Source organism: Blautia sp. HA8986, from assembly GCF_056504635.1.
The window spans coordinates 117,844-579,216 of the sequence record NZ_JBWLUQ010000001.1 but is presented as its reverse complement, the minus strand read 5'-3'; the positions used below and the strand labels follow the sequence as shown (position 1 = coordinate 579,216).

The 461,373-nt window shown below is 44.3% G+C and carries 386 protein-coding genes, 8 tRNA genes, 6 rRNA genes, 2 other RNA genes, 10 pseudogenes, 1 riboswitch and 3 other annotated features (2 of these 416 cut by a window edge); of the genes and pseudogenes, 51 read left to right on the top strand and 361 right to left on the bottom strand.

Going from position 1 to position 461,373, the window contains the following annotated elements; translation table 11 throughout:
* From AC04Q4_RS02545 to leuS, 4 genes and pseudogenes are all read right to left on the bottom strand, one after another.
* Positions 1-870: the 5' portion of a chloride channel protein gene (locus AC04Q4_RS02545; RefSeq protein WP_173737026.1), read on the bottom strand. The gene continues 417 nt to the left of window position 1, outside the view; the window shows 870 of its 1,287 coding nt (coding positions 1-870); it begins with the start codon at positions 868-870; its stop codon lies beyond the left edge, outside the window.
* Between the two features lie 78 nt (positions 871-948).
* The gene (locus AC04Q4_RS02540) at positions 949-1,605 is read right to left on the bottom strand and encodes a TVP38/TMEM64 family protein (RefSeq protein ID WP_195455201.1); all 657 of its coding nucleotides are present in this window, start codon (positions 1,603-1,605) and stop codon (positions 949-951) included.
* 91 nt (positions 1,606-1,696) lie between these two features.
* Positions 1,697-3,059 (bottom strand): annotated as a pseudogene (locus tag AC04Q4_RS02535) (radical SAM/SPASM domain-containing protein).
* Between the two features lie 341 nt (positions 3,060-3,400).
* Positions 3,401-5,821, bottom strand: a complete 2,421-nt coding sequence (gene leuS, locus AC04Q4_RS02530) for a leucine--tRNA ligase (protein WP_476388430.1) — start codon at positions 5,819-5,821, stop codon at positions 3,401-3,403.
* Positions 5,822-6,072: 251 nt separating this feature from the next.
* Between leuS and AC04Q4_RS02525 the strand changes: the two genes are divergently transcribed.
* Complete coding sequence (locus AC04Q4_RS02525) at positions 6,073-7,302, top strand: dicarboxylate/amino acid:cation symporter (RefSeq protein ID WP_178773995.1); 1,230 nt, start codon at positions 6,073-6,075, stop codon at positions 7,300-7,302.
* A 159-nt stretch (positions 7,303-7,461) separates the two neighbouring features.
* On the opposite strand, the gene AC04Q4_RS02520 is transcribed toward AC04Q4_RS02525, so the two are convergent.
* The 6 genes from AC04Q4_RS02520 to AC04Q4_RS02495 form a co-directional block, all read right to left on the bottom strand.
* Entirely contained in the window at positions 7,462-9,453 is a 1,992-nt protein-coding gene (locus AC04Q4_RS02520) for a TIM-barrel domain-containing protein (RefSeq protein ID WP_476388429.1), read from the bottom strand.
* Positions 9,450-11,138 (bottom strand): alpha,alpha-phosphotrehalase, encoded by a 1,689-nt coding sequence (locus AC04Q4_RS02515; protein WP_476388428.1) that lies wholly within the window; start codon positions 11,136-11,138, stop codon positions 9,450-9,452. The genes AC04Q4_RS02520 and AC04Q4_RS02515 overlap by 4 nt, the downstream gene beginning before the upstream one ends.
* A gap of 219 nt (positions 11,139-11,357) precedes the next feature.
* A complete protein-coding gene (locus tag AC04Q4_RS02510) occupies positions 11,358-12,365 on the bottom strand; it encodes a substrate-binding domain-containing protein (RefSeq protein ID WP_476388427.1) in 1,008 nt (335 codons plus the stop codon).
* The gene (locus AC04Q4_RS02505; RefSeq protein WP_119239745.1) at positions 12,362-12,532 is read right to left on the bottom strand and encodes a chorismate--pyruvate lyase; all 171 of its coding nucleotides are present in this window, start codon (positions 12,530-12,532) and stop codon (positions 12,362-12,364) included. Before AC04Q4_RS02505 ends, AC04Q4_RS02510 begins: the two co-directional genes overlap by 4 nt.
* 112 nt (positions 12,533-12,644) lie before the next feature.
* Positions 12,645-14,735: an elongation factor G gene (locus tag AC04Q4_RS02500; protein ID WP_476388426.1), complete on the bottom strand. Its 2,091-nt coding sequence runs from the start codon at positions 14,733-14,735 to the stop codon at positions 12,645-12,647.
* Between the two features lie 154 nt (positions 14,736-14,889).
* The gene (locus tag AC04Q4_RS02495) at positions 14,890-15,612 is read right to left on the bottom strand and encodes a phosphatase (protein WP_173737033.1); all 723 of its coding nucleotides are present in this window, start codon (positions 15,610-15,612) and stop codon (positions 14,890-14,892) included.
* A gap of 218 nt (positions 15,613-15,830) precedes the next feature.
* On the opposite strand from AC04Q4_RS02495, the gene AC04Q4_RS02490 reads away from it, so the two are divergent.
* The 3 genes from AC04Q4_RS02490 (at position 15,831) to AC04Q4_RS02480 (ending at position 19,386) form a co-directional block, all read left to right on the top strand.
* Positions 15,831-16,922: a prephenate dehydrogenase/arogenate dehydrogenase family protein gene (locus AC04Q4_RS02490; protein WP_476388425.1), complete on the top strand. Its 1,092-nt coding sequence runs from the start codon at positions 15,831-15,833 to the stop codon at positions 16,920-16,922.
* Between the two features lie 93 nt (positions 16,923-17,015).
* On the top strand, positions 17,016-18,290 hold the full coding sequence (aroA, locus tag AC04Q4_RS02485; RefSeq protein ID WP_476388424.1) for a 3-phosphoshikimate 1-carboxyvinyltransferase: 1,275 nt from the start codon (positions 17,016-17,018) through the stop codon (positions 18,288-18,290).
* A gap of 109 nt (positions 18,291-18,399) precedes the next feature.
* Positions 18,400-19,386: an NAD(P)-dependent oxidoreductase gene (locus AC04Q4_RS02480; protein WP_476388423.1), complete on the top strand. Its 987-nt coding sequence runs from the start codon at positions 18,400-18,402 to the stop codon at positions 19,384-19,386.
* A 107-nt stretch (positions 19,387-19,493) separates the two neighbouring features.
* Here the strand turns inward: AC04Q4_RS02480 and AC04Q4_RS02475 are convergent, their stop codons facing one another.
* Together AC04Q4_RS02475 and AC04Q4_RS02470 are read right to left on the bottom strand one after the other, a co-directional pair.
* The gene (locus AC04Q4_RS02475) at positions 19,494-20,024 is read right to left on the bottom strand and encodes a hypothetical protein (RefSeq protein ID WP_476388422.1); all 531 of its coding nucleotides are present in this window, start codon (positions 20,022-20,024) and stop codon (positions 19,494-19,496) included.
* 24 nt (positions 20,025-20,048) lie between these two features.
* Positions 20,049-20,873 carry a deoxyribonuclease IV gene (locus tag AC04Q4_RS02470; protein WP_476388421.1) on the bottom strand — a complete coding sequence of 275 codons (825 nt, stop codon included), beginning with the start codon at positions 20,871-20,873 and terminating at the stop codon, positions 20,049-20,051.
* Positions 20,874-21,278: 405 nt separating this feature from the next.
* Here AC04Q4_RS02470 and AC04Q4_RS02465 point away from each other — a divergent pair.
* Positions 21,279-22,347: pseudogene (locus AC04Q4_RS02465) on the top strand (CapA family protein); the annotation flags it as partial.
* Between the two features lie 378 nt (positions 22,348-22,725).
* Here the strand turns inward: AC04Q4_RS02465 and queA are convergent.
* The 8 genes from queA to AC04Q4_RS02425 all read right to left on the bottom strand — a co-directional run bounded on the left by queA (position 22,726) and on the right by AC04Q4_RS02425 (position 28,561).
* Positions 22,726-23,751 carry a tRNA preQ1(34) S-adenosylmethionine ribosyltransferase-isomerase QueA gene (gene queA, locus AC04Q4_RS02460; protein WP_173737039.1) on the bottom strand — a complete coding sequence of 342 codons (1,026 nt, stop codon included), beginning with the start codon at positions 23,749-23,751 and terminating at the stop codon, positions 22,726-22,728.
* A 2-nt stretch (positions 23,752-23,753) separates the two neighbouring features.
* Positions 23,754-24,506, bottom strand: a complete 753-nt coding sequence (gene trmD / locus AC04Q4_RS02455; protein ID WP_476388420.1) for a tRNA (guanosine(37)-N1)-methyltransferase TrmD — start codon at positions 24,504-24,506, stop codon at positions 23,754-23,756.
* Complete coding sequence (rimM, locus tag AC04Q4_RS02450) at positions 24,507-25,013, bottom strand: ribosome maturation factor RimM (protein ID WP_173737041.1); 507 nt, start codon at positions 25,011-25,013, stop codon at positions 24,507-24,509. It abuts the gene before it with no gap.
* Positions 25,014-25,074: 61 nt separating this feature from the next.
* Positions 25,075-25,305: a KH domain-containing protein gene (locus AC04Q4_RS02445; RefSeq protein ID WP_015525219.1), complete on the bottom strand. Its 231-nt coding sequence runs from the start codon at positions 25,303-25,305 to the stop codon at positions 25,075-25,077.
* Positions 25,306-25,359: 54 nt separating this feature from the next.
* Complete coding sequence (gene rpsP / locus AC04Q4_RS02440) at positions 25,360-25,605, bottom strand: 30S ribosomal protein S16 (RefSeq protein WP_015525220.1); 246 nt, start codon at positions 25,603-25,605, stop codon at positions 25,360-25,362.
* Between the two features lie 45 nt (positions 25,606-25,650).
* On the bottom strand, positions 25,651-27,003 hold the full coding sequence (gene ffh / locus AC04Q4_RS02435; protein WP_476388419.1) for a signal recognition particle protein: 1,353 nt from the start codon (positions 27,001-27,003) through the stop codon (positions 25,651-25,653).
* 3 nt (positions 27,004-27,006) lie between these two features.
* Positions 27,007-27,330 carry a YlxM family DNA-binding protein gene (gene ylxM, locus AC04Q4_RS02430; RefSeq protein ID WP_173737043.1) on the bottom strand — a complete coding sequence of 108 codons (324 nt, stop codon included), beginning with the start codon at positions 27,328-27,330 and terminating at the stop codon, positions 27,007-27,009.
* Between the two features lie 235 nt (positions 27,331-27,565).
* A complete protein-coding gene (locus AC04Q4_RS02425) occupies positions 27,566-28,561 on the bottom strand; it encodes a uroporphyrinogen decarboxylase family protein (RefSeq protein WP_173737044.1) in 996 nt (331 codons plus the stop codon).
* A 202-nt stretch (positions 28,562-28,763) separates the two neighbouring features.
* Here AC04Q4_RS02425 and AC04Q4_RS02420 point away from each other — a divergent pair, with 202 nt between their 5' ends.
* Entirely contained in the window at positions 28,764-30,299 is a 1,536-nt protein-coding gene (locus tag AC04Q4_RS02420) for a PucR family transcriptional regulator (protein ID WP_195455191.1), read from the top strand.
* A gap of 31 nt (positions 30,300-30,330) precedes the next feature.
* Here AC04Q4_RS02420 and AC04Q4_RS02415 read toward each other — a convergent pair whose 3' ends face one another.
* The 5 genes from AC04Q4_RS02415 to AC04Q4_RS02395 all read right to left on the bottom strand — a co-directional run bounded on the left by AC04Q4_RS02415 (position 30,331) and on the right by AC04Q4_RS02395 (position 35,388).
* Positions 30,331-31,161, bottom strand: coding sequence for a TrmH family RNA methyltransferase (locus tag AC04Q4_RS02415; RefSeq protein ID WP_476388418.1), 831 nt, complete (start codon positions 31,159-31,161; stop codon positions 30,331-30,333).
* Between the two features lie 73 nt (positions 31,162-31,234).
* Positions 31,235-33,043: a Na/Pi symporter gene (locus AC04Q4_RS02410; protein WP_476388417.1), complete on the bottom strand. Its 1,809-nt coding sequence runs from the start codon at positions 33,041-33,043 to the stop codon at positions 31,235-31,237.
* Between the two features lie 276 nt (positions 33,044-33,319).
* Entirely contained in the window at positions 33,320-33,478 is a 159-nt protein-coding gene (locus AC04Q4_RS02405; protein WP_177295953.1) for a hypothetical protein, read from the bottom strand.
* Between the two features lie 11 nt (positions 33,479-33,489).
* Entirely contained in the window at positions 33,490-34,707 is a 1,218-nt protein-coding gene (locus AC04Q4_RS02400) for an AAA family ATPase (RefSeq protein ID WP_476388416.1), read from the bottom strand.
* 321 nt (positions 34,708-35,028) lie between these two features.
* On the bottom strand, positions 35,029-35,388 hold the full coding sequence (locus tag AC04Q4_RS02395; protein ID WP_173737048.1) for an HNH endonuclease: 360 nt from the start codon (positions 35,386-35,388) through the stop codon (positions 35,029-35,031).
* Between the two features lie 120 nt (positions 35,389-35,508).
* Between AC04Q4_RS02395 and AC04Q4_RS02390 the strand changes: the two genes are divergently transcribed.
* The 4 genes and pseudogenes from AC04Q4_RS02390 (at position 35,509) to AC04Q4_RS02375 (ending at position 36,991) form a co-directional block, all read left to right on the top strand.
* On the top strand, positions 35,509-35,796 hold the full coding sequence (locus AC04Q4_RS02390) for a helix-turn-helix domain-containing protein (protein ID WP_173737049.1): 288 nt from the start codon (positions 35,509-35,511) through the stop codon (positions 35,794-35,796).
* 164 nt (positions 35,797-35,960) lie between these two features.
* Entirely contained in the window at positions 35,961-36,161 is a 201-nt protein-coding gene (locus tag AC04Q4_RS02385; protein ID WP_243873805.1) for a hypothetical protein, read from the top strand.
* 11 nt (positions 36,162-36,172) lie between these two features.
* Positions 36,173-36,625 (top strand): YolD-like family protein, encoded by a 453-nt coding sequence (locus tag AC04Q4_RS02380; RefSeq protein ID WP_173737050.1) that lies wholly within the window; start codon positions 36,173-36,175, stop codon positions 36,623-36,625.
* A 174-nt stretch (positions 36,626-36,799) separates the two neighbouring features.
* Positions 36,800-36,991, top strand: a pseudogene (locus AC04Q4_RS02375) (DUF6219 family protein).
* Between the two features lie 53 nt (positions 36,992-37,044).
* On the opposite strand, the gene AC04Q4_RS02370 reads toward AC04Q4_RS02375, so the two are convergent.
* From AC04Q4_RS02370 to pta, 41 genes are all read right to left on the bottom strand, one after another.
* Positions 37,045-37,362 (bottom strand): hypothetical protein, encoded by a 318-nt coding sequence (locus AC04Q4_RS02370; protein WP_476388415.1) that lies wholly within the window; start codon positions 37,360-37,362, stop codon positions 37,045-37,047.
* Between the two features lie 111 nt (positions 37,363-37,473).
* Positions 37,474-38,247 carry a hypothetical protein gene (locus AC04Q4_RS02365; RefSeq protein WP_476388414.1) on the bottom strand — a complete coding sequence of 258 codons (774 nt, stop codon included), beginning with the start codon at positions 38,245-38,247 and terminating at the stop codon, positions 37,474-37,476.
* Between the two features lies 1 nt (position 38,248).
* Entirely contained in the window at positions 38,249-38,632 is a 384-nt protein-coding gene (gloA2, locus tag AC04Q4_RS02360; RefSeq protein ID WP_476388413.1) for an SMU1112c/YaeR family gloxylase I-like metalloprotein, read from the bottom strand.
* Positions 38,633-38,755: 123 nt separating this feature from the next.
* Positions 38,756-39,088, bottom strand: coding sequence for a hypothetical protein (locus AC04Q4_RS02355; protein ID WP_476388412.1), 333 nt, complete (start codon positions 39,086-39,088; stop codon positions 38,756-38,758).
* Between the two features lie 64 nt (positions 39,089-39,152).
* A complete protein-coding gene (locus AC04Q4_RS02350) occupies positions 39,153-39,497 on the bottom strand; it encodes a hypothetical protein (RefSeq protein WP_476388411.1) in 345 nt (114 codons plus the stop codon).
* A gap of 152 nt (positions 39,498-39,649) precedes the next feature.
* On the bottom strand, positions 39,650-40,552 hold the full coding sequence (locus tag AC04Q4_RS02345) for a sugar phosphate nucleotidyltransferase (protein WP_476388410.1): 903 nt from the start codon (positions 40,550-40,552) through the stop codon (positions 39,650-39,652).
* Positions 40,553-40,564: 12 nt separating this feature from the next.
* Positions 40,565-40,762 carry a 4Fe-4S dicluster domain-containing protein gene (locus AC04Q4_RS02340; RefSeq protein ID WP_476388409.1) on the bottom strand — a complete coding sequence of 66 codons (198 nt, stop codon included), beginning with the start codon at positions 40,760-40,762 and terminating at the stop codon, positions 40,565-40,567.
* A gap of 60 nt (positions 40,763-40,822) precedes the next feature.
* Entirely contained in the window at positions 40,823-41,833 is a 1,011-nt protein-coding gene (locus AC04Q4_RS02335; RefSeq protein WP_476388408.1) for a Coenzyme F420 hydrogenase/dehydrogenase, beta subunit C-terminal domain, read from the bottom strand.
* Positions 41,834-41,862: 29 nt separating this feature from the next.
* Positions 41,863-42,633 (bottom strand): acyltransferase family protein, encoded by a 771-nt coding sequence (locus tag AC04Q4_RS02330; RefSeq protein WP_476389076.1) that lies wholly within the window; start codon positions 42,631-42,633, stop codon positions 41,863-41,865.
* 138 nt (positions 42,634-42,771) lie between these two features.
* Positions 42,772-44,292, bottom strand: a complete 1,521-nt coding sequence (locus AC04Q4_RS02325) for an oligosaccharide flippase family protein (protein ID WP_476388407.1) — start codon at positions 44,290-44,292, stop codon at positions 42,772-42,774.
* Between the two features lie 13 nt (positions 44,293-44,305).
* Positions 44,306-45,430, bottom strand: coding sequence for a polysaccharide pyruvyl transferase family protein (locus tag AC04Q4_RS02320; RefSeq protein ID WP_476388406.1), 1,125 nt, complete (start codon positions 45,428-45,430; stop codon positions 44,306-44,308).
* A 3-nt stretch (positions 45,431-45,433) separates the two neighbouring features.
* Complete coding sequence (locus AC04Q4_RS02315) at positions 45,434-46,582, bottom strand: EpsG family protein (protein WP_476388405.1); 1,149 nt, start codon at positions 46,580-46,582, stop codon at positions 45,434-45,436.
* A gap of 14 nt (positions 46,583-46,596) precedes the next feature.
* Positions 46,597-47,640 (bottom strand): glycosyltransferase, encoded by a 1,044-nt coding sequence (locus tag AC04Q4_RS02310; protein WP_476388404.1) that lies wholly within the window; start codon positions 47,638-47,640, stop codon positions 46,597-46,599.
* A gap of 76 nt (positions 47,641-47,716) precedes the next feature.
* On the bottom strand, positions 47,717-48,847 hold the full coding sequence (locus AC04Q4_RS02305) for a Coenzyme F420 hydrogenase/dehydrogenase, beta subunit C-terminal domain (protein WP_476388403.1): 1,131 nt from the start codon (positions 48,845-48,847) through the stop codon (positions 47,717-47,719).
* Between the two features lie 12 nt (positions 48,848-48,859).
* Complete coding sequence (locus AC04Q4_RS02300; RefSeq protein ID WP_476388402.1) at positions 48,860-49,963, bottom strand: polysaccharide pyruvyl transferase family protein; 1,104 nt, start codon at positions 49,961-49,963, stop codon at positions 48,860-48,862.
* A 93-nt stretch (positions 49,964-50,056) separates the two neighbouring features.
* Positions 50,057-50,311: a hypothetical protein gene (locus tag AC04Q4_RS02295; protein WP_476388401.1), complete on the bottom strand. Its 255-nt coding sequence runs from the start codon at positions 50,309-50,311 to the stop codon at positions 50,057-50,059.
* A 51-nt stretch (positions 50,312-50,362) separates the two neighbouring features.
* The gene (locus tag AC04Q4_RS02290; RefSeq protein WP_476388400.1) at positions 50,363-51,052 is read right to left on the bottom strand and encodes an acyltransferase family protein; all 690 of its coding nucleotides are present in this window, start codon (positions 51,050-51,052) and stop codon (positions 50,363-50,365) included.
* On the bottom strand, positions 51,052-52,233 hold the full coding sequence (locus AC04Q4_RS02285; RefSeq protein ID WP_055145751.1) for a radical SAM protein: 1,182 nt from the start codon (positions 52,231-52,233) through the stop codon (positions 51,052-51,054). Before AC04Q4_RS02285 ends, AC04Q4_RS02290 begins: the two co-directional genes overlap by 1 nt.
* Positions 52,226-52,414 (bottom strand): hypothetical protein, encoded by a 189-nt coding sequence (locus AC04Q4_RS02280; RefSeq protein ID WP_476388399.1) that lies wholly within the window; start codon positions 52,412-52,414, stop codon positions 52,226-52,228. Before AC04Q4_RS02280 ends, AC04Q4_RS02285 begins: the two co-directional genes overlap by 8 nt.
* Positions 52,392-53,243, bottom strand: coding sequence for an acyltransferase family protein (locus AC04Q4_RS02275; protein WP_476388398.1), 852 nt, complete (start codon positions 53,241-53,243; stop codon positions 52,392-52,394). The genes AC04Q4_RS02280 and AC04Q4_RS02275 overlap by 23 nt, the downstream gene beginning before the upstream one ends.
* Before the next feature lie 24 nt (positions 53,244-53,267).
* Positions 53,268-54,467: a glycosyltransferase gene (locus tag AC04Q4_RS02270; protein WP_476388397.1), complete on the bottom strand. Its 1,200-nt coding sequence runs from the start codon at positions 54,465-54,467 to the stop codon at positions 53,268-53,270.
* A gap of 296 nt (positions 54,468-54,763) precedes the next feature.
* Positions 54,764-55,891: a glycosyltransferase gene (locus tag AC04Q4_RS02265; RefSeq protein WP_476388396.1), complete on the bottom strand. Its 1,128-nt coding sequence runs from the start codon at positions 55,889-55,891 to the stop codon at positions 54,764-54,766.
* A gap of 558 nt (positions 55,892-56,449) precedes the next feature.
* On the bottom strand, positions 56,450-57,655 hold the full coding sequence (locus tag AC04Q4_RS02260; RefSeq protein ID WP_476388395.1) for a zinc ribbon domain-containing protein: 1,206 nt from the start codon (positions 57,653-57,655) through the stop codon (positions 56,450-56,452).
* A gap of 548 nt (positions 57,656-58,203) precedes the next feature.
* Complete coding sequence (gene glmS / locus AC04Q4_RS02255) at positions 58,204-60,042, bottom strand: glutamine--fructose-6-phosphate transaminase (isomerizing) (RefSeq protein ID WP_173737071.1); 1,839 nt, start codon at positions 60,040-60,042, stop codon at positions 58,204-58,206.
* Positions 60,043-60,212: 170 nt separating this feature from the next.
* Positions 60,213-61,178, bottom strand: a complete 966-nt coding sequence (locus AC04Q4_RS02250; RefSeq protein WP_476388394.1) for a hypothetical protein — start codon at positions 61,176-61,178, stop codon at positions 60,213-60,215.
* Positions 61,179-61,240: 62 nt separating this feature from the next.
* Positions 61,241-61,450 carry a hypothetical protein gene (locus AC04Q4_RS02245; protein ID WP_173737073.1) on the bottom strand — a complete coding sequence of 70 codons (210 nt, stop codon included), beginning with the start codon at positions 61,448-61,450 and terminating at the stop codon, positions 61,241-61,243.
* Between the two features lie 313 nt (positions 61,451-61,763).
* Positions 61,764-62,297: a hypothetical protein gene (locus AC04Q4_RS02240; protein ID WP_476388393.1), complete on the bottom strand. Its 534-nt coding sequence runs from the start codon at positions 62,295-62,297 to the stop codon at positions 61,764-61,766.
* A 15-nt stretch (positions 62,298-62,312) separates the two neighbouring features.
* Entirely contained in the window at positions 62,313-62,636 is a 324-nt protein-coding gene (locus AC04Q4_RS02235) for a hypothetical protein (RefSeq protein ID WP_148447139.1), read from the bottom strand.
* 13 nt (positions 62,637-62,649) lie between these two features.
* The gene (locus tag AC04Q4_RS02230) at positions 62,650-63,990 is read right to left on the bottom strand and encodes a hypothetical protein (protein WP_173755275.1); all 1,341 of its coding nucleotides are present in this window, start codon (positions 63,988-63,990) and stop codon (positions 62,650-62,652) included.
* Between the two features lie 115 nt (positions 63,991-64,105).
* Positions 64,106-65,317, bottom strand: a complete 1,212-nt coding sequence (gene ilvA / locus AC04Q4_RS02225) for a threonine ammonia-lyase (protein WP_476388392.1) — start codon at positions 65,315-65,317, stop codon at positions 64,106-64,108.
* Between the two features lie 8 nt (positions 65,318-65,325).
* Positions 65,326-66,264, bottom strand: coding sequence for a signal recognition particle-docking protein FtsY (gene ftsY, locus AC04Q4_RS02220; RefSeq protein WP_173755277.1), 939 nt, complete (start codon positions 66,262-66,264; stop codon positions 65,326-65,328).
* 18 nt (positions 66,265-66,282) lie between these two features.
* Complete coding sequence (gene smc / locus AC04Q4_RS02215) at positions 66,283-69,843, bottom strand: chromosome segregation protein SMC (RefSeq protein WP_476388391.1); 3,561 nt, start codon at positions 69,841-69,843, stop codon at positions 66,283-66,285.
* A gap of 13 nt (positions 69,844-69,856) precedes the next feature.
* The gene (gene rnc, locus AC04Q4_RS02210; protein ID WP_195455110.1) at positions 69,857-70,537 is read right to left on the bottom strand and encodes a ribonuclease III; all 681 of its coding nucleotides are present in this window, start codon (positions 70,535-70,537) and stop codon (positions 69,857-69,859) included.
* On the bottom strand, positions 70,527-70,775 hold the full coding sequence (locus AC04Q4_RS02205) for an acyl carrier protein (RefSeq protein WP_330594698.1): 249 nt from the start codon (positions 70,773-70,775) through the stop codon (positions 70,527-70,529). The genes rnc and AC04Q4_RS02205 overlap by 11 nt, the downstream gene beginning before the upstream one ends.
* Before the next feature lie 41 nt (positions 70,776-70,816).
* Positions 70,817-71,857, bottom strand: a complete 1,041-nt coding sequence (plsX, locus tag AC04Q4_RS02200) for a phosphate acyltransferase PlsX (protein WP_173737080.1) — start codon at positions 71,855-71,857, stop codon at positions 70,817-70,819.
* Positions 71,858-72,181: 324 nt separating this feature from the next.
* On the bottom strand, positions 72,182-74,011 hold the full coding sequence (locus AC04Q4_RS02195; protein WP_476388390.1) for an ATP-binding cassette domain-containing protein: 1,830 nt from the start codon (positions 74,009-74,011) through the stop codon (positions 72,182-72,184).
* A gap of 128 nt (positions 74,012-74,139) precedes the next feature.
* On the bottom strand, positions 74,140-75,510 hold the full coding sequence (locus AC04Q4_RS02190) for an MATE family efflux transporter (RefSeq protein WP_173737082.1): 1,371 nt from the start codon (positions 75,508-75,510) through the stop codon (positions 74,140-74,142).
* Between the two features lie 126 nt (positions 75,511-75,636).
* A complete protein-coding gene (rpmF, locus tag AC04Q4_RS02185) occupies positions 75,637-75,819 on the bottom strand; it encodes a 50S ribosomal protein L32 (protein WP_015525241.1) in 183 nt (60 codons plus the stop codon).
* A gap of 3 nt (positions 75,820-75,822) precedes the next feature.
* Positions 75,823-76,350 carry a YceD family protein gene (locus AC04Q4_RS02180; RefSeq protein ID WP_173737083.1) on the bottom strand — a complete coding sequence of 176 codons (528 nt, stop codon included), beginning with the start codon at positions 76,348-76,350 and terminating at the stop codon, positions 75,823-75,825.
* Between the two features lie 208 nt (positions 76,351-76,558).
* Positions 76,559-77,749 carry an acetate/propionate family kinase gene (locus AC04Q4_RS02175; protein WP_173737084.1) on the bottom strand — a complete coding sequence of 397 codons (1,191 nt, stop codon included), beginning with the start codon at positions 77,747-77,749 and terminating at the stop codon, positions 76,559-76,561.
* Between the two features lie 26 nt (positions 77,750-77,775).
* Positions 77,776-78,783 (bottom strand): phosphate acetyltransferase, encoded by a 1,008-nt coding sequence (gene pta, locus AC04Q4_RS02170; RefSeq protein WP_476388389.1) that lies wholly within the window; start codon positions 78,781-78,783, stop codon positions 77,776-77,778.
* 424 nt (positions 78,784-79,207) lie between these two features.
* Here pta and AC04Q4_RS02165 point away from each other — a divergent pair, with 424 nt between their 5' ends.
* Positions 79,208-80,482, top strand: a complete 1,275-nt coding sequence (locus AC04Q4_RS02165) for a nucleotidyltransferase family protein (RefSeq protein ID WP_476388388.1) — start codon at positions 79,208-79,210, stop codon at positions 80,480-80,482.
* Positions 80,483-80,525: 43 nt separating this feature from the next.
* Here AC04Q4_RS02165 and AC04Q4_RS02160 read toward each other — a convergent pair whose 3' ends face one another.
* The 10 genes from AC04Q4_RS02160 to AC04Q4_RS02115 all read right to left on the bottom strand — a co-directional run bounded on the left by AC04Q4_RS02160 (position 80,526) and on the right by AC04Q4_RS02115 (position 91,458).
* The gene (locus AC04Q4_RS02160) at positions 80,526-81,683 is read right to left on the bottom strand and encodes an aminotransferase class I/II-fold pyridoxal phosphate-dependent enzyme (RefSeq protein ID WP_476388387.1); all 1,158 of its coding nucleotides are present in this window, start codon (positions 81,681-81,683) and stop codon (positions 80,526-80,528) included.
* Positions 81,684-81,908: 225 nt separating this feature from the next.
* Positions 81,909-82,697, bottom strand: coding sequence for an ABC transporter ATP-binding protein (locus tag AC04Q4_RS02155; RefSeq protein WP_173737089.1), 789 nt, complete (start codon positions 82,695-82,697; stop codon positions 81,909-81,911).
* A 3-nt stretch (positions 82,698-82,700) separates the two neighbouring features.
* A complete protein-coding gene (locus tag AC04Q4_RS02150) occupies positions 82,701-83,612 on the bottom strand; it encodes an ABC transporter permease (protein WP_195455219.1) in 912 nt (303 codons plus the stop codon).
* 72 nt (positions 83,613-83,684) lie between these two features.
* Positions 83,685-84,713 carry an ABC transporter substrate-binding protein gene (locus AC04Q4_RS02145; RefSeq protein ID WP_195455104.1) on the bottom strand — a complete coding sequence of 343 codons (1,029 nt, stop codon included), beginning with the start codon at positions 84,711-84,713 and terminating at the stop codon, positions 83,685-83,687.
* Between the two features lie 168 nt (positions 84,714-84,881).
* Positions 84,882-85,132, bottom strand: a binding site (T-box leader).
* Positions 85,133-85,351: 219 nt separating this feature from the next.
* Complete coding sequence (locus tag AC04Q4_RS02140; RefSeq protein ID WP_173737091.1) at positions 85,352-86,716, bottom strand: PFL family protein; 1,365 nt, start codon at positions 86,714-86,716, stop codon at positions 85,352-85,354.
* Positions 86,717-86,798: 82 nt separating this feature from the next.
* Positions 86,799-87,071 carry an ACT domain-containing protein gene (locus AC04Q4_RS02135; RefSeq protein ID WP_119239857.1) on the bottom strand — a complete coding sequence of 91 codons (273 nt, stop codon included), beginning with the start codon at positions 87,069-87,071 and terminating at the stop codon, positions 86,799-86,801.
* Positions 87,072-87,084: 13 nt separating this feature from the next.
* Positions 87,085-87,882, bottom strand: a complete 798-nt coding sequence (locus AC04Q4_RS02130; RefSeq protein WP_173737092.1) for an MBL fold metallo-hydrolase — start codon at positions 87,880-87,882, stop codon at positions 87,085-87,087.
* The gene (gene coaE, locus AC04Q4_RS02125) at positions 87,869-88,468 is read right to left on the bottom strand and encodes a dephospho-CoA kinase (RefSeq protein WP_476388386.1); all 600 of its coding nucleotides are present in this window, start codon (positions 88,466-88,468) and stop codon (positions 87,869-87,871) included. Before coaE ends, AC04Q4_RS02130 begins: the two co-directional genes overlap by 14 nt.
* Entirely contained in the window at positions 88,469-91,108 is a 2,640-nt protein-coding gene (gene polA, locus AC04Q4_RS02120; protein ID WP_476388385.1) for a DNA polymerase I, read from the bottom strand. It abuts the gene before it with no gap.
* Positions 91,105-91,458, bottom strand: coding sequence for an anti-sigma factor family protein (locus AC04Q4_RS02115; protein ID WP_173737095.1), 354 nt, complete (start codon positions 91,456-91,458; stop codon positions 91,105-91,107). The genes polA and AC04Q4_RS02115 overlap by 4 nt, the downstream gene beginning before the upstream one ends.
* Before the next feature lie 200 nt (positions 91,459-91,658).
* Here AC04Q4_RS02115 and AC04Q4_RS02110 point away from each other — a divergent pair, with 200 nt between their 5' ends.
* Positions 91,659-92,528, top strand: coding sequence for a DegV family protein (locus tag AC04Q4_RS02110; protein ID WP_476388384.1), 870 nt, complete (start codon positions 91,659-91,661; stop codon positions 92,526-92,528).
* Between the two features lie 121 nt (positions 92,529-92,649).
* Here AC04Q4_RS02110 and ftsH read toward each other — a convergent pair whose 3' ends face one another.
* A complete protein-coding gene (gene ftsH, locus AC04Q4_RS02105; protein WP_195455102.1) occupies positions 92,650-94,524 on the bottom strand; it encodes an ATP-dependent zinc metalloprotease FtsH in 1,875 nt (624 codons plus the stop codon).
* Positions 94,525-94,745: 221 nt separating this feature from the next.
* Here ftsH and AC04Q4_RS02100 point away from each other — a divergent pair.
* Positions 94,746-94,827 (top strand) — tRNA-Leu (locus AC04Q4_RS02100).
* Positions 94,828-94,913: 86 nt separating this feature from the next.
* Positions 94,914-96,290 carry an MATE family efflux transporter gene (locus AC04Q4_RS02095; protein ID WP_173737098.1) on the top strand — a complete coding sequence of 459 codons (1,377 nt, stop codon included), beginning with the start codon at positions 94,914-94,916 and terminating at the stop codon, positions 96,288-96,290.
* Positions 96,291-96,384: 94 nt separating this feature from the next.
* On the opposite strand, the gene AC04Q4_RS02090 is transcribed toward AC04Q4_RS02095, so the two are convergent.
* The 4 genes from AC04Q4_RS02090 to AC04Q4_RS02075 are packed head-to-tail and all read right to left on the bottom strand — an operon-like array spanning position 96,385 to position 101,058.
* The gene (locus AC04Q4_RS02090; protein ID WP_476388383.1) at positions 96,385-97,674 is read right to left on the bottom strand and encodes a diaminopimelate decarboxylase; all 1,290 of its coding nucleotides are present in this window, start codon (positions 97,672-97,674) and stop codon (positions 96,385-96,387) included.
* 56 nt (positions 97,675-97,730) lie between these two features.
* Positions 97,731-99,167 (bottom strand): pyruvate kinase, encoded by a 1,437-nt coding sequence (gene pyk / locus AC04Q4_RS02085; RefSeq protein ID WP_476388382.1) that lies wholly within the window; start codon positions 99,165-99,167, stop codon positions 97,731-97,733.
* A gap of 27 nt (positions 99,168-99,194) precedes the next feature.
* Positions 99,195-100,085: a hypothetical protein gene (locus AC04Q4_RS02080; RefSeq protein WP_173737100.1), complete on the bottom strand. Its 891-nt coding sequence runs from the start codon at positions 100,083-100,085 to the stop codon at positions 99,195-99,197.
* 31 nt (positions 100,086-100,116) lie between these two features.
* Entirely contained in the window at positions 100,117-101,058 is a 942-nt protein-coding gene (locus tag AC04Q4_RS02075; RefSeq protein ID WP_173737101.1) for a CorA family divalent cation transporter, read from the bottom strand.
* 216 nt (positions 101,059-101,274) lie between these two features.
* Here AC04Q4_RS02075 and aroC point away from each other — a divergent pair, with 216 nt between their 5' ends.
* Entirely contained in the window at positions 101,275-102,369 is a 1,095-nt protein-coding gene (gene aroC / locus AC04Q4_RS02070) for a chorismate synthase (protein WP_173755292.1), read from the top strand.
* A gap of 80 nt (positions 102,370-102,449) precedes the next feature.
* Here aroC and AC04Q4_RS02065 read toward each other — a convergent pair whose 3' ends face one another.
* The 7 genes from AC04Q4_RS02065 to hemA all read right to left on the bottom strand — a co-directional run bounded on the left by AC04Q4_RS02065 (position 102,450) and on the right by hemA (position 110,041).
* Positions 102,450-103,556, bottom strand: coding sequence for a lactonase family protein (locus AC04Q4_RS02065; protein ID WP_173737103.1), 1,107 nt, complete (start codon positions 103,554-103,556; stop codon positions 102,450-102,452).
* Positions 103,557-103,682: 126 nt separating this feature from the next.
* On the bottom strand, positions 103,683-104,963 hold the full coding sequence (hemL, locus tag AC04Q4_RS02060) for a glutamate-1-semialdehyde 2,1-aminomutase (RefSeq protein WP_476388381.1): 1,281 nt from the start codon (positions 104,961-104,963) through the stop codon (positions 103,683-103,685).
* Entirely contained in the window at positions 104,963-105,946 is a 984-nt protein-coding gene (gene hemB / locus AC04Q4_RS02055) for a porphobilinogen synthase (protein WP_119239870.1), read from the bottom strand. The genes hemL and hemB overlap by 1 nt, the downstream gene beginning before the upstream one ends.
* Before the next feature lie 2 nt (positions 105,947-105,948).
* A complete protein-coding gene (cobA, locus tag AC04Q4_RS02050; RefSeq protein ID WP_476388380.1) occupies positions 105,949-107,454 on the bottom strand; it encodes a uroporphyrinogen-III C-methyltransferase in 1,506 nt (501 codons plus the stop codon).
* On the bottom strand, positions 107,451-108,347 hold the full coding sequence (gene hemC, locus AC04Q4_RS02045) for a hydroxymethylbilane synthase (RefSeq protein ID WP_173737107.1): 897 nt from the start codon (positions 108,345-108,347) through the stop codon (positions 107,451-107,453). The genes cobA and hemC overlap by 4 nt, the downstream gene beginning before the upstream one ends.
* A complete protein-coding gene (locus AC04Q4_RS02040) occupies positions 108,334-108,822 on the bottom strand; it encodes an NAD(P)-dependent oxidoreductase (RefSeq protein ID WP_476388379.1) in 489 nt (162 codons plus the stop codon). Before AC04Q4_RS02040 ends, hemC begins: the two co-directional genes overlap by 14 nt.
* Complete coding sequence (hemA, locus tag AC04Q4_RS02035; protein WP_173737109.1) at positions 108,812-110,041, bottom strand: glutamyl-tRNA reductase; 1,230 nt, start codon at positions 110,039-110,041, stop codon at positions 108,812-108,814. The genes AC04Q4_RS02040 and hemA overlap by 11 nt, the downstream gene beginning before the upstream one ends.
* A 275-nt stretch (positions 110,042-110,316) precedes the next feature.
* Here hemA and AC04Q4_RS02030 point away from each other — a divergent pair, with 275 nt between their 5' ends.
* Entirely contained in the window at positions 110,317-111,114 is a 798-nt protein-coding gene (locus AC04Q4_RS02030; protein ID WP_173737110.1) for a sirohydrochlorin cobaltochelatase, read from the top strand.
* A gap of 259 nt (positions 111,115-111,373) precedes the next feature.
* Here AC04Q4_RS02030 and AC04Q4_RS02025 read toward each other — a convergent pair whose 3' ends face one another.
* The gene (locus AC04Q4_RS02025) at positions 111,374-112,585 is read right to left on the bottom strand and encodes an NADP-dependent isocitrate dehydrogenase (protein ID WP_173737111.1); all 1,212 of its coding nucleotides are present in this window, start codon (positions 112,583-112,585) and stop codon (positions 111,374-111,376) included.
* A gap of 120 nt (positions 112,586-112,705) precedes the next feature.
* Complete coding sequence (locus AC04Q4_RS02020; protein ID WP_173737112.1) at positions 112,706-113,542, bottom strand: S8 family peptidase; 837 nt, start codon at positions 113,540-113,542, stop codon at positions 112,706-112,708.
* Positions 113,543-113,756: 214 nt separating this feature from the next.
* On the opposite strand from AC04Q4_RS02020, the gene AC04Q4_RS02015 reads away from it, so the two are divergent.
* Complete coding sequence (locus AC04Q4_RS02015; protein ID WP_173737113.1) at positions 113,757-113,918, top strand: hypothetical protein; 162 nt, start codon at positions 113,757-113,759, stop codon at positions 113,916-113,918.
* Between the two features lie 96 nt (positions 113,919-114,014).
* Here AC04Q4_RS02015 and spoIVA read toward each other — a convergent pair whose 3' ends face one another.
* The 4 genes from spoIVA to AC04Q4_RS01995 all read right to left on the bottom strand — a co-directional run bounded on the left by spoIVA (position 114,015) and on the right by AC04Q4_RS01995 (position 119,721).
* Positions 114,015-115,484: a stage IV sporulation protein A gene (gene spoIVA / locus AC04Q4_RS02010; RefSeq protein WP_173737114.1), complete on the bottom strand. Its 1,470-nt coding sequence runs from the start codon at positions 115,482-115,484 to the stop codon at positions 114,015-114,017.
* A gap of 176 nt (positions 115,485-115,660) precedes the next feature.
* Complete coding sequence (locus AC04Q4_RS02005; protein ID WP_173737115.1) at positions 115,661-117,358, bottom strand: [FeFe] hydrogenase, group A; 1,698 nt, start codon at positions 117,356-117,358, stop codon at positions 115,661-115,663.
* A gap of 15 nt (positions 117,359-117,373) precedes the next feature.
* Positions 117,374-119,245, bottom strand: coding sequence for an NADH-quinone oxidoreductase subunit NuoF (locus AC04Q4_RS02000; protein WP_119240671.1), 1,872 nt, complete (start codon positions 119,243-119,245; stop codon positions 117,374-117,376).
* Positions 119,242-119,721 (bottom strand): complex I 24 kDa subunit family protein, encoded by a 480-nt coding sequence (locus AC04Q4_RS01995; RefSeq protein ID WP_296051278.1) that lies wholly within the window; start codon positions 119,719-119,721, stop codon positions 119,242-119,244. Before AC04Q4_RS01995 ends, AC04Q4_RS02000 begins: the two co-directional genes overlap by 4 nt.
* A 398-nt stretch (positions 119,722-120,119) precedes the next feature.
* Between AC04Q4_RS01995 and AC04Q4_RS01990 the strand changes: the two genes are divergently transcribed.
* On the top strand, positions 120,120-121,628 hold the full coding sequence (locus tag AC04Q4_RS01990) for a 4Fe-4S dicluster domain-containing protein (protein WP_173737117.1): 1,509 nt from the start codon (positions 120,120-120,122) through the stop codon (positions 121,626-121,628).
* A gap of 54 nt (positions 121,629-121,682) precedes the next feature.
* Here AC04Q4_RS01990 and AC04Q4_RS01985 read toward each other — a convergent pair whose 3' ends face one another.
* From AC04Q4_RS01985 to AC04Q4_RS01900, 18 genes are all read right to left on the bottom strand, one after another.
* Entirely contained in the window at positions 121,683-123,464 is a 1,782-nt protein-coding gene (locus AC04Q4_RS01985) for a leucine-rich repeat protein (RefSeq protein ID WP_476388378.1), read from the bottom strand.
* 137 nt (positions 123,465-123,601) lie between these two features.
* Complete coding sequence (locus AC04Q4_RS01980) at positions 123,602-124,363, bottom strand: glucosaminidase domain-containing protein (RefSeq protein WP_330604191.1); 762 nt, start codon at positions 124,361-124,363, stop codon at positions 123,602-123,604.
* A gap of 21 nt (positions 124,364-124,384) precedes the next feature.
* Positions 124,385-125,236: a bifunctional 5,10-methylenetetrahydrofolate dehydrogenase/5,10-methenyltetrahydrofolate cyclohydrolase gene (locus tag AC04Q4_RS01975; protein WP_015525289.1), complete on the bottom strand. Its 852-nt coding sequence runs from the start codon at positions 125,234-125,236 to the stop codon at positions 124,385-124,387.
* A 14-nt stretch (positions 125,237-125,250) separates the two neighbouring features.
* Positions 125,251-125,880 (bottom strand): cyclodeaminase/cyclohydrolase family protein, encoded by a 630-nt coding sequence (locus tag AC04Q4_RS01970; protein WP_476388377.1) that lies wholly within the window; start codon positions 125,878-125,880, stop codon positions 125,251-125,253.
* 99 nt (positions 125,881-125,979) lie between these two features.
* Positions 125,980-127,665: a formate--tetrahydrofolate ligase gene (locus tag AC04Q4_RS01965; RefSeq protein WP_119240563.1), complete on the bottom strand. Its 1,686-nt coding sequence runs from the start codon at positions 127,663-127,665 to the stop codon at positions 125,980-125,982.
* A 96-nt stretch (positions 127,666-127,761) separates the two neighbouring features.
* Positions 127,762-128,424, bottom strand: a complete 663-nt coding sequence (locus AC04Q4_RS01960) for a DUF3786 domain-containing protein (protein ID WP_119240562.1) — start codon at positions 128,422-128,424, stop codon at positions 127,762-127,764.
* A gap of 27 nt (positions 128,425-128,451) precedes the next feature.
* Positions 128,452-130,392, bottom strand: a complete 1,941-nt coding sequence (gene acsV, locus AC04Q4_RS01955; RefSeq protein ID WP_173737119.1) for a corrinoid activation/regeneration protein AcsV — start codon at positions 130,390-130,392, stop codon at positions 128,452-128,454.
* A gap of 148 nt (positions 130,393-130,540) precedes the next feature.
* On the bottom strand, positions 130,541-131,326 hold the full coding sequence (gene acsE, locus AC04Q4_RS01950) for a carbon monoxide dehydrogenase/acetyl-CoA synthase methytransferase subunit (protein WP_173737120.1): 786 nt from the start codon (positions 131,324-131,326) through the stop codon (positions 130,541-130,543).
* A gap of 110 nt (positions 131,327-131,436) precedes the next feature.
* Entirely contained in the window at positions 131,437-132,429 is a 993-nt protein-coding gene (acsC, locus tag AC04Q4_RS01945) for an acetyl-CoA decarbonylase/synthase complex subunit gamma (protein ID WP_476389075.1), read from the bottom strand.
* Entirely contained in the window at positions 132,374-132,784 is a 411-nt protein-coding gene (locus AC04Q4_RS01940) for a (Fe-S)-binding protein (protein WP_476388376.1), read from the bottom strand. The genes acsC and AC04Q4_RS01940 overlap by 56 nt, the downstream gene beginning before the upstream one ends.
* A gap of 21 nt (positions 132,785-132,805) precedes the next feature.
* Positions 132,806-133,747, bottom strand: coding sequence for an acetyl-CoA decarbonylase/synthase complex subunit delta (acsD, locus tag AC04Q4_RS01935; RefSeq protein WP_015525297.1), 942 nt, complete (start codon positions 133,745-133,747; stop codon positions 132,806-132,808).
* A gap of 172 nt (positions 133,748-133,919) precedes the next feature.
* Complete coding sequence (gene acsB / locus AC04Q4_RS01930; RefSeq protein ID WP_119240558.1) at positions 133,920-136,049, bottom strand: acetyl-CoA decarbonylase/synthase complex subunit alpha/beta; 2,130 nt, start codon at positions 136,047-136,049, stop codon at positions 133,920-133,922.
* Between the two features lie 17 nt (positions 136,050-136,066).
* Complete coding sequence (locus AC04Q4_RS01925; protein WP_173737121.1) at positions 136,067-136,840, bottom strand: ATP-binding protein; 774 nt, start codon at positions 136,838-136,840, stop codon at positions 136,067-136,069.
* 44 nt (positions 136,841-136,884) lie between these two features.
* Entirely contained in the window at positions 136,885-138,777 is a 1,893-nt protein-coding gene (gene cooS / locus AC04Q4_RS01920) for an anaerobic carbon-monoxide dehydrogenase catalytic subunit (protein WP_119240556.1), read from the bottom strand.
* Between the two features lie 118 nt (positions 138,778-138,895).
* A complete protein-coding gene (locus AC04Q4_RS01915; protein WP_021975845.1) occupies positions 138,896-139,666 on the bottom strand; it encodes an ATP-binding protein in 771 nt (256 codons plus the stop codon).
* Positions 139,667-139,778: 112 nt separating this feature from the next.
* Positions 139,779-140,711: a methylenetetrahydrofolate reductase gene (locus tag AC04Q4_RS01910; RefSeq protein WP_476388375.1), complete on the bottom strand. Its 933-nt coding sequence runs from the start codon at positions 140,709-140,711 to the stop codon at positions 139,779-139,781.
* Positions 140,712-140,798: 87 nt separating this feature from the next.
* The gene (locus AC04Q4_RS01905; protein WP_119240554.1) at positions 140,799-140,981 is read right to left on the bottom strand and encodes a CooT family nickel-binding protein; all 183 of its coding nucleotides are present in this window, start codon (positions 140,979-140,981) and stop codon (positions 140,799-140,801) included.
* 63 nt (positions 140,982-141,044) lie between these two features.
* On the bottom strand, positions 141,045-141,437 hold the full coding sequence (locus AC04Q4_RS01900) for a DUF8180 domain-containing protein (RefSeq protein WP_119240553.1): 393 nt from the start codon (positions 141,435-141,437) through the stop codon (positions 141,045-141,047).
* Between the two features lie 348 nt (positions 141,438-141,785).
* Between AC04Q4_RS01900 and AC04Q4_RS01895 the strand changes: the two genes are divergently transcribed.
* Positions 141,786-142,613 (top strand): aldo/keto reductase, encoded by an 828-nt coding sequence (locus AC04Q4_RS01895; RefSeq protein ID WP_202020360.1) that lies wholly within the window; start codon positions 141,786-141,788, stop codon positions 142,611-142,613.
* 187 nt (positions 142,614-142,800) lie between these two features.
* Here the strand turns inward: AC04Q4_RS01895 and AC04Q4_RS01890 are convergent.
* The 4 genes and pseudogenes from AC04Q4_RS01890 to AC04Q4_RS01875 form a co-directional block, all read right to left on the bottom strand.
* A pseudogene (locus tag AC04Q4_RS01890) lies at positions 142,801-143,810 on the bottom strand (NAD(P)H-dependent glycerol-3-phosphate dehydrogenase).
* A 5-nt stretch (positions 143,811-143,815) separates the two neighbouring features.
* On the bottom strand, positions 143,816-144,469 hold the full coding sequence (gene plsY, locus AC04Q4_RS01885; RefSeq protein WP_476388374.1) for a glycerol-3-phosphate 1-O-acyltransferase PlsY: 654 nt from the start codon (positions 144,467-144,469) through the stop codon (positions 143,816-143,818).
* A gap of 3 nt (positions 144,470-144,472) precedes the next feature.
* Complete coding sequence (gene der / locus AC04Q4_RS01880) at positions 144,473-145,798, bottom strand: ribosome biogenesis GTPase Der (protein WP_173737126.1); 1,326 nt, start codon at positions 145,796-145,798, stop codon at positions 144,473-144,475.
* Positions 145,761-147,146 carry a DUF512 domain-containing protein gene (locus tag AC04Q4_RS01875; RefSeq protein WP_476388373.1) on the bottom strand — a complete coding sequence of 462 codons (1,386 nt, stop codon included), beginning with the start codon at positions 147,144-147,146 and terminating at the stop codon, positions 145,761-145,763. Before AC04Q4_RS01875 ends, der begins: the two co-directional genes overlap by 38 nt.
* Positions 147,147-147,355: 209 nt before the next feature.
* On the opposite strand from AC04Q4_RS01875, the gene AC04Q4_RS01870 reads away from it, so the two are divergent.
* Positions 147,356-148,528 carry a ribose-phosphate pyrophosphokinase gene (locus AC04Q4_RS01870; protein WP_119240550.1) on the top strand — a complete coding sequence of 391 codons (1,173 nt, stop codon included), beginning with the start codon at positions 147,356-147,358 and terminating at the stop codon, positions 148,526-148,528.
* On the opposite strand, the gene pgeF is transcribed toward AC04Q4_RS01870, so the two are convergent.
* From pgeF to AC04Q4_RS01745, 25 genes are all read right to left on the bottom strand, one after another.
* Positions 148,515-149,360, bottom strand: a complete 846-nt coding sequence (gene pgeF / locus AC04Q4_RS01865) for a peptidoglycan editing factor PgeF (protein WP_173737127.1) — start codon at positions 149,358-149,360, stop codon at positions 148,515-148,517. The genes AC04Q4_RS01870 and pgeF overlap by 14 nt on opposite strands.
* A 67-nt stretch (positions 149,361-149,427) precedes the next feature.
* On the bottom strand, positions 149,428-149,790 hold the full coding sequence (locus AC04Q4_RS01860; protein WP_476389074.1) for a YraN family protein: 363 nt from the start codon (positions 149,788-149,790) through the stop codon (positions 149,428-149,430).
* Between the two features lie 50 nt (positions 149,791-149,840).
* Positions 149,841-150,596, bottom strand: a complete 756-nt coding sequence (locus AC04Q4_RS01855) for a ribonuclease HII (protein ID WP_476388372.1) — start codon at positions 150,594-150,596, stop codon at positions 149,841-149,843.
* The gene (gene ylqF / locus AC04Q4_RS01850; protein ID WP_173737129.1) at positions 150,596-151,453 is read right to left on the bottom strand and encodes a ribosome biogenesis GTPase YlqF; all 858 of its coding nucleotides are present in this window, start codon (positions 151,451-151,453) and stop codon (positions 150,596-150,598) included. The genes AC04Q4_RS01855 and ylqF overlap by 1 nt, the downstream gene beginning before the upstream one ends.
* Positions 151,454-151,465: 12 nt before the next feature.
* Positions 151,466-152,074, bottom strand: coding sequence for a signal peptidase I (gene lepB, locus AC04Q4_RS01845; RefSeq protein WP_173755300.1), 609 nt, complete (start codon positions 152,072-152,074; stop codon positions 151,466-151,468).
* 108 nt (positions 152,075-152,182) lie between these two features.
* Complete coding sequence (gene rplS, locus AC04Q4_RS01840) at positions 152,183-152,530, bottom strand: 50S ribosomal protein L19 (RefSeq protein ID WP_119240546.1); 348 nt, start codon at positions 152,528-152,530, stop codon at positions 152,183-152,185.
* A 138-nt stretch (positions 152,531-152,668) separates the two neighbouring features.
* The gene (locus AC04Q4_RS01835; protein ID WP_173737131.1) at positions 152,669-153,544 is read right to left on the bottom strand and encodes a methionyl aminopeptidase; all 876 of its coding nucleotides are present in this window, start codon (positions 153,542-153,544) and stop codon (positions 152,669-152,671) included.
* Positions 153,545-154,116: 572 nt separating this feature from the next.
* Complete coding sequence (locus AC04Q4_RS01830; protein ID WP_476388371.1) at positions 154,117-154,812, bottom strand: energy-coupled thiamine transporter ThiT; 696 nt, start codon at positions 154,810-154,812, stop codon at positions 154,117-154,119.
* A riboswitch (TPP riboswitch) is annotated at positions 154,809-154,910 on the bottom strand. (Overlaps the previous gene by 4 nt.)
* Before the next feature lie 201 nt (positions 154,911-155,111).
* Positions 155,112-157,998: ribosomal RNA gene (locus AC04Q4_RS01825) — 23S ribosomal RNA — on the bottom strand.
* A 331-nt stretch (positions 157,999-158,329) separates the two neighbouring features.
* Positions 158,330-158,447 (bottom strand): 5S ribosomal RNA (gene rrf, locus AC04Q4_RS01820).
* Positions 158,448-158,507: 60 nt separating this feature from the next.
* Positions 158,508-160,037, bottom strand: a 16S ribosomal RNA gene (locus AC04Q4_RS01815).
* The 16S, 23S and 5S rRNA genes sit together here, the layout of an rRNA operon.
* 1,111 nt (positions 160,038-161,148) lie before the next feature.
* Positions 161,149-162,288 (bottom strand): OmpA family protein, encoded by a 1,140-nt coding sequence (locus tag AC04Q4_RS01810; RefSeq protein WP_476388370.1) that lies wholly within the window; start codon positions 162,286-162,288, stop codon positions 161,149-161,151.
* A 15-nt stretch (positions 162,289-162,303) separates the two neighbouring features.
* Positions 162,304-163,965 (bottom strand): MotA/TolQ/ExbB proton channel family protein, encoded by a 1,662-nt coding sequence (locus AC04Q4_RS01805; protein WP_476388369.1) that lies wholly within the window; start codon positions 163,963-163,965, stop codon positions 162,304-162,306.
* Between the two features lie 228 nt (positions 163,966-164,193).
* The gene (locus AC04Q4_RS01800) at positions 164,194-164,379 is read right to left on the bottom strand and encodes a ferrous iron transport protein A (protein ID WP_476388368.1); all 186 of its coding nucleotides are present in this window, start codon (positions 164,377-164,379) and stop codon (positions 164,194-164,196) included.
* A gap of 410 nt (positions 164,380-164,789) precedes the next feature.
* Positions 164,790-165,398, bottom strand: a complete 609-nt coding sequence (locus AC04Q4_RS01795) for a histidine phosphatase family protein (protein WP_187307664.1) — start codon at positions 165,396-165,398, stop codon at positions 164,790-164,792.
* The gene (gene pheT / locus AC04Q4_RS01790; protein ID WP_173739137.1) at positions 165,398-167,815 is read right to left on the bottom strand and encodes a phenylalanine--tRNA ligase subunit beta; all 2,418 of its coding nucleotides are present in this window, start codon (positions 167,813-167,815) and stop codon (positions 165,398-165,400) included. Before pheT ends, AC04Q4_RS01795 begins: the two co-directional genes overlap by 1 nt.
* 51 nt (positions 167,816-167,866) lie before the next feature.
* On the bottom strand, positions 167,867-168,886 hold the full coding sequence (gene pheS / locus AC04Q4_RS01785; RefSeq protein ID WP_173739141.1) for a phenylalanine--tRNA ligase subunit alpha: 1,020 nt from the start codon (positions 168,884-168,886) through the stop codon (positions 167,867-167,869).
* Between the two features lie 99 nt (positions 168,887-168,985).
* Positions 168,986-169,206, bottom strand: a binding site (T-box leader).
* A gap of 47 nt (positions 169,207-169,253) precedes the next feature.
* Entirely contained in the window at positions 169,254-170,168 is a 915-nt protein-coding gene (locus tag AC04Q4_RS01780) for a YihY/virulence factor BrkB family protein (RefSeq protein ID WP_173739136.1), read from the bottom strand.
* 24 nt (positions 170,169-170,192) lie between these two features.
* Complete coding sequence (locus tag AC04Q4_RS01775; protein WP_173739135.1) at positions 170,193-170,780, bottom strand: GNAT family N-acetyltransferase; 588 nt, start codon at positions 170,778-170,780, stop codon at positions 170,193-170,195.
* A 51-nt stretch (positions 170,781-170,831) separates the two neighbouring features.
* A complete protein-coding gene (locus AC04Q4_RS01770) occupies positions 170,832-171,890 on the bottom strand; it encodes an aldose epimerase family protein (RefSeq protein ID WP_195456731.1) in 1,059 nt (352 codons plus the stop codon).
* 59 nt (positions 171,891-171,949) lie between these two features.
* Positions 171,950-172,127: non-coding RNA, 6S RNA (ssrS, locus tag AC04Q4_RS01765), on the bottom strand.
* 91 nt (positions 172,128-172,218) lie between these two features.
* The gene (gene thrC, locus AC04Q4_RS01760; RefSeq protein WP_173739133.1) at positions 172,219-173,712 is read right to left on the bottom strand and encodes a threonine synthase; all 1,494 of its coding nucleotides are present in this window, start codon (positions 173,710-173,712) and stop codon (positions 172,219-172,221) included.
* A gap of 193 nt (positions 173,713-173,905) precedes the next feature.
* On the bottom strand, positions 173,906-174,748 hold the full coding sequence (locus AC04Q4_RS01755) for a cell wall hydrolase (RefSeq protein ID WP_173739132.1): 843 nt from the start codon (positions 174,746-174,748) through the stop codon (positions 173,906-173,908).
* Positions 174,749-175,280: 532 nt separating this feature from the next.
* On the bottom strand, positions 175,281-176,936 hold the full coding sequence (locus AC04Q4_RS01750; protein ID WP_173739131.1) for a 2-isopropylmalate synthase: 1,656 nt from the start codon (positions 176,934-176,936) through the stop codon (positions 175,281-175,283).
* Between the two features lie 87 nt (positions 176,937-177,023).
* Positions 177,024-177,290 (bottom strand) — a binding site (T-box leader).
* A gap of 29 nt (positions 177,291-177,319) precedes the next feature.
* On the bottom strand, positions 177,320-177,955 hold the full coding sequence (locus AC04Q4_RS01745; protein ID WP_476388367.1) for a VanZ family protein: 636 nt from the start codon (positions 177,953-177,955) through the stop codon (positions 177,320-177,322).
* Between the two features lie 282 nt (positions 177,956-178,237).
* Here AC04Q4_RS01745 and AC04Q4_RS01740 point away from each other — a divergent pair, with 282 nt between their 5' ends.
* Positions 178,238-180,508, top strand: a complete 2,271-nt coding sequence (locus AC04Q4_RS01740) for a glycoside hydrolase family 3 C-terminal domain-containing protein (RefSeq protein WP_173739129.1) — start codon at positions 178,238-178,240, stop codon at positions 180,506-180,508.
* 350 nt (positions 180,509-180,858) lie between these two features.
* On the opposite strand, the gene AC04Q4_RS01735 is transcribed toward AC04Q4_RS01740, so the two are convergent.
* From AC04Q4_RS01735 to AC04Q4_RS01635, 21 genes are all read right to left on the bottom strand, one after another.
* The gene (locus AC04Q4_RS01735) at positions 180,859-181,041 is read right to left on the bottom strand and encodes a hypothetical protein (RefSeq protein ID WP_476388366.1); all 183 of its coding nucleotides are present in this window, start codon (positions 181,039-181,041) and stop codon (positions 180,859-180,861) included.
* A gap of 2 nt (positions 181,042-181,043) precedes the next feature.
* On the bottom strand, positions 181,044-181,361 hold the full coding sequence (locus tag AC04Q4_RS01730) for a helix-turn-helix domain-containing protein (protein ID WP_476388365.1): 318 nt from the start codon (positions 181,359-181,361) through the stop codon (positions 181,044-181,046).
* Positions 181,362-181,409: 48 nt separating this feature from the next.
* Positions 181,410-181,928: a cupin domain-containing protein gene (locus AC04Q4_RS01725; protein WP_476388364.1), complete on the bottom strand. Its 519-nt coding sequence runs from the start codon at positions 181,926-181,928 to the stop codon at positions 181,410-181,412.
* A 19-nt stretch (positions 181,929-181,947) separates the two neighbouring features.
* Positions 181,948-182,127: a helix-turn-helix domain-containing protein gene (locus tag AC04Q4_RS01720; protein WP_423783164.1), complete on the bottom strand. Its 180-nt coding sequence runs from the start codon at positions 182,125-182,127 to the stop codon at positions 181,948-181,950.
* A gap of 65 nt (positions 182,128-182,192) precedes the next feature.
* Positions 182,193-183,095: a sugar phosphate nucleotidyltransferase gene (locus tag AC04Q4_RS01715; RefSeq protein ID WP_476388363.1), complete on the bottom strand. Its 903-nt coding sequence runs from the start codon at positions 183,093-183,095 to the stop codon at positions 182,193-182,195.
* A gap of 164 nt (positions 183,096-183,259) precedes the next feature.
* Positions 183,260-183,877, bottom strand: a complete 618-nt coding sequence (locus tag AC04Q4_RS01710; protein WP_476388362.1) for a VanZ family protein — start codon at positions 183,875-183,877, stop codon at positions 183,260-183,262.
* A gap of 10 nt (positions 183,878-183,887) precedes the next feature.
* The gene (locus AC04Q4_RS01705; RefSeq protein WP_173738724.1) at positions 183,888-185,339 is read right to left on the bottom strand and encodes a flippase; all 1,452 of its coding nucleotides are present in this window, start codon (positions 185,337-185,339) and stop codon (positions 183,888-183,890) included.
* A gap of 10 nt (positions 185,340-185,349) precedes the next feature.
* A complete protein-coding gene (locus AC04Q4_RS01700) occupies positions 185,350-186,168 on the bottom strand; it encodes a hypothetical protein (protein WP_173754682.1) in 819 nt (272 codons plus the stop codon).
* Positions 186,169-186,183: 15 nt separating this feature from the next.
* Positions 186,184-187,182, bottom strand: coding sequence for an acyltransferase family protein (locus tag AC04Q4_RS01695; protein ID WP_173738726.1), 999 nt, complete (start codon positions 187,180-187,182; stop codon positions 186,184-186,186).
* A complete protein-coding gene (locus AC04Q4_RS01690; protein ID WP_173738727.1) occupies positions 187,179-188,462 on the bottom strand; it encodes a glycosyltransferase family 4 protein in 1,284 nt (427 codons plus the stop codon). The genes AC04Q4_RS01695 and AC04Q4_RS01690 overlap by 4 nt, the downstream gene beginning before the upstream one ends.
* Positions 188,463-188,475: 13 nt before the next feature.
* Positions 188,476-189,930 (bottom strand): hypothetical protein, encoded by a 1,455-nt coding sequence (locus AC04Q4_RS01685; protein WP_173738728.1) that lies wholly within the window; start codon positions 189,928-189,930, stop codon positions 188,476-188,478.
* 19 nt (positions 189,931-189,949) lie between these two features.
* Positions 189,950-190,918: an alpha-1,2-fucosyltransferase gene (locus AC04Q4_RS01680; RefSeq protein WP_173738729.1), complete on the bottom strand. Its 969-nt coding sequence runs from the start codon at positions 190,916-190,918 to the stop codon at positions 189,950-189,952.
* Positions 190,918-191,805 carry a polysaccharide pyruvyl transferase family protein gene (locus AC04Q4_RS01675; protein ID WP_173738730.1) on the bottom strand — a complete coding sequence of 296 codons (888 nt, stop codon included), beginning with the start codon at positions 191,803-191,805 and terminating at the stop codon, positions 190,918-190,920. Before AC04Q4_RS01675 ends, AC04Q4_RS01680 begins: the two co-directional genes overlap by 1 nt.
* Positions 191,806-191,816: 11 nt before the next feature.
* On the bottom strand, positions 191,817-193,121 hold the full coding sequence (locus AC04Q4_RS01670; protein ID WP_173738731.1) for a glycosyltransferase family protein: 1,305 nt from the start codon (positions 193,119-193,121) through the stop codon (positions 191,817-191,819).
* 86 nt (positions 193,122-193,207) lie between these two features.
* Entirely contained in the window at positions 193,208-194,338 is a 1,131-nt protein-coding gene (locus AC04Q4_RS01665; protein ID WP_476388361.1) for a glycosyltransferase, read from the bottom strand.
* 50 nt (positions 194,339-194,388) lie between these two features.
* Complete coding sequence (locus AC04Q4_RS01660) at positions 194,389-194,559, bottom strand: sugar transferase (protein ID WP_476388360.1); 171 nt, start codon at positions 194,557-194,559, stop codon at positions 194,389-194,391.
* 200 nt (positions 194,560-194,759) lie between these two features.
* Positions 194,760-194,927, bottom strand: coding sequence for a hypothetical protein (locus tag AC04Q4_RS01655; RefSeq protein ID WP_476388359.1), 168 nt, complete (start codon positions 194,925-194,927; stop codon positions 194,760-194,762).
* 302 nt (positions 194,928-195,229) lie between these two features.
* Positions 195,230-195,538 (bottom strand): hypothetical protein, encoded by a 309-nt coding sequence (locus AC04Q4_RS01650; protein WP_476388358.1) that lies wholly within the window; start codon positions 195,536-195,538, stop codon positions 195,230-195,232.
* Positions 195,539-195,588: 50 nt separating this feature from the next.
* Positions 195,589-198,306 (bottom strand): fucose pyrophosphorylase domain-containing protein, encoded by a 2,718-nt coding sequence (locus tag AC04Q4_RS01645; RefSeq protein ID WP_476388357.1) that lies wholly within the window; start codon positions 198,304-198,306, stop codon positions 195,589-195,591.
* A gap of 208 nt (positions 198,307-198,514) precedes the next feature.
* A complete protein-coding gene (locus AC04Q4_RS01640) occupies positions 198,515-199,720 on the bottom strand; it encodes a zinc ribbon domain-containing protein (protein ID WP_173738734.1) in 1,206 nt (401 codons plus the stop codon).
* A 535-nt stretch (positions 199,721-200,255) separates the two neighbouring features.
* A tRNA-Pro gene (locus AC04Q4_RS01635) sits at positions 200,256-200,329 on the bottom strand.
* A 214-nt stretch (positions 200,330-200,543) separates the two neighbouring features.
* Here AC04Q4_RS01635 and AC04Q4_RS01630 point away from each other — a divergent pair.
* The 3 genes from AC04Q4_RS01630 (at position 200,544) to AC04Q4_RS01620 (ending at position 203,382) form a co-directional block, all read left to right on the top strand.
* On the top strand, positions 200,544-201,203 hold the full coding sequence (locus AC04Q4_RS01630; RefSeq protein WP_476389073.1) for an IS607 family transposase: 660 nt from the start codon (positions 200,544-200,546) through the stop codon (positions 201,201-201,203).
* Positions 201,151-202,314 (top strand): RNA-guided endonuclease TnpB family protein, encoded by a 1,164-nt coding sequence (locus tag AC04Q4_RS01625; protein ID WP_476388356.1) that lies wholly within the window; start codon positions 201,151-201,153, stop codon positions 202,312-202,314. Before AC04Q4_RS01630 ends, AC04Q4_RS01625 begins: the two co-directional genes overlap by 53 nt.
* A gap of 174 nt (positions 202,315-202,488) precedes the next feature.
* Positions 202,489-203,382 carry a LysR substrate-binding domain-containing protein gene (locus AC04Q4_RS01620; RefSeq protein ID WP_476388355.1) on the top strand — a complete coding sequence of 298 codons (894 nt, stop codon included), beginning with the start codon at positions 202,489-202,491 and terminating at the stop codon, positions 203,380-203,382.
* 280 nt (positions 203,383-203,662) lie between these two features.
* On the opposite strand, the gene ilvC is transcribed toward AC04Q4_RS01620, so the two are convergent.
* The 3 genes from ilvC to AC04Q4_RS01605 form a co-directional block, all read right to left on the bottom strand.
* Positions 203,663-204,682: a ketol-acid reductoisomerase gene (gene ilvC / locus AC04Q4_RS01615; RefSeq protein ID WP_173738736.1), complete on the bottom strand. Its 1,020-nt coding sequence runs from the start codon at positions 204,680-204,682 to the stop codon at positions 203,663-203,665.
* A 92-nt stretch (positions 204,683-204,774) separates the two neighbouring features.
* A complete protein-coding gene (gene ilvN, locus AC04Q4_RS01610) occupies positions 204,775-205,272 on the bottom strand; it encodes an acetolactate synthase small subunit (RefSeq protein WP_195456862.1) in 498 nt (165 codons plus the stop codon).
* A 158-nt stretch (positions 205,273-205,430) separates the two neighbouring features.
* The gene (locus AC04Q4_RS01605) at positions 205,431-206,471 is read right to left on the bottom strand and encodes a tyrosine-protein phosphatase (RefSeq protein ID WP_173738738.1); all 1,041 of its coding nucleotides are present in this window, start codon (positions 206,469-206,471) and stop codon (positions 205,431-205,433) included.
* A gap of 148 nt (positions 206,472-206,619) precedes the next feature.
* On the opposite strand from AC04Q4_RS01605, the gene AC04Q4_RS01600 reads away from it, so the two are divergent.
* Positions 206,620-207,564, top strand: coding sequence for an AEC family transporter (locus tag AC04Q4_RS01600; protein ID WP_476388354.1), 945 nt, complete (start codon positions 206,620-206,622; stop codon positions 207,562-207,564).
* Between the two features lie 167 nt (positions 207,565-207,731).
* Here the strand turns inward: AC04Q4_RS01600 and AC04Q4_RS01595 are convergent, their stop codons facing one another.
* The 17 genes and pseudogenes from AC04Q4_RS01595 to eno form a co-directional block, all read right to left on the bottom strand.
* A complete protein-coding gene (locus AC04Q4_RS01595; RefSeq protein ID WP_119239890.1) occupies positions 207,732-208,541 on the bottom strand; it encodes a Cof-type HAD-IIB family hydrolase in 810 nt (269 codons plus the stop codon).
* A gap of 17 nt (positions 208,542-208,558) precedes the next feature.
* The gene (locus AC04Q4_RS01590; RefSeq protein ID WP_476388353.1) at positions 208,559-209,827 is read right to left on the bottom strand and encodes a M18 family aminopeptidase; all 1,269 of its coding nucleotides are present in this window, start codon (positions 209,825-209,827) and stop codon (positions 208,559-208,561) included.
* A gap of 119 nt (positions 209,828-209,946) precedes the next feature.
* Positions 209,947-210,882, bottom strand: coding sequence for an AEC family transporter (locus AC04Q4_RS01585; protein ID WP_476388352.1), 936 nt, complete (start codon positions 210,880-210,882; stop codon positions 209,947-209,949).
* An 88-nt stretch (positions 210,883-210,970) separates the two neighbouring features.
* Positions 210,971-212,029 (bottom strand): FUSC family protein, encoded by a 1,059-nt coding sequence (locus AC04Q4_RS01580; protein WP_476388351.1) that lies wholly within the window; start codon positions 212,027-212,029, stop codon positions 210,971-210,973.
* 219 nt (positions 212,030-212,248) lie between these two features.
* Positions 212,249-213,523, bottom strand: coding sequence for a peptidoglycan-binding protein (locus tag AC04Q4_RS01575; RefSeq protein WP_195456859.1), 1,275 nt, complete (start codon positions 213,521-213,523; stop codon positions 212,249-212,251).
* Between the two features lie 288 nt (positions 213,524-213,811).
* Positions 213,812-215,089, bottom strand: a complete 1,278-nt coding sequence (gene rseP / locus AC04Q4_RS01570) for an RIP metalloprotease RseP (protein ID WP_330604326.1) — start codon at positions 215,087-215,089, stop codon at positions 213,812-213,814.
* Positions 215,090-215,099: 10 nt separating this feature from the next.
* The gene (gene dxr, locus AC04Q4_RS01565; protein ID WP_476388350.1) at positions 215,100-216,242 is read right to left on the bottom strand and encodes a 1-deoxy-D-xylulose-5-phosphate reductoisomerase; all 1,143 of its coding nucleotides are present in this window, start codon (positions 216,240-216,242) and stop codon (positions 215,100-215,102) included.
* Positions 216,243-216,253: 11 nt separating this feature from the next.
* A complete protein-coding gene (locus tag AC04Q4_RS01560; RefSeq protein WP_476388349.1) occupies positions 216,254-217,048 on the bottom strand; it encodes a phosphatidate cytidylyltransferase in 795 nt (264 codons plus the stop codon).
* 3 nt (positions 217,049-217,051) lie between these two features.
* The gene (locus tag AC04Q4_RS01555) at positions 217,052-217,759 is read right to left on the bottom strand and encodes an isoprenyl transferase (protein ID WP_476388348.1); all 708 of its coding nucleotides are present in this window, start codon (positions 217,757-217,759) and stop codon (positions 217,052-217,054) included.
* Positions 217,760-217,825: 66 nt separating this feature from the next.
* A complete protein-coding gene (gene frr, locus AC04Q4_RS01550) occupies positions 217,826-218,377 on the bottom strand; it encodes a ribosome recycling factor (RefSeq protein WP_173756401.1) in 552 nt (183 codons plus the stop codon).
* A gap of 38 nt (positions 218,378-218,415) precedes the next feature.
* Positions 218,416-219,111 carry a UMP kinase gene (gene pyrH / locus AC04Q4_RS01545; protein WP_173756402.1) on the bottom strand — a complete coding sequence of 232 codons (696 nt, stop codon included), beginning with the start codon at positions 219,109-219,111 and terminating at the stop codon, positions 218,416-218,418.
* 14 nt (positions 219,112-219,125) lie between these two features.
* A complete protein-coding gene (locus tag AC04Q4_RS01540) occupies positions 219,126-220,169 on the bottom strand; it encodes a Rossmann-fold NAD(P)-binding domain-containing protein (protein WP_180214659.1) in 1,044 nt (347 codons plus the stop codon).
* A gap of 151 nt (positions 220,170-220,320) precedes the next feature.
* Positions 220,321-220,812, bottom strand: coding sequence for a hotdog domain-containing protein (locus AC04Q4_RS01535; protein ID WP_476388347.1), 492 nt, complete (start codon positions 220,810-220,812; stop codon positions 220,321-220,323).
* Positions 220,813-220,831: 19 nt separating this feature from the next.
* The gene (gene smpB, locus AC04Q4_RS01530; RefSeq protein WP_119240624.1) at positions 220,832-221,302 is read right to left on the bottom strand and encodes an SsrA-binding protein SmpB; all 471 of its coding nucleotides are present in this window, start codon (positions 221,300-221,302) and stop codon (positions 220,832-220,834) included.
* 11 nt (positions 221,303-221,313) lie between these two features.
* Complete coding sequence (gene rnr / locus AC04Q4_RS01525) at positions 221,314-223,575, bottom strand: ribonuclease R (protein ID WP_476388346.1); 2,262 nt, start codon at positions 223,573-223,575, stop codon at positions 221,314-221,316.
* Positions 223,576-223,753: 178 nt separating this feature from the next.
* The gene (secG, locus tag AC04Q4_RS01520; RefSeq protein WP_119240622.1) at positions 223,754-223,987 is read right to left on the bottom strand and encodes a preprotein translocase subunit SecG; all 234 of its coding nucleotides are present in this window, start codon (positions 223,985-223,987) and stop codon (positions 223,754-223,756) included.
* A gap of 70 nt (positions 223,988-224,057) precedes the next feature.
* Positions 224,058-225,406 (bottom strand): annotated as a pseudogene (gene eno / locus AC04Q4_RS01515) (phosphopyruvate hydratase).
* 693 nt (positions 225,407-226,099) lie between these two features.
* Here eno and AC04Q4_RS01510 point away from each other — a divergent pair.
* Positions 226,100-226,951 (top strand): polysaccharide deacetylase family protein, encoded by an 852-nt coding sequence (locus AC04Q4_RS01510; RefSeq protein WP_173757409.1) that lies wholly within the window; start codon positions 226,100-226,102, stop codon positions 226,949-226,951.
* Positions 226,952-227,083: 132 nt separating this feature from the next.
* On the opposite strand, the gene AC04Q4_RS01505 is transcribed toward AC04Q4_RS01510, so the two are convergent.
* Together AC04Q4_RS01505 and mnmA are read right to left on the bottom strand one after the other, a co-directional pair.
* Complete coding sequence (locus tag AC04Q4_RS01505) at positions 227,084-228,391, bottom strand: aminotransferase class I/II-fold pyridoxal phosphate-dependent enzyme (protein ID WP_476388345.1); 1,308 nt, start codon at positions 228,389-228,391, stop codon at positions 227,084-227,086.
* 267 nt (positions 228,392-228,658) lie between these two features.
* Positions 228,659-229,741, bottom strand: coding sequence for a tRNA 2-thiouridine(34) synthase MnmA (mnmA, locus tag AC04Q4_RS01500; protein ID WP_119240619.1), 1,083 nt, complete (start codon positions 229,739-229,741; stop codon positions 228,659-228,661).
* Between the two features lie 185 nt (positions 229,742-229,926).
* On the opposite strand from mnmA, the gene AC04Q4_RS01495 reads away from it, so the two are divergent.
* Positions 229,927-232,086, top strand: coding sequence for a SulP family inorganic anion transporter (locus AC04Q4_RS01495; RefSeq protein WP_476388344.1), 2,160 nt, complete (start codon positions 229,927-229,929; stop codon positions 232,084-232,086).
* Here AC04Q4_RS01495 and AC04Q4_RS01490 read toward each other — a convergent pair.
* Entirely contained in the window at positions 232,071-232,949 is an 879-nt protein-coding gene (locus tag AC04Q4_RS01490; protein WP_119240618.1) for a LysR family transcriptional regulator, read from the bottom strand. The two genes, AC04Q4_RS01495 and AC04Q4_RS01490, sit on opposite strands and share 16 nt — an antisense overlap.
* Positions 232,950-233,264: 315 nt before the next feature.
* On the opposite strand from AC04Q4_RS01490, the gene AC04Q4_RS01485 reads away from it, so the two are divergent.
* Both AC04Q4_RS01485 and AC04Q4_RS01480 read left to right on the top strand, forming a co-directional pair.
* Positions 233,265-235,031 (top strand): ABC transporter ATP-binding protein, encoded by a 1,767-nt coding sequence (locus tag AC04Q4_RS01485; protein WP_119240617.1) that lies wholly within the window; start codon positions 233,265-233,267, stop codon positions 235,029-235,031.
* Positions 235,028-236,785, top strand: coding sequence for an ABC transporter ATP-binding protein (locus AC04Q4_RS01480; RefSeq protein WP_119240616.1), 1,758 nt, complete (start codon positions 235,028-235,030; stop codon positions 236,783-236,785). The genes AC04Q4_RS01485 and AC04Q4_RS01480 overlap by 4 nt, the downstream gene beginning before the upstream one ends.
* Positions 236,786-236,938: 153 nt before the next feature.
* Here AC04Q4_RS01480 and AC04Q4_RS01475 read toward each other — a convergent pair whose 3' ends face one another.
* Complete coding sequence (locus AC04Q4_RS01475; protein ID WP_119240632.1) at positions 236,939-237,631, bottom strand: hypothetical protein; 693 nt, start codon at positions 237,629-237,631, stop codon at positions 236,939-236,941.
* 47 nt (positions 237,632-237,678) lie between these two features.
* On the bottom strand, positions 237,679-238,911 hold the full coding sequence (gene hydF, locus AC04Q4_RS01470; RefSeq protein WP_119240615.1) for a [FeFe] hydrogenase H-cluster maturation GTPase HydF: 1,233 nt from the start codon (positions 238,909-238,911) through the stop codon (positions 237,679-237,681).
* A 318-nt stretch (positions 238,912-239,229) separates the two neighbouring features.
* Here hydF and AC04Q4_RS01465 point away from each other — a divergent pair, with 318 nt between their 5' ends.
* A complete protein-coding gene (locus AC04Q4_RS01465) occupies positions 239,230-240,051 on the top strand; it encodes a Cof-type HAD-IIB family hydrolase (protein ID WP_173738759.1) in 822 nt (273 codons plus the stop codon).
* A 92-nt stretch (positions 240,052-240,143) separates the two neighbouring features.
* On the opposite strand, the gene AC04Q4_RS01460 is transcribed toward AC04Q4_RS01465, so the two are convergent.
* From AC04Q4_RS01460 to AC04Q4_RS01315, 30 genes and pseudogenes are all read right to left on the bottom strand, one after another.
* Positions 240,144-240,704: a flavin reductase family protein gene (locus AC04Q4_RS01460; RefSeq protein WP_119240613.1), complete on the bottom strand. Its 561-nt coding sequence runs from the start codon at positions 240,702-240,704 to the stop codon at positions 240,144-240,146.
* Between the two features lie 6 nt (positions 240,705-240,710).
* Positions 240,711-241,280, bottom strand: coding sequence for an NUDIX hydrolase (locus AC04Q4_RS01455; RefSeq protein ID WP_119240612.1), 570 nt, complete (start codon positions 241,278-241,280; stop codon positions 240,711-240,713).
* A 128-nt stretch (positions 241,281-241,408) separates the two neighbouring features.
* A tRNA-Asn gene (locus AC04Q4_RS01450) sits at positions 241,409-241,481 on the bottom strand.
* Between the two features lie 292 nt (positions 241,482-241,773).
* A 23S ribosomal RNA gene (locus tag AC04Q4_RS01445) occupies positions 241,774-244,662 on the bottom strand.
* A gap of 325 nt (positions 244,663-244,987) precedes the next feature.
* A 5S ribosomal RNA gene (gene rrf, locus AC04Q4_RS01440) occupies positions 244,988-245,105 on the bottom strand.
* Positions 245,106-245,162: 57 nt separating this feature from the next.
* Positions 245,163-246,692: ribosomal RNA gene (locus AC04Q4_RS01435) — 16S ribosomal RNA — on the bottom strand.
* 1,107 nt (positions 246,693-247,799) lie between these two features.
* Complete coding sequence (locus tag AC04Q4_RS01430; RefSeq protein WP_187307702.1) at positions 247,800-248,033, bottom strand: hypothetical protein; 234 nt, start codon at positions 248,031-248,033, stop codon at positions 247,800-247,802.
* A gap of 107 nt (positions 248,034-248,140) precedes the next feature.
* Positions 248,141-250,498 (bottom strand): polysaccharide pyruvyl transferase family protein, encoded by a 2,358-nt coding sequence (locus tag AC04Q4_RS01425; RefSeq protein ID WP_476388343.1) that lies wholly within the window; start codon positions 250,496-250,498, stop codon positions 248,141-248,143.
* The gene (locus AC04Q4_RS01420; protein ID WP_476388342.1) at positions 250,495-252,315 is read right to left on the bottom strand and encodes a glycosyltransferase family 2 protein; all 1,821 of its coding nucleotides are present in this window, start codon (positions 252,313-252,315) and stop codon (positions 250,495-250,497) included. Before AC04Q4_RS01420 ends, AC04Q4_RS01425 begins: the two co-directional genes overlap by 4 nt.
* On the bottom strand, positions 252,308-253,957 hold the full coding sequence (locus AC04Q4_RS01415) for a glycosyltransferase (protein WP_173739004.1): 1,650 nt from the start codon (positions 253,955-253,957) through the stop codon (positions 252,308-252,310). The genes AC04Q4_RS01420 and AC04Q4_RS01415 overlap by 8 nt, the downstream gene beginning before the upstream one ends.
* Positions 253,947-254,957 (bottom strand): glycosyltransferase, encoded by a 1,011-nt coding sequence (locus AC04Q4_RS01410; RefSeq protein ID WP_476388341.1) that lies wholly within the window; start codon positions 254,955-254,957, stop codon positions 253,947-253,949. Before AC04Q4_RS01410 ends, AC04Q4_RS01415 begins: the two co-directional genes overlap by 11 nt.
* 13 nt (positions 254,958-254,970) lie before the next feature.
* Positions 254,971-256,342, bottom strand: a pseudogene (gene radA / locus AC04Q4_RS01405) (DNA repair protein RadA).
* Positions 256,336-256,749 carry an endosialidase gene (locus tag AC04Q4_RS01400; RefSeq protein WP_173739001.1) on the bottom strand — a complete coding sequence of 138 codons (414 nt, stop codon included), beginning with the start codon at positions 256,747-256,749 and terminating at the stop codon, positions 256,336-256,338. The pseudogene radA and the gene AC04Q4_RS01400 overlap by 7 nt, the downstream one beginning before the upstream one ends.
* Before the next feature lie 120 nt (positions 256,750-256,869).
* Positions 256,870-259,332: an ATP-dependent Clp protease ATP-binding subunit gene (locus AC04Q4_RS01395; RefSeq protein WP_173739000.1), complete on the bottom strand. Its 2,463-nt coding sequence runs from the start codon at positions 259,330-259,332 to the stop codon at positions 256,870-256,872.
* 11 nt (positions 259,333-259,343) lie between these two features.
* Positions 259,344-259,721: a GntR family transcriptional regulator gene (locus AC04Q4_RS01390; RefSeq protein ID WP_173738999.1), complete on the bottom strand. Its 378-nt coding sequence runs from the start codon at positions 259,719-259,721 to the stop codon at positions 259,344-259,346.
* 74 nt (positions 259,722-259,795) lie between these two features.
* The gene (locus tag AC04Q4_RS01385) at positions 259,796-260,569 is read right to left on the bottom strand and encodes an SseB family protein (RefSeq protein ID WP_173738998.1); all 774 of its coding nucleotides are present in this window, start codon (positions 260,567-260,569) and stop codon (positions 259,796-259,798) included.
* Positions 260,570-260,799: 230 nt separating this feature from the next.
* A complete protein-coding gene (gene purD / locus AC04Q4_RS01380) occupies positions 260,800-262,074 on the bottom strand; it encodes a phosphoribosylamine--glycine ligase (protein WP_173738997.1) in 1,275 nt (424 codons plus the stop codon).
* Between the two features lie 32 nt (positions 262,075-262,106).
* On the bottom strand, positions 262,107-262,730 hold the full coding sequence (gene purN, locus AC04Q4_RS01375) for a phosphoribosylglycinamide formyltransferase (RefSeq protein ID WP_173738996.1): 624 nt from the start codon (positions 262,728-262,730) through the stop codon (positions 262,107-262,109).
* Positions 262,724-263,749, bottom strand: a complete 1,026-nt coding sequence (gene purM, locus AC04Q4_RS01370) for a phosphoribosylformylglycinamidine cyclo-ligase (RefSeq protein ID WP_119240346.1) — start codon at positions 263,747-263,749, stop codon at positions 262,724-262,726. The genes purN and purM overlap by 7 nt, the downstream gene beginning before the upstream one ends.
* Before the next feature lie 33 nt (positions 263,750-263,782).
* Positions 263,783-264,289 (bottom strand): 5-(carboxyamino)imidazole ribonucleotide mutase, encoded by a 507-nt coding sequence (gene purE / locus AC04Q4_RS01365; RefSeq protein ID WP_173738994.1) that lies wholly within the window; start codon positions 264,287-264,289, stop codon positions 263,783-263,785.
* 135 nt (positions 264,290-264,424) lie between these two features.
* The gene (locus AC04Q4_RS01360) at positions 264,425-266,512 is read right to left on the bottom strand and encodes an aminopeptidase (RefSeq protein WP_476388340.1); all 2,088 of its coding nucleotides are present in this window, start codon (positions 266,510-266,512) and stop codon (positions 264,425-264,427) included.
* A complete protein-coding gene (locus tag AC04Q4_RS01355) occupies positions 266,499-267,101 on the bottom strand; it encodes an HD domain-containing protein (RefSeq protein WP_476388339.1) in 603 nt (200 codons plus the stop codon). Before AC04Q4_RS01355 ends, AC04Q4_RS01360 begins: the two co-directional genes overlap by 14 nt.
* 4 nt (positions 267,102-267,105) lie before the next feature.
* Entirely contained in the window at positions 267,106-267,420 is a 315-nt protein-coding gene (locus tag AC04Q4_RS01350; RefSeq protein WP_476388338.1) for a hypothetical protein, read from the bottom strand.
* Positions 267,404-267,877, bottom strand: coding sequence for a VanZ family protein (locus tag AC04Q4_RS01345; protein WP_173738992.1), 474 nt, complete (start codon positions 267,875-267,877; stop codon positions 267,404-267,406). Before AC04Q4_RS01345 ends, AC04Q4_RS01350 begins: the two co-directional genes overlap by 17 nt.
* Positions 267,878-267,943: 66 nt before the next feature.
* Positions 267,944-268,096: a hypothetical protein gene (locus AC04Q4_RS01340; RefSeq protein ID WP_173738991.1), complete on the bottom strand. Its 153-nt coding sequence runs from the start codon at positions 268,094-268,096 to the stop codon at positions 267,944-267,946.
* A 77-nt stretch (positions 268,097-268,173) separates the two neighbouring features.
* Complete coding sequence (gene pyrE / locus AC04Q4_RS01335) at positions 268,174-268,848, bottom strand: orotate phosphoribosyltransferase (protein WP_119240341.1); 675 nt, start codon at positions 268,846-268,848, stop codon at positions 268,174-268,176.
* Between the two features lie 144 nt (positions 268,849-268,992).
* Positions 268,993-269,898, bottom strand: coding sequence for a dihydroorotate dehydrogenase (locus AC04Q4_RS01330; RefSeq protein ID WP_330594922.1), 906 nt, complete (start codon positions 269,896-269,898; stop codon positions 268,993-268,995).
* On the bottom strand, positions 269,895-270,689 hold the full coding sequence (locus AC04Q4_RS01325; RefSeq protein WP_173738989.1) for a dihydroorotate dehydrogenase electron transfer subunit: 795 nt from the start codon (positions 270,687-270,689) through the stop codon (positions 269,895-269,897). Before AC04Q4_RS01325 ends, AC04Q4_RS01330 begins: the two co-directional genes overlap by 4 nt.
* A 15-nt stretch (positions 270,690-270,704) precedes the next feature.
* Positions 270,705-271,631 carry an orotidine-5'-phosphate decarboxylase gene (pyrF, locus tag AC04Q4_RS01320; RefSeq protein ID WP_476388337.1) on the bottom strand — a complete coding sequence of 309 codons (927 nt, stop codon included), beginning with the start codon at positions 271,629-271,631 and terminating at the stop codon, positions 270,705-270,707.
* Between the two features lie 2 nt (positions 271,632-271,633).
* Positions 271,634-272,926 carry a dihydroorotase gene (locus AC04Q4_RS01315; protein WP_173738987.1) on the bottom strand — a complete coding sequence of 431 codons (1,293 nt, stop codon included), beginning with the start codon at positions 272,924-272,926 and terminating at the stop codon, positions 271,634-271,636.
* A gap of 313 nt (positions 272,927-273,239) precedes the next feature.
* On the opposite strand from AC04Q4_RS01315, the gene AC04Q4_RS01310 reads away from it, so the two are divergent.
* Positions 273,240-273,440 (top strand): cold-shock protein, encoded by a 201-nt coding sequence (locus AC04Q4_RS01310; protein WP_015525894.1) that lies wholly within the window; start codon positions 273,240-273,242, stop codon positions 273,438-273,440.
* A 277-nt stretch (positions 273,441-273,717) separates the two neighbouring features.
* On the opposite strand, the gene AC04Q4_RS01305 is transcribed toward AC04Q4_RS01310, so the two are convergent.
* Positions 273,718-273,972, bottom strand: a complete 255-nt coding sequence (locus AC04Q4_RS01305; RefSeq protein ID WP_173738986.1) for a hypothetical protein — start codon at positions 273,970-273,972, stop codon at positions 273,718-273,720.
* An 81-nt stretch (positions 273,973-274,053) separates the two neighbouring features.
* Positions 274,054-274,893 carry a DegV family protein gene (locus AC04Q4_RS01300; protein WP_173738985.1) on the bottom strand — a complete coding sequence of 280 codons (840 nt, stop codon included), beginning with the start codon at positions 274,891-274,893 and terminating at the stop codon, positions 274,054-274,056.
* A 159-nt stretch (positions 274,894-275,052) separates the two neighbouring features.
* On the opposite strand from AC04Q4_RS01300, the gene AC04Q4_RS01295 reads away from it, so the two are divergent.
* Entirely contained in the window at positions 275,053-275,556 is a 504-nt protein-coding gene (locus AC04Q4_RS01295; RefSeq protein WP_173738984.1) for a DUF5721 family protein, read from the top strand.
* On the opposite strand, the gene AC04Q4_RS01290 is transcribed toward AC04Q4_RS01295, so the two are convergent.
* From AC04Q4_RS01290 to AC04Q4_RS01255, 8 genes are all read right to left on the bottom strand, one after another.
* The gene (locus tag AC04Q4_RS01290; protein WP_173738983.1) at positions 275,557-275,895 is read right to left on the bottom strand and encodes a sporulation initiation factor Spo0A C-terminal domain-containing protein; all 339 of its coding nucleotides are present in this window, start codon (positions 275,893-275,895) and stop codon (positions 275,557-275,559) included.
* A 298-nt stretch (positions 275,896-276,193) separates the two neighbouring features.
* A complete protein-coding gene (gene htpG / locus AC04Q4_RS01285) occupies positions 276,194-278,245 on the bottom strand; it encodes a molecular chaperone HtpG (RefSeq protein ID WP_173738982.1) in 2,052 nt (683 codons plus the stop codon).
* Between the two features lie 225 nt (positions 278,246-278,470).
* The gene (locus AC04Q4_RS01280; protein WP_476388336.1) at positions 278,471-281,239 is read right to left on the bottom strand and encodes a choice-of-anchor D domain-containing protein; all 2,769 of its coding nucleotides are present in this window, start codon (positions 281,237-281,239) and stop codon (positions 278,471-278,473) included.
* Between the two features lie 129 nt (positions 281,240-281,368).
* Positions 281,369-281,626 (bottom strand): glyoxalase, encoded by a 258-nt coding sequence (locus AC04Q4_RS01275; protein WP_173756738.1) that lies wholly within the window; start codon positions 281,624-281,626, stop codon positions 281,369-281,371.
* Between the two features lies 1 nt (position 281,627).
* Positions 281,628-282,431: an HAD family hydrolase gene (locus AC04Q4_RS01270; protein ID WP_195454704.1), complete on the bottom strand. Its 804-nt coding sequence runs from the start codon at positions 282,429-282,431 to the stop codon at positions 281,628-281,630.
* Positions 282,424-283,089 carry an HAD-IA family hydrolase gene (locus AC04Q4_RS01265; RefSeq protein ID WP_476388335.1) on the bottom strand — a complete coding sequence of 222 codons (666 nt, stop codon included), beginning with the start codon at positions 283,087-283,089 and terminating at the stop codon, positions 282,424-282,426. Before AC04Q4_RS01265 ends, AC04Q4_RS01270 begins: the two co-directional genes overlap by 8 nt.
* Positions 283,090-283,093: 4 nt before the next feature.
* Positions 283,094-283,699: a Maf family protein gene (locus AC04Q4_RS01260; RefSeq protein WP_173738977.1), complete on the bottom strand. Its 606-nt coding sequence runs from the start codon at positions 283,697-283,699 to the stop codon at positions 283,094-283,096.
* Positions 283,700-283,820: 121 nt separating this feature from the next.
* Complete coding sequence (locus tag AC04Q4_RS01255) at positions 283,821-285,488, bottom strand: glutamine--tRNA ligase/YqeY domain fusion protein (RefSeq protein WP_173738976.1); 1,668 nt, start codon at positions 285,486-285,488, stop codon at positions 283,821-283,823.
* 211 nt (positions 285,489-285,699) lie between these two features.
* On the opposite strand from AC04Q4_RS01255, the gene AC04Q4_RS01250 reads away from it, so the two are divergent.
* Together AC04Q4_RS01250 and AC04Q4_RS01245 are read left to right on the top strand one after the other, a co-directional pair.
* Entirely contained in the window at positions 285,700-286,413 is a 714-nt protein-coding gene (locus tag AC04Q4_RS01250) for a hypothetical protein (protein WP_476388334.1), read from the top strand.
* A gap of 195 nt (positions 286,414-286,608) precedes the next feature.
* Positions 286,609-286,681: transfer RNA gene (locus tag AC04Q4_RS01245), tRNA-Thr, on the top strand.
* A gap of 83 nt (positions 286,682-286,764) precedes the next feature.
* Here the strand turns inward: AC04Q4_RS01245 and AC04Q4_RS01240 are convergent.
* The 16 genes and pseudogenes from AC04Q4_RS01240 to AC04Q4_RS01165 all read right to left on the bottom strand — a co-directional run bounded on the left by AC04Q4_RS01240 (position 286,765) and on the right by AC04Q4_RS01165 (position 297,912).
* Complete coding sequence (locus AC04Q4_RS01240; RefSeq protein ID WP_476388333.1) at positions 286,765-287,130, bottom strand: hypothetical protein; 366 nt, start codon at positions 287,128-287,130, stop codon at positions 286,765-286,767.
* 88 nt (positions 287,131-287,218) lie between these two features.
* Entirely contained in the window at positions 287,219-287,803 is a 585-nt protein-coding gene (gene sigH / locus AC04Q4_RS01235; protein ID WP_173738973.1) for an RNA polymerase sporulation sigma factor SigH, read from the bottom strand.
* A 32-nt stretch (positions 287,804-287,835) separates the two neighbouring features.
* Positions 287,836-288,561, bottom strand: a complete 726-nt coding sequence (rlmB, locus tag AC04Q4_RS01230; protein ID WP_476389072.1) for a 23S rRNA (guanosine(2251)-2'-O)-methyltransferase RlmB — start codon at positions 288,559-288,561, stop codon at positions 287,836-287,838.
* A 1-nt stretch (position 288,562) separates the two neighbouring features.
* The gene (locus AC04Q4_RS01225; protein WP_173738972.1) at positions 288,563-288,997 is read right to left on the bottom strand and encodes a Mini-ribonuclease 3; all 435 of its coding nucleotides are present in this window, start codon (positions 288,995-288,997) and stop codon (positions 288,563-288,565) included.
* Positions 288,982-290,391, bottom strand: a complete 1,410-nt coding sequence (gene cysS / locus AC04Q4_RS01220; protein ID WP_173738971.1) for a cysteine--tRNA ligase — start codon at positions 290,389-290,391, stop codon at positions 288,982-288,984. The genes AC04Q4_RS01225 and cysS overlap by 16 nt, the downstream gene beginning before the upstream one ends.
* Position 290,392: 1 nt before the next feature.
* Positions 290,393-290,884, bottom strand: coding sequence for a 2-C-methyl-D-erythritol 2,4-cyclodiphosphate synthase (gene ispF, locus AC04Q4_RS01215; protein WP_476389071.1), 492 nt, complete (start codon positions 290,882-290,884; stop codon positions 290,393-290,395).
* A gap of 56 nt (positions 290,885-290,940) precedes the next feature.
* Complete coding sequence (locus AC04Q4_RS01210; RefSeq protein ID WP_476388332.1) at positions 290,941-292,206, bottom strand: iron-containing alcohol dehydrogenase; 1,266 nt, start codon at positions 292,204-292,206, stop codon at positions 290,941-290,943.
* A gap of 291 nt (positions 292,207-292,497) precedes the next feature.
* Positions 292,498-292,665, bottom strand: coding sequence for a tyrosine-type recombinase/integrase (locus tag AC04Q4_RS01205; RefSeq protein WP_119240358.1), 168 nt, complete (start codon positions 292,663-292,665; stop codon positions 292,498-292,500).
* A 126-nt stretch (positions 292,666-292,791) separates the two neighbouring features.
* Positions 292,792-293,241 (bottom strand): hypothetical protein, encoded by a 450-nt coding sequence (locus tag AC04Q4_RS01200; RefSeq protein ID WP_243097318.1) that lies wholly within the window; start codon positions 293,239-293,241, stop codon positions 292,792-292,794.
* A 24-nt stretch (positions 293,242-293,265) separates the two neighbouring features.
* Entirely contained in the window at positions 293,266-293,895 is a 630-nt protein-coding gene (locus AC04Q4_RS01195; protein WP_243251265.1) for a recombinase family protein, read from the bottom strand.
* Positions 293,896-294,115: 220 nt separating this feature from the next.
* Entirely contained in the window at positions 294,116-294,829 is a 714-nt protein-coding gene (locus AC04Q4_RS01190; protein ID WP_476388331.1) for a TraX family protein, read from the bottom strand.
* 36 nt (positions 294,830-294,865) lie between these two features.
* A pseudogene (rbr, locus tag AC04Q4_RS01185) lies at positions 294,866-295,408 on the bottom strand (rubrerythrin).
* 63 nt (positions 295,409-295,471) lie between these two features.
* Positions 295,472-295,762, bottom strand: a pseudogene (locus AC04Q4_RS01180) (Fur family transcriptional regulator); the annotation flags it as partial.
* Between the two features lie 164 nt (positions 295,763-295,926).
* A complete protein-coding gene (locus AC04Q4_RS01175) occupies positions 295,927-296,259 on the bottom strand; it encodes a helix-turn-helix domain-containing protein (protein WP_173738650.1) in 333 nt (110 codons plus the stop codon).
* Positions 296,260-296,536: 277 nt separating this feature from the next.
* Positions 296,537-296,725: a hypothetical protein gene (locus AC04Q4_RS01170; protein ID WP_476388330.1), complete on the bottom strand. Its 189-nt coding sequence runs from the start codon at positions 296,723-296,725 to the stop codon at positions 296,537-296,539.
* Positions 296,726-296,751: 26 nt separating this feature from the next.
* Positions 296,752-297,912 carry a VapE domain-containing protein gene (locus AC04Q4_RS01165; RefSeq protein ID WP_476388329.1) on the bottom strand — a complete coding sequence of 387 codons (1,161 nt, stop codon included), beginning with the start codon at positions 297,910-297,912 and terminating at the stop codon, positions 296,752-296,754.
* 198 nt (positions 297,913-298,110) lie between these two features.
* Between AC04Q4_RS01165 and AC04Q4_RS01160 the strand changes: the two genes are divergently transcribed.
* Entirely contained in the window at positions 298,111-298,617 is a 507-nt protein-coding gene (locus AC04Q4_RS01160) for an amidohydrolase family protein (RefSeq protein WP_173756724.1), read from the top strand.
* Positions 298,618-299,285: 668 nt separating this feature from the next.
* Here AC04Q4_RS01160 and AC04Q4_RS01155 read toward each other — a convergent pair.
* The 11 genes from AC04Q4_RS01155 to AC04Q4_RS01105 all read right to left on the bottom strand — a co-directional run bounded on the left by AC04Q4_RS01155 (position 299,286) and on the right by AC04Q4_RS01105 (position 315,183).
* The gene (locus AC04Q4_RS01155) at positions 299,286-302,126 is read right to left on the bottom strand and encodes a cobalamin-dependent protein (protein WP_476388328.1); all 2,841 of its coding nucleotides are present in this window, start codon (positions 302,124-302,126) and stop codon (positions 299,286-299,288) included.
* A 316-nt stretch (positions 302,127-302,442) separates the two neighbouring features.
* Entirely contained in the window at positions 302,443-302,814 is a 372-nt protein-coding gene (locus AC04Q4_RS01150) for a RidA family protein (protein WP_179976540.1), read from the bottom strand.
* Positions 302,815-302,941: 127 nt separating this feature from the next.
* A complete protein-coding gene (locus AC04Q4_RS01145; RefSeq protein WP_476388327.1) occupies positions 302,942-304,408 on the bottom strand; it encodes a serine hydrolase in 1,467 nt (488 codons plus the stop codon).
* An 81-nt stretch (positions 304,409-304,489) separates the two neighbouring features.
* Complete coding sequence (locus AC04Q4_RS01140) at positions 304,490-306,898, bottom strand: helicase C-terminal domain-containing protein (protein ID WP_476388326.1); 2,409 nt, start codon at positions 306,896-306,898, stop codon at positions 304,490-304,492.
* A gap of 144 nt (positions 306,899-307,042) precedes the next feature.
* Positions 307,043-307,264, bottom strand: a complete 222-nt coding sequence (locus tag AC04Q4_RS01135) for an HPr family phosphocarrier protein (protein WP_119240480.1) — start codon at positions 307,262-307,264, stop codon at positions 307,043-307,045.
* Positions 307,265-307,418: 154 nt separating this feature from the next.
* Entirely contained in the window at positions 307,419-308,705 is a 1,287-nt protein-coding gene (locus tag AC04Q4_RS01130) for a tyrosine-type recombinase/integrase (RefSeq protein ID WP_173756722.1), read from the bottom strand.
* 191 nt (positions 308,706-308,896) lie between these two features.
* A complete protein-coding gene (locus tag AC04Q4_RS01125; protein ID WP_476388325.1) occupies positions 308,897-309,781 on the bottom strand; it encodes a structural protein in 885 nt (294 codons plus the stop codon).
* 99 nt (positions 309,782-309,880) lie between these two features.
* Positions 309,881-310,366: a hypothetical protein gene (locus AC04Q4_RS01120; protein WP_476388324.1), complete on the bottom strand. Its 486-nt coding sequence runs from the start codon at positions 310,364-310,366 to the stop codon at positions 309,881-309,883.
* A 147-nt stretch (positions 310,367-310,513) separates the two neighbouring features.
* Entirely contained in the window at positions 310,514-310,957 is a 444-nt protein-coding gene (locus AC04Q4_RS01115; RefSeq protein WP_476388323.1) for a hypothetical protein, read from the bottom strand.
* Between the two features lie 49 nt (positions 310,958-311,006).
* Positions 311,007-311,315 (bottom strand): hypothetical protein, encoded by a 309-nt coding sequence (locus tag AC04Q4_RS01110; protein ID WP_476388322.1) that lies wholly within the window; start codon positions 311,313-311,315, stop codon positions 311,007-311,009.
* Between the two features lie 1,495 nt (positions 311,316-312,810).
* Positions 312,811-315,183: a DUF927 domain-containing protein gene (locus AC04Q4_RS01105; RefSeq protein ID WP_476388321.1), complete on the bottom strand. Its 2,373-nt coding sequence runs from the start codon at positions 315,181-315,183 to the stop codon at positions 312,811-312,813.
* Between the two features lie 263 nt (positions 315,184-315,446).
* Here AC04Q4_RS01105 and AC04Q4_RS01100 point away from each other — a divergent pair, with 263 nt between their 5' ends.
* The 4 genes from AC04Q4_RS01100 (at position 315,447) to AC04Q4_RS01085 (ending at position 318,618) form a co-directional block, all read left to right on the top strand.
* Entirely contained in the window at positions 315,447-316,187 is a 741-nt protein-coding gene (locus AC04Q4_RS01100) for a hypothetical protein (protein ID WP_476388320.1), read from the top strand.
* 932 nt (positions 316,188-317,119) lie between these two features.
* Complete coding sequence (locus AC04Q4_RS01095) at positions 317,120-318,067, top strand: ArdC-like ssDNA-binding domain-containing protein (RefSeq protein ID WP_476388319.1); 948 nt, start codon at positions 317,120-317,122, stop codon at positions 318,065-318,067.
* Positions 318,068-318,292 (top strand): hypothetical protein, encoded by a 225-nt coding sequence (locus AC04Q4_RS01090; RefSeq protein WP_476388318.1) that lies wholly within the window; start codon positions 318,068-318,070, stop codon positions 318,290-318,292.
* A gap of 71 nt (positions 318,293-318,363) precedes the next feature.
* A complete protein-coding gene (locus AC04Q4_RS01085; RefSeq protein ID WP_476388317.1) occupies positions 318,364-318,618 on the top strand; it encodes a hypothetical protein in 255 nt (84 codons plus the stop codon).
* Between the two features lie 106 nt (positions 318,619-318,724).
* Here the strand turns inward: AC04Q4_RS01085 and AC04Q4_RS01080 are convergent, their stop codons facing one another.
* From AC04Q4_RS01080 to AC04Q4_RS01060, 5 genes are all read right to left on the bottom strand, one after another.
* Positions 318,725-320,209 carry a CAP domain-containing protein gene (locus AC04Q4_RS01080; RefSeq protein WP_476388316.1) on the bottom strand — a complete coding sequence of 495 codons (1,485 nt, stop codon included), beginning with the start codon at positions 320,207-320,209 and terminating at the stop codon, positions 318,725-318,727.
* Positions 320,210-320,324: 115 nt separating this feature from the next.
* A complete protein-coding gene (locus AC04Q4_RS01075) occupies positions 320,325-320,447 on the bottom strand; it encodes a hypothetical protein (RefSeq protein WP_274602662.1) in 123 nt (40 codons plus the stop codon).
* Positions 320,448-320,457: 10 nt separating this feature from the next.
* Positions 320,458-321,429 (bottom strand): DUF5688 family protein, encoded by a 972-nt coding sequence (locus AC04Q4_RS01070; RefSeq protein ID WP_476388315.1) that lies wholly within the window; start codon positions 321,427-321,429, stop codon positions 320,458-320,460.
* Entirely contained in the window at positions 321,390-323,123 is a 1,734-nt protein-coding gene (locus AC04Q4_RS01065) for a type IV secretory system conjugative DNA transfer family protein (RefSeq protein ID WP_476388314.1), read from the bottom strand. Before AC04Q4_RS01065 ends, AC04Q4_RS01070 begins: the two co-directional genes overlap by 40 nt.
* A gap of 176 nt (positions 323,124-323,299) precedes the next feature.
* A complete protein-coding gene (locus AC04Q4_RS01060; protein WP_476388313.1) occupies positions 323,300-323,686 on the bottom strand; it encodes a hypothetical protein in 387 nt (128 codons plus the stop codon).
* 160 nt (positions 323,687-323,846) lie between these two features.
* On the opposite strand from AC04Q4_RS01060, the gene mobQ reads away from it, so the two are divergent.
* Positions 323,847-325,622 (top strand): MobQ family relaxase, encoded by a 1,776-nt coding sequence (gene mobQ, locus AC04Q4_RS01055; protein WP_476388312.1) that lies wholly within the window; start codon positions 323,847-323,849, stop codon positions 325,620-325,622.
* A gap of 84 nt (positions 325,623-325,706) precedes the next feature.
* Here the strand turns inward: mobQ and AC04Q4_RS01050 are convergent, their stop codons facing one another.
* Positions 325,707-326,069, bottom strand: a complete 363-nt coding sequence (locus tag AC04Q4_RS01050) for a hypothetical protein (protein WP_173738667.1) — start codon at positions 326,067-326,069, stop codon at positions 325,707-325,709.
* A 32-nt stretch (positions 326,070-326,101) separates the two neighbouring features.
* The gene (locus AC04Q4_RS01045; protein ID WP_476388311.1) at positions 326,102-326,320 is read right to left on the bottom strand and encodes a hypothetical protein; all 219 of its coding nucleotides are present in this window, start codon (positions 326,318-326,320) and stop codon (positions 326,102-326,104) included.
* A gap of 348 nt (positions 326,321-326,668) precedes the next feature.
* Here AC04Q4_RS01045 and AC04Q4_RS01040 point away from each other — a divergent pair, with 348 nt between their 5' ends.
* Positions 326,669-327,376: a hypothetical protein gene (locus AC04Q4_RS01040; protein WP_476388310.1), complete on the top strand. Its 708-nt coding sequence runs from the start codon at positions 326,669-326,671 to the stop codon at positions 327,374-327,376.
* Between the two features lie 566 nt (positions 327,377-327,942).
* On the opposite strand, the gene AC04Q4_RS01035 is transcribed toward AC04Q4_RS01040, so the two are convergent.
* The 17 genes and pseudogenes from AC04Q4_RS01035 to rsmH form a co-directional block, all read right to left on the bottom strand.
* The gene (locus AC04Q4_RS01035) at positions 327,943-329,262 is read right to left on the bottom strand and encodes an aspartate kinase (protein WP_119240481.1); all 1,320 of its coding nucleotides are present in this window, start codon (positions 329,260-329,262) and stop codon (positions 327,943-327,945) included.
* A gap of 220 nt (positions 329,263-329,482) precedes the next feature.
* Positions 329,483-329,764, bottom strand: a complete 282-nt coding sequence (locus AC04Q4_RS01030) for a DUF2325 domain-containing protein (RefSeq protein ID WP_015525835.1) — start codon at positions 329,762-329,764, stop codon at positions 329,483-329,485.
* A gap of 133 nt (positions 329,765-329,897) precedes the next feature.
* Positions 329,898-330,626 (bottom strand): tRNA (N6-threonylcarbamoyladenosine(37)-N6)-methyltransferase TrmO, encoded by a 729-nt coding sequence (gene tsaA / locus AC04Q4_RS01025; protein ID WP_476388309.1) that lies wholly within the window; start codon positions 330,624-330,626, stop codon positions 329,898-329,900.
* A gap of 32 nt (positions 330,627-330,658) precedes the next feature.
* Positions 330,659-331,402: a DeoR family transcriptional regulator gene (locus AC04Q4_RS01020; RefSeq protein ID WP_476388308.1), complete on the bottom strand. Its 744-nt coding sequence runs from the start codon at positions 331,400-331,402 to the stop codon at positions 330,659-330,661.
* A 69-nt stretch (positions 331,403-331,471) separates the two neighbouring features.
* Positions 331,472-331,729 (bottom strand): HPr family phosphocarrier protein, encoded by a 258-nt coding sequence (locus AC04Q4_RS01015; protein ID WP_015525831.1) that lies wholly within the window; start codon positions 331,727-331,729, stop codon positions 331,472-331,474.
* Positions 331,730-331,758: 29 nt separating this feature from the next.
* On the bottom strand, positions 331,759-333,672 hold the full coding sequence (locus AC04Q4_RS01010; protein ID WP_195454772.1) for a fructose-specific PTS transporter subunit EIIC: 1,914 nt from the start codon (positions 333,670-333,672) through the stop codon (positions 331,759-331,761).
* 20 nt (positions 333,673-333,692) lie between these two features.
* Positions 333,693-334,604: a 1-phosphofructokinase gene (gene pfkB / locus AC04Q4_RS01005; RefSeq protein ID WP_173738673.1), complete on the bottom strand. Its 912-nt coding sequence runs from the start codon at positions 334,602-334,604 to the stop codon at positions 333,693-333,695.
* A gap of 301 nt (positions 334,605-334,905) precedes the next feature.
* Positions 334,906-335,682, bottom strand: coding sequence for an aminotransferase class IV (locus AC04Q4_RS01000; protein ID WP_476388307.1), 777 nt, complete (start codon positions 335,680-335,682; stop codon positions 334,906-334,908).
* 70 nt (positions 335,683-335,752) lie between these two features.
* A complete protein-coding gene (gene pabB / locus AC04Q4_RS00995) occupies positions 335,753-337,156 on the bottom strand; it encodes an aminodeoxychorismate synthase component I (protein ID WP_476388306.1) in 1,404 nt (467 codons plus the stop codon).
* A 10-nt stretch (positions 337,157-337,166) separates the two neighbouring features.
* A pseudogene (locus tag AC04Q4_RS00990) lies at positions 337,167-337,768 on the bottom strand (anthranilate synthase component II).
* A gap of 122 nt (positions 337,769-337,890) precedes the next feature.
* Positions 337,891-338,100 (bottom strand): DUF1858 domain-containing protein, encoded by a 210-nt coding sequence (locus tag AC04Q4_RS00985; protein ID WP_173738677.1) that lies wholly within the window; start codon positions 338,098-338,100, stop codon positions 337,891-337,893.
* Positions 338,101-338,223: 123 nt separating this feature from the next.
* On the bottom strand, positions 338,224-339,588 hold the full coding sequence (locus AC04Q4_RS00980) for an MATE family efflux transporter (protein WP_173738678.1): 1,365 nt from the start codon (positions 339,586-339,588) through the stop codon (positions 338,224-338,226).
* 125 nt (positions 339,589-339,713) lie between these two features.
* Complete coding sequence (pepV, locus tag AC04Q4_RS00975) at positions 339,714-341,105, bottom strand: dipeptidase PepV (protein ID WP_476388305.1); 1,392 nt, start codon at positions 341,103-341,105, stop codon at positions 339,714-339,716.
* On the bottom strand, positions 341,106-342,371 hold the full coding sequence (locus AC04Q4_RS00970; RefSeq protein WP_195454804.1) for a cytosine permease: 1,266 nt from the start codon (positions 342,369-342,371) through the stop codon (positions 341,106-341,108).
* A gap of 12 nt (positions 342,372-342,383) precedes the next feature.
* The gene (locus tag AC04Q4_RS00965; protein ID WP_173738681.1) at positions 342,384-343,532 is read right to left on the bottom strand and encodes a PucR family transcriptional regulator; all 1,149 of its coding nucleotides are present in this window, start codon (positions 343,530-343,532) and stop codon (positions 342,384-342,386) included.
* A 1-nt stretch (position 343,533) separates the two neighbouring features.
* On the bottom strand, positions 343,534-344,565 hold the full coding sequence (locus AC04Q4_RS00960; protein ID WP_173738682.1) for a 2,5-dihydroxypyridine 5,6-dioxygenase NicX family protein: 1,032 nt from the start codon (positions 344,563-344,565) through the stop codon (positions 343,534-343,536).
* 203 nt (positions 344,566-344,768) lie between these two features.
* Positions 344,769-345,821, bottom strand: coding sequence for a 16S rRNA (cytosine(1402)-N(4))-methyltransferase RsmH (gene rsmH, locus AC04Q4_RS00955; RefSeq protein WP_476388304.1), 1,053 nt, complete (start codon positions 345,819-345,821; stop codon positions 344,769-344,771).
* Positions 345,822-345,978: 157 nt separating this feature from the next.
* On the opposite strand from rsmH, the gene AC04Q4_RS00950 reads away from it, so the two are divergent.
* Positions 345,979-348,006, top strand: a complete 2,028-nt coding sequence (locus AC04Q4_RS00950; RefSeq protein WP_476388303.1) for a right-handed parallel beta-helix repeat-containing protein — start codon at positions 345,979-345,981, stop codon at positions 348,004-348,006.
* A 264-nt stretch (positions 348,007-348,270) separates the two neighbouring features.
* On the opposite strand, the gene ppdK is transcribed toward AC04Q4_RS00950, so the two are convergent.
* The gene (ppdK, locus tag AC04Q4_RS00945; protein ID WP_476388302.1) at positions 348,271-350,901 is read right to left on the bottom strand and encodes a pyruvate, phosphate dikinase; all 2,631 of its coding nucleotides are present in this window, start codon (positions 350,899-350,901) and stop codon (positions 348,271-348,273) included.
* 271 nt (positions 350,902-351,172) lie between these two features.
* On the opposite strand from ppdK, the gene AC04Q4_RS00940 reads away from it, so the two are divergent.
* Positions 351,173-352,051 (top strand): aldose epimerase family protein, encoded by an 879-nt coding sequence (locus AC04Q4_RS00940; RefSeq protein WP_476388301.1) that lies wholly within the window; start codon positions 351,173-351,175, stop codon positions 352,049-352,051.
* A gap of 89 nt (positions 352,052-352,140) precedes the next feature.
* On the opposite strand, the gene AC04Q4_RS00935 is transcribed toward AC04Q4_RS00940, so the two are convergent.
* From AC04Q4_RS00935 to AC04Q4_RS00920, 4 genes are read right to left on the bottom strand one after another with little or no spacing between them, the layout of a single operon-like run.
* A complete protein-coding gene (locus AC04Q4_RS00935; protein ID WP_476388300.1) occupies positions 352,141-354,321 on the bottom strand; it encodes an alpha-galactosidase in 2,181 nt (726 codons plus the stop codon).
* A 27-nt stretch (positions 354,322-354,348) separates the two neighbouring features.
* Complete coding sequence (locus tag AC04Q4_RS00930) at positions 354,349-355,191, bottom strand: carbohydrate ABC transporter permease (protein WP_119240495.1); 843 nt, start codon at positions 355,189-355,191, stop codon at positions 354,349-354,351.
* Positions 355,191-356,069, bottom strand: a complete 879-nt coding sequence (locus AC04Q4_RS00925) for a carbohydrate ABC transporter permease (RefSeq protein WP_173738686.1) — start codon at positions 356,067-356,069, stop codon at positions 355,191-355,193. The genes AC04Q4_RS00930 and AC04Q4_RS00925 overlap by 1 nt, the downstream gene beginning before the upstream one ends.
* Positions 356,070-356,071: 2 nt before the next feature.
* A complete protein-coding gene (locus AC04Q4_RS00920) occupies positions 356,072-357,367 on the bottom strand; it encodes an ABC transporter substrate-binding protein (RefSeq protein ID WP_173738687.1) in 1,296 nt (431 codons plus the stop codon).
* Between the two features lie 463 nt (positions 357,368-357,830).
* Here AC04Q4_RS00920 and AC04Q4_RS00915 point away from each other — a divergent pair, with 463 nt between their 5' ends.
* Entirely contained in the window at positions 357,831-358,703 is an 873-nt protein-coding gene (locus tag AC04Q4_RS00915; RefSeq protein WP_173738688.1) for an AraC family transcriptional regulator, read from the top strand.
* 25 nt (positions 358,704-358,728) lie between these two features.
* On the opposite strand, the gene AC04Q4_RS00910 is transcribed toward AC04Q4_RS00915, so the two are convergent.
* From AC04Q4_RS00910 to AC04Q4_RS00875, 8 genes are all read right to left on the bottom strand, one after another.
* Positions 358,729-360,123: a glycine--tRNA ligase gene (locus AC04Q4_RS00910; RefSeq protein ID WP_173738689.1), complete on the bottom strand. Its 1,395-nt coding sequence runs from the start codon at positions 360,121-360,123 to the stop codon at positions 358,729-358,731.
* Positions 360,124-360,318: 195 nt separating this feature from the next.
* The gene (recO, locus tag AC04Q4_RS00905; RefSeq protein WP_173738690.1) at positions 360,319-361,077 is read right to left on the bottom strand and encodes a DNA repair protein RecO; all 759 of its coding nucleotides are present in this window, start codon (positions 361,075-361,077) and stop codon (positions 360,319-360,321) included.
* A gap of 2 nt (positions 361,078-361,079) precedes the next feature.
* Entirely contained in the window at positions 361,080-361,988 is a 909-nt protein-coding gene (gene era / locus AC04Q4_RS00900) for a GTPase Era (RefSeq protein WP_119240201.1), read from the bottom strand.
* Between the two features lie 79 nt (positions 361,989-362,067).
* Positions 362,068-364,992, bottom strand: coding sequence for an insulinase family protein (locus AC04Q4_RS00895; protein ID WP_173738691.1), 2,925 nt, complete (start codon positions 364,990-364,992; stop codon positions 362,068-362,070).
* Positions 364,993-365,070: 78 nt separating this feature from the next.
* Entirely contained in the window at positions 365,071-365,649 is a 579-nt protein-coding gene (locus AC04Q4_RS00890; RefSeq protein WP_119240200.1) for a DUF6553 family protein, read from the bottom strand.
* A gap of 57 nt (positions 365,650-365,706) precedes the next feature.
* Positions 365,707-366,300 carry a DUF5662 family protein gene (locus tag AC04Q4_RS00885; RefSeq protein WP_226843732.1) on the bottom strand — a complete coding sequence of 198 codons (594 nt, stop codon included), beginning with the start codon at positions 366,298-366,300 and terminating at the stop codon, positions 365,707-365,709.
* The gene (locus AC04Q4_RS00880) at positions 366,251-368,176 is read right to left on the bottom strand and encodes a Type II secretory pathway, pullulanase PulA and related glycosidase (RefSeq protein ID WP_173738692.1); all 1,926 of its coding nucleotides are present in this window, start codon (positions 368,174-368,176) and stop codon (positions 366,251-366,253) included. The genes AC04Q4_RS00885 and AC04Q4_RS00880 overlap by 50 nt, the downstream gene beginning before the upstream one ends.
* A 33-nt stretch (positions 368,177-368,209) precedes the next feature.
* Positions 368,210-368,965, bottom strand: coding sequence for an exodeoxyribonuclease III (locus AC04Q4_RS00875; RefSeq protein ID WP_173738693.1), 756 nt, complete (start codon positions 368,963-368,965; stop codon positions 368,210-368,212).
* 209 nt (positions 368,966-369,174) lie between these two features.
* On the opposite strand from AC04Q4_RS00875, the gene AC04Q4_RS00870 reads away from it, so the two are divergent.
* Positions 369,175-369,549 (top strand): DUF1292 domain-containing protein, encoded by a 375-nt coding sequence (locus AC04Q4_RS00870; RefSeq protein WP_476388299.1) that lies wholly within the window; start codon positions 369,175-369,177, stop codon positions 369,547-369,549.
* Between the two features lie 119 nt (positions 369,550-369,668).
* Here the strand turns inward: AC04Q4_RS00870 and AC04Q4_RS00865 are convergent, their stop codons facing one another.
* From AC04Q4_RS00865 to AC04Q4_RS00635, 47 genes and pseudogenes are all read right to left on the bottom strand, one after another.
* Positions 369,669-370,187, bottom strand: coding sequence for a dCTP deaminase/dUTPase family protein (locus AC04Q4_RS00865; protein ID WP_173755336.1), 519 nt, complete (start codon positions 370,185-370,187; stop codon positions 369,669-369,671).
* A gap of 44 nt (positions 370,188-370,231) precedes the next feature.
* Positions 370,232-370,723, bottom strand: coding sequence for an anaerobic ribonucleoside-triphosphate reductase activating protein (gene nrdG, locus AC04Q4_RS00860; RefSeq protein ID WP_476388298.1), 492 nt, complete (start codon positions 370,721-370,723; stop codon positions 370,232-370,234).
* Between the two features lie 3 nt (positions 370,724-370,726).
* The gene (locus AC04Q4_RS00855; RefSeq protein WP_476388297.1) at positions 370,727-372,820 is read right to left on the bottom strand and encodes a polyribonucleotide nucleotidyltransferase; all 2,094 of its coding nucleotides are present in this window, start codon (positions 372,818-372,820) and stop codon (positions 370,727-370,729) included.
* Between the two features lie 199 nt (positions 372,821-373,019).
* On the bottom strand, positions 373,020-373,286 hold the full coding sequence (gene rpsO, locus AC04Q4_RS00850) for a 30S ribosomal protein S15 (RefSeq protein WP_114001446.1): 267 nt from the start codon (positions 373,284-373,286) through the stop codon (positions 373,020-373,022).
* Positions 373,287-373,396: 110 nt separating this feature from the next.
* Entirely contained in the window at positions 373,397-374,317 is a 921-nt protein-coding gene (ribF, locus tag AC04Q4_RS00845) for a riboflavin biosynthesis protein RibF (RefSeq protein ID WP_173755339.1), read from the bottom strand.
* 27 nt (positions 374,318-374,344) lie between these two features.
* Positions 374,345-375,235, bottom strand: a complete 891-nt coding sequence (gene truB, locus AC04Q4_RS00840; RefSeq protein WP_476389070.1) for a tRNA pseudouridine(55) synthase TruB — start codon at positions 375,233-375,235, stop codon at positions 374,345-374,347.
* A 7-nt stretch (positions 375,236-375,242) separates the two neighbouring features.
* A complete protein-coding gene (locus tag AC04Q4_RS00835) occupies positions 375,243-376,199 on the bottom strand; it encodes a DHH family phosphoesterase (protein ID WP_173755341.1) in 957 nt (318 codons plus the stop codon).
* Between the two features lie 9 nt (positions 376,200-376,208).
* On the bottom strand, positions 376,209-376,577 hold the full coding sequence (gene rbfA / locus AC04Q4_RS00830) for a 30S ribosome-binding factor RbfA (protein ID WP_119240190.1): 369 nt from the start codon (positions 376,575-376,577) through the stop codon (positions 376,209-376,211).
* A gap of 12 nt (positions 376,578-376,589) precedes the next feature.
* On the bottom strand, positions 376,590-379,283 hold the full coding sequence (gene infB, locus AC04Q4_RS00825) for a translation initiation factor IF-2 (protein ID WP_476388296.1): 2,694 nt from the start codon (positions 379,281-379,283) through the stop codon (positions 376,590-376,592).
* Positions 379,284-379,331: 48 nt separating this feature from the next.
* Positions 379,332-379,637, bottom strand: coding sequence for a L7Ae/L30e/S12e/Gadd45 family ribosomal protein (locus tag AC04Q4_RS00820; RefSeq protein WP_173755343.1), 306 nt, complete (start codon positions 379,635-379,637; stop codon positions 379,332-379,334).
* Positions 379,624-379,902, bottom strand: a complete 279-nt coding sequence (rnpM, locus tag AC04Q4_RS00815; RefSeq protein WP_021977122.1) for an RNase P modulator RnpM — start codon at positions 379,900-379,902, stop codon at positions 379,624-379,626. Before rnpM ends, AC04Q4_RS00820 begins: the two co-directional genes overlap by 14 nt.
* Positions 379,902-381,089 (bottom strand): transcription termination factor NusA, encoded by a 1,188-nt coding sequence (gene nusA / locus AC04Q4_RS00810; RefSeq protein ID WP_173738703.1) that lies wholly within the window; start codon positions 381,087-381,089, stop codon positions 379,902-379,904. The genes rnpM and nusA overlap by 1 nt, the downstream gene beginning before the upstream one ends.
* Positions 381,090-381,130: 41 nt before the next feature.
* The gene (locus tag AC04Q4_RS00805) at positions 381,131-381,595 is read right to left on the bottom strand and encodes a ribosome maturation factor RimP (protein WP_173738704.1); all 465 of its coding nucleotides are present in this window, start codon (positions 381,593-381,595) and stop codon (positions 381,131-381,133) included.
* Positions 381,596-381,770: 175 nt separating this feature from the next.
* Complete coding sequence (locus AC04Q4_RS00800; RefSeq protein WP_476389069.1) at positions 381,771-383,645, bottom strand: ATP-binding cassette domain-containing protein; 1,875 nt, start codon at positions 383,643-383,645, stop codon at positions 381,771-381,773.
* A 71-nt stretch (positions 383,646-383,716) separates the two neighbouring features.
* Positions 383,717-385,453 (bottom strand): ABC transporter transmembrane domain-containing protein, encoded by a 1,737-nt coding sequence (locus AC04Q4_RS00795; RefSeq protein WP_476388295.1) that lies wholly within the window; start codon positions 385,451-385,453, stop codon positions 383,717-383,719.
* Positions 385,454-385,460: 7 nt separating this feature from the next.
* Positions 385,461-385,844, bottom strand: a complete 384-nt coding sequence (locus AC04Q4_RS00790) for a YbaN family protein (protein ID WP_173737635.1) — start codon at positions 385,842-385,844, stop codon at positions 385,461-385,463.
* A gap of 37 nt (positions 385,845-385,881) precedes the next feature.
* Positions 385,882-386,682 carry an ABC transporter ATP-binding protein gene (locus tag AC04Q4_RS00785; protein WP_330575512.1) on the bottom strand — a complete coding sequence of 267 codons (801 nt, stop codon included), beginning with the start codon at positions 386,680-386,682 and terminating at the stop codon, positions 385,882-385,884.
* Positions 386,672-387,679, bottom strand: coding sequence for an iron chelate uptake ABC transporter family permease subunit (locus AC04Q4_RS00780; protein WP_476388294.1), 1,008 nt, complete (start codon positions 387,677-387,679; stop codon positions 386,672-386,674). The genes AC04Q4_RS00785 and AC04Q4_RS00780 overlap by 11 nt, the downstream gene beginning before the upstream one ends.
* Before the next feature lie 5 nt (positions 387,680-387,684).
* Positions 387,685-388,839, bottom strand: a complete 1,155-nt coding sequence (gene isdE, locus AC04Q4_RS00775) for a heme ABC transporter substrate-binding protein IsdE (protein ID WP_173753803.1) — start codon at positions 388,837-388,839, stop codon at positions 387,685-387,687.
* On the bottom strand, positions 388,820-389,896 hold the full coding sequence (locus AC04Q4_RS00770) for a heme-binding Shp domain-containing protein (protein ID WP_476388293.1): 1,077 nt from the start codon (positions 389,894-389,896) through the stop codon (positions 388,820-388,822). Before AC04Q4_RS00770 ends, isdE begins: the two co-directional genes overlap by 20 nt.
* On the bottom strand, positions 389,893-393,351 hold the full coding sequence (locus AC04Q4_RS00765; protein ID WP_476388292.1) for a hypothetical protein: 3,459 nt from the start codon (positions 393,349-393,351) through the stop codon (positions 389,893-389,895). The genes AC04Q4_RS00770 and AC04Q4_RS00765 overlap by 4 nt, the downstream gene beginning before the upstream one ends.
* A gap of 245 nt (positions 393,352-393,596) precedes the next feature.
* Positions 393,597-394,337 carry a VWA domain-containing protein gene (locus AC04Q4_RS00760; protein WP_476388291.1) on the bottom strand — a complete coding sequence of 247 codons (741 nt, stop codon included), beginning with the start codon at positions 394,335-394,337 and terminating at the stop codon, positions 393,597-393,599.
* Positions 394,338-394,432: 95 nt separating this feature from the next.
* Positions 394,433-395,392, bottom strand: a complete 960-nt coding sequence (locus tag AC04Q4_RS00755; RefSeq protein ID WP_306466238.1) for a magnesium chelatase ATPase subunit I — start codon at positions 395,390-395,392, stop codon at positions 394,433-394,435.
* Positions 395,389-398,844, bottom strand: coding sequence for a cobaltochelatase subunit CobN (locus AC04Q4_RS00750; RefSeq protein WP_476388290.1), 3,456 nt, complete (start codon positions 398,842-398,844; stop codon positions 395,389-395,391). Before AC04Q4_RS00750 ends, AC04Q4_RS00755 begins: the two co-directional genes overlap by 4 nt.
* A 158-nt stretch (positions 398,845-399,002) precedes the next feature.
* On the bottom strand, positions 399,003-401,783 hold the full coding sequence (locus tag AC04Q4_RS00745; protein ID WP_476388289.1) for an FMN-binding protein: 2,781 nt from the start codon (positions 401,781-401,783) through the stop codon (positions 399,003-399,005).
* A 320-nt stretch (positions 401,784-402,103) separates the two neighbouring features.
* Positions 402,104-406,612 (bottom strand): hypothetical protein, encoded by a 4,509-nt coding sequence (locus AC04Q4_RS00740; RefSeq protein WP_476388288.1) that lies wholly within the window; start codon positions 406,610-406,612, stop codon positions 402,104-402,106.
* Between the two features lie 263 nt (positions 406,613-406,875).
* Complete coding sequence (locus AC04Q4_RS00735) at positions 406,876-407,709, bottom strand: hypothetical protein (protein WP_118513693.1); 834 nt, start codon at positions 407,707-407,709, stop codon at positions 406,876-406,878.
* A gap of 10 nt (positions 407,710-407,719) precedes the next feature.
* A complete protein-coding gene (locus AC04Q4_RS00730; protein WP_476388287.1) occupies positions 407,720-408,199 on the bottom strand; it encodes a hypothetical protein in 480 nt (159 codons plus the stop codon).
* A gap of 3 nt (positions 408,200-408,202) precedes the next feature.
* Positions 408,203-408,298 (bottom strand): annotated as a pseudogene (locus AC04Q4_RS00725) (metal-dependent transcriptional regulator); the annotation flags it as partial.
* Positions 408,299-408,308: 10 nt separating this feature from the next.
* Entirely contained in the window at positions 408,309-410,165 is a 1,857-nt protein-coding gene (locus AC04Q4_RS00720) for a recombinase family protein (protein ID WP_001820670.1), read from the bottom strand.
* Between the two features lie 54 nt (positions 410,166-410,219).
* The gene (locus AC04Q4_RS00715; protein ID WP_001820669.1) at positions 410,220-410,411 is read right to left on the bottom strand and encodes a hypothetical protein; all 192 of its coding nucleotides are present in this window, start codon (positions 410,409-410,411) and stop codon (positions 410,220-410,222) included.
* A gap of 71 nt (positions 410,412-410,482) precedes the next feature.
* On the bottom strand, positions 410,483-410,713 hold the full coding sequence (locus AC04Q4_RS00710) for a YdbC family protein (RefSeq protein ID WP_001206986.1): 231 nt from the start codon (positions 410,711-410,713) through the stop codon (positions 410,483-410,485).
* A 45-nt stretch (positions 410,714-410,758) separates the two neighbouring features.
* Positions 410,759-411,613 (bottom strand): ParB/RepB/Spo0J family partition protein, encoded by an 855-nt coding sequence (locus tag AC04Q4_RS00705; RefSeq protein WP_000743700.1) that lies wholly within the window; start codon positions 411,611-411,613, stop codon positions 410,759-410,761.
* 8 nt (positions 411,614-411,621) lie between these two features.
* The gene (mobV, locus tag AC04Q4_RS00700) at positions 411,622-412,587 is read right to left on the bottom strand and encodes a MobV family relaxase (RefSeq protein WP_002596256.1); all 966 of its coding nucleotides are present in this window, start codon (positions 412,585-412,587) and stop codon (positions 411,622-411,624) included.
* Positions 412,588-412,593: 6 nt separating this feature from the next.
* Positions 412,594-412,773, bottom strand: coding sequence for a hypothetical protein (locus AC04Q4_RS00695; protein WP_004613323.1), 180 nt, complete (start codon positions 412,771-412,773; stop codon positions 412,594-412,596).
* 330 nt (positions 412,774-413,103) lie between these two features.
* Positions 413,104-414,135, bottom strand: coding sequence for an AAA family ATPase (locus tag AC04Q4_RS00690; protein WP_476388286.1), 1,032 nt, complete (start codon positions 414,133-414,135; stop codon positions 413,104-413,106).
* Between the two features lie 155 nt (positions 414,136-414,290).
* A complete protein-coding gene (locus AC04Q4_RS00685) occupies positions 414,291-414,764 on the bottom strand; it encodes an RNA polymerase sigma factor (RefSeq protein WP_002596254.1) in 474 nt (157 codons plus the stop codon).
* Positions 414,765-414,840: 76 nt separating this feature from the next.
* Positions 414,841-415,272: an RNA polymerase sigma factor gene (locus AC04Q4_RS00680; protein WP_002596253.1), complete on the bottom strand. Its 432-nt coding sequence runs from the start codon at positions 415,270-415,272 to the stop codon at positions 414,841-414,843.
* A 95-nt stretch (positions 415,273-415,367) separates the two neighbouring features.
* The gene (locus AC04Q4_RS00675; RefSeq protein ID WP_002596252.1) at positions 415,368-415,877 is read right to left on the bottom strand and encodes a sigma-70 family RNA polymerase sigma factor; all 510 of its coding nucleotides are present in this window, start codon (positions 415,875-415,877) and stop codon (positions 415,368-415,370) included.
* 599 nt (positions 415,878-416,476) lie between these two features.
* Entirely contained in the window at positions 416,477-417,697 is a 1,221-nt protein-coding gene (gene tet(40) / locus AC04Q4_RS00670; RefSeq protein WP_118442957.1) for a tetracycline efflux MFS transporter Tet(40), read from the bottom strand.
* A gap of 50 nt (positions 417,698-417,747) precedes the next feature.
* Positions 417,748-419,667: a tetracycline resistance ribosomal protection protein Tet(O) gene (gene tet(O), locus AC04Q4_RS00665; protein WP_109215033.1), complete on the bottom strand. Its 1,920-nt coding sequence runs from the start codon at positions 419,665-419,667 to the stop codon at positions 417,748-417,750.
* A 298-nt stretch (positions 419,668-419,965) separates the two neighbouring features.
* Complete coding sequence (locus AC04Q4_RS00660) at positions 419,966-420,364, bottom strand: TnpV protein (RefSeq protein ID WP_476388285.1); 399 nt, start codon at positions 420,362-420,364, stop codon at positions 419,966-419,968.
* A complete protein-coding gene (locus AC04Q4_RS00655) occupies positions 420,345-420,665 on the bottom strand; it encodes a hypothetical protein (RefSeq protein ID WP_476388284.1) in 321 nt (106 codons plus the stop codon). The genes AC04Q4_RS00660 and AC04Q4_RS00655 overlap by 20 nt, the downstream gene beginning before the upstream one ends.
* Positions 420,666-420,818: 153 nt before the next feature.
* Positions 420,819-423,065 (bottom strand): DNA topoisomerase (ATP-hydrolyzing), encoded by a 2,247-nt coding sequence (locus tag AC04Q4_RS00650; RefSeq protein ID WP_476388283.1) that lies wholly within the window; start codon positions 423,063-423,065, stop codon positions 420,819-420,821.
* Positions 423,066-423,080: 15 nt separating this feature from the next.
* Positions 423,081-425,006, bottom strand: coding sequence for a DNA gyrase subunit B (locus tag AC04Q4_RS00645; protein WP_476388282.1), 1,926 nt, complete (start codon positions 425,004-425,006; stop codon positions 423,081-423,083).
* Positions 425,007-425,267: 261 nt separating this feature from the next.
* Positions 425,268-427,169: an EAL domain-containing protein gene (locus tag AC04Q4_RS00640; protein ID WP_476388281.1), complete on the bottom strand. Its 1,902-nt coding sequence runs from the start codon at positions 427,167-427,169 to the stop codon at positions 425,268-425,270.
* On the bottom strand, positions 427,159-428,832 hold the full coding sequence (locus AC04Q4_RS00635) for a GGDEF domain-containing protein (protein ID WP_173737629.1): 1,674 nt from the start codon (positions 428,830-428,832) through the stop codon (positions 427,159-427,161). Before AC04Q4_RS00635 ends, AC04Q4_RS00640 begins: the two co-directional genes overlap by 11 nt.
* A gap of 237 nt (positions 428,833-429,069) precedes the next feature.
* On the opposite strand from AC04Q4_RS00635, the gene AC04Q4_RS00630 reads away from it, so the two are divergent.
* Together AC04Q4_RS00630 and AC04Q4_RS00625 are read left to right on the top strand one after the other, a co-directional pair.
* Positions 429,070-429,141: transfer RNA gene (locus AC04Q4_RS00630), tRNA-Glu, on the top strand.
* Between the two features lie 182 nt (positions 429,142-429,323).
* Positions 429,324-430,493 carry an MBL fold metallo-hydrolase gene (locus AC04Q4_RS00625; protein WP_476388280.1) on the top strand — a complete coding sequence of 390 codons (1,170 nt, stop codon included), beginning with the start codon at positions 429,324-429,326 and terminating at the stop codon, positions 430,491-430,493.
* 113 nt (positions 430,494-430,606) lie between these two features.
* Here AC04Q4_RS00625 and AC04Q4_RS00620 read toward each other — a convergent pair whose 3' ends face one another.
* The 6 genes from AC04Q4_RS00620 to AC04Q4_RS00595 all read right to left on the bottom strand — a co-directional run bounded on the left by AC04Q4_RS00620 (position 430,607) and on the right by AC04Q4_RS00595 (position 438,540).
* Entirely contained in the window at positions 430,607-430,951 is a 345-nt protein-coding gene (locus tag AC04Q4_RS00620; protein WP_173737627.1) for a hypothetical protein, read from the bottom strand.
* An 83-nt stretch (positions 430,952-431,034) separates the two neighbouring features.
* Positions 431,035-433,188: an RNA degradosome polyphosphate kinase gene (locus AC04Q4_RS00615; RefSeq protein WP_476388279.1), complete on the bottom strand. Its 2,154-nt coding sequence runs from the start codon at positions 433,186-433,188 to the stop codon at positions 431,035-431,037.
* 17 nt (positions 433,189-433,205) lie between these two features.
* Complete coding sequence (locus tag AC04Q4_RS00610; protein ID WP_476388278.1) at positions 433,206-434,741, bottom strand: Ppx/GppA phosphatase family protein; 1,536 nt, start codon at positions 434,739-434,741, stop codon at positions 433,206-433,208.
* Between the two features lie 32 nt (positions 434,742-434,773).
* Positions 434,774-436,090, bottom strand: coding sequence for a DUF815 domain-containing protein (locus tag AC04Q4_RS00605; protein WP_476389068.1), 1,317 nt, complete (start codon positions 436,088-436,090; stop codon positions 434,774-434,776).
* A gap of 25 nt (positions 436,091-436,115) precedes the next feature.
* Positions 436,116-437,246: a prephenate dehydratase gene (gene pheA, locus AC04Q4_RS00600; RefSeq protein ID WP_195454947.1), complete on the bottom strand. Its 1,131-nt coding sequence runs from the start codon at positions 437,244-437,246 to the stop codon at positions 436,116-436,118.
* A complete protein-coding gene (locus AC04Q4_RS00595; protein ID WP_173737623.1) occupies positions 437,239-438,540 on the bottom strand; it encodes a bifunctional folylpolyglutamate synthase/dihydrofolate synthase in 1,302 nt (433 codons plus the stop codon). The genes pheA and AC04Q4_RS00595 overlap by 8 nt, the downstream gene beginning before the upstream one ends.
* A gap of 137 nt (positions 438,541-438,677) precedes the next feature.
* On the opposite strand from AC04Q4_RS00595, the gene AC04Q4_RS00590 reads away from it, so the two are divergent.
* From AC04Q4_RS00590 to AC04Q4_RS00580, 3 genes are all read left to right on the top strand, one after another.
* Positions 438,678-439,079: a putative ABC transporter permease gene (locus AC04Q4_RS00590; RefSeq protein WP_119240172.1), complete on the top strand. Its 402-nt coding sequence runs from the start codon at positions 438,678-438,680 to the stop codon at positions 439,077-439,079.
* A gap of 71 nt (positions 439,080-439,150) precedes the next feature.
* On the top strand, positions 439,151-440,074 hold the full coding sequence (gene pyrB / locus AC04Q4_RS00585) for an aspartate carbamoyltransferase (RefSeq protein WP_173737622.1): 924 nt from the start codon (positions 439,151-439,153) through the stop codon (positions 440,072-440,074).
* Complete coding sequence (locus AC04Q4_RS00580) at positions 440,068-440,505, top strand: aspartate carbamoyltransferase regulatory subunit (RefSeq protein WP_173737621.1); 438 nt, start codon at positions 440,068-440,070, stop codon at positions 440,503-440,505. Before pyrB ends, AC04Q4_RS00580 begins: the two co-directional genes overlap by 7 nt.
* A gap of 90 nt (positions 440,506-440,595) precedes the next feature.
* Here AC04Q4_RS00580 and rnpB read toward each other — a convergent pair.
* The 10 genes from rnpB to AC04Q4_RS00530 form a co-directional block, all read right to left on the bottom strand.
* Positions 440,596-440,947, bottom strand: an RNA gene (gene rnpB / locus AC04Q4_RS00575) — RNase P RNA component class A.
* 94 nt (positions 440,948-441,041) lie between these two features.
* Entirely contained in the window at positions 441,042-442,076 is a 1,035-nt protein-coding gene (selD, locus tag AC04Q4_RS00570) for a selenide, water dikinase SelD (protein ID WP_476388277.1), read from the bottom strand.
* 8 nt (positions 442,077-442,084) lie between these two features.
* Positions 442,085-443,752 (bottom strand): uridine kinase family protein, encoded by a 1,668-nt coding sequence (locus AC04Q4_RS00565; RefSeq protein ID WP_476388276.1) that lies wholly within the window; start codon positions 443,750-443,752, stop codon positions 442,085-442,087.
* 25 nt (positions 443,753-443,777) lie between these two features.
* Positions 443,778-444,560 (bottom strand): Nif3-like dinuclear metal center hexameric protein, encoded by a 783-nt coding sequence (locus tag AC04Q4_RS00560; protein ID WP_476388275.1) that lies wholly within the window; start codon positions 444,558-444,560, stop codon positions 443,778-443,780.
* The gene (locus AC04Q4_RS00555; protein ID WP_243873832.1) at positions 444,547-445,275 is read right to left on the bottom strand and encodes a tRNA (adenine(22)-N(1))-methyltransferase; all 729 of its coding nucleotides are present in this window, start codon (positions 445,273-445,275) and stop codon (positions 444,547-444,549) included. Before AC04Q4_RS00555 ends, AC04Q4_RS00560 begins: the two co-directional genes overlap by 14 nt.
* A complete protein-coding gene (rpoD, locus tag AC04Q4_RS00550; protein WP_173737617.1) occupies positions 445,268-446,395 on the bottom strand; it encodes an RNA polymerase sigma factor RpoD in 1,128 nt (375 codons plus the stop codon). Before rpoD ends, AC04Q4_RS00555 begins: the two co-directional genes overlap by 8 nt.
* Before the next feature lie 39 nt (positions 446,396-446,434).
* Positions 446,435-448,228: a DNA primase gene (dnaG, locus tag AC04Q4_RS00545; RefSeq protein WP_173755363.1), complete on the bottom strand. Its 1,794-nt coding sequence runs from the start codon at positions 448,226-448,228 to the stop codon at positions 446,435-446,437.
* A 19-nt stretch (positions 448,229-448,247) separates the two neighbouring features.
* Positions 448,248-449,258 (bottom strand): deoxyguanosinetriphosphate triphosphohydrolase, encoded by a 1,011-nt coding sequence (locus AC04Q4_RS00540; protein WP_173737615.1) that lies wholly within the window; start codon positions 449,256-449,258, stop codon positions 448,248-448,250.
* A 260-nt stretch (positions 449,259-449,518) separates the two neighbouring features.
* Positions 449,519-449,603: transfer RNA gene (locus tag AC04Q4_RS00535), tRNA-Leu, on the bottom strand.
* A 27-nt stretch (positions 449,604-449,630) separates the two neighbouring features.
* Positions 449,631-449,715, bottom strand: a tRNA-Leu gene (locus AC04Q4_RS00530).
* 254 nt (positions 449,716-449,969) lie between these two features.
* Between AC04Q4_RS00530 and AC04Q4_RS00525 the strand changes: the two genes are divergently transcribed.
* Positions 449,970-455,069 (top strand): MBG domain-containing protein, encoded by a 5,100-nt coding sequence (locus tag AC04Q4_RS00525; protein ID WP_476388274.1) that lies wholly within the window; start codon positions 449,970-449,972, stop codon positions 455,067-455,069.
* Between the two features lie 190 nt (positions 455,070-455,259).
* On the opposite strand, the gene AC04Q4_RS00520 is transcribed toward AC04Q4_RS00525, so the two are convergent.
* The 7 genes from AC04Q4_RS00520 to aspS form a co-directional block, all read right to left on the bottom strand.
* Positions 455,260-455,344: transfer RNA gene (locus AC04Q4_RS00520), tRNA-Leu, on the bottom strand.
* 212 nt (positions 455,345-455,556) lie between these two features.
* On the bottom strand, positions 455,557-455,883 hold the full coding sequence (locus AC04Q4_RS00515; protein ID WP_015525755.1) for a cupin domain-containing protein: 327 nt from the start codon (positions 455,881-455,883) through the stop codon (positions 455,557-455,559).
* Positions 455,884-456,012: 129 nt separating this feature from the next.
* Positions 456,013-457,236: an LL-diaminopimelate aminotransferase gene (locus AC04Q4_RS00510; protein WP_476388273.1), complete on the bottom strand. Its 1,224-nt coding sequence runs from the start codon at positions 457,234-457,236 to the stop codon at positions 456,013-456,015.
* 6 nt (positions 457,237-457,242) lie between these two features.
* Positions 457,243-458,682: an Asp-tRNA(Asn)/Glu-tRNA(Gln) amidotransferase subunit GatB gene (gatB, locus tag AC04Q4_RS00505; protein ID WP_476388272.1), complete on the bottom strand. Its 1,440-nt coding sequence runs from the start codon at positions 458,680-458,682 to the stop codon at positions 457,243-457,245.
* Positions 458,679-460,151 (bottom strand): Asp-tRNA(Asn)/Glu-tRNA(Gln) amidotransferase subunit GatA, encoded by a 1,473-nt coding sequence (gene gatA, locus AC04Q4_RS00500; protein ID WP_476388271.1) that lies wholly within the window; start codon positions 460,149-460,151, stop codon positions 458,679-458,681. Before gatA ends, gatB begins: the two co-directional genes overlap by 4 nt.
* 15 nt (positions 460,152-460,166) lie before the next feature.
* Complete coding sequence (gatC, locus tag AC04Q4_RS00495; RefSeq protein WP_110102034.1) at positions 460,167-460,460, bottom strand: Asp-tRNA(Asn)/Glu-tRNA(Gln) amidotransferase subunit GatC; 294 nt, start codon at positions 460,458-460,460, stop codon at positions 460,167-460,169.
* Between the two features lie 14 nt (positions 460,461-460,474).
* Positions 460,475-461,373: the 3' portion of an aspartate--tRNA(Asn) ligase gene (gene aspS, locus AC04Q4_RS00490; protein WP_022426749.1), read on the bottom strand. It continues 433 nt past the right edge of the window; the window shows 899 of its 1,332 coding nt (coding positions 434-1,332); the start codon falls outside the window, past its right edge; its stop codon occupies positions 460,475-460,477.

The following is a 461,373-nucleotide window of genomic DNA, read 5'->3' as shown; positions in this document are numbered from 1 at the left end:
TCCCATATATTCATTTGTTCTAAGCATAAAGGTGACTGCAATGACCAGACATGCTCCAGCCACCACGCGAACATATTTATTTTTAAACCATTTGACATACAAGCCTGCAGCGCCATTCAATGCAATACAGAATACAATACTGACAACTGCGCATCCCAGCGCCACAACACCCATTTTCAGTCCGCTTTCTATTGTGAGCGCGGGAATATCCGTCACGTGAAAGCTCTCCGGTGTAATACCCATTCCTGCCGCAAATCCGGAGGCAACCAGCGATGCGATCATACACGGCATCAGCGCCGCATAGTACATCACCCCCACACTTACCACCTCCAGCGCAAAAACTGCCGCTGCCATCGGCGTTCCAAACAACGCTGAAAACGCCGCGCTCATGCCGCACATGACAATTACATGTCGGTCCTCCTCGTCCAGATGGATCCACCTTCCAAGCTGATTGGCAATACTTCCTCCAAGCTGGATCGCTGCCCCCTCACGTCCCGCAGAACCACCGGTAAGATGAGTCAGTGCCGTTGTGATAAAGATCAGTGGTGCAGAAAGGATCGGCACATCATCTCTGGAACGCACAGTAGAAAGAACCTGGTTGGTCCCTCCGTCCTCTTTTCCAAGCTTCTCATACAAAAATACAATAATAAGTCCGGATAACGGCAATAAAAGAAAAATCCATTCATGAGCCTTCCTGTAACCGGTTACTGCCTTCAGTGTAACAGAAAACAGTGTACTGGCTGCCCCTACGATACATCCTGTAACAACAGCAAGAACCAGCCACTTGATCAGATTTGACATATCCCGGCTGATTCTTGCACTGTAATAATATAAATGCTCCTTTAATCTTTTGTTATGATCTATCCCCATGTTCCTTCCCCTCTTTTCTTTGTTGTCTGCATTATACTACATTTTTTCGCTCAGTAAAAGAAGGAAGCGAAAGCACTGTCATTTTTTCTTCCGGGAAATATACCTATGTATCAGGATCGAAAATACACTGATCATCACAAGAAGCACCGCGGAAAGCCAGAATGCCGGTGATCCTGGATTCTTGATATTTGCTCCAAATATCGTGGCAAGGATAACTCCTGGAAGTGTTCCCAGCGTCCCACCTAGCATATATACTCCAAATGGGATCTTCACCGCACCCAGAAACAGGCTCACTGCATCCCCGGGCAAAAAATTCAGCGTTCTCATAAAATAAGAGATATACAGAGGATTTCCGTTCTGGTAATCCACCACTGTTTTCAGCTTCGGATATTTGAAAGTAAGATTCTCCACCATGGCAGAGCCGGAAAAACGTCCCATCCAGTAAGGAAGTGCCAGTGTAACTGCTCTTCCCAGAAAGTTCACCAGAAGTGCAGTTCCTGTAGGAAACAGATGTCCTACAGCCAGCTGCAGAGCTGCAATGGGGAATACAAAGGAGACACTTTTCACGGCATAAAACACAAGCATAAGTAATGCTGCCTTAACAGGTTCCTTCGGCGTATAGCGCAGGATCTTTTCCACAGACAGATCTTTCTTATAACAGATGCAGAAAAGAAGCAGCACAAGAATGAGCACCACCGGCAGATATTTTCTGATGTTATCAATCATTTTTTTCATGGTTTGATCACTCCGTTTTCAAAAAAAGAGCACTGGCACCTGTTTCCGGTACCGTGCTCTTTCATAAGTTCTGCTTTTTTAAGTTTCAGGATCAGCCGACTTTCTTCTCTGCCTTTCTCTCCTGGTCTTCCCTCCACATTTCCTCTGCTACCGGTTTCCAGTTTTCAGCATACCGGTCACATTTCGCACAGAGATGCTCTGCACTCTCCGGTGACTGAAGATCTGTGGAATGTGCTCCGGATTTTTCTACCATTTCTCTCAGCTTCTGCGGATTTTCAAGCATCGGACATGGGCGGTACATATTGTCATTAAACGGCTGTCCGTCATGATATGCCATCATCATCGGAGACTGCAGTGCTTCCAGAAGTGATTTCTCACGGATATTGGAATCAGAATAATGGATAAATACACATGGATCGATATCACCATTTGCATTGATATGGAGATAGCGGCGTCCACCTGCAATACATCCTCCCACAAACTCTGCATCATTCTGGAAATCCATGGCAAACAACGGCTTTGTTGCACGGTATTTACGGATGCGCTCATAGGTTTCTCTTCTCTGTTCAGGTGTGGGGAGCAACTCCGGTGCAAGCATCATTTCCAACCGGCATATAATGGAAATACCAGATAAAGTACGCTCCAAGATCGATCAGACTGTCGTAAAACGCCTCCGATGTGATGGACTCGAAATTTGCGCTTGTATAACATGCAGAGATACCAAAAACAAGCTTCTTCTCTCTGAGAAGATTGATGGCTTTGATAACCTTCTGGTATACACCATTTCCTCTTCTGCCATCTGTTGCAGTCTCAAATCCTTCCAGTGAAATTGCAGGAACAAAGTTTCCTACCCGAAGCATATCATTTGCAAAATCCTCATCGATCAATGTTGCATTTGTGAAGGAAAGGAAGATACAGTCATTATGTTTCTCGCAAAGACGGATCAGATCCTTTTTTCTTACGAGTGGCTCTCCGCCTGTGTAAATATACATATAAACGCCAAGCTCCTTACCCTGGCGGATGATGTCGTCAATCTCATCGTAGGTGAGGTTCAGCTTGTTTCCATACTCTGCTGCCCAGCATCCTGTACAGTGCAGATTACATGCACTTGTTGGATCAAGAAGAATCGCCCACGGGATATTACAGCCATATTTCTCACGGCATTCATCCTGTTTCTTCCAGCCAGCAAGATTCGCATTGATAAAGAAGTTTGCAGCCAGAGTTTTCATAACATGCGGATCAATGTCAGTTACCAATCTATGAATAAACGGATAATATGGATGTTCCGGATCAGAAATGGCTTCGCGGATCATTGCTCTCTGTGTAGGGAATCCACCACCGGAAAATTTATCTGCCCAATCCATGATCTTGATAAAATTTTTATCCGGATCTTTATAAACATAGTTGAATGCCTGTTCCAGTCCGAATTTCTTAAGTGTGTTCATTGCGCTCATACTGTCTCTCTCCTTATTTCTCTCAATGTAGATATGCAATCCAGCTAAACGGACATCTTCATTCCGTCACACTGCATTTCGAGTAACAAAGCTTTCTTATTGTCTTTGCCTGACTCATGGTGTTACTGTACGTTTTTTCCATTTGAATAACAATAGACAATATAATTGGTATGACCAAAATTTAGGCAAATCTATTAAAATGCCTAAATATTTTTGACATTTCATCTAAATAACATTTGTTATTTTTGTGCACACTTACTGATTTCATGATGTTTATCAAAAAAACACCCTGGCAAAGGCAGAAATATCTTCCGCGCTGCTTCGGGTGTTTTTAATTAATCTTATTTCTTTACTACGATATTGATGATCTTCTTCGGTACATAGATTTCTTTGATGATATTTCCGGAAATCTTATCTGCAACTGCTTTCTTTCCCTCTGCAATTGCATCCTCCTTGGAGATATCTGCCGGAATACTGATAACAGCCTTTGTCTTGCCGTTGATCTGAACCGGAACCTCGATCTCATCATCCTTCATAAGCTCCTCATCGTGAGCCGGCCACTGTGCATGGAAAATGGAATCCTCATGTCCAAGCTTCTCCCAGATCTCCTCAGCGATATGAGGAACAAACGGAGCAAGAAGAATGGTAGCTGTCTCGATAGTCTCTTTGTCAACAGCACCGTCGTTCTGCTTTGCGATAGCGATCAGTTTGTTTGTGTATTCCATAAATCCGGACACTACGGTATTCAGGCTGAAGGCCTCAAGTCTACTGGTGATATCGTATACCATCTTATGACGGGTCTTCTCCATCTCCTTGGTAGCCGGGATATCCTTCTCAATGCTGTCAAGAGCCAGTGTCCAGAAACGCTTCAGGAATCTGGATACACCATCGATTCCTCTGTCATCCCACTCTGCATCCAGTTCCGGCGGTCCTACGAACAGCTCATACATACGTAAGGAATCACATCCGTAATCATTTACAAGATCATCCGGTGAAATAACATTTCCTTTGGATTTACTCATCTTGATTCCGTTTTTACCTGTGATCATACCCTGGTTGAACAGCTTGACAAACGGCTCATCGAAGTCAATAGCTCCGATATCATACAGGAACTTAGTATAGAATCTGGAATACAGAAGGTGAAGAACAGCATGCTCTACACCACCGATATACATATCTACAGGCAGATATTTGTCAGCTTTTTCTTTGGAAACCAGTTCTTTATTATTCTTACTATCTACATAACGGAGGAAATACCAGGAAGATCCTGCCCACTGAGGCATAGTGTTTGTCTCACGTTTTGCAGGAGCACCACAGCATGGGCATGTGGTATTCACCCACTCGTCAATAGCTGCAAGAGGTGACTCTCCGGTTCCTGTAGGCTGATAGCTTTCTACCTCCGGAAGTCTTAACGGAAGCTGATCCTCCGGTACCGGTACAGCACCGCATTTCGGGCAGTGTACGATCGGGATCGGCTCGCCCCAGTAACGCTGACGGGAGAATACCCAGTCTCTCAGTTTGTAGTTGACAGTCTTACGTCCGATGCCAAGCTTCTCGATGATATGCGGTGCTTCCTTCTTAAGTACGGAAGACTCCATTCCATTCCACTCACCGGAGTTGATCATAGTTCCGGAAGCCTCTGTGTAAGCTTCTGTCATATTCTCAATTTCTTTACCATCTTTTGCGATAACCTGGATGATCGGAATATCAAATTTCTTTGCAAACTCAAAGTCACGGTCATCATGAGCAGGTACGCACATGATAGCACCTGTACCATAATCTGCCAGAACATAGTCGGAAAGCCAGATCGGAAGCTTCTCGCCGTTCAGCGGATTGATCGCATAAGTACCTGTGAATACACCTGTCTTCTCTTTATCCTGGAGACGGTCTACATTGGACTTCATGGAAGCATCAAAGATATATTTCTCTACAGCCTCTCTTGTCTCGTCTGTTGCAAGAGATTTCGCAAGAGCATGCTCCGGCGCAAGTACCATGAAAGTTGCTCCGTGAAGAGTATCCGGTCTTGTTGTATAGACAGTGATCTTCTCATCTCTTCCTTCAACCGGGAAATCGACCTCTGCGCCGTAGGATTTGCCGATCCAGTCTGTCTGCATCTTTTTAACCTTCTCCGGCCAGTCCAGTTTATCCAGATCACTTAAAAGTCTGTCTGCATATTTTGTGATGCGGAGCATCCACTGACGGAGGTTCTTTTTGGTAACTGCTGTACCACAGCGCTCGCAGCATCCGTTTACAACCTCCTCATTTGCAAGACCTGTCTTACAGGAAGGACACCAGTTGATCGGGAATTCCTTCTCATATGCAAGACCTTCTTTGAACATTTTCACAAAGATCCACTGTGTCCATTTATAAAATTCCGGATCTGTTGTATTAACCTCCATATCCCAGTCATAGATTGCTGCGATATCGTTGATCTGACGTTTGATGTTCTTAATATTTGCTGCTGTAGATACTGCCGGATGAACACCCATCTTGATGGCATAGTTCTCAGCCGGAAGACCAAAAGCATCCCATCCCATCGGGTGGATCAGGTAATAACCCTGGAGCATTTTATAACGGCTCCATACATCGGAGATCACATAGCCTCTCCAGTGTCCTACATGAAGACCGTTTCCGGACGGATACGGGAACATATCCAGACAATAATATTTCGGTTTCTTGCCGTCATTGACATTTACCGGTTTTTTCTCCCAGTTTGTGCGCCATTTCGCTTCGATGGCTCTATGGTTATAAGGTGCAGCCATTTTTTATTCCTCCTGACAAATTACTCAGTATTAATACTTTAATGCTTTCACACACTGCTTTTAATTTTAACTACTTATGCTGTATTTGTCAAACAGAAATCCAAAAACAGCCCTTTTCCGTCGAAATATGCGTAACCCGACGATCCTGACCTGTTTTATTGACGCTTCTTTTTTCACGTGGTATAATTTCCAGCATGTATTTTCCTATATTATACATATCATACATATTTTTCTTAGGAGGGAACGCATAAATGAAATCTTTTTATTCCTGGTACCGGAAGCATATTACCGGTGCGATCTTTACAGGACTGATCCTGGGTATCCTCACAGGACTTTTTCTGGCCGGACGGTTTGAACCGGTTCTTACTGTGACCAGTCTGATCGGAAATATCTACATGAATGCCCTGAACATGATGATCTTTCCCATGGTCTTCTGTTCCATTGTCATTGGAATCTGTTCCATCGGAAATGCACGTACTACCGGCAAGATCACTGCCGCATCCATGATCTATTTTCTCTGCACAACAGCACTTGCCAGCCTGTGCGGACTGATCATCCCAAGACTGATCCATCTCGGTGAGGGCGTAAAATTCGAGATGGCAACGGCAGATATTCAGGCTACAGAAATGAGTAGTATTCTCGATACCCTGAAAAACCTGATCCCATCCAACCCGATCGCCGCATTTGCCGACGGAAACATGCTCCAGGTTCTGGTATTTGCCCTGATCATCGGTTTCACACTGATCGCAGTTGGTGAAAAAGGAACTCCATTCCTGAATCTGATCGATTCCATCAATGAAGTATGCCTGAAGATCATCACAACTATCATGTACTTTACACCCATCGGTGTTTTCTGTACCATCGTACCGGTTGTGGAAGCCAACGGAACTGAGACGATCATTTCCCTTGCAACACAGCTTGTCATTCTGTATGTGGCATTCTTTGGCTTCGCTATTGTAGTGTATGGTCTCTCTGTAAAGCTGATCGGCAAACAGAGTCCGCTGAAATTCCTGAAAGCAATCCTGCCTGCAGCACTTAATGCCTTCGGAACCTGCTCAAGCTCCGCCACCATTCCATTAAGTAAACAGTGTATGGAAGAAGAGATGGGGGTATCCAACCAAATCACCAGCATCGCCATTCCTCTTGGTGCTACCGTTAACATGGATGCAGTATCTATCCTGATGTCCTTTATGATCATGTTCTTTGCAAATGCCTGCGGGATCCATGTAAGTATTTCACTTATGATCATTATCCTTCTTGCAAACGTACTGCTTTCCGTTGGTACTCCTGGTGTTCCAGGCGGTGCTATCGCATCCTTCGCAGCACTGGCAACTATGGCCGGACTTCCTGCCGGAGTTCTCGGTGTTTATATCAGTATCAATACCCTGTGTGATATGGGTGCCACCTGTGTCAATGTTATCGGTGATATGGCCTGCTGCTCTGTACTGAAAAACGTTATCAGGGTTGAGGAAGAAGTATAAAAACAGATCTGCCTGAAGTATTATTTATATATAATGCAGGATTGCTTTACATAAAATATATTATGTAAAGTAATAATAGTAAAAAAGCCGTAAGATATATGTTTAAGAAACTTTCACATATACTTACGGCTTTTTTTATCAGCTGTTCACATGCTGGCTTTATTTTTTCAGGACACGGTAATTATCTTCTCTGTCGTAATCCTTATGAACCCCATCGTCCTCATATAAGGTATACTCCGCGCCTTCATATCCGAGAAGCTGCATATTTTCTGTATCAAGAGCTGCCACACATTCCGCAGCTTCTGCAACAGGAATACATTTTCCCTTCCTGATAAACAGTGGGATCTCATTCAGCGCCACTTCCACATAATGTACACCTTTTTCCAGGATCTCCTCCGCAATAGTTCCGTCCGGAAGGAATTTCACAAACTTCATCTCCTCCGGAAGATATACATAACGACCTCTTGCATTCTGCTCATAAACCGGAGCAATCATGATCTCATTTCCAAGCAGCAGCTGATCCTCCACATGTACGGCAATCTTATCCTCCGGATAAACAAAGCCCATTGGCCGGAAATACATATCATCGTTCAGTGCAGCCTTCATATACTCACTGTAAAGATATGGAACAAGACGATATCTTACACCGATCACATGACGGAAATCTTCCACATTTTCAAACTGAAAGCATTCCTGCTCCCTGGTACCGATCGCTGTATGATCACGCATCAGCGGTGTAAATACTCCAAGTGCAAGGAAACGAAGCAGCAGCTCTCTTGTGGTATCTGCGCCAAATCCACCCAGATCTGCTCCTGCATACAGGAAACCACACATATTCAGAGATGGCATCATCTTCAGGTTCAGAAGGATATGAGCCCACCAGGATTTATTATCGCCGGTCCAGATTCCACCGTAACGATGCATACCAATATAGGATGATCTGGAAAACATCAGAAAACGTTTTTCCGGATCGATCCGTTCAAAAGCCTCTCCTGCTGCTCTGGTCATATTATAGCCAAACAGGTTATGGACTTTGTCATGGCGGATCTTTTTGCCATCTACATTATGATAAAATCTCCTATAATCTTCCGGATTATTTGCAGCATTGCGAAGCGCATCCTGCATCTTCCAGATATGGATCTTTCCCTCCGTATCTTTTGCAAATTCCCCGGCAAGCTCTTTAACCTCTTTCATTCCCTCTGTGGAATAGAAGATCGCCGGCTCGTTCATATCATTCCAGAAACCATCGATTCCTTTTTCGATCAGGAAACGGTATTTATCACCGAACCACTTTCTGGCATCTTTGTTCAGCACATCCGGAAAATGGGTATCTCCCGGCCATACAGCAGCCACAAAATCACTGCCGTCCTCTCTCTGGCAGAAGTAACGGTTTTTAACACCCTCCTCATAAACATCGTATCCCGGCTCTACCTTGACACCGGCATCAATGATAGGAATCAGACGGATATCCTGATCCTTCAGTTCCTTCACAAACTCCGGAAAATCCTGAAAATTCTCTTCGTTTAATGTAAAGTCCTTATAAGACTGCATATAATCGATATCCATATAGATCATATCAATAGGAATATGATTTTCACGATACCCGGCTGCAACCTTCCTGAAATCTTCTTTTGTAGTATAGCCCCATCTGCTCTGTCCAAAGCCAAAGGCAAATTTCGGCGGGATATAGCTTCTTCCGATCACATGACGGAACTGCTTTACAATATCATAGGGACTCTCACCCTCGATCACATAAAGCTTCAGGTCTGCATTTTCGCAGGTTACCTTCATGGTATCCATTCTGGTATAGCCAATGTCAAAGGTAATTGCTGCCGGATAGTCGAAGAACATTCCAAAGGTTTCTTTTCCTGACACAATGATAAGATTATGTGCACCATACAGGGAATGTTTATCTTCTGTATGTTCCGGATCATCGGTACAGTTACTGGTGTAAATGAATCCCCTCTTGTTGATGCCGCGGTTGGATTCCCCCAATCCGTAGACGATATCCTCTTCATCCATGATATATGTAAATGAAAACCCATTATCTGTACAGATTTCTCCATACCCTGGTATTCCTTCTGCTGTTTCAATATTTTCTGTCAGTGCCTCAGTCTCAAAAGGCTCTCCATATACATATTTTTTAATCATTTTTCATCCTCCTGATTTCTGTAAAGAACAAATGCCTCATAAGGTTTCAGGATCACTTTCTTTCCAAAATCCTTTCTTCCAAGATTTGTGATCAGACATTCTGCTTTTTTCTGAAATTCTTCCGGAATTTCCATTTCTGCCACATGTTCGCTGAAATTGCAGACTGTAAGAAGTTTCTCTCCTTCAAGTGTTCTGGTATATGCAAAAATCTGATCATGATCTCTGTAAAGTGCCTCAAAAGCACCGTAAACGATCACCGGTTTTTCTTTTCTTAAACGGATCAGCTTCTGATAATAGTGGAAAATGGAATTCGGATCTGAAAGCTGCTGTTTAGCATTGATCTCTTTATAATTGGAGTTTACCCTGATCCATGGCGTTCCCTCCGTAAAGCCGGCCTGATGGGAATCCTCCCACTGCATCGGTGTTCTGGCATTGTCACGTCCTCTCAGCATCAGGCACTTCATCATGTATTCCGGTGTATAAATACCGGCTTCTGTATATTCATGGAAATACTGAATGCTTTCGATATCCCGGTAATCCTTAAGCTCTGTAAAATAAGCGTTGGTCATTCCAAGCTCTTCTCCCTGATAAACATAAGGAGTTCCCTGCATCATATGAAGGCAGGTTGCCAGCATCTTGGCTGAAGTTTCCCTGTATGCAGGATTATCATTTCCAAATCTGGAAACACTTCTTGGCTGGTCATGATTTCCAAGAAACAGACTGTTCCATGCTTTTCCTGCAAGCTCTTCCTGCCATTTGATCATAACCTTTTTAAATTCCCGGAAATCGTATTTCTCGGTAGTCCATTTACCATGGTCTGATCCCTGGTCCTCTACATGCTCAAACTGGAACACCATGTTCAGCTCATTTCTATCCTCACCAGCATATTTCTGTGCCTCTTCGATAGTCACACCAGAGGTTTCTCCAACTGTCATCACATCATATCTGGATAAAACTTCTCTGTTCATTTCCTGGAGAAACTCATGGATCCTCGGGCCATGGACGCAGTAAGGACCGAAATCACCGTATAATCCTCCGTTCATTTCTCCATCCGGATATGACTGATCCTTGGAGATCATGCTGATCACGTCCATTCGGAAACCGTCGATTCCTTTTTCACACCAGAAATTCATCATATCGTAAACTTCCTGACGAACCTTTTCGTTTTCCCAGTTCAGATCCGGCTGCTTTCTGGAAAACAGGTGAAGATAATACATCTCTGTCTGAGGATCATACTCCCATGCAGGTCCTCCAAATACACTTCCCCAGTTATTTGGTTCTTTTCCATTGACCGGATTCCGCCAGATATAGTAATCCCTGTAAGGATTATCTTTGGATTTTCTGCTTTCAATAAACCAGTTGTGTTCATCGGAAGTATGGTTTACAACCAAATCCATGAGGATCTTAATGCCACGTTTATGTGCTTCCTCAAGAAGCTTTTCATAATCCTCCATGGTTCCATATTCGTTATAGATCCTGCGGTAATCGGAAATATCATAGCCATTGTCATCCTGCGGGGATTCCAGCATGGGTGAGATCCAGAGAACATTGACTCCCAACTCCTTCAGATAGTCCAGTTTTTCTATAATTCCGGGAATATCACCAATTCCATCTCCATTGCTGTCCTTAAAACTTCTCGGATAAATCTGATATACCACGCTTTCTTTCCACCAGTTTTTTTTCATGGTAAACGGCCTCCTTTTTTCTGTTTGATTCTGAAATCAGCATATCCTATCCGCCCTTTAAAATCAATAGGTTTCTCGTGAAACTTAAATTTCTGCCAAACTTTTCCGTTTTTTTTATGCAGTTTTAACAATAAGTCACTACTGTCCGGTGAAAGAATTCCCGCTCCATCCCGCTGATGCCCCAGGAAAAGTCGTCACAAAATAAAAAAAGAGATCCTGCTACTCTTTTACAGAATCTCTCTTTACAAGCCAGACAGGGCTTTTTACATTTTTTTCGACAGGTTCCTTTCCCTCTGCCATAAGAAGCAGCTTTCGTAAGGCAAGAACTGCTTTCTGATGAATATCCTGATGAATGGTGGTCAGCTTTGGCCTGACGATCTGCGCATAAAAATTATCATCAAAGCCGGTAATGGAAATCTGATCCGGAATCCTGATTCCTCTGTCTGTAAAATAATTGATAGCTTCCACAGCTGTGTAATCAGAAGAAAATGCCAGTGCCTTTGTCTCCAGAAAATGTGGCAGCAGCTCTTCATATTTTTTCAGTCTGCGCCGGGGTTCCTGGGGAACCACCACATAACGGGAACGACTGCAGAAGCCGCCATTTCTTTCCATTGCCTGTTTAAATCCAAGCCACCTGGCATAATCACTGTCCTCTTCTGTCTCCGCAATAAAAAGCGCCCGGTGGTATCCACAGGAATACAGATATTCCCCGATCTGATATCCTCCGGAATAATCATCTACTCCTACATTTTGAAAGCTATATTCGCCTTTCGGATAGGCATCGATCAATACCATCTTTTTATTCAGCTTTCTGGAAAGCTGGTGATACTGTTCTTCGTTATATCCTATAATGATGAGGCCTTCTACATTCCAGCGGGATGCCATATCTACCACATTATCGATCTTTTCCCCGCCAATGAGCATGATGTAGTAGCCTCTGTTCTCCGCTTCCACCTGCAGCGTTCCGGTGATCTCTCCCACAAATGAATCCTGCAGAGACTGCATGCCATGGATAAAAGAAAAACCGAGAACTACTCCTATGATCCTTGATCCATGTCCGGAAAGCATCACAGATCCCATGTGAGGAACATAATTCTGCTCCTTCAGGATCGCTGTGATCCGGTCAATGGTACTCTGCGAAACCCGTTTTGTATTTCCATTTATCACATTGGATACGGTTGTACGACTGACCCCTGCCATATCCGCGATATCCTGCAGCCTTATCATTTCATTGAATACTGCATCAGCTCATAATGAAGCTCACAGCCCTCATAGATCTCTGCAGGAAGCAGTGCTCTTGCAACGACCTTCAATTCTTCTTCCGTCTGATCCACGCGCTGAAGATGAGCGTAATCTCCGTCAATCTGTTTTACGATATAATCACATACCAGCATTATTTTATCCTCTCTCTTTCTTTTAATATATTCAGTTAAAAACAGGCTACAGCAAATGCTGCAGCCTGTCAACTCTATATCCTACCCTCATAAGATATTCTTGTATACCTTCTTATTCGTCAGCTCCCTCAACCTTGCTTGCACGTGCTGCGATCTCTTTCTCCTGAATATCATTCGGAGCCTGCTCATAACGTGCAAACTCATAGGAGAAATCTCCGCTTCCGCCTGTCATGGAACGGAGCACTGTGGAATATCCATAGATCTCAAGCAACGGAACATCTGCCTCGATAATGGTATTGCCTTCATGATCCGGATTCATTCCAAGAACACGGCCACGTCTCTTGTTGAGATCGCCCATAACATCACCTGTATATTTATCCGGAACAATCACCTTCATGGAGATGATCGGCTCAAGAAGTACAGGAGAAGCCTCCATGAAGCCCTTCTTGAATGCAAGGATTGTCGCCATCTTAAATGCCATCTCAGAAGAATCAACCGGATGATAAGATCCATCATAAAGAGTAGCCTTCACGCCAACTACAGGATATGCAGCAAGAGGTCCTTTCTGAACACATTCCTGAAGTCCCTTCTCAACTGCAGGGAAGTAGTTCTTCGGAACTGCACCGCCGACAACAACCTGCTCAAATACATAAGGAGTTTCCAGATCACCGGACGGCTCAAAACGCATCTTAACATGGCCGTACTGTCCATGTCCGCCGGACTGTTTCTTATGTTTGCCTTCTACATCCGAATTCTTACGAAGCGTTTCACGGAACGGAACCTTCGGTTTGGAAAGTTCAACATCTACTTTATAGCGTTCTTTCAGCTTGCTTACTACGATGTCAAGATGCTGGTCGCCCATACCGTAAATCAGGCTCTGGCGGTTGGCACTGTCATTGACAACCTTAAGAGTATTGTCCTCACTCATCATCTTGGCAAGTGACTGAGCGATCTTATCTTCATCGCCCTTCTTTACGGCCTTAAATCTCTTATATGTATATGGTGTGGAAAGAACTGCCTTCGGATAAAGGATCGGGTTCGCCTTAGTTGCAAGGCTGTCGCCTGTCTGCACGCTGCCAAGCTTGGCAATGGCACCGATATCACCTGCAAAAAGCTCCGGAACTTCGATCGGTTTGGAACCTTCCATAACATAAAGCTTATTTACACGCTCCTCTGTTCCCTTCTCTACATTAAGAAGTGTATCATCGGATTTCAGAACACCGGAGCATACCTTGATCAGAGAATATTTACCAAGGAACGGATCAGCGATGGTCTTAAATACATAAGCAGATTTCGCCCTGGCAAAATCATAGTTGGCTTCAAAGATCTCATTGGTCTTCTGTGCGATACCGTTACAGGAACGTCCGCTCGGGCTCGGGAAATATCCGCAGATATCATCAAGAAGGTTGGATACGCCACGAAGGTTCACAGGTGATCCCATACATACAGGAACAATACTTCCATCCTGTACATTCGTTGCAATAGCTGCGGAAACCTCAGCTACAGAGAATGTATCTCCCTCAAAATAACGATCCATAAATTCTTCGCTGGTCTCTGCAACAGACTCCATCAGAGTTTCATGGTATTTCTCCAGGTATTCGGTCAGGTAATCAGGAACCGGGCATTCTTCCTTGCCGGCCTTGTCAATGTATCTTCTTCCGGCCTGTTTCACAACATTGACATATCCTACGAACTTGCCGTCCTCACGGATCGGAAAATGAAGGGGAGCGATTCTCTTGCCATACAGCTCTGTCAGCTCTTCCACGACCTCACGATAGCTGACATCATCCACATCCATATCTGTAACAAAGATCATACGCGGAAGTTTATATTTCTCGCAGAGATTCCATGCCTTCTGTGTTCCTACCTGAACACCGGCCTTACCGGAAACAACGATGATCGCTGCATCTGCTGCACTAACTGCTTCCTCTACTTCTCCCACAAAATCGAAATATCCAGGTGTATCCAGCACATTTACTTTCATCTTATCCCATGGTACCGGAATCAAAGAAGTTGTGATGGAAAAATGTCTCTTTATTTCTTCCTTGTCATAATCGCTGACAGTATTGCCATCCTCAACACGTCCGAGTCTGCTGGTCATACCTGCCAGATAAGCCATTGCCTCAGCCAGTGTTGTCTTGCCTGCGCCACCATGACCTAATAGGACTACATTTCTGATTCGGTCTGTTCTGAAAACGTCCATATGTAATACCTCCCTGTTTGTCTTACTTAATATGTTCACATTTTACTAAATTTCCATGCAAATTTCAAGTATTTTATTCAATTTTGACAACTTTTTTTCAGAAAGTTTTTTGATATACCGTCAATTCGTTGGAATATGTGTATGAAACGTCTGATCAAAACTTACGGTTCACATATTTCTTCACAGCGTCAACTGAACGGTTCAGCACCAGCTCTTCCGGAAAATCCAGCTTTGTCAGCAATTCTCTGGCAAGATCAAATTCCCCGATCAGCAGGTCAAAATGGGCATCACTGTCCATGACAACAGGAACCTGATATTTTTTACAGTAATTCAGCATAACAGTGTCATTCTCCACTGCATTCTCGCGGGTGCAGTCCGGATCCATAGAATGATTGTTCAGCTCCAGGACTTTTCCGTATTCTCTCGCTCCCTGTACCAGTGCTTCATAATCAATCTCATATCTTCCGTCATCCGGATGGCCGATAATATTAATGTATGGATTCTTCATGGCATTAAGATAAGCTTCTGTATTCTCTGCCCTGCTGCCCGGATGGATACAGGGAACGTGAAGACTTGCGATCACCACATCCAGCTTTTCCAGTGTTTTCTGCTCCAGATCTACAGTTCCTGCCGCATCCAGAATGTTTACTTCTGAGCCCAGCAGAAGCTGGATGCCATACATTTCTCTTGGAACAACTTTAATGTTCTGGAAATAAAACTTATGACAGGTTCCGGGCATTTTCGGTGCGTGTTCCGTGATGCCAAGAAGCTCAAGTCCTTTATCCGAAGCAGCTTTCGCCATCTCCCGAAGCGTACAGTAAGCATGTCCGCTGGCAACTGTGTGGGTGTGCAGATCCATGACTGAATGGTATTTCATAACAAACTCTCCTCTGTTTTTAGTTTTTCTATATTATACGTCCGTGCTTCTGATATTAACAAGAAGTTTTCTGTAAAACACATTCTTTTTCAAAATTCCCTTTCATAAAGCTTTCTCTTTTGATACATTTATTGACATTTTTCACACTTTCTTTTACAATATATTCGTGATTTACACTTTTAAAGAATAAAAGTAATCTGAAAGGACTCTGAAGTAATATGAAAACCATAGGTTTTATCGGCCTGGGACTCATTGGCGGTTCCGTTGCCAGAACCATCCGAAAATTTCATCCGGATTACCATCTGCTGGCTTTTGACACAGACAGAGAAGCTCTGGCAGAAGCAGTCAGCAGTAATATCATAGACGGTATATGTGATATTGAGGACGAACGTTTCCGCAGCTGCGATTACATTTTCCTCTGCGCACCAGTAGAATTCAATGTGGAATACATGGAGAAGATGAAAGACTCCCTTGGCGAGAACTGTATCCTCACAGATGTGGGAAGCGTCAAGAGTATCATCCACGAAAAGGTAACTGAGCTTGGATTAGATTCCAGATTTATCGGCGGACACCCGATGGCAGGATCCGAACGCAGCGGTTTTTCTAATTCCAGTGATCATCTTCTTGAGAATGCTTACTATATTATCACTCCAGGAGGCGAGGTTCCTCTGGATCGAATATCCGATTTTACAGAACTGATTTCTTCCCTTGGTGCTATCCCCCTTGTGATCACTGCGGAAGAACATGATTTCATCACAGCCGGCGTCAGCCATCTTCCTCATATCGTAGCTTCTGCTCTTGTCAACCTTGTTAAACTTCTGGACAATGATGCAGAATACATGAAGATGATCGCAGCAGGCGGCTTCCGCGATATCACACGTATCGCCTCCTCGTCTCCGATCATGTGGGAGCAGATCTGCCTGGAAAATCAGAAGAATATCTCCACAGTTCTGGATGAATTTATCCGTATGCTGATCCAGATCCGCTGTTCCATCGATAATAAAGAATCTGACAATATTTTTGATATGTTCGCAAGCTCCAAGGACTACCGCGATTCCATTGATATTCTGGACAACAGCCTGATTCCTCGCTCTTATGTCCTTTTTATTGATGTGGCTGATGAAGCCGGTGCTATCGCGACTATCGCAACCATACTTGCAACAGAGAAGGTCAACATCAAGAATATCGGCATTATCCATAACCGTGAATTTGAGGACGGCGTTCTGAAGATCGAGTTTTACACAGACCAGGCTTTAGAGCAGGCGAAAATTCTTCTTAATAAACGTAACTACAAAATCTGCGAACGCTGATGAATGTCAGACACCAAAACAGCTTTTTATAAATCATACACGATCCGTCCTGGTGTCTGAAACGAAAACTAACATTACAGGCAGGTATTCATTATGGAAATTAAAAAAGTAAACAAATTAAACGGCACACTTGCCATCCCAGGTGACAAATCCATCTCACACAGAGCTGTTATGTTCGGCTCCCTTGCAGAAGGAACCACCAGGATCACTAATTTTCTGGAAGGTGCAGACTGTCTCTCCACCATCTCCTGTTTCCGGAAAATGGGAATCAATATCGAAAACAACAATGGCGAGATTCTCGTCCGCGGTAAAGGTCTACATGGCCTTACAGCTCCAGACGATGTGCTGGATGTAGGAAACAGTGGAACTACCACCCGTCTTATCTCCGGTATCCTTGCAGGACAGGATTTTATTTCCGAGCTTACCGGTGACGCTTCTATCCGGAAACGTCCTATGAAAAGGATCATGACCCCACTCTCTCAGATGGGTGCAGATATTGTAAGTCTTAACGGAAATGGCTGTGCACCCCTCAAGATCTCCGGAAAAAAACTCCAGGCTATCCATTATGATTCACCGGTGGCCTCTGCACAGGTAAAATCCTGCGTACTTCTTGCAGGACTGTACGCTGATGGTATCACAAGCGTAACAGAACCTGTTCTTTCCAGAAACCACACTGAGATCATGCTGAACTATTTTGGGGCAGATGTAACTTCAGAAGGAACAACAGCTTCTGTTAAACCGGATCCTTCTCTGTACGGAAGGGAAATCCTGGTTCCTGGCGATATTTCTTCTGCCGCATACTTTATCGCAGCCGGACTTCTTGTTCCAAACAGTGAGATCCTTCTTAAAAATGTCGGAACCAATCCTACCCGTGACGGTATTCTTCGTGTGTGCAAAGCCATGGGGGCAGATATCACCCTGCTGAACGAAACAAAAGAAGGCGAGCCTACCGCAGATCTTCTGATCCGCTCTTCTTCTCTCCACGGGACCACAGTAGAGGGTGCTATCATTCCTACCCTGATCGACGAACTTCCGATGATCGCTGTAATGGCTGCTTTTGCAAAGGGAACCACTGTAATCCGTGATGCAGCGGAGCTTCGTGTAAAAGAATCCGACCGTATCCAGGTTATGACAGAAAACCTTCAGAAAATGGGAGCAGATATCCAGGCAACAGACGACGGCATGATCATCAACGGCGGCAAACCGCTTCATGGAGCTGAGATCGATTCTCACCTTGATCACCGTGTTGCCATGTCCTTTGCAGTGGCAGGCCTTCTCTGTGACGGACCTCTCATGATCAGAAACGGAGAATGTGTCAATATCTCCTATCCGGAGTTTTATTCCGATCTTTACAGCCTGGCTGAATAATATTTGATAAAGTTTATCCTTTTTTCTTCCAGTTTACCCCTTTTCAAATTGATAAAGCCATGATATTATTTTGTCCGAAAAAATATTATTCCAGAGAGGAGCAACTATTATGAGAATTTTGTTTTATGACACCAAGAGCTACGATAAGGAATTTTTTGAGAAGCTGCTTCCGTCCTATCCAGGCATTGAAATCAAATTTATTGAAGCCAACATCCATGAGGAAACAGCAGCTCTTGCCCACGGCTATGATGCCATCTGCGCATTTGTAAATGCTGACCTTGGCGCACCGGTAATTGAAGAACTGCACCGTCAGGGTGTAAAGCTGATCCTGATGCGCTGTGCCGGATACAACAATGTTGATCTGGAAACAACAGTTAAATGCGGAATCCAGGTTGTCCGTGTCCCTGGCTATTCCCCGGAAGCAGTTGCCGAGCACGCTATGGCTCTTGCCCTGACAGCCAACCGCCATACACATAAAGCCTATATCAAATGCCGTGAAAACAATTTTGCACTGAACGGCCTGATGGGTGTGAACTTTTATCAGAAAACAGCCGGTATTATCGGTACCGGAAAAATCGGTCAGGCTATGGCAAAGATCTGCCGCGGTTTTGGCATGCGTGTCATTGCCTATGATCTTTTCCCAAATAAAAGCCTGGATTTTCTGGAATATGTTTCACTGGACGAACTTCTTGCAACCAGTGATCTGATCAGCCTTCACTGTCCGATGACTCCGGAAACAGAGCATCTGATCAATTCTGAAACTATTGCAAAAATGAAAGACGGTGTGATCCTGGTCAACACTTCCAGAGGCGGATTGATCAAAACCGATGATCTTATTGCAGGAATCCGTGACCATAAATTCTTTGCTGTTGGTCTGGATGTTTATGAAGAAGAATCTGCTTATGTATACGAGGATATGTCCAGCAGCATTCTCCCGACTTCCACCATCCAGCGTCTGCTGTCCTTCCCAAATGTTACCATGACTTCCCATCAGGGATTCTTCACAGTAGAGGCACTGACCAATATCGCTGAGACAACACTGGAAAATGCACGTGCATTTATGAACGGCGAGGAACTGAAAAATCAGGTTCAGTGATGAGTCACTGATTTTTTTCAAATTATTGGATATTAAAAAACCCGGACACAGATTAATTAGTATCTGTATCCGGGTTTTTTATTCATAATTAAGCAAATATTTATTCCTTAATAAATCTCTTCAAACGATTCCCCATCATCCGAGATATAATACACACGCTTTCCATCCTGGGTAAAAATGATCTTCTGCTTTCCATCTGTATCCAGGCTGCACTGCTGGTAAGTAACACCATCCTCAACAGGAAACATATTATCTGCATTATCATAAGTTTCCGCTTTCAGATTTGATGGAACATGTCCATATTCATAAATATATTCAGCCACATCATCCTTATCAGTATAAGTGCCTTTCTCATCCAGCTTCTTCTGGCTCTCTGTACTGTCTGTGGAAGCATCCGAACTGCTCTCTTTATTTTTTGTCTCATCCGCTTCCAGATCTCCCTGGGCCATCTCATCTTCATCTGCCACTGTCATCTCATCATCGGTATTCTCATCCATGGATTCCAGCTCATCATCTGTCAATGGTTCCAGGTCATCCTGGAAAGCAGACTCGTCATATTTTGCTTTCTCCTTGCAGCCGCCCAGCATCAGCACAGCAGCTCCTGTTATTGCCAAAAGAAAAAATTTAAACTTTCTCATGAATCAAGCTCCTTTCACAGCATATCATTCTCTCAAAAGTGCAATTTCTCTTTTCCATCCCTCATCATCATTCGGTGTCTCCAGAATAAACGGAATTCCTTCTAATGCCGGATGACACACTACATTTACAAGCGCATCCAGTCCGATCTCTCCTTCACCGATCTTCGCGTGACGATCTTTGTGGCTGCCCAGACCGTTCATACTGTCATTAAGGTGAACCGCTTTCAGTCTGGAAAGTCCGATCACCTGGTCAAATTCATGAAGCACCCCATCCAGGTCATGGACAATATCATACCCTCCATCCCACACGTGACAGGTATCCAGACAGACACCCAGCTTATCCTTTTTCTCCACACGGTCAATAATCTCCCTCAGTTCCTGAAATGTTGCCCCCACCTCAGAACCCTTACCAGACATGGTTTCCAGAAGAACTGTCGTACTTTGCTCTTCTGTAAGCACTTCGTTAAGGATCTCAGCAATCTTGGTGATCCCCGCTTCTGTTCCCTGGCCTACATGACTTCCCGGATGAAAATTATAATAATTCCCCGGCGTATTTTCCATACGCTTCAGGTCATCTTCCATAACCTCCCTGGCAAAATCTCTCAGATTTTCTTTGGCCGCGCAGGCATTCATGGTATAAGGGGCGTGTGCCACCAGTTTCCCGAACTGATTCTCCCTGGCCAACTCCAGAAACTTCTCCACATCCTGCTGATCGATCTCTTTCGCCTTGCCGCCCCGTGGATTCCTGGTAAAAAACGCGAATGTATTCCCGCCGTTTTTCAGCATCTGACGGCCCATGGCAGCGTAGCCTTTGGACGAACTTGTATGATTTCCGATATATAGTACCATTTTTCTGTAATCTCCCTGTAATATTTATTTGCAGCATTATTATAACAAAAACGCCTTTTTCTGAAAAGACCGGGATTCTTCCTTTACATTGTTTCCAATTCTTTCTATAATAAATGTATCTTTACATATGAAGGAGAAAGAAAAAATATGCCAAACGATAATCGAAGACGACCGGTTCATGGCCATGATCCGGAACATGCCCGCCAGGAAGCTCTCCGTGCACGCGAAGCACGGCAGCAGCGTTCCGGCAAGGAAGGAGCCCGGCAACACAGAACTGCCTCTTCCGGCACTTCCCACCAGAACTCTTCTGCTGCAGACAGACATTCATCTTCACATAATTCTGCAGCATCCCTCAGAAAAGCGATTTCCCACAACTCCCGCTATCAGCAGGTTCGCCGCCAGAAAATGTTACTTGCAGGAGGTGGCATTCTTCTGGTACTGCTTCTGGTCATTATCTTTTCCGCACGCGCCTGCTCATCCAGAAAGGCAGCCGAGGCAGCAGCACTCCAGAAAGCCCAGGCAGAAGCCGAAGCAAAAAAAGCCCCGGCGGAAGCTGCCGCAGCTAAAGAACCTGTTTCTCTTACCATCAGCGTAGTCGGCGACTGTACACTTGGAACTGATGAAACTTTTGATTATGATACCGGTTTTACTGCTTATTATGATAATAACGGAAAAGATTATTTCTTCAAAAATGTAAAAAGCATCTTCGAAGCCGATGACCTGACCATTGCCAATTTCGAGGGAACACTTACAGATTCCGATACCCGCGAGGACAAAACATTCGCATTTAAAGCTCCTGCCGAATATGCCCAGATCCTTAACAGCGGTTCTGTAGAAGCGGTAAATACCGCCAATAACCACAGCCATGATTACGGCGACCAGAGCTATACCGATACCATGACAGCTCTTGATAACGCAGGAATTACACATTTTGGATATGATGATACAGCAGTCATGGATATAAAAGGCATCAAGGTCGGTCTTGTGGGAATCTATGAACTGAACGATCACCTTGGACGGGAACAGCAGCTGAAAGATAATATTGCCAAAGTCAAAAAGGATGGTGCAGAACTTGTTATTGTGATCTTCCACTGGGGAAATGAAACAGAAACTGTCCCGGATACCAACCAGATGACTCTTGGGCGTCTGGCTATTGATGAAGGTGCTGATCTGGTGTGCGGCCATCATCCACATGTACTTCAGGGAATTGAGACCTATAAAGGCAAAAATATCGTCTACAGCCTCGGAAACTTCTGCTTCGGAGGAAACAGCTCTCCAAGTGATATGGATACTATGATCTTCCAGCAGACGTTTACCATTACTTCTGAAGGTGTGCAGGAAGATAACGTAACCAATATCATCCCCTGCTCCATTTCCTCTGCTGATGGATATAACAACTATCAGCCAACTCCTGCTACCGGTGATGAGGCTACCCGTATCAAGGCGAAGATCCAGGAACGAAGCGCAGCAATTCCGGCAGCTGATTCTTCTGCTTCTTCCGGTACAACAGGAAGTACCGACAGTTCCGACAGCAATTCTACTGACAGCACAGATAGCGGCTCTTCCGGCAGTGCAGATGTTTCGGACGGAGCAGACTCTTCAGGCAATAACTCTGGTGACTCTGCAAGCAGCGATGATTCTGATTATGATACCAGTTCAGACGATACATCCGATGACCAAGATTATAGCTCAGATGATGATTCCAACTACGGCGATGATTCTGATTTCACCGACGACAGTGAAGAATAGCCCTGTAAAAATCTTATAAAGTTATAAAATAAAAAAGAAACCGGGAAAGCTCGTATTCAGAACTTTTCCGGTTTTTGTAATTTTACGATTTGTATATACTTTTTTATTCGATCATCATCGCATCGCCAAAACTGAAGAAACGATATCTCTCCTTCACAGCTTCCTCATAAGCTGCCATTATGTGCTCTTTTCCTGCTAAGGCAGAAACCAGCATCAGCAACGTTGATTCCGGTAAATGAAAGTTCGTGATCAGTCCGTCAATTGCCTTGAATTTATATCCCGGATAGATAAAAATCTCTGTCCAGCCGCTTCCGGCCTTTACAATCCCATCCTCACCAGCTGCAGACTCCAGCGTACGGCAGCTGGTAGTACCTACAGAAATTATTCTTCCGCCGTTTTTCTTTGTGTCATTGATCAGTTTCGCCTGATCTTCATCCACAATATAAAACTCAGAGTGCATATGATGCTTTTCAACATCATCTACTTTTACAGGACGGAAAGTTCCAAGACCTACATGTAAAGTTACATGGGCAATATTTACCCCCATCTCCTTCACTTTTTCAAGAAGCTCCGGTGTGAAATGCAGTCCTGCTGTAGGTGCAGCAGCAGAACCTTCATTTTTTGCATATACAGTCTGATAACGATTTTTATCCTTTAATTTATGAGTAATATACGGTGGCAGCGGCATCTCACCTAACTGATCCAGAATCTCCTCAAAAATTCCTTCATAATGGAACTGGATCAGACGATTTCCCTCATCCACGATATCAATGATCTCGCCTTTCAGGATTCCGTCACCAAATGTGATCTTTGCACCGGGACGAGCTTTTTTGCCCGGCTTAACAAGACACTCCCAGATATCATTCTCACGGCGTTTCAGAAGAAGGATCTCAATAAGAGCTCCTGTCTCCTCCTTATGGCCATAAAGACGCGCCGGGATAACCTTGGTATCATTGATCACAAGGCAGTCACCTTTATGCAGGTAATCCAGTATATCTGTAAAATGACGATGCTCAATGCTTCCGTCCTTCAGTGACAGATGCATCAATCTGGAGGAACTTCTGTCCTCCAGCGGATCCTGAGCGATCAGTTCCTGCGGCAGGTCATAATAAAAATCTGATGTTTTCATAATTATTTTTCCACTTCCTCTTTCCACTGTTTACGAAGTCTGCGGATCTCATTCCACTCTTTATTAGTCAGGTCAGCCTTGGGCAGCAGATCAGGCCTCCACCTGGCAGTACGGATGATGGACTGTTCTCTCCGCCACTTATCCACATTTCCATGATGTCCGGAAAGCAGCACCTCCGGAACTTTTTTTCCATGCCACTCTTCCGGGCGGCTGTACTGCGGATATTCCAGAAGATTTCCGGAAAAAGATTCCGTCTCACCGGATTCCTGATTATTCAGAACACCTGGTACCATTCTGGAAATCGAATCCATCATTACCATGGCAGGAAGCTCTCCGCCTGTAAGTACATAATCACCGATAGAAACATAATCTGTCACAATCTCTTCAAGAACGCGTTCATCAATCCCCTCATAATGGCCGCAGAGAAAAACCAGATCATCCTCCAGCGCAAATTCCTTTGCCATATTCTGGTTGAAAGTTTTTCCCTGTGGAGTAAGGAAGATCACACGCGGCCTTTTTCCGATCCGGTTGACAATGGACTCATAGGAAAGATATACAGGCTCTGCCTGCATCAGCATTCCTGCACCGCCGCCATATGGATAATCGTCTACTTTCTGATGCTTGTTAAAAGCAAAATCTCGGATATTGATAGCTTCCAGCGTCAGAAGCCCTTTGGCTATCGCACGGCCGGTGATACTTGTATTCATCCCATTCTCGATCATCTCCGGAAAAAGCGTAAGTACATGATAATTCATTTAAACAAGCCCTTTCATCAAATGTACAGTCATGGTATTTTCATCAACATTAACGTCAAGAATACATTCGTGGATAGCAGGAAGAAGGATCTCATCTCCATTTACCTGTTCCACCACATATACGTCATTGGCACCTGTCTCCATCACGTCACGAAGCACTCCGAATTTCTCCCCGTTCTCCAGAAGTACATCCATCCCAATCAGATCACCGACATAATACTCATCCTCACCAAGCTCCTGTGCCTCCTCCCGCGGAATCCACAGATCACGGCCTTTGTACATTTCAATATCATTGATATTATCAACGCCTTCAAACTTCAGGATTGCAAGATTCTTATAAAACTTCACGTTCTTAATATTCAGTCTGCGAAGTTCTTTTCCTGTGTCCAGAAGCACATATTCTATATCAAGAAAACGCTCAGCATCGTCTGTGGTTGGAAAAACCTTTACTTCACCACGAACACCGTGAGTCGTTGTAATAACTCCTACCTTTAATAAATCTTCCATTTTCGCTCCCTTTCAGAGTGAAAACAGGAGCCATGGAATCCACAGCTCCTGTCTCTCTTTTTCATTGCAGAATATCTACAATCACTTTTTTGCTGCTTTTTGAAGAAGCCGCCTTTACAACGGTACGGATTGCCTTGGCAATTCTTCCCTGTCTTCCGATGACCTTGCCCATATCGGCCGGTCCGACTTTCAGTTCAACAACGATGGCATCGTCTTTCTCAGTCTCAGTAACGACTACTTCATCCGGATTTTCTACAAGAGATTTTGCAATTACTTCTACAAGTTGTTTCATTACATACCTCCTTGCTCTGCCCTTACGGGTCCCGCAGATCTGATCTGCCAGGTATTATTTCTCGATTCCGGCAAGTTTAAGAAGCTTGGCAACTACTTCTGTAGGCTGAGCACCAGCTGCAAGCCATTTCTTAGCTGCCTCTTCGTCGATCTTGTATACACTTGGGTCGAGGTTCGGATCATATGTTCCGATCTCTGCGATACATCTTCCGTCACGTTTGCAGCGGGAATCTGCTACTACGATTCTATAGAAAGGTGCTTTCTTCTGTCCCATTCTTCTTAATCTGATCTTTACTGCCATTTTGTTTTCCTCCAATTATCTTTCTGAAAATTTATATTTGTTTATTTAAAAGGGAAGCTTAAAGCCGCCTCTTTTTCCCATGTTCATCTTGCCGCCTGTTAAGCCCGGCATCTGTTTCATCATCTTCTTGCTCTGCTCAAACTGCTTCACAAGTCGATTCACTTCTGTGATATCCACGCCCGCACCTCTGGCAATACGGTTTTTGCGGGATATATTCAAAATATTCGGATTACTTCTTTCCTGAGGTGTCATGGAAAGGATAATGGACTTGGTTCTGTCCATAGCCTTCTCATCGATCATGCCCTCGATATCCTTCATCTTGCCGCCCATTCCAGGAAGCATATTCAGGATACTGGAAATACCGCCCATCTTGTTCATCTGTTCCATGCTGGTAAGATAATCGTTGAAGTCGAAGTCCATTTTCTTCAGCTTCTTCTGCATCTCCTGTGCCTGCTCCTGATCAACAGATGCTTCCACCTTCTCGATCAGACTCATCACATCGCCCATGCCAAGGATTCTGGAAGCCATACGCTCCGGATAGAACTGCTCCAGATCAGAAAGCTTCTCTCCCATACCAACATAGAAGATCGGTTTACCTGTTACTGCCTTAATGGAAAGTGCAGCTCCACCTCGTGTATCACCATCCATCTTGGTAAGGATCACACCATCAATACCAACCTTGTCAGAAAAGTTCTGCGCTACATTCACCGCATCCTGTCCTGTCATGGCATCAACAACGAGCACAGTCGCATCCACATTTACATTCGCCTTGATATTCTCAAGCTCCTGCATCATATCCTCATCAATATGAAGACGACCTGCAGTATCGATCAGCACAACATTCTGCTGATTGGATTTCGCATGCTCGATAGCTGCTTTCGCAATATCCACGGGATTCTGCTTATCTCCCATGGAAAAGACCTCAACGCCCTGCTTCTCACCGTTTACCTGCAGCTGAGTGATCGCTGCCGGACGGTAAACATCACAGGCTACAAGCAGTGGTCTCTTTCCCTTGGATTTCAGTTTACCTGCCAGCTTGGCAACAGTAGTAGTCTTACCTGCACCCTGGAGACCGACCATCATGAGAACTGTAATATCCATACCCTGTTTGACCGGAAGCTCTGTTGTCTCACTTCCCATCAGGCTTACCAGCTCATCATTAACGATCTTGATAACCATCTGTCCCGGATTCAGGCCGTTCATAACATCCTGTCCGATTGCCTTTTCCTGAACGGATTTCGTGAACTGTTTCACAACCTTGAAGTTAACATCGGCCTCAAGAAGTGCCATCTTAACTTCCTTCAGTGCTGTCTTGACATCAGCCTCTGTAAGCCGGCCCTTGCCCTTCAGTTTCTTGAATACATTCTGCAGTTTATCTGTTAAACTCTCAAATGCCATTGATCATAACTCCTCTAATATCACTTTGGAAATCGCCGCAATATCTTCGGCGTGGTAGTTACCTGCCAGTTTATGGATTTCCATAACCTGACTGCGGATGTTCAGGAATTTCTCGACCAGATGGAGCTTCTCTTCGTATTCTTCCAACGTACGATTACACCGTCTGATCATATCATGCACGCCCTGTCTGCTGATACCGAGTTCCTCGGCAACCTCGCTTAAGGAATAATCCTCAAACACAACACTGGTGTACACCTGCCGCTGCCTCTCTGTCAGAAGCTCTCCATAAAAATCAAATAAAAAAGTCTGCTCTACAAATTTCTCCATCTGTAATCACCTTGGCTATCATACACGATTCCTGCATATCTGTCAAGCGTTTTTGCTTTACAAAAAATATTTTTTCAAAAAAAGCGCAAAAAGAGCCGGAAAAGTGATCCACTGGTGGAATTCTTCATACTTTTCCGGCTTCCTGCCTACGCATTTCTTCCTATTATATATATTATATATAACTGTTTATATATGCGGCTATACAGCTTCATCAGAAATATCCGCAGAATCCTGTTTAAAACAGTTCCTCTGTCATCTTATCAATCTCTTTATCTACAGCTTCATAAACACCCGGAATACAGGAGAAGTTCAGACCATGTGTGGTACATGGAATAAAATGAAGCTTACCGCAATCTCTGCAAAGCTGATCTGTAGCTTCCTGGATCATTTCCTGTGTCCAGTCAAAGCGGTCAACTTTGCCATTATCAATACCACCCATAAATGTGATGTCCTTGCCATATTCTTTGATTAGTTTCGGAAGATCATTTACAGACATACATCCCTGCCATACATCTATCCCCATCTCGATCATAGTTGGAACCAGGGTTGCACTGTAGCTGTCATTGTGATGAATAATCAGTTCCACGCCATGGTCATGGTAGTAACCATAGATACGCTTGTAAGCATCAAGGAAAAACTCACGGAACATATCCACACTGATAAATGTGGAGTTCTGTGTACCCCAGTCATCATGATGGAAAATAACATCCGGTTTCATATAAGTACAGATCTGCTCAGCCCATTTCAGTTCCCACTCTGTAATGTACTCGATCAGCTCATGCATAGCCTCCGGCTCTTCATAGAAATTCATCATGGTATTCTGGATTTCACAGAGATAATGGCACATCTCAAAAACCCCCGGTGCGATCAGCGTAGCCACCATTGTCTCATTGCGGTCAATTCCTGCAACCGTCTCCTGACATGCTTTCCAGTCCTCTTCTGTATAATTGATATCCGGTGCCTTTACATATTTCTTCCATTCTGCCACATCAGGGCATACCAGATGTTCCGGATCATGAAGCGGGAATGCTCCAGGTGTTCCGGCTGGCCAGGAATTATAGTAACCCCAGCCGCATTTTACTGTTGGTGCTCCAGGTGCTTCCGGCATCATCGGATATTCTACCTGATAAGGAGTATTCAGTACAAATGTCAGTCCTTCATACTGTTTTACAAAACGATCCGGATTCCCCCCACGGATTACTTCCATCATATTCTGTCTTTTTGTCAACATAAAAAGCACCTCCGCTACGTTATTATGCAGGAAAAGACTTTTTCTACATATTCATCACGCTACGCCCCATGAAAAAGCTTTATTTCTGCACTTGTTTTTTCTTTATGATTCTATTATACTGAATTTTATAAGAATCACAATTCCTCATAATAGGGTTATTATTTAAATATTTTCCTATAAAGTATAGGAAGGAGGTTTTTCATTGAAACTCAGTTCCAAACTGATCTGCTATCATCTGCAGAAATCATTTCCAATACATACATCCAGGCTGGATACAGAACCGGTTCTCTCCTGTCCCGCCTGTTTCGAAAAGGCCACCCCTCTTCAGGATGGCCGCATCTATCTTGTTTCAGAACCGGATTTTCGGCTGACATTCCGACATCCTAAGAATATCCTTTTTCTCATTGTCGGAGCATCATATCATGATTACGAACTGTCCCAGCCGAATCTGTGTGTGATTCCTCAGGACATTCCTGTTAATATGATTCTCAATAAACTGCAGGAAATCTTTCTTATTTATGACCAGTGGAACCAGTCCCTTATCGATTCCCGTCTAAGAAATGCTTCCATAATGGAACTTATGGAACTGACAGACTGTATCATCCCCAATCCCATGATGCTGATCGGCATGGATTTCACGATCATTGCCTCCAAAAAATGGGAGCTTGGAGATCTCTCCAATTCCGTTCTGGGCTCCAGCGAAAATTCCTGGGCTCTGGTTGACAGCCTGAAACAGGATCTCAACTACGAAGAAGCTTTTTACAAAACAGGATATTTCTATTATCCAGGGAATGATCTCACTGTTCCAGCTCTCTGTGTGAACATCTCCAATAATGATAAAGCTGTATACAGGCTGATGTTCTCTGAAGGGGAAGCTCCTCTGGATGATACTTTTGGCTTCATTCTGGAATATCTGGCCCAGATGGTATCTCACGCACTTTCCACAGGTATCATGCATAACCGGGATAAATCTTTTCCACTGCACCAGATCTTCATTTCCATTATGACAGATCCAGGTGCTGATTATGTAAAAATCAGCCAGCAGCTAAGTAATGTAGGGTGGCTTTCTTCCCATATGTATCAGTGTATTCTGATCCAGACCGGTCTCATTGATCAGAAGAACCTGACACTTAACGCCATCTGCAATTATCTGGAAAATACCATCCCTGCCAGCTGCGCTACCGAATATAAGGGAAATGCAGTGCTTTTTATCAATCTGGATCTCTGCACCATGACTGTCCGTGAGATTTCAGACAAGATTGAAGGTTTCATCAAGAGCAGTATGTTAAATGCCGGATACAGCAGAAAAATGCTCGGACATTTCAATTTTCACCGCCAGTACACCCAGGCTTCTGTTGCACTGCAGGTTGGCAAGCGCAAGAACCCTGCCGAGAGTATCCACCATTTTAATTCTATTGCACTGCCCTATATTCTGGAACAGGCTACCAGAAAACTTCCTGCTTACATGATCTGCCATGAAAAGCTTCTCTCCCTGAAATATAAAGATGAGGCCGGACAGTCTCATCTTTATGATACGCTGCGGTGTTTTCTGGAACATAACCAGAATATTGCCCATACAGCCAACGCTCTGTTCATCCACAGAACAACACTTCTTTACCGTCTGGATAAGATCAGGGCATTTCTGGATTCTGATCTTACAGACAGAGATGAAATCCTGTATCTGCTGCTTTCATTCCATCTGATGGATATGGAATCGGAAAATCAGGCAGAAAAATAAGAGTTTACGCCTGTTCTTCTTTTCCTGTGGATCAAAAATCCGGATTTCCGAGCTGCCAGAAAGCAACTGCACTGGCAGCTGCAACATTCAGTGAATCAACCCCATGAGCCATGGGAATACACACCGTATAATCGCAGTCCGCAATGGTCTCAAATGCAAGACCATCTCCTTCTGTACCAAGGACAACTGCCAGTTTTTCTTCAGCAAGCAGTTTCTGGTCATCAATATCAACAGAATCTTCTCTCAAGGCCATAGCCGCCGTCTTAAATCCCATTTCCTGAAGTTTCCGGATTCCCTCTGTTTTCCAGTCTGTCTTTTCATCAAAAAATGCCCAGGGGATCTGAAATACAGTTCCCATGCTTACACGGATCGCACGGCGATATAACGGATTGCTGCATCCCGGTGTCAGAAGTACCGCATCCATTCCAAGGGCAGCTGCAGAACGGAAGATCGCACCTATATTTGTAGGATTTACCACATTTTCCAGGACTGCGATCCTACGTGCATTTCCACATACTTCTTCAATTTCCGAAAGTGCAGGTCTGTGCATGGCACAGAGCATTCCCCTGGTAAGCTTAAATCCTGTTAATTGTGTCAGCACATCGAACGCAGCAGTATAAACGGGGATATCCCCACACCGCCAGATCAGCTCCTTCGCCTCACCTTCAATATGCTTATGCTCCACAAGAAACGAAATCGGCTTACATCCGGCATCCAATGCGCGTTCGATCACCTTCGGACTCTCTGCAATAAAAATTCCCTTCTCAGGCTCTGCCCGGTTCAAAAGCTGTACTTCAGAGATTCTGGCATAAACATCCAGCTCCGGGGCATTAAAATCTGTGATTTCTATAATATTTGACATTTTTGTTATCTCCGATACCCTCCATTCTCAAAAAAAGAGACAGCCAAACTGAACTGTCCCTTTGATTTTACTATTATTCTACTTCTTCCGGCTCCATACTAAGCATATGGCCTTCCTGACTTCCAATATCGTATTTCTGTCCGTATTCTTTAAAATACTGATAATACTCCGTGCTGTTCGTCGGATAAATCTTGGAATCATGGATATGGATATCTGATCCCGTCTCATCACTCTTCCTCAACGCAACCATAGCACTTGCACAATGTGTTGCAATACGGCAGAAACTGTTGAGGATATCACTGAATACAGTTCCCTCTTCCAGACCGCATTTACCCTGGCTGAGTCGCTCTGCATGGCGCATTTTCAGCACATCACAAAGACCTGTGATCACAGCTCCAAGAGGTGCAACTCTCTGTGCCATCTCTTTATCATCTTTCATAAAAGCATTGCAGGTAATATTAATATCTTCACGGACAGCTTCCATAACAATATTTAATTCATCCCATGCTTCCTGTGAAAAATTCGTATGATTATCGTGCATCTCGCTGGACATATGAGCAATATAAGAAGCATGATCTCCAATACGCTCAAAGTCATTGATGGTATGCAGATACAGGGAAGCCTGTCTTGTCTGAGCAGTATTCATCTCACGCTTTGTAAGCTGGATCAGATACTCGCCAAGACGGCTCTCATATTTATCGATCAGATCCTCCTTACGCTGAACCTTATCATATTTATCCTGCTGATAATCATTCAGAAGATTCATCGCCCTGTTGACATTTTTGCGAAGCTTCTTGGACATACCGTTCATCACACGGTGACACTGCGCGATCGCAAGAGCAGGATAATTAAGAAGACGCTCCTCAAGAAGATCGAAATCAGCCTCATCCTCCAGATCCTCCTGGTTATCTTTAACAAGCCAGCATACCAGCTTCTCGACCTTCGGAATGAACGGGAACAGTACAATAACTGTTGCCAGACGGAACACTGTATTCAAAAGTGCGATTGCTACAGGTGTCATGGTCATATCCATAAATGTAAAGTGTACGATCGCATTAGCTGTATAAAAGACAACTGACCACAGAATCAATCCGAAAAGGTCATTGATCAGATATACAAGAGCTGTTCTTTTACCATTCTTATTAGCTCCGACCGCGGAGATCAGAACCGGACATGCGGCACCAACACCAATACCAAGAACAATCGGAAATGCACTGGCAAATGTCAGGATTCCTGTCACAGAAAGCGCCTGCAGTACACCGACTGTCGCAGAAGCACTCTGAAGTACAGCTGTAAAAGCAATACCAACAAGAATACCAGCAATCGGGTTGGAAAACATCGTAAGCATCTTGATAAATACAGGACTCTCACGCAGCGGAGAAACCGCACCGCTCATCATCTGCATTCCGGTCATCAGAATGGCAAAACCAAGCATGATATTTCCAATATTCTTATGTAAGGTTCGCTTACAGAACATGCGGAAAATAATACCAACTACAGCCACAACAGCTGAGATTGTTGCTGTGGAAAGAATACTTGCGATTCCATTGGATCCTTCAATATAAGAAAGACATAAGATCCAACCTGTGATACTGGTTCCGATATTAGCTCCCATGATAATACCGATCGCCTGTTTCAGCTTCATCATACCGGAGTTTACGAAACCAATTACCATAACCGTCGTCGCAGAAGACGACTGGATCACACTGGTAACACCAGTACCAAGTGCAACACCCTTAAGCGGAGTATTGGTCATCTTATACAGAAAAGCTTCCAGCTTATTACCGGCCGCCAGCTTCAGACCATCGCCCATCAGGGACATTCCAAAAAGAAATAATGATACTCCACATAACAAAGATAAGATCATTGAAAAAATTGCCATAATTTTCTCCTTTGTCATACTCGCATTCTGCCAGCTCGCAGCAGAAGCAGTGTTCTCCCGAAAATGCGATTTTGCATTTTCTTAATCTGGATTTTTCTTATTTTTAACATTTTCCCATTTATTATGCCACATCAATTCCCAGATTACAACAAAAGATTTTGGCTGAAAGAAAAATATTGCAATCACAGGCAGCAAAAACAATAAAGATGTATATATTTATCGTTCCTTTCGCAAAGAAAACGGACCTCCGAAGAAGTCCTTGATCTTATGTTCTATTTACGCCGTTTCGTATTTTTCTTTCAGCCTTTTTGCCTTTCTCGCATCAAGGTCATCTTCTTTCAGAATCCCGGTAAGAGATTCCGTGACACTTTTGCCATCCGGTTTCTGATCATTACTATCAATCTGCTGTTTTTGACTAATTTCCACATCGCTCATATGCAGATTCCTCATCCCAAAAGCCAGTCGATGACATTCACAACTTTTATGCCATCGTAATTTCCGAGTGAAAAACGATCCAGTGTCAGGACAATCTTTTCATAATTATCCTGAATGCTCCGCAGCGGTCTCATCTCTCTCTCAAAAGTTTCTTCCGCCGTCATATCAGCAGTTACCTGATAATAGGTAAGCACACCTTCCTTCTGTGTCACAAAGTCGACCTCAGTAGAACCATATTTTCCGATGTTGACTTTGCTGCCCCTTCGTGAAAGTTCAAGATACACAATGTTCTCAATGGTAAATCCAAGATCATATCGTTTTCTCGGAAGAATGTGGTTTCTGATTCCCATATCTACCATGTAAAACTTATTGTTAACCTTTAAGAGCTGCTTCCCCACAATGTCAAATCGCTCCACAGGATAAAAAATAAAAGACTCTGTCAGGGCTTCCACATAATCGCTGACTGTGTTTTGGGATACTTTTCTACCCGCTGAGGTCAGATAGTCGGTTATACTTTTCATTGACACCGGGCTGCCGATAACGCTTGCCAGATACCTGGCAATTGTCTTTAGTAACGCAATGTCTGTGATTTTTCGTTTTCCACCTTCTTTTTCCCTTCTTGCCTGCCGCTGCTCGATATCTTTTACAATAACGGTATTGTAGGTTCCCTCTAAATACTGATCTATTTTTTCATCCGTGCGGTTCATTACTGCCACATACGGAATTCCACCAGTTTTCATAAACTCTGCAAAAGCTTCCTCTTTTTCCATACCTGTCACCGCCATATACTCACGGAAAGAAAGCGGCAGCATCTTGATCTCTGTGTACCTTCCTGACAAAAGCGTTGCAAGCTCACTTGACAGCATATATGCATTGGAGCCTGTGATATAAACGTCCACATGGTCTCTGATATAAAGGCTGTCAACCACTTTCTCGAATGATGGAACTTCCTGAACCTCATCCAAAAAGATGTATGTCATCTTATCTGCACACAAACGTTCTTTGAGGTAATTGTACAGCTTCATATAATCTTTTAAAGGTTCGTAATCCAGATTTTCAAAATTGATAGAAATAATCTGTTCTGGTGTAACTCCATTCGCTAAGAGTCTCTGCTGATACTGTTCCAGAAGTACAGATTTTCCACAGCGGCGGATTCCGGTCACGACCTTGATCTGCTGCTCGTCTTTCCATGCCCAAAGCTGGTCAAGATATTCTTTTCGTTCAACCATATCTGCATTCCTCCTTTTTTCTCAGTATAGCATATTATACGCAGAACATCAAATTATTTTCCCATTTCGGAAACTTTTATTTTATTCAGTGTAATGTTTTCCAAATTCAGAAACATATTGGATGCGAGGCACAGCCCTTTTTCAGGGCGTGTACCTTTTGGGTGTTGTTATGCGTTGGGGTTGGCTTCCTTCCAAGCCTCGTATTCATCGACCAACTGCCTTTATGGTTTGGTACGATTGCCGTACCGCACTGAAGGCATAAGGAAAAGGCCATATCCCTTATCATCTCAGCCGTGCAGCCAAGCTTTGAACATTGCTTTTTCAGTAGGTGTAGGTCGGGTTGATGTCTTCGGTCAGCGTCTTTTTATCGTGGCAGCTTTTGCAGAGCGACTGCCAGTTGTTCTGATCCCAGAAAAGTTTCTGGTCACCACGGTGTGGAATGATGTGATCCACAACCGTTGCCCGGACGTACTTGCCCTGCTTGGCACACTGCACACAAAGTGGATGAGCTTCCAGATACGACTTTCTGACTTTCTGCCACCGCCTGTTGTATCCACGCTTCGCTGCCGGGCGGGTCACCTCTGGATGGAGAGGCAGGTGCTTCTCACAGTAGAGCCAGCCGGCTTCCACCAGCTCTGGGCAGCCAGGGTGATGGCACGGTGTCTTTGGTCTGTACGGCATTTTTCTTTTTCCTCCTATTGAAATTTGATAGCATTTATGCTGTCATAATATTGAACAAATGAATAAGATAACTTAGGAGACCATACACTAATGAACGATGCTAAAGGAGAACGGTGATTTATGAAAACTTGGAACGATTACAAAGAACACGTAAAAGCAGTCGATTCTGTCATTGCAAAAGACATGGAAGAAACTGAAGAAATCGCAGCCATCGTAACCGCAATGGTCGAGCAGCGAAACGCACTTGGCTTAAGCCAGCGTGATCTTGCTGCCATGTGTGGCATTCCTCAGTCCTCTGTTGCAAGAATTGAATCTTGCAAAACAACTCCTAATCTTGGAACTTTGTTAAACATTTTCCGGCATCTTGGACTGACTCTTACTGTTTCCCAAGCTAGACCAATGGCATGATGCTTAATCATCCGGGAGTGACGGGGCCTTACGGCGTAGAATATCACTCACTTTGAGAGCTTATCCTCGGATAGGCTCTTTTTTACTCCTCCCACGTCAGTTCTGCCTTACCGAAGTGACCGTAAACACTGACCGTAAGACGGATCACAATAGCCGCCAACCGTGTGGTCAAAGATGAGGGATTTTTCCAAGTTGATCTGTTCACAGACACCACCAAACTGGAAAAAGAGAAAAAGCTGCAGAATGCGATGCTGGGTCTCAAGAAGAAGTTCGGCAAGAACGCCGTACTAAAAGAAACCAACTATATGGACGGCGCAACAATGAGGGAAAGAAATCAGCAGATAGAAGGCCATAAGGCCAAGTAAGGAGGGAGAACATGGACTACAAGAACACACCGGAAGGCAGAGCCGTCCAAAGTAAGTATGGCAAAATACTCCATGCTTCCCGCCCGGAACCGCCACATAATCATCCCCGGATGCCGATGTCCAATCGTGCTAAAATCTTCTCTCCATTTGCCGCCTTGCGAGGCTATGAGGATGAGATTGCTTCTGAAGGCAGAGATCATCTCAAAGGAAATAGAATCGAGCTGTCTGAAGAAGGCAAGCAAACTCTGAACCAAAAGATCAGCCAGCTTCGGAAAGGACAAGAGCTCACAATAAAATATTTCACGGACGGCTACTATGAGAATATAGCCGGAATACTGGATGCTGTGGATGCGATAAATAAAGAACTGCGAATTTACACAGGATTTATAAACGATACCGGCAAAGAGCTGCCGACCATTATTGCATTTGAAGATATATTAGAGATTGGGGTGAATATGACTTGAATTACTACTTTTGCGATGCCTGCCGCTACTGCTTCTCTGCAGAGAAGCTACCTGACCGTTGTCCTGACTGTGGAACGGTAGCACACGATAATAAAAAGGTAGTACGGCCGGCGAGTAAAACGGAAATCGAGGAATTGCTCAAAATACAGAAAGAAGATAAGGAGGACACACAAAATGAAAGCACATAAATATTGGTCACTCGGCGCACTTGCCTGCATGGCAGGATGCTTCTACACGGGCTGAAAGAAACTGATGCAGGCTCACAAGTATTTTGCTTGTGGCTCTCTGGTCTGCATGGGCATGGCAATCTACTCAGGCCACAAAATTGCACCGAAGAAGAAAAAAGCTGAAAAGCCTGAAAAATAAGAACACACGCCCTCGCCGCAACAAAGCGAAGGCTTTTTTTGAACTCCAGGAGTTCACTTTATTTCCATCATGAGCCGAATTCCGACTTTCAGGCCTTCCTCAAAAGCGGTCTTCTCCCATGCACAGCACACCGTTCCCTGCCGGTCCGTGATCTTCTCCCAAAGCGGAATCTTATTTCCGACGTAGTCATCTACGAGCCTATCCATTCTATCCAGCCCTCTCAGCCACTCTTCCAGTTCCTTTTCCTTGGCCTTTGCAGTTTTCCCGGCAACTGTGTTCTTCTCTACTGGGTTGTTTTCCGTGTAATGCTCGTAGATCAGATCCAGCAGGTTCTCCACCGGTGGGTAATACTCCGGCTCTGTTTTCTTCAAATACTCCTCCAGCATTTCCTTCAGTTTTTCTATAATGCTACCATCCTTCCCAACTGAGATTCATATTCTCAGTTACGGCACATATTACCGCACACTTCTGTACATAGCAACCTATTTTTTGCGGTCTTTTGGATGCCCCATTTTTTCCTTCACTTCGTCTGGCACATTGATCAGCCCGAATCGATAGAACATTCCGTAGATGTAAGTTACGCCCCGGATATCGCCCAAAGCTTTCGGGCGGTCTACTACATCCCCTTTAATATTCTTCAGCGCCAGCAGCACTGAACTCCACGCTAGACTTTTACTCTTCTCCCGGCGGTCGATCCACAGCTCTTTCGTGTACTCGCCGTTCCTGCCTTTCCGCACCTCATAAGTAAATGGCAATCCAGAGTAGGTTTTGAATTTCACACCAGCATAGGCCAGAACCACTCCCCAGAAACTCTCTTCTGTTGGCTCATCCCTCCACCGCTTCATTGCTCTATATCTCCGCTGCCGCTCTGCTCCTACACTGATTTTCTCTTTTGATGCAGTACTTGGGAAATACACGCCTTTCTGATATGGTAGGTACGAGGTAACAGAGGCTTTGGAAAGTTTCAGGGTGTTTGCAGTTGAGAGTATGGAGGTTTTGTAGTCTTGTGTTTCACGGTATTCTTCAAAAGTGTTTTTTACCTTTTCCGCCACATCCGATTCATACACACCGGCCGTGATGAGGAGCTTTCGTACTTTGATAGGGTTTAGGTTCAGCGCATCGCCGATGGCCTGCAAGGACATCTCAGAATCATAAAGCGCCACAGCAGCAGCAATCTGCTCTTTCAGATTTTTCCCTGCATCGTACTCCGGCTTCAGCTTCTTCCGACCGCCACCAGGTTTTCTTGTTTTCTTCATTTTACTCATGCAGCTCCAGCGGCAGTCCATCCGGGTCATGGAAGAAAGTCATCTTCTTGCCGGTGTAATCATCAACCCGAATCGGCTCGCATTCAATTCCTACCTCCACCAGCTCTTTCACTGTCTGCTCTACGCTATCAACATAGAACGCAAGATGACGTAGCCCGCAGGCTTCCGGGCGGTTCACACGCTTCGGCGGGTTTTCCTCAGCGAAAATCTCCAGCTCTGTGTATTCATTGACACGAAGATCCAACTTCCAGTCCTTACGCTCCGGGCGGTAGTTTTCTCTGATGACAGAAAATCCCAACTTGTTCACATAAAAATCCTTTGCTACTTCGTAGTCAGATACGATAATTGCGATGTGGTGTATTTTTGATAAGTTCATTTTGTGTCACACTCCGTTTCTTTTAATTTTGTTCTTCTTTTATTTTCGTTACAAACTATATAGAACCCCTCAAAATATACCGTGTGAACTCCTGGAGTTCAGTTTGTCCACACGGCGTAGGTTTTATTTCAGCTTCTCAAGAATCTCATCCGCACTCACACCGCTGGCTAATAATATCTTAACCACACTCTCGGCTTCAGCCTTCTTAGCTTCTTCAGCGGCCTTAGCATCTGCCTTTGCCTTCTTCGCTTCCAAAGCTGCCACTTCTTTTTCGGCCTTCTTCAGAGCAGACTTCTTCTCTTTCAGATCAGCCTTCAACGTGTCAATGTTGGCGGTGATGGATGCGATCTCAGCAGTCAGGGAAGTAATAGATTCTTGCTTCTCTGCAATCTGGAATGCGTAGTCTTTGGTAGTATTGGTTTTGGGACGGTTTTTGCTGCCTTTCGTTCTGGGCATAGGTGATAACCTCTTTCCTTTTATAGTTGTTTAAGTATAGCACTGTGTTGGGGTGAGGGCGACCTTACTTCTTGCCTGAAATTTTTTTCTTCTCGCCCTGCAATACCATCTTTTTCACAGTATTGGCCTGTGTATATTGTAGCATTGCTTTCATTCCTTCATCAACGCCACCTCCACCAGTTGCTTTTGAACCGCCACCTATGTTTGACATCTGAGCCATTCTTTTTGCCCCACCATGCAATTTATCCATCGGCGTACCGGTACTAGCTGTGGTTTTGTTAAGCCCATCTACTATTTGCTTTCCTCTTTGGTTAAGAATATTATCTGCTGTCCTTTCCAAAGAAACATTACTTCTTGAAATTGCTTGTGTATTTTTCTGTTTTCTTTGAAACAGTGACAAGATTCCCATAATACACCCCCCTATTCTTTTGGGTAGTATGATTCATTTTCGACTATCTTTTCTCACATCTTCGCCGGTCATAAGATCGTTGCCTGCTGCTCACCACGGAGAGGTGTGGGATTATTTATCGAGCAGCGTAGGGAGCTACCGCTCCCAGTATATCACAGATCAGAGAACAAGTCAGCCTTGTACAGACCATTTTCTAACATTTTTTTGAAGCTGTCCTTTACGGCAGCGACGTCTTCATGGTAGGTCATTCCGTACCAGGTGTCGTTGGTCTTCAGGACCTTCACTGACATCTTTCCCTGCTCCAGCAGTTCGCCGATGAAGATAGGGATCAAATACTCTGCTTTCAGCGGATTGCCCGGGACTTCTTTCTCAAAGAACTCTTTGAAGCCTTCCTCCAACACATCCAGAAAATCAGGAGTCAAACCCCACATATTCATGGATACCAGAGAATTCACATCAACAACCACACCATCTGTCTCTGCCCCATCGGCAGTCTTTACGATGTTCTTGGTCTCCACAACCTCAGTCAAGTTGTTATCCTCGTCCATTTTGCAGATACCACGAGTCACGCCGCCATTATCGGACAGCGTGTTCTTCAGCACAAAGCCTGCCATACAGGACTTACCACCATTCACCAGATACTCGTGTACAGCCTTGAAGCCTTCCTTGCCATAGTAATCATCTGCATTGATCACAATGAATGGGGTATCAATCACATTTTTTGCAGCAAGCACAGCCTGTCCAGTTCCCCACGGCTTTGTACGGCCTGCCGGAAGTTCTCCCGGAATATCGTTGATGTCCTGGAAAGCATAGTCCACAGTTACATTATTAGAAGAGCAAATAGTGGCAATGCGGTCTCCGATGACTTCTTTGAACTCTTTCTCAATATCCTTACGGATGATAAATACCACATGATTGAAACCTGCTTCAATTGCATCATGAATTGAATAGTCCATAATGATATGGTTTGCATCATCGACCGGCTCCAACTGTTTTATTCCTGTTCCAAATCGGCTACCTATTCCGGCGGCCATGATAAGTAATGTTGTTTTCATAATCTCTCCTTCCTATGCTCGTGCTTCTTTGAACGGACAGACTTTCAAACACTGATAGCAACGAACACATTTGCTTTCATCTATCTGCGGATACTCAAAGCCTTCTTCGTCCTCCACCATAGATATAGCTTCTTTCGGACAGATGGCATAACAAGCCGTACAACCGCAGCATTCTTCTTTTCTTTTATATAGTACCGGTACTTCCTTCATCTTTCTTCTCCTGACAATCAAACACAAAATACAAAGAGTAGTCCATATTCTTCATTGTGTTTATGCTCTCTGCCCCCCCCCGATTACTCGGAGTACTTTTTTGATTGTTTTCTTAACTTTTCGTTTGACTTTTGTCATAAAAGAGACCTTAATCGGAGCAGCATATTTTTGTTTAAGTTCTTCAAAACTGATGCTTTGCATATCATCAAAGAATGTATTTCTCTGCATTGGTCTAGCACACGATTTGTATTCAGCCGGGTTACCTCTCACACCATCTTCATAAGATACTTCTTGCAGTTTCATGCTACTTCTAATTTTCTCAAAGGCATCTTTTCCTTTTTCTGTGCGAATGAGCACCAAAGAGGTACCCATGCCATCATTCATATCAGGAGCCACATCATTAATGCCCCAGAAGTCTGCAATTGTCAGATCAGACATTTTTACATTTTTTGCTGTGCATTCATAACAAGAGGGTCTTAAACAATAATCTCTCAAAAACATTTGCATATAGGCATCTTTGTCTTTGAAAATATATAATTTCTTTGTTTCGCCATCTGGAATACTCTTGCAAATTTCTTTCATTCCAAAGTCAGTCCAGCTATCATCCTTGCAGCGAAAGTTAATGCCTTTTAGTTTTCCACCTATCTTTTGTTCCTGATGCTCAGCATACTTTCTCCACAACGCCGGAGAAGGGGCTCCATGACAAATAACATCAACGCAAATCAGATTCTCGTACTCTTTGCCGAGGTAACTTTTAAGGCCATTTACCTGACATCCGGTTCCACTAAAAAGCACAAGCTTTCCTGACATCAAATCCTCTTTGACCGACTTGTATGTATTACCAACTTTCGCCTGCAAATACTTTGAACCACGCAGTTTTGTCAGTTGTTCCTTGCTTGTGACGGAAATAAACTCGGCTGAGTAGCAATCCTCTGCCATGGCAACGCCATATACAACACCCTGCTGTTCCAATACATACTCTGCCAGTGAGGAAAATACCGCGCCAGAAGAACTACTCAATCTAACATCTTTATCCGTATTATAACCGGCATAAACCTTTAACGGTTTCATCCTTAATATCCTCCCCTCTAGTCCAAATATCATATGAACCCTATAAATCGCAATAACTTCTTTTGTTTTTTAAGAATCTTTTGTCCAGCTAATATAATGGCAAAGCTAATAACCGAGGTCATCGCAAATCGCAGGCTCCAATACAAATACCAATCGTCACTCTGTATGAATTTTCCAATTACTGTTAGCACTGCTATGTGAACATAAAAAATTCCATACGAACAGTCACCGATTCTTCCCAGTAGCTTTGTATTTCCGCCTTGCGTATCAGATTGTTTGAACATCCAATCGATTACCGCAACCGAATATAGGAAAGATCCAACAGTAATCTGGCTAGTATAGAATCCCATACTCATGCCAAGTTTTCTCAACGCGAGTGCCTCTACGCAGCTAACTGCCCATGCAATCAAGACTTCCCATCCACTACATTTCAGTTTTAGTCCACATTTTACAGTGATTCCTAGATAATAAAATCCAAACCATGCTGGAAACAGTGTTTCATAAAGGCGTGGCGAAGATCCAGTCGTAAAATTCCACGCATATACATACAGAAGATAGCAGGGCGTAATCAGCCACAAGAGATTTTTAATCGTTTTACTTTCTTTTACAACATGAACAAGCCACGGCGTAATGATTGTAAGTTGAATCAATACGACAATGTAGTAAAAAGGTGTGGCCGATTTTCCAACTATAAATCTGTAAATATATCCGAGCCAATATACCCTCACACCGTGGTGAATATCTTTTGCCAAAGATATTCCACTATAAAACAAAGACCAGATTACAAAGGGTACGCACAGTCGCCCCCCCCCGATTTAAAATCCACTCTTTATAGCTGAAATCCTTATTACAAATCTATTCTATAGGCACGAAGTACCCGGACATAAAGACAAATGCCTCTGATACTTTGCCAATACTCTCTTTTTCTTTCCATTTCATTATTTCCTTAGAATCTTTTTGATTGGTCCCATCACCAGCTGCTTCTCTTCGGCATTCATTCCAAGGAAGTACATTGAGATTCCATATACCCAAGTATAAATAATCGCAAACATCCCAAGTTTAATGAGACCAGTAACATTAGCAAATCTCATAATAAGAATTCCAACAATACCCGGTGCGATTAACGCAGGAATAAATTTAGCAATTTCTTTCCAAAAGTAAAACATATTCATGCCAATGCGAGCATGATAATACCAGTTCATGAAAATAATGTTTCCAGCAATAAGAGAAATTGCTGTTCCAAGTGCAGCACCAGCCGGTCCCATAATCTTAATTAGAGGAATGCTGACAAAAACATTAGCAATAGCGATAAACAGATAAACAATGGATCGCGCTTTATGCATATTCTTTGCACGCTGTATTTCAATACCAAGATTCTGCACCAATGGAACTGTTACCGGGATAATCAGCAATAATGCAACATCATAAGAAGTACTATACCCCTCTCCAGCCCACACTTTTATAAACGGACTCCCTAGGAAAACAAATCCTGACAGAATCAGACCTAATACAATAAACTGAATACGACCAACCTTGGTAAATAGCTTTGTTAGTTGCTCATTATCATCCGATTCAGCCACAATTCGATTTACCTTTGGTACAAACACATTGGAAATCGAAGTAGAAAACTGCAAGTACAGTGTATTAATCTGTCCACCAACACCATAAACTGCTACTGCTGTTGTTCCTGCCAATCGACCAAGAAGAAACTTATCTACGCTCCAATTCACCTGATCAATGATCTGATTCAGGAAGATGAAGAATGTAAACACCCACATTTCCTTCAGCAATCCAATCTGAAGTCCACGGAATTTAAAACTAATATGTAATTTCTTAAAGCAGTAGAACATATTAGACAACAGCAAAAGGAATGTCAAAAAGGTTGTTACGGAAACCATGCCCTTTGATCCATAACCCATAATCAACAAAGGAAGTGTCAAGAATGGGCTGCATAAGTTTTGTAACAAGATCAAGAGCTTTTGAAATAAAAATTTCTCATGAGCAGTTATTGAACAGTTAAACACACTATTCGGAAATGTCATTGCAAGATTTATAATAAGCAATCCCATTAAAATCCTTGCCGTATCGTATTCGCTATCCGTAAGTCCTGTTCCAAAGATGCTTCGTATATTTCCAATCATTACAATTCCACAAAGAATGCATATAACGGAAATCGAGCAGAAGATAATCATGAACATTCCGTTCAATCTTGCTACGCCGTCTTCATCTTTTTGCGCTTTATATCTTGAATAAAAACGAAGATACGAACTGCCAAAGCCCAAGCTAAGCAGGCTCAAATAGGAAACAACCGAATATACTAATTGATATAACCCATACTCGCTTTGTCCCAGAAGGCGAAGCATAATCGGAGTATATACAAGACTTACTAATATTTTAACTAATTCTCCGGCGTATGAAAGAATTACACCAGCTTTACGTTGATCGATTTTTATTGTCATCTCTTTCTACCCATTATTTTTGAAGTGCCTGTTTTAAAAAAACAAGAGAGTGTTCTTTTGCTTTTTCCACAGATTCAGTATTGTATAAGCAATCAGTTCTTTTCTTAACTGCGAGTTCTTGTGGTTTTATCAAACGCTCTGTGGCGTTATATAATTTAAGAATATTATCAATTCTTGTATTCATATTATATGAACCAGAATTGCGACCAAACACCCAAAACTCCTTATTAAATATCAGCGAAAAAACCGTTGCATGAAACGAATCCGTCAAGACGGCTGTTGAATTTTCAATCAGCTTTAAAAAGTCATTAGGAGCAACATTTGTATCCTGAATATCTCCGAACATCTCATCTTCCCGGTCATGCAAATACGGTATCATCACTATCTTACAATTATTTCTTTCCGCATATCTTTGTGATTCCTCAATTTTTTCTTTAGTCAAATTAAGAAAATAGCAAAAGATATAGTTTGTGTATTTTTTCTTAGATGTATCAGCCTTCTTCTTCCAGTATTCATATGGACGCAAAAGAGTAGGATCAAGAACCAATTCTGGTTCTCTGCCGGATATTTTTGAAACCAGTTTCTGTGCTGTTTCTTCTCTAACTGAAACATACTGGAGTTCTTTCAAAAATTCTCCATAGCGTTTTGCTTCATATTTCTTCAATGTTTCTTTACCAAAACTGGCCGCATAAATTATTTTTCTTTTTTTATCATCAACAAAATCAAGAAAAAAAGAAGGGATGTTGTAATCAGGGTTCCATATTTGATCGCTACCGCATACATATTTATCATATACTAACTTTCCGGATTTTAACTGATTGTATGTAATTGGCAAAGATAGTTTCAGTTCCTGATTTCTGTATTTATCAAACGCAGCATGCCTTAGTTTAATACTCTTTTCGACGTCATCGCTTATTTCATTCGTGTTCCTTGCACGATGCAATTTTTGCTTAACCTTATCCATCGTCAAATACCGAATATTTCGTTTGACGCTAAAAGTATTCATTTCCTCCGATGGCTTATAGTTTATTATTTCCACATCACATCCAATTTCCTTTAATGTATCCTGCAATGCAAGTTCCTGTAAAAATCCTCCATAATTGTACATTACAGGATTAAGCGTCAATAAACCAATCATAATTCACACCCCCAAAACATATGGAACCGTAGCATTCACACCATTTAACACATAAAAAAACCACCAATAAAAAAGCATATATCCGATCAAGCAAAATTGTATGATTTTTTTATTTCGTGTTTCATAACAAATAGCAGGAAAAGCAAGCATCTCAAACTGTGAAAAATACATACCAATTCTACCAGCAAAAGAATTCACACTCGTAAACTGAGCTAACAACACGTCAAAAATCATCATTGTGAAATAAAACTGAAAATTTTGAAACGTGCGGTTTTTTCTTTTGGCATATAACATTGCATATAGTAAAATCAAAATTGCTGGCAATCTGCTCAAGATTTGGTTCGGCATAAACATAATGTTTCCACTGATATATCCCACATATTTTGACAAACCAATGGAAGATAATATTTTAGTTGCAATTCCCGTACCGACAACAATCACAAATCCAACGAGTATAACTACCATCATATTTATATTTTTGCGCTGTTCGTCATGTACACTTTCGCTTACATCCACTTTTTTCTCTGCATTTACATAGTTGTAAATAAAGTAAATCAATATTCCTATAACAGCACTTGTATGAAACAACACCGCTACAATGGTAAAGAAACAGCACATCTTATTGTTTTTATTCTCAAAAAAAGTAAAAGCCAAAAAAATAAAAGCCATTGCAATTGATTGTCTCATCAAATTCAGTGACGAATTAAAAAACATAAAATAATATGTTAGAATCCCTACCCAGCACAGGCTATTTTGTGTTTGATTATTTTTATATAAAGAATAACAAATTGGAACAATCACCAATCCTTGAATAACGAACTGAACTGCATATATATTCCTAAACAGCTTTGCAACAATATATACAGTCGTGCTAAAACCTATTTCATAATCTGATACATAAAGATTTCGCCAAATCATAAACCATCTTGTCGTCATGTAATCAGAAAAATTTTCCGCAGAAATTGCCGCATCGGTCATTTGCGAAAGATAGGTTTGCACATCTGTTCCAATGCATTTGTCACGCAAGCCTGCAATTAAGCAAGGTATTAGAAGTGCAACTAAAATCAAAACGAATCTCTGATTCTTTTTGATTACATTTGTTGCTTTAATAATTAATGTTGAAACAAAAAATCCTATTAAATATACGCTCACACTTTTCTCCCATTCTATCTTTTCAGAGCCTGTTTGAGGTTAACAATTGCTCTCATTGCAGTCCACCTTTTTTCCTTGAGCAGTATATAATACAATTTTCTTTTTACACTTGTACAATCGCATATATCAAGCTCATCGAATAGGCCATACTCGTCTATTACGTTGAATAGTCCTTTTCTTATGTTTGCACTCAAGCGTTTTGCCTTTATTAAAATAAAACAATCCTGAACAATTTCAACTGTTGTGATACTTTTCTTCTCTTTTATCAATTTTTGAGCTGTTTCCGTGTCACATTTCTCGTGAATGAGATTTTCTAATTCTTTTTCTCCCTCAAACAAATAGAGCCATCGCTTTATTGGATCATCCACAACTCTTGGAGCAAGCCGTGGTATATAATAATAAATGTATCCATAAATTGGAATACACTGTATCGTAACAATATGCTGCATTAAGCATGTGTTAAACAAAGCATCCTCTCCAGATAACATCCCTGTTTTGAACTGAACATCATACTTTTTCAGGATATCTCGTTTGATGAATTTTGCCCAACATTCACAGAGTTCTTTGCTTTCCGCACGCAACTGTAAAACATATCCATAGTCTACATTAAAGATATCCTCATTGCTATGGAATATGTCTTTTTCAACAATTGTCCGATAAAATTCTTTTTTCTTTTCAATATCTTTTACTTTTATACCACACAGAACCCAATCAGCAACAATTTTGTCACAATTATTGTTCAAATATTCAACAAATTCCGTCGATATTTCATCATCAGCATCTAAAAACAAAATATACTTTCCGCAACTTTTCTCTATACCAAAATTTCTTGCCGAACTCACGCCTCCATTCTCTTTTTTTACAAACTTTATTACGGCAGAATCTTTTATATAATTTTCACACTCATACGAAATGTCATCGTCTGATCCATCGTCCACTACCACAATTTCATGGGGAATCGTTATGCCAGTCATACTATCAATGCATCTCTTAAATTCACAAAAAACCGGATTGTATAGCGGTATAATAATACTTAAAAAAAATTTTTGACGCTCCATTAGCTCTTTCATCATCTCAATTCTTTATACATTTATTACTTTATACTACTTGTGGGTAGGACAAGTAAACTATAATTCAGTTTACCCCCCCCCTAATAATTTTAAGTTTTAATAATAGCTGTTTTACATCTTGACGTAAACATTGTTTTGGAAGTTGCTGAAATACAAGTCTGTTGAATTTTCCCTTTTGCAATTTTTTAAAGAACACATCTCTTCCTTTCGGAAGATCTGACGGGTGCTCCAACTGATGATTATTAGCTACAGCTTTAGTCAAATCGACACTCTGCAAATGTATATCTGCCATTTGAAGCAATTCACTTCCTTTATCTGTCATCGACAGAACAAGAGAAATGCCTTTTTTTTGCTCCTCTATTGACAGCTCACTTCCCCACGAATCGCCCAAAGTCAAATCCGATGCTCTTGATATCTTTGCGTATTGACAGCTATAGCAGTTTTCCGTATATGTTAACGAGTTCAAAAATGCAATCGAGTACTTATCGCTCACGCCATTTGTGATGATACCTTTATAATCGCCATAAACCATAAATTTTGCTTTAACTCTGAATTGTATGTCTTGCAGAGCATCCAGTTCAAAATTATACTGGTTTAAAAACTTGTCCAAGAGTTTTGGCGATGGTGTACCATGACATATCAAATCTATTGTATAAAGATTTTCTCCAAGTTTCTCTCCTACAAATTTTTTTAATGCCGCCACTTGGCACGGCAATGCAATAAACAGCACTTTCTGACTGCTTTTCAGTTTTTCTGTTACGCTCTTGTAAATGCCCTCTGGATTGCTCTTAACGTACTTCGATCCAACAAATTTCTGTAGTTCATCAGTCTTTTCAGCAAATTCAAAGCCAAACTTTCCATTTCTAAAGCAACAGCTGCAAACTACGCCGCCATTGATTACAAACGCAGAAGAAATTGCAGTAGCCAGTCCACCAGACGAACACTTTTTTCTGTCTTCCTGATTATTCGTCCATCCCTGATACCATTCAATCGGTTTCCTGCTCAATACCGGATTATTTTGTTGACATACGCCATAGCATTTATTGCATTTTATGCATTTATCTTCTTTAATAATTGCGTTATAGGAAGACAATCTGTCCTTGATTTCAATCGCTTTTTTCGGACAACCTTCTACACATGCCATACAACCCGTACATTTATTTAATTCGCAAACTGTTTTCAAGTCATTCTCCATGATACCTCTAATTTATTCCTCAATCATTTTTTTTAGAATTTCTAAAGATTCTATCCTTTTTTCTTTTAACACTTCATTTGCTTCAGTAAAGTCAACCTTGTTTTTTGCTAATTGAATATCTTCCTCGTCACGAAGTATCCTATGTGAGAGCCCTGTCATACGGAGAATACTCATATTTCGAGTTCCCGTATTATTATTGGGAAGTACCTCCACAAATGGCGTGTTGAAATTGATTGCAAAAGCTGTTCCGTGAAAAGAATCCGTTATCATGCAAGTCGCATTTTTTATATACGAAAGGAATTGCCCCATCTCTGGACACCAGACAAACTTGCCCTCTCTAGTAATTTGATGAAATGATGCAGAAATTCTAACAAGTGGCAAATTCATTTCATCTGCTACGCGTTTTGCATATCGTCCCAACTTTTCATCATTATGAAGCTGATATACAAGCACATAGTTTTCGATTTTAATAGGTGATAAATACTTATTCCAAAAAGAGGCACCCAACAATAATGTTGGATCAATTACTTGGTATGCGTCCATACCAAATTCTTTTATTATTGTAACAGCACTATCTTCTCGAACCGCAATATATTCATATCTGCTCAGCCATTTTCTATAATATTGCTTTAATTCTGCGGTCATCTCGGTATGTCCAAAACTCGCAGCATACGCAACTCTTTTATCAGTATCTTTGGTAAAGGACAAGCAATAACTACTATCATACGATCCATTTTCTGTTGGTCCCCAAACCTGATCACTTCCTGTCATATACACATCGGCCGAAGGTATATTGTTGGAAAGTTGCTCTAAAGTATGATACCGTTCTGTCAGTTTTAAGTACTTTCTTTGAGCTTTTTCAAATCTTTTTCCCGCTAAAACACTCTCTGGCTGACGTAAAAGAAGATACAGTGTTCTCTTTATCAGATTGTTATTCCACCCCGGCTTACGCTTTAAAATAGTTTTTTCATGCTGGGAATAATGTTCGTCATCTCTTATATAATCAATGATTTCACAGCAATGCCCCATATTTTCCACTACCGTCTGCGTAGCCAAAGCCTGCAAAAGCGAGCCATAATTCGTTATCGCGTGTCTAGTAATAACAGCTACTTTCATGATTCCTCCTTACTCCTTCATCCTTTTGGTAAACTCCAGCCGCTTTAAATACAGTTTCCTTGTGTCTGCAATCTTTTTTGGCAGAGCTTCATGCTACAATAGACCCTTATTCGGATACAGAAAGAACTCTAACCATTTTGTTTTCTTCATAATCCACGCAGCTACAATCGGTCCTGCAAAACTGATTCCAAGTCCTAGTGCAATATGAATTGCTGCATTCGTAACACCTATCTTCAGCAGAACAGATCTCATCGGTGCCGCAAATAACGTGTGCATCAGGAAAATTGGCATAGTGTACTTTGCAAAAAATCCCATAGCTTTCCCAGATTTTTCTTCGTATGTTGCCACTAAAAGAATTACTGCGGTGCAAGCCATCAATCCCAGTACAAATGACACTGCTTAATTCTGGACATTAGCCATGTGTACCACAATACTCAGTCCAAGGAACAATAAACCAATCACCGTTCCTTGCAATTTCTTTCCTCGTATCTGCACATCAAATACACAGATACTCATTCCTATTACAAACCAAATTTCGTTTGTGAGAACGGTCGATACGGCGTATATCCCTATACCCCCTAAAATGAGGAGCTTTGCCGTAAATGCAACAATTAATCCTACAGCAGCCATTTTCACATTCGTGAATGTCGGTGTGATGAGAAAGATAAAGAACAATGCATACAGATACCAATACGGCGCAGTAGGATGAAGCAACAACGTATCACCTAAACCGCCAATCTGATCATTCACACTGCCAGAGAATACTGTTTTCAATACCCATGTGGCTGTCGAGAACGTCACATATGGTACACCGAGTGCCAGTGCCTTCTTTGCCATATTCTTTTTCCAGCTTTTAAAACCCTTTACCTTGCTGTACTTTTGATAAAGGTATCCGCTACAAATAAAGAACAGCGGCACATGAAAGTAGTAAATCGTCGTGTTGAACCATTTATACAAGTCATTCTCCGGCAGGATATTTGCCTTCGTCATGCTCTGAAAGAAATGTCCCAATACGACCAATATGCAGGCGATGACCTTTACATCATCAACCCATTTTTCTCTGACTTTTACCGCTGTCTTTTCACTCATTACTTCGTCTCCATCTGCTGTGCAATATCAGCATCCACGATTTCCTCACCGGTCTTATGCTTCAGCTGCTCTTTACTTGCCTCACTCAGACCGTTGTTGATTACACAGTTCATATCGCAGGTGCTGCACTTGTCCAGGTCTTCCTTAGTGACTTTGCCATCACGATAATCACGGCAAATCTTCAGCTCATACATGCTGTACGGATGCTTGGTGAACAGTGCCTTGAACTTGTGTACCAGAACCCAGGTAGCAGGTTTCCAGATGTACTTGTGCATAGCCGGAGAAACAGAACCGATCATCCAGCAGTCACGGTCACAGCAACGAACCTTTGCACGAACCTTCTCAGCCTCCGGGCTGTTCCACAGCTCATCCCAGGTCTGATTGTTCAGGTTGCCCATAACCTCTTTATCCTTGGTACCATTGCAAGGCATAACATCGCCATACGGATCGATGAAGAAGGTGTCGAAACTCATGTCGCAAGGCAGCAGACGCTTCTGGCCATAGATGTAGTTAATCAGGCCGTGGTTAAAGTAAGCGCGGAACCACTTCTTCGGGCTGTTGCTACGGAGCAGTTCGTTAACCAGATTTTCAAAGTTCTTAGCAACCATCGGACGGTCATGGATGATATTCTTCGCTTCAACAAAGTAGAAGCTGTTGTGCAGAGAGGCAGTCGCAAACTCCATGCCCATCTCATCGGAGATCTTGTACAGCGGAACCAGGTCAGGAGCATTCTTGTCCTGAACGGTCATACCGAAGCCAACGTCCTTCATGCCCATCTCACGCAGCTTTTTCAGCGTGCCGTAACCACGCTGGTAGCCGTTCTGCAGGCCGCGGATTTCATTGTTGGTCTGCTCCAGACCCTCAATGGAAATACGGATACCGATCTGCGGGAACTCCTTGCACAGGTCAACGATACGGTCGGTGAAGAAACCATTCGTGGAAATAACGATACGGTCAGACTTCTTGTACAGTTCACGCACGATATCTTTCAGGTCAGTACGGATGAACGGCTCACCGCCGGTGATATTGGTAAAGTACATCTTCGGCAGCTTCTTAATAGTTTCGATGCTGATTTCCTCTTCCGGCTTGGAAGGTGCCTTATAACGATTGCACATGGAGCAACGAGCGTTGCAGCGGTAAGTGACGATGACCGTACCATTTAACTTCTTTTCTTCAGACATGATTAACTCTCCTAACTCTCTCTTTTAAGAATGTTTCGACTTTATTTAAGAACCACTTGGCACATACCGAAAACACAACCGAACCACAGATGACTGCAACAGCTGTGAAGATATATGCCAGCAGACCATTTTCAAATAGATGAACAAGGTGTAGCTTCTCAAGCACACGATAAATTACCATGTGGCACAGATAAATCTCGAAGCTGATACCACCGAGGAACTTGGCAACCGGATTGACCAGTCCCCCCCCCCGTTCTACAACCGAGGGTATAGATCAGTGCTGCTACACAGAAGAACAGCATCGTGAGCGTATTGTCACCTAAAGCAAAATAAGCAACTGTGGCAATCAGCAGAATTGCCGCGGCAACAATCTTGTACTTCGATGCAAACTCGGCCAGCTCTTTCCGATAGAGGAAGATCAGACCGCCTGCGATAAAATAAATTGCATCGTAGACGATATTAGTCCTCCCTGCTTTGAAGTAATTAGTGCATAACCAGTTAAACAACAGTGCTACAACCGCCACACTCCACGCTCTTTTCTTATTTCTAATCAGGAAGCAGAAGAACGGGAACAGCATGTAGAACACAAAGATAACTGCCAGTGTCCAGCTCACACCAATGACCGAAATCTTCACATTCGGCAGAAGTCCCTGACACAAAGTTAGGTTTGCAAAAACCTCAAACATGGATACCTTGCTCGGCGAAATCACAAAGTCTAACGCACAAAGCAGTGCAAAGTACGGCCATATTTTGATGTACCGTTTCTTGTAGAAATCTTCTACGCTAATCTTCTGGTCAATAATTTTCTGGTAATAGCCGCAGCACATTCCAAAGCCGCTGACCATCATAAAAAGGAAAACGAGGTTTGTGAATGATGGTATTAGCCGTTCAAACACAAATCCTCCTATCCCATACTCTCCATTTGCGAGGACGTGCATCAGTGCAATGCCAATGATGGCATATGCCTTCAAACCGTCAATTCCCTCATATCGATCCGCTTTTATAGCCACAAATTCTCTCCTCACGTACCAGTTTTACTGATACACCTTCATAATTTTCTCGTAATACTCATCAATGGTATCGAAGCTGATGTCCTTACAGTTCGCACTGTACTCCGCACACAGCTTCTTATCGCCCCAGAGCTTCTCGATTTTCTTCTTCAAATCTTCAGCATTACCGCTCTCAAACAGCTCGCCGGTCTTACCGACCTGAATCAGTTCCGGGATACCGCCGATGTTCGCACCCAGAACCGGTGTGCCATACATCTGGGATTCCATCACGGAGAACGGGCAGTTCTCATACCACTCAGAAGGATAAATGGAGAACCGTGCCTCACGGATGAGCTTTTCCAGTGCCTCTCCTTTCTGGAAGCCAACGTTCTTAATATTCTTAATACCATTTACTGTCTCTTCCAGAGGACCAGTGCCGGCGAAGATGAACTGTACATCCGGCAGTTCCTTACAGACCTTGATCAGTGTGCCGATGCCTTTCTCCTCAGAGAAACGGCCAAAGTAGAGGACGTAATCCTTCTTCTCCGTCTCTTTCCACTCCACCTTGTCGATGAAGTTGTGCATTGCCACAGTCTTCGTTGCAAACAGAGGATTGCTGTCCATTTTGCGCTTCATGAACTCCGAGCAGCAGATCATGGTGTCAATGTACTTGTAGGTGCCCTTCCACTTCCAGAACTCGGCTTCCATCATGCCGATGGCAGATTTCGCCGTGGAACCGTGGATGCACTTACCTTTCATGCAGTTCACGAAATGGCCGCCGAGGCACTTCTCACAGTTCTGGTGAGTATTCGGATTGTTCAGCATGTGGTTCGGGCAGACCAGCTGGTAGTCATGTGCCGTGAAGATGATCTTACAATCTCTTCCGGTCTCCTTGCGCCACTTCACGATTTCCAAGATGATGGAAGGAGTCAGTTGGTAGTTAAAATTGTTCAAGTGACAGACATCCGGCTTGAAGTCGTCCAGAACTTTCCGCAGCTGCACTCTTGCTTCCTTGCTGTAGATGGTCTTGATCGGGTAGGTCAGCTTGCTCAGTTTGCTACCACCGTGGAAGTCCATATCAGATGTATAAGCATTGACCCGGTTGCCAACACAACGGCCTTCGTGCTCCATTCCGAAGTACTGAACCTCGTGTCCGTGCTGCTCCAGTGCCTCACCCAATTTAAATATGTACGTCTCTGATCCGCCGTTTCGGTGCAGAAATTTATTCAAAATCAACGTCCTCACGTTATATTTCTCCTTATTTTATGTTCTATTTCACTACCTCTGTTCAGATGAAGCACTTCCAATGTGTTGTTCATAAACCAGAGTGCTCCATACAAACGCAGGTAGTGATACTGAAAGTTCTTATGATAAAATCATCTGCTGTTGCTGAACCTAGGTAGTGAGATAAAAACTGCTCTCACAGCCTTACCCATCTGTCGAAAAGTGCCGTAAATACGCCATTTTTCCAGTGTCCTCACTATGTACATCTCACTACCTGCATTCGGTTAGAGGAGATTATTTATTATCAATACTCTCATCTATTGTTTTCTCCTGTACAGTTTCATCGTTTCCTTTACAACTTCATCCCAGTTATATTTTTTGCAGATAAAGTCAGCTGCCTGTGCCTTCATCTCCATAACTTTTTCTGGATGATCACAAGCATCTTGTAACTTTTCTCTAAGTTCATCCACATCCGATTTTTTGAAAATCAATGCCTTATCTTCCACAACCTCAGCGCACTCTGGAATATCAGAAACCAAACAGCAATTGCCATAACTCATAGCTTCCAGCAGACTCAAAGGCATTCCCTCCAGATCAGAAGGTAATGTGTAGATATACGCATTGCTATATAATTCATCAAGCATCTGCCCCTGAACAAATCCGGTAAAAATGATTCTATCATCATCCTTTGCCAGCTCTTTCAGTTCCACCATAAAAGAATCCGTATCGCTAGAGCCACCAGCAATAACCAATTTTTTATCTGTTTTGACATCCTCGAACGCTTCAACCAAATACCGGATACCTTTTTCCGGTACCAGTCGACCAAGAAATAATATGTAGGAATCTTTTGTCAGTCCAAATTTTTCTGTTATTAAACCAGCTTCTTGGGTTTCTGGTCTGTTCACACCATTCGGAATAAAATGTGTCTCCCTACCATAGGTATCTTTGAAATAATCCTGAACGCCTTTGCTCAAAACGATGATTTCATCTGCATACTTTACAGCATTCTTTTCACCCTGCCGGATGAATTTAGAGCCAAATCCTGACTTCCATTTTTCCCTCTGCCAGTCTATGCCGTGAATGGTAACCACAACTCTTTTCCCCAGAATCTTAGGTAGCCACGAGAAAAAGGCCGGTCCCTCTGCATGGATATGTACTACATCATATTTTCCGAAAGCACTGTACAAGGCTGCAAAGAAAGAGGAGCTCACCGCTGCAAGACCTTTTCTTTCAATGGTTGGGACAAATTTCTGTCGGATTCCATCATATTCAATTATATTGTCATACTCTGCACCACTCACATGATGACCAGATCTGTTGTAGCAGGTAACCTGACATCCATCTCTTGCCATTCTGGTGCATAGTTCTTTTACAACAATCTCTATCCCGCCCTCACGGGACAGTCGTTTTTGTCCGAATATGGACACTGCAAATCTATCTTTCATAGTGTTCTCCAACCAATATTGTCCCCTCTGCTCCTTTATATATATCTACACATCTGCTCTTCACAGATAGTATTTCTCTCTAATTCCCCGTATGTTCATCATACAATCATCCAAGTATTTTCTTCTGCTGTCGCACCCTATCGGCGCAGCAATCATATTTCCTTTGTTTTCTACTCCATAAAACATCCGTTGAGTAGACACGTCTCTACACTGCTATAACCGAAGTGTTGTTTTATGCAGTCGACACCCGTATAACCTGTTATGACATTTTTTCTAAACGCTCTTTCAAACATCATGCCCATTACTACTGCAATGTGAAACATTCCAGTAACAATAGGCACGAATCTTCTTTATTTTTTCAGCTCTAATCCAGCCACAAAACCATCCCAGCTTTACTCATCTGTCAATGATTTCATAACTTCGAATACCCCACCCGAAGGGCAGTTCTTGGCGACGCCTTCGCAGGGCCGTCTGGCGGTATTCAGCCTTTGGAGGGTCGTCGATGGCGACCTTCTTTCTACTGATTGCTCAGAATCTATATAAGGGCATTGCTGCCGCTTATGTCTTGATAAATCCGTTTTTGCGGAATGTTTCCCTGCTTCGGAGTCCTAAGTTTCGGGCTTCATTCAGGTAACGATTTAGCTGGTGTCCGTTTTTACAGATGAAGATTTTTCCGGAACGAGTTCCTTCTGCACCGCAGATGGAACATATTTTGCCGGTTCCTTCTGCGCGGAGTTCCAGAACCAGGATTCCTTCTGCCCAGGCCTTGTACATGAGATAAGTACGGATTCTGGTGCTCAGATGAAAGGGTGAGTAATTTCCACTCTGGTACATGGCCATCCTGGAAAAATCTTTTCCATATACAGGAAGCACTATCAGATCTGCTTTTTGTTCTTTACAAAAATCCACGATTTCACGGCTTGCTTTGTGAGCAAAATGCTCGTTCAAATGTTTCAGGTACAAATAATGTTTCTGATCTGCATGAGGAACATTATCGTTTTCTGTGAATTTCTGAGATTTCTCAAGCTTTTTCAGAACCTGTTCTGCTCGATAGCGGTATGTGTTTCCACCTCTGCAGGATTTTGCTGCCAGTTGCTTTCCCTGGACATCCTGTATGCTGCACATGGCAAAAATATCTGTATTTGTAAACTGCACACTACATATCCTGCTGCCTGTCTGTACGCGTTCTTTGGCTGTGCGTGCATCGGAATTTTCCTGTTTTACAGGAACATGAAGCATAAGGAGTTTTCCATTGTGACTGAGAGATGGTGACAGCACTGTGCCATTTACCGGAAAAGGACGCCCTTCCAATTGACTGGAAATCCATTTCCATTTCTTTCCATCCCAGAGTTTCAGCTTTATAGATGTATCAGAAATATCTCTGTACATTCCTTTGAAAAAAGTAAGAGAAGCATCGATCTTTTCCGGAAAAACGATTTCTTTTTTCTGGTTTTCTCCAACTACAGCTGCGGATTTCACAGCAATTCCAGCTTTATTCATCGCGGATCTGCGGAAGTATACAGGCAGCTTACCGTGAGGTGGTGTATAGAGGGGTACTCTTCCATCCCGGCCTGGTACTGTCAACAGTTCCAGTTCTCTCTGAATTGAAAGGAGGTTATCCTTCCAGATATCTTGTCTTGTCTGGAGTATTTTGTAATAAAAATCCACTGTTTCCTGGTACAGCTGCTCTGTTTTTGCAAGCATGTCCTGCTCCGGACAAAAGAGACGCATGCGCCATGTTTTAATACTGTATCCTGTTTTCATGACATCTCTTCCTTTGCTTTTTTTCTTGAAGCTCGCCAGCAAGAAAATAAATTTAATAACTTATCTAATATTATTTTTTTCGGTTGTCGCAATATATCCTCATAAGCGACAGGCATACGACTAACCTTGAATAAGGATATCACGCATCTTATACCTTGTCAAGACGAGCAAATGCCGCAAAATCTACCAAAAGTGTAACTTTTGAATCATATTTCTAAATAAATATTGTCAATAAACCAGTCAAATCTTAGAATTTCTATAAAAAACGATCCTTTGTTTATCGTGTTAGTAACATTAGTGGTCACTAAAAATGGTCAACTCTAATATTCAAAATTCCTTATAAAATAAGTCTGTAAAAGAATTTCCATTTTACTAATCGCAGTCTTTTAGTGGTCAGATTTTTAAATTCCAACATTCCCAAACAGCTAATTAAAAGCATTTTAAGAGATTTTGTCGCTTATGAGGATATTAAGCGACTTTTTTTATATAAATGTCCAAAAGCGTCTCAGACAAAATCCGAGACGCTTTTTATATTGCAAATTTATATTTTATTCTACTGTAACACTCTTGGCCAGATTTCGCGGCTTATCTACGTCCAGTCCTTTGGCTACACTTACGTAGTAACCGAGGAGCTGAAGCGGAATGACTGCAAGGGATGTGGCAAAGTGTGGATCTGTTTTTGGGATGTATACTGTGAAGTCTGCTGTGTCTTCGGTGTTATAATTGCCAAATGTTGTCAGACCCATAAGATATGCTCCACGGCTCTTGCATTCTACCATGTTGCTGATCGTTTTTTCATAGAGGTCTGGCTGAGTCAGCACACCGATCACAAGGGTTCCATCCTCAATCAGGGAAATGGTTCCATGTTTCAGTTCTCCTGCTGCATAGGCTTCAGAATGGATATAGCTGATTTCTTTCATCTTCAGGCTGCCTTCCAGACTGATCGCATAATCTATTCCTCTTCCTACAAAGAAAGCATCTTTTACATTGGCCTGTTTGGCTGCAAACCACTGGATTCGTTCTTTGTCCTCCAGAATCTTGTGAATCTTATCCGGGAGTGTCTGAAGTTCGGTGATATAATTATCATATGCTTCTTCTGTGATAGTTCCGCGTACTTTTGCAAACTGAATCGCCAGTGCATAAGAGGCAATCAGCTGTGTACTGTATGCTTTGGTTGTTGCCACGGAAATCTCCGGTCCTGCCAGTGTATAGAACACATTATCTGCTTCACGGGCAATGGATGAGCCTACTACATTGACAATTCCCAGTGTGAGGATGCCTTTTTCCTTACATTTACGAAGTGCTGCAAGGCTATCTGCTGTCTCACCGGACTGACTGACGATCACTGCAAGACTGTTGGTGTTGAGAGCCATTTTGCGGTAGCGGAATTCAGATGCAAGCTCGACTCTTACCGGGATCTGGGCAAGGTCTTCCAATACATACTGAGCAGCCATTCCTACATGGTAAGCAGAACCGCAGGCAATGATGTATATCTGCTGGATCTTCTGAATGGTTTCTTCCCCCATGCCAACTTCTGTCAGATCGATCTTTCCATCTTTAAGTACGGAGTTCAGAGTATCCATTACTGCTTTCGGCTGTTCGTGGATCTCTTTCATCATGAAATGCTCATATCCCGCTTTCTCTGCTGCTTCTGCATCCCATTCGATGGTCTTCAGTTCTTTCTCGATCTCATCTCCATCCAGATTGTAGAATGTGATCTCGCCTTTTTTCACCCGCGCCATCTCCAGATTGCCGATATAATATACATTTCGGGTATATTTCAGAATCGCCGGTACATCAGATGCTACAAATGCCTCTCCATCTGCAACACCAAGAATCATAGGACTGTCTTTTCTGGCAACATAAATCTCTCCCGGATAATCCTTGAACATAATAGCAAGTGCGTAGGAACCGCGGATGCGAACCATTGAATGTGTAATAGCATCCACCGGTGTCCCTTCATATTTCTTATAATAGTAATCGATCAGTTTGACTGCTACTTCTGTGTCTGTTTCGGAATAGAAGGTATAACCTTTGTGTGTAAGTTTGTTTTTCAGTTCCTGATAATTCTCAATGATTCCATTGTGTACTGCTACAACGTTTCCATCGTCTGTCATATGAGGATGTGCATTGTTCTCAGATGGCTCACCATGAGTCGCCCATCTGGTATGACCAATTCCGCAGGTTCCTAATACGGATTCTCCGTTGTTTGTTTTTTCAGCGAGAACTTTTAATCTTCCTTTGGCTTTCAGCACTTCTGTTTCGCCATCGCCGTTTCGTACTGCGATTCCTGCTGAATCATATCCTCTGTATTCCAGTTTTGAAAGTCCATCTAAAAGGATCGGAGCAGCCTGGTGCTTACCTGTAAATCCTACAATTCCACACATATTGATTCTGTCCTTTCTTTCTATAAAAAAGTATTCTTCACAAAAATCCGGACTGCTACATTATATGCAACAGCCCGGTCGTAAGTTTTTGTTATTGCATGATAACCGTGTATAGTATAGCACGGGTTAGTTATGATTGGCAATATTGTTTTTAGGTGCAGCTATCTCTTCTAATCATTGTTTTCTATTTCATTATATGGAAGATTTACACCTGTTAGAAATATAGGTGGAATATGTTCTGGTATTTTCAGATCCTTTATATAATTTTTACCACCATTACTGTAGTCTCTTAGTATGTCATCTATCATTTGTTGTATTGTATGATCAACATTGAAATCATCTCTTATTTTTTTTAATATACCCAAAATCCACATGAGAATTTCATCGTTTCCTCCAGGCAATATTGGTACACCTATTCTCCAATTCAGAATTTCATCCTTAAAAGAGTCTATTGAACAGGTGGAAATTGTTTCCTGTGGGATAAATCCCCTCTGACAAGAAGGAACTGGTTGATTATTCAGACCTTGCGGACATTGAAATCCAAAGCTATAGTCTCTTGTCTTAGGAAGTTTTTGCTTATTTTTAATTATTTTATTTATACCTTTATATATATCACGATTTTTATACTTCAATAATTCAGGAATCACATATAACAGATCAATTTCGTTTTTGCAATTGTCTCTATAAAATATTCCATATGATGCTATACTCTTAAACCGAGTTTGAAAATTAAGTATATTAAACGGAATACCATGATTACTCCATACCAAAGTTGGTTTAAAATTCAACAGTTCCCATTGATACAGATTCAGATACAGATCCAGAAAATTTCTATACGGTATCGATTTGTATTTCGCCTGCATAATGCTCATTCTTAATAGTTTTACCTTAGCATCATATGTAAGAATGATCAGATCTCCCAATTCTACTTTTTTTATTATCGGTTTAGAACCAGAAAGCATTGCAAACCTTTTCGGATCCAATTGATATTTTACATACATCTTTGCATGTGCCTCTTTCACAAAAACACTATGACTTGTTTGAGTATTTAATGCCCCTGCCATCTGCCTGAACAAAAAGACTTCATTTACTTTCTGATTTGTATTTTTTGCTGCATTATTAATATACTTTTTCAAACACGTTCCCCCTTCATTTATTCTGTACTTTTGCAGCTTTTCTGTTGTTTTTTAAGCCTATTTTAATTTTTGTTTTTTCCATTACAATCTTCTTCATCTTCATCAAACTTTTTTCTCAGATAACTCATAATAAGTCCCATTTGCAACGTTTGATAATTTTCTTTAATCATCCCGGCCATTGATTCACATAGTTCTTCTTTCAATCCCGTTTCATATGCTAAATCTTTTTTTATTATGTCAATAGTATATCGACTACGAATATAAAAATCCACTAATCCAGTGGATCTCACATGACTAAAGTCGCATGCTCCTCGGTCGCTTTAGGCGACAAGGCTAAATATCGACGGATACGCCTGTAACTTAGGATATGCGCAGTCATGCGCTTTAGACAACAATTAATTCCATAGTATTTCTTCATTTTTATTTTTTACAGAGATTTCGCTTTTAACTTCTAGACTCATTTTGTTATTCCAGAAATTCAATTTAGGTTTCATTTATTTTCGTCTTTTCCGCTATATCAACCTATAAAAGCTTTAGAACAACTGTATCTCCAAGGCTTTTTCTTTCTTAATTTATTTTCTCCATTTATACTTTTGTATCATAATCATACAATTTTGAAATAATCATATATCTATGCTTTTGAAGATTTGAAAGTTCTGTTTCTATACCTTTGTCAGCAAATTTTGCATTATTCCCAGCAGCCAAATAACAACTTTCTATTCCTTGTGTAATACCATCTTCTAATCGTTCTACTTCTTCTTTTAATTGTTTAAAAAGAGCTATATCAAATAATTTCGCATAACTCACAACACCATTTCTCAGTATATATATTTGGTGCTGTATTTTACCTATTATTTCTTTTATTTTCTTTTCATTTTCAGGTGTACACCCATTTATAAATTCTTCTGATGATCGTAAAAGTTGTTCCATTGCATCGAAACATTCCCCTGTAAGATCCAAACCACGACTTAGCAAAGTTTGTCTATACCAAAATTCTTTTTTTTCATTGTTAATACTCTTTTTGCCAGTTCTTCTTTCAAAAATAAAAATTCCACCAACAAAAATAAGATTAACTATACTTGTAATTGCCTGAATAACTGCTGCCGTATTTTGTGTCACTATGCATCACCTCTCTTAAATATCCTTTAGAGATTCATAAATTCCTTCATCAATATTATGTTGCAATTCCTCAGACAAGGCAGCTCCATCATCAAATTTAAATATATATTTTTTTCGAAATCCATCTTCCTTCAAATTTATTATGCTACTTTCAAATAATCCACCAAAAAAAGAAGAATTTATTGACCATGTATCCTTAGGCACAATTACTTCAATTTTCTGTTCTTGCGAATCCAGTTCATTTAATTTTAATTTTTTTCTCGCATCAATTCCTTTATCGCGTCCAGAAAAAATTTTAGAGCCATTACTTCTAAAGTTTAACAAATTTATTTTTTCCACTACGTAATACCTCCTACCGTTTACTTTCCATAATTTGTGTCAAATATTCTCTGTCAAAATAAAATTTCAATGAAATTACTGTTCCGGGGAAAAATGTATTTATATACTTTACATACCTGCCATCCGGCGGTTGAAAAATATCATTTTTATCATTAAATGCTATTATTCTCCGTTGTTCATTTCCAAGTTCTTTATCCTCAACCATTTGAGATTTCAATTTATAAGTTCCATCAAAACAAATATGTGTATGCCCAGATGTAATCGACATCAAAGGAGTTTTATTTTCATTTGTCTGACCAATTAACTGGAAATTATTAATCAAACGAACGGTTCCTGTTCCCCTCCGCCGATTTCCTTCTACTTTATCATCTTTTAGCCGACTAATTCCTTCTTGAAGCGAAAACAGTGTATAGAGCATTTCTTCTGTCCAGTTTTTATTATAAAACTTCTCATGCTCTTTGGAAAGAAATTCAAGCTTCTCTCTTGTTTTCGATGAAGTCGTCTTTTCTTTCAATTGTTCATATATTGTATTTCCAAAGTCAAAAATGACAAGCTGAACTTCTCCATAGCTATCTACTTGGACGTTTTGCTGATAATGCCCCAATGCAAACCATGTCGTCTGTTCCCCACCGTGTATTTCACAGTTATCCAGCACCTCACCAAACAAAGTTCCAAGAATATTTTTTCCCTTCCCATTCAATGTATATCCCTGTGTATTCATACATTCAATTATATATTCTGCCAACTTGGTTGCTGTAATATCCGAAATCTGTGAATAATGATATCCACTGATCAGCTTGAATCGTTTAATATTATGCCAATTCATTAATATTCCTGCATCCATATTCAAATCCATATGTGCAGCCAAACCACTTGCCATAAATACATCCTTAACTTTTCCCTCTGCAGGAATTGTTCCACTAAATTCAATATTCTTTTTATTTTTTCTATGGTATTCTTTAATAGCCAGAACAATCACGTCCATAATTGTACTTGCAGCAATTTCCAGACAATAGCATTCACTGTGGTCAATATGTATTTCCTTTATATCTAATCTAGAACCATAATAATATAATTTTTGGAGAAAAGCAATTGTTCCCTCTGGATTTTCAGAAATTGAAAATATAGATGGAACTTTTAGAACTTTTTTATAACCCAATTTTTTTCCTATGATTTTTTCTTTTCCAAATCCTTTTTCCCTGAGAAAATAAAAAACTCTGTTAGGATATATTTCCGCACCCTTTAGTGCTTTCAAATTTCTTCTGCGTTTATTTTTTCTTCTTCTGAGTATAATCCCCTTTTGACATTTACGGTCAGAGGCTCTGCGAAGCTTCTTTTTCCATTTACTTATCATTTGCTTCCCCTTTTCCTCAGATTTTTCAATTAATATTTTGCAAAACCGGACTGTTAATATTGTTATTTTAAACAGTCCGGTCAAATCAATACTTTATTTAATTACTACTTATTTCTTACAGTATCGCTCTCACAACTCTCGGCTTGCATCCTGCCTTCTCGAGTGCTGCTACGATCTGGTTCTTGTGATCTGTTCCGAATGCTTCCATAGTGATCCGAAGTTCTACGGCTGCATTTCTGTTTGTGCTTACAAACTGGTTGTGATCCAGTTTGATAACGTTGCCCTGGTTCTCGGCGATGACACTGGCTACGCGTACGAGTTCGCCTGGCTTGTCCGGGATAAGGACGGAGACGGTGAAGATTCGGTCACGCTGGATGAGACCGTGCTGTACTACGGAGGACATGGTGATCACATCCATGTTTCCGCCGCTTAAGATGGAGACGATCTTCTTTTTCTTTACGTCCAGGTGGCGGAGTGCTGCTACAGTGAGAAGACCGGAATTTTCTACGATCATCTTGTGGTTCTCTACCATGTCGAGGAACGCTACGATCAGCTCATCATCGTCGATGGTGATAATATCGTCCAGATTCTCCTGGATGTATGGGAAAATATTTTTTCCCGGAGTCTGTACTGCAGTACCATCTGCGATGGTGTTTACATGAGGAAGTGTTACGACCTCGCCTTTCTCCAGGGATGCTTTCATACATGCTGCGCCTGCCGGCTCAACACCGATAACTTTAATGTGCGGGTTGAGGAGCTTTGCAAGGGTGGATACACCGGTTGCAAGTCCGCCGCCGCCGATTGGAACAAGGATGTAATCTACAAGAGGAAGCTCCTGTACGATTTCCATGGCGATAGTTCCCTGTCCGGTTGCTACTGCCGGATCATCGAACGGATGGATGAAAGTATAGCCTTTTTCCTCTGCAAGCTGCAGTGCGTGTGCGCAGGCTTCATCGTATACATCTCCGTGAAGGATAACTTCTGCTCCGTAGCTTTTGGTGCGCTCTACTTTGATCAGAGGTGTGGTAGTCGGCATAACGATGACTGCTTTTACTCCGTATTTATGTGCTGCATAGGCAACGCCCTGTGCATGGTTTCCTGCGGATGCTGTGATCAGTCCTTTGTTTCTCTCTTCATCAGAAAGTGTGCTGATCTTATAGTATGCGCCACGTACCTTGTAAGCACCTGTTCTCTGCATGTTCTCCGGTTTCAGGTAAACTTTATTGCCTGTCATGTCAGAAAAATAGCTGCTGTATATCAGCTTTGTTTCCTGTGTCACTTCTTTTACTTTTGCTGCCGCTTCTTCAAAGCTTTCTAATGTAAGCATCTGTATATTTAGCTCCTTTCTTCTACGTCAAAGAGGGCGTTTACAAATGCGTCTGCGTCGAATTTCTGCAGGTCATCGATACTCTCGCCTACTCCGATGTATTTTACTGGTATGTCAAGCTCAGACTGGATCGCTACTGCAATTCCGCCTTTCGCTGTACCATCAAGTTTGGTAAGAATGATTCCGGTTACGTTGGCTACCTCTGCAAACTGTCTTGCCTGGGAAAGTGCGTTCTGGCCTGTGGTTCCGTCAAGAACTACAAGCGTTTCCAGATACGCTTCCGGGTATTCTCGTTCCAGAATACGGTAAATTTTGCGGAGCTCTTCCATAAGATTCTTCTTATTGTGAAGTCTTCCTGCTGTATCGCAGATCAGAACGTCTGCATTTCTGGCTTTTGCCGCTGCCACTGCATCATAGACAACAGATGCCGGATCTGCGCCGTCCTGGCCGCCGATGATCTCAACCCCCGCACGGTTAGCCCACTGTGTCAGCTGCTCGCCTGCTGCTGCACGGAAAGTATCCGCTGCTCCGAGGATAACTTTCTTGCCCTGGTCTTTCAGCTTGCCGGCCAGTTTGCCTACAGATGTAGTCTTACCTACACCATTGACACCAATCACCAGGATCACGGATTTACGTTTCTCAAACTCATACTCTGTACTCTCCACCTGCATCTGTTTCTTTATGCTGTCGATCAGAAGCTGCTTGCACTGAGACGGCTCCTTAATGTGCTGCTCAGCTACCTGCTCCTTCAAATGCTCCAGAATGGAGGTGGTAGCATTAATACCGATATCTCCCATGATCAGGATTTCTTCCAGCTCTTCATAAAAATCATCATCAATGCTGGAAAAGCCGCTGAAAATGGAATCAAAACCGGCAACAATATTGTCTCGCGTTTTAGTAAGTCCGCTTACCAGACGTTTAAAAAATCCTTTTTTTTCTTCTGCCATACTGATTCATCCCTTCTGCTACTGGGTAAGCTGGTTCTCTACCAGGTCAACAGATACCAGCGTTGATACCCCTTTTTCCTGCATGGTAATTCCATAAAGCCTGTCTGCTGCATTCATGGTACCACGTCTATGTGTTATTATAATAAATTGTGTGTTTTTCGTCAACTTCTGTAAATATCCTGCAAAACGTCCTACATTGGAATCATCCAGGGCTGCCTCGATCTCATCCAGAAGGCAGAACGGTGAAGGCTTCAGATTCTGGATGGCAAAAAGAAGCGCGATAGCTGTGAGTGCTTTTTCACCACCTGAAAGCTGCATCATGTTCTGGAGCTTCTTGCCTGGAGGCTGGGAAATGATCCTGATGCCTGCTTCCAGAATATCTTCATCTTCTGCAAGCTCCAGTGTTCCTCGACCTCCGCCGAAAAGCTCCTTGAATGCCTTATCAAATTCCTTCTGGATCTCTCCGAATTTCTCACTGAACTGTTTACGCATTCCCTCATCAAGTTCCTGAATGATCTGCTCCAGGGTTTTCTCTGCTTCCAGAAGATCATTATACTGGCCGTTCAGGAAGGTGTGGCGTTCCAGAAGTTCCCTGTAATCCTCAATGGCATTGACATTAACGGAACCAAGAGCGCGGATCTCATCTTTTAATTTATGGATCTGCTGCTTCATCACATGGCGGTCGTTCATCTCTTCCTTACGGTATGTAAGAGCGTTGTTCGGAGTGATCTCATATTCTTCCCACATATATGTGATACGGGCCTCCCGGTTCTCTTCGATCTTCTCTGCCTGAGTTTTCAGACGGAAGCATTCTTTATCCAGAAGACTGATCTGGTTGGAAAGCTCATCCCGTTTTTCGAAAAATTCTTTATGGCTCTTTGTGCTTTCTTCCTTTTTCTGCTGCATTTTTGCGAGCTGTTTGTTCTCAGCTTCTTCTTTTGCGGCAAAACCTTCAATCTCTTTACGGACGTTTTCGATAGTCTTTCTCTTTTCAGCTGTTTCCTGGCTTCCTATTTCCAGAGAATCCAAGATCTCTTCTCTTTCCTGGGAAAGAACTTCGATTTCTTCTTTCAGTCGCCTTATATTCTCTTTGACAAAGCTTTCTTTCTGCTGGGCTGCAGATGAGTCCAGACGGATCTTTTCCAGTTTTTCCGATGCTTCAGCTTCGTCTTTCTTCCAGTCTTCCAGCTCTTTCTGGCGGGTCTCGATGAAAGTTTCCAGCTCTTCCTCATCTTTTTTGGAGTCTTCCAGTTCCTGGGTGATACGGGCGTTATCTGCCTGCATATCTTTTGTCTGGATGCGGATCTCTTCCTGTTCTCTCTCGATCCTGGCGTATCCGCCGCGGATCTCCTCCGCTTTTTTCTCCAGCTGTTCAATGTTCATTCTGGCTGTATTCTGCTGAATGGACTGTTCCCGCAGTTTCTGCTGCAGGGATGCAACGGTATCACGCATCTCATTACGCTTCGTTCGGTTCTCCACGAGGGATTGGCGGATGGCATTGTACTGTGCTGCCAGCTCTTTTACCTTTTTTTCAAGCTCTTCAATCTCACGACGACGGCCAAGAAGGTTGCTGTTGTTCTTAAACGCACCACCTGTCATAGAACCGCCTGGGCTTAGGGATTCACCTTCCAAAGTTACCATACGGATGCTGTGGCGGTATTTTCTGGCAATGGCAATGGCATGATCGATGTTATCCACTACAAGCACTCTGCCAAGAAGATATCCGATCAGTCCTGCGTATTCCCGGTCAGCTGTTACCAGACCACTTGCAAGACCAATGGCTCCGGGCTCGTTTAAGGCACCTCTCTGGTTAAAATCCCCTCTTGCAGAAATGCTGTTCAAAGGAAGGAAGGTTGCACGGCCATAACGGTTTTTCTTCAGGAATTCGATCATCTGCTTGGCTGTCTGCTCATTGTCTGTAACAATGTTCTGGATGCTGCCGCCAAGTGCTGTCTCAATGGCAATCTCGTAATTTTTCTCTACGTGGATGATATCTGCCACAACTCCGCGGATACCCGGCACTTGATCCTTCTGTTCCATGACACGACGGATACTGTTTCCGTAGCCATCGTAGCGTTCTGTGATATTTCGCAGAGATTCCAGCCTGGATGCTTCTCTGTGGTATGCAGTCTGTCCTGCTTCCAGCTGTGTGCTCTGCTGCTTCATGCTCTCCTGGATTTCGCGTATCTCCTTTGTGAGACGGCTGCCTTCCTGATTGGTTGCTGCAATGGCCTCTGTGATGGCATCGTACTCTGCTTTCGCCTCATTGATAGCTGACTGCTGTTCCTCTTCCTGGGTTTTCAAAGAAAGAATCCTCTGGCTGATCCCTGCCTTACGGATATCCAGCTGTTCCATCATTGCATCAAAACGCTGCGCCTTACCTTTTGTGTTGGCACGGGAATTCAGAATCTCGATGATCTCATTTTTTCCATCCTCAACAGCCTGAGTACATTCTTCGATATTGCTCTGGATATTTTCCAGTTTATCCTGCTCTTCTTTCAGCTTTTGGCTGGTCTCTTTAAGGCCGCTTTGTAAATCTGCCTTCTGCTCATCCAGTGCCTCTTTATCTGCTGTTTTTTTCTTCGTATCTTCCTGAATGGTGGAAAGACGGCTTCGGTAATGGCTGTCATTCTGCTCTCCTGCAAGGATCTGCTCATGGAGAACGTTTATCTCGCCTTCCAGCTGCTGCCTGCGGATAGCCCGGTCACGGCTGGCTTCCCTGAGAGCATCCATATGCTCATTAAGTTCTTCCAGGGATTTTTCCAGACGTTCATATTCATCCCTGGTGCGGCTGTGGGCATCCTGAGCTTCTTTTAACTGCCCCTCGGCAATCCTGGTCTTTTCTTCCAGTTCTTTAAGCAACTTGCCTGTATGTTCATATTCCAGAAGGAACATGTTTACATCCAGCTCTTTTAAGTTTTCTCTTTTTGCCAGATAGATCTTTGCTGTCTCAGACTGGCGTTCCAGTGGTTCCAGCTGTTTGGTAAGCTCGCTTAAGATATCTGTGACACGGACAAGATTCTGCTGCTCTTCTTCCAGCTTTTTCAGAGTTGTGTTCTTTCGCCTTTTGAACTTGACGATTCCTGCTGCCTCGTCAAAAAGCTCACGGCGTTCTTCAGGCTTTCCGCTCAGGATCTTATCGATCTGACCCTGACCGATGATAGAATAGCCCTCTTTTCCAATACCGGTATCGTAGAACATCTCGTTGATGTCCTTCAGCCTGCAGGAGCTTCCATTGATGCGGTACTCACTCTCCCCGGAGCGATAAAGCCTTCTGGTGACAGTCACTTCTTCAAAATCCACAGGAAGCTTGTGGTCACTGTTATCCAACGTAATTGCCACAGATGCGAAGCTTAAGGGTTTTCGGAGTTCTGTTCCGGAAAAAATAACATCCTGCATGTTTCCGCCACGGAGCTGTTTGGCACTCTGCTCTCCAAGAACCCAGCGGACTGCATCGCCAACATTGCTCTTTCCGCTTCCGTTAGGGCCTACAATACCGGTGATTCCATTATGAAATTCAAAATTGATCTTCTGTGCAAAGGACTTAAATCCCTGCACCTCTATATTTTTTAGATACATTGGCCACCTGCTGTTATTTTATCCTGCGAATTGCCTCAAGCGCAGCAGCCTGTTCTGCTGCTTTCTTGGTGTGACCGGTTCCTGTTCCCATGCTCTCACCATTGATCAGGGCTTCCACAGTAAAGCTCTTGCTGTGATCCGGTCCCTCTTCTTTGAGAAGGCGGTATTCTACCGGATGGTTGCCGCCCTCCTGCACCATCTCCTGAAGAACAGTCTTGCTGTCATAGAAAATTCTCTTGTCTTCCAGATCATTCAGGATGAATTTCATGACAAAGGCCTGCGCCGGTTCAAAACCGCCGTCCAGATACATGGCTCCTATCAGGGATTCCAGGGCATCAGACACGATGGAATCGCGGCCTCGGCCACCCATCATCTCCTCACCTCTTCCAAGAAGGATAAATTCCGGAAGACCGAACTCTCTTGCACAATAAGCAAGACTCTTCTCACAGACCATGCTGGCACGTTTCTTGGTAAGCTCACCTTCCTGGTTGCTGCGGAATTTTTTGTACAGGAAATCACTGCTGATCAGTTCCAGAACAGCATCACCCAAAAACTCCAGACGCTCGTTGCATCCAAGCTTTCCAAGGTGTTTTTCATTTGCGTAGGAGCTGTGCGTCATAGCCTGTTCCAGTAAAGATTTTGCAGTAAACTGATATCCGATGGTCTGTTCCAGTTTTTTTAAATTATTTTCCATTTTTATATCCCTTCGTTGCACGGCGAAGAGTCTCCACTGCATCACCGACGGTTACGATCTCCTCGGCCTCCTCCTGGTCGATCTGAATATCATATGTCTCCTCCAGATCAATAAGAATCTGAAAGAAATCCAGGGAGTCAACTCCCAGTTCATCTACAAAAGTAGTCTTCTCTGTGATGGTATCCACGTTTCTTTCCAGGGTTTTTCCGATTATAGTTTTCAGCATTTCCAGTTCCACGACTGTTCGCCTCCTTTTCTGTCTGTGTTATGGTTTCTGATCTATTTCTCTTTGGCTTCTGCCTGGGCTTTCTGCTCAGCTGCGATAAATTCCTCGATCTTTTCGTTGATCTTCTCTTCCTTAAACTGCTCGCACTGGAAAATCGCGTGACGGATTTCTACGCTCTTGGCACTTCCGTGACTTTTTACCACAAGACCTTTTAAGCCGAGAAGAGGGGCTCCGCCATACTCACTGGCATCAAAAGCCTTCAGTGTTTTCTTAAGAGCCGGTTTCACCATCAGAGCTCCCATCTTGCTTCGGAAATCAGACATCATGCCCTGTTTGATCATGGACATCATGGTAGCTCCCACGCCTTCGTACAGCTTGAGGATAACATTTCCGACAAAAGCCTCGCACACAACTACGTCTGCATAGCCTGCCGGGATATCCCTGGCCTCAATGCTTCCGATAAAATTAATGTCCCTGCATTCTTTTAACAAAGGAAACGTTGCTTTTACAAGGGCGTTGCCTTTTTCTTCCTCTGCACCGTTGTTGACGATCGCTACTCTTGGTTTCCTGATTCCTACTACATTCTCCATATAAATGGAACCCATCTGCGCAAACTGCACCAGATGGTTCGGTCTGGCATCTACGTTGGCTCCACAGTCAATAAGAAGGGAAACACCTTTGGCTGTAGGGATCAGCGGAGCAAGGGGTGGTCTCTGGATTCCTTTGATCCTGCCTACGATCACCTGGCCGCCTACCAGGACTGCACCTGTACTTCCTGAGGAAACAAATGCGTCTGCTTCCTGTTTTTTTACAAGGTTTAATCCTACTACAATCGAAGAATCTTTCTTTTTCTGGATTGCCATTACCGGAGGCTCTGCTGTTTCGATGACCTGAGATGCGTGTACCACACGGATCCTGTCCCCGGGATAATCTGAATATTTCTGAAGTTCTGCTCGGATCACATCTTCCTGTCCTGTAAGGATAACCTGGATGTTCTGTTTTTCTTTTACGGCTTCTACTGCTGCCTTTACCGGCTCCACAGGGGCATTGTCACCGCCCATTGCGTCTACTACGACTTTTACCATTTCTGCCATGTTTTTTTCCTTTCTCTGCCCGAAAACCATTTCGGACGTTTCGCGGTACACTGTAGTGAAAATCCTCAGACTTTGCAGTACAAGGATTTTCACTGCAGAGTACCTGTTTTTACGTACCATTTTCTATGATACTAAAATTTTGCCTGGGAAGTCAATATCTTTCCTGTATTTCACAGCGAATTCACTATCAGATTTTATGCTGATTTGTGCTAAATAAAGAGCAAAATGGAGAGCCGGAGCCCTCCATTTATATGATCAGATAAATATTCTGTTCTATTAAGCATTTGATATCTCTTCTGACAAACCAACAGATATTCTATATTTCTATTCCTGCTCTGCGATCTTTTCTGCCAGATCGTTTAAATATACCCATCGGTCCATCTTTTCATCCAGCTTCTGCTGAGTCTCCTGCTGCTCATCAGAAAGCTCCCGGAGCTTCCCTGCGTTGGTGGCATTGGCAGCCATCTCTTTGTCCAGCTGTTCCAGACGTTCCTCCAGTGCTGCTATCGTCTCGTCGATGGTCTCGAATTCTTTCTGTTCTTTATAGGTAAATTTCAGCTTTTGTTTCCTGTTCTGCTTCCAGGTATCTGCGGAAGATTTCTTTTTTTCCTGGGGTTCGTTCTCTGCCTGAGTACTGCCAGGCATATCAGCACGGGTCTCAAGAGTCTGGCCTTTCCGTGCTTTCGCCTCCAGGTAATCAGTATATCCCCCTTCGTACTGTACCAGTCTGCCCTCTCCCTCAAAAGCCATGATCCGGTTTACAACATTATCCAGGAAATAGCGGTCATGAGATACTGTGATCACAATGCCTGAAAATGAATCCAGATAGTCCTCAAGAATGGTCATGGTCGGGATATCCAGATCATTTCCAGGCTCATCCAGAAGAAGCACATTGGGAGCTTCCATCAGGACTTTCAGAAGATACAGTCTTCGCTTCTCCCCTCCGGAAAGCTTCTCAACCGGAGTATACTGCATAGCCGGGTCAAAAAGAAATCTCTCAAGCATCTGGGAGGCAGTGATCCTTCCCTCTTTCGTCGGAACATACTCTGCCACCTCGCGTATGTAGTCGATCACTCGCTGTCTCCCGTCCATATCCGGAACATTCTGGGCGAGATACCCGATACGGATGGTCTCACCGATCTGGATCTCACCGGAATCCGGGGCTACCATTCCTTCTACCATCTTAAGGAGTGTGGATTTACCGCAGCCATTAGGGCCGATAATCCCAAGGCGCTGATTTCGAAGCACAATATAATCAAAATCACTGATCAGCGTACGGCCCTCGATTGCTTTACTTACATGGTGGAATTCCACAGTTTTTTTGCCCATGCGAGTTTCAATGGAATCCATCTCCACGCTGGAATCCTTCACAGGAGTTTTGCCTGCTTTCAGAGCTTCCAGGCGATCCAGCCTTGCTCTCTGCTTGGTGCTTCTGGCACGGCATCCTCTTGCAGCCCATTCCAGTTCCATACGGAGAACGCTGCGGCGTTTCCGGTCACTGGCAAGCTCCATCTCTTCTCTCTGAGCCTTCAATTCCAGAAATTTGGAATAATCACCAGCATAGGAATACAGTTTGCCATGGCTGATTTCCAGGATACGGTTGGCTACGCGGTCCAGGAAATAACGGTCATGCGTTACCATGATCACAGTTCCCCGAAATCCCCGGAGAAAATCCTCCAGCCACGTTACCATCTCTCCGTCCAGGTGGTTGGTAGGCTCGTCCAAAATCAGGATATCTGCAGGGTTGAGAAGCATTCTGGCCAGAGCCACTCGTTTTTTCTCTCCGCCGGAAAGATTATCCATATTGATATTCTGGTCTGTGATCCCCAGAGTATTCAGCATACGGCGTGCCTCGCTCTCTGTACTCCAGTCTTTCTGCCATTTTCCCTCTGCCACATAGTCCAGAATGGTCATATGCTGAGGAAATTCCGGTGTCTGGGGAAGCCAACTGATGCGGATCCCGTTCTGGGTGATCACCTGTCCCTCATCTGGTTCTTCTTCTCCCGCGATCACGCGGAGCAGAGTGGTCTTTCCTGTCCCGTTCACGCCGATGATCCCGATCTTCTCGCCCTGGTCAATACCGCAGGAAATATCATCAAAAATCACTTTGTCACCAAAAATCTTATGAATGTGTTCTATGTTCAAAATATTCATGCTTTATCTTCTCCGTTCATGAAAAAATCATTTCCATGATAGGATAGCGAATTTTTCTGTTCCCGTCAAGAACTGCTTGCTTTCCGCCATCTTCTTTGTTTTTTGTCCGGATTTCGTTAAATAATTTTTTATTTTTCTTTACGTATTCCCGGAAAATGGCTGAAATAGTAGATTACAAACAGAACTGCCGTGATCACCCAGGATACCGGATAACTGAGCATGATATTATTGATCCCCGGATGCCTAGTAACAAAAACAAACAGCCAGATAATACGGATCAGACACACTCCTCCGCAGGTCAGGATCATGGGTATCAGCACTTTTCCTGCTCCCCTGAGTGCACCGGAGAGAATACCGATCACTACATAAAGGGCATAGGACGGGATCAGGAAACGGATCATATGAACACCGATGTCCACAACTCCCTGATCTGTGGTAAACAGACGGTAAATAGGCTCTGCAAACAGAAAAATACCTCCGCTTACAATAAAGGCGGTAATGTAAGCCATTATCATACAGACACGGACGCTTTTTTGCATACGGCGGTATTTTCCGGCACCGTAATTCTGTCCCACAAAGGTGGTAATTGAGATGGCAAAAGCATTGCACACCATCCAGAATACAGCATCAATTTTTCCCAGGGTTCCCCAGGCTGCCACGGTATCTGTTCCAAGCTCATTGACAAATATCTGAATGGTCAGATTGGCAATGTTGTACATTACAGATTCCAGTCCTGCCGGGAGTCCGATGCGGAGAACTGCTGCCAGAGAATGTGCATCAAACCGGATCTCATGGAACTTTAGGCGGTAAATATCGTTCGCCCGCATCAGAAACCAGGTAACAAGAATGGCACTGACTGCCTGGCAGCTTACTGTTGCAAGTGCAACACCCAAAACACCCATATGGAAGCTCACCACAAAGATCACATCCAGAAGAATATTAAGAAGGCAGGTGATGATCAGCACATACAGGGGTCTTTTTGAGTCTCCTACTGAACGTAAGATACTGGATACCATATTGTATACCAGGTTAAAAAAAGTTCCTGCAAAATAGATGTGGAGATACAGCACAGAATCCGGGATTACTTCTGCCGGTGTTTTCATAAGGTGCAGGATCGGCTCTGCCAGGATAAAACCTGCCATGCCTACGACCACACTGGCTGCCAGACAGAAGATCATGGAAGTATGAAGTGCCTTTTTTAGATTTTTGCTGTCTTTTGCTCCATAATACTGAGAGATCACTACAGCTGCTCCGGAACACAGGCCCACGAAGAATCCAACGATCAGATTCACGATCATGCTGGAAGATCCACCTACTGCTGCCAGTGCTTCTTTTCCCACAAACCGCCCTACTACTACAGTATCGGCGGTATTATAAACCTGCTGGAATAATGTTCCGAACAGGATCGGAAAGAAAAACAGCAGAAGCTGCTTCCAGATCACGCCTTCTGTGATCTGATTTACTTTGGCGGTATTTTCTTTCTGTAAATTTGTTTTCATATATTTTTTATTTCCTTTTCCCCTCGTTATATAGTTTTCACGATTCATTTTTTTAAGTATAAAAAAAAGCCGGTATACTTCATTAAGCATACCAGACTCTTTTCTGCATCGCATAAGTTGGAAGGATTAGTCCTCAACTTTGATGATTTCCTTCTTATTGTAGCTTCCGCAAGCTTTGCATACTCTGTGCGGCATCATAAGAGCTCCACATTTGCTGCATTTAACAAGGTTCATAGCGCTCATTTTCCAGTTCGCTCTTCTCTTGTCACGTCTAGCTTTGGAAGATTTGTTCTTAGGACAAATGGACATAGGTTACACCTCCTTAAATTTACTGAATATATCACTGATAGCTGCCATGCGGGGATCCTTCGGCTCCTCCTTGCATCCGCAGGGACCTTCGTTCAGGTTCTTCCCGCAGCGGCTGCAGATACCTTTGCAATCTTCTTTACATAAGACCTTCAAAGGCCAGCTTATCAATACCTCAAGATAGACCAACCGGTCCACATCCAGGTTCATACCTGTGAGATAGCTGCTCTCATCCAGATCGTTGACACGCTCTTCATCAGAAAGCTTCATATCAAGCTTCTTCTTGAATTCCAGCGGTATCTCTACTGAAACTGTCTCAAGACAGCGATCACAGGGAATCCCTACTGTAATCTTACCGGTTCCTGTAAGTTCAAGAACCTTATCACCTGTGTTGGTGATCGTAAGTTCCACTGGTTCTTTCGCAAGTACCGGAAAACTCCCCATCTGAAAATCAATCTTCTCCAGTTCCGGGATTGCCGACTCCTGGATTGTCTTACCATCAGAGGAAGAAATGTCTAATAATTGAATCTGCATAAGTCTCTCCTATCCACACTCGATTTATTATACATATGCTCTTGTGATTTGTCAATGTTATTTTCGGGAAAATATTACATTTTTTTAAATTTTTGATGAGGAAACTACGGGGGCTGAACTTCTGATAGTCAGCCCCCGATAATTCCAATATAAATCTCCGGTCATGTGCCCGAACTGTGGCGTGCCTGATAATGTCAGGTAACTCTGATTATACCAGTGCTACAGTCTCACGGCAGATTGCAAGCTCCTCGTTAGTCGGGATAACAGCAACCTTAACTCTGGAATCCGGTGTGGAGATCACGATCTCCTCGCCGCGATGTCCGTTAGCATCTTTGTCAAGTGTTACGCCAAGGTATCCAAGATAGCTTACAACTTTCTCACGTACCGGAATAGCGTTCTCGCCGATACCTGCTGTGAATACGATAGCGTCAACACCATTCATTGCTGCAACATATCCGCCTACGAATTTAGCAATGCCGTAGCAGAGAACATCGATTGCATTAGCTGCATCTTCGTTTCCGCTTTCAGCTGCCTCATTGAGGTCACGGAAGTCGCTGGAAAGTCCGCCGGAAAGTCCAAGAAGACCGGATTTCTTGTTGAGTACGTTCATAACGCCCTCGATGTCCAGATTCTCTTTCTTGGCAATAAACTCCATGATAGCCGGATCGATGTTACCGGAACGTGTTCCCATAACAACACCTTCAAGTGGTGTAAGACCCATTGTTGTATCTACGCATTTGCCGTTTACAACTGCACTGATGGAAGATCCGTTTCCAAGGTGGCAGACAATAACTTTGGAGTTATCTTTGTCAAGGCCAAGGAACTCAACAGCTCTCTTGGATACGAAGCTGTGGGATGTTCCGTGGAAGCCATATCTTCTTACTTTATATTTCTTGTAGAAGTCAAGCGGAAGTCCATAGAGATATGCTTTAGCCGGCATTGTCTGATGGAAAGCTGTATCAAATACGCCTACCTGCGGTACACCTGGCATAAGTTCTGCACATACACGGATACCGATAAGGTTAGCCGGGTTGTGAAGCGGTGCAAGGTCATTGCACTCTTCTACTGCTTTGATCATCTCGTCTGTGATCACTGCGGAAGAAGCGAATTTCTCGCCGCCGTGTACGACACGATGTCCGATAGCGTTAACCTCTTTCAGGCTTCCGATAGCACCTGTCTTATCGTTTGTAAGAGCATCCAGTACCATCTGGATCGCTTCTTTATGTGTTGGCATAGCTGCCTCTGTGATCTCTTTGTCACAGCCGGCTTTCTGATATACCAGTCTTCCGTCGATACCGATTCTCTCGCAAAGACCTTTTGCAAGTACATTCTCTGTCTCGGAATCGATTAACTGATATTTTAATGAAGAACTTCCACAGTTGATAACTAATACGTTCATGATTTTACTCTCCTGATTTTCAATAATTATTTATCCTCTGCCTGGCACTGTACTGCTGTGATAGCTACAACACCTACGATATCATCTGCAGAGCATCCGCGGGACAGGTCGTTTACAGGTTTTGCGATACCCTGTGTAACAGGTCCGTATGCTTCTGCTTTACCAAGACGCTGAGCAAGTTTGTATCCGATGTTACCTGCATCAAGGTCAGGGAATACCAGTACGTTAGCTTTACCAGCTACTTCGCTTCCTGGTGCTTTGGATGCGCCTACGCTTGGAACGATAGCTGCATCAAGCTGGAACTCTCCGTCAAGCTTAAGCTCCGGATGCTCCTCTTTTGCGATTCTTGTAGCCTCTACTACTTTATCTACGTCAGGATGTTTTGCACTTCCCTTGGTGGAGTGAGAAAGCATAGCTACGATCGGCTCCTCCTGAACAAGAAGTTCAAAGGACTCTGCGGAAGATGCTGCGATTGCGGAAAGTTCCTCCGGAGTCGGATTCTGGTTCAGACCGGAATCAGCAAATACGAATGCACCGTTTGCGCCGTACTCGCAGTCCGGAACTACGATCAGGAAGAATGCAGATACAAGTTTTGTTCCTGGTTTGGTCTTCAGGATCTGAAGGCACGGACGGAGTGTGTCTGCTGTAGAGTGGCAGGCACCGGATACCATACCGTCTGCATCGCCCATCTTAACCATCATTACGCCATAGTATGGGTACTGAGTGTGAAGAATCTCTTTCGCTTTCTCAGGTGTCATACCTTTCTTAGCTCTCAGCTCTACGAATTTATCAATGTATGCCTGAGTTCTGTCAGATGTCTCAGGATCTACGATCTGTGCGCCGGAAATATCAAAGCCGCCCTCTGCTGCTTTCTTGTTGATCTTTTCCTCTTTACCGATAAGGATGATCTTGGCAACTCCCTCTTTCAGAATCTTGTCAGTTGCCTCAAGAGTTCTCATATCCTCTGTCTCTGGCAGTACAATTGTTTTTACGCTTTCTTTTGCTCTTTTCTTAAGCAGTTCAACAAATCCCATGATTAAATGGCTCCTTTCTTGATGTAACAAAAACGCTAGTGTCTGTTCGGGCACTACACTGTGTTTATTATACCCCCTTACCCTTTTCTTTTCAAGCGTTTCATTGTCAGAAAATGGCTATACTGCGTATTTTTTGAAGTGCAATGGTTACTATTCACCGGCAATGTTCTGCGAGGTGTTTTTTATGGTAAAGGTCACAGATGGCCCGAGGATTTCGGTTCACGATCATGAATTGCGTGATTTCTGTATCTTACAAAGGGTGTTGCCGGGTACAGAGCGTACAGCAGCATTCGGTTTTATGGCAGCAAAACAGATTTCGAATGCCGCTTAACTTTTTACATTGCTTATGTTAAAATAGCACCATTATTATATTATAAAAGCTTATTTCAAGATTTGAATTTTCAGAAACGGCAGGTATTTTTTTATGAAAGTTGTTGGAATTATTGCAGAATATAACCCATTTCACAGGGGGCATGAATATCAGATCCGCTATGCAAAAGAAACTCTTGGTGCTGATTATGTTGTAATCGCCATGAGCGGAGATTTTGTACAGAGAGGTGCTCCTGCCCTTATGGAAAAACATGTCCGGGCTGAGATGACTCTTCTTGGTGGTGCTGACCTGGTTCTGGAAATGCCGTTGCAGACAGCAACGGCCAGTGCAGAAGGATTTGCCGCAGGTGGCGTAAGCCTTCTTGACGGGCTTGGTGTTATAGACGAATTATGTTTCGGAAGTGAATGCGGAGATACAGAGATTCTTATGGATGTTGCAGAGATCCTGGTGAAAGAACCGTCTGAATATCGTAATCTCCTTCAGCAGAATCTTCGTGCCGGAATGAGTTTTCCTGCTGCAAGAAGCAGTGCATTGATCGGTTACATTCAGAAAAAAATCGCTTCCGGGCTAAATACATTGGGTACTTCGTCAGAACATATTGAGCTCGTCCTTTCTTCTCCTAACAATATCCTGGGAATCGAATACTGCAAGGCACTTCTCCGTCTTAACAGCCGGATCATTCCTCATGCACTTTTAAGAAAAGGAAGTGGTTATCATGATACGGATTTTTCTCTTCTTTCTGATGAAAAGTTTCCCTCTGCTTCCGGCATCCGGAACCTTATGAAAAAGTCCGAAAAAGCCGGGCAGTCTGCTGATTTTTCCCGATTGATTCCTTCTGCTTCTATTTCCGGATTTCTGGATTCTCTCGAAAAAGGAGCATGGCTTTCTGACTCAGCGCTGGATCTTCCTCTGCATTACAAACTTCTTCTGGAATCCGAAGAAACTTTACAAATGTATCCGGATCTTTCGGATGCACTGATCCGACGTATACTGAAATCCCGTAATCAATATGAAGGTTTTTCCCAATTTGCGGATCTTCTGAAAACACGGGATATTACCCGTTCTGCTATTTGCCGCAGCCTTGTCCGAATCTTTCTTAATCAAAAAACAAAAGCACCCGGACATATTCCCTATGCCCGGGTACTTGGTTTTCGAAAAAGCAGTGCTCCGCTTCTCAGCCAGATCAAGAAGAATTCCTCAATCCCATTAATTACCAAGGCAGCGGATGCCTCTTCAATCCTTGATGAAAATGCACTTCAGCTTTTTCATGAAACCTGTGAGGCTTCCAATCTTTACGAAATGCTTCTCTGCCACAAGACAGGCCTGCCTTTTATCCATGAGATGAAAAAGCCACTTCGGATCATTTAACCAATCAAGGAAGTCCCCTGCGAAGTTGCGAATCTCCACTTGACTATAACTCGCTCTTCCGGATCACTTCCACTGCTTCCTGGATTTTCTCTGGCGGAAGGACAAGAGCGAAGCGTACATATCCTTCCCCGTGTGGACCGAAGCTTGCTCCCGGGGTTACAATGACACCGGCTTTTTCCATCAGTTCCATACAGAAAGCCATACTGTCTGTGCGGCCGCCCGGGATCTTCGCCCAGACGAACATGGTGCCTTTTCCATTAGGAAGTTCCCAGCCAATATCGCGAAGTCCCTGACAGAGTGCATCTCTTCTCTCCTGGTACATCTGGCACTGTTCTTTTACACTTTCCAGCGGGCCATTCAGTGCTGCGATGGCAGCTTTCTGGAGCGGCAGAAACATACCGAAGTCAATCTGGCTTCTCAGTTTACGAAGTGCTGCGATCACATCCGGACGGCCTACCAGGAAACTGAGTCTCGCACCTGTGACATTAAATGATTTGGAAAGACTGAAAAACTCCACGCCAATATCTTTCGCTCCCGGAGTTGCCAGGAAGCTTCCGCCGAAAGCTCCGTCAAAGATGATATCGCTGTAAGCATTGTCATGAATGATCAGAATATCATATTTTTTTGCAAATTCCACGATTTCTTCGTAAAGTCCCGGGGTAGCAATGCTTCCTACCGGGTTGGACGGCAGGGATACTACCATATATTTGGCCTTCTTTGCTACTTCTTCCGGAATACCCTTCACATAAGGGAGAAAATCATGTTCTGCAACAAGCGGGTAATAATAAGGAACTGCCCCTGCCATCAGGCTGCCTGCTGCAAATACGGGATAGCACGGATCCGGGAGAAGTACTGTATCTCCCTCATCGCATAGCGCCATGCCAAGATGTCCCATTCCTTCCTGGCTTCCATAAACAGTCATCACCATGTCCGGTGTCAGTTCCACATCAAAACGTTTCTTATAATAAGTACAGACAGCGTCCAGAAGCTCCGGCAAGTCACGTAAGCTGTATTTCCAGTTGTTGTCATCCATAACCGCTTCTGCTACGGCTTTCTTGATATATTCCGGAGTCTTGAAATCCGGGGTTCCCACACTCATATTATAAATCTTCATGCCCTGTGCTTCCAGCTCCATGCGCCGGTTGTTCAAAGCTGCAAAAATTTCATCTCCAAATCTGTCCAGTCTTTTTGAAAACTGCATATCATTCGTCCCTCTTCCATAATAAATTATAATCGTCTAAGCCTGTAAGCATTCTGCTCTGCTACATGTTTATAAACGAAATCGCAAAGCGATTTCATTTATTTTACCACGGTAACGTGGCATACTCAAGAATTTTCAGTAAAAAAAGAACCATCACCTATGCAAAGCAGCTGTTCATTTTCCACTCTGCACGCAATCGGTAATGGTTCTTCATTATTTTTCAGTTTATTCAGATAATAGAATACGGTCATTATCCAGGGCTTTGCCGGCTCCTGTCTTAAATTTCTCAAGAAGACCGTCCACGGTCATGTTTTTCTTTTCCTCTCCTCCGATGTCCAGCACGATATTACCGGAGTCCATCATCAGGATACGGTTTCCAAGATCGATCGCAGACTGCATATTGTGTGTGATCATCAGGCAGGTCAGCTGATGTTCTTCCACGATCCTTCTGGTAAGATTCAAAACTTTCTCAGCAGTTCCCGGGTCAAGTGCTGCAGTATGCTCGTCCAGAAGAAGCAGTTTTGGAGGGTTCATTGTCGCCATCAGAAGTGTCAGTGCCTGTCTCTGTCCGCCGGAAAGAAGACCTACCGGATGGCTCATCCGCTCTTCCAGTCCAATGTCCAGCTTCTTCAGTTCCTCACGGAAACGCTCTTTTTCCTGCCGGGTCGTATGAGAAAGCCATCCGCCCTTGCCAGCTGCAAGTGCAAGATTTTCTTCGATCGTCATGCCTGGTGCAGTTCCGCGCATGGGATCCTGATAAAGACGGCCGATTTCTTTTGCGCGTGCATGCTGCGGCATAAATGTGATATCCCTGCCGTCCAGTTCGATCGACCCTGCATCTGTAAGAAAATCACCGCAGATTGCGTTAAAGAGTGTTGATTTTCCTGCACCATTGGAACCGATGATCGTAGCAAAGTCGCCTTTTTTCAGTTCCAGGGAAAGATCTTCTATTGCTTTTTTTTCGTTTACAGTTCCCGGATTAAATGTTTTTGAAATATGGCTGATTTTTAACATGGATCATCTGCCTCCTTTTGCATGAGTCATTCTTCTTCGTATCTGCGGCCACTGCTTCTTAAGATACGGGCCGGAAATTGCAAGAATAACGATCACAGAAGATACCAGTTTCAGCATAAATGCCGGCATGTTGAAACGAAGTGCAATGGTGTATACAAGACGGAAAATAAAGGAACCAAGCACCATTCCTACCGCTCTCACAAAAATTCCTCCACGACCAAGGAGTGTGCCTCCGATCAGCAGAGAGGCCAGCGCGATGGTAACCATTCCCTGCCCGATATTGATATCTACCGATTTCTGTGACTGAGACAGAAGACATCCGGAAAGTGCTGTAAATGCATTTGCCACGCAAAGACCGATCACAGTTGTAAATACCGGATTAATGGAGGAAGATTTTACCATGTCAGAATTATTTCCTGTTGCCCTGATTGCCAGACCAAGTCTTGTTTTCAGGAAAAATACCAGAAATACGATCACAAGGATCACTGCAATAGCCGCAATCATGATATCTTCCCTGCCTTTTAAAGGTGTACCTGAAAGTACATCCTTCATCATGGTAAATACTGTAGTCGTCCGGTTCATATTGATCAGGGATGAACCTCCCATGACCGCAATATTTACGGAATATAATGCAGTATTTACAATAATACCTGCAAGCAGGCTGTCTACTCCCAGCTTTGTCTGCAGGATCGCAGTTACAAATCCTGATGCAATACCTGCTGCCATAGCTGCCGCAATGGACAGAAACGGATGTCCGCTTACAGCAACCACGGCTCCTACAGCAGCTCCGAAGGTAAAGCAGCCATCTGTAGAAAGGTCGCAGACATTCAGCATGGAATAACTAAGAAACAGAGCAAGAACTGTCAGTGAACAGATCAGTCCAAGCTTCAGGGCAGTCTCCCCGAGGGAGAGCATAGTTGCAATCGTCACAGTGATTTCCTCCAATTGGATTTATTTCATAACTGCTCACAAAGGTGAGCAGCTTCTTTATTTTGTTTCTACTTCATCAAAGCTTTCTGCAGTTGTGATTTCATTTACCTGTGTGCAAAGAGGCTCAAATGCCTTCTTTACTGTATCGAAATCAAGGCCAAGTGCTTTACAGGTTTCTGTATTAACTGTTGCAGTACCATTATCAAATGTTTCAACAGCTGTTTTGGACGGATCAGCGTTATCTACCAGGATATCTGCGATCATATCGGCTGTTTTCTGTCCGAGGTTTGCATAATCAACACCATATCCTACAAAAGCACCGTTTAATGCAAAGGAGTCAGCTCCTGTGTAGTGCGGGATTCCTGCGTCGATGAATTTTTCATAAATAGAAAGCTCTGCTGTCATGATGGTGTTGTCTGTAGGTGTAAATACGGCATCCACACCGTCAGCAATCAGTGCATCTGCTGCAAGCTGAACTTCGTCTGTAGTCGTTCCGGTACGCTCTACATATTCGATTCCCTCTTTATCCAGATAATCTTTTGCTTCCTGGATAGCTGTTGTGGAGGAATCCTGTCCTACATCATAAAGAAGACCGATTTTCTTTACATCCGGATTCTGTGCCTGGATCAGTTTCATGATAGAAGAAGTATCCAGATAGTCACTGGTTCCTGTTATATTAGCTCCGGGAGCATCCAGGGAATCTACAAGGCCGGAGCCAACCGGATCAGATACTGCTGAGAAAACAACCGGTGTATCACTTCCTTCTGTAGCAGACTGCATACGCATTGCTACCGGTGTAGCCACACCTACCATCAGGTCAACATTATCAGCCTGAAAATCGGAAATAATCTGTTCCATAACACTGGCATCTGCATTACAGTTATCATAAGATACATCAAATGTAATGCCTTTTTCCTTGCCGATCTCTTCCAGACGGGACTGGATATTATCTACGATCTGATTCAGAGAAGCATCGTCTACATAATTGCAGATACCCACTTTAAAATCCTCTGCCATAACCGGGCTGGTCATCATCATAGTTGTTGCTGCTACTGCTGCTGCGATTACTAACATTCTTTTTTTCATAGTTTTGTTCTCCCTTCTTAAATCCGCTTTACTTAACTTTTGTACACCTGCGGTCTGCTTATCCAGAGCACTGTTTCCCTTCGGAATCCAGGCTCTCATCCGGAACAACTTTTTTATGCAACAGAAGCTTTTTCCTGTAACACAAAAACCGTCCCAAGCTTATATTATGCTTGAGACGGTAATAAAAGTTCTTTATTATCGCGGTACCACTCAAATTGACGAATCGCCCACTTTCCGGTGTACTAACATACACTCCTCATTGGTAACGGGTTCGGTTCCCGTCGGCGCCTACTGTACAGATAAATAGTTCGGGCCGCCCTCGAAAGTCCATTCAACATCTGGTCCCCTGCGGATTTCCACCATCACCGCTCTCTGTGAAGCTTCCTGAAATGTCTACTTCTCTTTCTCACTGGTTTGTTTTTTAAGTTGTGTTTACTTTAGCACATCAACGTAACTCTGTCAACCCCGAAATGAAATTATTTCAGGATTAATTGTTACTGTTCACTGGTAATATCCCGCGAGGCGTTTTTTGTGAGCAAAGGTCACAGAAAACCCGAGAATTGCGGCGCGAAATCATGCACAGCATGATTTCTGTGCATCGCGAAGCGTGTTGCTGGTCACAGAGTGAACAGTAACGATTAATTCTTGAAGCTGTGGATCGGTGCCGGAATTCTTCCGCCTCTCTGTACAAATGCATCGCAGGAGAAGGAATTTACAGGCATGATCGGTGCATAACCAAGAAGGCCTCCGAACTCAACAGTCTCACCAACACCTTTACCGATAACCGGGATCAGACGTACTGCTGTTGTCTTCTGGTTTACCATACCGATGGCAGACTCATCTGCAATGATACCTGCCAGTGTAGTAGCCTTGGTATCTCCTGGAACTGCGATCATATCAAGTCCTACAGAGCATACACAGGTCATGGCCTCCAGCTTCTCCAGAGTAAGTGCGCCCTCGTTTACAGCATCGATCATTCCCTGGTCCTCGCTGACCGGAATAAATGCGCCACTTAATCCACCTACAGCCGCTGCTGCCATAACGCCGCCCTTTTTAACCTGATCGTTCAGAAGTGCAAGTGCTGCTGTTGTTCCTGGTGCACCGGCTCTCTCAAGGCCAATCTCCTCCAGTATCTCTGCTACAGAATCACCGATTGCCGGTGTCGGTGCAAGGGAAAGATCCACAATACCGAACGGTACATCAAGACGCCTGGATGCCTCACGTGCAACAAGCTGTCCAACACGTGTTACCTTAAATGCTGTACGCTTGATCATCTCGCAAAGTGTTCCGAAGTCCTCTCCACGAACCTGTTCCAGTGCCTTCTTAACAACTCCGGGACCGCTGACACCTACGTTGATAATGCAGTCAGCCTCTGTAACACCGTGGAAAGCACCTGCCATAAACGGGTTATCATCCGGTGCGTTGCAGAATACCACAAGCTTGGCACAGCCAAGGGAATCCTGCTCCCTGGTAGCTTCTGCAGTAGCAAGAACGATCTCGCCCATCAGTTTTACAGCGTCCATGTTGATACCAGTCTTTGTGGAACCAACATTTACAGAACTGCAGACACGTTCTGTCTCTGCCATAGCCTGCGGAATAGAACGGATCAGAAGCTCCTCTGCGGGAGTCATTCCTTTGCTTACCAGTGCAGAATATCCTCCAATAAAGTTAACCCCAACTTCCTTTGCACATTTATCCAGTGTTTTTGCGATCGTTACAAAATCTTCTGTTTTTTTACATGCAGCTCCGCCAACCAATGCGATAGGAGTTACGGAGATTCTTTTGTTTACGACCGGGATTCCGTACTCTTTCGCAATCTCATCACCTGTTGCCACAAGATTTCTTGCTTTTGTGGTGATTTTCTCGTATATTTTCTGATTCAGTGCATCCAGGTCAGGATCGATGCAGTCCAGAAGGCTGATACCCATAGTGATAGTACGCACATCCAGGTTTTCCTGCTCGATCATTTTATTTGTCTCGTTTACCTCAAAAATATTGATCATTTTTTATTTTCTCCCTGATGAATGATGTAAAATAGATATAATTCATTTAATAAAATAACTGATACACTACACTGTTATTTTATTACACTCTGTGCATCATGTTAAAAATATCTTCATGCTGGCAGTGAATCACTACGCCGATCTCTTTGCCCAGATTCTCAAGCTCGCCGGCAAGTGTGCCGCCATCTTTCTCACATTTCGCTGTATCTGCGATCATCATCATGTTGAAATACCCCTGAACGATGGTCTGAGAAATATCCAGAATATTTACCTGATTTTCTGCAAGATATGTACAAACCTTTGCGATAATTCCTACTGTGTCATTTCCTACTACTGTGATAATTGTCTTCTTCATCGTTTTTTCCTTTCTACACTGTGATTATTTCTGATATGTGATCCCGCTTTGCTACCTGGATTCTGAAATCCCTGGATCTGTACGGGTTGTCACCAAGTGTCACCTCCGAGCAGACTGTCTCGTAGGCAAGTTCTTCATAATTGTTCTCACGACTTAAATGGCCGAGAAAAACAGCTTTCAGATTATCATGGAGGATCCGGCAGAGAAGCCTTCCTGCATTCTCATTGGAGAGATGACCTCTGTCTCCCAGGATTCTCTGTTTCAGATAATATGGGTATTTACCAACCTGGAGCATACGGATGTCGTGATTTGCTTCCAGAAGCACCGCATCCAGATTCTCCAGATTCTTAACAATATAATCATTGTATTTCCCAAGGTCTGTGGCAATTCCAACTGAATGCTCCCCACACTCCAGACGATAACCTACCGGCTGGGCAGCATCATGAGGAATGGTAAAAGGATTCACTGTCAGATCCTTGATCTCAAAAGGTTCGTCTTCCCGGATCTCATGGATCAGCCCTTCCGGCATTTTTCCCAGGGATTTCATCCGAAGCATGGCATCTGCTGTTCCACCTGTGGTGTAGATGGGGATTCCGTATTTTCTGGAGATCACCCCTAGTCCCTTGATATGGTCGGAATGTTCGTGAGTTATCAGGATTCCGTCCACATCCTTCCCGGTAAGCTCCAGCGAATTCAGACCTTTCTCAATGCTCTTTCCGCTGATTCCCACATCCACCAGTACGTGTGCTTCCTCCGAACCCACATAGATACAGTTGCCGCTGCTTCCGCTGGCAATACTACAAAGTCTCATTTTTCTCTATCCCTTCTCTGATCTGTCTCCGGGTATCCTCCAGATCTCCGTTATTTTCGATCACATAGTCTGTATTCTCCCTGAACACCTGATCGGATACCTGGTTTCGGATAATGCCAAGAGATTTATCCCTGGAATAGCCTCGGCTTTCCATCAGCCGCTGTATCCGGATCTCCTCCTCTGTGTATACATACCAGACTTCATCACAGAACTCCTGATATCTTTCTTCCAGAAAAAGAGCTGCTTCCACAACACAGATTCCTCTTCCTGCCTCTCTCTGTTTGCCGATGAGGTGCAGGATTCTCTGCTTCACAGCCGGATGAATGATCCCGTTTAATTTCAAAAGCATATCCTTATCTGTGAATACTACATCAGAAATCCGTCTGCGGTCAATAGTTTTATCTTTTTTTATGATTTCTTTTCCAAACAATGCGATCACTGCATCATAACATTCTTCGCCTGGTTCCATCAGAACATGGCCTAAAAGATCTGCCTGGATCACATAAGCATCAAAATCTTTTTCCAATATTCCAAGCACTGTACTCTTTCCGGCACCTACTCCGCCGGTTACTCCGATCACTCTCATTTATTTCACCTCATACCAGCTATCACCCTGGTGCATATCCACGTCAAGTTCCACTGCAAGATGGGCAGCTCCCTTCATCTCTTCTTCCAGAATGCGGGAAACAATTTCGATTTCTTCCTTCCTGGTCTCGATCAGAAGCTCATCGTGTACCTGAAGCACCAGCCTTGACTCTAAGCCTTCTCGTTTCATTCGTTCATAAACATGGTTCATGGCAATCTTGATGATGTCTGCCGCAGTTCCCTGGATCGGGGAATTCATAGCTACACGCTCACCAAAAGAACGCTGCATGAAATTGCTTGATTTCAGTTCCGGCACCGGTCTTCTTCTGCCAAACATAGTCGTTACATAACCGTGTTCCCTGCCTTCTTTTACAAGGCCATCCAGAAATCCCTTGATCTTCGGATATGTCTCGAAATATTTTTCGATATAGGCTGCTGCCTCTTTTCTGGTTATACTCAAATCCTGGCTCAGTCCGAAAGAGCTGATTCCATACACGATTCCGAAGTTTACAGCCTTGGCATTTCGTCTCTGCAGCGGTGTAACCTCATCGAGGGGCACATGGAACACCTGGGATGCTGTAAGGCGGTGGATATCCTCTGCCTCTCTGTATGCCTGGATCAGTTTCTCATCCCCGGACATGTGGGCCAGCACACGAAGCTCGATCTGAGAATAATCGGCATCCAGAAACACATATCCATCCTCCGGCACAAAAACCTTGCGGATCAGTCTTCCAAGTTCCATACGTACCGGAATATTCTGAAGATTCGGCTCTGTGCTGCTGATACGACCGGTGGCTGTAATCGTCTGATTAAAAGTGGAGTGGATTCGTCCGTCTTTTCCAATCACATTTCCAAGCCCATCCGCATAGGTGGATTTCAGTTTGGTAAGCTGACGGTATTCCAAAATATCCTTCACAATGGCATGATCCGGTGCCAGTTTATCCAGGATATCTGCCGCAGTAGAATAGCCTGTCTTGGTCTTCTTTCCACCTGGAAGTCCCATTTTTTCAAAAAGGATCACTCCAAGCTGCTTTGGGGAATTGATATTAAAATCCTCCCCTGCCTCCTGCCAGATTGTTTTCTCCAGCTGCTGAATACGCACACTCAGTTTCTCTCCGTAACTTTTAAGTTCCTCTCCTTTGACGGAAATCCCCCATTTCTCCATGGAATTCAGCGTAAATACCAACGGAAGCTCAATTTCATCATAAACCTTTCTCATTCCTGTTTCATCCAGCTTCTCAAGAAGGACTTTACGTGCCATATAAGGCACAAAAGCCTGATAGCAGGCATAATTGCCTAGGCCCTCCATCTCATCCTCCCAGGCCTTCTTTTGTGATGTTTTTCCCAGAAGGTCCTCTTTTGCAGGAAGCATCATGCCATCCAGATATTCTCTGGCAATATCATCGTGAGTGTAGGAAGATTTCAGAGGATTTAGAAGATATGCGGCAACACCTGCGTCAAAAACCTTCGCCGGGTCAGCAAGTGCCGCATGCTTCAGTACTGCCTTGATATCCATGGCGCAGATTACTGTATGTTCCCCAAGAGTTGCAATTTTTCCGCACAGATATTCTCCTGTAAGAAGTCCTCCCACCGAAATCTGATAAATATCTTTTTCATCAAGGACAAGTCCTACCGTATATACCTGCTCCGGATCTGCAAGGATGGATATTCCCACCTGCTTCTTATTCGCAGCTTTTTCAAACAGAGTCTCCACCCCTGAGAGATCATTGCAGGTAAAAAACTCCAGATCCATGGAAGAATCTGCTGCTATAGATGTGTCAAAACGGTTCAGCATATTTTTGAATTCCAGTCTCTTGCACAATTCATAAGCTTCCGGTGTGTACGGATTTTCAACTTTTGCCTTCTCATAGGAAAATTCAAGAGGACTGTCTGTATTAATAGTAGCAAGCTCTTTGGAAAGCTGTGCCATATCATAATGCTCCCGAAGAGACTCTCTTGCCTTGTTTGGCTTCACTTCTTCCAGATGCTCATGTGCATTCTCAATGCATCCAAACTGAACGATCATTTTGGTGGCTGTCTTCTCACCTACTCCTGGAATTCCCGGAATATTATCAGAACTGTCGCCCATCAATGCTTTCAGCTCGATAATCTGCGGCGGTGTTACCTGATATTTTTCAAAAACTTCCGCTGTGTGGTAGTTTTCAATGGTTGTCTTACCCCGGACTGTCTTCGGCAAACGGATCAGGATCTTATCTGTGGCAAGCTGGAGAAGATCTCTGTCTCCGGAAAGAATGGTAACATCCATCCCCTTCGCTTCACTCCTTCTGGCAACCGTACCAAGAAGATCATCTGCCTCATATCCTTCCAGCGACATGATATTGATTCCCATCGCAGTAAGCATTTCTCTGATCAGGGGAACCTGTTCCCTGAGTTCTTCCGGCATAGGCTTACGAGTCCCCTTGTAAGCTTCATATCTCTTGTGGCGGAACGTAGGTGCACTCAGATCAAAAGCAACTGTCAGATATTCCGGATTTTCCTCCTCCATAATCCTGAACATAATGTTCAGAAATCCATATACGGCTCCTGTATGACGTCCCTCGGCATTGGTAAGATCCGGCAGCCCGTAGAACGCACGGTTCAAAATGCTGTGTCCGTCGATCAGTAATATTTTTTCACTCAAAATCTAATTCCCTCCTTAATTTCCAGGATCACGAAAATGAGAAAGACCACAAGCACAGCGATCAGAGCACAGACCGCAACGGCTGCTACAGCTCTGTGAAATTTCTTCCTGCGAATATATTTCCTGGATTTCCGGATATCCTCCTCCAGAAGTTTCCTGAAATCCAGAACCGAATCTTCCTTCTGCTCATCCAGCTGCTGCATGGCTTTATGCACAATGAAATATGTGGCAAGTTCATCGTAGCAGGAGGAACAGTTCTCAATATGCTCCAGAAAATCCTCCAGATCATTTAAAGGCAGCGTATGATTGATATATTTACTGACCATTTCTTCTGCAATACGACAATCCATATGATTCCCTCTCTTTACTGCTTCGTAATTATTCGGCTGCTGTAAATAAACAGTAACCAGTAACATTGTTTATCATTATAGCGAATTAAACTGTGAATGACAAGGGTGGTTTCCTGTGGTATACTGAAAACAGCTGTGCAGAATCCTCACTGGGTTATCTGTACGGATCACAAAATATTCCAACAAGGAGGATTACAACTATGAAATCCATTGCCATTGTTACAGACAGCAACTGCGGTATGTCACCAGCCCAGGCCCGTGAACTTGGAGTACATATGCTCCCCATGCCATTTTTTATAGATGATAAAGAATATCTGGAAGATATTGATATGAATCAGGCAGAGTTTTTCCAGCATCTGGAGCAGAATCCGGGATGCCGCGTTTCTACCTCACAGCCGACTCCGGAATCTGTTACAGATCTCTGGGATAAGCTCCTTAAAGATTACGATGAGATCGTACATATCCCCATGTCCAGCGGACTTTCCAGCTCTATGCAGACAGCAAGGATGCTTTCCGAAGATTACGATGGCCGCGTACGCGTTGTAAATAACCAGCGAATTTCCGGAACATTACGCTATTCTGCCATTGAAGCCATCCAGCAGGCCAAAAACGGCCTCTCAGCATCCGAGATCGGTGACTGGCTGGAAGAAACCCGCTTTGATTCCAGTATCTACATCACAGTAGCAACACTGAAATTTCTCAAGCAGGGCGGTCGTATCACCCCTGCTGCCGCTGCAATCGGAACCATGCTCCGTCTGAAGCCAATACTCCAGATCCAGGGTGAAAAGCTGGATGCCTTTTCCAAAGCCCGCACCATGATCCAGGCAAAAAGCACCATGACCAAAGCTATCAGAGACGACATTTCCAACCGTTTCGGTGAAAAGATCAATCTGGATGTCATCCACTCTCACAACCTTACCGCTGCCGAGGAATTCAGAAAAGAAACTCTCGCTAATTTTCCGAACATCGGTGAAATTAATATCTTCCCTCTTTCCTTAAGCGTCTCCTGCCACATCGGGTCTGGTTCCCTGGCACTCACCTGCTCTAAGGTACATCCTGAAATCTGGTAAATTATAAATTTCCAGACAGATATGTATTATAATAAAAAAGTCCGGTATACGGATGGTATTTCTTTCCTGCCATCCGATTCCGAACTTTTTTTATTGCTGTATTTTTTAATGTAACTGATAATTACGCTTCTGTATTCTCCTGCGGAGCTTCGATCTCCACCGGTTTATCCTCAAGGATCTTCATAAACTCCTCTCCTGTGATCGTCTCATGCTCATAAAGATACTTGGCGATCTCATGAAGTTTACCAATATTATCCGTAAGGATCTTCGTAGCCTTCTCATGCTGCTTCCGAACAACATCCACAACCTTTTTATCCAGAAGTGTCTGTGTCTCAAAAGAACAGGTCAGGCTTGCATCACCGCCCAGATACTGATTGCTTACGTTCTCCATAGCAACCATATCAAACTCGTCACTCATACCATAACGGCTGATCATCGCTCTCGCAAGCTTGGTTGCCTGCTCAATATCATTGGATGCTCCGGTTGTAATAGAATGGAAGATCAGCTCCTCTGCAGCACGTCCGCCTGTAAACGTAGCGATCTTATTCTCCAGTTCTTCCTTAGTCATCAGGAAATGCTCCTGCTCATCCACCTGCATGGTATATCCAAGTGCACCGGAAGTACGGGGAATAATAGTGATCTTATGGACAGGCGCAGAATCCGTCTGCTTGGCAGCAACCAGGGCATGACCAACCTCATGATAAGATACGATCAGTTTCTCCTTATTGGAAAGTACACGGTTCTTCTTCTGATATCCTGCGATAACAACCTCAATACTCTCCTCAAAATCTGCCTGTGTGGCAAATTTACGTCCATCACGGACTGCACGAAGTGCGGCCTCGTTGACAATATTGGCAAGCTCGGCACCTGAAGCACCAACTGCTGCCTTGGCAATTTCATCAAAACGAACGGTATCTGCGATCTTGATCTTCTTGGCATGAACCTTAAGGATTTCCTCACGTCCCCGAAGATCCGGAAGTTCAACCGGGATTCTTCTGTCAAAACGTCCCGGACGGAGAAGTGCAGGATCAAGGGAATCCGGTCTGTTAGTAGCAGCCAGGATCACAACACCCTTGGAACCGTCAAAACCATCCATCTCTGTAAGCAGCTGGTTCAGTGTCTGCTCACGCTCATCATTTCCACCGCCCATTCCCGCGCCGTCACGTTTCTTACCAATCGTGTCGATCTCATCGATAAACACAATGCAGGGAGCTTTCTCATTAGCCTGTTTAAAGAGGTCACGGACCTTGGCAGCACCCATACCAACAAACATCTCCACAAACTCAGAACCTGAGATGGAGAAAAACGGAACCTCCGCCTCACCGGCAACAGCCTTGGCAAGAAGTGTTTTACCAGTTCCCGGAGGGCCTACAAGAAGTGCTCCTTTTGGCATGGATGCACCGATCTCTCTGTATTTCTGTGGATTGTGCAGGAAATCTACGATCTCTGAAAGAAGCTCCTTAGCCTCGTCTTCTCCTGCCACATCGGAAAATTTAATTCCTGTGGAGGACTTCACATAGACTTTGGCATTGCTCTTTCCAAAAGACATCATGCCTCCCGGACCACCGTTACCCATGGAACTCATCATCTTCTTGCTGAGCCAACGTCCAAGAAGAATAAAAACAGCAATCGGGAGAATATAACCTGCGATCAGTGACAAAAGCAGTGATTGTCTCTGCGGTGCTGTTCCCTCAATGCTTACACCAGCATCATAAAGATGTGAAACAAGATCCTTATCATCTACGGATACCGTCTTACAGTAAACATCATTTCCATCTACCTTCATAGTATAGTAAATGTAATCGGAATTAATGGTTGCTTCATATACTTTTCCTCTGTCTACAGCTTTCAGAAAGGTAGTGTAATCCGTTTCTTTCACACTTCTCTCTGAAATGGCAGGAAGAGCAAAAACATTGAGCAGAATAATGATCACGACCGCAATGATGTAATATACATACAAAGGCCGCTTCTCTGGTTTTTTGGAATTCAGATTCATGTAGTCTCCTCCGTTATCTTATAGTATATTGCTATATCCACAGTGCTATATCATGTGATACAGCTTTGTAAGACACTGTACCACTTTTTTCAGTCTATTTCAAGGAAAACACTTCGATTTCATAAACTTTTTAGAATTTGAATTTTTTGCATATATTATCGCAATTTCAAAAAAATTCCTTGCATTCCCATTGTTCCTATGATATTATAATAAATGGTTATGCCGCTGTGGCGGAATTGGCAGACGCACTTGACTCAAAATCAAGCGGAGCAATCCGTGCCGGTTCGAGTCCGGCCAGCGGCATTATCAGGAAAACCTGACGGAGTGATCTGTCAGGTTTTTGTTATATAAAAGTTAACTGTAGCAATTTCACGAAAGGACTGAAATGAATGGAAAAAGACAAAAGTTTTTTAGGTACTGAGCCCATTGGCCACCTGCTTCTGCGCCTTGCACTTCCTACCGTAGCTGCACAGCTGATCAACATGCTTTATAACATTGTTGACCGCATCTACATAGGACACATTCCCGGTGATGGCGCATTGGCACTCACTGGTGTCGGTGTCTGCATGCCGCTGATCATGGTAGTGTCTGCCTTCGCTGCTCTTGTCGGAAACGGTGGTGCTCCCAGAGCCAGCATATTTATGGGAAAAAATGATACCGATAAAGCTGAACGTACCCTGGGAAACTGTTTCACCATGCAGATCATCATCTCCGTAATACTGACCGTGATCCTGCTTATGGGAAACCGCAGCTTTCTCATGGCCTTCGGTGCAAGTACCAACACTATTGATTTCGCTGTTGGTTACATGAACATTTACGCGATCGGAACTGTTTTTGTACAGCTTACACTTGGCATGAACAACTTCATCACTGCTCAGGGCTTCGCAAAAACAGGAATGCTCTCTGTTCTCATTGGTGCAGTCGCTAACATCATCCTGGATCCCGTATTCATCTTCGGCTTCCATATGGGTGTACGTGGTGCTGCTTTTGCAACCGTGATCTCCCAGGCACTTTCCTGTATCTGGGTGCTGTCTTTTCTCTTTGGAAAAAAGACATTTCTCCGTCTTCGAAGAAAAACCATGAAGCTGAAAGCAGATATTCTTCTGCCCTGTATGGCTCTTGGCTCTTCCCTTTTCGTTATGCAGCTCAGTGAGAGCATCATCTCTGTCTGCTATAACTCTTCTCTCCTGAAATACGGAGGAGATGTTGCTGTAGGAGCCATGACCATCCTTACCAGCGTTATGCAGTTCGCTATGCTTCCTCTTCAGGGACTTGGACAAGGTGCACAGCCGATCATCAGCTATAATTACGGTGCACGCAACGAGAACCGTGTACGTTCCACTTTTAAACTCCTTCTGAAAACAAGCGTCACCTATTCTGTGATCCTTTGGATGATCATCATGATCTTCCCACAAATTTTCGCCGGAATGTTCACTTCGGACAGCACACTACTTGCCTTTACAAAAACATCTCTCCGTATCTACATGGCTGTAGTATTTATATTCGGAGTCCAGATTGCATGCCAGATGACCTTCATCTCTCTCGGCAGAGCCAAGGATTCCATTATCGTGGCCATTGTCCGGAAATTTGTGCTGGTCATCCCACTGATCTATATTCTGCCTCATATTTTCCGCGGCAATCAGACAAATGCGGTTTATATGGCAGAACCGGTGGCAGATATCCTGGCAGTTACATTTACTGCAATCCTGTTCTTCTTCGAGTTCCGAAAAGCACTGGCAGAAATGTCAGGCAGCCAAAACTCATAAATATTTTTTCATGTAGCAAAAAAAGACCGTCCACGCATAATTAACCATATGCACAGACGGTCTTTTTCATATTTTCATATCGTATAACTATATATTATTTCAGCTCATCCTCGTCCTGGAGAAGTTTTTCAAAAACAGGGAAGCAGTCAAATGTTGCGAAATAATCTCTCGGTGTCTCAGCACGGCGGATCATCTCGAAGCTTCCATCCTCATGAAGAAGAATTTCAGCAGACTTCAGTTTACCATTGTAGTTATATCCCATTGCAAAACCATGAGCACCTGTATCATGGATCACAAGAAGATCTCCCATATCAATCTTCGGAAGCATACGGTCAATGGCAAATTTATCATTGTTCTCGCAGAGAGATCCTGTTACATCATATTTATGGTCACATGGCTCGTTCTCCTTGCCCATAACTGTAATATGATGATAAGCTCCGTACATAGCCGGACGCATCAGATTTACTGCGCAGGCGTCTACACCTATGTATTCTTTATGTGTGTGTTTCTCATGGATTGCTTCTGTAACAAGGCAGCCATACGGTCCCATCATGAAACGGCCAAGCTCTGTATAGATCGCCACATCACCCATTCCTTCCGGAACAAGTACCTCTTCATAAACCTTGCGGACACCTTCACCGATCACACGGATATCATTCGGCTCCTGATCCGGTTTATAAGGAATTCCGATTCCACCGGAAAGGTTGATGAACTTAATATGTGCACCTGTTTCTTTCTGAAGCTTTACAGCAAGTTCGAACATTACTTTTGCAAGCATCGGATAGTAATCGTTAGTTACCGTATTGCTGGCAAGGAATGCATGGATACCGAATTCTTTCGCTCCCTTTGATTTCAGGATGCGGAAAGCGTCAAAAATCTGCTCTGTAGTCATACCATACTTGGCATCTCCTGGATTATCCATGATACCATTGCTGATCTTGAATACTCCACCCGGATTATAACGGCAGCTGATCACTTCCGGGATCTTTCCAAGAGCGCGCTCTACACTCTCAATATGTGTAATATCATCAAGGTTGATGATACCGCCGATCTCATCTGCATATTTGAACTCTTTCTCCGGTGTATCGTTGGAGGAGAACATGATGTCACCTTTTTTACAGCCTACAGCTTTGGCCATCATAAGCTCTGTTGCAGAGGAGCAGTCACAGCCACAGCCATACTCCTGAAGAATATTGATAAGATACGGGTTCGGTGTTGCCTTTACTGCAAAAAACTCCTTGAATCCTTTATTCCAGGCGAAAGCTTCTTTAAGAGCTTTTGCATTCTCGCGGATTCCCTTCTCGTCATAGAGATGAAAAGGTGTCGGATATTTCTCAGTAATCTCTTTCAGTTTCTCAAGTGTCACAAATGGTACTTTTTTCATAATAACTGCATCTCCTGTTTCGTTTGCTCACTGTCTGCAATTGCAGAACAGTAACATTATTCTGCCTCGATCACGTGCATCATATTTGTGACTGCACCATGACCGTTTGTCATGTTTGTTGCAGGGTCTCCCGCTGTGAATACAACAAGGTCGCCTTTATGGATCAGATGACGGCTGCGGACAACATTCATGGCCTGAGACATGATATGGTCCGTGGTATCTCTCTGATATCCCTTCAGAGGTGTTACGCCCCAGATCAGCTGAAGCTTATGCTGGATGGTTGAGTTCGGCGTGATCGCATAGATTGGAACCTTCGGACGGAAATTAGAAATCAGTCTTGCTGTATTTCCACTCATAGTCGGTGTTACAATGGCATTGGCCTTCAGGTTCTTTGCAGTACGTACTGCCGCAAGTGCTACTGCACTGGAAATCTTCTCTCTTCCATCCATGGAACGATGCTCAATAAACACTTTGTAATCCAGATGCGGCTCTGTCATCTCTGCGATCTCTGCCATCATGTGGAGCGCATCAATAGGATATTTACCGGCTGCTGTCTCTCCGGAAAGCATGATCGCATCTGTTCCGTCATAGATCGCATTGGCAACATCAGCTACCTCAGCACGTGTCGGACGAGGATTACGGATCATGGAATCCAGCATCTGTGTTGCTGTGATAACCGGTGTATAATGATCATTGCATTTACGGATAATCTCTTTCTGGATATGCGGTACCTGGCTTGCCGGAATCTCAACTCCAAGATCTCCACGGGCAACCATGATTCCGTCAGAAGCCTCGATGATAGAATCAATGTTCTCTACACCTTCTGCATTCTCGATCTTTGCGATAATGCCGATATCCTGTCCACCGTTATCATTCAGAAGCTTACGGATTTCACGGATCACCTCAGCGGAACGGACGAAAGATGCTGCGATAAAATCAAATTTCTGTTCGATACCAAAAAGGATATCCTTTTTATCCTGCTCTGTGATTCCCGGAAGATTAACCTTTACATAAGGAACATTTACACCCTTCTTCTCTCCCAGCTCTCCACCGTTTAAGATGCTGCAGATGATATCTGTTCCCTTGATTTTTTTAACTTCCAGCTCGATCAGACCATCATCAATAAGAATTCTGTTTCCTGGTTTTACATCTTTGTAAAGTGTCTCATATGTGATGGCAACTTTCTTGTCGTCACCTTCAAAATCACCAATTCCAAGTACAAACTGTTTTCCTGCTTCCAGTTTTACCTTCTGTCCGTCCTTTAAAAGTCTGGTACGGATCTCAGGTCCTTTTGTATCAAGAAGCATGGCTATAGGTATATCAAGCTCCTCACGAAGCTCTTTGATCATGTCCACACGGCCCTTCTGCTCCTCATGATCTCCATGGGAAAAGTTGAATCTGGCAATATCCATTCCATTCTCCATAAGAGCTTTCAGAGTCTCCCTGTTGTTGCTGGAAGGTCCAAGTGTACAGATGATCTTTGTTCTTTTCATAATTGAATATCCTCCCTTTTTTACGTTTTACTGTACGTGTTTGTGCGTAAATAAATGATCCTGGCAATATTCATAATTTCCTTTGCACTTTGAGCAGAAGCGGAACTCCAGATTCGGATCATCCTTCTCAGTACGGCCACAGATCGCACATTTATGCTTTGCGATTCCATCCGGTCCATAACCCGTTCTGGACGGAGCCATAGCCTTCTTAAACTGCTGCTTCCTGCGGATCTCTTTCGGATTGTAGCGGTTCATATCTCTTGTGCTGAAATAAAAGATCACAAAATTTAAAAGCGATGCCACGATTGGCACAACGCCTACCCAAAGTCCTGCTCTAAGATAGGATACAATATCCCATGCAATAAAAAGTCCGTATATAAATGCCATCCATTTCATCTTGATAGGGATGACAAACATAAGCAAAAGCTCCAGATCCGGATATGTGACTGCATAAGCCAGAAAAATGGAAAGACTGATATAATAGGTGGTAAAAATACTGCCGCCAAGAGAATACGTAATTCCATTCATTGTCACATAACCACCTGTAAACGCATGCAGAAGAACTGCCGCGATCACAGTGAACAAAAGTCCTGAAAAAATATACAAAGTATACCGGAATGTTCCCCACGTACGCTCCAGTGAAGTACCGATCGGATAATAAAAGAAAAAGATTGCCAGAAGGAACATCACAAGATTACCGGTTCCTCCTACACTGGAAGGCGGATAAATCACCCATGTCACAAGTCTCCAGATCTGTCCTCTCATTACCATGGACATATCAAGACTCAGCATATCCAGAACTCCAGGAGCAAGCATAGCCAGAAAATACCCCAGCACATAGCATCCGATAATATAAACTGTCAGATTGGGAATACCAAATCTTCCAAACTTACGTTCCAGTTTGTTGATAAATTTCATTAAAATCTCCTTTCAGAAAACTCTTGAAAAATCAGAAAAAGCGCTTCTTGGAAAGAATAATAGCCGCAACAGCACTGATTGCTACAGAAAAAATTATGATGAGCAAAAAGCCCCAGGGACTGTGAGACAACGGCATACCGGAACCTGCCACGTTCATTCCGTAGGCACTAAACACGATAGTCGGAATACTCATAACAATGGTAATGATCGCCAGTACTTTCATGACGATATTCATATTATTGGAAATGATCGATGCAAAAGCATCCATGGTTCCGTTCAGGATTCCACTGTACACATTGGCCATTTCGATCGCCTGCTTGTTCTCAGTGATAACATCCTCCAGAAGATCTGTGTCCTCCGGATATTTCTTGATGCTGTCTATCTTCAGAAGCTTCTCCAGCACAACTTCGTTAGACCGCAGAGATGTGATAAAATATGTCAGGGATTTCTGCAGTTCCAGAAGCTCGATCAGCTCCTCATTCCTTGTGGAAAGATGCAGTTTCTCCTCCACCTGCTCACTTTTCTTATCGATGATACGCAGATAACGCAGGTACATACTTGCATTTCTGTAAAGAATCTGGAAGATAAAGCGTGTCTTCATATAGGTAAAAAAGCTCCGGACCCTTCCCTCCATAAATCTAGTCAGAACCGGCGTGTCCTCCAGACAGATGGTAATGATCATGGAACCGGTAACAATGATACCAAGAGGAATGGTTCCATACCAGTCCTTATCATTACGTTCCTCGATCATAGGAACATCTACCAGGATCAGTGTATAATTATCCTCAACTTCGATACGTGACCGTTCTTCCTCATCCAAAGGGGATCGCAGATCGTCAACCTCTATATCAAACTTCTCGGAAAATTCAAAAATTTCTGTTGCCGTCGGATTCGTCAGTGCAATCCAGCAGCCTTCCTCCGGTTCCTGTATCTGGTGGATGGCCCCGTCTATTGTCTTATAAATCCTTACCACGATTTCCACTTCCCTTCTTTTGCTTTGCTTTTGCCAGGGCAAAATTCTTTTTTATTATAAATAGTCAAAATAGCTTTGTCAATTCATACATTTTCATTTTAAAAAAGCTTTTTTATAATTTCACAGAATCTTTACGTAAGCATTCTCCTCTTCTTTACATTTTTTCCGGCTTCCTATATAATGATTCCAGAATTCCAACGAAAGGAAGTTATACAAATGAGTCAGTCATCATTCGGAAAAAAATTCGTAGTTACCACCTGGGGCGAATCTCATGGCAAGGCTATCGGTGCAGTTCTTGACGGCTGCCCGGCAGGTCTTTCTCTCTGCGAGGAAGATATCCAGGTGTTCCTTGACCGCAGAAAGCCAGGTCAGAGCCGCTATACAACAGCACGTAAGGAAGGTGATCTGGTAGAAATCCTCTCCGGTGTCTTCGAGGGAAAAACTACCGGAACTCCGATCTCTCTTCTCATCCGCAACACAGACCAGCGTTCCAGAGACTATGGAAATATCGCATATTCCTACCGGCCGGGACATGCAGATTATACTTTTGACCAGAAATACGGGTTCCGTGATTACCGGGGCGGCGGACGTTCTTCAGGAAGAGAAACTGCCGGACGGGTGGCAGCCGGTGCGATTGCAATCAAGCTGCTTAATGAACTTGGCATTACTTTTACCACTTATACAAAATCGATCGGACCTGTGGAGATCCGGTCTTTTTCAGAAGATGAGATCAAAAATAATGCACTTTGCATGCCGGATGCAGACGCAGCAGAGAAAGCTTCTGCCTATCTTGAAGAATGCCTCAAAAATCAGGACAGTGCAGGCGGCATCATAGAATGCCGGATCAGAAATGTTCCTGCCGGGCTTGGCGATACTGTTTTTGACAAGCTGGATGCAACTCTTGCCCATGCGATCATGTCCATCGGTGCTGTAAAAGCTGTTGAGATCGGTGACGGAGTTCAGGTAACAAAACTGACCGGTTCCGCTGACAACGATGGTTTTTCCTTGAAAGACGGCATCATTACCAAGACTTCCAACCATGCGGGAGGTATCATGGGTGGTATGAGTGACGGAAGTGATATTATCCTTCGTGCCCACATCAAGCCTACCCCATCTATCAGCCAGCCTCAGTCCACTGTCACCAGTGAGGGCGAAAATCTGGAGCTTGAGATCAAAGGACGCCACGACCCGGTGATCGTCCCTCGTGCAGTAGTTGTTGTGGAGGCTATGGCAGCACTTACGATCACAGACGCACTCTTTAACAACATGAGCGCACGCATGGACCGTATCCATGAATTTTATCACAGATAAAAACAGAAAAACAGACTCAGAACCGGCTGTCTTACCACTCGTCCCTGAGTCTGTTTTATTCTGTTATATTATATTCTGTTTTACTTTTCAGCAGAAGTTAATGGATCTGCCGGATCCTCCCATTCATCCGGCACAGGCCAGATATGGATACAGTTCGGTGTCTCGATCTTTCTTGGCTTCTCATTCATCATGATAATATTTTTCTCATAATCAACAGTAAATACTGTTATGCTGTTACTTCCATGATTAGCAACTGCAATGTGCTTGTTGTCCGGGAAGATCATCAGGTCTTTCGGATAATCGCCACTGATCGGAAGTGAAAATTTCTTTGTCAGAAGGCCTGTTTCCTGGTCTACTGCATACATTGTGACAGTATTCTCGCCTGCTGTTGTACAGAAAAGATATTTACCGTCTGCAGACATGGATATACCGGATGCGGCATTATGGATTGCATCATTTGCGTCCTCTTTTCCAAGAGTAGTGATACTCTGAAGAAGCTCGAATTCCGGGTTCTTGCCGCTTCCGTCATAGCTGTATACCTTAACCTCATTGCTCAGCTCAAAAAGAAGATATGCAAATCTTCCGTCATCACTGAAACGGATGATACGCGGGCCGCTCTCTCTCGGGCAGCGAAGGATATCAACAAGCTCCAGTTTATCTTTCTTCTTGTTGATACGGTATATCTTCACCTGATCGATACCGTTATCTACTGCACAGAGATATTTGTTATCCGGTGTGGGGCGGACACAGTTTACATGCGGACGGAAGTTACGCTCTGCCACGCTTCCAAGTCCTTTGTGGAAAACACCGTCCATAACGCTTCCAAGACGTCCGTCTTTATGTGTATGTACAACCGTTACCTTACCATCATGATAACCAGCCACATAAAGATATCTTCCATCTACGTCTGTTGCAAGATAGCATCCTCTCATTCCGTTGATATCAACACTGTTGATACGGGAAAGATCACCGTTCTTATCTCTGCGGAATACGGCTACACCCTCATCCTCGATGGAGTACAGATATTTGCCGTTCTTGGAAACTGCCAGGTGAGAAGCATTGCTGACTTCTACCTCACTGCGCTCTGTAAGTGTTCCGTTCTCTACATCTACGTCGTATACTTGAATTCCTTTACTGGTTCCATGGGTATAAGTTCCCACGTAAGCCACGTACTTCTTTTTTCCCATAAGCTCTGGCCTCCTGCTTTCACATTCGCTGCGTATTTTTATGTTTATTTTATCACAAAGTTCCTACAAGGACAAGTTATCATCCTGTTATCTTTTGTGCAATTTTTTATGCAAAGTTGCTGTTTTTTACAGATCTCCCAGTGCACCACGCATTGCCTCCAGAGTCTCATCAATAACTTCGTCTGTATGTGCTGTGGAAAGGAACATTGCCTCAAACTGTGATGGTGCAAGATGAATACCACGTTTCAACATTCCCTTGAAGTATTTCGCAAAAAGATCAAGATCAGAAGTTTTTGCAGAAACATAATCTTTTACTTCCTGATCTGTAAAGAAAATACTTGCCAGGGAAGAATCATAATTTACCTGATATGGAAGACCTTTTTCCTCAACGATCTTCTTTAATCCGCCGTAAAGCTTTTCACCTTTTGTTTTCAGCTCTTTATAAATATCCTGATGCTCATAGAGGTATTTCAGCTGTGTGAATCCTGCTGCCATGGCAACCGGATTTCCGCTTAATGTACCTGCCTGATATACAGGGCCGCATGGAGAAATAAGCTCCATGATCTCCTTACGTCCGCCGTATGCACCAACCGGCATACCCGCTCCGATGATCTTTCCGTAAGTTACAAGATCCGGACGGATGCCAAAATACTCTGCTGCGCCGCCGAAAGCAAGACGGAAGCCTGTGATAACCTCATCAAAGATCAGCAGACAATTATGCTCATCGCAGAGCTCACGAAGTCTTTTTAAGAATCCTGGTTTCGGAGGAACAACACCCATGTTGGCTCCTACAGCTTCCACGATCACTGCTGCCACATTTCCTTCTTCCTGCTTGAGAAGTGCTTCCACACTGGCTGCATCATTATAGGTTGCTGTCATGGTATCCTGTGTACATCCCTTCGGAACGCCTGCACTGTCCGGAATTCCGCTTGCCATCACACCAGAACCGGCGCTTACCAGAAGGCAGTCACTGTGTCCGTGATAGCATCCTGCGAATTTAATGATCTTATCTTTTCCTGTGTATCCTCTTGCTGCACGGATGGCGCTCATAACAGCCTCTGTTCCTGAGTTTACCATACGGATCATATCTACATGAGGAATGTGCTCACAGATGAACTCTGCGATCTCCACCTCAATACCTGTGGCGCATCCGAAACTTAAGCCATTCTCGCAGGCCTTGATTACGCTCTCGCGGATCTCCGGGAAATTATGTCCCAGGATCATCGGTCCCCAGGAATCAATATAATCTACATAACGGTTGCCATCTACATCATAAATATAGCATTTATCTGCTTTTTCAATAAAACGAGGTGCCTCACCAATAGCTCCGTAAGATCTTACCGGACTGTTTACGCCGCCCGGGATCCTTTTTACTGCACGCTCAAATAACTGTTCTGATCTTGTCATCAGCCGATTCTCCCTTCATCCATAAGTCTTGCAAGAAGTTCTGCATAATAAGTAAGATAAACCTGTGCTCCTGAACGGAATGCTCCGGTAGCCATCTCGCCTACGATCCTCTCCTCATCGATCCAGCCATTTGCTGCTGCGGCTTTTACCATTGCGTACTCACCGCTGACGCTGTATGCTGCAACCGGTACGTTTGTTGCCTCTTTTACCTGCCAGATCATATCCTGGTATGCAAGAGCCGGTTTTACCATAATAATATCAGCACCCTCTTCCACATCTGCGAGGGCCTCTTTCAGTCCCTCTCTGCTGTTGTGCGGATCCATCTGGTAGCTCTTTCTGTCGCCAAAGGCCGGAGCTGAATCTGCTGCTTCACGGAACGGGCCGTAAAACGCAGAAGCATATTTTACAGCATAGGACATGATCGGTGTTGTGTAATGTCCTGCTTTATCCAGGCATTCTCTGATTGCTGCAACACGGCCATCCATCATGTCAGAAGGAGCTACCATATCAGCACCTGCCTCTACATGGGAAAGAGCTGTTTTTGCAAGAAGGTCCAGAGTCTTGTCATTATCTACATCATGTCCGCAGAGAACGCCGCAGTGGCCGTGGGAAGTATACTCACACATGCACACATCTGTTACATAATAAAGCTCCGGGAATTTCTCTTTTGCAACCCGAAGTGCTCTCTGTACGATTCCTTCCGGATCGTATGCGCCGCTTCCTGTTTCATCCTTATGATCCGGGATACCGAAAAGCATAACACTTCCGACACCTGCTTTTGCAAGCTGCTCCAGCTTATATGGGAGACGGTCCAGACTGTAGCGGTACTGTCCTGTCATGGACGGAATTTCTTCTTCCTTATTCTCGCCTTCCATTACGAACATCGGATACATAAGAGAAGATTTATCCATTCTTGTCTCACGCACCATCTTGCGAAGATACTCTCCGTTTCTTAATCTTCTTGGTCTTTTTGTCAATTCCATGATCATTCGCTCCTTTTCATATCCTCCACCAGTTTGACAAGACTGTCAATGGTGGCTTTTTCTGCCATATATGCTTTCATTCCAAAACTCTCCGCTGCTGCTTTGGTCTGTTTTCCGATGCAGGCTGCCTTGACTTTTGAATAATCCAGTCCTTTTGTTCCTTCCGCAAAGCCTTTCACTGTGGAAGCACTTGTAAATACTGCACAGCTGATCTCGCCGTTCTCAAATTCCTTCTTCTCGTCAATAAGCTGACTCGCCTCATAAACGGTCTGATAAGTCGGAATATCAGAAACAGATGCGCCCGCCTCTATAAGAAATGCAGTAAGCTTCTCATTTCCTTTTTCAGCACGGGGAATCAGGATTTTCTCTCCTCCGGAAAGGATCTCTGCAAGCTCTTTTCCAAGGGTGGCGCCATCATATACAGACGGCACGAAATCTGCAAGAAGGCCACGCTCCTTCAGAGCTTTTTTGGTTCCCTCTCCGATCACTGCCAGACGGATATTTCCCATAGCACGGATATCTTTTCCGTAACGGATCAGTTCCTCAAAGAATACTCTTACTCCCGTAGGACTTGTAAATACCAGCCACTGATATGTTTCAAGCTTCGCAAAAGCTTCATGGAGGAGCTTCTGATCCTCCATTGGCACAGTACGGATAGCCGGAAGTTCCAGTACCTCCGCGCCTTTTTCACGAAGTTTGTCTGCTGTTCTGGAAATCAGTTCCTTCGGTCTTGTGACAAGAACCTTCCAGCCTGCAAGAGGAAGTTCCTCATACCAGCCGAATTTCTCAGCCAGTGTACAGACTTTGCCCACAACAATAATAGCCGGCGTCTCGATTCCCTGACGCTTCACTTCTTCTTCCAGAGTGGAAACTGTAGCCACGATGCGTTTCTGTCCTGCTGTGGTTCCCTTCTGGAGGATCGCTGCCGGCATATTTTTATCCATTCCTGCATTCATAAGTCCTGCACAGATATCCGGAAGTGCGGACACACCCATAAGAAATACCAGGGTACCTTTTGTGTCAACAAGAGCGCGAAAATCAATGTCGTACTCCTTTCCTGCACGCTTATGTCCCGTAATAATGTGCACAGAAGAACAGAAATCTCTGTGTGTCACCGGAACTCCGTTGTATGCAGGAACTGCGATGGAAGAGGTAACTCCCGGAACCACCTCATAAGCGATTCCGTTCTCCTCAAGAAGCTCCAGCTCCTCGCCGCCTCTTCCGAAAAGAAAAGGGTCTCCGCCTTTCAGTCGTACTACGCGATGTCCTTTCTGCGCCTCCTCAAGAAGCACCTGATTGATATCCTCCTGGCGCATGATGTGATGGCTGGCACGTTTTCCCACGTTGATCAGCTTCGCCTCTGCCGGGATCCGTGACAGTACGCCCTGTCCCACAAGGCTGTCATAAACAACCACATCTGCCTGCTCCAGAACCTTAAGACCTTTTAATGTAAAAAGACCGATATCCCCAGGGCCTGCACCTACAAGCCAAACTTTTCCTGTTTTCATTCTTTATTTTCTCCTTTTTCCCGAAGAGTTTCTGCAAGCTCTCTGCCAAGTTTCTCTGCATCTTTTCTCTGTCCACGCAGAGTTCCTGTTACATAGGAACCGTCTTTTTCATTGTAGTAAAGACCGCGGAGATAAATCTCTTCCCCATAAACTTCCGCATGAGCTGCCACAGGTGAAGAACATCCACCATCCAGAAGTTTCACAAACGCTCTCTCCGCACTTCCTGCTGCCCAGGCGTCTGCATCACAATAACCATCAAGAAATCCGTAATCTTCCCCTTTACGGCCCTGCACAGCAAGGATTCCCTGGCCTGCCGCCGGAATGATCTCATCTGCTGTAAAATACCGGTTGATGCGTGCCTTAAGTCCCAGTCGCTTAAGTCCTGCCGCTGCCAGGATCAGGCCGCTGTACTGGCCTTCATCCAGCTTACGAAGTCTTGTCTGGAGATTTCCGCGGATACTCTTCACTTCCATATCCGGATATATTTTTTTCAGCTGCAGAGTTCGTCTTAAGCTGGAGCATCCAAGAGGTTTATTCTTATCTAACTCTGTAACGCCCTCCGGAAGTACCAGCACATCTCTCGGGTCTTCTCTTTTGGAAAATGCCAGAAGCGGCAGCTCTTCCTGTACTTCCATTGGCATATCTTTAAGGCTGTGTACAGAAAGAATGCTTTTTCCGTCCATCAGTGCTTTGTCCAGTTCTTTTACAAAGAGACCCTTTCCCCCTACTTTATCCAGGGTGCGGTCAAGGATGATATCTCCGGTGGTCTTCATGGTAAGTATTTCCACCTCAAGTTCCGGATTCTGTTTCTTTATATAGTCACGGACCATTTCGCTCTGGAGCACTGCAAGCTTGCTCTCTCTGCTTCCGATCACGATCTTATTCTTCTTCATCGTCCTGCTCCTCTAATACTTTTTCCAGTGCTTTCTGTATCTCTTCCCGTATACGCTTCGCTTTCTTATGGTCAAGGCCGCTGGCCGTAACACCTACAACCATCTCATCCCGCATATAAACACCCGGGAAATAAAAATCACAGGCTTCTCTGTCGGAGGCTACATTCACATAAATACCCTCTTCACGACAGACACGGTGGATCTCATCGTTTAATTTCCAGTCATTAGTGGCTGCGATCACCATATATGCGGCTGCAAAATCAGAACGTTTCACAGGCCGGTTATGTAAGGTTATTGTTCCTGCCTTTCCAATATCCATCAGTTCCTGTGTAACTTTCGGTGCCACCACAGTAATATTTCTTGTAAATTTCAGAAGTGTACGCACTCTTCTTGTGGCGATCTTGCCGCCTCCTGCCACAACGATGTTCTTATCTGACAAATCTATAAACATGGGGAAATAAGGTTTATTCTTCATAAAGTTTCTCCAGTCCTTCCACACATTCCAGAAAAGCATCCTGGTTCAGGCTGTCCCTGAGTCCGAAGATCAGCTTGTTCACAACTTTTCCGGCCGCAGTATCCACTGCTTTTTTTAATTTTTCTCTGTCTGAGTCTTCCATCGGAGTCTTACGGAAAATCTTCTCGATCCTTAAATTCAGATCTTCCACTGCATCAGCTCTGATCTCCTGGATACGCGGAATAATATCCCGTCCGTCCAGCCACTGAAAAAACTCATCCATCTGTGCTTTTACGATCGCACCGGCTGCCTCCAGATTATCTGCAAGCTCTTTCGGTGTCTCGCTGACACGGAAACTGTCCATATCATAAAGCGTCAGATTCTCTTTCTTTCCGATCTCCGGATCAATATCTCTCGGCACAGCCAGATCGATCAGTATCATAGGCCGCTCCAGTCTCACATCCTCAAACAGCTCTTCTGTCAGTGTATAGTTCGGACTTGCCGTTGCACTGACGACCAGATCACATTCCGGCAGATAATCCATTCTCTCACCGTAATTGATCCTGCTGCATCCAACCGGGATGTTTACCACACCGCTTCTGTACTGACGGATGGTGACCGTTACATCAGCTCCTGCTTCTCTTAATGTCTGTGCCGCCATCTTACCCATCTCGCCGTTTCCGATCACCATACAGACCTTATTGCGGATGTGATATCCGCCCTCTTCCAGAAATCGGATGGCCTGATGGATCACGGAAGGATTTCCATGGGAAAAAGGAACCTCCGTCTTGATCTTCTTGCCAACTGTAACAGCCATACGGAAAAGCACCTCCAGAACACTGTCTGTGGTAAATTCATCCCTTGCAAAGCTTAAGGCTTCTTTTACCTGGGTAAGAATCTGATCTTCTCCCAGAATCTGTGATTTCAGACCACTGGTCAGGTAAAAAAGATGCTCCACTGCCTCTTCATTCTCCCTGCTGATGAAATATTTCCGGTATTCTTCTCCCTGCACTCCCTTCAATGAACAAAGCCACTGATACAGTTCCGGCTTTTCATCATCATCTGTGCTTACCCACAACTCCAGGCGGTTGCAGGTTGACAGAATAATACACCCGCAGATCCCCGGCTCTTTATGAAGCTGCTGCAGTGCCTCCCCGGTATTCTTCCGGGTAAAGGCAAAAAGAGCTCTGATATCCACAGGTGCCATATTGTGGTCAATTCCAAGCATGAATATACTCATGTCTTATGTTTCTCCTTTGTTTCTATAATATAAATCCAGCAAAATTTATGTCTTTTCTGCCGAAATTCCGTTCTCTCACACGTATATTCCTGTACATTTCGCATATTTCGCAGTCTTATATAATGATAAACATTTCCGGCTGGAAAGTCAACTATGATTGACAATCCTGTGCCCGCCTTTTATAATATTCATCAGGTAGAAATCTGTATAATTCTTTTATATTTTTGCGGAAAAATATAAAAATCAATATTTTCCAGGATGGAGGAAATCCCAGTATGAATTCAGCTTCAAAAAAAGCGATCCTTGTAGTCAGCTTCGGCACAAGCTACGAGAATACGCGTAAAGTTACCATTGATGCTATTGAGCGCGATATTGCCGATGCATTCCCGGCCTGTCCAACCTACCGTGCGTGGACAAGCAAGATGATCATTTCCAAGCTCAAAAAACGCGACGGGATCATTATAAATACTGTAAAAGAAGCCATGGAGCAGATGCTCCGCGATGGGATCACAGATGTTGTAGTACAGCCCACCCATGTGATCAACGGTATTGAGAATGATCAGATGAAGGCAGATGCCCTTTCTTTTAAAGATCAGTTTGCAAGCATTGTTTTTGGAAACCCGCTTCTTACCACAGAGAATGACAACCAGGCTGTTGTGAAAGCTGTAGCAGATGAATTTCAGGATATGGATTCAATGACAGCCCTTGTTCTTATGGGACATGGAACAGAACATTATTCCAACACTGTCTATGCAGCACTGGCTTATCGCTTCCAGGATATGGGACACAAGAATATTTTTCTTGGCACTGTGGAAGCTTATCCTGCACTGGACTCTCTTCTCCGTGCTGCTGATACTTTTAAGCCAAAGAAGATCATACTTGCTCCGTTTATGATCGTAGCCGGAGATCACGCACAGAACGACCTTGCAGGGGATGATCCGGATTCCTGGATGAATCTTCTTTCTTCCGGTGGATATGAGGTTACACCAGTATTAAAGGGTCTTGGAGAATACCCAGAGATCAGACAGATCCTTGTTGATCATGTACAGGCTGCCATGAACGCATCGGTTTAATTTTGTAATTGATAGTCAATCGGATATTCGCAATCCGCTTTCGCTACTTGCTCATAACCGAATAACTGCTCCGCAGTTTATCAGGAGGGGCTTGTACCCCTCCTGATACAAGTAAGTCCCACCCACTGCTTATTGCTCCTCGCAATTGAAGCAGGTGACTTACTTGATTCGGTTAAAAAACTGCACCGTGATCCATATTTCAGGATCTTCGGTGCAGTTTTTTTATCACATCAGAATAATTTCTTTCTCTGATCAGATCTTATGCCATCAGCTCATCAAGTCTTGCCTTTACAGCCAGGATGAAGTCCCTGCTGTTCAGTACCTGTACATCTTTCAGGGATGTGATAAGAGCAAGGTCTTTTGTCATTTTTCCGCTTTCGATAGTGTCAAGAGTTGCTTTTTCCAGTTTTCCCGCAAAATCAGCAAGTGCTGCATTTCCATCCAGCTCTCCCCTCTTTCTGAGAGCACCTGTCCATGCAAAGATCGTTGCAACGGAGTTTGTGGAAGTTTCTTTTCCCTCGAGATGACGGTAGTAATGTCTCTGTACTGTTCCGTGAGCAGCCTCGTACTCGAAATATCCCTTCGGAGATACCAGGACAGATGTCATCATTGCAAGAGAACCAAATGCAGAAGAAACCATATCACTCATAACATCACCGTCATAGTTCTTGCATGCCCAGATAAATCCACCGTCTGCCTTCATGACACGTGCTACGATATCATCGATCAGGCTGTAGAAATAGGTGAGTCCTGCTTCCTCAAATTTATCCTTGAACTCTGCATCAAAGATCTGCTGGAAGATCTCTTTAAATCTGCCGTCATATGTCTTGGAGATGGTATCTTTGCTTCCAAACCATACGTCCTGTCTGGTATCCAGCGCATAGTTAAAACAGCTTCTTGCAAAGCTCTTAACTGAATCATCAAGATTGTGCATGCCACGAAGGACACCTGCTCCGTCAAAATGCTGGATCAGCTCTTTGCGTTCTTCTCCGTCCTCACCTTCAAATACAAGATAAGCATCTCCCGGTTTGTTGATATAGAACTCTGTGTTCTTGTATATATCTCCATAAGCATGACGGGCAAGTGTGATCGGTTTTACCCAGTTCTTTACACATGGTTCAATGCCCTTTACTACAATCGGTGCACGGAATACAGTTCCATCAAGAATGGCACGGATGGTTCCGTTCGGGCTCTTGTACATTTTTTTGAGGTCATACTCTTCCATTCTGGCTGCATTCGGAGTGATGGTTGCACATTTTACAGCAACACCGTATTTCTTGGTTGCCTCTGCTGCATCGATAGTTACCTGATCATCTGTCTCATTTCTGTGCTCAAGACCAAGATCATAATATTCTGTATTCAGATCAAGATATGGTGTGAGAAGTTCGTCCTTGATGATCTGCCACAGGATACGTGTCATCTCATCTCCGTCCATCTCAACTAAAGGTGTCTGCATTTTAATTTTTTCCATAATATTTTCTCCTTTAGAGTCTTTCTTTTGCACTTTTACTGTACATTGTACTCATATTTTCTATTTCCGTCAACGCTTTTATACTTTACCATAACATGTTTATAGAAATTATATAATAATTTAACATTTCATTAGTTTTTCACAGTTAAATTTACCCCATCCCTGCTGATTTCTGGGAAGTCCCATATCATCCGTGCTTTCTTTTAACAACATTTTTACTTCCACATTGGAAAGCTGAGGTTCTTTTTCCAGAAGACAGGCTATTGCACCGGAAATTCTTGGAGTTGACATGGATGTTCCGCTTTTGATCCCATAGGAATAAGGATAGCCGGGTGTGCAGGCTGTGATCCGGTTTCCAGGTGCTACCAGATCCGGCTTGCACACGCACTCAAATGTAGGTCCTCTACCGGAAACAGCCTTATTTCCCTGGAGCATATCACTGGAACCTACGGTGATGATCTTACGGCTGCTTCCCGGTGCAGTTACAGTTCCTGACCCAGGCCCCTGGTTTCCGGCAGCTGCCACCACCACAAGTCCCTGATCCCAGAGCTCATCCACTCCACGCAGAAGATCCTGCTGTTCGTTTCTACTCCTGGAAGTAGTTCCAACAGAAATATTCACAACACGGATATTATAGATCTGTCCGAAATTCACGATCCATCTGAAAGCCCTGAGCACATCTTCCCGGCTTCCGTTCCCGAACCGGTCCAGAACTTTCAGGGCAATGATGCTACATCCAGGTGCAGCTCCTTTGTATCTGCCATCTGACGCAGCTCCATCCCCTCCCAGGATCCCGCTTACGTGGGTTCCATGTCCATTATCATCATAAGGTCCTGTTTTTCCTTTTGTAAAATCACAGAAAGCCCTGATACGGCTGCCGAAATCTATATGAGGAAAAATTCCGGTGTCCAGCACAGCCACACCAATTCCTTTTCCTGTATACACTTTTTTACGCATGGCAAAAAATCTCCTGCCGGACAGATGGTTTCTCTTTAGCCTATTCAGGGCCATGCTTTTTTGCAACTTCATTCATAATATGTAATTTTTTCGTTTTTCTGTCATATAATGTATAAAATTCACTTTTTCCTCCCATACTTATCACTATCCGGAAAACCCTAAATATTTCGGAACTGTGATCAGATATCAATCAAAAATGTCAGGAGGGTTCTTTATGTTTCTGTTTTTTCTTATATTCTTCGGAATTCAGATCTTTATCCTTTTCTGTTGTGCTGCTGCCGGAAACGACGCTGCCTCACAGGAGCTTTCCGACCTGGAACAGCTGCAGTTTATCACGGAATGGAAGAAACATCACGGAAAAAAGGACGTCTGCTGAGAAACGTCCTTTTTTTAGTCAATCGGATATTCGCAATCCGCTTTCGCTACTTGCTCATAACCGAATAACTGCTCCGCAGTTTATTCGGTTAAACAATTATATGATAATACATACCAGTCCGCCTTTGCTGTCGTTGACGATCTTCTGCATGGTATCCTGGAGCTTCACCTGGCTTTCTTCGCTGATCATGGCCAGTTTGCTGCGAATCCCGTCTTCTACAAGCTGCTGGATGGATTTCCCGAATATATTGGTTTCCCAGATGCTTTCTCCACGTTCCGGGCTTTCCCTGATATATTTGATCAGATCTTCTGCCTGCTGCTCTGTTCCCACAATAGGCGCGATTTCTGTCTCGATCCCTGCACGGATCATATGAATGGACGGACTCTTAGAGCGGATCTTCACCCCAAATTTATTTCCCTGGCGGATCACTTCCGGATCTTCAATGGTAATCTCGGAAAGCTCCGGAACTACCACACCATAGCCGGTTCCTTTCACCGCTTCCAGTGCTGCCTGTACTTTTACAAACTGTTCCTTCATACCTGCAAGTTCTTTCATTGTCTGGATCAGTTCGTATTCACTTTCCATGGGAATGCCGCTCATCTCACTGAGCATCCTGTAATAATAGCCGTCTTTTACAGAAATACGGACACGCACAGTTCCATCAGAAAGACTGACTTTCTCCAGGAGTGTATCTTCCACATAAGGGCTTTCCAGCTGTACAGAATCCTTGTTTATATCTCTCACATGAGTAAGCTTCGTCATTTTTTCCCGGATCTCATTTAATAACGCTGCCTTTACTTCATGTTCCGGAGAAAGCATTTCCACCCATTTCGGAACAAATAGTTCAATCTCACTAACCGGAAATTCGTAAAGGATTTTTTCCAGAATCCTGGTAACGTCCTCTTTTCGAAGCTGTTCGCAGTTGACTGCCAGAACGGAGACCCCATATTTTTCTTCCATGTCCTGCACGGTTTTTCCAGTTTCTTCACTGTAGGGAGCCTGGGAGTTTACCAGGATCAGAAATGGCTTGCCCTGTGTCTTCAGTTCTTTTATAGTCTGCTCCTCTGCAGGGATAAAATTCTCTCTTGGAATTTCCCCGAAGCTTCCATCTGCAGTAATGACAATTCCTATGGTAGAATGCTGACCGATGACTTTTTCCGTACCGATCCTGGCTGCATCATGAAAAGGGATCGCTTTTTCAATCCATGGAGTCTTAACCATCCGCTCACGGCCTTCCTCCACATTTCCAGATGCGTCTTTTACCAGAAATCCTACACAGTCAATGAGTTTTACGCGGATCTTCTGGTTCTCACCTATGGTAACTTCCACTGCATCTTTTGGAATAAATTTCGGTTCCACTGTTGTAATCATTTTTCCGGCTCCGCTTAAAGGCAGCTCATCCTGAAGCTCTGCCCTTTTCTCTTCACTGATAGCAGGCAGAGCCACCAGTTCCATAAATCTGCGGATAAAAGTGGATTTTCCTGTTCGCACCGGGCCCACCACCCCTATGTAGATATCCCCGCCGGTCCGGGCCTGGATATCATGGTAAACCTGAAAGTTTTCCATATAAAAAAGCCTCCCTGCATATATTGGCCTGTAAATCCCGGGAACTGCCCGACGGACAGCTCCCGTATATCACAGTATATGCTATGGAGGCTTCTTATATGCTACTGTTCATCTGCAGACAGCAGTTTATTTCATTAACCGTTATTATTCACTCTGCGGACAGCATCAATTATTCACTATTCCTTAATATAGAATTCATTGTGGAGCAGGTGATGTTCCTTACCTTTAAGAAGACCCTCATAAAGCTCCAGAACAAGTGGGTTCTCATCCGATTTCTTGATGATCATTGTATTGTCTGCATTATACAGTCCCCTTGCTCTTGCTGCCTTGGTTCTGTCACCGGATCTGGTCGGCTGACCTCCACCCATGATACATCCACGGCGGCATGCCATAACCTCGATAAGGTGATAGTTTGCTTCACCGTTCTTTACACGTTCCATAACAGTTCTTGCATTTGCAAGGCCGCTGGCAACACATACATTGATATCCATTCCCTTATACGGCACGGTAAATTCCTTGATTCCATCTTCACCACGGACACCACACTCTGCGATCTCATGCATGGCTTCCTTACTGTGATCCGGGCTCAGTCTTCGGAGAACTGCCTCGGTAACACCGCCGGTAACACCAAAGATAACACCACCACCGGAACCAAATCCAAACGGCATATCGCATGCTTCCGGATCCAGTGTTGCAAAATCAAGACCAAAGTTATCGATCATTCGAAGGAGCTCGGTAGTTGTGATAACGATATCGGTATCCTGCTCACCATCTGTAAAGCTGTTGGGGCGGATCGCCTCTGCCTTCTTGGCAGTACATGGCATGATAGAAACCATAACAGTCTTCTTGCCTGCTGCATGCTCCGGATCACGGAAGTATTCCTTGATAACCGCAGACATCATTCCCTGTGGGGAACGGCAGGTAGAAATGTTCGGAACATATTCCTTATACTGATCAGTGATAAACTTCACCCATGCAGGACAGCAGGAAGTCAGAAGCGGAAGATTCTCACCCTTCTCCACTCTGTTTAGGAACTCCTTGGTCTCTTCCATGATGGTAAGGTCGGCACTGAATGTGGTATCGTATACTTCGTCAAAGCCCATTCTGTGAAGCGCGTTAACGATTTTACCCATAACACTTCTGCCTTTGGCAAGTCCGTAATGATCACCAACTGCAACACGAACTGCCGGTGCAACCTGTGCAACAACACGAGTATTCTTATCAGCCAGTGCATCCCATACTTCATCCATATGTGTACGGATGGAGATCGCACCTGTCGGACAGTAAACACGGCACTGACCACAGTTTACACACTGTGTCTCAGCAATCTTTTTATTGAATGCAGGCATGACCATGGCCTCTGTTCCACGGAATGCGAATCCAAGAGCTCCGATTCCCTGAAGCTCCTCGCAGGCACGTACACAGTCGCCGCAGAGGATACATTTGTTCGGATCACGGATGATGGACGGTGAACTGTCATCGATCTCGTGCTGTTCTCTTGTATTTTCAAAACGGATATCCCGCACGCCAAGGCGATGTGCCAGCTCCTGCAGGATACATTCGCCGCTCTTTACACAGGTTGTACAGTCACGACAATGTGCTGCAAGAAGCAGCTCCACGATCAGTTTACGATATTTCTTAATACGACCGGAGTTGGTATAAATAACCATTCCGTCTCTCGGCTGCTCGGAACAGGACGCAAATGTCTTGCCTCTGTCATCCTCAACTGTACAGAGACGACAGGCACCAAATGTGGAAACCTCTGAATGATAGCACAGTGTGGGGATATTGATACCGGCATTCCTGATGACTGTCAGGACATTTTTTTCGTCGGTAAATTCTACTTTTCTTCCGTCAATTGTCATTGTACCCATAAGATATCCTCCCTTCTATGCTTCCACATAAATCGCATCAAAGTTACAGTTATCCTTACAGGAACCGCATTTGATACATACGTCGTTGTTGATTACATGTGGATGCTTGATCTTTCCTGAAATCGCGCCTGCCGGACAGTTCTTAGCACACTTGCCGCAGCCGATACAGAATTCAGGATTGATATGGAATTGACGGAGTGCCGTGCAGACTTTCGCCCGGCATTTCTTATCTACGATATGTTCTACATATTCATCGCGGAAACGCTTCAGGGTACTGATGACCGGAAGCGGTGCACTCTTGCCAAGGCCGCACAAAGCCATGCTCTGAACCATGTTTGCAAGCTCTTCCAGCTCATCCAGGTCGGAAAGCTCACCCTTGCCTTCAACGATCCTCTCAAGGATCTCAAGCATACGTTTCGTACCCTCACGGCATGGAACACATTTACCGCAGCTCTCACGCTGTGTAAAGCTCATGAAGAAACGTGCAACCTCTACCATACAGGTATTCTCATCCATAACAACAAGTCCGCCGGATCCCATGATAGCATCCAGCTTCTTAACAGAATCAAAATCAAGCGGATGGTCGATCTGGTCATCGATCAGACATCCACCGGATGGTCCGCCGATCTGCACTCCCTTAAATGCAGCACCGCTCTTAAGGCCGCCGCCGATATCATAGATAATATGGCGAAGACTTGTTCCCATAGGAACCTCGATAAGACCAGTGTTCTCAATGGAACCGGTAAGTGAGAATGTCTTTGTTCCGGGGCTTCCCTCTGTACCGATGGTATGGAACCAGTCAGCACCCTGAAGGATGATCTTCGGTACGTTAGCGTAGGTCTCTACGTTATTAAGAACAGTTGGCTTGCCCCACAGACCCTGCTCAACAGTTCTCGGCGGTTTAACACGAGGCATACCTCTGTTGCCTTCGATGGATGCGGTCAGGGCAGAACCTTCACCACATACGAATGCTCCGGCACCCCGATTGATATGTAAGTGGAAATTAATACCGGAACCAAGGATATTGTCACCAAGAAGGCCATAGGATTCTGCCTGTTCAATGGCCATCCGGAGTCTCTGTACAGAAAGAGGATACTCGGCACGTACGTAGATATAGCCATCTTCTGCGCCTACTGCGTAAGCTGCAATGACCATACCCTCGATCATCTTGTAAGGATCACCTTCCATTACGGAACCATCCATAAATGCTCCGGGATCACCCTCGTCACCATTACATACTACGTAGCGAACCTTCTCGGGCTGACGTGCAACCTGTGACCATTTCTTGCCTGCCGGGAATCCGGCACCGCCACGGCCGCGAAGACCGGATTTCGTGATCTCATCAATAACACCCTGAGGGGTCATCTCAAAGAAAGCCTTTGCCATGGCTGAAAATCCACCTACAGCAATGTATTCATCAATAGATTCCGCATCGATCTTACCGCAGTTTTCAAGAACGATTCTGGTCTGCTGGTTCAAAAACGGAATATCATCCGGATGCGGACAGGCTTCATCATTATGGCGATAGAACAAACGCTCAACCGGAAGTCCGCAGATGATCGTCTTCTCAACGATCTCACGGCAGTCATCCACCTGTACATGTACATACTGATAATCATACGGTTCAATTCTCATAAGAGGTCCAAGTTCGCAGAGTCCCTGGCATCCGGTCTTAACGATGCCCACATGTGGAACATCCTTCTGCATTTCTACTGCAACACCCTCGATACCTTCACAGAGTCTTGACATTTCTTCATAAATCTTCTGAGCACCGGAAGCGATACATCCGGTACCGGAACAGACGAGAACACGGCAGGTATAGCCATCAAGATTCTTCTTAACCTCAGCCTGTTTATTTTTCAGATCTTCCATACTGGTTATACTCATACGTTCTCACCTCTCAATTCATTTAAAAGCTCAATAGCCTTCTCAGGTGTCATTTTCGGGTGAACCTCATCATTTACAGTTAAGGTCGGTGCAAGTCCGCATGCACCAAGACAGGATACTGTCTCAACTGTAAAAAGCATATCATCGGTTGTGTGTTTCTTATGGTTCAGTCCGAGTTCTTTAAGCATTGCTTCCTTTACAGGCATGGACTTACGTACATGACAGGCAGTTCCATCACATACCTTGATGATGTACTTGCCTTTCGGTTCAAAGGAAAAATTCTCATAGAAAGTAGCTACGCTGTACGCCTTCGCTTCTTTTACACCAATCTGTTCCGCAACATAAGTAAGAAGCTCTCCCGGGAGATAACGGTACTCAGCCTGGATATCCTGCATGATCGGTATCAGTGATGCAGCTTTCCGGCCGTAATGCTCGATGATCTCATCCGTTTTCCTGTAATACGTCTGGTCTAACATTCGGTTCCCTCCTTGTTTCTCATAGATTTTCCACTTGATTAACCTGTTCCTACCACAAGTTAATGATTTAACACTCTGTCAGTGTCTCATTTACGTGCCTATCATTATATTGCACTATTTTCGTGCTTTTAATTATAACTTATATCGTCATTTTTCACAAGTAATTTTTTTGCTTTTTTCAGAATATATCAAAAAGTTTACAACGCCTTACTTGTTTTGCATCTATTTTTTTCAATAAATGTGCATTTTTTAACATTCATGACAATAAAGAAACAAATATTCTTTTTTGTTTCTGTTAAAAAACATTTCCTGTTATTGATTTTATTTCTCAATTACTATAAGATGAATAAAAAGTGCGTGGAAAATATTTTAAACATTTTTTGAAAAGGAGAACATTTATGCGAAATCTCGACACACCAGTTAAACAGATCCGGCGAAAGATTTTTACAGAAATTGCGAAGATCGGATTTGAATCCACGGACGAATCCCTGATTCACGATATTGAATCCATCCCTTACAATATTGTAGAGGAACGCGCGAAATACCGCGAGAGCATCTATCGTGAAAGAGCTGTTGCAAGTGAACGTGTCCGTCTGGCTATGGGACTTTCCCTCCGCCCGGAGAACCGTTCTGTCCATCTTACTGACGGCGTAAAGTCAAGCAATATTGATGAGAAATATTACGAACCACCTCTTATGCAGGTAATCCCTTCTGCATGTTCTGCATGCGAATCCAATAAATACGAAGTAAGCAATATGTGCCGCGGCTGTGTTGCCCATCCATGCATTCAGACCTGTCCTAAAGGAGCCATCTCCATGGTTGATGGGAAATCTTTTATTGATCAGGACAAATGTATCCACTGCGGAAGATGCAAAGCGGTCTGTCCTTATGATGCCATTGCCCATAAAGAACGCCCCTGCGAACGTGCCTGTGGTGTAAAAGCTATCGAAAGCGATGAGCAGGGACGCGCTTCCATCAACCAGGATAAATGTGTATCCTGCGGTATGTGTATGGTCAGCTGCCCATTCGGTGCCATCTCTGATAAATCCCAGATTTTCCAGCTGGCACATGCCCTCCGTGAGGGAACTGAGATCATTGCAGAAGTTGCACCAGCTTACATCAATCAGTTCGGTGAAGATGTAACTCCCGGTAAATTCCGCTCTGCTTTAACTCAGCTTGGCTTTTCCAATATTTATGAAGTAGCACTCGGCGCAGACATCGGCTGTATTTCCGAGGCCCATCATTATGCAAAAGAAGTAGCCACCGGCAATCTCCCGTTCCTGCTTACCTCCTGCTGCCCGTCATGGTCTGTAATGGCGAAGAAATACTTCCCGGCTATGATCGACAACATCTCACAGGAGCTGACACCGATGGTGGCAACTGCCCGCATTGTAAAAAAAGAGCACCCCAATGCGAAAGTAGTATTCATCGGCCCCTGCGCCTCCAAGAAGCTGGAAGCCATGCGCCATTCCGTAAGAAGTGATGTAGATTTCGTTATCACCTTCGAAGAACTTTGGGGAATGTTCGATGCCAAAGATATCATTCCATCTGCATGCGAGGACATCCCGGAAGAAACCCAGACTGCAACAGCTGCCGGAAGAGGATATGCCATCGCAGGCGGCGTAGCAGGTGCTATTGAAGCCTGTCTGAAGGAATATTATCCTGATGTCCCCGTCCACATCGAACACGCAGAAAGCCTCGCTGAGTGCAAAAAAGTCCTCACTCTGGCCAAAGCCGGCAAGATCAAAAACTGCATGATCGAAGGAATGGCCTGTCCAGGAGGCTGCATCGGCGGTGCCGGAACCAATGCCGGCTTCGCAAAAACCTCCAAAGCACTCAAGAAATATGTAGATGGCTCAGACCCTAAGATTCCATCTCAGGAGCTTGAAAATCTGGAATTGAATTAAATACTTTTGACACAAAAAGATGTGCGTCCGTTTTTGTTCAGACGCACATCTTCTTTATTTTGTGATTTTCATGGTTTTTACATATCCGGTTGAAGTTTTGAATATTTTTTTATAAGCGGTCAGTTTTGATGCCGGCACGCGTATTACTGCTTTTTTATTGACTCCGGTGATTGCTTTGCTCTCCACTGTTTTTAAGCTCTTACTGCTGATTGTGATCCGGCTGATCTTACTGCAGTTCTGAAAAGCACCGCTGTAAAGCTTCTGCACTGCCGGCAGTGTGATGGTTGATGCCTTGCTTCCGATCTGAGTTAATGCCGTGCATTTATAGAATGCCTGTTTTCCTACTGCTGTTACTTTTGTGAAGCCATTGAGCTTTTTCAGTTTTGTGCAGTTTGCAAAGCTTTGGGTTCCAATGGTCTTTACAGAGGCCGGGATTGTTATTGTTGTAAGCCTCCTGTTATTATAGAATGCCTTTGCAGCAATAGAGGTCACTGCGTAGCTGCGTTTCTTGTAGGTTACTTTTGAAGGAACTGAAACTACTGCCCTGGAAACTCCTTTAGTGAGAGATACGCTGCGGCCTGTTCCTGTTTTTGTGATCTTGTAGGTAAGACCGGATACTTTGAAGGTTATGCCTTTTTTTGCTTCTGCAGATGGTTTCGGAGTTGGGGTGGCGATTTTTATTTTCTGCTCTTTTCCACAGTAACGACAATACTGCATTCCATATCCTTTTTCCTGCGCAGCAGCATCATAATAGTACTCATAACAATGATCCCCTTTATGATTTATAGTTAAAGAACGCGCAAAAGCCTCGTTTGTACGCTTCCCTGTTGTGGTAACTTCTGTTCCTTTAATGTTTACAGTTCCTGAACCTGTGATTTCCCTGCCAGATGTAGTAGAAAAACCTTTATTCAGATTAAGGACTCCTCCTTTTTCTATTTTAATCTCCACGCCTTGTCCCAGGCTAACTCTTTGCATATTTACAGTTCCACCAGATTTAATTAATATTCTGGCCGGATGTCCTAGCTTCCAGGAATGACTTAATATACTATGCTCCTCCTCTATATTGAGCACAGCTCCTTTTTCTACCACAAACTGCTCGTTATCTCCATCATGTGATAAATCCATATAATCTTTCACAGTTAAAGTTGTTCCGGTTGGTAATGTAAGTGCACCGCCATAGAATTTATCAACAGTTAATTTTCCATTTATTACAGTTTTTAATTCTTGCTGATCTTCTGCACAGAGTGCTCCAGTTATAGTAGAATCATTCGCATTCAGAGTGCCGCCCTGAATTCGAAGAGACCATCTGTCAGTAGACTTAACAGTTGCCTTTCTTTCTAAATTAAGTGTTCCTTTATATCCAATTACTGTTGATCCATCTGCATTTAATGTTCCTCCATTTTTTACTGTAATATTGTCGTACCAATTCCATCCACCAGACATATCTGCCCTTTTTACAGTCATGGAGCCACCATTATCAATAATTACATTTCCATGATACGTTCCACCATCTGTAAACCATTTTCCCTGTATGATCACTGCCACATCCTTGGTATATCCCATATCACCTTTCTGATTTACTGTGATCTGTTTAGGAATAACCCAAGAATCCCAGCCAATATCAAAGGCTCCAAGCTTTACCGTTGTATTTTCTTCAGGCCATCCAAATGGTGTTTCCGGTGCTATTGTACAATTTCCTCCTGCAGCATTTACAAGTGACTGATAATTGCGTACCCAGCTTTCTGTTCCATCTGCTTTCGCAACAACAGGTGCAAAAAGCATGGACGCAGATGCTGCAGCTGCCATTAATACACTGAAAATTTTTCTTTTTCGCATAGTTTTCCTCCCTGTGCTCTTTTCTTTTTATTTTACCATATTTCTCCATTTTTCCAATGTTAAAAATCACTTTTCTGATAATTTTTGTGAACAAAAAAGAGACATGCATCTTACACAAGACACATATCTCCATTTTATCATTTCTCCACAGTCTCTGTGCTCTCCGGCCAGGTATATTCTTCACCTTTCAGATCTGCCAGAAGGCTTCTAAGCTTATATCCATAGCTTCTCCCGGCGGCCCATCCACCACCATAAGGATTCTCCTGAATCCCAAGCCATTCCACATAAGGTGCACTTTCCCGGGTCACATACTGAAAACGGTTATCCACACAGGCCTGGTTCAGTTCATCTGAAGACGCATAAGCCTTCAAATGCTGTACCTGAGCCCGGATCCCGGACCTGACATCAGGAAAAGAATTTCCGGCAACACCGCCGCCGGTAGTCCCAAGTCCGGAAAAATTAAACTGCCCGGCACTGGCATCTCCCTGAAACTGAAGCCACCCGGTCTCAAGCATTGCCTGTTCATATACAACTTCACCACGGACACCCTCCGTATCCGCTTCCTCTATCACAATTGTGCAAAACGTATCAATGTCCGGTGCACCGCCCTCTGTCAGGATACCGGAAGGATACTCTACATTCTGCGCCTCATACTGCGCCACCATATCCTCCTCAGTCGCTGTGGTACATCCCATGATCGTATAATATCCGTAAGTATTATCTGTGGAATCATCCACAAAACTATCTATATCACTCTCTCCGGATGACTGCGGCTTGGAGATCTGTCCCTCCATGGAATGATCCACTTCTTCCGCAAAAACACCCACAGGCGTTCCGATCACCAGAACGCCTGCAAGCATCATCATCCGTAAACAAAAACTATTTCGGAATCTGTACATATATCAATAATCAATCCTTTATTACTGCGCTTTTCTCATTGCTGCTTCAACTACGTGTCCTACAAGAACAGAAGTTGTAACGCTTCCAACTCCGCCAGGAACCGGTGTGATCGCATCAACGATCGGCTCAACTGCCGCATAATCAACATCACCGCAAAGCTTACCCTCTGCATTAACATTGATACCTACATCGATAATGGTCTGTCCCTCTCTGACATAATCAGCACCGACAACACCAGCACGGCCTGCTGCAACGATCACGATATCAGCTTCTTTTGCAACAGACGGCATATCAACAGTTCTTGTATGGCAGATAGTAACTGTCGCATTCTTCTTAACAAGCATCATTGCAGCCGGTTTGCCAACTACAAGGCTTCTTCCGATTACAACAGCTTTTTTGCCTGTGCAGTCAATTCCGTAATGATCAAGGATCTCCATGCAGGCCTGCGGTGTGCATGGTGGGAATCCGATCTTCTTGCCTGTGAATACACCGGACATGGAAAGATCTGTCATACAGTCAACATCTTTCTCTGCTGCAAGTGCATTCTCGATCACTGCCTGATCCAGATGTTTCGGAAGCGGACGGAACAGAAGAACTCCGTGGATCTTGTCATCTTTGTTTACTTTATCAATTGTTGCAAGAAGCTCATCCTGGGAGACATCCTCCGGAAGAAGGATCTTCTCACATGCAACACCAAGAGTCTCACAGCGCTTTGTAGCACCTCTCTCGTAGGAAATATCGCTTGGGTTCTCACCAACGCGGATGATGCAAAGTGTAGGATCTACACCTTTTGCCTGAAGCTCTGCAACGTTAGCTTTGATCTTCTCATTGAGAGCTGCTGTAACTTCTTTACCTAATAACTGCTTTGCCATTTGTCTGGTTCCTCCTATTTCAATCTTCCGAGAACACTGTCAAATGTCTCGTCTGCAATCTTTGTATATTTCTCAAGCATAGCGTCTGCTTTTTTATTTAATTCCTCTGCATACGCACGGTCAGCCATGGATTTTGTGTTAATGTACACATTCAGGCTTGCTCCCTTAAGAGCTGCTTTGCAGAATGCAGCACCTACACCGGCATCACTGATTGCAAGCTTGGAACCTTTTGATCCGAACTCAACGATAAGTTCAATAGCCTCGCAGCATTTCTCCATGATCTCCATAGGAACAGAGCATGCTTCCTTGAGGGCAGCTTCCATTACCCGAGCCTTCTCAGCCTTCTCTTCCTCTGTCTCTCTTGGCATTCCGTAAGCCTTGGAAAGAGGCTCAAAAACTTCCGCATCTCTCTCAATCAGATGAAGGAAATCTTTCTGAAGCTGATCACATTTCTTTTTCAGCTCCCACATTTCCTCTTCTACATCTGCATATTTTTTCTTACCAACAGTAAGGCTTCCAACCATGTTTCCAAGAGCTGTACCAACAGCACCTACAAGGGCAGATGCACCGCCGCCGCCTGGAACAGGTGCCTTGGAGCTTAATACCTCGACAAATTCAGTACAAGTACTTGTAGAAAATCCCATAGGACTCTCCTCCTTATATTCTTATTTTAGCACTCCTGAGAGCCCATTGGGGGCCTTATAAAAAGCCCCCTCCGGTTGTTTCATAATCTTATGTTGTGATTAGAAGAGACCTGTGATCTTTCCTGTCTCATCTACATCAATCTTAGTTGCAGCCGGTACTTTCGGGAGACCTGGCATAGTCATAATCTCACCTGTAAGAGCTACGATAAATCCTGCACCAGCAGAGATCTTAAGGTTACGTACTGTTACCTCAAAGTCTTTCGGTGCACCAAGTTTTGTCTGATCATCTGTCAGGCTGTACTGTGTCTTAGCTACGCAGATCGGGCAGTTACCAAATCCAAGTGCCTCCAGCTGTTTTGCCTGTTTCTGAGCATTCGCTGTAAGAACAACTTTCTTACCACCATATACTTTCTGTACGATCTGGTTCAGTTTATCCTCAATGGAACCCTCAAGCTCATAAGCATATGTGAAATCGTTCGGCTCCTCAACAAGACGGATAACCTCCTCAGCAAGCTTCAGGCCACCCTCGCCGCCTTTTGCCCATACTTCGGAAAGTGCAACATTAACACCAAGCTCTTTACATTTTGCCTCTACCAGGTCAAGCTCTGCCTTGGTATCTGTCGGGAATGCGTTGATTGCAACAACACATGGAAGCTTGTAAACGTTCTTGATATTGTCAACATGTTTCAGAAGGTTCGGGATACCCTTCTCAAGAGCCTCAAGGTTCTCATTGTTAAGATCAGCTTTTGCAACACCGCCGTTGTATTTCAGCGCACGTACGGTTGCTACGATAACAACTGCACTTGGTGTAAGACCAGCCATACGGCACTTGATGTCAAGGAATTTCTCAGCACCAAGGTCAGCACCGAATCCAGCCTCTGTGATAGCGTAATCAGCAAGCTTCATAGCCATCTTTGTAGCTGTTACGGAGTTGCATCCGTGAGCGATGTTAGCGAATGGTCCGCCGTGTACGATTGCAGGAACATGCTCCAGTGTCTGTACAAGGTTCGGTTTCAGGGCGTCCTTCAGAAGTGCTGTCATAGCACCCTCTGCATGAAGATCACCTGCTGTTACTGGTTTCTGCTCGGAAACTTTACCATAGGTATATCCGATAATGATTCTGGAAAGTCTCTCCTTCAGATCCTTGATGTCACTTGCAAGACAGAGAACTGCCATGATCTCAGATGCAACTGTGATATCATATCCATCCTCACGCGGCATACCATTTGTTCTTCCGCCAAGGCCGTCTACTACATTACGAAGCTGACGGTCGTTCATGTCAACGCAACGTCTCCATGTGATCTTTCTCGGATCAATATTCAGCTCATTGCCCTGGAAAATATGGTTGTCGATCATTGCTGCAAGAAGGTTATTAGCTGCACCGATAGCATGGAAGTCGCCTGTAAAATGAAGGTTGATATCCTCCATCGGAACTACCTGAGCATAACCGCCGCCTGCTGCACCGCCTTTTACGCCGAATACCGGTCCCAGGGACGGCTCACGAAGTGCAACCATTACGTTCTTTCCAAGTTTCTGCATTCCGTCAGCAAGACCAACTGTTGTAGTTGTTTTTCCTTCTCCTGCCGGTGTCGGGTTGATAGCTGTTACAAGAATCAGCTTACCATCTTTTTTGTCACTCTCATTTAACAGATTGTAATCAATTTTTGCTTTGTACTTTCCGTACTGCTCCAGATATTTGTCGTCAATACCTGCCTTCTCTGCAATCTGTGTGATTGGAAGCATTTCGCACTCCTGTGCAATTTCGATGTCACTTTTGAATCCCATAATGTTACCTCCCTTTAGGTATTTTTACAGTTTTTAATCCCTTAAAACTGCATCTCTATAAAAACAGGTCCCATCCTGTTCTTAACTATTTTAAATTTAAAGACATTTCAGAAACGCCTTTAAAGACCCAATGATAACGTCTCCCATAACAGCCATGTCCTCAGCTGCAAAGGAAACCGGAAAATTATCGGAAAACAAGATCTGTGAGGACGGTGGAAATTCATCGTCACCTTCCCACAAAATCATCTGAATCTGATATCCGGAAAAAATCTCTACCTGATAGGAAATATCTCCATGCTTTACAGGAACTGCATGGATATGCTCCATGATCCCTTTAAAATCCTTCAGCCTGTTTCCGTATGTAAAAGCCAGCCGCTTGATACATCTTCCATCAAACTGGCGGAGATATACCTCTCCCCAGGGCATCTCCCGGTAGGTTTTAAACTTTCCGCTTCCCTGGGAAATATTCCCGTTCAGCAGAAAACGGATGGTAAGGATCTTCGCATAGTGCATTTCCTCAAGAGGATAAAATCCCATATCATCTTTATCATGAGTTACCTGAAAATCCGGCCAGGAAATGTGATAAACCGTCCCAAGAAATTTCAGAGTCAGTTCTTTCTTCTCCTCATCATAAGGAATGGAGAGACGTCCGGCAATTTCTGCCGGATCTGCCTTTCCAAACTCCTCTGTATAATGCTCCCAGGGCATTCTTTCCTTGCTGTCTTTTTCATAGTTCAAATCATTTATACTAAAAGCCATGTTTTACCTCTGCCATTTTAGTCTGTCTTATCTCTTCTGCTGTTCTTCCGTAACAGATGGGAAAAGTCCTGTATCTGTATGTGGAATAAAGCATGCACCTACGAATTCATCCATATAGGTAGGAACTGTGGAAAGCTCCAGATACGTCATATTGGATGCCAGCTCGTAAGTCTTTTTCTCTGCCGATGTGGAATGAAGCATCAGATAAGCTCCTGTCAGAGAAGAGTTACCAATGTAATGGAACTTCTCAAGAGGGATATCCGGGAACATTCCGATATGCACTGCATTGGCCATATTGATTCCGCTTCCGATTCCACCGGCAACATATACGTCATCGATCATGGAAACATCGAAATCAAGAGAATTCAGCATAGTACGGATTGCAGAGAAAATAGCACCTTTGGCACGGATAAAGTTATCAATATCTACTTCTGTGATCTCAACATCCTTGGCAGAGCCAGCTTCCTCTTCGAAGGCGATCACATAGCTTCCCATGCCATAATGATCGTGACGGACTCTCTTGCCCTCACGGACAAATTTACCCTTAGGATTAATGATACCTGTCATAAAGAGTTCACTGATCACATCAATGATTCCTGATCCACAAAGTCCTACCGGCTTTGTTCCAGGCTCACCCACAACCTTATAAGTCGGCTCCATAGTCTCTTTATCAATAGTACATGCCTCGATAGCACCGTCTGTAGCACGCATACCGCAGCTGATATCTCCACCCTCAAAGGCAGGACCAGCGGAACATGCACAGCTCATCATAAAATCGGAATTACCGAATACAAGCTCTCCGTTTGTACCAAGGTCTATAAACAGGGAGAATTCCGGTCTGTTCCAGATCATACTTACCAATGTACCTGCAGTGATATCTCCGCCTACATAGCTTCCGATATTCGGAGCCATGATAATATGTGCATCCGGATTGATCTCAATTCCCACATCCGATGCAAACAGAGAATTTGTTTTGAAAAATGTAGGAATATACGGTTCCATACGAAGCGGATCCGCATTGATCCCTGCAAACAGATGATTCATGGTTGTATTGGAAGCAACACACATCCGGTAGATCTGTTCCTCCGGGAAATGAATGCTTCTGCACATTTCATGGATCATCGGATTGATAGTCTCTTTAATTACTGCATCCTGAAGTTTCTTCTTTCCGCCAGGTTTCTGAGATTCGATGATACGGTTGATAACATCCGCACCAAAACGGATCTGACCGTTACCGGAAGAACTCTTAGCCAGGATCTCTCCTGTTTCCATATTGATCAGAACTGCAGAAACTGTTGTAGTACCGATATCTACAGCAAGACCACCGATCACAACATCTTTTTTACTGTCAAAAATATCGTATACATACATATCATTTGGTGCTGTACGAACTACACACTTCACAGAAAATTTACTCTCACGGAGTACGTCTGGAAGTTTCTTAAGTACTGCATATGGTATTCTGACACGCTTTAAATTCATATATTTCTGAAGTGCACGGGTCAGTCTCTCATTATCCGGCATGGTATCATCCAGTGTCGGAACATCCATCTTAAGTTCTACAACATCAAGACTGTTTGTAAGTTCTATGCCAGCCAATTCAACATCATGCTTGGCTTTTTCAAAAATCGCGATTTCTTCTTTTGAGCTTAAGTCAGCAACCTTCATTCTGCTCTTATACGCGGATGCGATATCCGGCACAAGCACCTCGACATCAGCACTGATCTTGCTCATACAGGCCAGACGCCATCCGGCACTGTACTCTTCATCCGAAATATGAAGAGTTTTCTTTGAGTCCAGTTCTCCGCCTTTTAACTGTACCCGACATTTTCCACAGGCTCCGTTTCCGGAACATGGTGCATCGATAGCCACATTGGCACCACGAGCAACCTCCAGTAAATTATCCCCCGCATTGGCAAATGCTTCTACCGTACTGCCATTTTCAAAAGCAAAAGTCACCTTAAACATTCGGCAACCACCTTTCTCGCCTCGTAAAAGTTATTCGTCTTCCACCTGTGGCGTTGGGAGTTAGACTAAACTATATTAATAAAAAAGAGGCTGAAGGCCGAAGCCCCCAGCCTCTGAAACAGCGCTCCTGTTTTGTTCACACGCCAAATTAGATCTCAAGGTAAGAATCTGCGTAAAGTGTGTTACCCTTGAATACGTCACAGGATTTGATTGTCTCCATAAGACGAAGGTCGTTAGGGTTAACGATCGCAGATGTAAGACCATTCATCATAGCCATAGCTACAAGAGCAGAATCCATGATCGGACGGATATGTTTTGGCATACCGTTACTGTTGTTGGAAAGACCGCCAGTGGAGTTCAGACCCATCTCGGAGAACATCTTGATTGCCTCAAGAACTTCCATCTGTTTGTCCTGCATTCCTTTTACAACCAGGAAAAGCGGATCGAACCAGAGATCCTCTGCTTCCATACCAAGGCCAAGACCTCTCTCAAGCATGTTCTGGCAGTGCATCATACGCTCATCGTTGTCTGCTGCAACCATTCCTGAAGAGCAAAGTGCGATACAGATTGCATCATTAGCTGCTGCAAGATCAATGTTAGTGATTCTGTCACCAGCATCTGCAGAGTTTACGATCGGTTTTCCTTTGCTTCTGTTGTATACGGAAATACCGGCCTCAATTGCTTTCTGGTTTGTTGTATCCAGAGCAAGCGGAACGTTGTCAAACTCGGACTGAAGGAGCTGTACCGCCCATTTCATAAGATCCTCACCATCGTTCTCAGCAGGTCCGATGTTTACATCAAGATATGTAGCTCCAGCATCAAGCTGCTGTTTTGCTCTTTTGATGATCGGCTCAGGATCTCTCTCAGTAAATGCTTTATTTACTGCCGGTGCTGTTGTTGAAAGTCTCTCCCCAATTGTTACAAATTTTGCCATACTCGTGTTCTCCTTTACATATTAGTAGGATATGGCTGTGCAGCAATCCTACACAGCCGCTTATAACTGTCGGCGGTATTGCCTGACAGCTGATTTCTTAAACCTTAAGTTTACGCGTCAAGGTCTTTTAAGAATTTCACAAGCTGTACTGCTTCTCTTGGTCCTACGATGATCTCCCATCCAGGAAGCTTAGCCTCAAGATCGCCCTTAAGAACTGCTACTTTACCAGGAATAACCAGTCTTCTACATTTAACCTTCGGCTCAACATTCTCTTTGATGTACTCGGAAATGCTGTTTCCGGAGAATTTACCTGCTGCCCAGGATGTCAGTACGGAAAGTCCGCCTGCATCATTGATCACCAGGTTAAGCGGAACACCGGAACGCTCCAGCTCGCCGGACACTACGAAATATGTAAGAGCGAAGTCTACTGTTGTTACAACGAGAGAATTCTCGTCTGCTCCGTTCAGAGGATAGATACCCGGTTCTACCTTCATTGGCTTCTGTGGGTCTGTAAATACGTTCTGACGAAGACCGAACAGCGGAAGTGCTTCTGCATATGTCATCTGCTCCATAACAACGATGGAACCATATTTCATAGTGAACATGGAAGCAAGTGCTGCCTGTAAATGTTTGTCACCCTTCGCAAGTTTAACAAGGTTAACGATAGAAGGATAACCAAATGTTCTATCCTGATTCTTAAGAGCTGCACGACGAACCTGTACAGTATTTGCAAAAGTCTCTTTGATGTCAGCTCCTGTTGTATCAAGTACGAGATTCTTGTTGCCAAGTTTCTCAATAGCTGCTGTAGTATCATATAACTCATTGATGTCCTTACCGGATACACCGAGAACTACACCTGCATCTGTAGCAACCTTGCTCATTGCCTCGTAGTTGGAAGCGTTTGCTCCGTTAAGAACCGGTTTGCCGTCCTTACATACTTCAAGGGCAGCTTTTGCGATTTCAGGATCTGTACAGCCAAGGATCAGTGTTCTTCCAAGACCTTTAGCCTTCTCTACAAGTGCTGTGAATTTTGCAGCATCTGCATTCTCATCGCAGTTTACATATACAAGCTCTACATGCATCTCTCTCACCGATACGATCATAATCAACGTGTGGGATCTCTGCAAGTTTTGCTTCTACTTCTTCATCACTCATGCATGTGCAAAGTGATACGGCATATCTTGTTTTGCTTACAAATGTCTTCTCATGTCTGAAAAGAACAGTCTCTCCACCAAGTGTAAACTCTCCATCGCCTGTTCCGATCTTGATAGTTTTCATTGGCGGTGCAGTTGCCTCAGAAAGAGAAGCCAGTGCTTCCTCGGACATATGAGGACACTGCTCAATTTTCAGTGCGCCCTGTGCAACTTTCATAGAGAAAGCCATACATGTAGGGCATCCACATTCCTTACAGTTTTTCTTTGGTGTTAATTTAAAGATCTGAATACCATTCAGTGCCATAGCTCTTTATCCTCCTATTTATTACGCAAGTGCTTTGATCAGCTTGGAAATTGTCTTAACAGATTCCGGATGTCTTAAGATAACTGCATCAGAACCAGCTGCAAGATCAGCAGCTGCTGTCTCAACTTCCATGTCGATTCCACGCTCATCCTGTGGTCCCCATGCCGGCATGTCTGCTTCGGAAGCCATTGCCTCTTTAACATTCCATGTCTCAGCGGATACAGGTGTAATAATAGGCATCTGCAGCATGTTATCATTCTGGCCTAAAGCGGCACCTTTGATACGGTCCATAGTAGATACTACGTACTCATATCCATAACCAACTGCTGCACTACCGATATTCATGACGATCTTCTTAGCATCTACGCCAAGCTGTGTAGTAACAACGTTAAGCTGTTTAGCAAGGTTGATATCAACGGCAGACTCAGCGCCTACGATCTGATTGTAAGCAAGACCTGCTGCTGCACCGATTGCTTTATAGTTTTCCTCTTTCTCGGAAAGGATCAGAGCGTTTCTGCCCTGAAGAGCCTCTGCAACCTTCGGAAGGAGCTCTGCATCCTTCTCAACATTCTTGCAGCCCTCTACAACCAGTGGACAGTCAACTGCATCTGCAACTTCTTTAACAACTGCGATCAGCTCATCGATAGATTTGTTAACACCATTCGGGTCGCCGCCCTCAAGAATAAGTGCAACAAAGTCAGCACCCTCCATAGCTGCTGCTTTCTTAGCAATGTCAGCCATTGTAGTAGCGCCTTCATAGTAAGCTTTGATACCTTCAGATACGCCCTCAAGACCCATATCAGAGATCTCTACACCAATCTTCGGGCAGTTCTCTGACTCTGCGTCAAAGGAATAAAACGGGAATGTACAATCCCCACCAATTGTCACAGTCTTATCTCCGCTTCCGATTGTGACAGCATTAATCTTTGCATTGAACTTTTGTGGTTTCTGATTAAACGGCATTTTTCGTTAGCCTCCTTAAAAATAATAATTAAAAACTACAGAGCTTTATATATTATACTACACCATACCAGTTATTGGCAAGGTGTAGCCGCGTATTTCCGTTAAAAAATCAACAAACTTTTTAACATTTTTCAGGAGAAAGAACGCTTTTGCATCCTTTCTCCTTACTTAATTACATCATCGGATCAAGTCCCAGTGCCGGGTGTCCCTTCTCAGTAAGGAATGCTACCAGTGTCTCTGGATCTTCCGCGATTGTCTCATCACCGATCATATCTGTGAAGTTGTCGATTCCGTAAAGCTCTTTTGCAGTCTTGTTAAGTCTGTCAGCTACGAACTCTTTCAGTTCTTTCGGCATCCATACGATACGCTCGATACCGCCCTCAGCCTTCATGAACTTCTTGGAGGAAATGAAATGTTTACCATGTCCCATGAATCCAGGTGTCTGAACTCCACCACCTGTCATGGATGCCATCTCAGGGAATGTCATTCCAAGTGGTGTCATGCCTGCATACTCACGGTTGGCAATAACAACACCGTTGGAGAATGGCTCGATACCGCAGATACACTCGAAGCATCCGCAGGAAGTCATCGGATCCTGCATGATGGAGTACAGTGTAACGTGTTCCAGAGCACCCTGGGAGAATTTCTGAACTGCCTCATCAACGTCCTCATAAGAACCAAGATTCTCATCGATCGGGCGCTCTTTTGTGATGATCTGGCAAGGACCAGCCGGGTCAAGCTGATGAGTAGCTTTTGCATCCAGCCATGAAACCGCACCGCAAAGTCCAAGTCTCTCCGGTGTTACTACACATACATGGCTTGGTGCGAATGCCTGGCAAAGGATACAGCTGTAATATACATCAACAGATTCATCTGTCAGAGTATCAAGACGCTCATCACGTTTGTCAAAGATCGGGATTGCAACCTCATGACGGATTCTTGTACACTCAGCAGGATCTGTATAGATAACAACCTCACATTTATCAACAACTGCATCGAACTCATTTTTAACAGATGCATAAAGAACTTCACCGATATGTTTGATTCTGAATCCAGCATTAAATGCGTCAATGCTGATACGGATACGCTGCATATCACGCTGTCCTGTATGGTATACACCCTCGATACAGTTGATGTAGTTGTGGAATTTACGCTCGATAACCGGCTCAAAGTCAGCCTGCATGTTCTTACCTGCAACTTTAACAACATATGCAATGCTGTTCTTGCTGCCGAATTCCATCTCGTCTACTTCAGGTCCGATTACTGTGATCTTGTGATCCTCGATCTCAGAAGCATCGCAGGTATGTACAAGCTCTGCACAGTCTACACGGGAACCATCGAACTCAACCTGCATGTCTTTACGACGGATGATCTCACCCTCGAATGCAGATGCGAAAGCAACCGGAATATCGATATTTGTGATCTTGATCTTAATGTCACGTGCCTCAAGGGAAGTAGCGTTGAATTTGCTTACGTCCTCCTGAACGATAAGGCTCTTCGGTACGCGGAAGATATTCTCTGTCTCATTTGTAATAACCGGGAAACCAAGTGCAATAGCACCTGCGCCACATGCTACGATCACATCATCCAGAGGTTTGAATGCGTTAACGAATGCCGGTACACGATCCATTGTGTATTTCATAAGTGTTCCTGCATCTCCAGGTGTTACATTACCGAAGATCAGAGCTGCACGGATCGCAACGGAAACTACATGAACAACAGATGTAACATCTTTTCCAAGAGGAATAACACGTACGTTAGCGCCTGTCTTCATTCCGGCTTCAGCAACCTGGTCGATGATTCCTCCAACCAGTGTTACAAGGATACCCTGTGCCTGATAGCTCTTTACAAGGGCAACACCCTCTTCTGTAGTAGGAGCAGCACCAAGGATAACTGCAACGCCTGGGATATCGCCTGTTACAAGCGGTACACCGAGCTCACGGATAACAGCATCACCAAGATGGCCATAGCATGGCTCCTCATAAGGAGTTGCTCCGTCGATATATTTAAGAACCTCGATGAACTCTGCGCAGAGTGCTGTAGCAACACCGGACATAAATGCATCATTCAGTCTTTTCTCTCTTGTCATAAGTGTTTTTACAACGCCAAGAGCTTCTTTTAATTCTTTTAATGTTGTAACTTTTGTTCCTGTTACAGCATAGTAGCAAGGAAGGCTGTAAGCGGTATTCGGGAAGCTGACAGCTTTGTCTTCGCCATACTGAGCGATCGCGCCGTCAATAGCACCCTCTGTTAAACCATATACAGCATCGTTTCCGCCGAATACTCTATCAAATAAAGTCACTGTAATACCTCCTATTTTTACAGAATTGAATTCTGATCAATTTTGTCTTTGATTTTTCTGATTTCAGCTGTTACAGTTTCACTGAAATCGTAGGGAGATTTTCCCTGACGATCAGCATCTATAACTTCTGTATTGTAGTGGATCATTCCAAGCAGATCTTCTGCCGGGATCTTATTCCGTATAAATTCCTCATCTTCCGGATTTCTTACCTTATTGGCCACGACCTTGACCTGGGAAACTCCCAGATCTTTTGCAAGACGTTTGACATTTTTATAAGTCTGAACACTTCTTGCCCCTGGTTCGATCACTACAATAAATTCATCCATGCTCTCCGTGGTGCCCCGGCCCAGATGTTCCAGGCCGGCTTCCATATCCATGATCACCACATCACCTCTGTGGATCACAAGGTTATTGATCACTCTTTTAAGCATCACATGTTCAGGACAGACGCATCCGCCTCCACCTGTTTCCACAGTCCCAAGGACAAGCAGCTTTACGCCATTACAGGTTTTTCCATAAGTATCCGGAATATCGTCTACCTTTGGGTTCAGTTTATAAAACTGATTCTGGCTGTTGGCTCCGGTACGTTCTTCTATAAGCTTACGCATTTTTGAGATCGGAACAATAGAGTCCAATGTTTCCTCATCAAATCCAAGGGCAAGACCCAGGTTTGCATCCGGATCCACGTCTGCTGCAAGGACTTTCTTTCCCTCATCTGCGTATAATCTTGCAAGTGTTGCTGCGAAAGTGGTCTTTCCTACTCCACCTTTACCGGTTACTGCTATTTTCATTTTACGTCTTCCACCTTTTATAACATTTTAAAGATTGCAACGGATTAGATTCCTAATGCTGTTCTCTTCTCTTCAATTCTCTCGATCATAAGATCAACTAATTTCTCGATGTCTGTCTCTACTGTGTAAGCAGCACCTGTCCATTTTCTTGTTCCCTCTGTAAGAAGTTCACACATTTCTGAAGAACCGGAAACATATGGATCAACACCAAGGAATGTATCAATACCGGTACCAACTACGTAGTTACCGATGGATACAGCTTTTTCAGACATCCACTCAGGAGCACATCCTACTACCGGAAGCTGATTGATCTGAAGTCCTGAATCTTTTGCAAGTTCAGCAGCCAGAATCATCATACGGGAGATATCTACACAGGATCCCATATGAAGTACCGGCGGGATGTCAGCCAGCTCACAGACACGTTTCAGACCTGCACCACAGAGATCTCTTGCAGATTTGTCCATCAGACCAGCTTTTGCAGCTGCCTGTGCTGAACATCCGGAAGCAATGATAATGATATCATTTGCGATACACTTCTTCATCAGTTCGATATGTGCATAGTCAGGACGGATCTTAGGATTGTTACATCCAACCATAGCGACAGCACCACGGATAACACCGGAAGTGATGCACTCAAGTAATGGTTTGGTTGTTCCTGTTACGTCAACCTGAGAGTTTGTAACACCATCAAGAACTTTAACGATCGCTTCTACTGAGTAACCAACAGTAGCTTTCTGTTTCAGCTGTGGGATATGTACAAGCTCAGGTTTTCTGTTCTTGAAGTTATCGATAGCCATCTTAACGATTGCTTTAGCATTTTCTCCGGCTGTCTCAGCGTTGAATCTGATAAATTCAGAATCCGGCATCTGAGCGATCGGAGAAGTTGTAACAAATTTGGTATGGAAGCATTTGCTCAGAGGTCCTAATGCAGGGAAGATACACTGAACGTCAACTACGATCGCCTCGCAGGCACCTGTCAGTACTACGTTCTCCTGCTGCAGGAAGTTACCAGCCATCGGAACACCACGACGCATAGCTACCTCATTAGAAGTACAGCATACACCGGAAACTGTAATTCCTTTTGCTCCTACGGATTTTGCATAATCGATCATTTCTTTGCTGTCTGCATACTCACAGATCATCTCAGAAAGACTCGGATCATGTCCGTGCACAACAATGTTTACGTTCTCTTCAACCATTACTCCAAGGTTAGCCTCTGTGTCAAGCGGCTTCGGGGTTCCGAATAATACATCAGAGAACTCTGTTCCCATCATGGAACCGCCCCATCCATCAGCCATGCCGCAACGAAGAGACTGTTTTACAAGTGCTTCCGGAAGAGAAGAACATCCCATATGAGACATATGCAGAGAACTTGCAACCTCACGGTCAATAGCACGTGGTGCGATTTCGTTCTCGATCAGTTTTTCTTTCTGTCCTGCTGGCATTCTGTCAAGGAATCTCTGATATCCGAACGGTTTACCATATTCCATAAGACCGATCTCTGCCATCTCATGAGCCAGATCATAGATATCCTTGCCTTCTGTTTCTACGCCCCACTCTTTAGCAATGCGAAGAAGTTTCTCAGGATCTTTTACCTGATAATTTCCGCCCTCTTTTGCGCAGTACAGTGTATGACAGATCTCACGACCATGATCGGAGTGAGTAGCTGCACCACCAGCTGTAAATTTAAGGAAGTTTCTTCCTACGATACCATGAGCATCACATCCGCAGACTCCTCTTGGAGCCTTCGGTGTAATACGGCACGGTCCCATTGCACAGATACGGCAGCAGATACCCTGCTCACCGAATTTACAGTGCGGAGTCTGGTTCTTTGCACGGATCTGCCATGCATCTGCTCCTACCTTTGCACCTGTCTCAAGAAGACGGGCTGTAGCGGCTTCAAATTCCTCCACTGTAGTTAATTTGAATTCACTCATTATAGACCTCCTTTAATAGCACATCTATTTATTTTTTCTTTTTTTATAATAAGCCCCTGGGCAGGAACCCATCCCCACCCATGGGTTATTCTCTTTTTTAAAAAAAGGTTTATATTAATTATAAACCTAATTTATCAAAAATTTCAAAAGCTGCTTTTCTCATCGGATTGTCCTCAGGAAGAGTAACGGTTGGTTTACCATCGCAGTCATATTCATAAACTGCTTCATCCTGTGGTACCACACCGATCAGATCGAGTCCCTGATTCCGGATCTCCTCAAGAATTCCGGAATTCAGTTCTGCTTTTGGTGCGCGATTGATAATAAGACCCACTCTGGAAGGCTTCATATCACATTCCTTAATAAGCTCTGCTATTCTTCCGACTGCCTGTACTCCTCTTCTGGAACAGTCACTTACAAGGATCGCTGTCTCCATACTTGGAAGGATTCCTCTGCTGATATGTTCCATTCCTGCTTCATTGTCCACAACAATATATGGATAATTCTTCTGGTATTTGGCAAGCTGTGCCTGAAGCAGACCGTTTACAAAGCAATAGCATCCTTTTCCCTGTGTTCTTCCCATCACAAGAAGATCGTAATCATCTTCCTCAGCAAGAGCATCCTCGAAACGTACCTCTGCATAATCTGCCTTGGACATTCCTTTTGGAATCGGGCTTTTCTCTGTCATCTCAGCATGTGCAATCTCCTCACGTACATCGCCAAGAGTTGTATCTACTTCTACGCCAAGAACCTCGTTCAAATTTGAATTGGCATCTGCATCTACCGCCAGTACAGGTCCTTTTTTCTTTTCGCAGAGATACTGGATCAGCATTCCGCATAATGTAGTTTTTCCAACGCCGCCTTTTCCTGCGACTGCAATAACATGTGCCATAAAACGGGCACCTCCTGATTTAATATCTGTTATGCCGGCGCATAAGGGAGGTGCCTGATACTGTTCTGACACCTCCGCATCGTGCCGGAATTCTTATTTATTCTGTTGATAATTAGATAAGTGTCCGAAGTCCGGATCTGTCAATGATCTCGGATACATCCTTCCACTTGTTTAATGCATAAAGATGGATTCCGTCAACACCAAGTGCACGATATTCATCAATCTGTCTGATAGTATATTCAATTCCTTCTTCTTTAAAACGTTTAAGCTTGTCCTCATAGAACATATCAAACGGTTTTCCGTCAGCATCTTTTGCGTTGAACGGATTCGGGAACAGCCAGTTTCTGGAAATAAGTCTGCAAAGCTCACTGTCCATTACACAACCGTTACGTGAAAGAGCCATATTGATGGTGGCAGCCTGATCAAGAATCGGCATAACTCCAACATCCACAGGCATTGTAACACCAGCTTCACGAATCGCGTCCAGCCAGTATTTAAACTGCTCCATATCCCAGCAGAGCTGAGTCATAATGTAGTCAGCTCCGTTATCCTGTTTCTGTCTTAAAACAGCGATATCTGCATCCAGACTGCGGCATGCGATGTGTCCTTCCGGTGAACCGGCTACTGCGATCTCAAACTTATCGCCGAACTCATCACGCACAAATTTAACAAGGTCTGTCGCATAATTAAAATCGCCGCATGTTGTTGTCTCGCCAAGCGGAATATCACCGCGAAGCGCAAGCATATGGTCAACATCTTCAGCCAGATACTGCTGAAGCTGTTTTTTAATTCCTTCTTTTGTATTCTTGATTACTGTGAAGTGTGTTACAGGAATTGTTCCTGCATTTCTGATCATCTGGCATACTTCTCTGTTGGCTCCGACATTTCCTCCGCCTGCACCGTATGTACAGGAAATATACTCTGGCTTGTACTTCATGAGATGCTCGATGGTTCCCGGCAGATTTGTCATGCCTTTTTCTGTTTTTGGTGGAAAAAGCTCAAAGGAAAGCAACATTTTTTCTCTCATTGCATCTGATAATTTCATTGATCGTTCCTCCACGTCTTAACCTTTTATTATAGAAATGATTTTTATCATTGTCTCAGTTCACATTTCAGTCATCCGATGCAAAAATCAGTCACACTGTAGTTTAACGATACTATTTGCAAGATCCACCATAAGGATACTGCCTTCTACCACGCGCTCATCTCCCATGATGTCACGAAGAATCAGCTTATTTCCATCTACATCGATCCGGCTCACATTTTTAAAAATCACCGAATTATCTTCATCTTTATATACAGTTGCAAGACACATATTCAATTCCTCCAATTAGCGGTTTCTGTCTTCCGCTATGCTGTCAAAATCACTCTGTCAGATTTATTTCAGTTCTTCCTTAACAAGTGTAAGGGCAAGACCCAGTCTCATATTACCTTTCTGAAAGTCAGATACTGCCTCCTTGATTGTCCTGGCAGCTGCATCCATATTGAGCTTCTTAAGATTATCAGCCATCTGGTCAAGCTCTGCTGCATGATGCTCATTATGCTGCAGCATATAGGTAAGAAGTGCTACTGTCTCATTCTTACAGTCACCGGACTCACAGGATCCGCAATGTCCATCACCGTGTGTATGGCAATGTCCCTCTCCTTCCGCATGACTGTGTGTATGGCTGTGAGTCATACCATCTTCATGAGTATGCTCATGTGTATGTTCGTGGCTGTCAGCATGGCCATGCTGTACAAGATTGCCATTCTCATCTTTGATTAAATGCATATATACCCCTTTCCTGTATCCGTATGACGGACACGTTCATGACAAGAATTTATCAATTAAATTCATTATACATCTTTTTCCTTTCATTATCAAGGAATTTATTATAAAAAATAGCCAATTTTCAGTCCCTTATTTCTTGTTTTTTCAAAAACTTTGACAGCTAATTAACCCGATTGTTTCTATTTTAACGAAGTTAGTTTTTCCAAACCAGCAGCTATTGTCTTCTGACGCTCTGCTTCTGCATTCAAGCTTTATCACTTTTGTAATATATTTGATGTGATTCTTTCATATTTTTGTGCTATAATAGCAAAAACTTGGGAAACAGAACAAACAATAGGAGGAATTATTTTGAAAGAAACTGTTTTTCTGAACAACGACAGAGAAATGCCCCTTCTGGGGCTTGGTGTATATAAGTTGCCCGATGACGTACAGGCTGAAGCTGCCGTTACCTCTGCGATCTCCTCAGGCTACCGCATGATCGACACTGCTTCTGTGTATAAGAACGAAGAAAGTGTAGGACGTGCCATTGCGAAATGCGGTGTCCCCCGCAAAGATCTTTTTATCACCAGCAAAATCTGGAACACTGCCCAGCGGCTGGGAGATGTCCAGGGAGCTTTTTCACGAAGTCTTGATCGTCTCAAACTCAGCTATGTTGATCTCTATCTGATCCACTGGCCTGTTCCCGGCTGCTACTTAAGCACCTGGAAGGAACTTGAAAATATCCTGGAATCCGGCCGTGCCTTAAGCATTGGTGTCAGCAATTTCGACATCCGCCATCTGGAAGAGCTACGTAAAGTTTCCGGTATCATTCCTGCTGTTAATCAGATCGAATGCCATCCTCTGTGTTTTCCTTCTGAACTGATTGAATACTGCAGGGCTTTTGGTATCCAGGTACAGGCTTACTCTCCCCTGGCAAGAGGTGCTTATTTTGACAATGATGTGATGTGTGTCCTTGGAACGAAATATGCAAGAACTCCTGCACAGATCGGACTTCGCTGGGCTGTCCAGAAGGGAATCTCCGTGATTCCGAAATCTATAAATCCGGAACGCATCCGGAGCAATAGTGATATTTTTGATTTTAATATTGAAGAGGAAGATATGGCTATCATTGATACACTGAATGAAAATCTGCATGTATCTCATGTCCCGGAAGATCTCCGAGACATTCAGTTTTGACAAACATGATATAATATAAGACATTAAATATAAAAAAGGATATCCGGCTGGTCTGCTATATGCGTCCCCAAAATCAGATTTTGAAATCTGACCTTTCATCCGGGACAGTATATATTCGATCCATACAGATATCCTTTATAATTATACTTCTATAGTTATACTCCAAACGCTTCCGGATTTCAGATCTTTATTCCCACGGAAGCATTGGTGTTTCGACTTTTTTATCACGCAGCATCAGATCCATAACTGCTTCCGATGCCGGTTTCCCTTCAAAAAGCACTTTATTCACTTCTGTAATAATCGGCATTTCTACCTCATATTTCTCAGAAAGCTCTCTTGCAGCTCTTGCAGAGTAAACACCTTCCACAACCATCTGAACTTCGTCCATGGCCTGTTCCATTGTCTTTCCCTGTCCAATGAGATAACCTGCTTTTCGGTTGCGGCTGTGTACACTCGCACAGGTAACAATCAGATCTCCGATTCCTGAAAGACCGTAGAATGTTTCCATCTGTGCTCCCATTTTCTTTCCAAGTCTTGCAATCTCTGTGATTCCTCTGGTGATCAGTGCCGCTTTTGTGTTGTCACCATACCCAAGTCCGTCTGCAGTACCCGCTGCCAGGGCAATCACATTCTTAAGTGCTCCGCCAAGTTCAACTCCAAGAATATCCGGTGTTGTATACACACGGAATACCGGACTCATGAAAATACCCTGAAGATACTCCGCAGTTTCTCTCGTATGTGCACTAACTACACAGGTGGTAGGAATACCCTTTCCGACTTCCTCAGCATGGCTGGGCCCGGAAAGTACTGTCACATCTCCCTGCGGGATTTCTTCTTCGATCACTTCACTAAGTGTTTTCAGTGTTTTTTCTTCGATACCCTTTGCAACATTGACGATTTTCTGTCCCTCCCGGACAAAAGGTGCCATTTTGTGTGCTGTGCTTCGGATATATGGAGAAGCTACAGCCAGCACTGCTGCATCTGCGTCCCGCAGTGCACGTTCCAGGTCTGTCAGGATCTCGATTGCATCAGGGAGCACCACACCTGGAAGCCTGCTGGAATTTTCTCTTTTTCCCGGAGTTTCCGGGCATCTTCCGGCCTTGCTGACCAGAGAAGTACTTCATGGCCGTTATTATGCAGAAGGAGAGCCAGAGCCATCCCCCAGCTTCCTGAACCAAGTACGCTGATTTTTGCCATAAATCTTACCTCTTATTTTTATTCTTACCGCTCAGGAACACCTTGTTCTCCGTTCCGTGAATAAGCCTGCCGATATTTGCACGATGTCTGTAAAAAGCCATTCCTGTAAGAACCGCCATTACAGCATACAACTCGATCGTATGTGGCTGATCCATCCCGTATTTTCCCATCTTTCCAAAAACAAGAACCAGAATAAATGCTGCCGCATATGCGCTGAGTGAACACAAAGATACATAATGCGTTGTAAAAAACAGTGCAAAAAAGATCACTGCACACACAAGAAAGATCCGCCAGTCAAAGGCAATGATCATACCAACTGAAGCTGCGATTCCCTTGCCGCCGCGGAAATCCATGGAAATCGGGAAATTGTGTCCGAGGATACATCCCAGCGCCGCATACAATGTCAGAAGCGGAAGGATGCTGCTCATGGAATCGCCATAAATAATTCTTACAATCATGATCGCCAGCACACATTTCAGACAGTCTCCCAACAGGGTAAGTGCTCCCGCTTTTTTTCCGAAAGTACGAAACGCATTGGTAGTTCCTGCGTTTCCGCTGCCGTGTTCTCTGATATCTGTCTTGTGAACCTTTCCTATAATATAGCCTGTCTGAAAAAGTCCGCACACATAACCAATAACAAGACAAATAATACGTTCCATAGCTTATTCCTTTTCCCCGCGCTCGCGGATGATGAATTTCAGAGAAGTTCCTGCAAATCCGAAAGCATCCCTGATCTTGTTCTCCAGATATCTTACATAGGAGAAATGCATAAGTTCCTTGTCATTTACAAAGATAACAAATGTCGGCGGTTTTACTGCAACCTGAGTCATATAGAAGATCTTCAGTCTTCGTCCTCTGTCAGACGGCGGCTGCTGCAAAGCTACAGCCTCGGAAAGGATCTCGTTGAGAACACCTGTCTGAACACGAAGTGTCTGATTCTCAATGACCATATCAATATTTTCAAAAAGTTTCGGAAGTCTCTGGCCTGTTTTTGCAGAGATAAAAATAATCTGGGCATATGGCATAAAGGAAAGGATCTGACGGATTTTCTCTGTATGCTTGTAGATAGTCTTGTCGTTCTTCTCAATGGCATCCCATTTATTTACCGCTACAATGATACCCTTACCCCTGTCATGCGCGATACCTGCGATCTTGGCATCCTGCTCTGTAACTCCCTCAGAAGCATCGATCACAACAACTACCACATCTGCACGCTCCACTGCAGTTACTGTACGGATAACGCTGTAACGCTCAATCTCTTCTTTTACTTTGCCTTTACGGCGAAGTCCTGCTGTATCGATAAATACATAATCCTTATGGTTCCATGTAACCTTGGTATCAATGGCATCACGTGTGGTTCCTGCGATATTGGATACAATCACCCGCTCCTCACCAAGAAGTTTATTAATGAGGGAGGATTTACCCACATTAGGCTTACCTACAATGGCGATCTTCGGAATATCATCCTGATCTTCTTCCTCACTCTTATCCGGGAATTCTCTGATCACTTCATCCAGCATATCTCCAAGTCCCTGTCTGTTAGCTGCTGAAACCGGAATCGGCTCACCGATTCCAAGATTATAGAACTCATAGACATCCATCATATATTTCTGATGGCTGTCTACCTTATTAACCACAAGGCGTACCGGCTTTCCGCTGCGGCGGAGCATATCTGCTACTTTGGCATCGGAATCCACAAGCCCCTGACGCACATCTGTGATAAAAATGATCACATCTGCTGTATCAATGGCGATCTGTGCCTGCTCCCTCATCCTGGAAAGGATGATATCACTGCTGTCCGGCTCGATACCGCCTGTATCGATCAGGGTAAATGTTCTGTCAAGCCATGTGACATCTGCATAGATTCTGTCACGTGTTACTCCTGGTGTATCCTTTACTATGGAAATATTATCACCTGCCAGAGCGTTAAATAAAGTGGATTTACCTACATTAGGCCTTCCCACTATCGCTACTACTGGTTTGCTCATAAATCTGTCTCCTTCTTGTTTTTTTATGTTCCGGAGGATTGATCACAGCCTCTACCAGATCCTTTCCTCCTGTGTCTACAATTACAATTTCTGTTTCAAGTGCATCAGAAAGTTCTTCCAGCGTCATATCATCCAAAAATATCTCCTCATCACCTTTCAGCATACTGCATGGAATGAGAAGTTTCTCTCCGAGTTCGATCCCGGAAAGCTGTTCTTTAAGATCCTGTCCTGTGATCAGGCCGGATACTGTGATCTTCTCACCGAAAAAGCGATTCTCAATTGTTCTGACCTGAATCTGTACATCGGGAAATTTCTTCTGTATTTCTTTTATATAATGGCTGATAAACGGAGCTGCAAGTTTACCTGTAGCAACAGTTCCTGTCGCCTTACGGCCATCTCCTTTCAGATCCTCCAGGGTTTCTTTCACCTCTGTTTCCAGAAGTCTCAACATTCCCACACCATTCTCCAGCTGAAGATAGCCGTCATACTCTTCTTCCTCCGGAAGTTCTCTGCCTGCCAGGATATACCATTCATCAGAAGCATGGATAAAGTGTATCCCGTGCTTCTCCATCATGATCTTCTGCCAACGGTGGATCTGTTCCAAAACCTTCTCTGCATCTTCTTTGTTAAAAGGCTCCAGCGGATACAAGCCTTTCCTGTATTTCGTAAGTCCTACTGGCACAACCGAAACACTCTGAAGGATCGGCGCATAAGCAGAAAGCTTCTCAAGGCTGTGATCCAGCTCATCTCCGTCATTTACTCCCTTACACAGTACGATCTGGCCATTCATGGTGATTCCTGCATTATACAGGGTATCTACCTTCTCCAAAGCCTTTCCCGCAAAACGGTTATGCAACATTTTGCACCGGAGTTCCGGATTCATGGTCTGGAACGAAATATTGATCGGCTCCAGATGATACCGGATCACACGTTCGATATCCCTCTCACTCATATTGGTAAGTGTCACATAATTTCCCTGCAGGAAAGAAAGCCTGGAATCGTCATCTTTAAAATACAGCGTCTCCCGCATATCAGGCGGCATCTGATCAATAAAGCAAAATATGCACTTATTTGAACAGGAGCGGTAATCATCCATCAGTCCCCCGTTCTCAAATTCTATTCCAAGGTCTTCCTCATATTCCTTCTCTACTTCCAGCTCCCATTCCTCACCGTCAGGCTTCTCCACCAGAAGTACGACAAGCTCTTCATTCATAAGATACCGGTAATCAAAGACATCCTCCACAGGCTGTCCGTTGACAGATATCAGTCTGTCTCCCGGTTCCAGCCCCAGCTCCTCGGCAATACTGTCGGGCAGCACCCTGGAAATCATATGCTTTCTTAATTTCATCATTATCTCCCTTTTCTATCCCGTATATAATGCTACTGTTCGTAATGCAGCCAACAGCACGCGGAATATCACCTGAGGATAGCACCTATTATAATAACAACTTTGCAGCCAAAAAGCAACACTTTGAGAAAACACCTTGACTGACATGTGTATCTGATGTTATAAATAGACTGAGAATTTTTTTATGACATATACTTAGGAGGAATATTATGCCAAACATAGAATTGCTGGAGAAGTCTATGCCTGTTGCCCCGATCCGCATCGCCGCACTTGCCGGATGCCGCGAACTGGCCGAGGAGGTTGACAAAAAGCTGGTTAAATTCCGTAAAGAACTTGTAGCAGCCAAAAAGTCCGCAATCATCCCTCAGGGCTATGCAGAAAAATCTTTCCTTGTAGACTGCGAGTGTCCTCGTTTCGGAACCGGTGAAGGTAAAGGTTACATCAAGGAATCCGTCCGCGGAACAGATCTTTTTATTATGGTAGACGTAACTAACTACAGTCTTACTTACAGCGTATGCGGCCATGAGAACCACATGTCTCCGGACGATCACTATCAGGATCTGAAGAGAATCATTTCTGCCGCCACCGGTAAAGCACACCGTATCAACGTTATCATGCCATTCCTTTATGAAGGACGTCAGCACAGACGTACCAAGAGAGAGTCTCTTGACTGTGCACTTGCACTTCGTGAGTTAAGTGCAATGGGCGTTTCCAACATCATTACTTTCGATGCCCATGACCCACGTGTACAGAATTCCATTCCGTTAAAAGGCTTTGACAACTTTTTCCCGACTTATCAGTTCCTGAAGGCACTGGTTAAGAATGTTCCGGATTTCAAAGTTGACAATGACCATCTTATGATCATCAGCCCGGATGAAGGCGCCATGTCACGTGCTGTATATTTTTCCAATATTCTTGGAGTTGATATGGGTATGTTCTATAAACGCCGCGATTACTCCACTGTAGTCAACGGAAAGAATCCTATCGTAGCTCATGAATTCCTTGGCGACTCTGTAGAAGGCAAGGATGTTATCATCATCGACGATATGATCTCTTCCGGAGAGAGTATGCTGGATGTTGCCCGTCAGCTGAAAGAGCGTAAGGCAGGACGTGTATTTGTCTGCACCACTTACGGTCTGTTCACAGACGGCGTTTCCAAATTCGATGAATACTACGAAAAAGGCTGGCTTGACAGAGTTATCACAACCAACCTTAACTATCGTGTTCCTGATCTTCTTGACCGTCCATATTACATCGAAGCTAATATGAGCAAATATCTTGCAAGCATCATGGACATCATCAACCATGATGTATCTGTTGAGAAAGTTCGTTCCAGTAACGAGAAGATCATGGATCTCATGAAGAAAGTCAACGAAAAGTAATAAATGCTCCCAGGTTTCCACGCTTCCCGTGAGAAGCCCTGTGCGAATATAGAAAGAGCGGATTACAGCAGGTACAGATACCTGGCATGGATATCCGCTCTTCTTTTATACCTGCATCCAGAAGTATCCTGCGGTTGGCCTCCCACAGATTGAGCTGATATTTGCCATCTGGCTTCCCGTAAAAAAGGACATCCCAGTATTTTTCATCAAAAGCTTCTTTAAACTGTTCGATCACATCTTCACTGACTTCATAACACTCCTGACAGATAGACGGACCGATAGCTGCATAAAGCTGTGACGGGTCTGTTCCAAATTCTTCTGCCATTTTTTCCACAGTTACTTTACCGATCTTTCCAACAGTTCCTCTCCATCCTGAATGGGAAAGTCCAACAGCCTTATTCTCCGGATCAGAGAAGAACAACGGCACACAGTCTGCATAAAAAGTTGCCAGTACCAGTCCCGGTGTATTGGTGATCATTCCATCCACATCTGTATATGGTCTTGGTTTCGTAATACCATTCCCTCTGTCTTCTTCTGTTACTACACGTACATTGGTGGTATGTGTCTGATCCGACGTTACGATATCCTCCATGGAAAATCCCATCGCGCCGGAAAGCCTGCGGTAATTTTCCCTTACTGCTTCTTCGTCATCGCCTCTTGTAAAGCTCAAATTCATGGATTCATAAATACCTTTACTGACGCCGCCAAGACGTGTGCTGAAACCATGCACCACTCCTGGAAGTGACTCAAAAGCCGGATATGTAAGCCAGGTAACTCCTTCTCTCTGATTTACGTTCATCAGCTGTCTGTTCTTATACCATTTAATCTCCATTCTGTATACCAACCCTTTCATTTGCAATATGAGCATATCCGTGCCCATTCTTCACGAATCTGTATTATTACCCTTGCCTGTATTCAAACGCATTTTTGATCCACCGGATCTCTTCTCCGTCAATCCCTACCACATCAAAACGGCAGGGAATGTCATCCTGAAATCCATTCCTGATAAGATAAAACAGCGCGACTTTGAGGATAGTCCGCTGTTTTTGTTTCCCCACTGCTGCAAAAGAACTTCCGCTTCTCCGGTCCTTCCGGTATTTCACTTCTATAAATACAAGATATCTTCCATCCCGGGCAATCAGATCGATCTCACCGTTCCTGCAGCGAAAATTCCTCTCCATGATCCGCAAGCCTTTCTTTTTCAGAAATTCCGCCGCCATTTCCTCATAATAAACACCTTTCGCTCTTCTGTTTTCTACCAGAAAAAAAATTCCTTTCTATTTTAATGTGGGTATCTTCTGTAATTCTGTTTTTATACAAAATGTGTAATAAAAGTTCTTCTGTGTATCGGACTTGGGCCATATTTCTTCAATGCCTCAATATGCGCCGCTGAACCATATCCTTTGTTAGATGCAAAACCATATTCAGGAATAACCTTATCATACTCTTCCATCATCCGGTCCCTGGTCACTTTTGCCACAATGCTTGCCGCTGCTATTGACACGCTTTTCGCATCGCCCTTAATGATCGGAACCTGCGGAATGGTAATTTCTGGTATGGTGACAGCATCGTTTAAAAGAAGCTGCGGCTGCACAGAAAGTTTGCTTACAGCCTGGCGCATAGCCTCATAAGTTGCCTGAAGGATGTTGATCTCATCAATCCTTTCCGGACTTGCCATTCCGATTCCAACAGAAACTGCCTCATCCAGAATCACATCGTAAAGCTCTTCTCTCTTTTTCGCAGTAAGCTTCTTGGAATCGTTAAGCCAGAGAATATCACAGTCCTTCGGCAAAATCACTGCACAGGCTACCACAGGTCCTGCAAGAGGACCTCTTCCTACCTCATCAATGCCACAGAGATAACCCAAATGCTCATATTTATGTTCATATTCCTTCATGATTTCTATGCGCCCGCGCTCTTTTTCCAAGGCATCAAGCTTTCTGCGGTATTGCTGGATCAGCTTCTGTACGCCGCTTCTCTCATCATTTTCATAATGCTGAAAAAGGGCGTTATATTCGCCCTCCTTCGCCGACGCAAAACGCGCCTTGATATCTTTCATTGTTTCCATTATGCTTCCTCCAGCTTTCCAGAAAACTCCAGCGTTACCCTGCCAAGTTTTCCGGACCGGAACTCTTCCAGTAAAAGACGGGAAGCTTTTTCATAATCAAGTTCTTCACCTTTCTTAAGACATCCTCTTGCTTTCGCTACAGCTGTGAGAATATCCAGAGGCTTCTGTTCTCCTTCCAGACCATATCGCTCTGAAAGAGATGACGGATAAAACTCCTGCAGATATCCGATCAGTCCAAGTGCAAGCTCCTCAATATTCAGGATATCGTCCTTGATGGAACCGATATACGCAAGACGCATACCAACTTCCTGATCCTCAAATTTCGGCCAAAGGATACCTGGTGTATCCAAAAGCTCCACGCTCTTGTTCAGACGGATCCACTGTTTTCCTTTTGTAACACCCGGCTTGTTTCCAGTCTTTGCACAGGCTTTTCCTGCAAATGTATTGATAAATGTTGATTTACCTACATTTGGGATTCCAGCTACCATGGCGCGTACCGGACGGTTCTTGATCCCACGTCTTCTGTCACGCTCGGTTTTCTCTTTGCAGGCCTCTGTAATAGCTGCAGAAACAGCTTTCATGGAACCTTTATTCCTGGAGTCTATGCTGACTGCATAAAATCCCTTTTCCTTAAAATATTCCATCCATGCGCGACTCTGCTTCTCATCAGCAAGATCAGCCTTGTTAAGAAGGATCATCCGCGCCTTGTTTTTTCCAAGTTCGTCAATGTCCGGATTACGGCTGGAAAGAGGAACCCTTGCATCTACAAGCTCAATGATCAAATCGATCAGCTTGATATCTTCCTGCATCTGACGTTTCGCTTTGGTCATATGTCCAGGATACCACTGTACGTTCATAATTCACCTCATTTATTTTATAAAACCAATTTTACTCTTCGGAGAAACTGTAAACCACAGTTTTCCTACAATATATTTCTTGCTTATGTTTCCAATATCACTGAAACGGCTGTCCTCACTGTTGTTCCGGTTATCTCCCAGAACAAAATATTCCCCGCTCTCCAGTGTGATAGAGCTTTCTGCAAGCCCTGCATTGGTGATATCCGCATAAGCTCCGTTCTCATCATACACTTTTCCGTTGATGTACACCTGGCCATCTTTGATAAGGACAGTCTCCCCCGGAAGTCCGATCACTCTTCGAATGTGGAGTGCTGCATCATCGCTGGCACTTGTCTTAAACACGATCACATCACCGCGCTTCGGAGAACCAAATTTATAAATAGCCCTGTTTACAAAAAATTTCTCCCCTACGGAATAAGTGGGTTCCATGGCACTCTCCTGCAGCGTCACACTCTGAAATCCGGAAATTGCCACCAAAATCGCAAAAACGATGGTTACAGCAATCTCAAATATCCATTTGACAATCCCTCGTGTCCTGTCATCGCGAAGTTTCTCTCTTGCTTCAGACACAGTTATGTTTTCCTTCAGACTGTCAATTTTTATTTTTTCTTTTAATCTCATATTCAGTCCCCTGTACAGCATAAAAATATCGGATATGATTTTATGCCTGCTGATGTAAAAAGAGGGACAATAGCAAATGTTATTGTCCCCAACTCTTTACATATGAAATTATTTTACAAGCTCTTTAACCTTAGCTGCTTTACCTACACGATCTCTCAGGTAGTTCAGTTTAGCACGACGTACTTTACCACGACGGATAACCTCAACCTTAACTACGTGTGGGGAATGAAGCGGCCATGTCTTTTCAACACCAACACCGTTGGAGCTCTTTCTAACTGTGAAAGTCTCTCTTGTGCTTCCTCCCTGTCTCTTAAGTACTGTACCCTCGAAGATCTGAACACGCTCACGTGTTCCCTCTTTGATAAGTGCGTGTACTCTTACTGTGTCTCCTACGCGGAACTGCGGTACTTCAGCTTTCAGCTGAGCGGACTCAATGTTCTTAATAATTTCGTTCATGTCTTTCTCTCCTTAATTATACTGGATGTTCTTAATACCCATATGGTAACAGAGGACCATCTTTTTTCACAACATAAGTGATTATACACTAGAAAAGTTCTCAATGCAAGAACTTTTTTCCTGGATTTTCGAGGGGTTTTACCAGCAGAGTACCTCATGTCCTGTCTCTGTGACAAGTACCATGATCTCCCACTGTGCTGACGGAAGGCCATCTTCCGTACGTACAGTCCAGTCATCGATCTCGTCTGTATAGATCTCATCGGATCCCATATTAACCATCGGCTCGATTGTGAAGATCATTCCCGGAACCATAAGTACGCCGGTATCTTCTTTTGATGTATAGCTTACCCACGGATCTTCGTGGAATTCAAGGCCTACTCCGTGGCCACCTATTTCCCTGACTACAGTGTAGCCATTTTCAACTGCATGTTTGTGCACTGCACTTCCCATATTTCCGATCGGAGTCCATGGTTTTACCTGCTCAAGGCCAAGCTCTACGCATTCTTTTGTTACACGGACAAGCTTCTCCTTCTCAGGGCTTACTTTGCCAATGCAGAACATACGGGAGGAATCAGAAAAATATCCCTGATAAATCGTGGAAACATCTACATTGACAATATCTCCTTCTTTCAGAACGATCTCCTCATCCGGTATTCCGTGGCATACCACTTCATTGATAGAGGTACACACACTCTTTGGAAAACCTTCATAATTAAGTGGTGCCGGAATTCCTCCATGGCGTACCGTTTCCTCATGTACCCAGTCATCGATCTGCTGTGTGGTTACGCCTGGTCCGATATGCTCTGCAACATAATCAAGAACTGCAATATTAATCTTGCAGCTCTCTTTGATCTTCTCAATCTGTGCAGGTGTCTTAATCAGATCATGGTCAAGAACCGCATATCCCTTCTTTTTCATGAGCTCCATCTTTTCATCAAATGCTTCATGGCATTTTTTATATTTCTTTCCGCTTCCACACCAGCACGGATCATTTCTTTCAATCTTTTTAGCCATCTTTTTCTTCTCCTTTTCGCAGTTGTATCGCTGCTTTTTCTTTTGTTTTTTATATTGTCAGATATATGATATCTGCCGCAAATCGAATGTTTTCTCTGCCTGATTTATCATAGCACAACTTGCTTTAAGATAAAAGTATTCTTTGTGTTTTTGGTTTGTTTTATATAACTTTTATATTGATATCATATCGAATTTTCTCGAAATATATGGTTTTTATTGTTTTCTCAATATCTTCTATTATAATAAGCTTATAACATATCTCTATGGAAGGAGTTTTACAAATGAAAAAGCTAAAAGATCTTCCAAACCACAGGTCCAATCCTCCGTATGGATTCCTGCCACAGGCAAAAAATATCACAGAATTCCCAACTGTGGAAATATGAATCCAAACCGTACGTGTAAGGTTACTCTCAGTCAGGCAAAGCAACGTGGTTACACTGCCTGCAAAAAATGTTATCGATAAATCAAGCGGATAAGATCATTCAATAAAAAAGATCGCGGATTCATCTTTTCTGATTATACAATGTATCTTTTAAAGATGAGCCTGCGATCTTTTTTATTATTTGATTATATCATTTCTGCGCTGCCGGCTGACGATTTCCGCCGGTTGCCATTGCCCGCATTCTTCCAAGTGCACTGGATACTGCCGGGACAGAAATCACCACAATGGTCAATATACCTTCCAGAAGAATATAACTGTAGTTATAGATGATCGGATACAATGCAGTCAGGGATTTCGGGAAATTATCCGGCATATAATCCATCCAGTAGATATATCCACCTAGCGCGTGGAATGCACCTCTTGCCAGTATGGCTGTAATATAGGCTTTCAGAAGGCCATATTTTTTGGATTTCGTAAATAATCCGGAAAGTCCCATTGCTCCGAATGCAAAGATGTAATCACAGCATACCTGAAAAAATGAAAGCACATATGGCTCCTGCAGGAACTGGAAAATTCCATATACAAGGCCTGTAAGAATTCCAACCTTAACACCGTACCAGTAACCGATCAGAACAATAAACAGCATGCTGAACAAAGTTACAGATCCGCCAAATGGCAGTTTAAACAGCTTAATATAAGATGTTACATATGCCAGGGCAAGTGCTGCCGCGCAGGTAACAAGCTGCTGTGTGGTAAGTTTTAAAGTGGATGTTTTCTTCTGAAGTAATGCAGCTATAAGAACTACAAGTACCAGAACTGCTACGATAGATGCAGTGTAACCTGCCGTTGTGAGACCGCCGTCGGCAGTCACAAGAAAATCAAACATATTCTTTCTCTCCTCCTTACGTTGGGATTACCCAAATCAAGTTCAAAGGTCGAAGCTTGTGCTTCCTCTCAGCCTGTCCGGCTCCCTTGGTCTTACCTATTGTAGCACATGGGGAAGTGGGTGTAAATATGTATGATCATGAGGTTTTTGAGAAAAAATGAGTAATAAAAACAGGTAAATGAACCAATTTTAAATGGTTTACTTACCTGTTTTACTCTTTCCTTGTAGCTTGAAAACTACATACATGGTTTTGGTGATGATTGTTAATCGTATTTTGAATCAATTTTAACCTGCGTTTCTTGGTCAAGCCCTCACCCGATTAGTAACAGTCAGCTCCATGTGTTGCCACACTTCCACCCTTGCCCTATCTACCTCGTCGTCTTCAAGGGGGTTTACTTCATAAGAATGGGATATCTCATCTTGAGGGGGGCTTCACGCTTAGATGCCTTCAGCGTTTATCCCTTCCGGACTTGGCTACCCGGCCATGGCTTTGGCAAGCCAACCGGTCCACCAGCGGTCCGTCCATCCCGGTCCTCTCGTACTAAGGACAGCTCCTCTCAGATATCCTACGCCCACGCCGGATAGGGACCGAACTGTCTCACGACGTTCTGAACCCAGCTCGCGTACCGCTTTAATGGGCGAACAGCCCAACCCTTGGGACCTACTACAGCCCCAGGATGCGATGAGCCGACATCGAGGTGCCAAACCACTCCGTCGATGTGAACTCTTGGGAGTGATAAGCCTGTTATCCCCAGGGTAGCTTTTATCCGTTGAGCGATGGCATTCCCACTTAATACCACCGGATCACTAAGCCCTACTTTCGTACCTGCTCCACCCGTCGGTGTCGCAGTCAAGCTCCCTTCTGCCTTTGCACTCTTCGAATGGTTTCCGTCCATTCTGAGGGAACCTTTGGGCGCCTCCGATACCCTTTCGGAGGCGACCGCCCCAGTCAAACTCCCCGCCTGGCATTGTCCCACCGCCGGATTACGGCGGCTGGTTAGAAGCCCAATATCACAAGGGTGGTATCCCAACAGCGGCTCCGCGGCAACTGACGTTACCGTTTCTCAGCCTCCCACCTATCCTGTACATGCAACACCGGACCCCAGTGCCAAACTGGAGTAAAGCTCCATGGGGTCTTTCCGTCCTGGCGCGGGTAGCCAGCATCTTCACTGGCACTTCAATTTCACCGGATGTATTGCCGAGACAGCGCTCAAATCATTACGCCTTTCGTGCGGGTCGGAACTTACCCGACAAGGAATTTCGCTACCTTAGGACCGTTATAGTTACGGCCGCCGTTTACTGGGGCTTAAATTCAAAGCTTCGACTTACGTCTAACCTCTCCTCTTAACCTTCCAGCACCGGGCAGGCGTCAGCCCATATACCTCACCTTTCGGTTTCGCATAGACCTGTGTTTTTGCTAAACAGTTGCTTGAGCCTATTCTCTGCGGCCTGCTCTCGCAGGCACCCCTTCTCCCTAAGTTACGGGGCCATTTTGCCGAGTTCCTTGGCAATACTTCTTCCGCCGGCCTTAGGATTCTCTCCTCATCCACCTGTGTCGGTTTACGGTACGGGTACAGTATAAACAATAGCGGCTTTTCTTGACGCATGGCTCACGGGCTTCGCTACTAAAATTCGCTCCACATCACGTCTTCCCATTGCATGGCGGATTTTCCTACCATACTGGTACCTCGCTTGTACCGGGCTTTCCATTCCCGGCTCCCGCTCTCCTTACGTGTCCCCACAGTTCTGTTATACTGCAGTACAGGAATATCAACCTGTTGTCCATCGGCTACGGCTCCCGCCCTCACCTTAGGTCCCGACTCACCCAGGGCAGATCAGCTTTACCCTGGAAACCTTGGATATTCGGCCTAGAGGATTCCCACCTCTATCTCGCTACTCATTCCGGCATTCTCTCTTCTATACAGTCCACAGCTCCTTACGGTACTGCTTCTTCCCATATACAATGCTCCTCTACCAATCCTTTCGGATTCCTTAGTTTCGGTGGCGCGTTTCAGCCCCGGACATTTTCGGCGCAGGACCTCTCGACCAGTGAGCTATTACGCACTCTTTGAATGTATGGCTGCTTCTGAGCCAACATCCTGGTTGTCTTCGAAATCCCACATCCTTTTCCACTTAACGCGCACTTTGGGACCTTAACTGTAGGTCTGGGCTCTTTCCCTTTTGACCGCCCAACTTATCTCGTGCAGTCTGACTCCCGGTGATATCTACACGGCATTCGGAGTTTGATATTCTTCGGTAGGCTTTGACGCCCCCTAGGAAATTCAGTGCTCTACCTCCGCAAGACTCACACCGAGGCTAGCCCTAAAGCTATTTCGAGGAGAACCAGCTATCTCCGGGTTCGATTGGAATTTCTCCCCTATCCACACCTCATCCCCACCCTTTTCAACGGATGTGGGTTCGGTCCTCCACTACCTCTTACGGCAGCTTCAACCTGGACATGGATAGATCACCCGGTTTCGGGTCTACTCCTACTGACTCTGGCCCTCTTAAGACTTGGTTTCCCTACGGCTCCACACCTGAAGTGCTTAACCTTGCCAGTAAGCGTAACTCGCCGGACCGTTCTACAAAAAGTACGCGGTTGTGCATATAAAGCACTTCCACAGCTTGTAGACACAGGGTTTCAGGTTCTCTTTCACTCCCCTCCCGGGGTCCTTTTCACCTTTCCTTCACAGTACTATGCGCTATCGGTCACTAAGTAGTATTTAGCCTTAGGGGGTGGTCCCCCTTACTTCCCACAAGGTTCCTCGTGTCTCGTGGTACTCCGGATCCTGCTCAGTCAGCTTGGCTTTCACGTACGGGGCTTTCACCCTCTCCGGCCGGCTTTCCCAAAACCGTTCTGTTAACTTCGCTGAATCTTAAATGCAGTCCATGACCCCGGCATGCACGCACACCGGTTTAGGCTCCTCCGCGTTCGCTCGCCGCTACTTACGGAATCGATGTTTCTTTCTTTTCCTCCGGGTACTTAGATGTTTCAGTTCCCCGGGTTCCCTTCCATACGTTATGGATTGGCGTATGGATGCATGAGGTCTTCTCATGCGGGTTTCCCCATTCAGAAATCTCCGGATCACGGGATATTTGCTCCTCCCCGAAGCTTTTCGCAGCTTATCACGTCTTTCATCGGCTCTTAGTGCCAAGGCATCCGCCCTGTGCCCTTATTGCTTGACCTTTCGCTTCATCACCCTAGCGTAGGTGATGCGGTCTCTTGATTCTCTGTTGTATCACGCTCTCGCGTTTTACAACGGTGTTTGATTACTCTGTTCATAACAGATAAATCGATGTCTTCCTATCTTTGCGTTTGCATTAATTTCTTAATACTTTGCGTTTAAGGATATTTGATTAACTTAATCAAATTTCATGTATGCAGTTTTCAAGGTACAATGCTGACTGATGTTTTATCAGCCATCTGAAAGGACAAACTAGCTTTTTAAACTCTCAGATCACTGGTAAAACCAGCTATATATTCTCATCAGGTATCTCTCCTGTTTTTCTTTTTTTGATCTGGCGCCCACCTGCTCTCCCACACCGTCTCCAGTGCAGTACCATCGGCCGATTGGGTCTTAACCGTCGTGTTCGGGATGGGAACGGGTGTGTCCCCCAACCGCATCGGCACCAGAAATCTTTCAGCTTGATAGCTAAACAGTAAAACACATCTTGTTTCTCTACTTTTTCCTTAGAAAGGAGGTGATCCAGCCGCACCTTCCGATACGGCTACCTTGTTACGACTTCACCCCAGTCATCGGTCCCGCCTTCGGCAGCTCCTCCCTTGCGGTTAGGTCACTGACTTCGGGCGTTACTGACTCCCATGGTGTGACGGGCGGTGTGTACAAGACCCGGGAACGTATTCACCGCGGCATTCTGATCCGCGATTACTAGCGATTCCAGCTTCATGTAGTCGAGTTGCAGACTACAATCCGAACTGGGACGTTATTTTTGGGATTTGCTTACCCTCGCGGGCTCGCTTCCCTTTGTTTACGCCATTGTAGCACGTGTGTAGCCCAAATCATAAGGGGCATGATGATTTGACGTCATCCCCGCCTTCCTCCAGGTTATCCCTGGCAGTCTCCACAGAGTGCCCACCTTATATGCTGGCTACTGAGGATAGGGGTTGCGCTCGTTGCGGGACTTAACCCAACATCTCACGACACGAGCTGACGACAACCATGCACCACCTGTCTCCCCTGTCCCGAAGGAAAGGAACGGTTAAGTTCCGGTCAGGGGGATGTCAAGACTTGGTAAGGTTCTTCGCGTTGCTTCGAATTAAACCACATGCTCCACCGCTTGTGCGGGTCCCCGTCAATTCCTTTGAGTTTCATTCTTGCGAACGTACTCCCCAGGTGGAATGCTTAATGCGTTTGCGGCGGCACCGAAGAGCTTTGCTCCCCGACACCTAGCATTCATCGTTTACCGCGTGGACTACCAGGGTATCTAATCCTGTTTGCTCCCCACGCTTTCGAGCCTTAACGTCAGTTACCGTCCAGTAAGCCGCCTTCGCCACTGGTGTTCCTCCTAATATCTACGCATTTCACCGCTACACTAGGAATTCCGCTTACCTCTCCGGCACTCAAGACGGGCAGTTTCCAATGCAGTCCCGGGGTTGAGCCCCAGCCTTTCACATCAGACTTGTCCATCCGTCTACGCTCCCTTTACACCCAGTAAATCCGGATAACGCTTGCCCCCTACGTATTACCGCGGCTGCTGGCACGTAGTTAGCCGGGGCTTCTTAGTCAGGTACCGTCATTTTCTTCCCTGCTGATAGAAGTTTACATACCGAGATACTTCTTCCTTCACGCGGCGTCGCTGCATCAGGGTTTCCCCCATTGTGCAATATTCCCCACTGCTGCCTCCCGTAGGAGTCTGGGCCGTGTCTCAGTCCCAATGTGGCCGTTCACCCTCTCAGGCCGGCTATGGATCGTCGCCTTGGTAGGCCGTTACCCTGCCAACTAGCTAATCCAACGCGGGTCCATCTTATACCACCGGAGTTTTTCACACCAGACCATGCGGTCCTGTGCGCTTATGCGGTATTAGCAGCCATTTCTGACTGTTATCCCCCTGTATAAGGCAGGTTACCCACGCGTTACTCACCCGTCCGCCACTAGAAACAATCTAAATCTGCCGAAGCTTCAATAAAAGGTTTCCCGTTCGACTTGCATGTGTTAAGCACGCCGCCAGCGTTCATCCTGAGCCAGGATCAAACTCTCTGATAAAATGTTTGATTCAATCTCAAGACAACCGTTTGGCTATCTCTCGTTTTTACTGCTAAATAGGTCGTAACTCCGACTCGCTTCCGCTCATCGGAGCAGGTTCATGCTTTCGCATTCACCCGAACCGTTCTTTAAATGTAAAGAAATTTTCGAGAATCGTATGTGTTTCACTGTTTAGTTATCAAGGTTTGTTGTGTCTGTCTCTCAGACAGCTCGTTTATTTTATCTCATCTCTTTTTGTTTGTCAAGCACTTTTTTAAGTTTTTTTCAAACATTTTTGAGTTAAGATTTTGTTGCCGCTTTGTTGGCGACTTGGATACTTTATCATATCTTCTGTCTTTTGTCAACTGTCAATTTCATTTTTCTGAAATTCTTTTTAATTGTTTGTTTTTCAAAAACAATTATTTGCGACAGCTCAGTTATAATACCACTGGGAGTTATGCTTGTCAACCATAAAATTCAAATTTTTTTGATTATTTTGTTTGTTTGGCTAAATTTGTTAATTTCCATTGGCATGGAGGGACCACTGGCTACGCACGTCACATTTCCAATGTGGACAGTGCGAGGGAAGGCGATCTCAGAGTTCCGAAGCCCGAACGCCCTCCCTCGCGCTCCCACCCCGTTGGGCACGGAACTCGTGTTACATCTTCGATGTGTAACATTATTGACTTTTGTCTGTATGCTGCGATATTCCGTATGGAGCGTTGTGCCGAGGAACCCCCTCACGTCACACTCTTCTAATCTCACCATCATACCAATACCGCTTCACCCTCACACTACTCATCAACACAGGACAGGGCGCAATCGCGTCCGCATCCGTCCTTCACCCAATTGACTACCAGCCGTGGAGCTGGGGTCTGTCCGGGCAACTCTGCAGGAGGGTCGAAACTACTTGGGCTGCGGGGATCGGCGTTATTTTCAAAAATCCTGCTGTCTGAGCGCAGCGAGTTCAGGATTTTTGGAAATGGTTTTAGCCGATTCACGGAGTCCTAGTAGTTTCCCCCGACGAAGCCCTGCCCGGCCAGACCCCAGCTCCACGGCGTACGTTCGTTAATACAAAAAAAGAAGCCCCAGACCACAAACGCCGCAGTCCGGAACCTCTCCACTTCACACATCAATTATTCTTACTATCTGACTTCGCACTACCAGAATCTGTCGAAGAATCCTTACTATCATCTTTTTTCGCCTTCTTATCTGTACCGGCCTTGCTATCCTTACTTTCAGAAGTCCCATCTGCCTGCATGATCTTGTTCAGCTCCTGGATCATTTCCTCATCTTTGAGCCGGAACTTCACCTCTACACGCCTGGACGCATCCTTATCCACATTCCCATCTGCATCCAGAACAGGATCTGACATGGAATGTCCATTAACAGTCAGGCAATCCTGAAGTTCCTGAATCTGCTTATCCTTCAAAAAATCCCCCTCAATATCCAGAAGATACTGAGCCACAGCCAGAGACCTCTTCTGTGACAGTTCCAGATTATAGCTGTAATCACCATCCGTATCTGTATAACCATCAATAATGATCTCGCCAAGATACTTCTTATAAGAATCAGCCAGAAGAACCTTACAATATGTAGGCAACACCATAGACAACGTCATCTTACCGGAATCCGTAAGTTCAGCCTGATCATAATCAAACATAACGTTAGCGTTCAATGTCAGCGCACCAGTCTGGGAATCAATATCAACATTGAGATTCTTTTTTGAAAATTCCTTCTGCAAAGCCTCCACAACCTCAGCCTTCACACCAATGATCTTATCGATCTTCTGCTGCTGAGTTGCCAAAAGCTCTGTCTTTTCATCCAGTGCAGACTGCTGCTCCTCAAGAGTATCCTGCTGGGCACTTAGTTTCTTTTTCTGCAAAGCCAACTTCTTCTGCTGCTCCTTAAGTGTTTTCTGCTGTTCCTCGAGGGTCTTTTGCTGTTCTGTAAGCCTCTCCGCCAGAGAAGAAAGCTTTTCATCCTGAGATTTGATCGTTTCATCCTTGGACTTGATCTGTTCATCCTGACTTTTCAAAGTACCAGCCTGCTCATCAAGAGTCTTCTGTTTCTCCAGAAGTTCTTCCGTATACGTTTCCTGAAGAGCAATTTTTTCATCCCTCTCCTTCAGGCTGTCATCATAGCTCTTCTGTGCCTGAAAAAGGGTAACGCACATGATCAGCACAAAAAGAAGCAGAACACCTGCCATCATGTCCGAATAAGAACGCCAGATATTGAAGCCTCCATCCTCTGACCTTCGTTTTTTGCGCATTAACAATTCTCTCCTTTATTTAAATAAGCCAAAACGTCCCTTCTGGGCTACTTTTGTCATCTCACGGATACTCCTCTCAATCTCATCAAGAAGAGCCTCCTGTCTCGCACCCTGGCCATCCAAAAGATCTTCCAGACTGTCAAGTTTCTCCTTCAGTTCCTGCACCCCGACACCGCTTCCATATCCCCACGGCTGACCGGCAACCAGATGAATATCACGATTATTCTTCGCAGTCTTGATCTCAGAAAGAAGTCTGCGTACCTCATCCAGTGTTGCACTGACCATTTTCTGGCTCTCAGTGAATTCATTCATCTTAGTCTCAAAATTCCCGATCATCTTCTTATCTTCACGAAGAAGCTCTGCGCTGATCTTATTGGAATCTGCTGCAGTCTTCATGCCCTCCGCTGCACTGTCCACATACTGGCGCATAGACTCATTGCAGGACTTCCAAAGATCAGACGATGCTTTTTCATTCTCGTGCATATGCTCTGCAAGCTTCTCATACTCTTTCTTCTGAAGCTGCTGGATCATCTGGTTATCACGGATAATACGGTCTGCAGTCTTCATATATTTACTCTGCATCTCATCGATCTCTGTGATAGCATCACGCATAGCTCGTTCCTGTTTGGTAAAGGTTTCGCTCAGCTGGCTACTCATGGTCTTATAGAGCTCGGAGGTATACTCTGTATTATCCTTCTGTGCTTTCTTAAGTTCTGACAGAGCATCATTAAAGTCCTCAAACTGCATCTGAAAAGATCCGTGCATCTCACTCAAAAATGTATCCAGAATCTCGCGGATAGCATCCTGCTGCCCTTTAGTCACAGAAGCAGTCAGCATATCAAGGGAATCGTTCATCTTCCGGAATGTCGGTGTGATCACCTTCTCAAAGCTGTCTGCCATCTGCACGGAAAACTGTTCTGCCATTTGTTTCATGGCCTCAGTCTGTGTCTTCTGGCTGGAAACAAGAAGATTCCATGATTCATTCTCTGCAGTAGGCAGTACCAGTGCATGAAAACGATCCAGAAAGTCCTGCATAGCCTGGGACATGGAAGAATATCCGCTCTTCATCCCGAATGTATACACAACAGACAGCGCAACGCCATAAATAGAAGTGAGAAACGCAACCTTGATTCCATCTACCAGTGCAGATACGGAAGTTGTCATCACTTCATAATCCGTAGGCTGAAAATTCTTCAGTCCCCACACAAGACCAATAAATGTGCCAAGAATACCAAGGCTTGTAAAAATATCCGGAGCCATCTCCAGAAGACGCTTGTGAATATGAACATCCACATCATCAATGTTCACGAAGTCCTCCACCTCAGCAATTCCTTCTTCTGTCCGGCTGATGCTGTCGACAAAATCATCCATCTTCTTATCCAGATATTTGTCGCCAAAAAGCCCCCGTAACTGACTGATTTCTTCTTTTCTGGCCCTTCCCGGAAGCTGAAACACTTCTGTGATCTCACTTGCTCCATGCCTCAGAGCTGCTGTCAGATTATCCATCCGGTATAACCCGGCAAAAAGTCCCACAGCATATATGATCACCATGATCCCCAGAAAAGCAAAATTATAAAATAATACATTTCCGGACCCCTTACCCACATAAGCAGTGAGCGTCGCGGCTGCCGCGGCTACTGCCAGAAACAGCACTGTATTCATAAACTTTTTTCCCATAATTTGCCTCCCCTTATTCTATAGCATTTTCATAAATTACTGCTATATTTTCGAAAAAAGTCTGTCTTTTGTACCATAGTATCATAACACATCCCACAAAACAACAGTAAAGGACAATTCCCCTTCAAAAAGAACTGTCCTTGTTACTGTTCACCGGCAATATCCCGCGAGGATAAAAGTATCCGCCGCTTATTTAACATTCACACCTTGATCCTGCAGGCTGCATCATCACTGATCAGGATTCTTCGTCCTTCTGACACCAACAATCACGCCTCCGAGGATCCGGCTGATCACCTGCACACTCTTGCCTTCCCTGACATCATACTGCCTGATCTGATCCATGACCTCCGGCATTCCGGTCATCCATTTGATGGTATAACTTTCACCTGCATTGGTCTCATTTAATGACTGCATATACTCACCCCATTTCATATGTCACGTCACTGTCGGTAATTATTCTCTCTCCTTGTGTAATCTTGTCAATCGGATATTCGCAATCCGCTTTCGCTACTTGCTCATAACCGAATAACTGCTCCGCAGTTTATCAGGAGGGGCTTGTACCCCTCCTGATACAAGTAAGTCCCACCCACTGCTTATTGCTCCTCGCAATTGAAGCAGGGGACTTACTTGATTCGGTTAAATTAACGCGCAATTCTGTATACTTATAGAATTAGGAGAGTTTAACTTTTATTTTTCTGAAATATTTGTTTCTTCTGTATATTTTATCTCGCTTTATCGTAATTAGTCAATCGCAACCTGTATATTTTTCACAAAAAAACAACGCAGAACAACCACTACAGTTATTCTGCGTTTCTCAGTACTATTTATGCGTAAACTTTGTCTTCTTCCAGAAGTACTGTTTTCCCATTCTTCACTTCTACAAGATTGACGCAGCAGTTCGGCGGCACGCATCCGTGCCAGAAATTCTCCGGATCATGATAGATATTCTGGAGGAGTGCACGGACTGCACATCCGTGGGAAGCAACCAGAACCGTTTTATCCGCAAGGGACGGATCTGAAGTTTTTTCTTCCCAGAAATCTTTTGTGCGGGCAATCACATCAAAGATATCCTCTCCATTTTCCGGCCGTTTAAAATTCACAGGATCACGGAAAAATGTCTCAACCTGCGGATCAATATAATTCCCCTCTGCATCTCTCACACAGCCGCCTTCCAGATCACCGAAATTAATCTCCTGAATACGCTTGTCCGGTATGATTGGAACATTTCGGTCGCCCAGAACGCACTCTGCCGTCTGCCTTGCCCTTGAAAGCGGACTGGTAAAACAGATATCAAACTTTACATCCTTTAAAGCCTCGCCTGTTTTTTCCGCAAGGAGAATCCCTTCTTTCGCAAGAGGAACATCCGCTGCGCCCTGGAGCTTTTTTAATTTATTCCACTCTGTCAGGCCATGTCTTACAATATAGATCAGCATCAGCTTCTCAGCTCGATTCCAAGTCCGTTCAGTCCGTTCATGATTTTCTTCATTACTGCTGAGATCTCATTCTCTCCAAGAGTCTTGTCATGAGCACGGAATACCAGTGAATAAGCCATGGATTTGAAGCCTTTCTCAATCTGTGCACCTTCATAGATATCAAACAGCTGATAGCTCTCCAGAATGTTTCCGCCTCTCTGGTCAAAGATCTCCTCGATCTGTCCTGCAAGAACTTCGTGAGGAACTACAAGGCTTAAGTCACGTGTTACAGCCGGATATTTTGCAATTCCGGTGTATTTGTGGTTGAATCCTGCAAATTCAAGAACATCCAGGATATCGATCACTGCAATATACGCCTTCTCACCGATGGAGTAGTTATCTGCAACAGATGGATGAACCTCTCCTAAATATCCGACAACTTTACCCTCATAAATCATATTTGCCTGTCTTCCAGGATGAAGGAACGGCTTCGCGCTCTTCGGATCATAATTAATTTTTTTCTTCATGCCGATTTTCTCAAAGAACTCCTCGCATACACCTTTCATGTCGAAGAAATCACCTTTTCCATACATTCCAAGTGTAAACATGGTACGCTCATCCGGAAGCTCTGTGATCGGCAGTGACTTCGGAAGATAAACATTTCCAAGTTCGTAAAGGCGAACATCTTTGTTACGTCTGTTATAGTTAGTGGAAAGGGATGCAAGCATACCGTTCAGCGTACTTGTACGCATGATGCTGTAGTCCTCTCCAAGCGGATTGCTGATAGTGATAACTTTACGAAGATCACTGTCTGCAGGGATACAGAGCTTATCAAATACCTTCGGGCTTTCGAAAGAATAGGACATTCCTTCTGAAAATCCGCAGTACTCGGCAATATCTCTTGCAACTTCCTGGATACGAAGTTTGAACGGAAGTTTACCTGTTGTAGCCTCTCCTGTCGGAAGTGTCATCGGAATCTTATCATAACCGTAAAATCTTGCAACTTCCTCTGCAACATCTGCATTGCAGTGGATATCCTGACGGAAAGTAGGTGCAACGATCTCATCTGTCTTCTCGTCATATGCCAGCTCTACACGTCCGAGATATTCGATCATCTCTTCTTTTGTAAGACTGGTTCCAAGAAGCTTGTTGATCTTCTCCGGCTCAAATTTAACTCTGGATGGCTCTCTTGTCTCATTGCAGACATCAACCATTCCTCCGACAACCTCACCTGCGCCAAGCTCTTCCATCAGCTGGCATGCGCGGTCAATAGCTGCCTGTGCATTGTTCGGGTCAAGACCTTTCTCGAATTTACCGGAAGCATCTGTACGAAGACCGATTCTCTTGGAAGAAAGACGGATACTTGTTCCATCGAAGCATGCAGCCTCAAAAAGAACTGTCTTCACATCATCTGTGATCATGGAGTTTTCACCACCCATGATACCGGCAATACCAACTGCTTTCTCACCATCGCAGATCATCAGAACGTTCTCGTCCATAGTACGCTCCTGGCCATCCAGTGTAACAAATTTCTCATCCTTTCCCGCACGACGTACAACGATCTCTTTGTTTGCAATAGTATCCAGGTCATACGCATGCATCGGCTGTCCAAACTCTTCCATTACGTAGTTTGTAATATCAACCAGATTGTTGATCGGACGGATTCCGTTGGAAGCCAGGCATCTCTGCATCCACTTCGGAGACGGACCGATCTTGACATTTTTTACAACTCTTGCACAGTAGCGCGGGCAGAGCTCCGGATCCTGCACAGTAACCTTTACATAATCGGAAGCTTTTTCATCATTTCCCTTAATCTCTACAACAGGCGGGCAGAATTTCTTCTGAAAAGTTGCTGCTGCCTCTCTTGCGATTCCAAGAACACCGTAGCAATCCACACGGTTGGAAGTAATCTCATACTCAAATACCACATCGTCAAGACCAAGTGCTTTAACAGCACTCTCACCGACTACTGCATCCTCAGGAAAAATATAGATTCCGTACTCCGGTGCTTCCGGATACATCTCTCTTGTACTTCCCAGCTCTTCAATGGAGCACATCATACCGCAGGACTCCACGCCGCGAAGTTTGCCTTTTTTGATCTTGATTCCGCCAGCAGTCATTTTTCCGTCATGACCGCCTGCAACACGTCCGCCATCAAGAACAACCGGAACTTTGTCTCCCTCTTTTACATTCGGAGCACCTGTTACGATCTGTACGCTCTCTGTTCCGATATTTACCTGGCAGATGATCAGCTTGTCTGCATCCGGATGTTTCTCGATCTTGTCGATCTGACCGATCACGATTTTGTCAAGATCTGCATCCAGCTCTGTAAAGCCTTCTACCTTTGTACCTGTTAAAGTCATGGCATCTGTATATTCCTGTGCCGTTACATCCAGATCCGGCACATATGTTTTAATCCAAGATAATGAAGTATTCATTTTGGTTGTCCCTTCTTTTTTCTATATTTACTATAAGGATCTTCAGCTGTTTTAGAACTGTTTCAGGAATCTGCTGTCGTTCTCATACAGAAGACGCATATCATCGATCTCATATTTCAGAAGTGCGATACGCTCCAGACCTACACCAAAGGCAAATCCTGTATACTCATCCGGATCGATTCCGCACATACGGAGAACATTCGGATGAACCATACCGCAGCCAAGGATTTCGATCCAGCCGGAACCTTTACAGAAACGGCAGCCTTTTCCGCCGCATTTAAAGCAGGATACATCCACCTCTGCACTTGGCTCTGTGAACGGGAAGTGATGCGGACGGAATTTTGTCTTGGTTTCCGGTCCGAACAGCTCTTTTGCAAACTCCTGAAGAGTTCCCTTAAGGTCTGCAAAAGTAACGTTCTTATCAATAACAAGACCCTCGATCTGATGGAAAGAAGGAGAATGTGTTGCATCCACCTCATCAGAACGGAATACACGTCCAGGTGCGATCATACGAATCGGAAGCTTGCCCTTCTCCATCTCACGTGCCTGAACCGGTGATGTCTGGGAACGAAGCAGAATGGAATCATTGATAAAGAAAGTATCCTGCTCATCTCTTGCCGGATGATTCTCCGGGATGTTCAGTTTTGTAAAGTTATAGTCTGCATACTCAACCTCCGGACCTTCTACAACCTCATATCCCATTCCAATGAAGATACGTTCAACTTCTTCCAGAGCGATAGTGTTCGGATGACGATGACCGATCTTTGCCTTCTTTGCAGGAAGTGTTACATCGATAACCTCTGCTTTCATCTTCTCCTCACGGACTTTTTCCTCAAACTCTTTCCTGGAAGTTTCCAGAAGCTCCTCGATTTTTGCTCTTGTCTCATTGACAAGCTGACCAACCTTCGGACGCTCCTCCGGAGCGACATCTTTCATACCTTTTAAGATTGCTGTAAGCTCACCTTTTTTTCCAAGATATGCAACACGCACATCGTTCAGCTTATCCAGGCCCTCGGATTCCTCGATCCGTTTTCTGGCGTTCTCAGCCAGTTCCTGAAGTCTTTCTTTCATATCCATGGTCTTATTTCTCCTTTAAAATTTAAATGTTCAAATGATACACAGCCTGATCTGAAAAATCCGGAATCAGGCAATAAAAAAACCGTCCCTTATAAAAGGGACGGAATATCCGCGGTACCACCCAGTTTCCCGTAAAAAAATCACGGGCATCTCCTGACTGCTTAACGCGCAGCACACGTCATCTCCTACTGCTACTTCAGAGAGGAAGCTCCGGTGGGAAATTCAAGGATCATCTGAACCCGGGGAAGCTTACAGCCGATGACTTCCCTTCTCTGTGAGAAAATAATCCTCTCTAGCACCTTCACAGCTTTTTCTGTCTTTTAATACTATGCCACAAGGTCTGCTTTCTGTCAAGCGCAAATCAGGATTCTTTGGAATCTTTGGATTCGTCAGCATTCTTCTCCGCTTCTCTTTTGGCAAGCAGTATTTTGACAGATTTCTGTGCTCTGCGGAACTCATTTTCAAAGTACGCGTTGATCTCTGCGCCATAAAGAATCAGGTTCATGCACACGTAAAGCCACAGCATTACCATGATCAGTGCTGTCAGGCTTCCATACATATTTCCGAAATTCGGAAAAAATTCAAAATACAGGGAAAATCCGTAGGAAAAAATAAGCCAGGCCACTGCAATGATAAAAGCTCCCGGCAGCTGACTCTTAAAAGTTGCCTTCCTGTTAGGCAGCACCTTATAAAGAACCAGAAAAACCACAATAAGAACTGCAAACACCAGCAGTGTTCTGGCTCCCATAATCTTCGCCATCAGACTTCCAAGAATAGGAATTGTTTTCTGCGCTGCCACCTGTATCCTGTTTCCGAGAACCAGCATCAGAAGGCTGACAATAATGGCCAAAACGAACAGCAGCATGTAAAAAACAGAATATATCCTGTTCATCAGCCAGTTTCGTGTCTCCTTCACATGATAGATTGTATTCAGGCCATTAGTTATGGCCTGCATTCCTTTTCCGGATGCCCACAGTGCCATCAGAGCAGACAATGGTACGATCGCAGTGCTTCTTTTATATACCTCAACCACAATACTCAGCACAAATGTCTGAAGATTTCCCGGGACGAATCCTACGATTGCATCCCGGACAACATTGTAGCTTAATGGTGTATAGCGGATGAGTGTTGTAAGAAACAGGATAAACGGAATAAACGACATAATAAGAAAGTACGCCGCCTGGGCAGCATATGCACTGACATGATCTCCGTTGGCCCGCCTCACAAATCCCAGCATGAGCTGAATCACATTTCGCTTCTTTTTATCCTCGTCCATGCTGACCCCCTCGAGTTTCTTTTTTTACCAGGAAAAGCGATCAAAACAGATTTTATCCTGGATCTCCGGAAAAGGTTTCACTTCCGGCTGCACACTCTTATGCTCACCAATCATCTTCTCCATCCATACCATATGATACCAGCGGTTGAATTTGTAGCCGCATCTGTGGAACATTCCCACTCTCTTGTATCCAAAATGTTTATGAAAATCCACACTGGCATTGGTAAGGTACTCATCCTCTTTCTGAGGAACTGCAATGCAGGCGTTCAGATTGAGCACTCCCATCTCAGCCAGAAGACTCTCCAGAGCGCGGTAAAGCCTTCCACCTGCACCGATTCCCCTTCTGTCATGCTTCACATAAATGGACATCTCGGCACACCATCCATAGGCACTCCTCGGATGAAAGGCAGAACCATAGGCATACCCCAGGATCTCTCCGTTCTCTTCTGCCACAATATATGGATATTTCTTCTGGATATCACGGATCCTTCCCGCGAATTCCTCCACGGAAGGCGTCTCATACTCAAATGTGACTGCTGTCTTCTCTACATAGTAAGAATAGATCTCCACAAGTACTGCTGCATCATTTTCTCCGGCTACACGTATCTGCATTGCTCCTCATACCTCTGTTTCTTTCACTGCCTTCCTCCAGACCGGCAGCATTTATTTTACAAAAAACCGATAAATTGTCTCGGAACTGTATTCCTCTCCCGGACGCAGAATCGGAGAATGAAAATCTTCCACATTTACTGCATTAGGCTCAACCTGTGTTTCCAGGCAAAATCCGTCACGCTGATGGTAAACATGCCCTTTCTTCCCCTTCTCGTCTATAATAAAGTTGCCTGCATAAAACTGCACGCACGGACAATCTGAAGAAACTTCCATTCCAATACCTGACTCCTTACAGTATGCACTGGCAATGGCACGTACATTTCCCCTTGCATAATTGTCTGTCACATAGTTGTGGTCATAACCGCCAGTCAGCTTCAGCTGTTCAAAATCAGCCTCAATGTCTCTTCCGATAGGTTTGGAAACATTAAAATCCATCGGTGTTCCCTTAACAGATACATATTCCCCTGTAGGGATTGACTGGCTGTCTTTTACAGGAGTGAAATATTTCGCATGGATGCAGACTTCCTGATCCAGCACATTCCCGCTTCCCTCTCCATTCAGATTAAAGTAGGAATGGTTGGTCATATTAGCTACAGTAGCCACATCAGAACGTCCTCTGTAAATAATCTTCAGTTCATTCTCCTCTGTAAACTCATATTTCACAACAACAGTAAACTCTCCCGGAAATCCGTTCTCTCCGTCAGGACTGATACGGAAAAAGTCCACACTGTTCTTCTCCTGGGAGATTTCTTTTACCTCCCAGAGCTTCTTCTCAAAACCATCCGGGCCGCTGTGCAGGTTATTATGATTCTCATTCTCAGCAAGAACCACTTCTTTATCATCAATAAAGAATCTGGCATTCTCAATACGGTTTCCGCTTCTTCCGATGATCGCTCCGAAAAAGCATCCGTTCACTTCATAGCCTTCGATATCATCATATCCCAGAACCACATCTCTAAGTTCTCCGTTCTTATCCGGAACACATATCTTCGCCAGAATCGCGCCAAACGAAAGCACCTCTGCATATGCTCCTGACTTATTCTCAAGATGATATATCTTTATTTCTTCCCCTGTGGGAAGTGTTCCAAATTTTCTTTCAGAAACACCCATACTATAATTCCTCCCATATATGAAAAAAGAGCCATTAACCGGCTCTATGTCTTTAACCGATTAATCCCAGGATGCCGTTCCCTTATTTTTGACGCCTAGCAGATGCTAGGTGGGTATCCTCAACAGTATCTTCTGCCTACCACAACGTGAGGTCTGACATCCAATCTGCGATCTTGGATTCCCAAAATGTCAATGTAGGTTCAAAAAGAAAAGGGGGATCGAACATTCCAGGATTCGGTTTTCGTTGTTTTTATTATAAACCAGTATTTGTGCTTTTTCAACAGAAAATACACGATCTTACTGATTTTTATTATTTAATGGTTACTGTTCAGTGAACAATAGCAAGAATATCTCTTACTGCATCCGGCATATCCGGTGCATCCACAACTCTGTCATGAAGTACAGGAGCAGTACGGATCTCCTCAACTGCACGCGGAACCGGAACTCCGGAAAGGCTGGAAAGTGCATCTACAAGACCAAAATCATCCAGATCTTTATGCTCCTCTCCAAGAGCTTCCATTACACTTCTTGTAAATTTATACGGACTTGCTGTGGAAGCAATAACAGTCGGTGTATGATCATCTGTATCGCTTACATATTTCTTATATACGCCGGCTGCAACTGCTGTATGCGTATCAATCACATAATTGCTGCCTTTATATGTCTCGCTGATTGCCTCGGCAGTCTCATCTTCGCTGCAGAAATTACCGTAGAAATCCTGAAGCTGTGCTTTCATCTCGTCCGTGATCGTGTACTCACCGCCCTCGCTTAAAGATTTCATAAGCTCTGCACATTTCTCAGCATCCTCACCTGCGAGACGGTAGATCAGGCGTTCCAGGTTGCTGGAGATCAGGATATCCATGGACGGAGATGTTGTAAGGATAAAGTCACGTTTTCTGTCATATGTTCCTGTACGGAAGAAATCATAGAGAACACGGTTCTCATTGGATGCACAGATCAGTTTATGGATCGGAAGCCCCATCTGTTTTGCATAGTATGCAGCAAGGATATTTCCGAAATTACCGGTAGGAACTACCACATTGATTTCCTGGCCGTCCTCGATCTTCCCATCATGTACCAGTGTTGCATAAGCATATACATAATATACGATCTGCGGAACAAGACGTCCGATATTGATAGAGTTTGCAGAGGAGAACTGGAATCCTGCCCTGTCAAGCTCTGCTGCCATCTCATGATCATTGAACATCTTCTTAACTGCAGTCTGGGCATCATCGAAATTGCCTGTGATTCCCACAACATAAGTATTTGCCCCCTTCTGAGTTACCATCTGCTTCTCCTGAATAGGGCTTACACCATGCTTCGGATAAAATACGATGATCCTGGTTCCCGGTACATCTGCAAAGCCAGCCATTGCTGCTTTACCTGTGTCGCCGGAAGTTGCGGTGAGGATCACGATCTCATTCTTGACGTTATTCTTCTTCGCAGCTGTTGTCATCAGATGTGGAAGGATGGAAAGTGCCATATCTTTAAATGCGATGGTAGCGCCGTGGAACAGCTCCAGGAAATAAGCCCCGCCTGCCTCATGAAGAGGAGCGATCTTCTCTGTATCAAATTTGCTGTCATATGCCTTATTGATACAGTCTTTTAACTCTTCCTCTGTAAAATCTGTAAGAAAACGGCTCATAACTTCATATGCTGTTTCCTGATAAGTCATCTGTGCCAGCTTCTCCATTGGCACATCAAGCTTGGGGATGCTGTCAGGCACGAACAGTCCGCCGTCCTCAGAAAGGCCTTTCAGTATGGCCATAGACGCTGTAACTGCCTGCTCTTTTCCTCTGGTGCTTTTGTACAATACCTGCATTGGTGTTCCGCCTTTCTATTTGTAAAATATTAGTTTCTTTCGAACTTCACCACATTATAGCATGGAATTACGGAAAATGCCACCACCTTTTAAAAAAGATTCCTTCCGGTAACTCCGCACGCTGAATTCCCGAAAAAAATCCGCCGGCCTCTTTAAGGTGCCGGCGGTATTTTCTGTGCTTAACATACACTTCTTATTTGTATGTATAAAATTCGTGAACTCCATACTTGAAAAGTTTCTTAAGATCCTTCTCAAACCATTTCACATTATGAGCTTCTGCTGCAGATTTCTGAATGAAGAAAAGTGCCCCTTCTGAATAATCTGTTCCTTTCAAAGCCTGCTTCACAGCTTCCCTTGTCTCATCAGAAACTGTAACTTCATTAATCCTTCCGTCATAGGTTGGTGAGAACTGCGGAACTCCGTCGCTGTTATCCCAGACAACCTCTGTTACTGTATCCGGAAAATTCTCGCTCTTTACACGGTTCATGATCACATTGGCTACCAGAACGCGTCCCTTGATATCCTCGCTTCCAGCCTCTGCCTCTACAATGCGCAGCAGTGTGTCATAATCTTCATCTGACATCAGAGTAGGATTCTCAGCAAGTGTAATAGATCTTGCATCCAGTTCATTTACCTTGTTCTCCATAGAAGAACTTACATTGAGATCCGCTGCAGTTTTTTCGACTTTTTTTACTCTTTGTCCTACGATCACCTGCTCACAGGAGCTTCCGATCCTGGTGACAGTGCTGCCGGATGACAGTGTATCCGAAACTCCGGTAACAACTCCTGCAATTCCGGTAGGAACTGCCACTTCCTCATCCGATGAATCCGAAGAAACGACCTTCGTATCAGAAGCTGCATAAACCTTGCCGCTGCTATTTTCGCTAAACACTTTTGTCCCCAGAGAAATAACCATCGCCAGCACCGCGAACAGAGTCAGCACTGCAAAACTGCGCACGGAATTTCCTCTGACCTTTTCATTTTTACGATCGTCCTGTCCTATGGCATCCTCACGTAAATCTTTTTTACTTTTCATAATCTCATTCCTTGCGTTGAATTTTCTGCAACGATCATTCCGGAATCAGATCTCATAGCCCCATTATTATCTGTTTCCAAAAGAATACGAATCGTTACGTTTTTTTTGCTTTCATCACTTTATCTGTAACATTTCTGTAATGTATGAGAAAATTATATTTAATAAAAGCAGCTATGTCAAGCTTTTTTGCCTATTTCTGCATGCTTCGGAGGTATTTTCGTGTTATCCACAGTTCTTCCACATTCATTCCACATTGAATCCACATGGAATTACTTGGTTATCCACATACATGCTGTTTCTCTCTGAATCGCAGAACCGGTTTTATCCTGGCAAAATGTTTCTCTCTCACACAAAAACAGGCAGATAGACTTCACATTTCCTTCGAATATCGTGCACGTGATCTCCGAAAAATGTACTTCTATCTGCCTGTCAGGACAATTTCTTCTCTTGTTTTACAGCTCTGATTATAGTATTGCAGCTTCAAACAGTCAAGCTATTTTGCCCGACTGTTTTTGACAATATTTTTTTATTTTCAGCGGTTATTGATCGCTGTTACCAGCGCATCGATGGACGCACGGATAATATCCGGGTCAACACCAGCACCCCATGCAAGAGTTCCGTCTGGTTTACGGATTCCGACATAAGCAATAGCCTTTGATGTGGAACTCTGCTCCAGCGCATGCTCCTGATAGGTCTCCAGTGTATATTTCAGCTCGTAAGCTTTCTTCAGTGCGTTGCTGACTGCATCCAGACGACCATTTCCGGCAGCCTCTGTGACAATGGTTTTTCCACGGAATGTAGAAGTTACCCGTGTTACAATGCCGCCGTCTTTCTGCTGGAAATGAACCTCATTGATGCTGTACGGCTCAACCACATTCTCGAAAGTAGATTTGAACAGACTGAAGATTTCATCCGGATGAAGCTCTTTGTGCTTGTGGTCGGATACTGCTTTCGCTGCATAGCCCATAGCCTCGCGCATTTTCGGAGGAAGGTTCAGGCCGAATTTTGTCTCCAGGATATATCCTACGCCGCCTTTTCCGGACTGGCTGTTGATACGGATAACATCTGCATCATAGTTTCTTCCCACATCTGTCGGATCGATAGGCAGATACGGCACTGTCCAGTGTTCCAGATCGCCGTTTTCTCTCCAGTGCATACCTTTTGCAATGGCATCCTGATGAGAACCGGAGAACGCTGCAAATACAAGAGCTCCGCTGTACGGACTTCTTTCGTAGATCTGCATTCCTGTACATTTCTCATAAACCTCGCAGATATGCGGCATATCAGAGAAATCGATCTTAGGATCAACGCCCTGTGAATACATATTCATACCAAGTGTTACAATATCTACATTACCTGTACGCTCACCATTTCCAAACAAAGTACCCTCGATTCGGTCAGCACCTGCGAGAAGTCCCATCTCAGAATCTGCAACGCCGCAGCCACGGTCATTATGCGGATGAAGGGATACGATGACATTTTCACGGTATTTCAGATTATCACACATGTACTCAACCTGGCTTGCGTAAACATGCGGCATGGAATGCTCAACAGTTACAGGCAGGTTGATAATCGCCTTATTATCAGCAGTTGGTTTCCATACATCCAGAACTGCGTTGCAGACCTCAAGTGCATACTCCGGCTCTGTTCCTGTGAAGCTCTCCGGGCTGTATTCAAACTGGAAGTTACCCTCAGTCTCATCTGCAAGCTTCTTCAGAAGTGCAGCACCGTCTACTGCAATCTTCAGGATCTCTTCTTTTGATTTCTTAAATACCTGCTCTCTCTGAGATACAGATGTGGAATTGTATACATGAACGATTGCTTTCGGAGCACCTTTTACAGCCTCGAATGTTTTACGGATGATATGTTCTCTGGCCTGTGTCAGTACCTGGATAGTTACATCCTCAGGAATCAGATTCTGCTCGATCAGTGTACGAAGAAACTCATACTCTGTCTCAGAAGCTGCCGGGAAACCTACCTCGATCTCTTTAAAACCGATCTTTACAAGAAGCTTGAAAAACTCAACCTTCTGCTCCAGGCTCATCGGGATCACAAGTGCCTGGTTTCCGTCACGAAGGTCTACAGAGCACCAAATCGGGGCTTTCTCTACATATTCTTTTTCTGCCCATTTCATACATTTAACAGGCGGCATGTAATACTGACGTTTGTACTTAGATGGTGTCATCATTTTTGTTTTCCTCCATTTTCTGTTTCCAATTAATCGTTTGATTTTTTACTTTCAGGCATAAAAAAATCTTCCGGCTCTGCAGATTCTGCAAGAGACGAAAGACAACTGCTGTCCTACGCGGTACCACTCTTATTTCATGAATAAAAATTCACACACTTAACAGATACGGAATGTCAGCGACATTCTTATATCCTCTCCTGATAACGGTGGACACCGTCTGTGTCTACTCTCTTATAAAAAGATTTCGGACAGATGCTCCGAGGCGAGTTCCACAAATCCCTTCCGCTGCTTCTCACCGACCAGCAGCTCTCTGTGCTCCGTTCGCTGTGTACTATTCCTCATCAGTGCATTTTACTTATTGAAACTGGTACTAGGGTAACATGTTACAGCTGATTTGTCAATGTAAATTTTCGTTTTCCGGTCAATCGATATCCCATCCAGTAAACGGCTCCGCCGATACCTCCACCAAGAGTATTATATGTCAGATCAGAAACCTGAAATGTTCCAAGTCTCAGGAACAGCTGCAGAGATTCAATTGACAGCGAAAATACAAACGTGATCTTCAATCCCGTCCACACCGCATTCCGGAAAGTTGTTTTTTTCAGGATACACTTACCCGCAGTCCAAAACAGCAGAATCGTAAAAGGAATAAACAGCATCAGATTCTCAATACACTCCGTTGTAAGATTTCTGGTACCATCATTTCCATATTTCCAGATCCACCAGTTTCCCATCACATCAGAAAGTGGATTCATCCACATATCCCTGTTCAGCAGCGTACGGAACAAGATCATGGTTGTATAAAAAATCAGGAAAAACAGTTTTCGAAAAAAAGCACTGCCCTTAAAAAACTGCCACCACACTGAAAAAGCACCCCTGATCCCTCTCCCTCCTGTCTCATTATGATAAGAAAAAAGATAAAAAAACAATACCAGTACAGACAGGATCACGGAAAACCAGAAAGGCTGGTATAAAGCTGTCAGTACACTTGTAATAATACTTGCTATGATGTCTTTCATTGTATGTCCTCTCTCTTTTTAAACGAACAGCTCTCACAGATTTATCTGACAGACCTGCCCGGTCTTCTTACGTATATTACTATAATTCTTCCGTAAAAGCCAGATATATTTCTACTCTGGCTTGCCACAAAATATTATCAATAAATTATACTTCCTGTACTTTGCCGGAGTCACACCTGCAAAACTGCAATATTTTATTATTTTCAGCAAGTTTTTATTATATTTTATCAATATAATATGCTATAGTCTATAGTAAGAAAAAACAACTCGGAGGTATTTTTTATGGAACATGATCTGAAAAAAATCATAAGCCAGATGACCCTGGAAGAAAAAGCCGGCATGTGCTCAGGCCTTGATTTCTGGCATCTGAAACATGTAGACCGCTTAGGTATCCCGGAAGTGATGGTCAGCGACGGCCCTCACGGACTTCGTAAACAGGATGACAAAGGCGATCATCTCGGAATGAACGACAGTATCAAGGCTGTCTGCTTCCCACCTGCTGCTTTAAGTGCCTGCTCTTTTGACCGTAAGCTGATGGAAGAAATGGGCGAGACTATCGGAAGGGAAGCTCAGGCCAATGATGTATCCGTAGTTCTCGGACCAGCTGTAAATATCAAGCGTTCTCCACTCTGTGGAAGAAACTTTGAATATTATTCCGAGGACCCATATCTCGCAGGCGAAATCGCGGCCGCTTTTGTAAACGGAGTACAGTCCCAGCATGTCGGAACCTCCATCAAGCATTTTGCAGCAAATAACCAGGAATACCACCGTATGAGCAATTCCTCTGAAGCTGATGAACGTACTTTGCGTGAAATTTATTTTCCGGCATTTGAAACAGCTGTAAAAAAAGCTCAGCCATACACCTTCATGTGCTCCTACAACCAGATCAATGGCACTTTTGCATCTGAGAACAAATGGCTTCTCACAGATGTCCTCCGCGGTGACTGGGGCTTCAAAGGCTATGTAATGTCTGACTGGGGCGCAGTTAATGACCGTGTCAAAGGCCTGAAAGCTGGCCTTGAGCTGGAAATGCCATCCTCAAACGGTGCCAATGACGCACTTATCGTACAGGCTGTAAAGAACGGTTCTCTGAAGGAAGAAATACTGGATCAGGCTGTAGAGCGTATCTTACGCATCATCTTTGAATACGCTGATAACCGCGCTCCGCAGGAATTCACTATGGAAAAGGATCATGAGGAAGCTCAACGCATTGCCGAGGAATCCATGGTCCTTCTGAAAAACAATGCACAGATCCTTCCTCTGAAAACCAATGAAAAAATTGCTTTCATCGGCGGTTTTGCCAAAAAACCACGTTTCCAGGGCGGCGGAAGCTCCCATATCAACTGTTTCAAAATTACAAATGCGCTGGATTCTGTTCCTTCTGACGCACAGGTTATCTATGCAGAAGGTTTCCCTGCAGACAAAGATCTCTACGATGACACACTTGCAGCAGAAGCACTTAAAGCAGCAGGCGAGGCTGATAAAGCTGTGATCTTCGCAGGACTTCCGGACAGCTTTGAATCCGAAGGATATGACCGTTCCCACATGAGACTTCCGAATTGCCAGAACCGTCTCATTGCTGAGATCCTCAAAATTCAGCCAAACACAGTAATCGTTCTCCACAACGGTTCCCCTGTGGAAATGCCCTGGCTTAGTGATGTGAAAGGCCTTCTGGAGGCATATCTCGGCGGCCAGGCAGGCGGTGCTGCTGTTGCAAACATCCTTTACGGAAAAGTAAATCCAAGCGGTAAACTTGCAGAGACCATGCCTCTTAAGCTGTCCGACAACCCTTCTTATCTGAACTTCGGCGGCGGCGAGAAGGTCGAATACCGTGAAGGTGTATTCGTAGGCTACCGTTATTATGATACAAAAGAAATGGATGTAGCATATCCGTTCGGATACGGACTTTCCTACACAACTTTCGCTTACAGCAATCTGAATATCTCCAACGGGAACCCGACAGAAAAAGATACCATCTCTGTTTCCGTTGATGTTACAAACACAGGCGATATGGCCGGAAAGGAAGTTGTGCAGCTCTATGTAAAAGACTGCACCAATTCCGCGATCCGTCCGGAAAAAGAACTCAAAGGCTTCGAAAAAGTTACCCTGGAGCCAGGCGAAACCAAAACTGTAACCATGGAACTGGATAAAAGAAGCTTTGCATGGTACAACACAGATCTTCACGACTGGTTTGCAGCAAACGGCGAATATAAGCTCCTTATCGGCGCATCTTCCAGAGATATCCGTCTGGAAGGCAAAATCCAGCTGAACAGCAGCCAGGAGATCCCGATGCATGTTCACATGAACACTACCCTCGGTGAACTGTTCCGCAACCCGAAAACTTCCGAAACAGCCAAAGAACTTACTGCATCCTATCTCTCTGCCATGAACGACGGTGAAGAATCTGCCTCCGAAGCAGCTTCTGAAGCCATCTCCGAAGAAATGACCCTGGCCATGACCGACTCCATGCCGCTGCGCGCACTGATGAGCTTCGGCGGATTTTCCAGGGAGGAACTTCTGAGTATTATTGAAAAATTAAATAAACTCGTATAATTTTTTATATTGCTTCAATAGTCTCAAAAATTGTACTGACAGAAAAAGCTGGCAGAGTGGAATCCTGGTTTTACATTGACACAGGTTTCGCACTTCTGTCAGCTTTCTGTTTTTCTCCGTACTGCTTTCGATAATTCCTGGCGGAGTTCCTCGTTTGGTACAAATGCCTTATGGTATACCTAATCATATCCAAGATTCGTATATTCCAAAAGCCCGGTTTTATCAACATATATCTCCGAATTTAAAGCCTTCCGAAAAGCACTGTTATCCGGATTGACAAATCTTCCCATATTTTACACACCCTTTATATTCCGATTCACACCACTCAAAACACTTTTATTGTTTATCATTTATTCTATTGTCTGAGGTATAAATTCAATAGTTTTGTTTACTCCTCCTGTTCTCTTTATTAATTCATCTTGTCCCATCATTAATATAAGATTCTTTATTAATTTTCCTAATGCACGTTTATCATCTTCATTTTCCCGGTAATAAAAAATCTTTGTCTGAACATTATCATTACAAATAAACATCTTCAAAATATCTTTATCTGTAACATCCAGAGAATGACCAAAAATATACAGATTATGCCTTCTACTTTTCGGAACATCCGGCTGAAGTAGTTTGCATCCGCCATTCCTACTGCCGCACCGATTTCATCCACAGTCATGTCCGTAAAGCGAAGCAGCTGCTTGGCTCTGGTGATTCTTTTCGAGATGAGATAACTGTTGACCGTAGTTCCGTAGGATTCTTTAAAAATTTTTGATAGATAGAACTTATTGATAAAGAAGTGTTCAGACAGATCATCCAGTGCGATTTTCTCCGTGTAATGCTCGTCCAGATACTCCTTCACAGCTGCCAGTTCCAGCCGCTTCCGAGATATTGTAATACTCTCTGGATGCTAAGACTGTTCCATCAGTAAGGTGAGTAAAGTCCCTAGCTTCTCATTAATTCGCATATCTCGTATGTAATCAGATGAGGAAGCTAAGTTATAGAGGTCTGTTAGAAGCGATGTAAATGGTGTTAAATCATCTGGATGAAACACAGGCCGACCGCCTCGCTCTTTGTATTTTTCATATACAGCCGGAAGGGACGGTGCATAGAAGTGGCACCACTGGAGCGACCAAAGGTCATCCGAGGTGGAATGACTGTAGGCCTTTCGGCAGTCAATGAACACACAGTCTCCCTCGCTCAACTGATAGGTCTGCCCCTCGTAGGAAAGTTCTCCCTCGCCAGACAGAACGATAAAGCAAAGAAACGATACCAAATCCTCTCTCTGGGATATATGTGGGTGAACAGCCTGCAAGGAGCCGACCTCCTGCAGATGGAGCAGCGATGTTCTTGCAAAGGTTGATGGGGTGTAAAGGATTCGGGAGGAACTTACGGAAGAAGACTGTGGGTTAAATAGTTCTTGGTCCATAAACTGCTCCTTTCCAATATCACTTTTTCCTTCGCTTATATCCAACTGGTGGAACGGCATCCTTGGGAATATGCCACGGTGATCCTTTTCCATCTTGATTACAGTTTGGAATTTTACCTTCTCTGCACCACTTGGAAACTGTAGCCTGCGTCACGCCGTATTTTTCAGCAAATTCCCGTGTTCCTATTGCCTCACTCATTTATGTAGCCCTCAAATAGATGCATTCAAATATTACTCTGTAATCTTTCAAGCAAAACTCTTCTATTACAAATCAGCAAATAAATCCACTTTGTACACGCCGTCTTCCAACATTTTCTTGAAGCTATCCTTTACAGCTGCAACATCCTCATGGTAGGTCATGCCGTACCATGTATCATTAGTCTTCAGAACCTTCACGGACATTTTTCCCTGCTCCAGCAGATCACCGATGAAAATAGGAATCAAATACTCTGCTTTCAGCGGATTTCCTGGTACTTCCTTCTTGAAAAACTCTTTGAAGCCCTGCTCCAGGACTTCCAAGAACTCTGGAGTTAATCCCCACATATTCATAGAAACCAAAGAATTCACATCAACGACTACGCCGTCTGCCTCCGCTCCAGTTACAGTCTTTACGATATTCTTGGTCTCCACAACCTCAGTTAGATTGTTTTCCTTATCCATCTTGCAGATACCACGGGTCACGCCACCATTGTCGGAAAGTGTATTCTTCAGCACAAAACCTGCCATGCAGGATTTCCCGCCATTCACCAGATACTCATGAACCGCCTTGAAACCTTCCTTGCCATAATAATCGTCTGCATTGATCACAATAAACGGGGTCTTGATGACCTTCTTTGCGGCAAGCACTGCCTGACCAGTTCCCCACGGCTTTGTACGGCCTTCCGGCAGAGTGCCCGGAATATCGTTAATATCCTGAAAAGCGTAGTCTACAGTTACATCATGAGCGGAGCAAATAGCTGCAATACGGTCACCGATAACCTCTTTAAACTCTTTCTCAATATCCTTGCGGATAATAAATACCACATGGTTAAAGCCTGCCTCAATTGCATCATGAATCGAGTAATCCATGATGATATGATTTGAAGCATCCACCGACTCCAACTGTTTGATTCCTGTTCCAAAACGGCTACCGATACCGGCCGCCATAATAAGTAATGTTGTGTTCATATTTTTCTCTCTCATATCTTAACAATGTTGTTTTACCATAAGTTTCGTTCTTCACATCTCAGCCAATCAGAATTGATCGTTGCCTGCTGCTCACCACGGAGAGGTGTGTGAAGATTTGAGCAGCTACCGTGTGAATTTATTCACACGGCTTTTTCTATTATCTATTATTCCATAGATATGTGTGTCCTCGAACTAGCTCTTGAAGTTTTTAGTTTATAACAACCCCAATATATGATTCCACCTATCAATCCCCCAGCTGTATTAGTCACTAAGTCAGATATTTGAAAAGTTCCGACACGAAGGATAATTTGACACACTTCTATACTGAGCGAAAATAAAATGGAAATCTTAATTGTCCTATAACAGATTTGCAAAAATCCCTTCTTTCCTTTGAGAATTCTATCTTTTAATGCCCAAAGCATAAGCATTGAAAACGGAATAAACAGAAAAACATTCTCTATTAATTCTGTGCTTAAGGTGCCGTCAGAAAAATGAAAACTCCAATTTCCCAGGACATTTCCTATTGGATTCCCCCAAATCTGACGACAAAATATGGTTCTAAAAAGAATTAAGCAAGTGTATACCGCCAATATATAAATTCTTCTATATTCTTTGGATTTTTTAAATTCGTTCATCCAATTACTAAGCACTGCTTTCAATCCAATCTTTTTCCACTCTGTATACAAAAGCATAAAAAGTGCCGCCATAACTATAGATACAAATAAATATTGATAAAGTGTCGAGATGATATTGACACAAATTTTATCTACTATAGCATACATCTGTCTCTCCTTATTTTTTTATCTTTATCAAGAATCCATTAACCATAGAAAGTGCTGCATCATTTTTTAATGCCAAGAGTGCAGTGATGTATACTATAATCGACATTAAAATTTTCACAATAAGATTTACGATAAATGAAGTCAAAAAAACATCACAAACAGCAGAAACAATAATAATCCCAATGCATCCAATAAGCAGACTTATTACATAGTGCAAAGAAACCTTTATTCTTAATACTTTCCTCACATAAAAGTATTGATAAACACACATTAGTACTTCAGCTAAAAGAGTCGTAAATGCAGCTCCGTTTTGTTTGAGAGTTCCAATTAAAGCAAAATTCAAAACAATATTCAGAACTGCGCTCATTATAGTTCCTTTTAAAACGACCGTTTCTTGTTTCATTGGCAGTAAAACAGCATTAGTATAATACGTTGCAATCATTGAAAACGCCAAACTCACACTTAAAATTCTTAACGATGTTGCAGCTTCTGCATATGATGCTCCAGCGATAATTTCAATTACAGCATCAGATGTAACAAATATTCCAACCATCACTGGAAGCAATATCATCATGAACATCTTAAAAATATCAATTGCTGTTTTTTCATACTCTTTCTTGTGATTTGTTGCAAGATAATTAGATAATCTTGGTAACGCCACGAGAATAACTGCCGCTATACAGCTTTTCAGCACAGTATAAACATTAACAGATGTTGAATACAAGCCCACATGAAATTCATCAGACAAGAAGCCAAGTATTGTTTTATCTGAGTTAACATATATTGTCGTTGTAACCGTAGATGCAAAAATTATCATGATTGGCTTAATATGCTTTTTCAAGTTAAGATTTCTTGTGAAACGTATCTTTACATATTTTTTAGCATGAAAAAAATTAAAAATATTGGCACCTGCATTAGCAATAACTGTTGTTGCTGCATATGGAACATAATCAGATTCATTATGAACAAACAAAAACAGCAACACTAAAGCAATAATATGTACCACGAGAGAACGCACCGTAATATATGCATAATCTTCGACAATCGAATAAAGCCATGTCACACCAATCAGATTACCAAATATCGCCAAACTCTGAACGGCAATCAAAGGTATATACGAGTGAAACTTAGGAACAGCAACGACCACAATAACAAGAGCAATAATTGAAATCGCAACAGATATTATATTGATTGAAAACATTTCACTGGAAAATGCTTCAAGATCTTCTTTGCTATCTCGTACCCTTGCTCCTTCTCTGATTGCATATGTTGCTATTCCCAAGCCTGCAATCAGCACAAAATAACTCACAACAGAATTTGAAAAATCCACTTTTCCCATATTCTCGACTTGCAAAACACGTGCAGCATAAGGATATGTTATAAGTGGAAATATAACTGATAATATTGTTTTCAATCCATTCAATAATGCATTGACTCCAATAGACTTCTCTTTTCTTTCCATAAATAAACTATCACCTCTTAATCATCTTTAATATCTTTTTTGTCGCCCATCTAATGAAATTTGACCATCCTCCAATTTTTATTGAGGCATTCATTTTGGACATGCTGCCCCCCCCCGCTAATTTTTCAATTTCATGAAGATTATAGGAAAGATATTTCGGAAGTGCAAACGGATATATCGCTACTCCGTGTTCATCTATATTTATTTTTATCGTATGTAATTGATTCATTGTTTTAACCAACTCATACTGTTCTTGATCCTGCTTGGAACGATTTGGAAACATATAAAAGATATTCGTTGATGAGCCTGGAATTCGTGTGTAATATTCAATGTATTTCTTTTCTCCAGTAGTGCAGTATTCTTTAAGGTACGGATTTTGTTCTAAATGATCAAAATGGTGACTTAATGAAAACTGCCCAGCAAAAGAATATGATATTTCTGCATTCAATTCCATTGCAAGAATTGAACCTATAAATCCACCTGATGAAGCCCCTACACATCGAATAGTGTATCCTTTTGTTATACTTCTAATAAAATCAATCAGCTTATCATAAGTATTAACCCTACTATTAATTCCTTTAACATACCAAGAAAGCCAAATATCTCGAATGAATATCTCTAATTCAGGTTTACACTCGGCTCGTAAATTAGACCACTCATAACGATTTCCTCCAATTATTTTATCTTTAAATGACTGAAGATTATCTTTTTCATACAAGGCATTACTGGAGCAATAAATATACGCCAATCCATTCTTACAGTTATTGTATTCAATCTTATAATTATCTTTCTCATACTCCGCTTGAATTAAATCATATATATCATTCATCCTTATACCCTCAAATTAGTTAATTCTTTTCTTGCCATATAGTTCTGGAATAAAACGATTACTAAATATAACAATAGGAATCACCACCAGAACACATACTATAAAAACAGATAATGTCATTATAATATCCGGGCACTCAAAATGTGCCACTGTGAAAAACATTTCTATTACATTTTTAAAGAATTGAGTTAGCACGAACTGCCACACATATATAATAATAGAATTCCTTCCACACCAATTAAAGAACACATTTTTTCGCATAAAATCTGCAACTATCCAAACAACCGTGATTCCACTTAAGGCTCCAATTATAAACACGGGAAAGTTTCCATAATTGTTATTGTACATTGTAACGCTAGAATTACATAATGCACAAACCAACAATATCCATAATTCACCAATCAATAATAGAATCTTCTTTTCTTTCCGGTTACAAATTCGTTTTAATTGACTTGGCAAAAAACCTCTACACGCAAATCCTAGCAAATAAAAGAAAAACGCCATTGGGACAACATTTATATAAAAAAGTGATTCATCAGGCCATTCTATTTTATATTCAAACAACACTCCTAAAACAATACATAACCCACCAAGTATCATCTGGTATTTTATGCTTGTAATACGCACCATCCGCGAAATAAAATAAAATAAAATTACTACTATGAAAAGGACTTGAAGAAACCAATATCTCCAAAATTGATATAGAAAATCAATTTCAGCTAAACTTTTACCTTTCATCACGACAGTAAACAATCCATAGTATATGTATGAAATCAACCCTAATAAGATTTGTGGCAAAAGAATTGTTTTCAACTTACCAAGAACGAACCTGCCCCCTGTTCTTTTATCTCCAATTTTCGCAACTAAACCTGAGAGGAAAAAGAAAAGGGGCATATGAAACGTCAATATAATTTTATTCAATGGACTTTCGACAGAATAAAAGCTATGTCCTAAAACTACAAGTAAGATTGCAATTCCTCTTGCTACATCTATTTGTTCATCTCTCTTTTTCACAATTTATTCTTCCAATCGTCTATAATCTCTTTGTAATTATTTATTGTTTTATCTACTACAGCATCTTCACCCTGTCGGCTTCTAATCCATTCATACGATGATTTAGAAAATTGCTCAGCCAAAGAGTCTGAATCAAAAATTCTAGATATATACTCTGCTAACATTAATGGCTCGTTGAATGTATAAAGATACCCATCTTTTCCATCGCGAAGCATCTCTGGAACTCCACCTACAAAACTGGCAACACACGGTATTCCAACTAACTGAGCCTCACACAAGGAATTCGGACTATTCTCAATCGCGGACGGCAAAACCATTACATTCGCCTTTTTTAATTCGTTGACTATCTGTTCCGCGTCAAGTATTCCCGTAAAATGTATGCACTCCTGCAACTCGTTGGCTCGTATTCTTTCAAATAAATATTTAACATATCCTGGTTGAAGAAGTTTTTCCTTTACAGTTGAATTTCTCATTACATTTTTTCCAGACATATACAATTCAACATCTGGATACCGTTTTTTTAAGATTTTCATTGCGTCCAAAAGAATATGAAGTCCCTTGATTGGCTTAAATCCTTGATGCATAAAAATCCTGTGATGTCTGATTTTATTGACATCCCAACGTGTTGCCTGATAAAACTCTGGTCTGATTAATTCTGGTGCATAAATATATTTTGTTTCAGGATTAACTGCTAAAGAGGAAACTTTATCCCACGTAGTTCTTCCGCCTACATACTGAATGCCTCTCAACATTTCCTTTTCATATCTACTACGTCTAATTTCTTTCTTTCTATCCCATATAATACCAGAATGTCTGACAATATCCCTCAATGAATAGGTTCTAATAATGTCTTTCATCTCCATCCCAGCATACGCATCTTTATAGTAATTAGACAAAATTCCTTGTAGCGTAAGAAAAAGCGGTACGTTAGGCTTCATCTTAATCAATTCATAAGGAACCATTGATTCACTTCCATGAATATGTACCAAATCCGGTTTAAAGTCCGAAATAATATATTTCCAAGACTCTCGTATTTTTTCTCCGCCACCACTTCTCATGACTTCTTTTCCATTAGGCAGAAAATAAAAATCCACATTATCAACACGAAACTTTTTTACACTGTCCTCATCTGCAACTGAAACAATTGCAAGTTCAATATCGTCTCTATATCTTAATTTTGCAGCCAACGCGCGCGCCCATGTACACGCATATTCCGACTTTCTTCCTATTTTGTCTGCCACTTCTGGAAATGTGACAAACACTGTCCACATTATTCTCATTATACTTCTCCACTCAACGTAATCTATGTGAAATTGTAAACCTAAATTTTTCTTCTAATGCAATCAACCAAATTCCAATAACTGCATACCATATATTTGCTTCTATAGTATTAGTACTTACAGCCATAAATAAAGATAGCCAGAATACTATAACTGTATAAAACAATCTTCGATATAAAGTTCTTGACCGACTTCTCTTCAAATCAACCCATAGTGCCAGCCAAACTATAATACAAGAATACAATGGTGAAAGTATTTTACCAAATTGCATAACAGATTCAGTTATGACTGGAATAATAAAGTCTGCCCTTCCAACTGAGCTTTGAAAGTATGATGTAGCTGTTTTGAAATCACTAAGTCCTAAAATTTTCATTGCATATGGAAAATTAAAGAAACAATCGACTAAAATTCCTGCTAAGCCGCGTTCATTATTATATTGTTCAGCTGTCACCATTCCATTAGCAACCGGGGTAATGCCTTCAAAATATTCATCGAAATATTCAGCCGTAAAATACTTTCCAGTAGCATCAGATACTTTTACATTAGTTTCACCAAATGACATAATTTTAAGAACTGATCCCATGAGTACCACCATGAGTATCCCAACAATGCCTATTGTCACTATTGCCTTGGTCTTATTGGGAAAAACACGAATAAGCGCATACGCCGACACAATTACTGCAATAAGCATATTCCATCTTGATACTGAAAATCCACTTGTCCACATGCTAGAAATAAACCCAACGCATATCAATCCAAGAAAAAGTACTTTTATCCACTTAGTTGTCACATAACGGGCAATCAAATCAATTAAAACAGTGAAAAGCACCAACAAACCAATATGAAAAAAGGCCTTATAAATGCCAGGTATGTCAGAATAATATTCTTGTGTAGTTATATAGCCCATAATTCCCATCTCGCTTCGCGTTAAAAGTGAAAAATTAAATAAATATCCTCTCAACTTAGAATTCACAGCTATAATAAAAAACCAAAATAATATTATTGTAACAGTAAGAGGGCGAACAAATTTCTCCTCAGTTTCAGTATTTCGATCTAACGAACTCTGTTTATGTACTATTGAGGACCAGAAATGCATGATTGCACCAACGGCAATCTCTTCATACGCCATGTACCACACTGCTTCATTTAACTGACTGCTAATCCTAACTCCGCTATAATTATCAGTTAATGCATATAATATTGGTATCATTATAAAACGACAGAACATCGTCACTTCAATAATTACAAGAGCTAACCCCGGCTGCTTCCTAAAGGCTTTTCTCGAAAAACACAATGACACAAAATATGCAATTGGTAGTACAAAAAGATTATCAACCAAACCACTGGACTTATTATAAATTGCAGTAAAGAATGCCGTAACAATGCACACAATTATAAGATAATTCCAAACTGTTAGTGCAATTTTTGATTTCGATTTTTCTCTATCCTCAAAATATGATTCTTTCATAATTTCTCCTGCCAAGCAACTATTTCGTTGGAATTCTAATCCAATTATCCAAATATATGGACACATCATTTTCAAGCGATAAATTCCATCTTTCAGGTGTCAGAACAATTTTATCTTTATAGGCTGATAAATAAGCCGCCCACCAGCTAAAAGTACTATTTGAAATAATAAAATGCTTGCAAGATTTCATCAATCTAAGTTCTTCGTAGTCGGGGTTTCCAAGATCAACATACACAAAATTCAACTTTCTATTATCAATGTTATTCGTAAAATGATAATTACCCTTGATCCACGCAAGGTCATCATGCGTATTTGAAAAAATATAGAAGGTTGGATTTACTGTTTTTTTCAACATTTCATTAATTGCATTATTGTAGTATTCAAAAGTACAAATCTGGAGATTCTTCCATCTTGGATCCAAATAGTCTCCGCGACGAATATGTAAACAAACTGATTCTGTGCAGCCTATTCTTCTAAGCATATCAGCATTTTCTTTACTTGGTGCAGTCTTTATCTCAAATTCTGTTCCTATAATCTCTTTAATGGGAGCAAAGTTTGCCTCCCCTTGAAAAAAGCCAAAAACATATTTATTCTTTTTTCGTGCAAGAAGGGTCTTGAACTCCGTTTGAGATCTATATGTATAATACACACCATGTTTAGAACGCTTAATGAATTTTTCCTCTCCGAGTGGTTTGGAAGTCTTAAGTATTTTCCAAGGTATAATATCAAATCCATTAGCTAATAATGTTCTTATTTTAAAAATCTCCATATCATTTTTTTGTTTCTTTTTTTTCATGAACTCAACATCATCGTTTAGAACGAAATTATGGAGAGATGCTTTTCTAAAATCAAAATGATCAATATAGTATGAATTAATTGCAATTTTTTCTTTTTGTCCCTCTTGTTCATATAAATATTGTAAATATCTTGCATATGCATATTGAAAGAGCTGATTTCCAAGCCCATCTTTTATAATCAAACTAATCATTAATTTTGTTCCTCTCCGTATATATCGTATGGAAAACTCTTTTTTAATTTTTCCCTTATAGTATCCAACTCAGGCAATTCCACAGGTTTAATTTGTATCGCCTGCTCTATTGAATCCGCCATAGGGAAATTAATTCTTCCCGTACTATAATAGTAATCATAATATTTAACAATATCTATCTGGGGTTTCAATAAAACCGCCGGAACCCCATATGCCTCTGCTAAAATAATGCCATGCAAACTTGAGGATATTACAACATCTACGCTTACTAATTGATTAAGGAAATCTTGATAATCATCAGTACATATGTTTAATCGTGCAATCTTGTTCTCCTCATATTTTTCATTAAGAACATAGTCCTTATGTGTTATTAGACCATATTTTTTTCTATTTTTTAAAGGAACTGCCTTATAAATTTCTGGCATTATGATTGCAGGATCTCCATAGACCTCTGGAACACTATATCCATAGTCCATCAAAATTGCACGTGTAACCGGTCCTCGAACCGCTCGAACATCCAATTTTCTCTTTTCCAATCTATATGTCAGTTTTGCATTAAGGACACCGCTGCCCCAAACAGTGGCATCTTGAATTCCTGCTGTGAGCACACTGCCAATTGCATATAGATGTTTTTTCTCATCAATTCTTACATCCGGTTTTATTTTTTTTAAGCCAAGCATATAGTTGACAACAACAGGGGACAAAGTATCTCCTAGATTATTTGACTCGTCCCAATAATCTAGATTCACTTGTTCATTTTTTGCTCGATTTGAAATATTAAACAAGATAAAATTGTTTCTGAACGGAAACAATAATTTCGTCAAAACTTTTTTCGATGATTCTCCCATCGCCTTTTTTATTGCTAAATTTAATTTATCTGTTCTCATTCTTACCTCTACTACATATTTTCCTTATTCACTGCCTGCATAAAATCCGAATAAATCATATCTTGTATTGTTTTTTTCTGATGATTTCTTTTTCCACATTCCCAGCTCTTATAAGCGTATTCTTCTATTTTCTTAGGGTTATCAATCAGCTTTTCAAGTTCTTCTTGTATTCTACCCTCATCTTCTGTCACAACAGCTGCATCGTTTTTTTTCAGATACGACATAGCTGCTGTGTGTCCTCCAACTGCAACTATGCATCGAGCATTATAAAGATAATCCACAATTTTTGTCGAAAAAGACAACCTGAAAAAATTGCATTCTTTCTTTCCCGTTGGTTCAACATGGAGCAAAATATCAGCACTATGCATAGTTTTCAATACGTCTGCCGTAGGAACCGGCTCCAAAAGAGCTGAAGCATTCTCAATATTGAGTGCCTTCTCCATTTCATCCGTGTGTGGTGACATTGTATGTATTCTTAAAAGGCACTTTCTTTCGTTTTTGTTTATAGCCTTTACTGCTTGTGCAACTTTTCCAAGTTCTTTCCAACGCCCTGCACCGACATTTCCCATATATATAATGGATATCGGATATTTTACTTCGGATTTTATTTCAGGATCTCCACTAAAATCATATGCCTTATACAAAACCTTGCATTTCTTGTCAAAATACTGGCTGTACTCTTCCCTCATCTCTTCTGTAATGGTGTATAGGAATTCGCTTCTCTGCGCGCATTTTCTTATATACTTTCTTTCCAAGAATGTTTTTCCCCAGAAAAAGGGAGATACAGCCTGTTTGTGTAGCGAATAGTGGTCATCCCAAGCATATGCAATAACTGGAATCGAATATTTATCGTGAAGATATGACATTAAAATGTTTGACGCAGGAACCCTACCTAATGGTCCGAAAATCAGCTGCGGTTTTATTTCTTCAACAAATGAATCAAGTTCTTTTGAATGCCACTTGCCCCAAATACCAATCATATCCTGAGCCAAAAGCAATGACTCCCATCGCAATTGACGCGCCTTATTATAGGCACCGTTATTCTCTGTCACATTATTATTTGATACACTATCCAAAGATACCTTTCGTCCAACGCTCTTCCTTGTTAAAATGCTCTTTGCCAATTCTTTCTCTGGAATGTAAAAATATTTTTGAGCCACATTGTTCTGCGGCTTTCCACCTTTGAAATAGATGTTAGAAAATTCTATTTTATCTTGCATTCCGTCAAAGATATTGGACAGTGTATTTCCTACACTGACATCATTTCTCCATGGTAGATATGAAACAACCAGTACCCTTATTTTTTCCTCTGACATTATCCCACTCCTACACTCACTTCTTCGCTACCTTAATCATCTATCTTTCATGTTTTTTTTCGATATACAGTATACTTAAAATCTAATTATTTATTATAAAGGCTCTCAAACACAGTCTGATGCTCAACTGATACACGCTTTGCATCAAATCTTGATTCAACGTCGCTATATCCATGCTCAATCAACTTTCTTCTTAGCACGGAGTCATCAAAAATTCTGTTTACTGCCTTGCTTGCGCCATCCACATCATCAACATTAACAAGTAGACCATTCTCGCCATCCTTAATGATATTGGGAATAGCATCTACACTGGTAGCCACAATTGGCTTTCCTGCCATCATATATTCCGGAAGTGCAAGACCAAATCCTTCCCAGCGACTCAGCAAACATCCAACGTCAAAAAGTTCGACATAGCTCATAGGATCATCTACCCAACCAGTAATATGTAACCTTTCAGAAAATCCTTGCTCCTCTGCATATTCTCTGATTTCGTTTTCCAACATACCGTTTCCCACAATGATAAAATATGCGTTTGGAATTTTATCATTCACAAGCTTTGCCATCCTAATAAAAACATCTGGCGCTTTTTGAGGACTTACACGCCCAACCATGCCAACGACAAAAGCATCATCTGGAATACCCAAGTCTGCTCTTTTAACTACTCCATGTGCCCCAGCTTTGTAAGCATCTACATCCACACCATTAAAAATAACCTGCAATTTGCCTGCTTTGCATATGCTCTTATCCAACGCAGACTGTTTTTCTGCATCTGAAATGCAAATAATCTTATCACAGAATGGTGCAGCTAATTTTTCAATTGCAGCATACATTGTTTTCTTCTTATTTGAACAACGCATATTAAATGCCCACCCATGTGGGTTGTATACACAGTGATTCTTCAGACCAATATTTGCCACACGAGCGATTGCACCAGCTTTACTGGAATGCGCATAAACGATATCAGGGGTATATTTTTTTATTAGTTTCCGAACTTGTCCGATTGCCTTTAAGTCGTTACCTCCAATGGCTCTGCTCATCTCAATCTGTTCAAAGGAATCTACCAAACCTTTATAATCTTCCGCATGATAATCCTGTGAGCAAACCAATATATTCTCAAACTTCTCCTTGTCCAAATACTTGAGAAGCATTCGGATATAGCGATCTACGCCACCTGCGGCCTGTGCCACATGCAATACTCTGATTTTATTTTTCCTCATCCCTCAAATACTCCTCGTCTTTTTTCTTTCCGCAAATCTATGTAAGCCTTTTACTCTCCATGCCCCAGTAAACACACCTTGAAGGTCTTAAAATTGATTTTCCAGTCCACACAGAAGCTACGCTCCTTGACATATTTCACATCCAGATCCATCCATTCTTCAAAGGTGAGGTCATTACGATGCTGGGCGATCTGCCAGTAGCAGCTCAGGCTGGGAGTCACATGCAGGCGCTATTTCTCGTACTCGCCGTACTGTCATGGGCCACTCACTTATTTTTCTTCAACTGAAACTTTATGGTAGACACCTTCATACCAACTCACCAACAAAGTGCTGTGTCTTATTGTCATAACTCGCAGTCGCACTTACCCATTTTTCAAAGTGTTGACCCTTATTGTCATAACCCGTACACCAACTCACTTTGTTAAAACTGTACAAGTTCATTTCTTCCTCGTGTCGCAACATGAACAATCATCTCCCCCTCACTACCTCTAATTCTCCAGAAAAATGCAGTTATCATGTCCGTCTTTTCTCTGCAATAAACTTTTCCAGAAAAATAGATTTTGGGCTTTTCAACATTTTCAACCTCCACCTCTAATTCTTCGGAAAAATGAAGGTATCATGTCACTACCTTACTCTGCAATAAAACAGGCTCGCAGTAAGGGTATTTTGCATGAGTTTTATACGCCACCGTAGACCATCATGCCGCCACTGAAAGTTTGAGGTAGACATTCAACGGGCAGGATACGCCTTTGATACCTTTAGCATTCACACACCATTGAACATCACCGGCGTTCAAAGAATAGATAAAGTCTGCCTTATCCTGATATTCTCCGTTGTTTTTCAAGAAAATATTCTTCTAATTTTTATTGCATTTATAAAAATCCGTGTCCCTCACACAAACTCCACATCCCAGACATCCACCCCGGAATCCTGGAACACATCTCTCAGTCTCTTATGCAGCATCTCCTGTGTAATGCCTTTTTTCAGCACTACCTGCAGGAAACCGCCGCCTCCGGCTCCGGAGATAAATTTTCCATCGATGAGGTCTTCGCATACGCCGAAAATCTGATCGATACAGGTGTTGGTGGAGCCTGCATCCAGTTTTTTGGAGATTTCCCAGTGCTGGTTCAGAAGGTTTGCGAATTCGTCGATGTCTTCTTTTTCCAAGGCAAATTTCATCAAAGCTGCTACTTTTTGCATCTCGTCCAAAGCTTCCAGGGATTCTTTCCGGCCTCCGATATAGTTTCCTACTACTTCTCGAGCAGGTTTCTGGCCAGGCGCCGCTGACCTGTGTAGATCAGTGCAAATCGTTCCTGCAGCTCCTGTTTTGTCTTTTCGGAAATTTCCACTTTTTCTACTTTAAGATGCTGGCGGATTCCTGGTCTGGATGTAATAAATTTGATTCCGGGGGTCAGGCCGCCGACCTGATCCTGCCAGCCGCCGCCTGTACTCATGATCTGCTCAAGATTCAGGACTGTATCGTAGATCTGGCTGTCATCCCAGTTTTCTCCCAGAAATTCTGCAAAAGCTTTGACACAGGCACCTGCAAGGATGCTGCTTGTTCCAAGACCGGAGCCTTTTGGCACACCCTTAACACAGGTGGACAGATAAAATCCGCCTCCCATTTTTTCCAGAACACTTTTCAGGTCTGCTTTTTCTTCCAGTGGAAGGATTCCACAGGCGATAATAGCTGCCTTGTGCAGTGCAAAAGGATCGTATGGATTATGACAATCCTGGATTTCTTCTGCTGTTTCTGCTGTTCCGTAAGCACCGGTATCTGTGCTTGCCAGTTCAATATGTAATTCCGGGATCCTCCGGATTTCTACTTCAATTGGTTCACAGCCTCTTAACCGGATTGCTGCATTAAGAACAGTTCCACCGTGTTCATTACAGTATGGTGGTGTGTCTGACCAGCCGCCGCCCCAGTTTACTCGTACCGGAAGATTTACTTTTACATACTCCTTTGCAATCTGATAGTTACCTTTTCCATCCAGCTGCGTCTGAGATGCGATTTCTTTCTGTATCTGGGAAAAACACTCCTGTTCCAGCATGTCGTAAGTTTTTCCTGCAAAACACTTTTTCGTGAATTTCATGGAACGTGACACTGCATACAGAATTCTTATCCTCTGGAAAAAATCTGCCTTTTCTGCTGCTTCCATCAGAAGCTGATAATGCCGCTCCCTGATTTCTTTTTCTCCGAAGATCTTCAAGGCAGGGATGTAATGTCCGCCTTTTTTAATTTCTTCCAGAAAAAGTGCTACAAGGATACGGGCTTCCAGATCTTTTTTCCAGGAAAGGATGTTTTCAGTGTTTCCATAACGGAATGATTCTTCCAGGCTTAGTCTGGTCTGTTTCTTCCAGTTCTGAACCTGCGCCGGATCTGCCTGTCCTTCGCTCATTTTTACAAGAAGCTTTCCTGCTTCTGCTGCTTCCTGGAATGTCCGGCATACAGGATACAGCTTTGCATTCCAGAGAGCATGATTTTCTCCTGTCCACACATCTTTTACAGTCAGGGAGTTCTCTCTGAGAAAGCTGTCAAGGTTTCCTTTCAGAAAGCTGCCTTTTTCTTCCAGTGTTTTTTTCGGATTATCCACCACGCCGTATGTTCGGATCACACATCTGCCTGCCTGTGCACCGCAAAGCTCTTCAGCTTCATCTCTCAGCTTTACACCATGGAACACCGTATTTTCCGGCACACAGATATCCTTAAGAAAAAGTCCTGATACCACTGCCCCTTTTCCAATATGGGATCTGCCTTCCAGACAGCTGTCCTCAATGTAAGTTCCTTCCTCAACTTCTGTTTCCGGTGCGATCAGTGCTGTATGCAAAGCTCCGGCACAGCTGCTGGCATTTGTAAACACATGTTTTTTCCAGTCCAGAAATTCGTAGTCTGCCACTTCTTCTGTCATCAGAGCTCGAAGTTCTCTTGTTGTTCCAAAATGGATAAATTCAGCCGGTGAAAGGCAGATCAGCTTCATCTGATACGGACTTAATACTTCCCAGATTTTTTCCCTGCAGGAAAAAAGCTCTTCGCAGAATTCACCTTCCGGTTTTTCTTTCTGATATTGTTCAAATGTGGAATCTGCAGCCAGTGGATACAGAAAATCTCCGTAAAAACTGACTCTTGCTTTCTCATTTACAAAAGTTTCATATTTATCGGGGTCCGTATTTTTGCCTGTTTTATCCGCGATCAGATTAAAAAGCGCGCCAAGGATTTCGGCATCCAGAAGTACAGCCCCTGTATCAAGATCCACGCAATCCTGTCCGTTCACAGCTCCCAGTTTACGAAGCGTTTCTTCCGGCTGCTTGTGCAGAAACATTTTTACGTGGTCATTTCCATCGTTTAAAAACACTCCATGATCCACGCCTACTTCGATCGGGGATTTCATGGAGATTGCCGCAGCTCCGCGGAACTGGGCATCTATCTGTAAAGGATTAAAAAGGAGGAGCACATCTCCGGAAAGCACCAGCATTCCCTCTTTAAATCTGGCCGGAACGCCTGCCATGCTGATTAGAAATTCATCAAACAGTGTGGAACCTCTTCCATCCGGAAGTTCTCTTGGTACTGGGGAAAAAAGCTTTCCGCATACAGAATACTGCGGCACTCTTTTGCTGTCCCCGCCGGAATGGATCACCAGGATTCTTTTGTTATGGAAATCTCCATGGAGTCCTTCTTCTTCGGAAAGAAATCGGAGTACATTTAATGTTGCTCCTCCGGAACCTACACGTTTTCCTTCCGGATCCGGCAATACGAAGTATTTTGTCCATCCAGGCAGTACGCCCTGTTCCAGTCTGTCTGCAATCTGGCTGCGGAAGGATCTGGCCTGCTCTTCGTTTGATGAAGTCAGGATCACATAGTCCCACCTGGGAAAATTAACTTTGCGGATGCTCCGCGCATAGTCCTCCCATGCGTCCTGACAACTCTGGCGCAGAAAAAGATTTTTCAGTTTCTTGTATTCTGTCTTCATTGCTTTCCTTATCCTTTGCTTTTTCATACTTTCTTTTTTTCATAACTTTGAATACTCTTATCTGCTGTCACGGCCTGCGCCGTAACTTCTGCAGAAATTCTTTGCCGACTCTTCCCTTTATCGGAAAGACACGACAGGCGGTATTCAACCTGTCAGGAGCTGCCTGTAGCAGCTGCTGAGTTGTGCTTGCGCTTCTATAAAACAGTGGTTATACCACCTGTTTTCCCAATTGCTGAATACATTTACGGCTTAAATTCCTGGCACTGTTCAGACTTCTGCTTCCCCTGTGACCGTTCCGGCAGATATATTCATCGGCTTTGCGGTTTACTGATACGATCGGTGCACCACAGCTGGCACAGGTCTCAGATATTCCTTTTGCATAGGTCTCGATTACCAGAATGCCGTTTTTCCAGGCTTTGTATGTCAGATTGCGGCGGATTCCGGTGCTTAAATGCAGTGTGCTCCAGTTTCCTGATCCGATCATTACATAGTCCGTGTATTCCTTTTTATATTTCGGAAGGATGATCATTGATACCTGATTTTTCAGGCAGAATTTAATGATCTGTGCGCTGACCTCATGGGCATAATATTCAGACAGATGTTTCAGCCGCATCCAGTGTTTCCTGTTTTCTCCCGGCTGCTTCTCTTCACCAAGAGACTTTCGGGCTTTCTCGATCTTTTTCTGGATTTGATTACATCGGTGAGTATATTCTTTGCCTCCGCTCCAGAATTTCACAGCAATTTCTTTGCCAGCTCCATCACATACAGTACCTACAGCAAAAGCATCTCCATTTGTAAACTGGATGGCGCAGATCCTGCGTCCTTCCTGTATACGCTGTTTTACACTTGCTGTATCTGCTGTGAATTCTTTTACAGGTACATGGAGCATGAGATATTTTTTCTCATAGGTTACTGACGGTGACATCAGCTCAGCCTGTTCCGGAAATATTTCTCCATAAAGACGGCAGCGCATCCATTGCCATTTTTCACCTGTCCAGACCTTCAGCGTGATTTCCTTATGGGAAAAATCTCTGTACATTCCTTTATAATAGGTAACTGCTGAATGAAGCTTTTCTGCTTTCCTGCCTGGAATGATACTCTGTCTGGATATGTGACTTTTTGCTGCTGCTATAGCACTGTTAATGGCTGCCCGCCGAAAATACAGAGGAACTTTTTCCCAGGGTATTGGTACCTCCGGGATTTTTTTATCTCGTCCCATAATGGTAAGTACTTCCAGTGCACGCATGGTTTTCTGACTGCTCAGTTCCCACAATTCCTCTCTTTTCAAAAGCAGATCATAATAAAAGCTCTCGATCTCGTTATAGAGTTCCTGTGTCTTCCTAAGCCAGTTCGGATGCCCACAGCAAAGACGCAGCTTTCTGGTGGTTATGCTGTAGCCTGTGGTGGATGGCATTTTTATATTCCTTCCGTATTTATTTATATAACTTATCCAATTTTATTTATTTATCGCTTAATGTTGTATTAAGCGACAGTTATTTTTTTCGGATTTTTCAAGTTATAAGTCCAAAATTTTGAACTACATGTAATGATAACATTCACTTTTAGCCTTGTCAAGCTATGCAGGCTATGCAGAACAGACCAATTATGACGTTTTTTCTGCTGTTTTGTAAACATTTTTGTATATTATCTTAATCATCTCATCTATGCTCCATCGAAAATGGTCAAAATAAGTGGTCATTTGAATTTCCCGTAAACCTTTAATTTTCAACTAAAACTGCTATCAGAATGGTTTATTCGTGGTCAATAAGCAGTCAATATCATTCTGTATATTTAAAAAATAACACGGATACTATCAGCATTTTTCAGAAGTTCGTCGCTTAATACAACATTTAGCGACAGTTTTCACATTTTCCTTGGTAATGCAAAAAGCCTCCCAGATTAACTTTCTGAAAGGCTTTTTTACTGTTCCATATTAAACTTACTCTTTATCGGGGCAACAGGATTTGAACCTGCGACCTCACGGCCCCCAGCCGTGCGCGCTACCAAGCTACGCCATACCCCGCAACATTTGAAATTATAACAGAAATGCTTTTGAAATGCAACCACTTTTTCCTGGCGATATCTTAGGGGTGATATGTTATAATAGTTTTATGTTATTTCGTTCACTATGTCACAGGAGGTTATTAACAGTTTAAATATAAATTATAAAATCATATAAGTACATGTTGAGTTTTATAAGATATTAGAGCAGAATATTATTGAAAGGAGCTGATGCTTTGAGTAAATATTATTCTATACATGAATTTTCAAAAATTATAGGCGTATCCGCCCAGACATTACGAAATTGGGATGCCAATGGAAAACTTCATCCGCATCATACTACAGTAAGCGGCTATAGATATTATTCTGACGAGCAACTCAACCAGGTAATAAATGTAAAGCCTAAAAATCGCATTACAATTGGATATTGTCGCGTTTCCAGCCATAAACAGAGAGATGATCTGGAACGACAGATTGATAATGTTAAGACATATCTTCTGGCAAAAGGACAGCCATTTGAGATAATAAGTGATATCGGTTCCGGAATTAATTATAAGAAAAAAGGACTCCAGGAATTGATCAGGCGAATATCTCAAAATAAGGTTGAAAAGGTTGTTGTTTTATATAAAGACCGGCTATTGCGATTTGGTTTTGAATTGATAGAATATACCGCTTCGCTTTATAATTGTGAGATTGAGATTATTGATAATACTGAAAAATCCGAACAGCAGGAACTTGTTGAAGATCTGGTTCAGATAATCACAGTATTCAGTTGCAAATTACAAGGAAAACGAGCGAATAAAGCTAAGAAACTTATCCGGGAACTGATACAGGAGGAAGTAGATGGTAAAAGCCATAAAAGCAATGTTGATACCAAACAATGTACAGAAAACTAAGATGTTTCAGTACGCAGGTGCTTCAAGATTTGCTTATAACTGGGCTTTGGCAAGGGAAATAGAAAACTATGAAAAAGGCGGAAAATTCATTTCAGATGCAGAACTCAGAAAAGAATTTACAAAGCTTAGACATTCTGATGAATACGCATGGTTATTGAGTATTTCAAATAATGTAACCAAACAGGCAATCAAAGATGCCTGCACTGCTTATAAGAACTTTTTTAAAGGTTTGCAAAAATATCCGAGGTTTAAGTCTAAAAAGAAATCAACACCGAAGTTCTATCAGGATAATATTAAGATACAATTCAGCAATACTCATGTTAAGTTTGAAGGATTTTCTTCGGGCAGGAAAAGAAATAAACAAAAACTAAATTGGGTAAGACTTGCAGAGCATGGTCGTATTCCTACAGATGCTAAATATATGAATCCGCGAATATCCTTTGACGGATTGAACTGGTGGATCAGCGTATGTGTAGAATTGCCTGATTGCATAGAAAAACTTAATGATGATGGAATTGGTATAGATCTAGGAATCAAAGATCTGGCTATTTGCTCTGATGGAGCTAAGTATAAGAACATCAATAAAAGTCAGAAAGTAAAGAAACTAGAAAAACAGAAACGCAGATTACAGCGTAGTATCTCTCGCTCTTACGAGAAAAATAAGAAAGGAGAAAGTTACTGCAAAACAAATAATGTAATCAAAAAGGAAAAACTTTTATTAAAACGAAATCACAGATTAACAAATATCCGTAAGAACTATTTGAATCAGACTACATCTGAAATTGTAAATCGAAAACCAAGATTTATTTGTATTGAAGATTTGAATGTTAGTGGAATGATGAAAAATAGACATTTATCAAAAGCAGTTCAGAATCAGGGTTTTTTTGAGTTTAGAAAGCAGCTTGAACACAAGTGCAGCGATAAAGGGATTCAGCTTATTGTGGCTGATCGGTTTTATCCATCATCAAAGCTTTGCAGGTGTTGTGGAAATATTAAAAAAGACTTGAAATTATCTGACAGAATTTATAAATGTGATTGTGGAAATGTCATTGATAGAGATTTTCAGGCATCTATAAATCTCAAGGCTTATGGAGAAAGATTTGCAAGCTAACACTAAAACGTTAGTGCAAATATGTACGGGTACGTTAATCCGGAATTTACGCCTATGGAGAGTACAAGAACTTGTGAGTAGATAGATATTTATATCATCAAAAGCATACTCGTTGAAGTAGGAATGAAACATAGAAGTTTATAACTTTTTATAAGTTTTCAGTAACGGTACCATATGCAGGAAAATCTTTCTCTCTACCACATCTTCTACACTGTTGCCAGCACAGGCAGTATTTCCCATAGTTCCAGGGATCTTTATATCAGTCAGCCCGCGATCAGCAAGGCTATACAGAAGCTGGAACGAAATCTGGATACTGTTCTTTTTAACCGGAATTCCAGAGGTGTAACTTTAACTCCTGACGGAGAGCTTCTTTTCGAGAAGGTAAAAGCTGCTCTCATGCTTCTGGATGAAGGTGAGAATTCAATCCGCCATAACCGTTCCAGAAATATTCCTAAGCTGCGGCTGGGAGCCAGCTCCACATTGAGCAAATACGTACTTCTTTCCCATCTGAAGGATTATATAGATCAGTTTCCTCATGTGCGTATTACCATCTCCTGCCAGTCCACCTATCAGACCCTGCAGCTTCTGGATGAAGAAAAAATTGATCTCGGTCTGATCGGACGACCACAGAAACTCCGGGGATATTTTTTTCAGCCTCTCCTTCAGATTCGGGATACATTTGTATGCACAGAGCAGTATCTTCAGAACCAGAAGAAATTGTACCCCGGTGAGCCACTGCTTCAGACTGCAACTTTTATGATGCTGGATGAGGATAATATTACAAGGCAAACTGTGAACACACAGCTGAAAGATCATCTTGTAGAACTAAGCCATATCCTGGAAGTAACAACTATGGATCTTCTGATCCAGTTTGCAGAGATCGGTCTTGGTGTTGCCTGTGTGATCCGGGATTTTGTGGAAAAAGAGCTGGAAGAAGGTACCTTGGTTGAGGTACCTGTAGGCTTTTCTTTTCCACCACGGGAAATTGGATTTGTCTGCCGACAGAAAGATGTGGACTCTCCGCTGATTGCTCCGTTTTTTGGTGAAGTAGCAAATACTGATCTCTGATAAACTAATCCTTCATCAACTGTATAAAAATTTTATAATCATCATAAAAAAATCCCATCGGATGCTCAATATATAAACATCCGATGGGATTCTAAAGTCCGCAATTGACTCAAACTACGCTTCGCTTCGTTCGAGTAGCGCAAAAATTATTGTTCAACAATGACTCAAACTACGCTTCGCTTCGTTCGAGTAGCGCAAAAATTATTGTTCAACAATGACTCAAACTACGCTTCGCTTCGTTCGAGTAGCGCAAAAATTATTACTTTGTAATAATTTTTGCTTAGTTGTTGATAAGTTTGTCCTCGCCGTTCCAGCTGTAGAGTTTACGGATCTCTTCGCCGACTTTCTCAGACTGATGCTCAGCAGCTAATTTTCTCATAGCTTTGAAGTGAACCTGTGCACCTGCATCGGACATGTCGAGTAAGAAGTCTTTTGCGAATGTACCATCCTGGATATCGGAAAGAACTTTCTTCATAGCTTTCTTTGTATCTTCTGTGATGATCTTCGGTCCTGTGATGTAATCGCCGTACTCAGCTGTGTTGGAGATAGAATATCTCATTCCTGCGAATCCTGACTGATAGATCAGGTCAACGATCAGTTTCATCTCATGGATACACTCGAAGTATGCGTTTCTTGGGTCATAACCAGCCTCAACAAGTGTCTCGAAACCAGCCTGCATAAGTGCACAAACACCACCGCAAAGTACAGCCTGCTCACCGAAAAGATCTGTCTCTGTCTCTACACGGAATGTTGTCTCAAGAAGACCAGCTCTTGCTCCGCCGATACCAAGACCATATGCAAGTGCAAGCTCCTGAGCTTTTCCTGTATAGTCCTGCTCTACAGCGATAAGACAAGGTGTTCCTTTTCCAGCCTGATACTCACTTCTTACTGTGTGGCCAGGTGCCTTAGGAGCGATCATTGTTACATCAATGTTCTTCGGTGGCTTGATGCATCCGAAATGGATATTGAAACCATGAGCAAACATAAGCATATTGCCTTCTTCAAGGTTCGGCTCGATGGACTCTTTGTAAAGTTTAGCCTGTAACTCATCATTAATAAGGATCATAATGATATCTGCCTGTTTAGCAGCCTCTGCTGCTGTATATACCTTAAAGCCCTGCTCTTCAGCTCTCTTCCATGATTTGCTGCCTTCGTACAGACCAATAATGACATCGCATCCGGAATCTTTTAAGTTCAGAGCATGTGCATGTCCCTGGCTTCCGTATCCAATAATTGCAATTTTTTTACCATCCAGTAAATTCAAATTACAGTCTTCCTGATAAAAAATCTTATTAGCCATTTTGCGTTCCTCCTCTGATGTTCATCACATCTTCTTCATAAAAATTATTTATCGTTAAGAGAGTGCCTGCTCTCCTAGCAAACATATGTATCTTACAGAAATCTCACATCATCACTGCCGCGGGACAGCCCTGTGATTCCTGTTCTTGCAAGCTCAAGGATCTCATAGTCAGCCATCAGTTCAATAAAAGCTTTCAGCTTGTTCTGGCTTCCTGTCATCTCCATGATCAGAGAATCCTTACTTACATCCACTACCTTGGCACGGAAAATATCGGCAACTGAAAGTGCTCCCTGCCTCTGTTCCGGCTTTACGGCAACCTTCACCAGCATTAATTCTCTGGCAACACTGTCATCCGGCTCCAGAACCTTGACATCTCTCACATCCTCCTGTTTGGCAAGCTGTTTCGTAATCTGCTGTATCATCTGATCATCCGCCTCGCATACAACTGTCATGCGGGAATATCTCTGATCTGCAGTCACACCTGCTGTAATGCTGTCAATATTATATCCACGGCGGCTGAATAGACCAGCCACACGGCTAAGGACTCCTGAGGTATTATCCACAAGAATGGATAGTATTCTCTTTTCCATAATACACCTGCTTTCAAAACGTTATGTAAAGAAACCTGACTTCGTCAAGTAACGCTTTAATCTAATAAATCTTTGCTTTCTTACCATTATAGCAACTTCGAAAATTTTGTCAATCAAAATTTCTCGTAAGACACCTTCAAATTAATAAAGAGTTTACATCAGATCAGATATTTTTTGCGCAGCTCTTCTGTTGCTTTCGCAGTCAGATAAAGCTTCTTACGAAGGAATCTCTCTCCCCCTCCGTATTCATTCTCAATGAGATCAAATATGATATTAATGTAGGATTCTTTTACCTGATAAAAAGCAGTAAGATTGGCAAACTTCTGACTGTTCTCAGGACGGTAAGCCCGGTAAAGCCTGCGCATATATTTAAGTTCTTCCTCCAGACATGGATTGGAACGCATAAAATCTCTTCGTATTGTCTCTTTCGGTACGCCCAGTGCCAAAAGCAGCAGTGCGGTTCCGACTCCGGCTCTGTCTTCTCCTGTTCCACTGTGAAAGATCACTGCCCCGTTCTTTACATGGAGAAGTACATCAAGAAAACGTGCATACTGTTTCAGAGAATACTCATCATTCAGAAAACTGCGGTATCTGTTTATCATATATTTATCAGTATCCCCATAGCAGGACATCACCTGTTCAAAAAAGCTTCTTCCTCCGCTCTCCTCATCCAGGATCGGGATATGGTAATATTCCACACCAGCCATGATATCGTCCGGTTTTTTCTTTACTTCAGCTGCTGAACGGAAATCGATCACTGTTTTTACATTATATTCCTCTGCAAGGATCCGGGTATCTGTAATGGAAGCATGATAAATCTCGCCACTGCGCAGAAGCTTTCTCGGAAGAATATGTGAACCATTCTCTGTCATCAGTGCTCCAAGATCCCTGGTGTTGGGAAGATTCTTCAGTGGAAGCCTGCTGCCTTTGGGAAATCCTACGGCCATATCAGGATTCAGCAATTTAAGAAGCCGGAGACAATCCTGGACCTCCTGTTCAGTCATATCGAATTTATAACGTTTCTGACGTCGTGTTATGATTACCAGATAGTTGATGATCAGCTGTTTCTCTCCGGTTTTATCCGCACCTTCCCGGCGCATATACGCCCAGACAATATCCCTGCATGGAAGGCTGTTCAGCATCATGTGCCTGTTAAACACAAAAAATCCATCTTCGATCCGTATCTTTCCGTATCTCATTTTCTTTCCTTTCTCCTTCTCAACCCCTGCATCCTTTTCGGGACACACTTTATCATACCAGAAATTTTCCGTTCCGTATACCTTGTTTGACATTTTTCATGGTTTCGATATAATAAGTGAAGATATTTACCCATGGGAGGGTTTCTTTATGGAAAATCTTGTTTTTTGTCTGAATGTAACTGTTCCGATTTTTCTTACGCTGCTTCTCGGATATTTTTTCCGGAGGATCGGACTTTTTGACGATGCATTTGTCAGCCGTATGAATAAATTCGTATTTGTTGTACCTTTACCTGTGCTTCTTTTTCAGGATATTGCCAAGATCGATATTTACAAAGCCTGGGATTTCAGGATGGTGGCCTTCTGTTTTAGTATCACTTCTGTAAGCATTATCATCTCCGTATTTCTGTCCCGATTCCTTCATCCTTCAGATATACGCGGTGAATTTATCCAGGCATCTTACCGGAGCAGTGCTGCGATCCTGGGTATCGCCATTATCCAGAACCTTTATGGAAACGCCGGAATGGCTCCGCTGATGATCATTGCAAGTGTACCTCTTTACAATGTTATGGCTGTTGTGATTCTTTCCATATTCAAACCAGGTCAGGGTAAACTGAATGGTGCTGTTCTGAAGCGTACTTTAAAAGGCATCATCACCAACCCAATTATTCTTGGAATTGCAGCCGGTACATTATGGTCTCTGCTCCGTCTCCCATTTCCGAAGATTCTGGATTCCACAGTCGGAAACCTTGCAAAAACAGCCACACCCCTTGGTCTGATGGCCATGGGAGGTTCTCTCCGTTTTGGTAAAGCATTCTCCAGACTGAAGGCTTCTGTTGCCTGCACTTTTATGAAGCTTGTCGGCTATGAAGCACTTTTTCTCCCGCTGGCCATCCGTTGCGGATTCACACAGGATAAGCTGGTTTCCATTATCATCATGCTTGGTTCTGCCAGCACAGTAACCTGTTTTGTTATGGCAAAAAATATGGATCATGAAGGTTCCTTCTCTTCCGGAGTTGTTCTTCTTACTACAGTTTTCAGTGCGTTTACATTGACTTTATGGCTGTTTATCTGTAAGAACCTTGGGCTTATCTGATTCGGCTTATCTGCAGCAGGATATAAACATTGCCACTCTGCGTAACACGGAGCATAACTACCAGCTAAAGACATAGCCCGTTTCATACAGAAAATGCTGTAAGAGCTGTCTGCTTCCAAACAGTTCTTACAGCATTTTTATTTCTGCATTTTGTACAAATATTCAGTCTATATCAGTTTCAGATACCGGAGACCGTCCCTGATTCCATAATGGAACATATCGGACGTAACATGATCTGCCAGCTCCTGGATCTTCGGGGAAGCATTTCCCATAGCAACCTTGGTGGCCGCATATTCAAACATAGCCAGGTCATTGTTGCTGTCTCCGAATACCACAGTATCTTCCCACGGAATATCAAACAGGCGTATCACTGCAGCAATGCCAACAGCTTTGTTAAAGCCCTTGGGAACAAGCTCGATAGTATTTCCAACAAAAGAGCTGCTGCCCTCATGACGGATGATATCATAATACTCACTTAAGACGGCAAGTGCAGCCTCTGCATCGCAGCCGGCCGTCATTTTTGCACTGATCTTATTGATCTGCATACAGTCTTCATTACCCCGGATCGGTCTCCACTTATCTCCCAGTGCTTCTGTGATCAGGCTTGCATACCAGTTTACTTCATCCGTATACTCGTCCTTATCATAATACATATAGTCTGCACCCTCCATCACCGGGATCAGACCATATTTTCTTAATACTTCCACGGAGAGTTTTGCAATTTCCGGTGTCATTTCTTTATTAAAAAGCCTCTTCCCGTCTTTCTCTATGGTAGATCCGCAGGCAGTGATCATCCCTGTAAAAGGGATCTGTTCCAGATACCATGGAACAAAGGCACGGCTTCTTCCTGTACAGAGCCAGGCTTCATGTCCATTATCTATCAATGCACGCACTGCCTCTATTGCACTGTCCGGAGTACCTTTTTTCATATCGCAGATCGTTCCGTCTGCATCAAAAAAAACCGCTTTTTTTCTCATTTCTCATGTCTCCCATATCATCTGTAAAATACTTTTGCTGCGCGAACCAGACTCTCTGTATCCTTCACTCCTGCTGTCTCATAAGCTGAGTGCATAGCCAACTGCGGAAGGCCAATATCCACTGTATTCATGGCAGCCTGTGTGTTGGAAATATTTCCAAGTGTGGAACCACCTGCAATATCTGAACGGTTTACAAATGTCTGATATGGAACCTCCGCTTCCCTGCAAAGTTCCTTGAAGATTGCTGCTGAAATTCCATCTGTACAGTATTTCTGATTTGCATTATATTTGATCACGATTCCGCCATTCATTGTCGGGCGGTTCACAGGATCTGACTTATCTGTATAGTTTGGATGAAGCGCATGTGCATTATCTGCAGAGATCATAAAACTCTCCGCAAGTGCCATAAGGTAGCTCTCATGATCCCCGCCAAGTGCCAGATTGATCCGGTACAGCACATCCTTGAGAAATGCAGATGCTGCACCCTGCCTGGTGGTGCTTCCTACTTCTTCATTGTCAAGAACGCAATGGACTGCAATATTTTTCTTTTTATCTGCCTGCAAAAATCCCTCCAGGGATGCAAAAGTGCACTGCAGATCATCCAGTCTCGGACTTGATACAAACTCATTTCTGGCTCCCCATACAGTTCCAGACATACGGTTGTACAAAAACAGATCATGCCCCAGGACATCCTCCGGACGAACCTCTGCTTCTGCCGCTATCATATCCAGGAACTTTCCTTTTTCACCATTTCCGCTGTACAGAGGCAGCATATCCTTCTGCACATTATAATGATATCCACCGTTAATATCCCGGTTCATATGAATGGCAAGGCTCGGAATCATCACAAGATCTCTGTCAATGTTTATAAGCTTCTCCAGGATCTTGCCGTTTTTGCGCACGATCATTCGGCCTGCCACAGAAAGAGGACGGTCAAACCAGGTGGAAAGGATCATTCCACCGTACCGTTCCACATTCAGCTTCACATAAGCTCCACCTACAGACATCTCCGGATTTTCTTTGATCTTAAAGGACGGAGAATCACTGTGACTCGCAATAATATGGTATCTTCCGGAATCATTCATTGGAATAGAAAAACCGATAATCGCAGAATGATTTCGCATGACAAAATATTTTCCGCCTTTTTCCAGCTCCCAGTGTTCTTCCTCTTTCAGTTCTGTAAAGCCCTCTTCCAGAAAACGTTTTCTTATTGTTTCTGCCGCATGAAAAGCAGTTGGACTGCTGCTGATAAATTCCAAAAGTTTCTCTGTTGTCTCTTCGTACATGTCTGTTTTCTCCTCTGACCGGCCGGAAATCAGGCCGTTTTACGTTACACTCACAAAAATGCGCAGTAACCTTTTGCTACTGCACATTATACGGCAAAATATTTTCCGTAGCAATACTTTTAACCGATCATCTGAAAGATCCAGGATACAGCCGGAAGTGTTATAATAGAACATACTGTAGTAACCAGGATTCCTCCCATTGCATAATCTCCGTCAGAACCTGAAGCATTGGCCATCATTACCACAGAAGACATTACCGGCATGGCAGAAGCCAGTGCCATTGTCATATGGATATCTGAAGGAATCGGGAAAAATCCCAGCAAAACATAGAAAAGTATGGGAAATAGCACCATCTTTATCAAAGCGATTCCATAATAATCCGGTACTTTGATAAATTTCAGCACATCAATGCAGGCAAAGATTCCTCCCAGATAGATCATGGCAAGGGGTGTTGCGGTAGCTCCCATTTTCTGCAGTGCAGTATCCAGGATCAATGGCAAATGGATCCCGGTCAGCACACAGAGCATGGCAAGTATAATTGCCACTGCGACAGGATTAATGAGTTTCCTGGGATTAAATTTCCCACTTTCTTTTTCTGCAGGAGATGTGAGCTTCACACCCAGGGTCCAGAGCATCAGCTGGTCAATGACCGTAAAAACAGATATGTACAGCATTCCTTTTTCCGGATAAATACTGGTAATAATAGGAATTCCCATAAATCCTACGTTTCCAAATACGACCATCGCCCGGTACAGCTGCAGATGATCACCTTTCAGCCGAAATATTTTTCCGGATATTTTTCCCAGGATCAAAAGCCCAATGTACATAGATGCTGCAATCGCAAGAATCGATAAGGATGAAAAAAATGTTCTGCGGTCTACACCGTCAACTGTATTGATAAAGATCATAACCGGAAGTGCCAGTTTGATCACAAATCTGGAAATCACCTCCAGGGTTTCTCTTGTCAGCACTTTCGTGCGGATCAGGATAATGCCCGTGATAATGTAGATCACGAACATCCCAATCTGCTGTAATAGAATTGTTAACATATTCATCTTCTGAGACTCCTTTTTGTCCAAAAAAATAATGCACCCGGCCTTTGGCTCTGCGATGCATTATTTTGCCTTTATGAATTTTATACTATCACATCTGACTCACGTTGACAACGTGCTTTTGCTGTACGATCTTATCTCCCAGCTTATTCAGGAGCATTGTATAAGCAGCCCCAAATACATTCGCCCCGATACGAAGCAGCACTGCTGCCGGCATTCCGAAAAGCCCTGCTGCAATGGACAGCGCACCAAAAGTATTAAACGCCGTCTGCCATGCGTAGCCTGCGGAATATCCCACACCGATTCCGCCGATCATTCCAATGTAAGGATACATGGATTTCGGAAGCACCAGATAGAGCACAACAAAAAGCAGACATCCCACAATGTTAAACATACCTCTTTTTCCTGCTCTGGTCTTGCAGTCCTCTGTAAACGGAAGACATACGGACATGCAGGCGATTCCTGCCCACATAGCTCTCGGAAGTCCAAGAAGGGACATGATCAACATGGCACTTGAAACAATCAGTGTCAGTCTTAAATACCATCTGCCTCTGGAAGAACAGAGATTAAACTCCCGAAACAGATCCGGAAATGTCCTGCGATACGGACGGTTCTTCTGATTCTTGTAAAAGATCACCATGCAGAGAACCATTCCCACAAGAAGCCCCTCCACGCGCAATACATAAGCTTTTCCCGTCACATCATATCCCATCAGCAGGAGATATCCCAGTACAAAGGTAGAATGGTTATACATAATTACATTGTGGCATCCAAGAATCATCAGAAGCAGAATGCTCACTGCATTGATCAAAAACGCCGGTATCGGAGAAACCATGTTGGAAAGTCTGGGACCTGCGATCAAAATCCCAAAAATCCCGGCAATGGATAAAAGTCCATGCGTGGTTCGTATCCCAAAATCTGCCTGTCTTAAGACCAGCATTGCCAAAAGTACAGTTACGCCTACAACACTGTTGTCATTTCCTGTTATCTTGCTGTATAACGTAACAACAGCTACGCAGAAGGCCATAACGAGATATACTTTAAAATTATAGATCAGAATGTGCCTTCTTTTTTCTTTTTTGTCTGTGGTATTCCGTATCAGCTGTTTGGATCCTGTTGAGCTTAACTGCAGTTCCTGATAAAATGTCATTTTTCATCGCTCCTTTTATAAAGCGGACATTCGCATTCCGCTCTGCCATATGCTCATGAACACGATCGTTTTGCGATCTGCATTCAAATATACAAACAGCCATTATACCTGGTTTATTCTGAAAGGTCAAATACTTTTTTCAAAAACTGTAAATTTTTGTTCCTTTTGAAATCTGCAATTATATTTTTTATGCGTATCTTTTTATAACTATTATCTGTATTATCGCAATTCCGCTATCCTGGTAACTGCCACGTAAATTTCCTGGATCTTATACCATGTAGGATAATCCACCACTCCGGAAGCCGGAAGCCCAAACACATTCTGGAATTTTTTTACGGAAGCAGCTGTCGCGGGGCCGTAAATACCATCCACAGTCACAGTTGGAATTGCGGGATAGGCTTTTGCTATAGCATTAAGCTGTTCCTGAATCTGCTGCACTTTTTCCCCGGTAACACCAATTGTCAGGTCATATCCCGGCCAGGATGCAGGAATCCCGGAAACTGCCTCTGCTACATTGATATACATATCATTTCCATAAAAGCTCCGTATGATCTCAATTGCAGAATATCCCTGATCTCCCAAAGACTTGCTTCCCCACTGTGTCATCCAGCCACGATCCCTGCACTGCACCCGTCTGCCATCACAATACTGCGTCAGGATAGGCTGCCGCACATTCGGTCTGGAAAGATAGTTTTCAAAAAGCTCATCCACAATCCTGTCGATGCTGTCAAAAATATTCCGGCCATTGATCCATTTATGATCGTATGCTGTGGAAGAAGTGATGGTGTAGTCATAGCCTTTGTTCCGGTACCATTCTGTATATACCCGGTTTAATGTAAATGACATGATTGCCAGGACATTGGCACGAATCGTATCGTCCGGCCAGGTCGCATAGATCTCGCTGCTGGCCACATTTTTGATATAATCTTTGTAACGTACGTAATAATTCCGGGCACTGGTGTCCCCTGCCGGACCATCATGGACTACGATGTACTCCGGAATCACCACTTTGCTCAAAACGATCTCTCCGGATTCATTTACCGGCTTAATCTCTGCTTCCGGATTTTTAGGCGGATACTCTCCAAACAGGGTGTGCGGCCCGATAACGATCCGCTGATAATCCTCCCCATTTCCCTGCTGCCGCCTGAGAGATGCACCCTGCCAAGAGATTGAATGAGGAAGTACTTCTGTTCCTGCCACTTCTTTTGGTTCAAAACCATCTGCACTGATCTGAACTGTATATTCTGAATAAGGTTGTTGCTCTACCGGTTTCATGCTGTATTCCAAAGGCGGAGCCGCCAGATCCAGAAGAGGCGTTTTTCCGGAGGAATCCGTACGTATTTCTTCGATGATATTGTCCGGCATACCCGTGTATGAAATCCGTACTCTTGCATTTTCAACAGGACGGTTATTTACTCCATCCCACACCGTCACCTGCAGCTGTCCCTGATCCGGGGTATCCTGCTGCATGGAAATATAAGAATGATTTTTCATAAACAGAGACTCCTTTTTGTATCTCAATACACATTAACTCTCTGTCAGTATATGCCTAAAATCAAAAAATGCCATATTTTTTACTATGCTTCCTCCCAGTAATCCTCTTCATCCTGAATATCATCAAGTTCATCTGCGCTGCTGACTCATCCGTTTCTGCAGCTCGCCATGAATTTCTTTGCCCAATGCGTCTATTATACAATAAATACTCCACAATAATAGAAAAAGTGCTGTATCATCTTCCATGAGATCATACAGCACCATATATTCACCTTATTTCTCCAGATATCAGAATATTTTCAGAATGTCATTATACATCACCACAACCATCAACGCCATCAAAAGCATCAGTCCTGCAAAATGGACCATTCCTTCTATCTGACGGTTGACCGGTTTTCTGCGGATGGCTTCTGCCAGCAGAAATACCAGTCTTCCTCCATCCAGTGCAGGAATGGGAAGCAGGTTCATAACACCAAGGTTGGCAGAAAGAAGAACTGCCATATTCAGCATGTTCATCCAGATCATTAGTGTTCCTTCGTTCCTGGACTGCTCATAAGTATCACCAATGGCATCTACCACACCAACCGGACCGCTTAAGTCCTTCATCCCGAGATGGCCGCTTACCAGCTCTTTCAAACTCAGAATCGTGGTGCGGATCATATATTTTACTTCCACAGCACCATATTTCAGCACATTAAAACCGGAAGTTTTTTCGCTGTAAGTGTTATACCCGAAACCAGTCACAGGAGTTCTGTATTCTCTTGGTGTAATTTCTGCCTCATACTCCAGCCCGTTTCGTTCATAAGTGATTGTAACCGGCTGATCAGACAGGGGATGTTTCTCAAGATATTTTTCATAAGCCGCTCCATCAGGTACTTCCACCCCATTGATCCTGGTAATTACATCTCCTGCCTCCAGACCTGCCTCTTCCAGCGGCATTCCCTTGATCAGTGATTCCACTGTCATGGAATTTGCATCAGAGCGGTTAAAGCCCAGAAGATAACGTACATTTACATCCGGCTTATAGGAAATTTCCTTTATCTCTCCGTCACGCTTTACTTTCAGGTGGATGGTGTCCTCCTCCTGCAGTTCATTCAGATAAGTATATACGTAGAGATCTTTCCCAAGATCAATATGATAACCCTGATATTGCGTGATCACATCGCCAGCTTCCAGACCTGCCTTCTCAGCGGAGGAGCCTTCCGTAACTTCCAGTACTGTAGCCGGATCATAACCAATACAGCCTACAATGATCACGGAAAGCACAAACGCCAGCAAAAAGTTAAAAACCGGTCCTGCAGCAACAACTGCGATCCTGCCCCATACAGAAGCTGAATTGAACGTCCCGGGACCATCATCCTCAGCGTCCTCTCCGGCCATGGCACAGGAACCGCCAAGGGGAAGAAGCTTCAGGGAATAGCGGGTACCGCCTTTTACAGTGCTTAAAATTCTCGGACCCATGCCAAGAGAAAATTCCAGTACCTCTATGTGATTCTTTTTTGCCAGAAGAAAATGTCCCAGCTCATGAATCAGTATTACAACGCTGAAAATTATAACAGCTATCACAAATCTCAATTTACCACCTGCTTTCGATCCACTGATAAGTATCCTGCTCTACAGAAAGGATCTCATCCAGATCCGGGTGAGCGATTTTTTTGTGTCTGTCCATAGACTGTGCAATAATCTCATAAATATCCAGGAATCCGATCTTTTCTTCCAGGAATTTCTTTACTGCCAGCTCATTGGCTGCATTGAAGACTGTTGGCATACTGCCACCTTCTCCGGATGCCTGGATAGCCATTGGAAGGCCACGGAATGTCTCCATATCCGGAACCTCAAAAGTAATCTCGCGAAGTTTCGTAAAATCAAGACGGTCTCCATCCAGATAACGTCTGTGAGGATAGTACAGTGCGTACTGGATCGGGAGACGCATATCCGGTGTTCCAAGCTGGGCCATAATGGCTCCATCCTTAAATTCCACCATGGAATGAATAATACTCTGCGGCTGTACCACAACCTGTATATGATCCAGATCCATATCAAAAAGCCATTTCGCTTCCATAACTTCAAGGCCTTTGTTTACCAGTGTTGCAGAATCTACAGTGATCTTTTGTCCCATTACCCAGTTCGGATGTTTGAGAGTATCTGCCACTGTCACGTTCTTAAGATAATCTGTGGTACGTCCACGAAATGGTCCACCGGAAGCTGTAATCAGCAGCTTGTGGATCTCTTTTTTCTCTTCTCCGTGAATTGCCTGGAAGATTGCACTGTGCTCACTGTCAACAGGCAGGATGGAAACTCCGTACTCTTTTGCCATAGGCATGATCAGATGACCTGCTGTGACAAGTGTTTCTTTGTTGGCAAGTGCGATATCTTTTCCTGCACGGATTCCTTCCATGGTCGGGCGGATTCCAATCATTCCAACAATAGCCGTAACAAGGATATCGGACTCCGGCATAGATGCAAGCTCCAGAAGACCGTCCATCCCGCTGACAACCTTTGTTGTTGTATCTGCGATGTGGATCTTCAGATCTTCAGCTGCTTTCTCATCCCAGACTGCTGCCAGAAGGGGATGAAACTCACGGATCTGTTGCTCCAGCTTTTCCACACTCCTACCTGCACTGACTGCAACTACACGAAGATCATTATTCTTCCGCACTACATCCAGCGTCTGGGTTCCAATGGAACCGGTAGATCCTAATATTGCAATATTCTTCATTTCAATATCTCCTAAATTCCAAGAATCAGTTTTGCAAGATAATAAATAACAGGTGCTGTGATGATCACGCTGTCAAAACGATCCAGAATTCCACCATGACCAGGGATCAGCTTTCCATAGTCCTTGATGTTCTGGTTTCTTTTGATGGCCGAAGCTGCCAGATCGCCTACCATGGAGATCAGGGCCCCAACTCCGCAGATCAGGGCATACTCAGCCATTTTCCCCTGTGTTGCTGCTGCATAGATCACTCCCAGAAGTGCAGCCCCCACAACACCGCCCACAGCTCCTTCAATGGATTTTTTCGGACTTAAGACAGGTGCCATCTTATGCTTGCCGATAAGCATTCCCACGCAGTACGCACAGGTATCGCAGCCCCAGGAGCATAAAAAGATCAGCCATACCAGGAATTTGCCATCCGGAAGATTTCTGGTCAGGTAAATAAATGAAAGCATCACTGCAACATATACAACACCAAAGAATGCTGCCATTACCTGTTCAGCGCGGTATTTCGGATATCCAAATACATAAACGAACAGGATAAGGATCATACTTACAATAACTGCCATCATTCCAAAGTTTCCAAAATCAAACTTCATGGCAATATAATAGAGCACTGCTCCAAGATATCCCACAAGCTCCAGCACAGTAACATGCTCATCACTTACCTTCATCACATTGTAAAGCTCACGCATTCCGATCAGTGAAACAGTCAGAAGTGTAAAAAACAATATCCAGCTGCCGGAAATGATCGTTGCAAGGGCAATGATGACAAGGATGATACCGCTTATCAGTCTTGTCTTAAACATAAATTACTCCTCCTTAACACCGCCGTAACGTCTGTCTCTCTGATTATATTTCTCGATAGCCTTAATAAGCTCTTCCTTGTTGAAATCCGGCCATGCTACCGGTGTGAAATAAAACTCGGAATAAGCCAGCTGCCAGAGAAGGAAATTGGAAAGCCGCTGCTCTCCACTGGTACGGATCATCAGATCCGGATCCGGAACACCTGCTGTATCCAGATAGCTTTCAATCGTATCCTCTGTAATACTATCCGGCTCTACTTTTCCATCTTTTACATCCTGGGCCATCTTCTGCATTCCACGGCGGATCTCATCACGGCTTCCGTAATTTAATGCCAGCTGGAAATAGATTCCGTCAAAATCCCTGGAGTATTCCTCAAGCTCACGGACACTCTGCTGAATATCCGGTGCAAATGCCTTAATATCTCCAATGACTTTCATCCTCATATTATTTTTCCTGGAAATCTTGATACATTTCTTGAGATAGCTGCGAAACAGCTTCATCAGTGCCTCAACCTCATCTCTGGAACGCTTCCAGTTCTCTGTGGAAAAAGCATAGACCGTTAAGTATTTCACTCCCAGATCTTTGATATCGTAGCAGATGTTCTCAAGGTTGGCACAGCCTTTCACATGTCCGTAGGTTCTCGGCATTCCCCGTTCCCTGGCCCATCTTCCGTTTCCGTCCAGAATAATCGCGATATGATTTGGTACGTTCATATTTTTTCCTCCATACAGAAAGAGAGCTTCTTCGAAGAAGCCCTCTTAATCATTGTATTCCTGCAATTATACGGTCAGAATCTCTTTAGACTTGTTCTCGATTGCCTTGTCAACTTCCTTGATGTACTTGTCTGTAAGCTTCTGAACTTTGTCCTCAAGCTCCTTGATCTCGTCCTCGGATACATCCTGTTTTGCAAGTTTCTTGAAAGCGTCATTTGCATCACGACGGATATTTCTCACTGCGACCTTGGCGCCTTCACCTTTTTTCTTAACATCTTTAACCAGTTCTTTACGGCGCTCCTCGGTAAGCTCCGGGAATACAAGACGGATTGCCTTACCATCGTTGCTTGGGTTTAATCCAAGGTCAGAGCAGAGGATAGCTTTCTCGATTGCCTTGATCATGCTGGATTCCCATGGCTGGATCTGGATCATACGTGCCTCTGGTACAGAAATATTGGCAACCTGCTGGATCGGAGTTGGTGCTCCATAATAATCTACGGTAAGTTTATCAAGAATATGCGGATTCGCACGTCCGGCTCTGATCGTTGCAAGCTCGCTCTCCAAAGCATTCAGTGTTTTTCCCATTTTTGTTTCGTATACCTGAATTCTCTCATCCATTTCACATATCTCCCTGTATGGTTATTTTATTAATTTGATTACACAGTTACCTTAGTTCCGGAGAACTTGCCGTGAACGGTATTCACAATGCTGTCTTTCTCATCGAGAGCAAATACCAGCATTGGCATCTTCTGCTCCATGCACATGATGGAAGCTGTCAGATCCATAGCTGCCAGTTTCTTCGCAACTACCTCATCAATGGAAATCTCGTCATACTTCTTGGCATCCGGATTAACCTTCGGATCGCTGTCATAGATTCCGTCAACCGCCTTCGCAAGAAGGATAGCATCTGCACCGATCTCAACTGCACGAAGTACAGTAGCTGTATCTGTGGAGAAATAAGGATGTCCTGTACCGCCTGCAAAAAACACTACCTTGCCTGCTGCAAAGCTCTCTTCCACTGCATCTTTAGAATAAAGAGTTGTAAATGCACCGCATACAAATGGTGTGAATACCTCTGTCTTAAGTCCCACATATCTGCAGATATCAGATACATAGATACAATTCATGATCGTTGCAAGCATTCCGATCTGGTCTGCCTTGCTTCTGTCCATGGCTCCGCTGGTACGTCCTCTCCAGAAGTTTCCGCCTCCGATAACAATACCTACCTGAAGTCCCTCATCAACAATAGTCCTGATCTGTTTGGCTACCTCTGTGACAGTTGCCTCGTCAAAACCTCTCTTCTGCTCTCCTGCAAGAGCCTCTCCGCTTAATTTCAGTAACACTCTCTTCATATGTTTATTCTCCTTTACCATACGCCGGATACAACTTCATTGCCATCATCATCAAAAGTTGTGGAAACCGTAAACGTATCATAGTAATAATAACCGGTCTTGCCGGATTCCGGCTCATCTTCATAATCACTGCCGTTCGGACTGCCGCATGCGCTTTCAAGAGCTGACATGGACTGACCGATATATCCTGCCGCCACAGAAGCCAGATCATCACCACTATTGTTGTCACCATTATTGTTATCAGACGGTGCTGAAGTAGGATCTGCTGACGGCTGGTTTGATGTGGAATCTGCAGACGGTGTGGAGTCCGAATTATCCGTGCTGTTTGAATTACCACTGCCATCAGAATTACCACTCTCATCATCTGCTGACGGAGTTGGTGTAACATCAGTGCTGTCGCTGACGGAATCTGTGCTGTCACTCTCCGCGCTGTCATCCTCGATTCCAAGTCTTGCCTTCACATCCTTCAAAGTGGAAACCTCCTTGGTGCTTCCGCTTGTCAGATATGTAGCATAAGGGATTCCGTCTTCACCTTCTCCATCCATGCACAGGCTGATCTGTGAGATTGCAGTAAGCGGAAGCTGACGGAAAAAGCACTCATTCTGCTCCTCATCAGAAAATGTGATGCGCACATCAAAACTGGTCGCTGTGTCACCGTTATCATCCTTCTGATCTTTCTCCATATAATAAACAGCCTTGTCGTTGTCGGCCAATGTAAACTTACTGTTTACAAGGTCACTACCCCAGGTCTCATCACTGTCATCCCCGTCGTCTCTGGTCGGACGGACATAAATTGCTGAAATGGTAGATCCCATTTTATTCGTAAATACAATACTTGTAGTGGTTTCACTCTTGGTTCCCATCACATTCTTGATATTCGCTGTATCATCTGTTGCAGTCTTCATCTCCACTACATCTGACTTCGGTGCCTCGGTTACTGCCGGTGTTGCTGTTGCTTCCACTTTCTGCTCCGGTGCTACGGAAGGCTTATTTCCACAGCCAGCCGCAAACATACTCGCTGCCAGGATTCCGGCAAAGATCAAATAGCGTTTCTTCATTATATCTCCTCCATATAAAATGGTTCTGTCTTTCTTTTTAGTTATCTCTTCCTATTATTGCAGAGTATCACTTTCTTGTCAACCTGACCATTCGGAATTTCACACAATTTTTAGTTTTTTCAGACTATGCGAAAAATTGCGGCATCTGATATCAGAATCCATTCTCTCTTCGCTGTTTTCGCATGGTACGGCGCATTTTTGCAGCCTCATTCCTGGCTTTTTCTGCCTCTGTGGAAATGACAAGATCCGGTACCTGTACAGGTTTCTGATCTTCATCCACTGCCACCATCACAAAAAATGCCCGGTTTACTGTCTGGCGCATGCCATCCGGCAGTTCTGTATAAGTATCGATTTCGACTTCCATGGAGGTTTTTCCTACGTAAGTCACATATCCTCTTAAGACCAGGATATCTCCCTCATAAACAGCGCGTTTGAACTGAAAATTATCAACAGCTGCCGTCACAACTCTATGTGTCTCGGCGTGGCGCATGGCCACAATACCTGCCACCTCATCGATCCACTGCATCAGGGCTCCGCCAAAAAGCCTTCCGCTTCCATTGAGATGCTGCTGCATGATCAGATGAACCTGCTCTGTCATAGAATCCTCTATTGTCTTTTTTCTTCTTTCCTGACCGTTATCCACGGTACATTCCCCCTCATTTTTAATAGAGATTTTTCACCTTAAAATCTCTCTCTGCTTCTCTTCTCTGGTCTTTCTTGGCAATATCCTGGCGTTTGTCATAGAGTTTCTTACCACGGGCCATGCCAATTTCCACTTTTACCAGACTGTCCTTGAAATAGACCTTAAGCGGTACTAGTGTCAGTCCTTTTTCTTTTAATTTTGCTTCGATCTTGTTGATCTCGTAGCGGTGCAGCAGGAGCTTGCGCACGCGAAGCGGATCTTTATTAAAAATATTTCCCTTTTCATAAGGAGTGATATGCATTCCATATACATACACTTCTCCGTTCTCCACACGGACGAAAGCCTCTTTGATGCTGCATTTACCGGAGCGGAGGGATTTTACCTCTGTTCCTGCAAGTGCGATCCCGGCTTCATAGGTGTCTTCGATAAAATAATCATGAAACGCTTTTTTGTTATTCGCGATCAGTTTCATTCCTGATTTTTTTGCCATTTTCTGCTCCCTCAGTCTTCCTCAACCAGAACAAAATCTACGGTTTTCAGCATCTTGTCTGCATCTGCCACACGTACACGGACTTTTTGCCCAAGACGGAAAATCCGGCCGGTCATATCGCCCCGCAGCTCATAGGCATCCTGGTCATATACATAATAATCGTCACGTAATGTATTGATATGGATCAGTCCTTCCACAGTATTTGGAAGTTCCACATAAAGTCCCCAGCCTGTAACGCCGGAAATGATCCCCTCATATTCCTCATCCAGGTGATAGGACATGTACTCAGCTTTTTTCAGCTTGTCAGATTCTCTTTCTGCCTCATCTGCACGCCGCTCGCACACACTGGACTGGCGTGCCACTTCATCCAGGATTTCTTTGTAATGTTCAGCACGACCTTCCCTCACCAGCCTTCCACGCAGTCTGTCGTGGATAATCCTGTGGATCTGAAGATCCGGATATCTTCGGATCGGTGAAGTAAAGTGGCAGTAATATTTGGCAGCAAGACCAAAATGACCGCTGCATTCCGTTGTATATTTTGCCTGTTTCATGGTACGCAGCGTCATGCGGCTGATCTGCGCCTCATTGGGCAGGCCTTCTATGCTTTCCAGAATTTCCTGGATCTCTCCCGGCGTGATCTCCTGACCGGATTTCTGAATATTAACTCCCTCATTATGAAGAAGCATCAGAAGGCTCTCGATCTTCTCGGGGTCCGGAGTTTCATGGGTTCTGTATACAAAAGGATAATCTCCGGTACAATACTCCTGTGCAACAGTCTCATTGGCAAGAAGCATAAAATCCTCAATGATCCTGGTTGCAACATTAGCTTCGTATGGCTGTACATCGATGGCTTTACCTGCTGCATTGAGAATAATTTTGCTTTCCGGGAAATCAAAATCAATGGATCCTCTTGTATGACGGCGACTGCGAAGAAGTCCTGAAAGCTCTTTCATCAGGAAAAACATCGGGATTAGTGATTCATACCGCTTCTTCGCCTCATCATCAGTATCCTCCAGGATATTCTTAACATCTGTATAACACATTCTCTCATTCACGCAAATCACTGTCTCCGCAATCTTATGTGAAATAACCTTACCTTTTTCGTTGATATCCATGAGGCAGCTTAAGGTCAGACGATCCTGCCCCTGGTTCAGAGAACAGATCCCGTTGGAAAGCCGCTCCGGAAGCATAGGGATCACTCGGTCTGCCAGATATACGGAAGTTCCCCGTTTCAGTGCTTCACGGTCAAGAGCACTGCCACCCTGAACATAATTGCTTACATCTGCAATGTGCACGCCAAGATGGTAGATTCCGTTTTCTTTTGTCAGGGAAATGGCATCATCCAGATCCTTGGCATCCTCACCGTCAATCGTAACAGTAACAAAATCTCTTAAGTCCAGCCTTCCGTCCATATCTGCTTCCTGCACATGATCCGGCACACGATCTGCCTGACGGAGTACTTTGTCTGGAAATACACTTGGAATATTAAAGCTCTTCACGATTGCCAGAATATCGGTTCCCGGTGAACGTAAATTTCCCAGGACTTCTGTCACTTTTCCTTCTGGTTTTCTGTTTCTGGAGCCATAATCTGTTACCTCAACCACTACTTTATCCCCGTCTTTGGCTCCCATGGAATTCTTTCGGGAAATAAAAATATCTTTGGAAAACTTGGGGTTGTCACTGATCACAAAACCATAGTCCCTGCTGCTCTGATATGTTCCCACAATAGAAGGCATTCCACGTTCCAGAACTTTCAGCACAACGCCTTCCGGACGCTTGCCTTCTTTATGCCCGTTTCGCACAAGGATCTGCACTTTATCCTGATGCATGGCACTTCCCGTATCATTCTCCGGAATAAAAATGTCCTGCTCCTGATCTTCCACTTCTACGAAACCAAAGCCCTTGTAATGACCAATGAAGGTCCCTTCCATAATAGTTCCGTCTTTTTCAGAAAAATGATGTTCCTCGCGATATTCTTCTCTGCGATCTCTTTCACGGCTGTTTCTGTCCTTCTTCTCGGATTTAAAACGGTCTTTCTTTTTTCCTCTTTCTTTATGTCTGCCGGAGGCTTTGCTGTATCTGCCCTTGTTGTCAACTTCAGCTTTTCCCTGGGCACAAAGCTCATCCAGCACCTCAAAAAGTTCTTTTTTTTCACCTTTATCCAATCGGAGCAGAGAACCGATCTCACGCAGGCGCATAGGCTTGTACAGCGGATCTCCCAACAGCTCCATCACGAATTTTTTTCTTTTTTCAAATTTTTTTGATCTTTTCACAATTTCTCCTGTTTCATAATAATTCTACTTCAGTAATTTTCAGAAAGGATTTCCCCGCGGATCTTATATCAACGCAAAAACACTCCTGCTGATTAACAAAAGAAGACTCCTTTCAGAGTTCCTTCTGCATGCTAACGCAGCAAGAGTGTTCCCACATTCTGACCGGATAAACTGTCGGTCAGATAATGTTCAGTACAATTGAAAGTACAAAGAAAATAACTCCCATGATAATGGTTCCTCTTATAAGACCACCCTCCATGGAACGTCCCTTATTCTTACCCCAATAGGTATCAGCTACTCCGGCGATAGAGCCAAGACCCTGCTGCTTACCCTCCTGCATCAGTACGACAACAGTCAGAGCGATACAATCTATTGCATAAATTACAGTCAGAATAATCTTCAAAATATTCACGCGGTTACACCTCCTAATCAACTAGAGGTTATTTTACCATAGCTGATACCGGATTTCAACTGTTTTCCGTTTATTTTGTGCAGGGCTTTTTGGGTTTTTCCCGGACAAAGGGATCTTCAAATCTGCCAAGACTTCCCAGCTGTTCATGGATCCGCAGCAGCTGATTATATTTCGCATTCCTGTCAGACCTGCAGGGTGCGCCTGTTTTGATCTGCCCTGCGCCACAGGCTACAGCAAGATCTGCGATAAAGGAATCCTCTGTTTCACCGGATCTGTGGGAGATTACGGCCCGGTATCCTGCATGCTGGGCCATCTCCACCGCATCCAGAGTTTCTGTCAGGGTTCCGATCTGATTTACCTTGATAAGAATCGCGTTGGCAACTCCCAGCTGGATTCCACATTGAAGCCTTTTGATATTGGTAACAAAAAGATCATCTCCAACAAGCTGAATCTTTTTCCCCAGATGTTCTGTGAGATATTTCCATCCATCCCAGTCATCCTCACAGAGTCCGTCCTCAATGGACACAATGGGAAACTCTTCCACCAGTTCTTCATAATATGCTGTCATTTCTCTGGCATCCCGGTAATTTTTTCCCCTTTCATGCGGCTTTCCCCCGGAAAAAAATATACTCCTTTTTCCTCATCATAAAGTTCACTGGAAGCTGCATCTATGGCAATGGAAATCTCATCGCCTGGTTTGTAGCCTGCTTTTTCCACTGCATGGACGATCAATGTCAGTGCTTCTCTGGAGTCAGCAAGATCCGGGGCAAAACCACCTTCATCTCCTACTGCTGTTGAAAGACCTTTTTCCCTGAGAAGCAGCTTTAAATGCTGGTAGATCTCCGCACACATGCGGATTCCCTTTTCCAGACAGCCGGCCCCTGCAGGCATGATCATGAATTCCTGAAGGTCTACTGTATTATCCGCATGTTTTCCGCCATTTAAAATATTCATCATAGGTACTGGAAGTTTTGTTGTATGACAGCCTCCCAGATACTGATACAGCGGGATCCTTAAAGCTCCTGCTGCTGCACGGGCAGTTGCCAGGGATACGGCAAGAGTGGCATTGGCTCCTGCGCTGCTTTTGTTTTCCGTGCCATCCGTATCAAGGATCAGACGGTCGATCCATGCCTGGTTCAAGGCATTTTCCCCGATGATGGCATCCGCCAGACGGGTATTAATGTTTTCCACTGCTTTTTTTACACTTTGCCCAAGATATTCTTCACGGTTTCCATCACGCAGCTCTACTGCTTCGAATTTTCCTGTAGATGCTCCTGACGGCACCATGGCTCTTCCCGTAAATCCGTTGATCCCTACGATTCCTTCTCCTACTGTTACTTCTGCTTCTACAGTAGGATTTCCTCTGGAATCCAGGACTTGTCTCGCGTGAATTTTTCGAACAGGCAGATAACGTAGCATTTTGTTTTCCCTCCTTGAAAATAATATTCTTGTGATAATGCTGACTGATCATGGTTCTCTGCACACTTTACAGTTCTTTATGTTTTTTCTTATGTTCATAAAGATATCTTATCCGAAATACAGCCTGTCTATACGCTGTGTAAAAAACTGATGACTACGTTGCCATGCTTTCCTTTAACAGATATTATCATCCGACCACCTGCGAACAAAATCCTTTCCTCTATGATTGCATGTTATTATTATCTGAATATTTTGCATAATATATTCTTGTTATTTTTCTTTTTTAATTTAATTTTATTATTTTTCAAATTTAGTGTTGACAACTCCGTTTTTATCTGTTATAGTATAACCATCAAATAAAACAAACGGAAAACAAAAAACAAATCAAAAAGGAGCGTGAACCCACCGAAAACATAACTTACTTCCAATAATCTAAGAAAGAGAGGTACAGTCCACCAGAAGATTTAAAGATTTTCCTTCATAATTAAACCAAGGAGGTACGGACCACCGAGAACGTAAATTTTAATTCCGTATAAGTTTTAAATCTAAGAAATGAGAGGTATATTCCATTGGATACTGAAAATTAAAAGAGTCATCGGCAGAAGAAATGAATCGCTGATGGCTCTTATTTTTGTTATATTCTTCCTTCACTTCTCATAATTTTATTAATAACTCCGCTCTTCCGAGGTTCCTATGAAATTAAAGCAAATTTACCGTCTTATATTTCTTTTTATCATGGCTTTTGCTCTCGGCAGTCTTGTGGGAAAAATCTCCTATCATTTTACTTCCCGTTCAGCCGCCAGCCAAAATTCAGAAGAAAACAGCCAGCCTTCTTCTGCATCGCTGTCTGCTCAAAGTGAAAACTGGGGACTTGGTTTCCAGGAGGAGGGAACAAGACCTTCAGGCAATGCTTCTATTGAAGAGTTGAAGCAGTATAATGCCTGGTATGCACAGGATACAGATGAAAAAATCATCTATCTCACATTTGATGCAGGATATGAGAATGGAAATATGCCTGCAATCCTGGACGCCTTACATAAACACCAGGTGCACGCGACTTTCTTCGTTGTGGGAACACTAATCCGGGAAAAACCTGAACTGATCCGGGAAATTTCAGATGCTGGCCACACAGTCGGCAACCATACCATGACCCACCCGGATATGTCCGGCATCTCCACAAAAGAAGCTTTTCAGAAACAGCTGGAAGATGTGGAAGCTCTTTATAAAGATGCAACCGGAAATGAAATGACGAAATTTTACCGTCCACCGCAGGGAATCTACAGCACGGATAATCTCCAGATGGCAAAAGATCTGGGATACAGTACCTTTTTTTGGAGTCTGGCTTATGTTGACTGGTATCAGGATAAACAGCCCTCAAAAGAAGAAGCCTTCCAGAAACTTCTGGGACGGATCCACCCGGGTGCTATTGTACTGCTGCACAGCACTTCTTCCACCAATGCAGAGATCCTGGATGAGCTGCTGACAAAATGGAAAGAAATGGGATATACCTTCGGAACACTGGAAGAGCTTGTGAAGTCTGCCTGAATATAGATATGCAGCTTCCTGCTTCAAATATGAAAAAATCTGTCCGCGGGGACTGTATAAACCATACGTCCCGGGACAGATTTTTCTGTGCTATTGATTTAGAAGGTGTTCTTCTTATTTAATTATCATGAATTACTGAACTGCCTTGAATGCCTCATCAAGATCCTGGATGATATCATCGATATTCTCAGTTCCGATGGAAAGACGGATTGTGTTTGGTTTGATTCCCTGGTCAAGAAGCTCTTCCTCTGTGCACTGGCTGTGTGTTGTAGTAGCCGGATGGATAACAAGAGATTTCACATCAGCGACATTTGCAAGAAGTGAGAACAGCTCAAGGTTATCAATGAAATCCTTAGCTTTCTGTGCATCTCCCTTGATCTCGAATGTAAAGATGGAACCGCCGCCGTTAGGGAAATATTTCTTGTAAAGCTCCTGCTGGCTTGCCTCTGTTGCTACAGACGGATGATGAACCTTCTCTACCTGAGGATGATTATTCAGATACTGTACAACCTTCAGTGCGTTCTCCACATGACGCTCTACACGGAGAGACAGTGTCTCAAGTCCCTGAAGGAAGATGAAAGAGCTTACAGGAGAAATTGTTGCTCCTGTGTCACGGAGAAGGATCGCACGAATCTTTGTAACAAATGCAGCCGGTCCGCAAGCTTTTGTGAAGCTTATGCCATGATAGCTTGGGTTTGGCTCTGTAAGGGACGGGAATTTACCGGATGCCTCCCAGTCGAACTTACCGCCCTCTACGATAACTCCACCAATTGTTGTTCCATGTCCGCCAATGAATTTTGTTGCAGAATGAACTACGATATCTGCACCGTACTCAATCGGTCTTACAAGGTATGGTGTTGCAAATGTGTTATCTACAACAAGCGGAATTTTATGTTTGTGAGCAATATTCGCAATTGCTTCGATATCTACAACATCAGAATTCGGGTTTCCGAGAGTCTCGATATAAACAGCTTTTGTGTTTTCCTGGATCGCATTCTCTACTTCCTCAAGATTGAAGATATCTACGAATGTTGTTGTTACTCCGTATGCTGGAAGCGTATGCTCAAGAAGGTTGAAGCTTCCACCATAGATATTCTTTGCAGATACAATGTGATCTCCCTGCTGTGCAAGATTCTCTATTGTGTATGTGATAGCTGCGGCACCGGATGCTACTGCAAGTGCTGCGGAACCACCCTCAAGTGCTGCGATTCTCTTCTCGAATACATCCTCTGTCGGGTTTGTAAGACGTCCGTAAATGTTACCTGCATCTGCAAGTCCGAAACGTGCTGCTGCATGATCGCAGTTGCGGAATACATAGGAAGATGTCTGATAGATCGGTACTGCTCTTGCATCTGTAACCGGATCCGGATTTTCCTGTCCTACGTGAAGCTGTAATGTCTCAAATTTGAATTTTCTCTGATCTCTTGTAATTTTGCTCATGTGTTTGTCCTCTTTTCTTTTATTCTTATATTCGGTAAAATAGTAATTTCTTATCTTATGATCATCTGCTTATCAGCGACAACAACACATTCGCTTTTCTTCGATAAACACCCTTGTTGACTTCTGTAAAACCTTCATGATTTCCTCCTGATCATCACGTTGCTCACTTTGTTTTGTGTGCTCCGTTTTTTGATGATGCAATCATATCACCCTTTTCCTAGTATGTCAATGGGGTTTATCTGTTTAGGTTCTCGCCTTTATTTATGACTAGTTATAGATTTTATTTATAACGCCACCACCTACAACCTCATTTCCGTCATACATTACTACTGCCTGGCCTTTTGTGATGGCTCTCTGAGGCTCATCGAATTTCACATGAAGGATACCATCCGGTGTCTGCCATGCAATTGCAGGCTGCTCTTTATGACGGTAGCGGATCTTTGCAGTAACTCTCTTAGGCTCACTTAAATCTGCCACAGAGATCAGATTTACACTGTCAGCTTCCAGTTCACTGCTGAAAAGATCACTGTTATCACCTAATACTACAGTATTGGTTTTCGGAGAGATCTCACAAACATAAAGACGGCTGGCTGCCGGGATTCCAAGACCGCGACGCTGGCCGATAGTGTAATGGATGATTCCCTTATGGCGTCCGATATAGTTTCCCTCTTTATCTACAAAATCACCCTCCGGTGTTTTTTTGCCTGTGTACTTCTCAATAAATTTCGCATAATCGCCATCCGGCACAAAGCAGATATCCTGACTGTCATGTTTTCTGGCATTGATAAAGCCATGCTCTTCGGCAATAACACGGACCTGATCCTTCCGGAGACCTCCAAGAGGAAGCTTTACATGTGCCAGCTGTTCCTGGGTCAACATATAGAGAACGTATGACTGATCCTTAGTGTCGTCCACTGCTTTTTTCAGAAGGTAGCGGTCACGTTTCTCATCGTACTCCACTCTTGCATAATGTCCGGTTACAATATAATCGTAGCCGATTTCCTGCATACGGTGGAACATTTTATCAAATTTCAGATATCGGTTACAGTCTATACATGGATTAGGTGTACAGCCGTTTTCGTAGGCCTCCACAAACCTGTCCATAACTTCTGTATGGAAATCTGCGGTAAAGTTGAATACATAATAAGGCATATCCATCTGATAGGCTACGCTTCTGGCATCCTCAACATCATCCAGGGAACAGCAGGTCTTTTCCCTGTGGATACCAATATCTTCATTGTTGTAAAGTTTCATGGTAGCACCGATGCACTCGTCACCGGATTCCTTTGTAAGAAGAGCTGCCACGGAGCTGTCCACACCGCCGCTCATTGCTATGATCGCTTTTTTCATTTATATCTTAACCTTTCATTGATGATCTTTTTTGTTATACAGCATCTCTGCAATTTCGCATTTATTATAATATGGCAGATATTCTTTGTCCATGATTTTTCATCAGTAAAAAGTAACCTGCTCTTTCCCCGGAGAGCTGTTTGGTATATAATAGAACATATTTTTTCAGAAAAGGATGTGAGTATATGAAGCTTTCCCTGTTTTCCACACTGTGGGGTTACCGTAAAGAATACCTTCCCAAAGATATCTTTTCCGGTATCATTATTGCCGCAGTTTCCATTCCTATCTCCATGGGATATGCACAGATTTCCGGGATTCCGGCGGTGTATGGACTGTACGGCTCTGTTTTCCCGATCCTGCTTTTTGCACTGTTTTCCACTTCAAGACAGTTTATCTTCGGAGTTGATGCTGCTCCTGCTGCTATTGTAGGCGGTGCACTGTCTACTCTTGGCATTGCCGCAGAGTCTGAAGCTGCCATGGATTATGTTCCTGCTATTGCATTGTTTGCCGGATTATGGCTGTTCATATTCTTCCTGCTCCATGCAGATAAGATTGTGGATTTCATCTCTACACCCGTTATGGGTGGTTTTATCAGTGGCATTGCTGTTACGATCATTCTTATGCAGATTCCCAAGCTCATGGGAAGTCCCGCAGGCTCAGGCGAGCTTCTGGAGCTGGCAAAGCATATCTTTGCTGCCGCAAAAAATATCAGCTGGCTCTCTCTTTTTATGGGACTTGGTGCCCTGATCCTGATCCGGCTGTTTAAAAAGCTTGCGCCAAAATTTCCCATGGCTATTGTAATCATGGCACTGGGGGTTTTCTCCACCGTTGTTTTTCATGTGGATGAAAAAGGTGTGGTACTTCTCCAGTCTGTGGAACGTGGTCTTCCTTCCCTGGTGATCCCGGATTTTGGAAATATCGATTTCACCCAGGCCGCAGGACGTGGTCTCATGGTCGCTGTCGTCATTATGGCCGAAACACTTCTTGCAGAAAATACTTTTGCATTCCGTAATGATTACAAGCTGAATGATCGCCAGGAGATCCTGGCATGTGCTGCCGGAAACATAGCTGCTGCTGCAGTCGGATGCTGCCCCGTAAACGGAAGTATTTCCCGTACTTCCCTCAACGAACAGTACGGTGGAAAATCCCAGGCGGTTTCCATCACTGCCGGTATCACCATGGCTGTGATCCTTCTTTTCTTCACCGGTTTTATCGGATATCTCCCGGTTCCTGTGCTTACTGCCATTGTGATCTCTGCGCTGATGGATGTAGTGGAAACTCATCTGGCTGTACGTCTTTTCAAAGTAAGCCGTACAGAATTCTACATCTTCATGGCTGCCGGTTTCAGTGTGCTCTGTCTTGGAACCATTTACGGTGTTATCATTGGTATCCTGCTCTCTTTCGTAGCTGTGATCCTGAAGGCCACCAACCCGCCGCGCTCCTTCCGTGGTATGATCCCGGGAAGAGATGCTTATTTTGATCTGTCCAGAAATCGTTTCGCCTACCCTATTAAAGGCGTTGTGATCTACCGTTTCAGTGAAAACCTGTTTTTTGCAAATATAAAGATTTTTCAGGAAGATATTGAGAACAGCATCCAAAAAGACACCAGGGTAGTGATCATAGATGCCAGTGCTATCAACAGCATCGATGTCACAGCAGCAGACCGTCTGGAGGCTATCTCCGCAAGCCTGAAGAAACGTGGAATCCGTTTTTACCTCACAGAGCATTCCACCCAGATCAATGACCAGCTGCGTCAGTTCGGGATCGGTCATATGATCAAGGACGGTATGGTTCGCCGTACCATTCTTGCTGCTCTGCATGACGCAGGGATCGAATCCCCTTATGAACTGGATGTTCCAAAGGAAGACGAGGCAAAGCTTCTGCGCCGCAGTATCGCTTTTCTTCCGGCAGAAGAAGAAAATACCCTGGAAGAGTTTGCCTGGGCCTTTGGTGACGATGCAGTAAAAGAGATCGAAGAATCTGTCCATCACATTATTGAACAGTTGCACCAAATCCCGGATATCGAACGACTCTCTGAAGAAGGTCTGGAAGAGCTTCTGGATAACTGGCACGGCCTTGGTGTTCTGGATGAGGATGAACTGCTTCGAAGAATTGAATTACATATGGATGAGCTGCCTGAAGAATTAACTTCCGACCGGAAACTGATCCTTCAGCTTCTGGAAAAGCGCCGTGGCAAGCTGAAAGAAAAAATCCTTGCCGAGCATCCTGAAGTTCTGGAACGGTTGGAACAACGCCGGAAAAAGCTGGAAGAACGGCTGGAAAAGCAGAATCCGGAAGCTGTTCAGAAATGGAAACACTGGAAGGAAGATCATCTCAAAGACTGATTTCCTGCATATTCCTGACAGATATTGATAAAATCCTGCATCACAGCAGAAGACCTGCGATCCTTTTTCCAGGCAAGAAGGATCCTGGTCTTCAGCTTCTCTTCTTCAATGATCCGGATCGGAAGGTCTGTACAGAGATCTTCCATAGATCTTGGAAAAACGGCGGTTGCAAGACCTTCCTGCACCCAGAGCATGGCGTCTCTGGGATCATCGCAGACACAGAAAATATCCGGCAGGAGATTTTTTTCTCCAAAAGCTTTCATCAGAAATTCTTCGTACCGCCGGTAAATAATGAGAGGGCATCCGGTCAGCTCCTTAAGGCTGATGCCCTCTTTTTTTGTCTCATTTTCAGGAATCTCCGGAGGAAGAACCGCGATCATGGGTTCCTCAACCAGCTCCAGATAATTTAAACCATCCAGCTTGATAGGTGTCCGTACTACCGAAACATCAATGATCCCATCCATCAGATAATTCAGAAGCGTAAAGGTGATGGCATCCCTTACCTCAAAGTTTACATCGGAGTTTTCCCTTGAAAATCTGGAAATATAAGGCATAATGGTGGTCACTGTGGTTGGCGTGATCCCGATACGTAAAACCTGTTTTTTCCCTGCCTTGGATACTTCCAGCTCTGTAGAACGGACATAGCTCAAAATGTTCTCTGTCCTGTCATAAAGAAGCTTGCCTGCTTCCGTCAGTGTCACTCCTGCCCTGGTTCGCTCAAAAAGCTTCACATTCAGTTCCGCTTCCAGCTGCTTGATCTGATAACTCAGCGGCGGCTGCGACATATTCAGTCTCCTTGCAGCTTCATTAATGCTTCCTGTTGCTGCAATCTCGTGAAAATATTCCAGCTGTCTGATTTCCATATATAAATCCTTCTTTCTTTATCCGGTATATAACACAGGCAAAACCCATCTGCTGCTTATTGCTTTTCGCCGTCCCACAGAGGACTTCCTTAATTCGGTTAAAAAATGATATATCTGCAATACTTTGTAAATACTATGAATATCTTTCCCCGCAATTATCCGAAAAACCATACTTCTATCATCCCACAGATTTTCATCCACGGCAATAGTAAAATTATATTACCATACATTAAAAACAATATTATACGTATTATCGCCATAGGAGTATAATAACAGAGGTTTAAGAAAAATAAGGAAACGGAGGAAGAAAAAGAAATGCGAACACTCGCAAAATATCTTCGAGATTACAAAAAAGAAAGCATTCTGGCTCCTTTTTTCAAGTTTCTGGAAGTTGTATTTGACCTGCTTGTGCCTATCGTTATCGCCCAGATCATTGATGTGGGAATCGCCTGTAATGATCACGGCTATATCGTGCAGAGATTTTTTATTCTGATACTGATGGCTGCCGCAGGACTTGCAGTCAGCATTACTGCACAGTTTTTTGCAGCAAAAGCCAGCGTAGGTTTTGCTGCAAAAGTACGTCAGGCTGTATTTGACCATATCCAGAAGCTTTCCTACACAGAGCTGGATACCCTTGGAACGGACACACTGATCACCCGTCTTACCGATGATGTGAATCAGGTACAGAACGGTGTGAATATGGGACTTCGTCTTCTACTTCGAAGCCCGTTTATCGTTCTTGGCTCCATGGTCATGGCCTTTACTATCAATGTACGTTGTGCACTGATCTTTGTTGTGGCCATCCCGGTACTGTTCCTCGTTGTCTTTGTGATCATGTTTTTAAGTATCCCGCTATTCAAAAAAGTGCAGGGCCGCCTGGATACCGTAACACGACTTACCAGGGAGAATCTTACCGGTGTCCGTGTCATCCGAGCATTCTGCCGTGAGGAAGACGCAGTTTCAGAATTTGACCAGAGCAATCTTGCACTTACAAAACTTAATGAGTTCGTCGGAAAGATCTCCGCGCTGTTAAATCCGGCTACCTATGTGCTGATCAACATCGCAACTGTTATTCTGATTCAGACTGCGGGTATTCAGGTTAATCTCGGAAACATGCAACAAGGTGAAGTTGTTGCTCTTTACAACTACATGGCACAGATGATCGTAGAGCTGATCAAGCTTGCTTCCCTTATCATCACCCTGAACAAATCCATGGCCTGTGCAGACCGTGTTGCCGGAATCCTGAAAGTAAATTCTACCATGAATTATCCGGAAAATACTTCTGCTGTATCCAAGGTTCAGGATAACTGTGCTGTTGCATTTGATCATGTGACCTTCTCCTACAAAGAAACCGGCGCACCCAGTCTTTCTGATATCACTTTTTCAGCAAAAAAAGGCTCTACTATCGGAATCATCGGTGGTACCGGAAGCGGTAAATCTACCCTTGTGGATCTGATCGCACGTTTTTATGATGCAAATGAAGGGACTGTCACTCTTGACGGCCAGAACGTTAAGGACTACTCCCGGAAGGAGCTCCGTGAAAAAATCGGCGTTGTTCCTCAGAAGGCAGCTCTTTTCCAGGGAACCATTCGCGATAACTTAAGCTGGGGTCGTGAGGATGCCACAGATGCGGAAATGTGGGAAGCTCTTACAACAGCACAGGCCCGTGAGATTGTGGAGAAAAAAGACGGCCAGCTTAATTTCCGTCTGGAACAAAACGGCCGGAACCTTTCCGGTGGCCAGCGCCAGAGACTTACCATTGCCCGCGCCCTTGTGAAAAAACCAGAGATCCTGATCCTGGATGACAGTGCCAGTGCTCTTGACTTTGCCACAGATGCGGCACTTCGGAAATCTCTCCACCAGCTCGGCGGAAACACTACCACCTTCCTGGTTTCCCAGAGAGCAGCAAGTATCCGTCAGGCCGATCTGATTCTGGTACTGGACGATGGCCAGCTTGCAGGAAAAGGTACCCATCAGGAGCTGGTAAATTCCTGTGAAACTTACCGTGAGATCTTTTTCTCACAGTTTCCGGAAGAACGGATCAAATATGAAAAAACTACCGGAAAGGAGGTTCTTGCATGAGCAAAAAAGACATTACCTCAAAAAATAGCATGGCAACCTTCTTAAAGGTGCTCCGCTTTATTGGAAAATACCGTTTTCTTCTTGTATTAAGCATTATCCTTGCAGCTGTCACTGTAATTCTGCAGCTGTATGTACCTGTACTTTTCGGCTATGCCATTGATGAGGTTGCAGCTACCCATGAAGTAAACTTTTCAAGGATGTGGTTCTATCTTTCCAGAATTCTTGTGATGATCGTACTTTCCGGTGCTGCCACATGGGTGATGAGTATTATCAACAACCGCATGACTTACCGCACAGTGCAGGATATCCGTGCAAAATCTATCCGCCATATCCAGAAGCTTCCGTTGTCCTACCTGGACGGACACAGCACCGGCGATATCATCAGCCGCGTCATCGCAGATACAGATATTCTTTCCGATGGTATGCTCCTTGGGTTTACACAGTTATTTTCCGGTATCATCACTATCATCGGAACCCTGATCTTCATGTTTTCCAAAAATGTCTGGATCACACTGATGGTCATTGTCCTGACACCTGTAAGCTTTTTTGTGGCAAAATTCATCTCCTCCCATTCATTCCAGATGTTCCGTGCACAGAGTGATGCCCGTGGACGTCAGACCGCACTGATCGAGGAAATGATCGGAAATCAGAAAGTGGTTCAGGCCTTTGGTTACGAAAATCGTTCTTCCGAACGTTTTGCTGCGATCAACGAAGAACTCCGTGATTCCAGCCAGAAGGCTGTTTTTTACAGCAGTCTAACCAACCCGTCCACACGATGTGTCAACAATATCATCTATGCAGGTGTAGCTCTTGCAGGTGCTTTTCTGATCCCCGGCGGACATCTTACTGTTGGCGGTCTCTCCGTACTTCTTGCCTATGCAAATCAGTACATGAAGCCATTTAATGACATCAGTTCCGTTATCACAGAGCTTCAGAATGCTCTGGCCTGTGCAACCAGAATTTTTGATCTTCTGGAGGAGCAGCCGGAAAGCACGGATCCTGCCGGAACTCTTAATGATGTAAAAGGTGCTGTGGATATCCGGAATGTTTCCTTCCGCTATGAGGAGGACAAACCTCTGATTGAAAACTTCAATCTGCACACAGAACCAGGCAGACGAATTGCCATTGTAGGTCCTACCGGCTGCGGTAAAACAACATTTATCAATCTTCTGATGCGATTCTACGATGTGAACGGCGGAAGCATTTCCGTAGATGGAAAACCCATCACAGAAGTTTCCAGACATGCCATTCGAAGCAGCTATGGTATGGTGCTTCAGGATACCTGGATTAAGCAGGGAACAGTCCGTGATAATATCTGCATCGGAAAACCGGACGCTTCTGATGAGGAAGTGATCAAGGCTTCCAAAATGTCTCACAGCTGGGAATTTATCCGCCGTCTTCCGGATGGTCTGGATACCATTCTTTATGAAGACAGCTTAAGCCAGGGACAGAAGCAGCTTCTCTGCATCACCCGTGTTATGCTGTGCCTGCCTCCGATGCTGATCCTTGATGAGGCAACTTCAAGTATTGATACACGAACTGAAATGCTGATCCAGGAAGCCTTCGACCGGATGATGCAGGGCAGAACAAGCTTTATCGTAGCACACCGTCTGTCTACCATCCGCAATGCTGATGAGATCCTTGTCATGAAAGACGGTAGCATTATCGAACAAGGCAGCCATGACGAACTGATGGCTAGGGGTGGATTCTACAATGATCTGTATAACAGCCAGTTTGTGAGGGTCGCTGAGTAATATAAACTGACTTTAAAATTCTCCGGAAAGCAGGTTCCCTGTACCGGAGAATTTTTTATGTCTTAAAAAATTACTTTGTAATATCCAGAATAATGTCCATTTCTTTTTTGAGTCAAGCGAATAAAATCATCCGCATTCATTACTTGCTCAGTTTCAATTTTTCTTGTATTTTGTCCGGAGAAGCCACTTCTGATCGATCACTTTCAGTTCTTTTCCAAACCGGATATGAAGTCTTACAGAACCCGGAAGCTGCTCTACATGCTCAATATTCCCGGTTCCGAATTTCGGATGGCTGATATCCTCTCCTATCTCATAGCGCACAATGCTGTTCTGTGTGTTCCTGTGCTGCTGCTCTCTCCGATATGTATCTCGCACTGTTACCGTCCGGTCATGAATCGGGCTTCTAAGTTTTTTCTCGTAATCGTGTTTCATCAGAGCTTCCCCTGCCTTATAATATGGCGTTGGTGCTGCACCGGTCAGGGAACAACAGTATTTCCATGCGCTTCCGTGAGTTCCGTGCTGCCATCGGTATTCTGTGGGAATGTGAAAATTATGCTGCATGTAATGAGCATATTCATGTTTGTAAAGATCCATCCTGTCCTCTTTTTTCAGCGGATTTTTTACCGCATAGCCGATAAACAACAGGGAAAAATGAAAATGCTCTTTTTCGTGGTAACTGCCCCTTGTATACGATCCAAGAAGATCCGGCTCCATGCCAAACGTTATAGGAATCTTCGCTCCGTTAAGATGAAATTTTTTATCGAATTCTGCATAGAGACTTCGGATCTGGGCTGTAAGTATTGGGATTTCTTTCTGCAGGGCCTGTGCTAGTGTCTGATCGATCATTGTGTCTGCAACTCCTTTATTCTGCTGATTCAGTATGGCTGCTGCTTTTACAGAACAGACAGCACATCCGGGAACATTTCCACACAACGTTTCAGGATTCCCTGCATGTAGGCAATGGCAATTCCGTAATTGGTGATGGGAATCTCCTGGTCCAGTGCGCATTTCTGACGGTAACGCATTTCCCTCTCATTAAGCATACATCCGCCACAATGCACGATCAGACTGTACTTCGTCACATCCTCCGGGAAATCTCTTCCGGAGGAATACTCAAATTCCAGATCCTTCCCCGTATAATTACGGATCCATCGTGGAAGCTTGACTGTTCCGATATCATCACACTGCCTGTGGTGGGTACATCCCTCTGAGATCAGAATCTTATCTCCGTCTTTCAGCCGGTCGATCGCTGCTGCACCGGCTGCTGCAGCTTTTAAATTCCCCTTAAATCGAGCGAACAGAATAGAAAAAGACGTAAGCCAGATATCTTCCGGTGTTTCCTTACTGACTTTGGCAAAAACCTGGCTGTCTGTGATCACAAGCTTAGGTTTTTTACCCAGGTTTTCCAGGGTATTGGAAAGCTCATCCTCTTTGATCACGATCGCTGCTGCTCCGGCTTCCAGCACATCACGGATGGTCTGCTGCTGCGGAAGGATCAGGCGCCCTTTTGGTGCAGCTTTATCTATGGGAACTACAAGAATCACAAAATCTGATGGTTCAAGAAGATCCCCTACCAGACGCAATTTCAGTTCATCCGTTACTGCCAGAGAAGCGATCCTCTCTTTCAGCTCGTAGATATTCTGACCGGTAGCGGCGCTGGCATAAATAGATTGCTCTGCGTTCTGGTTTAATTTATTTTCTGAAGAAAGCCGGTTCCCGTCTTTCGTTTTCAGCAGATCTGCCTTGTTATAAACAACCAGATACGGAATCTCCTTCTCTTTAAAAATACGGATCAATTCTTCATCCACACTGGTTTTTCCCACAGTGGCATCTACTACAAGAACTGCTACATCCACTCTGTTCAGCACCTGTTTCGCCTTGCGGACGCGAAGCTCTCCAAGATGGCCTTCATCATCAATACCTGGTGTATCTATGATCACCACCGGGCCCAAGGGAAGCAGTTCCATGGCCTTACTTACCGGATCCGTAGTAGTTCCCTTTACATCTGATACCACTGCCAGCTCCTGGCCTGTCACCTTATTTACAATACTGGATTTTCCTGCATTTCTTTTGCCAAAAAAACCGATATGTACACGGTCTGCTGACGGCGTTTCATTCATTCCCATAATTCTTCCTCTTTTCTTTCAGCATCAGACAGGTTCTCATCCATTCCTGTTCCCATCAACCTGCTTCTTTTTGATTTTAAAAAGCCGGACAGTCCTTCCACTCTTATCAACTCTTTAACTTTATCAGAAAAACAGATCCTTATATCCTTTCTACAAAGCTTACATAATCTCTGAGTAGTCAATTTTTCTGTCCTTAAACATTATTTCCTTTATTATATCATGAACAAAACATAAACAAACCTTTTTATTTTGTTATTTATGTGCTATTTTTATATGCAGAAACACCGATACTCATCTTTTACAGAAAGGATTTCGGATATGAAACCATCATCTTCATTTAAGCCACAGGCTGTTTTCAGCGATATCGACGGCACTTTACTAACCTCAGAACATGTTATATCTCCGCTGACCAGCTCCGCCATTCATACTTTGACAGATCAGGGTGTTCTGTTTACTATTTCGTCAGCACGAAGCCCCTCCGGCATCCGTCCTATTATAGAAAAAAATAATTTTCATTGTTGCACCATTGCATTCAGTGGTGCACTGATCCTGGATGAAGATCAAAATATCCTTTATGAAAAAGGAATAACTATTTCTGATGCTTCCAAAATCATTGATGTGATCGAAAAAAAATGCCCTCACGTGACCTGGAATGTTTTTACCGCAGAAGACTGGATCGTAAAAGACCGGACAGATCCTCATGTGATCCATGAAGAAACGGTTGTGGAAACTATCTCCATGGAGGGATCACTTCATTCTCTCTCAGATACAGTTATGATAGATAAAATCCTGTGTATGTGCGATCCTGAATATATGTCATCGTCAGAAACACTTCTCCGCAAATATTTTCCGAAATTATCTATTGCAAGATCTTCCGATTCTCTTCTTGAGATCATGGCTGGCGGCATAAACAAAGCAGAAGCTGTAAAATATCTCTGCGATCTTCGAAAAATTCCTCTTTCCAGTACTATTGCATTCGGAGATAATTATAATGATCTGGAAATGTTGGAGGCAGTAGGATATGGAGTTTTGATGGGAAATGCACCTTCTGAGCTGCAAAAACATTTCTCTTTTGTAACAAAGAGTAATGATCAGGACGGTATTTTTCAGGCTTTTAAAGAACTGGGAGTTCTGAATTAAAGAATATTTATAACAAATGGAAAGTCTCTTCCAGAAGATAATTTTTCATCTGTACCTGTGAAAGAGACTTTCTATATTTCAGCAGATAATATTTATTTCAATGCCGTTCCGGCTTTAAAAGCATCACCGACTTTTTCGCCAAGACGGATATAAGCATTGTTAAACGGATCAAAAGTGATCGGTGCTGCTTTTGAGACATCCACATTTCCATTTTCATCCAGAACGCTCTCATCCACGCTAACATTTACGATCTCACCAATCAGCCGGCAGGTTTCTTTGTCGTAGCTTTTCAGCTTACATTCCACACAGATCGGAAGCTCTTTGATAATAGGTGCATCTACTTTATCAGATTTTTCTGCTGTAAATCCGGCTTTTTCAAATTTATCCGGCTCTTTGTTTCCGGAAACAATTCCTACATAATCGCAGGCGGTCATATGCTCCACGTCTGCCATGCTCACTGTAAAAGCACCTTTTTTCAGAATGTTTTCAGTTGTTTTGTGATTTTCACTGACACAGATGGAAATTTCCTTATCATCGCTGATTCCTCCCCAGGCTGCATTCATAACATCCGGTTTTCCATCCTCGCCATATGTGGCGATCATTAATACCGGCTGTGGATAAGTATAAGGCTTTGCTCCGAAATCTTTTCTCATGATCTTTCACTCCTTTATTGTATTATTGTTACTTTTTATAAATTGACGTACAAGCTGCAGACCTCCCAACGGAACACAGAATTTATCTCTGTGCTGACTGCATTGCTGATACGTTTCTTCCAAATCAAACCACTGTACCTCTTCTACTTCTTCCTTTTGAAGTGTAAGATGATCGATCTCTACCGGATGGTCATAGATATAAACAAAAGCAATTTCTTCATCCCGAAATAATTTTCCATGAAATTCTCTGGCAAAAGATATGGGGAATTTTCCTGCAAACTGCAAATCAGCTGGTTCTGCATGGATTCCCAGTTCTTCTTCCAGTTCCCGCAATGCTGATTCCATTGGCTCATCACCTGCCTGTATATGACCTGCAGATGAAGTATCAAATTTTCCAGGAAAGGAGTCCTTATTTCTGGATCTTTTTTGAAGAAGAATCTCTGTTTTTTCATTTCCTCGGCGGATGATCCAGATATGAGCAGTACGATGAGGGATTCCTTCTGCGTGAGCAATACTCCTTTCTATAGTTTGTCCGGTGGGATCACCGTTTTCATCTATGATATCAAATAATTCCATTTTTCTGCTTCTTTCTCATATTTTATTCTTTCTTAACCAAATCAATCTCATTCTAGCATGATTTCGAAACAGTTTCCAGCCTGTAAAAAATGCCTGTAAACAGCTCCTTGTTTACAGACACAAAAAAACTCCCCCTGTTGGACTCGAACCAACGACACTGCGGTTAACAGCCGCATGCTCTACCGACTGAGCTAAGGAGGAATACTTAAATATTTAATTTAAGGCTTGTACCTTAAAAACTACATACATGCTTGTTGATGGTTAATCATTTTGTTGAATCAATTTTAACCTGCGTACCGATTCACCTTTTTTCACGGGCTCGCAGCTAAAGCTGCATCGCCTGTTCTTTAGGCTACTCCAGCGGTGGTCATCTCGCAACTTCGTTGCTCGATGTCATTTGCTTCCAAATGTTCAGTCTGTACCATAAATGGTTCTCCACAAGCAAGCTTGTTCCGCCCCATTTCTGTTACATCCTGCCCGCTTCCTCGGCTAGTTGGTCAAGCCCTCACCCGATTAGTAACAGTCAGCTCCATGTGTTACCACACTTCCACCCCTGCCCTATCTACCTCGTCGTCTTCAAGGGGGTTTACTTCTTAAAGAATGGGATATCTCATCTTGAGGGGGGCTTCACGCTTAGATGCCTTCAGCGTTTATCCCTTCCGGACTTGGCTACCCGGCCATGGCTTTGGCAAGCCAACCGGTCCACCAGCGGTCCGTCCATCCCGGTCCTCTCGTACTAAGGACAGCTCCTCTCAGATATCCTGCGCCCACGCCGGATAGGGACCGAACTGTCTCACGACGTTCTGAACCCAGCTCGCGTACCGCTTTAATGGGCGAACAGCCCAACCCTTGGGACCTACTACAGCCCCAGGATGCGATGAGCCGACATCGAGGTGCCAAACCACTCCGTCGATGTGAACTCTTGGGAGTGATAAGCCTGTTATCCCCAGGGTAGCTTTTATCCGTTGAGCGATGGCATTCCCACTTAATACCACCGGATCACTAAGCCCTACTTTCGTATCTGCTCCACCCGTCGGTGTCGCAGTCAAGCTCCCTTCTGCCTTTGCACTCTTCGAATGGTTTCCGTCCATTCTGAGGGAACCTTTGGGCGCCTCCGATACCCTTTCGGAGGCGACCGCCCCAGTCAAACTCCCCGCCTGGCATTGTCCCACCGCCGGATCACGGCGGCTGGTTAGAAGCCCAATATCACAAGGGTGGTATCCCAACAGCGGCTCCATAGCAACTGACGTCACTATCTCTCAGCCTCCCACCTATCCTGTACATGCAACACCGGACCCCAGTGCCAAACTGGAGTAAAGCTCCATGGGGTCTTTCCGTCCTGGCGCGGGTAGCCAGCATCTTCACTGGCACTTCAATTTCACCGGATGTATTGCCGAGACAGCGCTCAAATCATTACGCCTTTCGTGCGGGTCGGAACTTACCCGACAAGGAATTTCGCTACCTTAGGACCGTTATAGTTACGGCCGCCGTTTACTGGGGCTTAAATTCAAAGCTTCGACGTATGTCTAACCTCTCCTCTTAACCTTCCAGCACCGGGCAGGCGTCAGCCCATATACCTCACCTTTCGGTTTCGCATAGACCTGTGTTTTTGCTAAACAGTTGCTTGAGCCTATTCTCTGCGGCCTGCTCTCGCAGGCACCCCTTCTCCCTAAGTTACGGGGCCATTTTGCCGAGTTCCTTGGCAATACTTCTTCCGCCGGCCTTAGGATTCTCTCCTCATCCACCTGTGTCGGTTTACGGTACGGGTACAGTATAAACAATAGCGGCTTTTCTTGACGCATGGCTCACGGGCTTCGCTACTATATTTCGCTCCACATCACGTCTTCCCATTGCATGGCGGATTTTCCTACCATACTGGTACCTCGCTTGTACCGGGCTTTCCATTCCCGGCTCCCGCTCTCCTTACGTGTCCCCACAGTTCTGTTATACTGCAGTACAGGAATATCAACCTGTTGTCCATCGGCTACGGCTCCCGCCCTCACCTTAGGTCCCGACTCACCCAGGGCAGATCAGCTTTACCCTGGAAACCTTGGATATTCGGCCTAGAGGATTCCCACCTCTATCTCGCTACTCATTCCGGCATTCTCTCTTCTATACAGTCCACAGCTCCTTACGGTACTGCTTCTTCCCATATACAATGCTCCTCTACCAATCCTTACGGATTCCTTAGTTTCGGTGGCGCGTTTCAGCCCCGGACATTTTCGGCGCAGGACCTCTCGACCAGTGAGCTATTACGCACTCTTTGAATGTATGGCTGCTTCTGAGCCAACATCCTGGTTGTCTTCGAAATCCCACATCCTTTTCCACTTAACGCGCACTTTGGGACCTTAACTGTAGGTCTGGGCTCTTTCCCTTTTGACCGCCCAACTTATCTCGTGCAGTCTGACTCCCGGTGATATCTACACGGCATTCGGAGTTTGATATTCTTCGGTAGGCTTTGACGCCCCCTAGGAAATTCAGTGCTCTACCTCCGCAAGACTCACACCGAGGCTAGCCCTAAAGCTATTTCGAGGAGAACCAGCTATCTCCGGGTTCGATTGGAATTTCTCCCCTATCCACACCTCATCCCCACCCTTTTCAACGGATGTGGGTTCGGTCCTCCACTACCTCTTACGGCAGCTTCAACCTGGACATGGATAGATCACCCGGTTTCGGGTCTACTCCTACTGACTTAAGGCCCTCTTAAGACTTGGTTTCCCTACGGCTCCACACCTGAAGTGCTTAACCTTGCCAGTAAGCGTAACTCGCCGGACCGTTCTACAAAAAGTACGCGGTTGTGCATATAAAGCACTTCCACAGCTTGTAGACACAGGGTTTCAGGTTCTCTTTCACTCCCCTCCCGGGGTCCTTTTCACCTTTCCTTCACAGTACTATGCGCTATCGGTCACTAAGTAGTATTTAGCCTTAGGGGGTGGTCCCCCTTACTTCCCACAAGGTTCCTCGTGTCTCGTGGTACTCCGGATCCTGCTCAGTCAGCTTGGCTTTCACGTACGGGGCTTTCACCCTCTCCGGCCGGCTTTCCCAAAACCGTTCTGTTAACTTCGCTGAATCTTAAATGCAGTCCATGACCCCGGCATGCACGCACACCGGTTTAGGCTCCTCCGCGTTCGCTCGCCGCTACTTACGGAATCGATGTTTCTTTCTTTTCCTCCGGGTACTTAGATGTTTCAGTTCCCCGGGTTCCCTTCCATACGTTATGGATTGGCGTATGGATGCATGAGGTCTGCTCATGCGGGTTTCCCCATTCAGAAATCTCCGGATCACGGGATATTTGCTCCTCCCCGAAGCTTTTCGCAGCTTATCACGTCTTTCATCGGCTCTTAGTGCCAAGGCATCCGCCCTGTGCCCTTATTGCTTGACCTTTCGCTTCATCACCCTAGCGTAGGTGATGCGGTCTCTTGATTCTCTGTTGTATCACGCTCTCGCGTTTTACAACGGTGTTTGATTACTCTGTTCATAACAGATAAATCGATGTCTTCCTATCTTTGCGTTTGCATTAATTTCTTAATACTTTGCGTTTAAGGATATTTGATTAACTTAATCAAATTTCATGTATGCAGTTTTCAAGGTACAATGCTGACTGATGTTTTATCAGCCATCAGAACTCACAAACTGTTTTTGTAAACTCTGATCACTGGTAAAACCAGCTTTTATTCTCATCAGGATCTCTCCTGTTTTTCTTTTTGATCTGGCGCCCACCTGCTCTCCCACACCGTCTCCAGTGCAGTACCATCGGCCGATTGGGTCTTAACCGTCGTGTTCGGGATGGGAACGGGTGTGTCCCCCAACCGCATCGGCACCAGAAATCTTTCAGCTTGATAGCTAAACAGTAAAACACATCTTCTCTACTTTTTCCCTTAGAAAGGAGGTGATCCAGCCGCACCTTCCGATACGGCTACCTTGTTACGACTTCACCCCAGTCATCGGTCCCGCCTTCGGCAGCTCCTCCCTTGCGGTTAGGTCACTGACTTCGGGCGTTACTGACTCCCATGGTGTGACGGGCGGTGTGTACAAGACCCGGGAACGTATTCACCGCGGCATTCTGATCCGCGATTACTAGCGATTCCAGCTTCATGTAGTCGAGTTGCAGACTACAATCCGAACTGGGACGTTATTTTTGGGATTTGCTTACCCTCGCAGGCTCGCTTCCCTTTGTTTACGCCATTGTAGCACGTGTGTAGCCCAAATCATAAGGGGCATGATGATTTGACGTCATCCCCGCCTTCCTCCAGGTTATCCCTGGCAGTCTCCACAGAGTGCCCACCTTATATGCTGGCTACTGAGGATAGGGGTTGCGCTCGTTGCGGGACTTAACCCAACATCTCACGACACGAGCTGACGACAACCATGCACCACCTGTCTCCCCTGTCCCGAAGGAAAGGAACGGTTAAGTTCCGGTCAGGGGGATGTCAAGACTTGGTAAGGTTCTTCGCGTTGCTTCGAATTAAACCACATGCTCCACCGCTTGTGCGGGTCCCCGTCAATTCCTTTGAGTTTCATTCTTGCGAACGTACTCCCCAGGTGGAATGCTTAATGCGTTTGCGGCGGCACCGAAGAGCTTTGCTCCCCGACACCTAGCATTCATCGTTTACCGCGTGGACTACCAGGGTATCTAATCCTGTTTGCTCCCCACGCTTTCGAGCCTCAACGTCAGTTACCGTCCAGTAAGCCGCCTTCGCCACTGGTGTTCCTCCTAATATCTACGCATTTCACCGCTACACTAGGAATTCCGCTTACCTCTCCGGCACTCAAGACGGGCAGTTTCCAATGCAGTCCCGGGGTTGAGCCCCAGCCTTTCACATCAGACTTGTCCATCCGTCTACGCTCCCTTTACACCCAGTAAATCCGGATAACGCTTGCCCCCTACGTATTACCGCGGCTGCTGGCACGTAGTTAGCCGGGGCTTCTTAGTCAGGTACCGTCAATCTCTTCCCTGCTGATAGAAGTTTACATACCGAGATACTTCTTCCTTCACGCGGCGTCGCTGCATCAGGGTTCCCCCCATTGTGCAATATTCCCCACTGCTGCCTCCCGTAGGAGTCTGGGCCGTGTCTCAGTCCCAATGTGGCCGTTCACCCTCTCAGGCCGGCTATGGATCGTCGCCTTGGTAGGCCGTTACCCTGCCAACTAGCTAATCCAACGCGGGTCCATCTTATACCACCGGAGTTTTTCACACCAGACCATGCGGTCCTGTGCGCTTATGCGGTATTAGCAGCCATTTCTGACTGTTATCCCCCTGTATAAGGCAGGTTACCCACGCGTTACTCACCCGTCCGCCACTAGAAACCAGCTAAATCTGCCGAAGCTTCAATAAAAGGTTTCCCGTTCGACTTGCATGTGTTAAGCACGCCGCCAGCGTTCATCCTGAGCCAGGATCAAACTCTCTGATAAAATGTTTGATTCATTTACTCAAGACAACCGTTTGGCTATCTCTCGTTTTACTGCTAAATAGGTCGTAACTCCGACTCGCTTCCGCTCATCGGAGCAGGTTCATGCTTTCGCATTCACCCGAACCGTTCTTTAAATGTAAAGAAATTTTCGAGAATCGTATGTGTTTCACTGTTTAGTTATCAAGGTTTGTTGCGTCTGTCTCTCAGACAGCTCGTTTATTTTATCTCATCTCTTTTTGTTTGTCAAGCACTTTTTTAAGTTTTTTTCAAACATTTTTGAGTTAAGATTTTGTTGCCGCTTTGTTGGCGACTTTGATACTTTATCATATCTTCTGTCTTTTGTCAACTATGAATTTCATTTTTCTGAAATTCTTTTTAATTGTTTGTTTTTCAAAAACAATTATTTGCGACAGCTCAGTTATAATACCACTGGGAGTTATGCTTGTCAACCATAAAATTCAAATTTTTTTGATTATTTTGTTTGTTTGGCTAAATTTGTTAATTTCCATTGGCATGGAGGGACCACTGGCTACGCACGTCACATTTCCAATGTGGACAGTGCGAGGGAAGGCGATCTCAGAGTTCCGAAGCCCGAACGCCCTCCCTCGCGCTCCCACCCCGTTGGGCACGGAACTTGTGTTACATCTTCGATATGTAACACTATTGACTTTTGTCTGTATGCTGCGGTATTCAATATAGAACGTTGTGCCGAGGATGTTCCTTACGTCACACTATTCTGACCGTATCGTTATACCAATACCGCTTCACCCCCACACTACTTCCCTCAACCCAGGACAGGGCGCAATCGCGTCCGCATCCGTCCTTCACCGAATTGACTACCAGCCGTGGAGCTGGGGTCTGGCCGGGCAACTCTGCAGGAGGGTCGAAACTACTTGGGCTGCGGGGAGCGGCGTTATTTTCAAAACTCCTGCTGTCTGAGCGACGCAGAAGCGAGTTCAGGATTTTTGGAAATGGTTTTAGCCGATTCACGGAGTCCTAGTAGTTTCCCCCGACGAAGCCCTGCCCGTACAGACCCCAGCTCCACGGCGTACATTCGTTAAAACAAAAAAGACGCCACAAAAAAGCGACGTCCTTCCATAAACCACACTCAATTCCCCCCAGAAAGCTCCCTAAGCAGCTCTATATCACTCTGCTGCACCTTTATATTCGTTGTCAGCTTCTCCCCTTCAGGGCTTATATAAGTCACTTCCAGGATACTGCCCTCACGAAGCCCACGCCTTGACACTGCACTGCAAAATGCAGGAAACTTAGGATGGTTCTTTTTAAATGTATTCCATGCATTCATAACTTTCATCATGTTTCCGATATTACCAATACCCATAACTGTTTCATACTCCTTTCTCACCATATACAGCCGCTATACCCAAAAGTACAGCGGCTGCATAATTAATATCCATCTAAAGAAGATTCTCACATAAGCTAACTTAATTACTGTTGAGCTTTTTTCTTAAAATAATTCTTAACAATAGGTTTCACTTTATTTTGTACTTTCACAGGCAAATGATAATAAACTCTGCGCAGGAAAGTCTGCTTAACCTGAATCGGCTCATTTATCTTGACGTGAATATCTGCTGCCTCTGTAGTTTCTATTTTGGCAGGATAAGCCTGGTATGTCTTAACTGTCTTCTCAGAGAACATAGCGTTCTTTAGCCAATCCTGGAAAAATGCTTTTTCTTTTTCCAGGATCTCCTCTACCTGAGTATAGTCCATTGGTTCAAGGAAGTGATCATTTTTGATAATATCAAGAGGATTAGTTACAAAACGATCCTCAACATGGAAAAGTTTTGTAAGAGAAGCAAATCTGGTCATACCCCTGTGTGCATTTCCAATTCCAGCAAATGGCTTATGGTAAATAATCGCAAAGCTCATTCCATGACAGGAATCTGTAAGAACATAACTGCTGTTTTTAAAATAGTAAACCCAATCCTGAAAAGTAACATTCTCAAGAATTGTATCCATTCCCAGCTTTTCTTTATTAGACTCATAATTCCATGGCGTGCCATCCAGAATATGAATAGTTCTAAGTCCCAGCTTTTCAGAAAGATGACGAATTACCTCTTTCTTTTCAGGTGTCGGATCCAGAATATAGGTAAGCATATATGGTTCTGTTTCATTACGTGTAGATTCTGCTGCAATATCATCATACACCTGTCTGTCTGTAGAAAATACCGGATCCAGAACACGGGTAGCATCCACCCCAAATACTCTCTTCATAATACCAACAGCAGATTCCTCTCGTACAGAAATTGCATCAAATCGCTTAAAGTACTCACTTGCAATAATACGTTCCCTATTTGAACGAAAATCACGATCATGTCCAAAAGATGCTGCAACTGCAACTTTCTTCTTTTCATCACGTACAAAATCCATAAGAAAACTTCTTCCAAAGTTTCTTGCAATACCATGATTCCATACCTGGTCAGAACCAATAACAAAGGAATCACAAATATGATTCAAGATACGCAATTCATTTAATTTATAGCGTTTGCTTACATGAAAATGAGTATTTGCAAAAACACGACTATGATTTTCTTCGGCAACTTCCCTGTCTATCCCTACAAAACCTGGTTTATCGATCATAAGAACAGAAAGGCCCAGTCCCTGCAACTGTTTCATCAAACCATAATAAGTCGCAATACTTCCATAATTACAGCCAAACCATACTCCCAGAACACCAACATCATAACGGTTTTCCATACAGTATTTAACCGCTTTATGCATACTTGTATAGTTTAACATTTCAAAGAAACGGTCGCGCTGAGAATGTGCCTGCATATGCTCTTTGAAACGGTTTTTCCAGGTAACTGCTTCCAACGGTACTTTTTCAAAAACCTGCGTATTTGCACTAATTTCTTCTACAATCTTGCGTCCCTTTTCATTATTTACAAGAATCAGAGAAGTTCCTCTTCCATCACTTAATTCAGCTTTGTATTTAGCAATTCCCCAACAATCACCAATCGTAATATCTCCCTGGCGAGGCATAGACGCAAATTTACAGTCTTCACAGCTTTTTCTGAGAAACAGGCTTCTGTAAGATCCTTTCACAAACGGATCCAGTTCTCCTGATCCCATATATGTCTGTCCATCCTTCAAGACAACCGCACAGGTAGTTCCATTATATCCATAATATTTAGTACGGAAATAAAATCTTTTTACATTTTCTCTTCCAAAAGTTTCATCCAGATATCTTTCAAAAACCTTAGGAGATGTGCCACCATGACACATAAGATCTACTGCAATCAGTCCCTCTCTTTTATTTCCCAAGTATGCTTTTAAACCGGCAACCTGACATGGAGTACCTGTAAAAAGGACTTTTGTACCTTTCTCAAGAAGTTCTTTAATACGCGGGAACATATCTCCAAGATCACTCTCCACATATTTAGATCTTCTCATTGGCTCAATTTCTTTTTCATTTGTGGCAATCGTATGGAAAATATGAAATTTCTCGTCCATAACAACACCGCAGACAACACCGCCCTGCGCAAGGATGTTTCTTGCGATTAAGGTAAAAGCACCGCCAGAAGTACTATCCATTCGCAGCTTGTCATCCGCCCAGACCGCATAACTCTCCGGCTCCGGTGCATTGCTCATATCTTTTGGACAGATGGATGGACAGATCTTTCTGCATTTTCCGCAGCCTGTACATTTCTCTTCGTCTACAACAGGATAGCGAAAGCCTTCGCTATCCCTTTCCATTGTGATTGCCCCAAACGGGCAGCTGTAAACACAGGCACTGCAGCCGTAGCACTCTGTTTTCTTTAAATCCCCTATATGTTTTACACTCATTTATCTATCTCCAAATATTTTCTCCAGAAACTTTCTGAAGTGAACTCTTTTCTGTGGTTTCTGTATTCTTTTTCCAAACGGACGTGAATCTTATTGTAACGACTGAAAAGTTTGCGTTCTCTGCTGAATAGCTCGAAAAATCTCTTCTTGTCCATTTCTCTGTATGCACCCATCTTCAGGTATGGGTTTACTGCAAGAAGTCTTCTTCTGAAGAAGTATCTGTGTGGTGAATAATACCAGTCATAGGCAACCGGAACTGTTTCTTTTTTCAGAAGCTTCTCCGGCCAGAAATGTCCGTTATAAGTAATTCTATACAGGAAGGTTTCCCATGGTTTACGCGGAAGATCCGTTGCATACACACTGTAAACCTTTGTCGGTGCTTCCGGGAAATTGGAAAGCGGTTCCATCTGCTCATTCTTTTGGGATTTCTCCTTGAGAAGCTTCTCGCCCTGGTTCTTCATGAAGAATTTGTACCCCTTCATATAATCCTCAACTGCATCAAGAAGAAGCTCTGCTCCGTCATAATTAAAGCGGAGAAGATTTACACGGATCAGCTTATGGATACGTGTCATAATATCTGCATTCTGGCAAACTCCGCTGGCAGCCTGAAGCATCAGGGTATTTCTGTGAACCTGGTAGAATTCCATTGCACCGTTGAATTTGTTTGTGAAGCCCATATGCCAGATGCAGATTCCGCTGAGTGTGATAAATTTCGCCTTGTTTCGAAGGCTGTACTCAACATCATCTCCACGAACAAATACAGGAAGCGGAAGATTGTCTTTGCGTACAAATTCAGCCGGAATACAGCAATACCACCATCCGGCATAAGCATTCTTAGGCTGATGGATGATTTCCTCACAGCGAAGGATATCTTCAATTTTTCTTGTATCCACTCTGTCTTTCAGAGGACCGTAAGTTCCTTCATGATCCATGAATCCGACATCCTCATACAACATATTCATCTCTTCATAGAAAAGCATAGCTCCACTGATAAAATGGTGTTCATATTCCGGACGAATGATCTTCAGAAGATTATAGGTACGGATAAGGCTCTCCGGAAGAATCATAACATCATCATCCATCAGAAGAACATGGGTCGGTTTTTCTTTATGATCCATAGCTTCCAGCATACCTCTTGTAAATCCGCCGGCACCACCTACATTAAGGTTCGGATGTACCATTACATGCTCTGTCTGGATCTCTTCTGCCGGAAGTGTCCGTCCATTATCTACCACATGGATCCACAGATTTTCTGCAATACTATCATTACCGGCAAGTACAGTATCTTTCAGAAGCTGAATGTTCGGAAGGATATAATCTTCTTTTTTGAATGTTGTTGTACAAAGATGAAGAGATACATGACGCATCTGATCTTCCTCAACCTCTGTAGCATACTCGCCTCCATAGATCACACATACACCGAGTGTATGGATCTCGAAGCCGGCAACCATCAGATCATTTTCCGGATATTCAAGACTGATCTCCTGCTCCTCAGCTGCGGAAACCTTTGCTCTGCGGAGAACTTTACGGATGTACTGTGTATCTTTCTTCTCATAGCCTGTAAGAAGGATCTCCATCTCACCTTTTACACGCAGTTTCAGAATCAGCTTCTCTGCGTATGTGTAGGTTTTCCATTTCAGAAGTGAAATAGAGTTAAAGTAAGTACAGAAATCAATTACCTGTCCCGCACCTAAAACGATGTTTTTCTTTTCTCTGTCATACACCGGGCGGCTGCTTTTGAAAAACATCTCCCAGTATGCTTCCAGCCTGTCATTGTCGCAGAACAGGATATTCTGCAGTTTGTAATTTTTACTCATTCTTATCAATCTCCAAATATTTATTCCAGAATTCTTCTGTTATCAGTTTCTTCCAGTTCCTTCTGTAGCTCTCCCTGGATTTTTCAAAATACCTGTCTGTTTTCCTCAATGCCAGTAATAAATATATGCTCAGACGTATTGTTTCCGGCAGGTTCTTATCTGCCTTCAGGCAAAATCCTGCGGAATCTTCATAAACGATATGTTTCTTTTTGGCTGCAGTGTATACACTGACATCCGGAGTTGTATAAAACACATTTTTTTCCGTGTGACCCGTTTTTTGCAGTTTAGGAACTCTTGCAGCTACTTTTGCGTGGATCTCTACTCCATCTGTTTTTTCCAGCCATTTTTCACCTTTCAGGAAATCCATCATAGCACAGATATTCAGATAAATATAAGAGTATCTGCCCCGCAGAAGATTTCCCGCAACCCATTTGATAAGGAATTTCTTCCACTGGAGACTATCCCAGTCATCATAATGAATCGCATTTACGATAGCCATATTCCGGATATCGTAATATTCTCCCATCTGAGGTAGTTTCTTGATAACGGCTTCATGCCATACTCCAATGCCATTCAGTGTCATCAGTTTTCCCAGGCGGATGCCGTACTCGATATCATCCCTGTGGATAAACAAAGGCAGCGGAAGACCCTTTTCCCGGATAGCTGATACCGGTATGGCACAGTACCACCAACCGCCGTATTCCCAGTTCTGTACCTTTGTATTCTTCAGAAGCGAATCTTTCCTTCGAAGATCCAGATTCTGTCCGCAGCCCTGGATCTTTCCTCTGTTCCAGAAAGCTCCGCACTCAAATTGTTTCCACGGAATATCCCTTTCTATAAGAGCTCCTCCCAAAGGCGCATCCTGCCATTCTTTCTTTACAGCAGAAAGAAAATAACCTGTTTTTCTGAGAACATCCGGATTAAGGATAATATCATCATCCATCAGGATCACATGGGTAAATGCAGGATCTTTCAAAGCTTCTATCATACCTCTTGTAAATCCGCCGGCTCCGCCGCAATTCCTGTTCGGAACAAGATGTACCCATTCCGGGACCATATCCTCTGTGAGAGTATTCCCATTATCTATGAGAAAAATCTCCGGACGTTCTTTTATGTCCATTCTGGAAATCCTCTCAAGATTTCCTATGACTTCTTTTTCACGGCGGCAGGTGCAGATCACTACTGCCAAATTGACTTCCTGCAGTCTTTCCACTTCTGTCTGAACTGTTATATTTCTAAGATATCCACCTTGTTTCAGGCCTTTCACAGAAATCCAGAAAACTTTGGAGTGCTGCGGATCCGGTACTTCAAAAGTCACTGTCCGCTCTTCATCTCCCGCCAGACATTCTTCCTCACCGTTCACAACAGTTCTCTTTCCATCTGTATGGCACAGACTTATACTGCAGCTTCCGCTCACCGTAACCTTTACATGCAGCCCGTTTAATTCTGCGTACTGAGCCCACTGCTTCGGGTAAAATCCATTAAAATATGTAAAAAGCTCTACATTTCCATTTTCCGGTATATATAAGGATTTCTCCTCACCGCCGATCAGCCTGACGCCTTCAGTCCCCTGATAATAAAGTCCGTAATTTTCCTCTTCACTGTCCGGAAGCATCAGCGTCTGTATTGTTTTATACTTCATTCAATTTCTCCCTAAGCCTCATGATAAAATGCCCCGGATAGTATAACAGATATCCGCTCTTTCGGATAGCCCATACGAATTTATTTTCGACAGCATTATAGATTTCCGGATATCTGCCCCGAATCGTGCCGTCCATTCTGCGCAATCTGCGGCATACTCTGGCTGAACAAGGGAAACTCAAATATATTTTAAAATGGCTGCTAAGTACATTGGCGATTCCTTTTTCCAGATAGATAAGATACTCTCTGTCAGTATCCCTTGCTTTGAGATTCCGGTAATATCTCAACAGACTTTTCAGGACACGTTCATGATTACGGTGATTCTGGCGCATTTTTTCCAGTGTCATGCTCTGCCCCTGACGTCCCAGCCTGTACATGTATACAAATTCATCCAGAAATGTGATTGTCTTTACTTCCGGAATCGGATACATTACAAATTCCACGTCTACATAATAGCAGTTTTCATCAATCCTCATTCCCGTCCTGCGAACCAGATCTGTCTTTACTGTCATAGAATGCATCTTGACAAATGTTTTTTCCGCTATTTCCCTGAAATCATATTTTCTACCATATTCTACTCCCGGGAACGGATGTCTGTTCTGGATGCTTTTCTTTCCGCTTGGTTCATAGACCCAGAAAAAATTACTCCAGACAATATCTGTATCATATTTCTCCAGTCCCTCTACCAGCCGGATGAAGCCTTTTCTGTTTACCCAGTCATCACTGTCAAGAACTTTTACATATTCGCCTGCTGCGTTATCCATTCCTGTATTAATGGCCGATCCGTGACCACCATTAGGTTTACTGATCACCCGGACAGATTCCGGATGTGCCTTGGAAAACTCCAGTGCGATTTCCTCTGACCGGTCTGTTGATCCGTCCAGTACGACCAGAATCTCTATTTTATCCAGAATTTCTCTGATCATCAGTGATTCCAGACACTGGCGGATATATTTTTCCATGTTATAGACTGGAATGATAACCGACAAAATCTTTCTCATACTTTCCAACCTCTTATTTTATTATATATGAGATTGCATCACGGATCCCTGCTACGTATACCAGACGTATCCCTTTGATGCTCTCAGTCGCTGCCCTGTTTACTTCCGGCAGGATCACAGTTTCAAATCCCAGTTTTTTCGCTTCCTGCACACGTTGTCCGGCCATGCTGACTGCACGTACCTCACCGCTTAAGCCGATCTCACCAAAGACCATCACATTATCCGGGATCACAATATCCTTGCAGCTGGAAATAATGGCCAGACAAATACCAAGATCAATAGCCGGTTCTGTCATCTTCATTCCACCTGCAATGTTCACATATGCATCCGATGATGCAAGATGAACACCTGCTTTCTTCTCCAGAACTGCCATAAGCAGATTTACGCGGTTAAAATCTGTTCCAACTGCCGTACGTCTGGGGATTCCAAAATTACTCTGGCAGACAAGAGCCTGAATCTCCACCAGAATCGGTCTTGTGCCTTCCATGGAGCACGCAACAACAGAACCGGAAGCATTCTCCGGCCTTCCGTTCAGAAGAAATTCCGAAGGATTTTTTACTTCTTCAAGACCTGTATTCTGCATCTCAAAAACGCCGATCTCATTGGTAGACCCGAAGCGGTTTTTCACTGCACGCAAGATCCTGTAGGAAGCATGCCTGTCTCCTTCAAAATACAGAACTGTATCCACCATATGCTCAAGCACACGTGGGCCTGCCACATTTCCTTCCTTGGTCACATGTCCCACAATAAAAATGGAAACTCCCATTCCCTTGGCAATCTGCATCAGAACATTAGTCAGATTCCCTCACCTGTGAAACACTTCCAGGTGCGGAAGTAATATCTTCATGAAACATAGTCTGGATAGAATCCACAACAGCAACATCTGGTTTTGTCCGTTCTATGATCTCTCTGATATTCTCAAGATTTGTCTCACAGAGGAGCTTGAGTCTGTCATTAAAGCTTCCAAGCCTGTCTGCCCTGAGCTTGATCTGTCTGAGTGATTCCTCACCGGAAATATACAATACAGATACTCCCTGAGCTGAAAGATTCCTGCATACCTGAAGGAGCAGGGTGGATTTACCGATACCGGGATCTCCGCCCACCAAAACGAGGGAGCCAGGAACAATTCCTCCTCCCAGCACCCTGTCCAGTTCACCGATCCCACAGCTCTGACGTTCATCAGAAGAAAGGCTGATGTCTTTCAGAATTACGGGTTCAGTTTTTTTCTGTGTTGTGTTTGTACTGCCAGAGGATACTTTCTTTGCAGAAACTGTCTCCTCCACAAAAGTATTCCATGCCTTGCATGCAGGACACTGTCCCATCCACTTGGCAGATTCGTATCCGCATTCCTGGCAGAAATATACTGTTTTTTTATTTTTTAGCATTTTACGATTTTTACTTCAGCTTTGGTGTCCGCATCCAGCTCAACACTGAAAGAAAGCTTACCGCCCAGGTTCGTAGTCATGGTACCTGTGCTCGCTCCGTCAATAAACACCTGATACTCAGTCTCAGCCTCAAGCTCTACTGTGATCTGAGAATCCTCAAAGCCCTGTACCTCGAAGCTCATTGCAGTTCCATCCTGCTGAAGGTGGAATACACTTGTTCCCGGAACGGACTCATATACGAACATTCCATTGCGCTCAAGCTTGGTGATCTCCTTATATGTTTTTACTTTATACATATCTCCCTGATACTGATAATCTGACAGCTTGGATTTCTGATTTAACTCATAATCTCCAAAACTGATAGTACCGTTGTCTTCTGTACGGATCAATTCCTGTACCACTGCCATGATCTTATGTCCTCCTGAAATTCTTTTGTTGTAAATTTTGTAAGTTTAATTATAACTTATTTCGTATTTTTTGGCTATAGGAAGTGACAAAATTCTTATACTTTTCATAATTGTGATTTTTTATTCCCCGGAATCTGTCACTGCAAAGCAGATCTTTTTATCTTTTACTTTTACCTGCACAGCATCTCCGGATTTAATATGTCCCTCAAGAATTTCCGTTGCCATCTCATCTTCGATCTTCGTCTGGATAGCCCTTCTTAAAGGTCTTGCACCATACTTGCTGTCAAAACCTGCGTCTGCAATGAGATCTTTTGCCGCACCTGTGACCTTCAATGTAATACCAAGCTGTTCCTGACAGCGATTCTCAAGATTTTTAAGAAGAATCGTAACGATCTTGCGGATATTTTCTTTATTAAGAGAATGGAACACCATGATCTCATCAATTCGATTGAGGAACTCCGGTTTGAACATCCGGCGTACTTCTTCCATAACACCAGACTTCATTCTGTCGTAATTCTGCTTCTCGGTATCTCCGGACATAAACCCAAGATGCTTTGGCTCCATGATCATCTGTGCACCTGCATTGGATGTCATAATGATGATCGTCTGCTTAAAATCAACTTTTCTTCCATGGGCATCTGTAATATGTCCGTCATCCAGCACCTGCAGAAGGATATTGAACACATCCGGATGTGCCTTCTCAATCTCATCAAAAAGAATCACGCTATATGGATTTCTACGTACTTTCTCACTGAGCTGTCCACCCTCCTCATAGCCTACATATCCTGGCGGTGATCCAATCATCTTGGAAACACTGTGTTTCTCCATATACTCAGACATATCCACACGGATCATAGCCTGCTCACTTCCAAAGACTGCCTCTGCCAGTGCCTTGGAAAGCTCTGTTTTTCCGACACCTGTAGGACCAAGGAACAGAAAAGAACCGATTGGTCTTGAAGGATCTTTTAAGCCGACTCTGCCTCGTTTCACTGCACGGGCCACTGCAGACACTGCTTCATCCTGCCCGATCACACGCTTCTTAAGAACTTTTTCCAGGTTTGCAAGACGGCGGGATTCCCCTTCTGTGAGACGCTGTACGGGAATCTTCGTCCAATCCGATACAATATCTGCAACTGCTGCCTCTCCTACTGTTAGAGATTTCCGTTTATTTCTGCGTTCAGCTTTTTTGCGGATCTTCTCAAGTTCTTCTTCTGCCTCATTCTGTCTTGCCTGTGCCGCTTTTGCACCTTCCAGGTCAGCATTTACAACTGCCTGCTCTTTTTCTTTGAGAATATCGTGGATTTTGCGTTCCAGGACTTCCGCCTCCGGGGACGGATGATATCCTGCCAACTGTACCTTGGATGACGCTTCATCAATAATATCAATGGCCTTATCCGGAAGAAAACGATCATTGATATAACGGATGGACATCTTCACTGCTGCCTCCAGAGCCTCATCCAGAATCTCAACGCCGTGATGCTTCTCATAATACGGGCGCAGCCCTCTTAAGATCTTCACGGCCTCTTCTTCTGTTGGCTCTTCCACTGTTACCGGCTGGAAACGCCGCTCCAGTGCAGCATCTTTTTCTATATATTTCCTGTATTCTTCCAGAGTTGTAGCTCCGATCAGCTGAATCTCTCCTCTGGAAAGTGACGGTTTCAGAATATTGGAAGCATCCAGTGCACCTTCTGCGCCTCCGGCTCCGATAATCGTGTGGATCTCATCGATAAAAAGCAGAATCCCCTGCTGTTCTCTTACCTCATCAATGACATTTCGGATACGCTCCTCAAATTCACCTCTGTATTTACTTCCTGCAACCATTCCGGAAAGATCCAGTACAACTACTCTTTTATCCTTCACTGTATCAGGAACCATTCCTGTAACGATCCGCTGTGCGAGGCCTTCCACAATAGCTGTTTTTCCAACACCTGGCTCTCCTACCAGACATGGATTATTCTTGGTCCTGCGGCTTAGGATTTGGATCAGGCGGGCGATCTCTTTATCTCTTCCCACTACAGGATCCAGTCTGCCTTCCTCCGCCATCTCAGTAAGATCCCGGCTGTACTGGTCAAGCGTTGGTGTTGTGCTGCCGTTTCTGTTCCGGGCCGCTTTTACTGCCTGAAATTCTTCTGCAATGGCATCGCTGTCCATTCCCATTGCTGCAAGCACTGCTGCGTACAGCTTCTGGATATTCGCTCCCATTGTATACAAAAGTCTCGTGCCTACACAGTCTGTTTCTTTCAGCATAGCCAGCAGAAGATGCTCGGTTCCTGCTTTCTCAAAATGCATAGATTCAGCTTCTGCATACGCATTTTCAAGAACTCTCTGGGTTCTCGGGCTGAATCCCGGTTTCTGGGTAACAGCTGTATTTCCCGGCGGTGCGATCAGTTTATCGATCAGTGCCAGGGCATTCTCTGCCTGGATACCGAATTCCTCGAGCACTCTGCCTGCTGTGCCCTCTTCTTCCTGCAAAAGGCCTACCAACAAATGCTCAGTACCGATATAACTATGTCCGCAGGAGCCTGCTGCCTGTTTCGCCAGAGCAAGAACATTCTGTGCCTGCTTTGTAAATCGTTCCTGCATGATGTCTCCTCCTATCTGTCTGCGTCATATTCATCAAAAATCTCATCCACCAGCTGATGGATCTCTTCTCTTGTTACATTCTTGCAACAGCCCCAGGCCATCGCTACTGTGAGATTCTGTTTCATCTCTTCCAGGGCTCTTACCTTATCTGCATCAATGGAGATCACTGCTCCTTTTCGTCTGTCAATGGTTACAAAGCCTTCCTGACGAAGCAGTGCATATGCTTTATTTACCGTATGCATATTGATCCCTGCAATGCTCGCAAGCTGCCGTACAGAAGGCAGAGCATCCCCCTCATGAAGCCTGGATGTGGCTATCCCCATTATGATTTGATTGGTGATCTGCATGTAGATCGCCTCATCACTGTTAAAATCAATTTCTATCACCATCGGGCAATCTCTCCTCTATAACAGCAAAAGGCTGCACAGTTTCATATCCTGGCAGCCTGCTGTGATTTAATTTTTTATTTGGCGACTCCTGCGATCTTCTCCACCTGTTCTTTATTCAGGATCAGATTGAATCCAAGCGGATTTACCACATAAGCACTCGCCTGCGGAATCATCAAGCCCGGAAGTTTATCCATGGTTACTTTCGCAACACGGAGGTTCTTTCCTCTTCCGAATTTCTCAAATTCCATAACATCTGTAAATACAGGCTGAAGGATCTTGTCATCTTTGTTCTTAAGATATGGAATATGAAGTTTTCCGTTTTCTTCCTGTTCTGCATTGATGGCAATCAAGAATTCCGCTTTTCGGAGGTTTGCGATCAGCTCTTCCTCCAGCTCACGGATATTCTTATGTTCTTCCTGTTTCACCGGGCGGCGAAGCTCCTGCATGAAGTAAATGCCGGAAAGCTCAAGAGAAGGATTGAGAAGCGGTCTCTTGGCCGGTTCGATCTTACTCATATCTCTCTGACTTGCGATCCTCTGAATCTCTACTTCAATCTGCTTGTCCCCATCTGTCCAGATCACACTGTTTACGCCAATCGCATACAGAGTACCGTACAGTCTCGGAAAATCTTTCTTTTCGTATTTCATGCCCATAAGAAGAATCTTGTCCTCCAGGAGCTGTTTTCCATATTCTTTAATCTCTTCTTCTGTTGCAAAAATCCTTGCCTGATCATTAAATGTCTCCTCATCGCAGGTAACATACGGAAGCTTGGTAGCCTGAGAATATGCTACAAAAACTTCCTCCCTGTTTCTGAGTTCCTGAACTGCTTCTTCTACACTGATTCCCATTTTTCCTGTCCTCTCTGCCTCATCATTTGGATGTGACACTGCATCAAAGAAAATGGTTCGTTCTTATCGTGTTCTGTCAGCATCCAGCTTTTATTATTGATAACTATTTATGGCATTCATAGTTAACATTATTTTACAATATAATCTATAATTTCGTCAAGCTGTGTGCTAATAGTTGTAGAATTTATGTTACTGTTGCAGAATGGACAGGACAATAACGAATTTATGATTCACGCCTCGTCAATGGCCTTTCCAATGTCGTGACGCATATATTTGTTTGCAAAATCAATCCACTCAGTAGCTTCGTATGCGTTCTTTCTGGCTTCTTTGAGAGTTTTTCCTTTGGCTGTGATGCCAAGAACACGTCCGCCGTTTGTAACGATCTCGCCATCTTTAAATCTGGTTCCTGCATGGAAGCAGTAATATCCGTCCTTGTCCTTGAAATTCTCAAATCCATGGATCGGGATACCTTTCTCATATTTCACCGGATAACCGTCGCTTGCAAGAACTACACATACTGCCGCATTATCCTGGAATTTCAGATCGATCTGATCCAATTTACCGTCAACGCAGGCCTCCATTACCTCAAGGATATCATTCTCCATACGCGGGAGAACGACCTGTGCCTCCGGATCACCGAATCTTGCATTGTACTCAAGAACCTTCGGGCCATCTGCAGTAAGCATCAGCCCGAAGAAAATGATTCCTTTGAACGGACGTCCCTCTGCTGCCATGGCATCTACTGTTTTCTGATAGATATATTTCTTACAGAACTCATCAACTTCTTCTGTATAGAACGGGCTTGGAGAGAAAGTTCCCATACCGCCTGTGTTCAGTCCCTGATCTCCGTCCTGTGCACGTTTATGATCCTGTGCGGAAGTCATGGTGCGGATCGTTTTTCCGTCAACAAAGGAAAGCACGGAAACTTCACGGCCTGTCATAAACTCCTCAATGACCATGGTATTTCCGGCATTTCCGAATTTTTTATCTTCCATGATCTCCTTTACGCCGTCCTCAGCTTCCTTCAGATCTTTACAGATCAGAACGCCCTTACCAAGTGCAAGTCCGTCAGCTTTCAGAACAATCGGAAATTTTGCTTCTGTTCTTAAATATGTAAGTGCCTTCTCCGGATCATCGAAATTCTCATAGGCAGCAGTCGGAATCTCATATTTTTTCATAAGATCTTTGGAAAAAGCCTTGGAGCCTTCCAGGATTGCTGCATTCTTGCGAGGTCCGAACACCCGAAGTCCCTGTGTCTCAAATACATCTACAATACCGCCAACAAGAGGATCATCCATTCCGACGATGGTGAGATCAATCTCTTTTTCTTTGGCAAATGCAGCCAGTTTTTCAAATTCCATTGCCCCGATATCCACACATTCTGCATACTCTGCAATTCCTGCATTTCCAGGTGCACAGTAGATCTTATCTGCCTTCGGGCTTTTTGCAACGCTCCATGCGATAGCGTGTTCTCTTCCACCGCTTCCTACGATTAATATCTTCATCTGTTTACTCCTTTGTTTCATCTATCCTGTGATTACTTTAAAGAAACGATCCCATCTGTCACTGTAATCTTGTCATTTGCAATGAGATCAATAGCATCCGGAAGGATCTTCCACTCAGCCTTCTCCATCACTCTTCTCTGAAGTTCCTTAGAGGTGTCTCCATCTTTCACTTTTACAGCTTTCTGAAGGATGATCGGACCTGTATCTGTGCCTGCATCTACAAAATGTACAGTAGCACCTGTTACCTTCACGCCTCTTGCAAGCACTGCATCATGAACTTTAAGTCCGTAATAACCTTTGCCGCAGAATGACGGTATCAGGGACGGATGAATGTTAATGATCTTATTCGGATAAGCTTCCACCATCATAGGCGGAATAGCAACCAGATATCCGGCAAGAACGATCAGATCCACTCCTCTCTCCTGAAGTTTTGCAAGAAGTGCTCTGTGAAAAGCTTCCCTGTCCGGATAGTCCTTCGGCGCAATGCACAAAGCTTCGATATTATGCTTTCTGGCTCTCTCCAGCGCATAGGCAGAAGCATTATTGCTGATCACGATATCCACTTCTGCATTGGTAATATCTCCGGCATCAATTGCATCCAGGATTGCCTGGAGATTGGTCCCGCCGCCGGAAACAAGAACTCCGATTTTTAACATAAGGTCACTCCCTTTTCACCTGCTTCAATACTTCCTACAACATACGGCTTGTCTCCTGTGCTGCGGATAGCTTCCATTGTTTTGTCAACATCTGCCGGATCTACTGCAAGGATCATTCCAAGTCCCATGTTGTATGTATTATACATCATATGCTCATCAATATTTCCTTTTTCTGCAAGAAGTTTGAAGATCGGAAGTACCGGATAGCTGTCTTTCTTAACAACTGCTCTTGTACCTTCCTTCAGCATACGCGGGATATTCTCATAAAATCCGCCGCCTGTGATATGGCTGCAGGCATGGATCTTCACACCGGCATTGCGGATACTCTTTAATGCTTTTACATAGATTCTGGTCGGTGCGATCAGAGCCTCACCAAGTGTTGTGCCAAGCTCCTCATAATAGGTATCCAGAGATTCCTTTGTCATATCAAATACTTTACGTACAAGAGAAAATCCGTTACTGTGAACTCCTGTGGAAGCCATGCCGATGAGTACATCTCCCGGTTTCAGGGATTCTCCTGTAAGAAGATCTTTTTTGTCAACGACTCCTACTGCAAATCCTGCAAGGTCATACTCATCCTCAGGCATAAGTCCGGGATGTTCTGCTGTCTCACCGCCGATAAGAGCAGCTTCTGACTGTACACAGCCTTCTGCAACACCCTTTACAATCTCAGCGATTTTCTCCGGATAGTTCTTGCCACAGGCAATGTAATCCAGGAAGAACAGTGGTTCTCCACCTGCACATGCAATATCATTCACACACATTGCTACCGCATCGATTCCGATAGTATCATGCTTATCCATGACCATGGCTACTTTAACCTTCGTTCCACATCCATCTGTTCCGGAAACAAGTGTCGGTTCCTCCATGTCTTTAAATTTCTCCATGGAAAATGCACCTGAGAAACCTCCGATTCCTCCAAGTACCTCCGGTCTCATTGTCTTGGCAATATGTTTTTTCATCAGTTCTACTGATTTGTAACCAGCCTCTATATCTACGCCTGAAGTCTTGTAATCCATAATTTCCTCCTTATAGCAACACTCTTTTGTTTATTATTTATTATAATTCCTGTATCCAACTTCCTGAAGTCTTGCGTCCTTCTTCTCTACCTGCTCTTTCAGCTCCTGGCTGTAGGCTTTCAATCTGCCTAAAAGCTCTTCATCTGAAGTTGCAAGGATCTTCGCTGCAAGGAGTCCCGCATTGGCACCGCCATTGATTGCTACTGTTGCAACCGGGATACCGCTTGGCATCTGTACGATGGAATAAAGGGAATCTCTTCCTCCCAGTGATGTGGTATGCATCGGGATTCCGATGACCGGCATTGGAAAGATTGCCGCGCACATTCCCGGAAGATGAGCTGCCATTCCTGCGCCTGCAATGATTACTTTGAAGCCTTTTTCTTCTGCTGTTCTGGCATACTCGAAAAATACATCCGGTTCTCTGTGTGCGGAAATGATCTTCATCTCATAATCAATTCCCAGTTTCTCCAGAATATCTGCTGCTTTACTCATAACTGGCATATCTGAATCACTACCCATTACAATTCCTACTTTTGCCATGTTTTTCTCCTTTCGTGGTACATCTTACATTCGTTTGTGTGTTGTCTGCCGCTTTACTGACTGCGGCTGTTATGGTTATTCTACGTACAATCTCATTTTCTGTCAATACGAACGGGAAAACTGTAAATTTACTAATTAACTTATATTTTTATTTAATGGAAGATGATTAAAAGGCTTATTCAATTCCTCTGTTCCAGGGAGCACAAATCTTCCGTTCTCAATAATAGAGATCATTTCGCCCTCATCATCGATCACGCGGATACTGCCAAGCTCATCATATGGAATGGTAATATCTGTATGACATCCATAATACGCAAGACTTACATCATCTTTACGCATCTCAGAAATCTCATTATCCCTGGCAATGATCTCTTTTCCATCAGGATTATATACAGGTGTGTCTTCTGACCAGCTATAGCAGGTATCACCCACTGCAAAATGCGGTCCCATCTTCTCTGCAATAAGAATCGGAAGCTTGTCAGCAATTCCATATTTCATTGCAGCCACATAAGCTGTAGTGTTGGTTCCGATGGCAAATTCACCCATCGGTATCTTCGGATGATGGTGAAGGATATTATCCTCGATATACTTTCTGTTCTCTTCCTCTGTCTTAAAATTGGAGCAGGTATAATCAATTACCTGTCCACAGTCAAAAACAAGCTTCAGGTCACGGAACTGAAGTCCGTTGAGATATACCTTTTTCACATGAAGGATACCGCCTGTTCCTGCAAGCTGCGGAGAAGTAAATACTTCACCTACCGGAATGTTCACGTCAGCTACACAATTCTCGAAATTTGTCTGTTTTTCCGGATCAGAAATCTCATGCAGATGGATCAGAAGATCTGTGTCATTATCTCCACGTCCCTTAACCTCCACCCACTCACAGGTATCCAGTGTATTGATGATCGTCTGCTGGATTTCCTGGTAGAGATGATAATCCAGTGTATTGATCTTCACGATCTCACGGAAGATTTCTTCATAATTGCCGCCGATCTCAGGAACAGGATATGCGATAATGGTAAAACTTCTCTCATCGCCTTTGATGTAGCGGTTTACAATCTGTCCTGACTCATTATCCAGTTCTGTCTGCAGTTTCTGCTGTGTTTCATTTAATGTATAGGCTTCGGGTTTGCTTACCGGTGAAAACGGAGCTTCACCGAAAGTATCGATGCAGGCCGGACCGCCATGTACATTGGCCAGATCTTTATATTTCTCGTAGGATGTCTGCATTGCACGAAGTTTGCGCTGCACAAAATCTCCATCCAGAAACAGTGCACTGTCCTGACGGTGATCATAATCATACTGAGGATTTGCCACGCCGCCAGTATATCCCACACGGACAGAGCCTCTCTTATTTACCGCATGTACTGCATGACGGTAGATCACCGGATCCAGTCCAATCTTCCTGAACTGAATGATAGCAGCTTTTACCATTCGCTCAAACCCAAGACTGTAGCGGATGTTTACTGTTTTTTTCTTCGTGATATCCTTGCGTCCCGTGATAAAACCGATCCTGTATCCTTCTGTATAAGTAGATGCCATCTTGTCAATCTCATCCTGGGAAAGAGAATTCAGGAATTCTGCCACGCCGATCTCATTCTCTGAAACATATTCTCCATATTTATACAGATATCTGAGATCAGAAAGATCGGAATTCATGATAATATCTGCTGCAAAATCAATCTTTGGATCAACGCCTTCACGGATTCTCTGCTCCATCATATCCTGACAGTAATCATTTACATAGGAACGTAAGATTCCTTCTACTGTAGAAGCTTCCGGAAGCTCCTCCTCACAGAATGCAGAATACAGTTCCAGAAACAATTCCATGGATACAGTCATATCCCAGAGTCGTTTTTCATGGGAATATGCCGTTACTCCCATAAGCTCCGCATACAGAAAACTGAATGCTTTTCCGCAATCTCCCAGCTTTTTTACAGCATAAGCCGGATTGCCATAGCTGTTCTCATAGTTCTCCGGAAGGATATCTTTATAAAACCGATAGTTGCGTTCCTTTAACTCTTTGATGGAAAATTCTGCATCATCCTCATCCATCACATCTGCTGCCATAGAAAGAAACTCTGCCATTTTTCGGAAAAAAGTTCCAAATGGCTCTTTTACTGTGTTTTCCGTTATGATCTCACGGATTCTTGTTTCCGCCAATTCATAACGCTCTTTCATACATTCGTCCAATTTCTCATCTCCCATCTTATTTCTCATCATCGATCACGTGCCCCATGGCAATGTGCTTGTCGATCAGTTCTTTCATATATTCCCAGATTGCTTCTGAACCTTCTCCTGTTTTCCTGTTCCGCTTGTAGATCTGGCTCTTTTTTACCTGATGTTCTTCCCAGCTCTTTCCGTTAGAAGCATCATTAAGGAAAAGCGGCTGGCAGTTGTCCAGAACATGGGCAAATTTCGCTTCCGGGGTTTCGTAAGCCTCGAATTCCTCCCAGAGTTCTTTAAGCCATGTTCCCTGTTCCTCCGGAAGAATCCCGTAAATCCGCTCTGCCGCCTTGCGCTCCCTTGCATCTTTTGTCTGCGCACCTTTTTCATCGTAGGCATAGGTATCTCCTGCGTCGATCTCTACAAGATCATGAGTCAGTACCATAGGAATTACTTTTCCAAGATCCACCTCTTCATTGGAGTATTCTTTCAAAAGCACTGCCATCAGTGCCAGATGCCAGGAATGTTCCGCATCATTCTCTTTTCTGTTTCCGTCAGCAAGATATGTCTGACGAAAGATATTCTTGACTTTATCTACTTCCAGAATAAAATCAAGCTGTTTTTTTAAACGTTCTTTTTCATCCATCTGATCATACTCCTGATAAAAAAAGTCCCAGCCAAATAACCATGATCACACCGTTTAAGATGGACCCGATCATGCTGGTTCTGTGTTTTCGGTTTTCTTCTGAAAAACTTGAAAGCCCCATTGCGAAGCCGTATACAGAAAGAAGCATTGCAAAAAAGCCTGTACCTCCGATAAGCCCGCCCATTTTTCCATCAAGAAAAAGTTCAAGCACCACTGCCGCAGCAAATAGCCCGAAGGAAGCAGCTGCCAGGCCGACTGACAGCTTACCCCTGGCCGTTTCTCTCTTTTTTGCAAATGCATATCTATATCTTCTTGCCATTATGTTTTCTCCTAAAAATTTCGCAGACTGCATAGATTCCATATCCCAGTGCTGCGCCCAGAGTATTCAGTATCATATCATCCACATCAAAACATCCAACCTTTGTGATAAGCTGGATCACCTCCACACTCAGGCTGATGCAGAATCCAGATAAAATGATAAAAAATCCGTTTCTCATTCTTCTGGCAATCACCGGAAGAACGAATCCATAGGGTACAAATCCCAGCACATTCCCGAAAATGTTTGTAAAAAGCGCAAACATTCCCAGTTGTTCCCTGTATGTCCAGAAACGTCTTATTTCCACAAACGGGACAAGATTATAACGGTATTCTCTCTCCGCCTGTGCTACCCGTCCATATCCTTCCGAAAAGAACAGAAGGTATACCAGGATAAGAACATACAGTACAAAAAAAACTGTGCCGAGTTTTTTCACCCTGCGTTTTGTCCCTTTATTCAATAGTCTCCCCTGCTTAAATAATCCGAAAAGCCACACGAAGCTGCGTGCGGCTTTTCAGTTATCTCTTTATATCAATATGTCTGATTTTCTTTTGAGCAGTCTCGCACCGTTTACGATCATCAGAATTCCTGTGACAAGCCCCGTCACCAGAACGACAATACCAAGTGCAAGGCTTCCTGCCCCGCTGCTCGCCATGGTTTTATATATTTTTTCATTCATGAGCTGTGTCCTCCCAGTTCAAGCGGACATTCGGAATCCGCGGCTCTCTTATTACATAGGCATTGTATAGTGCATTATTATTCTGCACCATATTCCTCATAATATGCATCAATGGCAGCTTTCAGCTTGTCATCGATCACAACACGACCTTTATACTCTTTATTATAGAGATGCTCTACAACCTCAGCCATAGTTACGATAGCTGTTGTCTCAAGGCCATATTTCTCCTCAATCTCCTTCAGGGCACTCTTGGTTCCCTGTCCGCGCTCCATACGGTCAACAGAAACAACAAGACCGATAGGATTTACGTCTCCCTGTGCCTTGATGATCGGAAGTGTCTCCTGAATGGAAGTTCCGGCTGTTGTAACATCCTCGATAATCACAACCTTATCTCCATCCTGAATCGGGCTTCCAAGAAGAATTCCCTTATCTCCGTGATCCTTGACTTCTTTACGGTTGGAGCAGTAACGGATATCCTTACCATACATCTCACTGATCTCCATTGTTGCTGCTACAGAAAGGGGAATACCCTTGTAAGCCGGTCCGAAAAGCACATCAAAATCAAGGCCGAATTTGCTCTCGATTGCCTTCGCATAATACTGTCCAAGCTTGCGCAGCTGTGCTCCTGTACGGTAAAATCCTGTATTTACAAAAAACGGGGTCTTTCTTCCTGACTTGGTAACAAAATCTCCAAATTTCAGGACATTGCAGTCGATCATAAATTCAATAAATTCCTGCTTATACTGTTCCATTTGTATAATCCTCCATATTTTCTCATATGCTTCAGAGCGAATCTGTATTCCGTTCTGCTATATAATAAACATAAGCACATCACTGATATCGGGTTTATTCTAACATATGTGTAACAGAATTGCAATTCTGCTGACAGCACACAATTATTTCACAACACCGATCAGCTCATTGATATCTTCCACATTCTGTTTTTCAAGGAATGTCTGGATTCCTTCCACGATCTCCTCAGTTGCATAAGGATTGAAAAAATTAGCTGTTCCTACAGAAACTGCTGTTGCCCCTGCCATGATAAATTCAAGTGCATCCTCAGCAGTTGCGATTCCACCCATTCCGATGATCGGAAGAGATACTGCATTGGCAACCTGATATACCATGCGGACTGCTACTGGTTTTACAGCCGGGCCGGACATTCCACCGGTCTTATTCGCCAGGGCAAAAGTACGTCTGTTAATATCGATTTTCATACCTGTCAGTGTATTGATCAGAGAAAGAACATCTGCACCGCCGGCTTCTGCCGCTTTTGCCATCTCTGTAATATCCGTTACATTTGGGCTCAGCTTCATGATCACCGGCTGCTTTGCATATTTTTTTACTTCTTTTGTAATGTCCTCAAGAGCTTTTGGATTCTGACCGAAAGCGATTCCGCCTTCCTTAACATTCGGACAGGAAACATTAATCTCCAGCATATCTACCGGCTCATTTCCAAGACGTTCTACAACCTCGCAGTAATCCTTTGTGGATTTTCCGCAGACATTGACAATAATTTTTGTATCATATTTCCTGAGAAACGGAATGTCCCTCTCACAGAAAACATCAATTCCCGGATTCTGAAGCCCGATGGCATTGAGCATCCCGGAAGCAGTTTCTGTTACTCTTGGTGTTGGATTTCCCGGCCATGGTACATTGGCTACGCCCTTTGTTACAACTGCACCAAGTTTATTTAAATCTACAAATTCACTGTACTCCGTTCCGGAACCAAATGTTCCGGAAGCTGTCATCACCGGATTTTTAAGTTCTACGCCGGCAAGATTTACATTCATTTTGCTCATAACTCTACCTCCGTGCTTAAAAATACCGGTCCGTCCTTGCAGACTCTCTTATTGTGTACATGAGAGTGAGAATCCACGTCTTTGGACTTACACACACAGGCCAGACATGCACCTACACCGCAGGCCATTCGCTCTTCCATGGAAATCCAGCACGGAATCCCTTTCTCAAGGGCATAAGCCTTGATTGCGCGGAGCATCGGTGCAGGACCGCAGGCAAAGATCGCATCTGCCTCAAGACCATTCTCTCGGATCGCATCCATAACATTTCCCTTTGTTCCGGCAGATCCATCCTCTGTTGCCACATATACGTCACCGTAAGCTTCGAATTCTTTATTTAAAAACAGCTCATCTCTGTACCCGAGAACCATTGTTTTCTCTGCATCCAGCTGTTTCGCTGTCTCAAGCATTGGCGGGATTCCGATTCCTCCGCCCATGAGAAATACTTTTTTTCCTTTGACTGCATCCAGCGGAAATCCGTTTCCAAGAGGCCCAAGTGTCTCGATAGGTACCCCTGCATGAAGTCCGGAAAATTCTTCTGTACCGGTTCCCCTGCCTGTAACACGGTATACCAGTCTCAGCTTTTCTTCTTCCTTATCAATCTCACAGAGACTGATCGGCCTGGGAAGAAGCTTGCTTCCGTCACGGCTGTAAAGAGAGACAAACTGTCCCGGAACTGCGTTCTTCGCGATCTCACCTGCATTCAGCCACATACTGTAGATATCTTTTCCAATACATTCCTGACTGATGATCTTACAGGATCTTTTTGTTTTTTTGATTTCTGATGTGCTCATATGATGCCTCCTGTTTTATCTGTTCTCCAATGCGCCGCTGATATCTGCGATCATGTCTTTTACAGCCTGTCTGGAAGCATCTGCATAATTCTCTGCGCCAAATTCTTTATATTTTTCCTGTTTGTATGCAGCAATGATTCCTCTGGAGGAGTTTACGATAGCACCAAGTCCGTCCTCATTGAAGAAATGAACAAGATCTGCACCTTTTCCGCCCTGTGCACCGTATCCAGGAACAAGGATAAATGTTTTTGGCATGATCTTTCTTAATACTTTACCCATTTCCGGATAAGTTGCTCCAACAACTGCGCCAACATAGCTGTAGCCGTCACCCATGAGCTCATCACCCCACTGTGCAACTTTTTCACCAACCAGCTCATACAGCGGACGACCGTCGATCTCGCGGTCCTGAAACTCACCGCTTGACGGGTTGGATGTCTTAACCAGTACAAAGATACCCTTCTTCTCTTCCTTGCAGATATCCATGAAAGGTTTCACACCATCAGATCCAAGATATGGATTGACTGTTGCAAAATCTTCGTCAAAACCTGCATATTTCTTGGAGCCAACCTGCACATGGCCAAGATGTCCTACTGCATAAGCTGCAGATGTGGAACCGATATCACCACGTTTGATATCTCCAATTACTACCAGATCTTTTGCCTTACAGTAATCTACTGTTTTCTTGTATGCAACCAGTCCCGGGATTCCAAACTGCTCATACATTGCGATCTGCAGCTTTACTGCCGGGATCAGATCATATGTTGCATCTACGATTCCCTTATTGTACTGCCAGATTGCCTCTGCTGCACCTTCCAGTGTCTCACCGAATTCTGCAAAAGCTTTCTTCTGGATATGTTCCGGAATATAGTTCAGCATAGGATCCAGTCCTACAACGATTGGTGCGTTTGTTTTTCGGATGTTGCTGATCAGTTTGTTAATCATAATTATTTCTCCTCCTGGTTTTTAAATACAATTTTTCCGTCACAGATAGTATAAAGAACTTTTCCTTTTACTTTCCAGCCGTCAAACGGTGTGTTATGTCCTTTAGAAACAAATTTTTTCTTATCAATAGCATATTCATGCTCTGTGTCTACGATGATCACATCTGCAGGATGACCTTTCTGCAAAGTACCGCTTTCAAGACCTAAGATCTTCGCAGGATTCAGGCACATCTTCTCTACCATCTGCTTTAGGGTGATCACGTCTTTTTCAACCAGCTCTGTGTAGGTAAGCGGAAGGCTTGTCTCAATTCCCACGATGCCAAATGGTGTGTTCTTCATGGATCCTGTTTTCTCCTGGGCACTGTGCGGTGCATGGTCTGTACTGATCACCTGGATCGTACCGTCCTTAAGGCCCTGTTTCAGCGCTTCCACATCCTTCGGTGTACGAAGAGGCGGATTCATCTTATAATTCGGATCATCTGTCTTAATATCATCAGAAGAAAGAATAAAATGATGCGGGCATACTTCTGCTGTAATGTTGTCGTAGCCTTTTTCTTTTACGAACTTCATCATCTGGGCATCTCCGTATGTGGAGCAGTGGCAGAGGTGAAGATGTACGCCTGTTTCAAGCGCAAGAATGATATCCCTTGCTGTGATAGTATCTTCCACTGCATTGCAGATTCCCGGAAGTCCCAGTCTTCTGGCATTCTCATCATCATTCATACATCCATCACCGCGGAGATCGATATCCTCGCAGTGGTCAAAAAACGGAATACCACATTCCGCCGCAATCTTCATAGCTTCCTTACAAAGTGCTGTATTCATTACAGATTTTCCATCCTCGGAAACAGCCGGAATTCCAGCCTCTGCCATTCCTTTGATGTCTGCAAGTTCTGTTCCTTTCTCGCCTTTCGTGGCAGCCCCGGCCTGAAGTACATGGATACCTGATACCTGTGCAGCCTTGTTATGTACATAATTTACTCTGTCCGGATTGTCGATGGTGGGAGTTGTATTGGGCATGGCAACTACGGTTGTCACACCACCGCGGGCTGCTGCTGCAGAACCGCTCATGATATCTTCCTTATGTGTCTGTCCCGGATCACGGAAATGTACATGAAGATCAATGATTCCCGGCATTACCAAAAGTCCCTTTGCATTGATTACTATGTCGCCGTCTTTCTTCTTCAGTTTCTGTCCAATCTCCGTGATGATTCCGTCTTTCAGATAAATATCGCCTGTTTTATCTGTATCTGTGGCCGCATCCACGATCCGGCCTCCCTGAATCAGAATCCCCATTTATGTTCTCCTCTCATCTTCTTATAGTAGTATTTATAATATATTCTATTATATCATACACGAAAATTCTCTTTTTATAAAGAATTTTTTTACAAAGGATTTCTGAGTGCTTTTGGGCGCGGAAATTGTTGGAATTTTCTCCTTGACATTTCAAAACACGGGTTATATAATCAGAACATGGCAAGATATTTAATGTAAAATCACTAGTTTTTAGAGATTATATTTACATGAATATAGTCTGTAAAATCTGGTGATTTTTTATTATCATCAGAAGGCTATTTTAACTTTTTTATTTCTATGGAGGTAACACAAAATGAACAAGGGAACTGTAAAATGGTTCAACGCAGAAAAAGGTTATGGTTTTATCACAGGTGAGGACGGACAGGACGTATTCGTACACTTCTCCGCTATCAACGGTGAGGGCTTCAAATCTCTCGAGGAGGGACAGGCTGTATCCTACGACTTAACAGAAGGCGCACGCGGAATGCAGGCTGCTAACGTTACAAAGTTATAATTTATCAGATAAATCTATAACCATAAGAAACGTATAAGTCAAACGGGACTGCTCATATGAGTAGTCCCGTTTTTAATATATGATCCGTTCTGATATTTACTGCTGTTTTACCATTGCCGCTTTACATTATTCCCTGCATTAAATATAAAAATCCCCCGGAATGCTGAACCATCCTCCCCAAAAACAAACCATTCTCTGGAGGATAATTTCTGAACACCCCGGGGATTTTCTTATATTTGTTCTTCGCTGACCGCTGCTTATTTTCCAGGCGATCCTGTTATTCTGCACTGTCTGTGGACAGACCGGAAATGTAATCGGTCAGTGCAGAAGTATCCATTACTGTATCTACTTTAACACTGTTCTCCTTAGCCTGGATCTTCGTATAAGCAGAATAGCCAATCCATCCTACAAATAAAGCTGCAATCAGAATCCATGCTGCCATCTCAAGAACAAACTCCGCACGTTCTTTCTTCATGGCACTGGTACGTGTAGATTTGCTATTCTTATATTTATCAACTTTCTTCTGGCTCATTGTCTTTCTCCTTTGCCGGTTCAAATACTTCGTCTATTATAGCACATCTGTTTCCAAAAGAAAAGTAAAGAGTTCACGTTATTATACTGCTACGATCACTCCACCATCGTTGGCATACATACTGCTGACGCCTGCAGTATCCATCACTACGATATTGGCCGGGTTCAGTCTCTCACGAATGGCTTCTTCCAGCATCCTTGCTCTCTCCGGACAGTTGCAGTGTGTAATAGCAACTGTCTTGGACTGGATATTGATTCCTTTCTCACCAATGTGATTTACCATCTTGACGATAGCCTTGTTCATGCCTCTGGCCTGATCCAGCTGGCAGATATTCCCCTCTGGTGTGGATCCCATTACAGGTTTGATCTTTAATGCACTGGCAACCAGAGCCTTCACTCTGCTGAGACGGCCATTCTTACGCAGGGTTTCCAGATTCTCCAGTACAAAAAAAGTGCTCATTTCTTCAATATATTCATCTACTGTACTAATAACCTCTTCAAAAGAAAGTCCCTTATTCTCACATTCAATGATCTTCATAGCGATCAGACTCTCGCCACCGGATGCTGACTTGGAATTAAAAACATGTATCTTCTTTTCAGGATGTTCTTCCAGATACAGATTTTTCCCCAATACTGCACTGTTATAGGAACCACTCAGCTCGGAAGAAAGAGTCACAGCATAAATATGTTCTGCTTCATTCTCATATGCCTTCATATAGCATTCCGGAGACGGACATGCAGATTTCGGGCATTCCGGGCACTCCGCAACTTTTTTCAGAAAGCTCTTCTGATCAAAGGTCTGATCATCTATGATACTCTCATCGCCTACCATCAAGGTAAGCGGTACAGATTCTACTCTCTCGTCCTCTTTCCATTCATTCAAAAGTTCTCCACAGCTATCTATCGTAATCTTATAACTCAATTATATCGTCCTCTTTTCCATTATATGTAGTATTTAATACCACATCTATGGTATCACATAAACACGTATTTGAAAAGAGTTTTTTAAAAAGTCTATTCTTTTTTCTTTATCTGAGCTATAATATCCCTACATGCGATTACAAACGAAAGGAAGTGTAACATGCTGGCACTGAAGATCACCGATATCCGGGATTTTACCAACAAACTTTTTATAGGAGAAGTTTTTGACAAATTCTGTCTGACGGAAGCCTCCATAACTACTTTTAATACTTTTAGTATTGACGGCAGACTTCTGAAAGATTTTTTTGATACAGACAGTTTGAATAAAATCACAGAACATGGACGGACTCACTCACTTTGGAAGGATATCCGACCTTTCTGCTGGTCTGTGATACGTGGGAAGCGCACCCCGCTGAGTTTCAAGATTGTACTTCATTTAAGTCGAAGCGGTGTGGAAGCCGCAGTGCGAAATACAGATATGGGAATTTCTTCTGAACAAATTGACGGCTTATTTTTGAACCTTCAGTTCAAAAACAATAGTCTCCTTTGTACTACCGGACTTTCTCTCCGGACTTTCTCTATGGATAAACGTCCGGAACAGCTATGGGATGACATGATCCTCCATTTCCTTGATCAGAACCAGATACTCTTTGAGCAGCTCTGATCAGGCGCTTTCACTTTCTTCCATTTCAAGCAGATAATATGCCAGCATATCAATAAATTCACTGTTAGTTGGTTTGTAGTTCAGTGAATATCCTGCTATCTCCTCCAGGAACTTTCGATTTCCTTCCCAACAGACATTTACCAGTGTACGGATATCATGCTCTACATTGGTAGGTGTGGATTTATACTTTTTAGCCAGATTCGGATAGATATCTTTTGTGATCCGCAGAGGTTTCTCCTGATAGGTCATTGTCATGCGAATGGCATCTGCTGTAAAAAAATACCCTTTATATTTTGAATTCGCACCAAGCTTTCTTATTAAACCGTATATTTTTTTCATACATTTTCCTCCGCTTTTCTTTTTTTTCGAATATTCCCTCATATATAATACGACTTTTATATATATTTTTCGCTTTCTTCTGAAAATTTATTTTATATATATACTTAAGATAATATTCGAAGGCTGATATGCTACAAATTTTATTTCATTCCCTTATTTTTCTGTTATGCGCAGTATATTACATCAAATCGCAGAAATTGTGTTAAAGATACGCATATTGTATAAAAAATATCTGCTTTTTTCGACATAAAAAAGCCTCTTGTCCATCACCGGACAAGAGACTTTCGAAAAAATCATTTTATTTTGTAAGAACCATCAGAATATCGTTGCTTCTCTTGACGAATTTTGTCATTTCTTCTGGTGAAAGCTGTTTATGACTCATCATAGCCAGATCATAAAGCTGCTCACAGATCACCGGAACATGCTCGGATTCCTGATTCTCAGCTACGAATTTTACAAGTGGATGATTAGCATTAAGTACCAGTACTTCCTGTCCGCCGAACATGTTCGGATCCATTCCGTACATATTATACATCTTCATCATATCCTGCATACGGCGACTCTCCTCCGGAAGAGTGATCATCGCTGCAGTTCCTTCGTTTTTCAGTTTCTCAACTTTCACTTCCAGTTTATCTTTACCGAGGTTCTTGCGGAATACATCTGTCAACGTCTTAACTGTAGTCTCATCTGTCTCGCCGTCCTCACGAAGTTCTTCTGTCAGATCTGCATCAATTCTCTTGAACTGTACAGTCTGATCCTGCTGTTCCAGATGAGAAATAAACTGAGAATCGATCACATGTTTCAGGATCACAGCATCCTTGCCTGCCTCCCGGAACATATTGATATACTGGCTCTGCTGAACCTCATCTGTCACATAATAGATAACTGTCTTCGGAGCTTCCTCCTTCTTGTTTTCCTCAGATGCCTTCTCCTCAGATTCTTTCTCTGCCTCTTTTATCTCTTCTTTCCTGTTCTCTTCAATGCAGTCTTTCAGAGTGAGATATTTGCCATCCAGGTTCTTAAAGAGAATATAATCATTCATCTTCTCTCCGAATTTAGCATCTTTGATGCATCCGAATTTAATGAACGGGCTGATATCATCCCAGTATTTCTCATAGGATTCTCTGTCAGTCTTGCACATTCCAGTAAGCTTATCCGCAACTTTCTTGGTAATATACTCGGAGATTTTTCTTACAAAACCATCATTCTGCAGGGCAGAACGAGAGACATTCAGTGGAAGATCCGGACAGTCGATCACACCTTTGAGAAGGAGCAGGAATTCCGGAATAACTTCTTTGATATTATCTGCGATAAATACCTGGTTGTTGTAAAGTTTGATAGTTCCCTCAATGGAATCATACTCTGTTCTGATCTTCGGGAAATACAGGATACCTTTCAGGTTAAACGGATAATCCATGTTCAGATGGATCCAGAACAGCGGCTCTTTGTAATCCATAAATACCTTGCGGTAAAATTCTTTATACTCTTCATCTGTACATTCATTCGGATGTTTCATCCACAGCGGGTTGGTATCACTTAAGGATACCGGACGTTTATTGATCTTTACTTTATCTTTTGCAGGAGATACTTCTACGACTTCTTTCTCACCTTTATCGTTCTCTTGCTCCTCCGTCTTAGCTTCCTCATGAATGTGCTCAACTACCACATCATCCTCACGGAGATCTGCCTCATCAATTGTCTCATATTCTTGCTCTGCATTAGCTTTGGAAAGGTAGATGTTTACCGGCATAAAAGAACAGTATTTCTCAATAACCTCTCTCATACGGTATTCATTGGCAAACTCCAGGCTCTCTTCATTCAGGAAAAGTGTGATCTCAGTCCCCGGTACTGTCTTATTTCCATCTGCCATCTCGTACTCTGTACCGCCATCACAGGTCCAGTGAACCGGTGCGGAGCCTTCTTTATAGGAAAGTGTATCAATGTGTACTTCATCTGCTACCATAAATGCAGAGTAGAATCCAAGTCCGAAATGTCCGATCATCTGATCATCTGTTGTCTTATCCTTATATTTCTCAAGGAACTCTGTAGCACCGGAAAAAGCGATCTGGGTAATATATTCTTCTACCTCATCTGCTGTCATACCGATACCATTATCAATAAATTTCAGAGTCTTCTGATCCGGATCTACAATAACATTGACAGCTGGCTTGTAACCATCAGGGAATGTGTAATCACCCATAACTTCCAGTTTTCTCAGTTTGGTGATCGCATCACATCCGTTTGAGATCATCTCCCTTACAAAAATATCATGGTCTGAATATAACCACTTCTTGATAATAGGGAAAATATTTTCACTGTTGATTGATAAACTTCCATGTTTTGCTGACATGTATGTCACTCTCCTTTTGTTCTTATTCCTTATGTTCCGGCGAACCGGAAACTTGTTTCTGTTTTTTTAATAAATATATACTAATACGACTTTTTGCAAAAGTCAAGCAAAATTTAGCACTCGCCAATTTTGAGTGCTAGTAACAATTTTCACATCTTCTGTTCTACATATCAAAAACATCCCTGCATTTTTCATGCAGGGATGCTGGTTTATCCGTTATCTGTTTTATTTTTTATTTTTTCGGTACACAAGGATTCCGCCAATGCACGCAGCTGCAGCTACAAGAATGATCGCAAATGGAACGATTGGTGTACTATCTCCTGTCTGTACTGCTGATTTCTTATTTGTTCCGGTAACAGAAGGATTTGGTGTAATTGTTGCAGTCACACTAGCTGCCTGTGATACATTAAAAGTAACTTTTTTGGAAGATTCGCTTCCTGTATTCTCCCATTTTGAACCATTGTATTTCTGCTGCTTAAACGTAACAGCAAGAGTATACTGTCCTGCTTTGCTTACACGGAAAGTAGCAGTATACGGAGCTGCATCCCAGGTACGTGTTTCTGTGATCTTCCAGCTTCCCGGCAGATATCTTGTATCTCCCTTCTTCGGGCTTTCATTATCCATACCTGCGCCAACCGCTGTAAATGTGATCTTGCTGTTTGTATCATACTTGCCATTGGCATCAATACCTGTGATCTTATTCTCTGTTTCTTTGGCCTGAGTACCTTTGTATGCTTTTACTGTGACACTCACGGCAATAACAGTACTGATATTATCCGGATTCTTCACTCCATCCGGAAGTATAACAGTACCTTTGACATTAAAAATCTGCCTGTCAGCAGAAGACGGGTTGTAAGAACAACCTTTTACATCCCATTTTACAGATGCTTTCGTTTCACCTTTTGTTGTTGTGATCTTCACTGTTGATGGAAGTTTCAGTGCCTTCTGAGATTTCTCAGTTCCATTAGGAAGATCCTTGATGTCTGATGGCTTTTTGATTCCTGTAAGATTATTGGCAGTAACTGTTTTCTTGGAAACGCTGAAATGAGCATTCACATAGCAGCTTACGTTTCCACTGTTGAAAACACTGATATCTTCCAGATATTCACCCTGAGTAAGTCCGTTCTTAGGCTGTACGGTAAATGTTGCACTGCTGCCTGTGGAAAGCTCCAATGCAGAAAGCTCTCCAATGATATAATAATCACTCCCTGGCTGCTTCAGCGTAATGCTGGTATTTCCTGTATTTGTTACTGTAACAGTCTGCACTGCCGGTGCATTCTTGTATCCTTCTTCAGAAGTTCCAAATTCAAGGCTCTCCGGACTGATGGAGAGATCGTATACAGGCTGTGGTTCTGTCACTGCAAAAGATACAGAAACCGAAGTCAGTGTATTGCCATCAATATCTTTTACACTGATTCTGCCATTGTATTGATTTGCGGAAAGGCCGGTTTTCGGCTGTACTGTAAATGAAGCACTCTCATCAGGATTGATAACTTCTGACGTGATCGTTCCTACTTCATAATTGACAGCTGTCGGCTGTGCCAGACGAACAGCCACAGTGCCTGTGTTGGTGACAGTGATCGTCTTTGCCTCCGGAGCTGTATCATATCCCTGTTCCAGGCTGCCGAAATCCCATTCAGCAGGATCCACACTCACAGATGGCTCCTCTTTAACAGCTTCCTTTACGCTCACCCTGGCAGTTACTGTTGCTCTGGCTGCTTCATCTTCTTCGACAGAAAAAACAATTTCATCTTCATAAGGATTGCTCTGAGCAGAAAGACCCTTCTTCGGCTGTATTGTAAACATCTGCTCTTCTCCGGATGCAAGCTGGATATTTCCCTCTGTTTCCACTGAAGTTACCGGTGTAACATCAAAATGATCTGCTGTCGGCTGTACAAGTGTTACATTTTCTGATCCATCATTACAAATGGTAACTGTACGTGTTTCCAGTTCCTCATATCCTTCTGTCAGGGTATCAAAAGTAAGCTCTGAATTATCATCTGCCACACTGAGCTTATATGTTTTTTCCTGATCTTTTCCGGAATCCGGTATTTCTCCCGGATCTGTGTTCTGAGCCTCTTTTACTGTGAAATCAGCTTCAAAAGATATATTTACTCCTTCTTCTGTTTCATAAGTAATAGTATCTTTGTATTCTCCGACAGAAAGTCCCTCTCTTGGTACTATCCATGCAGTTGTGGTCTCCCCGGCTTTCAGTGGCTGGTCATCGATATCCGCCACCATGAAATGATCCGGCGACATGTTTTTGAAGTTCAGTTCACCAGTTCCGGTATTCTTAATGGAAACATACTGCGCATCCGGAATTACTGTATATCCCTCTTCTGCAGAGCCAAAATCCAGAATACCGCTTCCATCTTCTGTAGTTATTTCTGCGGAATAAGAAAATTCCTGGGAATCTGTGCCAGCTTCCTCACTGCTGTCATTCTGGGATCCGCTGTTTTCTTCGGTCTCACCGGAAGTTTCACCGGCAGCTTCTGTATCAGCACTGTCTGCAGGATCTGTTTCTGAACTGCTGTCTTCTGAATCTGCTGCTTTTTCCGTTTTTCCGGAATCTTTGGCTTCTTCTTTCTTCCGCTCAGCAAAAGCCTTAGCTTCTTCCTCTGTCTCAGAAACCTCATATGTTGTAGCTGTAAGGCTTCCGCTGATTCCTTTATCCTCTTTTCCTGTTATCTTAAGGACAATCGGAAGTCCAACTGCGGTCTCATCAATCTTATAGCTCTTATCTGTGCTGACCTCTGTAAGAAGATCTCCATCTTTCAGTGACCATGAAAAATCTACAAGATCATCTGTGATCCCCTCCGGTTTCACTTTTGAATAATCGGCGCTTAATGTTGTTCCAACAGCTGCGCTCCCCTTGATCTTAAGTGTTCCATCCAAAGCTCCTGACGGAGCTGCTGACGCAAACACCACAGACGGAATCAGAGTCATCACCATAAGCACAGCCATCACAATTGCCAGTACTCTGTTTTTCCTCATATTCCTTCCTCCTTTACATCAATTTTTTCTCCCCGTATCTCTAATTCATACGCAGAGCTCTCTGTTTGCTGATGCAAGTTTATCATATTTAATTTTCTGCAATGTAATTCACGCTTTACGAAGGATTAGTCAGCCTTCCACAATAAGATATTTACCATCCGGAAGTTTGAATACTTCGCTCTCTTCCTCAAGCTCTTTAAAGGAAAGCCCCTCCACGTCAGCTCCCATTCCGTCCAAGTATTTTTTTACATCTTTAAGGGAATCCAGAACAACAGCCATACAGTCCTCCAGGAATGCCTCTGCCTCCTCAAAATCATCTGCTACCGGCTCATCAAAAAGCCGGCCTTGGTTTTTCAGAAATGTCTCAACATATTCTTTCTTGTACATATCAAAATATCTCCTTTATATTTCCGCCTGCCTGTATCAGTTTTCGAAGCACCGGCGCAACTTCTTCTGTCTCGTAGGCTGCCGCCTCACGTACACCCTGTTTCGCATGCTTCATGGCAAAGCTGTATTTCACAGATTTCATCATTTCAATATCATTGTATTCGTCACCAAAGGCCACACATTCCTCCGGTCCGATTCCAAGAATTTCCTGGTATTTCCGGATTCCCTTAGCCTTGTTGGTAGTAAACGGGATAAAATCCACCCACGCAAATCCCGATGTAACAACTGTACAGCGATCCCCGAACCGTTCTCTCCAGTAACGGATAGACTCTTCTGTCATTCCATTGCGTTCATAAACTGCCACCTTCATACAGGGGTCTGTGATCTCATCCAGGCTTTCTATGATTCTGCACTGATTTTTTACTTCTTCCACCATCAGATGACGGTAATGCTCTGTTTTTGGCATGATATAATAAAAATCTTTTGTAGAGCAGGAAAACTCAGCGTCTTTTTTCTCATGGATTGCCTCAATGATCTCCATTACAAGATCTTTATCAAAGCTGTCGCAATAAAGAAGCTTCTCATTTTGAATTGCAAGACCGCCGTTTTCACTGATAAATGCCATATCATCCCTTACCGGTAAAAAAAGATTCCGCATATTGGCATACTGTCTTCCGCTGGCTGCCACAAAAAGAATCCCCATATCTTTCAGTTCTTTTATCAGGGAAAAAATCTCCTCCGGAATCGTCTGGCTGCCACCTGTAAGAAGGGTTCCGTCCAGATCACTGGACACCATCTTAATCATGATTCTTCTCCTTATATACAGAAAGCAGATCCTTCGGGCCACCGGCAACTACATCTGCGCCGTTTCCTTCCAGTTCCACTCTGTCACGAAATCCCCAGAGTGCGCCAACTGTATACATGCCCGCCGCCTTACCTGTCTTCATATCTGTCTTGGTGTCCCCGATGTACATACATTCTTCTGGTTTTACCCCGAAATTTTCCGCAATCTTTAAAGGGCCGTCCGGTGCCGGTTTTCTGCGGATTCCTTCCTGCTGTCCCATAACTTCGTCAAAAATGTCCCCATACATAGCCTTCACTACTTTCCGTGCGGCGATATGCGGCTTGTTGGAGCAGACTGCCAGCTTCATTCCCTTTGCCTTCAGTTCCTCAACTGTCTCAGGCATATCCTTGTATGGAACCACCTTATATAAAGGATCCTCGTCGAATTTTTTTCGATAGAGCTCTCTTACTTCTTCATAATGAATGAGCTCCGGATCACCAGCATCAATAAGACATCTTTTGATCAGCATGTCTGCACCTTCGCCGCTATAATACCGGAAATTATCTGTCGGCTGAGGTTTCAGTGAGAATTTTTCCATGATCTCATTAGCTACATAAGCCATGGATTCCAGTGTATCTGCAAGTGTTCCGTCCAGGTCAAATATACACGCTTTTATCATTTTTTCATCCTTTCAGGTTTATTCCGTTTTTTTTCGTCTCGTAGATCAGTCTTGCCACAGGCAGGCCTACCACATTGTTGTAGTCTCCCCGGATTCCTTTCACATAGGCTCCCCAGGCCCCTTGAATACCGTAGCTTCCTGCTTTATCCATAGGATCTCCGCTTTCTACGTATGCTGTGATCTCCTCATCTGTTGCCGGGTAAAAAATCACATCTGTACATTCAAAAAATGTAAGGGACTTCCAGCTGCCGTTTTCTTCTGCCAGTATCGTAACGCCTGTATAAACCTGATGTGTATTTCCCTGAAGCATACGGAGCATCTGGACTGCATCTTCTTTGCCGGAAGGCTTTCCTAAAATTCTGCCTTCATAGGATACAATGGTATCGGCACCGATCACTGCAAAACCCTCCGGCACATGACCATTCTGCTTTTCCAGAGCTTTGGCTGTGAACATAGCTTTCTGATAGGAAAGCTCCTCCACGACTTTTGAAGGTTCTGTGCTGGTGATTCGTTCTTCGCCATCAGCTGGCATCACTTCAAATGTTACGCCGACCTGGCTTAAAAGTTCCCGTCTCCGCGGAGATGCGGAAGCAAGTACGATTTTTTTCATCTATGTGTTCCTCTCTTTCCTGTGTTACCAGTATAACCTTTTTCCGGGAGAGGTGCAACCGGCAAAAAAATACACCGGGAAATATACATCCCGGCGTATCTGTTAATCTTTATTTGTTTTCTCAGGCTTTCGGCAGTTTGAAAGAACTCTTCAGGGAAACGATACGGTTAAATACCGGTGCACCTTCCCGGGAATCGTGAATGTCTGCACAGAAGAATCCGTTGCGGACGAATTGATAGCTGTCATAGCCTTTTGCTTTGAGAAGTTCCGGCTCTACGTAAGCACTTGTTACAATGAGGGAATTCGGATTTACATTGAGAGATCCGTCTTCCTTATTGTAAACACCTTTTTCCTCATCTACGATGTTCTCGTAAAGTCTCACCTCAACTTTACCTGCATTGGATGCTTCTACCCAGTGAATGGTTCCTTTTACCTTACGGCCATCCTGAGCATTTCCACCCTTGGTTTCAGGATCATATGTGCAGTGTACCACACGGATCGTTCCGTCATCGTCTGCCTCATATCCTGTACAGGTCACGAAATATGCATTCATCAGACGCACTTCATTTCCAATGTAAAGACGTTTATATTTCTTAGGCGGCTCAGCCATGAAATCATCACGCTCGATATAAAGCTCTCCGCTGAAAGGAATCTTTCTGGTACCCAGTTCTTCATTCTCCATGTTGTTCGGGGCTTCCAGATACTCTACCTGTCCTTCCGGATAGTTATCGATCACAAGCTTGATCGGATCAAGAATTGCCATCATACGCGGACGTTTCAGCTTCAGATCCTCACGGATGCAGTACTCAAGCATTGCATAATCAACAGAGCTGTTAGCCTTGGAAACACCGCAGAGTTCTACGAATTTACGGATGGATTCCGGTGTAAATCCACGTCGACGAAGTGCAGCGATGGAAACCAGTCTCGGGTCATCCCAGCCATCTACGATGCCGTCCTCCACAAGTTTTTTGATATAGCGTTTACCGGTAACAACATTGGTCAGATAAAGCTTCGCAAACTCAATCTGTTTCGGTGGATGCGGATACTCCAGTTCTTTTACAACCCAGTCATAAAGCGGTCTGTGATCCTCAAACTCCAGTGTACAGATAGAATGTGTTACGCCTTCAATAGCATCCTCGATCGGATGAGCAAAATCGTACATCGGGTAGATACACCATTTATCACCTGTATTATGGTGTGTCATACGTGCCACACGATAGATAACCGGATCACGCATATTCATATTCGGTGACGCCATATCAATCTTCGCACGGAGAACTTTCTCTCCATCGCCGTATTTACCTTCGCGCATCTCTTCAAAGAGCTGGAGGTTCTCCTCTACTGTACGGTTTCTGTACGGGCTCTCTTTACCTGGTTCTGTAAGGGTTCCTCTGTATTCACGGATCTGATCTGCTGTCAGGTCACATACAAAAGCCTTACCCTTCTTAATAAGCTTCACAGCCGCTTCATACATCTGGTCAAAATAGTCAGATGCAAAGAAAAGTCTGTCTTCCCAGTCTGCTCCGAGCCATTTCACATCAGCCTTGATGGATTCTACAAATTCTGATTTCTCTTTTGTAGGATTGGTATCATCAAAACGAAGATTGAATTTTCCGTTGTATTTCTGAGCCAGTCCATAGTTTAAAAGTATGGATTTCGCATGTCCGATATGAAGATAGCCGTTCGGCTCCGGCGGAAAACGTGTATGCACAGTGTCGTACACACCTTCTGCAAGATCTTTGTCTATAATATTCTCAATAAAATTCTTGGAAACTGTCTCGTTGTCCATTGATCTCCCTCCTAAATATCATCCTGATGTTTTATCTTATCATAAATTTTGAGTTTTTGAAACCCACAAAAACTGTATTTAATTAAAAGTTTTCTTATGTTTTTACATTTTTACTCGTGTTTTGTCATGATCGTACATTATTGACACTACTATATCGCAGGAATATAATAAATATGTATTAAATTTCATACATTCTAAGGAGGAAAAAGTTATGAAAAAGCACTTCAAAAAATTTCTGACACTTATTGTAGCTCTGGTAGTAGTTTTATCTGCTGTTCCGGTGTCTGCGAAGACTGTCACTGAAACAATGGCAAAAGAATATGTCTATCTTCAGCCTCGTATTGGCTGCAGCAAAATGGTCGGCTCTTTTCACCCGAAACAGAAAGTCAAATTCGCCTATAACAAAAAAATCGGAAAAGTAAAAACTACCCGAAAAGATCTTTATGGTTACTACTGGTATTCTTTCTATCCAACAAAAGCCGGAAAAACAACAGTTACCACCACATACCTGAACAGCTATGATTCCTACAAAACAACATTTAAGGAAACTGATAAATATCCATTTATTATTTTAAATTATCAGAACCCGGTTTCTTCTTCAAAACTTGGAAATACCCGTATTTCCGGAAGCAGATTTAATAAAACTGATAAAATTTATATGAGTTATAATGCCTACTCCAAAAAAACCCAGACCTTCAAATTAACTCCTAAAAAAGGTTGGATTGTTGATCGTGTCCAGATAAAAGATAAAAAAGGATTTGTTACTAAATCTTTTTATGCCGCTTACGGTGATTACAAGCATGCCGGCAAATTTACTTCTGCTAAAGTACGTGCAACAGGTGGAAAGGGAAATTATATTTTATCCATTTATACACGCAATCAGAAAACAAACGCTTGCGTTGAAACCCAGATTGTTTTCAAATAACAACTGTTTATTTCTCAAAAGATACCGCAAAACATCATTACAGATGCTCTTGCGGTATCTTTTTAATTATCCTATATTTCACATAATACTTAGCAGCCTAATACCTGATGAATTTTTTTCAAAATAAACTGTTGACAATATGCCTTTCATCTGATAATATAAACAACTGTGAGCGGTGCAAACATCGCAAAACAAGCTGCTGTGGCTCAGTCGGTAGAGCGTCGCCTTGGTAAGGCGGAGGTCACGGGTTCGATTCCCGTCAGCAGCTTTATTTTTTTGGTTAAATGCTCTAAAAAAACATCCCACAGAATCAATCCGCTTTTATCGGTAATTTCTGTGGGATTTCTTTTTTTATTCCTCTGTGCTGTCTGTCTCGTCTCCGTTCTCAGCAGTTTCCGTCTCTGCTGCTTCTTCTAAAGATTCCTCTGTCTCAGATCCTTCCTCGGAATCCTCCTCAGCTTTATCCTCAACCGATGTTTCTTCTTTCGCTGCATCTACAGTCTCAGATGTTGTCTTATCCCAGTCCTGGAAAACTTCTTTCTCTTCTTTTTCTTCTTTCTTGTCGTCTTCTTCAAAATCGTCAAGATCATCGAAATCATCTTCGAAATCTTCTTCATACGCTTTCTTTCTTGTCACAAGTGCTGCAACTGCACCTGCTGCCGCAGCTGTCAGTGCGCCTACAGCAACCAGTCCCCAATATTTATTGATCTTTGCCATGGTCTTGGTCTCCTTTCTTTTTCCGCTTCTTTTACCCTTTATTGTAATACTTTTATTCTCAAAATGAAAGAGAATCAAGAAGAATTATTCAGAAATATTTTTTTATTTTTTTACGGATTCTGCGCAGTGCATTGTCAATAGATTTAGGTGTTTTCCCCAGGATCTCTGCGATTTCAATGTAGCTATTTCCTTCCAGATACAGATGCAGCACCCGGTTTTCTAGAGAGCTTAAACTCTTTTCCATCTCATTCTCCAAAGCACTTACATTCTCTCTGTCAATAAGGATCGACTCCGGATTATCATGCTCTGCATAAGTATCTCTGAGATCTTCTTCTGTTTCACTGCTGCTCAATGATACATATGTGTTCAACGGCTGATGCTTCTGGCGGTTGGAACTTTTGATTGCACTGTAAATCTGCCTGTCAATGCACAAATTAGCAAAGGACTGAAAAGAAGCCTCCCTGTCCGGCTGGTAATCACGCACTGCCTTAAACAGTCCGATCATACCTTCCTGGATCAGATCATCGGTATCTCCTCCTATGAGGAACATGGCACGGGCCTTTTTTTTGACCAGTCCTTTGTACTTTTCCATAAGATAATCTGCAATAGCGGATTCCCCGGCCCGAAGCCTTCTGATCAGTGTTTCATCCGCTGTTTCATTATATCGGCACATTTTTTCTCCGCACAGCTTCTGCTGTTATATGCTTATTTTGACATTCTCTGTCTTACGATCTCAAAAGCAAGGACTCCTGCAGCTACGGAAGCGTTCAGGGAATCGATATCTCCATTCATCGGGATCGCAGTTGTAAAGTCACATTTTTCTTTCACAAGACGGCTGACGCCGTTTCCTTCGTTTCCGATCACAATACCGATCGGACCTGTCAGATTCTGTCTGTACATCACTTCACCATCCATATCTGCACAAACGAACCAGATGCCTTTTTCCTTCAGCTCATCAATGGTCTGTCCAAGATTGGCTACTTTGGCTACCGGTGTATAATTCAATGCACCTGCAGAAGTCTTCGCTACTGTAGCTGTCAGACCTACAGCTCTGTGTTTCGGGATGATCACGCCATGAGCTCCTGCAAGATTGGCAGTTCTGATGATAGCTCCAAGATTATGAGGATCTTCGATATTATCAAGAAGAATGATAAAAGGAGCCTCTCCCTTATCTTCTGCTTTCTTCAAGATATCCTCTACTGTGGAATAATCATAAGCTGCTACCTGAGCGATCACTCCCTGATGTGCACCAGTCTCACTCATGGAATCCAGACGTTCCTTTGGAACAAATTTCACAATCGTATCATGCTTTCTGGCCTCTCTTGCGATAGTACGCACCGGACCATCCTGGCATCCATCCAGTATAAAAAGTTTATCTACACATTTACCGGAACGAAATGCCTCAAGAACCGCATTTCTTCCTTCTATCATCTCAGTCAACTTTAAACTCCTCCTTCTCAAGTCCTGCGCGGACCAGTTCCAGTATCCTTGAAAAATCCTCTTTCAGATACAGATATCCCATCAGTGCCTCAAAACCTGTGGCACGTCTGTAATCTGCCATAGTAGCATGTTTCGCCATAGTAGCAGAATGAGCATTTCTTCCCCTGCGGTAAACATTTTTTTCCTCATCTGTCAGAAGCGGCTCAATCGCTTCCATCATTCCAGACTGAGCAGACGCTTTTACAAGGCTGCTGGCTTTTTTATGAAGTCGATTTACCGGACAGTTTGCTTTTTTTACAAGGATTGTCCGGATCACAAGCTCGTAAACACCATCCCCGATATAAGCCAGCGTCAGCGGTGAATAAGTCCGAAGATCTGTATCTTTAAGAGCAAACAGCTCTTTAAGACGATTTAAGCTCTCTGCCATTTCACACCTTCTCTTGTATCTTTAAGAATGATACCTTTCTTGAGAAGCTCATCACGGATCTCATCTGCTCTCTTGAAGTCTTTTGCTTTTCTTGCAGCCTGACGCTCCTGAATCAGATCTTCGATCTCTTTGTCAAGGATTTCCTCTTTCTTCTCAATCTTCAGACCAAGTACATCACTGAGCTTGAAAAGCTCCTCATAAAGACCGCCTGCAAACTCTTTGGAACTGTTCTCATCTACATTTGTATTTGCGAATTTGACAAGCTCGAAGATTGCAGCCAGGGCATCTGCTGTGTTAAAATCATCATCCATGGCATCTTCAAACTTGGTAACAAAGCCTTCTGCTTCTTTGAGAAGTTCAAGCTCTTCTTCTGTAATGCTCTCTTTGGCTGCATTGTCTTTACGGTCCTTAAGTTTGCCTGCTGCCTCCAGGATACGCTCCAGAGAGTTCTTTGCAGCTTCCATCAGATCTGCACTGAAGTTTAATGGGCTTCTGTAATGTGCATTCAGCATAAAGAAACGAAGCACCTGAAGATCATACTGCTCACCAATCTGGCGGACTGTACGGAAGTTTCCAAGAGATTTGGACATCTTGCGGTTATCGATGTTCAGGAAACCGTTGTGCATCCAGTATCTTGCAAAAATTTTGCCATTGCAGCACTCACTCTGTGCGATCTCATTCTCATGATGCGGAAAAATCAGATCCTCTCCACCTGCATGGATATCGATCTCCTCGCCAAGATATTTCTTGGACATAACGGAACACTCAATATGCCAGCCAGGACGGCCGTCACACCATGGTGACGGCCAGGAAGGCTCGCCCTCTTTCTTCGGTTTCCAGAGTACGAAATCAAGCGGATCTTCTTTCTGATCTTCGCCGGATACTTTCAGGGAACGGAATCCTGACTGAAGATCATCCAGGTTCTTGTGAGAGAGTTTACCGTATTCCTTAAATTTCTTTACGCGGAAGTATACAGTTCCATCTGCTGCCGGATAAGCGTAGCCTTTATCAATGAGAGTCTGGATCATGTCGATCATTCCCTGGATCTCCTGCGTAGCCTGCGGCGCTGTTGTAGCCGGTTTAACATTCATGTCTGCCATATCTTTCTTGCACTCTTTAATATAGCGTGTGGAGACCTCCTCTGCGGAAACTCCTTCCTCAATGGCTTTCTTGATGATCTTGTCATCTACGTCCGTGAAGTTGGATACATAGTTTACTTCGTATCCTTTATATTCCATATATCTTCGTGCCGTATCAAAAATGATCATAGGGCGGGCATTTCCGATATGGATCAGATTATATACAGTAGGTCCGCAGACATACATCTTTACCTTGCCCTCTTCCAGAGGTACGAATTCCTCTTTTCTCCTTGTCAGTGTGTTAAAAATCTTCATGTTACTCTTCCTCCAATTTCCCGATTCTATACAGGGAGCAGATTGCCTGAGAGGAGATTCCCTCTCCCTGTCCTGTAAAACCAAGGCCCTCTTCTGTGGTTGCCTTGATATTCAGCTGTGATATCTCAATTCCAAGTGCCTGTGCAATGTTCTCTCTCATCTTTGGAATATGCGGTGCCATCTTCGGCTTCTGGGCAATGATGGTTGCATCGATGTTTCCTACTGCATAACCATTCTCTTTCAAAAGTCCTGCCACATGCACCAGGAGCTTCACACTGGAAATTCCTTTGTATGCCGGATCTGTGTCCGGAAAATGTTTTCCGATATCGCCTAGAGCTGCTGCTCCCAGAAGCGCATCCATAATGGCATGTATCAGTACATCTGCATCAGAATGTCCCAGAAGACCTTTTTCCCAGGGAATGTTCACTCCGCCAAGAATCAGATCTCTGTCTTCTGTCAGCTTATGTACATCATATCCCATTCCTACTCTCATCAAACCGTTCATCCCTGCCTTTCCTGCAAAAAAATTTTGAAGTCTTTTATCTGTACTTAATATATCAATAATTTACGGAGTCTCAGAAGGCTCATCCTTCTTCTTGTATACGGTGCAAGTCGGAGACTGTCGGAAACCGCTTCTCCCGGCAATCCGATATCACGGACTCTGCTTACGCACCCGGCCTTGCTCATCATTTCCTGCATATCTGTCACAGCTGGCAGCGCATCAATGATCTGCATGATCTCCGGCAGTGCATCACTGAGCTGTCTTGTGCTGATCGCATCCAGAAGTTCCGGTGCATTCTCCTTCTCGATAGCATTGAGAACACCTTTTTTCCCGAATGTGCTCTGCAGAAATTCCCGGTCTTCCTCTATGTGAGTATGCACTTTACAGGTTTTTCTGCGGATAGCATCTGCAATCTTCTTATATTCAATAAGGGCAACCATGGTTCCTGCTGAAACTTTTTCCCCATGAAGTGCATCCAGATGTCCGTTAAGAACTTCCATATCCCAAAGATGAACAAGATGATGCTCTGCTCCTGATGCTGGTCTGGAATTCCCGGTCATCTGCATGGCAAGCCCTGAAAGTACCAGTGCATACATCAGCTTCTCACAGGCATCTTCCTCTCCTGCTGCAATCTCCTTCAGGTTATCCTTCACCATCCGCAGTGCTCTTGTTTCCAGATTTACCACTTCTGCACAGTAGTATTCATCGGTAAGGAGACTGGATATCTTCCAGTCAGCCAGGGCAATATATTTACCCAAAATGTCCGACACACCTGCTGCTGTAAGTCTCTTCGGTGCTTTCGCAAAAATATCCGTATCTGCAAAAACATAAAGAGGTGCCTCAGCTGTCACTGCTTTCTTCACGCCATTCCACGTCATATCTGCCACTGTAGAAGTAAATCCGTCTGAACTGGCTGCGGTGGGCACAGAAACGAAAGGAATCCGGTACTGATGGGCAACAAATCTGCTGAGGTCATGAATAGTACCTGCACCTACCGCAAGTACAAGATCAATATCCTCTTCCATATAATTTTCCACGATCTCCACAGCTCTCTCATCTGCTTCAAGATCTTCGGCATCCAGGATCAGTACCTGACACCGGTCGTAGATATCTTCCATCAGTTCTTCTGTTACTTTGTAACTGCTGGTGTCACAGATCAGAAGCGGGGAAATATATTCTCTCAGATTTCCGTCTGACATCTCTTCTTCCAGTTTCCCGATAGCTCCCGATTCAATAATGATTTCCTTAACGTCTATGTGGTGCTCCCTCCCGCAGCTGCAAGGTCGGGCAAAATCGTCCGCATCGACTCGCATGTATTTATATCCTCCTGACTTATCTTGATAATTCACAGCGTATTTTATTTTCCGCTGAATGATACAATATTACAGTTTGGTATTATACAGGATTTTTATTTATTACGCAATGATAGAGTTCAACTTGTTTCATCATATAGCAAAAATCCTTTATTTTCAAGGATTTCCGGTGTTTCTACGCCAAACAATGTTTCGTCTGGTTGCGTCTATTTTCTTTTGTTTGTCACAAAATTTGTCACAAAAATTGTCATAATAAAAAGCCACGCCCAATAAAGGGAATGGCTCTGATTATTACATTACATTTTCAAGCTTTTTCATTTCATTCTGTACTCTTGCAGCATCTACATGATTGTATATGTTCATTGTAATGCTTATGTCACTATGTCCCATGATCATTTGTAAAACTTTGATATCTAGACCAGCTTCTGCACATCTGGTGCAAAACGTATGTCTCAGCATATGTGGATGTGTCAAGTATAGGACAAAAAAAATTTATTTTTTTCTGCCGAAGACTATCTGACGCTTCCATCAGGTAGTCCCAGCACCTTTATTATCTTCTGATAAGTTATTTTTGTCCTGCTCAAGTTATCTCTGTTCTGAAAAAATATCGTCAAAATTCCATTCGATTTCAATTTCATCCTGACTATGAACACGGATCACCTTGATAATCTCACGCAGCTTCTCTGTATCGAACTTCTGAATTCCCAAGAAATCTTTTAGTTTTATTTTATCAGAAAGTTCATTTTGTTCAAGAAGCTTTTTGCTATTCTCCGCATCTTCTATTTTTCGTTTGATTTTCTCCAGCTGTACACTTATCTTTTCAGCTCTCTGCTTATACAAATCACGATCTATACGACCATCTTTGTAATCATCATAGAGTTTCATCTTTTCCGAGGTCAACTGTCGGCTCTGTTTTTGCAATTCTGTAGTATTGATCTCTTTGTATTCACATTGCCTTTTGGAAGATACTTTCTTTTCTTTTTCCAACATTGACGCTGCATACTGATGGACAAGCCCAAGGATATTCTCCTCCATCGGTTCTCTACGAATCACCAGACTTCAGCACACAGGATCTCCATTGGTTCGGGCATCTGAGCATTTCAGCAGATGCTCTGTTTCTTTTAGTAAAGAATGCCCACAGTTGGCACATAGCAGCAATGCCGGCTGTTTTTTACGTCTTTCCAGAGTAAAATTGGTGCGTGATTTCGCAACACTTCTCTTCTTTTTCGGATGCATTTCATTTGCTTTTTCAAACAATTGCCTGTCTATAATTGCCGTATGGTGATTTTCCAGGCGAACCCATTCTGTTTCATCATTCAGAACTGCTTTATGGCCAGTATGCATACTGCAACGTGTTTTGCCCCAGATTCTGGTTCCAATATAAATCTCATCCCGGACAATTGCCGCTACTGTCGTAGCACTCCAGTGTTTCTTTTTGATCGTGTCAAACCTCTGGAACTGCACCTGATCCCCTCTTGATAATTTCTGCTCATCACAAGTGGCAATCGCCTGTCTGTTCAATTCCCTTGTAATATCTGCAAAACTTGTTCCCTCCGCTGCCATCCGAAAAATCATTTTCACGACTTTTGCGGCTTCCGGATCAACTTCCAGCCTTCCATCTTTTCCTTTTTTATAGCCATATCTGGCATTTACCGGAAGGCGTGTGCCATTTTTTGTTCTTGTCTGCATTGCTGATGAAATTTTCTTGGACAATCCAGGCTATACATATTGTATACCAGATTCTGCAATGCTACATTCATTCCACCAGTCATTCCGCTGCTTGATGCACTGTCATAGCTGTCATTAATCGAAATAAATCGAATCTGTATGAAGAAATGAAAATATACTAAAGGCTTCCTCAAATATAGAAGCGAAAGGGCGTAAATGCATTCACATTTACGCCCTCTTTTTAAATTCCAAGATATATTCTTATGATTCCTAAAATCAGCAAATGCACCGGATAGAAAAGATAATTTACTAACTTATTCTGTTTTCCACGCTCTCCATTGTAAGTAAGTGTCAGTCCAAATCCAAGCAGAGCCCACGGCTCTTTAAACATAGAGATGTAACAAAACGGAATTCCAAGTGCCCATCTCTCATGAAAAATATAACAGAAATAACCGATCAGTACCGCATGATGTTCGTAGTCCAGACTTGCATTCATTGCTACAATGCACAACACCGCTACAATGAGAAATGATACGAAATACCACAAAGCCTTCGGTAGTGACGCCATCTTTTCTTTCAGTACATCGATCACCCAGATCATAGCAAGCACAAGTGCCAGTGTAAACATAATATTGTTCCAGTTGATTTCAACAAATCTAGCCGATGTGCACATATCAAACGGAACCTCTGATATCACTCCAAATACAAGAAGTGTAACTAAATATCTCCATTTAGTGCTTGTGTGGAAATATCCTTCCACAAGAAGGAAGATAAATATCGGGAAAGCGATTCTTCCTAAAATATCAAAAAAATCACTCAATCGATTCAATGCTCCTCCATCCAGATTTGGATAGATCAATGCCTTATTCGTATGGTCAATGAACATCGATAAAAAAGCGATATATTTCAATTGCGCTCCTGAGAATATCTTGATTCGTTCTTTTATATTGTTCATAAGTTTTTCTTTTCAGACACCTTTCTTAATTCTATTCTAGTAATTTTCTGCGTGAAGCTCAAAGTAGCTCTGTGGATGCGCGCATACCGGACAGACTTCAGGGGCTTTCGTTCCAACTACAATATGTCCACAGTTGCGGCATTCCCATACCTTCACTTCGCTCTTCTCAAACACCTGCGCAGTTTCAATGTTCTTAAGAAGTGCACGATATCTCTCCTCATGGTGCTTTTCAATTTCTCCTACTGCTCTAAATTTTGCTGCAAGCTCAGGGAAACCTTCTTCCTCTGCTGTTTTAGCAAAGCCATCATACATATCTGTCCACTCGTAGTTCTCTCCTTCTACAGCAGCAGCTAAGTTTTCTTTTGTATCACCAATTCCTGCTAATTCCTTGAACCACATCTTAGCATGCTCTTTCTCATTGTCTGCTGTTTTTAAAAATAATGCTGACATCTACTCGTAGCCTTCCTTTTTCGCTACGGATGCAAAATAAGTATACTTATTTCTTGCCTGTGATTCTCCTGTAAATGCCTCCTGTAAATTTTTTTCTGTCTGTGTTCCTGTGTACTTGTTAGCAGCCATCTCTTTTACCTCCGTTTTCTTTACTACTATTTCAAAATCTCATGCCATCATTTGCATAAATGCTTAATAGATTTGCCCATCCTTTATCTGGCATTTCGGACAAATACCTTTAAATAATATGTCATATCCTAAAAAGTCCGTTCCATGTGTATCATGAATTTTTTCTAGCAAGCCCAATATTTCATCCATATCCACATCTGAAATCTCACCGCAGTTTACACACCTCACATGGTAATGGTTCTTTAATGCAAGGTCGAACCGATTAGGTCCATCCGGAACTTCCACTTTTCTTAAATTACCTTCTTCTACCAATATGTCGAGATTTCTATATACAGTCCCTTTGCCGATTGTAGGACAGAATTATCTGGTTTGCCGATTTCCATATTATAGCTTTAATACTTATGCAAAAAAACTGGTTTTATTATATATAGCACTCTACTGTACACAAGAAAAACATTACCGTTTTAAAGTTCAAAAATAAAAAAAGAACAGCCGATACATATACTCGAACTGTTCTTCTACTTCCGAAGTCCACGCAGCATTGACATTACTGTTTCCTGCTCATTTGTACTCAGATCGTTCCATATCCCTAGAACTTCTTTCTGTTTTTCTGTCAGATTCTCTGAATTACCTTCCTGAAAAAACTGTGATAATGTCACGCCTAATGCTGTACATATTTTTTCAAGTGTGATCAGCGACGGCAGGTTTTCCTGCGCCATGATTCTTCCCAGTGACGACTGAGAAATTCCCGACAGCTGCGATAATCTATATTTACTGATATCACGCTTTTCACACAAAGATGTTATTTTATCCGCAATATACTTCTCTATCTGCAAGTAACTATACCTCATTTCCGCTATTACATGTTCTTATTGTACCTGTAATAATGAAAAAATATTAGTATTCAACTTTGCAATCATTTAATCCCATAATAGGAAGTATGCGTATAAATAATATAAAGATACTTTCGTTTCCGCAAAAGTTATTTTCGCTTATATGTTTTTATAATATCATAGGTTGTTTCATTTGTCACATAAAAATTTGAAGCACTATCATTCAAAACAAAAAAGCCGGAAGCCACGTTATCATCCGTGACCTCCGACTCATTGTGCTTATACTACACTGTCCTTACACCCAAATCAGCTCCTCTCTCCAGCTTATCTTTTCCTGGATGATTCTCTTATTGATTTCCAAGCGTTCATGGATTGACGGTTTCTTTTCTTTTCCTGGCATTGCCTTTTTCTCTGTTATTGCCTTTCTTTCAGCTTTCCCTGCGTCCTTAACTGCTGTATTTATTTCAACACCAGCTCTCGGCACAGCTTCTCTGCTCTCATTTTTCTCTGCTACCTGCTGTTCTGTTTCTCCTTCACACCTTTTTCTTCCAGACTGCAAAAGCTCTGCAAATACGGCAGTACATGATTCTGCATATCCGTCAGATCTTCCATATACTTCTGATATTCTTCATTGCCTTTTCCTTGCTGATAGCTGATCCAGCTTTCATCCGTCAACTTCATTTCATTCTGCATCTTTAATTGACTGATGATGCCGCCATTTCCGCTACCAATGTCTATCTTACCTTGAAAATGATGAAGCATCTTGTCGCCCTTCTCAGCATAATATACTGTAAAAAACATCTGTACTGTCGTTTTTGGTTCGTTGGTGTTGGGATCACGATCAGCATACCAGGCTTTGGGTGGCGTTCCTGATTGCCCTAACGCTTCCTGCCATACCTGAATAGCACAAACTTTTGTCTGATCTTCAAGATATGCTTCTATAATTCCGCTGCTTCCATCATCAGCCATATTATCGTTCTGATCCTGCTCTGCTTCTTGTTTTAACGATTCTGGAAGTATAAGCGTAGGTTTTTCATTCTTCCAGATATAAACAGCTTCCGCCCATGATTGGCGTATATCTTCCATGGCAGATTCATCAAACAAGTTTTTCTCTGGTTTTTGCTCTCCAACTTTTACAATCAAAAATCGGCGATTTCCCGTCTGATCGCTCAAAAAGTCACTTTTGTTTGTTGTCCCCATAAATACGCATGATCTCAAATATGTATCGGCTCGCCGCTCATATGGTTGACGAAACCGGTCTTGCGTTGCCGTCAAAAATTTCTTTACGGATTCCATTCCGCCTGTTGTTCTTGCAAGGCTTTTTAATTCTGCCAACTCACAAATCCAAACCCCTATTAATGATTGTGCACTTCGGTCTGTATCAAGGCTGTCAAGACTATCTGAAAACCAGCTGTCATCTAGTGTCATTAGCCTCGGCAACGTAGACTTTCCTACTCCCTGTGCTCCCTGCAAAATCATACAATAATCAAATTTGCATCCCGACCGAAAGATTCTTGCAACAGCACCCAACATCCAAAGGCGCATAACCTGATATGTATAATCAGAATCCTCTGCTCCAAGATATTCCGGCAGCAAGCTTCTTATATGCTCTCTTCCATCCCATTGAAAAGAATTAAGCAAATCTTTTATTGGATGAAATTTATGACGCATAGCTACATTCTTCATCGCATCGAAAAAATCTTGCCGACTATTCAATCCATAATCGCACTAGATCATCGAAAACAGGGCTGAATTATCACCACTGTTCCATGCTCGACAATTATCCTCTTCTTCCCATGGCACACTACCATATAGGTAAGGCTGATGTGAAAATTCATTGTATCTGATTTTTCCGGCAATTCGTTCATCGTGCTCCATGACAATTTCATAATTCTTTATGAGCTGCTTTATTTTTTTTGGTTTCTTATCGATTCATGTTATACATATGCCTATAGAAAAGAAATCGCAGATAAAAGAATATTAAAAAATCGAATAGTATATCTATTTGACGAAATAATAGCAGATGAAATTAATCGTTACGATTCTTGTGGAGATGATCCAGATTTAGCTCAAAATATGATTCAACAACTACTTGAATTTATTGAAAAACACTATTTTGATATTCCTCGCAAAAAGATAATAAAAATCATCTCCCATCGTCTTGAAGAAATCCGCGAAATTGATAATTCCAATATTATTCTAGGCTATTCACCCGAAAAGATACTAGAGGGATTTTTAATAAAACTTGCGGAATTTTATGATTACAAATTATCACCTAACTTTCTAGAAAAATACGAAAAGGAATTGCCTCATTCTCCTTCTTACTATGAGAATGATTATCAATTTTACAGGAATAGAAAAAAGAACTATTTTTAATTCGTAAAAACCTCCCGGTACATTAATTTGCACCGGGTATTTTTATATGTTCCATTCTGTTCTAAGTTGTGTTATACTGACTGCGTTGTCCAGCCGAGACCCGGCAACGGGGGGAGGTGAACACATGGAAATAGTCATATCTTTTTTGGTGGCTGTTGCGGCAGGTGTGACTTGCCATCTCATTTGCAAATGGTTAGACAGTCATAACAAGGACAACGAATAGCCTAGTGGATGCTCAACCACTAAAATAAAAAGAGAAGAACCCTCGCATGTATTGGTGGTACATACGGGGGTTCGTTCTTTGTTCACATGGAACATCATCATATCTTTTTTGCCTACTGGCATTATAGCATATGCCGATCATGAAATCAATATGCTTCGTCTTTGTAAATCTGTGATTTTTCCACCGTTTGTCACAAGATTGTCACAAAATCATATTTTCAAAGCATCCCACACATCCAGAAATGCTTTAAAATCAACACTTTCCAGACTTCACGGTATAAATATATTGCTTTCTTATTTAAAAATCAATCAGGGAGAACACAGTAAAATCCCCTGTCCGGTTGGGATTATTTCCGGACAGGGGATTTCGGTTTACATTATAGGATTTTCATTAATCAGGATTGGATTTTATTATCATTGGTAAGGATTTTTCTGTCTGTCAGATCTTATCTGCCAAGGGATTCACAGAAAGTACCTTTTACATCGCTCCAGTTCTTGTCTGCATAGTCAAGAAGGTATACGGCCTGCTCCATAGACATCTCAGGGAAAAGAAGGAAGAGGCTGTGGGAGCCATATTTCTTAACAATACGGTCAACGTTTCTGATCCAGTCTTCAAATTCACCGGAGTATACTTTTACCCAGATGGATTTTCCTGCTGCGATAGCTTTGTCATAAATTACATCCCAATCCGGAAGTGTTCCGTCAGGGCCGGCATCACCGCTTGTCCACTGGAGTGCATCAATACCTTCGATTTCCATCAGTGCATCCATATGTTTGATTGCAGCCGGTCCGTCAAGGTGATACAGTACATGGTCAACATTCTCAGACTGTGTACGAAGAGATGGCTGAATATATTTACGGAAGTCTTCCGGTGCCATCATTGCAGAGAAGTCACACTGCAGTTTTACAGTTCTTCCCGGTCCCCAGATCTGGAATACGGTGTAAGCGTTGCCGCCGTCTTTATCTTTAATTACATCGTAGAATCGATCATAGTAGTCATAGTAAACATCTGTAACTTCCTGGATACGCTGGCCAACTTTTTCCGGCTCATCCAGAAGATCAAACAGAGTATCCTGTGCACCACGTAAGGATGCAAGTACATCAATGTTCTCCATCAGGTCAGGCATATCTACATAGAAATCATCTTTTGCAAGAGCACGGCAGTCTTTTGCAAGCTGGAGATGTTTTTTAAACCATTTGTTCTCAGGATCAAATGTAAGCTTCGGAACACCATCCCAGCCATCCAGGCATTTCTTGAACCATACAGTATCCTCTTTAAATCCGATATCAGAACCAAGGTATGCTGCTGTGGAACCAGGTCCAAAGTCAATATTCAGGTTCGGGAAGCTCTCTCCAAGAAATGCGTGTGTATCACAGAAGTAACGGTAACGAGCTACGATACGCTCTGCATTCTGGTACTTATCTTCCATGTCTTTCCAGTACAGTTCTTTCGGCATGTTGTAATATTTACCCTGGCAGATCTGATCCAGATAACCACCCTCAACAGGTGTTCCATCTGAAAACTGCTCAACCTCAGGACGTCTTGCGATTACGCACATCAGCGGACGGCCGGTATTCTTATGCTGCCAGTAATTTGTAAATTTCTCTTTTGTCTCTTTCCAGTTGAGCTTGTATCCTTCTCCTGGTCCAGGAAGTTTTACTTTGCTGATATCAACAGTAGATTTATCAAATTTAACCTCCAGTGGTTTTTCTACATGAACTGCTGGAGCTTCTTCCTCATTTTCTTCTGCCGGTGCTTCTTCCTCTGCTACTTCTACATCTGGGAACTCACCAGCTGCTGCTTTTGCACAGAAACCGGAATCTGCATATTTCTTGGCCTGCTCTGCTGCAGAAGCTGCATCCTCTGTGTAAGCATCTGCTCCGATCTCATCTGCAAATTCCTGGGAGATCGGTGCACCACCAACCATGATCTTGATACGCGGACGAAATGGCTGTTTCAGAAGTGCCGCTACCGTATCACGAAGAGATGGCATTGTCGTTGTCAGAAGAGCAGAAAGTGCAACGATGGTCGCATCTTTGTTCTCTTTTACAACTTCGATAAATCTCTCAATCGGAACATCAACACCAAGATCGATAACCTCGAATCCTGCACTCTCGAACATCATACCAACCAGGTTTTTACCGATATCATGAAGGTCGCCTGCTACCGTACCAAGAATGATCTTTCCTGCGCTTCCGGCCTCACCTGTTGCAAGGTACGGTTTCAGAACCTCAACGCCCTCTTTCATGGCACGTGCTGCTGCAAGCATCTGCGGAACGAAAATAATCTCTTTTTTAAAGTTCTCACCAACAACTGCCATGGCACCGATCATTCCATCATTAAGGATTGCTGTCGGGTCACAGCCTGCATCCAGAGCTTCCTGAACACATTTTCCGATTTCTTTGTTCTTGCCGTTTTCTGTTGCTTTGAATACGGCCTGCATTTTTTCCTCTGCCGGTGTCAGCTCTTTTGTTTCTGCCACTAGAGCTGCCTCCTGTGCAGGTTTATCTTTGAATTTGTCGATGTAGTCCAGGCAGTACTCATCTCGCTCAAGAAGAGCATTTGTTGCGTAGATCATTCCGATCATATTCTTATTGGTCGGGTCAACGATCGCGCTGTCCATTCCTGCGTTCATAGCCAGTACCATAAATGCCTGGTTGATATTCTTTCTTGTAGGAAGACCAAAGGAGATGTTGGAAAGACCACTTGTGATGTGGATATCCGGATACTCTGCTTTGATCTGGCGGCAACACTCTGCAAATACAGTCAGTGCTGTCTGATCTGTAGATAAGGTAACAACCAGCGGGTCAATATGAAGTCTGCTTGGTGCAATATTATATTCTTTTGCTTTCTCCATAATTCCGTGGAAAACTTTCATACGGCGTTCTACGGAATCCGGGATTCCATCGTTGTCACAAAGAAGTGCAACACACTCCCAGTCAGTATCCGCGATCACCGGGAAAATCGTGTCGATCTTGTTTCCCTCAAGGGATACGGAATTTACAAGTCCCGGACGTTTGCAGAACGGAATTGCTGCAACACAGGATTTTGCACTCGGGCTGTCTACACAGATTGGTGTATCTGTTACTTCCTGTACAAGGTCGATCATCCATTTTAAGGTTTCTACCTCTACGTCCTCTTCTACAGAAGCACATACATCAAGAAACGTAGCTCCTGCCTCCGCCTGTTTTTTAGCTCTCTCTCTGATAAGATCCGCATCTCTCTCAGCGATTGCCTTTGCAACTGACGGAATGGAACCGTTCAGTTTCTCACCTATGATAATCATGGCGTTCCCTCCTAATTATTCAATTTATTCTCAATAATCTGCACTCATCTTTATTAAGTGATTATATTTTAACGCCCTGATTTTTACATAACCTCTGTTATCCATTTGTATTATTATACTATCTTATGATTTTTTCTGTGGTTTTTTGTGTATTTTTTTTAAAAAAATATCCCCGTCACCACAAAAACATTCATCATTTTATCAACAAACAACGAATATTTTCGAAATCAACGGGGATTTCTGTATAATTCTATGGTATCCGGATGTGGAAACTATACTATCCTACGATTCACCTGATATCAGGCAGATCATTCATTTATACAGCTGCGATCACCTCTACTTCGCAGAGAACGTTCTTTGGAAGTGTCTTCACTGCAACACAGGAACGTGCCGGCTTATTTACAAAATATTTCGCATATACTTCGTTGAATGCAGCAAAATCATTCATATCCGCAAGGAAGCATACAGTCTTGACAGCTTTCTCATAGCTGGTACCAGCAGCTTCAAGAACTGCTCCAAGATTCTTCATCACACGATCAGCCTGCTCCTCAATCGTTGTTCCGACAACTTCACCTGTTGCCGGATCTACCGGAATCTGCCCGGATGTGTAAAGAGTATCTCCATGGATGATAGCCTGGGAATATGGTCCGATCGCTGCCGGTGCATTGTCTGTATGTACTGTTGTCATAATACATTCTCCTCTCTTTGTGAGCTGTCCTTGTAACTGCTCAGGTATTCTTAATAATAGTCCATGAAATCAGCTCGTCAGAAATAAATCTTTGCTTTCACAGAACGCTATAATTTTAGCTCACATATCATTTCTGGTCAAGCTGCATGTTCAGATAATTGTAAACAATGCCGGAAATATCCTGAATATGGGAAACAGCATCTCCTGCCTGGCAGTTCTCTGACATCACACAGAGAATATATGTTGTCTTCTCACCATACACAATGGCAATATCATGCTGATCTGTGTCTGTCTCTCCTGTCTTGTTGGCAATCTCTACAGATGCGGAAATACCACTCGGAATCTTGGTCGTTACCTGCTGGTTCATGAGAAGGTTCATCATCGCCTCTGATGCTTCTTTTGATACACATTCTCCATTGTATATCCCTTCCAGAAGCTGCGCACAGTCTTTTACAGAAGTGGTGTTTCTTCCACCAAGCCCTGCATCCTTCGAAGCTGACGGGCTCAGAATATGCTGCACCGATGTATCTGCATATTTATTCTCTGCAAGAAAAGCATTCACAGCTTCTGCACCGTCCTTAAATACACCAGTAGCTGTCTGCAGCCGCACCAGTTCGTTAAAGGACTCGTTATCGCTGACTGTGATCATATTCCATAGAAGGTCATTCACCTTCGCTGATACAGCCGGATCTGAAACATCTTTCTTCAGTTTAGCCGCTTCATTTTGAAGCACAGCATCCATATTTGCATAAGTCTGCGCCATCACAAAAACCTTGATCAGGCTAGCTGAATACAGCAACTGGCTGTTAAGCTCAAACTTTTTATCCGCTTTGAGATCTTTCACATAAACGCTCCAGGTTCCTTCATAACTGTCCAGAAGTTCTGTAATCCTTGTTTTCAGACCTTTCATTCCCAGATTCCTGGTTTCCACCTTGCCGTTCTCATCAACAGGAAATCCTTCCGGTGTTTCTACCGCTTCCTGTACCAGTGCTCCGTTCTCACCGCCAAAGTAATAATAGCCGTCAAACATCTGACCTGCCGAACTCATTTGCAAATCATGGATTCCCTTATCTGTAACCATTTTTCCGTATTTATTAAAATAATAAAAGCCATTGTAAGTCGTCTTATCCACCACAAGATCATCCATATAGCGTACCTGAGGTGCTGCACTTAATTTTCCCAGATTATTCACCATATAGAGTCCATCAAAAGAAATCTCCCCGCCGTTTCCATCATCGGACACTGCCGTAAGATTCTTTAACTGAACCATATAAGAATTTCCTGCTGCAAATCTGCCGTTTTCATCATGATAATAATAACCGTCAAACACAGTTCCATCGATGACAAAATGATTGAAATAATGAACAGCTGGTGTACTATCGCTTGTACCATCCTCATTCAGGCAGTAAAATCCGCTGCTTTTTAATATATATTTCCCGCTTCCATCGGGAATGGGAAGTATCTGGGACTCCTCTGTAACAGAACCAAGGCTTCCCTGTGTTGTCTGCTGTGCTCCTGCCACAGTCACAGTCTGGGTGAGCATTGACGCAGTGAGGCAGATTGCCAGTGCTTTGTATATTTTTTTATGTCTCATATACTTCTCTTTCATCATTCTGATTATTCAGTAACTATCTCTTTTAAAGACTCTATAAGTATATCGGATTTCCCCATTCTGTCAAGTAAACCGCTTCCAGAAATTTTTAAGTGCTCCCTCTACAGTGTCCAGTCTACAGATGCTCCGGTCTCTCCATTCCCGTGGAAATATCTCCTCATAATCCCGTCCCAGAAAACGGTCATCCAGAAGCAGGATCACACCTTTATCTTCTTTTGTGCGGATCACACGACCGGCAGCCTGGAGCACTTTATTCATTCCCGGATAACGATAGGCATAATCAAATCCTGCATGGTTTTTCCTGTTATAATATTCCCTCAAAATCTCTCTCTCACTGCCAATCTGCGGAAGTCCTGTTCCCACGATCACTACACCGATCAGACTCTCCCCTGTAAGATCCACTCCCTCGGAGAAAATCCCTCCAAGGACACAAAACCCCACAAGCGTCCCTTCTCTGCTCTGAAACTCTTCCAGAAATTCTTCACGTGCACGCTCTGTCATATCAGAGCTCTGCCGGATACAGCGAACCCAAGCTGCGGAAAATCCCTCCTCATAAACCCGGTATACATCCTCCATTAATTTATATGACGGAAAAAATATCATATAATTTCCCTGACGCTGCCACACACATCTGGCAATGTACTCTGCAAGTTTACGGTACTCTGAGTAATTTCTTCGTGTATATTTGCTGCTTACATCACAGCCGATCATGATCTGACGGTTCTCTGTTGGAAAAGGTGATCTTACATAAATTCCATAAGCATCCTGATCTGTTGTAAGAAGTTCTCGATAATACAGCATAGGAAAAAGTGTTGCGGAAAAAAATACCGTACTTTTTCCTTTTTTTAGGTATTCTCCCAGATTTACTGCCGGATTCACGCAAAACAGCCGAAGCCTGAAATCCGTTTCCCCGCATTTCTCTGTGTATACAACATAGTTCTCATCCACAAGTTCCGATACATTAAGGAAATCCCTCACTGTAAAATAGAATTCCAAAATCTCCTTACGAAGTTCTTCCTCCATATTCTTATCTTCAAGAATCTCCTCCAGCTGGCCGGATATTGTAAGAAATGTAAGGGGCAGAGGACCCGGGGTTGCAAGCACCTGGTATTCACTTCCATTCTCTCCCAGATTATCTTCCAACTCCTGCATCTGGCGGTTAGCTTTATCCAGAGTCCTGGCAAGCTTCGGAAATAATCTTCGGACTTTTCTGTGCAGTGTTACAATATTCCCGCGGTATATATCGGCACTGTACATCTCCCTGCCGCGTTCCACCAGATTATGAGCCTCATCAATAAGAAAAATATAATCCCCCGAAATGTTATCTCCAAAGAACCGCTTCAGATGTACATTGGGATCAAAGGCATAATTATAATCGCAGATCACTCCGTCTGTCCAGATGGAAAGGTCCAGACACATCTCAAAAGGACATACCTGCCATTTCTCAGCATGTTCCCGGATCACTTCCCGGGAATATACTTCTTCCGTTGTCCACAATTCATAAACCGCATCATTCACACGGTCAAAATGCCCCTTTGCATAAGGGCATTTCTCCGGGGTACACTCTGGCGTATCAAGAAAACACAGCTTCTCTTTGGCTGTAATGGAGGTCACTTTAAATTTCAGGCCTTTCTCCCGCAGAATACGAAAAGCCTCCTCTGCTACTGTTCTTGTGATCGTCTTGGCTGTAAGGTAAAAAAGCGTCTCACCTTTTCCCTCTCCGATGGCACGTACAGCCGGAAAAACAGCTGACATGGTTTTTCCAACGCCTGTAGGAGCCTGTACAAAAAGTGTACGGCCGCTGGAAACAGTATGATACACACCACTGACAATTTCCCGCTGACCTTCTCTGTACGGAAAAGGAAACTGCAGGTCTGTCATGGAATCATTTCTCTGTTTTTTCCATGAAATGGAGTATGCGATCCATTTATGATAAGCATCCAGCAGTTTCTGATACCAGTCCTGCAATTTTTCCATGGAAAAATCCTCCCGGAATCGTCTGGTATCCTCTGTATCAAGATGGGAATATGTCATCTGGATTCCAATCCGCTTAAGGCCTTCCTTCTCCCCGTAGATCAGGCCATAACACATCGCCTGTGCACGGTGAACAGGAATCGGTGCTTCCATGGCCTGAATATTTCCATAAGTTCCCTTGATCTCATCAATAAAGACCTGTCCTTCTTCTGTAAATATCCCGTCAGCGCGGCCTTCCACCTGGATGATCACATCCTCATATTCATTTTCTCTTTTCAGGGAAACCTCTGACTGATAATCCCCTTTCATGCTTCTCTGGATCTTTCGGTGGATCCTGCCGCCTTTCAGCATGGCTTCTTTATCCCCGGTACCCCGGCCGTTATCCAGATCCCCGCTTCTAAGTATAAATTCGACCAGATTTCTCACAGAAATCCGGACCCGCTCTTTCTCCATTAATTTCGCTCCTGCCAGATACTGTCCGCTTTCATATTCTGTCATGCGGAAATCAGCCTTTCTCTTCCAGAGATTATACCATAAAATCCTTGGAACCGTCCCTTCATATAATAAAAAAGGACGCATGTTCTGCTTTTTCTTTCGTGAACTGCGCCCTTTTATTATTGTTTCCCTTTTTTCATATTTTCCTCATCCCACTGCATACTTGGAAAGAACCTGTTTAAATTTCTCGTCCTCACCATAGCATTTCACTGTCAGTGTCTGTGTCAGATCCAAGCTGAGAAGTCCTAAGATAGACTTTGCATCAATAATGATACGATTGTAAAATACATCAATATCAAAATTACACTTGCTGGCTGCGCTGACAAACTCCTGAGCACTTTTCTCGTCCAGTTTAATCTGCTGCTCCATCGTTAACTGCCTGCCTTTCTGAAATAATTGGTATGTGATAGTTTTACACAAAAGTTAAGTTTTTGTCAATACTGTTTATTTCATATCAAACATTTTTCGACACAATGTACAATATTTTTTGTTTTTCGGCCATTTTTTCTTATATTATGCGGGTTTATTCCAATGATGGGGTGTTGCCAAGTGTTGCCACAAACGCTGCATTTTTTTGACCCAATGCTTTTTCACGTGAATTTCTACGTTTATAATAAATTGCCTGTGTAGTTAAAATACTGCTATGTCCCAGGTCTGCACTAATTTCGCTAATCGGAACCCCATAGTCTTTAAGTGCAGTAGCATAAGTACGTCTACCCGTATGAGATGCCTTATACGGTATATGTATCGCATTACAGAATGTTTCTATTCTTGCATCAATAGCCCTGTGTTTTAGACGAGCCCCCTTTCGTGATACTATAACATGTTCGCTATATAATCCCAAATGGTCATTACGGCGTTTCATTTCTTTAAACCAAAAAACAGCCTCATCCGTCAGGTCTATACTTCTCCTACTAGCAACATTTTTCCCATGATTGATTTGTGTAACATAATTTCCTGTATCTACATCTCTATAATTGACATAATTTTTATTAATAGTAAACGTTTTCTTTTCAAAATCAATATCAGACCAATCTGCTGCCAGTAATTCACCTATTCTACATCCAGTTGTAGCAGATAACATAATAACGGCAGAAAATCTATATTTCTTATGTTCATTCCATTCTTCTAGTGATTTTTTCCGGATAATGCATAATTCCTCGTCAGTCCAGGCTTCCTTTTTGTATTCATTAACAGCACACAAATTAGCATTGATTTTTACATAACTCATATAATTTGTATTCATATATTCCCGCATAATAGCATAATGCATCACCTGAGATACTAAAGTTTTTATGTTTTTTACCGTTCTATATGCAAGTTTTTTATGATACAACGTTTTAATATAGTCGTCACAGTCAAATTTTTTTATCTTTCTTAATGTCAGATTAGAGAACTCGGTATCTTTAAGATGATTACGATAGATGGAATCATACCTATCCAGTGTTGTTTCATTTATCTCACCTTTCTTTTTTCTAAGCCATTCTTCACACACATCTTGCAGAGTCATATTTTTATCATATGTCCCTACCACCGATTTTTCTATGTAATCATAAAAATTTTTTAGGCACTCCGCCTGTGTACTGCCACTGACTTGTGGCCTTTTAGGTCCACCTGGAATAACATATTTTCCCGGAATATTACATACATATCCTTTTCTATTTTTTCTCTGTGTAAGTTTTGGTGCTTTTATGCCATATTTATTCATGAGAGCCTCCTTAATTGTTTCTATCTGGGCTCTCTCTACGTCCTCGTTATTAATTATAGCAGAATCTAATAACTTTTTCATCATTTCAACAGTAAGTTCCATAAAAGTTGCCTCCGTTCTATTGTTTGAAGACAACATGCTGAAAAAATGGTATGGCCTTAGTTTTTTGCGAGTCTTTTTTCAAAATATCTATGAACACATCTTTTAATGTAAATAAAAAAGAACCGGTATAACCCGGCTCTCTATTTAATACGGTACAGAGAGCCCGTTTCCAGGCCCTCTGTGCCAACTTTTTATGATGCCCTATCCTTCCTCAGTGCTTCCCTGAGTTCCTTTTCTGCCTCGTATGCCTGCTTGTAATGATTCCGTGCATACAGGTCTTCAAAGGTCCGGATATTGCTTTCCAGCATATGTTCCCCCCACAGCCACTCTTCCAGGGTAAGGGATATCACATTCCGGATTTCCCCTTCACGCTCCTTTGCTTTTACATTCAAAAGGCCTTTTTCCGTCCTCGCGACCGGTGCATAGTAATTCCGGATATCAATTTCTACCGGCTTCTCAGAGGCTCCGTCCCAACGGATAGAGATTTCATACACAAAGTATTTATCGCCGTGTTTCCGCCGGATAAGGGGCCTCATGCCGGAACTGTAGACCGTCTCTGCCTGGAATCCAGCCTTGGATTCCTCCGCATCCAACTGTCCTGCTTCGTATAGTCTCAAGGCATCCTCGATTGCTGTTATCTGTGCCGCGTTCCTTGGATACCTGCCTAAATTGCTCTCAAGCCAGTTCTTCTGGTTGATTAACAGTCTCTTATTAGTCTGTGCATCCTCCAGGAGCAGTGCTGCCGGAGTCTTTCCTTTTAATGTTCCTGCATTAATCGTAGTCGTGTATGCCGGGCTCTTTGACGGCTCAGATTTCTGTTTCTGTACCGATAACATATCCCGGAGGCTCAGGTTCCGGATTTTCTGGAAGATGGCCGGAAGTTCATTTACCGGCACATTGGCTGTGGCCGGTCTCTTTTCTTTGCTGATAAGGACAAATTTAAAACGGCTGAACGTATCGTGATGGAAGGTCAGCGGCTCGCTGCCGTCCTTGCATTCTGGTATGGTCAACTCATTCAGCACAAAAAATGTCTGGTTTTTCTGGATACAAACGCATTCTTTTGGATTCTTCATCATAATATAATCTCCTTTTTACGTATAAATTTTGGTATGTAACATTTTTATCCGGGCAGGCCGTCTGTGCAGCCTGCCAGTGTCTTTACCGGTCTATAACTCTTATCGGACCAGGATAGTCGTGAGCACCCGTTTCCAATTCAGCCCAAGGTGGCAGATACCCCATACATAGACCTCCAGCCTTGCGTTGTAATAGACCAGTTCCTCGGATTCATCCAGCAGTATCCTTGCCCCTTCCTCTGGCACCTGGTAATACTCACACGGCTCTATGACCTCACATCTCGTCGTCAGCAGTTCTATGTCTTTCTCCCACCTGGAAGTGTCCTGGTCCTCTTCGGCCCCGACAATCATCGCCTCCAGGTCCCGGACTCTTTCCATAGCCATTTCCGAACCATAGGCCTCACCCTCGCTGTCCCTGAAATACAGGTCATCGCCATTTACCAATTCCCAGGTCCCCTCATCTTCGGCATCGATGTCGTAGTATTCTGCGTCAACTGCTTCTGCCGCAGCAAAATAGTCTACGAAGCCAGCCTTTATCGCTGCAAGGCTGAGTTCCGCTCCGTGCCAGGTAGTATGTTTCTGTTCCATATGTAAAATCTCCTTTCGTCCTGATTCCTTACCGGTTGTATCATCTATATGTTAAAAGAATCATCCCGTCTGTTTTTTTGCGGGTCCATCTTTTCATCGGGAGCAGGCTGCCGGTCCAGCCCGCCCCAGTCTCCAGATATCCGGGATTCATTCCTCATCCGGGCCATTCCACATCTTATCTTTATTCCGATACCGGATATCGTTTCTTTTCAATTCTTCGCCAACATTCCATCCCAACTGACAGATTCTCACGCTCTCTTCCGGGTATTCCAGCAGTGCTTTTCCCCATACCCTCATAAACTCTGTATTGGCCTCCCTGACGGCAGCCAGTTCTTGTGTGCATTCCTTATCAAGCCGTTTCTGGCTTTCCTCCATGACCTCTTCCTCTGACAACATGTTCATCATTTTGCCCTGCTGTACCAGTTCCTGCATCCTGTCCAGCATCATAGCCATCTGCGTGTCTTCTACAATCTCCTGAGCCTTCTTTGCAAACACCTGGTATCTGTCCCTTACCACATCATAGGCCTTCTGGATTTCCTTTCTGCATTTCAGGTTTGTAATGTCGCTATAAACTTCTCTTAATGGTCTCATATCGGTATCTTCCTTTCTGCTATAAAATCGTTTCTTATAAAAGCACTTCTTACTCTTCAAAGGTTCCGAAAAGTTCCTCATATTTTTCAACAGTAAGGTTCTCTTCCGCCCATTCCCTTGCTTCTTCCTCTGACAGTGGGATAATCTGCTCCCCGCCGATGCAGCCGCCGCTTTCCAGACGTTCCGCATATCTGGATGCCGGGCCTCCTTCGCCATACAGGAAGAACTCTCCTGTTTTCTTCCTATAGAATTCCTCTTCAAAATAGCAGTAGTCATTTTTGTAACAACTGCTCTGGTTACTGCCAATATATCTGGCTGTGTCTGTGTCATATAATCTTCCATGTAAAATCTTTCTCATGGTCCTATCCTCCTTGTTTTTTCTTTACATATATAGCCTGCTGGAAAATTGATGCAGTCGTGTGGATTATCGTTGATTTTTCTTAGCCCTTGTTGTACCGCGGCACATTTCCGGCATCCGCATGATGGAATGTTCTTATGTCTTCATGGATTTCACCTCCCGGTTTTCTCTTTTCCCTTCCGTTATCCTTTATATGTTGAGGAAATCCGAAGGCGTATTTTTTTGCGGATTATTTTTCGGCTGGTGGAAATGGCATCGGAGAAGGCTGAAACGCGGGAAGATTTGCGGGCTGGATAGGATTTGAGAACCGGAAGGCAGGAGCAGAAACAGAGGATGCGGCTGGACGCATTATGGCATCGGGAGGGATATGGAAGAACGATTGGCTGGGAACGGCGGCCCCGGGACGCCCTGGGATAATGCCTGCGGAGATGTTGACCGGCGACAGGGAAGAAATACAGAGATTGTAGCGGGCAGGTCATGACAGGTTGCCGCAGCGGTGGCGGCGATATATGAGAGCAGGATGCGGCAAAGATGACAGTGATATGCTAAAGGCATCGGGAAATGATTGACGAAGCGTGCCAGCAAGGACTCCTGAACCGGCCTGTGATGGCGGCTGTGGATGAAAAGAGCCTGGTGCAACCTGATGATAAGGGCTGCGGACAGGATTATGGATAGATATGATTTTATAGATGTGCCGGATACGATTGCCAGATATGATGGTTCTTGTGGCTGGAATATATATGATAACGCCCGGGAAGTTGCTTATATATAAGAAGGTTTACGACGAATGGCAGGGCTGTATACCTTGTACTCATCAACACCTGCGGGAGCATTTCGCCTTACCCGGACGGCCTGTTCCCATAGACAATTCCACTGGCAGACTTGGAGTTACTGGCGGCCTGCGCCGTTGTCAGGTTATCCCTACCGGATGGCTGTGGTTCTCTGGCACGAAAACCAATTCTGCGGCTGTGATACAGTACCGGTTCCCCGATAACTTATCGGCTGCGAAAGTGTTTTTTCGTACAAGGCCTCATATCCTGCCGATACCGATACACTACCGGTGAACGAGATATCCTTACATCTTCAAACTACACCCTGCCACTCCTGCCGCTCTACTGCCACTCCGCCCAGCGGCGTCAATATATACACGTTCATTCAATATATAGTGCATATTTGCCATTTATATATCTATATATAGTATATTTATTAAAATACAATACATATTTTATATCCTTATCCCATACCGCCGCTCTGCCGCTCTAAAACCTCAACCCTTACATAAAAAAATCGTGTGCATGAAAAATATTTCACACACACTCATATTTTCTCCAACAGCCCCAATTTTTTGCGGTACACAGCGGCCCGAAACATAAATGGCCATTTTACGCCAATTCTCCGCGATATTTCCGCCACCCTCACAGCGGCACCCCAGGGGCACAGCGGCAAAAAAATATCCCGGCCGTTTCAGCCGGAATATTTTTCATCCTGTTATCATTTAAAAGAACGGGATATCTTCGTCATCCCCGATAAACTCATCTTCCGCAGTTTCCTTTTTATCCCTCATACTGATTAAATCATCAGCAGCCTTCATAAAACTATCCTGCTTCTTTGGTTCTTTCTTTTCTTCTTTCTTTTCTTCTTTCACTTCCTCTTCCCCATCAGTGAGAATGATTTTGACGTAACTTAAACGCATCCCGAATCTTTCCGAATAAACTTTTGTCGTATTTTTATTCTTATCGGCAATGAGCAAATCTTTTTCTCTCAGATAATCCAGGAACATCTTGATGTCCCCATCGTCTTCCTCCACAATCCATTTTTTCAAAACCTCATATTTGATAGCGACCCATTTTATCATTCTCTTTCTAGTTTCATCATATTCGTAGTCATGATAAATTCCCCAGTTCTCACCTCTCTGCTCTACACCTGCCTGAATCTCCCGTTCCCTTCCGTCAATCACCTTCATATCAATCCTGGAAAGTCCTTCAAATCTTTCTGCATTAATGGAAATCCTGTCTTCAAGCATATTGTAACTTCTTTCGTTCTGGTCAATCTCGGAATCATTTTCCACAAATGAAAGCAACTCTGCCACAGACATCTTTATATGGTCCTTAAAAAGATATTCTGCCGCAAGTTCATCGGCTGTAGCAAGGATTGCCAGCACGGACAACTGACTGTTTGGTTTGCCTGCTTTCTCAAGTTCCAGGCTGAGTTCTTCCATTTTTTTATCAATAATCTGATTAACGCCCTTTTCACCCAGGGTCTGGAGAATCTTTATGTAGTCAATACCAGCCCAGCCTCGATTCTCTACAAAAAATGCGGTAATCTGTTTCGCCATCGGAACCCCTGACTCTGATGACCAGGGCGCACATTTTGGATACACCTTCGGAGATGAACAGGACAGCACACGGTTGATGGAACCGCCATTTCCACATTGTTTTGTTATATGATACTCGGAAGTTACCAGTGCCGCGATTGTCCATGCCATCGGTATCACCAGTGAAAGGGTCTTTGTCGCTCTGGCTTTGCCAATTCCACCGGCGATTTTCATAATCAGCACTTGTAACTGGCCCTGCTGATACTTAGACATATTATTGGTATCCTCTATAATCAAAGGTACACTTTTTAATACGTTCATCAGGATTTCCATTGCATTAACCGTATTATTTGGGCCGCATACATATCCGGATTTCGGCCGCCAGTCTCCAAACATCGCCGTTGCAATTTTGCTGGCAACCGATTTTCCTGTTCTGGATTTTCCATAGATATTGCAGATGAATCCCTCTGGATGTTCTGTCAGCATCCCTAAAATCGGACTACATAACGCCGCCGCAATAGCAAAGTTCAAATGGACCTGCCCAGACGCCCGCAACTCCCGCATCTTCTGATAATATGCCTCCCGGTCTCCTGCCGGAGTCAATGCTTTTATCAATGTTGGAAACTCTGACTCTCTGTCAAAAATGAATCCGCTGTTTGTATACGGAAGAAATCTTTTCTTATCTTCACTCCATCCCAGAGTGCTCACTGTTTCAACCGTATCGAGTGCCCCACGCTTTCTTGATTCCACAGACATGGACTGCAAGTATTTAATCATGGGTGTTATCATATCCGGTGTCAGTTCCATACCAAGGCCATTTAATATCTTGGATGCCGTCCTTGGGTCGTATAAATCCGCCAGTGCTACGATTTCTGTAATCCATTTGTCATCCGGTTTCAGTAATAACTCGACTCTTTTATTATTTTTATCGCTTCCATCAATGGCTCTCAATTCCCTATTAATAAGAATCGGATGGTCTGATGCTTTTAATATTTTTGTCTGCTGGCCCCGTTCTTCTAATGTATAGATAGAATTATTATCTGCGTGCCATTCAGGGGAAACAAATTTATTTCCAGTGCTGAACTCCGGCAAATCTGAAAAATCGGTCTGTACCGCTAGGTCCATTGCTGTTCCTGCATTTTTACGGCGTTTTTCCTCATATTCCTTTTTTCTTCTCTTCCTTTCCTCACTACTTCTTCTTTTGAAAAATCTTTGCAGTTCTGTTCCTCCAATCGCTTTTGCCTTTTCGCTTAATATATACTCTACAGTAGAGATATCGGCCCGGGCAACCGTTTTACTTCCTGGGTAGTCCTCGTAAAGACCTCCATAAACTTCATCATAGAGACCATCCGACAGGATGTCCTCCTTACTGGTGATACAGGAATAGTCCTTTTTATACAGACTTTCAAAGTTCTTTTTTTGCGGTCCTGCCTGTGGAACAACTGCATTCTGCCCTCCCTTCATTATATTAATGAAAGTCTGCATCTGTTTCTGCATTTCCGGCGGCAACTGGTTCAGCATTGCTGCTACATCTATGTTTAAATTCTCACTCATAATCTTCTCCTCCTGTTCTTTCATGAGATAAAATCAATATGCGTAAAAATCATGTTGATAGTTTGTGGTTTCGTGATTTATTTTTATAATACGCTTCGTGCTACGTTGTGTCAACATATTTACAAAAATCCATTTATTCTTTATATTTTCTTTATTTTTGCACGTACTACATTGCGCAACTATTATTTATATTGATTTACGCACTACCATATGCTACAATGTACTCACCAAATAAAAAAGTACTGTGAAAGGAACAAAAACTTATGGAAAACACCCATTCATGGACTTGTGATAATGAAATCGGGACCACTCTTCCCCAGTATGCGAACAGCCAGGGAATCACATATGAAGCGGTCAGACGCCAGGTTATTAAATATCAGGATACTGAACTCCGAGGCCATATCCAGATAAGGAACAAGACTAAATACCTGGACGACTTCGCTGTAGAATTTCTGAACGAGCACCGGAGACCTCAGGCACAGATTGATAGCGATGCCAACAACATTGCGGAACAACTCAAAGATATGCTCATTTATGTTAAGGAGAATAAATCTAATCCCCAAAAAGCCCACCAATTTCAGCCTTTCAAGGATTATATTTCCAATACTCCCGAGGATGCCTTCGCACAGGAAAACCATGCAGCCACCACACCTTCATCAAAGGAAACATCACCCCAAGCAAACACCAAGCCCTTAGACGAATCCATATGGATGCCATTGCACAAGGCGTCCCCTGACCGTCAACTGATTGCTCTACAGACCGAAAATGAACTTCTCAAGAAACAACTTGCAGACTTACAGAACGCATACAATAAACTTCTGATAGAGACCAGCAATTTGACCGCAAAAATTTATTATGCTGAGAAAAACGCAGACAATGCAGAGAAGAACTCCAAGCGGTGGTATAACCTTGCGCTTGAATGTATCAAGACCTTTAACCAACAGCAAGCCCAGGATTTCAATGCTACAGAATCGGAGGCTCTTGACAATGTTACAGAGGATTGATTGGATAAGATAAAAACACCATACTGATATTTGAGGGACCACCATTGCTGCATTTCCGGAACCACCATCGCTCATTTCCGGAACCACCATCGCTGCATTTTCGGAACCACCATCACCGAACTTCCTAAAGCACCATCACCGCGTTTCCGGGACCACCATGGAAAATGCTTCCGGAGCCACCATCTTTAACCAGGATTTCAAGATTATAACAGCCGGAACGACTGCCAATACCCCTAAAAAAGAAGGATTTTTCACAGATTTGTTAAGAGGAAGGGCGCATATACTCACCATTATTATGGTGTACTATCCACCACCTCCGGCTGTGTCTATCCCTGCCGCCTTCCAGCCGTCACCCCAGAACCGTTTTTAAATTCAAAAAACAAAAGCAAATTTACACTAAAAGTTTTTGTGATATTTCACGATATGTGATACAGATGATTCCCGATTTCCCATTTATCGGTATATTGATTTTCAGATTTGCATATGATATAATGCCAGTAGGCAAAAGGTAATTATTAAACGCTTATAGCAAAGAACGAAGCCCCCGGCTGTACTTGCACTACAACCGAGGGCTTCTTCTTGTTTTTTAGGATGGTCAAGTATCCATCAGGCTATTGTTGTCCTAGTCGTTCCTATCTAACCATTTGCAGATGAGATGGCAAGTCACACCTGCCGCGACGGTAACGATAAAGGTAATTATTATTTCGCTTATAGTTCTCACCTCCTCCCGTTGCCGGGTCTCGGTTGGACAACAGAACGATTATATCATACCTCAGAACAAAACGGAACCTTTCAAAATACATATTGCTACCCAAATCTGTCCATCTCTTTTTTCTTCTCCCATCCCTCCACACCAAAACCCGCAAATTTTTTTATCCCCATCATCTTTTCTTCATATTAATATTACCCAAATCCAAAGGAGGCAATATTATATGAAAAAAACAGATAAAAAACAATCCAAATCCAGGCAGGAAGCCCTGAATGAACTGACTGCGGGCCTGGAGCAGTCCATCAAAGATTTTATGGATGGGGACAAGTACAGGGCTTTTCTTTCCAAGATGTCGCACCTCCACAATTACTCGTTGAATAACCAGATTTTGATTGCCAGACAAAGACCGGATGCCACGCTGTGTGCAAGTTATACCTGCTGGAAGTCTCTGAACCGTCAGGTCAAAAAGGGAGAATCCGGAATCCAAATCATCTGCCCCTCAATCATTAAATCTCAGGCCTTAAAAGATGTGAGAGACGAAAACGGCAGACCTGTCACTCTTCCCGATGGAAGTGTCAAGCAGGAAGTTGTTGAAAGAATCATTCCATTCTTTAAGGTTGGATATACCTTTGACATCAAGCAGACGGAGGGCGAACCACTACCGGAACTCTGCCACTCCCTGGAAGGTAGCCTGAACGATAGACAAAAACAGATAAAGGATGCTCTCCTTGACATCTGCCCGGTTCCAATCCACTTCCAACCAATATCCGAGGATGCAAATGGATATTATGACCTCATCCAAAAAGAAATCGTCATAGACAGCAGCCTTTCCGAAGCACAGTCTCTCAAGACCCTGATTCATGAAATGGCCCATGAAAAACTCCATTCGGCAGACCTTCCGGATAAACACACCGCAGAGGTGCAGGCAGAATCCATTGCTTTTGTAGTCTGCCAGTATCTCGGCCTGGACACTTCGGAATATTCTTTCGGCTATATTTCCAGTTGGAGTTCCGGCAAAGACGTAAAGGAACTGAAAGCCAGCCTGGAAACCATACGCAGTACTTCAAACGAGATGATTGACGCAGTAGAACAGAAACTTACAAAAAAAGAAAAAACGGTCCAGGCTATAACCGAAGCCGCAGAGACCGTGCAGAAAAGGAGGTGCAGATAAATGGATGCGATTGAACAGCAACTTGCAGAAATAGAACAGTTAAAAGCAAAACAGGCTCTTCACCGCCAGCAATTAGCAGAGAACCGCCAGCGTGCTCTTGAGAAAAAGAACTACACAAAACGCCTGGTTGATATCGGTAAGATGGTGCTGGAATTTTTGCCGGATGCTTTGACTATGAATGAAGCGGAAATCAGGGAAGTTTTAGAAAAGATTTTAAGCAAGTAGTAGGTCTTGTGGGCGTTCGCTTGGAAGCCGCCGGGGTGGTGGACTGAAAGACTGCCGGGGCAAGCAGTGTGATGGCAAGCAGGACAACAAGCCTGGCCGCGGTTTTCACGCCCGTCGATAACGACATTTTAAACGGTCCTTTCTTTGGTTACTGTAAACAATTTGCTGTTGTAAAGAAAAGAAACGTTAAAAATAAAGACAAAAAAATTTCAAAAAAGGCTCTCCCCACCGGAAAGGGTGGTGAGAGCCTAAACTGTATCGTTCAATTAGAGGAATCGGAATTGTCAACCAATCTCATTTTTGCGGGTAAATATTTTTGTTTTTAAGCCGTCGTATGCAGGGAAGGATACACGTTTGTAGAGCTTAACTTTGCTGACAAATTATCAAATAACGCACCGCCATACGGTGGTGCGTTTCTGTGTATTTATATCATCAATAGGATGAATTGCTGTCTGCCCAATCTGCTCTTAACTTCAGATTTTCTGTCATATGCAATTTATTGTTCTTCTCTATAGGCGAAGTTATTTCATATCCATCGTCATAAATTAATGTCCAACTAATAATTTCACTATCTTTTTTTGCCGGTTTTGAAATATCTTTAACCTCTAGAGTCATCCCTGCTGGCACCTGTATTGTGTATTTTTCAGCATTATCTTTATCCGGAAAATATCCGCCATTAGCATCGACTGTTAGCGTGAATTTCTGGTCAGGGTTTTGTGCAAATACCTGGACACAATAACCTTTGTAGTATCCGACGCCGATATGCGTGGCTCTTTTGTCTATCATTGCCACAAGATGTCCAGGGCTTTGTTCCCAAGCTTCTACTACTCCTTCCGGAGAGCTTTTTCCGGCAATATTCTCCCCAACAATATTACCAGCTCCGGCTTCATGATAGGCAGACGAAGACCTCCTTCCATCAGGTCTTTCGTGACTGAATTTTGTATAAATTTCTTTCGCTCTTACAGCAGCACCAGCATCCAAAGCTGCATTTTCTTTTACTGCATTCTTCCCATATTTCTTTCTTACTTTATTCGTTAACCGAATAACTTCTTTTATGTCTTTTTTTACCTGTTCCGGGCTTTCTGTGTCAGGAGTAGCCGTCGGCTTTGGTTTCTGTGTCGGTTTTGGAGTAGGTTTTTTCGTCGGCTGCGGTGTGGCGGTAGGCTTTTTCGTTGGTGTTGGTGTTACCGTGACAGGAGGCTGAGACGGAGTTACAGTAGGATTTAAAACTGTCTTTTTAGGGACTTTAACTTTAGCTCCGTCTTTATAATATCCACCATAAGTTTTGAATGTTTTATTATAACCTTTTACGATATAATAATAAGTTTTGCCCGCCTTAATCGGATATTTGCTACTGGATTTGTGAACATATTTCGGTGTCTTCGCACTTACGCTTTTAATCTTTGTCCATCTGCTTGATGCGGATGGACGGTAATAAACAACGTAATTTGTGGCATTAATGGATTTCGTCCATGTCACAGTCACCTGTTTATAACTGTTTGCTTTCGCGCTGGCTTTTACAACGGATGGTACGGCCGGAATAGTGACGGTCTTGCCTTTCGTATCGTAAAAACTCCACTTCCTGCCATACTTGTTGTATGCCCTGACTGTATAGGAATATTTTTTACCACCCTTGAGCGGGTACTTCTTAGAAGATTTATGCGTATACTTCAGATTTTTACTGCTGATAGTTGCCAGCGTGGTCCACTTCTTCGCACCGGCCTGTTTGTAATAAATCCGGTAAGAAGTTGCATACTTTGACTTTTTCCAGGTAACTGTCACGGAGTTTTTAGCAGCCGCAGCCTTCGTTACAGATACTGCCGAAGGTGTCTTTCCAGATGCAGCGAATACCGGCATAGCCATCACCAATACCAGCATGACCGTCAGGAAACAACTAAAAATCCTCTTTCTTTTCATCCTGTTTTCCTCCTGTCTGTTTCATAGATATACCATTATTTTACTCCTGCCCTCCCCCTTTGTAAATCAACCAGCCACATTTTCTGCATAAAAAATGAGAGGCATTTTGAGCCCCTCACATGCTTTTCTTTCCCTCTATCAGCCTTCCGTCCCCGGTCCTCACATCCACCTGGAAAAATCCCGGCTTCAGTTCCAGATATCTCCGGACGGCCTCTGTCAGGTTTTCTTCTTTTCCCATATCTCCCTCCTTACATCGTCCATTTGTGGTGCTTTACCCTGTCTACGGTTTCCGATACTTTTTGGACATCTTCCCTGGCAACGGATAGTTTCCTGCCGTCATAACGGAAGACTTCGTAAGAGAGCAGGTCCTCCGGCTCTACCGTGGACAGGTTCACTTTCTTCACCATCTCCTTCATCCTCCCGATGTCCATGTCCTCACTTTTCCTTACGACCATGACCTCATGGATGGAACTGGGAAGGATGTAATAAGGCTCACCCAGTTCTTCATACACCTTCTGTAAAGCAACCGGGCACAGCATCACATTGGCACCGTTTACTTTTTCCTGGTTTGTCAGGACATAGAGCGGGGATTCCTGGGCGAGCATCTCTTCCATCACTTCCCTCTGTATCTCTGTCACTTCCCCCGCTTCTATCTGTCTTTCCAGTTCCTCCCGCAAGATATCGGCAGTATTCCGCAACTGGAACTCCTGCGCTGCCGTGTTTTTATATGCCTCGGCCAGAACCTCACTCTGGCCCATCCGGAATAACGGCAGGCTGTCTTTCGTCACACGGAAGGAATATAGCAACGCTCCCTCCTCGGCTACCTTACAGCGCACCACTGCCGCCATATCCTCCACAGAATCATATACTGCATTTTCCAGGAGTGCCCTGTTTGCATCCGCATTCACCAACTGAATGAACAGTCCTTTCCGGAAGTCCTCCGCGTATGGCAGGTCCGTGATTTCCGGCAGGGCTGTCCTCTTTTCCTCTACCAGGCCCGCTGCGTACCTCCCGATATCCGCCATACTCTCCCCGGATGCCAGCATCCCTGCATAATCGTCCGGATATATGACCAGGGCATGTTTATCCCCTTCATGCCTGCAACGTAATCCATCCCTGGGGCCGTTTACTTTCGGGACTGTGATGGGCTTTACTTCCCACTGCTCCCCCAGGCTCTTCTCTATTGCTTTTTGCAGTCTGATTTTGTCTTCTTTTTCCATTTCTCCTTTCCTCCTTCATGCTGGCGGTGGATAGACTCCCTCAGGGTCTCATATCCTTTCTCTGCCAGCCGCATTAATTTTTCTCTACAATCCTCCGGCCGTTCCGGAAGGATTGGTATTGGTCTTTTTGTTTCTTTTATTTCTTCTTTCCCTTCTATCCCCATAGCCTCCTGATTATACCGCTGCACCTTCTCAGACATCGGCCCCAGGACGGCATCGTTGAAGTATGAGCACTTCCTGGCTTTGCAATACCCGTAATCTGCGGATATGATAACGACCTCATCCTGTTTCACCAGCCTGGACAAATCCGAAGGCTCCAGGATTGGCTTGTCTTGGTATGAAATGCTGACGCTCCGGTTCTTCCCGGAACCGCTCCAGGTCGTCTGCCTTTCCTTGTAAGTGCCAGCCATCCCGCAGATGGTCTTGGCTGTGGAAGGACTCCGTACATCCAAACAGACCAGATATGCACTATTGGCAATCATCGACTGGATATCGGCTTTCGTATAAGCGTTTTCCAGGGCTTCAAAACTCTGGGTTATCAAAATCAAGGTGATGTTCCGACTTCTTCCAGTGAGCAGTATTCCTGAATGTAAATATGGCACAGGGCCCCGGGCACAAATCCGGGCCATCTCATCAATCACGACCATAACTGGCCGGCTCCCTTCCGGCCTCTTTATCAGGCTACCAAACACCTGGGCGATAATAAGATTTACCAAATTGTAGTACACTTCCAGTTTTTCCTCCGGGATGGCCAGAAAGACTGCCCTTCCTTCCTCAAGCATCTGCGGGTTTGCCTGCCGGGTATTGGTCTCCATTCCATATCGGATATCTTCATCGATAAAGATTTTTAAAGACTCCTGCTCCTGCTGGACGATTCCCGACATCGTATCCTCCGCAAGGTTCCGGAACGAGGAAAGAAACTTCGTCTCTGTAGCCCTCGGTGCTGCCCCGTCCAGTAATTCCTCCACCAGTTCCTTGGCATCCCGGGACAGTATCTCATTCACCAGTTCTGACAGGTTATGTATCTTTTTCTGCTTATACAGGCCAACCAGTTCTCCGACCAAAAGCGAGCGGCCCGACTGTTTCCAGAACTGGTCTGTATCCTTGGCCGATATGGGTATCAGGCTGTTTGCGATTTCCTCCATAGTCTCCCGGATATCCTGGTCCGTGGCCCGTCCTCCTTTGTGGTTCAGGAGATACAACGCATCCCATCCCCATTTCCCCCGGTCCTGGAAATCAATGATGACCACATCTTCCGCATCCATCCTTCGGGACTTCCGCCAGAGTTCTCCTTTGATGTCAACATAAAATCCACCGGCATTCTGGCTGGCCAGCAATGACGGGATGACCAGGGCAGAGGACTTGCCACTGCCAGACCCACCAATCACGAATACATGGCCATCTTTATAATGTGCTGCATCCATCGGCTTGCACAGATATTTCTGCTCTTTTTTGAAATATCCTTCCTCTGTCCTTCCAAACACCACGCCCTGTGGCTGGTCAAAAAGGAAATCTTCCGCAATCCTTGGGTACATCGCCTTTTGCTTTAACGGGCTTGAAAATTCATGAGGCTTTTCGTGGAATACATCCTCAATACTGAAATCCTTCTTTCCGGCCGCAGCCTGCCTCTGGTTCTCTGACCATACATAGACAGATGGCAGGAACGATAAGACAAACAGGATGAGGTACGACACATCCCCGCCCAAAACTTTCTGAAAGAACAGGATTAACCCCGCCATCGCAAAAGGCTGGAGCCAGATTCCGCTGAAAAAGATACGGTTTATCCATTTCCATATATCCTTTTTTATCCCGGGACGGGGATTTTGTATCTCCGTCCTCAGATATTTCCAAAACCGGTACAGCCAGTCTTTCATGGTTCCAGGACCTTCCTGGCAATCGGTTTTTCCGAAATCCCTTTAAATCCATTCTTCTTTAAAAAATGCTTCTTCTGTTTCCCGGTATGGATGTAAACAGCCGGATATCCCCTCTTCCTGGCAAAATCCTCTATCACGCCCAGCAGGTGCTCCCTTGCCTTGTTATCACCTGCATCCAGGGAATGGATGAACAAGACTCTTTCTCCTTCCATCACCGGAAAATTGACCACTGCCGCGGCTGCCGGCTCCGGTCTCCCGTCAGCCTCCAGATTAAGAGATATGTAATCATCCTGAATCTCACTATCGGCCGGGGCTGACCCCTTATAGGTGAGCAGGACCCGCAGTTTCTGGTCCGTGGCTCCTGCAAGTTGCTTTCCTCTCATGTTCTCAACTCCTTATGTTTTATTTTCGTTGATAAGGTTTCTTCCTTACCAGCACTTACAGTATGCAGAAAAAAAGAGAAGATAAAAAACAGAATGAAAAAAATTTTATCCTGCCCCGGATTCTCCATATTGAAAAATAAAAAACGAGGTGATTTTATCTATGGCAATCTTTCAATTCCATATGCAGGTAATCAAACGGAATGACGGAAAAAGTGTTGTGGCCGCAGCCGCCTACCGTTCTGCAAGTAAAATAGAAAATCAGTACACCGGAATCATGGAGGACTACACCAAGAAAAAATGGGTGACACACAGCGAAATCGTGCTGCCGGAACATGCGCCGAAAGAGTTTCAGGACCGGGGATATCTGTGGAACTCTGTAGAAGAGGCAGAAAAAGACCGGAGGGCCAGACTCGCCAAAGAGGTCATGATTGCCCTTCCAAATGAACTGACACCGGAGGAAAACCTCCAACTGGTACAGGGATTTGTCCAGGATGCTTTTGTTTCTCAGGGCATGGTCGCCGATTTCAGCATCCACAATCCGCCTGTCACCAATGAGCAGCATATCCCTGTTGACCGGAACGGCCAGCCAACGAAGGATGAAAAAGACATGATTTTCCAGAACCCTCATGCACACATCCTTTTGACCATGCGGCCCCTGGATAAAAATGGGAACTGGCAGCCAAAGACACAGAAAGAATATCTCTGCAAACGCCAGGGAGAGACCGCAGCCTTTACCGCCGAGGAATTTATCCAGGCCAAGGCGGATGGCTGGGAAAAACAGTACCCGTACTTCAAAGGCCGGGAAAAAATCTGGCTGACACCCTCTGAGGCCTACCTGGAAAACCTGGTGAGGGCATCCAGCAATCCCCGCTCCACTCCCTACGGACGGGAGAATCCGAAGATGAAGTACTGGAACTCCACGGATGCCATCTTTTCCTGGCGGAAATCCTGGGAAGAACATGTAAACCAGGCCCTGGAACGTGCAGGCATACCAGAAAGGGTGGACTGCCGCTCTTATCAAGCACAGGATCTGGATGATATCGCCGGCATCCATCTTGGCCCTCATGGGGCAAAACAGACCAATTCCCAGCAATATCAGATTAATGAAGATATCAAAAAACTAAATAAAAAGAATCAGGAAATCCGCCAGACTCTGAATGAACTGGAAGCAGAGATAAAACAAAAGAATGACCAACTCTACGAATCCATTGCAGAGCGCATGGGCTGGCTGCGGGGGGAAATCCTCTCTGCCCGGTATGACCTGGAGGACTTCCAGACACAACAGGAATATATCCAGAAAACAGCGCAGTCTCTCCAGGAATCAGTCATCCGTGTAAAAGCAGCCCGGGAGAATGTCCAGGAACGAGACCGGCAGGCTCAAAAAAACATTTCCACACTCAAGAAAGAACTGGAAGGAAATTTCCCTGCCTGGAGCAGCCGTCCTGATGAGATAGAAGCCTCAATCCAGGCAGAGGAAGAAGGCATCCGCTTCCGTCAGGAACGGCTGGGAAGGATTCTGAACGAGGAAGGCTTTTCCGATATCCAAGACTACGAAACCAAGGCCAGGATGCTGGCACAGATGGAATCCGACTTGCAGATGCTGGACCAGAAGATTTCCGCCTGCGAGGAACAGATACAGGAGCATACCCGCCGATATGAAAAACTATGCGGTCAGATACCGGATGATGTCTCACACCTGGCCGACTTCCGGGAACGTAGAAAAAGGTGGTCTGATATTTACGGACAGCGGACTTCTGACCATATCCGTAAACGGACCGGCAAGGTAAAAACCGAGACATTTGACCGAATCTTACATAAAACCGATTATGCCCTGAACCATACCCTCTACCTGGCTGGCCGGGCCGGATATCTGCTGGAGCGGATGGAGCAATCTACGCAAAAGACTGTAAGCGAAAACCAAGGGCGGAATTATTAATTCATTGCAATTTGATTCCACCAAAAAGGGAGAACAGCCCACACAACTGCTCTCCCTTCTTATTACACCCCGAAATCCGGGAACTTATTTTCCATAGACTTTATCATATGCTTCACATAATAAATCTTCCAGTTTCCCTCTCCGGCAATCCACGGTTTCCCAAAACTCCATCGGCTGATTTTCGAGATAATCGGAAATGTCTGTGTAAATCTCCTGTGCTCTTTTGTCTCTTGGGTCATCTTCACTTTCAGAATATGCAAACAGTTTCTGCGCTTTTTCCAAAAGTTCTTTTGAAGAATCACTCTCTTTTGCATCCTCCTTCCAGATATCCAGAAGGATATAACGCTGCGCATACAGGCTGAACATATTAAATAAAATATCCTTCTTTTTCCGTACCGCATCTCCTTCCAGGGATGTCTCGCCCTTCTTCATCTCTTTTGCATTCATGATAGTAAATTCTAAAGGTCGCGATGGAGATACTAAATAACTCCCTGGTTCACAGAATTTATTTCCTTTTCATCCATTCCTTTATTCTCACAATCATCTGTTACATAACTCATGAATCTATAAAGAAATGCTCTGCGGACAATCCTGCTGATTTCCCCTCCTACCCTTATATCTCCTGCATCCTCTGGGGCAGTAAAACAATCACAGATTTTCACGATGTTATTATTTAATTCAACATAATTCTCGTACATAAATGTACCTCCTCTATCAATAAGTCCCTTCCGGGAAAACAGTTTTTATGGTTTCACTCGCGAGTTCTTTTTGCTTACAAATCCATTATGTCACAAAGAAATCCACAATTCAAATTTTTGCGGAAAAGGTTACGCTCCGAAAAATAACCCGCAAAAATTTATATACTCTTTATATTTGTAGATTTATCCAAATTTGATTTTCCGCATATTTGCTTCTCCTTTCTTTTGGATTTCAACAGTAATATGCTGGATTTTCTCATCTTTTTAATAATTACGTCTTGACACTTGAAAATGTGTAAAACAGGAATATAATGATACTATAAATATACTGCAAAGGAGAATTTAGGTATGAAAAAACACATTAAACAACTTTTAATCACACTTCTTGCTTTGACATTGATTCTGTCAGGTTCTGTATGCGTACAGGCAAAAACCATTTCCAAGCCAGCCCAGGTACTTACCCTGTATTCCTCAAAATCATTGTCCTACACCGCAAGCAGAAGAGCATTTGCTACAGCAAATGAAACAGCATTAAACACTGACGTCTACATGAACCAGGGCGTTTCTTCTTACAAATCCTCTAATACTTCAGTGGTAAGCCTTGTTTCCAGAAAAGCCTATCCTCTGTATCAGAAAAATCCTGTCTCTTTTTCTTCATATTTTATGAAAGCAAAAAAAACAGGAACTGCTATTATTTCCTACAAGTGCGGAAAAAATATTTACAAACAAAAAGTTACAGTAAAAAAATATGTAAACCCATTATCATCTCTCAAAATCGGTTCTCTGAACCTGACATCCAAATTTAACAAAAACGCAAACTATACGTTGAGTTACAACAAATACAAAAATAAAAACATAAAATTACAAGTTAATAGCAAGAACGGATGGTATGTCTCAGGAATCCGTAAAATCAACAATCCAAAAGGTAGTGAAATGGGAATCTGGGTCAAGAACGGAAAAACATTTAAAATTACAAAAAGAAATACCTTTTTGACCGTCTATACATATAATCAGAAAACAACGCAGACAGAAGAATGTACAATTATTTTCAAATAATTTAACTCATAGATTGTTCCGCTGTTTTTGTCTGGTGCAATACTAATTATATGTGAATTAAAAAATAAGGCTAAGAGAATGCTGCACGCTGTTCTCCTAGCCTTTATATATAAATGTGTGTACACATTGTACTTAACCATATAAATTAACAAATTCTTTAAATACTGCTGTTTTTCCTCTCACATCACCTCTTTTTCCGCATATCTTTCCACAGATTGAAAGACATCACCAATTACTGCTGACTATTGGCACTGTCTCTTTTTGACATTTCTTACATGCAACAGGGGGTGTTGCCAAACTGTTGCCAGTCGAATTTTGAGGACGCAGAGAGCCTTATTTCAAGCGATTTTGGGGTTTCGACACAATGTACAATATCTTTTGTCTTTTTTTTGGAAATTCTGTCAGATTTGTTTGGATTTTTTTTGGAAAATAACATAAAAAATCCGCTCCGGAGTTTACGTTTCCGTATCCCCTGCAGCGGATTTTAAATGTTCAATTCTTCTGCTGTCCTGATAAAATTTCAACAGCTATCGGAACCCTTTCTTGCTATGATCCTGTAAACAGAATCAGATCCGTGTCAGAACAAAAATATCGTAGATTGCTCTGACAGCCTTCTCGAAGTCGCGGTTCTCTACACCGATGATGATATTCAGCTCACTGGATCCCTGATCGATCATCTTCACATTTACATTGGCATGAGCAAGGGCAGAGAAAATTCTTCCTGCTGTGCCTCTCTGAGATTTCATTCCTCTTCCTACAACTGCGATCAGTGCAAGATCGGACTCCATCTCAACAAAATCAGGCTGTACCAGACGGTGAATGCCTGCGATGACCTGCTGTTCTTTCTCTTCAAACTCATCCTGATGAACATATACTGTCATGGTATCAATACCGGACGGTACATGCTCAAAGCTGATACCCTGATCCTCAAATACCTGAAGAACTTTACGGCCAAAGCCAATCTCGCTGTTCATCATGGATTTCTCAATATTGATAGAGCAGAAGCCCTTCTTACCTGCAATACCTGTGATAGTAAATTTCGGTTTCTTGCAGGTGCTCTCTACAATAAGAGTACCTTTGTCTTCCGGACTGTTTGTGTTGCGGATATTTATCGGGATTCCCTCTTTACGGACAGGGAAAATCGCATCTTCATGAAGAACGGTAGCTCCCATGTAGGAAAGCTCACGGAGCTCTCTGTATGTGATCGCCTCGATCGGTTCCGGATTATGTACAATACGCGGATCTGTTACAAGGAAACCGGAAACATCTGTCCAGTTCTCATAGATATCTGCGTGGATCGCTTTTGCAACAAGGGATCCTGTTACATCAGATCCGCCCCTGGAAAATGTCTTAACTGTGCCGTCTGCGCATGCACCGTAGAATCCCGGGATTACTGCACTCTGGCATTTGCTGAGTTTTTTCGAAAGGAGCTTGTTGGTCTCCTCAGCTTCCAGATTACCGTTCTTGTCAAAACGGATCACAGAAGCCGCATCTACAAAATCATATCCAAGATATGCAGCCATGATCTTACCATTAAGGAACTCTCCTCTGGATGCCGCATACTGGATTCCTGCCTGTGCACGGAAATCCTCCTCAATCTTCTTGAACTCATCCTCAAGGGAAAGCGTCAGGCCAAGACCTTTGATAATCTCATAATATCTCTCTTTGATCGCTTTCAGCTTATCGGAGAAATCCTCTCCCTTGGAAGCTGCATCATAGCATCCGTAAAGCATATCCGTTACCTTGATGTCTTCGTCAAATCTCTTTCCCGGAGCTGACGGAACAACATAGCGGCGGCTCTCATCGCTGCGGATGATATCGCCGACTTTCTGAAACTGCTCTGCATTTGCAAGAGAACTTCCACCGAATTTTACAACTTTTTTCATGATAACACCTCTCACCTGTAATTTCGATACTGCTGTTCATTTTCCAAACGGCAGCATTTCGACTTCCTGCGTTGCTTTTCAGTTCATATCTCACTGCAACGCTTTACCACAGAAACCTATGGCTATTTTATTGAAAAACTCATGATTTTGCAAGTCTTTCCGCCAATTTCTGCAAAAAAAGTCAAATTATACAAGAGAAAAGGCTCATAAAACCTGTTTCTTATGCACAGTACTGCTTCAGGATATTCTCAAGAGCTGCAGCGCTGCTTGTATGGCAGCGACATACGGGGATTGATTTTTTCTTTGCTTCTTCTACTGCGCAGTTAACCATTTTGTGGGAAACTGTACTTGTGAAAAGAATCATCAGATCCGGCACACCGATTTTTTTCTTCATGGCTCCTTTTTCTTTTGCAAAAACTTTTGCCTTACATCCGAACCCTTTGCAGATATCCTCATACTGACATACCATTCTTTCATTACCGCCTACAATTACAACGCTCATAATTTCACTCTCCTTTGATTCCTGAACTTTTTATATGGTTATTTCAAACTAACTCATGGTTTAAAATATCGAGTTAGCACTTGCTAACTCTTTATTATAATACCATGTCTTAAAAAGTTTGTCAAAGGTAATTTTAATTATTTTTATATTCTGTAATGCCGCATACAGAAAGTACACCGTCCTTCACCTGGAAGTGAACATCCATCCCTGCAAAAGGCATTCCGTAGATCCTACGGGAATCTTTCTGGTAGGCTGGTCTTGGATCTTCCCTGAGAACTCCCTTTAATGCTTCCAGCTTCTCCTCCGGGATCATGGCCGCCCATTTTTGTGGAATCTCCACCTTCAGAAAATGCTGTTCTACTTTTTCCGCAAATCCTCCCAGTGCTTCCGGATGGCAGTCTGCTGCTGGGATATACGGTTTGATATCAAAGATCGGCGTACCGTCCATAAGATCTGCCCCTGACACAACCAGTACCGGTCCCTCCTTACACTTAAGATCGATCTGTTCCAGTTTTACACAGGAAAGACCTATAGAATTAGGTCGAAATGGAGATCTGGTGGCAAACACGCCCATCCTCCCGTTTCCGCCAAGGCGTGGCGGCCGTACCGTGGGAGACCATTTCTCACGTACAGCCTCCGAAAATTCCCAGATCAGCCAAATATGTGAAAAGTCCTCCAGACCTTTCACAGCCTCACGTACTCTGTATTCCGGTTCAAAAACGATCCGGGCTGTCAGTCCCTCCACGCGGCCGCTCTGGCGGGGAATCCCGAATTTCGTCGGAAAATCACTCCTGATCCTTGCAATTATCTTCATATCTGTTTCCCCTTTTCCAGGATACTCGGAATTCTTTTTATTTTCCATTCCTTTCACCTCTCCTGAACCGTTTTGTCTGCTTATGATACAACCTGAATATTTCGACAGTCTTTATATTCTCTTGAACAGCTTTCTGTCAGAATCTCTGCTCCCTCAAATGCAAAGAATGTCACTGCGCTGATCTGTCCGAACTTGGAGCTGTCTGATACCACATATTTCTCCAGGCATTGCTCCATAGCGGTACGTTTCACCAGTGCCTCATTTGCCTCCGGTGTTGTAAAGCCTTCTTTCTGTGTCATTCCGTTAGTTCCGAAAAATCCTTTGGTAAAATGGTAATTCTTCAGCATTTGCATGGCCTGGCTTCCGATCACAGCTTCTGTAGAACCTTTCAGTTCTCCACCGAGCAGAAGTACCCTGACTCCCATCTGTGCCAGCGTTCTCGCATGGGAAACACCATTGGTCACAAAAGTAGCTCCTGAGCCTTCCAGATACTCCAGCATATATCCCGTGGTGGTTCCGGCATCCAGATACACAAAATCCTCCGGCTGTATCAGAGATGCCGCATAAGCCGCAATCTTCTTTTTTTCTTCAGTGTTCAGTTCGGATTTCTGTGCTACTGTAGGTTCATAGGCGTTCACTGTATGTTCCAGAGCTACCGCACCGCCAAAAACCCTGGTAAGCCTGCCTGCTTTATAGAGTGCCGTGATATCTCTTCGGACTGTGGACTCTGAGGCATCCAGAATATCTTTCAGCTCCGTCACTGTAACGCTCTTTTTTTCTCTGAGAAGATCGAGGATAATTTCATATCTCTGTTCCGTCAGCATCTTCTTTTCCTCCTTCAAAAAAACATCCCGATCACCAGACCGGGATGTTTCTTATTCTTCATTCAGGGATTACAGGTTCTCCTGCATGAATTTGCTTACTGCCTCGTATGCTGCATCCTCGTCTGCACCATCGAATGTGAAAGTAACCTCATGACCTTTCTTTACGCCAAGTCCCATAAGTGCAAGAAGTTTTCTGCACTCTACTGTCTTGCCGTCTTTCTCGATTGTGATCTTGGACTCGAAACCTTTTACAAGCTTCACAAGCTCTCCGGCCGGACGTGCATGGATTCCTTCGTTATCTGTTACTACATACTTGAATTCTTTCATTTCTTTATCCTCCAGATTATTTTTTTATTTTAAGCGACTTTCTTCTTCAGCACACCAAGAAGTACTGCTGAGATCAGAGTTCCGGCTACCAGTGCAACCAGGTACATCAGCGCATTGCCTACAACCGGGAATACGAAGATTCCACCGTGAGGTGCCATCAGTGTACAGTTAAAGAACATGGAGATTGCTCCTGCTACTGCGGAACCAACGATACAGGACGGAAGTACATGGATCGGGTCAGATGCCGCAAAAGGAATCGCTCCCTCTGTGATAAATGCAAGTCCCATGATAAAGTTAGTTGGTCCTGCCTCACGCTCTTCTTTTGTAAATTTATCCCTGAACAGCAGAGATGCAAGTGCGATCGCACACGGAGGAGTCATACCTCCTACCATAACTGCTGCCATGATATCGTAGTTACCTGCTGCAATTGCAGCTGTACCAAATACATATGCTGCTTTGTTGAATGGGCCACCCATATCAATGGCCATCATTCCGCCAAGAACCAGTCCTAAAATTACTTTACTTGAATTTCCCATACCTGTCAAGGCATTATTTAATCCTGTGTTGATGCCGCCCATGATCGGCTCTACGATGAATGTCATGCAAAGTCCCATAAGAAGGACACCAACAACCGGATAGATCAGTACAGGTGCGATTTTTTCCAGTGCTTCCGGAAGTTTATCACAAACTTTACGAAGTGCAAGAATCAGATATCCTGCAAGGAAACCTGCGAGAAGAGCTCCCAGGAAACCGGACTTTCCGTTTGCTGCGATCATACCGCCTACAAGACCAACTGCAAGTGCAGGTCTGTCACCGATTGCCATTGCGATAAAGCCGGCCAGCACAGGAAGCATGAAGCCAAATGCTGTATCACCAATATGTTTCAGAACAGCTGCTACTGGTGTGATAGTACCAAAGTTTGCTCTCTGGTCTGCCGGAAGGGAACTTAAATCTACGCTTAAGCCATCGATCAGAAATGCAAGAGCAATCAGAATACCGCCGCCAACAACCAACGGAAGCATATGAGATACACCGTTCATCAGCTGCATGTAGATCTTGTGTCCTGCTCCGCCGCCTGCTTTTGCATTTGAGGAAGAACTCTGACTGCCTGCTGCCGCATGATATACCGGAACATCTCCGGAAATCGCACGTTCCACAAGCTGGTCTGCTTTGCTGATTCCATCGGAAACCTGACATTCGATGACTTTCTTTCCGTCGAAACGATCCATCGGAACTTTGGCATCTGCTGCCACGATAATACAGTCTGCTTCCTGGATCTCTTTGTCAGTAAGTACATTTTTTGCTCCGCCGGAGCCTCTTGTTTCTATTTTAATGAAGCAATCTTTCGCCTTGGCTGCTTTTTCCAGTCCTTCTGCTGCCATGTAGGTGTGGGCAATACCTGTCGGGCAGGAAGTAACTGCCAGCAACCTGGCTCTGGCTCCTTCGGAACTTCCAGTGTCTGCCAGTCTCTCATCAATATCCTTCTTCTCATCGTCTGCCTTGTCGATGATCTCCATAAATTCGTCTACAGACCCTGCATTACGTAAGGACTCTGTAAAATTGTCATCCATCAGCATTACAGAAAGTTTGCTGAGTACATCCAGATGAATATTGTCTTCTGTATTCGGTGCTGCGATCAGAAAAAGCAGTGTAACCGGCTCATCGTCCAGAGCTTCGAACTCCACGCCGTTTTTTACAACCATGGCTGCAAGTCCCGGTTTCTTTACTGCGTCACATTTTCCATGAGGAATGGCGATTCCCTCACCGATTCCTGTTGTGCTCTCTTCCTCTCTTAAGTATACCTGTTTCCGATAAGCTTCTCTGTCGCTGATCTTCTCGCTCTTTACCATAAGATCAACGGCCATATCCAAAGCTTCGGATTTACTCTTCGGTGCTGCATCCAGTGAAATGCTCCGTTTATCGAGCAGGTCTGTGATTCTCATCTTTCCTTCTCCTTTCTTCCTTACCCCTCTGTTACCTGTTTATATACAGCCTGAACCTCTTCCTTTGTGGCAAGATTTTCAGAAAATGCACTTGCGCTTCCTGCGGAAATTCCCATATGGAATGCGTGCTCATAATTCTGTTTTTCCATCCAGCCTGCCATAAAGCCTGCTACCATGGAATCTCCTGCTCCTACACCATTTACCAGTATTCCCTTTGGTGCCGGTTTCTCAAATACCTGTCCGTCCTCTGCTACCAGGACAGCACCTTCACCGGCCATGGAAATTAATACGTTTCTGGCACCTTTTTCCTGGAGTTTCTTTCCATAAGGTATCACATCCTGACGGGTTTTAAGTTCCACCCCGAAGATTTCTCCCAGTTCATGGTTGTTGGGTTTCACAAGGAACGGATGATATTTCAGTACATTCACAAGAAGATCTCTTGTTGCATCCACAACGATCATTACACCTTTTCCGTCCAGCCTCGCCATGATCTTCTCGTACATATCATCCGGCATGGAGGATGGTATGCTTCCTGCAAGAAAAAGTACATCTCCTTCTTTCAGGGTATCAAGCTTCTCCATCAGCTCCTGAACTTTATCACTGCTGATCTTGGGTCCCATTCCGTTGATCTCAGTTCCGTCAATGGATTTCAGTTTCAGATTGATTCTGGAAACGCCCTCCGGGATTTTGATAAAATCGGATTTCACTCCCATTTCCCTGAGCTTTCTTACAATCTCATCTCCTACAAATCCAGCCATGAAGCCAAGTGCTGTATTCTCGATTCCAAGATTCATCAGCACTGTGGAAACGTTGATTCCCTTTCCGCCCGGAAGCATCAGCTCGGAACTGGTTCTGTTGGTAAGTCCAAGTTTAAAATCTTCCACTGAAACGATATAGTCCAGAGATGGATTAAAAGTAACTGTGCAGATCATTTTTTCTCCTCCCATATTTCTATAATTGCAGCTTTCTGACCGCTTTTTGTTGTTTCTCATTTGTTGAACTTAGTATACTTCCAAATTCATTCAAAGTCAATCAAACTAGTTCACAAAATTTATGACTGATTTTGGTTGAGTTTGCACAAAAAAAGTGCATCATACCTAGTTTTTCCAGGTCAACACACTTTTATTCTGATCTTATTTGAATGTTTTTGACTGTATTTTATTGTCATTCCAGTTATATCAATAAATCAACATATTTATTTTTCTAATTTTTACCCATTTCGTTCACGTTCATTCATATACAGTGAAGATAAATATTCTTCTGATATTTTTTCATCAGCTCTTTCGTCACCGTATCCTCTTCAAACCGAACTCCTCCGATCTGACGTACCGGCATGATTCCCATCAGAGAATTGGTCACAAAACATTCCTGATACCATTTCAGATCCCGAACATAGATATCTGTTTCTCTTACCTCTTCACTTTCACAGAGATACTCCCGCAGGATTCCGGGAAGAAGACCGCAGCTGACTTCCGGTGTGCAGATCACACCTTTTCGCACAAAAAAAACATTACTCACAGTTCCTTCCGAAATCTGCTCCTTTGTATTAAGAAAAAGTCTCTCGTCTATTCCAGCAGCCGCAGCATTTCTTTTTTCCAGGATACAGTCTCCGTAATTCATAGTCTTATGATATACCAACGGAGAAGTTTCATTTCGTTTTACCTCACTGATATCCATGTAAAAACCCTTCTCATATTTCTCAGGTGTATAATGATTGGCACGCAGAGAAAAAACTTCGTTTTCTTTTGTGAGCATCACCTTTAATCCGCAGTGTTCCAGATTTCCAAATTCATCCTGTACTTCTTTCTGCGCTTTCTGTTCTTCCAGATACTTTACGATCTTCTGCGCTGTGATGCCCCGCTCTGCAAGATCACCTAGATTCAGGAATGCAGCTGCACGCTCCAGTCTTTTCAGATGCTTTTCCAGAAGTATGGGGGCTCCCTGCTCGATCCCTATTGTTTCAAAAGCTCCAAGACCAAACTGAAAACATTCGTCCAGTATCACGTTCATATATGTTCTCCTCTTTTCTTATATCCACGCATTGTGCTCCTGTACTGTCCAATAAGATCATCCGCGTTTGCTACTGCAACGCCTCCAGGATTGCTTTGGCTTTCTGCAAAGTTTCTTCATATTCAAATTCCAGATCTGACTCTGCAGTGATCCCGCCCCCAACACCAAGATGATATTTTCCTTCCTTATGAAGTGCTGTACGGATCACAATATTGAAATCACAGCTTCCATCCAGTGTCAGATATCCGATAGAACCTGTGTAAAGATTACGTTTACCATGCTCCAGCTCGTCAATGATCTCCATAGCCCGGTATTTCGGTGCACCTGTGATGGAACCGCCCGGAAATGCAGCTTCCAGAAGATCCATAACGTTTTTGTCATCTGCAAGTGTTCCTTCTATATCAGATACCAGATGAAAAACCGTTGCATAAGCTTCCACTGTAAAAAGTTCTGTTACTTTTACACTTCCAGGCGTGCATACCCGGTTCAGATCATTTCGTTCTAGATCTACGATCATCAGAAGCTCACTTTTATCTTTTCCGGAATCTTCCAGTTCCTTCCGGAGCATTTCGTCTTCCTCAAGTGTTGCACCACGTTTTCGGGTTCCTTTTATCGGACGGGTATTTACATGACGGTCTTTCATTTTCAGAAAACGTTCCGGAGATGCACAGATGATCTGATAATCTCCGAAATCCATATATCCGCCAAATGGTGAAGGATTGTTTTTTCGAAGGTCATAAAAAACATCCAGAGGCTGCTTTTCGCTTTCAATGGTCAGCTGCTGAGTCATATTAGCGATGTAAATATCTCCTTCTATGATATAACGGATCATTCGGTCTACAGCCTGTTTGTACTCTTCTTTTTCAAAGTTTGGGTGAACCTGAATCTTAAATTTCTCACGGTGAGAAACCGGATCAGTTATCTTTTTCTCTGCCTCTGATACTGATATCTTACCAAATTTCACATTTTCCTGAATCTCTTTTTCCATTGACCGGATCAGCTCCGGGGCATTCCCTGTGATTCCGTTGGTCACAAGATAAGTTCTTTTTTCCCTGCAGTCTTCCACGATAAAACAGTCATAAAATGTCAGTACTGCTTCCGGGATCGTCACAAGATCTTTTTCTCCTGTAGGAACTCCCATCTGTTCTCTTCCATAATCATAGGAAAAATATCCTATCGCACCGGATACGATCGGCAGCGGACATTCATTCTTATCCTCATGTGTATTAAGATATTCCCGCATGTAATCTTCGAATGTTTTTCCCGTTTCAGGTTTTCCGTTAACTGTAAATGCGTCTCCGTCTTTTACCAGTTTGAGATAGGGAGCTCTTCCTATAATAGAGTACCGCCCCAGATCATTTACAAGGGAAGAATCCAGAAAAGCACACCCTGCTTCTTTCTCGTAGATGCGGAAGATATCTGCTGCCGGAATGTATGGTTTCAGTTCTTTTATGATACGCTGATTATTATACATGTTTTACTCCTTATGCTGTTTTCTCTGTCAGTTCTTCTTTTTCTTCCTGAAACTGCTCCGCGATCTTACAAAAATTCTCCAGAAGTTCGTGCCCATATTCTGTAAGAACAGCTTCCGGATGGAACTGCACTCCATACAGAGGAAGTGTTTTATGGGAAATTCCCATCACCGCTCCATCTTCCGAAACTGCATCTACCTGATATTCTTCCGGCAGGCTGTCTCCGCGGACGATCAGCGAATGATATCTTGTTACCTTAAATTTTTCCGGCAGCTCTGCGAATACACCGGTTCCGTAGTTGTGGATCTCTGTAACTTTCCCGTGCATAGGACGGCTGCCTTTTCTACTACTGCGCCTGCACAGTGTCCCAGAACCTGATGTCCCAGACAAACACCCAGAATCGGAATCCTGCCCTGAAATCTTTTTACCGCTTCTACACAAAGTTCTGCATCCCAGGGTCTTTTCGGACCTGGAGAGAGGATGATTCCTTCAGGGTTCAGTTCTTCCAGTTCCTCCAAAGTGATCTCATCACAGCGTTTCACCAGGATCTCTCTTCCCAGTTCCTGAAAATATGCTTTCAGATTATAAACAAATGAATCAAAATTATCGATCATTATATACATGATTTTTCCTCCCAACAGTAAAGACAAAAAAAGAGATAACAACAGGCATGCCTAATAAACATGCACAGTCGTTATCCCTTACGGTCCGTAATCTGTACGTTCAATATAGATTGTTATTTCTGGTTCTTGGTCTCCTCATAATGATGGATGTCAGCCAGTACTGCGTTTACATCAAGTCCATGTACCATGCATGCCTCCTCAAGAGACTCACCGATAGAAGACGGGCAGCCGATGCAGTGCATTCCTTCCTGCATAAGAATGTATGCGATCTTCTCATCGTATGCAAGCATTTCACCCATTGTTGTTTCTTTTGTGATTTCCATGATCTATATTCTCCCTTCTGGATCTTCGTTTTTAACCGGAATTCCGGAACAGCCGGGATTCTTTGCAGTTATAGTATCATTATAACTGCATATCCCATAATTGCAAGCCCCAAAATTTATTTCTCAAACCTTAACGGTTTGTTTTTCGTTTTTCTTCCATTTCCGCATTACATAGATGTAATACGGAATCAGTGGAATCAGTGCGGCGATCCATGCAGCCGGATCAGCCAGACATACACCTGCGAAGCTTGTTTTTCCGGCAACAAACATAACGATAGCACTTCGTGCCACCAGCTCAAACACACCACCCAGCATTGGAACAAGGCCATATCCCAGTCCCTGCAGACCGTTTCTGTAAAGGAAAATACTTCCAAGGAACGGATATGCCCAGAATACTGTGTGGAAATATGTAACGGAGACATTGATCACATCTGTCTGGGAACGGTCAATAAACAGCCATGTCATATATTTTCCAAAGAAAAACATTACGATCATAGTCACAACACTCCAGATCAGGATCATGATCTGGGTGTAACGCATACCTTCATGTACACGATCCATTCTTCCTGCACCGCGGTTCTGTCCCACATAAGTCGCAGTAGTCGCTCCAAAAGCCACAAATACCGTTGCAATGATATTCTGGATCTTTCCTGCTGCAGAAAATCCTGCCATATATACAGATCCATAAATATTTACCGCTCCCTGCACAATGATAGTTCCGATGGCTGTGATGGAAAACTGCAGTCCCATTGGAATACCCAGTGCCAGAAGATAACGGAAACTGGTAAATGAAATCTCGAAATCTGCTTTTTTTAGATGCAGAATCGGGAACTTCCTGATGATAAATATCAGGCAGCAGATTGCTGAGATCGCCTGTGCGATAACCGTTGCATAGGCACAGCCCTCAACTCCCATTCCTCCTTTTACAATAAATGCAATATCCAGTGCCACATTAATGGCCGCTGAAATAATCAGGAAATACAGTGGCGATTTGGAATCTCCCAATGCACGAAGGAAAGCCGCCAGGGAATTATACGCAGCTGTTACAATCAAACCTGCATAGATGATCCCCATATATCCTTTTACAGAACCCATCAGCTCCTCCGGTGAATTCATCAGCCTCAGGATCGGCTCATTCAAAGCCTCCAGTCCAATAGTCATCACAATGGCAAAAGCCGCTGCAAGATAAATAGACATGGCTACATAATGGCGCATCTTATCATACTGCTTTGCCCCGAACCACTGGGACACCAGAATGGCAAAACCACTGCTCAGTCCATTCAGCCATCCGGTTACAAAAAACATCAGCGAACCGGTGCTTCCAATAGCAGCCAGCGCATCCACACCCAGGAACTGTCCTGCTATAATAGAATCTGCAATGTTGTAAAACTGCTGAAAAATATTTCCAAGACACATAGGGATCATAAACCGGATGATCAGCTTCACCGGGTTTCCCACAGTCATATCATTGGTTGTGTCTTTTCCCATTTTTCGCTCAGCTCCTCTCCCTAAAATCTCAGAATTTATTCTTTGTAAACCTATGTATTATATCAAAAAATATCCCGGATATCAACGCATTCCAGGATATTTTTGTAAATTATTATATGATATTTTTATCTGTATTCTGTCATCAGTTTATGAAGGCCTTTTACAAAAATCTCCGTCATTTTCTGAAAACTGTCAATACTCAGAAATTCATTTGCCTCATGTGCCAGTTCTTCCTCATATGGGAACAGAGGTCCAAATGCCACAGCATTTGGAAGTGCTCTTGCATAAGTAGCTCCTCCGATCGCCATTGGCTCTGTATCCATGTCTCCCGTTACTTCCTGATAAGCTGACATCAGACACCGAATCAGAGATGAGTCCTTTTTATGGTACACTGGTGCCAGATAATCAATTTCATTATAAAGGAAACCATATTTTTTCAGCTGTCGCTCAAGTAACTCTCTGATATCACTGTATTCTACAGATGCAGGATAACGGATATTACACTGAAGAAGGATCCTGCCATTTTCATCCATATTTACAGTTCCCACATTAAAAGTCAGTACCCCTGCCGGATCTTCCATGGCGCAGCCCAGACGTGCTCCGTCATAGTCCATTCCAACAGCCTGATGAAACTGCTTCATATAAGAAGCATGGGAAAGTTTTTCCCCGAACTGTCCCAGTGTTTCCAAAAGACAGGAAACTGCGTTGAAGCCTTTTTCCGGGCTCATGCAGTGTGTACTGATCCCTCTGACGGACAGTTTCAGGAATCCATCTGCAATTTCCACTGTCACCTGTTCCGGAAGTTCAAGATTTTCTGCTGTTTTTTCCGGATCTTCACATTTCAGAAGGCAGCTAGCTTCATCAGGGACAATATTTCTGCTGCGGCCACCTTTTAATTCCACGATCTGTATCTCTGCCTTTTCATCCGAAGTCTCCGCAGAAGTAAGATCAAAATCAAGAAGTCCTTTTTCACAATATAAAAGCGGAAAATTGGCATCTGGTACTACAGAGACCTGTGGAAGTGTTTCCGCATGATCCAGATAATACCGTATACACCGCCAGCTCTCTTCCTCATCTGTTCCCACGATCATCCGAAGGCAGGCATCTTCCGGGATCATCTGATTGTCTGCCAGATATTTCATGGCAAACAGGGAAGCTACCAGCGGTCCCTTGTCATCAGAAGTTCCTCTTCCATAAAGTTTTCCGTCCTTTTCCACAGGATCAAAAGGTTCCGTATTCCAGCCTTCTCCGGCACTGACTACATCTGTATGACAGAGGATTCCTATCATCCTGCTTCCTTTTCCGGCTGTGATCTCTCCTGCATATCCGTCATAATTTTTTACCTGAAATCCCATTTGCTGCCCCATATTCAGGACATACTCCAGAGATCTCCGGATATTCTTTCCAAAAGGAGCTCCTTTAGAAGGTGTAGCCTCAAAAACCCCGGGGATAGCCACCAGTTCACTTAAGCGTCTGACCATCTCTGCTGTATTTTTTTCTATGTATTCTTTAATCATTTATTTTTCACCTTTTTTCACCAGTCTCCATATCAGATACAGGATTCCGGAAACCAGCATTCCGTTGATAAAAGAAATTCCCACAGTCAGAAATGTAGCTGCAAAACCTAATGCCCAGGTTACAATTCCTGCCACGGACCAGCCTTCACGAAGTGTAAAGCTCTCTGCCTTTCCTTTTCCAAGTATCCAATATTCCACAATAAACAGAGCAATGATCGGCATAAACGCATTTCCGAGAAGTGTAAGGAATCCCTCAAAATTTCCGGCTACACCAACAGCTGCCAGAACAGTTCCTATAGCTCCAAGAACAACGGTAGCCACAGAACGTCCGCTTTCTTTCAGGTTAAATACCATAACTGCATTCAGACCTGCACTGTAAGCATTCGTCGTATTGGTTGTCCATGTTGCAAGGATCAGCACCACCATACCAAGAAATGACAGTCCAATTTCAGAAAATACAAGAGAAATATCATACTGCTGTGCAATTCTTGTCATCACTGCACCAAGGATCAGCATAGCCATTCCTGCCGGCATTACACCGATAGCAGAAGAAAGAACTGTATCTTTTCTTGTTCTCTGATATCTTGTAAAATCAGGTGCATTCAGGGCGCCGGTAGCCATGAAGCTGATCGTAAGCACTACGCCGTCTGCAAAACTCATAGACGGATCTTCGATCACCATACTTAAATTTCCTGTTCCAAAACGCTGAATTGCTGCCACACATCCGATCACAGTAACGATCACAAGTGCAGGAATGGCAATCTTGTTCAGTTTGTCCAGGGCATTGATTCCATATACTGCTGTGACCAGCATGATCACGCCCCACACAACTGTTGATACCGGAATCGGGATCTTTACCCCTGTACCAGTTTCGATCAGATTGGAAAACGCGGATCCGCACACACCATTCTGTACTGCAAACCAGCCAATCATGGAGATCATGAACAGTGCAGAGATCAGTTTTGATGAGCCCTGTTTTCCAAAAACACCGGATGCAACAACACATGTCGGTACTCCGAGATCGCTTCCCATAATCCCGCAGAATATCATCAGTGCCACGATCACTGCATATCCGATTACTCCTGACCAAATAGCCTGTGACATCGGCATGGATTCTGCCAGGATTCCTCCCAACATCAGACTTGGCACACAGATCATGATTCCTGCCTGAATCATGGCAACGTCTGCCCAGCTTTTTCTTTCTTCCATCGGAACCTGCTCCAGTGTGACAGATTCCACATTTCCTGCTTTCTTTTCCTGTTCCACTCTCATACCTCTTTATTCTTTTTTTATCTCCAGCATGGATTCGATCCGCACAGCCAGAGAAATGATCTCATGAAAAAGCAATGGCTGCTCTTCTACATCCAGATAATTTCTCAGACGGTTGATGCGATAACGGATGGTATTCTCATGCTGTTTCAGTTTTCTGGCAGTTTCTCTAAAATCTCCATTGCACTGTACATATGCCCTTGTTGTAAGAAGTATATCCTTCATGCCTTCTTCTGTAGTTTTTGCTGCGATTTCGCGGCAAAATTCATCATAAAATTCCTGCATTTCCCGGCTTCCCCGGATAGGGAGAAGAAGCTGCTGCGGAGACAGCGGATCATAAATCTGTAATCTCCGTTCTGACGCCTGCGCCATATCCAGCGCATCCCCGGCTTCCAGAATTGTCCGTTCTACACGGTACCTGGCATAAGGTCTGCCAATGCCAAGTCTGCTTTTATGGCAACTTCTCAAAAGCTGTTCACACACCACAATTCTATGCTGTTCCAGCTCCCTCATGGAATCCGCACTTAAAATACAGATATCATAATTATCCGCCGGAATGAATATATCAAAAGCCGAACATACTTCTCCGGCTGCTTTTTTCCGTGAGCTTTTTCTCTGATCATCCCGAATATAGACAGCCTGAACATACTCCCTGATCCCCGGATTAATACTGAAAAGGATCTTCATACGTTCCTGCGGCAAAGTCCTCGATGCCAGGATCTTATCCAGCTTCAGCTGATTAAGTACATTTGTCTGTTCCTCCAGGATACACTGATTGATAACACCAAGAACCTCTGCATAAGAAATATCTTCCCTCATACAGATAACAGGAAACCTTTTTTCTTCACAGAAAACGAGCATTTCTTCTGAAAAAAGCTCTGCACGCTCTTCCATCATCACACACAGTCCGCTACAATTTCCTTTTACAAGAAGCTCCAGAACCCGCATCAGTTCTTCCGATCCCGGCTGGAACTGCAAAAGGGATGTAATAAAAAAATCTCCAGGTGCCAGGATATCTTTTTCCAGAACATCCTCTTTAAATGGCGCATCAAAAACAGATGCCCTTTTTACGATCCTGTCAAGACCTGTCTTCCCGGACAGAATTTTTATATTTTTAAACAAAGGTGCATTTAAAACCTGCAATAAAGATATATTCATATTATTCTCTAAACGCAGCCAGTTCTTTCAGATATGGATCTGTGATCTTGCCCGCATCCATGATCTGTACACCATCAAGCCATACAGAAGAATTCAGACAGATACCATCACAATGAGATTTTGCATCCTGTCCATGTGGCGGTGCATCAAACGGACTGACATACCCGATTCCCCATTCTGTGGAGCCCCATACACGCTCATCCTCCACAATATTTCCTGTAAGGATCGCGCCTGGATTAAAACCATACGCAATATGCGCAAGCTTGAACATTCCTTCATCTTCAAAGCTTTTCAGATGCTCTTCAAAAATGGCTGCATCACGGCCTCCTTCAATTTTTACGATTTTACTGTTTTCAATAGTAAGTCGGATCGGAGCATCCGGTGTTGTTCCAAAAGGCGGTGTCACTGATCCGTCAAAAACGATCACTCCATTGATACTTCCAAACTGCGGCACAACATTGATCTGGCCCGTAAGCATATGGATTCCAGGTACAGTTGCATTTCCGCAGTCACATGCTGTGTAATGGGCTGGATCGATCTCAAATGAAACATCGCAGCCTGCCGGAGTTGTGACACGCATGTTCTTCGCATTTTTTGTTTTTTCAGTGATAGCAAGCATGAATTTTTTCAGCTGTTCTGTCTCCACATTGCCGATAGTACGAATCATCAGATCCGGATTGAAATCTACCAGGCACATGTAACGCATTTTTTTATTCTCTGCCTCTGCACGCTCAAACGGTGTGGAATAAAGAAGCCACTGATGATTAAACTCGATCCATACATCTGCACAAAGAAGTGCTGCGCTTAACGCGTCGACCGGAAGATCCGGGTCTGCTGCTTTTCCCACTCCCCCTGGTGTGGGCACTGAAATTACCATAGCATGTGCACCTGCATTTTTCGCACTGTTTTTTACTGCTTCTACAACAGATGCATCCGAATCATCATCTGCTGTAATGATCACAGTTTCTCCGGATTTTACACCGAAAATTTCTTTTACCAGCTTATCTGCTGCTGTTTCAAGTGTGATATTCATGTTTTTTTCCTTTCCAATTCGTAGTGTCCCGAAAAACCTTTATCTGATCTGTAATGTTTCTGAGTCACCGTAATTGTTTAACATGATAACACAATGATTTTTCAATTTGTATGGAATTATTCTAAAATACAAACCAGGAATTTGTAATTTCTTCAAAGCATAAGCCATGGCACATCTTTTTGCCATGGCTTATGAATCATCCTTTATGCTTTTATCGCCCAGCGCATCTTCGTTGATCTGGCTCTGCCGTTCTGGGCACATTCCTGGGCAGACGGACGGATCACATCTTTGGCGTAATCGGAATAAATACCTTCTTTATACCCCTGTTTCAAGGCTTTCTTTACCAGCTTATCTTCTCCTGAATGGAAAGTGAGTATTGCCACTCTTCCACCTGGTTTCAGCACTCCCGGAAGTTTCTCCATAAATTCATAAAGAACTTCGAATTCCCGGTTTACATCGATACGCAAAGCCTGAAAGACTCTCTGGCATGTTTTTTTCACAGTGTCTTTCCGCTCCTTCTCAGGAAGGAAGGATAATGTTCTTTCGATGACTTCGCGGAGCCTTGTAGTGGTATCTATGCGATTCCCTCTTCGGATCTCATCGGTGATTGCTTTGGCGATTTCCTCGCAGTAAGGCTCATCGGAATTCTCATCCAGCATTCCTGCAAGTTCCTCTCTGGAAATCGTATCCAGACGCTCTGCTGCACTGATTCCTGCCTCCTGGTTCAGCCTTAAGTCCAGCGGACCGTCCACCTTGAAGGAAAAACCTCTCCTGGGATTGTCGATCTGCATGGAAGATACTCCAAGATCTGCAAGAATAAAGTCAAAACCGCCTGCTTCTTTTGCAATCTCATCAATGGTGCAGAAATTCTGAAGCTTCACTGTCAGCATTTCTTCCCCGAATCCCAGATCCGCCAGACGTTTCTTCGTCCTGGCTGATTCTTCCGGGTCCACATCTGTGGCGTATATATGCCCCTGGCCTTTCAGACATTCCAGCATGGCTTTCGTATGACCGCCATATCCAAGTGTCGCATCAAATCCAATCTGCCCCGGCCTGATATCCAGAAAATCAATGATCTCTTTTACCATAATGGAAATGTGCATTCCCGCAGGTGTGTTGCCCTTACTGATCACATGTTCAATGGTATCCTTATACTTCTCCGGCTGAAGCTCTTTATATTTCTCCTCGAATTTCTTCGGGTATTTTCCTTTATAACGCACACGTCTCTTGTGCGGTGTCTGTGATTCCTGGTTCATAATGTCTCCTTTATAATTATGTTCTCTCACTGCACATTTTTATCATGTACATATGATACCATGATTTTTTTTCTTCGTAAACCACCGGAAACAAGTTCCTGCATTTCACATTTTCTGATATAATTCTTTATATACTAATGATCGGGAGGGTTTGGAAATGATAATTTATGTTGATGGTTCTGCTCTCCGTCCAGGTGACGGAACCGAAAGATCCCCATTCAAAACTATTTCAGAAGCTGCCGCCAAAGCTCTTCCAGGTGATGAAGTTCTTGTTGCACCTGGTATCTACAGGGAGGCTATTGATCCGCGCAATGCCGGAACTGCCACCAAACGGATCACCTACCGCTCCGCCCAAAAAGGTCAGGCCCATATCACGGGCAGCGAACCTGTAAAAAGCTGGTCCCATGTAGAAGGAAATATATGGAAAGCAACGATCCCAAACGGAGTTTTCAGTGATTACAATCCCTTCACCACCCTGGTGTCCGGTGACTGGTTCATTGCTTCCATGATCGCGCACACAGGAGATGTTTTTCTTGATGAAAAATCCATGTACGAAGTCACAGACTTTGAGCAGGTAAAAAATCCGTTAAAAAGCCAGACTTCCTGGGATCCTGACTTCTCTTTGTACACCTGGTATACTGAGCAGGATGAAGAAAAAGATCAGACAATTCTTTACGCCAACTTCCAGGAGAAAGATCCTAACAGAGAAAATGTAGAGATCAGCGTAAGAAAGAATTGTTTTTATCCTTCCAGTGAGGGAATCGGCTACATTACTCTTTCCGGCTTTAAGATCAGCCAGGCAGCCACTCAATGGGCTCCTCCAACCGCTTACCAGGAAGGAATGGTCGGCCCTCACTGGTCCAAAGGATGGATCATTGAAGACTGCGAGATCTATGAAGCCAAATGCAGCGGAATTTCTCTTGGAAAATATCTCCAACCGAATAACAACAACAAATGGCTGAAATGGAAATATAAAGATGGAACTCAGACAGAACGTGACTGCATCTGCCAGGCTTCCTATGAAGGATGGGACAAAGAACATATCGGCTCCCACATCATCCGAAGATGTGACATCCATCACTGCGGTCAGACCGGTATTGTCGGACATCTGGGAGGTGTTTTTTCCATTATTGAAGATAATCACATCCACCATATCAACAACAAGCAGAACCTGGCCGGCGCAGAGATCGGCGGTATCAAAATGCACGCAGCTATCGATGTGATCATCCGCAGAAACCATATCCACAACTGCACCAGAGGAATCTGGCTGGACTGGCAGGCACAAGGAACACGCGTTACCGGAAATCTTTTTCATCATAACTGTCTGCCGGATGATTTCACAGACTGTGAAAAAGCATACAATAGTGTAGGCGAGGATCTTTTTATCGAGGTATCTCATGGACCTACCCTGGTAGACCATAATCTGATGCTCTCCGACCGTTCCCTGAAGCTCGCTACACAGGGCGTTGCACTTGTGCATAATCTGATCTGCGGTTCGCTTGTTTCTGTAGGGATTGGAACAGATAATGGTGCTCCCATCATTCCGTCTCCTCGGTACACGCCATACCATGTACACCACGGAACTCAGATTGCAGGATTTATGACCATCCTTCATGGAGATATGAAATTTTACAATAACATTTTCATTCAGAAAAAAATCCGTTCCTGCATGAAAGCATTATCTGAACTTATGGGAAGCGACGGCAACATGTGGGATAACTGCAATATGATCACCGGTACTTCTCCATATGATGAATATCCGACTTTTGAACAATGGAAAAAGAATTTCGAGGGCTACTGCGGAATGGGATCTGATGTGGGTGATCTCTATTATGAACACCTTCCTGTGTGGGCGTCCGGCAACTGCTATTTCAACGGTGCACGCCCCTGGAAAAAAGAATCCGATGCCATTTCAGACACAGAAAATACTGTCAGCATCTCCCTGGAGCAAAAAGACGGTGGCTGGTATCTTCATACCAATCTCTATGATTTTCTCCCGGAAAATGCTGACGGCATTATCTCCACAGAAACTCTTGGAATAGCTTTTGAACCGGAACAGAAATATGAAAATCCGGATGGTTCTCCGATAATTTTTAACCAGGATTTCTCTGGTGAGCATAGAGATGTCCTTACCTGTGCAGGGCCGTTTACAAATAAGGAATCTGCATCCCGTAAATTGTTTTAACTGAATCTTAATCAGACAATAAGCCTTCATCTGATGATCATTCTGTTCATATCACAGAACAGTATCAGCAGGTGAAGGCTTATTTCGTTATGATAATTATTCAGACATTCACAGTTGAACTATAACGCTTCTTTGGTTCAATTTAATTTCATTCGAGAAGTCGTGTACTATCAAATATCTGCAAAAAAGCCCTGACAGTCTGGAAAACTCCAGACCGTCAGGGCCTCTCATATTCTGATTTACATCAGAACGATTTTATTCAGCTTAGGCGTTCTTTTTAGCGATTGCTGCCTGTGCTGCTGCAAGACGAGCGATCGGTACACGGAACGGTGAGCAGGATACATAGTCAAGTCCGATCTCGTTGCAGAACTCTACGGAAGACGGATCTCCACCGTGCTCACCACAGATACCTACGTGAAGTTTCGGGTTAACCGGTTTTCCAAGCTGGATTGCCATCTTCATGAGCTTACCAACGCCAACCTGATCAAGTTTAGCAAATGGATCGTTCTCGAAGATCTTAGCATCATAGTATGCGTTAAGGAACTTACCAGCATCATCACGGGAGAATCCGTATGTCATCTGTGTAAGGTCGTTTGTACCGAAGCAGAAGAAGTCAGCCTCTTTAGCGATATCATCAGCTGTAAGAGCTGCTCTCGGGATCTCGATCATAGTGCCAACCTCATACTCAAGGTCAGAACCAGCTGCTTTGATCTCAGCGTCTGCTGTCTCTACAACGAATTTCTTAACATATTTAAGCTCTTTGATGTCACCAACAAGCGGAATCATGATCTCCGGTTTGATGTTCCAGTCCGGATGATTCTTCTTAACGTTGATAGCTGCACGGATAACAGCACTTGTCTGCATCTTAGCAATCTCTGGATAAGTAACAGCAAGACGGCATCCACGATGTCCCATCATCGGGTTGAACTCGTGAAGGGAAGCGATGATTGTCTTGATCTGCTCTACAGTCTTGCCCTGAGCATCAGCCAGTTTCTTGATGTCCTCTTCCTCTGTAGGAACGAACTCATGAAGTGGCGGATCAAGGAAACGAATTGTTACAGGATTTCCTTCAAGTGCCTCATAGAGTTTCTCGAAGTCTCCCTGCTGCTCCGGAAGGATCTTAGCAAGTGCTGCTTCTCTCTCCTCTACTGTCTCAGAGCAGATCATCTCACGGAATGCATCAATTCTGTTGCCCTCAAAGAACATATGCTCTGTACGGCAAAGACCAATTCCCTCTGCACCAAGCTCACGAGCTTTCTTAGCATCAGCAGGAGTATCAGCGTTTGTACGAACTTTCATTGTTCTGTACTTGTCAGCCCATCCCATGATACGTCCGAACTCACCAGCGATCTTAGCATCTACAGTCGGGATAAGTCCGTCATAGATGTTACCTGTTGTACCATCAATGGAGATTGCATCTCCTTCATGGAACTCTTTACCAGCAAGTGTGAATTTCTTGTTCTCCTCATCCATAGCGATATCGCCGCATCCGGATACACAGCAGGATCCCATACCACGAGCAACTACAGCTGCGTGAGATGTCATACCACCACGAACTGTCAGGATACCCTGAGCAGCTTTCATACCTGTGATATCCTCTGGGGATGTCTCAAGACGAACAAGAACAACTTTCTCTCCTCTTGCAGCCCACTCAACAGCGTCCTCTGCAGAGAATACGATCTTACCGCAAGCAGCTCCTGGAGAAGCACCAAGACCTTTACCCATCGGTGTAGCAGCTTTAAGAGCAGCTGCATCGAACTGCGGATGAAGAAGTGTATCAAGGTTACGAGGATCGATCATTGCAACAGCCTCTTCCTCAGTTCTCATTCCCTCATCAACGAGGTCACAAGCGATCTTAAGAGCAGCCTGTGCAGTTCTCTTACCATTACGTGTCTGAAGCATATACAGTTTACCATGCTCTACAGTAAACTCCATATCCTGCATGTCTCTGTAATGTTTCTCAAGTGTCTCGCAAACCTGTTTGAACTGTACGAATGCTTCCGGGAACTTCTGCTCCATCTCGGAGATGTGCATAGGTGTACGAACACCAGCAACTACGTCCTCGCCCTGTGCATTGGTAAGGAACTCACCGAACAGACCGTTAGCACCTGTAGCAGGGTCACGTGTGAAGGCAACACCTGTACCACAGTCATCACCCATGTTACCGAATGCCATCATCTGTACGTTAACAGCTGTACCCCAGGAATATGGGATATCGTTGTCACGACGATATACGTTCGCACGTGGGTTGTCCCAGGAACGGAATACGGCTTTGATTGCGCCTACCAGCTGCTCCTTCGGATCAGTTGGGAAATCAGCACCGATTTTGGATTTATACTCAGCTTTGAACTGGTCAGCAAGCTCATGCAGGTCAGCAGCTGTAAGCTCAACGTCCTGCTTAACACCTCTCTTGATCTTCATCTCATCGATGAGCTCCTCGAAGTATTTCTTACCAACTTCCATAACTACGTCAGAATACATCTGGATGAATCTTCTGTAGCAGTCCCAAGCCCAACGCTCATTGCCGGATTTCTCAGCAAGAGTGTTAACAACTTCTTCATTTAAACCAAGGTTGAGGATTGTGTCCATCATACCAGGCATAGATGCTCTCGCACCAGAACGAACGGATACAAGCAGAGGATTTTCTTTGTCACCGAATTTCTTACCGGTAACTCCTTCCATCTTGGTAATTGCTTCCATGATCTGAGCCATGATCTCATCGTTGATGGATCTGCCATCCTCGTAGTACTGTGTGCAGGCCTCTGTTGTGATTGTGAAGCCCTGCGGTACAGGAAGACCGAGGTTTGTCATCTCAGCAAGGTTGGCACCTTTGCCGCCCAGAAGATTTCTCATAGTAGCATTACCTTCTGTAAACATGTAAACCCATTTTGCCATTTTACATTTTCCTCCTAATTATTGTTCTTTAAAACATAAAAAAATTATGTTTTCTACGCACATAATTATTGTATAGATTTATCCTTCATTAGTCAAGGTTATTCTTCCAAAAAACAGCAATTTCTCTTGGTAAATCTGACAGATTTTCCAGTTATATTTTTCATGGATTGTATTTTTCTCGTTATCGTCTGTAAAATGTGCTAAAATAGAAAAAAACATACAGCAATTCCGGAGTAATATTGCCTGAATGCTGTCATACAGGAGGTTTATCATGACACGAACAATTGAAAACAGTTTTCTTAAGATTTCCGTTTCTGACCACGGTGCCGAGCTTACCGGTATCTACGACAAAGTAAATGACCGCGAAGTTCTCTGGCAGGCAGATCCGGCTTACTGGAAACGTCATGCGCCGGTGCTTTTTCCTAATGTAGGCCGCAATTATAAAGATATCTGGCGTCTGAACGGAAAGGAATATCCTTCCAGACAGCACGGATTTGCAAGAGACAGTGAATTCATCTGCACAGATATCACGGACACCTCCCTGACCTTTGTCCTGAAGTCCTCTGAAGAAACCCTGAAGGTTTATCCGTTTGCCTTTGCTCTGAAGATCACCTACACTCTGAAGGAGCATGATCTGGATGTATGCTGGGAAGTAGTTAATAAAGATTCTGAAACCATGTATTTTACCATCGGCGGCCATCCGGCATTCCGCGTTCCTGTACGTGAGGGCGAATCACAGAGCGATTACCGTCTTGCTTTTGAAGAACAGAACGCTCTTACCTATCTTCTTATCGATACCTCCGTAGGAACTGTCATTGCCGATGAGCCACATACCCTCCCTCTCGAAAACGGAACCTGCGCCATTGATCCCCATATGTTTGATAAAGACGCCCTTGTTTTTGACAACGGCCAGATCCAGAAAGCCGGCATTCTCTTCCCGGACGGTTCTCCGTACTTGACACTTACCAGTGAGGGATTCCCTAATTTCGGTATCTGGTCAGTTCCTGGTGCACCTTTCGTATGCCTGGAGCCATGGATGGGACGCTGTGATGACTGTGGTTTTGAAAAACCGCTCTCTGAAAAAGCAAATATCAATGTGCTGAAGCCGGACGAGGAATTTATCAGGAGCTATCAGATTACCGTACACTGAGCTATGATATAAAAAATCCGCCATACATCGGCTATTTCAGCTGTCTGTATGACGGATTTTTTTATTTATCTTACTGTCTCAATACACTCTTATTCTCTCACAAAATGATACTGATAAGCTCTGTACTCCCCAAACTCTGCAGGAAGCGGCATTCCGCCATGCATCAGTGCAGCACCGGAATAGATTTTTCCTGTAGACTGTTCTTTGTACATTGCAGTTTCCTCAAGGCCGCGAAGCTGCACATAATTCACAGTCATGTTTCCATGGATCTCTTCCATGACAACATTGAGAAGAATTTCTTCCTGAGAATTTCCAACGATCTCCCACGCACAGATCTCGCTCTTAAACGGATCTGTCAGACGATAATACCGTCCATTCTGGATCAGTGGTGCATATTTTCGGAATTCCCTGATCTGGCTTCGAACCTCGTCTTTTTCTTCCTCAGTAAGCTTCAGAAGATCCAGCTCATAGCCAAAGGTTCCGGACATAGCAACCACACCTCTGGTATGTAACGGAGTGATCCTTCCTGTCTGATGGTTCGGCACTGCAGATACATGTGCTCCCATGGCCGATACCGGATATCCGAAGGAAGTGCCATACTGGATCCGAAGCCTGTCAATAGCATCGGAGTTGTCGCTGCACCAGATCTGCGGTGTGTAATACAGCATACCTGCGTCAAATCTTCCGCCGCCGCCACTGCAGCCCTCGATCAGAAGATCCGGATAGCGATTCACCATACGGTCCAGAAAATCGTACAATCCCAGGACATAATCATACATTACACGTCCCTGATCCTTGGTCATTACGGAAAATACATCCATCAGGCTTCGGTTCATGTCCCATTTAACGTACTCAATGTTGGCATTATCCAATACTGCACTGATCTGTCCGAAAATTCCGTCTACAACTTCTTTTCTGGAGAAATCAAGTACCAGCTGATTTCTGGATCTTACGGGTTTTCTTCCCGGAATTGTGAGTGCCCAGTCCGGATGCTCACGGTAAAGATCACTGTCCTCGGAGATCATCTCCGGCTCGATCCAGATACCGAATTTCACACCAAGGTCATTGACTCTCTTTACAAGTCCGCCGAGAGTCTCTCCAAGCTTGGCTTCGTTGACATACCAGTCCCCAAGACCACTGTTGTCATCATCACGTTTTCCAAACCAGCCATCATCCAGAACCAGCATATCAATACCAAGGCTCTTTGCCTCTTTTGCCAGATTATATAAAGTCTCCCCTGTAAAATCAAAATATGCTGCCTCCCAGCTGTTTACCAGCACCGGACGGACCTCTGTCTTATATTTACCACGGCAGATATGATGACGGATACAGCTGTGCAGATTCTGGGAAAGACGGTTCATTCCCTGATCTGTGTAGCTTAAAATCACCTCAGGTGCATAGAAGGTCTCCCCGGCTTCCAGCGGATACCGGAAGCACTCCTCCTGTACACCAAGGAGCATTCTTGTCTGATTGTACTGATCTTTAAGAACCTCACCCTGGAAATTTCCACTATATACAAAGGACATAGCATAGCAGCCTCCATTATCCTCTGTTGTGTCCTTCTCTGCCAGGATCATCATCGGATTATACTGGTGGCTGGATGTGCCACGGACACTGCCGATCATCTGACTTCCATGAGCCACCGGTACTCTCTGCAGATTCCGCTCCATGGCATGTCTTCCGTAAAAAGTAAGCAGGTCATAATCTCCGTAAAGAAAATCAAGCTCTGCGGACATCACCTTGTTCACATAAATCTTCTCACTGCTCTGATTGCGGATATAGACGCTTCTTGTAATGATATCCAGCTCCGGAAGCACACCGTAAAGAAGCATGGCTTCCACGCCGGTAACAGGATCCTCCAGTACGATCTCAAGAGTCTGTGCCTCATCATTGTCTGCATAAACAGCCGGAAGACCCGGAAGGCTGTATTTGCCATCACGGATGGTATAACTCCTGTAACGCATATCACAGCTCATGCTTCCGTCACCGTTTTCCAGCATCAGGGATGCACTGCGGAAATCTCCGTTTCCATAGCAGGAAAGTTCCTGTGGAAGAGAGTCCATGGAATAGGTTCTGTCTGTTCCTGCATCATAAGGATTTCCGGAAAAGCCTCTGTCATAATAGGTCAGAAGATAATCCATGCATCCCTCTGCCTTTTTGCCATAGTAGAGATGAAGAAGAAATCCGTACTGATCCACCTGCATCTGATATGTGGTCTCTTTTGTCTGTAATGTAAATGTTCTGTCTTTCTCGCAGTAGATGATTCCCATATGTGAATCCTCCTTTTTCTCGTGTTTTTATTTTACGGCACCGTTTACAACACCATTTAAAATGTGCTTCTGGCAGATCAGATAAAACAGAAGGATCGGAAGCAGTGCAAGCAGATAAGAGGCAAACGCAAGGTTATAGTTTGTTCCGAACTGGGTCTGGAAATTCAGCTGTGCCAGAGGCAAAGTGGTTCCACCCGTAGATCCGGACATGATAACCAGCGGAGTCATAACATCATTCCAGGTTCCAAGTGCTGTCAGAACTGCCACTGTGGCATGCATCGGCTTCATGATCGGGAAAATGATCTTCCAGTATGTTTTCCAGGTACTGGCTCCATCCACACAGGCAGCCTCCTCAAGGGCCATTGGAATGTTTGTCAGATATCCGGAGTAAAGAAGCACGTTCATTGGCATATAAAATACCGTATAAAGAATGATCACACCGGCTCTGTTATCAAGCCCCATCTCAGCAGTCTGCTTTACAAGCGGCATCATCAGGATAGCAAACGGAACAAACATACCGCTTACTACATAAAGATAGATAAATTTATAAAATTTACTTCTCTTATTTCTGGCTATAGCATAACCTAAAAGTGAATGAATTACAATAGCAAGAACCACTGTTATCACAGTAATCATCACACTGTTTCCAAGAGAATGCCAGAAGTCTGTTACCTCCATAGCTTCCCTGAAATTGGCAAGACTGAATTTCTGTGGCAGAGACAGGATCCCGGCTACACTGTTGGTCATCTCTGTCGGCTGCTTGAATGCGATCACAATTGTCATATAAAGCGGAAATACCACTGTGATAAGGCCGAGGATCAGAAGAATCGTAACCGGCCAGTTCGCTTTTTCTCTTACTTTCGTTTTCATTACAGCTGCTCCTCCTTTTTCCCTGTGATAGTCAACTGCGCTGCAGAAATGATCACGATCACAATAAAGAATATAACCGCATTAGCGCTCTGGAATCCAAACTGACCGCCACTCATACCATTGTTATAGATCAGATAGGAAATGGATTCTGTACTCTGTGCAGGACCACCCTTTGTCAAAGCCATGATCTGATCAAATACCATCAGGAAGTTTTTCACACAGAGAACCATGTTGATACTGAAAAACGGAACGATCAGCGGGAATGTCAGGTAACGGAACTTACTGAATCCGGTAGCACCGTCAATAGCTCCTGCCTCGTATACATCCTCCGGCACTGTCTGGAGGCCCGAAATATAGATAATGGTATTCATTGCGATGGACTGCCATGCACAAACGATCACGATGGCTACCCATGCAAGGCTCGTACTGGAAAGCATGCTGGAAGATAATGCTTTATTTCCGATCATCTTTCCGAATGCAGGCAGGATATATGTAAAGAAATAATTGAAAATATATCCTACGACCAGTGCACCAAGTACATTCGGAATAAAATAAGCTCCACGCAGTGCACTCTTGAATCGGATCTTGCTGTTCAGTCCAAGTGCCAGGATCAGGCTGAGTACATTTGTTACAATGGTTGCCACGATGGCCAGCTTAAAGGTAAACAGATAGGAACCGCCAACACGGCTGTCTGTAAAAAGATCCTTATAGTTTCGAAGCCCTACCCAATCATAGCTTCCATAGCCTTTAAAGTTTGTAAAGCTGTAGATCACACCCTTGATCAGAGGCAGTGTGTTAAAGCAGAAAAATAATGCCACGATCGGAATGGTGATCAGAAGAAAGGTCAGCTTTCTTCCACTCATAGATTTTTTTCCCATGATCAGTTCTCTCCTTCCCCGTTTTTCTTCTCATAATCCTGTACTTTACGGATAATGTCACGGTTATATCTTGTCCAGTCTGTATCAAATTTTTTCAGGAATGCATCTTTATCCTTTTTCATCAGGAAGGTCTGGATCTGTGCATCCACAGCCATCTCTGTAGGATAATAATGATCCTGGTAATCTGCCATTCTGCCCTCTTCTATGTATTCCTTCATACCATCCAGAGTAGATGGAAGTGTGAAATCACCCTCTTTACAGGGAACTGCTTTCTGGTCATCCAGATATGTCTGTACATTTTCATCCTCAAGAAGGAAATCCAGTACTTCATATGCAGCTTCCTTATTCTCACAGTCATTCATCACACAGAACTGAAGATCAACTCCGGAATTCAGTTTGTTTTCTGACGGATCATTGCTTGCCGGTGTCACAAAAGAATCGATATCCATATCCGGATTTACACTCTGGATCTGCGGGATCGCATAGCTTCCGATGGGATACATGGCAGCCTCCCCTTTTGCAAAAGCAGTGCAGGCTCCATTGTAATCATAGGCAAAAGGATCCTCCGGTCCATACTGGATAAGCTCCAGCATACGGTCTGCTACTTCCTTATATTCTTTTTCGAAAGTAGTGTTTCCCCGATTTACCTGACGGCATACATCAGATGGTGCAAGATCTACCGCAATAGAATTCCACGGTGCAAGACAGGTCCAGGTATCTTTAAATCCAAAATAAAGTGGCTGGATACCTGCATCCTGGATTTCCTGGCAAAGGCTCATAAACTCATCCCATGTAGTCGGGATCTGCCAGCCATGCTCCTTGAAAAGTTCACGGTTGTAAAGGATTCCGGCAGCATTTGCCACATATGGAACAGCGTAAACTCCGTCTTCCGGAACAAATTCCAATGCTTTATCAATCTCTTTATATGCATCTTTGATCGAATCCAGTCCCTGATAATCGGAAATATCCATCAGCATATCAGAATCAATAAAATTGGAAAAGTTTACATCGCCTCCGATTCCGATGATATCCGGATTATCCTCACGGATAAATCTGGTTTTCAATACAGTCATAGCATCGTTTGGTGATTCGATGGTGAGATGGATATCATCATGAGTGGCATTGAATTTTTCTTCCAGTTTTTCAAATGCCTTAACCGCTTCCGGTTTATACTGCACAAGTTCAATCTCTGTCTTTCCGCTGTCCTTTTTACCTGTGCTGCATCCGCTCAATGTAACGGAAGCTGCCATGGTAAAGGCAAGTCCCATACAGAGGATCCATTTACTTCTGTTGCGCATCTTGTTATGCTCCTTCCTTTTCCCTTTATTTGATAAGTCGGATATCACCCGTTTTAGCTGAAATGGTTATTTCGGGTTCTCCAATACTTATTCTCAGTTTTCTTTTTTCTGAAAGCTATTTTAACATAGCTTTATGCTTGCATAAATAGCAGCGTTTTTCTTGTTTTATATCAAAATACAACTTTTCTCTGTTTTTATCAAGATCATCTAGCATTTTGATATATTTCATGCTTATATCACTGCCTTTATCTAAAATTAGTATATTCCTGATTTATCGAAAATCAATAGGTTTCTCGAGAAACTTAATTTTCTCACAAAGTTTCATCTATTATTTTTCTCTTTTTTGTACATTTTACAGGCTGTTTTTGTAATTGCATTTTTATACATGTGTTGATGTTTCCTGCTGTTTTAATATATAATGTTACTGAAATCAGATAAAATCATACACCTAAAGGATAAAAATATGAATGACATTCTCTTCTCCGTTTTTCCAAATGAAAACTTTGTTGACATTGGATTATATCAATATGGCTGGGAGCACTGCGCTCCGGCACATTCATTCGGCCCTGCTGCGCGCAACCATTATATTTTTCATTATGTTATCTCCGGTACAGGAACTCTAATGGCAGACAACTCTTCTGGAGAGACCATTACCTATCAGGTAAAAAGCGGCCAGGGCTTCATGCTTTTTCCCGGTCAGATCAACACCTATATAGCAGATACCAACTTTCCATGGGAGTACACCTGGGTGGAATTTGACGGGCTCCGGGCAAAGGAGATCGTGGAAACTGCAGGCTTAAGTCCTGATCAGCCGGTCTACCACAGCCACTCTGCGGATCTCCGCCAGAAAATGATGGAGGAAATGCTTTATATCAGCCATAATTCCCAGGAATCACCCTTTCATCTTATCGGACATACCTGGCTTTTTCTGGATTACTTTATGCGCTCTGCTGAAACTGTCCGCATGAAACAGGATGGAAGCATCCGTGATTTTTATATCAAGGAAGCACTCTCTTTTATTGAACAGAATTTCCAGAATGATATTTCCATCGAGGATATCGCAGCCTTCTGCGGCCTGAACCGAAGCTACTTCGGAAAGATCTTCCACGATACCATCGGACGTTCTCCCCAGGAATTCCTGATCAGCTATCGCATGACCAAAGCTGCAGAGCTTCTTAAGATCACAGCTCTGTCCATAGCAGATATCGGAAATGCAGTCGGATATCCTAATCAGCTGCATTTTTCCCGGGCTTTCAAAAATGTATACGGAATGTCGCCAAGAAATTGGCGGATGAAAAACAGACTTGTCGAAAAAAAATCTCCGGTCAGAAAATAGCCGGAGATTTTTTATTTGTATTTACTTAGAATGTAAATTTATCAGCAAAGTATGCATCAAGCTCATCGATCTTCACACGTACCTGCTCCATGGTGTCACGGTCACGTACTGTAACTGCGCCGTCATTCTCAGACTCAAAATCATAAGTGATGCAGAACGGAGTACCGATCTCATCCTGTCTGCGGTAACGTTTACCGATATTTCCACGGTCATCATACTCGCAGTTGTACTTCTTGGAAAGCTGCTGGTAGATCTTCTCAGCACCCTCATTAAGCTTCTTGGAAAGCGGAAGCACACCAATCTTAACCGGTGCAAGTACCGGATGGAAATGAAGGACTGTACGGACATCATTCTTCTCTGCATCCAGAACTTCCTCATCATAAGCACTGCAGAGGAAAGCAAGTACCATACGGTCTGCTCCAAGTGACGGCTCGATAACATATGGGATATATTTCTGTTTCTTCTCATCGTCAAAGTATGTGAGATCCTGACCGGATACATTCTGATGCTGTGTCAGGTCATAATCTGTTCTGTCAGCGATTCCCCAGAGCTCACCCCATCCGAATGGGAACAGGAATTCCACATCTGTGGTAGCCTTGCTGTAGAAGCTCAGCTCTTCCTTATCATGGTCACGGTAACGAACCTCATCATCCTTAAGTCCGAGAGCACTCAGCCAGTCAAGACAGAACTTCTTCCAGTATGCGAACCACTCAAGATCTGTATCCGGCTCACAGAAGAACTCAAGCTCCATCTGCTCGAACTCACGGGTACGGAATGTGAAGTTACCCGGTGTGATCTCGTTACGGAAGGATTTACCAATCTGGCCGATACCAAACGGAATTTTTTTACGGGATGTTCTCTGTACGTTCTTGAAGTTTACGAAAATACCCTGTGCTGTCTCCGGTCTTAAATATACAGTATTCTTGGCATCCTCGGTAACACCCTGGAATGTCTTGAACATCAGGTTGAACTGACGGATATCTGTGAAGTTGTGTTTACCACAGCTCGGGCATCCTACCTCGTGCTCCTTGATGAAGTCCATCATCTTCTCCTGGGACCAGGCATCCACACTTCCCTCAATGGCAATATCATGCTCTGTACAGAAGTCCTCAATGAGCTTATCTGCACGGAAACGCTCGTGGCACTCTTTACAGTCCATAAGAGGATCAGAGAATCCACCAAGATGTCCGGAAGCGATCCATGTCTGCGGATTCATAAGGATGGCACAGTCAACACCTACGTTGTACGGAGACTCCTGAATGAATTTCTGCCACCATGCACGTTTTACGTTATTTTTAAGCTCTACACCGAGATTTCCGTAATCCCATGTGTTTGCCAGGCCGCCGTAGATCTCGGAACCCGGGTAAACAAAGCCTCTGGCTTTTGCAAGAGCTACGATCTTTTCCATTGTTTTTTCCATGATTTCTCTCCTCTTGACTTGCAGCTGTCACGTAAAATACGGCCCGGAAAGCTCCGGAAAAAGCTGCTTTTTTACATTTTTTGGTCTTATTATACTAGTATCCTCATGATTTTTCAAGGATATTTCCATATGTATTACATCCTGTACTGCTTTTGTAAAATAAATCGTTACGGCCATTCCCCAACCGGCAGTGATCTATCTCATCATTTCCAGAATTTCCAGACTTTTAAACCGTTTGTCTGTATTCAGCTCTGTATACCGGTAAATATGGCGTTCCAGCTCACGGAGCACATCACCCCGCACTGTAAACGTATACAGTTTGGACAGCGGCGAAACTGCTATATAACGCATTGCATACAGGGCAGCCTCCGAGATCCGCTTCCGGTCCATGGCCAGCCTGCTGCAATCTGCACACAGGATCCCGTGCTCATCCTGGGAGAAAAAAACATCTCCGGTTTCTTCTTCCGTAAGCTCTCTCCCACAGCCCGCACACTGAAACAGCTGCGGCATCAGTCCCTGGATCGCCATAGTCCGAAGCTCATAGATACAGCGCACCAGCCGGTCTTCTATATGAGGGTTCAAAATGGCTTTGATAGTCACATAGAGAAGATTCATCATCTCCTTCTCATCTGTTCCCTCCTTGCCGAAATAATCCGCAAGCTCCAGAAAATAATATCCGTAGTAAATCCCAGGCTGCCGGGTAGCCAGCTCCACAAAATGATGCTGCACACTGACCTGGTTCAGATTATAACTGGATCTTCCTTCAAAAAGAGTAAAGCTTCCGAATACAAAGGGATTGGCTGCTGCCATAAACGGACTGTTCTGCCGTCTCGCACCCTTGGCAAAAGCGGAAATCTTCCCCCTCTCTCTTGTAAGAAGAACGATTCTCTTGTCATAATCTCCTACCGGCATGGCAGAAAGCACCACTCCCTGCACTGTAATCAGATCACTCATTTTCAGATTTCTTTCTTGTCATATCCAAAGTTCTTGATCAGAAAATCACTGTCTCTCCAGTTTTTAGTCACCTTTACCCAGAGCTTCAGATTGACCTTGGCTTCCAGCATCCGCTCCAGCTCGTAACGGGCATTGCTTCCGATCTTCTTCAGCATGGAACCCTGTTTGCCGATGATGATTCCCTTGTGGGAATTTCTCTCGCAGATGATCGTTGCATCAATATCAATGATATTGCTTCTGCCCGGCCGTTTCTTCATCCGGTCAATGGCAACTGCGATTCCATGCGGAATCTCCTCATCCAGTGCATGAAGTGCTTTCTCACGGATGATTTCTGCTGCGATCTGACGCTGTGGCTGATCTGTAACTGTATCTTCATCATAAAACATCGGTCCATAAGGAAGATATTTAAAAATACTCGGAATGATATCCTGTGTATTGTTTCCGCGAAGTGCAGAACATGGGATGATCTCTGCAAAATCACAGATCTTGCGGTAAGTATCAATGGCCGGAAGAAGTTCCTCTTTTTTCACAGTATCGATCTTGTTGATGATCAGGATTACCGGAACACCTACCTTCTGAAGCTGCTCCGCAATATGACGCTCTCCTGCACCCACAAAAGTAGATGGCTCTACCAGCCACATGATAGCATCCACTTCCTTCAGGGTTCTCTCTGCAACCTGCACCATGTATTCACCAAGCTTGTTTTTTGCCTTGTGGATACCCGGGGTATCAAGAAATACGATCTGACCCTCATCACAGGTATAAACAGTCTGGATCTTGTTTCTTGTTGTCTGGGGTTTATTGGATGTGATCGCAATCTTCTGTCCGATGAGATGGTTCATCAGTGTGGATTTTCCAACATTCGGTCTTCCGATGATCGCAACAAAACCTGATTTAAAATTATTTTCCATTCTTTATCCTCTCATACTCCTCTTATGATCTGCTGTCTGTTAAACAGGACAGCAGATCTGATCAATTACATAAAAAGTATCAGCAGCTGATCAGCGGCTTTACTTCCATAAATACATCTTCTGCCTTGGAGATCGCTGTCTCACTTCCCACAACACAGATCTGCTCATCTGCAAGTACTGCTTCCACAAGAGCAGCCAGTGCCTGAATATCTTCTTTCTGCGCACCAAGGATCTGGTCTCTTTCTTTCTGGAGCATTTCCTCTGTAACTTTGGAGAAATAAGCTGCTTTGGAAACACTTCCCTGCATCTGCGGAGTTCTTGGAACATCCTTGTTGCTGATGGTTCCGATGATATATTTGGTCATCTCACGCTCATCAGCCTCAAATGCGCGGATATAATCCGGTACGCCCTGATATACCTCAAGTGTTCTCTTAAGATGCGGGTCACGGTAAGATACCAGGAAACTCTCTCCACTTCTCTTAAATCCGCTCATACAGCCGTACGCACCGCCTTTGACACGGATGTTGATCCAGAGATAGTCGTAGCTTAAGATCACTTTCAGGATTTCAAGTGCACCTGTGTACTCCAGGCCTTTTTTGCGGAAGTTTCCGTTCTGTGCCACATACTGAACCTGGCCGGAAGTCTTAAATCCCTCATTTTTCTTTGTACAGAACAGCTGTGAAACTGCTTTCGGTTTCTGTCCGTTAAACAGGACTTTTCGGGTTTCTGAGGTCTGAATTTTTACTGCATCCAGAGACTCTCTCTCTCCTGTATAGCTTACGCAGAAATTCTCAGGACGAAGGACTTCTTCCATTACTCTGCGGAGATTTCTGACGATTTCATCCTTGCAGCTGTCAAAATTCTTCTCCAACTTCTCGATAAACTGATAATATCCGATTCCTGCCATCTCATCCTGGAATGCAGCCATCGGAGAAGCATAGGAAGCGCCTCGGAGAACTGCTGTGGAATGTCCTGCACTTACCAGATTGGCCTGTGCCCTGGATTTCACTCTGGCAATGATCTCATAGAGCCGCTTGGTGTCATCCAGTCTGGAAGTTGTAAGAACCTCCCGGATCATGGAGAACATGAAATCCATCTCCGGATATAAGGCCTTGCCCCTTACTGCAAACATGGCACGGAAAGCATCTGTATCTATGGCACTGTCATAAACTTCTATTCCGTAAGCAATTCCACCGGTTCTTGCATTTACTTCATTAAACAGTTCACCATAACTGTAATTCTCTGTATCCACTGCTCCAAGAACTGATTTTAAGAGTCCCAGATAATGAACAGTATCTGTATCAAAGTTATGGATTTCAAAAAGAAGATCTGCATATCCGATACCATTGGTGCATACATCATGATACAGGAACAGACTGTCATCCACAAAATGCTCCTCATTGGTGAGGCCTGTGATCTCTTTCTTGATATCTCCTCTGGAAAGCATCGGAATACAGGTCAGTGCTTCCGGATTTTCCTCAGATTCCTGATAAGCCTCAAGTGCTTTTGTGCACTCTACCATCTTGGTAAGCTCTTCATCAGAAAGACTGCTGCGATAATTCTCCAGCCTCTCTTCAAGCTCCTGATCTCTTTTTGCAGCGAGGCCGCGCTCCGGTACCAGAGAAAGAATGGAACCGTGGGTATTGTCCAGAAGATACTTGCGGATCAGTTCCTCAAAATATCCTTCTTCTGCTGCCTTCTTGAGGAATTCAAACCCCTCCAGAAGCTGTACCTCGCAGAATGGTTTCTCATCATCATAAAGCCAGCTGCTTAAGATATCCAGCCCGTACATCAGTCCCTTTGGATAGGAAGAGAAATCTGCCTCACGGAAACGGAACTCATAATAGTTGATTCCGGCTTTCACTGCCTTCTTGTCAATGCCTTCCTCTGCAATCTTTGTGAGGGTATCGCGGATCACTTTCACGAATTCCTCTTTCTGGCTTAAGTTGGCACCTTTTGCCACAATGGAGAAATAAGTCTGCTTGATGCCGTCCTCAAAAGAACCGTAGATATCTTTACCGATCTTCGCATCCAGAAGAGCCTGTTTCAGCGGTGCTCCCGGTGCACTTAAAAGTGCATAGTCCAGAACTTCAAAAGCAAGGCTTAAATTAATATCCTTCGCCTGTCCCACAACCATATTGTAAGAAAGATAAGTATTGTCCTCTTCTCCCTCGTTCTCCGCAATCGGATAATTTTTCCGGATATCTTTTACCCGGACAAAGGACTCCTGATCCTTGATCTGGGAATCAATGGCAAGGGCATCAAAAGCGGAAAGATAATGTTCATCAATAAATGCCAGCTTCTCCTCCATATCCATATTTCCGTAAAGATAGATAAAGCTGTTGGACGGATGATAATAACGTCTGTGGAAATCCAGGAAATTCTCATATGTCAGATCCGGGATGTTCACAGGATCTCCGCCGGACTCACAGCCGTAAGTAGTATCCGGGAACAGAGAGTTCATGATTTCACGCTCCAGAACATCGTCTGGTGAAGAGAATGCTCCCTTCATCTCATTATAGACAACACCATTGTATTTCAGAGGTCCTTCTTTGTTCTCAAGATGATAGTTCCAGCCTTCCTGGCGGAAAATCTCCTCTTTTTTATAGATATTCGGATAAAATACCGCATCCAGATATACATGCATCAGGTTCTGGAAATCACGGTCATTGCAGCTTGCCACCGGATAACAGGTCTTGTCCGGATAAGTCATAGCATTCAGGAATGTGTTGAGAGAGCCTTTAACCAGTTCTACAAAAGGATCTTTCAGTGGAAACTCCCTGGAGCCACACAGTACACTGTGTTCCAAAATGTGTGCCACACCTGTGCTGTCCTTTGGCGGTGTACGGAATGCAATATTAAAAACCTTGTTCTCATCGTCATTCTCGATGAGCATTACTCTGGCTCCTGTTTTTTTGTGGCGTAGAAGCCAGCCTTTGGAATGAATATCCTGAAGGTCTTCCTCTTTCAGGACCTCATATGCGTTCAGATGATTTGGATTCATTTAATTACCTCCTGAATTATTCGGCATAAAAGGCTGCCTGAGTATTCAGACAGCCTGAAACGGAAAGCAAAATACTTCCTAAATGTTTCCCTCGTTAGGATAATACTGCCTGTAGATTTCTCTGGCAGCTCTTGTGATGATCCCAAGCTCAGATTCCATACCAAGAGTACCCGGAAGATCTACTGCGGTCTCCCTGATATCTCTCTGAAGCTTGGACTTGGCACTGTCTTCCTTAATGTGGATCAGTCCGCAAAGGGTAGTGTTGTAGGATTTATCTGTCTGGCAGAGATCCATATATACCAGTACCATATGGCAGCATTCTCTGTAAAGAAGCTCCTCATAAAGTCCGCCCTTCTCCTGGATTTCCTGAAATTTCAGTTTCGTAAGATACTTGCCGATCTCTTTCTTCGCACTTCTTGTTCCAAAGAATCTGGAACCGGAATTCCTGTTAAATTCCATGGTCATCCAGAGTCCAAGATATCCGTCAGCTCTGGTATCTCCTGCTTCAGATTTATCACTGTAGCGGATCTCCCAGAGTTCCTTACGGATCTTGTTTCCTTCCGGATCTTCCTCTGCAGCAATGGACTGCTCCAGAAGCTTCAGCCGTTCCATGGGTTCTTTCTCTCTATAGTATTTCGCAATTGTTGGTGTATCCATTCATTCTTCCTCCCAATATCAGAATATTATATCAGACAACCTCCGAAAAATACACCCCTATCTGTGATTTCGGGACTTTTTCAGATGGCCTGAGCTTTTCTTTCCTCTGGTATCACAAAGATATACATTGCGGATATACCAAAGTGCCTTGTCTTCCCCATATTTATCCAGGATCCTTAAGAGACCTTCCAGTTCTTTCTTTGTCTGAGGATGGATGAACCAGAGCTTCTCCTTGCTTTTCAGGAAATAATCCAGCGGTTCATGATGGGTATAGGCATCACCCAGATAATTTCTGGACGCGCTGATGCGGTCCATGACCATCTCAGCTACATATTTCTTCGGCATCCTGGCTCCCATGATCACATGCTCACCGTCAAGGGAATAATCTACCCAATGTTCAAAATGGTGCCTGTTCCTTCCCTTGTGGTGCAGCCAGGACATGGATACGCCTGTTGCCTCTCTCTCTGCGTTATTGGGGCTTCTTGTTCCCTGATAATATTTACATCCTACCAGAAATTCCGTGGGGGAGTATTTGGACAGGTCATGAAGCAGTCCCTGTTTGTATAATCCGATACGGAAACAGTATTTCATCACCAGAAACTTATGCCTCGTGATCGTCTTGAAGTGCAGCCACGGGTGCCACGAATGCATCTTTCTCCGCCTCCTGTCTGCCCAGAAGTACCACAATGGCACGCGGGCCTATTTCAATTGATTTTCTGTATTCTTCTTTATCCTCCACATGGAAACCCTCTCCATGAAGAGAAGTATCTGCGATTTTTTTCCAGCACATGCCCTCCGGAAGATTGGGGAGTGCCAGACTCCGGTTCTCCCAGTGGAAATTATATCCTACATAGATAAAATCATCCGGGGCTGCCTCTTTATCTTCTTTTTCTCTTGCATAAGCTCCGTAGTACATCAGTCCCAGAAGCCTGCTGGTATTCTCATAGCTTAAATACCAGGCACGTTCGCCGTGGAGGGATACATCCGGAAAACCCTTTGTAAGGTAATCCACGCCCTTTAGTTCTACCGGCATATGAAGCACGGGATGTTCTTTACGGAAAGCAATAGCATCTTTTACAAATTCATATAAGCCACGGTTTCTGGCAAGACCTTTCCAGTCGATCCAGCCTGTTGCATTATCCTGGCAGTAAGCATTATTATTTCCACCCTGAGAATTGCCGAACTCATCACCATTGTAGATCATGGGAACGCCCTGGCTTAAAAGCATCATAAGAAACGCATTCTTGATCTGACGCTCTCTCATCTGACGTACGGAAATCTTTCGGCTTGCTCCCTCGATTCCGCAGTTCCAGGAATAATTGTAACTGCTTCCGTCCTGATTTCCTTCTTCATTGGCTTCATTATGTTTATAATTGTAGCTTACCAGATCATTCATGGTGAATCCGTCCTGACATACCATATAATTGATCACACCATGATTCTCACTGTTGTGGCGGATATGCCATGCAGCAGCTTCCACCATACCCTCGTCGCTCTTTAAAAACCGGCGCATATCCTGAAGAAAGTTCATATTACTCTCTGCGCCACAGCGTCTGCCCGGAATTTTTCCTCTGTAATAATGGTCAAAATCAAATCCCTGGAAAATCAGTTTTGCCCCGGAAAGAATTCCGTCACGGAGAAGCATCTCCCGGTTCACACCGCCTCCCAGCACATGAAAACCATCCACATGGTAAAAAGCTCTCCAGAACTGCAATGCACGAAGTGCCATCAGATTATCTGTCTCCTCCGGAAAATAAAATTCCATGATACAGGCTATGCCGTTTTTATGCAGCTCCCGGATCAGATACCGGAATTCCTGCTCCGGCTCCCTGGTGCTGCAGTAAGCACTCTTCGGGCTGAAATAAAATCCCGGCGTATATCCCCAATAATTCACCACATTCTCCCTACGGCGGGTCTTGATATGCTCGCTGACCTTCTCCTGTTTTCCTGCAGGAATCTCACAGAATTCGTAGGCCGGCATCAGCTCAATAGTATTGATCCCTAAATTTTTCCAGTATGGGATCATTTCTGTGAGTCCCAGAAAAGTTCCCTTGTGGGAAACTGCTTTTCTGGCGAGCTTGGTGTATCCGCGCACATGAAGCTTGTACAGAATCATGTTTTCATATTCGATATCCGGTGCGCTCTCATCACCCCACCCAGAAACATCCTCCATGAGGAAACGGCAGCGTACTTCCTTTTCCGGGTCATACGGAGCACCGAAATGTTCTCGTCCACAGATCCCGTAAGCATATGGATCCTGAACAATCTCTCCGTTAATCCTGTAATTATACTCATAATCTTTCAGTGAAACATCTGCAAGCTTCAGTGCCCACACACGGCCGGTACGAAATTCTTTTGGAAAAATGATTTCCACAGGTGCGGCCGTTCCTCTTTTTTTATACAGAAGCAGAGCCACTTCAGAATCCTCTGAAGCCTCCACTGCAAAATTATAGCCGCCTTCTGTTTTGTTTGTTCCAAGTAACAGCGGCTGTCCTTTCTCCACACGCCCAAGTCTGCGGCTTGCCAAGGCAATCACTCCCTTCCTTTTTTTCCGAAACTGCTACAACTCAATATCCAGCTCTACCGGACAATGATCTGATCCCATGATCTCTCCGTGGATCTTCGCATCCTGAAGTCTGTCTTTGAGTGATGGGGAAACAAGGAAATAGTCGATACGCCACCCTGCATTCTTCTCTCGTGCTCGGAATCGGTATGACCACCAGGAGTAAACCCCTTCGGTATCTGGATAAAAATAACGGAACGTATCAACAAAGCCACTCTCAAGAGCTCTTGTAAAGCAGGCTCTCTCTTCATCTGTGAAGCCTGCATTCTTACGGTTTGTCTTGGGATTCTTAAGATCGATCTCCTGATGTGCCACATTAAGGTCTCCACAGCAGATCACAGGCTTCTTCTCCTGAAGCTTCAGAAGATATGCCAGAAAATCCCTTTCCCATTCCATACGATATTCAAGTCTTCGAAGCTCACTCTGGGAATTCGGTGTATACACAGTGACAAGATAATAATCTTCAAACTCCAGGGTGATCACGCGGCCTTCTTTGTCATGTTCCTCAATGCCAATCCCCATTGCCACAGAAACTGGTTCTTTTTTTGTAAAAACAGCTGTTCCTGAATAGCCTCTGCGGTTGGCATAGTTCCAGTACTGATAATATCCAGGCAGTTCCAGTTTTACCTGCCCCTGCTGGCACTTCGTCTCCTGCAGACAGAATACATCTGCGTCCAGCTCATGAAAACGATCCTCAAAGCCTTTGGTAATGCAGGCACGGATTCCATTTACATTCCAGGAAATTAATTTCATATTTTATATTTTTCTCCTAATTTTTTCGTTATGTTTTTATTATATCTCACATTGGCCGATTAAGCAAAAAATATTTGTTTACAATTACCATAAAACTCTTTCCTGATCCAAAATATTTAGTTGCTGTTCTTCCTTATATCTGTTAAAATATCCTTTATATCATGCATACTGTCTTCTTTAAATGACAGTATCAGAACGGAGGATTTATTATGAGCGACGAATTTAATAAGAGCGGATGTGCACCAAGTGACTGCGCTTCCTGTACAGCCAACTGTGAAAGTAAAGTAGACGAGGCACATCACACCATCACCCTTACCATGGATGATGACACAGAGGTAGAATGTGCAATCCTTACTATCTTTCCTGTAGAGAACAGGGAATATATTGCACTTCTCCCGCTGGATGAGAACGGGCAGAATGAAACCGGTGAAGTTTATCTTTACAGCTTCTCCCGTACAGCAGATGGCGATCCGATGCTTGCCAACATTGAGGATGATGCTGAATATGCTGCAGCTGCTGATGCTTTCAACGCAGTCATTGAAAAAGCACGTGCAGATGAGGAAGCTAACGCACCACTTAGCTAAGCAGGCCATGAATTGCAGCAGACAGTAAAGCTGCCATGCAAAACAGACATTTGTATTCAAAAAGCCCGGAAGCTGAAGATTTCTCTTCTCCTCCCGGGCTTACTTTTTATATTTTTTCTTTATGCTTTTGCGGTAGTACTTCCAAAACCGCCGTTTCTCACAGCATCTGCATCATCATCTACTGTGATTCCATATTCCACGAAGATTCCCTGCATGAAACCGGTTCCTGCCGGAATCCGGATAGTCTTATCCTCCCTGGTATCATTGGTCAGCTTCGCAAAGATATGACCTTCATTATCAGAAAAGAAATAGTCACTGTCAATGATTCCCACTGTGTTATTCAGCTGCAGACGGAACTTGAATCCCAGTCCGCTTCTCGGATAGCATTTCAGAACCCATCCTTCTTCCATCTCCACACGGATACCTGTAGGAATCTTTACGATCTCGCCTGGCTTCATCGTCACATCCACAGGCGCATAGAAATCATATCCCGCGCTTCCTGTTGTGGCTCTCCTTGGAAGGCGCAGACTATCGTAGATATTCTGGAGCTCTGCATCAGATACTTCTCCAAAAGTATCTTTCCAGTCTTTTGAAAACTGTTCAGAGCTTACTTTGTGAAATTTCGCAATTCTCTTCATGTGCTATTTAACTCCCAACGGGTAATTTTCGGAAATCTTTAAGATTACTCCACCTGCAGGACAGCCTTGCCCTCACGGAGTGATGCCTGTACATCGATCACGCGCTGATTGGCAGAGCCCTTCCATTTCAGAAGAACATCTTTCTTATCAACCTGAAACTCGCCATCCACACATACATCCAGATAGCGGAGTATCTCGTACTCCTGGATTTCCTCCCAGAGAGAACCTGTATACAGCCAGATCGTTTTATCCGGATACTTCTCCCTGATCTCTCTTGCAAGAGCTGTTACCTCAGCGATATTGGAAGGATGCAGGGGATCTCCTCCTGAAAAAGTGATCCCACTGACATAATCCTTGTCCAGCTCTGCAAATATCTCAGCGCGCTCGCTGTCCGTAAAAGGAAGACCTCCGTTCGGATCCCAGGTAATGGGATTCTGGCACTCCCTGCAGCCGTGTGAACAGCCGGCTACCCAGAGTACCACTCGAAGTCCGTCCCCGTTTAACATATCGTCCTTGGTAATATTGTGATATCTCATAATTTATGCTTCTTCCGGTACATCCTTCATGCTGAAGCTGATTCTTCCCATCTTGTCCTTGCCAAGGCAGATAACTTTGACCTTGTCGCCAAGTGTGAGAACATCCTCAACACGGTTGATCCTCTGTTTGGATATCTTGGAAATGTGTACCATTCCCTCCTTGCCAGGTGCAAACTCAAGGAAAGCACCAAACTCTTTGATGCTGACTACGCGACCTGTGAAGATCTGTCCTGCCTCAAAATCAGTAGTGATGATCTCGATCATGCGCTTAGCCTCATCCATGCCTCTCTGATCTGTTCCGCAGATAGAAACTGCACCGTCATCTGTGATATCAATCTTAACGCCTGTGCGCTCAATGATAGTGTTGATAGTCTTTCCTCTCTGACCTACAACATCACCGATCTTCTGAGGATCGATCTGGATCTGAATGATCTTAGGAGCAAACTCACCAACAGTTGTACGAGGTTTGTCGATACATTTCTCCATAACTTCTGTGAGGATATACTCTCTTGCCTCTTTTGTCCTGCGAATCGCTTCCTCAACGATCGGTCTTGTAAGACCGTGGATCTTGATATCCATCTGGATTGCTGTGATTCCGTCATGTGTTCCGGCTACCTTAAAGTCCATATCTCCGAAGAAATCCTCAAGGCCCTGAATATCTGTAAGAACAATGTAGTCATCGTCTGTCTCACCTGTAACAAGTCCGCAGGAAATACCTGCAACCGGTTTCCTGATAGGTACGCCGGCAGCCATCAGTGACATAGTAGATGCACAGATACTTGCCTGGGATGTGGAACCGTTTGACTCAAATGTCTCAGATACAGTACGGATCGCATATGGAAATTCTTCCTCTGTAGGAAGTACCGGTACCAGTGCTCTCTCAGCAAGTGCTCCGTGACCGATCTCACGACGTCCCGGTCCTCTGGAAGGCTTGGTCTCACCTACAGAATAGGACGGGAAATTGTAATGGTGCATATATCTCTTGGATGTCTCAAACTCATCCAGTCCGTCAAGACGCTGTGCCTCTGTAAGAGGAGCCAGTGTTGTAACTGTACAGATCTGTGTCTGTCCTCTTGTAAACATGGCAGAACCATGAACTCTCGGAATGATGTCTGTCTCAGCTGCCAGAGGACGGATCTGTCTGATCTCACGGCCGTCCGGACGTTTGTGATCTTTGAGGATCATTTTGCGGACAGTCTTCTTCTGGTACTGATATACAGCTTCGCCAAGAACAGAAAGCCACTCTTCGTTATCTGCAAAAGCTTCTTTCAGCTTGTCTGTGATCTCGCTGATATTATTCTCACGTGTCTGTTTGTCATCAGAGAATACAGCAACCTCCATCTCTTCCGGAGGAACAATCTTCTTGATCTCATCAAAGAGCTCCTGCGGTACTGCACAGGACTCATAGGAATGTTTCTCTTTTCCGCACTCAGCAACAATCTGGTCGATGAATCTGATGATCTCCTGGTTTACTTCGTGAGCCTTGTAGATGGCCTCGATCATCTTGTCCTCCGGGATCTCGTTAGCTCCGGCCTCGATCATGATAACTTTCTCTCTTGTGGAAGCTACTGTAAGCTGAAGGTCAGAAACAGATTTCTGTACAAGTGTCGGGTTGATGATGAACTCACCGTCGATCATACCAACCTGTGTAGTTGCACATGGACCATCGAACGGGATATCGGAAATACAGGTTGCAATAGAAGAACCAAGCATAGCCGGGATCTCCGGATTGCACTCCGGGTCAACAGACATAACCATGTCTACCAGTGTTACATCGTTTCTGTAATCCTTCGGGAACAAAGGACGCATCGGACGGTCAATAACACGTGAAGTAAGAATAGCATGCTCACTTGCCTTACCTTCTCTCTTATTAAATCCTCCCGGGATCTTTCCTACTGCGTACATCTTCTCCTCATACTCAACGCTTAACGGGAAGAAATCAATTCCTTCTCTCGGCTCTTTGGATGCGGTAGCTGTAGCAAGAACTGTAGTGTCACCATAGTGCATAAGAGCAGCACCATTAGCCTGCTTCGCAACACGTCCGATATCTACAGTCAGTGTTCTTCCTGCAAGTTCCATGGAATAACTTTTGTACATATTCGTTCTCCTTTTCTGATAATATACTGAATTTTAACAGGAGTCCGAAACAACTGAAAAGACCACTTCCCCTGGAAAAAGATCTCAACCGGAAATGGGCTTTTCAGTAGTCTCGGAAATCACTCCTGTGGTAATTCCGTGTGTGTTGTCACACATGTTAAAATGGGGCGGATGGAATCATCCGCCCCTCCCGTAGCAATTATTTTCTTAAACCTAATTTCTCAATCAGTGCACGGTATCTTTCGATGTCTGTTTTCTTAAGGTAAGCAAGAAGGCCACGTCTCTGACCTACCATTTTCAGAAGACCTCTTCTGGAATGATGATCTTTGTGGTGTGTTTTAAGGTGCTCTGTGAGCTCCTGGATTCTTGCTGTAAGAACTGCAACCTGAACCTCCGGTGAACCTGTGTCACCCTCTGTTCTTGCATACTCTTTCATGATTGCTGCTTTCTTCTCTTTAGAAATCATTGTTATTTCCTCCTTGAAATTTTAAATTAAACGCCGGGTATTAAGAAGTGGTCGGAGATTCCGGCTTCTGAATACTGGCTTTTTTTCACCTCGAACAGTATAGCACACGGTTACTGACCTGTAAACTGTTTTTTCGAAAAGTTTTTTGCAAAATAGGCCTTTCCTTTTTCTGCGTCCTTCAGAAGCTGTTCTTTCAGTGCTTCTATAGAAGAAAAACGTTTCTCAGGTCTTGAATAATGAAGAAACTCTACTCTGCAAGGTTCCCCGTACAGATCCTCCTCACATTCAAAAAGATATGTCTCCACGCCAAGGAATCTCTCGCCTACTGTAGGCTTGTATCCCACATTGGTGATTCCATAAAGGCTTCGGTTTCCAAAATGGGACACTGTATCATAGACTCCGTTTGGCGGCATCAGCTTCTCTTTTACCGGAACGATATTTGTTGTCGGAAGAAGAACTTTATGTCCCATTCCCCGGCCATGTTCGATCACACCGTCCACAAAATAGGAAAATCCCAGAAGATCGTTGACCTTTTCCATATTTCCTCTTTTGAGTTCTTCGCGGATAAAAGTACTGCTGATCTTTCGTCGGCCTTCCATTTCTTTCGGAATGATATCCACGGAAAAGCCAAGCTTCTTTCCCATTTCAGCAAGAAGCTCCGGTGTTCCCTTCCGCTCATATCCGAACCGGAAATCTTCACCTACTGCAACATGCTCAGCCTGAAGATCTCCTACCAGGATCTCTTTTATAAAAGTTTCTGCTTTCATATGGCGGATCCGGACATCAAGAGGACATTCTACCAGAACATCTACTCCTGCCTTTTCAAGGATGTGGCACCGTTCTTCTTTTGTAAAGATCATCTGACTGCCGATTCCCAGGGAAAAAAGCACTGTCTGAAGACCTTTTTCTTTCTGCTCCAGAATGTTTTCCACCAGTTTCTGATGGCCGCGGTGTATGCCGTCAAATTTTCCCAATGTCACCGCACTTTTGGAAAGGCGCGGAAATTCTCCGTCAATCTTCAAGTATTCCATATTTACTCCTGCCATGTCCATTACAGATCACACAAAAAACATACGGACCGGTACGTATTTCTCTTTTCGCTCATCCCAGCCATATATTCCTGTGAAATCCCCGCTGCTTTTATACATGCGGACGTTTTTCTGCCTGCTTCCTCCCTGTACCATTTCTTCCGGGAGAGGATTTCCGTTGCAAAGAAATCTGTCTCCCTCTACTGTACACGTAAGAGCAGGATACATAGAAAGCACAGCTTCGATCGGAACGATTTTTTCAAGGATCGTTCCTTCAGCAACCGCTTCTTCTACCTGGGAAAGCGTCAGGCTCTCTTCCAGTGTAAAATTCCCGGATTTTGTCCGAAGAAGCTCCTCCATAGCACCGCCGCAGCCAAGTTTTTCTCCTATGTCATTGCAAAGTGTGCGGATATAGGTTCCCTTGCTGCAAGTGACGCTTATACGTACCAGTGGCAGAGACGTATCCAGGATCCTTATCTCATAAAAAACCACAGGGCGTGGCTTACGCTCTATGGTTTTTCCTTCTCTGGCCAGCTCGTAAAGCTTCTTTCCGTTTACCTTCAGTGCAGAATACATTGGTGGAATCTGCATCTGCTCCCCCACAAAAGATTCCACAGCCTCACGGACTTCCTCTTCTGTAACAGTTACCGGCTTCTCAGAAAGAACTGCTCCTGTCATATCCTGGGTATCTGTGGAAACACCCAGTCTTAAGACTGCCTCGTATGTTTTTTCTTTTTCGGTAAGAAGCTCCACCAGACGGGTTCCTCTGCCAAGTGCAACAGGAAGCACTCCCTCTGCCGCCGGGTCAAGAGTTCCTGTGTGGCCGATTTTTTTCATGTGGAGAATTCCACGTAACTTTGCAACTACATCATGAGAGGTATAACCTTTTTCCTTTCGGATCACAAGTATTCCGTCCATGATCTTATCTTTACTCCTCTGTAAGCTGTTTCTCAATCTCAGCGGTAAGGTTGTTGATCACATCGTACATGGAACCCTGCATGTCACAGCCGGCTGCACGTACGTGCCCGCCGCCTCCGAAAAACACAGCGATTTTGCTCACATCCACCTTTCCGTTGGAACGAAGAGAGACTTTGAATCTCTGTGTCTCTATCTCATAGATAAAGATCGCAACCTCTACACCTGCAGTAAGACGAAGCTGGCTTACGATTCCTTCCAGATCCTTTCCTTCCACACTATAGAAATCCATCTCTCTCTTTTTCAGATATCCGGCCACGCACCTGCCATTCTGGAGAAGAATGCTCTCTGCCAGAACACGGCCCATGACCTGATTCTGAAGATATGTTTTCTGGTAAAAGGATTCATCGATGATCCTGCTGAAATCAAATCCTGTTTTCATCAGTTCACCGGCAATCCTCATGGTTTCCGGTGTTGTGGAAGAATACTGGAACACGCCGGTGTCATGTGCCATTCCCGTGTAGATCGGGATTGCAATAGAACGATCGATCTTCTCTGCATCCAGAAGTCCGTAAAGAACTTCACTTGCAGAACTAATATCACCTTTTACATGATTGATGTCAGCGAATCCATTGTTGCTCACATGATGATCAATGCAGGCTGTCTTTTTTGCTGTGTCAAAATATTTCCGGGCAACAGCAAGTCTGTCCAGCGCGCTGACATCACAGGTAATAAACAGGTCATAAACCTTATCTGCCTCTGCTTCTGTCTTAACCTCATCCATTCCGTCAATATAATTAAACACAGACTTCGGATCTTCCAGATAGATATCTGTCTCTATCTCCGGATAATATTTCCGAAGATAGAGATACAGAGCCATACAGGAACCGATGCAGTCTCCATCAGGACGGATGTGGCCGCCGATGCCCACTGTTTTTACATTTTCCAGTATTTCTGAAATGTTTTTCATTTTTTCCACCTATTCCTCTGTTTCCATCCCATTCATTACATCATTGATTTTCTTTGACATATTGACACCATATTCAATGGACTCATCCAGGATAAAACGAATTTCCGGTGTATTGCGGAGATTCAGTCTTCTGGCCAGTTCTCTCCTGATATAGCCCTCCGCGTTCTTCAGGCCGCGAAGTGTGGAATCTTTTGCCTGCTGTTCGCCCAGCACACTGATGTAGGCTTTGCAGGTCTTAAGATCCGGTGCTACTTCCACTGCCGTTACGGAAGTCATTGGATGAATCCTCGGGTCTTTGATTTCCCCGTGTATGATGGTGCTGAGTTCTTTCTGAACTGCGCCATTCACACGTGTATTTTTAATGCTGTTTTTTCTCATTTAGAGTCACTCCTATCTTGGTACCTCTACCATGATATACGCTTCGACTTTATCTTCTTCCTTGACATCGTTGAAGTCATTGAATACAAGACCACACTCATATCCTGCACGTACTTCCTTGACATCATCTTTAAATCTCTTAAGGGATGCAAGCTCGCCCTCGTAGATCTGATCCTCGCCTCTTGTGATACGAACCTTACAGTTACGTTGGAACGTACCGTCAAGCACATAGCTTCCTGCGATAGTTCCTACACCAGATGCCTTGAACAGCTGACGAACCTCTGCATGACCGATTACCTTCTCCTCAAATACAGGATCCAGCATACCCTTCATGGCTGCTTCTACATCCTCGATTGCCTGATAGATTACTTTGTAAAGCCTGAGGTCTACGCCCTCCTGCTCAGCAAGCTGTTTTGCTGTGGTATCCGGACGAACGTTAAATCCGATGATGATAGCGTTGGATGTTGCAGCAAGGCTGACATCAGATTCATTGATGGCACCTACGCCGCCGTGAATAACCTTAACCACAACTTCCTCATTGGAAAGTTTTGTAAGACTCTGTTTAACGGCCTCAACAGATCCCTGTACATCGGCTTTAACGATGATCGGAAGCTCTTTAAGATCGCTTGCCTGAATCTGGTCGAACAGGTTATCAAGAGAAAGTTTGCCTTTTGTCTCCTCAAGAAGACGGCTCTTATTCTCTGTAACAAATGCGCCTGCAAAGTTCTTGGCTTCTTTATCGCTCTCAAAGGACATCAGGATCTCACCTGCATTCGGAACATCACCAAGTCCAAGGATCTCAACAGGTGTGGACGGACCGGCCTCTTTTACACGGCGTCCCTTATCATCCATCATTGCACGTACTTTACCGTTACATGCACCTGCTGCGATGAAATCTCCCACATGGAGAGTACCCTTCTGTACAAGAATTGTGGCAACCGGTCCTTTACCTTTGTCAAGCTGAGCCTCGATAACAAGACCTCTTGCTTCACGGTTCGGATTGGCTTTCAGCTCGGAAACCTCTGCTGTAAGAAGGATCATTTCAAGAAGGCTCTCAATTCCCTCTCCTGTATGAGCAGATACAGGAACGAAGATGGTGCTTCCGCCCCAGTCCTCAGGAATCAGCTCATACTCGGAAAGCTCCTGTTTTACACGCTCTACATTTGCACTTGGCTTATCGATCTTGTTGATAGCAACGATGATCTCAACGCCTGCTGCTTTTGCATGGCTGATCGCCTCGACTGTCTGCGGCATTACACCATCGTCTGCTGCTACTACAAGGACTGCGATATCTGTGGCGTTTGCGCCACGCATACGCATAGCTGTGAATGCCTCATGTCCCGGTGTATCCAGGAATGTGATCTTCTGGCCCTTGATATTTACCACGTAAGCACCAATGTGCTGTGTGATTCCGCCGGCCTCGCCTCTTGTTACGTTTGTATTACGGATCGCATCAAGAAGAGATGTTTTACCATGGTCAACATGACCCATAACACAGACTACAGGAGGTCTTGGAACCATATCGTCTTCATCCTCCTCATCCTCTTTGAGGAGTTCTGCGATCACATCGACTTTCTCTTCTTTCTCAGCGATGATATCGAAACCAAGTGCGATCTCCTCAGCTTTATCAAAGTCAATCTCCTGGTTTACTGTTACCATAACACCTTCCATGAAAAGTTTCTTCACGATCACGGACGGCTGCATCTTCATCGCGTCCGCAAGCTCACGGATGGTAAGCTTCTCCGGAATGGTGATTTCCTTGATCTCCGGCTTCTTCTCTTCCTGCTTTGGCTGTGGATTCGGTTTCTGAAGTGCTTTCGGAATTCTGGAATTCGGTCTGCGTCCACCCTGATTCGGTCTGCGTCCACTCTGACCGGCTTTCTCAAAATCTTTCTTTTTGTTCTTGTTCTCTCTGTCACGCTCACGCTTGCTGTCCTTAGATGTCTTGGTCAGCTCCGGTGTGAATACAGTATCTGAAGCTCCACCGCTTCTTCTCTGTCCCGGACGCTGTCCGCCGCCCTGGCCACCACGGTTTGCTCCGCCGAAACGGTTATCTCCGCCTCTTCCGCCTTCGGAACGTCCGCCCTGGCCTCCCTGGCCACGGTTTGCTCCACCGCCGAAACGGTTTCCTCCGTCTCTTCTTCCTTCAAAGCTTCCGCCCTGACCTCCCTGGCCACGGTTTGCTCCACCGCCAAAACGGCTTCCGCCTCTTCCGTCATTCTGACGTGGGCCTCTGTTTCCCTCGCCCTGTCTTGCCGGACGTCCCTCACCATTCTGGGAACGGTTTCCGCCAAAACGATTTCCTCCGTCTCTTCTTCCCTCGAAACTTCTTCCGTCACGGTTTCCGTCTCTTCTTCCTTCCGGACGGCTACCCTGCGGTCTTCCGCCCTGGGAACGGTTCTGGCCTCCCTGGCCGTTTCTCTGCTCACCGGACTCACCGTTTCTTGTGTTTGTTCCTGTGCTTCTCTGACCGCCATTCTGTGGACGTGCCGGTCCCTTTCTCTCGCCTGCTGCCGGTTTTCTTCTTCCTTTACCGCCATCGCTGGCATTCTGTGCATGAAATACACGGATAATATTTTTTTTCTTTTTCGGTGCTTCAGACTTGTTACCCTCTGTATTCACCGTTGTTGTTTTTTCTTCTGTTTTTGGAGTATCCAATTGTCTATTTTGCTCCTTTCCCGATTTGCTAAATTTATCTTTTAACATTACTATAAGTCAAACCTCCTTACAGACATCAAAGCTTTATCTGCCGGATTATTTTTCCAGCTCTTTGATCATTGCCTTTGCAAAATTTTCGTCCTGCACGGCGAGGCTGGCACGGAATTCCTTGCCCATTGCTCTGCCCAGGCTCTCTTTGTCTGAAAGGAAATATAACGGAACTTCGTAATAGGTACACATATTCCGAAATTTCTTTTTTGTATTTTCGGAGGCATCATCTGCCACCAGTGCCAGGAAACCTTTTCCTGTTTTTACGGATTTCTCTGTGGAGAATTCTCCGCTCACTGTTTTTCCTGCTTTTGTTGCCAGTCCGATAAGTGATAAAACCTTATTGTTTTTCAATTGATTCGAACTCCTTCTTGAGGTTCTGATACACTTCATCCGGGACTGCCATTTTCAAAGAACGCTCCAGACCATGGTTCTTGATGGCCTTCTCCAGGCATTCCTCTGAGAAACAAAGGTATGCGCCGCGTCCGTTCTTCTTGCCAGTAGCGTCCAGGATGATCTCATTCTCTGATGTTTTGAGGACTCGTATCATTTCCTTTTTGCTTTTCATTTCCCTGCAGCCGGTACACTGACGCATGGGAATCTTGGTTCTCGTTTTCATTATTCCTCGGCATCTCCATCTGCTGTTTCTTCAGCTTCTGTTTCTGTCTCTTCTGCAATTTCTTCTGTTTCCTCAAAATCTTCGGAAATAGTTTCTTCTGTCAGTTCTTCCTCTGCGTCCTCATGCTCTTCATCGTAATCAAAATCACCGGACTCTCTTGCCTGTGTTTCACTCTTGATGTCGATCTTGAATCCTGTCAGTCTTGCTGCAAGACGTGCATTCTGTCCTTCTTTACCAATCGCAAGGGAAAGCTGATAATCCGGTACTACTACCAGAGCTGTTTTTTCATCAGGATCAGCCATAACTGCGATAACTTTTGCAGGGCTCAACGCGTTCTCAATGAGGATAGCCGGGTTCTCATCCCAGTTGATGATATCGATCTTCTCACCGTGAAGTTCGTTGACAACCGCACCTACACGTGCGCCATTCATACCAACACATGCTCCCACAGCATCTACATCCGGATCATTGCTCCATACCGCAATCTTTGTACGGGAACCTGCCTCACGGGCAATGCTCTTGATCTCAACAGTACCATCTCTTACCTCAGCAACCTCGGACTCAAAGAGTCTCTTTACAAGACCAGGATGTGTTCTGGATACCAGGATACGTGGTCCCTTCGGTGTATCCTTAACCTCAAGGATGTATACCTTAATTCTCTCTGTTGGCTGGAATGTCTCGCCTTTTACCTGCTCGTTCTCTGTGAGTACTGCATCTGCCTTACCAAGGTTGATGCTGACATTTTTGCCCATTACTCTCTGAACGATACCTGTTACAACTTCTTTTTCGATTCCGTAGTACTGATCGTAGAGAACTTTTCGCTCTTCCTCGCGGATTTTCTGAAGGATCACGTTCTTCGCATTCTGTGTTGCGATACGTCCGAATTCCTTTGACTGGATCTCAACTTTCATGATATCGCCAATCTCCGCGTTGGTGTTTGTTTTCTGTGCATCCACCAGAGAAATCTCAAGTGCCGGATCTTCCACATGCTCTACTACAGTTCTGTCTGCATATACACTGAAATCGCATGTCTCCGGATCGATCATAACGTGAACGTTGTCTGCTTTTCCGAAATGGTTCTTACATGCCTGGATCAGTGACTGCTCAATTGCCTCCAGCAGTGTATCCTTGCTGATGTTCTTCTCTTTTTCAAGAATATCCAGCGCGTCTCTTAAATCTCTGCTCATTTTCCTTTTTTTCCTCCTGAACTTTTACAGATTCGATTCTCTTAGAATTCAATTGCAAGACGAATCAGAGCGATATCTTTCTTATCAAAGGTGCGTTCTGTACCGTCTTCATCGATTGTCACACTGTTACTATCATATGCCTTTAAAATGCCGCAGAACTCTTTTTGTTTCTCGATCGGCCGGTAGGTACGGATCTCCACCAGCTTGCCAAGGCTTCTCTTAAAATCTTTTTCTTTTTTAAGAGGCCGGTCAAGTCCCGGTGAACTGATCTCCATAATATAGCTGTCTTCGATAAAATCCTGCTCATCCAGGATGTCGCTGAATGCACGGCTTACATCCTCGCAGTCATTTACTGTGATCCCACCCGGCTTGTCAATATAGCCGCGGAGATACCAGCATCCTGCTTCCTTGACATATTCCACATCTACCAGCTCAAAGCCTCTGGACTCTACGATCGGTGTAAGGATCGCCTCTGCCTTCTGTTCATATTCTTCCCGTCTGCTCATGCTCCCACCTGCCTTTCTTCTTTCTGCTGTTGTAAACATTTCTGAACAAATTCCTTCTCAACAAATAGGAGCGGGCTCTCGCCCACTCCTATGCCAACAAGTTCTTAGTTTCGTTCATTGTAACACCAATGTCTGTTAATTGCAAGTATTAATTCTGGAAAAACCTTTTCCACCCTTACGACAGCCGCCCATTCTCCATCTCATACACCACATCTGCCACATTCATGGTGGAGACTCTGTGGGATACCAGGACTACAGTGCGGCGGGTGGTGTCTTCTTTCAGGGACTTGAGGATGATGCCTTCGTTGAGGGAATCCAAATTGGAAGTTGGTTCATCCAGAAGTAAAAGGGGACTGTCATGGAGGAAGGCTCTTGCAATGCCGATCCTCTGTTTCTCGCCACCGGAAAGGGTGTCTCCAAGTTCTCCGACCTCTGTGTCATATCCTTTGGGAAGAGTCATGATAAAGTCATGGATGGAGGCTTTTTTTGCGGCAGCCATGATTTCTTCCCGGGTAGCTCCCGGCTTCGCGATGGCGATGTTATTTGCGATGGAATCGTGGAACAGATGGGTTTCCTGTGTCACATAGCTTTCCAGGTCGCGGAGATGACGGGTGGGGATTTCCCGCACATCTCTGTTATCTACGGAGATCATTCCTTTATTCACATCCCAGAAACGCATAAGAAGCTTCAGCAGTGTGGATTTTCCGGAGCCGCTGGAACCGTGGATACCAGTAATCCTGCCAGGGGAAAGCTTCAGGGAGTAGTCGTCAAGAATTGTTTCATCTTCGTATGCAAAGGTTACATGAGCTGCTTCCGCACCTGAAAATCCAACAACAGATTCATTTTCAATCTTCTCCGAATCAGAGCTATATGCTCCATCCTTTTCCCAACCGTTAACATGCATACCAGCTGTTATCCGTTCCGGTTCATTTTGTTTCTCCACATCATTAAACCTTCCAACTGCATGAAACTCGATTCCATCCGGAATCTCCTCCACCAGCGGCTTCTCCTCCAGAAGGGACAGCACACGTTCACCACTCGCCAGAGTCTGGTTCAGATTATTGGAAAGGCTGGACAGCGCCACAACCGGACCAAAAGATCCCATCATGGCAATGGTACAGGTAAGGATTCCGTCAAAACCAATCTCACCTTTTCCATAAAGATAGATCGTCAGTGCCAGCATTCCAAAAGAAGCAAGCAGGATCATCAGATTTGTAAAGGATCTCTGGGAACCTTCCATCCGGCTTAACTCTTCCTGCATTCCCGCAAGCTTCCGGGAACGGTCAGACATCTGGCCTTTACGTTTTTCGCCCTGGTTGTATTGGATCGTCTCATCCAGACCCCGAAGGGAATCCAGTACAAAACTGTTCAGCTCGCCAAACTCTGTACGAAATTCCATACCCTTCTGACTTCCACACTTTCCATTCCACATGGGGATGACCACACCTACGATCAGATATGACGCCAGTGCCAGTACTCCGGCAAGCACATGGTATCTTCCGATAAAGATCACCATGATCACAGAAGTCAGCATTGCAATAGCTATTGGAGAAATGGTATGTGCGTAAAAAACCTCCAGAAGCTCGATATCCGTAGTGATAATGGAGATCAGATTACCCTTGTCACGGCCTTCCAGCTTTGCAGGACAGAGCTTTCGCAGAGCGGCAAATACTTTATGGCGAATGATCGCCAGAAGCTTAAAGGCAATAAAATGATTACAATACTGTTCCATATAATGAAGGATACCACGAAGCACCGCAATAAGGATCATCACGGCAAGGATCCTGTTCACAGAAGCTCCGGAAAGCCAGGTGCTCTTCATTGCAGCTTCTGAGATCACAGAAATCTCCGCACCTGCAGCATTTCCTGCCAGCCCGTGAAGAATCACCTGCCCTGCCAGGATGGTCAGGAAAATAGCACATAAATATCCAACGGTTCCCAGTATGATTGCCGCCACCATAATATGTAGAAGTGGTTTCACCAGACCAATAAGACTTCCCATGATAGCAATGGCACTTCTTCGCTTTTTCGCTGTATCTGTTCCCGCCATGGCCATATCTGTCTTCTGCCTGTATATATTTTTCTGAGTTTCAGCCATTTCACGTGCGTTATTGTCACTCATCACACATTTCCCTCCTTCCCATAATTTTCCAGTGCCCTCTGGCTCTCATACAGATGACAGTAATCGCCACCCAGGGTCATCAGCTCCTCATGCTTTCCGCATTCTCTGATCTCACCGTTCTTCAGGAAGTAGATCTGATCGGACTGTACCACATTGGCAAGTCTGTGGGAGATCAGAAGTACAGTCCTGGTTTTTGCCATCTCATGAATAACATCCATGATCAGCTCTTCACTTTCCACATCAATGTTGGAGGTGGCTTCATCCATAATGTACACAGGGGCATCCGCAAGAAGTGCCCTGGCGATCACAAGGCGCTGGCACTGACCCCCTGAAAGATTTCCCGCCTTTTCCAAAAGAACCGTATCCAGCCCGTTCTGGGTATCCAGAAATCCAAGGAGATTGACCTTCTTAAGGACCTCACGCATTTCCTGATCCGTGGCATCCGTTTTTGCCATCTGAAGATTTTCACGAACTGTTCCCTTAAAGAGATAACTGTTGTGGCGCACCAGAACCACATGTTCCATCAGGTCATCTTCGCGAACGTCCCCGCGGGCAACTCCTCCGATACGGATATCACCGGAAAACTCCCGGTTCTTTCCGGAGAGGATTCCCGCAATGGTACTCTTACCACAGCCGGACTCTCCAACCAGGGAAACAAAACTTCCCGCAGGAACCTGAAGATCGATCCCGCCAAGGATCTCACGGTCCTTCTCATAGGAAAAATGCACATCCCGAAAAGAAATATCCAGACCGCCCTCCGGCAGAGTCTTCTCTCCGGCTTTCGGCTCTGAAATATCCAATATCCGGAAAATCTTATCACTGGCAGCCATACCGTTCATGGCAATATGAAAAAAGGATCCAAGCAGCCGCAGCGGCAGAAAAAACTCACTGGACAGAAGCACAATGCAGAGGGTTCCGGAAAGGTTTAAATTCCCATGTAGAAACTCCGTCACCGCCACCGCCATACCAATGGCCGCACCGCCGTAAGCCACAATATCCATCACACTGGTGGAATTCAGCTGCATGGTTAAAACCTTCATGGTGATCTGGCGGAACCGCTGGGACTCCGCATCCATCTCGTCTGCTTTCTGCTGGTCTGCCTGATAGATCTTTAAGGTAGTCAGACCCTGAAGATTTTCCAGGAAGGAATCTCCAAGTCCTGTATAAATGCTCCAGTATTTGTTAAGAAGCTTCCTGGCGATCTTCTGTACCACCACAATGGAAATGGGAAGCAGCGGCACACAGATCAGAAGTACCACGCTGGCTTTTAAGCTCACCCGGCAGAGGATCACAAAGAGTGTTACCGGTGCGATCAGGCTGTAAAACAGCTGGGGGAGATATTTTCCGAAATAGGTTTCCAGCTGCTCCACACCTTCTGTGGAAACCTGCACCACTTCAGAGGAGGAAACCTGCTCTCTGTAGGAAGCACCCAGCTTCAGCATTTTTTCATAAATTTTTTCTCTGAGGATCCGCTTTACATCCACGCAGGCCAGATAGGACGACCTTGCGCCCATCCGCTCACAGAAGAAGCGGATTACAACAACCAGGATCAGCGTAAGAACTGTCCGTTTTACACTTTCTGAAGTAACGGAACCGTAAATCACTTTTTCCAGCAGCCCTGCAATGGAAAAAACGGCAATCACCTGGGACAGCAGGGCAAGCCACTGCCACAGGATCGTATACACGATATATTTTTTTGCGTGGGATAAAAGTCCCACCAGTCTTGTCTTGATCATTGGCTGCTCACACCTCCGGCTCCACAGTTTTTACTCTGAGGAAGAAATACAGAATGTGGCATACCCACACAACGGCTATGCAGATTCTTCCCACAGGCACATTTTTCATGCAGATAAATCCGATGACCATAACTACGGTCACCATGCCGATGATCTTGCATTTGGTTCCAAGCGTCATGGCTCTTTTCTGCACAAAACTGTCCAGATGTTTTTTATAAAGGTCTGTTCCTATAAACCAGGTATGGAGCCGTTCCGAGCTTTTTGCAAAGCAGAACAGCGTTGCCATATAAAAGGGAACCGTAGGCAGGATCGGAAGGACAACTCCGATGGTGCCAAGTCCAAGGCAAAGAAACCCCAGCAGGATCCAGAATATTTTCAATGGATTTCTCATTTTCTTTCCTTTCCCGGGTTCTTATCCCGATGGTATCTCATACTGTCAGTACAAATTTCCGGCCGTCCACCCGTGCTACCTTCAGATCAATGCCATAAAGTTCATGAATGCTTTCCTCTGTGATCACTTCTTCCGGCTCGCCTTCCACGATGACTTTTCCACCGGCGAGACCGATGATCTTGTCGGAAAAATAGATCGACTGATTGATGTCATGAAGGACCATGACGATGGTCATGCCAAATTCCCGGTTCAGCTTCCGCACAAGCTCCAGAATCTCGATCTGATAACGGATATCCAGATATGTAGTCGGCTCATCCAGGAAAAGGATCTCAGTTCCCTGTGCAAGCGCCATGGCGATCCATACACGCTGGCGCTGTCCGCCGGAAAGCCTGGATAATTCCCTCTCACGAAACTGGGAAACATTGGTCACTTCCATGGCCCAGTTCACATACCGCTCATCCTCTTCTCCACGGATCCCCATCATACCAAGATGAGGCGTTCTTCCGAAAGAAACCAGACGCTCCACGGTGATGTCATCCGCCGCCGTATTGTACTGATGTACAATGGCCACTTTTCTGGCAAATTCATTCAGACGCAACCTTGCGATGTTTTTTCCTCCCAGAAGGACTTTTCCCTTTGCAGGGTCCAGGTTTTTGGTCATCAGGGAAAAAAGTGTGGATTTACCGCATCCGTTGGCTCCCATAATGGTAGTCACCTTGCCTTTTTCTATCTTAAGGGACGCGCCTTTTAATATCTCGTTTTTACCATAGGAAAAGCATACATTCTTTACCTCCATGGCAGGTCGTTTTTTTTCCGTATTCTGTGTATCAGTCACCATATTTTTTTGACCTCCTTAAGAGAATGATAAAGAACGGACCACCTACCACGCTCATCACAACTGCCGCACTGATCTCATAGGGAGCTGCAATGGTCCTTCCGATGGTATCTGCCAGAAGGAAGGTAAAGGCTCCCGCAAGTGCGGAAAACGGAACCAGTGCCCTGTGGTCACTTCCCACCAGGATCCTTCCGATATGTGGCACGATCAGCCCAAGGAAACTGATGGCACCTGCGATGGCTGTGGAAATACTTGCCAGAAGTACCGCGATCAGGGAGATCACGATTCGTGTGGCATTGACGTTCAGTCCCAGGCTTCGTGCTGTCTTATCTTCCAGAGACATCAGGTTGCACTCTCCGATAAACAGGCATGCCAGGAAAAGCCCTGCCACAATATAAGGAACCAGTGTTGTCACATCATCCCAGGTTTTCTGGGTGATATTGGCTTCTACGATGGAAGCCACGCCGGACATATTTCCACCGCTCATGCTGTTAAAAGCGCTGGAAAGTCCGGCAAACAATGCATCTACTGCCACACCGGTGAGGATGATACGAAGAGGACTTAAGCCGCCCTTCCAGGACAGACAGTAAACCATCAAAAAGGCGACCACGCCGCCAAAAAACGCTACCAGCGGAGTAAAGAAATACAGTCCCGGTGCAAAAGCTGTGATCAGAACTGCCGCAAAGCTGGCACCGCTGGAAATACCAATGATACCAGGGTCTGCCAGTGGGTTTTTAAGGACCGCCTGGAACAGAACACCGGAAACCGCAATGGCGGCTCCTGCCAGCATGGAAATGATGATACGCGGAAAACGAAGATCATAGATGGTTGCCACTTCGTCAATACGCTCCACAAAAAGTCCTCTCATCAGCTCTCCGAAGGAAACCTTCAGGCTTCCGATATTGATGGCTGCAAAAAACAATACCATCAGAAGCACCGCCATGAGCACAAAGGAGAGCACTGCACGGAGCCGCTTTCTTTTTTCTCTGTTTTCATCCATTTTTGTCACCTCTCCTTTTCTGTGGTCTTTTGGGAATCTTCGGCTGCAGTTTTTCCGGATGTGCCGGATTTCTGCGCGTCTTCATATTTCTGGGTCGCATTGGATTTCTCTGCATTTTTCTGCGCGTTTTCACTGTTCTTTTTCGCTTTTTCCAGATCCTCGTCACTTTCCGGATAAAGGATCGGCTGCAGCTCATCCAGTGCTTTCGGATAACGGAAGGTTGCGCTCATTCCGAAATTTTCATAAGTCAGGTCATACACCCTGCCATTTTTTACCGCGTCGAAATGTTTCCAGATATCGTTGGTCTTGAAATCTTCGTTAAACATCTCCACGACCTGATCCGGAAGTGCGTGAGCCGCACGGAGGATGATATCCGGTTCTTTGGTCTTCATATCTTCGGTGTTTACCGTAAGAAACTCCTGATCTGTATCTGTATAAACATTTTCACCGCCAGCCAGAGCCACAAGACTTCCCACGTAGGAATTTTCGGTAGCAATGATATAGCTGCCCGGAAGTCCCATCAGGATCAGCACCTTGGGATGGTCTTTTCCCTCGTTCTTCTTTTTGTATTCTTCGTAGAAATCCCGGAACTCTTTTACCAGCGTGCCTGCCTGCTCTTCCCTGTCAAAAATCTCTCCCAGTTCCTGAATGGAACGGTACATCCCCTGTACACTGCGAAGATTTAAAAACGCCCAGTCCACGCCGATATTTTCGTACTTGGGTTCAAGGTCTGACTGAAGAGAGATCGGGCTTAAAATCCAGTCCGGTTTCAGGGAAGCCACGATCTCCATATCCGGGCTCATGGCTGTACCCACGGTGGTTACAGCTTTATAACGCTCCGGGATGGTGGAAATGCTGCTGGAGCATACCCCAACCAGATCCAGTTCCAGTTTGTCACAGATATCCGCAACTGCCGGAGAAGTAGCTACGATCTTCGGGGATCCCTCCATGGATCGTACCTTAGCTTTTGCCACTTCCACTGCCTGTTTTTCCACAGGGTCCGTGATCTCCAGCATGGACTCCACCGTTTCTGTCTGTGCGGTTGTCTTCGTGCCTTCCGGGTGCTGATCCACACAGCCGGTGAGAAGAAGGGACGCTGCCGCCAGGACTGTGACAAAAATTCCTCTGCTGATGCAGGATTTAATATTCATCATCGTCATCATCCTCTCCGCCCCATCTGCGCCAGTTCTTACGGAAGTACCAGATGATCAGTGCAGTTACCAGGATCAGAACCAGACCGGATCCTGTCACTGCCAGAGCAATGGCAAAGACCGTATTGATCTTTACGCTGCTTTCGCCGTCAGATTTCTTTTCCCCGGAAGTGATGCTGTCCTCTTCCGCTGTGGAAAGATTTAATCCCTGGGCGCTGTTCAGTTCCTTATCTGTATCGGACTCGTCAGAACTTTTGGAAGCTGCTGCCTGTTTCTGTGCTGCCGCTACAGTGTTCCCGGAATTCATTGCATCCGTATTTCCTGTGGAAGCATTTTCCGTGGAGCCGCTTTCTGCAGTTCTCTGCGCAGCCTCATCCGTACTTTCTGTTCCGTCCGTTTCCTGGGTATCCGCTGTTTCAGAGGCTCCGGCTCCCTGGGCACTTCCCGTATCCAGGGTACTGTTGGCAACTGCCCCGCCGCTTCCGGAAGCCTCGGCAGATGCTGCTTCTTCTGTTACAAAAGCAGGATTCATACCCACACTGTTTCCCTCGGAATAATCACTTGGATACAGATAAAATGTAACGTTTCTTCCCATCGGGGTTACATACATACTGACCCGGACGATGCAGTTCTCGCTTGGAACCTGGATGCAGATATCGGAGGTGGTCCCGTTGCTGTCTGAACCATTTGCGGTTACCGCGACGCCTGTGCCGGACCAGCCGGAATCTCCTACATTCTGTACGCTGAAACTGTGGCCGGAGGTATAATCGATCAGGCTCATGCGGATCGTCAGATAATAATTGCCGGAGTCCGTCACTTCCATCAGACCACTTGCATAAACCGCACCTTCTACCATACCCTGTCCGGTGGCGTAGGATGCCTCACCGCCGGAGTCTTCGATCTCTCCTGTCACCGGATGGGAATAACACCGGTTAATGGTACAGGAATACACACTTCCCGACTCCGCGTGGACGGAAGTTACCGGAAATCCCAGAGTTGCCGCCACGAAGAGTACTGCCGCTCCAAAACAGGTCAGTAGATTTTTTTTCCAGTTTTTCTCTCTCATTTCTTCTTTCCTGCCTTCTTTCTCAGGCTTCCCCCTCTGCTCTTGATCTTATAGAAAACACCTGCCAGTGCCGCCAGCGCGCTGACGGATACCGGAACTGCCACTTTTCTCATATTTCCGGAAGATTCCCCGGTACCAGTCTCGGTATCTGCATAAGCTTCGCCGGAAGTGGTTGTCTCCTGATCCTGATCTGACGCATCGGAAAGGCCGCTGCTGATAAGCTTTGTGGTTCCCGTATCTTTGGAATCCGATTTGCTGCCGATGCTCTTTCCGGATTTCAGCGCAGTAGTTCCTGCTGATTTCTTTGTGGATGTGGATTTGGTGGTGGTTCCGGAAGATTTCAGGGAACCGCTGCTCTTTAAGGAGCTTCCTCCAGCCTTGGAAGTACTGCCACTTAAGGAACCGTTGCTGTTGGTACTTAAGCTGCCATTATTTCCTCTGAGAGAACCGTTTCCGGTGCTGTTCGTTCCATTGTTACTGCTGTTATTTCCGCTGTTGCTTCCGTCACCATTGTTATCGTCATTTTCGAAACCAGGATCCTTGCTGTCCGTCTTTTTCAGGGTGCTCCAGTCCAGTTTCAGAAAGGCAGGCTGGGTTCCGGTGCCTTTGGTAATGGAATCCATAATGGGAACAAAAACCTGAAGCGGCACATAACCATCATTTTTTGCCTCATCGATCAGCGGGAATGTGACCACATCCGGATAATTGGTTCCGAAATTGTCCGTAACCAGCTTGCCGTTGGTGTATTTCTGATAGGAATCCACCGTTACATTGCCAAGAGAACCGGATGGTGCGCCATATTTATCCAGCTTGTAGCCGGTCTTAAAATATTTCAGGGTACCCAGATATCCAAGCTGTCCGTTGATGGTCAGACCCTTGAAGTCCATGGTAATGGAATATTTTCCTTTCTTTACCGTCAGCTTGATGGTGTGATTGATGGCTTCGTTGGACATGGATGCGGATGTTTTGTCAATCTTTACCATGGAGCCTGTGACGGAATACACACCGTCCGCCAGGTTCTTCACATCCAGGCTGCTGTTGCTGCCGTTATTATTGCTGTTGTTGTTATTGTTGCTGCTGTTGTTATTATTACTGCTGTTCGAACTGCTGCCGGAAGACTTCTTCTTCAGTCCGCTGACTGCCTTGGAAAGCTTTTTGATCTGTGTATTGACCTGGCTCTGGGTGGCACTGCTGTTATCATAAACCGTCTTTGCGGCAGTGATCGCAGAGTTTAATGTCTTCAGTGTGTCAGACGTATAGGTATCTTCCCTGCCTGCCATATTGGAAGCCGTAAGAAGCATCTCATGAAGTCCGGTCTTATCCACCTTTGTCTGGGAAGCCTTCTTCATGTTTTTCATCACATAATCCAGGATACCGGTCTGGGCATCGGTTTCTTCCTGGCTGGACTCTTTGTTCCCGTAAACCGCCTTTGCCGTCTCATAAACAGAACGGAGCACATCCATATCTGCGGCTGTATAATGGGCTGTATCTTTCAGATAAGTTTCCGCCTTTGTCAGCGCTTTTTTGATCTCACGGCGGTCCGTTCCTTGGATGATCAGTCCCTGGATGGCATTGTCTATGGCAGTGACACACTTGTTGACTTCTGTCTGAGAAGCCTCCTCATTGTCATAGACCTGACTGGCCTTATCTCTTGCCCGCTGTAACGCCTCACGGGTCGATGTTTCATACTCTACATCCGTCTCATTCAGATAACTGTCCGCGGTCTCGATGGCTTTCTTAAGCTCACTCTTATCAGAATCTACCTTGACCTTGGTCACCGCATTTACCGCCATGGTAAGGGCTTTTACCTCATTGTCCACAACGGTCTGGTCGATGTTCATGTTTTTATAAACTGCCTGAGCTGCCGCAATGGCATCTGCAAGCATGGCAAGCTGCTCACCGGCATAGCCCTGGCTGTCCTGTTTAAGGGATTTCTGGACATTCTGAGCGTTTGTGATCTGTTTTTTCAGGGCCGCCTTGTCCGTTTCCGTTCCGCTGATCTGTTTCAGGTCATTCCAGTCCAGATACAGTTTCGCATACTGCTTTCCGCCACCTGCATTGATGGCTTCCATGACCGGAACATAGATCCTGGTCCATACGATGCTCTGGTTCAGCTCTACCGGAATGGTTATGTAATGAGGATATTTTTTCCCTTTTACTGTGGCATCGGTGCCTTTTTTCGGATCGTTGTAGGAATCATAAATGTCATAGTAGGATTCCACACCCACTGCTTTTGCTGTGGCAGCCTCTGCCGCCGGAACTTCATTCTCATCCAGAGACTGTGTTTCTTCCTGAGCCGCAGAAGCCTCTTCTCCAGTCGCTGCACCATCGCTGTCCCCGGAAGCTTCCTCTCCGTCCATAAAAAGTTCGTCTTCTGCTGCATCCTCTGTCTGTGCCTGAGAACTCTCCTCCGCAGCTTCCGTCGCTGCGCTCTGCGCCTCTTCTGGATCTTCAGCTTCTGTCTCCGCCGCATTCTGCGTCTCACCGGTATCTACAGCCTGGCCTTCCTCTGCGGCCGCATAAGGCAGGGTATCTTCACTGGTAAATCCCGGAAAATACCACATGCTTGCCAGATAGCCGGTAAAATTCTGCTTGCCAAGCTTGGTAGTCAGGGACGTACATTCGATCCGCAGATGGATATCATTTCCTTTTTTTATCAGCTGGAAGGGTTTTACCAGCGCTGAGTTTCCCATGGAAACCTGATCTGCGGTAGCATGGTGGAGCAGTCCGCCGATCTGGTATACCCCGTCATAAACCGTATTGGAGTCCGTCTTCTGATAAAGTGCCTCCGCAGCCGCCTGAAGAAGCTGGATATGCTTATCCACCAGGCTCTGTGTGGCAGACGGGTTTGCAGCCACCTGTTTTGCAGACGCAATGGCAGACTTTAACTGCTGTACGGAAGCGTCATCTGAGCCGGAAGTATCCACCGCTTCCGCCTGGGTGATCAGGTCACTTAACACAGTCTTGTCGATACCGCCCCCAAGGTTCTCCTCTGCCTGGGCCACTGCGGATGCCACGCCGTCGGTCTCTGTCTGGGTGGCATTACCATCCTCAAGCACAGCCTGAGCCTGGGCACGTACCTGATCCAGTACTTCATATCCATCCTGTGTGTCGTCTGTGTATGCAGCCACCTCCGAAAGAACCGCCGTCAGAGAAGACTTGTCCGCCTGAGCCACCAGACCATTTTCCAGGATTGCCTGAAGCATCATTCCGCCTGCCCCAAGCTCTTCCTCTGTTACATTTTCTTTTGAAAGAAGGTTCTCCGCTCCTTCAAGAGCAGCCTGAAGGCTCTCACAGCTCTCCGGTGTATACCCGGAAGTATCTGTGTTCTTCGCCTCTTCGATGATCCTGGAAAGTTCACTCTCATCCATAGCATAAACGCCGGATGTGCTCCCCAGGCACAGTGCAGCCGCCATAAAAAACGCACTGCTTCGCTTAAATTTTTTTATCTTCATACCCATCATCCTCCTATGAGCACTTGTTAGCCATGATTAACCGTATCATGAGGAAAAGTTAATGTCAACATACTATCGTCCAAACCGTGCTCACAGGGAACGGTTCGATGATCTCAAAAATCCTTTAAATCCGCCATGTTCCCGATTTTTCGACAAAAAAAAGACCGAAATTTTTTCATTTCGGTCTTTAATCAAGATCCCGGATACACCTGGATATCCGGCTTTTTTTCACACAGATCCTCTGGTCAGAGCTTCACATATTTCCCGCCTGCCGCATCGGATAACTGTCTGGCCAGCCCCATGCCGAACACGGAATTTTCCGTATCGATCACCAACACCGGCACGCCTTTTCGTTTCAGCTCCTCAGCCGCCTCAAGGGCAAGAGACCAGGGCTTTCCCTCCCGGGTGTCAAAATTGGCCTTGCCGTCAGTGAGCATCACCAGAATCCCGGTCTCTTCCGGATTCTTCCGTTTTTCCGCCTCCAGAACTTTCAGAGCCTTTCGGATTCCCATGGCAAGAGGGGTATTCCCTCTGGCTTTCAGCTCTTCCATAGGCCTTGCCGCAAAATCCACACTTCTGGTAAAAGTCAGGATCAGTTCTGCTTTTCGGTTCCCGAAAACCACCATTCCTGCCCGGTCCCTGTCACTGTACGCCCGCCGCAGAATGGAAAGTACCGCACTTTTCGCAAAAGAAAGCCTCTCTTTTGCACCCTGGGAACGACTGGCATCCACCAGAAATAAAACAGACACCTTATTTTTTCTCCGGAAGCGTTTCAGCCGGAGATCACACGCTCTGATCTCCCGGTCCTCTCCCCGGATCCTACCGCTCTCCAGCGCCGCCCGGACGGACGCCGGAAGATCCACCTCCCCGGCTCGCAAAATCTCTTCCTGACCGGAGGGGATCACCAGAGAACCACTGTGCTTCCCACCCGGCAGCCATTCTTTCCGGTGCTTCTGCTCTCTTTTCAGAAAGATCTCCTGTTTCATCCCCTCCAGAACTTCCAGTACCGAATACTCTCTTCCGCTCTGTTTTACCGGAAGGAATACTTCCTCAGAATCTGCCCGTCTTCCTTTCCCCGGATCTAGTCACCCTCCCCGGAAGCTTCCGGCTCCCTGGAGCTCTTTTTCCCGGCGGAAAGAATTTCTTCCATCACCTGAGGATCCATCTGTCCGTCTTCCAGAGGATTTTTCCGCATCCGGTGAGGCAGAACATACCGGGCAGCCCGCTCAAGATCCTCCCGGGAAGCCTTTTTCCGGCCTTCCAGTGCGGCAATGGTCTGTGCAGTCCGGATCATTCCGATATCCGCCCGGTGGCCGTCAGTGCCGTAGGCAACACAGATCTGTGCCGCCAGCCTTAACAGCTCCTTTGGGACACGCACCGTCGGCAGAAACTCTCTGGCACTGCGGATCCTCTCGGAAAGCTCTTCCTGAGACTCTTTGTACTTCCGGCAGAAATACCCCGGATTTTTCTCATAGGCCATCCGGTTCTCAATGATCTGCACCCGCTTATCCACGTCTGTCTCTGCTTCCACATCCACCACCATGCCAAAACGGTCCAAAAGCTGCGGCCGCAGGTTTCCCTCCTCCGGGTTCATGGAACCGATCAGCACAAACCGGGCTGAATGAGTACAGGAAATCCCTTCTCTCTCCACGGTATTGCGCCCCGTTGCCGCCGCATCCAGTAACAGATCCACGATATGGTCGTCCAGAAGATTGATCTCATCCACATAGAGGATATTTCCGTCTGCCTCTTTCAGAAGACCTGGCTGGAACTGTTTTTCCCCGTCTTTCAGTGCGGCTTCGATGTCGATGGTTCCTGCCACACGGTCTTCTGTGGCATTGGCAGGGATCTCCACCACCCGGCAGTCCTTCATAAGTCCCGGGATGGCACGCACCGCAGTGGTCTTGGCCGTTCCCTTCTGTCCACGGATCAGCACCCCGCCTGCAGACGGGTTCACCAGATTGATAAGGATGGCCTCCTTCATAGGTTCCTGGCCTACAATGGCCGTAAATGGATAATCATAAGTTTTTTCCCGCATCATTCTTCCGCCTCTCCTTCTGCCTCCAGATATGCCTCACGGATCTGGGACAGTTCTTCCTCTGTTGCCTCAAAATAGCCCCGGTTGCTGGCTTCCATCAGCCGCTCCATCATCTTCATATATGCCCATTTGTTGCTTTGCTGCATCTGTTTCCGGAGTTTTTCATCCCCGGCATAGCACCGGGTCATCCGGGAAAAGGTCTCGCCTGTCACCGCATCGGTGGAGGCTGCAAACCCCATCACATTCTCAAACCGTTTCGCGATCTGCTGCACACCGTGATAATCGTGGCGCATCATCCCCTGAATCCATCCGGGGTTTAGAAGCCTTGTGGCGATCCCACGCTCCAGAGAACTCTTAAGATCCTGCACCTTCACCGCCTCACCGGTGGTATCAGCCACCAGCATGACCGGTTTGCTGCCTTTTTTGTTCTCCACGGCTCTGGCAAGTCCGCCGTAAAATTCATAATAGTGATCCAGATCTGTCAGCTCATACTCCACATTGTTGCGCACCTGGGAAATAAAATCCACATGGTCATACTGTCCGGCCAGTACTTCTTCGGCTTTCACTCCTCGCCTCCGGAAGGAATACCCGTAAGAGAGATCCTCGGTAAAAGAACTTCCGATCTCTGCCGCATCCTTCCAGCTGCCTTTTCGCACAACATCCGTAAGCCGGGTTCCATACTCCCCTTCTTTGGGGCCAAAGATCCTGCAGGATGCCAGATCCCAGGCTTCCCGTTCCTCCATTTCGGGATGGGATCTCTGGAGCTCTTCTGCCATCTTTCTGGTATTTGCCGTAAAATAACTCTTTTCCGGACCTTCCTCAAGCCGGAGGATCTGCCGGAGCATGGCATTTAAGTTATCGATCAGGTTTGGATACATGTCCCGGAAAAATCCGCAGATGTGGATCACCACGTCCATACGTGGCCGGTCCAGCTCCTCGGTGGGGATCACCTCCAGCCGGTCATCGTAACTGCTCTTTTCCGTTTTCAGACGGATGCCCAGATAATACAGGATCTGTCCGATGGTCTCACCCTGGCTTCTGGAAGTCTCCAGTCCCCAGAGGATCAGCGCCGTAGTGTCCGGATACGTCCCCGTCTTCTCATGATAAGCCTCCACCGAAAGCTGCGCCGCCTTCATTCCCCGCTCACAGGCCGTTCTGGTGGGCACCAGCCTTGGGTCAAACTGCACCAGATTCCGCCCGGAAGGCAGGATCGACGGATTCTTTACCACATCTCCTGCCGTTCCCACCGGAACATAGCCGCCGTCCAGTCCATGTACCAGCCCGTTAAGTTCTGTCTCGTTGATCTCGTGAAGACCATCGGTGATCAGACTGTTTTCATACTCATAAAGCCTCTCTTCCAGAAGATCCAGATCTTTTTCCGAGCAGTTTTCTCCGGAATCTCCTTCCAGAAATCCGCAGCTCTTCCCTGCTTTTGCGATGTTCAAAAGAAGATCCCCGCACCGCTCCGGTGCACTCTGGATGCTCTCCCGGTACTCTCCGATCATTTCCCTGAGTTCCTGATAATCTCCATACAGACCGCTCTTTTTAAGCTCCGGTGCCTGATAGCTTACAAGCGTTGCCAGGGAACGGCGCTTGGCGATCATGGCCTCCGAAGGATTTCCTATATAATAGTAATAGAAATGTGGGATCTCTCCCACCAGCTGATCCGGCCAGCAGCTTCCGGTCATGCCGTTATCTTTTCCGGGCAGAAATTCCAGTGTGCCGTGGGTGCCGAAGTGGATCATGGCGTCCGCCTGAAATCCCTCACGGATCCAGTGATAAAAGGCCTGATATTTCCCGGAAGGCTTCCGGTTCCGGTCGTGATATCTTCCCGGATCTCCGCTTTCTCCCTCCGGGTCGCGAAGGGGCTGCAGTCCCAGAAAAACATTTCCCACACAGATCCCCCGGATGGGATATTCTTCTCCCTCAAACTCCCAGGTGATCCCATCTTCCCCTTCCTCGCACCATTGAGGCAGGTTGCAGTGTCCGCCTGTGACAAACACTTCCTGAAGCTCTTCGGGAGAGCGTCCCTCTGTATCATAGCCGGCCTCTTTCAGCCCCTCAAGCAGTCTGGATGCCGAGGCAAAGGTATCCAGAAATGCTCCTCCGAACACATTGCTCTCCCCCGGGGGATAATTATAAAAGATCACCGCCAGCCGCTTCTCTTCCCGTTTTTTCTTTCTAAGTTCCAGCATCCGGAAAAGGCGCGCCACAAAGGTATCGACTCGCTCCGCTATCGGTTCCAGCTGTGGAAAGACAGATTCTTCTCCCTCTGTGCTTCCACTTCCCATAACCCCTACCGGAAATGTAAGGATCCCGCCGTCCAGCTCCGGAAGCAGGATGCTGATAAGAAACTCTCCGGGATTCACGGCATCCACCCGCTCCCATTCCTCCCCGGAAACTCTGGTCAGGCAGAAGGGTTTGAAATAGGGAACATCCAGTTCTTTCAGGATTTCCACCGCCTGCACCGCATCTCCACCCATGGGCCCTGCACCCAGGCGGAAGGGCATCAGATTGACCACTGCCGAAACCGGTGTTTTCTTCTGCGTGAGAAATGCCCGCAGTTTCTTCAGATCCCCGTCCTCATTCTGGGAAAATGCAATGGGAAGCAGATTGTACCTCTCTCCCAGTTTCTCTGCCAGAGCCTGTACTACCGGCAGAAAATCATTGGGATAGGAATGTCCGTAAAAAAGCAGGGCCACGATTTCCCGCTGACTGTCAAAAGCCGCCTTCTTCCAGAATTTCGCCGGTGTATCCCAGGTTTCCATGGAAAAAGGATCTTTCAGATAGACGCCGTACTCCATGGTACAGGGTTTCTCCTTCGGGAGAAATTTTCGTCCGCCGTACTGCCGGAGGATAAGATGCATAAAAGATTCCATATCTGTCCTGGTGGCCTGCTGCCAGTAATCGATCAGAAGAAACACGTTCTTCATATCCCGGGTGACTCCAAAAGGCAGCACATTTCCCATCATCATTGCCATCCGCCGCATCCGGTGCATTTTTGTAAGTGCACCGGCGGAGGATTTTTTCTCACCGTTGCCAGATACCTCTGCGTCATCGGTGCCGGACGTTCCGGACACATTCCCGGGATCTTTTTTCCCGCCGGAACCTTTCATCATTTTTCCCATGGCACCCATGGAAAAAGAACCCAGGCGGATATAGTCCCGAAGTGCGTTTCCAATGACGATCCGATGGCCTTTACAGGCTTTCAGACCTTTTGCCACGATCTCCTGAAGCTCTTCAGAAGCCCCCATGGTATCCACCACCGCCACATCTGCCGTGGCAATATCCTGTATGATCCTTTCCGGTTCCAGAACGTATCGCTGTTCCTGTCCCGCAACATAGAAACAGACGATGGTCAGATCATCCTCCGGGTACTGCTGTTCATAACGTTTCCGGAATGCCTGGATCTGCCGGAGGGCAGGTACGGAAACCGCTGTTATCGTAATCTTCATAAAATCCCTTCTCCTGTCTGTATCGATCTGTAAAAACTCCTCCGCTGTATCAAGTATAACATACCCTCTGCAAAAAATCCCCCTCTGTCCTGCCGTATGCCAGGGGAAGCATGGGCCGGATGAGGGGGAAATTTGTCAGGTTATCAATTTTTCAGAGCTTATTTCACTCTTACAGTAACAAGAACTGTCTTTGTTCCTGCATTGTAGTTTGCAGTCGCTTTTGCGGAAATCTTCACTTTGATCTTGTAGGTACCTTTCTTCAGGCCCTTCTTTACCGTGATCTTTCCGTTTGTCTTATTTACGGTAAATGCAGAGCTTCCTGCTGTTTTTGCATAGGTCAGTGTTCCCTTACTGCTCACGGAAGCGCCAAGAGTGAACACCTGCGATTTCTTACGAAGTGCACTGTAGGAAACATTTTTGGATGTGATCTTTGTCTTCAGGACCGGTGCTGCCTTGGCAACTTTGACAGTCAGGGTCTTTGTGGCAGCTTTGTAACTGCTGGTCGCTTTTGCAGTGATGGTGATCTTTGCGGTTCCGGCAGCTTTGATAGTCACTTTACCTTTGCTGTCTACAGTGGCAACTTTTGTATTGGAAGACTTGTAAGTCATGGCTGTCTTTGCCTTTGCTCCAATGGAGAATGCCTTGTTACCGTATTTTTTGGAAACCACGTTCTTGCTGTTCTTAACTGCAACTGTGATGGTCTGTGCTGCCTGTTTCTTGATGGTGGAAGGATCTGTCGGAGCCTTCTCAGTCTCAGCGAAATCTGCATCTGCATCTGTGGTCTTTTTCAGTGTGGAGTAATCCAGGCGCAGATAAACGTTCTGTTTTCCGGAGCCAGGAGTGATGGCATCCATGATCGGAACAAATACCTGAAGCGGGATCTCATTGTTTCCTTCCAGAGCCTCTTCGCACAGCGGGAACGTAATATCATTCGGATAATCCGTTCCGAAATCATCCTTCAGAGTCTTTCCGTTGGAGAACTTCTGAAGAGAATTTACAGTTACCGGAACCAGAGTTCCGCTTGGCTCTCCTGTCTTGGAAACCTCATAGCCACTTGCATAGTAGTTCAGATCCTTCAGATATCCCTTCAGAGAAGTGATGGTCAGGCTGTTGAAGTTCATGTTCACATATGGAACACCGTTCTTTACTACCAGTTTGATGTTGTGGTTGATGGCATTGTTGCTCATGGACATATCCACCTTGTTTACCTTTACCATCTCACCGCTAAGCTTGTATACACCATCGGAAAGCTTTGCAAGCTCTGCTGCGCCGGAATCCTCAGAAAGATTATAAAGAGTATCCCAGTACAGAGTAATGGTGGAATTGATGTTGAACTTACCTGCGTCAAAGTATACACCGGAAACTTCGCCGTTAAGGTTTTTCATAGCTTCCACATAGAGATATACGTTGTTCACATAGGTCTGGCTGATGCCGTCAAGAGGAACTGTGATATCCGTAACAACCGTACAGTCACCGATGGTCGGAGCTGTTGTGCTCTCTGTGGAATATGTTACGCCTTCTTTTGTAAGAGGCTGTGTAGTATCACCGTTTGGATAATATCCGTTATAGCCAAGAACATACAGCGGCTCTCCGGTCGTTCCGGAAACCATCTTGTAGGTCAGCCACATTTTCCCATCATTGTCCACACGAAGGTATGCGCCGACTTTCTTGCTCTCGCCAACCAGTCCATGGTCAACCACGTCTGTACGGTCTTTCATCTCGATGTAGTAAAGTCCTGGCGCCGGTTTTTCTGTCGGGGCATCCGGGATCACTTCCTGCTCGATCTTTACACCAAGGGCATTCATGGTGGCGTTCTTTATGGCGTTGGAAGAATAGGTTGCTCCGGAAACAGTATCCAGATCGTTGAGCTTCTGGGCATCGTTCATATAGAGGCCGGTAAGCTTTTCCTTCATACCCTTTGTGCTGCCAAGACCATTGATGGCCTTGTTCAGGTACATCTGGTTATCGTCCGCATGGGTTCCCTTGAAATCATTTCCTGCAAGAGCAACATCGGTAATACGGCCATCCTTTACCGTCACCTGGGAGGTAACATTGTAATTACCAAACTGCTCCACCTCGGCTGTGCTGATCTCTGTAGTAAAATTCAGAGACGGATCCCCGGATTCCTTTGCGCCTGCATAGTCGATCTGAAGATAAGCATCCGGCGCATAGCCCATGGCATCTACATACATGCTTAAGTATACGCCTGTTGTGTTGTACGCATCTTTCGGAATGGCAAAGGAGATGGTTTCCGGAACTTCATGGTTTCCGTTTCCGTCTGCCTTGCCTACCGTCTGTGCTGCCACGATATCCGCAGCCACCGTCTCCCCAGACGGCTTTGTTCCCTGATAGATCTTGAAATCATAGGCATAATCGGTAAGCGTTCCCACGGTTACGCTTCGAAGGTTTGTGGAAATCTTCGGAGTTCCGTCTGCGTCAAATGTCAGGGTTCCGAATTTACCCGGGCATGCAACTGCCGTACTGTCCTGCTCCAGATTGTGGGCATTTTTCAGAGTCAGCGGAACGATGTAGGTTTTTGCAGTATCAAAAGCAACTCCGTTAAAAGTCACAGTTCCGGCTGCTTCTGCTGCCGGTGCGGTTCCATCGGTAAGGCCGAAAGGATCTGCCTCATCAGAATCGCTCTCTAACGTATCCTGGGAAAGATCCAGAGAATCTGCATCTTCGCTCTTCTCCAGCTCTACAGCGTCCCGGGAATCTTCTTCTTGGGATTCCTCTTCTGCCGGAGCTTTTGTCTCCGCTTCCTGCACATCGGTTTCTTCTTCAAAAAATCCCTGATCCTCTGTCTCTGTATCTTCGGACAGGTCCTGTGTCTCTTCTGCGCTCACTACGTCAGGCTGATCCTCTGCCATGGCCGTTACCGGAACCATGGAAGTTGCCATCATGGAGGCAAGAAGAACTGCGATTACTTTCTTTTTCATTCTTTCTCTGCCTTTCTGTTATTTGTGCTTTTGTGCCCGGACAAATAGCCGCTTGTTGTCTCAGGCTAACTCTATACTGGCATTGTAACCACGATTGTTAGTCTCAGTCAACTGTTTTTTCGCCTTTGGTTCCTTACGGGAACGGTTTTAAAATTTTAAAAATGCTTTAAATACAGGCTTTTCCGGACTTTCGGCACAAAAAAAGGCCGATTTTTTTTCATTTCGGCCTTTAATCGATATTGACAAAATCCCCCGGCTTTCAGGAGAAAAAGCCGAGGGATTTCACATAAGTGGAATCTGTTGATCCGAAGATCCGTAAATTATTTAACTCTTACAGTTACGGTTACAGTTCTGCTTCCTGCAGTGTAGTTGCCTTTTGCTGCAGACTTGATCTGAACTTTTACTCTGTAAGTGCCTTTCCTGAGGCCTTTCTTAACTGTGAGCTTGCCGGTCTTGCTGTTTACGGAAACTGCACTGGATCCGGAAAGTTTCTTGTAAGTTAAAGTACCTTTGCTGTTTACAGAAGTGCCAAGTGTGAATACCTGTGCTTTCTTCTTCAGAGCGTTGTAAGAAAGGTTCTTGGTTCCGATCTTTGTTTTGATGGTCGGAGCTTTCTTGGCGATCTTGATGGTCAGCACTTTGGCTGTTGCTGCTTTATAAGTGCTGGTTGCTTTTGCGTTGATGGTGATCTTTACAGTACCGGCAGCTTTGATGGTAACTTTACCCTTGCTGTCTACGGTTGCGATCTTTGTGTTGGAAGACTTGTAAGTTAAAGTAGTCTTCGCTTTTGCTCCAAGGGAGAATGCCTTGTCACCGTATTTCTTGGAAACCACATTTTTGGTGTTCTTTACAGAAACGGTGATAGACTGTGTTTTCATCTTGACAAGTTTTGCCTTGGCATCAGTAAGAGCCTTGGTTGCTGCTGTTACCTCTGCATCGGAGAAATCTTCACCATTCAGGACTGTCTCTGCGGCTGTGATGGCTGCTTTGTATGTCTTGTAGGATGCTGCGGTGTAGTCTGCTGCTTTTAACTTTTTGGCTGCTGTAATGGCAGATTTCAGAGCGTTGATAGAAGTCTCTGTAGCTACCGGCTGAAGAGCGGTTACTGCATCGTTGAATGCTTTGATCTGCTCTTCTGTGATATCCTCATCGATTGTTCCATCCAGTGTGTCATAGAGATCTTTTGCTGCCTTGTAGCTTACCTTGGTGTAAGCAGAAGCATCCAGAGCTTCAAAAGCTCTCATGTTTTTACCAAGATTTGTAGATGCTACTGAGAAAGAACCATCTTCGTTCTTGGTAATTGTATACTGGGCAGCTCTTACTGTATTTTCAAGAAGGGCCTGTCCATCTACAGCATTTCCGTCTTCATCCTGCGCTCCAAATGTCCATGTACTATCCTGAACATATGCAGCGCCGGAACCTATTGCCGGATTAATTACTGTTGTTCCAATAATTTTAGTACCATTGATAACGTATAATTTACCAATAGAAACATACTGAAGCACTGGTGTTTCACAAGTTACATTATCAAGAATCAGGCCAGAGTCAAAATTCTGCTGAGAAGTAAATGCCCATCCATTAGCCACCAATTTTCCACTCTTATCTGCAGAACTGTCAATCACACGGCAAGTTCCACTGAAAGAAACCATTCCCTCTGCAAGTGTCAGTGTATGTCCATTCAGATCCAGTGTCATATTCTTGTAGTTTGTTTCAGAACTTGTGCTGATATCTTTGTTCAGTTTTACTGTCTGTCCTTCACCGGCAAAAGAAACGATCAGGTCTGCTTTATCCTCTCCCAGTTTCTCTGCTTCACTGCCATCTGCATTGTAGATGGTTGCTACCGGATCTGCAACAGTTCCATCCAGATCATCTACCAGTGTATAATATCCGGCATAATCACCTTCTGTTACTTCTCCCAGTTTTTTATTTGCAGGAGTTTTGTATGAATTATTATTTACAAGCTTATTCGCACTCTTGAAATAACCACCTTCGATTACTACCGGTGCTCCAGACGAATTGATTGCATAGCCTCTCTTACCTTCAGAAGTGTAAACACCGCTTTTGATTGTTACAGTTCCTGTTCCGTATGATTTAACAGCTGCTCCACGGGGGTCATTAGTTGAAACATCCATGTTTTCCAGTGTAACATCACCATTACCACTAAAGGTTATACCATTGCTGATTTTATCAGCTCTGACCGTGAGTTCATCTGCTTTAATAGTAACACTACCACTTACTGTATTACCGGTAAATGTTGCAGCACCACCTTCATTACTATACTGACTATAGCTCCACAGTGTTGAATTTGTAACCGAAACTTTTTCTCCCACACAGCCGGAAACTTCCATTCCCTTATCAGATGTACAATTATCTACTGTCACATCAATTCCGTTGGACATATTTTTAAAATATACATTTTTATCACTTGTAGTATTGCCTACAGCTTGTAATGTATTAACCAGTGCACAGTTTTTCAGTGATACCGCAACACGAGGAAGTCCAGCCAGATAATTCAGTGAATTATAAGACATTGCATTTCCAATCTGTCCGTCAATCGTAACACCTTCTGCAGACAAGGATCCCTTTTCTACAGTAATGGAAGCACTGGAATTCGTATTGCTTACATATTTCTCACGGGTGAGCTTACCTGTTTTTTCCGTACTGCTGTCGATGATCGTTACATCACCTTTGATACGGATCAGGTTGTCTGCCTGGTTCAGTGCATGACCATTGAGATCCAGGGTACCGCCACGGATGATCAAGTCATCACTGAGAGTCACATCTGCATCCAGTTTTACAGTACTTCCTGCTTTCATGTTCTCAAGCTGTGTCTGTACATCCGGTGCGATCTCGTAAGTTTTTTCTACGGTAGAAGTTGCACTTGTATCATCGCTTACTTTCTTTACATTATTCCAGTCAAGACCAATGCAGGCATCCTGATAAATGCCCATGATCTCAATGTGCATACGGGTTGCAACTATGTTCTGTTTCAGATCCGGCACAGTAAAGCTAATCTTGGTCGGTTTTCTCTTTCCTCCAAGGATACCCAATTTATCTACATGTGCTTTATAACGGGCACCTTTAGCAGAATTTGCAGTTCCATTGAGGAAATCCTGAGTATTTTCATAAATGGACCAGTCATCTGCACCACCGGACTGTGCAGATCCCAAAGCATCAGAAGTAACTGCTCCTAAACCAGTTGTAAGAGTTGCAGTTCCATCTTCATGGATTACCAGAGTTGCATCTCCTGTGAAGCATCCGGATGCCATGGATGTATGTTTCATGTAATCTTTGGTTGTATACTGCTGTGTAGCATCAATATGTCCTGCATTCAGAAGATCGATCGGAAGGCTGTAGGTTCCAGGTGTGAGTTTCTTTACGAAATCTCCACGTCCAACTGTCACTTCCATGGAAACTGCTATCAGTTTATCCATTGCTGTTTCCAGTTCATTGGCAGCACCTTTTACCTCATCTTTACTTCCACGATTGTCAATGACATCTTTCGCTCTCTGAATCACAGCTGCAAGGCCTGCCTCTTTCCAGCTGTCTTCCGTATAATCTTCCTCTTTCAGTGCCTCTGCTTCTGTAAGCTTCTGTAATAATACTGTTGTATCGTAAGCTTTTACCAGACGTCCTATCTGAGTGTTCAGAGAACTTTTCTTGCTTGCAAGAACCTTTTCTGTCTCACGGCCATTGATTGCTGTTTCCGCATTTGTGATCGAAGTCTGAAGATTTTTCCACCACTGCTGTACACTTTCTACAGTATAATCTGTTTCTACCATTGCTTTTGCCTGGTCAAGAAGTGCCAGAAGTTCTGCCGGGTCACCAGCTGCTTCAAGTTTGCTTACTACATCTGCCAGTGCAGTATTCGCCGCATCCACAGCCTCCTGAGATTCTTTTTTCTCCAGTGCTGCTTTGGCTGCTGTCTTAGCTGCATCAATGGCATCCTTATTTCCGTCCCAGGATGCCTTGGTGTATGCCATCTCATCAAGGGCATCTGCCTGTGCGATGGTTGCCTCCAGTGCGGATGTGTCTACTGCTGCGGCATCCTTCTCTGCGTTTGCATAATCAGCTTTCAGAAATGCGTCCTGTGTTCTTCCTGCTGCCATAGTCATGGTTACATATACGCCGTCCTGGGCTTTATCCGGGATTGCGAATGTAATGCTGTTTACATTTCCGTCTTTATCGGTTGTATACTCTGCTGCTGTCGCTTCCGTTCCTACAGCTCCCTTGTATACCTTCCAGTCTGTTGCATAAACAGTCTGTCCCATCATGGTGATGGCCTGGATCGGTACGGTCAGTTTAGCGCTTCCGTCTTCTGCTACTACCAGAGTTCCTTTTCCTGCGATGCAGGCGTTTGCCATGGATGCTGCTGTGGTATCGTCTGCCTTCATCATGGATATGGTTACTTTATAAGTACCTTTTTCCAGATTGGTGTTTGCAGCTCCGAATCCGGTCTGTACCGTACCGGTAAGTTCAGCTGCCGGGCTCTCCTGCACCAGTGCCCCATCGCTTTCTCCGTCAGAGAATCCGTCTTCGATAGAAAGCTCAGCTTCTGCTGCGTCTTCTGTCTCGGTCTGCTCTGCATTCTCGCCGGTAGCAAGTGTCACGTCCTCAGCTTCTGCCTCATCGCCAGCTGCTTCCTGTACTTTCTCTGCTGCTGCATCTTCCTCAGGTGCTTCTGCAGTTTCCGGTGTTTCTGCTACCTCTGCGGAAGCTTCATCCTGAAATTCCACTTCTGCCGCAGATACCGGCACGATGGATGTTGTTGCGATCAGGGCTGCCATCGTACAGGATGACAGGCGAAGCCATAAATTCTTTCTTCTCATTTCTTTCCTCCTTATGTGGTAAGGTGTCGCACACCCTTCTTTTAAGCAGGCCAGGGCACATTCTCTCCTGTTACCCATGTCTAACTCTCTGCTGTCATTTAATCACAAGTGTTAGTTTGGGTCAACTATTTTTTCGTTTTCCGTTCCCTGCGGGAACCATTTATATTTTTCAAAAATCCCGTAAACATGGGCATTTCCGGATTTTTGGCACAAAAAAAAGCCGATTTTTTTTCATTTCGGCTTTTAATCGGTCTGATTATTTTCTACAGCCAGAACATCAGAAGTGCGGTGCTCTCCGGCATATGGGCTTTGCCTACGCTGCAGGTAACGGTGATGGAGACCATTCCCTTTACGTTTCCCAGGTGGGTCTTCATGAAGCGGCAGGCACTTAGGGGAATGCGAACTTTGCCCTCCCGGATGGCGGCTTCGTAGAGCTGGCCCTGGTCTACGTATTTCAGGGATGAGAGCCTTCCCCGCATATCTGCCCCGTCGATCCGGGAATGGGCGTGCATCTCACGGGTGGTCAATTCCAGCCAGCTTCCTCGGGTATTGTTCCGGATGCAGGCCAGATGCTCGAACCCGTTGTTTGCCATGGAAAGCTTCGTTGTGCCTTCTGTGTTCAGCTGATAAATGGCAATTCCTACTTCGAAGCGGCCTTTTTCCAGCACATGATCCAGATAATAGAGGCTTCCTTTTTCTGCATTTGTCTGATTTCGGGATTCCTTTACCTGGCCGGAATTTCTGGTCATTGTCATGAGAAGGCTGTAATCTACGTTCTCAATGAGCTGTCTTGTTTTTTCGGGGATCTCGGATGCCGCGATCCCGATCCGTTCCAGATAGGCGCCGACTTCTTTCAGGATCCTCTGGTATGTTTTCAGTGCGCGGGTACCCTTTTCGGTAAATTCATAGCCTTCACTCAGGTATCCTGCACCAATGCATTCTTTAAAAAAGCGGCTTACCGGGCCATGGCTGACTCCGCAGGTATCGGCGATCAGCGCCACGCTGCCTCGTTTTTTGCCAATTTTTGCGAGCTCTGTCAGATATCGGATCTGCAGCATGGATGGGTGGAGCAGTCCTTCGGTGTTTTCTTTTTCCATAATCTTCCTCCTACCAGATATGTACATCCAGCTCCCGGCTATTCCATTCCATGGGTTTCTCGTCTTCTCTGGCAAATGCCACAAGAGCGGTTCCCTCTATGACCGGGTCGTGATGCCGGAGAAAATATTGAAATACGCTGGTAGGGATCAGTGGGTTTCCGTCTTTTTCGGCAGCTTTCATCCAGCCGGTCTCCGGGTCCTGGTACCAGAGGTCCAGACGGTTCTTTGTCTGGTCTGTGCAAAGGAGTTCGAAGTAGCTGTCCTCTTCTTTTACGTGGAGGCAGATCTGCTCCCGGTAGTCTTTAAATTCTGTGGTCAGCCTTCTCGGGCAGGTTTTTTCCATGTAGTAGATGCCCATCATGAAGGTGTAGTCTCCCGGTTCGTAGTAATACCGGAGGTCTGTGTTTTTCATGACACGCTCAAAGGTGCTTCCGTAGTTGATGAAATTATGGATCTGCTGCACGGTTTCTTCGCTTACTACATGCTCCATGCGGCAGGCGTCTTCTTCTGCGGTTTCGCTGTTTACACCTACATACTCCAGAAACTGGGTGAAGGTTTCATGACGGTGGCGGCATTCTTCTCCGCGGATGCGTCCCAGTTCAGTCGGTCATTTTTTGCGGACAGTTCATACATGCTATCCTTTTCTGTTCTCTGCTCCTGCGTTTGCTCTCGTTTGATTTCTCCCTCCGTATCTTCTTGGCACAAGCAGGACAATACCTTGATGCACCAGAGCCCGGGACATATTCAACGCCGCACACCGTACAATTTTTAGCGGGCATTGCTGCCCACCGTTTTGTAGGTATGATATGTAATTCATCGACAAAGCCGATGAATTTATAGTAAATCTTGATTTCCTGCTTCACTGTTCCGTCTGCCATCTTCTCACGCTCCGAAACAAGTATCTTGTCTATGAGTGCGTTTATAACTGTTGCATCCAGTTCTTTTAAGCCTTGATAATTTCGGATAAGGGCGAGGAAGTCACGGATTCCCCGTGATTTCTCGTAGCTTTCATTAAGAGTTTCCGTCACCTCTTTCAGCCTTGCTTCAATTTCAAGCTGCTCTTTCTGGTATTTCCCCGACATCATCTCAAAATTCCGCTCGGTAATACGCTCCATGACCTTATCCTCGTAGAGAGAGGAAAACAGCCTGTCCAGTTCCGCAAGGCGTTTGTTCAGCTTCTTACGTTCTTTCTCTAATGCTTTCGCCCTGCTCTGGTCTGTTTCCGTGAGCCGCTTTTCTATGGCCCTGACCGCCTTTTCATCATTCACTGCCATATCCGCAAAACAGTTGATGTCGGCAAGAACGGCATTGAATAAATCCCTTGCTTCTATATTGTGGGCACTACACTCGCTTCTTCCGTTTCTTGCATAATTATTACATGAATACTGTACACAGTCGATAATCTCTGGGCGTTTCCTCCTGTGTACGTTCATTGCCCGCAGAGCACATCCGCAGTCCACACACTTGATAACGCCTGCAAAAATATTTACAAATCCTCCCTTGTTCTGTGGAAGCCTACGACTTGTAATAAGCTGTTGGACAATATCAAATTCCTCCTGCGTGACTATTCCCTCATGGGTATTGGGTATCACTTCCCATTCTTCGGGCAGCTTAGAGGGGCGTTTCTTGCTTTTCATATTGGCGGCAATCCGTTTGTAGCCTACAAGATTTCCCGCATATATCGGGCTTCTTAAAATGCTCCTCACGCTGTTCCCACTCCAAATATAGCGTTTGTCCTCGTTCCCCTCAAAATGACGTTCAAAGCCTGTTTCGCCACGCTCCGCCGCATAAGCGGCAGGGCGTAGGATATGCTGTTTATTAAGATGTCTGCAAATTTTGGCAACTCCATTCCCTTTTAATGCAAGGTCGAATATCTCTTTTACAACATGTGCCACTTTATCATCTATCAGCAGATGGTTGTGGTCGGCAGGGTCTTTGATATAGCCATAAGGGGCGGTAGTTCCCATGAATTTCCCCTGTTGAAACCTCGCCCGATATGCCGATTTTATCTTAACAGATATGTCAGCGGCATACATTTCGTTTAAAATGTTGCGGAAAGGCGTGATGTCCATAGCAGATTTATTCAAGGTATCTACGCCGTCATTGACCGCTATATACCTCACGTTATGCTCTGGGAAGAAAACTTCCAGATATAACCCACAATCAAGATAGTTTCTCCCCAGACGGGATAAATCTTTCGTAATCACGCAGTTTATCAGACCGCTTTCAATGTCTTTTATCATATTCTGGAAACTTGGTCTTTGGAAATTTGTACCAGAATAACCATCGTCCACATACGTTTTTGCTATGTGCCATCCCTGCTTTTTCACATAATCCGTGAGGATGGATTTCTGTGTCGCAATGCTCGCACTCTCGTTATCCGTACCATCGTCTTTAGATAAGCGGCAATAAATGCCGACTAAATAGATTTTCTTTTCTTCTTTGATTCCTGCCATACTGTAAAACCTCCGTATCTGTCCTATCTGTTTTCATGTCCCATTGCGTACATTCTAAGCGGACAGCCCCTCATTGTCGAAGGTGTCGCCCTCGGCAATCTTCTTCCGAATATCCTCGGAGATAATCGGGACAAACGCTTCTGTAACGGTCTGTGTGCCGACATATTCACGGCTGATTATCATCTGCACTGGTGCTTTTGGCACGATACGCTTTCTCTTTTTATCTGCTTTCTTATCCTCGCCCATACTTAAATCTTCCTTTCCAGACAGGGCAGGGAAGAGTTTGGAAATGTCCCCGCCCTGCCAATCAGATACCATTAATCCTCGCTGTTTAATTCTTTCTGTAATGCTTTAAGGAGTGCCGCCGCTTCATCAGCGTTCAGCGTGATTCCCTTGCCGCACTTTTCACGGTTCGGGGAAAAGCTGCGGATGTCATACTTCGGCTCTTTCCCATTCCATGAAATGAGATTGATTTCCTTTGTGTAGCCACTGTCGCCCGTAGACAATACTGCGATTTCCTTTACGATTTCATACTGGATTTCTCTCATTCTCCATACCTCAACTCTCTGTATTTACTTCCCGAAAAAAGAAGATTAGCGGCTGTCACGGTTGCGTTTCCTCTGCAACTCACGCTCCAAAAGTTTGATGATGGTTTCCTCCATCTGCTTCGGCGTTGTGTTCTTCGGAAAGTATTTTTTCAGCTTGCTTGTGTTGATTTTCAAGGTTTCTTTCTGGTTGCCCTTTTCCTCCGTCATAATCGCAAATATCGTATCCATGTCAAGCCGCCCGCTCTGGCTTAACTGTTTCATCCGCTGTGCCTGTGAGAGTGAGGGCGTTGCTTCTTCGCTCTCCATCGTGGCAAAGAGGTTTTCCTGCTCGTCTTTCTTCAAGAAGGACAGTTCCACCGCAGGCGTGAGGGCGATTTTCCCCTCGTCCACCATCTGCAAAATCGGCGGTATCAGTTCCGTCAGGCGGATAAAACGCTGCACGGTCATCCTGCCCACGCCGAAGCCCTGTGCCACCTTGTCGTCCGTCCGCAACTTCGTCACAACTTGTGACGAGGTTAAGTCTGTGCGGAAACCCTGCCGCTTCATGGCTTCGGATTTCATCTTGTAAGCAAACGCCCGCTCCGATGGCAGGATATTCTCACGCTGCAAATTGCTGTCTACAAGGGTGATGATGGCTCGGTCACGGTCTAAGGGCAGGACAAACGCAGGCACGGTATTTATCCCTGCAAGTTCAGAAGCACGGACACGCCGCTGTCCTGCAATCACTTCATAACCGTCCCCGTCCTCTTTCGGGCGTGTGATTATCGGCGTGACAATGCCAAATTCCTTGATGCTTTCCGCTAACTCTGACAGCGTTTCATCCTCTGCCACATGAAACGGATTGTCGGGAAACGGGTACAAGTCTTTGGTCTTTAACACCTTAAAATCCTGTTTCTTCATTCACATATCTACCTTTCTTTCGCTCTGCTTTTATGGTTTTTCTGCAATTCTTCCAACACTTCGGGCGGTATCTTTGAGAGCAGCCGCCCCATCTGCTCGTTGGTTCTCTGCAACTCAAATATCTTCTGGTTCGCTTTCTGCACCTTTAGTTCCTGCTCATACTTTTCATCACGCATACGCCCCGCATAGTCTGATTCCTGCCCGATTTGCTCCTTTAGGCTATTGATATAGGCACTCTGCTTACTGATTTCCTTTGAGAATTTCTCCACGTCTGGGAGCCATGCCGCAATCAGTTCCAGAGCCTTGTCACGCTTCTTCCCTGCATTAAAGGCGTTGATGTCGGACAGTGCAGACACAATTTCCTCATACTGTTTATCAAGCCTGCCGCCCAACTTATAGAGCCATGTGGGGACATGTTTCCGCTTCGTTTCCATTGAGGACTGACCTCTTTCAAGCTGATTCCACCGTGAGGACATCCGCTCATGGTAGGCGGTCTGCCATTCGGACAGGCTCTTTTGATTGCCTAAAATTGTTTTGGCAGACAGCTTATTGTCTGGTGTAATCGGCACAAAACAGAGGTGCATATGCGGCGTTCTCTCGTCCATGTGGACGACTGCGGAGAGGATATTTTTCTCCCCGACACGCTCTGAAATGAAATCCAGAGCCATCGTAAAATACGCTTTCTGTTCTTTGGGCGGCAGGCTGTTCATAAATTCTGGCGAAGCCGTGATAAGCGTTTCCACCATCATCACGCTATCTTTCCTCGTCCTGCACCCTGCTTCGGCTACCATGCGGTTAATCTCTTTCTTGTAGGTGTACCTCGGCGGATTCACAAGATGGTAGTTATCTTTCGAGCGTTCCATATCTATATCTGGATTGCTTTTATAGGCTTCTTTTTTACGCTCGTTGTGGCGTTCGCAAGCCGCAACGCCGCCCGCTTTGCGTTTCTGGAAACGCAGGATTGCATAGGGCATAATTCATCATCTTCCTTTCTTCGGCGGGTAAACTGCCCTTTGGGTGACAGCGGTGACGGCGGTGACAGCAGTTTTGGGATACCCCCTACCGACTGCCTCAACTGTCACCCTTATTCCCTGCATGACGGTCATGTCGATGATGACGGTGTTTTTGGAATACCCCCTCGCAAGAGCCGTCACCGTCATGCTGCCATTCTTTTATCCGAAGCGTGGAGCGTAGGATAAGCAGGGCGTAAGACCTGCCATAAGGGAGTCCAGAGGGAACGTCTGGCACACGACTTTGCAGGGCAAAGTGTAGTGTGTTACACCCTGTAAACGCAGTCGGAAAAATCGGAAGGATTTTTCTGACCGCAGGGGTGGTTTTACACGCCGAAAAGGGCGGGTAAATCCTACGCCTGCACTTTGCGTTTACGGGGTGTTCTCCCGCAGGGATGACAGCGGCAGGGTATCCTAAAATCACTGTCACCGCCGTCACCGCTGTCACCCGCAGGGCAGAGTCGCCAGCTTTACACGGCTTTAAGCGTCAATGACAGTAACAGGGGGTATCCCAATATCGCTGTCACCACCGTCACCGCTGTCACCCGCCCTCCTTGCAAGGGCAATCCGCCTGCCGTCTTTCCTGCGGCTGTACTGGTAGCAGATACGGTTCTCGCTTAAAAATGTGGTGCGGTATTCATTCAGCCATTTCGTAATCACCGTGGGTATGGTTTCCGTTTCCCTCATAGCGGCTAACAGCTCCGTTGCCGTGCCTGCCCATTCTTCCTTATCCCTCATAAAATCCACCAACCGAAAAAGGACGTCTGGTATCGTTTCTTTCGCAAGCTGCTCCTGCGTTTTTCTCTCCACAAGTTCCCAACTGCAATCACGGAAACGCAGCGTGTATTCCTGATAGGGCGTGTCCCTGCCCGTCACATACAGCTTGGCGGTGTCGGATGCCCGTTTCTCCTTTTCCAGAACAAAGGTAGCGTCCGCACTCCCCGTTAAGCCTGTCGTCCCAGACACCTTGTTGAACACATCGCTGTCATTCTGCTTTCGGATGTGGTGTACGACAATGACCGCCAATGAATGCCTGTCGGCAAAGTCTTTGATTAGTGAGATGTCCCCATAGTCGCTTGCGTAGGCATTGTCTTTTGAAGCTGTACGGACTTTCTGCAAAGTGTCAATGACAATAAGCCTGCTGTTTGGGTAATCTTTCAGATAATCTTCAAGCTGCACGATAAGACCGTCTGACAGCTTGCAGCTTGCCACGGCAAAGTGAAGCCGCCTGCTCGCTTCGTTCGTCAATCGGAACAGCCTGTCCTGTATACGGCAGAACGTGTCCTCAAGGCAGAGGTAAAGCACGTCGCCCTCCATTGTCGGCATATCCCACAAGGGAAGTCCCTGCGACACGCATAAACATAGCTTCAGCATGAGCCAGCTCTTTCCTATCTTCTGTGAGCCGCAGAACAGCGACAAGCCTGTGGGGATAAGGCTGTCCACCACAAAGGACGGCTTCTCAAGCGGTTCATAAAGGAGCGTTTCGGCGTTGACTGTCTGTAACTTCTGCATGGCTTTCCTCCTTTCGGGCGGTGTTTTTGTTTTCGTTGCACATAGGCGTTGACCTCCTTAAAAATAGATTTACTCCCACGAAGAAAAAGTGAGAGTATGTAATGCCGCCAATCCCACACAAATAAAAAACAGATTTCTTTTTCGGGCGGTGTCGGTCACGGTTGGAGATACTTCCTCATTTCCGCCTTTACTTTCTCCTTTGCAATCGCAACAGATTTCTGTATTGCCGAAGCGGTGCAATGCTCCATAGCGGCGATTTGGTAAAAATTGAACTCATACTCGTAGTAGAGCAGGAAACGCCGCCTTTGTATCTCTGGCAGTCCGTCAACCGCCTTACAGAGCAGTTCTGCCCGTTCTGCCTCAATCATTTGTTCCTCTATGCTCTTAGGCAGCTTCAACGCCCGCCTGTTCAGCGTTTCGTCCCATACTTCCGAAAACTCCCTGTGCCGCTCGTCCCATTGGAGGAGATTCCTGTTCCTGCGTTCCATCTGCCGAAACTCCATAAAGAACTGTTCCGACACTTCCAACTCGTGGGATTTGCCCTGCCCGTCCTTAAAGCTGATAAAATACCTTGTGCCGCTTTCCGTGGATTCCTCCCGAAGCGTGTACGCCTTAACTCTGTATGCCATCCCGCTTGCCTCCTGCAAAAAATAAGTGAGGGGATTTCCATCCCTCACCCAGTAGCCCGCAGGACGGCAGGCTGTTTTAGACGCTATAAAATTTTCGTAGCTTCTTCCGCAGATGGTCTAACCTCGCATAGATGGCACCAGTCGTCAAATGCACGAGCGGGGCAATCTCCTTTGTGGAATACCCCTGCATTTTCAGCAGGACGATTTTCAAGGTACGCCCGTCCACCGCGACTAATACTTGATAGAGATTTTCGCTCTCAATCTCGTCCAGTAACTCCGCAACCGTACCCACTTCCGTCTGCCGCTCCCTGTCTGCCATGTCCTCAAGGTATTCCGCAATGTCATTCGTCCATCGGTAAAACCGCCTGTTGGAATTGAAGTCTGCCCTGTCCGCAATGCGTATCTGCTCAATGGTCGCTTCATCAACGCCGCACTCACGCAGCAGCTTTTCCTCCGCTTCTTTCCAGATACGCCATTTCCTGTCCTCCCGTCCGTGGTTATATGCCATGCTTCTTTTCCTCCAATCAGAATTGATTGAGAGGGCAGAGAAAAACCCCCTCATTTTCCCAAAGGAAAAAACAAGGGGGCTGAACGCCTTAAATTTTAATTTTCTATTATCTTTCTTAGTTTTCTTAGGATTCTGGCTTTGCGTTTGTTCACAACGCTCTGGGTTATGCCGAACCTCGCCCCGACTTCACGCTCAGAAAGTCCGTCAAAAAAGATTGCCTGTATCAATTCCTGTTCACTATCCGACAGCAAAGGCAGGGCGGCTTTCAGCCTGTCCACCATAACCGCATTGACAACGGTTTCCGCAATGTCTGCCGCTTCATCAGCGATAAAGTCTAAAGGCTTCCCCTCGCTGTCCGTAAATCCATCCAGAGAAAGCAGGCTGTTCTTCGTATCTAATTTTTTCAGATAACGCCACCGTTCCTTATCTCGGTAGAAGTCCGTGTATTGCTCCCTCACGACTTCAAGCAGACAGCCTTGAATGGGGATAAACAGCTTGTCCATATAGGTCTGGTCGGATTCCCTGCGGCGGCAGAAATCCGTATAGGACAGTTCCACATATCTGCCGCTTTCCTTGATATATACCTTTCTCGGTGCGTATTTCACTGTAAGTACCTCCCATCTGAATTTTTGAAATGTTCAAAATCCAGATGGAGAGGTGGCGAACGACACCTAACACCACTAATAGCCCTATGGCACTTTCCAACAAAAATCGACAAAAGAAAAACCGCAAAGGCTCTATGACCTTTACGGTTATGGGAAATATTAATTCTGTTGTATGGAGATTGTACTTCTACATTCAAGGCAGGAAGTGCCGTTGCATAGGCAGAAATTTTTTTAACTGGTTTCCTGCCGTTCTCTGATATGCTATGTATTGATAAATTTTGCTTCGTATGAGCAGATAGATAACTGCCCGAAAAAAGGACATAAAAAAATCCCTCCAAATTTAAAAACAAATTCAGAGGGTAATTTAGGGTATAACAAAATAACCCACCCGAATATCGTTTTTTTTATTTGGTGAGTTTGTTCTTTCAAATACGAAACAAATGCTCATGTACGGTAAAGTATCACAAGAAAATTATGTCGAATTGACAGCCGCCTCCGCTATACCGAATAAGGAAATAAAGAGTCCTCAAATTTTGCGCTACTAAATGAAGACGAGCGGAAGTAATCTCCCGCTCGTCAGTAAACTTAACTATGCCATATCAATCCCGCTTCTTTCCCGCCACCGGCACTAAGAACAGCGCGGGCAACAGCAGGAAAGCGGTACAGACCAGCCCCCAGGGTATGGACACCTGCTGGGCTACCAGCCCCACAATAGGCCCGCCGATGATCTGCCCGAAAGAGTCCAGCTGTCCGCTGGTGGAAAAGACTGTGGCGCGCATTTTCTCATCCACTTGGTCGTTCATCCAGGCGGCCAGCACAGGCTCCTTGATGGTGCGCATAAGCCCCGCCAGCAGGAACACCAACAACATGAACCAAAAGCTCCGCCCCACCGCGAAGAGAACCAGGAACAGGATATACCCGGCGCTGGTGGACATGACCACACTGGTTCGGCTGACAGTCCCTTTTTTCTCCATGCGGGCGATGAGCAACTGAGAAGCCAGAATACCTAAGCCGCTGCCGATAAGACTGATAACACCGAACCAAGTGACGCTGTTCAGCGGCCCGATAACGGGTATTACCGTGTCATCCAGAAAATGAGCGGTGGAGAGCCGGTCAAAGCCTTCACTGGCAAGTCCCCCGCATAGTGTGATTGCTAAGAGCGCCAGCAACACAGGTGCGCCTTTCACAAAGCCCAGGTTGAGCTTGAACAGGCAGACAAAGTCTTTAAGCAAGCCCTGCCGTTCCTCAATAGCAGGGGAGAAGTTGGTTTCTGGCATGATGCGAACCATCACCAGCCCCAACAACAAGCACAAACTGCCCCCCAAGATGACAGGCATTTGCAGGTTTATGTTTCCCAGCAGTGTGCCCAGCACCACGCCCAGAACGCCGCCGATTTGCCCCATTTGACTGCCCCGCAGGAACACCTTGTCTATGGGTTTGTCCTCTTCCTCCGAGGCAATCCACGCCTCCAGAGCGCCGGTGATGAAGGTATCACCGCAACCCCAGACAACCTGGGCCAGCAGAACCGGCGCGAACCACGGTAGCGCACCCTCCATCAGAAAGCCCAGGCCGTAGAGGAACATTCCAATCAGCACCGAGCGCCGACGGCTATACAAATCCGCCACCACACCGGTGGGCATCTCGAACAGAAAGCAGGAGGTCTCCTGAACCGTCCCTACCAGGACAAGCTGGAAAGCATCCAGCTGCACCACCTCCAGGTGGTACACGATGGAAAGCACTGTGGACATAGAAACCGCCAGGGAACAGACAAATCGGAACAGCAGGTAGACAGAATATGCCTTTGAATTTTTAGCAAACATGAAGTTACATTCTCCTTTCAAATCTCATTTTATATGACTTTTGCAAGCTGTTAAGCTAACTTGTGGAACATATGCCGAACCTTATCTATACGGCTATTCGGGCGGCGGGGTTGGCAAATAAATTTACCAATAGCTGGCTGGTATCCTTTTAACTCTGTCAAGCAGACTCCCTGCCCATTTGTGAAATAAGTTAAATCGTTCCTGTATTCTTGAATACATCTAGCAGGGATTTCTCCTTTCAGAATGACCTCGTCATTCTTTATCTGAGTACTTACAATATCTGCACAATACCTTGGAGCATCATGATACGCCCGTGAGAGATATTCCTGCGGTGCATAAATTTCAAAGTGGAGATATGGCTCTAATAGTTCTGTCCCTGCTTTTTTTAAAGCCTGCTCCAATACGATAGGGGAAAGCAGCCGAAAGTCTGCGGGGGTACTTACAGGACTATAATACAATCCATATTCAAAACAGATTTTACAGTCTGTCACTTTCCATCCATACAGCCCCTGCTCGCAGCCATAAAGAACCCCCTCCATAACCGCATTTTGGAACGATTGATTTAAATATCCAAGTGAAACTCTGCTTTCATACTGCACTCCGCTTCCAATAGGGAGCGGCTCTATGGACAACCCGACAGAAGCCCAGAAAGGATTTGGCGGGACTTCTATGTGGATGGTATATTCTGCTTTTCTAAGCGGTCTTTCCATATATATAACAGTAGGCTCTTTTATTTCTGCCTCCACATGATATTTTTCCTCAAGGATGGCACAAATGACTTCCATCTGCACATTCCCCAAAAAAGATAACATAATCTCATGGGTAACAGTATCAATGTCAAAATGCAAAAGAGGGTCTGTATCAGCAATCTCTGCGAGGGCATTTAACAGGGCTTCCCTTTGCTCCGGCTTTTGCGGCTCTACCGTTGTCCGAAGTAATGGCATGGGATTATCAATCCGTGTTTTGTGAGGCAGGAGTTTTTCATTTCCCAGGATATCGTTCAGTTTCAAAGTATCATCAGCTAAAATAACAATTTCTCCCGGACAGGCATGGTCAGCCGGGACGATTTCACCGTTTGTCGGAACACACATCTCTGTGATTTTTATTTTCTCTTTTTCAGATATTCTAATAACATCCCTCAAATGCAATGTTCCGCTATATATACGCACATAAACAAAACGCCGCCTTTTCTCTGAATATTCAATCTTAAAAACCTGCCCGCATAGTTCAGATTGACCTTCAGGCGTTGATGAATAAAATTTACTGGCAATTACTTCTATAAGCTGCCGAATCCCCAGATTGTTTTTAGCGCTTCCGTGATAAACGGGAAATAACGTTCCGTTTTGGAATCTCCTGTTTTCTTCCTGTTCCAGTTCTGACATTTTAAACGGTTTCCCTGACATATATTTCTCTAATAGTTCATCGTTTCCCATAATTACCGCATCCCACTGTTCCATATCGTCATTGTCCGTTACATTTATATGGGGATGCTGCCCAACCTTTTGCTTCACTATAATTTCCGAAGAAAGCTTTGCTTTCATTTCCCGATATACCATTGGCAAATCAATCCCCTCTTGGTCAATTTTATTGATGAAAAAAATTGTCGGAATCTTCATTATCTGTAGTGCATGAAACAGTATACGGGTCTGTGCCTGTATGCCATCCTTTGCAGAAACTAATAATACTGCTCCGTCTAATACGGATAAAGAACGGTATACTTCCGCCAAAAAATCCATATGGCCTGGCGTATCTATAATGTTGACTTTTACATCCTCCCACTGAAAAGATGTCACTGCTGTCTGGATAGTGATTCCCCTTTGACGCTCCAAATTCATTGTATCTGTCCTTGTTGTGCCTTCATCTACGCTCCCTAGTTCTGCAATTGCACCACTGGTATACAATAAACTTTCCGTTAATGTTGTCTTTCCTGCGTCAACGTGAGCCAGAATGCCTAAGTTAATTATTTTCATGTGATTTTCCTCCTATCAACACCCAAAAAAGGGCATAAAAATACCCAGTGATAAATACTCCTATCACTGGGTAAATAACTCCAATAGCCCCAAAACACTTATATGTTTTCGGGCATATAAAATTACATGATAAAAGTATTCTTAAACTGGGTACAAAAAACTAAGCCCCATATTAAAAGTGAAACGAGACTGCTACTTTTTGTTCCCACTATCAAATTGACAGTTTATTTAAGAATACCTTGCCGCATATTTATTAACTCCTTGTATAATACTGAATCTAATTATATTCCTTAACCCTTTATTTGTCAAGCTGACAAACTAAATATGCAAAAATAATTTCCTTTTCCACAATCTCCCTCGCACAAGCCCTTATGTTATTGAGGCATCCTGTCCATTCTAAGGCGTTTTCTGCCTTTAGCTGTTCCGTTATGCCCTGTGCCTGTTTCATACCCTCTATGAGCCTTTCAAAGCGTTCCTGTGCCTGTCTGTTGATGTCGGCAAGGTAGGCGTTTAGCCTGCCGCTTGTAAGAAGATTGGTGTATGTAACTTTACGGTACTGTTTTAGATAATCTAAATGCCGTTGCCCCCAGATGCCTATTGCCTGTTCTTCTTCGGCGGGTACAGTTAAGCACGGTATCAAATAATCCCCTTGCCTTTCGTATTTGCCGCCCAGTTCCTCAAATAATGATTTTGCCATTGTCTGTTACCTCCACATTCTTTTTTATTTTGAATGTCCGCAAAATCCGTCCTACATCTGTGAGACAAACGTAGGAGTTTTTTTCTTCTGTTTTTACATAGCCCCGTGCGGAGAGCTGCTTCAGATAGGCCAGCACTTCCCTCCGGGTCATCTCCATCCGCCCGCAGATCTCCGGAATGGTGATCCGGGTGTCCTTTTTTGCAAGAGAACAGAGCTCTTCCAGCATGTCTTCTTCGGTTTCTCTTTTGGAAGAGGGCATGCTGTGGCCCAGTTCTTCTGTGAAATCCTGATCATTTTTCATGTTTTTTCTGTTCTGAACTTAATTTATATTTGCGGCTGTGTTAGTTCAGACTAATAAGTATTATAGGAGATGGGCTGCGGGGATGTCAAGAGGGTAAAAAAATCCCACCGGCTGGATTACAGGATTATTGTAATTTAGCTGGTGGGATGATGATCACACTCTCGGCTTCACACCTTTGGTGTCTCGCTTGGCGAGCTTGACTTTGTTGAGTACATATGGTTTGTCGTGGTAGGTAATAGCATACTCCTGGCGGCTTTCCAGAGGGTAGGCGTGGTGGATGCGGTCTTCGCCGGTAAGCTTCATGCCGCGGACACCCATGGCGTTTTTCCTGGTGACAGAGATCTCGGTTTTCATGATACGGAGGAAGTAACCTTTCTCAGACTGGAACACAACCTGATCCATCTCGTCGGCTGCTCCTACGAATACAAGGCGGTCATCCTCTGCAAGCTTGGTGGAAACAATGGTACGCTTGGAAGCACGGAACTCTTCTCCCTTTACCAGCTTGCACATGCCGTTCTCTGTAACAAAGAGTACTGTGGAGGCTGCTACCTGGCTCAGCGGAGCTACGTATAGGATCTGCTCGGAAGTACTGTCATAATTACCCAGATTATCTGCCGGAACGCCTTTATCACGGAAACGTACCAGAGGAATATCTTCCGCCTTCACTGTATGGAGCTTGCCGGTATCTGTAAAGATACAGATCTTGTCCGTATTCATGCAGGTAAAGACATAACGGCTCTCTGCGTGAGCAGCTTCTTTATTACGCTCGTAGGCATTCTTGTCAATGAGACGCATATACCCGAAACGGTCCATCAGGAAGCAGACCTCTGTCTCTTCCATCTTCTTCTCTTCGTAAACAGCTTCCTCTGCATTCTCAATAGAAGTCTTACGCTTACTGCCGTATTCCTTCTTGATCTGATCCAGTTCTCCCATGATCACTGCTGCCATGGAATCATAATTATTCAGGATATCCTCATAGGCAGCAATGTTCTTCATGGTTTCCTCATGCTCTTTCATCAGGGCATCGATTTCCAGACCGATCAGCTTGTAGAGACGCATATCCAGAATGGCTGTGGCCTGTCTCTCTGTAAATTTCAGAGATTTTGCAGCTTTCTCAGAAGTTTTGGTCTTGAATTTAATCCCTTCTGTAACACCGTCGGTCAGGCATTTCTTTACCTGGTCGCGGCTCTTGCTGCCACGGAGGATCTCGATAATCAGGTCAATGACATCGCAGGCTTTGATAAGGCCTTCCTGGATTTCCCTTTTCTCCCTCTCTTTTGCAAGAAGTGTAGTGTACTTTCTGGAATTGACTTCAAATACAAAGTCCACATGATGGGCAATGATCTGCTTTAAGCCCAGTGTCTCCGGTCTTCCGTCTGCAACTGCCAGCATATTGACACCGAAGGTATCCTCCAGTCTGGTTTTCTTGTAGAGCATGTTGGTAAGGTTCTCAACATCTGCGTCACGCTTCAGTTCCAGAACGATACGGATCCCTTCTTTGGAGGACTGGTTGGAAATATCCACGATATCTGTGGTCTTCTTGGTTTCCACGAGAGTTGCGATATCGTTGAGGAATTTCCCGATGTTGGCACCGATCATGGTGTATGGGATTTCTGTGATCACCAGCTGCTGACGGCCACCCTTCAGCTTCTCTATTTCCACCCGTCCACGGATACGGAGCTTTCCTGTTCCGGATTCATAGATCTTTACAAGGTCGTCCTTATTTACTACGATACCGCCTGTCGGAAAATCCGGGCCTTTGAGATAACGCATCAGCCCACGAGTGCTGATATCATTGTTCTTCATATATGCCTTGACTGCATCTACCACCTCGCCAAGATTGTGCGGCGGAATGCTGGTAGCCATACCAACGGCGATTCCGTCTGCTCCGTTTACAAGGAGATTCGGAATACGCACCGGAAGTACTACAGGCTCCTTCTCTGTTTCATCGAAGTTCGGCATAAAGTCCACAACGTTCTTATCCAGGTCTTCCAAAAAAACCTCCTGGGTCAGCTTCTCCAGACGAGCCTCTGTATATCGCATGGCTGCGGCTCCGTCTCCCTCGATAGAACCGAAGTTTCCATGTCCGTCCACCAGAGTTCGGCCTTTCTTGAACTCCTGTGCCATAACTACAAGGGCATCATAAATGGAGCTGTCTCCATGAGGATGATATTTACCCATGGTATCTCCAACAATACGGGCACATTTACGGTACGGGCGGTCGTAACGGATGCCAAGCTCATACATATCATAAAGGGTACGGCGCTGTACCGGCTTCAGCCCGTCACGTACATCCGGCAGTGCTCTGGAAATGATAACACTCATGGCGTAATCGATATATGATTTCTGCATGATCTCCGCATAATCGGTGCGGATGATATTGTCCTGTTTTGTATTCATAGTTTATTCTCCCAATCAAATATCCAGCTCTGCATCTGTAGCATGCTCGTAGATAAAGGCCTTACGTGGCGGAACATCGCTTCCCATCAGAATCTCTGTCACATCGGAGGCCATGCGGGCATCTTCGATCTCCACTCGCTTCATCATTCTTGTCTCAGGGTTCAGGGTAGTCTCCCACAGCTGCTGGGCGTCCATCTCACCAAGGCCTTTATATCTCTGGAGTGTGAAGCTTCCCGGTTTATGGCTCTTACGGTATTTCTCAAGAGCCTTATCATCGTAGAGATATTCCTCCTGCCCCTTCTTCGGCATCACCTTATAAAGAGGCGGCATAGCGATATACACATGCCCCTCATAAATAAGCTCTGGCATAAAACGGTAAAACAAGGTCAGAAGCAGGGTGGAAATATGCGCACCATCCACATCCGCATCGGCCATGATCACGATCTTATCATAACGAAGCTTGGTAATATCAAAATCGTTTCCGTATCCTTCGGAAAAACCACAGCCGAATGCATTGATCATTGTCTTGATCTCTGCATTGGCCAAAACCTTATCAATGGTAGCCTTTTCTACGTTAAGGATCTTACCGCGGATTGGAAGGATTGCCTGGTAGTTACGGTCTCTGGCTGTCTTGGCAGAGCCGCCGGCAGAATCTCCCTCTACAATAAAGATCTCACAGAGAGACGGATCTTTCTTTTCGCAGTTAGCAAGCTTGCCATTGGAGTCAAAAGAATATTTCTGCTTGGTGAGGAGATTGGTCTTGGCACGCTCCTCTGTCTTACGAATCTTGGCTGCCTTCTCTGCACAGGAAAGTACCGTCTTTAATGTCTCAAGATTTCGGTCAAAGAAAAGCACAAGCTGTTCTCCCACAACTTTACCTGTAGCTCTTGACGCATCCTGGTTGTCAAGCTTGGTCTTGGTCTGTCCTTCAAAACGGGGCGCGGGATGCTTGATAGATACAACTGCTGTCATGCCGTTTCGGATATCTGCTCCTGTAAAGTTCGGATCTTTATCTTTCAGCACACCGATCTCACGTGCATAAGTATTCATAACTGTTGTAAAAGTTGTCTTAAATCCTGTGAGATGGGTACCGCCCTCTGCATTATAAATATTGTTGCAAAATCCAAGAACATTCTCACGGAACTCATTAGTAAACTGAAAAGCCACCTCAACACTGATCCCATCTGCTTCACCTTTGAAATATACCGCTTCATGAAGAGGCTGTGCATTCTTATTCAGATCACGAATAAAACCAACGATTCCTTCCGGCTCGTGATATTCGATATCTTCCGGTGTCTCGCCTCTTCTGTCCTCAAAATGGATGGTAAGTTCCGGATTCAGATAAGCAGTCTCATGAAGACGGCTCTTCACATCAGCTGCCCCGAAACGAGTCTTCTCAAAGATCTCCGGATCGGGAAGGAAGTTGACGCAGGTTCCTGTTTCTTTCGTCTTCCCCAGTTTCGGAAGAAGGCCTTCCTCCAGCTCAATAGTCGGGATTCCTCTCTCATAGTGGTCATGATGTATATAACCGTCACGGCTGATCTTAATGTCCAGATATGTGGACAAAGCGTTTACTACTGATGATCCCACACCATGAAGACCGCCGCTTGTCTTGTATGCGGAATTATCAAACTTACCGCCTGCATGAAGGGTTGTAAAAACAAGACGCTCTGCTGATACTCCCTTGGCATGCATGTCAACCGGGATTCCACGTCCGTTATCTTCTACTGTACAGGAACCGTCCTTCTCAAGAACTACATGGATCCGGCTGCAGTATCCTGCAAGATGCTCATCCACCGCATTATCCACGATCTCGTATATCAGATGGTTCAGTCCCTTTCTGGACACGCTTCCGATATACATACCGGGACGTTTACGTACGGCCTCAAGGCCTTCCAGGACAGAGATACTGCCCGCATCATAAGTGTCTTTCTTTGCCATTCCACTGATTCCTTTCTTTTTTATTTCGAACATTTGTTTGTATTATATCAAAAATATTTATTATTTTCAATTGTTTTTTTATTGCAACAGCTTATCTATTCTATCAAAAGAGCCTCGAAACTGCAAGCAAAAACAGGAAACACTGCTCTTTTCGGGAATGCTAGCGTTACTGTTCTTTCCACAGCCAGTAACATATTATCCTTAAAAAAGTATGTTTCCTGTTTCTTCAATATTTCTTTATTTGTCAGTCAAACAGAGCTGTCACGAAATTTTTTCAAGAAGTTTTTTCTTATCTAAGGGCTTCGAGAAATAATATCCCTGGATCATATCCACGCCCCATTTTTCCAGAAGCTTTACTTCCTCTTCTGTCTCTGCACCTTCTGCGATCACCTTGTAGCCCATATGCTGCATGGTCATTACAATACTGTGATAAAAAAGTGCCGCCTGTTTATCCGTACAGACGTTCATCAGAAGCGATCTGTCCATTTTTACTGCCGAAAACGGGATCCGCAGCACAGCATTCAGATTGGCATAACCAGAACCGAAATCATCCAGGCACATATGTATTCCTGCTTCCGCAAAATCCTCGATAGCTGTACAGAAACTCTCACTGTATTCCGTAGCTACCGTTTCTGTGATCTCAAACTGAAAATACGCAGGATTCAGACCATATTCCTGTATGATCCCGATAAGCACGCGGCTGTATCCAGGCTTCATAAGTTCAGAAGGAGACAGATTAAATTTCACATTCCAGATGTTCTGCATAATATACTCGTGCTCTTTGATAAAACAGCAGACTCTTCGAAGCTGCAGTTTTCCAACCTCTGAGATCAGTCCCTGTTTTTCTGCGATCCCGATAAAAACATCCGGTGGGATCATCCCCAGTGTAGGATGTTTCAAACGGCTCAGTGCCTCAAGTGTAATAAAACTCTGTTTTTTTATGGAGTAAACCGGCTGATAATATACCTCAAACAGATCCTTTTCTACTGCCTTCCTTAAAAAATGCTCCACTTCCTGTTCATACCGGAATCCTTCCAGGAGTCTGCTGTCCGACTGAATCAGCACCGTTTCTTCCGTATTCTGGGAAAGTGATCCCATATATTCAATATATGCAAGAAGAATATCTTCTTTTTCCATTTTCTCAGCATTCATGATCCCGCAGATTGCTGCATGCAACGTCACATTTTCTTTTCCTATATGGAACGGTTTTTTCAGAAATTCTCTTATTTCATCTCTGGCTTTTTCGTAATCAGACAGGGAATCCAGCACTACCAGAAAACTGTTTCCTGTAACGCGGAACACCTGGAGAGATCCTGTGATCTCCTGAATCCCTTTTGCCAGCTGGATCAAAAGCTGGTCACCTGCACTTGTACCATAAATCCTGTTGATCTGCTTCATATTGCAGGCATCAACAGCCAGCAGATGAAAACTATCTTTCCTGTATATTTTTTCTCCGATCCATTTGTCAAAATACTGCCTGTCAAAAAGCCCTGTCATACTGTCCGTGTAATCTCCGGGATTGTTCAAAGTCAGATAAATAAGCCATAATCCTGCCGCCACTCCAAAACCAGTAAGCAGCCATCTTCCTGTCAGAAGCTGAACAGCAAGACAGCCTGTCTCAATTCCAAGAAATCTCCAGATCGTCTGCCTGATCTCCTCCTCTGCTGTTTTTCCATAACGTGCAGTAAAATATGCAATGATCAGAGCAAAAAATGCTATATAAATATAGATCATGTCATGAAAAAAACCTTTCGTCAGCAGACCATTTTTATTAAAATCAAACAGCCATCTGATCCTGATGTTCAGAAGTACAGCAAGGCACATGCCTACCGGTACAACGAACCATGCAGTTTTCAGCCATTTATATTTCTCTTTCTGTCTTCCTGTGATAATACGTACATAGCAGAAAAACATATAGGGAAGTATCACCGTACAGAGATAGTACAGAGTAAAAACAACTTCTGCTGTCTGCCGCCTTGTCCCACATCCTTTTTCTGCAAAAAATCCGCAGATCAGATCCAGCGCCACATAAATACCACCCAGAGCCAGAAAATTCGCAAAAAGCCGGTTTTCTACATTGCTCAGTCTTTTATGAGAAAAATAGTGGGCCGAGATCAATGCTATCAGGACAAGCGCTGTTACCTGAAAATAATTAGTATACACTTTTTTCCTCCTTCTTTTTGTTCTCATAAAGCTTCTGGTCTGCCTCATATTTCCAGTCCCCAATGGTTTTATAGCTTCCATCGGGTTTTCTGAGACAGCTGCTCCCTGCAGATAAAGAAACACGGCATCTGCCAGATTTCTCACTGTTTCCTGCTTCTTTTTTCAGCTGTTCCAGCCAGAACCATTCCGGTTTCTCCGGATCACGGACAAGCACCGCAAATTCATCGTCTCCAATACGATAACAGGTGCCTTTCTCCCGAAAAACATTCTCAATACATCTGGCAGAAGCTGCTACCAGTTCATCTCCCAGTCCCCGCCCGAATTCCTTATTTGTAAAGCGGAGATGATCAATATGAATATAAATAAGAAGAATATCCTGATATTCTCCAGTGTGAACGACCATCTCTTCGAGGGCTTTTTCAAATCCTGTTCTTGTCTCAAACCCTGTCAGTCCATCTTCTCTGACAAGACGTTCGTAGGCCTGGGTTTCCATACGGTAACGGATATTATCTGCCATTTCCATAACAACATCTGCAATAAGGAGTACCAGAAATGCCAGAATTCCCAGTTCAAAGATCGCACCATAATAAGGAATCTCAAACAGCCAGTACAGAAGCAGTGCGCTTAATCCGCTTGCCCCTACAATAACATAGGCTATAAGAAGAAAGAGCAGTTCTTTTCTCTTCTCCTGCCTGTACTCCCGTATCAGAAGCACTGCCAGGATCAGTACCCACGTAAAAAGCAGGATGTGGGTAACAAACAGCATATTTGTGAACTGTGCGATCCCCAAAAGCACCAGGATTCCCTGCACCAGTGCATTACAGTAAAAGGCCTGGATTCCGATATCCAGGATCTTGTATCTTGACATGTTCCCCATCTTCTGCTGAAAATGGATCATCGGCACGGCAAACAGCATAAACATGTAAAAAGATACCAGACATAAAGCATCAGGACTGCTGCTATAGCTCTGTGCCATAGAAGAATCTGTTACCAGCCATATACTGCACATCCCAAGAAACAGAGCTACATCCCGGAACCGGCCACCTGACATCTTCCGATTTCTCAAATAGAGAAAAATACACAACGCAACTGCACATAATACGATCATGACAACTGCCGCTCCCAGTGGAATGATTTCTTTTTTCAGCTGGTACAGTGCCACTGCTCTGCCAGTTCCTATGTAGACCTGATCGATCTTGTACTTTCCGCGCTGTGGAGTATGGTAGCTTAAAGTCAGTACTCTTCCCTTCGTGTCATTTCCCAGAGGTGCAATGCAGTCCAGTTTGGATTTCATCTGGGTATTCCGTGCAAAAAGTGCTTCTTTATACTGGTACAGGATCTTTCCGTCCAGACGGATCACAAGGTCATACTGTGCGCCTGTAGTTATCACCGTCATCTCTGCATTATCTTCGCCCGGATTTTCATTATAAAGGATGAGTGATTCTCCTTTTTGGGCTGGCAGTTCTGCCGGAAGGGTGATATCTTTTCGTACTCCATCTTCTATATAATACCATCCACCGGACAACGGCTGCACCTGTTCCTGTTTCTGCCAGATCCCACCCTCGCAGAATATCAGAAACAGCAGTACAAAAACGGCAAACGTAGCAAAAAGCAAAACCGTTTCCAGCTTCCGTCCTGTATTTTTTTTTGTTTTGTAAGTCATTTTTTTCCTCTTTTAACCGTTCATAATCTTTTCTTTTTACTCTCTGTGTTCTATCATAACATCAATACAATTTTCCGTCAAAAAAATTGTCAAAAATGTTCAATAAATATATATAAAAAATTTTTTCAAAAAAGCAAAAAAAGTACTTGCATTTTGAAAGAAAGTGTTATATACTAACGAAGTCGGTTGAGAGAAACAACTGAAAGTCGCAATCAAACGACAATAAATAATGAATATGGCCAGTTGGTCAAGGGGCTAAGACGCCGCCCTCTCACGGCGGAAACACGGGTTCGATTCCCGTACTGGCTATTGCGTAGAAGCAGTTAGAAACCTTATTCTAACTGCTTTTTTCATTGCTCTGGAAGTGATGAAAAACAAGAGTATCATCAAAAATGTCATCAGAATATGTGTTCTGATTATTTTTTTGCATTTTTTTCTCTTCTGTTTTATAATTTTTTTGTAAAAATACTTCAGATAAGGGGTGACTTCTCATGCATCACAAACTTTCTTTTCGCAGAAAGCTGCAGACATTTTTGCTTTCGCTGCTGCTTATTCTGCTGACAGCCGCAGGAGTTCCCTCTGCTGCTTATACAGCTGAGGCCGCTTCTGCTGACACGACAATGGCTGTTCATTTTCTCGACGTGGGACAGGGACTTTCTATTCTGGTTCAGTCCCAGGGAAAAAATCTTCTGTATGACGGAGGCGACCGGGGACATTCCAGTTTCGTTGTTTCCTATCTGCAGAAGCAAAATGTTTCCACCATTGACTATATGATTTCGTCTCATTACGATGAGGACCACGTAGCCGGACTCGTTGGATGCCTGGACAATTTTTCCGTAAAAAATGTGATCGGCGCGGATTATGTGCAGGATACAAAAATCTATCAGTCTTTTGAAAACGAGGTTTCTTCCCAAGGACTTAACGTCCAGCATCCTGATCCTGGTACGGATTTTTCTTTTGGAAGCGGTAAGTTTACAGTTCTTTCTCCTCAGTCCATCAGCAGCAATGATAATGACAATTCTGTTGCTATCCGACTGGAAAACGGAATTAATCATTTTCTTTTTACAGGAGATGCTGAATCTGCCGGTGAGGAAGCGATCTGTGATCTTGGCCTTGATCTTTCCTGTGATGTGATCGTTCCAGGACATCACGGCTCTGCTACTGCCACTACCTGGGATCTCCTTCAGCAGACAGTTCCTGAATATGCAGTGATCAGCTGCGGCACAGGAAACTCCTACGGACATCCTCATAAGGATACTATGGATAAACTCTCTGATATGGGAATCCAGGTATTCCGGACGGATGAGCAGGGCACTGTCATTGCTGTCAGCGACGGAAACGATATCCAATGGAACCAGAATCCCTGTAATGATTATTCAGCCGGAGATGAGACAGATATCGGTACGCAGCCTTCCTCTGCTTATGGCAGCAGCAGTTCAGCCAGTTCCGATTATATTTCTGATGCTGCGGCTGGCGCAGATTCTTCTGCAAATGTTCAGGCTGATCCGGAGCCAGTCGGGGATATGGTATGGATTTCTGCTACAGGAAGCAAATATCACAGGATTCCAAACTGCGGAAATATGAATCCTGATAATGCCACAGAGATGACCCGTTCCCAGGCAGAAGCCGCCGGGTATGGAGCTTGTAAGAAATGTTATTGATGTAGCTTTATTATCTAATAAAGGACAGCGGTATCATATGTAAGTGTATATGATATCACTGTCCTTTTCTTTATGTATCTTATCTGATTATTTCTCTTATGTACGATTTCTGCTTAGACGTGGATAGATTCCTGTATCTGCGGAATTATGCCTTTCGCCTGCAGCAGCACTACAATAGTATCCTGCGTGTCTTTCAGATGCTTAATGTCTACATTAACCAGATGGTCAAATTTCTTCTCCAGCAATCTCTGACGTCCCTCCAGTGTATCCTGACGATTTTTGATAGCAAGCAATTCTCTGTCAATTCCATCAAGTCTTACATCAATGCCGTCTAATCGATTATCAATGCCATCTAATCGATTATCAATGCCGTCCAACCTGCTGTCAACACCGTCCAAACGTAGAAATATCTGCTTCTGGCCTTCAACTAGCATCTCCAGCATTTCTCTGTCTGTCATAAAATCTATCCTCCCTTCTCGTATGATGCTCACAGTATAGCACAATACGGTCTGGTATTCAAGCACATATCGTTCTTATTTTTTCATTCTTCCACATCCTCCGCAGGTTCGGCCGGAACAAAGACTCTCTTTTTTTCTTTCTTCTCTTTCTTCACAGCCTTGGCATGCTCTGTGGCTTCGCGGCAGAATTCCATCTGAGAATTAACCAGAACTTTCCCCCGTTTATCCGGCTTTTCGTAAGCTCCGTCCGGCTGCAGGATATGAGCTTTTACATTATCGCGGAATTCCAGATCCAGCACATGTAGGATCTCTTCCTTGATGGCCTCATCTTCCACAGGAAAAACGATCTCCACACGACGATCAAGGTTACGTGGCATCCAGTCCGCGCTTCCCATGTATATCTCATCTGATCCGCCATTCTTAAAATAAAAGATCCGGCTGTGTTCCAGGAAATTGCCGACAATAGAACGCACATGGATATTTTCGCTGATACCCGGGATTCCCACTTTCAAGCAACAAATACCTCTCACCAGAAGATCGATCTTCACTCCACAGGAAGAAGCATAATACAAAGCAGCCATGATCACAGGATCACAGAGAGAATTCATCTTTGCCACAATATGAGCTTCCTCTCCGTTCTTCGCATGCTCTGCCTCTCTCTCGATCATCTTTACAAAACGGTCTTTCATCCAGATCGGCGCAACGATCAGCTTGTTCCAGCGTTTCGGCTCTGAATATCCGGAAAGCATGTTAAATACAGCAGTTGCATCCTCACCGAACCGCTCATCACAGGTAAAAATACCGCAGTCTGTATAAAGCTTCGCTGTGGAATCGTTATAGTTTCCGGTTGCCAGATGCACATATCTGCGAATTCCGTTCTCTTCTCTGCGCACCACCAGGGTAATCTTGCTATGGGTCTTCAGGCCGACCAGACCATAGATTACATGACAGCCTGCTTTTTCCAGCATCTTCGCCCAGACGATATTATTCTCCTCATCAAAACGTGCTTTCAATTCTACCAGAACGGAAACTTGCTTACCGTTCTCGGCAGCCTGTGCAAGTGCCGCAATAATAGGAGAATTGCCGCTGACACGGTAAAGTGTCTGCTTGATTGCCAACACATCCGGATCTTTTGCAGCCTGGCGCACAAAATTCACAACCGGGTCAAAACTCATATACGGATGATGGAGAAACACATCGCCCTCACGGATCACCTGAAAAATATCTTTATCATTCTGGAATGCAGGCACTGCTGCAGGTTTATATTTCGGCTCTTTGAACTGATCGTAGCCGTCAATACCGTAAACCTTCATCAGCATGGTAAGATCCAGCGGCCCATTGATAAAGAAGATATCATCTCCATGAACCTGAAATTCCATTTTCAGGATATCCAGAAGTCTGGAGTCCATCTTATCTTCCACTTCCAGACGGATCACCTCACCCCACTGACGTTTTTTCAGCTGTTTCTGAATTTCCACCAGAAGATCCTCAGCCTCATCCTCATCAATGGAAAGATCTGCATTACGCATAATTCTGTATGGATGCGCACAGATTACATCATAGCTCAAAAACAGCTTATCAATATTTCGCTCAATGATCTGTTCCAGAAGAGTCACTGTTGTATGGCCTTTCTTCTCAGAAGGGATGATTACCACTCTCGGAAGTACGGAAGGAACCTGCACTGTAGCAAAATCAATCTCTTCTTTGCCTTTTTTTGTATCTTTTTTGGAAAGGAGTGCTCCGATGTTCAGTGTCTTATTTCGGATCAGAGGAAAAGGTCTCGATGAGTCCATAGCCATCGGCGTGAGGACCGGATATACATTATCCTCAAAATACTGATCCACGAACTCTTTCTGTTTCTCGGAAAATGCCTCATGTTCAAAAATCACATGAAGCCCTGCTTTCTCCAGGGCAGGAACCAGAGACCTGTTTAATGTACTGTACTGCACATGAACCAGGTCATGAGTCTGCTGGCTGATGGCCTTCAGCTGTTCCTTTGATGTCATTCCTGCAATGTCTGTTTTCTTGTATCCTGCATGGACCTGGTCTTTCAGGGATGCCACACGGACCATATAGAACTCGTCCAGATTGGAGGATGTGATGCTTAAAAATTTCAGTCTCTCAAAGAGAGGCAGACTTTTGTCCCTGGCCTCACTTAAAACTCTGTCATCAAACTTGATCCAGCTTAATTCCCTGTTTACAAAATATTCCGGTTTTTCAAATTCTTTAAATTTCATACCCAAAACCTCCTCCGTTATGCTCTGCCTTTCCGCTTCATTACAAGCCGGATTCCGAACACTGACTCAAAAAATTCCGTCTTATCTTTCAACAAGCCAAGTTCCAGGGAAACATCTTTCACAGAATCTATGATCAGATAAAGAGTTCTGTCCTTCAGCTTCACATTGAGAGCCTTTACCTTCTGGTAGTGGCTTCTGTCCATAGCATTAGCCAGCCTCAAAATTGCCGCCAGCTTGGCAGTCAGAAGATACTCTTCCCGGCTCATGGCAGTCTCTCTATTGATCTCCTCATAGCAGCCAAACTCCTTTGTATTATACCTCACCACACTGGCAATCACCTGACGCTCCTCAGTGGAAAGCCCGATGATCTCCGTTGCCATAATGATCTGGTATGAATATTCTGCCACATCCGTCATACTGATATATTTTCCGCAGTCATGAAGGATCACTGAGATCTGCAGGAGAAGTCGCTCTCTTTTTCCCATGCCGTGAATCTTTTTTGTGCTGTCAAAAATATCCAGTGCCAGGTCACAGGTTCCTGTAAGATGATTCTTTCCGCTGGAATAGCGTCTGGCAATGTTTCTGGAAGCTACCAGGATATCATTTTCGAAATTGTGGGCACTTTTCAGATATTTATTTTTTTCCGCATAATCGTAAGCAATTCCATCTAAAAGGGAAACTCCAGGTATCCACAAAGCTTCTGCCTGAAAAAGTTCTATAAAATTACGGATGATGACCATATTCGGAATGATCAGGGAAGCATATTCCGGCTCCAGCCCCATAGAATCCGCAAGATCATAATCTGACATATTTACGATGGAGTCATACTTCTTCAGAAACTCCGTCTTTGTGATTATATTTTCCCCGGATTTCTCCTGGAATATGGTATCTGTGAGAAAATCCCCCATCAGGATCAGATTGGAGATTTCTTTGTCCTTCAGATAAAGTCTCTGAAAGCTCATGAGATCGTTGCGGATAAATTCCTCTACCAGCCTGTCATAATGTGGAGTTGTTTTCTCCAGGTCTTTCAGCCGCTGCCGGATACGAAGGCTTCCCATACGGATACTCTGCGTCAGCACCAATGCGTCCTTATCAAATAGTGATACCTGCAGGTTTCCGCCTCCGATATCCAGAATCGCCGTTCCCTTCTGAATCGCTTTTTTGAATCCGGATTCAATAGCTGCAATGGATTTATATCCGAGAAAATGCTGTTCCGCATTGCTTAAGATCTCCACCCTTATACCTGTTCTCTGATATATCTGCTCCAGAATGATCGTCGGATTCTTAAGCTCGCGGAGCGAACTTGTTGCACACGCACGCCAGCTTTCCACCCCAAAGTCTGCCATCATGCGTTTAAAATCATTCAAAATCTCGCACAGCTCGTCTACAGTCTCCATCTCCAGACGTCCTGCTGCATATGTTCCCCGTCCCAGCTCCAGCTGGTAACGGACATCATTAATTTCCCTGAAGCCGATTCTCCTGGACATTTCAAATATCTTCATGCTGACTTCATAGGATCCTATATCAATTGCCGCAAAGGTTGTCACAGCCATAGTTCATCATCCTTTCCCCCAACACGGGTGGACTATTTCTTTTTTTCTTCCTCTGTTCCCACAATATAATCTATAAACTGCTGCGCAGCACGTCCTGTCAGGCCTCCGTGAGAAATTTCCCACTGGTTTGCCTTAAGAAGAAGCTCATCTTCCGGCATGGTAACTCCATAACGGGCTGCCAGTGTCCGGACGATTTCCTGAAACTGCTTCTTATCCGGCTTTCCAAAGTAGATGCGGACACCAAAACGGTATACAAGGGAAAGCTTCTCCTGTACTGTATCAGAGGAATGCAGATCATTGTCATCTGCGATCTCCAGCTTGTCAGTTGCGCGCTCGCGTACAAGATTACGTCTGTTGCTCGTTGCATAGATCAGGACATTATCCGGTTTCTTCTCAAGTCCGCCCTCGATTACTGCTTTCAGATATTTATACTCGATCTCAAATTCCTCAAAGGAAAGATCATCCATGTAAATAATAAAACGGTAATTACGGTTCTTGATCTGGGCGATCACCTCATTGAGATCCTGGAACTGATGCTTGTAGGCCTCAATAATACGAAGTCCCTGATCATAATACTGATTCAGGATACCCTTGATGCTGGAAGATTTACCGGTTCCTGCATCACCGAAAAGCAGACAGTTGTTCGCCTTTCTTCCCTGGACAAAAGCCTCTGTGTTATCGATAAGTTTCTTTTTTGCGATCTCGTAGCCTACCAGATCATCGATCTTCACATGTGCAATTCTTGTGATCGGCTGGATCTCTACCTTGCCATCCTCATCATGTCCGATACGGAATGCCTTGTGAAGACCAAGCTTACCTACACCAAAATCCTTATAAAAAGCAATCATATCATCCATGAATTCCTCAGTTGTGGAAGCTGCTGCCAGTGTCTTGCTCATCTGGCAGATACGGTCACGGATCCTTGTATTAAAGAGCTTGCTGTTCTCATCCGGTGTCTGATAATCACAGATTACCCTGCAGCATGCGGTTCCAAATACTTTGTCAAAAACAGTGATGTCGAAATCGTACAGCTCTTTGAATATCCGGAAATCATTTTTTGCAAGGTCATTGATGCTGCCTTTGATGGCTCCGCGAATCTCACTTGCCATACTGAATGCATTTTCATGGTTTACCAGAAGGAATGTAAGATATGTATGCCAGATATTTCCGGAAAATCCGTACATTCCTGCCAGTTCCACCAGTCCGTTCACACACTGAAAAAACTGATTCTCTTTTGCCCTGAGAGCTTCCTCATCGGACTCATAAAGATTGATAATCTCCGCCATATTGTCCAGTATCTCACCGTCTGAAAAATTACGGTAAAGGACACATTCCTGAATTCTTGCCAACATAATAATTTAACTCCTCTGTATCTTAATAATTTCCAAGTACGCGAAGCACATTCGCCTCCGCTTCGATTCCTCTTAACGCATTCTCCACTGCACTCTCACCAAGTCTTCCCGTAAAATCAACAAAGAATCGGTATTCCCAGGATTTTCCGGGAATCGGACGGGACTCGATCTTTGTCATGTTCAGTCCGTTGTAAATAATGTGGGAAAGCATATTGTAAAGAGTTCCGCTTTCATGAGGCAGCTCAAAACAGATACTGATCTTTCCGGCTTTTTCCTCATATTCCGGCTTTCTGCTTACAATGATGAAACGTGTGGAGTTCGCTTTTTCCCTGCAAATGTTTTCTGCCAGGACTTTCAGGCCGAACACCTCACCTGCTTCACGGCTTGCGATAGCTGCAACGCTCTTGTCACCTGTCTCACTGACCATCTTGGCTGCTCCTGCGGTGTTCTCCACTTCTTTCTTTTTCCAGGATGAATGCTCCTCCAGAAATGCCTTGCACTGTGCAAGTCCCTGGGGATGGGAGCAAACCTTTGTAATATCACCAAGTTCTGCATCCGGAAGCCCAAGAAGCACATGATCCACACGAATGATCTGCTCGCCTACGATATAGAGCTTATATTCCATGAGAAGATCGTAGATATCAGCCACAATACCTGCGGTGGAATTCTCAATAGGAAGCACTGCGTAGTCTGCCTTTCCGTTAGTTACATCCTCCATGGCTGTACGCCATGTTTTTACATGGTAGCTTTCAATCTTTTTACCAAAGTACTGACGCATTGCTGCATAGCTGTATGCACCTTCCACGCCCTGAAAAACAACTGTGGCATTCTCAAGAGGAACGTGCTTTACAGTTGTGAAATTACGCTCTCCGTAAATTCCGTGCTCTGTCAGAAGCTGGTACTGTCTCTTGCGGCTGATTGCCATGATCTGGCGAAAAAGCTCCTGCACGCCAAGACTGTTGAACTCTCCGTGCGCCTTTTCTTTCAGTGTGTGGATCTTCTGACTCTCACGAACCGGGTCCAGAACCTGCTTGCCTGTCTTGATCTTATATTCAGCGACTTCTTCACTCACCTTCATTCGTTTTTCAAAGAGACGCACGATCTCGCTGTCAATCTCATCGATCTCGTCTCTGTATCTTTCCAAATCAGTCATTATTTCCTCCGTTATGTTTCTTGATAATTTCTGTAAGGTCTCCCAAAAATGCCAGAGAACCAAAGGCAATGATCACACCCTCTGTTCCTGCCAGATGATAAGCCTCTGCCACTGCCGATTCAATATCATCATATGACCTTACATCCGAATGGAACTCCCTCACTGCATCTGCCAGCTCCCCGGGGGACAGTGCTCTGGGATTATCAGGTGCCGCGATAGTCAGAATGGTATCTGCGTACTTCTCTGTTTTCCGGATGACTTTGCGGTAATCCTTGTCACGGAACATTCCCATGATGTAGATAATCCTTCTGCCTTTAAAATACCTCTCAACAGATGCTGCCAGCATATCTGCCGCAGCAGGGTTATGTGCTCCGTCAACAACAAAATCCGGCTTCGTTCCAAGAAGTGCGAATCTTCCAGGCCAAGTGGTGCGTTTCAGGCCATCCTGCCTCTGCTCCTGTGTTGTGGGATATCCCTGCTCATTCAGGATCTCCAGTGCCCGGAGTGCTGCCACCGCATTCTCCTTCTGGTATGCACCTGCCAGGGATATCGTGTACTTCTCTCCTTTATAAAGAAAAGTCTGTCCTGTCATAGATGCTTCCAGAACTTCCGCGTCATCCCGGTCAGCCACCTCGTATGGTACATTCTGTTCCTCACATATTCTTCTGATCACAGCTTCTGCTTCCGGCTGCTGCTTCACTGTTACCATATGACTGTCCGGCTTGATAATGCCGGCTTTTTTCTCTGCGATTTCACTCAGGGTATTTCCAAGAAATGCCGTATGATCCATACTGATAGATACCAGAATGGAAAGAACTGTCGTACGGATTATGTTGGTGGCGTCCAGATCGCCGCCCATGCCAACTTCCATTAATACAATATCGCATTTCTCATCCTGAAAATAAAGAAATGCGGCTGCTGTTTCAATTTCAAATACTGATGGATGCGGTTTGCCTTCCTTCACAATGTCATCGATCACTTCCGCGATCCTTGTCACATATGCTGCAAATTTCTCTCTGCTGACAGGCTCTCCGTTTACTTCCATCCTCTCTCTGTAGGAATAGACAGCCGGTGAAATATATCTTCCGACCCGGTAGCCTGCACCTGATAAAGCGGAATACAGATATGCGATCACAGACCCTTTTCCGTTGGTTCCTGCTACATGAACATATTTCAGTTCATCCTGCGGATCACCAAGACGCCTCATCAGCTCCCTCATATTATCCAGTCCCAGAACGATGCCTTTCTTCAGTTCTGCGGCTCTGATATAGGCGCGACTTTCTTCATAATTCATTGTCTGTTTCTCCTTCCGCGTGTGTTTCGTTCATTATAAACCACACGTATATTTTTTTCAAGGCAGGGGATACTATTAAAGATGCTTTTCCATGTTAAATGTGTGTGAAAAATTTGCTTACGAGAAGAGGTTTTGGTATGCAAAAGAAGGATTTTTTTCTGTGCGGTTTTACAGGCTGGTGCCTGGAAATCATCTGGACCGGACTGCACTCTCTTTTTACCGGTCACTTTACCATGATGGGAAAAACATCTCTTCTGATGTTTCCGGTGTACGGTCTGGCCGCTGTCATCCGCCCTGCCTATCATAAGCTTGCCCGTTTTCCGGTTATGATACGCGGAGTTTTCTACAGCTGCGGGATTTTTCTGGTGGAATTCCTAAGCGGTTCTTTTTACCGGAAACTTCATATCTGCCCCTGGGATTATTCTCATGTTCCGCTGCAATATAAAGGCGTGATCCGACTGGACTATGCACCTCTGTGGTTCATCACCGGTCTTTTCTTTGAATGGCTTCTTCGACAAAATCCTCGGAAATCATCTTGAAAAACTCACGTTTATATATTATGATATCTGGAAGGGAATCTGATTTTCCAGTAAATAATTGGAGGTACAACATGAGACATTTAATGAGTCCGTTGGATTTCTCGGTTGAAGAGCTTGAGAAGCTTCTGAATCTCGCCGATGATATCGGGAAAAATCCTAAAAAGTATGCGCACACCTGTGATGATAAAAGGCTTGCGACACTGTTTTATGAACCAAGTACACGTACACGTTTAAGTTTCGAGGCAGCCATGATGAATCTCGGAGGAAAGGTTCTTGGTTTTTCTTCCGCCGATTCCAGCTCAGCATCTAAGGGCGAGAGTGTTGCCGATACCATTCGCGTTGTTTCCTGCTATGCAGATATCTGTGCTATGCGTCACCCGAAGGAAGGTGCTCCGCTTGTAGCTTCTATGGCATCCAATATTCCGGTGATCAATGCTGGAGATGGTGGCCACCAGCATCCTACTCAGACATTAACCGATCTTTTAACTATCCGTTCCCTCAAAGGCAGACTTGATAATATCACGATCGGTCTCTGCGGTGATTTGAAATTCGGACGTACTGTCCATTCTCTGATCGAGGCACTGGTGCGTTATGAGAACGTAAAATTCGTCCTGATCTCTCCGGAAGAGCTTCGTATTCCAAGCTATATCCGTGAGGATGTACTAAAGCGCAACAATATCGAGTTCGTCGAGGAGGAACGTCTCGAGGACGCACTTCCAGCTCTTGATATCCTGTACATGACCCGTGTTCAGAAGGAGCGTTTCTTTAACGAAGAGGATTATATCCGCATGAAAGATTTCTATGTTCTGGATAAACAGAAGATGGAACTTGCTCCGAAGGATATGTATATCCTTCATCCGCTTCCGCGTGTTAATGAGATTTCTGTTGAAGTGGATTCTGATCCGCGTGCCGCTTATTTCAAACAGGTCCAGTATGGTGTTTATGTCCGTATGGCCCTGATTCTTACATTACTGGAGGTGGAACTGCCATGTTAAACGTAGGTGCTCTTCGTGAAGGTTATGTCCTGGATCATATCAAAGCCGGCAAGGCAATGACTATCTATCATGACCTGAATCTGGATAAGCTGGATTGTACTGTAGCTATCATCAAGAATGCCCGCAGCCAGAAAATGGGCAAGAAAGATATCATCAAAGTAGAATGCCCGATCGAGGATCTGGATCTTGATATTCTTGGTTTTATCGATCACAACATCACTGTAAACATTATTAAAGATGAGAAGATCGTTGCAAAAAAAGAACTGAAGCTGCCGAAACAGGTAGTGAACGTGATCAAATGCAAGAATCCCCGTTGTATCACTTCCATCGAGCAGGGACTGGATCAGATTTTTGTTCTTGCAGATGAGGAGAAAGAGATTTACCGCTGTAAGTACTGCGAGGAGAAGTATAGAGGAAAACGTAATAAGTAATTGACTGTATAAAAAAAGCAGCTGACATTCTGTAAATCAGTTTCGATTGATTCATGGAATACAGCTGCTTTTTAATTAATGTGCTTATTATACGCAGTCAGACCGATAAGCCGGGTTATGTCGTTGAGTGATCATCTATCTAGGCCTTCCGTTGCCAGAAGGCTCCAGCGACCTACCTGAAAGCACGACGGGCCGCCGTATGGCTTTCTTCTCGGTCTTGCTTCGAATGGAGTTTACATGTGCCCGCTCTGTTACCACAGCGGCGGTAGTCTCTTACACTGCCTTTCCACCCTTACCTCGTATAAACGGGGCGGTTTATTTCTGTTGCACTGGTCTGGGAGTTGCCTCCACCGGACGTTATCCGGCATCCTGCCCTGTGAAGCCCGGACTTTCCTCGTCTGAACCCTTTCGTCTGTTCAGCCGCGATCACCTGGACTGGCTGCGCAGTTGATATTTTAGCACAGGTATACAGACTTGTAAAGCCGGAATTTTTTCAGAACACCCGCGCTTCCATCCCATTAGGAGCAGCAACACGATTATCTAAGTTCCAGCGTCCACTCCTGTCTGTCTGTTACTTCTCCTATTACCCCAGCCTGCAGACCTGCTGCATTTAATTCTTCCATAATATATGGGACATCTTTTTCCGGAACTGCTGCCAGCAAACCACCGGAAGTCTGTGGATCAAATACCACATCTTCTTTCCAGAGCACTGCTGAACTTTTCACTCCGGTTTTATTGGCATATTCCCGGTTTCTGTAGGCTCCTCCCGGAATCAGTCCCATGGACGCATACATCTCCACATCCGGAAATAACGGCAGCTTCTCTGTGTCTATCACAATGGTCCTGTCACTGGCTGCGGCCATTTCTGTGGCGTGTCCGCCGAGACCAAATCCTGTTATGTCTGTGCAGGCATGAATCTCAAATTTCCGGAAAGCTTCACAGGCTGACCGGTTCAAAAGCTTCATGGAGGCAAGTACTGCTGTTCTTGCTTCTTCTGATACCAGGTCTGCTTTGATAGCTGTATTTATAATTCCTGCACCAAGCGGTTTTGTGAGGATCAGTTTATCCCCTGTCTGTGCTCCATAGTTTTTCCAGAATTTCTTCGGATTCACAAATCCCGTTACGCTAAGCCCGTACTTAGGTGTATCATCCTGAATAGTATGTCCGCCTGCAAGAACTGCTCCTGCTTCCATCACCTTGTCGGCTCCACCACGAAGGATTTCTCCAAGGATCTCCACATCCATATTTTTCGGAAATGCCACAATATTCAAAGCAGTTTTCGGCACTCCTCCCATGGCGTACACATCACTCAACGCATTGGCTGCTGCGATCTGTCCGAAATCATAAGGATCATCTGCTACAGGAGTAAAAAAATCCAGTGTCTGGATCATTGCCAGATCATCAGAAACTTTATAAACGGCGGCGTCATCCGAAGTATCTGTCCCAACCAGAAGGTTTGGATCACAGAACTTCGGCAGATTTCCAAGAACTCCGGCCAGAGTCCCCGGTCCAACCTTTGCCGCACAGCCACAATTGGGAGCCAGTTTTGTCAGTTGTACTTTCTTTTTCATAAACCCTCCTATACATTAAAGCAACTGCCGCCAATAAACTCCCTGAGCAGCGAATTAAACGGAACTCCCTCACATGGCACCGGCACAAAATAGTCCAGAAATTTCAGAAGTCTCTTCGCTTCCTGATATTCCGGTTCATTTTTGTCAATTCCAAAAAGCAGCGGTTCTGCATAAACCTTCAGGCAGGCCAGCTCATACACAAGAGCAGAATTGAACATTACATCTGCTTCTTCCTGGAACGGGAAGATGTTCTGCTCCTCACCTCTTCTTACAGACGGCCATCTTGCAATGGTCTCTTTTGCAGAAGTTCCACGTGTACGCGCATCACGGACAATTCTTCGAATCAGCCTTCCATCTGTAGTCGGAATACGGTTATGCTCATCAATATTCAACTGGGTCAGTGCACTGATATAAATCTTGAATTTACTCTCTTTGGGAAGCGCATAACTCAGTTTGTCATTGAGTCCGTGAATTCCCTCGATCACCAGGATATCTTCCTTTCCAAGCTGCAGTTTATCCCCTTTATATTCCCTGAATCCGGTCTTAAAATTAAAGGTCGGAAGATCCACTTCTTTTCCTGCAAGAAGATCCAGCATGTCCTGATTGAACTGTTTGATGTCGATTGCTTCCAGGCACTCATAATTCTTTTCACCAAATTCATCCAACGGCGTATGCTTTCGGTCCACAAAATAATTATCCACAGCAATGGGATGTGGTCTCAGTCCATGTGCTGAAAGCTGGATTGATAATCTGTGTGAAAAGCTTGTTTTTCCGGAAGATGAAGGCCCTGCAATCATCACAAATTTCACATTTCCTCTCCGCCGGATTTCCTCCGCAATCGAAGAAATCTTCGCCTCGTGAAGAGCTTCCTGGATCAGCATCAGACTCTGTACACCTTCTCTGGTGATCCGGTCATTGAGATCTCCAACTGTAGCAACCTCCAGTTTATCCCCCCACTCTTCTGATTCCTTCTGCACATGAAAGATCTTATCCTGTGGCTCAAAAGGCTCCAGCATATCCGGATTCTTCTGTCGCGGAAGGATCAGTACAAATCCCTCATCATAAAGCTGCAGGTCAAAATACTGCACATACCCGGTATCCGGTGCCATAAATCCGTAAAAATAATCCTCAAAATTCTCAAGACTGTAAATATTCACCCTTGATACCCGGCGGTAACGGAACAGCTTCTCCTTATCATACATATGATGCCTGTGGAACATGGAAATTGCATCATCTGTGCTGACACTTCGTTTACAGATCGGTATCCTCCGGTCAACAAGTTCACGCATCCGCACTTTCACCTTATCAATCAGTTCCTGATTCAGTATTGCACTCCCCTTCATGGTAAAATACAGTGCATTTCCGATGGAATAATGAATCACAACATGATCCACATTCTCCTTTCCGGCCACATCAAAGATCGCTTTCAGAAGGATAAAAACAGCACTTCGCCGATATGTTTTTCGCCCTGCGCTGTCTTTTGCAGTGATAAAACCTACGGTACAGTCATGTCTCACCTTCTTGTGCAGCTCACGGAGCTTTCCGTTCTCAGTTACAAGAATTGCCGGATACTCTGTTGTACCCTCATAGTCTTTAACGATCTCGGAATAAGAAGTCATCTTGGGATATTCTTTTGTCTCTCCGTTTATGGTCACTTTAATCATTGTCGTTTCCATAACGATCACCTCCACAAGCTTATATTTATAAAACAATATATGGGTTTTTTACGCTGGCGCAAGTTGTCTTAAGCTCCGGAAAAGCCTCCTTCAGTTCCTTTGCCATAGCCTCCGCAAAAATATACTCCGTTCCGTAATGTCCTGCATCTACAATAGCTAGGCCATCTGCCATGGCATCGATCGCAGTGTGGTAATCAATATCGCCTGTCACATATACATCCGCGCCTGCTGCCATCACATCACGGAGCATACTCTTTCCGCTTCCTGTACAGATCGCCACCATCTCGATCTTCCGGTCAAGCTCTCCATAAACTCTCACATCCGGAAGTCCGTTGCATTTTTTTACATATGTTCCGAATTCTCCGAGAGTCATCGGATACGGCAGTTTTCCAACTCTTCCAAATCCCTCCGGCTGTTCCCCGGACTCATCAGTAACAGTGAGTACTTTTGTTTCCTGAAGCTTCAGATAATCTGCACTTAAATCTGCCATACCGATCACATCATAATTGGTGTGCATGGCAAAATACGGAATATCCTCACGGATCAGACGCAAAATCTTTCTTCCCGTAAATGTATGGTTATTGATCTTCTTGATCCCGGAAAAGATCATCGGATGATGAGTGAGGATCATGTCTGCCCCTGTTTTCACAGCCTCATCAAGGACAGGCTCTGTGAGATCCAGTGCAAGAAAAATATGCGAAATTTCTTTCTGGTCATCTCCTACCAGAAGACCTACATTATCCCAGTCTTCCGCAAACCTTTGCGGATGATGTTCATTCAGCCATTCGATCAGTTCATATACTTTCATATCGTTTCAGGGCTGACTTTATCAGCTCCATTTCCTCCTTTACTTCAGCAAGGCGGGCTTTCGCAGATTCAGATGGCGCACTTAAAAGCCCCGCCAGGATTTTTTCACGGATTGCTGCCTCCCGAAGAAGATATTCCTTCAAAACAGGATGACATTCCCTCAGAAGAAGGGGGCCAAACCAGGCTTCTTCCTCTGTATATGAGATTTTTTTCCCGGATTCATTACGCACAGCTTTCATCATAGGATAGAATTTCCCATCTTCCTTTATCATTTCCTCGCTTACGATCTCCCAGCCGATCTCAGCAAGAAAATGCCGGAAATGAGGAAGGTCCGACTGAGGCTGCAGGATCAGTTCCTGAAACCCCTCCCGGACCTTCACTCCATCATTTAATATCCTCTCCATCAAAGGACCGCCCATGCCGGCGATCACAAGGGAATCTCCCTCTCCCGGCTCCATTTTCATAAGCCCGTCGCTTAAACGGGTCTCTATGTAGTCTTCAAGGCCATAACGGGAGATATTTTCCCTAGCTCTTGAAAGCGGTCCCGGACGGACATCCATGGCAATGGCCGACGGTACTTTCTTCTTACTGACAAGATAGATCGACAGATAGCCATGGTCACATCCTACGTCTGCCAGTCGGTTTCCTTCTGTTACCATATTGGCAATAGCCAGAAGACGCATGGAAAGTTGTGCGGATATATTATTTTTAGTCAAGGTAATCCTTCAGCTTGCGGCTGCGGCTGGGATGACGCAGTTTACGCAGAGCTTTCGCCTCGATCTGACGGATACGCTCTCTTGTAACGTTGAATTCTTTTCCAACTTCCTCAAGAGTTCTGGCACGACCGTCATCCAGTCCGAAACGAAGACGGAGTACCTTCTGCTCACGGTCTGTCAGCGTGCTTAATACCTCTACCAGCTGCTCTTTGAGAAGTGTAAATGCAGCTGCATCTGCCGGAACCGGAACATTATCATCCTGGATAAAATCACCAAGATGGCTGTCTTCCTCCTCGCCGATCGGGGTTTCCAGAGACACCGGCTCCTGGGAGATCTTTAAAATCTCACGTACACGGTCTACCGGCATGTCCATCTCCTCTGCAATCTCTTCCGGCGTAGGTTCACGTCCAAGCTCCTGAAGCAGCTGACGTGAAACGCGGATCAGTTTGTTGATTGTCTCAACCATATGCACCGGGATACGGATGGTACGTGCCTGATCAGCGATGGCTCTTGTGATGGCCTGACGGATCCACCATGTCGCATAGGTACTGAACTTGTAGCCTTTTCTGTAGTCAAATTTCTCAACAGCCTTGATAAGACCAAGATTTCCTTCCTGGATCAGGTCAAGAAAAAGCATTCCACGTCCTACATAACGTTTCGCAATGCTGACAACAAGACGAAGGTTCGCCTCTGCCAGACGCTTCTTGGCAGCCTCATCACCTTTCTCCATTCTCTTCGCAAGCTCAATCTCCTCGTCTGCGCTTAACAGGCTGACTTTACCGATCTCTTTCAGGTACATGCGGACAGGATCCTCAATGCTGACACCCTCCGGAACAGAGAGGTCGATCTTATCAAGCTCTACCTCTTCCTCATCATCCATACCTTCCATATCTATGTCGTTATCAAGGAGGAGTTCGTCACCACCGTTATCTGTGATACGGAGAACGTCCACACCGCTGGCCTCCAGAAAATCAAAAACCTTCTCCATCTGTTCGACTTCCAGTGGGGAATCCTTGAAAAAATCACTGATCTCCTGATATTCCAGCACATTCTTTTTCTTTTTTGCAAGTTCAAGAAGCTCTACAAGTTTCTCGCTGAATTTTGCCATATTCATTTCCATAGGTGCTCTATACCTCCATATAGTGTTTATATTTTATCCTTAATTGAAAGAAATATGCAGCTGCTGCCGCTTTCTTCCAAGGTCTTCCAGTTCTTTTTTTGCTTTTATCAGTTCCTGAAGCCCTGCCATATCAGCCGGATTCCAGGTACGGTTCTTTTCTTTCAGACTTTCTTCCTTAATCCGGAGAAGTGCATCGGAAAAAGCCCTCTGCTGTTCTCCCTCATTCTCCAGATGGATCGTTGCGTTAAAAAGCGATGCTACCTCTCTCTGCTCCTCACTGTCTGTGAACGCATTAAGAAGTTTACCGGGATTGATCTCTCCCTCTTTATGTTGATCAAACAGCATCTCGGCAACCTGCTTATACAGCGGAACCACAAAATCTGACGGTGATATATATTTCTCCACCTGTTCAAAAATCCCAGGATAATTCACAAGCCAGGTCAGCATCAGCTTCTGGGCTTTATCTGCAGCAGATTCCTTCTTCTTTGTCTCAGGTATTCCGGATTTCGGCTGAATCCTTTTCTCAGCAGGTGTTCCTTTCATGGCCAGGGTATTAACTCGTTTACGGATATCCTCCGTTCCCACGCCATAACGGCCATATTCCTTCACAATTGCTTCTATATAAAGATTCCTCTCCAGTTCATCAGAAAGTTCCAGAAGCATCTGGGCGCACCGCTCAAAAAACTGATTCTGTCCCTGCGGTGCATCCATTGCAAAATCCTGCTCTGCAACATGCACGCGGAACATAAAACTGTCTGTCGCCTGATTAAGCCGCTCTTCAAACGCCTCCGCCCCTTCATTCTTAATAAACTCATCCGGATCCTTCCACGGTTTCAGGCTTACTACCCTGGACGTCACACCCGCCTCCCGAAGGATCGGAATCGCACGGAGCGCAGCCCGGATACCTGCACCGTCACTGTCATACAGAAGAAGCACTTCCCTGGTATAACGCTTCACAAGGCTTGCATGCCCGGATGTCAGTGCTGTTCCAAGGGACGCTACCGCATTGGTAAAGCCCGCCTGGTGCATGGCGATCACATCCATATATCCCTCACAGAGGATGAGATAATTCTTCCTCGTCGTCCTTGCCACATTCAGGCCGTACAGGTTACGGCTCTTGTCAAATATCTTCGTTTCCGGCGAGTTCAGATATTTCGGCTTACCCTCTCCCATGACACGGCCTCCGAAACCGATCACACGGTTGTTCACATCCATGATGGGAAAGATCACACGGTTCCAGAACTTATCATACATTCCCCGCCGCTCATCCACATTAAACAATCCTGATTCACGGAGAAGTTCATCACTGTATCCTTTGCCCTTGAGATATTTATACAGATCATCACTGTACTTATCTGAATATCCAAGACCGAATTTTCGGATCGTCTCCTCGGAAAGCCCCCTGCCTAAAAGATATCCATAGGCTGTCTTTCCGCTCTCTCTCCTTAACTGATAGTAAAAATACTGCGCGGCCAGCTTGTTGATCTCCAGAAGTGTTGCCCGCTGTTCTGCTTTTTCTCTTGCTTCCCTGGAATATTCGATCTTCGGAAGTTCCACGCCTGCCCGGTCAGCCAGGTGGGAAAGTGCCTCTCCAAAAGAATAATTCTCATATTCCATGACAAAATTGTATACGTTTCCTCCTGCTCCGCAGCCAAAGCAGTAATACATCTGCTTGGATGGTGTTACGGAAAAGGAAGGTGTCTTCTCATTATGAAAGGGACACAGTCCAAAATAAGTGCTTCCCCTTCTTGTCAGTTTCACATACTGGGATATCACGTCTACAATATCATTTTTCATCCGGACCTCTTCTATGATGTCATCTGAATAACGCATATTTATCCCTCTTTTCCATTTAATAGACCTCCCAGCATTTCGGTATGTAGAGTTCCCTGAATTTCTTCATGGAATACTGGTCTGTCATTCCCGAAATGTAATCACATACAGCCTGTTCTTTGGGAACGCCCCGGCATTTCGCCAGTTCCCTGTATTCCTCTGGCATGGCTTCCGGATGGTCTGTATAGTATTCATATAATTCAGTCAGCATCTTCATTGCCCGCTCTTCTTCCTTTTTAGCCACCGGATTCTCATAGACATTCCGGAACATCAGGGAGCGAAGATCCATCATCGCCTCATAAACATCTGGCGACATGCTGATGCTGTCCTTATCCAAACTGTTCTCTATAATATTATGTACGAAAGTATTCAGCCGTTCTCTCGTGGTATAGCCCAAAAAAGTTCTCATTGTAACAGGAATATCATCTTCTGTTATAATTCCCGCTCTCTGGGCATCGTCCATATCATGATGGATATAGGCAATCTTGTCAGAAAAACGCACTACCTGTCCTTCCAGCGTGGACGGTTTCCCGCTGGTGCGGTGGTTCTTCATCCCATCTCTTACTTCCCAGGTAAGATTCAGTCCGTTTCCATTCTTCTCCAGTATTTCCACGACCCGGACGCTCTGTTTATAGTGGGCAAAGCCTCCCGGATGTACCTGCTCCAGAGCCTTCTCACCGGAATGTCCGAAGGGCGTGTGCCCAAGATCATGTCCAAGCGCAATAGCTTCTACCAGGTCCTCATTTAACCGAAGTGCCCTGGCAATGGTCCGGGCGATCTGGGATACCTCCAGCGTATGTGTCAGCCGGGTCCGGTAATGATCTCCCTGAGGTGCCAAAAATACCTGTGTCTTATCCTTCATGCGTCGAAAAGCCTTGCAGTGAAGAATTCTGTCTCTGTCTCTCTGGTACGCAGTCCGCACATCGCATTCCTCTTCCGGTCTGTCCCGGCCTCTGGTATCTGTGCTGTGAGAAGCAAATGGGCTTAAAAGCTCTTGTTCTCTTAGTTCCATGCTCTCCCTGATATTCATAAGCATTTCCTCCACAGTCTGACAAACAGCGGCGACAAAAATACCCTCTATTAATTATATTCTACATAAAATCGCAAATTCCTCTTTTTTCAAAAAAAATTCAAAAAACATTGGGTTTATCGTCCGATACGAACTGAAGATGTCCAAAATTCTTATATTGTATATAAAACGGGCACAAATACTGTAAGGCATTTGCCCTGCGCTTATATAATTGTATAGCCAAAAACAGAGCTGCTATTCACAGCTCTGCCTTAAAGTCATGCGGAAGATGGGACTTGAACCCACACGAGCGCAATGCTCACAAGATCCTTAGTCTTGCTCGTCTGCCAGTTCCGACACTTCCGCATATCGCATTTCTTTGGAAATTTCCAATGCGGAAGATGGGACTTGAACCCACACGAGCGCAATGCTCACAAGATCCTTAGTCTTGCTCGTCTGCCAGTTCCGACACTTCCGCATGACCGCATTTCCTTGGGATTTTTTATTTTCTCCCTCGCGACAAGTGATAGTATAGCAAAGTGATTTCTATATGTCAACACTTTTTTTCAAAAATTTCATAATTTCTGATTCTGTTGCAATTTCCTGTTTTTTCTGCCTTTTTTCTGCCTTTTTTCTGCCTTTTCCAACATTATTCGAGCATATTTTTCTTCTTTGTAGTAAAATATAATTGGATTTTATATCCGCTTATATCTAATCTGTAAGGAGGTACATATGAAAAACAAAAAAGCACAGATACTGTCGATTTTTCTTTCTGCCTGCATACTTGGCACTTCAGCTCCTGTCAGTGCAGCTGATCTTTCCTCAGAGCTTTTTTCTGCGGATGATATCACTGATACAGAAGCACCTGCAGATACTTCCCAGGATCAGCCAGCAGCAACAGATGAAGCTTCTTCTCCCGACAGCACAGACACCCTGGAAGAACCAGCCGATGACCTGCTCCAATCACCCGATGATCCTGCACCTGCTGAAAACGGAGCAGATGATCCTTCCGCAGATAGCACTGATCCTTTCAGTGCCGGCGAAGAGGATGATTTTTCCGATTCCAAGGGAAATGATGATTTTTCTTCCGGAGAGGCAGAACAGGCTCTGGCCGGTATCCTGGATGATTCACTGGAAACTCAGATGGCCCGAAAAAGAGGCACTGCTGCTGAAGCAGATATCCCGATATCTTCTTCCGTCTCTACCACATGTACGGTATATAAAGGCAGCAACCTGGAGAGCCAGAATTATACTAACTGGTCTGCACCTGTGGAATCTTATCTTACTACAAGTCCGGATGGTTATCTTATGCGCGTTCAGAGCGGAGCCATTGATGGCAAGATTCTGATCGAATATTACGACTCCGGATACAATCTAAAAAAGACTATGACTCTGGATCTTACGCTTCCTGAATTTGGAGGTTTTTACGAAACCGGTGATAATTATTATATTCTCACCGGTCAGAACAATACTGAAAAAGACAACAACAAAGAAGTTTACCGTGTCTACAAATATTCAAAAACCTGGCAGGCTTTAGGTTCCTGCGGACTTTTTGGTGCCAATACCACCTATCCTTTTGATGCAGGTTCTGCTCGTATGGCTGTAAACGGAAAATATCTTTTTGTCCGCACCTGCCATGAAATGTACAATGGCCACCAGGCTAATGTGACTTTTTCCGTGGATACTTCCAATATGTCCATTGCTGATTCATTTACAAGTGTTATGAATACAGATCTCGGATATGTCAGCCACTCTTTTAACCAGTTTATCCAGATCGACAACGGTACACTTCTGGGTTCAGATCATGGCGATGCCTACCCACGTGCTATTACAGTCCTTCAGTACCGGACCGATATCAGCAACGGATCTTTTGTCCCACAGAGAACATGGGGTTCCAACACCGACACCTGTAAGGAATTTGATCTCATGACTTTCCCAGGCTCAATCGGAAATAACTATACCGGTGCATCTCAGGGTGGCTTTGAATATTCTGATTCCTCTTATCTGGCTGCCGGAAACTATGACGCAGATGATAATTCCAGAAATGTTTTTGTAGCTTCCGTTTCAAAATCCGGCGGAACTCCTGTTGTACGGTATTTTTCCAATTACGCAGGCACCAGTGACAGTGCCACCACTCCTCATCTGGTAAAAACAGGCAGCAACAGTTTTGTGCTTCTCTGGTTCAGTCAGGGCTATGTTTACTACACAGCGATCGACGGAACCGGCCAGCAGGTTGGCTCCACTTACAAGATGGCCGGAAATCTTTCCGACTGTGTTCCTTCTATTATTAATGGTAAGCTGATCTGGTATGCATGGAAAAACAACCATAACACATTTTATGAGATCAATCTTTCTGATCTCTCCTCCAACCATGCAACAAGAATTGAGAATGGTCATAAATATGTATACGGAACAACTGTCGAGAATAATCAGGTAGATAAAACCTGCCGTGTATGCGGAATCACTTCCAAGGCAGCAGTTCCAACAAAAATTTCCGCCTATATCACCCCTTCCAATTCCAGCTACCATACACTAAACGGAAGTGAGTTTCTTACAAAAGATCTCACTTACACAGTAGACTGGTCAACCTGGTTTTCCGGTGATTCCGGTGATGACTATCTGTCGGACTGCACGATCTCCTGCTCAGACAACAGTATACTCACTGTACAGCAGACAAGCAACAGTGTTGCAGTGATCACTCCGAAAAAATCAGGAAAAGCCATTCTTACCATACAGTCCAAATATAACCCGTCCGTTGTATTTACTTCTGAATTGTATGTGGACATGCTGAGTGAAGATGTTTTCACCTTTTCTCACGGCTATATAGGATATTACGATGGCACAAAAAAAGATCCTGAAGTCAAAATATATCGTTCCGGCCTTACTCTGACAGAAGGTACTGATTATACAGCGACTTACAAAGGCGATCAGGTCAATGCAGGCACTTTCACTGTAACATTTACCGGAATCGGAAAATATACCGGTTCTGTTACAAAAAAATATACCATTCAGCCAGCCAGAATCTACAGCAGCTCTACCACTTGTACAATTTCTCCTGAAAACTGTATTTATGACGGCAAGCCTCAGGAGCCAAATGTGGTCATCACAGACCATGGAAAAGCACTGACCCGCGGCAAAGACTATACGGTGGAATATCAGAACAACACTTCTATCGGAAGAGCCCGTGCCGGCATTACAGGTATCGGTAACTATTCCGGCTATTTTACCACAGCTTTTTATATCAATCGGGGAAGCATCAGCAACTGCGACATTACCCTTTCTGATACTTCCCTCACTTATGATGGTACAGAAAAAAAGCCCCTGGTTACTGTTAAATGCAACGGCAACACCTTAACAGAAGATCAGGATTATCATCTGTACTACCGCAGCAATACCAATGCCGGTACTGCTTCCGTTACAATTTCCGGTACAGGAAACTTTTACAGTTCCGCAAGCAAAACTTTCCAGATCGAACCTGCCGATATCAGCAAATATACAGCAGCTCTTTCCCAGGATTCTTTCAGTTATGACGGTTCTGAGAAATGCCCGGATATGACGATCACTAACGGAAATACAAAGCTTACATATAACACCGATTATTCTCTTTCCTATAAAAATAACGTAAACACCGGTACTGCTTCCGTCATTGCAACAGGTAAGGGCAACTATACCGGCTCTGTTACAAAAACTTTCCAGATCAAAGCCAGTGACTTCAGCAAATGTGATATACAGCTTTCTGCTTCCTCCTTCACTTACGATGGTACAGAGAAAAAGCCGGAGATCACAGTTAAATCCGGCAGCAAATTACTGGTTTCCGGTACTGATTACGCAGTTTCCTACAGCAATAATATCAATGTCGGTACTGCCTCTGTTGCTATCACCGGCAAGGGAAAATATTCCGGTACTATAACAAAAGCTTTTTCAATCAATCCAGCTGACTTTACCAAGGCTTCCGTTACGCTCTCTGCTTCCTCCTTCACATGGGATGGCACGGAGAAAAAACCGAGTGTTACAGTTAAGATTGGCAACAGGCAGCTCACTGCAAACACTGACTATACTGTTTCTTATAAGAACAACGTAAGCGTTGGTACTGCTTCCGTTACCCTCACAGCAAAGGGAAATTACACAGGTTCTGTTTCAAAGAACTTCTCGATTACCGCCGCTGACTTTGCAAAAACTTCCGTTTCTCTTTCCGCCTCTTCCTTCACCTATGATGGAGCAGAAAAGAAGCCAGGGATCACTGTAAAGAATGGCAGCAAACTGCTTACCGCAAACACTGACTACACTGTTTCTTACAAAAATAACATAAACGCTGGTACGGCTTCTGTTACCATCACCGGCAAAGGCAGCTACTCCGGTTCTCTGACAAAAAGCTTTACCATTAACCCGGCCGATTTTACCAGAACCACTGTTTCTCTTTCTGCTTCTTCCTTCATCTATGACGGTGCAGAAAAGAAACCGGAAGTCACTGTCAAAACCGGAAACACACAGTTAACGCTCAACAAAGACTACACCATTTCCTACAAAAGCAACACAAACGTAGGTACTGCTTCTGTCACTGTCACAGGCAAGGGCAATTACTCCGGTTCTCAGACAAAAGACTTTACCATCACTGCCGCTACTTTCACCGGTGTGACTGTTACACTTTCCAATTCAGCCTTTACTTATGACGGCACGGAGAAAAAACCAGGTGTCACAGTGAAAGCAGGCAGCAAACTGCTCTCAGCTGATAAAGATTACACCATTGCTTACGCAAACAATATAAACGCAGGCACGGCCTCTGTTATCATCACAGGCAAGGGCAGCTACTCCGGCTCCACAGCCAAAAGTTTCACCATTAATCCGGCTGACCTTTCAAAAGCCTCCATTACGCTTTCCGCATCCTCATTTATCTATGACGGAACCGAAAAGAAACCGGAGGTCACAATCTCCATTGGCCAGAAACATCTGTCAGAAGAAACCGACTATACTCTTTCATACAAAAATAATACCAATATCGGAACCGCTTCTGTCACTGCATCCGGAACCGGCAATTATACAGGCTCCATCTCCAAAACTTTCAACATTGCCGCCACTGACTTAAGTACTGCAGATGTAAAACTATCCGCTGCTTCCTTCACTTACAACGGAAAGGCCATTACACCATCTGTCACAGTCACCTGCAATGATAAAGTCCTGACAAACGGTACCGATTACTCCGTTGCTTACACCAGTAATATCAATGCAGGCACTGCCAGAGTAACGATCACAGGCATCGGAGCTTATTCAGGTGTCAAAACTGTTACCTTCCGGATCAAACGTGCAAAAGCTACGCTCACTCCAACCGCAGCAGCACTCACACTGACACAAAGCAGCCGCAAGACAGCAGTGATCAAGCGTAAAAAAACCGATGGAAAGATATCCCTGAAATCTTCCAACAGTAAAATCGTAAAGATATCCGGAACCAGCATCATTCCGTTAAGTCCGGGAAAGGCCACTGTTACCATCACTGCAGCACAGGGCAAAAATTACAACGCTGTTTCTGCGAAAATCAGCATCTCTGTACGCCCGCTTCCTGTCAGCAGTCTTTCTCTGAAGTCCTCAGCAAAAGGCCAGGCAACTGTATCCTGGAAGCAGGTAAAATCCATTACCTCTTATCAGATCCAGTACAGCACTGCAAGCAGCATGAAGAGTGCCAGAACGATCACAGTAAAAGGCGCCTCAAAATCAGCAGTTCTGAAAAAACTGACCAGAGGCAAAAAATATTATGTTCGAATCCGCACAGTGAAAACAGTGAGCAAAAAGAACTATTACTCTACCTGGAGCAAAACAGCTTCCGTAAAAGTAAAATAATCAAACACCTAAACATCTAAAAACAAAAGCACCGTATCACAAACAGGCCGGAATATTCCAGACTCCGCGATACGGTGCTTTCTCTATATACTTTTCGACAAACAGATAAAAGTGGACACATTCGGTTAAAGCACAGACAATACATATAAAAAAAGAACCGTGATCTCTCACCGTTCCCACTTTCATAAAATGCGGAAGATGGGACTTGAACCCACACGAGCGCAATGCTCACAAGATCCTTAGTCTTGCTCGTCTGCCAGTTCCGACACTTCCGCATATCGCATTTCTTTGGGATTTTTTATTTTCTCCCTCGCGACATGTGATATTATAGCAAAGGTGTCTCTATATGTCAACACTTTTTTCTAAAAAATATAAAAAATATTTTTTATTTATACAATTGGTACATTTCGTTCAATTACAAAGGGCAGCCTTACCAAAAAGGCCGCCCCTTATCATACTTCTGTTTTCTATATTTCGTCTATATGGATCAGTCAAAGATAATCAGTGCCATAAATACAAGATCTGTATCACCTGTATTTGTAAGGCCGTGTCCTTTTCCATCTGGTGTGATGGTGATGTCGCCGGCCTTTACCGGGCGTTTCACGCCGTTATCGTCGTACTCGCCTTCACCGCTTAAGATATAGTAGGTTTCTGTCTCGCCATGATGCTCATGGTATCCCAGAGAACATCCTTTTTCGATGGTAACCTGTGCGTAAAGTCCGCATTTTCCCTTCAGCTCGTCTCCCTCAAGAATGTCTTTGATGATCACATGACCTTTACCGCCGCACATATTTTCTACTCTTCTGATACCCATGATAAAATCCCCTTTCGTGATTGCGTAAATTGTGAATTTTTATGAACCCAGACTCTCTGCGGTCTGTGCTTCACTTCCCGTACAATTATAAACGATATGATGAATTTTCGCAATCCTCATTGTTATAGATTACAGATTTTTAATTCTCTCAATTGCTTCCAGTGTATTCTCATAGCTTCCGAATGCAGTCAGACGGAAATATCCCTCGCCGTGTGCACCAAAGCCTGAACCTGGTGTTCCTACGATGTGTGCTTTCTCAAGGAGATAATCAAAGAACTCCCAGGAGGTCATCTGATCCGGTGTTTTCAGCCAGATATATGGAGCATTTTTTCCACCGGACACGGAAAATCCTGCTGCGGAAAGGCCCTCAAGGATAGTCTTTGCATTACGCATGTAATAAGAGATCTGCTCCTTCAGCTGTGCTTTTCCCTCCGGAGAGTAAACAGCCTCGCCTGCTCTCTGTACAATGTACGGAGCACCGTTAAACTTGGTTCCGTGGCGTCTTGCCCAAAGGCTGTGAAGCTCTGCGCCATCACGCACCAGTTCCTTCGGAACAACAGTAAATCCAAGACGAACACCTGTAAAGCCTGCATTTTTGGAAAAGCTTCGAAGCTCGATGGCACAGGTTCTTGCACCCTCGCACTCATAAATGCTGTGCGGAACATCCTCCTCAGAAATATATGCCTCATATGCTGCATCATAGATGATCACGCAGCCGTTTTTGTTGGCGTAGTTGACCCATTCCTGAAGAGAAGCCTTTGTGATCGCACCGCCGGTCGGATTGTTCGGGAAGCAGAGATAGATCAGATCCGGCACCTCATCTGCCGGGATCTCCGGAAGGAAACCATTCTCCTCTTTGCAAGGCATGTAGATCACGCCGTCAAAGTTCTCTCTCTCCTTGTTATAAAGACCAGTACGTCCGGCCATAACGTTGGTATCTACATATACAGGATAAACCGGGTCGCAGACTGCAACCTTGTTATCCAGTCCGAAGATCTCCTGAATATTTCCGGAATCGCTCTTTGCTCCATCGGAAACAAAGATCTCATCTGCGCTGATATCACATCCTCTGGACTGATAATCATTTTTTGCAATAGCACTTCTTAAGAACTCATATCCGAGATCCGGAGCATATCCGTGGAAGGTCTCTGCGTGTGCCATCTCGTCTACGGATTTATGAAGGGCATCGATGATCGCCGGTGCAAGTGGCTGTGTCACATCACCAATTCCAAGACTGATCACAGAATCCTTAAATTCCGGATTGGCCTCCTTATATGCGCTTACCTTCTTTGCGATATTGGAAAACAGATAGCTTCCCGGAAGTTTTAAATAATTCTGATTTACTGTAACCATAGTATTTTATCTCCTTCTCTCAATTTCCTCTGCCAGTGCTTTTCTGACGCTGTCAGGATTTGCCTTGCCTTTCAGTTCTCTCATCAGCTGTCCTACGAAAAATCCCATAACCTTATCCTTACCGCCCAGAAGCTCTGCCAGCGGTCCGGGGTTTGCATCTACGATCTTTTTCACAGTTTCAGTGAGAAGGCCTGTGTCTTCTACGATCTTAAGACCATTCTCTTCTATATATACAACCGGATCAATATCCTCGTCAAACACTTTTTCAAATACTTTCTTGGCATTCTGTGCGCTGACCTCTTTTTTCTCTACCATGGAAAGAAGGTCTGCCAGATGCTTCGGTGTAAAGTTTACTTTCTCAGGATCAAGGCCCTTGTCCTTTGTCAGGCGGAGAACCTCCACCATAAACCAGTTCGCCACCTTTTTCGGATTTCCGAGAAGAACCGCTGTCTCCTCAAAAAGTCCTGCCAGATGTCTGGATTCGGTAAGGATTCCTGCATCATAGGCCGGAAGCTCATACTCCTTCTGATAACGTTCCATCTTGGCTTCACGAAGCTCCGGAATGGAAGTACGCAGCTCTTCGATCCATACATCGGAAATGTGGATCGGCGGAAGATCCGGGTCCGGGAAGTAACGGTAATCCTTGGCATCCTCCTTGGAACGCATGGCATGGGAAGACTCTTTGTTATCGTCCCATCTTCTTGTCTCCTGGACAACGGCTCTGCCTTCTTCCAGAAGCTCGATCTGACGTTCTCTCTCTCCCTCAATTGCTCTCGCAATAGCCTTGAAGGAGTTCAGGTTCTTCATCTCCGTTCTTGTTCCGAAAGTCTCGCTTCCCACCTCACGGACAGAAAGGTTGACATCAGCACGCATGGATCCCTCCTGAAGCTTGCAGTCAGAAACTCCCAGATACTGCATGGTACAGCGGAGCTTTTCCAGATATGCGATAACCTCCTCAGAGCTTCTCATATCTGGCTCGGATACGATCTCAATCAGTGGCACTCCGCTTCGGTTATAGTCAACAAGAGAGCAGTCTTCCCACTCATCATGGATCAGCTTACCGGCATCCTCTTCCATATGCATCTCATGGATACGTACAGTCTTTTTGCCTGCGGAAGTCTCGATTTCAACAGCTCCGTCGTAGCAGATCGGCAGATACAGCTGAGATATCTGGTAATTCTGGGGATTATCCGGGTAAAAATAGTTCTTACGGTCAAACTTGCAGTACTGATGGATATGACAGTTTGCCGCAAGACCTGCCTTGATGGCAAACTCTACCACTTTTTTGTTGAGGACCGGAAGAGATCCCGGCATACCGGTGCAGACCGGACAGGTATGTGTGTTCGGTGCGCCTCCGAATTCTGTGGAGCATCCGCAGAAGATCTTTGTTTTTGTGGCAAGCTCCACATGCACCTCTAGTCCTATGACTGTCTCATACTGTTTCATGCCTTTTCTCCCCCTTTCATCGCTGTTCCGAAATCACCACGTTTTTTCTCATAGGCATGTGCTGCGCGGAACAGGTTGTTTTCTTTGAAGCAGTCACCGATCATCTGGATTCCAATTGGAAGTCCTGCTGCGTCTTTTCCGCATGGAACTGTGATTCCGGGAAGTCCGCACAGGTTTACTGCTACCGTATAAATATCGCCAAGATACATGGCAAGCGGGTCTTTCAGGCTCTCTCCCAGCTTCGGTGCTGTAAAGGGTGATGCCGGCGCAAGAAGAACGTCATATTTTGAAAAGGCCTGGTCAAATTCCTTTTTGATAAGGGCTTTTGTGCGAAGTGCTTTCAGATAGTAAGCATCGTAGTAACCGGAGCTTAACACAAAGGAGCCAAGCATGATACGGCGCTTTACTTCCTCGCCGAAGCCTTCGGTTCTTGTCTTCTTGTACATATCATGAAGTCCCTCGTACTCTTTTGCACGGAAGCCGTACTTCACACCGTCAAAACGCTCCAGATTGGAGCTGGCCTCTGCGCTGGCAATGATGTAGTAGGCAGGGATCATATATTCTGTTGTCTTCATGGAGAAAAATTCTACCACTGCGCCCATCTCGGTAAGGCTCTTCAGCGTATTCATAAAGGCCTCTTTTACCTCCGGGTTCAGTCCCTCTGAGAGATATTCCTTCGGCACGCCGAATTTCATTCCCACGATCTTATCCGTCATAGAAGCAGAGAAATCAAGATCCTCTCTCTTCATGGAGGTGCTGTCCTTGGCATCGTGTCCGGCAATGATCTCAAGAAGTGCCGCACAGTCTGCAACATCCTTTCCTACCGGTCCGATCTGATCCAGAGAGGATGCATAGGCAACCAGTCCGTAACGGGATACTGTTCCGTATGTCGGTTTGATTCCGGTAACACCGCAATAGGAGCTTGGCTGACGGATGGAACCGCCGGTATCAGAACCCAGTGCCAGGTAAGTCTCTCCTGCTGCCACTGCCGCACAGGAGCCGCCGGAGGAGCCGCCCGGAACATGCTCCAGATCCCACGGGTTTCTGGTGACGCCGTAAGCGGATGTCTCTGTGGTACTTCCCATGGCAAACTCATCCATGTTTGTCTTTCCGATGATCACAAGACCTGCCTGTTCCAAGCGGTCAATAACCTCGGCATTGTACTGCGGCACAAAATTCTCAAGGATCTTTGATGCACAGGTAGTTGTTTTTCCCTTGATGCAGATATTATCTTTAATTGCAACAGGTACACCTGCAAGAGGTCCGGTATAAGTTCCGTCCTCAATGCCCTTCTGTACCTTTTTGGCTCTTGCATAGGCTTCTTTTTTGTAAGTATCAAGATAAGCGTGGACCTTGTCTTCTTTTGCTTCGATCTGATCAAATACGTATTTCACACCGTCCAGGACGCTTATCTGATGCTGCTTGATCTTTTCCGCAAGCTGTAATGCGGTTAATTTTCCCAAATCCATGTCCTGTCTCCTGTCTTATCCAATTGTTTTCGGAACCTGATACTGGTTTTCTTTCTGTTTCGGTGCATTGGCAAGCATCGCCTCATGATTGTCTCCGTTTGTCACAATATCTTCACGGAATACGTTTTCGTCCTCAAAAATATGGGACATGGGCTCTACGGAAGAAGTGTCAAGTTCATCCAGCTTGTCTACATAGTCCAGCATCTTCTGCATGTCCTCTTTTGCTTTTTCCTTTTCATCCTCTGTCAGAGAAAGCTTCGCAAGAATGCAGACATTTTCCATTGTTTCATCATCGATTATCTTTGCCATCTTTTTTCTCCTTATTACGGCTCAAGTCTGTTCATATCACGTGGGAACAAACAGGTCTCACGAACGTTTTCTTCTCCGAGGATCTGCATGGTAAGACGTTCCAGTCCGATTCCAAGTCCTCCGTGAGGCGGCATTCCATGCTTGAAGGTATCCAGATACTGCTCCATACCCTCTTCATCCATGCCACGGGCTGCGATCTTATCCTTCAGCATCTGATAATCATGGATACGCTGTCCGCCTGTAGTTACCTCAAGTCCCTTGAACAGAAGGTCAAAGCTTAATGTAAATTTCTCATCTGACGGATCATCCATTGCGTAGAACGGACGCTTCTTAGACGGATAATGTGTGACAAAAACAAAATCAGCATCATATTCTTCTTTGAAATATCTTCCGATCAGCGCTTCTTCCTCCGGCTCCAGATCATATGGGTTGCGGATCTTGCGTTTATATTTTTCAGCTACCAGCTCTTTGGCCTTGTCAAAACGTACTGCCGGGATCTTGTCCACCTTCGGAAGCTCCACCTTCAGAATGGAAAGCTCATGAGCGTAGTCTTTCTTAAGAAGTTCTACCGCATACTGAAGAAATCCGGTTTCCATCTCCATGATATCCTCAAATCCGTTGATATAGCCCATCTCAAAATCAAGGCTTGTATATTCGTTCAGATGACGTTTTGTGTTGTGCTTCTCTGCACGGAATACAGGACCGGTCTCAAATACACGGTCAAAAACGCCTACCATCATCTGTTTATAAAACTGTGGGCTCTGTGCCAGAACAGCCGGTTTATGGAAATAGCTCAGCTTGAACAGATTTGCACCACCCTCTGCACCTCTGGCTCCGATCTTCGGTGTGTGGATCTCGGTAAATCCCTTTTCATAGAGATAATCACGAAATGCCCGCACCAGAGCTTCCTGGA

What these genes read in the sequence shown, in the direction of transcription:
- AC04Q4_RS02540 (WP_195455201.1), bottom strand. Translation starts at nt 1,605, where the DNA reads ATGAAAAAAATGATTGATAACATCAGAAAATATCTGCCGGTGGTGCTC.
- leuS (WP_476388430.1), bottom strand. Translation starts at nt 5,821, where the DNA reads ATGGCTGCACCTTATAACCATAGAGCCATCGAAGCGAAATGGCGCACA.
- AC04Q4_RS02525 (WP_178773995.1), top strand. Translation starts at nt 6,073, where the DNA reads ATGAAATCTTTTTATTCCTGGTACCGGAAGCATATTACCGGTGCGATC.
- AC04Q4_RS02520 (WP_476388429.1), bottom strand. Translation starts at nt 9,453, where the DNA reads ATGATTAAAAAATATGTATATGGAGAGCCTTTTGAGACTGAGGCACTG.
- AC04Q4_RS02515 (WP_476388428.1), bottom strand. Translation starts at nt 11,138, where the DNA reads ATGAAAAAAAACTGGTGGAAAGAAAGCGTGGTATATCAGATTTATCCG.
- AC04Q4_RS02510 (WP_476388427.1), bottom strand. Translation starts at nt 12,365, where the DNA reads ATGATAAGGCTGCAGGATATCGCGGATATGGCAGGGGTCAGTCGTACA.
- AC04Q4_RS02505 (WP_119239745.1), bottom strand. Translation starts at nt 12,532, where the DNA reads ATGCTGGTATGTGATTATATCGTAAAACAGATTGACGGAGATTACGCT.
- AC04Q4_RS02500 (WP_476388426.1), bottom strand. Translation starts at nt 14,735, where the DNA reads ATGGACGTTTTCAGAACAGACCGAATCAGAAATGTAGTCCTATTAGGT.
- AC04Q4_RS02495 (WP_173737033.1), bottom strand. Translation starts at nt 15,612, where the DNA reads ATGAAATACCATTCAGTCATGGATCTGCACACCCACACAGTTGCCAGC.
- AC04Q4_RS02490 (WP_476388425.1), top strand. Translation starts at nt 15,831, where the DNA reads ATGAAAACCATAGGTTTTATCGGCCTGGGACTCATTGGCGGTTCCGTT.
- aroA (WP_476388424.1), top strand. Translation starts at nt 17,016, where the DNA reads ATGGAAATTAAAAAAGTAAACAAATTAAACGGCACACTTGCCATCCCA.
- AC04Q4_RS02480 (WP_476388423.1), top strand. Translation starts at nt 18,400, where the DNA reads ATGAGAATTTTGTTTTATGACACCAAGAGCTACGATAAGGAATTTTTT.
- AC04Q4_RS02475 (WP_476388422.1), bottom strand. Translation starts at nt 20,024, where the DNA reads ATGAGAAAGTTTAAATTTTTTCTTTTGGCAATAACAGGAGCTGCTGTG.
- AC04Q4_RS02470 (WP_476388421.1), bottom strand. Translation starts at nt 20,873, where the DNA reads ATGGTACTATATATCGGAAATCATACAAGTTCGTCCAAAGGCTACGCT.
- queA (WP_173737039.1), bottom strand. Translation starts at nt 23,751, where the DNA reads ATGAAAACATCAGATTTTTATTATGACCTGCCGCAGGAACTGATCGCT.
- trmD (WP_476388420.1), bottom strand. Translation starts at nt 24,506, where the DNA reads ATGAATTATCATGTACTTACGCTTTTTCCGGAGATGATCGAGAATGGG.
- rimM (WP_173737041.1), bottom strand. Translation starts at nt 25,013, where the DNA reads ATGGAAGATTTATTAAAGGTAGGAGTTATTACAACGACTCACGGTGTT.
- AC04Q4_RS02445 (WP_015525219.1), bottom strand. Translation starts at nt 25,305, where the DNA reads ATGAAACAACTTGTAGAAGTAATTGCAAAATCTCTTGTAGAAAATCCG.
- rpsP (WP_015525220.1), bottom strand. Translation starts at nt 25,605, where the DNA reads ATGGCAGTAAAGATCAGATTAAGAAGAATGGGACAGAAGAAAGCACCT.
- ffh (WP_476388419.1), bottom strand. Translation starts at nt 27,003, where the DNA reads ATGGCATTTGAGAGTTTAACAGATAAACTGCAGAATGTATTCAAGAAA.
- ylxM (WP_173737043.1), bottom strand. Translation starts at nt 27,330, where the DNA reads ATGGAGAAATTTGTAGAGCAGACTTTTTTATTTGATTTTTATGGAGAG.
- AC04Q4_RS02425 (WP_173737044.1), bottom strand. Translation starts at nt 28,561, where the DNA reads ATGTTGACAAAAAGACAGAATATGATGGAAGTAATCCGTGGGGGGAAT.
- AC04Q4_RS02415 (WP_476388418.1), bottom strand. Translation starts at nt 31,161, where the DNA reads ATGTCAAATATTATAGAAATCACAGATTTTAATGCCCCGGAGCTGGAT.
- AC04Q4_RS02410 (WP_476388417.1), bottom strand. Translation starts at nt 33,043, where the DNA reads ATGGCAATTTTTTCAATGATCTTATCTTTGTTATGTGGAGTATCATTA.
- AC04Q4_RS02405 (WP_177295953.1), bottom strand. Translation starts at nt 33,478, where the DNA reads ATGAGCGATGTGGAAATTAGTCAAAAACAGCAGATTGATAGTAATGAT.
- AC04Q4_RS02400 (WP_476388416.1), bottom strand. Translation starts at nt 34,707, where the DNA reads ATGGTTGAACGAAAAGAATATCTTGACCAGCTTTGGGCATGGAAAGAC.
- AC04Q4_RS02395 (WP_173737048.1), bottom strand. Translation starts at nt 35,388, where the DNA reads ATGCCGTACAGACCAAAGACACCGTGCCATCACCCTGGCTGCCCAGAG.
- AC04Q4_RS02390 (WP_173737049.1), top strand. Translation starts at nt 35,509, where the DNA reads ATGAAAACTTGGAACGATTACAAAGAACACGTAAAAGCAGTCGATTCT.
- AC04Q4_RS02380 (WP_173737050.1), top strand. Translation starts at nt 36,173, where the DNA reads ATGGACTACAAGAACACACCGGAAGGCAGAGCCGTCCAAAGTAAGTAT.
- AC04Q4_RS02365 (WP_476388414.1), bottom strand. Translation starts at nt 38,247, where the DNA reads ATGAAGAAAACAAGAAAACCTGGTGGCGGTCGGAAGAAGCTGAAGCCG.
- gloA2 (WP_476388413.1), bottom strand. Translation starts at nt 38,632, where the DNA reads ATGAACTTATCAAAAATACACCACATCGCAATTATCGTATCTGACTAC.
- AC04Q4_RS02355 (WP_476388412.1), bottom strand. Translation starts at nt 39,088, where the DNA reads ATGCCCAGAACGAAAGGCAGCAAAAACCGTCCCAAAACCAATACTACC.
- AC04Q4_RS02350 (WP_476388411.1), bottom strand. Translation starts at nt 39,497, where the DNA reads ATGGGAATCTTGTCACTGTTTCAAAGAAAACAGAAAAATACACAAGCA.
- AC04Q4_RS02345 (WP_476388410.1), bottom strand. Translation starts at nt 40,552, where the DNA reads ATGAAAACAACATTACTTATCATGGCCGCCGGAATAGGTAGCCGATTT.
- AC04Q4_RS02340 (WP_476388409.1), bottom strand. Translation starts at nt 40,762, where the DNA reads ATGAAGGAAGTACCGGTACTATATAAAAGAAAAGAAGAATGCTGCGGT.
- AC04Q4_RS02335 (WP_476388408.1), bottom strand. Translation starts at nt 41,833, where the DNA reads ATGAAACCGTTAAAGGTTTATGCCGGTTATAATACGGATAAAGATGTT.
- AC04Q4_RS02325 (WP_476388407.1), bottom strand. Translation starts at nt 44,292, where the DNA reads ATGACAATAAAAATCGATCAACGTAAAGCTGGTGTAATTCTTTCATAC.
- AC04Q4_RS02320 (WP_476388406.1), bottom strand. Translation starts at nt 45,430, where the DNA reads ATGATTGGTTTATTGACGCTTAATCCTGTAATGTACAATTATGGAGGA.
- AC04Q4_RS02310 (WP_476388404.1), bottom strand. Translation starts at nt 47,640, where the DNA reads ATGGAGCGTCAAAAATTTTTTTTAAGTATTATTATACCGCTATACAAT.
- AC04Q4_RS02305 (WP_476388403.1), bottom strand. Translation starts at nt 48,847, where the DNA reads ATGGAGAATGACTTGAAAACAGTTTGCGAATTAAATAAATGTACGGGT.
- AC04Q4_RS02300 (WP_476388402.1), bottom strand. Translation starts at nt 49,963, where the DNA reads ATGAAAGTAGCTGTTATTACTAGACACGCGATAACGAATTATGGCTCG.
- AC04Q4_RS02290 (WP_476388400.1), bottom strand. Translation starts at nt 51,052, where the DNA reads ATGAGTGAAAAGACAGCGGTAAAAGTCAGAGAAAAATGGGTTGATGAT.
- AC04Q4_RS02285 (WP_055145751.1), bottom strand. Translation starts at nt 52,233, where the DNA reads ATGTCTGAAGAAAAGAAGTTAAATGGTACGGTCATCGTCACTTACCGC.
- AC04Q4_RS02280 (WP_476388399.1), bottom strand. Translation starts at nt 52,414, where the DNA reads ATGGTAATTTATCGTGTGCTTGAGAAGCTACACCTTGTTCATCTATTT.
- AC04Q4_RS02265 (WP_476388396.1), bottom strand. Translation starts at nt 55,891, where the DNA reads ATGAAAGATAGATTTGCAGTGTCCATATTCGGACAAAAACGACTGTCC.
- AC04Q4_RS02260 (WP_476388395.1), bottom strand. Translation starts at nt 57,655, where the DNA reads ATGAAAACAGGATACAGTATTAAAACATGGCGCATGCGTCTCTTTTGT.
- glmS (WP_173737071.1), bottom strand. Translation starts at nt 60,042, where the DNA reads ATGTGTGGAATTGTAGGATTTACAGGTAAGCACCAGGCTGCTCCGATC.
- AC04Q4_RS02230 (WP_173755275.1), bottom strand. Translation starts at nt 63,990, where the DNA reads ATGATAAGTAAATGGAAAAAGAAGCTTCGCAGAGCCTCTGACCGTAAA.
- ilvA (WP_476388392.1), bottom strand. Translation starts at nt 65,317, where the DNA reads ATGCTTACATTAGAAAGCTTTGAAGAAGCGGCAGCAAAAGTAAAAGAA.
- ftsY (WP_173755277.1), bottom strand. Translation starts at nt 66,264, where the DNA reads ATGGCAGAAGAAAAAAAAGGATTTTTTAAACGTCTGGTAAGCGGACTT.
- smc (WP_476388391.1), bottom strand. Translation starts at nt 69,843, where the DNA reads ATGTATCTAAAAAATATAGAGGTGCAGGGATTTAAGTCCTTTGCACAG.
- rnc (WP_195455110.1), bottom strand. Translation starts at nt 70,537, where the DNA reads ATGGAAAATAATTTAAAAAAACTGGAACAGACCATCGGATATCAGTTT.
- plsX (WP_173737080.1), bottom strand. Translation starts at nt 71,857, where the DNA reads ATGGCAGAAATGGTAAAAGTCGTAGTAGACGCAATGGGCGGTGACAAT.
- AC04Q4_RS02195 (WP_476388390.1), bottom strand. Translation starts at nt 74,011, where the DNA reads ATGAATATTTTGAACATAGAACACATTCATAAGATTTTTGGTGACAAA.
- AC04Q4_RS02190 (WP_173737082.1), bottom strand. Translation starts at nt 75,510, where the DNA reads ATGAAAACAAATTTACAGAAAGAAAATACCGCCAAAGTAAATCAGATC.
- rpmF (WP_015525241.1), bottom strand. Translation starts at nt 75,819, where the DNA reads ATGTCCATTTGTCCTAAGAACAAATCTTCCAAAGCTAGACGTGACAAG.
- AC04Q4_RS02180 (WP_173737083.1), bottom strand. Translation starts at nt 76,350, where the DNA reads ATGCAGATTCAATTATTAGACATTTCTTCCTCTGATGGTAAGACAATC.
- AC04Q4_RS02175 (WP_173737084.1), bottom strand. Translation starts at nt 77,749, where the DNA reads ATGAACGTATTAGTTATCAACTGTGGAAGTTCTTCATTAAAATATCAG.
- pta (WP_476388389.1), bottom strand. Translation starts at nt 78,783, where the DNA reads ATGGGATTTGTTGAACTGCTTAAGAAAAGAGCAAAAGAAAGCGTAAAA.
- AC04Q4_RS02165 (WP_476388388.1), top strand. Translation starts at nt 79,208, where the DNA reads ATGAAAGTTGTTGGAATTATTGCAGAATATAACCCATTTCACAGGGGG.
- AC04Q4_RS02160 (WP_476388387.1), bottom strand. Translation starts at nt 81,683, where the DNA reads ATGCAGTTTTCAAAAAGACTGGACAGATTTGGAGATGAAATTTTTGCA.
- AC04Q4_RS02155 (WP_173737089.1), bottom strand. Translation starts at nt 82,697, where the DNA reads ATGTTAAAAATCAGCCATATTTCAAAAACATTTAATCCGGGAACTGTA.
- AC04Q4_RS02150 (WP_195455219.1), bottom strand. Translation starts at nt 83,612, where the DNA reads ATGCTCTCCCTCGGGGAGACTGCCCTGAAGCTTGGACTGATCTGTTCA.
- AC04Q4_RS02145 (WP_195455104.1), bottom strand. Translation starts at nt 84,713, where the DNA reads ATGAAAAAAAGAATGTTAGTAATCGCAGCAGCAGTAGCAGCAACAACT.
- AC04Q4_RS02140 (WP_173737091.1), bottom strand. Translation starts at nt 86,716, where the DNA reads ATGATCAATATTTTTGAGGTAAACGAGACAAATAAAATGATCGAGCAG.
- AC04Q4_RS02135 (WP_119239857.1), bottom strand. Translation starts at nt 87,071, where the DNA reads ATGAAGAAGACAATTATCACAGTAGTAGGAAATGACACAGTAGGAATT.
- AC04Q4_RS02130 (WP_173737092.1), bottom strand. Translation starts at nt 87,882, where the DNA reads ATGAGACTTTGTAGTATTGCCAGCGGAAGCAGCGGCAACTGTATCTAT.
- coaE (WP_476388386.1), bottom strand. Translation starts at nt 88,468, where the DNA reads ATGAGAGTGATCGGAGTAACCGGCGGAGTAGGTGCCGGAAAGAGTACA.
- AC04Q4_RS02115 (WP_173737095.1), bottom strand. Translation starts at nt 91,458, where the DNA reads ATGGATTGTCGTATTGCAGAAGAAATGGTCAGTAAATATATCAATCAT.
- AC04Q4_RS02110 (WP_476388384.1), top strand. Translation starts at nt 91,659, where the DNA reads ATGAAATCCATTGCCATTGTTACAGACAGCAACTGCGGTATGTCACCA.
- ftsH (WP_195455102.1), bottom strand. Translation starts at nt 94,524, where the DNA reads ATGAATCTGAATTCCAAAAAACCAGAGAAGCGGCCTTTGTATGTATAT.
- AC04Q4_RS02095 (WP_173737098.1), top strand. Translation starts at nt 94,914, where the DNA reads ATGGAAAAAGACAAAAGTTTTTTAGGTACTGAGCCCATTGGCCACCTG.
- AC04Q4_RS02090 (WP_476388383.1), bottom strand. Translation starts at nt 97,674, where the DNA reads ATGAAAAAAGTACCATTTGTGACACTTGAGAAACTGAAAGAGATTACT.
- pyk (WP_476388382.1), bottom strand. Translation starts at nt 99,167, where the DNA reads ATGAAAAGAACAAAGATCATCTGTACACTTGGACCTTCCAGCAACAAC.
- AC04Q4_RS02080 (WP_173737100.1), bottom strand. Translation starts at nt 100,085, where the DNA reads ATGAAATTTATCAACAAACTGGAACGTAAGTTTGGAAGATTTGGTATT.
- aroC (WP_173755292.1), top strand. Translation starts at nt 101,275, where the DNA reads ATGAGTCAGTCATCATTCGGAAAAAAATTCGTAGTTACCACCTGGGGC.
- AC04Q4_RS02065 (WP_173737103.1), bottom strand. Translation starts at nt 103,556, where the DNA reads ATGGGAAAAAAGAAGTACGTGGCTTACGTGGGAACTTATACCCATGGA.
- hemL (WP_476388381.1), bottom strand. Translation starts at nt 104,963, where the DNA reads ATGACAAGATCAGAACAGTTATTTGAGCGTGCAGTAAAAAGGATCCCG.
- hemB (WP_119239870.1), bottom strand. Translation starts at nt 105,946, where the DNA reads ATGGAATTGACAAAAAGACCAAGAAGATTAAGAAACGGAGAGTATCTT.
- cobA (WP_476388380.1), bottom strand. Translation starts at nt 107,454, where the DNA reads ATGAAAACAGGAAAAGTTTGGCTTGTAGGTGCAGGCCCTGGGGATATC.
- hemC (WP_173737107.1), bottom strand. Translation starts at nt 108,347, where the DNA reads ATGAAGAAGAATAAGATCGTGATCGGAAGCAGAGAGAGCAAGCTTGCA.
- AC04Q4_RS02040 (WP_476388379.1), bottom strand. Translation starts at nt 108,822, where the DNA reads ATGAAGAATAAACCTTATTTCCCCATGTTTATAGATTTGTCAGATAAG.
- hemA (WP_173737109.1), bottom strand. Translation starts at nt 110,041, where the DNA reads ATGAGTATATTCATGCTTGGAATTGACCACAATATGGCACCTGTGGAT.
- AC04Q4_RS02030 (WP_173737110.1), top strand. Translation starts at nt 110,317, where the DNA reads ATGAATTCAGCTTCAAAAAAAGCGATCCTTGTAGTCAGCTTCGGCACA.
- AC04Q4_RS02025 (WP_173737111.1), bottom strand. Translation starts at nt 112,585, where the DNA reads ATGGAAAAAATTAAAATGCAGACACCTTTAGTTGAGATGGACGGAGAT.
- AC04Q4_RS02020 (WP_173737112.1), bottom strand. Translation starts at nt 113,542, where the DNA reads ATGCGTAAAAAAGTGTATACAGGAAAAGGAATTGGTGTGGCTGTGCTG.
- AC04Q4_RS02015 (WP_173737113.1), top strand. Translation starts at nt 113,757, where the DNA reads ATGTTTCTGTTTTTTCTTATATTCTTCGGAATTCAGATCTTTATCCTT.
- spoIVA (WP_173737114.1), bottom strand. Translation starts at nt 115,484, where the DNA reads ATGGAAAACTTTCAGGTTTACCATGATATCCAGGCCCGGACCGGCGGG.
- AC04Q4_RS02005 (WP_173737115.1), bottom strand. Translation starts at nt 117,358, where the DNA reads ATGGGTACAATGACAATTGACGGAAGAAAAGTAGAATTTACCGACGAA.
- AC04Q4_RS02000 (WP_119240671.1), bottom strand. Translation starts at nt 119,245, where the DNA reads ATGAGTATAACCAGTATGGAAGATCTGAAAAATAAACAGGCTGAGGTT.
- AC04Q4_RS01995 (WP_296051278.1), bottom strand. Translation starts at nt 119,721, where the DNA reads ATGTTAGACCAGACGTATTACAGGAAAACGGATGAGATCATCGAGCAT.
- AC04Q4_RS01990 (WP_173737117.1), top strand. Translation starts at nt 120,120, where the DNA reads ATGCGAAATCTCGACACACCAGTTAAACAGATCCGGCGAAAGATTTTT.
- AC04Q4_RS01985 (WP_476388378.1), bottom strand. Translation starts at nt 123,464, where the DNA reads ATGCGAAAAAGAAAAATTTTCAGTGTATTAATGGCAGCTGCAGCATCT.
- AC04Q4_RS01980 (WP_330604191.1), bottom strand. Translation starts at nt 124,363, where the DNA reads ATGTACAGATTCCGAAATAGTTTTTGTTTACGGATGATGATGCTTGCA.
- AC04Q4_RS01975 (WP_015525289.1), bottom strand. Translation starts at nt 125,236, where the DNA reads ATGGCAAAGCAGTTATTAGGTAAAGAAGTTACAGCAGCTCTCAATGAG.
- AC04Q4_RS01970 (WP_476388377.1), bottom strand. Translation starts at nt 125,880, where the DNA reads ATGGGATTTTCTACAAGTACTTGTACTGAATTTGTCGAGGTATTAAGC.
- AC04Q4_RS01965 (WP_119240563.1), bottom strand. Translation starts at nt 127,665, where the DNA reads ATGGGATTCAAAAGTGACATCGAAATTGCACAGGAGTGCGAAATGCTT.
- AC04Q4_RS01960 (WP_119240562.1), bottom strand. Translation starts at nt 128,424, where the DNA reads ATGGCTTTTAGTATAAATGATTTGAACTATGAAAAAGACAGCAAGGAA.
- acsV (WP_173737119.1), bottom strand. Translation starts at nt 130,392, where the DNA reads ATGTTTAAGGTGACTTTTGCTTTTGAAAATGGCAGTACGGTAGAAGCA.
- acsE (WP_173737120.1), bottom strand. Translation starts at nt 131,326, where the DNA reads ATGGCAAAATTTGTAACAATTGGGGAGAGACTTTCAACAACAGCACCG.
- acsC (WP_476389075.1), bottom strand. Translation starts at nt 132,429, where the DNA reads ATGATCGTATCGGTGAGAGAGATGCATGTAGAGCTTGTATATGTAAAC.
- AC04Q4_RS01940 (WP_476388376.1), bottom strand. Translation starts at nt 132,784, where the DNA reads ATGGCACTGAATGGTATTCAGATCTTTAAATTAACACCAAAGAAAAAC.
- acsD (WP_015525297.1), bottom strand. Translation starts at nt 133,747, where the DNA reads ATGCCGTTTAATCAGAAACCACAAAAGTTCAATGCAAAGATTAATGCT.
- AC04Q4_RS01925 (WP_173737121.1), bottom strand. Translation starts at nt 136,840, where the DNA reads ATGAAAATAGCAGTAACCGGTAAAGGTGGAGTAGGAAAGACCACTTTC.
- cooS (WP_119240556.1), bottom strand. Translation starts at nt 138,777, where the DNA reads ATGAGTGAATTCAAATTAACTACAGTGGAGGAATTTGAAGCCGCTACA.
- AC04Q4_RS01915 (WP_021975845.1), bottom strand. Translation starts at nt 139,666, where the DNA reads ATGGCACATGTTATTGCAGTCGCAGGAAAAGGCGGCGTTGGAAAAACT.
- AC04Q4_RS01910 (WP_476388375.1), bottom strand. Translation starts at nt 140,711, where the DNA reads ATGAAATTATCAGATGCAATGAGAGAAAAAATGTTGCTTTCCTTTGAG.
- AC04Q4_RS01905 (WP_119240554.1), bottom strand. Translation starts at nt 140,981, where the DNA reads ATGTGTCTTGCAACTGTATATAAAGATGAAGATAATTCGGTGATTTTT.
- AC04Q4_RS01900 (WP_119240553.1), bottom strand. Translation starts at nt 141,437, where the DNA reads ATGCATTTAATCAAAGATGAGAATGGCAATCTTGTACAGCATGGCCAT.
- plsY (WP_476388374.1), bottom strand. Translation starts at nt 144,469, where the DNA reads ATGGAACGTATTATTTGTCTTGTTATTGGTTATGTGTGCGGACTTTTT.
- der (WP_173737126.1), bottom strand. Translation starts at nt 145,798, where the DNA reads ATGAGCAAACCAGTAGTAGCGATAGTGGGAAGGCCTAATGTAGGTAAA.
- AC04Q4_RS01875 (WP_476388373.1), bottom strand. Translation starts at nt 147,146, where the DNA reads ATGAAATTAAGAAAGCATATGATTTCCAGGGTGCTGCCCGACAGTATT.
- AC04Q4_RS01870 (WP_119240550.1), top strand. Translation starts at nt 147,356, where the DNA reads ATGCCAAACATAGAATTGCTGGAGAAGTCTATGCCTGTTGCCCCGATC.
- pgeF (WP_173737127.1), bottom strand. Translation starts at nt 149,360, where the DNA reads ATGGAGATTAAATGGTATAAGAACAGACAGCTGATGAACGTAAATCAG.
- AC04Q4_RS01855 (WP_476388372.1), bottom strand. Translation starts at nt 150,596, where the DNA reads ATGGAAACAATGAAAGATATCAAGGCGCGTTTTGCGTCGGCGAAGGAG.
- ylqF (WP_173737129.1), bottom strand. Translation starts at nt 151,453, where the DNA reads ATGAACGTACAGTGGTATCCTGGACATATGACCAAAGCGAAACGTCAG.
- lepB (WP_173755300.1), bottom strand. Translation starts at nt 152,074, where the DNA reads ATGAGATTAAAAGAAAAAATAAAAATTGACAGTCTGAAGGAAAACATA.
- rplS (WP_119240546.1), bottom strand. Translation starts at nt 152,530, where the DNA reads ATGAACGAAATTATTAAGAACATTGAGTCCGCTCAGCTGAAAGCTGAA.
- AC04Q4_RS01835 (WP_173737131.1), bottom strand. Translation starts at nt 153,544, where the DNA reads ATGGCTAAAAAGATTGAAAGAAATGATCCGTGCTGGTGTGGAAGCGGA.
- AC04Q4_RS01830 (WP_476388371.1), bottom strand. Translation starts at nt 154,812, where the DNA reads ATGTTTGATTTTCTTGTGACTGCCGACGGCGGTCTCACAACGGCAGGT.
- AC04Q4_RS01810 (WP_476388370.1), bottom strand. Translation starts at nt 162,288, where the DNA reads ATGCGCAAAAAACGAAGGTCAGAGGATGGAGGCTTCAATATCTGGCGT.
- AC04Q4_RS01805 (WP_476388369.1), bottom strand. Translation starts at nt 163,965, where the DNA reads ATGGGAAAAAAGTTTATGAATACAGTGCTGTTTCTGGCAGTAGCCGCG.
- AC04Q4_RS01800 (WP_476388368.1), bottom strand. Translation starts at nt 164,379, where the DNA reads ATGCAGTCATTAAATGAGACCAATGCAGGTGAAAGTTATACCATCAAA.
- AC04Q4_RS01795 (WP_187307664.1), bottom strand. Translation starts at nt 165,398, where the DNA reads ATGCTGATCTATATTGTAAGACATGGCCTGACAGAGTGGAATAAATTA.
- pheT (WP_173739137.1), bottom strand. Translation starts at nt 167,815, where the DNA reads ATGAATACTTCATTATCTTGGATTAAAACATATGTGCCGGATCTGGAT.
- pheS (WP_173739141.1), bottom strand. Translation starts at nt 168,886, where the DNA reads ATGAAAGAAAGACTTCAGGAACTGGCTGAGAACGCCAGAAAACGGATC.
- AC04Q4_RS01780 (WP_173739136.1), bottom strand. Translation starts at nt 170,168, where the DNA reads ATGGACGAGGATAAAAAGAAGCGAAATGTGATTCAGCTCATGCTGGGA.
- AC04Q4_RS01775 (WP_173739135.1), bottom strand. Translation starts at nt 170,780, where the DNA reads ATGCAGATACGTGTAGCCGGAGAAAATGATGCAGCAGTACTTGTGGAG.
- AC04Q4_RS01770 (WP_195456731.1), bottom strand. Translation starts at nt 171,890, where the DNA reads ATGGGTGTTTCTGAAAGAAAATTTGGAACACTTCCCACAGGGGAAGAA.
- thrC (WP_173739133.1), bottom strand. Translation starts at nt 173,712, where the DNA reads ATGCAGGTATTGTACAAAAGCACCAGAGGAAAAGAGCAGGCAGTTACA.
- AC04Q4_RS01755 (WP_173739132.1), bottom strand. Translation starts at nt 174,748, where the DNA reads ATGAAAAGTAAAAAAGATTTACGTGAGGATGCCATAGGACAGGACGAT.
- AC04Q4_RS01750 (WP_173739131.1), bottom strand. Translation starts at nt 176,936, where the DNA reads ATGATGACACCATCTAAGTACAAACGTCAGTATTACATGCCGCCTGTT.
- AC04Q4_RS01745 (WP_476388367.1), bottom strand. Translation starts at nt 177,955, where the DNA reads ATGAAAGACATCATAGCAAGTATTATTACAAGTGTACTGACAGCTTTA.
- AC04Q4_RS01740 (WP_173739129.1), top strand. Translation starts at nt 178,238, where the DNA reads ATGGAACATGATCTGAAAAAAATCATAAGCCAGATGACCCTGGAAGAA.
- AC04Q4_RS01735 (WP_476388366.1), bottom strand. Translation starts at nt 181,041, where the DNA reads ATGTTTATTTGTAATGATAATGTTCAGACAAAGATTTTTTATTACCGG.
- AC04Q4_RS01725 (WP_476388364.1), bottom strand. Translation starts at nt 181,928, where the DNA reads ATGGACCAAGAACTATTTAACCCACAGTCTTCTTCCGTAAGTTCCTCC.
- AC04Q4_RS01720 (WP_423783164.1), bottom strand. Translation starts at nt 182,127, where the DNA reads ATGAGTGAGGCAATAGGAACACGGGAATTTGCTGAAAAATACGGCGTG.
- AC04Q4_RS01715 (WP_476388363.1), bottom strand. Translation starts at nt 183,095, where the DNA reads ATGAACACAACATTACTTATTATGGCGGCCGGTATCGGTAGCCGTTTT.
- AC04Q4_RS01710 (WP_476388362.1), bottom strand. Translation starts at nt 183,877, where the DNA reads ATGTATGCTATAGTAGATAAAATTTGTGTCAATATCATCTCGACACTT.
- AC04Q4_RS01705 (WP_173738724.1), bottom strand. Translation starts at nt 185,339, where the DNA reads ATGGAAAGAAAAGAGAAGTCTATTGGAGTCAATGCATTATTGAATGGA.
- AC04Q4_RS01700 (WP_173754682.1), bottom strand. Translation starts at nt 186,168, where the DNA reads ATGAATGATATATATGATTTAATTCAAGCGGAGTATGAGAAAGATAAT.
- AC04Q4_RS01690 (WP_173738727.1), bottom strand. Translation starts at nt 188,462, where the DNA reads ATGAGAATAATGTGGACAGTGTTTGTCACATTTCCAGAAGTGGCAGAC.
- AC04Q4_RS01685 (WP_173738728.1), bottom strand. Translation starts at nt 189,930, where the DNA reads ATGAAAGAATCATATTTTGAGGATAGAGAAAAATCGAAATCAAAAATT.
- AC04Q4_RS01680 (WP_173738729.1), bottom strand. Translation starts at nt 190,918, where the DNA reads ATGATTAGTTTGATTATAAAAGATGGGCTTGGAAATCAGCTCTTTCAA.
- AC04Q4_RS01675 (WP_173738730.1), bottom strand. Translation starts at nt 191,805, where the DNA reads ATGAGAACAGATAAATTAAATTTAGCAATAAAAAAGGCGATGGGAGAA.
- AC04Q4_RS01670 (WP_173738731.1), bottom strand. Translation starts at nt 193,121, where the DNA reads ATGTCAGAGGAAAAAATAAGGGTACTGGTTGTTTCATATCTACCATGG.
- AC04Q4_RS01665 (WP_476388361.1), bottom strand. Translation starts at nt 194,338, where the DNA reads ATGAGGAAAAATAAAATCAGAGTATTGCATGTGGCACAGGCCGCAGGT.
- AC04Q4_RS01650 (WP_476388358.1), bottom strand. Translation starts at nt 195,538, where the DNA reads ATGCAAAAAGTAGCAGCTTTGATGAAATTTGCCTTGGAAAAAGAAGAC.
- AC04Q4_RS01645 (WP_476388357.1), bottom strand. Translation starts at nt 198,306, where the DNA reads ATGAAGACAGAATACAAGAAACTGAAAAATCTTTTTCTGCGCCAGAGT.
- AC04Q4_RS01640 (WP_173738734.1), bottom strand. Translation starts at nt 199,720, where the DNA reads ATGCCATCCACCACAGGCTACAGCATAACCACCAGAAAGCTGCGTCTT.
- AC04Q4_RS01625 (WP_476388356.1), top strand. Translation starts at nt 201,151, where the DNA reads ATGGTAAAAGCCATAAAAGCAATGTTGATACCAAACAATGTACAGAAA.
- AC04Q4_RS01620 (WP_476388355.1), top strand. Translation starts at nt 202,489, where the DNA reads ATGCAGGAAAATCTTTCTCTCTACCACATCTTCTACACTGTTGCCAGC.
- ilvC (WP_173738736.1), bottom strand. Translation starts at nt 204,682, where the DNA reads ATGGCTAATAAGATTTTTTATCAGGAAGACTGTAATTTGAATTTACTG.
- ilvN (WP_195456862.1), bottom strand. Translation starts at nt 205,272, where the DNA reads ATGGAAAAGAGAATACTATCCATTCTTGTGGATAATACCTCAGGAGTC.
- AC04Q4_RS01605 (WP_173738738.1), bottom strand. Translation starts at nt 206,471, where the DNA reads ATGAGATACGGAAAGATACGGATCGAAGATGGATTTTTTGTGTTTAAC.
- AC04Q4_RS01600 (WP_476388354.1), top strand. Translation starts at nt 206,620, where the DNA reads ATGGAAAATCTTGTTTTTTGTCTGAATGTAACTGTTCCGATTTTTCTT.
- AC04Q4_RS01595 (WP_119239890.1), bottom strand. Translation starts at nt 208,541, where the DNA reads ATGAGAAAAAAAGCGGTTTTTTTTGATGCAGACGGAACGATCTGCGAT.
- AC04Q4_RS01590 (WP_476388353.1), bottom strand. Translation starts at nt 209,827, where the DNA reads ATGTACGAAGAGACAACAGAGAAACTTTTGGAATTTATCAGCAGCAGT.
- AC04Q4_RS01585 (WP_476388352.1), bottom strand. Translation starts at nt 210,882, where the DNA reads ATGAATATGTTAACAATTCTATTACAGCAGATTGGGATGTTCGTGATC.
- AC04Q4_RS01580 (WP_476388351.1), bottom strand. Translation starts at nt 212,029, where the DNA reads ATGACATTTTATCAGGAACTGCAGTTAAGCTCAACAGGATCCAAACAG.
- AC04Q4_RS01575 (WP_195456859.1), bottom strand. Translation starts at nt 213,523, where the DNA reads ATGAAAAATCATTCTTATATTTCCATGCAGCAGGATACCCCGGATCAG.
- dxr (WP_476388350.1), bottom strand. Translation starts at nt 216,242, where the DNA reads ATGAAGAATATTGCAATATTAGGATCTACCGGTTCCATTGGAACCCAG.
- AC04Q4_RS01560 (WP_476388349.1), bottom strand. Translation starts at nt 217,048, where the DNA reads ATGTTTAAGACAAGACTGATAAGCGGTATCATCCTTGTCATCATTGCC.
- AC04Q4_RS01555 (WP_476388348.1), bottom strand. Translation starts at nt 217,759, where the DNA reads ATGAACGTACCAAATCATATCGCGATTATTCTGGACGGAAACGGAAGA.
- frr (WP_173756401.1), bottom strand. Translation starts at nt 218,377, where the DNA reads ATGGATGAGAGAATTCAGGTATACGAAACAAAAATGGGAAAAACACTG.
- pyrH (WP_173756402.1), bottom strand. Translation starts at nt 219,111, where the DNA reads ATGAAGAGAGTGTTACTGAAATTAAGCGGAGAGGCTCTTGCAGGAGAG.
- AC04Q4_RS01540 (WP_180214659.1), bottom strand. Translation starts at nt 220,169, where the DNA reads ATGAAGAAACGCTATTTGATCTTTGCCGGAATCCTGGCAGCGAGTATG.
- smpB (WP_119240624.1), bottom strand. Translation starts at nt 221,302, where the DNA reads ATGGCAAAAAAATCAGGAATGAAACTGATCGCGAATAACAAAAAAGCG.
- AC04Q4_RS01510 (WP_173757409.1), top strand. Translation starts at nt 226,100, where the DNA reads ATGAAATTAAAGCAAATTTACCGTCTTATATTTCTTTTTATCATGGCT.
- AC04Q4_RS01505 (WP_476388345.1), bottom strand. Translation starts at nt 228,391, where the DNA reads ATGAGCAAAATTACAAGAGATCAGAGAAAATTCAAATTTGAGACATTA.
- mnmA (WP_119240619.1), bottom strand. Translation starts at nt 229,741, where the DNA reads ATGAAAAAAGCGATCATAGCAATGAGCGGCGGTGTGGACAGCTCCGTG.
- AC04Q4_RS01495 (WP_476388344.1), top strand. Translation starts at nt 229,927, where the DNA reads ATGAAGCTTTCCCTGTTTTCCACACTGTGGGGTTACCGTAAAGAATAC.
- AC04Q4_RS01490 (WP_119240618.1), bottom strand. Translation starts at nt 232,949, where the DNA reads ATGGAAATCAGACAGCTGGAATATTTTCACGAGATTGCAGCAACAGGA.
- AC04Q4_RS01485 (WP_119240617.1), top strand. Translation starts at nt 233,265, where the DNA reads ATGCGAACACTCGCAAAATATCTTCGAGATTACAAAAAAGAAAGCATT.
- AC04Q4_RS01480 (WP_119240616.1), top strand. Translation starts at nt 235,028, where the DNA reads ATGAGCAAAAAAGACATTACCTCAAAAAATAGCATGGCAACCTTCTTA.
- AC04Q4_RS01475 (WP_119240632.1), bottom strand. Translation starts at nt 237,631, where the DNA reads ATGATCGATCAGACACTAGCACAGGCCCTGCAGAAAGAAATCCCAATA.
- hydF (WP_119240615.1), bottom strand. Translation starts at nt 238,911, where the DNA reads ATGGGAATGAATGAAACGCCGTCAGCAGACCGTGTACATATCGGTTTT.
- AC04Q4_RS01465 (WP_173738759.1), top strand. Translation starts at nt 239,230, where the DNA reads ATGAAACCATCATCTTCATTTAAGCCACAGGCTGTTTTCAGCGATATC.
- AC04Q4_RS01460 (WP_119240613.1), bottom strand. Translation starts at nt 240,704, where the DNA reads ATGAGAAAAGATTTCGGAGCAAAGCCTTATACTTATCCACAGCCGGTA.
- AC04Q4_RS01455 (WP_119240612.1), bottom strand. Translation starts at nt 241,280, where the DNA reads ATGGAATTATTTGATATCATAGATGAAAACGGTGATCCCACCGGACAA.
- AC04Q4_RS01430 (WP_187307702.1), bottom strand. Translation starts at nt 248,033, where the DNA reads ATGGGTATTGGTAATATCGGAAACATGATGAAAGTTATGAATGCATGG.
- AC04Q4_RS01425 (WP_476388343.1), bottom strand. Translation starts at nt 250,498, where the DNA reads ATGAGTGTAAAACATATAGGGGATTTAAAGAAAACAGAGTGCTACGGC.
- AC04Q4_RS01420 (WP_476388342.1), bottom strand. Translation starts at nt 252,315, where the DNA reads ATGAGTAAAAATTACAAACTGCAGAATATCCTGTTCTGCGACAATGAC.
- AC04Q4_RS01415 (WP_173739004.1), bottom strand. Translation starts at nt 253,957, where the DNA reads ATGAAGTATAAAACAATACAGACGCTGATGCTTCCGGACAGTGAAGAG.
- AC04Q4_RS01410 (WP_476388341.1), bottom strand. Translation starts at nt 254,957, where the DNA reads ATGAGAAAGATTTTGTCGGTTATCATTCCAGTCTATAACATGGAAAAA.
- AC04Q4_RS01400 (WP_173739001.1), bottom strand. Translation starts at nt 256,749, where the DNA reads ATGGCAGTGGTACAGGAATTGATCCGTACAGAAGACAACGGTACTATC.
- AC04Q4_RS01395 (WP_173739000.1), bottom strand. Translation starts at nt 259,332, where the DNA reads ATGCAGGAACGATTTACAAAGCAGGCACAGAATGTTCTTGCTCTGGCG.
- AC04Q4_RS01390 (WP_173738999.1), bottom strand. Translation starts at nt 259,721, where the DNA reads ATGGTGATAGAAATTGATTTTAACAGTGATGAGGCGATCTACATGCAG.
- AC04Q4_RS01385 (WP_173738998.1), bottom strand. Translation starts at nt 260,569, where the DNA reads ATGGGAATCAGTGTAGAAGAAGCAGTTCAGGAACTCAGAAACAGGGAG.
- purD (WP_173738997.1), bottom strand. Translation starts at nt 262,074, where the DNA reads ATGAAGATATTAATCGTAGGAAGCGGTGGAAGAGAACACGCTATCGCA.
- purN (WP_173738996.1), bottom strand. Translation starts at nt 262,730, where the DNA reads ATGTTAAAAATCGGAGTTCTTGTTTCCGGCGGCGGGACCAATCTCCAG.
- purM (WP_119240346.1), bottom strand. Translation starts at nt 263,749, where the DNA reads ATGGATTACAAGACTTCAGGCGTAGATATAGAGGCTGGTTACAAATCA.
- purE (WP_173738994.1), bottom strand. Translation starts at nt 264,289, where the DNA reads ATGGCAAAAGTAGGAATTGTAATGGGTAGTGATTCAGATATGCCAGTT.
- AC04Q4_RS01360 (WP_476388340.1), bottom strand. Translation starts at nt 266,512, where the DNA reads ATGATGAGAAATAAGATGGGAGATGAGAAATTGGACGAATGTATGAAA.
- AC04Q4_RS01355 (WP_476388339.1), bottom strand. Translation starts at nt 267,101, where the DNA reads ATGGATGAAAAAGAACGTTTAAAAAAACAGCTTGATTTTATTCTGGAA.
- AC04Q4_RS01350 (WP_476388338.1), bottom strand. Translation starts at nt 267,420, where the DNA reads ATGGCAAGAAGATATAGATATGCATTTGCAAAAAAGAGAGAAACGGCC.
- AC04Q4_RS01340 (WP_173738991.1), bottom strand. Translation starts at nt 268,096, where the DNA reads ATGAATGAAAAAATATATAAAACCATGGCGAGCAGCGGGGCAGGAAGC.
- pyrE (WP_119240341.1), bottom strand. Translation starts at nt 268,848, where the DNA reads ATGGAACAGTATAAGCAGGAATTTATTGAATTTATGATCGACTGCAAT.
- AC04Q4_RS01330 (WP_330594922.1), bottom strand. Translation starts at nt 269,898, where the DNA reads ATGAGCAAAATGAATGTAAATCTTGCCGGCGTAGAACTTAAAAATCCG.
- AC04Q4_RS01325 (WP_173738989.1), bottom strand. Translation starts at nt 270,689, where the DNA reads ATGAGCACATCAGAAATCAAAAAAACAAAAAGATCCTGTAAGATCATC.
- pyrF (WP_476388337.1), bottom strand. Translation starts at nt 271,631, where the DNA reads ATGATTAACAAACTGATCAGCAACATCCGAAAAACAAACGCACCAATC.
- AC04Q4_RS01315 (WP_173738987.1), bottom strand. Translation starts at nt 272,926, where the DNA reads ATGGGGATTCTGATTCAGGGAGGCCGGATCGTGGATGCGGCCACAGAT.
- AC04Q4_RS01310 (WP_015525894.1), top strand. Translation starts at nt 273,240, where the DNA reads ATGAACAAGGGAACTGTAAAATGGTTCAACGCAGAAAAAGGTTATGGT.
- AC04Q4_RS01305 (WP_173738986.1), bottom strand. Translation starts at nt 273,972, where the DNA reads ATGAGCCAGAAGAAAGTTGATAAATATAAGAATAGCAAATCTACACGT.
- AC04Q4_RS01295 (WP_173738984.1), top strand. Translation starts at nt 275,053, where the DNA reads ATGCTGGCACTGAAGATCACCGATATCCGGGATTTTACCAACAAACTT.
- AC04Q4_RS01290 (WP_173738983.1), bottom strand. Translation starts at nt 275,895, where the DNA reads ATGAAAAAAATATACGGTTTAATAAGAAAGCTTGGTGCGAATTCAAAA.
- htpG (WP_173738982.1), bottom strand. Translation starts at nt 278,245, where the DNA reads ATGTCAGCAAAACATGGAAGTTTATCAATCAACAGTGAAAATATTTTC.
- AC04Q4_RS01280 (WP_476388336.1), bottom strand. Translation starts at nt 281,239, where the DNA reads ATGAGGAAAAACAGAGTACTGGCAATTGTGATGGCTGTGCTTATGGTG.
- AC04Q4_RS01275 (WP_173756738.1), bottom strand. Translation starts at nt 281,626, where the DNA reads ATGTACAAGAAAGAATATGTTGAGACATTTCTGAAAAACCAAGGCCGG.
- AC04Q4_RS01270 (WP_195454704.1), bottom strand. Translation starts at nt 282,431, where the DNA reads ATGATTAAGATGGTGTCCAGTGATCTGGACGGAACCCTTCTTACAGGT.
- AC04Q4_RS01265 (WP_476388335.1), bottom strand. Translation starts at nt 283,089, where the DNA reads ATGATAAAAGCGTGTATATTTGACCTGGACGGAACACTTGCAGATACA.
- AC04Q4_RS01260 (WP_173738977.1), bottom strand. Translation starts at nt 283,699, where the DNA reads ATGAAAAAAATCGTACTTGCTTCCGCATCTCCGCGGAGACGGGAACTT.
- AC04Q4_RS01255 (WP_173738976.1), bottom strand. Translation starts at nt 285,488, where the DNA reads ATGGACAACGAGACAGTTTCCAAGAATTTTATTGAGAATATTATAGAC.
- AC04Q4_RS01250 (WP_476388334.1), top strand. Translation starts at nt 285,700, where the DNA reads ATGAAAAAGCACTTCAAAAAATTTCTGACACTTATTGTAGCTCTGGTA.
- AC04Q4_RS01240 (WP_476388333.1), bottom strand. Translation starts at nt 287,130, where the DNA reads ATGGCAAAGATCAATAAATATTGGGGACTGGTTGCTGTAGGCGCACTG.
- sigH (WP_173738973.1), bottom strand. Translation starts at nt 287,803, where the DNA reads ATGTGCCGATATAATGAAACAGCGGATGAAACACTGATCAGAAGGCTT.
- rlmB (WP_476389072.1), bottom strand. Translation starts at nt 288,561, where the DNA reads ATGATAGAAGGAAGAAATGCGGTTCTTGAGGCATTTCGTTCCGGTAAA.
- AC04Q4_RS01225 (WP_173738972.1), bottom strand. Translation starts at nt 288,997, where the DNA reads ATGGCAGAGAGCTTAAATCGTCTTAAAGAGCTGTTTGCTCTTAAAGAT.
- cysS (WP_173738971.1), bottom strand. Translation starts at nt 290,391, where the DNA reads ATGAAGATTTTTAACACACTGACAAGGAGAAAAGAGGAATTCGTACCT.
- ispF (WP_476389071.1), bottom strand. Translation starts at nt 290,884, where the DNA reads ATGAGAGTAGGAATGGGATATGATGTACATAAGCTGACAGAAGACAGA.
- AC04Q4_RS01210 (WP_476388332.1), bottom strand. Translation starts at nt 292,206, where the DNA reads ATGCGAGTCGATGCGGACGATTTTGCCCGACCTTGCAGCTGCGGGAGG.
- AC04Q4_RS01205 (WP_119240358.1), bottom strand. Translation starts at nt 292,665, where the DNA reads ATGCTGAGACATACGTTTTGCACCAGATGTGCAGAAGCTGGTCTAGAT.
- AC04Q4_RS01200 (WP_243097318.1), bottom strand. Translation starts at nt 293,241, where the DNA reads ATGGAGGAGAATATCCTTGGGCTTGTCCATCAGTATGCAGCGTCAATG.
- AC04Q4_RS01195 (WP_243251265.1), bottom strand. Translation starts at nt 293,895, where the DNA reads ATGCAGACAAGAACAAAAAATGGCACACGCCTTCCGGTAAATGCCAGA.
- AC04Q4_RS01190 (WP_476388331.1), bottom strand. Translation starts at nt 294,829, where the DNA reads ATGAACAATATAAAAGAACGAATCAAGATATTCTCAGGAGCGCAATTG.
- AC04Q4_RS01175 (WP_173738650.1), bottom strand. Translation starts at nt 296,259, where the DNA reads ATGAGGTATAGTTACTTGCAGATAGAGAAGTATATTGCGGATAAAATA.
- AC04Q4_RS01165 (WP_476388329.1), bottom strand. Translation starts at nt 297,912, where the DNA reads ATGCGTCATAAATTTCATCCAATAAAAGATTTGCTTAATTCTTTTCAA.
- AC04Q4_RS01155 (WP_476388328.1), bottom strand. Translation starts at nt 302,126, where the DNA reads ATGATTATCATAGGTGAGAAACTGAACGGTTCCATTCCGTCAGTTGCA.
- AC04Q4_RS01150 (WP_179976540.1), bottom strand. Translation starts at nt 302,814, where the DNA reads ATGACAACAGTACATACAGACAATGCACCGGCAGCGATCGGACCATAT.
- AC04Q4_RS01145 (WP_476388327.1), bottom strand. Translation starts at nt 304,408, where the DNA reads ATGAGACATAAAAAAATATACAAAGCACTGGCAATCTGCCTCACTGCG.
- AC04Q4_RS01140 (WP_476388326.1), bottom strand. Translation starts at nt 306,898, where the DNA reads ATGACAGAATATGAAAGCGGACAGTATCTGGCAGGAGCGAAATTAATG.
- AC04Q4_RS01135 (WP_119240480.1), bottom strand. Translation starts at nt 307,264, where the DNA reads ATGGAGCAGCAGATTAAACTGGACGAGAAAAGTGCTCAGGAGTTTGTC.
- AC04Q4_RS01130 (WP_173756722.1), bottom strand. Translation starts at nt 308,705, where the DNA reads ATGGAACTTACTGTTGAAATGATGAAAAAGTTATTAGATTCTGCTATA.
- AC04Q4_RS01125 (WP_476388325.1), bottom strand. Translation starts at nt 309,781, where the DNA reads ATGATGAAGAATCCAAAAGAATGCGTTTGTATCCAGAAAAACCAGACA.
- AC04Q4_RS01120 (WP_476388324.1), bottom strand. Translation starts at nt 310,366, where the DNA reads ATGGAACAGAAACATACTACCTGGCACGGAGCGGAACTCAGCCTTGCA.
- AC04Q4_RS01115 (WP_476388323.1), bottom strand. Translation starts at nt 310,957, where the DNA reads ATGAGACCATTAAGAGAAGTTTATAGCGACATTACAAACCTGAAATGC.
- AC04Q4_RS01110 (WP_476388322.1), bottom strand. Translation starts at nt 311,315, where the DNA reads ATGAGAAAGATTTTACATGGAAGATTATATGACACAGACACAGCCAGA.
- AC04Q4_RS01105 (WP_476388321.1), bottom strand. Translation starts at nt 315,183, where the DNA reads ATGAGTGAGAATTTAAACATAGATGTAGCAGCAATGCTGAACCAGTTG.
- AC04Q4_RS01100 (WP_476388320.1), top strand. Translation starts at nt 315,447, where the DNA reads ATGGAAAACACCCATTCATGGACTTGTGATAATGAAATCGGGACCACT.
- AC04Q4_RS01095 (WP_476388319.1), top strand. Translation starts at nt 317,120, where the DNA reads ATGAAAAAAACAGATAAAAAACAATCCAAATCCAGGCAGGAAGCCCTG.
- AC04Q4_RS01090 (WP_476388318.1), top strand. Translation starts at nt 318,068, where the DNA reads ATGGATGCGATTGAACAGCAACTTGCAGAAATAGAACAGTTAAAAGCA.
- AC04Q4_RS01085 (WP_476388317.1), top strand. Translation starts at nt 318,364, where the DNA reads ATGGCAAGCAGGACAACAAGCCTGGCCGCGGTTTTCACGCCCGTCGAT.
- AC04Q4_RS01080 (WP_476388316.1), bottom strand. Translation starts at nt 320,209, where the DNA reads ATGAAAAGAAAGAGGATTTTTAGTTGTTTCCTGACGGTCATGCTGGTA.
- AC04Q4_RS01075 (WP_274602662.1), bottom strand. Translation starts at nt 320,447, where the DNA reads ATGGGAAAAGAAGAAAACCTGACAGAGGCCGTCCGGAGATATCTGGAA.
- AC04Q4_RS01070 (WP_476388315.1), bottom strand. Translation starts at nt 321,429, where the DNA reads ATGGAAAAAGAAGACAAAATCAGACTGCAAAAAGCAATAGAGAAGAGC.
- AC04Q4_RS01060 (WP_476388313.1), bottom strand. Translation starts at nt 323,686, where the DNA reads ATGAGAGGAAAGCAACTTGCAGGAGCCACGGACCAGAAACTGCGGGTC.
- mobQ (WP_476388312.1), top strand. Translation starts at nt 323,847, where the DNA reads ATGGCAATCTTTCAATTCCATATGCAGGTAATCAAACGGAATGACGGA.
- AC04Q4_RS01050 (WP_173738667.1), bottom strand. Translation starts at nt 326,069, where the DNA reads ATGAATGCAAAAGAGATGAAGAAGGGCGAGACATCCCTGGAAGGAGAT.
- AC04Q4_RS01045 (WP_476388311.1), bottom strand. Translation starts at nt 326,320, where the DNA reads ATGTACGAGAATTATGTTGAATTAAATAATAACATCGTGAAAATCTGT.
- AC04Q4_RS01040 (WP_476388310.1), top strand. Translation starts at nt 326,669, where the DNA reads ATGAAAAAACACATTAAACAACTTTTAATCACACTTCTTGCTTTGACA.
- AC04Q4_RS01035 (WP_119240481.1), bottom strand. Translation starts at nt 329,262, where the DNA reads ATGAAAAAAGTTGTAAAATTCGGTGGAAGTTCTCTTGCAAATGCAGAG.
- AC04Q4_RS01030 (WP_015525835.1), bottom strand. Translation starts at nt 329,764, where the DNA reads ATGAGCGTTGTAATTGTAGGCGGTAATGAAAGAATGGTATGTCAGTAT.
- tsaA (WP_476388309.1), bottom strand. Translation starts at nt 330,626, where the DNA reads ATGGAAAATAAAAAGAATTCCGAGTATCCTGGAAAAGGGGAAACAGAT.
- AC04Q4_RS01020 (WP_476388308.1), bottom strand. Translation starts at nt 331,402, where the DNA reads ATGCTGACGGAACAGAGATATGAAATTATCCTCGATCTTCTCAGAGAA.
- AC04Q4_RS01015 (WP_015525831.1), bottom strand. Translation starts at nt 331,729, where the DNA reads ATGAAAGAATTCAAGTATGTAGTAACAGATAACGAAGGAATCCATGCA.
- AC04Q4_RS01010 (WP_195454772.1), bottom strand. Translation starts at nt 333,672, where the DNA reads ATGAGAATCACAGACCTGCTCGATAAACGGAGCATTTCACTGGATGCA.
- pfkB (WP_173738673.1), bottom strand. Translation starts at nt 334,604, where the DNA reads ATGATCTGCACAGTTACTTTTAATCCATCTCTGGACTATATCGTTTCA.
- AC04Q4_RS01000 (WP_476388307.1), bottom strand. Translation starts at nt 335,682, where the DNA reads ATGAACGTGATACTGGACGAATGTTTTCAGTTTGGTCTTGGAGCTTTT.
- pabB (WP_476388306.1), bottom strand. Translation starts at nt 337,156, where the DNA reads ATGTATAATAATCAGCGTATCATAAAAGAACTGAAACCATACATTCCG.
- AC04Q4_RS00985 (WP_173738677.1), bottom strand. Translation starts at nt 338,100, where the DNA reads ATGGAAATCACAAAAGAAACAACAATGGGTGAAATGCTTGCATACGAT.
- AC04Q4_RS00980 (WP_173738678.1), bottom strand. Translation starts at nt 339,588, where the DNA reads ATGGGAAAAGACACAACCAATGATATGACTGTGGGAAACCCGGTGAAG.
- pepV (WP_476388305.1), bottom strand. Translation starts at nt 341,105, where the DNA reads ATGATTAAAGAATACATAGAAAAAAATACAGCAGAGATGGTCAGACGC.
- AC04Q4_RS00965 (WP_173738681.1), bottom strand. Translation starts at nt 343,532, where the DNA reads ATGAATATATCTTTATTGCAGGTTTTAAATGCACCTTTGTTTAAAAAT.
- AC04Q4_RS00960 (WP_173738682.1), bottom strand. Translation starts at nt 344,565, where the DNA reads ATGAATATCACACTTGAAACAGCAGCAGATAAGCTGGTAAAAGAAATT.
- rsmH (WP_476388304.1), bottom strand. Translation starts at nt 345,821, where the DNA reads ATGAACCAGGAATCACAGACACCGCACAAGAGACGTGTGCGTTATAAA.
- AC04Q4_RS00950 (WP_476388303.1), top strand. Translation starts at nt 345,979, where the DNA reads ATGATAATTTATGTTGATGGTTCTGCTCTCCGTCCAGGTGACGGAACC.
- ppdK (WP_476388302.1), bottom strand. Translation starts at nt 350,901, where the DNA reads ATGGCAAAATGGGTTTACATGTTTACAGAAGGTAATGCTACTATGAGA.
- AC04Q4_RS00940 (WP_476388301.1), top strand. Translation starts at nt 351,173, where the DNA reads ATGACACGAACAATTGAAAACAGTTTTCTTAAGATTTCCGTTTCTGAC.
- AC04Q4_RS00935 (WP_476388300.1), bottom strand. Translation starts at nt 354,321, where the DNA reads ATGGGAATCATCTACTGCGAGAAAGACAGAACATTTACATTACAGACA.
- AC04Q4_RS00930 (WP_119240495.1), bottom strand. Translation starts at nt 355,191, where the DNA reads ATGAAAACGAAAGTAAGAGAAAAAGCGAACTGGCCGGTTACGATTCTT.
- AC04Q4_RS00925 (WP_173738686.1), bottom strand. Translation starts at nt 356,069, where the DNA reads ATGGGAAAAAAATCTATGAGTGGAAGAAAGCTGACCTTTCTTCTGATC.
- AC04Q4_RS00920 (WP_173738687.1), bottom strand. Translation starts at nt 357,367, where the DNA reads ATGCGCAACAGAAGTAAATGGATCCTCTGTATGGGACTTGCCTTTACC.
- AC04Q4_RS00915 (WP_173738688.1), top strand. Translation starts at nt 357,831, where the DNA reads ATGAATGACATTCTCTTCTCCGTTTTTCCAAATGAAAACTTTGTTGAC.
- AC04Q4_RS00910 (WP_173738689.1), bottom strand. Translation starts at nt 360,123, where the DNA reads ATGGAAAAAACAATGGAAAAGATCGTAGCTCTTGCAAAAGCCAGAGGC.
- recO (WP_173738690.1), bottom strand. Translation starts at nt 361,077, where the DNA reads ATGAGTGATCTGATTACAGTGCAGGGAGTGGTGCTTTCTGCCATGCCG.
- era (WP_119240201.1), bottom strand. Translation starts at nt 361,988, where the DNA reads ATGGAAAATAATTTTAAATCAGGTTTTGTTGCGATCATCGGAAGACCG.
- AC04Q4_RS00895 (WP_173738691.1), bottom strand. Translation starts at nt 364,992, where the DNA reads ATGAATCCAAATCATCTGAACGCATATGAGGTCCTGAAAGAGGAAGAC.
- AC04Q4_RS00890 (WP_119240200.1), bottom strand. Translation starts at nt 365,649, where the DNA reads ATGGATACACCAACAATTGCGAAATACTATAGAGAGAAAGAACCCATG.
- AC04Q4_RS00885 (WP_226843732.1), bottom strand. Translation starts at nt 366,300, where the DNA reads ATGCATTCGTGGCACCCGTGGCTGCACTTCAAGACGATCACGAGGCAT.
- AC04Q4_RS00875 (WP_173738693.1), bottom strand. Translation starts at nt 368,965, where the DNA reads ATGAAATTAATTTCCTGGAATGTAAATGGAATCCGTGCCTGCATTACC.
- AC04Q4_RS00870 (WP_476388299.1), top strand. Translation starts at nt 369,175, where the DNA reads ATGAGCGACGAATTTAATAAGAGCGGATGTGCACCAAGTGACTGCGCT.
- AC04Q4_RS00865 (WP_173755336.1), bottom strand. Translation starts at nt 370,187, where the DNA reads ATGAAGAGAATTGCGAAATTTCACAAAGTAAGCTCTGAACAGTTTTCA.
- nrdG (WP_476388298.1), bottom strand. Translation starts at nt 370,723, where the DNA reads ATGAGATATCACAATATTACCAAGGACGATATGTTAAACGGGGACGGA.
- AC04Q4_RS00855 (WP_476388297.1), bottom strand. Translation starts at nt 372,820, where the DNA reads ATGTACAAAAGTTATTCCATGGAACTTGCAGGAAGAACACTGACTGTA.
- rpsO (WP_114001446.1), bottom strand. Translation starts at nt 373,286, where the DNA reads ATGATTTCTAAAGAGAAGAAAGCAGCAATCATGAAAGAGTATGCAAGA.
- ribF (WP_173755339.1), bottom strand. Translation starts at nt 374,317, where the DNA reads ATGGAATACTTGAAGATTGACGGAGAATTTCCGCGCCTTTCCAAAAGT.
- AC04Q4_RS00835 (WP_173755341.1), bottom strand. Translation starts at nt 376,199, where the DNA reads ATGAAAAACATTTCAGAAATACTGGAAAATGTAAAAACAGTGGGCATC.
- rbfA (WP_119240190.1), bottom strand. Translation starts at nt 376,577, where the DNA reads ATGAGAAAAAACAGCATTAAAAATACACGTGTGAATGGCGCAGTTCAG.
- infB (WP_476388296.1), bottom strand. Translation starts at nt 379,283, where the DNA reads ATGTTAAAAGATAAATTTAGCAAATCGGGAAAGGAGCAAAATAGACAA.
- rnpM (WP_021977122.1), bottom strand. Translation starts at nt 379,902, where the DNA reads ATGAAAACGAGAACCAAGATTCCCATGCGTCAGTGTACCGGCTGCAGG.
- nusA (WP_173738703.1), bottom strand. Translation starts at nt 381,089, where the DNA reads ATGAGCAGAGATTTAAGAGACGCGCTGGATATTCTTGAAAAAGAGAAG.
- AC04Q4_RS00805 (WP_173738704.1), bottom strand. Translation starts at nt 381,595, where the DNA reads ATGAGCAGACGGGAAGAATATGAACAGAAGGCAGAGGCGATCCTTACA.
- AC04Q4_RS00800 (WP_476389069.1), bottom strand. Translation starts at nt 383,645, where the DNA reads ATGGCGGGAACAGATACAGCGAAAAAGCGAAGAAGTGCCATTGCTATC.
- AC04Q4_RS00795 (WP_476388295.1), bottom strand. Translation starts at nt 385,453, where the DNA reads ATGATCAAGACAAGACTGGTGGGACTTTTATCCCACGCAAAAAAATAT.
- AC04Q4_RS00790 (WP_173737635.1), bottom strand. Translation starts at nt 385,844, where the DNA reads ATGAGAAATCCATTGAAAATATTCTGGATCCTGCTGGGGTTTCTTTGC.
- AC04Q4_RS00785 (WP_330575512.1), bottom strand. Translation starts at nt 386,682, where the DNA reads ATGGTGACTGATACACAGAATACGGAAAAAAAACGACCTGCCATGGAG.
- AC04Q4_RS00780 (WP_476388294.1), bottom strand. Translation starts at nt 387,679, where the DNA reads ATGGATGAAAACAGAGAAAAAAGAAAGCGGCTCCGTGCAGTGCTCTCC.
- isdE (WP_173753803.1), bottom strand. Translation starts at nt 388,839, where the DNA reads ATGACGATGATGAATATTAAATCCTGCATCAGCAGAGGAATTTTTGTC.
- AC04Q4_RS00770 (WP_476388293.1), bottom strand. Translation starts at nt 389,896, where the DNA reads ATGAGAGAGAAAAACTGGAAAAAAAATCTACTGACCTGTTTTGGAGCG.
- AC04Q4_RS00765 (WP_476388292.1), bottom strand. Translation starts at nt 393,351, where the DNA reads ATGAAGATAAAAAAATTTAAGCGAAGCAGTGCGTTTTTTATGGCGGCT.
- AC04Q4_RS00760 (WP_476388291.1), bottom strand. Translation starts at nt 394,337, where the DNA reads ATGAAACAGGAGATCTTTCTGAAAAGAGAGCAGAAGCACCGGAAAGAA.
- AC04Q4_RS00755 (WP_306466238.1), bottom strand. Translation starts at nt 395,392, where the DNA reads ATGATGCGGGAAAAAACTTATGATTATCCATTTACGGCCATTGTAGGC.
- AC04Q4_RS00750 (WP_476388290.1), bottom strand. Translation starts at nt 398,844, where the DNA reads ATGAAGATTACGATAACAGCGGTTTCCGTACCTGCCCTCCGGCAGATC.
- AC04Q4_RS00745 (WP_476388289.1), bottom strand. Translation starts at nt 401,783, where the DNA reads ATGAAAAAGAAAGTAATCGCAGTTCTTCTTGCCTCCATGATGGCAACT.
- AC04Q4_RS00740 (WP_476388288.1), bottom strand. Translation starts at nt 406,612, where the DNA reads ATGAGAAGAAAGAATTTATGGCTTCGCCTGTCATCCTGTACGATGGCA.
- AC04Q4_RS00735 (WP_118513693.1), bottom strand. Translation starts at nt 407,709, where the DNA reads ATGGAAAAAGAAAACACCGAAGGACTGCTCCACCCATCCATGCTGCAG.
- AC04Q4_RS00730 (WP_476388287.1), bottom strand. Translation starts at nt 408,199, where the DNA reads ATGGAGCATGTAGTAAGCGAAGAAACCGTGCAGCAGATCCATAATTTC.
- AC04Q4_RS00720 (WP_001820670.1), bottom strand. Translation starts at nt 410,165, where the DNA reads ATGGCAGGAATCAAAGAAGAAAAGAAAATCTATTTAGTCGGCATTTAT.
- AC04Q4_RS00715 (WP_001820669.1), bottom strand. Translation starts at nt 410,411, where the DNA reads ATGGGCGAGGATAAGAAAGCAGATAAAAAGAGAAAGCGTATCGTGCCA.
- AC04Q4_RS00710 (WP_001206986.1), bottom strand. Translation starts at nt 410,713, where the DNA reads ATGAGAGAAATCCAGTATGAAATCGTAAAGGAAATCGCAGTATTGTCT.
- AC04Q4_RS00705 (WP_000743700.1), bottom strand. Translation starts at nt 411,613, where the DNA reads ATGAAGAAACAGGATTTTAAGGTGTTAAAGACCAAAGACTTGTACCCG.
- mobV (WP_002596256.1), bottom strand. Translation starts at nt 412,587, where the DNA reads ATGCCCTATGCAATCCTGCGTTTCCAGAAACGCAAAGCGGGCGGCGTT.
- AC04Q4_RS00695 (WP_004613323.1), bottom strand. Translation starts at nt 412,773, where the DNA reads ATGACGGTGACGGCTCTTGCGAGGGGGTATTCCAAAAACACCGTCATC.
- AC04Q4_RS00690 (WP_476388286.1), bottom strand. Translation starts at nt 414,135, where the DNA reads ATGCAGAAGTTACAGACAGTCAACGCCGAAACGCTCCTTTATGAACCG.
- AC04Q4_RS00685 (WP_002596254.1), bottom strand. Translation starts at nt 414,764, where the DNA reads ATGGCATACAGAGTTAAGGCGTACACGCTTCGGGAGGAATCCACGGAA.
- AC04Q4_RS00680 (WP_002596253.1), bottom strand. Translation starts at nt 415,272, where the DNA reads ATGGCATATAACCACGGACGGGAGGACAGGAAATGGCGTATCTGGAAA.
- AC04Q4_RS00660 (WP_476388285.1), bottom strand. Translation starts at nt 420,364, where the DNA reads ATGGCAAAATCATTATTTGAGGAACTGGGCGGCAAATACGAAAGGCAA.
- AC04Q4_RS00655 (WP_476388284.1), bottom strand. Translation starts at nt 420,665, where the DNA reads ATGAAAAATGATCAGGATTTCACAGAAGAACTGGGCCACAGCATGCCC.
- AC04Q4_RS00650 (WP_476388283.1), bottom strand. Translation starts at nt 423,065, where the DNA reads ATGAATACAAAACAGGACAATATCATCCGCACCGATTATGCGGAGATC.
- AC04Q4_RS00645 (WP_476388282.1), bottom strand. Translation starts at nt 425,006, where the DNA reads ATGGCAAAGAAAGACACTTATGATGCGGGCAGTATCTCTGTCCTGGAA.
- AC04Q4_RS00635 (WP_173737629.1), bottom strand. Translation starts at nt 428,832, where the DNA reads ATGACTTACAAAACAAAAAAAAATACAGGACGGAAGCTGGAAACGGTT.
- AC04Q4_RS00625 (WP_476388280.1), top strand. Translation starts at nt 429,324, where the DNA reads ATGCATCACAAACTTTCTTTTCGCAGAAAGCTGCAGACATTTTTGCTT.
- AC04Q4_RS00620 (WP_173737627.1), bottom strand. Translation starts at nt 430,951, where the DNA reads ATGACAGACAGAGAAATGCTGGAGATGCTAGTTGAAGGCCAGAAGCAG.
- AC04Q4_RS00615 (WP_476388279.1), bottom strand. Translation starts at nt 433,188, where the DNA reads ATGAAATTTAAAGAATTTGAAAAACCGGAATATTTTGTAAACAGGGAA.
- AC04Q4_RS00610 (WP_476388278.1), bottom strand. Translation starts at nt 434,741, where the DNA reads ATGGCTGTGACAACCTTTGCGGCAATTGATATAGGATCCTATGAAGTC.
- pheA (WP_195454947.1), bottom strand. Translation starts at nt 437,246, where the DNA reads ATGACTGATTTGGAAAGATACAGAGACGAGATCGATGAGATTGACAGC.
- AC04Q4_RS00595 (WP_173737623.1), bottom strand. Translation starts at nt 438,540, where the DNA reads ATGAATTATGAAGAAAGTCGCGCCTATATCAGAGCCGCAGAACTGAAG.
- AC04Q4_RS00590 (WP_119240172.1), top strand. Translation starts at nt 438,678, where the DNA reads ATGCAAAAGAAGGATTTTTTTCTGTGCGGTTTTACAGGCTGGTGCCTG.
- pyrB (WP_173737622.1), top strand. Translation starts at nt 439,151, where the DNA reads ATGAGACATTTAATGAGTCCGTTGGATTTCTCGGTTGAAGAGCTTGAG.
- AC04Q4_RS00580 (WP_173737621.1), top strand. Translation starts at nt 440,068, where the DNA reads ATGTTAAACGTAGGTGCTCTTCGTGAAGGTTATGTCCTGGATCATATC.
- selD (WP_476388277.1), bottom strand. Translation starts at nt 442,076, where the DNA reads ATGAAAAAGAAAGTACAACTGACAAAACTGGCTCCCAATTGTGGCTGT.
- AC04Q4_RS00565 (WP_476388276.1), bottom strand. Translation starts at nt 443,752, where the DNA reads ATGGAAACGACAATGATTAAAGTGACCATAAACGGAGAGACAAAAGAA.
- AC04Q4_RS00560 (WP_476388275.1), bottom strand. Translation starts at nt 444,560, where the DNA reads ATGAAAGTATATGAACTGATCGAATGGCTGAATGAACATCATCCGCAA.
- rpoD (WP_173737617.1), bottom strand. Translation starts at nt 446,395, where the DNA reads ATGGAAATGAATATGGCAAAATTCAGCGAGAAACTTGTAGAGCTTCTT.
- dnaG (WP_173755363.1), bottom strand. Translation starts at nt 448,228, where the DNA reads ATGCGTTATTCAGATGACATCATAGAAGAGGTCCGGATGAAAAATGAT.
- AC04Q4_RS00540 (WP_173737615.1), bottom strand. Translation starts at nt 449,258, where the DNA reads ATGAATATCAGGGAGAGCATGGAACTAAGAGAACAAGAGCTTTTAAGC.
- AC04Q4_RS00525 (WP_476388274.1), top strand. Translation starts at nt 449,970, where the DNA reads ATGAAAAACAAAAAAGCACAGATACTGTCGATTTTTCTTTCTGCCTGC.
- AC04Q4_RS00515 (WP_015525755.1), bottom strand. Translation starts at nt 455,883, where the DNA reads ATGGGTATCAGAAGAGTAGAAAATATGTGCGGCGGTAAAGGTCATGTG.
- AC04Q4_RS00510 (WP_476388273.1), bottom strand. Translation starts at nt 457,236, where the DNA reads ATGGTTACAGTAAATCAGAATTATTTAAAACTTCCGGGAAGCTATCTG.
- gatB (WP_476388272.1), bottom strand. Translation starts at nt 458,682, where the DNA reads ATGAAACAGTATGAGACAGTCATAGGACTAGAGGTGCATGTGGAGCTT.
- gatA (WP_476388271.1), bottom strand. Translation starts at nt 460,151, where the DNA reads ATGGATTTGGGAAAATTAACCGCATTACAGCTTGCGGAAAAGATCAAG.
- gatC (WP_110102034.1), bottom strand. Translation starts at nt 460,460, where the DNA reads ATGGCAAAGATAATCGATGATGAAACAATGGAAAATGTCTGCATTCTT.